422 protein-coding genes, 6 tRNA genes and 4 pseudogenes (2 of these 432 cut by a window edge) are annotated in these 461,373 nt (G+C 67.7%); 262 read left to right on the top strand and 170 right to left on the bottom strand.

Annotated features, from left to right (window positions below; all coding sequences use genetic code 11):
- The 6 genes from OHA40_RS08750 to OHA40_RS08725 form a co-directional block, all read left to right on the top strand.
- Positions 1-488, top strand: the 3' portion of a protein-coding gene (locus OHA40_RS08750) for a single-stranded DNA-binding protein (protein ID WP_330232563.1). 13 nt of this gene lie to the left of the window's left edge; the window shows 488 of its 501 coding nt (coding positions 14-501); the start codon falls outside the window, past its left edge; its stop codon occupies positions 486-488.
- A gap of 80 nt (positions 489-568) precedes the next feature.
- Positions 569-2,245: an energy-dependent translational throttle protein EttA gene (ettA, locus tag OHA40_RS08745; RefSeq protein WP_330232562.1), complete on the top strand. Its 1,677-nt coding sequence runs from the start codon at positions 569-571 to the stop codon at positions 2,243-2,245.
- Positions 2,246-2,587: 342 nt separating this feature from the next.
- Positions 2,588-2,710 carry a hypothetical protein gene (locus tag OHA40_RS08740; RefSeq protein ID WP_330232561.1) on the top strand — a complete coding sequence of 41 codons (123 nt, stop codon included), beginning with the start codon at positions 2,588-2,590 and terminating at the stop codon, positions 2,708-2,710.
- Between the two features lie 189 nt (positions 2,711-2,899).
- Positions 2,900-7,840: an NAD-glutamate dehydrogenase gene (locus tag OHA40_RS08735; protein WP_330232560.1), complete on the top strand. Its 4,941-nt coding sequence runs from the start codon at positions 2,900-2,902 to the stop codon at positions 7,838-7,840.
- An 8-nt stretch (positions 7,841-7,848) separates the two neighbouring features.
- Positions 7,849-8,301, top strand: coding sequence for an acyl-CoA thioesterase (locus OHA40_RS08730; RefSeq protein ID WP_330234098.1), 453 nt, complete (start codon positions 7,849-7,851; stop codon positions 8,299-8,301).
- Between the two features lie 48 nt (positions 8,302-8,349).
- A complete protein-coding gene (locus tag OHA40_RS08725; RefSeq protein WP_330232559.1) occupies positions 8,350-9,021 on the top strand; it encodes a hypothetical protein in 672 nt (223 codons plus the stop codon).
- Between the two features lie 529 nt (positions 9,022-9,550).
- On the opposite strand, the gene OHA40_RS08720 is transcribed toward OHA40_RS08725, so the two are convergent.
- Positions 9,551-9,862, bottom strand: a complete 312-nt coding sequence (locus OHA40_RS08720; protein ID WP_330232558.1) for an AzlD domain-containing protein — start codon at positions 9,860-9,862, stop codon at positions 9,551-9,553.
- Positions 9,859-10,554 (bottom strand): AzlC family ABC transporter permease, encoded by a 696-nt coding sequence (locus tag OHA40_RS08715; protein WP_330232557.1) that lies wholly within the window; start codon positions 10,552-10,554, stop codon positions 9,859-9,861. Before OHA40_RS08715 ends, OHA40_RS08720 begins: the two co-directional genes overlap by 4 nt.
- 54 nt (positions 10,555-10,608) lie before the next feature.
- Between OHA40_RS08715 and OHA40_RS08710 the strand changes: the two genes are divergently transcribed.
- Positions 10,609-11,175, top strand: a complete 567-nt coding sequence (locus OHA40_RS08710; RefSeq protein ID WP_330232556.1) for a helix-turn-helix domain-containing protein — start codon at positions 10,609-10,611, stop codon at positions 11,173-11,175.
- Between the two features lie 4 nt (positions 11,176-11,179).
- Here the strand turns inward: OHA40_RS08710 and OHA40_RS08705 are convergent, their stop codons facing one another.
- Positions 11,180-11,884, bottom strand: a complete 705-nt coding sequence (locus tag OHA40_RS08705; RefSeq protein WP_330234097.1) for an HNH endonuclease — start codon at positions 11,882-11,884, stop codon at positions 11,180-11,182.
- A gap of 237 nt (positions 11,885-12,121) precedes the next feature.
- Here OHA40_RS08705 and OHA40_RS08700 point away from each other — a divergent pair, with 237 nt between their 5' ends.
- The 4 genes from OHA40_RS08700 to OHA40_RS08685 all read left to right on the top strand — a co-directional run bounded on the left by OHA40_RS08700 (position 12,122) and on the right by OHA40_RS08685 (position 15,050).
- Positions 12,122-12,526 (top strand): globin, encoded by a 405-nt coding sequence (locus OHA40_RS08700; protein WP_330232555.1) that lies wholly within the window; start codon positions 12,122-12,124, stop codon positions 12,524-12,526.
- A 75-nt stretch (positions 12,527-12,601) separates the two neighbouring features.
- Positions 12,602-14,215, top strand: a complete 1,614-nt coding sequence (locus tag OHA40_RS08695) for a glycoside hydrolase family 13 protein (RefSeq protein ID WP_330232554.1) — start codon at positions 12,602-12,604, stop codon at positions 14,213-14,215.
- A gap of 105 nt (positions 14,216-14,320) precedes the next feature.
- Complete coding sequence (ctaJ, locus tag OHA40_RS08690; protein WP_330232553.1) at positions 14,321-14,599, top strand: aa3-type cytochrome oxidase subunit CtaJ; 279 nt, start codon at positions 14,321-14,323, stop codon at positions 14,597-14,599.
- Positions 14,586-15,050 carry a DUF5130 domain-containing protein gene (locus OHA40_RS08685; protein ID WP_330232552.1) on the top strand — a complete coding sequence of 155 codons (465 nt, stop codon included), beginning with the start codon at positions 14,586-14,588 and terminating at the stop codon, positions 15,048-15,050. Before ctaJ ends, OHA40_RS08685 begins: the two co-directional genes overlap by 14 nt.
- A 252-nt stretch (positions 15,051-15,302) precedes the next feature.
- Here OHA40_RS08685 and pepN read toward each other — a convergent pair whose 3' ends face one another.
- Positions 15,303-17,885, bottom strand: a complete 2,583-nt coding sequence (pepN, locus tag OHA40_RS08680; RefSeq protein WP_330232551.1) for an aminopeptidase N — start codon at positions 17,883-17,885, stop codon at positions 15,303-15,305.
- Between the two features lie 190 nt (positions 17,886-18,075).
- Here pepN and OHA40_RS08675 point away from each other — a divergent pair, with 190 nt between their 5' ends.
- A complete protein-coding gene (locus OHA40_RS08675) occupies positions 18,076-18,912 on the top strand; it encodes a phosphoribosylaminoimidazolesuccinocarboxamide synthase (protein WP_330232550.1) in 837 nt (278 codons plus the stop codon).
- Positions 18,913-18,938: 26 nt separating this feature from the next.
- Here the strand turns inward: OHA40_RS08675 and OHA40_RS08670 are convergent, their stop codons facing one another.
- Both OHA40_RS08670 and OHA40_RS08665 read right to left on the bottom strand, forming a co-directional pair.
- Positions 18,939-19,775 carry a helix-turn-helix domain-containing protein gene (locus OHA40_RS08670; protein WP_330232549.1) on the bottom strand — a complete coding sequence of 279 codons (837 nt, stop codon included), beginning with the start codon at positions 19,773-19,775 and terminating at the stop codon, positions 18,939-18,941.
- Positions 19,772-20,296, bottom strand: coding sequence for a DUF6879 family protein (locus OHA40_RS08665; protein ID WP_330232548.1), 525 nt, complete (start codon positions 20,294-20,296; stop codon positions 19,772-19,774). The genes OHA40_RS08670 and OHA40_RS08665 overlap by 4 nt, the downstream gene beginning before the upstream one ends.
- 242 nt (positions 20,297-20,538) lie before the next feature.
- Between OHA40_RS08665 and OHA40_RS08660 the strand changes: the two genes are divergently transcribed.
- Positions 20,539-21,774 (top strand): IS110 family transposase, encoded by a 1,236-nt coding sequence (locus OHA40_RS08660; protein WP_330230074.1) that lies wholly within the window; start codon positions 20,539-20,541, stop codon positions 21,772-21,774.
- Here OHA40_RS08660 and OHA40_RS08655 read toward each other — a convergent pair.
- A complete protein-coding gene (locus OHA40_RS08655; RefSeq protein ID WP_330232547.1) occupies positions 21,747-22,094 on the bottom strand; it encodes a hypothetical protein in 348 nt (115 codons plus the stop codon). The genes OHA40_RS08660 and OHA40_RS08655 overlap by 28 nt on opposite strands.
- Before the next feature lie 222 nt (positions 22,095-22,316).
- Here OHA40_RS08655 and OHA40_RS08650 point away from each other — a divergent pair, with 222 nt between their 5' ends.
- The 3 genes from OHA40_RS08650 to OHA40_RS08640 are packed head-to-tail and all read left to right on the top strand — an operon-like array spanning position 22,317 to position 23,229.
- On the top strand, positions 22,317-22,535 hold the full coding sequence (locus OHA40_RS08650) for a hypothetical protein (RefSeq protein ID WP_330232546.1): 219 nt from the start codon (positions 22,317-22,319) through the stop codon (positions 22,533-22,535).
- Positions 22,532-22,702 (top strand): hypothetical protein, encoded by a 171-nt coding sequence (locus OHA40_RS08645; RefSeq protein WP_330232545.1) that lies wholly within the window; start codon positions 22,532-22,534, stop codon positions 22,700-22,702. Before OHA40_RS08650 ends, OHA40_RS08645 begins: the two co-directional genes overlap by 4 nt.
- A 26-nt stretch (positions 22,703-22,728) precedes the next feature.
- Positions 22,729-23,229: a hypothetical protein gene (locus tag OHA40_RS08640; RefSeq protein WP_330232544.1), complete on the top strand. Its 501-nt coding sequence runs from the start codon at positions 22,729-22,731 to the stop codon at positions 23,227-23,229.
- Between the two features lie 436 nt (positions 23,230-23,665).
- On the opposite strand, the gene OHA40_RS08635 is transcribed toward OHA40_RS08640, so the two are convergent.
- From OHA40_RS08635 to OHA40_RS08620, 4 genes are all read right to left on the bottom strand, one after another.
- Complete coding sequence (locus OHA40_RS08635) at positions 23,666-24,148, bottom strand: NUDIX domain-containing protein (RefSeq protein ID WP_330232543.1); 483 nt, start codon at positions 24,146-24,148, stop codon at positions 23,666-23,668.
- A gap of 162 nt (positions 24,149-24,310) precedes the next feature.
- A complete protein-coding gene (locus OHA40_RS08630) occupies positions 24,311-25,555 on the bottom strand; it encodes an RNA polymerase sigma factor (protein ID WP_330232542.1) in 1,245 nt (414 codons plus the stop codon).
- Positions 25,552-25,971: a YciI family protein gene (locus OHA40_RS08625; RefSeq protein ID WP_330232541.1), complete on the bottom strand. Its 420-nt coding sequence runs from the start codon at positions 25,969-25,971 to the stop codon at positions 25,552-25,554. The genes OHA40_RS08630 and OHA40_RS08625 overlap by 4 nt, the downstream gene beginning before the upstream one ends.
- A gap of 107 nt (positions 25,972-26,078) precedes the next feature.
- On the bottom strand, positions 26,079-27,311 hold the full coding sequence (locus OHA40_RS08620; protein WP_330232540.1) for an NAD(P)/FAD-dependent oxidoreductase: 1,233 nt from the start codon (positions 27,309-27,311) through the stop codon (positions 26,079-26,081).
- 174 nt (positions 27,312-27,485) lie between these two features.
- On the opposite strand from OHA40_RS08620, the gene OHA40_RS08615 reads away from it, so the two are divergent.
- A complete protein-coding gene (locus tag OHA40_RS08615) occupies positions 27,486-28,127 on the top strand; it encodes a mycothiol-dependent nitroreductase Rv2466c family protein (RefSeq protein WP_330232539.1) in 642 nt (213 codons plus the stop codon).
- 38 nt (positions 28,128-28,165) lie between these two features.
- Here the strand turns inward: OHA40_RS08615 and OHA40_RS08610 are convergent, their stop codons facing one another.
- The gene (locus tag OHA40_RS08610; protein ID WP_442943955.1) at positions 28,166-29,272 is read right to left on the bottom strand and encodes a M48 family metallopeptidase; all 1,107 of its coding nucleotides are present in this window, start codon (positions 29,270-29,272) and stop codon (positions 28,166-28,168) included.
- 168 nt (positions 29,273-29,440) lie between these two features.
- Here OHA40_RS08610 and OHA40_RS08605 point away from each other — a divergent pair, with 168 nt between their 5' ends.
- Together OHA40_RS08605 and OHA40_RS08600 are read left to right on the top strand one after the other, a co-directional pair.
- Positions 29,441-29,905, top strand: a complete 465-nt coding sequence (locus OHA40_RS08605) for a ribose-5-phosphate isomerase (RefSeq protein WP_330232538.1) — start codon at positions 29,441-29,443, stop codon at positions 29,903-29,905.
- A 143-nt stretch (positions 29,906-30,048) separates the two neighbouring features.
- The gene (locus OHA40_RS08600; RefSeq protein WP_330232537.1) at positions 30,049-30,861 is read left to right on the top strand and encodes an Fpg/Nei family DNA glycosylase; all 813 of its coding nucleotides are present in this window, start codon (positions 30,049-30,051) and stop codon (positions 30,859-30,861) included.
- A 34-nt stretch (positions 30,862-30,895) separates the two neighbouring features.
- On the opposite strand, the gene OHA40_RS08595 is transcribed toward OHA40_RS08600, so the two are convergent.
- Complete coding sequence (locus tag OHA40_RS08595) at positions 30,896-31,846, bottom strand: GGDEF domain-containing protein (RefSeq protein ID WP_330232536.1); 951 nt, start codon at positions 31,844-31,846, stop codon at positions 30,896-30,898.
- 860 nt (positions 31,847-32,706) lie between these two features.
- On the opposite strand from OHA40_RS08595, the gene OHA40_RS08590 reads away from it, so the two are divergent.
- Positions 32,707-32,780, top strand: a tRNA-Gly gene (locus OHA40_RS08590).
- Positions 32,781-32,827: 47 nt separating this feature from the next.
- Positions 32,828-32,904, top strand: a tRNA-Pro gene (locus tag OHA40_RS08585).
- Positions 32,905-32,932: 28 nt separating this feature from the next.
- Here the strand turns inward: OHA40_RS08585 and OHA40_RS08580 are convergent.
- Together OHA40_RS08580 and OHA40_RS08575 are read right to left on the bottom strand one after the other, a co-directional pair.
- Positions 32,933-33,946: an asparagine synthase C-terminal domain-containing protein gene (locus OHA40_RS08580; protein ID WP_330232535.1), complete on the bottom strand. Its 1,014-nt coding sequence runs from the start codon at positions 33,944-33,946 to the stop codon at positions 32,933-32,935.
- Positions 33,947-33,971: 25 nt separating this feature from the next.
- Complete coding sequence (locus tag OHA40_RS08575) at positions 33,972-34,700, bottom strand: MerR family transcriptional regulator (RefSeq protein WP_330232534.1); 729 nt, start codon at positions 34,698-34,700, stop codon at positions 33,972-33,974.
- A 468-nt stretch (positions 34,701-35,168) separates the two neighbouring features.
- On the opposite strand from OHA40_RS08575, the gene OHA40_RS08570 reads away from it, so the two are divergent.
- The 14 genes from OHA40_RS08570 to OHA40_RS08505 all read left to right on the top strand — a co-directional run bounded on the left by OHA40_RS08570 (position 35,169) and on the right by OHA40_RS08505 (position 52,290).
- Positions 35,169-35,420: a hypothetical protein gene (locus OHA40_RS08570; protein WP_330232533.1), complete on the top strand. Its 252-nt coding sequence runs from the start codon at positions 35,169-35,171 to the stop codon at positions 35,418-35,420.
- Positions 35,421-35,469: 49 nt separating this feature from the next.
- Positions 35,470-36,363 carry an ROK family protein gene (locus tag OHA40_RS08565; protein WP_330232532.1) on the top strand — a complete coding sequence of 298 codons (894 nt, stop codon included), beginning with the start codon at positions 35,470-35,472 and terminating at the stop codon, positions 36,361-36,363.
- Between the two features lie 372 nt (positions 36,364-36,735).
- Positions 36,736-37,860, top strand: a complete 1,125-nt coding sequence (locus tag OHA40_RS08560) for a GAF domain-containing protein (RefSeq protein ID WP_330232531.1) — start codon at positions 36,736-36,738, stop codon at positions 37,858-37,860.
- A gap of 68 nt (positions 37,861-37,928) precedes the next feature.
- A complete protein-coding gene (locus tag OHA40_RS08555) occupies positions 37,929-38,933 on the top strand; it encodes a conjugal transfer protein (protein WP_330232530.1) in 1,005 nt (334 codons plus the stop codon).
- Positions 38,934-38,952: 19 nt separating this feature from the next.
- The gene (locus OHA40_RS08550) at positions 38,953-39,213 is read left to right on the top strand and encodes a hypothetical protein (RefSeq protein ID WP_330232529.1); all 261 of its coding nucleotides are present in this window, start codon (positions 38,953-38,955) and stop codon (positions 39,211-39,213) included.
- Positions 39,210-39,749: a hypothetical protein gene (locus OHA40_RS08545; RefSeq protein WP_330232528.1), complete on the top strand. Its 540-nt coding sequence runs from the start codon at positions 39,210-39,212 to the stop codon at positions 39,747-39,749. Before OHA40_RS08550 ends, OHA40_RS08545 begins: the two co-directional genes overlap by 4 nt.
- The gene (locus OHA40_RS08540; RefSeq protein ID WP_330232527.1) at positions 39,749-42,277 is read left to right on the top strand and encodes an ATP-binding protein; all 2,529 of its coding nucleotides are present in this window, start codon (positions 39,749-39,751) and stop codon (positions 42,275-42,277) included. Before OHA40_RS08545 ends, OHA40_RS08540 begins: the two co-directional genes overlap by 1 nt.
- The gene (locus OHA40_RS08535; RefSeq protein ID WP_330232526.1) at positions 42,274-44,718 is read left to right on the top strand and encodes a hypothetical protein; all 2,445 of its coding nucleotides are present in this window, start codon (positions 42,274-42,276) and stop codon (positions 44,716-44,718) included. Before OHA40_RS08540 ends, OHA40_RS08535 begins: the two co-directional genes overlap by 4 nt.
- Before the next feature lie 57 nt (positions 44,719-44,775).
- Positions 44,776-45,678, top strand: a complete 903-nt coding sequence (locus OHA40_RS08530; protein ID WP_330232525.1) for a hypothetical protein — start codon at positions 44,776-44,778, stop codon at positions 45,676-45,678.
- A 448-nt stretch (positions 45,679-46,126) separates the two neighbouring features.
- Positions 46,127-47,248: a phage tail tip lysozyme gene (locus tag OHA40_RS08525; RefSeq protein WP_330232524.1), complete on the top strand. Its 1,122-nt coding sequence runs from the start codon at positions 46,127-46,129 to the stop codon at positions 47,246-47,248.
- A 183-nt stretch (positions 47,249-47,431) separates the two neighbouring features.
- Positions 47,432-47,554: a hypothetical protein gene (locus OHA40_RS08520; RefSeq protein ID WP_330232523.1), complete on the top strand. Its 123-nt coding sequence runs from the start codon at positions 47,432-47,434 to the stop codon at positions 47,552-47,554.
- 278 nt (positions 47,555-47,832) lie between these two features.
- On the top strand, positions 47,833-48,771 hold the full coding sequence (locus OHA40_RS08515) for a transglycosylase SLT domain-containing protein (protein WP_330232522.1): 939 nt from the start codon (positions 47,833-47,835) through the stop codon (positions 48,769-48,771).
- A 305-nt stretch (positions 48,772-49,076) separates the two neighbouring features.
- Positions 49,077-51,287 carry a hypothetical protein gene (locus tag OHA40_RS08510; RefSeq protein WP_330232521.1) on the top strand — a complete coding sequence of 737 codons (2,211 nt, stop codon included), beginning with the start codon at positions 49,077-49,079 and terminating at the stop codon, positions 51,285-51,287.
- 118 nt (positions 51,288-51,405) lie between these two features.
- Positions 51,406-52,290: a MurR/RpiR family transcriptional regulator gene (locus OHA40_RS08505; protein WP_330232520.1), complete on the top strand. Its 885-nt coding sequence runs from the start codon at positions 51,406-51,408 to the stop codon at positions 52,288-52,290.
- Positions 52,291-52,359: 69 nt separating this feature from the next.
- Here OHA40_RS08505 and OHA40_RS08500 read toward each other — a convergent pair whose 3' ends face one another.
- Complete coding sequence (locus OHA40_RS08500; RefSeq protein ID WP_330232519.1) at positions 52,360-53,451, bottom strand: DUF4226 domain-containing protein; 1,092 nt, start codon at positions 53,449-53,451, stop codon at positions 52,360-52,362.
- 1,444 nt (positions 53,452-54,895) lie between these two features.
- On the opposite strand from OHA40_RS08500, the gene OHA40_RS08495 reads away from it, so the two are divergent.
- The 8 genes from OHA40_RS08495 (at position 54,896) to OHA40_RS08460 (ending at position 64,454) form a co-directional block, all read left to right on the top strand.
- On the top strand, positions 54,896-56,560 hold the full coding sequence (locus OHA40_RS08495) for a hypothetical protein (protein WP_330232518.1): 1,665 nt from the start codon (positions 54,896-54,898) through the stop codon (positions 56,558-56,560).
- A gap of 45 nt (positions 56,561-56,605) precedes the next feature.
- Positions 56,606-58,075: a PPE domain-containing protein gene (locus tag OHA40_RS08490; protein ID WP_330232517.1), complete on the top strand. Its 1,470-nt coding sequence runs from the start codon at positions 56,606-56,608 to the stop codon at positions 58,073-58,075.
- A 22-nt stretch (positions 58,076-58,097) separates the two neighbouring features.
- Positions 58,098-58,439: a hypothetical protein gene (locus tag OHA40_RS08485; RefSeq protein ID WP_330232516.1), complete on the top strand. Its 342-nt coding sequence runs from the start codon at positions 58,098-58,100 to the stop codon at positions 58,437-58,439.
- A 67-nt stretch (positions 58,440-58,506) separates the two neighbouring features.
- Positions 58,507-59,217 carry a hypothetical protein gene (locus tag OHA40_RS08480; protein ID WP_330232515.1) on the top strand — a complete coding sequence of 237 codons (711 nt, stop codon included), beginning with the start codon at positions 58,507-58,509 and terminating at the stop codon, positions 59,215-59,217.
- Positions 59,218-59,228: 11 nt separating this feature from the next.
- Positions 59,229-59,597: a hypothetical protein gene (locus tag OHA40_RS08475; RefSeq protein WP_330232514.1), complete on the top strand. Its 369-nt coding sequence runs from the start codon at positions 59,229-59,231 to the stop codon at positions 59,595-59,597.
- Between the two features lie 35 nt (positions 59,598-59,632).
- Positions 59,633-59,950 carry a hypothetical protein gene (locus OHA40_RS08470; protein ID WP_330232513.1) on the top strand — a complete coding sequence of 106 codons (318 nt, stop codon included), beginning with the start codon at positions 59,633-59,635 and terminating at the stop codon, positions 59,948-59,950.
- Between the two features lie 8 nt (positions 59,951-59,958).
- A complete protein-coding gene (locus OHA40_RS08465) occupies positions 59,959-62,409 on the top strand; it encodes a hypothetical protein (protein ID WP_330232512.1) in 2,451 nt (816 codons plus the stop codon).
- A 167-nt stretch (positions 62,410-62,576) separates the two neighbouring features.
- The gene (locus tag OHA40_RS08460) at positions 62,577-64,454 is read left to right on the top strand and encodes a type VII secretion target (RefSeq protein WP_330232511.1); all 1,878 of its coding nucleotides are present in this window, start codon (positions 62,577-62,579) and stop codon (positions 64,452-64,454) included.
- A gap of 631 nt (positions 64,455-65,085) precedes the next feature.
- Here OHA40_RS08460 and OHA40_RS08455 read toward each other — a convergent pair.
- A complete protein-coding gene (locus OHA40_RS08455; protein WP_330232510.1) occupies positions 65,086-66,153 on the bottom strand; it encodes a hypothetical protein in 1,068 nt (355 codons plus the stop codon).
- A 182-nt stretch (positions 66,154-66,335) separates the two neighbouring features.
- Here OHA40_RS08455 and OHA40_RS08450 point away from each other — a divergent pair, with 182 nt between their 5' ends.
- The 5 genes from OHA40_RS08450 (at position 66,336) to eccCa (ending at position 77,173) form a co-directional block, all read left to right on the top strand.
- On the top strand, positions 66,336-67,283 hold the full coding sequence (locus OHA40_RS08450; RefSeq protein ID WP_330232509.1) for a C40 family peptidase: 948 nt from the start codon (positions 66,336-66,338) through the stop codon (positions 67,281-67,283).
- 27 nt (positions 67,284-67,310) lie between these two features.
- Positions 67,311-68,972: a WXG100-like domain-containing protein gene (locus OHA40_RS08445; RefSeq protein ID WP_330232508.1), complete on the top strand. Its 1,662-nt coding sequence runs from the start codon at positions 67,311-67,313 to the stop codon at positions 68,970-68,972.
- A gap of 709 nt (positions 68,973-69,681) precedes the next feature.
- A complete protein-coding gene (gene eccA / locus OHA40_RS08440; protein ID WP_330232507.1) occupies positions 69,682-71,442 on the top strand; it encodes a type VII secretion AAA-ATPase EccA in 1,761 nt (586 codons plus the stop codon).
- Between the two features lie 158 nt (positions 71,443-71,600).
- Complete coding sequence (eccB, locus tag OHA40_RS08435) at positions 71,601-73,160, top strand: type VII secretion protein EccB (RefSeq protein WP_330232506.1); 1,560 nt, start codon at positions 71,601-71,603, stop codon at positions 73,158-73,160.
- Complete coding sequence (eccCa, locus tag OHA40_RS08430) at positions 73,160-77,173, top strand: type VII secretion protein EccCa (RefSeq protein ID WP_330232505.1); 4,014 nt, start codon at positions 73,160-73,162, stop codon at positions 77,171-77,173. Before eccB ends, eccCa begins: the two co-directional genes overlap by 1 nt.
- 381 nt (positions 77,174-77,554) lie before the next feature.
- Here the strand turns inward: eccCa and OHA40_RS08425 are convergent, their stop codons facing one another.
- The gene (locus OHA40_RS08425) at positions 77,555-77,980 is read right to left on the bottom strand and encodes a hypothetical protein (protein WP_330232504.1); all 426 of its coding nucleotides are present in this window, start codon (positions 77,978-77,980) and stop codon (positions 77,555-77,557) included.
- 39 nt (positions 77,981-78,019) lie between these two features.
- Between OHA40_RS08425 and OHA40_RS08420 the strand changes: the two genes are divergently transcribed.
- The 14 genes from OHA40_RS08420 (at position 78,020) to OHA40_RS08355 (ending at position 95,533) form a co-directional block, all read left to right on the top strand.
- Complete coding sequence (locus OHA40_RS08420; RefSeq protein WP_330232503.1) at positions 78,020-78,445, top strand: hypothetical protein; 426 nt, start codon at positions 78,020-78,022, stop codon at positions 78,443-78,445.
- A gap of 51 nt (positions 78,446-78,496) precedes the next feature.
- A complete protein-coding gene (locus OHA40_RS08415) occupies positions 78,497-78,808 on the top strand; it encodes a WXG100 family type VII secretion target (RefSeq protein WP_330232502.1) in 312 nt (103 codons plus the stop codon).
- Between the two features lie 83 nt (positions 78,809-78,891).
- A complete protein-coding gene (locus tag OHA40_RS08410) occupies positions 78,892-79,047 on the top strand; it encodes a hypothetical protein (protein ID WP_330232501.1) in 156 nt (51 codons plus the stop codon).
- 166 nt (positions 79,048-79,213) lie between these two features.
- Positions 79,214-79,534 (top strand): hypothetical protein, encoded by a 321-nt coding sequence (locus OHA40_RS08405; RefSeq protein WP_330232500.1) that lies wholly within the window; start codon positions 79,214-79,216, stop codon positions 79,532-79,534.
- Positions 79,535-79,564: 30 nt separating this feature from the next.
- On the top strand, positions 79,565-80,917 hold the full coding sequence (locus OHA40_RS08400) for a PPE domain-containing protein (protein WP_330232499.1): 1,353 nt from the start codon (positions 79,565-79,567) through the stop codon (positions 80,915-80,917).
- A gap of 137 nt (positions 80,918-81,054) precedes the next feature.
- Positions 81,055-81,885 carry an ESX secretion-associated protein EspG gene (locus OHA40_RS08395; protein ID WP_330232498.1) on the top strand — a complete coding sequence of 277 codons (831 nt, stop codon included), beginning with the start codon at positions 81,055-81,057 and terminating at the stop codon, positions 81,883-81,885.
- A gap of 34 nt (positions 81,886-81,919) precedes the next feature.
- A complete protein-coding gene (locus tag OHA40_RS08390; protein ID WP_330232497.1) occupies positions 81,920-83,566 on the top strand; it encodes an AAA family ATPase in 1,647 nt (548 codons plus the stop codon).
- Between the two features lie 76 nt (positions 83,567-83,642).
- A complete protein-coding gene (gene eccD, locus OHA40_RS08385; protein WP_330232496.1) occupies positions 83,643-85,166 on the top strand; it encodes a type VII secretion integral membrane protein EccD in 1,524 nt (507 codons plus the stop codon).
- Entirely contained in the window at positions 85,166-86,524 is a 1,359-nt protein-coding gene (gene mycP, locus OHA40_RS08380; RefSeq protein ID WP_330232495.1) for a type VII secretion-associated serine protease mycosin, read from the top strand. The genes eccD and mycP overlap by 1 nt, the downstream gene beginning before the upstream one ends.
- Positions 86,521-88,245, top strand: coding sequence for a type VII secretion protein EccE (gene eccE / locus OHA40_RS08375; protein WP_330232494.1), 1,725 nt, complete (start codon positions 86,521-86,523; stop codon positions 88,243-88,245). Before mycP ends, eccE begins: the two co-directional genes overlap by 4 nt.
- 16 nt (positions 88,246-88,261) lie before the next feature.
- The gene (locus tag OHA40_RS08370; protein ID WP_040775643.1) at positions 88,262-88,615 is read left to right on the top strand and encodes a helix-turn-helix domain-containing protein; all 354 of its coding nucleotides are present in this window, start codon (positions 88,262-88,264) and stop codon (positions 88,613-88,615) included.
- A 77-nt stretch (positions 88,616-88,692) separates the two neighbouring features.
- Positions 88,693-89,712, top strand: coding sequence for a discoidin domain-containing protein (locus tag OHA40_RS08365; protein WP_330232493.1), 1,020 nt, complete (start codon positions 88,693-88,695; stop codon positions 89,710-89,712).
- Between the two features lies 1 nt (position 89,713).
- A complete protein-coding gene (locus tag OHA40_RS08360) occupies positions 89,714-90,418 on the top strand; it encodes a hypothetical protein (protein ID WP_330232492.1) in 705 nt (234 codons plus the stop codon).
- Positions 90,419-90,589: 171 nt separating this feature from the next.
- Positions 90,590-95,533: an NAD-glutamate dehydrogenase gene (locus OHA40_RS08355; RefSeq protein ID WP_330232491.1), complete on the top strand. Its 4,944-nt coding sequence runs from the start codon at positions 90,590-90,592 to the stop codon at positions 95,531-95,533.
- 39 nt (positions 95,534-95,572) lie between these two features.
- Here the strand turns inward: OHA40_RS08355 and OHA40_RS08350 are convergent, their stop codons facing one another.
- Positions 95,573-96,637 (bottom strand): SPFH domain-containing protein, encoded by a 1,065-nt coding sequence (locus OHA40_RS08350; RefSeq protein WP_330232490.1) that lies wholly within the window; start codon positions 96,635-96,637, stop codon positions 95,573-95,575.
- Positions 96,638-96,850: 213 nt separating this feature from the next.
- Between OHA40_RS08350 and OHA40_RS08345 the strand changes: the two genes are divergently transcribed.
- Positions 96,851-98,392, top strand: a complete 1,542-nt coding sequence (locus OHA40_RS08345) for an amino acid permease (RefSeq protein WP_330232489.1) — start codon at positions 96,851-96,853, stop codon at positions 98,390-98,392.
- Positions 98,393-98,520: 128 nt separating this feature from the next.
- The gene (locus OHA40_RS08340) at positions 98,521-101,004 is read left to right on the top strand and encodes a tetratricopeptide repeat protein (protein WP_442943953.1); all 2,484 of its coding nucleotides are present in this window, start codon (positions 98,521-98,523) and stop codon (positions 101,002-101,004) included.
- A gap of 6 nt (positions 101,005-101,010) precedes the next feature.
- On the opposite strand, the gene OHA40_RS08335 is transcribed toward OHA40_RS08340, so the two are convergent.
- Positions 101,011-101,367 carry a DUF1707 SHOCT-like domain-containing protein gene (locus OHA40_RS08335; protein ID WP_330232487.1) on the bottom strand — a complete coding sequence of 119 codons (357 nt, stop codon included), beginning with the start codon at positions 101,365-101,367 and terminating at the stop codon, positions 101,011-101,013.
- A 216-nt stretch (positions 101,368-101,583) separates the two neighbouring features.
- On the opposite strand from OHA40_RS08335, the gene OHA40_RS08330 reads away from it, so the two are divergent.
- The 4 genes from OHA40_RS08330 (at position 101,584) to OHA40_RS08315 (ending at position 109,024) form a co-directional block, all read left to right on the top strand.
- Positions 101,584-102,318: a MerR family transcriptional regulator gene (locus OHA40_RS08330; RefSeq protein WP_330232486.1), complete on the top strand. Its 735-nt coding sequence runs from the start codon at positions 101,584-101,586 to the stop codon at positions 102,316-102,318.
- Positions 102,319-102,570: 252 nt separating this feature from the next.
- On the top strand, positions 102,571-103,152 hold the full coding sequence (locus OHA40_RS08325) for a dihydrofolate reductase family protein (protein ID WP_330232485.1): 582 nt from the start codon (positions 102,571-102,573) through the stop codon (positions 103,150-103,152).
- A gap of 82 nt (positions 103,153-103,234) precedes the next feature.
- Entirely contained in the window at positions 103,235-105,763 is a 2,529-nt protein-coding gene (locus OHA40_RS08320) for an ATP-binding protein (RefSeq protein ID WP_330232484.1), read from the top strand.
- 723 nt (positions 105,764-106,486) lie between these two features.
- The gene (locus tag OHA40_RS08315; protein WP_330232483.1) at positions 106,487-109,024 is read left to right on the top strand and encodes an ATP-binding protein; all 2,538 of its coding nucleotides are present in this window, start codon (positions 106,487-106,489) and stop codon (positions 109,022-109,024) included.
- Between the two features lie 355 nt (positions 109,025-109,379).
- Here OHA40_RS08315 and OHA40_RS08310 read toward each other — a convergent pair whose 3' ends face one another.
- The 6 genes from OHA40_RS08310 to OHA40_RS08285 form a co-directional block, all read right to left on the bottom strand.
- Positions 109,380-109,940, bottom strand: coding sequence for a hypothetical protein (locus tag OHA40_RS08310; RefSeq protein ID WP_330232482.1), 561 nt, complete (start codon positions 109,938-109,940; stop codon positions 109,380-109,382).
- 162 nt (positions 109,941-110,102) lie between these two features.
- Positions 110,103-110,474: a hypothetical protein gene (locus OHA40_RS08305; RefSeq protein ID WP_330232481.1), complete on the bottom strand. Its 372-nt coding sequence runs from the start codon at positions 110,472-110,474 to the stop codon at positions 110,103-110,105.
- A gap of 2 nt (positions 110,475-110,476) precedes the next feature.
- Positions 110,477-110,860 (bottom strand): hypothetical protein, encoded by a 384-nt coding sequence (locus OHA40_RS08300; protein ID WP_330232480.1) that lies wholly within the window; start codon positions 110,858-110,860, stop codon positions 110,477-110,479.
- A gap of 912 nt (positions 110,861-111,772) precedes the next feature.
- Entirely contained in the window at positions 111,773-112,519 is a 747-nt protein-coding gene (locus OHA40_RS08295) for a DUF6008 family protein (RefSeq protein ID WP_330232479.1), read from the bottom strand.
- A gap of 177 nt (positions 112,520-112,696) precedes the next feature.
- Positions 112,697-113,338, bottom strand: a complete 642-nt coding sequence (locus tag OHA40_RS08290; RefSeq protein ID WP_330232478.1) for a TetR/AcrR family transcriptional regulator — start codon at positions 113,336-113,338, stop codon at positions 112,697-112,699.
- Positions 113,339-113,483: 145 nt separating this feature from the next.
- The gene (locus OHA40_RS08285) at positions 113,484-115,952 is read right to left on the bottom strand and encodes a phosphoketolase family protein (RefSeq protein ID WP_330232477.1); all 2,469 of its coding nucleotides are present in this window, start codon (positions 115,950-115,952) and stop codon (positions 113,484-113,486) included.
- Between the two features lie 274 nt (positions 115,953-116,226).
- Between OHA40_RS08285 and OHA40_RS08280 the strand changes: the two genes are divergently transcribed.
- The 7 genes from OHA40_RS08280 to OHA40_RS08250 all read left to right on the top strand — a co-directional run bounded on the left by OHA40_RS08280 (position 116,227) and on the right by OHA40_RS08250 (position 122,594).
- Complete coding sequence (locus OHA40_RS08280; RefSeq protein WP_330232476.1) at positions 116,227-116,805, top strand: FKBP-type peptidyl-prolyl cis-trans isomerase; 579 nt, start codon at positions 116,227-116,229, stop codon at positions 116,803-116,805.
- Positions 116,806-117,066: 261 nt separating this feature from the next.
- On the top strand, positions 117,067-118,437 hold the full coding sequence (gene tig / locus OHA40_RS08275) for a trigger factor (protein ID WP_442943952.1): 1,371 nt from the start codon (positions 117,067-117,069) through the stop codon (positions 118,435-118,437).
- 236 nt (positions 118,438-118,673) lie between these two features.
- Positions 118,674-119,264, top strand: coding sequence for an ATP-dependent Clp protease proteolytic subunit (locus OHA40_RS08270; RefSeq protein ID WP_330232474.1), 591 nt, complete (start codon positions 118,674-118,676; stop codon positions 119,262-119,264).
- Between the two features lie 71 nt (positions 119,265-119,335).
- Complete coding sequence (locus OHA40_RS08265) at positions 119,336-120,004, top strand: ATP-dependent Clp protease proteolytic subunit (protein ID WP_330232473.1); 669 nt, start codon at positions 119,336-119,338, stop codon at positions 120,002-120,004.
- A gap of 466 nt (positions 120,005-120,470) precedes the next feature.
- Entirely contained in the window at positions 120,471-121,751 is a 1,281-nt protein-coding gene (gene clpX / locus OHA40_RS08260; RefSeq protein WP_330232472.1) for an ATP-dependent Clp protease ATP-binding subunit ClpX, read from the top strand.
- 146 nt (positions 121,752-121,897) lie between these two features.
- A complete protein-coding gene (locus OHA40_RS08255) occupies positions 121,898-122,308 on the top strand; it encodes an STAS domain-containing protein (protein ID WP_330232471.1) in 411 nt (136 codons plus the stop codon).
- A gap of 25 nt (positions 122,309-122,333) precedes the next feature.
- Positions 122,334-122,594, top strand: coding sequence for a 50S ribosomal protein L7/L12 (locus OHA40_RS08250; RefSeq protein WP_330232470.1), 261 nt, complete (start codon positions 122,334-122,336; stop codon positions 122,592-122,594).
- Between the two features lie 31 nt (positions 122,595-122,625).
- Here OHA40_RS08250 and OHA40_RS08245 read toward each other — a convergent pair whose 3' ends face one another.
- The 5 genes from OHA40_RS08245 to OHA40_RS08225 all read right to left on the bottom strand — a co-directional run bounded on the left by OHA40_RS08245 (position 122,626) and on the right by OHA40_RS08225 (position 126,441).
- A complete protein-coding gene (locus OHA40_RS08245; protein WP_330232469.1) occupies positions 122,626-123,516 on the bottom strand; it encodes a hypothetical protein in 891 nt (296 codons plus the stop codon).
- A gap of 216 nt (positions 123,517-123,732) precedes the next feature.
- On the bottom strand, positions 123,733-124,302 hold the full coding sequence (locus OHA40_RS08240) for a carboxymuconolactone decarboxylase family protein (RefSeq protein WP_330232468.1): 570 nt from the start codon (positions 124,300-124,302) through the stop codon (positions 123,733-123,735).
- 103 nt (positions 124,303-124,405) lie between these two features.
- Entirely contained in the window at positions 124,406-124,783 is a 378-nt protein-coding gene (locus OHA40_RS08235) for a nuclear transport factor 2 family protein (RefSeq protein WP_330232467.1), read from the bottom strand.
- A 47-nt stretch (positions 124,784-124,830) separates the two neighbouring features.
- Positions 124,831-125,616 (bottom strand): helix-turn-helix domain-containing protein, encoded by a 786-nt coding sequence (locus OHA40_RS08230; protein ID WP_330232466.1) that lies wholly within the window; start codon positions 125,614-125,616, stop codon positions 124,831-124,833.
- Positions 125,617-125,811: 195 nt separating this feature from the next.
- A complete protein-coding gene (locus tag OHA40_RS08225) occupies positions 125,812-126,441 on the bottom strand; it encodes a dihydrofolate reductase family protein (RefSeq protein ID WP_330232465.1) in 630 nt (209 codons plus the stop codon).
- A gap of 194 nt (positions 126,442-126,635) precedes the next feature.
- Here OHA40_RS08225 and mihF point away from each other — a divergent pair, with 194 nt between their 5' ends.
- A complete protein-coding gene (gene mihF / locus OHA40_RS08220) occupies positions 126,636-126,950 on the top strand; it encodes an integration host factor, actinobacterial type (protein ID WP_067475971.1) in 315 nt (104 codons plus the stop codon).
- A gap of 103 nt (positions 126,951-127,053) precedes the next feature.
- Here the strand turns inward: mihF and OHA40_RS08215 are convergent, their stop codons facing one another.
- The 3 genes from OHA40_RS08215 to OHA40_RS08205 all read right to left on the bottom strand — a co-directional run bounded on the left by OHA40_RS08215 (position 127,054) and on the right by OHA40_RS08205 (position 130,806).
- Positions 127,054-127,596 carry a hypothetical protein gene (locus OHA40_RS08215; RefSeq protein ID WP_330232464.1) on the bottom strand — a complete coding sequence of 181 codons (543 nt, stop codon included), beginning with the start codon at positions 127,594-127,596 and terminating at the stop codon, positions 127,054-127,056.
- 76 nt (positions 127,597-127,672) lie between these two features.
- The gene (gene fdhD / locus OHA40_RS08210; protein WP_330232463.1) at positions 127,673-128,512 is read right to left on the bottom strand and encodes a formate dehydrogenase accessory sulfurtransferase FdhD; all 840 of its coding nucleotides are present in this window, start codon (positions 128,510-128,512) and stop codon (positions 127,673-127,675) included.
- On the bottom strand, positions 128,509-130,806 hold the full coding sequence (locus tag OHA40_RS08205; protein ID WP_330232462.1) for an FdhF/YdeP family oxidoreductase: 2,298 nt from the start codon (positions 130,804-130,806) through the stop codon (positions 128,509-128,511). Before OHA40_RS08205 ends, fdhD begins: the two co-directional genes overlap by 4 nt.
- A gap of 123 nt (positions 130,807-130,929) precedes the next feature.
- Between OHA40_RS08205 and OHA40_RS34695 the strand changes: the two genes are divergently transcribed.
- Genes OHA40_RS34695 through OHA40_RS08195 form a run of 3 tightly spaced genes read left to right on the top strand, consistent with a single transcriptional unit; the run spans position 130,930 to position 131,580 of the window.
- Positions 130,930-131,148 (top strand): type II toxin-antitoxin system RelE/ParE family toxin, encoded by a 219-nt coding sequence (locus tag OHA40_RS34695; protein ID WP_442943951.1) that lies wholly within the window; start codon positions 130,930-130,932, stop codon positions 131,146-131,148.
- Positions 131,145-131,276 (top strand): hypothetical protein, encoded by a 132-nt coding sequence (locus OHA40_RS08200; RefSeq protein ID WP_330232461.1) that lies wholly within the window; start codon positions 131,145-131,147, stop codon positions 131,274-131,276. The genes OHA40_RS34695 and OHA40_RS08200 overlap by 4 nt, the downstream gene beginning before the upstream one ends.
- A gap of 19 nt (positions 131,277-131,295) precedes the next feature.
- Positions 131,296-131,580, top strand: coding sequence for a helix-turn-helix domain-containing protein (locus tag OHA40_RS08195; RefSeq protein ID WP_330232460.1), 285 nt, complete (start codon positions 131,296-131,298; stop codon positions 131,578-131,580).
- Between the two features lie 118 nt (positions 131,581-131,698).
- Here OHA40_RS08195 and OHA40_RS08190 read toward each other — a convergent pair whose 3' ends face one another.
- Positions 131,699-132,076 (bottom strand): hypothetical protein, encoded by a 378-nt coding sequence (locus OHA40_RS08190; protein ID WP_330232459.1) that lies wholly within the window; start codon positions 132,074-132,076, stop codon positions 131,699-131,701.
- A 221-nt stretch (positions 132,077-132,297) separates the two neighbouring features.
- On the opposite strand from OHA40_RS08190, the gene OHA40_RS08185 reads away from it, so the two are divergent.
- From OHA40_RS08185 to OHA40_RS08170, 4 genes are all read left to right on the top strand, one after another.
- On the top strand, positions 132,298-132,627 hold the full coding sequence (locus OHA40_RS08185; protein WP_330232458.1) for a hypothetical protein: 330 nt from the start codon (positions 132,298-132,300) through the stop codon (positions 132,625-132,627).
- Between the two features lie 7 nt (positions 132,628-132,634).
- Entirely contained in the window at positions 132,635-133,141 is a 507-nt protein-coding gene (locus OHA40_RS08180; protein WP_330232457.1) for a DUF6879 family protein, read from the top strand.
- Positions 133,138-133,974 carry a helix-turn-helix domain-containing protein gene (locus tag OHA40_RS08175; RefSeq protein WP_330232456.1) on the top strand — a complete coding sequence of 279 codons (837 nt, stop codon included), beginning with the start codon at positions 133,138-133,140 and terminating at the stop codon, positions 133,972-133,974. The genes OHA40_RS08180 and OHA40_RS08175 overlap by 4 nt, the downstream gene beginning before the upstream one ends.
- A gap of 69 nt (positions 133,975-134,043) precedes the next feature.
- Positions 134,044-134,580 (top strand): DUF6879 family protein, encoded by a 537-nt coding sequence (locus OHA40_RS08170; protein ID WP_330232455.1) that lies wholly within the window; start codon positions 134,044-134,046, stop codon positions 134,578-134,580.
- Between the two features lie 94 nt (positions 134,581-134,674).
- On the opposite strand, the gene OHA40_RS08165 is transcribed toward OHA40_RS08170, so the two are convergent.
- Positions 134,675-135,883 (bottom strand): FHA domain-containing protein, encoded by a 1,209-nt coding sequence (locus OHA40_RS08165; protein WP_330232454.1) that lies wholly within the window; start codon positions 135,881-135,883, stop codon positions 134,675-134,677.
- A gap of 865 nt (positions 135,884-136,748) precedes the next feature.
- On the opposite strand from OHA40_RS08165, the gene OHA40_RS08160 reads away from it, so the two are divergent.
- Positions 136,749-137,726: a hypothetical protein gene (locus OHA40_RS08160; RefSeq protein ID WP_330232453.1), complete on the top strand. Its 978-nt coding sequence runs from the start codon at positions 136,749-136,751 to the stop codon at positions 137,724-137,726.
- Positions 137,727-137,932: 206 nt separating this feature from the next.
- Positions 137,933-138,604, top strand: a complete 672-nt coding sequence (locus OHA40_RS08155; protein WP_330232452.1) for a TetR/AcrR family transcriptional regulator — start codon at positions 137,933-137,935, stop codon at positions 138,602-138,604.
- Between the two features lie 34 nt (positions 138,605-138,638).
- Here OHA40_RS08155 and OHA40_RS08150 read toward each other — a convergent pair whose 3' ends face one another.
- Positions 138,639-139,442 (bottom strand): hypothetical protein, encoded by an 804-nt coding sequence (locus OHA40_RS08150; protein ID WP_330232451.1) that lies wholly within the window; start codon positions 139,440-139,442, stop codon positions 138,639-138,641.
- A 333-nt stretch (positions 139,443-139,775) separates the two neighbouring features.
- Between OHA40_RS08150 and OHA40_RS08145 the strand changes: the two genes are divergently transcribed.
- Positions 139,776-140,294: a GNAT family N-acetyltransferase gene (locus OHA40_RS08145; RefSeq protein WP_330232450.1), complete on the top strand. Its 519-nt coding sequence runs from the start codon at positions 139,776-139,778 to the stop codon at positions 140,292-140,294.
- Between the two features lie 366 nt (positions 140,295-140,660).
- Here OHA40_RS08145 and OHA40_RS08140 read toward each other — a convergent pair whose 3' ends face one another.
- The 3 genes from OHA40_RS08140 to OHA40_RS08130 all read right to left on the bottom strand — a co-directional run bounded on the left by OHA40_RS08140 (position 140,661) and on the right by OHA40_RS08130 (position 143,219).
- Positions 140,661-140,951 carry a hypothetical protein gene (locus tag OHA40_RS08140; RefSeq protein ID WP_330232449.1) on the bottom strand — a complete coding sequence of 97 codons (291 nt, stop codon included), beginning with the start codon at positions 140,949-140,951 and terminating at the stop codon, positions 140,661-140,663.
- A gap of 68 nt (positions 140,952-141,019) precedes the next feature.
- Positions 141,020-142,570, bottom strand: coding sequence for a glycerol-3-phosphate dehydrogenase/oxidase (locus OHA40_RS08135; RefSeq protein WP_330232448.1), 1,551 nt, complete (start codon positions 142,568-142,570; stop codon positions 141,020-141,022).
- Positions 142,571-142,601: 31 nt separating this feature from the next.
- Positions 142,602-143,219: a TetR/AcrR family transcriptional regulator gene (locus OHA40_RS08130; RefSeq protein WP_330234095.1), complete on the bottom strand. Its 618-nt coding sequence runs from the start codon at positions 143,217-143,219 to the stop codon at positions 142,602-142,604.
- A 243-nt stretch (positions 143,220-143,462) separates the two neighbouring features.
- Between OHA40_RS08130 and OHA40_RS08125 the strand changes: the two genes are divergently transcribed.
- Together OHA40_RS08125 and OHA40_RS08120 are read left to right on the top strand one after the other, a co-directional pair.
- Positions 143,463-145,040: an FAD-binding oxidoreductase gene (locus OHA40_RS08125; protein ID WP_330234094.1), complete on the top strand. Its 1,578-nt coding sequence runs from the start codon at positions 143,463-143,465 to the stop codon at positions 145,038-145,040.
- Entirely contained in the window at positions 145,037-145,993 is a 957-nt protein-coding gene (locus OHA40_RS08120) for a YegS/Rv2252/BmrU family lipid kinase (protein WP_442943950.1), read from the top strand. Before OHA40_RS08125 ends, OHA40_RS08120 begins: the two co-directional genes overlap by 4 nt.
- A gap of 21 nt (positions 145,994-146,014) precedes the next feature.
- Here OHA40_RS08120 and OHA40_RS08115 read toward each other — a convergent pair whose 3' ends face one another.
- The 3 genes from OHA40_RS08115 to OHA40_RS08105 form a co-directional block, all read right to left on the bottom strand.
- On the bottom strand, positions 146,015-146,782 hold the full coding sequence (locus OHA40_RS08115) for an AAA family ATPase (RefSeq protein ID WP_330232447.1): 768 nt from the start codon (positions 146,780-146,782) through the stop codon (positions 146,015-146,017).
- A 61-nt stretch (positions 146,783-146,843) separates the two neighbouring features.
- Positions 146,844-147,437, bottom strand: coding sequence for a helix-turn-helix domain-containing protein (locus OHA40_RS08110; protein ID WP_330232446.1), 594 nt, complete (start codon positions 147,435-147,437; stop codon positions 146,844-146,846).
- A gap of 184 nt (positions 147,438-147,621) precedes the next feature.
- Complete coding sequence (locus tag OHA40_RS08105) at positions 147,622-148,824, bottom strand: IS110 family transposase (RefSeq protein ID WP_330228174.1); 1,203 nt, start codon at positions 148,822-148,824, stop codon at positions 147,622-147,624.
- Between the two features lie 236 nt (positions 148,825-149,060).
- Between OHA40_RS08105 and OHA40_RS08100 the strand changes: the two genes are divergently transcribed.
- The 10 genes from OHA40_RS08100 to proB all read left to right on the top strand — a co-directional run bounded on the left by OHA40_RS08100 (position 149,061) and on the right by proB (position 163,219).
- Positions 149,061-149,984 carry an NAD(P)/FAD-dependent oxidoreductase gene (locus OHA40_RS08100; RefSeq protein ID WP_330232445.1) on the top strand — a complete coding sequence of 308 codons (924 nt, stop codon included), beginning with the start codon at positions 149,061-149,063 and terminating at the stop codon, positions 149,982-149,984.
- Positions 149,985-150,308: 324 nt separating this feature from the next.
- Entirely contained in the window at positions 150,309-152,987 is a 2,679-nt protein-coding gene (locus OHA40_RS08095) for a valine--tRNA ligase (protein ID WP_330232444.1), read from the top strand.
- Positions 152,988-153,079: 92 nt separating this feature from the next.
- Entirely contained in the window at positions 153,080-154,450 is a 1,371-nt protein-coding gene (gene folC, locus OHA40_RS08090) for a bifunctional tetrahydrofolate synthase/dihydrofolate synthase (protein ID WP_330234092.1), read from the top strand.
- Positions 154,451-154,496: 46 nt separating this feature from the next.
- Positions 154,497-154,913: a DUF4233 domain-containing protein gene (locus OHA40_RS08085; RefSeq protein ID WP_330232443.1), complete on the top strand. Its 417-nt coding sequence runs from the start codon at positions 154,497-154,499 to the stop codon at positions 154,911-154,913.
- A 196-nt stretch (positions 154,914-155,109) separates the two neighbouring features.
- Positions 155,110-155,526 carry a nucleoside-diphosphate kinase gene (ndk, locus tag OHA40_RS08080; RefSeq protein ID WP_330232442.1) on the top strand — a complete coding sequence of 139 codons (417 nt, stop codon included), beginning with the start codon at positions 155,110-155,112 and terminating at the stop codon, positions 155,524-155,526.
- Positions 155,527-155,996: 470 nt separating this feature from the next.
- Positions 155,997-159,425: a translation initiation factor IF-2 N-terminal domain-containing protein gene (locus OHA40_RS08075; RefSeq protein ID WP_330232441.1), complete on the top strand. Its 3,429-nt coding sequence runs from the start codon at positions 155,997-155,999 to the stop codon at positions 159,423-159,425.
- Positions 159,426-159,760: 335 nt separating this feature from the next.
- Positions 159,761-160,072 (top strand): 50S ribosomal protein L21, encoded by a 312-nt coding sequence (gene rplU, locus OHA40_RS08070; protein ID WP_043688633.1) that lies wholly within the window; start codon positions 159,761-159,763, stop codon positions 160,070-160,072.
- Positions 160,073-160,094: 22 nt separating this feature from the next.
- Positions 160,095-160,361 (top strand): 50S ribosomal protein L27, encoded by a 267-nt coding sequence (rpmA, locus tag OHA40_RS08065; protein ID WP_067478569.1) that lies wholly within the window; start codon positions 160,095-160,097, stop codon positions 160,359-160,361.
- Positions 160,362-160,481: 120 nt separating this feature from the next.
- Positions 160,482-161,936, top strand: a complete 1,455-nt coding sequence (gene obgE / locus OHA40_RS08060; protein ID WP_330232440.1) for a GTPase ObgE — start codon at positions 160,482-160,484, stop codon at positions 161,934-161,936.
- Positions 161,937-162,076: 140 nt separating this feature from the next.
- Positions 162,077-163,219, top strand: a complete 1,143-nt coding sequence (gene proB / locus OHA40_RS08055; RefSeq protein WP_442943949.1) for a glutamate 5-kinase — start codon at positions 162,077-162,079, stop codon at positions 163,217-163,219.
- A 73-nt stretch (positions 163,220-163,292) separates the two neighbouring features.
- Here the strand turns inward: proB and OHA40_RS08050 are convergent, their stop codons facing one another.
- The 3 genes from OHA40_RS08050 to OHA40_RS08040 all read right to left on the bottom strand — a co-directional run bounded on the left by OHA40_RS08050 (position 163,293) and on the right by OHA40_RS08040 (position 165,773).
- Positions 163,293-164,606, bottom strand: a complete 1,314-nt coding sequence (locus OHA40_RS08050; protein WP_330232439.1) for a hypothetical protein — start codon at positions 164,604-164,606, stop codon at positions 163,293-163,295.
- Positions 164,603-164,977: a hypothetical protein gene (locus tag OHA40_RS08045; RefSeq protein ID WP_330232438.1), complete on the bottom strand. Its 375-nt coding sequence runs from the start codon at positions 164,975-164,977 to the stop codon at positions 164,603-164,605. Before OHA40_RS08045 ends, OHA40_RS08050 begins: the two co-directional genes overlap by 4 nt.
- 91 nt (positions 164,978-165,068) lie before the next feature.
- The gene (locus tag OHA40_RS08040; protein WP_330232437.1) at positions 165,069-165,773 is read right to left on the bottom strand and encodes an ESX secretion-associated protein EspG; all 705 of its coding nucleotides are present in this window, start codon (positions 165,771-165,773) and stop codon (positions 165,069-165,071) included.
- A 124-nt stretch (positions 165,774-165,897) separates the two neighbouring features.
- Here OHA40_RS08040 and OHA40_RS08035 point away from each other — a divergent pair, with 124 nt between their 5' ends.
- Both OHA40_RS08035 and OHA40_RS08030 read left to right on the top strand, forming a co-directional pair.
- Positions 165,898-166,230: a hypothetical protein gene (locus tag OHA40_RS08035; RefSeq protein ID WP_330232436.1), complete on the top strand. Its 333-nt coding sequence runs from the start codon at positions 165,898-165,900 to the stop codon at positions 166,228-166,230.
- Between the two features lie 183 nt (positions 166,231-166,413).
- Positions 166,414-166,764, top strand: a complete 351-nt coding sequence (locus OHA40_RS08030) for a hypothetical protein (protein WP_330232435.1) — start codon at positions 166,414-166,416, stop codon at positions 166,762-166,764.
- A 70-nt stretch (positions 166,765-166,834) separates the two neighbouring features.
- On the opposite strand, the gene OHA40_RS08025 is transcribed toward OHA40_RS08030, so the two are convergent.
- From OHA40_RS08025 to ligD, 8 genes are all read right to left on the bottom strand, one after another.
- Positions 166,835-167,929 (bottom strand): methyltransferase, encoded by a 1,095-nt coding sequence (locus tag OHA40_RS08025; protein WP_330232434.1) that lies wholly within the window; start codon positions 167,927-167,929, stop codon positions 166,835-166,837.
- 162 nt (positions 167,930-168,091) lie between these two features.
- The gene (locus OHA40_RS08020; protein ID WP_330232433.1) at positions 168,092-168,886 is read right to left on the bottom strand and encodes a MerR family transcriptional regulator; all 795 of its coding nucleotides are present in this window, start codon (positions 168,884-168,886) and stop codon (positions 168,092-168,094) included.
- Between the two features lie 94 nt (positions 168,887-168,980).
- Positions 168,981-170,486, bottom strand: a complete 1,506-nt coding sequence (locus tag OHA40_RS08015) for a flavin-containing monooxygenase (protein ID WP_330232432.1) — start codon at positions 170,484-170,486, stop codon at positions 168,981-168,983.
- Positions 170,487-170,497: 11 nt separating this feature from the next.
- Positions 170,498-171,418 carry a ferritin-like domain-containing protein gene (locus OHA40_RS08010; RefSeq protein ID WP_330234090.1) on the bottom strand — a complete coding sequence of 307 codons (921 nt, stop codon included), beginning with the start codon at positions 171,416-171,418 and terminating at the stop codon, positions 170,498-170,500.
- Positions 171,419-171,425: 7 nt separating this feature from the next.
- Complete coding sequence (locus tag OHA40_RS08005; RefSeq protein ID WP_330232431.1) at positions 171,426-172,328, bottom strand: SDR family NAD(P)-dependent oxidoreductase; 903 nt, start codon at positions 172,326-172,328, stop codon at positions 171,426-171,428.
- A 1-nt stretch (position 172,329) separates the two neighbouring features.
- Positions 172,330-172,665, bottom strand: coding sequence for a hypothetical protein (locus tag OHA40_RS08000; RefSeq protein ID WP_330232430.1), 336 nt, complete (start codon positions 172,663-172,665; stop codon positions 172,330-172,332).
- Positions 172,666-173,052: 387 nt separating this feature from the next.
- Entirely contained in the window at positions 173,053-174,006 is a 954-nt protein-coding gene (locus tag OHA40_RS07995; protein WP_330232429.1) for a D-isomer specific 2-hydroxyacid dehydrogenase family protein, read from the bottom strand.
- A 122-nt stretch (positions 174,007-174,128) separates the two neighbouring features.
- Positions 174,129-175,103 (bottom strand): non-homologous end-joining DNA ligase, encoded by a 975-nt coding sequence (gene ligD, locus OHA40_RS07990; protein WP_330232428.1) that lies wholly within the window; start codon positions 175,101-175,103, stop codon positions 174,129-174,131.
- 228 nt (positions 175,104-175,331) lie between these two features.
- Here ligD and OHA40_RS07985 point away from each other — a divergent pair, with 228 nt between their 5' ends.
- Positions 175,332-175,571: a hypothetical protein gene (locus tag OHA40_RS07985; RefSeq protein WP_330232427.1), complete on the top strand. Its 240-nt coding sequence runs from the start codon at positions 175,332-175,334 to the stop codon at positions 175,569-175,571.
- Positions 175,572-175,638: 67 nt separating this feature from the next.
- Positions 175,639-175,947, top strand: coding sequence for a hypothetical protein (locus OHA40_RS07980; RefSeq protein WP_330232426.1), 309 nt, complete (start codon positions 175,639-175,641; stop codon positions 175,945-175,947).
- A 203-nt stretch (positions 175,948-176,150) separates the two neighbouring features.
- Here the strand turns inward: OHA40_RS07980 and OHA40_RS07975 are convergent, their stop codons facing one another.
- A complete protein-coding gene (locus OHA40_RS07975) occupies positions 176,151-178,262 on the bottom strand; it encodes a RecQ family ATP-dependent DNA helicase (RefSeq protein ID WP_330232425.1) in 2,112 nt (703 codons plus the stop codon).
- Between the two features lie 250 nt (positions 178,263-178,512).
- Positions 178,513-179,445, bottom strand: a complete 933-nt coding sequence (locus tag OHA40_RS07970; RefSeq protein ID WP_330232424.1) for an alpha/beta fold hydrolase — start codon at positions 179,443-179,445, stop codon at positions 178,513-178,515.
- A gap of 147 nt (positions 179,446-179,592) precedes the next feature.
- On the opposite strand from OHA40_RS07970, the gene OHA40_RS07965 reads away from it, so the two are divergent.
- Entirely contained in the window at positions 179,593-180,075 is a 483-nt protein-coding gene (locus OHA40_RS07965; protein WP_330232423.1) for a hypothetical protein, read from the top strand.
- A gap of 56 nt (positions 180,076-180,131) precedes the next feature.
- Here OHA40_RS07965 and OHA40_RS07960 read toward each other — a convergent pair whose 3' ends face one another.
- From OHA40_RS07960 to OHA40_RS07945, 4 genes are all read right to left on the bottom strand, one after another.
- Positions 180,132-181,355 carry an RtcB family protein gene (locus OHA40_RS07960; RefSeq protein WP_330232422.1) on the bottom strand — a complete coding sequence of 408 codons (1,224 nt, stop codon included), beginning with the start codon at positions 181,353-181,355 and terminating at the stop codon, positions 180,132-180,134.
- A 92-nt stretch (positions 181,356-181,447) separates the two neighbouring features.
- Entirely contained in the window at positions 181,448-182,527 is a 1,080-nt protein-coding gene (locus tag OHA40_RS07955) for an amidohydrolase family protein (protein WP_330232421.1), read from the bottom strand.
- A gap of 1 nt (position 182,528) precedes the next feature.
- Complete coding sequence (locus OHA40_RS07950) at positions 182,529-183,899, bottom strand: glutamine synthetase family protein (RefSeq protein WP_330232420.1); 1,371 nt, start codon at positions 183,897-183,899, stop codon at positions 182,529-182,531.
- Between the two features lie 310 nt (positions 183,900-184,209).
- Positions 184,210-185,088, bottom strand: coding sequence for a ribokinase (locus OHA40_RS07945; RefSeq protein WP_330232419.1), 879 nt, complete (start codon positions 185,086-185,088; stop codon positions 184,210-184,212).
- Between the two features lie 254 nt (positions 185,089-185,342).
- On the opposite strand from OHA40_RS07945, the gene OHA40_RS07940 reads away from it, so the two are divergent.
- From OHA40_RS07940 to OHA40_RS07925, 4 genes are all read left to right on the top strand, one after another.
- Positions 185,343-186,608 carry a glutamate-5-semialdehyde dehydrogenase gene (locus OHA40_RS07940; RefSeq protein WP_330232418.1) on the top strand — a complete coding sequence of 422 codons (1,266 nt, stop codon included), beginning with the start codon at positions 185,343-185,345 and terminating at the stop codon, positions 186,606-186,608.
- 75 nt (positions 186,609-186,683) lie between these two features.
- Positions 186,684-187,562, top strand: coding sequence for an AAA family ATPase (locus tag OHA40_RS07935; protein WP_330232417.1), 879 nt, complete (start codon positions 186,684-186,686; stop codon positions 187,560-187,562).
- A 3-nt stretch (positions 187,563-187,565) separates the two neighbouring features.
- Positions 187,566-188,993, top strand: coding sequence for a vWA domain-containing protein (locus tag OHA40_RS07930; RefSeq protein WP_330232416.1), 1,428 nt, complete (start codon positions 187,566-187,568; stop codon positions 188,991-188,993).
- A 2-nt stretch (positions 188,994-188,995) separates the two neighbouring features.
- Positions 188,996-189,337, top strand: coding sequence for an MmcQ/YjbR family DNA-binding protein (locus OHA40_RS07925; protein ID WP_330234089.1), 342 nt, complete (start codon positions 188,996-188,998; stop codon positions 189,335-189,337).
- A gap of 89 nt (positions 189,338-189,426) precedes the next feature.
- Here the strand turns inward: OHA40_RS07925 and OHA40_RS07920 are convergent, their stop codons facing one another.
- A complete protein-coding gene (locus OHA40_RS07920) occupies positions 189,427-189,663 on the bottom strand; it encodes a hypothetical protein (RefSeq protein ID WP_330232415.1) in 237 nt (78 codons plus the stop codon).
- Positions 189,664-190,113: 450 nt separating this feature from the next.
- Here OHA40_RS07920 and OHA40_RS07915 point away from each other — a divergent pair, with 450 nt between their 5' ends.
- The 10 genes from OHA40_RS07915 to OHA40_RS07870 all read left to right on the top strand — a co-directional run bounded on the left by OHA40_RS07915 (position 190,114) and on the right by OHA40_RS07870 (position 203,010).
- Positions 190,114-191,952, top strand: a complete 1,839-nt coding sequence (locus tag OHA40_RS07915) for an HSP90 family protein (protein WP_330232414.1) — start codon at positions 190,114-190,116, stop codon at positions 191,950-191,952.
- Positions 191,953-191,954: 2 nt separating this feature from the next.
- On the top strand, positions 191,955-193,910 hold the full coding sequence (locus tag OHA40_RS07910; protein ID WP_330234088.1) for a hypothetical protein: 1,956 nt from the start codon (positions 191,955-191,957) through the stop codon (positions 193,908-193,910).
- Between the two features lie 94 nt (positions 193,911-194,004).
- Positions 194,005-194,646: a nicotinate-nucleotide adenylyltransferase gene (nadD, locus tag OHA40_RS07905; protein WP_330232413.1), complete on the top strand. Its 642-nt coding sequence runs from the start codon at positions 194,005-194,007 to the stop codon at positions 194,644-194,646.
- A 90-nt stretch (positions 194,647-194,736) separates the two neighbouring features.
- The gene (gene rsfS, locus OHA40_RS07900) at positions 194,737-195,150 is read left to right on the top strand and encodes a ribosome silencing factor (protein WP_330232412.1); all 414 of its coding nucleotides are present in this window, start codon (positions 194,737-194,739) and stop codon (positions 195,148-195,150) included.
- A gap of 236 nt (positions 195,151-195,386) precedes the next feature.
- The gene (locus tag OHA40_RS07895; protein WP_330232411.1) at positions 195,387-196,046 is read left to right on the top strand and encodes a histidine phosphatase family protein; all 660 of its coding nucleotides are present in this window, start codon (positions 195,387-195,389) and stop codon (positions 196,044-196,046) included.
- Positions 196,047-196,833: 787 nt separating this feature from the next.
- Entirely contained in the window at positions 196,834-197,529 is a 696-nt protein-coding gene (octT, locus tag OHA40_RS07890) for a diglucosylglycerate octanoyltransferase (protein WP_330234087.1), read from the top strand.
- 3 nt (positions 197,530-197,532) lie between these two features.
- Positions 197,533-198,375 (top strand): DegV family protein, encoded by an 843-nt coding sequence (locus OHA40_RS07885; protein ID WP_330232410.1) that lies wholly within the window; start codon positions 197,533-197,535, stop codon positions 198,373-198,375.
- Between the two features lie 84 nt (positions 198,376-198,459).
- A complete protein-coding gene (locus OHA40_RS07880) occupies positions 198,460-198,948 on the top strand; it encodes a GNAT family N-acetyltransferase (RefSeq protein ID WP_330232409.1) in 489 nt (162 codons plus the stop codon).
- A gap of 295 nt (positions 198,949-199,243) precedes the next feature.
- Entirely contained in the window at positions 199,244-200,290 is a 1,047-nt protein-coding gene (locus OHA40_RS07875) for a helix-hairpin-helix domain-containing protein (protein ID WP_330232408.1), read from the top strand.
- On the top strand, positions 200,287-203,010 hold the full coding sequence (locus tag OHA40_RS07870; protein WP_330232407.1) for a ComEC/Rec2 family competence protein: 2,724 nt from the start codon (positions 200,287-200,289) through the stop codon (positions 203,008-203,010). Before OHA40_RS07875 ends, OHA40_RS07870 begins: the two co-directional genes overlap by 4 nt.
- Before the next feature lie 159 nt (positions 203,011-203,169).
- Here OHA40_RS07870 and OHA40_RS07865 read toward each other — a convergent pair whose 3' ends face one another.
- Positions 203,170-203,877, bottom strand: a complete 708-nt coding sequence (locus OHA40_RS07865) for a ubiquinone/menaquinone biosynthesis methyltransferase (RefSeq protein ID WP_330232406.1) — start codon at positions 203,875-203,877, stop codon at positions 203,170-203,172.
- 416 nt (positions 203,878-204,293) lie between these two features.
- Here OHA40_RS07865 and holA point away from each other — a divergent pair, with 416 nt between their 5' ends.
- Both holA and OHA40_RS07855 read left to right on the top strand, forming a co-directional pair.
- On the top strand, positions 204,294-205,265 hold the full coding sequence (holA, locus tag OHA40_RS07860; protein WP_330232405.1) for a DNA polymerase III subunit delta: 972 nt from the start codon (positions 204,294-204,296) through the stop codon (positions 205,263-205,265).
- 24 nt (positions 205,266-205,289) lie between these two features.
- Positions 205,290-205,372: transfer RNA gene (locus OHA40_RS07855), tRNA-Lys, on the top strand.
- Here OHA40_RS07855 and OHA40_RS07850 read toward each other — a convergent pair.
- Positions 205,323-206,171: a TIGR03620 family F420-dependent LLM class oxidoreductase gene (locus OHA40_RS07850; protein ID WP_330234086.1), complete on the bottom strand. Its 849-nt coding sequence runs from the start codon at positions 206,169-206,171 to the stop codon at positions 205,323-205,325. The two genes, OHA40_RS07855 and OHA40_RS07850, sit on opposite strands and share 50 nt — an antisense overlap.
- A 170-nt stretch (positions 206,172-206,341) precedes the next feature.
- Between OHA40_RS07850 and OHA40_RS07845 the strand changes: the two genes are divergently transcribed.
- A complete protein-coding gene (locus tag OHA40_RS07845; protein WP_330232404.1) occupies positions 206,342-206,926 on the top strand; it encodes a TetR/AcrR family transcriptional regulator in 585 nt (194 codons plus the stop codon).
- A gap of 97 nt (positions 206,927-207,023) precedes the next feature.
- On the opposite strand, the gene OHA40_RS07840 is transcribed toward OHA40_RS07845, so the two are convergent.
- Both OHA40_RS07840 and OHA40_RS07835 read right to left on the bottom strand, forming a co-directional pair.
- Positions 207,024-207,281 carry a DUF2798 domain-containing protein gene (locus tag OHA40_RS07840; RefSeq protein ID WP_330232403.1) on the bottom strand — a complete coding sequence of 86 codons (258 nt, stop codon included), beginning with the start codon at positions 207,279-207,281 and terminating at the stop codon, positions 207,024-207,026.
- A gap of 164 nt (positions 207,282-207,445) precedes the next feature.
- Complete coding sequence (locus tag OHA40_RS07835; protein WP_330232402.1) at positions 207,446-208,516, bottom strand: aldo/keto reductase; 1,071 nt, start codon at positions 208,514-208,516, stop codon at positions 207,446-207,448.
- Positions 208,517-208,789: 273 nt separating this feature from the next.
- On the opposite strand from OHA40_RS07835, the gene OHA40_RS07830 reads away from it, so the two are divergent.
- Entirely contained in the window at positions 208,790-209,602 is an 813-nt protein-coding gene (locus OHA40_RS07830; RefSeq protein WP_330232401.1) for a helix-turn-helix domain-containing protein, read from the top strand.
- Positions 209,603-209,608: 6 nt separating this feature from the next.
- On the opposite strand, the gene OHA40_RS07825 is transcribed toward OHA40_RS07830, so the two are convergent.
- Both OHA40_RS07825 and rpsT read right to left on the bottom strand, forming a co-directional pair.
- Positions 209,609-209,854 (bottom strand): hypothetical protein, encoded by a 246-nt coding sequence (locus OHA40_RS07825; protein WP_330232400.1) that lies wholly within the window; start codon positions 209,852-209,854, stop codon positions 209,609-209,611.
- Between the two features lie 167 nt (positions 209,855-210,021).
- Positions 210,022-210,282 carry a 30S ribosomal protein S20 gene (gene rpsT / locus OHA40_RS07820; protein WP_330232399.1) on the bottom strand — a complete coding sequence of 87 codons (261 nt, stop codon included), beginning with the start codon at positions 210,280-210,282 and terminating at the stop codon, positions 210,022-210,024.
- 454 nt (positions 210,283-210,736) lie between these two features.
- On the opposite strand from rpsT, the gene OHA40_RS07815 reads away from it, so the two are divergent.
- Together OHA40_RS07815 and OHA40_RS07810 are read left to right on the top strand one after the other, a co-directional pair.
- Positions 210,737-211,525 (top strand): aquaporin, encoded by a 789-nt coding sequence (locus OHA40_RS07815; RefSeq protein WP_330232398.1) that lies wholly within the window; start codon positions 210,737-210,739, stop codon positions 211,523-211,525.
- Between the two features lie 53 nt (positions 211,526-211,578).
- Positions 211,579-212,172, top strand: coding sequence for a Uma2 family endonuclease (locus OHA40_RS07810; protein WP_330232397.1), 594 nt, complete (start codon positions 211,579-211,581; stop codon positions 212,170-212,172).
- A gap of 20 nt (positions 212,173-212,192) precedes the next feature.
- Here the strand turns inward: OHA40_RS07810 and OHA40_RS07805 are convergent, their stop codons facing one another.
- Complete coding sequence (locus tag OHA40_RS07805) at positions 212,193-212,747, bottom strand: type II toxin-antitoxin system PemK/MazF family toxin (RefSeq protein WP_330232396.1); 555 nt, start codon at positions 212,745-212,747, stop codon at positions 212,193-212,195.
- A 502-nt stretch (positions 212,748-213,249) separates the two neighbouring features.
- Between OHA40_RS07805 and lepA the strand changes: the two genes are divergently transcribed.
- The 3 genes from lepA (at position 213,250) to OHA40_RS07790 (ending at position 219,670) form a co-directional block, all read left to right on the top strand.
- Positions 213,250-215,151, top strand: a complete 1,902-nt coding sequence (gene lepA / locus OHA40_RS07800) for a translation elongation factor 4 (protein WP_442943946.1) — start codon at positions 213,250-213,252, stop codon at positions 215,149-215,151.
- Between the two features lie 402 nt (positions 215,152-215,553).
- Complete coding sequence (locus OHA40_RS07795; RefSeq protein WP_330232394.1) at positions 215,554-217,764, top strand: hypothetical protein; 2,211 nt, start codon at positions 215,554-215,556, stop codon at positions 217,762-217,764.
- A gap of 82 nt (positions 217,765-217,846) precedes the next feature.
- The gene (locus OHA40_RS07790; protein WP_330232393.1) at positions 217,847-219,670 is read left to right on the top strand and encodes a dynamin family protein; all 1,824 of its coding nucleotides are present in this window, start codon (positions 217,847-217,849) and stop codon (positions 219,668-219,670) included.
- Positions 219,671-219,945: 275 nt separating this feature from the next.
- Here OHA40_RS07790 and OHA40_RS07785 read toward each other — a convergent pair whose 3' ends face one another.
- Complete coding sequence (locus OHA40_RS07785; RefSeq protein ID WP_442943945.1) at positions 219,946-221,928, bottom strand: glycoside hydrolase family 15 protein; 1,983 nt, start codon at positions 221,926-221,928, stop codon at positions 219,946-219,948.
- Positions 221,929-222,029: 101 nt separating this feature from the next.
- Here OHA40_RS07785 and OHA40_RS07780 point away from each other — a divergent pair, with 101 nt between their 5' ends.
- The 9 genes from OHA40_RS07780 to OHA40_RS07745 all read left to right on the top strand — a co-directional run bounded on the left by OHA40_RS07780 (position 222,030) and on the right by OHA40_RS07745 (position 231,240).
- The gene (locus OHA40_RS07780; protein ID WP_330232392.1) at positions 222,030-222,311 is read left to right on the top strand and encodes a hypothetical protein; all 282 of its coding nucleotides are present in this window, start codon (positions 222,030-222,032) and stop codon (positions 222,309-222,311) included.
- A gap of 265 nt (positions 222,312-222,576) precedes the next feature.
- Positions 222,577-222,666: an Ms4533A family Cys-rich leader peptide gene (locus OHA40_RS34690; protein WP_442943944.1), complete on the top strand. Its 90-nt coding sequence runs from the start codon at positions 222,577-222,579 to the stop codon at positions 222,664-222,666.
- Between the two features lie 200 nt (positions 222,667-222,866).
- A complete protein-coding gene (locus OHA40_RS07775) occupies positions 222,867-223,913 on the top strand; it encodes a sulfate ABC transporter substrate-binding protein (protein ID WP_330232391.1) in 1,047 nt (348 codons plus the stop codon).
- Positions 223,914-224,042: 129 nt separating this feature from the next.
- Positions 224,043-224,843 carry a sulfate ABC transporter permease subunit CysT gene (cysT, locus tag OHA40_RS07770; RefSeq protein WP_330234084.1) on the top strand — a complete coding sequence of 267 codons (801 nt, stop codon included), beginning with the start codon at positions 224,043-224,045 and terminating at the stop codon, positions 224,841-224,843.
- A 67-nt stretch (positions 224,844-224,910) separates the two neighbouring features.
- Positions 224,911-225,717 (top strand): sulfate ABC transporter permease subunit CysW, encoded by an 807-nt coding sequence (gene cysW, locus OHA40_RS07765; protein ID WP_330232390.1) that lies wholly within the window; start codon positions 224,911-224,913, stop codon positions 225,715-225,717.
- Positions 225,714-226,709: a sulfate/molybdate ABC transporter ATP-binding protein gene (locus OHA40_RS07760; protein ID WP_330232389.1), complete on the top strand. Its 996-nt coding sequence runs from the start codon at positions 225,714-225,716 to the stop codon at positions 226,707-226,709. The genes cysW and OHA40_RS07760 overlap by 4 nt, the downstream gene beginning before the upstream one ends.
- 580 nt (positions 226,710-227,289) lie before the next feature.
- Positions 227,290-228,390 (top strand): Hsp70 family protein, encoded by a 1,101-nt coding sequence (locus OHA40_RS07755; RefSeq protein ID WP_330232388.1) that lies wholly within the window; start codon positions 227,290-227,292, stop codon positions 228,388-228,390.
- 163 nt (positions 228,391-228,553) lie between these two features.
- Positions 228,554-229,561 (top strand): AurF N-oxygenase family protein, encoded by a 1,008-nt coding sequence (locus OHA40_RS07750; RefSeq protein WP_330234083.1) that lies wholly within the window; start codon positions 228,554-228,556, stop codon positions 229,559-229,561.
- Between the two features lie 5 nt (positions 229,562-229,566).
- On the top strand, positions 229,567-231,240 hold the full coding sequence (locus tag OHA40_RS07745; RefSeq protein WP_330232387.1) for an FAD-dependent oxidoreductase: 1,674 nt from the start codon (positions 229,567-229,569) through the stop codon (positions 231,238-231,240).
- A 66-nt stretch (positions 231,241-231,306) separates the two neighbouring features.
- On the opposite strand, the gene OHA40_RS07740 is transcribed toward OHA40_RS07745, so the two are convergent.
- Positions 231,307-232,068 (bottom strand): SDR family NAD(P)-dependent oxidoreductase, encoded by a 762-nt coding sequence (locus tag OHA40_RS07740; protein WP_330232386.1) that lies wholly within the window; start codon positions 232,066-232,068, stop codon positions 231,307-231,309.
- A gap of 536 nt (positions 232,069-232,604) precedes the next feature.
- Between OHA40_RS07740 and OHA40_RS07735 the strand changes: the two genes are divergently transcribed.
- Positions 232,605-234,812 (top strand): Hsp70 family protein, encoded by a 2,208-nt coding sequence (locus OHA40_RS07735; protein ID WP_330232385.1) that lies wholly within the window; start codon positions 232,605-232,607, stop codon positions 234,810-234,812.
- Between the two features lie 223 nt (positions 234,813-235,035).
- Positions 235,036-235,830, top strand: coding sequence for an HAD family hydrolase (locus OHA40_RS07730; RefSeq protein ID WP_330232384.1), 795 nt, complete (start codon positions 235,036-235,038; stop codon positions 235,828-235,830).
- Positions 235,831-236,228: 398 nt separating this feature from the next.
- Here the strand turns inward: OHA40_RS07730 and OHA40_RS07725 are convergent, their stop codons facing one another.
- Positions 236,229-236,639: a VOC family protein gene (locus tag OHA40_RS07725; RefSeq protein ID WP_330232383.1), complete on the bottom strand. Its 411-nt coding sequence runs from the start codon at positions 236,637-236,639 to the stop codon at positions 236,229-236,231.
- Positions 236,640-236,738: 99 nt separating this feature from the next.
- Between OHA40_RS07725 and OHA40_RS07720 the strand changes: the two genes are divergently transcribed.
- A complete protein-coding gene (locus tag OHA40_RS07720) occupies positions 236,739-237,713 on the top strand; it encodes a helix-turn-helix transcriptional regulator (RefSeq protein ID WP_330232382.1) in 975 nt (324 codons plus the stop codon).
- 775 nt (positions 237,714-238,488) lie between these two features.
- On the opposite strand, the gene OHA40_RS07715 is transcribed toward OHA40_RS07720, so the two are convergent.
- Entirely contained in the window at positions 238,489-239,166 is a 678-nt protein-coding gene (locus OHA40_RS07715) for an SGNH/GDSL hydrolase family protein (protein ID WP_330232381.1), read from the bottom strand.
- A gap of 75 nt (positions 239,167-239,241) precedes the next feature.
- Positions 239,242-240,654, bottom strand: a complete 1,413-nt coding sequence (locus tag OHA40_RS07710; RefSeq protein WP_330232380.1) for an MFS transporter — start codon at positions 240,652-240,654, stop codon at positions 239,242-239,244.
- Positions 240,655-240,755: 101 nt separating this feature from the next.
- Here OHA40_RS07710 and OHA40_RS07705 point away from each other — a divergent pair, with 101 nt between their 5' ends.
- Positions 240,756-241,388, top strand: coding sequence for a TetR/AcrR family transcriptional regulator (locus tag OHA40_RS07705; RefSeq protein ID WP_330232379.1), 633 nt, complete (start codon positions 240,756-240,758; stop codon positions 241,386-241,388).
- Between the two features lie 302 nt (positions 241,389-241,690).
- Here the strand turns inward: OHA40_RS07705 and OHA40_RS07700 are convergent, their stop codons facing one another.
- From OHA40_RS07700 to OHA40_RS34685, 7 genes are all read right to left on the bottom strand, one after another.
- Complete coding sequence (locus OHA40_RS07700; protein ID WP_330232378.1) at positions 241,691-241,900, bottom strand: hypothetical protein; 210 nt, start codon at positions 241,898-241,900, stop codon at positions 241,691-241,693.
- Positions 241,901-241,985: 85 nt separating this feature from the next.
- Entirely contained in the window at positions 241,986-242,840 is an 855-nt protein-coding gene (locus OHA40_RS07695; protein WP_330232377.1) for a sirohydrochlorin chelatase, read from the bottom strand.
- A gap of 1 nt (position 242,841) precedes the next feature.
- On the bottom strand, positions 242,842-244,137 hold the full coding sequence (locus tag OHA40_RS07690) for a sulfate adenylyltransferase subunit 1 (protein WP_330232376.1): 1,296 nt from the start codon (positions 244,135-244,137) through the stop codon (positions 242,842-242,844).
- Between the two features lies 1 nt (position 244,138).
- On the bottom strand, positions 244,139-245,089 hold the full coding sequence (gene cysD, locus OHA40_RS07685; RefSeq protein ID WP_442943943.1) for a sulfate adenylyltransferase subunit CysD: 951 nt from the start codon (positions 245,087-245,089) through the stop codon (positions 244,139-244,141).
- Positions 245,068-245,784: a phosphoadenylyl-sulfate reductase gene (locus OHA40_RS07680; RefSeq protein ID WP_330232374.1), complete on the bottom strand. Its 717-nt coding sequence runs from the start codon at positions 245,782-245,784 to the stop codon at positions 245,068-245,070. Before OHA40_RS07680 ends, cysD begins: the two co-directional genes overlap by 22 nt.
- A gap of 20 nt (positions 245,785-245,804) precedes the next feature.
- Positions 245,805-247,616: a nitrite/sulfite reductase gene (locus OHA40_RS07675; protein ID WP_330232373.1), complete on the bottom strand. Its 1,812-nt coding sequence runs from the start codon at positions 247,614-247,616 to the stop codon at positions 245,805-245,807.
- A 125-nt stretch (positions 247,617-247,741) separates the two neighbouring features.
- Positions 247,742-247,834 carry an Ms4527A family Cys-rich leader peptide gene (locus OHA40_RS34685; protein WP_369122979.1) on the bottom strand — a complete coding sequence of 31 codons (93 nt, stop codon included), beginning with the start codon at positions 247,832-247,834 and terminating at the stop codon, positions 247,742-247,744.
- 215 nt (positions 247,835-248,049) lie between these two features.
- Between OHA40_RS34685 and OHA40_RS07670 the strand changes: the two genes are divergently transcribed.
- The 3 genes from OHA40_RS07670 (at position 248,050) to OHA40_RS07660 (ending at position 250,504) form a co-directional block, all read left to right on the top strand.
- On the top strand, positions 248,050-248,457 hold the full coding sequence (locus tag OHA40_RS07670) for an SgcJ/EcaC family oxidoreductase (RefSeq protein ID WP_330232372.1): 408 nt from the start codon (positions 248,050-248,052) through the stop codon (positions 248,455-248,457).
- A 266-nt stretch (positions 248,458-248,723) separates the two neighbouring features.
- Complete coding sequence (hemW, locus tag OHA40_RS07665; protein ID WP_330234082.1) at positions 248,724-249,884, top strand: radical SAM family heme chaperone HemW; 1,161 nt, start codon at positions 248,724-248,726, stop codon at positions 249,882-249,884.
- A gap of 404 nt (positions 249,885-250,288) precedes the next feature.
- Positions 250,289-250,504: a hypothetical protein gene (locus OHA40_RS07660; protein ID WP_330232371.1), complete on the top strand. Its 216-nt coding sequence runs from the start codon at positions 250,289-250,291 to the stop codon at positions 250,502-250,504.
- On the opposite strand, the gene OHA40_RS07655 is transcribed toward OHA40_RS07660, so the two are convergent.
- Positions 250,505-251,470: a helix-turn-helix domain-containing protein gene (locus OHA40_RS07655; RefSeq protein WP_330232370.1), complete on the bottom strand. Its 966-nt coding sequence runs from the start codon at positions 251,468-251,470 to the stop codon at positions 250,505-250,507.
- 202 nt (positions 251,471-251,672) lie between these two features.
- Between OHA40_RS07655 and OHA40_RS07650 the strand changes: the two genes are divergently transcribed.
- From OHA40_RS07650 to OHA40_RS07625, 6 genes are all read left to right on the top strand, one after another.
- Entirely contained in the window at positions 251,673-252,467 is a 795-nt protein-coding gene (locus OHA40_RS07650) for an alpha/beta hydrolase (protein ID WP_330232369.1), read from the top strand.
- Positions 252,468-252,500: 33 nt separating this feature from the next.
- Entirely contained in the window at positions 252,501-253,322 is an 822-nt protein-coding gene (locus OHA40_RS07645; protein ID WP_330232368.1) for an alpha/beta fold hydrolase, read from the top strand.
- A gap of 15 nt (positions 253,323-253,337) precedes the next feature.
- Positions 253,338-254,141 carry an alpha/beta fold hydrolase gene (locus OHA40_RS07640; RefSeq protein ID WP_330232367.1) on the top strand — a complete coding sequence of 268 codons (804 nt, stop codon included), beginning with the start codon at positions 253,338-253,340 and terminating at the stop codon, positions 254,139-254,141.
- Positions 254,142-254,295: 154 nt separating this feature from the next.
- Complete coding sequence (gene hrcA / locus OHA40_RS07635; protein WP_330232366.1) at positions 254,296-255,327, top strand: heat-inducible transcriptional repressor HrcA; 1,032 nt, start codon at positions 254,296-254,298, stop codon at positions 255,325-255,327.
- Between the two features lie 150 nt (positions 255,328-255,477).
- Positions 255,478-256,632 carry a molecular chaperone DnaJ gene (gene dnaJ, locus OHA40_RS07630; RefSeq protein WP_330232365.1) on the top strand — a complete coding sequence of 385 codons (1,155 nt, stop codon included), beginning with the start codon at positions 255,478-255,480 and terminating at the stop codon, positions 256,630-256,632.
- Complete coding sequence (locus OHA40_RS07625; protein WP_330232364.1) at positions 256,633-257,373, top strand: 16S rRNA (uracil(1498)-N(3))-methyltransferase; 741 nt, start codon at positions 256,633-256,635, stop codon at positions 257,371-257,373. It begins immediately after the preceding gene.
- Positions 257,374-257,441: 68 nt separating this feature from the next.
- On the opposite strand, the gene OHA40_RS07620 is transcribed toward OHA40_RS07625, so the two are convergent.
- A complete protein-coding gene (locus tag OHA40_RS07620; RefSeq protein ID WP_330232363.1) occupies positions 257,442-258,665 on the bottom strand; it encodes an MFS transporter in 1,224 nt (407 codons plus the stop codon).
- A 98-nt stretch (positions 258,666-258,763) separates the two neighbouring features.
- Between OHA40_RS07620 and OHA40_RS07615 the strand changes: the two genes are divergently transcribed.
- From OHA40_RS07615 to era, 6 genes are all read left to right on the top strand, one after another.
- Positions 258,764-259,666 carry a LysR family transcriptional regulator gene (locus OHA40_RS07615; protein WP_330232362.1) on the top strand — a complete coding sequence of 301 codons (903 nt, stop codon included), beginning with the start codon at positions 258,764-258,766 and terminating at the stop codon, positions 259,664-259,666.
- Positions 259,667-259,821: 155 nt separating this feature from the next.
- On the top strand, positions 259,822-260,883 hold the full coding sequence (locus OHA40_RS07610; protein ID WP_330234081.1) for a PhoH family protein: 1,062 nt from the start codon (positions 259,822-259,824) through the stop codon (positions 260,881-260,883).
- 63 nt (positions 260,884-260,946) lie between these two features.
- Complete coding sequence (ybeY, locus tag OHA40_RS07605; RefSeq protein WP_330232361.1) at positions 260,947-261,501, top strand: rRNA maturation RNase YbeY; 555 nt, start codon at positions 260,947-260,949, stop codon at positions 261,499-261,501.
- Entirely contained in the window at positions 261,498-262,862 is a 1,365-nt protein-coding gene (locus OHA40_RS07600; RefSeq protein ID WP_330232360.1) for a hemolysin family protein, read from the top strand. The genes ybeY and OHA40_RS07600 overlap by 4 nt, the downstream gene beginning before the upstream one ends.
- Positions 262,859-263,245, top strand: coding sequence for a cytidine deaminase (locus OHA40_RS07595; protein ID WP_330232359.1), 387 nt, complete (start codon positions 262,859-262,861; stop codon positions 263,243-263,245). The genes OHA40_RS07600 and OHA40_RS07595 overlap by 4 nt, the downstream gene beginning before the upstream one ends.
- Positions 263,238-264,164: a GTPase Era gene (gene era, locus OHA40_RS07590; protein ID WP_330232358.1), complete on the top strand. Its 927-nt coding sequence runs from the start codon at positions 263,238-263,240 to the stop codon at positions 264,162-264,164. Before OHA40_RS07595 ends, era begins: the two co-directional genes overlap by 8 nt.
- A 21-nt stretch (positions 264,165-264,185) precedes the next feature.
- Here era and OHA40_RS07585 read toward each other — a convergent pair whose 3' ends face one another.
- From OHA40_RS07585 to OHA40_RS07575, 3 genes are read right to left on the bottom strand one after another with little or no spacing between them, the layout of a single operon-like run.
- The gene (locus OHA40_RS07585; RefSeq protein ID WP_330232357.1) at positions 264,186-265,037 is read right to left on the bottom strand and encodes a helix-turn-helix domain-containing protein; all 852 of its coding nucleotides are present in this window, start codon (positions 265,035-265,037) and stop codon (positions 264,186-264,188) included.
- 5 nt (positions 265,038-265,042) lie between these two features.
- Entirely contained in the window at positions 265,043-265,582 is a 540-nt protein-coding gene (locus OHA40_RS07580) for a DUF6879 family protein (protein WP_330232356.1), read from the bottom strand.
- A gap of 4 nt (positions 265,583-265,586) precedes the next feature.
- The gene (locus OHA40_RS07575; protein ID WP_330232355.1) at positions 265,587-265,904 is read right to left on the bottom strand and encodes a hypothetical protein; all 318 of its coding nucleotides are present in this window, start codon (positions 265,902-265,904) and stop codon (positions 265,587-265,589) included.
- A gap of 323 nt (positions 265,905-266,227) precedes the next feature.
- Here OHA40_RS07575 and OHA40_RS07570 point away from each other — a divergent pair, with 323 nt between their 5' ends.
- Together OHA40_RS07570 and OHA40_RS07565 are read left to right on the top strand one after the other, a co-directional pair.
- Positions 266,228-266,707 (top strand): DNA-directed RNA polymerase subunit beta, encoded by a 480-nt coding sequence (locus OHA40_RS07570; RefSeq protein WP_330232354.1) that lies wholly within the window; start codon positions 266,228-266,230, stop codon positions 266,705-266,707.
- Between the two features lie 4 nt (positions 266,708-266,711).
- On the top strand, positions 266,712-266,930 hold the full coding sequence (locus OHA40_RS07565; protein WP_330232353.1) for a hypothetical protein: 219 nt from the start codon (positions 266,712-266,714) through the stop codon (positions 266,928-266,930).
- A gap of 231 nt (positions 266,931-267,161) precedes the next feature.
- Here the strand turns inward: OHA40_RS07565 and OHA40_RS07560 are convergent, their stop codons facing one another.
- The 5 genes and pseudogenes from OHA40_RS07560 to OHA40_RS07540 all read right to left on the bottom strand — a co-directional run bounded on the left by OHA40_RS07560 (position 267,162) and on the right by OHA40_RS07540 (position 271,940).
- Complete coding sequence (locus OHA40_RS07560; protein ID WP_330232352.1) at positions 267,162-267,815, bottom strand: hypothetical protein; 654 nt, start codon at positions 267,813-267,815, stop codon at positions 267,162-267,164.
- Between the two features lie 328 nt (positions 267,816-268,143).
- The gene (locus tag OHA40_RS07555; RefSeq protein WP_330232351.1) at positions 268,144-268,770 is read right to left on the bottom strand and encodes a transposase; all 627 of its coding nucleotides are present in this window, start codon (positions 268,768-268,770) and stop codon (positions 268,144-268,146) included.
- A gap of 247 nt (positions 268,771-269,017) precedes the next feature.
- Positions 269,018-269,590: pseudogene (locus OHA40_RS34680) on the bottom strand (ISL3 family transposase); the annotation flags it as partial.
- 368 nt (positions 269,591-269,958) lie between these two features.
- Entirely contained in the window at positions 269,959-270,822 is an 864-nt protein-coding gene (locus OHA40_RS07545) for an NAD(P)-dependent oxidoreductase (protein WP_330232349.1), read from the bottom strand.
- 494 nt (positions 270,823-271,316) lie between these two features.
- Entirely contained in the window at positions 271,317-271,940 is a 624-nt protein-coding gene (locus OHA40_RS07540; RefSeq protein ID WP_330232348.1) for a hypothetical protein, read from the bottom strand.
- 526 nt (positions 271,941-272,466) lie between these two features.
- Between OHA40_RS07540 and OHA40_RS07535 the strand changes: the two genes are divergently transcribed.
- Complete coding sequence (locus tag OHA40_RS07535) at positions 272,467-272,916, top strand: PaaI family thioesterase (protein WP_330232347.1); 450 nt, start codon at positions 272,467-272,469, stop codon at positions 272,914-272,916.
- Positions 272,917-273,044: 128 nt separating this feature from the next.
- Positions 273,045-273,899: an AraC family transcriptional regulator gene (locus OHA40_RS07530; protein ID WP_330232346.1), complete on the top strand. Its 855-nt coding sequence runs from the start codon at positions 273,045-273,047 to the stop codon at positions 273,897-273,899.
- A gap of 32 nt (positions 273,900-273,931) precedes the next feature.
- Here OHA40_RS07530 and OHA40_RS07525 read toward each other — a convergent pair whose 3' ends face one another.
- From OHA40_RS07525 to OHA40_RS07515, 3 genes are all read right to left on the bottom strand, one after another.
- Positions 273,932-274,183, bottom strand: coding sequence for a hypothetical protein (locus OHA40_RS07525; RefSeq protein WP_330232345.1), 252 nt, complete (start codon positions 274,181-274,183; stop codon positions 273,932-273,934).
- Positions 274,184-274,530: 347 nt separating this feature from the next.
- The gene (locus tag OHA40_RS07520; protein ID WP_330232344.1) at positions 274,531-275,793 is read right to left on the bottom strand and encodes a cytochrome P450; all 1,263 of its coding nucleotides are present in this window, start codon (positions 275,791-275,793) and stop codon (positions 274,531-274,533) included.
- A 139-nt stretch (positions 275,794-275,932) separates the two neighbouring features.
- Complete coding sequence (locus OHA40_RS07515; protein ID WP_330232343.1) at positions 275,933-277,135, bottom strand: hypothetical protein; 1,203 nt, start codon at positions 277,133-277,135, stop codon at positions 275,933-275,935.
- Between the two features lie 279 nt (positions 277,136-277,414).
- On the opposite strand from OHA40_RS07515, the gene OHA40_RS07510 reads away from it, so the two are divergent.
- The gene (locus tag OHA40_RS07510; protein WP_330232342.1) at positions 277,415-278,440 is read left to right on the top strand and encodes an AraC family transcriptional regulator; all 1,026 of its coding nucleotides are present in this window, start codon (positions 277,415-277,417) and stop codon (positions 278,438-278,440) included.
- Positions 278,441-278,582: 142 nt separating this feature from the next.
- Here OHA40_RS07510 and OHA40_RS07505 read toward each other — a convergent pair whose 3' ends face one another.
- Entirely contained in the window at positions 278,583-280,013 is a 1,431-nt protein-coding gene (locus OHA40_RS07505) for an amidase (protein WP_330232341.1), read from the bottom strand.
- Between the two features lie 149 nt (positions 280,014-280,162).
- On the opposite strand from OHA40_RS07505, the gene OHA40_RS07500 reads away from it, so the two are divergent.
- The 3 genes from OHA40_RS07500 (at position 280,163) to recO (ending at position 282,872) form a co-directional block, all read left to right on the top strand.
- Entirely contained in the window at positions 280,163-281,029 is an 867-nt protein-coding gene (locus OHA40_RS07500; RefSeq protein WP_330232340.1) for an alpha/beta fold hydrolase, read from the top strand.
- A complete protein-coding gene (locus tag OHA40_RS07495; protein WP_330232339.1) occupies positions 281,016-281,621 on the top strand; it encodes a TetR/AcrR family transcriptional regulator in 606 nt (201 codons plus the stop codon). Before OHA40_RS07500 ends, OHA40_RS07495 begins: the two co-directional genes overlap by 14 nt.
- 423 nt (positions 281,622-282,044) lie before the next feature.
- Complete coding sequence (recO, locus tag OHA40_RS07490; RefSeq protein WP_330232338.1) at positions 282,045-282,872, top strand: DNA repair protein RecO; 828 nt, start codon at positions 282,045-282,047, stop codon at positions 282,870-282,872.
- Positions 282,873-283,250: 378 nt separating this feature from the next.
- On the opposite strand, the gene OHA40_RS07485 is transcribed toward recO, so the two are convergent.
- A complete protein-coding gene (locus OHA40_RS07485; RefSeq protein ID WP_330232337.1) occupies positions 283,251-283,631 on the bottom strand; it encodes an Aca2/YdiL-like domain-containing protein in 381 nt (126 codons plus the stop codon).
- A 121-nt stretch (positions 283,632-283,752) separates the two neighbouring features.
- On the opposite strand from OHA40_RS07485, the gene OHA40_RS07480 reads away from it, so the two are divergent.
- Together OHA40_RS07480 and OHA40_RS07475 are read left to right on the top strand one after the other, a co-directional pair.
- Positions 283,753-284,571, top strand: a complete 819-nt coding sequence (locus tag OHA40_RS07480; RefSeq protein ID WP_330232336.1) for an isoprenyl transferase — start codon at positions 283,753-283,755, stop codon at positions 284,569-284,571.
- 14 nt (positions 284,572-284,585) lie between these two features.
- Positions 284,586-284,996 (top strand): YbjN domain-containing protein, encoded by a 411-nt coding sequence (locus OHA40_RS07475; protein ID WP_330232335.1) that lies wholly within the window; start codon positions 284,586-284,588, stop codon positions 284,994-284,996.
- A gap of 10 nt (positions 284,997-285,006) precedes the next feature.
- On the opposite strand, the gene OHA40_RS07470 is transcribed toward OHA40_RS07475, so the two are convergent.
- Entirely contained in the window at positions 285,007-285,633 is a 627-nt protein-coding gene (locus tag OHA40_RS07470; RefSeq protein ID WP_330232334.1) for a TetR/AcrR family transcriptional regulator, read from the bottom strand.
- Between the two features lie 101 nt (positions 285,634-285,734).
- Here OHA40_RS07470 and OHA40_RS07465 point away from each other — a divergent pair, with 101 nt between their 5' ends.
- The gene (locus tag OHA40_RS07465; RefSeq protein ID WP_330232333.1) at positions 285,735-286,706 is read left to right on the top strand and encodes a hypothetical protein; all 972 of its coding nucleotides are present in this window, start codon (positions 285,735-285,737) and stop codon (positions 286,704-286,706) included.
- Between the two features lie 287 nt (positions 286,707-286,993).
- Here the strand turns inward: OHA40_RS07465 and OHA40_RS07460 are convergent, their stop codons facing one another.
- Positions 286,994-287,428, bottom strand: a complete 435-nt coding sequence (locus OHA40_RS07460) for a Fur family transcriptional regulator (RefSeq protein WP_330232332.1) — start codon at positions 287,426-287,428, stop codon at positions 286,994-286,996.
- Between the two features lie 3 nt (positions 287,429-287,431).
- On the bottom strand, positions 287,432-287,782 hold the full coding sequence (locus tag OHA40_RS07455) for an ArsR/SmtB family transcription factor (protein ID WP_327113936.1): 351 nt from the start codon (positions 287,780-287,782) through the stop codon (positions 287,432-287,434).
- 190 nt (positions 287,783-287,972) lie between these two features.
- Here OHA40_RS07455 and OHA40_RS07450 point away from each other — a divergent pair, with 190 nt between their 5' ends.
- The gene (locus OHA40_RS07450) at positions 287,973-289,364 is read left to right on the top strand and encodes a glycine--tRNA ligase (protein ID WP_330232331.1); all 1,392 of its coding nucleotides are present in this window, start codon (positions 287,973-287,975) and stop codon (positions 289,362-289,364) included.
- A gap of 49 nt (positions 289,365-289,413) precedes the next feature.
- Here OHA40_RS07450 and OHA40_RS07445 read toward each other — a convergent pair whose 3' ends face one another.
- Positions 289,414-289,803: a DUF1707 domain-containing protein gene (locus OHA40_RS07445; protein WP_330232330.1), complete on the bottom strand. Its 390-nt coding sequence runs from the start codon at positions 289,801-289,803 to the stop codon at positions 289,414-289,416.
- A 160-nt stretch (positions 289,804-289,963) separates the two neighbouring features.
- Entirely contained in the window at positions 289,964-290,572 is a 609-nt protein-coding gene (locus OHA40_RS07440) for a TenA family protein (RefSeq protein WP_330232329.1), read from the bottom strand.
- Positions 290,573-290,638: 66 nt separating this feature from the next.
- On the opposite strand from OHA40_RS07440, the gene OHA40_RS07435 reads away from it, so the two are divergent.
- Complete coding sequence (locus tag OHA40_RS07435; RefSeq protein ID WP_330232328.1) at positions 290,639-291,901, top strand: phthiocerol/phthiodiolone dimycocerosyl transferase family protein; 1,263 nt, start codon at positions 290,639-290,641, stop codon at positions 291,899-291,901.
- Positions 291,902-291,947: 46 nt separating this feature from the next.
- Here the strand turns inward: OHA40_RS07435 and OHA40_RS07430 are convergent, their stop codons facing one another.
- Both OHA40_RS07430 and OHA40_RS07425 read right to left on the bottom strand, forming a co-directional pair.
- Positions 291,948-292,766 (bottom strand): MerR family transcriptional regulator, encoded by an 819-nt coding sequence (locus OHA40_RS07430; RefSeq protein ID WP_330232327.1) that lies wholly within the window; start codon positions 292,764-292,766, stop codon positions 291,948-291,950.
- A 48-nt stretch (positions 292,767-292,814) separates the two neighbouring features.
- Positions 292,815-293,219: a hypothetical protein gene (locus tag OHA40_RS07425; RefSeq protein ID WP_330232326.1), complete on the bottom strand. Its 405-nt coding sequence runs from the start codon at positions 293,217-293,219 to the stop codon at positions 292,815-292,817.
- 25 nt (positions 293,220-293,244) lie between these two features.
- Between OHA40_RS07425 and OHA40_RS07420 the strand changes: the two genes are divergently transcribed.
- From OHA40_RS07420 to dnaG, 4 genes are all read left to right on the top strand, one after another.
- Positions 293,245-293,922 (top strand): MBL fold metallo-hydrolase, encoded by a 678-nt coding sequence (locus OHA40_RS07420; RefSeq protein ID WP_330232325.1) that lies wholly within the window; start codon positions 293,245-293,247, stop codon positions 293,920-293,922.
- 146 nt (positions 293,923-294,068) lie between these two features.
- Positions 294,069-294,749, top strand: a complete 681-nt coding sequence (locus OHA40_RS07415) for a YdcF family protein (protein WP_330234080.1) — start codon at positions 294,069-294,071, stop codon at positions 294,747-294,749.
- A 6-nt stretch (positions 294,750-294,755) separates the two neighbouring features.
- On the top strand, positions 294,756-296,015 hold the full coding sequence (locus OHA40_RS07410) for a deoxyguanosinetriphosphate triphosphohydrolase (protein WP_330232324.1): 1,260 nt from the start codon (positions 294,756-294,758) through the stop codon (positions 296,013-296,015).
- Between the two features lie 133 nt (positions 296,016-296,148).
- On the top strand, positions 296,149-298,068 hold the full coding sequence (dnaG, locus tag OHA40_RS07405; protein ID WP_330234079.1) for a DNA primase: 1,920 nt from the start codon (positions 296,149-296,151) through the stop codon (positions 298,066-298,068).
- 94 nt (positions 298,069-298,162) lie between these two features.
- Here dnaG and OHA40_RS07400 read toward each other — a convergent pair whose 3' ends face one another.
- A complete protein-coding gene (locus OHA40_RS07400) occupies positions 298,163-298,408 on the bottom strand; it encodes a hypothetical protein (RefSeq protein ID WP_043688781.1) in 246 nt (81 codons plus the stop codon).
- Positions 298,409-298,613: 205 nt separating this feature from the next.
- On the opposite strand from OHA40_RS07400, the gene OHA40_RS07395 reads away from it, so the two are divergent.
- Together OHA40_RS07395 and OHA40_RS07390 are read left to right on the top strand one after the other, a co-directional pair.
- Positions 298,614-298,686: transfer RNA gene (locus OHA40_RS07395), tRNA-Asn, on the top strand.
- Positions 298,687-299,243: 557 nt separating this feature from the next.
- Complete coding sequence (locus OHA40_RS07390) at positions 299,244-299,960, top strand: GAP family protein (protein ID WP_330232323.1); 717 nt, start codon at positions 299,244-299,246, stop codon at positions 299,958-299,960.
- 206 nt (positions 299,961-300,166) lie between these two features.
- Here OHA40_RS07390 and OHA40_RS07385 read toward each other — a convergent pair whose 3' ends face one another.
- Entirely contained in the window at positions 300,167-301,216 is a 1,050-nt protein-coding gene (locus OHA40_RS07385) for an FAD-dependent monooxygenase (protein ID WP_330232322.1), read from the bottom strand.
- 864 nt (positions 301,217-302,080) lie between these two features.
- Between OHA40_RS07385 and OHA40_RS07380 the strand changes: the two genes are divergently transcribed.
- Positions 302,081-303,544, top strand: a complete 1,464-nt coding sequence (locus OHA40_RS07380) for an MDR family MFS transporter (RefSeq protein ID WP_330232321.1) — start codon at positions 302,081-302,083, stop codon at positions 303,542-303,544.
- 320 nt (positions 303,545-303,864) lie between these two features.
- Here OHA40_RS07380 and OHA40_RS07375 read toward each other — a convergent pair whose 3' ends face one another.
- From OHA40_RS07375 to OHA40_RS07350, 6 genes are read right to left on the bottom strand one after another with little or no spacing between them, the layout of a single operon-like run.
- Entirely contained in the window at positions 303,865-304,569 is a 705-nt protein-coding gene (locus OHA40_RS07375) for a flavodoxin family protein (protein ID WP_330232320.1), read from the bottom strand.
- Positions 304,566-304,994, bottom strand: coding sequence for a hypothetical protein (locus OHA40_RS07370; RefSeq protein ID WP_330232319.1), 429 nt, complete (start codon positions 304,992-304,994; stop codon positions 304,566-304,568). Before OHA40_RS07370 ends, OHA40_RS07375 begins: the two co-directional genes overlap by 4 nt.
- Positions 304,991-306,121, bottom strand: coding sequence for a molybdopterin-dependent oxidoreductase (locus OHA40_RS07365; protein ID WP_330232318.1), 1,131 nt, complete (start codon positions 306,119-306,121; stop codon positions 304,991-304,993). Before OHA40_RS07365 ends, OHA40_RS07370 begins: the two co-directional genes overlap by 4 nt.
- Entirely contained in the window at positions 306,118-306,819 is a 702-nt protein-coding gene (locus tag OHA40_RS07360) for a class I SAM-dependent methyltransferase (RefSeq protein WP_330232317.1), read from the bottom strand. Before OHA40_RS07360 ends, OHA40_RS07365 begins: the two co-directional genes overlap by 4 nt.
- The gene (locus OHA40_RS07355; protein ID WP_330232316.1) at positions 306,816-307,496 is read right to left on the bottom strand and encodes a TIGR04282 family arsenosugar biosynthesis glycosyltransferase; all 681 of its coding nucleotides are present in this window, start codon (positions 307,494-307,496) and stop codon (positions 306,816-306,818) included. Before OHA40_RS07355 ends, OHA40_RS07360 begins: the two co-directional genes overlap by 4 nt.
- The gene (locus tag OHA40_RS07350; protein WP_330232315.1) at positions 307,493-308,164 is read right to left on the bottom strand and encodes a glycosyltransferase family 2 protein; all 672 of its coding nucleotides are present in this window, start codon (positions 308,162-308,164) and stop codon (positions 307,493-307,495) included. Before OHA40_RS07350 ends, OHA40_RS07355 begins: the two co-directional genes overlap by 4 nt.
- Positions 308,165-308,276: 112 nt before the next feature.
- Here OHA40_RS07350 and OHA40_RS07345 point away from each other — a divergent pair, with 112 nt between their 5' ends.
- The 3 genes from OHA40_RS07345 to OHA40_RS07335 are packed head-to-tail and all read left to right on the top strand — an operon-like array spanning position 308,277 to position 311,360.
- Positions 308,277-309,632 (top strand): hypothetical protein, encoded by a 1,356-nt coding sequence (locus OHA40_RS07345; protein WP_330232314.1) that lies wholly within the window; start codon positions 308,277-308,279, stop codon positions 309,630-309,632.
- Between the two features lie 5 nt (positions 309,633-309,637).
- Complete coding sequence (locus OHA40_RS07340; RefSeq protein ID WP_330232313.1) at positions 309,638-310,342, top strand: response regulator transcription factor; 705 nt, start codon at positions 309,638-309,640, stop codon at positions 310,340-310,342.
- Positions 310,335-311,360 carry a sensor histidine kinase gene (locus OHA40_RS07335; protein WP_330232312.1) on the top strand — a complete coding sequence of 342 codons (1,026 nt, stop codon included), beginning with the start codon at positions 310,335-310,337 and terminating at the stop codon, positions 311,358-311,360. The genes OHA40_RS07340 and OHA40_RS07335 overlap by 8 nt, the downstream gene beginning before the upstream one ends.
- Positions 311,361-311,389: 29 nt before the next feature.
- On the opposite strand, the gene OHA40_RS07330 is transcribed toward OHA40_RS07335, so the two are convergent.
- Positions 311,390-312,451, bottom strand: a complete 1,062-nt coding sequence (locus OHA40_RS07330) for an NAD-dependent epimerase/dehydratase family protein (RefSeq protein ID WP_330232311.1) — start codon at positions 312,449-312,451, stop codon at positions 311,390-311,392.
- 311 nt (positions 312,452-312,762) lie between these two features.
- Positions 312,763-313,188 (bottom strand): DUF6010 family protein, encoded by a 426-nt coding sequence (locus OHA40_RS07325; protein ID WP_330232310.1) that lies wholly within the window; start codon positions 313,186-313,188, stop codon positions 312,763-312,765.
- Positions 313,189-313,391: 203 nt separating this feature from the next.
- On the opposite strand from OHA40_RS07325, the gene mbp1 reads away from it, so the two are divergent.
- On the top strand, positions 313,392-313,643 hold the full coding sequence (gene mbp1 / locus OHA40_RS07320) for a microaggregate-binding protein 1 (protein ID WP_330232309.1): 252 nt from the start codon (positions 313,392-313,394) through the stop codon (positions 313,641-313,643).
- Positions 313,644-313,932: 289 nt separating this feature from the next.
- Here the strand turns inward: mbp1 and OHA40_RS07315 are convergent, their stop codons facing one another.
- A complete protein-coding gene (locus OHA40_RS07315) occupies positions 313,933-315,123 on the bottom strand; it encodes a lipase family protein (RefSeq protein ID WP_330232308.1) in 1,191 nt (396 codons plus the stop codon).
- 221 nt (positions 315,124-315,344) lie between these two features.
- Positions 315,345-316,091: a glucose 1-dehydrogenase gene (locus tag OHA40_RS07310; RefSeq protein WP_330232307.1), complete on the bottom strand. Its 747-nt coding sequence runs from the start codon at positions 316,089-316,091 to the stop codon at positions 315,345-315,347.
- A gap of 142 nt (positions 316,092-316,233) precedes the next feature.
- Between OHA40_RS07310 and OHA40_RS07305 the strand changes: the two genes are divergently transcribed.
- Both OHA40_RS07305 and OHA40_RS07300 read left to right on the top strand, forming a co-directional pair.
- Entirely contained in the window at positions 316,234-316,692 is a 459-nt protein-coding gene (locus OHA40_RS07305; protein ID WP_330232306.1) for a MaoC family dehydratase, read from the top strand.
- 92 nt (positions 316,693-316,784) lie between these two features.
- The gene (locus OHA40_RS07300; protein ID WP_330232305.1) at positions 316,785-317,681 is read left to right on the top strand and encodes an alpha/beta fold hydrolase; all 897 of its coding nucleotides are present in this window, start codon (positions 316,785-316,787) and stop codon (positions 317,679-317,681) included.
- Between the two features lie 74 nt (positions 317,682-317,755).
- Here OHA40_RS07300 and OHA40_RS07295 read toward each other — a convergent pair whose 3' ends face one another.
- Positions 317,756-319,147 (bottom strand): WS/DGAT/MGAT family O-acyltransferase, encoded by a 1,392-nt coding sequence (locus tag OHA40_RS07295; RefSeq protein WP_330232304.1) that lies wholly within the window; start codon positions 319,145-319,147, stop codon positions 317,756-317,758.
- 186 nt (positions 319,148-319,333) lie between these two features.
- Here OHA40_RS07295 and OHA40_RS07290 point away from each other — a divergent pair, with 186 nt between their 5' ends.
- Genes OHA40_RS07290 through OHA40_RS07280 form a run of 3 tightly spaced genes read left to right on the top strand, consistent with a single transcriptional unit; the run spans position 319,334 to position 323,135 of the window.
- On the top strand, positions 319,334-320,236 hold the full coding sequence (locus OHA40_RS07290; RefSeq protein WP_330232303.1) for a metal-dependent hydrolase: 903 nt from the start codon (positions 319,334-319,336) through the stop codon (positions 320,234-320,236).
- Positions 320,233-321,339: a PDR/VanB family oxidoreductase gene (locus OHA40_RS07285; protein WP_330232302.1), complete on the top strand. Its 1,107-nt coding sequence runs from the start codon at positions 320,233-320,235 to the stop codon at positions 321,337-321,339. Before OHA40_RS07290 ends, OHA40_RS07285 begins: the two co-directional genes overlap by 4 nt.
- A gap of 17 nt (positions 321,340-321,356) precedes the next feature.
- Positions 321,357-323,135: an SDR family oxidoreductase gene (locus OHA40_RS07280; protein WP_330232301.1), complete on the top strand. Its 1,779-nt coding sequence runs from the start codon at positions 321,357-321,359 to the stop codon at positions 323,133-323,135.
- Between the two features lie 2 nt (positions 323,136-323,137).
- Here OHA40_RS07280 and OHA40_RS07275 read toward each other — a convergent pair whose 3' ends face one another.
- The gene (locus tag OHA40_RS07275; RefSeq protein ID WP_330232300.1) at positions 323,138-323,647 is read right to left on the bottom strand and encodes a hypothetical protein; all 510 of its coding nucleotides are present in this window, start codon (positions 323,645-323,647) and stop codon (positions 323,138-323,140) included.
- 560 nt (positions 323,648-324,207) lie between these two features.
- Between OHA40_RS07275 and OHA40_RS07270 the strand changes: the two genes are divergently transcribed.
- Both OHA40_RS07270 and OHA40_RS07265 read left to right on the top strand, forming a co-directional pair.
- Entirely contained in the window at positions 324,208-325,200 is a 993-nt protein-coding gene (locus OHA40_RS07270) for a zinc-binding dehydrogenase (protein WP_330232299.1), read from the top strand.
- Positions 325,201-325,265: 65 nt separating this feature from the next.
- Positions 325,266-325,436: a hypothetical protein gene (locus tag OHA40_RS07265; RefSeq protein ID WP_330232298.1), complete on the top strand. Its 171-nt coding sequence runs from the start codon at positions 325,266-325,268 to the stop codon at positions 325,434-325,436.
- Positions 325,437-325,460: 24 nt separating this feature from the next.
- Here the strand turns inward: OHA40_RS07265 and OHA40_RS07260 are convergent, their stop codons facing one another.
- Positions 325,461-325,892: a nitroreductase/quinone reductase family protein gene (locus OHA40_RS07260; RefSeq protein ID WP_330232297.1), complete on the bottom strand. Its 432-nt coding sequence runs from the start codon at positions 325,890-325,892 to the stop codon at positions 325,461-325,463.
- A 113-nt stretch (positions 325,893-326,005) separates the two neighbouring features.
- Here OHA40_RS07260 and OHA40_RS07255 point away from each other — a divergent pair.
- The 3 genes from OHA40_RS07255 (at position 326,006) to OHA40_RS07245 (ending at position 327,709) form a co-directional block, all read left to right on the top strand.
- A tRNA-Ile gene (locus OHA40_RS07255) sits at positions 326,006-326,079 on the top strand.
- A gap of 97 nt (positions 326,080-326,176) precedes the next feature.
- Positions 326,177-327,109, top strand: coding sequence for a tyrosine-type recombinase/integrase (locus OHA40_RS07250; protein ID WP_330232296.1), 933 nt, complete (start codon positions 326,177-326,179; stop codon positions 327,107-327,109).
- Between the two features lie 186 nt (positions 327,110-327,295).
- Positions 327,296-327,709 carry an HD domain-containing protein gene (locus OHA40_RS07245; protein ID WP_330232295.1) on the top strand — a complete coding sequence of 138 codons (414 nt, stop codon included), beginning with the start codon at positions 327,296-327,298 and terminating at the stop codon, positions 327,707-327,709.
- A 17-nt stretch (positions 327,710-327,726) separates the two neighbouring features.
- Here the strand turns inward: OHA40_RS07245 and OHA40_RS07240 are convergent, their stop codons facing one another.
- Positions 327,727-328,197: an NUDIX hydrolase gene (locus tag OHA40_RS07240; RefSeq protein ID WP_330232294.1), complete on the bottom strand. Its 471-nt coding sequence runs from the start codon at positions 328,195-328,197 to the stop codon at positions 327,727-327,729.
- A 6-nt stretch (positions 328,198-328,203) separates the two neighbouring features.
- On the bottom strand, positions 328,204-328,944 hold the full coding sequence (locus tag OHA40_RS07235; RefSeq protein WP_330232293.1) for a helix-turn-helix domain-containing protein: 741 nt from the start codon (positions 328,942-328,944) through the stop codon (positions 328,204-328,206).
- 150 nt (positions 328,945-329,094) lie between these two features.
- On the opposite strand from OHA40_RS07235, the gene OHA40_RS07230 reads away from it, so the two are divergent.
- The 19 genes from OHA40_RS07230 (at position 329,095) to OHA40_RS07140 (ending at position 343,378) form a co-directional block, all read left to right on the top strand.
- Positions 329,095-329,307 carry a helix-turn-helix domain-containing protein gene (locus OHA40_RS07230; RefSeq protein ID WP_280242516.1) on the top strand — a complete coding sequence of 71 codons (213 nt, stop codon included), beginning with the start codon at positions 329,095-329,097 and terminating at the stop codon, positions 329,305-329,307.
- The gene (locus OHA40_RS07225; RefSeq protein ID WP_063049159.1) at positions 329,304-329,576 is read left to right on the top strand and encodes a hypothetical protein; all 273 of its coding nucleotides are present in this window, start codon (positions 329,304-329,306) and stop codon (positions 329,574-329,576) included. Before OHA40_RS07230 ends, OHA40_RS07225 begins: the two co-directional genes overlap by 4 nt.
- Entirely contained in the window at positions 329,576-329,725 is a 150-nt protein-coding gene (locus tag OHA40_RS07220) for a hypothetical protein (RefSeq protein ID WP_330232292.1), read from the top strand. Before OHA40_RS07225 ends, OHA40_RS07220 begins: the two co-directional genes overlap by 1 nt.
- Entirely contained in the window at positions 329,722-330,066 is a 345-nt protein-coding gene (locus tag OHA40_RS07215; RefSeq protein ID WP_157106535.1) for a hypothetical protein, read from the top strand. Before OHA40_RS07220 ends, OHA40_RS07215 begins: the two co-directional genes overlap by 4 nt.
- Positions 330,063-330,389: a hypothetical protein gene (locus OHA40_RS07210; protein ID WP_330232291.1), complete on the top strand. Its 327-nt coding sequence runs from the start codon at positions 330,063-330,065 to the stop codon at positions 330,387-330,389. The genes OHA40_RS07215 and OHA40_RS07210 overlap by 4 nt, the downstream gene beginning before the upstream one ends.
- On the top strand, positions 330,386-330,799 hold the full coding sequence (locus tag OHA40_RS07205; RefSeq protein ID WP_330232290.1) for a hypothetical protein: 414 nt from the start codon (positions 330,386-330,388) through the stop codon (positions 330,797-330,799). The genes OHA40_RS07210 and OHA40_RS07205 overlap by 4 nt, the downstream gene beginning before the upstream one ends.
- Positions 330,796-331,857: a hypothetical protein gene (locus tag OHA40_RS07200; protein ID WP_330232289.1), complete on the top strand. Its 1,062-nt coding sequence runs from the start codon at positions 330,796-330,798 to the stop codon at positions 331,855-331,857. Before OHA40_RS07205 ends, OHA40_RS07200 begins: the two co-directional genes overlap by 4 nt.
- Positions 331,854-333,851: a hypothetical protein gene (locus OHA40_RS07195; RefSeq protein ID WP_330232288.1), complete on the top strand. Its 1,998-nt coding sequence runs from the start codon at positions 331,854-331,856 to the stop codon at positions 333,849-333,851. The genes OHA40_RS07200 and OHA40_RS07195 overlap by 4 nt, the downstream gene beginning before the upstream one ends.
- Before the next feature lie 35 nt (positions 333,852-333,886).
- The gene (locus tag OHA40_RS07190) at positions 333,887-334,510 is read left to right on the top strand and encodes a hypothetical protein (RefSeq protein ID WP_330232287.1); all 624 of its coding nucleotides are present in this window, start codon (positions 333,887-333,889) and stop codon (positions 334,508-334,510) included.
- A 23-nt stretch (positions 334,511-334,533) separates the two neighbouring features.
- Positions 334,534-334,899: a hypothetical protein gene (locus OHA40_RS07185; RefSeq protein ID WP_330232286.1), complete on the top strand. Its 366-nt coding sequence runs from the start codon at positions 334,534-334,536 to the stop codon at positions 334,897-334,899.
- A gap of 38 nt (positions 334,900-334,937) precedes the next feature.
- A complete protein-coding gene (locus tag OHA40_RS07180; RefSeq protein ID WP_330232285.1) occupies positions 334,938-336,464 on the top strand; it encodes a hypothetical protein in 1,527 nt (508 codons plus the stop codon).
- Positions 336,464-336,877 carry a hypothetical protein gene (locus OHA40_RS07175; protein WP_280185988.1) on the top strand — a complete coding sequence of 138 codons (414 nt, stop codon included), beginning with the start codon at positions 336,464-336,466 and terminating at the stop codon, positions 336,875-336,877. Before OHA40_RS07180 ends, OHA40_RS07175 begins: the two co-directional genes overlap by 1 nt.
- A gap of 3 nt (positions 336,878-336,880) precedes the next feature.
- Positions 336,881-337,216, top strand: coding sequence for a hypothetical protein (locus tag OHA40_RS07170; protein ID WP_330232284.1), 336 nt, complete (start codon positions 336,881-336,883; stop codon positions 337,214-337,216).
- A 2-nt stretch (positions 337,217-337,218) separates the two neighbouring features.
- Positions 337,219-338,256 (top strand): toprim domain-containing protein, encoded by a 1,038-nt coding sequence (locus tag OHA40_RS07165; RefSeq protein WP_330232283.1) that lies wholly within the window; start codon positions 337,219-337,221, stop codon positions 338,254-338,256.
- A gap of 29 nt (positions 338,257-338,285) precedes the next feature.
- Positions 338,286-338,693 carry a hypothetical protein gene (locus OHA40_RS07160; protein WP_330232282.1) on the top strand — a complete coding sequence of 136 codons (408 nt, stop codon included), beginning with the start codon at positions 338,286-338,288 and terminating at the stop codon, positions 338,691-338,693.
- A 3-nt stretch (positions 338,694-338,696) separates the two neighbouring features.
- Positions 338,697-339,617 carry a DUF2637 domain-containing protein gene (locus tag OHA40_RS07155; RefSeq protein WP_330232281.1) on the top strand — a complete coding sequence of 307 codons (921 nt, stop codon included), beginning with the start codon at positions 338,697-338,699 and terminating at the stop codon, positions 339,615-339,617.
- A complete protein-coding gene (locus OHA40_RS07150) occupies positions 339,614-339,796 on the top strand; it encodes a hypothetical protein (RefSeq protein WP_330232280.1) in 183 nt (60 codons plus the stop codon). The genes OHA40_RS07155 and OHA40_RS07150 overlap by 4 nt, the downstream gene beginning before the upstream one ends.
- A gap of 610 nt (positions 339,797-340,406) precedes the next feature.
- The gene (locus OHA40_RS07145) at positions 340,407-342,197 is read left to right on the top strand and encodes a GmrSD restriction endonuclease domain-containing protein (protein WP_330232279.1); all 1,791 of its coding nucleotides are present in this window, start codon (positions 340,407-340,409) and stop codon (positions 342,195-342,197) included.
- Positions 342,198-342,562: 365 nt separating this feature from the next.
- Positions 342,563-343,378, top strand: a complete 816-nt coding sequence (locus tag OHA40_RS07140) for a tyrosine-type recombinase/integrase (protein ID WP_330232278.1) — start codon at positions 342,563-342,565, stop codon at positions 343,376-343,378.
- Here the strand turns inward: OHA40_RS07140 and OHA40_RS07135 are convergent.
- Positions 343,370-344,599: an FAD-binding oxidoreductase gene (locus OHA40_RS07135; RefSeq protein WP_330234078.1), complete on the bottom strand. Its 1,230-nt coding sequence runs from the start codon at positions 344,597-344,599 to the stop codon at positions 343,370-343,372. The two genes, OHA40_RS07140 and OHA40_RS07135, sit on opposite strands and share 9 nt — an antisense overlap.
- Before the next feature lie 800 nt (positions 344,600-345,399).
- On the opposite strand from OHA40_RS07135, the gene OHA40_RS07130 reads away from it, so the two are divergent.
- Complete coding sequence (locus tag OHA40_RS07130; protein WP_330232277.1) at positions 345,400-346,017, top strand: hypothetical protein; 618 nt, start codon at positions 345,400-345,402, stop codon at positions 346,015-346,017.
- 237 nt (positions 346,018-346,254) lie between these two features.
- Positions 346,255-347,076 carry an endo alpha-1,4 polygalactosaminidase gene (locus OHA40_RS07125; protein WP_330232276.1) on the top strand — a complete coding sequence of 274 codons (822 nt, stop codon included), beginning with the start codon at positions 346,255-346,257 and terminating at the stop codon, positions 347,074-347,076.
- A gap of 25 nt (positions 347,077-347,101) precedes the next feature.
- Here the strand turns inward: OHA40_RS07125 and OHA40_RS07120 are convergent, their stop codons facing one another.
- From OHA40_RS07120 to OHA40_RS07100, 5 genes are all read right to left on the bottom strand, one after another.
- Positions 347,102-348,016 (bottom strand): D-alanyl-D-alanine carboxypeptidase family protein, encoded by a 915-nt coding sequence (locus OHA40_RS07120; protein ID WP_330232275.1) that lies wholly within the window; start codon positions 348,014-348,016, stop codon positions 347,102-347,104.
- 327 nt (positions 348,017-348,343) lie between these two features.
- Complete coding sequence (locus tag OHA40_RS07115; protein ID WP_330232274.1) at positions 348,344-349,789, bottom strand: GntP family permease; 1,446 nt, start codon at positions 349,787-349,789, stop codon at positions 348,344-348,346.
- Between the two features lie 8 nt (positions 349,790-349,797).
- Positions 349,798-350,439, bottom strand: coding sequence for a bifunctional 4-hydroxy-2-oxoglutarate aldolase/2-dehydro-3-deoxy-phosphogluconate aldolase (locus OHA40_RS07110; RefSeq protein ID WP_330232273.1), 642 nt, complete (start codon positions 350,437-350,439; stop codon positions 349,798-349,800).
- The gene (locus OHA40_RS07105) at positions 350,436-352,046 is read right to left on the bottom strand and encodes an N-acyl-D-amino-acid deacylase family protein (protein ID WP_330232272.1); all 1,611 of its coding nucleotides are present in this window, start codon (positions 352,044-352,046) and stop codon (positions 350,436-350,438) included. Before OHA40_RS07105 ends, OHA40_RS07110 begins: the two co-directional genes overlap by 4 nt.
- A gap of 9 nt (positions 352,047-352,055) precedes the next feature.
- Positions 352,056-353,360 (bottom strand): amino acid deaminase, encoded by a 1,305-nt coding sequence (locus OHA40_RS07100; protein WP_330232271.1) that lies wholly within the window; start codon positions 353,358-353,360, stop codon positions 352,056-352,058.
- Positions 353,361-353,503: 143 nt separating this feature from the next.
- Between OHA40_RS07100 and OHA40_RS07095 the strand changes: the two genes are divergently transcribed.
- Genes OHA40_RS07095 through OHA40_RS07085 form a run of 3 tightly spaced genes read left to right on the top strand, consistent with a single transcriptional unit; the run spans position 353,504 to position 355,767 of the window.
- Entirely contained in the window at positions 353,504-354,550 is a 1,047-nt protein-coding gene (locus OHA40_RS07095) for a sugar kinase (protein ID WP_330232270.1), read from the top strand.
- A gap of 34 nt (positions 354,551-354,584) precedes the next feature.
- Complete coding sequence (locus OHA40_RS07090; RefSeq protein WP_330232269.1) at positions 354,585-355,355, top strand: IclR family transcriptional regulator; 771 nt, start codon at positions 354,585-354,587, stop codon at positions 355,353-355,355.
- Between the two features lie 4 nt (positions 355,356-355,359).
- The gene (locus tag OHA40_RS07085; RefSeq protein WP_330232268.1) at positions 355,360-355,767 is read left to right on the top strand and encodes a RidA family protein; all 408 of its coding nucleotides are present in this window, start codon (positions 355,360-355,362) and stop codon (positions 355,765-355,767) included.
- 455 nt (positions 355,768-356,222) lie between these two features.
- Here OHA40_RS07085 and OHA40_RS07080 read toward each other — a convergent pair whose 3' ends face one another.
- Entirely contained in the window at positions 356,223-357,215 is a 993-nt protein-coding gene (locus tag OHA40_RS07080) for an MBL fold metallo-hydrolase (RefSeq protein ID WP_330232267.1), read from the bottom strand.
- 371 nt (positions 357,216-357,586) lie between these two features.
- Between OHA40_RS07080 and OHA40_RS07075 the strand changes: the two genes are divergently transcribed.
- Positions 357,587-358,777, top strand: coding sequence for a lipase family protein (locus tag OHA40_RS07075; RefSeq protein WP_442944033.1), 1,191 nt, complete (start codon positions 357,587-357,589; stop codon positions 358,775-358,777).
- Between the two features lie 91 nt (positions 358,778-358,868).
- Here OHA40_RS07075 and OHA40_RS34675 read toward each other — a convergent pair.
- The 5 genes and pseudogenes from OHA40_RS34675 to OHA40_RS07055 form a co-directional block, all read right to left on the bottom strand.
- A pseudogene (locus tag OHA40_RS34675) lies at positions 358,869-359,039 on the bottom strand (hypothetical protein); the annotation flags it as partial.
- Positions 359,040-359,251: 212 nt separating this feature from the next.
- Positions 359,252-360,256, bottom strand: a complete 1,005-nt coding sequence (locus OHA40_RS07070) for an aldo/keto reductase (protein WP_330232266.1) — start codon at positions 360,254-360,256, stop codon at positions 359,252-359,254.
- A 124-nt stretch (positions 360,257-360,380) separates the two neighbouring features.
- Entirely contained in the window at positions 360,381-361,952 is a 1,572-nt protein-coding gene (locus OHA40_RS07065) for an AMP-binding protein (RefSeq protein WP_330232265.1), read from the bottom strand.
- 85 nt (positions 361,953-362,037) lie between these two features.
- Positions 362,038-363,165, bottom strand: a complete 1,128-nt coding sequence (locus OHA40_RS07060; RefSeq protein ID WP_330232264.1) for a DUF5938 domain-containing protein — start codon at positions 363,163-363,165, stop codon at positions 362,038-362,040.
- A 31-nt stretch (positions 363,166-363,196) separates the two neighbouring features.
- Positions 363,197-364,000, bottom strand: a complete 804-nt coding sequence (locus OHA40_RS07055) for an SDR family NAD(P)-dependent oxidoreductase (protein WP_330232263.1) — start codon at positions 363,998-364,000, stop codon at positions 363,197-363,199.
- Positions 364,001-364,210: 210 nt separating this feature from the next.
- Between OHA40_RS07055 and OHA40_RS07050 the strand changes: the two genes are divergently transcribed.
- Positions 364,211-364,852 (top strand): TetR/AcrR family transcriptional regulator, encoded by a 642-nt coding sequence (locus OHA40_RS07050; protein ID WP_330232262.1) that lies wholly within the window; start codon positions 364,211-364,213, stop codon positions 364,850-364,852.
- Positions 364,853-364,889: 37 nt separating this feature from the next.
- Here the strand turns inward: OHA40_RS07050 and OHA40_RS07045 are convergent, their stop codons facing one another.
- From OHA40_RS07045 to OHA40_RS07030, 4 genes are all read right to left on the bottom strand, one after another.
- Positions 364,890-366,773, bottom strand: coding sequence for a potassium transporter Kup (locus OHA40_RS07045; protein WP_442944032.1), 1,884 nt, complete (start codon positions 366,771-366,773; stop codon positions 364,890-364,892).
- A 579-nt stretch (positions 366,774-367,352) separates the two neighbouring features.
- Positions 367,353-367,709 carry a hypothetical protein gene (locus OHA40_RS07040; RefSeq protein ID WP_330232261.1) on the bottom strand — a complete coding sequence of 119 codons (357 nt, stop codon included), beginning with the start codon at positions 367,707-367,709 and terminating at the stop codon, positions 367,353-367,355.
- A gap of 44 nt (positions 367,710-367,753) precedes the next feature.
- Positions 367,754-368,083 (bottom strand): ArsR/SmtB family transcription factor, encoded by a 330-nt coding sequence (locus tag OHA40_RS07035; protein ID WP_330232260.1) that lies wholly within the window; start codon positions 368,081-368,083, stop codon positions 367,754-367,756.
- Between the two features lie 87 nt (positions 368,084-368,170).
- Complete coding sequence (locus tag OHA40_RS07030; RefSeq protein WP_330232259.1) at positions 368,171-369,145, bottom strand: GlxA family transcriptional regulator; 975 nt, start codon at positions 369,143-369,145, stop codon at positions 368,171-368,173.
- 150 nt (positions 369,146-369,295) lie between these two features.
- Between OHA40_RS07030 and OHA40_RS07025 the strand changes: the two genes are divergently transcribed.
- The 5 genes from OHA40_RS07025 to OHA40_RS07005 all read left to right on the top strand — a co-directional run bounded on the left by OHA40_RS07025 (position 369,296) and on the right by OHA40_RS07005 (position 373,904).
- Complete coding sequence (locus OHA40_RS07025; protein WP_330232258.1) at positions 369,296-369,727, top strand: VOC family protein; 432 nt, start codon at positions 369,296-369,298, stop codon at positions 369,725-369,727.
- 121 nt (positions 369,728-369,848) lie between these two features.
- The gene (locus OHA40_RS07020; protein ID WP_330232257.1) at positions 369,849-370,325 is read left to right on the top strand and encodes a hypothetical protein; all 477 of its coding nucleotides are present in this window, start codon (positions 369,849-369,851) and stop codon (positions 370,323-370,325) included.
- 129 nt (positions 370,326-370,454) lie between these two features.
- Positions 370,455-370,889: an ATP-binding protein gene (locus tag OHA40_RS07015; protein WP_330232256.1), complete on the top strand. Its 435-nt coding sequence runs from the start codon at positions 370,455-370,457 to the stop codon at positions 370,887-370,889.
- A complete protein-coding gene (locus tag OHA40_RS07010; RefSeq protein ID WP_330232255.1) occupies positions 370,882-371,691 on the top strand; it encodes an RNA polymerase sigma factor SigF in 810 nt (269 codons plus the stop codon). Before OHA40_RS07015 ends, OHA40_RS07010 begins: the two co-directional genes overlap by 8 nt.
- A 137-nt stretch (positions 371,692-371,828) precedes the next feature.
- The gene (locus tag OHA40_RS07005; protein ID WP_330232254.1) at positions 371,829-373,904 is read left to right on the top strand and encodes an MMPL family transporter; all 2,076 of its coding nucleotides are present in this window, start codon (positions 371,829-371,831) and stop codon (positions 373,902-373,904) included.
- 52 nt (positions 373,905-373,956) lie between these two features.
- On the opposite strand, the gene OHA40_RS07000 is transcribed toward OHA40_RS07005, so the two are convergent.
- From OHA40_RS07000 to OHA40_RS06985, 4 genes are all read right to left on the bottom strand, one after another.
- The gene (locus OHA40_RS07000) at positions 373,957-374,130 is read right to left on the bottom strand and encodes a CsbD family protein (protein WP_330232253.1); all 174 of its coding nucleotides are present in this window, start codon (positions 374,128-374,130) and stop codon (positions 373,957-373,959) included.
- 209 nt (positions 374,131-374,339) lie between these two features.
- Positions 374,340-375,320, bottom strand: a complete 981-nt coding sequence (locus OHA40_RS06995) for a hypothetical protein (RefSeq protein WP_330232252.1) — start codon at positions 375,318-375,320, stop codon at positions 374,340-374,342.
- 40 nt (positions 375,321-375,360) lie between these two features.
- Complete coding sequence (locus tag OHA40_RS06990; RefSeq protein WP_330232251.1) at positions 375,361-376,659, bottom strand: bifunctional o-acetylhomoserine/o-acetylserine sulfhydrylase; 1,299 nt, start codon at positions 376,657-376,659, stop codon at positions 375,361-375,363.
- A gap of 143 nt (positions 376,660-376,802) precedes the next feature.
- A complete protein-coding gene (locus OHA40_RS06985; protein ID WP_330232250.1) occupies positions 376,803-377,948 on the bottom strand; it encodes an AI-2E family transporter in 1,146 nt (381 codons plus the stop codon).
- A 212-nt stretch (positions 377,949-378,160) separates the two neighbouring features.
- Here OHA40_RS06985 and OHA40_RS06980 point away from each other — a divergent pair, with 212 nt between their 5' ends.
- Positions 378,161-379,459, top strand: coding sequence for a vWA domain-containing protein (locus tag OHA40_RS06980; RefSeq protein WP_330232249.1), 1,299 nt, complete (start codon positions 378,161-378,163; stop codon positions 379,457-379,459).
- Between the two features lie 108 nt (positions 379,460-379,567).
- Here the strand turns inward: OHA40_RS06980 and OHA40_RS06975 are convergent, their stop codons facing one another.
- Complete coding sequence (locus OHA40_RS06975) at positions 379,568-379,843, bottom strand: hypothetical protein (RefSeq protein WP_330232248.1); 276 nt, start codon at positions 379,841-379,843, stop codon at positions 379,568-379,570.
- A gap of 375 nt (positions 379,844-380,218) precedes the next feature.
- On the opposite strand from OHA40_RS06975, the gene OHA40_RS06970 reads away from it, so the two are divergent.
- Both OHA40_RS06970 and OHA40_RS06965 read left to right on the top strand, forming a co-directional pair.
- A complete protein-coding gene (locus OHA40_RS06970) occupies positions 380,219-380,503 on the top strand; it encodes a hypothetical protein (RefSeq protein WP_442944031.1) in 285 nt (94 codons plus the stop codon).
- Between the two features lie 266 nt (positions 380,504-380,769).
- Positions 380,770-382,182, top strand: a complete 1,413-nt coding sequence (locus OHA40_RS06965) for a DUF1254 domain-containing protein (RefSeq protein ID WP_330232246.1) — start codon at positions 380,770-380,772, stop codon at positions 382,180-382,182.
- A gap of 1 nt (position 382,183) precedes the next feature.
- Here OHA40_RS06965 and OHA40_RS06960 read toward each other — a convergent pair whose 3' ends face one another.
- Positions 382,184-382,630: a group II truncated hemoglobin gene (locus OHA40_RS06960; protein WP_330232245.1), complete on the bottom strand. Its 447-nt coding sequence runs from the start codon at positions 382,628-382,630 to the stop codon at positions 382,184-382,186.
- 264 nt (positions 382,631-382,894) lie between these two features.
- On the opposite strand from OHA40_RS06960, the gene OHA40_RS06955 reads away from it, so the two are divergent.
- Both OHA40_RS06955 and OHA40_RS06950 read left to right on the top strand, forming a co-directional pair.
- The gene (locus tag OHA40_RS06955) at positions 382,895-384,124 is read left to right on the top strand and encodes a cytochrome P450 (protein ID WP_330234075.1); all 1,230 of its coding nucleotides are present in this window, start codon (positions 382,895-382,897) and stop codon (positions 384,122-384,124) included.
- 8 nt (positions 384,125-384,132) lie between these two features.
- Positions 384,133-384,849, top strand: coding sequence for a TetR/AcrR family transcriptional regulator (locus OHA40_RS06950; protein ID WP_330234074.1), 717 nt, complete (start codon positions 384,133-384,135; stop codon positions 384,847-384,849).
- A gap of 15 nt (positions 384,850-384,864) precedes the next feature.
- Here the strand turns inward: OHA40_RS06950 and OHA40_RS06945 are convergent, their stop codons facing one another.
- Positions 384,865-386,919: a TerD family protein gene (locus OHA40_RS06945; RefSeq protein ID WP_330232244.1), complete on the bottom strand. Its 2,055-nt coding sequence runs from the start codon at positions 386,917-386,919 to the stop codon at positions 384,865-384,867.
- Positions 386,920-387,097: 178 nt separating this feature from the next.
- Here OHA40_RS06945 and OHA40_RS06940 point away from each other — a divergent pair, with 178 nt between their 5' ends.
- The gene (locus OHA40_RS06940; RefSeq protein WP_330232243.1) at positions 387,098-387,595 is read left to right on the top strand and encodes a hypothetical protein; all 498 of its coding nucleotides are present in this window, start codon (positions 387,098-387,100) and stop codon (positions 387,593-387,595) included.
- Between the two features lie 5 nt (positions 387,596-387,600).
- Here OHA40_RS06940 and pabB read toward each other — a convergent pair whose 3' ends face one another.
- The gene (gene pabB, locus OHA40_RS06935; protein WP_330232242.1) at positions 387,601-389,844 is read right to left on the bottom strand and encodes an aminodeoxychorismate synthase component I; all 2,244 of its coding nucleotides are present in this window, start codon (positions 389,842-389,844) and stop codon (positions 387,601-387,603) included.
- 80 nt (positions 389,845-389,924) lie between these two features.
- On the opposite strand from pabB, the gene OHA40_RS06930 reads away from it, so the two are divergent.
- The 3 genes from OHA40_RS06930 (at position 389,925) to OHA40_RS06920 (ending at position 392,859) form a co-directional block, all read left to right on the top strand.
- A complete protein-coding gene (locus OHA40_RS06930; RefSeq protein ID WP_330232241.1) occupies positions 389,925-390,989 on the top strand; it encodes a phosphotransferase family protein in 1,065 nt (354 codons plus the stop codon).
- Between the two features lie 72 nt (positions 390,990-391,061).
- The gene (locus OHA40_RS06925) at positions 391,062-391,592 is read left to right on the top strand and encodes a DinB family protein (protein ID WP_330232240.1); all 531 of its coding nucleotides are present in this window, start codon (positions 391,062-391,064) and stop codon (positions 391,590-391,592) included.
- 136 nt (positions 391,593-391,728) lie between these two features.
- On the top strand, positions 391,729-392,859 hold the full coding sequence (locus OHA40_RS06920; protein WP_330232239.1) for an NDMA-dependent alcohol dehydrogenase: 1,131 nt from the start codon (positions 391,729-391,731) through the stop codon (positions 392,857-392,859).
- 82 nt (positions 392,860-392,941) lie between these two features.
- On the opposite strand, the gene OHA40_RS06915 is transcribed toward OHA40_RS06920, so the two are convergent.
- Both OHA40_RS06915 and OHA40_RS06910 read right to left on the bottom strand, forming a co-directional pair.
- Entirely contained in the window at positions 392,942-393,295 is a 354-nt protein-coding gene (locus OHA40_RS06915) for an iron chaperone (protein WP_330232238.1), read from the bottom strand.
- Positions 393,296-393,584: 289 nt separating this feature from the next.
- Complete coding sequence (locus OHA40_RS06910) at positions 393,585-394,778, bottom strand: serine hydrolase domain-containing protein (protein ID WP_330232237.1); 1,194 nt, start codon at positions 394,776-394,778, stop codon at positions 393,585-393,587.
- Between the two features lie 42 nt (positions 394,779-394,820).
- Between OHA40_RS06910 and OHA40_RS06905 the strand changes: the two genes are divergently transcribed.
- From OHA40_RS06905 to OHA40_RS06895, 3 genes are all read left to right on the top strand, one after another.
- Complete coding sequence (locus OHA40_RS06905) at positions 394,821-395,654, top strand: serine hydrolase domain-containing protein (protein WP_330232236.1); 834 nt, start codon at positions 394,821-394,823, stop codon at positions 395,652-395,654.
- Between the two features lie 95 nt (positions 395,655-395,749).
- Complete coding sequence (locus OHA40_RS06900; RefSeq protein WP_330232235.1) at positions 395,750-396,283, top strand: DUF3145 domain-containing protein; 534 nt, start codon at positions 395,750-395,752, stop codon at positions 396,281-396,283.
- A gap of 258 nt (positions 396,284-396,541) precedes the next feature.
- Positions 396,542-398,758: a serine/threonine-protein kinase gene (locus OHA40_RS06895; RefSeq protein ID WP_330232234.1), complete on the top strand. Its 2,217-nt coding sequence runs from the start codon at positions 396,542-396,544 to the stop codon at positions 398,756-398,758.
- A gap of 8 nt (positions 398,759-398,766) precedes the next feature.
- Here the strand turns inward: OHA40_RS06895 and OHA40_RS06890 are convergent.
- Positions 398,767-399,129: pseudogene (locus OHA40_RS06890) on the bottom strand (BBE domain-containing protein); the annotation flags it as partial.
- A gap of 41 nt (positions 399,130-399,170) precedes the next feature.
- Positions 399,171-400,538 carry a helix-turn-helix domain-containing protein gene (locus OHA40_RS06885; RefSeq protein ID WP_330232233.1) on the bottom strand — a complete coding sequence of 456 codons (1,368 nt, stop codon included), beginning with the start codon at positions 400,536-400,538 and terminating at the stop codon, positions 399,171-399,173.
- A gap of 110 nt (positions 400,539-400,648) precedes the next feature.
- Between OHA40_RS06885 and OHA40_RS06880 the strand changes: the two genes are divergently transcribed.
- The 4 genes from OHA40_RS06880 to OHA40_RS06865 all read left to right on the top strand — a co-directional run bounded on the left by OHA40_RS06880 (position 400,649) and on the right by OHA40_RS06865 (position 402,609).
- A complete protein-coding gene (locus OHA40_RS06880) occupies positions 400,649-401,371 on the top strand; it encodes a helix-turn-helix domain-containing protein (protein ID WP_330232232.1) in 723 nt (240 codons plus the stop codon).
- Between the two features lie 75 nt (positions 401,372-401,446).
- The gene (locus tag OHA40_RS06875; protein ID WP_330232231.1) at positions 401,447-401,761 is read left to right on the top strand and encodes a hypothetical protein; all 315 of its coding nucleotides are present in this window, start codon (positions 401,447-401,449) and stop codon (positions 401,759-401,761) included.
- Positions 401,762-401,890: 129 nt separating this feature from the next.
- On the top strand, positions 401,891-402,268 hold the full coding sequence (locus OHA40_RS06870; protein ID WP_330232230.1) for a hypothetical protein: 378 nt from the start codon (positions 401,891-401,893) through the stop codon (positions 402,266-402,268).
- The gene (locus tag OHA40_RS06865) at positions 402,265-402,609 is read left to right on the top strand and encodes a hypothetical protein (protein WP_330232229.1); all 345 of its coding nucleotides are present in this window, start codon (positions 402,265-402,267) and stop codon (positions 402,607-402,609) included. The genes OHA40_RS06870 and OHA40_RS06865 overlap by 4 nt, the downstream gene beginning before the upstream one ends.
- Before the next feature lie 12 nt (positions 402,610-402,621).
- On the opposite strand, the gene OHA40_RS06860 is transcribed toward OHA40_RS06865, so the two are convergent.
- The 3 genes from OHA40_RS06860 to OHA40_RS06850 form a co-directional block, all read right to left on the bottom strand.
- On the bottom strand, positions 402,622-403,491 hold the full coding sequence (locus OHA40_RS06860) for a methyltransferase domain-containing protein (protein WP_330232228.1): 870 nt from the start codon (positions 403,489-403,491) through the stop codon (positions 402,622-402,624).
- 63 nt (positions 403,492-403,554) lie between these two features.
- The gene (locus OHA40_RS06855) at positions 403,555-405,264 is read right to left on the bottom strand and encodes an FAD-dependent oxidoreductase (RefSeq protein ID WP_330232227.1); all 1,710 of its coding nucleotides are present in this window, start codon (positions 405,262-405,264) and stop codon (positions 403,555-403,557) included.
- An 11-nt stretch (positions 405,265-405,275) separates the two neighbouring features.
- Positions 405,276-407,486: a molybdopterin-dependent oxidoreductase gene (locus OHA40_RS06850; RefSeq protein ID WP_330232226.1), complete on the bottom strand. Its 2,211-nt coding sequence runs from the start codon at positions 407,484-407,486 to the stop codon at positions 405,276-405,278.
- An 80-nt stretch (positions 407,487-407,566) separates the two neighbouring features.
- On the opposite strand from OHA40_RS06850, the gene OHA40_RS06845 reads away from it, so the two are divergent.
- The gene (locus OHA40_RS06845) at positions 407,567-408,238 is read left to right on the top strand and encodes a TetR/AcrR family transcriptional regulator (RefSeq protein WP_330232225.1); all 672 of its coding nucleotides are present in this window, start codon (positions 407,567-407,569) and stop codon (positions 408,236-408,238) included.
- A 171-nt stretch (positions 408,239-408,409) separates the two neighbouring features.
- Here the strand turns inward: OHA40_RS06845 and OHA40_RS06840 are convergent, their stop codons facing one another.
- The 4 genes from OHA40_RS06840 to OHA40_RS06825 all read right to left on the bottom strand — a co-directional run bounded on the left by OHA40_RS06840 (position 408,410) and on the right by OHA40_RS06825 (position 411,707).
- Positions 408,410-408,643, bottom strand: a complete 234-nt coding sequence (locus OHA40_RS06840; RefSeq protein ID WP_330232224.1) for a hypothetical protein — start codon at positions 408,641-408,643, stop codon at positions 408,410-408,412.
- Positions 408,644-408,977: 334 nt separating this feature from the next.
- Positions 408,978-409,634 (bottom strand): class I SAM-dependent methyltransferase, encoded by a 657-nt coding sequence (locus OHA40_RS06835; protein ID WP_330232223.1) that lies wholly within the window; start codon positions 409,632-409,634, stop codon positions 408,978-408,980.
- A gap of 366 nt (positions 409,635-410,000) precedes the next feature.
- Complete coding sequence (locus OHA40_RS34670; RefSeq protein WP_442944030.1) at positions 410,001-410,423, bottom strand: hypothetical protein; 423 nt, start codon at positions 410,421-410,423, stop codon at positions 410,001-410,003.
- 93 nt (positions 410,424-410,516) lie between these two features.
- A complete protein-coding gene (locus tag OHA40_RS06825) occupies positions 410,517-411,707 on the bottom strand; it encodes a lycopene cyclase family protein (protein WP_330232221.1) in 1,191 nt (396 codons plus the stop codon).
- A 552-nt stretch (positions 411,708-412,259) separates the two neighbouring features.
- Between OHA40_RS06825 and OHA40_RS06820 the strand changes: the two genes are divergently transcribed.
- The gene (locus OHA40_RS06820) at positions 412,260-412,568 is read left to right on the top strand and encodes a putative quinol monooxygenase (protein WP_330232220.1); all 309 of its coding nucleotides are present in this window, start codon (positions 412,260-412,262) and stop codon (positions 412,566-412,568) included.
- Here OHA40_RS06820 and OHA40_RS06815 read toward each other — a convergent pair.
- Positions 412,565-413,770: a helix-turn-helix domain-containing protein gene (locus OHA40_RS06815; protein ID WP_330232219.1), complete on the bottom strand. Its 1,206-nt coding sequence runs from the start codon at positions 413,768-413,770 to the stop codon at positions 412,565-412,567. The two genes, OHA40_RS06820 and OHA40_RS06815, sit on opposite strands and share 4 nt — an antisense overlap.
- 168 nt (positions 413,771-413,938) lie before the next feature.
- Between OHA40_RS06815 and OHA40_RS06810 the strand changes: the two genes are divergently transcribed.
- Positions 413,939-414,232: a hypothetical protein gene (locus OHA40_RS06810; protein ID WP_330232218.1), complete on the top strand. Its 294-nt coding sequence runs from the start codon at positions 413,939-413,941 to the stop codon at positions 414,230-414,232.
- A 330-nt stretch (positions 414,233-414,562) separates the two neighbouring features.
- Here OHA40_RS06810 and OHA40_RS06805 read toward each other — a convergent pair whose 3' ends face one another.
- Together OHA40_RS06805 and OHA40_RS06800 are read right to left on the bottom strand one after the other, a co-directional pair.
- Positions 414,563-414,940, bottom strand: a complete 378-nt coding sequence (locus OHA40_RS06805) for a hypothetical protein (RefSeq protein ID WP_330232217.1) — start codon at positions 414,938-414,940, stop codon at positions 414,563-414,565.
- A 35-nt stretch (positions 414,941-414,975) separates the two neighbouring features.
- Positions 414,976-415,263 carry a hypothetical protein gene (locus OHA40_RS06800; protein ID WP_330232216.1) on the bottom strand — a complete coding sequence of 96 codons (288 nt, stop codon included), beginning with the start codon at positions 415,261-415,263 and terminating at the stop codon, positions 414,976-414,978.
- A gap of 480 nt (positions 415,264-415,743) precedes the next feature.
- On the opposite strand from OHA40_RS06800, the gene OHA40_RS06795 reads away from it, so the two are divergent.
- Positions 415,744-417,546: a serine/threonine-protein kinase PknD gene (locus OHA40_RS06795; protein ID WP_330232215.1), complete on the top strand. Its 1,803-nt coding sequence runs from the start codon at positions 415,744-415,746 to the stop codon at positions 417,544-417,546.
- Between the two features lie 241 nt (positions 417,547-417,787).
- Here the strand turns inward: OHA40_RS06795 and OHA40_RS06790 are convergent.
- The 4 genes from OHA40_RS06790 to OHA40_RS06775 form a co-directional block, all read right to left on the bottom strand.
- Positions 417,788-417,859 (bottom strand) — tRNA-Val (locus OHA40_RS06790).
- A 17-nt stretch (positions 417,860-417,876) separates the two neighbouring features.
- The gene (locus OHA40_RS06785) at positions 417,877-418,341 is read right to left on the bottom strand and encodes a peroxiredoxin (RefSeq protein WP_330232214.1); all 465 of its coding nucleotides are present in this window, start codon (positions 418,339-418,341) and stop codon (positions 417,877-417,879) included.
- A gap of 75 nt (positions 418,342-418,416) precedes the next feature.
- Positions 418,417-418,839 carry a DUF3052 domain-containing protein gene (locus OHA40_RS06780; RefSeq protein ID WP_330234073.1) on the bottom strand — a complete coding sequence of 141 codons (423 nt, stop codon included), beginning with the start codon at positions 418,837-418,839 and terminating at the stop codon, positions 418,417-418,419.
- Positions 418,840-418,965: 126 nt separating this feature from the next.
- On the bottom strand, positions 418,966-419,523 hold the full coding sequence (locus OHA40_RS06775; protein WP_330232213.1) for a hypothetical protein: 558 nt from the start codon (positions 419,521-419,523) through the stop codon (positions 418,966-418,968).
- A 189-nt stretch (positions 419,524-419,712) separates the two neighbouring features.
- On the opposite strand from OHA40_RS06775, the gene aceE reads away from it, so the two are divergent.
- The 6 genes from aceE to OHA40_RS06745 all read left to right on the top strand — a co-directional run bounded on the left by aceE (position 419,713) and on the right by OHA40_RS06745 (position 428,293).
- A complete protein-coding gene (gene aceE, locus OHA40_RS06770; protein ID WP_442943940.1) occupies positions 419,713-422,661 on the top strand; it encodes a pyruvate dehydrogenase (acetyl-transferring), homodimeric type in 2,949 nt (982 codons plus the stop codon).
- 11 nt (positions 422,662-422,672) lie between these two features.
- Complete coding sequence (locus tag OHA40_RS06765; RefSeq protein ID WP_330232211.1) at positions 422,673-424,007, top strand: PucR family transcriptional regulator; 1,335 nt, start codon at positions 422,673-422,675, stop codon at positions 424,005-424,007.
- 128 nt (positions 424,008-424,135) lie between these two features.
- Positions 424,136-425,050: an ACP S-malonyltransferase gene (locus tag OHA40_RS06760; RefSeq protein ID WP_330232210.1), complete on the top strand. Its 915-nt coding sequence runs from the start codon at positions 424,136-424,138 to the stop codon at positions 425,048-425,050.
- Positions 425,051-425,172: 122 nt separating this feature from the next.
- Positions 425,173-425,475 carry a meromycolate extension acyl carrier protein AcpM gene (gene acpM / locus OHA40_RS06755; protein WP_067470056.1) on the top strand — a complete coding sequence of 101 codons (303 nt, stop codon included), beginning with the start codon at positions 425,173-425,175 and terminating at the stop codon, positions 425,473-425,475.
- Between the two features lie 10 nt (positions 425,476-425,485).
- On the top strand, positions 425,486-426,736 hold the full coding sequence (locus OHA40_RS06750) for a KasA/KasB family beta-ketoacyl-ACP synthase (RefSeq protein ID WP_330232209.1): 1,251 nt from the start codon (positions 425,486-425,488) through the stop codon (positions 426,734-426,736).
- A gap of 123 nt (positions 426,737-426,859) precedes the next feature.
- Positions 426,860-428,293, top strand: coding sequence for an acyl-CoA carboxylase subunit beta (locus OHA40_RS06745; RefSeq protein WP_330232208.1), 1,434 nt, complete (start codon positions 426,860-426,862; stop codon positions 428,291-428,293).
- Positions 428,294-428,319: 26 nt separating this feature from the next.
- On the opposite strand, the gene OHA40_RS06740 is transcribed toward OHA40_RS06745, so the two are convergent.
- The gene (locus OHA40_RS06740; RefSeq protein WP_330232207.1) at positions 428,320-428,724 is read right to left on the bottom strand and encodes a hypothetical protein; all 405 of its coding nucleotides are present in this window, start codon (positions 428,722-428,724) and stop codon (positions 428,320-428,322) included.
- A gap of 100 nt (positions 428,725-428,824) precedes the next feature.
- Here OHA40_RS06740 and OHA40_RS06735 point away from each other — a divergent pair, with 100 nt between their 5' ends.
- A complete protein-coding gene (locus tag OHA40_RS06735) occupies positions 428,825-429,310 on the top strand; it encodes a winged helix-turn-helix transcriptional regulator (protein WP_330232206.1) in 486 nt (161 codons plus the stop codon).
- Positions 429,202-430,119, top strand: a pseudogene (locus OHA40_RS06730) (Eco57I restriction-modification methylase domain-containing protein); the annotation flags it as partial. The gene OHA40_RS06735 and the pseudogene OHA40_RS06730, both read left to right, overlap by 109 nt.
- Before the next feature lie 1,155 nt (positions 430,120-431,274).
- Here OHA40_RS06730 and OHA40_RS06725 read toward each other — a convergent pair.
- Entirely contained in the window at positions 431,275-431,898 is a 624-nt protein-coding gene (locus tag OHA40_RS06725) for a TetR/AcrR family transcriptional regulator (protein WP_330232205.1), read from the bottom strand.
- Between the two features lie 267 nt (positions 431,899-432,165).
- Between OHA40_RS06725 and OHA40_RS06720 the strand changes: the two genes are divergently transcribed.
- Positions 432,166-432,978 (top strand): SDR family NAD(P)-dependent oxidoreductase, encoded by an 813-nt coding sequence (locus OHA40_RS06720; protein ID WP_330232204.1) that lies wholly within the window; start codon positions 432,166-432,168, stop codon positions 432,976-432,978.
- Positions 432,979-433,104: 126 nt separating this feature from the next.
- Complete coding sequence (locus OHA40_RS06715) at positions 433,105-434,100, top strand: GAF domain-containing protein (RefSeq protein ID WP_330232203.1); 996 nt, start codon at positions 433,105-433,107, stop codon at positions 434,098-434,100.
- 23 nt (positions 434,101-434,123) lie between these two features.
- Here the strand turns inward: OHA40_RS06715 and OHA40_RS06710 are convergent, their stop codons facing one another.
- The 3 genes from OHA40_RS06710 to OHA40_RS06700 form a co-directional block, all read right to left on the bottom strand.
- The gene (locus OHA40_RS06710; RefSeq protein WP_330232202.1) at positions 434,124-434,309 is read right to left on the bottom strand and encodes a hypothetical protein; all 186 of its coding nucleotides are present in this window, start codon (positions 434,307-434,309) and stop codon (positions 434,124-434,126) included.
- A 163-nt stretch (positions 434,310-434,472) separates the two neighbouring features.
- Positions 434,473-434,988, bottom strand: a complete 516-nt coding sequence (locus OHA40_RS06705; protein WP_330232201.1) for a gamma carbonic anhydrase family protein — start codon at positions 434,986-434,988, stop codon at positions 434,473-434,475.
- Between the two features lie 2 nt (positions 434,989-434,990).
- Positions 434,991-435,947, bottom strand: a complete 957-nt coding sequence (locus tag OHA40_RS06700; protein WP_330232200.1) for a GlxA family transcriptional regulator — start codon at positions 435,945-435,947, stop codon at positions 434,991-434,993.
- A gap of 71 nt (positions 435,948-436,018) precedes the next feature.
- Here OHA40_RS06700 and OHA40_RS06695 point away from each other — a divergent pair, with 71 nt between their 5' ends.
- Both OHA40_RS06695 and ald read left to right on the top strand, forming a co-directional pair.
- The gene (locus OHA40_RS06695; protein WP_330232199.1) at positions 436,019-436,846 is read left to right on the top strand and encodes an MBL fold metallo-hydrolase; all 828 of its coding nucleotides are present in this window, start codon (positions 436,019-436,021) and stop codon (positions 436,844-436,846) included.
- Between the two features lie 134 nt (positions 436,847-436,980).
- Positions 436,981-438,090 (top strand): alanine dehydrogenase, encoded by a 1,110-nt coding sequence (ald, locus tag OHA40_RS06690; RefSeq protein ID WP_330232198.1) that lies wholly within the window; start codon positions 436,981-436,983, stop codon positions 438,088-438,090.
- Positions 438,091-438,171: 81 nt separating this feature from the next.
- On the opposite strand, the gene sigJ is transcribed toward ald, so the two are convergent.
- Positions 438,172-439,131 (bottom strand): RNA polymerase sigma factor SigJ, encoded by a 960-nt coding sequence (sigJ, locus tag OHA40_RS06685; protein ID WP_330232197.1) that lies wholly within the window; start codon positions 439,129-439,131, stop codon positions 438,172-438,174.
- Between the two features lie 134 nt (positions 439,132-439,265).
- Between sigJ and OHA40_RS06680 the strand changes: the two genes are divergently transcribed.
- From OHA40_RS06680 to OHA40_RS06665, 4 genes are all read left to right on the top strand, one after another.
- Positions 439,266-440,198 (top strand): cobalamin biosynthesis protein, encoded by a 933-nt coding sequence (locus OHA40_RS06680; RefSeq protein ID WP_330232196.1) that lies wholly within the window; start codon positions 439,266-439,268, stop codon positions 440,196-440,198.
- 209 nt (positions 440,199-440,407) lie between these two features.
- The gene (locus tag OHA40_RS06675) at positions 440,408-440,938 is read left to right on the top strand and encodes a hypothetical protein (protein WP_330232195.1); all 531 of its coding nucleotides are present in this window, start codon (positions 440,408-440,410) and stop codon (positions 440,936-440,938) included.
- A 196-nt stretch (positions 440,939-441,134) separates the two neighbouring features.
- Positions 441,135-442,343, top strand: coding sequence for a cytochrome P450 family protein (locus tag OHA40_RS06670; protein ID WP_330232194.1), 1,209 nt, complete (start codon positions 441,135-441,137; stop codon positions 442,341-442,343).
- 49 nt (positions 442,344-442,392) lie between these two features.
- The gene (locus OHA40_RS06665; RefSeq protein WP_330232193.1) at positions 442,393-443,520 is read left to right on the top strand and encodes an AraC family transcriptional regulator; all 1,128 of its coding nucleotides are present in this window, start codon (positions 442,393-442,395) and stop codon (positions 443,518-443,520) included.
- Between the two features lie 75 nt (positions 443,521-443,595).
- Here OHA40_RS06665 and OHA40_RS06660 read toward each other — a convergent pair whose 3' ends face one another.
- Together OHA40_RS06660 and OHA40_RS06655 are read right to left on the bottom strand one after the other, a co-directional pair.
- Positions 443,596-444,498: an SURF1 family cytochrome oxidase biogenesis protein gene (locus OHA40_RS06660; RefSeq protein ID WP_330232192.1), complete on the bottom strand. Its 903-nt coding sequence runs from the start codon at positions 444,496-444,498 to the stop codon at positions 443,596-443,598.
- On the bottom strand, positions 444,498-445,004 hold the full coding sequence (locus tag OHA40_RS06655) for a low molecular weight protein-tyrosine-phosphatase (RefSeq protein WP_330232191.1): 507 nt from the start codon (positions 445,002-445,004) through the stop codon (positions 444,498-444,500). Before OHA40_RS06655 ends, OHA40_RS06660 begins: the two co-directional genes overlap by 1 nt.
- A gap of 44 nt (positions 445,005-445,048) precedes the next feature.
- Here OHA40_RS06655 and cobC point away from each other — a divergent pair, with 44 nt between their 5' ends.
- The 7 genes from cobC (at position 445,049) to OHA40_RS06620 (ending at position 460,628) form a co-directional block, all read left to right on the top strand.
- Entirely contained in the window at positions 445,049-446,086 is a 1,038-nt protein-coding gene (gene cobC, locus OHA40_RS06650) for an Rv2231c family pyridoxal phosphate-dependent protein CobC (protein WP_330232190.1), read from the top strand.
- A gap of 43 nt (positions 446,087-446,129) precedes the next feature.
- Entirely contained in the window at positions 446,130-447,251 is a 1,122-nt protein-coding gene (locus OHA40_RS06645; RefSeq protein ID WP_330232189.1) for a Nif3-like dinuclear metal center hexameric protein, read from the top strand.
- 339 nt (positions 447,252-447,590) lie between these two features.
- Entirely contained in the window at positions 447,591-448,235 is a 645-nt protein-coding gene (locus OHA40_RS06640; RefSeq protein WP_330232188.1) for a hypothetical protein, read from the top strand.
- Positions 448,236-448,369: 134 nt separating this feature from the next.
- Complete coding sequence (locus OHA40_RS06635) at positions 448,370-449,107, top strand: zinc ribbon domain-containing protein (protein ID WP_330232187.1); 738 nt, start codon at positions 448,370-448,372, stop codon at positions 449,105-449,107.
- A 141-nt stretch (positions 449,108-449,248) separates the two neighbouring features.
- The gene (locus OHA40_RS06630) at positions 449,249-450,442 is read left to right on the top strand and encodes a bifunctional RNase H/acid phosphatase (RefSeq protein WP_330232186.1); all 1,194 of its coding nucleotides are present in this window, start codon (positions 449,249-449,251) and stop codon (positions 450,440-450,442) included.
- Positions 450,443-450,758: 316 nt separating this feature from the next.
- Entirely contained in the window at positions 450,759-453,230 is a 2,472-nt protein-coding gene (locus tag OHA40_RS06625) for an FAD-dependent monooxygenase (RefSeq protein WP_330232185.1), read from the top strand.
- A gap of 165 nt (positions 453,231-453,395) precedes the next feature.
- Complete coding sequence (locus OHA40_RS06620) at positions 453,396-460,628, top strand: amino acid adenylation domain-containing protein (protein ID WP_330232184.1); 7,233 nt, start codon at positions 453,396-453,398, stop codon at positions 460,626-460,628.
- A 5-nt stretch (positions 460,629-460,633) separates the two neighbouring features.
- On the opposite strand, the gene OHA40_RS06615 is transcribed toward OHA40_RS06620, so the two are convergent.
- Positions 460,634-461,373: the 3' portion of a helix-turn-helix domain-containing protein gene (locus OHA40_RS06615; protein ID WP_330232183.1), read on the bottom strand. The gene runs 76 nt beyond the window's last position; only the last 740 of its 816 coding nucleotides appear in the window; the start codon falls outside the window, past its right edge; the stop codon is at positions 460,634-460,636.

Below are 461,373 nucleotides of genomic sequence, written 5' to 3'. Positions count from 1 at the left end.
ACGCGACCGTCATCGGAACGATCGCTACGCAGCCGATCAAGCGGGATCTGACCAATGGCGAACAAGTGGTCACCTTCCGGCTGGCCAGTAATTCCCGCAGGCTCGATCACGCGTCGGGGCAATGGATGGACAACGGCACGCTTTACCTCACCGTCAGCTGCTGGCGCAGGTTGGTGCCGGGTGTCGACGCGTCCCTGCGCCGCGGCGACCCGATCATCGCCTACGGCCAGCTGCGTTCGCACGAATATCGCAGCAAGGACGGCGTGGAGCGGCGGGATCTGGAGATGCGCGCCACCGCGGTCGGGCCGGACCTGTCCCGCTGTGCCGCGCAGGTGACCCGATGGTCCGATCTGGCGCCACGGAATACTTCGGCGGGTTCGAGCGCTGTAGGTCGGGTGCCGGTCGGCGACCCGCCCGGAGAGGATGCCGCGGTCGCCGGCTCCGCAGCCCCGGCCCGGGGCAACACACCCGAGTCCGTCAGCACCTGATCGCTTGACCGGTTTCGGCCCGGCGGCAGTGGTGGCTCTGCTTCGTCCTCTCGTCTCCCGCACCGATAGGCTTCACACTTATGGCTGAGTTCATCTACCAAATGAAGAAGGTTCGCAAGGCGCACGGCGACAAAGTCGTGCTCGACGATGTCACCTTGAACTTCCTTCCCGGCGCCAAGATCGGCGTCGTCGGCCCGAACGGCGCGGGTAAATCCAGCGTGCTGAAGATCATGGCCGGACTGGACCAGCCGAACAACGGTGACGCGTTCATCGCCGCAGGCGCCACGGTCGGCATCCTGCAGCAGGAGCCGCCGTTGAACGAGGAGAAGACCGTCCGCGGCAACGTCGAGGAGGGTCTCGGCGAGATCAAGCTCAAGCTCGACCGCTTCAACGAGATCGCCGAGCTGATGGCCACCGACTACTCCGACGAGCTCATGGAGGAGATGGGCAAGCTTCAGGAGGAGTTGGACCACGCCGACGCCTGGGATCTGGATTCCCAGCTCGAGCAGGCCATGGACGCGCTGCGCTGCCCGCCGCCGGACGAGCCGGTCACCACCCTCTCCGGTGGTGAGCGCCGCCGGGTCGCGCTGTGCAAGCTGCTGCTGAGCAAGCCCGACCTGCTCCTGCTCGACGAGCCGACCAACCACCTGGACGCCGAGAGCGTGAACTGGCTCGAGCAGCACCTCGCGCAGTACCAGGGCGCCGTGCTCGCGGTCACTCACGACCGGTACTTCCTGGACAACGTGGCGCAGTGGATTCTCGAACTGGACCGCGGCCGTACCTACCCCTACGAGGGCAACTACTCCACCTACCTGGAGAAGAAGGCCGAGCGCCTCGAGGTGCAGGGCAAGAAGGACCAGAAGCTGCAGAAGCGGCTCAAGGAAGAACTCGCCTGGGTGCGTTCCGGCGCCAAGGCCAGGCAGGCGAAGAACAAGGCCCGCCTCGGCCGGTACGAGGAGATGGCGGCCGAGGCCGAGAAGATGCGGAAGCTGGACCTCGAGGAGATCCAGATCCCGCACGGTCCCCGCCTCGGCAACGTGGTGGTGGAGGTCGAGCACCTGGACAAGGGCTTCGGCGACCGCCAGCTGATCAAAGATCTGTCCTTCACCCTGCCGCGCAATGGCATCGTCGGTGTCATCGGCCCGAACGGCGTCGGTAAGACCACGCTGTTCAAGACCATCGTCGGGCTCGAGCAGTCCGACAGCGGCGAAGTGAAGGTCGGCGACACGGTCAAGCTGAGCTACGTCGACCAGAACCGTGCGGGCATCGACCCGAAGAAGACGGTCTGGCAGGTGGTCTCCGACGGCCTGGACTACATCGAGGTCGGCCAGCAGGAAATGCCGTCGCGCGCCTATGTGAGTGTGTTCGGTTTCAAGGGTCCCGACCAGCAGAAGCCCGCGGGCGTGCTCTCCGGTGGTGAGCGCAACCGCCTCAACCTGGCGATGACCCTCAAACAGGGCGGCAACCTGATCCTGCTCGACGAGCCGACCAACGATCTGGACGTGGAGACCCTCGGCTCGCTGGAGAATGCCCTGGAGAAGTTCCCCGGCTGCGCCGTGGTCATCTCGCACGACCGCTGGTTCCTCGACCGCACCTGCACCCACATCCTCGCCTGGGAGGGCGACGCGGACAACGAGGCCAAGTGGTTCTGGTTCGAGGGCAACTTCGAGGCATACGAGGCGAACAAGGTCGAACGTCTCGGCCCCGAAGCGGCCCGCCCGCATCGGGTTACGCACCGGAAGCTGACCCGCGGCTAGGTGGGCTACGGCGGGGTGGGCGCGGTCCGATCGCACCCATCCCGCTTTACGTGGGCCGCTCGTCTCTGATGGGGCACGGCGGTTCTGGAATCAGATATGTTCTCGGCGAAATCATTTCGGCTGCGGCAACTTCCAGCCGGTCAGCAGCAGGTAGTGCGTGGAGTGAGCCGGGGATCTCGGCTGTGGCCCGGAATTTGCCGATGTCCTGGGGCAGGTGCCGAGGCCCGCGTCCACAGCGGAACAGGTCGATGGTTGCCTCGACGAAGCGGCACCGTGAACCTTCGCCGACAACCCGGACCAGGAGTGACACCTACCCGCGCGTAGCTCGCTAGGGTGGGAGTCGTGAATGCGCAGGCGCAGTTCGAGCAATCGGTGGCCGAGACCACCGACGCGGTGGCCGAGCTGACCCGAGGTACCGGTGCGGCGCCACTGCCGCCGCGGATACGACCTGTGGCGCTCATCTGACGTTCGCAGGTCCGATCTTGTACTGCGCCGAGGTCATCCGTTGGGCCTCGGCACATGAGCGGCGAACTCCGCGGTCGTGGTGAACACCCGGATATCGGAAGGGAATTCACCCACGCGTCTTCGGCGCACAGTTACTCTCGGACCGGCGTCACTTTGTTACGGAACCGATATCCGAGGGAGTTGGCGAAAATGACCGTCTCGTCCGAATTGTCCAGCGCGGCGTGGGCCGCGGGCTTGCCGCAGCCACTGCGCGGCGAGCTCGCGATGCTCGAGGAAGCGTATTTCCGCCACGTCGACGCGGGCGATGTGGACTGTGCGATCACCGGCATCACACAGATCTTCCGCCGGCATATGGAGCTGGCGGTGAATCGCCTCCCCGGTCGCGCGTTGGTGCGGGTGTACCACCCGGATGACGGGTCCGGGATCGGCGCCGCTGTGCAGATCGTCACCGACGACATGCCACTGCTGGTCGAGTCGATCAGCTCGTCGTTGAGCCGGATCGGTGTCAGCGTCAGCGAGATCATCCACCCGATCTTCGAGGTCGAGCGGGACCAGGAGGGTCGGCTGACCCACGCCGCACCGCATGAGGTGGACGGCACCGGCGCGGCCGGGCTCCGCGAGTCCTGGATGCACGTGCAACTGCACCCGTCGACCGGCCCGGCGCTGCTGGCCAAGGTCGAGGCCGCGGTGCCGGACGTGGTCGACGACGTGCGCCAGGTGGTCGGCGACACCGAGGACATCAAGGATGTGCAGAGCAAGCTGGCCGACGACCTGGAACTGGCCGCGCAGTCCGGAGCGGCGCCCTTCGCCCCGACCGACTTGGTCGACACGGCCAATCTGCTGCGATGGCAGGAACAGGGGAACTTCACCGTGCTCGGCTATGCCCGCTACCGCCTGAGCACCGAGCAGGGGCAGGAAACGTCCACCATGCTGCCCGGCACCTGCCTCGGCGTGCTGCGGCCGGACGTCGGCACCGACTTCCACGTTCCGGTCAACGGCGGCGACCGTCCGTTGCTCACGCTGACCCAGGGATTGGTCCCCGCCACCGTGCACCGCGCGGTGTATCCGTACTTCGTCGGGGTCGCCGACTTCGACGCGACCGGAACGATCATCGGCGAACACCTGTTCATCGGCGTCTTCACCATCACCGCGGTGCACGAGAACGTCTTGGACATCCCGGTGATCGAACGCCGGGTGCGTTCGGCGATCGAGGAGAGCGGATTCGATCTGGATTCGTTCTCCGGTCAGGCGATGCTCGAGGTCATCCAGTCCTTCCCGCGCACCGAACTGTTCTCCTCCGATGCCGAGACGCTGCGTCGCACCGCGACCGCCGTGCTGAGCGTGGGCCTGCGCCGCCAAGTGCGCTTGTTCCTGCGCGCGGACGCCTACGGCCGCTATGTCGCCTGCCTGGTCTACCTGCCGCGCGACCGCTACACCACCAGGGTGCGGCTGGAGATGCAGGATATCCTGGTCCGCGAATTGGGCGGCGTGTCCATCGACTACTCCGCGCGGGTGGGCGAAAGCGATTTGGCGCGTGTGTATTTCACGGTGCGGCTGCCGGAGCCCGAGCTCGGCGTCGCGCACCAGGTGCCACCGGCCGCCGACACCTCCGAGGCCAACCGGCTGCGCCTGCAGAACCTGCTCGCCGAGGCGAGCCGTACCTGGGACGACCACCTGAACGACGAGGTGAGCACGTCGACGGTGCTCGATCCCGCCGTGGTGCAGCGGTACGCGGCGGCCTTCCCCGAGGGCTACAAGCAAGATTTCGCCGCTGCTCGCGCGCTCGCGGACATCGTGCGCCTGGAGCGGCTGCGCGACGGCGGCATCGACCAATACCTCTACCGCAAGCCGGATTCGGAGCCGGGTTCGTGGCGCTTCACCTTCTACATCGGCGGGAGCGGCATCTCACTGAGCCAGGTGCTGCCCCTGTTGCAGAGCCTGGGCGTCGAGGTGGTGGACGAGCGGCCGTATCAGGTCGAGCTGGAGGCCGCGGCCGACGGCGGTGCGGGCGGTGAGCGGTGGATCTACGACTTCGGCCTGCTGGCCCGTCCCGAACTGCTGCGCAGTGCGCTGGACCGGGATCTGGACGCGGAGCTGCTCGAGTCTACCAAGCGCGCCGATGTGCTGGAGGCGGAGGTGCGGGGCCTGCGCGAACGGTTCGTGGAAGCGTGCGAGGCGATGTGGTACGGCAGCGCCGAGGCAGACGGTCTCAACGAACTCGTGCTGCGCGCCCGGCTGCCGTGGCGGGCCGTCTCGATCCTGCGGACCTACGCGAAGTACTTGCAGCAGGCCGGTTTTCCGTACAGCCAGGCGAACATCTGTCGTGTATTGCTCACCTATCCGGATATCGCGCGGCTGTTCGTCGACCTGTTCGCGGCGCGCTTCGATCCCGATACCTTCTCCGCCGAGCGCGCCGCTGAGCTGGATATCCAGGTTCGCGGACGCATCGATGAGGTCGTCAGCCTGGACGCGGACCGTATCCTGCGCGCGATGCTGGGCTTGGTCAAAGCGACGCTGCGGACCAACTACTACGTGACCGACCCGGACGGCAGGTCACGCGACTACGTCTCGGTGAAAGTCGAACCGCACGCGATCGCCGAACTGCCCAGGCCGCGGCCGCAGTTCGAGATCTTCGTGTACTCCCCGCGGGTGGAGGGTGTGCATTTGCGCTTCGGGCCTGTGGCGCGTGGTGGTTTGCGGTGGTCGGATCGGTTGGAGGATTTCCGTACCGAGATCTTGGGTTTGGTGAAGGCGCAGGCGGTGAAGAACGCGGTGATCGTGCCGGTGGGCGCGAAGGGCGGGTTCGTGGTGAAGCAGCCGCCTGCGGCCACGGGTGATCCGGTGGCGGATCGGCAGGCGTTGGGTGCTGAGGGTGTGGCGTGCTATCGGACGTTCATTTCGGGTTTGCTGGATGTCACCGACAATGTGGATCGTGTGAGTGGTGAGGTGTTGCCGCCTGCGCGGGTGGTGCGTCGGGATGGTGATGACACGTATCTGGTGGTGGCCGCGGATAAGGGGACGGCGACGTTTTCGGATATCGCGAATGATGTGGCGCAGAGTTATGGGTTCTGGTTGGGTGATGCGTTCGCTTCGGGTGGGTCTGCGGGTTATGACCACAAGGCGATGGGTATTACGGCCAAGGGTGCGTGGGAGAGTGTGAAGCGGCATTTCCGTGAGATGGAGATCGACACGCAGGCGCAGGATTTCACTGTTGTCGGTGTCGGTGACATGAGTGGTGATGTGTTCGGTAACGGTATGTTGCTGTCGGAGCACATCCGTTTGGTTGCTGCGTTCGACCACCGGCACATCTTCCTCGACCCGAACCCGGACGCGGCCATCTCCTACGCCGAGCGGCAGCGGCTGTTCGCGCTGCCGCGGTCGTCGTGGGCCGACTATGACGCCGCGTTGATCAGTACCGGCGGCGGTGTCTGGGACCGGACGGTGAAGGCGGTGCCGATCAGCCCGGAGGCCAGGGCGGCGCTCGGTCTGGCCGACGATGTCGAATCGCTGTCACCGCCGGAATTGGTTCGCGCGATCCTGCTCGCGCCGGTCGACCTGCTGTGGAACGGCGGTATCGGCACCTACATCAAGGCGAGCACCGAGACCAACGCCGAGGTGGGCGACAAGTCCAACGACGCGGTCCGGGTCAACGGGAACCAGTTGCGGGTCAAGGTGATCGGCGAGGGCGGCAACTTGGGCGCGACCGCGCTGGGCCGGATCGAGTTCTGCCGCAACGGCGGCAAGATGAACACCGACGCGCTGGACAACTCGGCGGGTGTGGACTGCTCCGACCACGAAGTCAATATCAAGATCCTGCTGGACGCCGTCGTCTCCGGCGGTCAGCTTCCGGAAGCCGAGCGCAATCCGCTGCTGGCCTCGATGACCGACGAGGTCGCGCAGCTGGTCCTCCGGGACAACGTGGCGCAGAACTTCCTGATGGGAATTTCGCGCACCGAGGCGCCGCACATGCTCAGCGTGCAGATGCGGCTCATCGAGGATCTCGAGCAGCGCCGCGGCTTGGACCGCGAACTCGAGGCGCTGCCCTCGGATCAGGAGATGAAGCGCATGCTGGAGGACGGCGCGAGTCTGGCGTCGCCGGAGCTGGCCAATCTGATGGCGCACGTGAAGCTATCGCTCAAGACCGATCTGCTCGATTCCGACCTGCCCGACAGCCAGTACTTCGCCGCGCGGCTGCCCGACTACTTCCCGACACCGCTGCGCAGCCGTTTCGGCCCGGCGATCAAACGGCACCGGCTGCGCAGGGAGATCGTCACCACCATGATCGCCAACGAGATGGTGGACTACGGCGGCATCACCTATGCACACCGGTTGAACGAAGAGATCGGCGCGACCACCACCGACGCGCTGCGCGCCTTCGCCGCGGCCAGCGGAATCTTCGACCTGCGCGAGATGTGGGCGCGGATCCGGGTGTGCGACGCGCCCACCTCGGTGCGTGACCTGCTCGAGCTGGAGACCAAACGGACAATGGATCGTGCGTCCCGCTGGCTGCTGAGCAACCGGCCCCAGCCGATCGCGGTCGGCTCGGAAATCAGCCGGTACCGCAATGACGTGCGCGAACTCGCCCCGAAGGTTCCGGGCTGGCTGCGCGGACACCACGTATCCACGCTCACCGACCAGTCCGCCGAGCTGATCGCCCGCGGCGCGCCGACCGATCTGGCCACCGAGGTCTTCGGCCTGCTCAACCTGTTCCCGTTGCTGGACATCGTGGACATCGCCGACATCACCGACCGGGACGGCGATGAGGTCGGCTCGCTGTACTACGCGCTCAACGATCACCTCAAGATCGATTGGTTGCTGCAAGCGGTGAGCCACCTCGAACGCGGCGACCGCTGGCACTCGCTGGCGCGGCTGGCGCTGCGTGACGACATGTACGGGTCGCTGCGTTCGCTCACCCTCGATGTGCTCTCCGGCGGCGACCCCGAAGAGACGGCGGACGAGAAGATTGCATACTGGGAGTCGAAGAACCAGTCCCGCCTCGGTCGAGCCAGGGCGGCACTGTCGGAGTTGTTCGAGTCAGGAACCCACGATCTCGCCACGCTGTCGGTTGCAGCGCGGCAAGTGCGGAGCATGGTGAGCGGGGTGGGCGCTCAATCGGAGGTACCACGGTGACGAGATCGATGTACAGAGACGGGACGGCGGCGGGCAGCCTGGTGCTGCCCAAGCGCTTCCACGCCAAAGTGGACGTCAGATGGTCGGACATGGACGTGTTCCAGCACGTCAACCATGCCCGCATGGTGACGCTGCTGGAGGAGGCGCGGATCCCGTGGCTGTTCGAGGACGGCCGCCCGACCGCCCCGCTGCGCGAGGGCTGCGTGCTCGCCGACCTGCGGGTCCGCTACCGCGGCCAGCTGCGGCACGAGGACACGCCACTGGATATCGCTATGTGGATCGAGCAGTTGCGTGCGGTCGACTTCACGATCGGTTACGAGGTGCGCGCGTCCGGCGCCGAGCCCGGCTCGCCGGCCGCGGTGGTCGCGTCCACGCAGATCGCGGCGTTCGACATGCCTGCGCAGCGGTTGCGCAGGCTCACCGATGCCGAGCGTGACTACCTATCCGAGTGGATGGAGTGAGTCGTCGCGCGTCGGTGATTGCCCAGCGGTGACGGCAGAGCAGCTGTGATGGCGGAACAACGAGTGCTGCACGTGTCCGATCCGGCGGAGCGGGAGAATCTCGCGACGTTCCTGACCAGGGCCGCGCGGCTGGACCCGGCGGCGGTGGTGCGCCTGCACCGCCGCGGTGAGCGCTATGTGGCCGCGTGGGTGGCAACAGGTTTCGAGGCGCTCGCGGTGCGCGCCGTGGTCGCCGAGCTCAGCGTCGACGACGTGACCGTCGGCGCGGACCTGGTGCTGGCCGGGCTGGGCAGCGGCGGCCCCATCGACCTGGGATATTCGATGGATTCCGCCTGGCGTGGGGCGCTGCCGCCCGCGGACGGCTTCGCGCACGTCGACGACGTGCCCGCGCGCACCCTGGTCGAACTCGCCGAGCAGGGTGCGCGGCTGGCGAAGGAACATGGCAGCAGCCACGGCCCGCCCGCCTCGCTACTCGACCAGGCCGTGCTGACCGTATCCGGCGCGGGCACTCAGGTGCAGGTGCCGATGCGGGTCGTCTTCGCGCTCACGGCGATGGATTTCATCCCGCATTCGGGGGAGAAGGCCGATCCGCGTCGCATCCCATCCGCCGAGATCGTGCGGGTCCGTGCCACCAGAACATGGCTGCGGCTGGATGCCCGCTACGGCTCGGTCGCCCGCCGCATCGGCGGCGGAATCCCACTCGTGCCACGCTCTGTCTAATCTGCAGCGCCTGCGGCGCTGCGTGGCTCTGTCTGATTTGCAGCGCCTGCGGCGCTGCGTGTTCGCGGCCCCTTTGTGGCTCGCGTCCGAGCGACCGCCGCTTGCGACTGCGTCGCGGACGCGTCGGCCGCTCGGACGCGAGCCGCGGACGGGTAATGCTCGGTCTCGCTTCGCTCGAAAATGGGGGTTGGGCTGAGTGGTTGCGTGGGTCGGTAACCGCGGCATCAAGGGTGTGCCGCACTTCATCGGTAGCGCTGGGTGTCTGCCGCTGGCGACTTCGGCACGGACGCGACGGCCAGGTGCTAGTCGGACGCGGGCCGGGTCCTGCTGTGCGGTCGGGCCATTGCTGCGCTGCGCCGAACGTGTTGGCGGGCCGATATTGCGTGTATCGGCGTTGGCCGCGAATTCCCTGGTAGCACATTGCCGCCCGGAAACGATCGATGAAGTGGGCGGCGCCGTCAGCAGGAGGGGACGGCGCCGCCCACATAAGATCTGTGGAGAAGACCGGCCGAGAACAGTTTCGGGATGTTCAGGCGACGCCGATCAGCCGCAACAGCGCCGTTGTCGCGGCGGCGGCCACGATCACCACCAGGATCGGCTGCTGCTTCCAGGCGAGAGCGCCACCGACGAGAACGCCTGCGGGAACGGCGAATCCGAGACTTCCGGTGCCGACGGGCAGAGTGGTTACAGCTACCAGCGCGGTGAGTAGCACGACGGCGCCGATCTCCAGCAGGCGCACCACCCGTGCGGGGATGCGCACCCGTTCGCGCAGCACCGGGCCCGCCCAGCGGAAGGCGTAGGTACCCGCGGCGAGAGCGAATATTCCGGCGGCAAGCATCATCGCGCTTCCTGTGTGGTGACTGGACCCCGTTGCTCGCGCGCAGCGACGAGCACTCCCGAAAGAGCAAGCAGGACGGGCATTCCGGTGGGCAGGAAGGGCGCGGTGGCCAGGGCGACCGCAGTGCCGACGCACACCGCGCCGAGCGTGGCTCGATCACGCAGGGCGGGCAGCACCAGGGCGAGCAGCACCGCGGGAAACACCGCGTCCAATCCGAGTGCCGAGGTGTCGGGAACCACCGACCCGATCAATGCTCCGATCGCCGCACCGCCGGGCCACGCGAGCAGCACCCCCGTGCCGGCGACCCAGTAGGCCGCCCGCTTGCGCCCCGCGTCGGGCTGGGCGATGGCCAGTGCGACGGACTCGTCGTTCATCAGATGCACCCCGAGCGGCCGGCGCCAGCCGGTGCCGACCACGTCGGGAACCGACAGCCCGTACGGCAGATGCCTGGCGTTCACCAGCAGCCCCGCGAGCACCGCCGCGATCGGGCTACCGCCGGTGGCGACAATGCCGAGGAAGAGGAACTCCGAGCTTCCGGCGAGCACCACGCACCCGAGGAGGATCGGCAGCCAGATCGGGAAACCCGCACTCACCGCGGTCGCCCCGTAGGAGATCCCGATCACCGCGACGGCGACGCAGACGGCCGCAATGCCCATGAGCTCATCCCGACCGAGTGTTCGCCATATCGAACGCATGTTTCCTATGGTGAACATGGCAGGCCGGTTCGTCAATATGGTTTTCTGGTTGGCATGACGCAGCAGGACGCGACGACGACACCCCAGGCGGTGATCGCCGCCGCGCTGCGCCGCGAGCGCACCAAGGCCGGATTGTCGTTGAGCGAGGTCGCCCACCGGGCGGGCATCGCGAAATCCACGTTGTCGCAACTGGAATCGGGGACCGGGAATCCGAGCCTGGAGACATTGTGGGCGCTGTGCGTCGCCCTGGACATGCCGTTCTCCCGGTTGCTCGACCCGCCGCGCCCGAACGTGCACGTGATCCGGGCGGGCGAAGGACCGGTGGTGGCCGCCGAGCAATCGGAGTATCGAGCTACCTTGCTGGCCGCCGGTCCGGCCAACTCGCGCCGCGATTTGTTCCGCATCACCGCGGAACCAGGGCATGCGCGCAGATCGGATCCGCATATCTCGGGTGTCGTCGAGCACGTGCTGCTCGCCGAGGGCCGCGCGCTGGTCGGCCCGGTCGAGGCGCCGGTCGAACTACATCCCGGCGACTACATCGCCTACCCAGGAGATCGGCCGCATGTGTTCGAGGCCCTGGCATCGCCGACTTGGGCGACGCTGGTGGTCGAATACACCTGATCGATCAGGCCGCGCCTTCGCCGAGGTACTGCAACCACACCGGGTCGAGTTCCGCGGTGGTGGACAGCAGGCGCCAGTGTGGGCCCTTCGGCGAGACCAGCGGTGATCGCAGTGTCCAGCCCAGCTCGGTGAGTAGTTTGTCGGCCTTGCGATGGTTGCACGGCGCGCAGCTGGCGACGCAATTCTCCCAGGAGTGTTCCCCGCCGCGGCTGCGCGGGATGACGTGGTCGATGGTCTCTGCCTTGCCGCCGCAGTAGCCACACCGATAGCGGTCCCGGTGCATGAGGGCGGCGCGGGTCATCGGCACCCGGGCACGGTAGGGCACGTGGACGTAGCTGCGCAGGCGGATTACCGATGGAAGGGTGACCGACGTCTCGGCGGAGTGCACCACCGGCCCCTCGTCGTTGTGATGAACGGCGTCGGCCTTGTCGCAGATGAGGAGGACGATCGCGCGGCGCGCGGACAAAGCGGTGAGCGGCTCATAGGTGGCGTTCAACAGCAGCACCCTGGTCTTGAGCCAGCTCGTGCCCTCGGTGGGCGGTGCGGTGGGGCGGGGCCCATGGTCGTGATGGGCACGATGCCCGCCCGGATAATGTTCGGACAAGATGTGCAGCGGAGTGGCCCCCGACCCACGATTGTGGACGTCGGCGGGCTGGAGTTGTCGGTACGCTCGCGCCTCGTGTGACCTGGCGCTGTGCCGCTGCTTCATCTCGACCTCGATTTCATGATTGGCAGGATCATGTGGTATCTGCGGAGCAGAGACTGTCACCCAGTTGACCATGGAACGTCGGGCATTGCACGGTGATTTCCAACAATGTCCGGTTAACTGTGGCTGAAGAGCTGCCCAGCCGCGACGTTTTCCCGGCGCTGAGCGGCCGCGGGAGAGCAACCGCGCGCCGACGCGGGCACAATGGACAGCGGCGCATCCGGTGAATCGAGAGGGTCTATGACTTCGGGCGAGCAGACAGCGACGTCGTTCTACGAGGCGGTCGGCGGGGCGGAGACGTTCCGGCGGATCATCGCGACGTTCTATCGCGAGGTGGCGGCCGACGAGGTGCTGCGCCCGCTCTACCCGGAAGAAGACCTCGGTCCGGCCGAGCGCCGGTTGCGGATGTTCCTCGAGCAGTACTGGGGCGGCCCGCGCACCTACTCCGACGAGCGCGGACATCCGCGGCTGCGGATGCGGCACATGCCGTTCACCATCGGACCGATCGAGCGCGACGCCTGGTTGCGCTGCATGCGCATCGCGGTGGCGGAGGTCGAGCCGGAAACCCTCGACGACGAGCATCGCAAGGCGCTGCTCGACTACCTGGAGATGGCGGCCAACTCGCTGGTGAATGCCCCGTTCTGACAACCGGGCACACGCGCAGGGCCACGATGTGTTTCCGACCGCGTTGTGGTGGTCGTGCATTCGCCCTTTGGCACTATGGCGGATGTGATTGATGCACCAGCCGTAACGGCGCCGGTGGATCGCACCACCCAGCCGTGGTGGCGGTCGGCCGTGTTCTACCAGGTTTATCCGAGGTCCTTCGCGGATTCGAGCGGCGACGGGATCGGCGATCTCGGCGGAGTCCGGGACAAGCTCGGGTACCTCGAACTGCTCGGCGTCGACGCGCTGTGGGTCTGTCCGGTGATGCGTTCCCCGATGGCCGACGGTGGCTACGACGTCGCCGATCCGCGCGACATCGACCAGCTCTTCGGTGGTCTCGCCGCGATGGACGCGCTGATCGCCGAGGCGCATGCCCGCAGGCTCAAGGTCACGATGGACCTGGTGCCCAACCACACGAGCGATCAGCACCCGTGGTTCCGTGCGGCGCTGGCGGCTGGCCCCGGTAGCTCGGAACGGGAGCGGTACATCTTCCGCGACGGTCGCGGACCCGGTGGCGTCGCGCCACCGAACAACTGGCCGAGCATTTTCGGCGGGCCCGCCTGGACCAGGATCACCGAACCCGACGGCACCCCCGGACAGTGGTACCTGCACATCTTCGCCCGCGAGCAACCCGACCTGAACTGGGCCGATCCCGAGGTCGCCGCCGATTTCGAGCAGACTCTGCGGTTCTGGCTCAACCGTGGCGTGGACGGGTTCCGGCTCGACGTCGCGCACGGCATGGCCAAACCCGACGGCCTGCCCGACATGTCCGAGCTCTCCGTCTCGGCGCTGCTCGCTCACGATGACAGCGACCCGCGCTTCAACAACCCCGCGGTACACGAGATCCACCGCCGGATTCGCAAGGTGGTGGACGAATATCCGGACGTGGTGACCATCGGCGAGGTGTGGGTGAACGACAACACCCGCTTCGGGGAGTACGTGCGCTCCGACGAACTGCACCTGGCGTTCAATTTCCGCCTCGCCGAGTCCGGGTTCGGTGCCGAGGCGGTGCGCGACGCGATCGACAACTCGCTCGCCGCCGTCGGGCCGGTGTTCGCCGTGCCGACCTGGACGCTGTCCAACCACGACATCGAGCGTGAGGTCACCCGGTACGGCGGTGGCGCGGTCGGTGTCGCGCGGGCGCGGGCGATGATCCTGCTCGAGCTCGCGTTGCCCGGCGCCGTGTTCATCTACAACGGCGCCGAGCTGGGACTGCCCAACGTGGACGACCTGCCGGAGGAGGCGCTGCGGGATCCGGTGTGGGAGCGCTCCGGGCACATTCAGCGCGGCCGCGATGGCTGCCGGGTGCCGCTGCCCTGGGAGGGCGCCGTGCCGCCGTTCGGGTTCACCAGCGGGGCGCCCTGGCTGCCGATTCCCCCCGAGTGGGCGGGGCTGACGGTCGAAGCGCAGCTGGAGCAACTCGGCTCCACCCTGTCGCTGTACCGCATGGCGATCGAACTGCGTCGACTGCGTCCGGAGTTCTCGGGGGACCGGATCGAGTGGTACGGCAGTCCGCCGGGCTGTCTGGCGTTCCGGCGGCCCGGCGGACTGGTCTGCGTGCTCAACGCCTCGGACGCGCCGATCCAGCTGCCGCCGGGGGAGGTGCTGCTGGCCAGCGCGCCGTCCGAAGGTGGCCAGCTGCCGCCGAACGCGACGGCCTGGTTGGTCTGAGCAAGATCGAAAAGCCCAGGTCGTGGCCCGGTGAAGTGGACACGGACAGCCCACGGGTTCGACCGGACGGAGAACTACTACAGACGATCGTCTACCCTTCGACCCGTGAGCATTCTCGAGACAGTGCTGATCTTCGTCGGCATTCCGCTGGTGATCTACGGCGTCATCGCCGGATTGTCGTTTCTCGGTAAGCCACTGCCTGGTGAGAAGCCGGTCCACTTCGCCCTCGGCCAGAAGTGGACCCAGTCGCCAGTGCTGTGGAGTGCTACCGACGAGGTGACCATCTCGGGTCACCACATCGCAGAGACCTCGCATGGACAGCATGCGGCCATCGAGTCCACCGAGGTGGAGCTGATCGGAGGACGGGCAAGTGGCAGGTTCTAAGTGGCCCGCGGTGGTCGAAGCCGATCTGCCGCACGGATACGCGCTCACCAGCAGCGGGCGCGTATCCGGCGTGCACGAGGCGGGCGATGTGTTCAAGGAAGCGCCGTTCAACGATCACGAGCGGCTCACGATGGACAACGTGCTCACCGAGGCGACCCGCGCGACCAAGGTGCGCTTCACCGTCTACATCGGGGATCTGGGCGAGGACCCGGCCGCGGGCGCGGACGCGATCTTCCCCGATACGCCCGAGGCGGCGCGTTCGGTGTTCATCGCCGTCTCGCCCAACGAGAAGGCGATCGAGGTGCGCTCGGGCCGCGACGTCGCCGACCGCGCGAACGATCGCGTCTGCCAGCTGGGCGTCACCGCGGCACTGAGCTCGTTCCGGCAGGGCCAGCTGATCGACGGCCTGGTCTCCGCGGTCCGCGTGATGGCCGCGGCCATCGGCCGCTGATTCACCCCCAGCGCATACCAGCGCGCTCACTCGTTTCGGCGCGCCGCGGTATTTCGCGATTCCGTTGCCCCGGAACGACATAGCGCGGAAATCGAAGCCGCGTTGGCGGCACAATGCGGATAGGGCGTGCTCATCACGATGATGAGCACGCCCTCTTTCGGCTGTCAGGTCCCACATCCAGCACGTCGAGCCCGGAGGGTCGATCGGCTGTCCGTTGGCCCGGCGTGCGCCGGGCCGACCGAGGACGCCGGTTCAGCCCTGAGCGTCGAAGGCGCGGGCGCGCAGCGAGCGTTCGATGCCTGCCTTGCCTTCGCTCACCAGGCGGCGTAGGGCGGGTGGGTGGTCGCCCGCGAGGAACTTGTCGGCGACGGACACCGCGTCCTCGCTGATCGCCCAGTGCGGGTAGAGGCCGACCACCACGGTTTGGGCGACCTCGCTGGAGCGCCGCTCCCAGACGCCGGGGATCTCCGCGAAATACCGCTCCACGTAGGGGGCGAGCAGGTCACCCTGTCCGGCGGGCGCGAATCCGCCGACGATCGAGCGGGCGGTGACATTGGGCACCGAGTCGTCGCCCATCACCGTCGTCCACGCCTGTTGCTTCACCTCGGCGATCGGCCGCGCCGTCGCCGCGGCGGCCGCCTGGCGCTTGCCTGCGGCGGTCGGGTCGTTGGCCAGTTCCTGGTCGATGACGGGGGTTTCCATGCCGTCGGCGTCGATCTCTCCCGCCGCCGCGAGCGCGGACACGAGTCGCCAACGCAGGTCGGTGTCCACCACCAGGCCGGCCAGCCCGACCTTCGCCGGGTCGCCGTCGAGCAGTTCGCGCAGCACCTCGGTGTGCCAGTCCGACAGCTTCGCGCCGGTCAGCGCGTTGACGAAGGCCAGCTGGTGATCTGAGCCCGACTCGGCCTCGCGAGCGAGCTCCAGCAGCCGGTTCGCGTAGTCCGGCCAGCCGGTGGCCTCGGCCCAGGCCGGATCGGCGTAGCTGCCGAGCGTGAGGTTGGCCTGCATCAGAAGTCGTTGCACCACACCGATTTCGGTCTCGGCGCCGACACCGCGCTGGATCAGCGCGACGAAATCGCGGGCGCGGAACTCGGCCTGGCGAGTCATCTCCCAGGCCGCCGACCAGGCGAGCGTGCGCGGCAACGGCTCGGCGATGTCCGCGATGCGGTTGACCAGCACGTCGAGCGAGCCTGCGTCCAGCCGGACCGAGCAGTAGGTGAGGTCGTCATCGTTGACCAGCACGAACCTGCCGCGCGGCACGCCGACCAGCTCGGGGACCTCGGTGCGCTCGGTGGCGTCGAGGTCGAGTTCGACGCGCTTGGTGCGCACCAGCTTTCCGTCCTGATCGTCGTAGACGCCGACGGCGAGACGGTGCACGCGCTGTTCGCCCGCGCCCGGCTGGGCGCCCTCCTGAACCACGGCGAACGAGCGGAATCGGCCCTCGGCGTCCACCTCGAAGTCGGGGCGGAGGATGTTCAGGCCCGTGGTCTTCAGCCACTGGGCGCCCCAGGTTGACAGGTCCCGCCCGGACGACTTCTCCAGCGCCGCCAGCAGGTCGTCGAACGTGGCGTTGCCGTAGGCGTGCTCGGCGAAGTAGGCGCGCAGCCCCGCAAGGAACGGCTCCAGACCCACATAGGCGACCAGCTGCTTCAGGACGCTGGCGCCTTTGGCGTAGGTGATGCCGTCGAAGTTCACCTCCACGGCGGCGAGATCCGGGATGTCCGCGGCGATCGGGTGCGTGGAGGGCAGCTGGTCCTGCCGGTAGGCCCAGGACTTCTCCACGTTCGCGAACGTCGTCCATGCGTTCGCGTACTCGGTGGCCTCGGACTGGCACAGCACCGAGGCGAAGGTGGCGAACGACTCGTTCAGCCACAGGTCGTCCCACCACTTCATGGTGACCAGGTCACCGAACCACATGTGCGCCATCTCGTGCAGCACGGTCTCCGCCCGGCGCTCATAGGACGCACGGGTCACCTTGGACCGGAAGACGTAGTCCTCCAGGAAGGTCACCGCACCCGCGTTCTCCATCGCACCCGCGTTGAACTCCGGCACGAACAGCTGGTCGTACTTGCCGAACGCGTAAGGGACGCCGAAATTGCCGTGATAGAAGCCGAAGCCCTGTTTGGTTTCGGTGAACAGCCGCTCGGCGTCCATGTATTCGGCCAGCGAGGCGCGGCAGTAGAGGCCGAGCGGGATGCTGCCGTGCTCGTCGGTGTAGACGTCGGTCCAACGCGCGTACGGACCCGCGATGAGCGCGACCAGGTAGGTGCTCATCTTCGGGCTGGTGCGGAAGACGTGCCTGCCCGGGTCCGCGGCGAGCGTTTCCACGACGGCGCTGTTGGACACCACCTGCCAGTCCGCGGGCGCGGTGACGGTGAGGTCGAAGGTGGCCTTCAGATCGGGCTGATCGAAGCAGGCGAACATCCGCTTGGCGTCGGCGGTTTCGAACTGCGAGTACAGGTACACGGCGTCGTCGGTGGGATCGACGAACCGGTGCAGGCCCTCGCCGGTGTTCGAGTATTCGCAGTCGGCTTCCACCACCAGCTCGTTGCGCTCGGCCAGATCGGTCAGCGCGATCCCGGTCGACTCGTCGTAGCCGGAGACGTCCAGTGCGGCGCCGTTGAGCACCGCCGAGCGCACACCGCGCGCCACGATGTCGATGAACGTGCTCGCGCCCGGCGTCGCGGTGAAGGTGATGGTGCTGCGGGAAGAGAAGGTCTGCTCGCCAGGTTTGCCCGCCCCGTCGGTCAGTTCCAGATCGATGCGATAGTTCTCGACCGACACCGTCGAAGCGCGTTCGATCGCCTGTTCACGAGTGAGGTTGGGTGCGGACATAAGGCTCCTTCGTGGTCGAAGAACTGGCACGTGCGCCACCAACAATGCCATCTCGGTGCGGCAGGCCGCGCGGGACTTTCCAGGCCGACCTCGGTGAGCCGGTTCGTCACCGCTAGCGGCCGTGCCCGAGGGGCGACGGTATTGTGCCTGGTGCAGCGCAGTTCACCAGCACGGATTCGGAGGCTCGACGTTGAAGCATGTGCACGCCGGGAAGGTGCGTGACCTGTACGAGGACGGCGACACGCTGCTGCTGGTCGCCTCGGACCGAGTGTCGGTGTACGACGTGGTCTTGCCGACGCCGATCCCGGACAAGGGCGCGCTGCTGACGCAGTTGTCGAACTGGTGGTTCGAGTACTTCACCGACGTGCCGAACCACGTGGTCTCCGCCACCGACGTGCCCGCCGAGTTCGCCGGCCGCGGCATTCGGGTCAAGCCGCTGAAGATGGTGCAGGTGGAGTGCATTGCGCGCGGTTATCTGACCGGGTCGGGTCTGGCGGAGTACCGGCGGACGGGCTCGGTGTCCGGGGTGGCGCTGCCGCCGGGACTGCGTGAGGGGGACAAGCTGCCCGAGCCGATCTTCACGCCGACCACCAAAGCATCCGAGGGACACGACGAGTCGATCACTTTCGCGGACGTGGTGAACCAGGAGGGTCGCGAGGTCGCCGAGCGGCTGCGCGAGCTGACCCTGCACATCTACGCCCGCGGTGCGGCGCATGCCGCCGAACGCGGCGTCATCGTCGCCGACACCAAGGTCGAATTCGGCTGGGACGGAGACGTCCTCACCCTCGGTGACGAGGTGCTCACCTCGGATTCGTCGCGTTTCTGGCCCGCCGCCGAATGGGAACCGGGCCGTGGGCAGCGCTCGTTCGACAAGCAGTTCGTCCGCGACTGGGCCACCTCCACCGGCTGGGACAAGGAGCCGCCCGGCCCGGAGATCCCCGCCGAGGTGGTCGCGGCGACGCGCCAGAAGTACGTGGAGGCCTACGAGCTCATCACCGGCCGGACCTGGACGGGCGTTCCGCGATGAGTCCGTACCGCCAAGGGATGAATAGCCTACGGTCGTCGGCGGTCGAGTGCAGCACGGATCAACTCCCGTGCCGCTTCGCCGGTTACCGACAATTCAGCGAGTTCGCCGAACAACCGACCATAGATTGCAATTTCCCTCGGCTGAGTGATCGTCAATTCCGCTGTGGCCGCTTCGACCAGAACCATTCGTTCATCGAACATTACGAAGTTGGTAACTTGCATTGGTAATTCTGCCTGCGCCGGGACAATACCGAGCAGAACCCTGGGTAATCCGATGACGGCGAGGAGCCGGTCCAGCTGACCGACCATGACCGAGTCACCGCCGACCGTGGTCTGCAAGGCTTGCTCGCCTACCAAGATATGGAACCGATGGTTCCCTTTGTACAGAAGTTGTTGTCGTTCGAGGCGTTTCGCTACGCCTTCGTCCAAGTCGTCTGGCACCCGGTAGAAGTCGATATATCGGCGGAGCACTGCCGCAGCGTATTCCGCAGTTTGGAGTATCCCAGGGATGATGTTCGGCTGAAAGATCCGCATGAGTTGGGACTCTTCAGCCAGCCTCACCGCTTGATGCTGTCGTCGCTTGGTGCCGGTGCCGAGCACCTTGCGCCACTCCATGTACGCGGCCTGGACGTTCCGCAGGGTGGCTATCAGGTCGGGTAGTTGAGCCTCGTTGCCTGTGTGGCGGCAGTAGGCCCTTAGATGCGCTTCTGTGGGGCTACGGTCCCCGGTTTCGATCTTTGACACCACGGACTCATGCCAGCCAGCGAGAGACGCAAGCTGACGGCCGGACAACCCGGCATCACGACGAAGCCCCCGGAGGGTTGCCCCGAGGGCTCGACGTGCTTCGTGAACGGAGCTTGTCACCGCTGGGCATACTCCGCGTACGGGATTGCCAGCTTCCAGAGCCGTTCGCGTACCTCTTGGCAGTACGCGACGATTCCGCGGTCTGTGGTTACCGCCAGCCCGGCCGGTGCCCCGATCGGATCGGTGAGGTTGTAGACAACTCGCTCTCCGTCCAGAAGCCACCAGTCGTCCGGAGGTACCTCTCCGGCAAGGTTCCTTGCCACGTACCGAATATCCTCACCTGCTTCGACGTTGTAGCCGGTGACCGACAGCAACCACCGCTGATAGTCCGAGAGTGGTTCGGTAACCACCCGGACACGGCTCACGGTCACACCCCTGCCGGTCGTCTTCTGCATGAGGTCTTGCCACGGCGTCCGTGTGTACGGCGCTGGTTCGCCAGCGAGGAACGCGCGTATCCGGGAATCCTCGTCGGCTACGTGGTAAGCATCGCGGACTTCCAGGTGGAACGCATCCCGCTTCAGCTCATGGAACAGCTTCGGCCACAGGTCCGGCTCATCGTTAGGCCGCAGCAGCATTGCCATAAAACGTCCTAATCAGTTCGGGGAGTGAGCCATCCGGCAAACTCCTTGGTGGTAGCCGACCGGTAGGTGAGCACTCGTGCGTCCTGGACGTTGAGTCCTGAAGAAAGACTGTGCCCCTGCCGGTAGGTCGGGAGAGTTGATCGCTGCTGGGATGTCGTGCCCGTTCGTGGTGATGTGAGCACTGCTTGATTAGGTCGCTGATGGTTCTCTCGCTGGCTGCTCGACGGTGATCGGCATCGAGAATGGGAGGACCATTGCGACTGTTCGTAGGAGACGACTGGGCTCAGGATCATCACGATGTGGAGGTGATGGATGGCTCCGGTCGCCGTCTGGCCAAGGCGCGCCTTCCTGCGGGGGTGGCCGGGATGGGCAGGTTGCACGCGATCATCGGGGATCTGGTCGGCGACGACGTCGATGAGGCCGAAGTGCTGATCGGGATCGAGACCGACCGGGGTCCCTGGGTTGGGGCGCTGGTCGCCGCGGGATACACGGTGCTGGCGGTGAATCCGTTGCAGGCGGCCCGATTCCGTGACCGGTTGGGGGTCTCCGGCGCCAAGAGCGACGCCGGCGACGCGCACGTGCTGGCGGATATGGTCCGCACCCACTCGCATGAACTGCGGTCTGTCGCTGGGGATTCCGCGCGTGCGGAGGCGGTGAAGGTGGTGGCCCGCATCCATAAGACGATGATCTGGGAACGCACTCGCCACACCCAGCGGCTGCGGCACGCGCTGGGTGACTATTTCCCCGCGGCGCTGGCCGCCTTCGACGACCTCGACGCCGCTGACACCCTTGAGCTGCTCGCCAAGGCACCCACCCCGACCCAGGCAGCCCGACTGACGATCGCCCAGATCAGCGCCGCGTTGAAGCGGGCGCGCCGCCGCAACGTCGCGGACAAAGCCGCCGCGATCCAGACCGCGTTGCGCTCCGACCAGCTCGGCCAACCCGAGGTCGTCACCGATGCCTACGCTGCCTCGGTGCAGGCGCTGCTGGCGGTTCTGACCGTCCTCAACACCCAGATCAAGACTCTGCAAGGGCAGGTCGAGGCCCATTTTTCCAAGCACCCGGCCGCTGACATCATCTTGTCCCAACCAGGTTTGGGGCCGGTCCTCGGTGCCCGGGTGCTCGCAGAGTTCGGTGATGACCCCGACCGCTACGCCAGCGCCAAGGCCCGCAAGAACTACGCGGGCACCTCCCCGATCACCCGCGCGTCGGGCAAGAAGAAAGTCGCTCTGGCCCGGTTCGTGCACAACGACCGGCTCATCGACGCCCTCACAACACAGGCATTCTCCGCGTTGTTGTGGTCCCCGGGTGCCCGCGCCTACTACGACCGGCAGCGAGCCCGCGGCGTCGGCCACAACCCCGCCCTGCGCCAGCTCGCCAACCGACTCGTCGGCATCCTGCACGGCTGCCTCAAAACCGGCACTCACTACAACGAGGCCACCGCCTGGCCTCACCTGGGCGAGAAGGCTATTGCTTGACATTCAAGCCTCCTGGGATGTCTTTCTTGCTTCGGCACCTCTATGGCGGTTTCGCCAGGGTAGATGTCCATCTGTGCCAGCGCTTCGGCGTCGGTCACCGATTTGCCGGACACAAGGAAGGTGCCCCTGCCGGTATCGGTCATGGTCGCGCCGATGAAGGTGTCCGGCTCCAAGAAGCCGAGTAGCAAGTGTGGTATCTCGATGGTGCCTGGTGTGTCCGTGATCCATCCTTGTGCTAGGTAGGTACCTCTTTCGGTGGTGTAGAGGGTTGGGCAACCCCCGGAGTCCGATCCGCCACTGCCCAGGAACACTAATTTCATCGTCGTAACTGCCGTCTATTGGTATGACGTTGTTTGGCGTCTGCCTCTCTCATCGTCCCGCAGATGGACCCGCTGTGCGGCCGGTACAACGAACTTCCGCCAAGTTCCGCCAAGTTCCTGGCTACGGCCGGTCTTGACTCCTTAGCGTTCTGAGCTGGCCCCCGTGACATGTGACGCCCAACCGGTCACGGGGTGCCTACCAACTGCCTAGGAGGGGTCGCGATGGACAGGCGTACGAGGGTTGTCGTGTTCGACGGCGGACTGTTGGAGGTCGCCGACTACGAAGACACCTACGACGACGGCGCTGTGTATCTGGAGTTGCGTACTCTGCCGCAACGGGTTCCGGGTGCTGCCGAGATAGATCCCCCGGGTAGCCCGTTCGAGCCTGCCGACGCCGAACTGTCCGGGCGTGTGCTGCGACTGCTCCGAGACCTGCCGTGATCACGCTCGGATGGTTCATCGCGATCGGGGTTCCGCTGGCGGTGTTCGCCGCAGCGGTGTTCTGGCCTGAGCGGAGACCGAAGGACCGGACCGTCAGGGGAATCCGCGAACGGATCGAACGCGAGGACACGGGCCGGATGAAGCCCGATGCGGCACGGGAGTACTGATCGGCCCGCTGGTCAGGCTATTTGAAATGGAGAAGACGTTGCGTAACAACATTTCTCGGCTGAGCATCAGCGTCGCAGCGCTCGGCGCGATGCTGATTTCCGGCGCAGGCAGCACTATCGCGAACGCCAGTCCCAGCGGGCCGCTGGTGATCGATGCGCGAAGACAGCTGTGTGACAACGGATTCATCTTCTCAAAGCCGACGATCATACGGCCGGAGGTTCATGCAGACGCATGGGCGAAATGCGACATTCCCCGCGACGGCGACCCTGGTCTCACGCATGACTACTACCTGAGCTTGCAGCGGCTCAGTAACTCGGGCCAGTGGGAATCCGTTGGCGAGCACGTACGAACCAGGCTGGTGCCGTGGTCGCGCCGGACTCACACCGCCACTGCTCCGTGTGTGCCGGGGAAGTGGCGTATGTATGCCCAGGTCGTGGGTACGATCCAGGGCAGGCCATACGGCCCGATCGAGACCATATCCGGTACGCGAGATGTTTCGGCCGACGACTGCAAAATAGGCGGATGACATGCGATTGCCGAACGGACGGCGGCACGCCGACTACGACGGTCCGGTTACCATGCGCGATCACCTGACCGGTCTGTGGAGGGCGGCGACGCGACCACGATCCCGGCGATGGCTGAACACGCGGTACACGGGTGGGGGCCACATGCTGCTTCGCGAGATGGGGTGGTGGACAGTGCGACCCATGATCGGGTGGCGGTCACGGCGATGGGTGAGCAAGCCGACGTGCGCAACCCGCGCCATCCCCCGCAACGATCTCGAGGCAGCCCGGAACTGGATGGTCGCGTCTCTCGGAATCTGACGGAACCAAGCTCGTACGCCATACAGCCGTGACCGAAGTACGCCCCGGTTTGGCGTGGCGAGTTTGCGTTCACCAGTATGGATTCGGAGGCTCGACGTTGAAGCATGTGCCGCCAGGAAGGCTGGGCGTAGCGGCCGGTCAGCCCGCCAGGTGCTCGGTCAGCCGGTCCAGATAGGGCCGCTGGCCCGCGACCAGCTTGTCCCGCGCGGTGGCCGGGTCGAACCACTCGGCGCGATCGATTTCCGGGAAGTCCACGAACCGGCCCGAGTGCGGCGGCCACTCCAGCTGGAAGGTTCCCGGCACGACCTCGGCGGGGTCCACGTCGCCCTCGACAGCCCAGGCGGTGAGGATCTTCTTTCCCTTGCCGCTGCCGTAGCGCACCTCGCCCAGCGGTACCCACGCGCCATCGGGAACCGGGAGACCGAGCTCTTCGGTGAACTCGCGGCTTGCCGCAACGCGCGCGTCCTCGGTCTCCGGCTCGTACTCGCCCTTGGGAATCGACCACGCGCCCAGGTCTTTTCGCGTCCAGAACGGCCCGCCCATGTGCCCGAGCAAAACCTCGACCGCACCGGCCGTACTTCGGCGAAACAGCAGGACGCCCGCACTGTGTTTGTCTGCCACACCGCGTAGTCTGCCTCGGCCGCAGTCGGCTACATGCCCCAGCCCGCTCGTGTCCCCGTCCCCAGTCGAAGCCGCGGCACCGCCAGCCCTGCCGATCGAATCGAGCACAGCCCTGGAACGGCCAACCGTGCCTGCTGCCGTCACCACTGCAGGCGCTGCAAATCAAACACAGCGCAGACGCGCGGCGCGGATGGTCAGGTAGTCGCGTTCGGGGATGCTGGTCGTGCGGGCGGCGGCACTGGCGTAGTGGGTGATCGCGGCGTCGACATCGCCTGCCATCTCATGCAGATGACCGCGCACCGCGTCGAGGCGGTGTGTGCCGGTGAGTTGGTCATCGAGTGTTTCGGCAAGTGCGAGGCCTGCTTCGGGCCCCGCCACCATGGCCGTGGCCACCGCACGGTTGAGCGTCACCATCGGGTTGTCGGTGCACTGCTCGAGCCGGTCGTACAGTGCCAGGATCGTGGTCCATTCGGTGTCCTCGACGCGGGCGGCCTGGGCGTGCAGAACTGCGATGGCGGCCTGGATCTGGTAGGGCCCGCGCAGGCCACCGGCCAGGGTGCCGGTGATCAGCGTGGTTCCCTCGGTGATCAGCGCCCGGTCCCACTGCGCGCGGTTCTGTTCGGCCAGCGGGATCAGCTCCCCGTGTGCGCCGCTGCGTGCCGCGCGGCGGGCGTCGGTGAGCAGCATCAGTGCAAGCAACCCGGTGACCTCCGGATCCTCGGGCAGGAGCCGGCGCACCGCCCTGGTGAGCCGGATCGCCTCCTCGGACAGGTCCGTGCGTTGCAGGGCCGGTCCCGAGCTGCTGGTGTGTCCCTCGTTGAAGATCAGGTACAGCACGTGCAGGACCGCGCCGAGCCGCTCACGCCACTGATCGTCATCGAGCCGCGCGAAAGGCCGCTCCACGGAGGCCAGTTTCTTCTTCGCCCGCGTGATCCGTTGCGCCATGGTTGCTTCCGGCAGCAGGAAGGCGCGGGCGATCTGTTCGGTGCCGAGCCCACCGACCGCGCGCAACGTGAGTGCGATGGCGGCGGCCGGGGACAGCGTCGGGTGGCAGCACAGGAACAGCATGGTGAGCGTGTCGTCATGGTCGACCGGGACGGCGCCGGTCACCTCGCGGTCGGACGCGGTGGCCTCCCTGCGCCGCCGGGCCACCTCCGCGCGCACCGCGTCGGCCATGCGCCGCTGCGCCACCTGGGTCAGCCAGGCGCGCGGATGATCCGGCAGGCCGTGCTCGACCCATTGGGTCGCGGCCGCGAGCAGGGCTTCCTGCAATGCGTCCTCGGCGGTGTCGAAATCGCCGAACCGGCGGACGAGCGTTCCGAGGACCTGCGGCGCCAGTGTGCGCAGCAGGTCCTCGGTGCTCGCCGGGAGCGGTGTGTCGTCGGGCACCGCACGCCGGTCGCTCACTGCTCGGTGGCGTCCCGGCCTCGCCACCCGGGGGCGCCCATCACCGCGCGGACTTCGATGTACTCGCCAATCGGTTTACCGCCGGGGCCGGGTGCGGCGGAGGCCTGCGCGGCGATCTCGCAGGCCCGTTCGGGGCTGTCCACGTCGACGAGCCAGTACCCGGCCAGGAACTCCTTGGTCTCCGGAAACGGCCCGTCGGTGATCACCGGCGCCGACCGCCCGTCCGAACTGACCACCCGCGCCTCGCTCGGCCCGGCCAACCCCTGCGCGTCCACCAGCTCGCCCGACTCGGCGAGCTGCGCACCGAGCGCGCGCTGGAAGTCTATGTGCGCTTGGATCTCTTCCGGCGACCATTCGTTGATCGGTGTGTCGCAGAAGCTTGTGGGCCCGTAGGTCTTCAACAGCATGTACTTCACCGTTCGTTTCCTCTCCTCCGGCGCTCGGCCGCGTGGAACGCCTGGTGCGTCCGCGATGAGGTCGGTGCCCGGCGCACGGATTCGACACATTCACCGCGTGATACACGTCACAGTGCCGTCGTGGTGTCGGCGAGCCGATCCGGATCCACGGGCTCGCCCGCCAGGATCAGTTCTTTGATCCGGTCGGTCACGTCCCAGACGTTCACGTTCATTCCGGCGAGCACCCGGTTGTCCGCGTCCAGCCAGAACGCCACGAACTCGCGGGCCGCCAGGTCACCGCGCACGGTGACCCTGGCGTACTCGCCCGGCGCGGCGTACCCGGTGTACTCCATGCCCAGGTCGTATTGATCGGTGAAGAAGTAGGGCAGCCGCTCGTAGGCGGCCTCTTTGCCGAGCATGGTCGCGGCGGCGACCGCAGGCTGGTTGAGTGCGTTCGCCCAGTGCTCCACGCGGATCCGCCGGTCCAGGACGGGGTGCCGATGGGCGGCGATGTCGCCGACCGCGACGATGTCCGGATCGCTGGTGACCAGGCGTTCGTCGACGAGCACGCCGTCGTCCACGGCGAGCCCGGCGTCGGCGGCCAGCTCCACGTTCGGGCGCGCGCCGACCGCGACCAGCACCGCGTCGGCTTCGATCGTGCTGCCATCGGCGAGCCGGACACCGTTGGCGACCGCGGTGGCGATGGCGTCCTCGGTGGTGATCGACTCGACCTGCGCGCCGAAGCGGAAATCCACACCGTTGGCCCGGTGCAGGTCGGCGAATACCTGGCCCATCTCCGGCCCGAGCGCCGCCCGCAGTGGCAAGTCACCGAGTTCGACGATGGTCACCTCGACGCCCGCCGCACGCGCCGCGGCCGCGACCTCGAGACCGATCCACCCCGCCCCGATGATGACCATCCGGCGGGTGCCGTTGAACAGCTCGATCAGCGTGTCGGAGCCCTCGATGGTGCGCAGCGTGTAGACGTTGGGTGCGTCGGCGCCGGGAATGGACAGGGTGCGCGGCGTCGAGCCGGTGGCGAGCGCGAGTTTGTCGTAGGGCAGCGTCGAACTGTCCGGCAGGGTGACCGTCTTCGCCGCGGGGTCGAGTCCGGTGACCGTGGTGCCGAGACGTACATCGACGTGGTGGTCGCGGTACCACTGGGCGGGCTGCACGAGGAACTCGCCGAATGCCTTCTTGCCGGCGAGATGCTCCTTCGACAGCGGCGGCCGGTGGTAGGGGAGGTGTTCCTCGGCGCCGATCAGCGTCACAGTTCCGTCGAAGTCCTTGTCCCGCAACGCTTCCGCGACCTTGGCCGCAGCCAGTCCGCCGCCGACGATGACGAAACGCTGGTCAGAACTCATCGCGGACTCCTTCTCCGAAGGGAACCAAGCTCCTGCCGATCACCCTACTGGCAGCCGGGTGGGCGGCTCTGGAAAACGGCGCGCCGGGCGGGAACGAATCGCGCGCCGGTGTGGTTGCTCGGAAGGCGGCGAGCTGTGCGCCGCGCGCCAGCATGCGATCGAGAGGAAGCCCCCGTGACTGACAAAGCCACCAAGGACGTCGCCGATTTCTGGTTCGACCCGCTCTGCCCCTGGTGTTGGATCACCTCTCGCTGGATCCTCGAGGTCGAGCAGGTCAGGGACATCGAAGTCCGGTTCCACGTGATGAGCCTCTCGGTGCTGAACGGGGGCAAGGAGGTGCCTCCGCAATACCAGGAACTGCTGGACACGGGCTGGGCGCCGGTCCGCGTCGCGATCGCGGCGGCGCAAGAGCACGGCGAGAAGGTGCTGTCGCCGCTGTACACCGCGATGGGCACGCGTATCCACAACCGGCGCGACGAGTACCAACGCGAGACTCGTAAGGAGAAGCTCGCCGCGGTGATCGCCGACTCGCTCGCCGAGGTCGGTCTGCCGGCGGAACTGGCCGCGGCCGCCGAGAGCACCGAGTACGACGAGGCTCTGCGCAAGAGCCACCACGCGGGCATGGACAAGGTGGGACCGGACGTCGGGACCCCGACCATCCACATCAACGGGACGGCGTTCTTCGGCCCGGTCCTGTCTCGCATTCCGCGGGGCGAGGAAGCGGGCAAGCTGTGGGACGGCGCCGTTGCGCTGGCGTCCTACCCGCACTTCTTCGAGTTGAAGCGGACGCGAACCGAAGATCCGTCGTTCGACTGAGTACCGCGGGGCGAGTGCCGCCCGCGGCACTCGCCCCTTCACAGCACGGATTTCGGCGGATTCGCCGGCACCGCACCGTAGGAACTCGGGTAGCCACCCGGCGCCGTAGCGATACCCGCGGGCGGGTTCGGGCGCAGGAAAAGCTTGCCGTGCCTGCTGCGATCGCGCAGCGCCCACATGCGCCAGGTGAGCACCGGGTGACTGGACAGGGCATTGACCATCCAGACGAAGAAGCCCTTCTCGACCGCCGCACGATCGGCCATCTCGTCGAAGCCGATCAGCCTGTTCATGTACTTGCCCGCGGCCAGCGTGCCCATCGCGGCGGACGCACCGGTTTGCCGGTTGCAATAGCCATGGTTGTCGGCGGTGAACTCCTGCGCGCGGATCAGACTGCTTCCGATGATCGGCAGGAACGGCACGAGGAACATGCCCAGCTGCCGCCAGTACGAGGCGTGCCCGGCCGCGATGTGGCCGACCTCGTGGCCGATGATGAACGCCAGCGCGTCGGGTTCGCGTGCGGCGCCGCCGATCTCGAACAGGTCGCTGTAGACCACCACGAAGCGCCGGAAGCCGTGTCCGCTGGCGAACGCGTTGATCTGGCCGTTGCCGAGCACCACGTACGCGTCCGGCACCTTCGCCATGCCGAAGCGGGCGGCCGCGTCCACCACCAGTTGATAGCCCTCGGGGAACTGCGTCGGCGACATCTTGACGCCGTTCACCCGCTGCGAGGCGTAGGTGATGCCGCGACCGAACCACAGCAGCAGCGGGGCCGCCACCAACGCCAGGACGTATTGGTCGACATTGCCGGTCGCCAGGAGCAGCAAGGCGATCAGGTAGGCGAAGACGGTCAGCACGATCACGATCACGAGCATCGGAATCTCCCAGCTGTGCCGGGCGGGCATGCCGAACGGCGACAGACCACGCGGCTGCTGCTGCGGTGGCACCGCAGGTGGCATCGGCGCACCGGGGTAACGGCCGTATGCCGGATACGACCCGGCGGGCGCCTGCGGGTAGGGCGCCGAGGGATACGGCTGTCCGTAGGGTGCGGCGGGCGGGTTCGGAACCTGGACCCATCCGTCCTGCTGGGTATACGCGTCGGCCTGCCGGCCCGCCTGGTCGTGCGGCTGGGGTTCGTGCGGCTGCATGAGATGAACTCTATTCAGTCGATGGGAACGGGTCGGGCCGCGTACGCGGGATCGTTGCCGCGAACACAGCTGCCGTATCAGTGGGATTCGCGCCGACGGGCGCTGGTGTCAACGGTGGGGTGTGCCCTGTTGCCCGCCGCGCCGCAGCGGCCTGACACAATGCCTGCCATGCGCGTTTACCTGGGTGCCGACCATGCCGGTTTCGAACTGAAGAATCACGTCAAGGCCCATCTGGAGCAGGCGGGCCACGAGGTCGTCGACTGCGGCGCGCTCGACTACGACCCGCTCGACGACTACCCCGCGTTCTGCATCGAGGCGGCCCGCCGCACCGTCGCCGACCCGGGCAGTCTCGGCCTGGTATTCGGCGGCAGCGGCAACGGCGAGCAGATCGCGGCGAACAAGGTGCCCGGCGCCCGCTGCGCGCTGGCCTGGAGCGTAGAGACCGCGAAGCTGGCTCGTGAGCACAACAACGCGCAGCTGATCGGCATCGGCGGCCGGATGCACTCGACCGAGGAGGCGCTGGCCATCGTGGACGCGTTCCTCGCCACCCCGTGGTCGGGCGAGGAGCGCCACCAGCGCCGCATCGACATCCTGGCCGAGTACGAGAAGACTGGTATAGCCCCGGAGGTTTAATACTTGCGTGCCGACTGATTTCGCGAGGACATGGGTAACTCACCGGGTACGCCCAAAATCCGAGCGGCATCCAGCGCAGGACCTGAACGCAAATCGTGTGCCACCTAACTGGTACGGCCTGAATACCCGGAGAGGCGGGGGAGTTGCCGGAGGGGCATACGCTGCACCGTCTCGCGCGGCTGCATCAGCGTCGTCTCGCGGGTGGTGCGGTGCGCGTGTCCAGCCCGCAGGGTAAGTTCGCCGCCGGCGCGGCCCGGGTGGACGGACGGGTGCTGACCAAGGCCGAGGCGTGGGGCAAACATCTGCTGCACCACTACGAGTCGGGCCTCGTCGTGCACGTGCATCTCGGCTTGTACGGCACGTTCAGCGAATCCGCGCTGCCGATGGGAGAACCGGTCGGGCAAGTCCGGATGCGCATGTTCGGGGAGCTGGATGGACCGTCCGGTTTCGGCACCGATCTGTGCGGCCCCGCGGCCTGCGAGATCCTGCTCGAGCCCGAGGTCGCCGCGCTCACCGAGCGGCTCGGCCCGGACCCGCTGCGCCGCGGCGCCGACCCGGACCGCGCCTGGCGGCGCATCCATCGCTCGCGCAGGCCGATCGGCGCGCTGCTGATGGACCAGCAGGTGGTGGCCGGCGTCGGTAACGTCTACCGTGCGGAACTGCTCTTCCGCCATCAGATTTCACCGCATCGTCCCGGCGTGGCGCTGTCGGCCGACGAATGGACTGCCATGTGGACCGATCTCGTCGCGCTGATGCGGGTGGGGGTGCGCGTCGGGAAGATGGTCGTGGTGCGACCCGAACACGACCACGGCGAGCCGTCGTATGCGTCCGATCGTCCGCGCACCTACGTCTACCGCAGGCAGGGAGCGCCGTGCCGTCTGTGCGGCACGCCGATAGCGCATCAGGTCATGCAGGCGCGAAACCTCTTCTGGTGCCCCTCCTGTCAACCGGACTGACCGACCCGGACCGGGCGCACCCGGCCCATGCCGGTCAGCCGGCGACGGCGGTGTCGATATCCGGCTCGTCCGCAATGGCGAAGCGGCGGCCGCCCGCGGTCTTGGCGGAATACATGGCCCGGTCGGCGCGGCGGAGCAGATCGGTGAAATCGAACGGGGCGCCCGGCGGGTTGTAGGCGGTGCCGACGCTGGCCGACACCGGAACCGGCCCCGCCGAGGACCAGACCGGATCACGCAGCGCGGCCACGATCCGGTGCGCGAGGTCGCCGAGAGAGTTGCGGTGCGGATTGGTGGCGAGTACGAACTCATCACCACCGTAACGGCAGATCACCGTGTCCGGCGGGCAGGCTTCGCGGAGCCTGCTGGCCAGTTCGACCAGTACCTCGTCGCCGATCGCGTGTCCGTAGCCGTCGTTGATCTGCTTGAACCGGTCCAGGTCGATCAGCAGCAGCCCGACGCCTCGGCTCGGATCGGTGGCCATCAGCCGGACCTTGTCCTGCAACAGCGTGCGGTTGGCCAGATCGGTGAGCGCGTCGTGGGTGGCCTCGTGGCGCAGCCGGTGCTGCAGCGCGGCGATCTCCTGGACCCGCAGCGACACCTTGGCCGAGAGGTTCTGCTCCTGCTGCGCGAGCGCCCGCTCTTGCAGTGCCTGCGCGTAACTGTCGATGGCCTGGCTGGCGATGAACGGCCAGCGCGTGGCCACCAAGGAACCCGGCGTTCCGGAGGGAAAGCCGAGCAGCCATCGCGTGGCCTGTGCCAGCATCCGGATCCGGTCGAACGGCGCCTCGGCGAGCCTGGCCCCGAGCATCCGCGCTTCGGGCACGGGGAACGGCTCGGACCTCGCCAGCGTGAGCAGTCGCTCGACGATCTCGATCAGCACCGGCTCCAGCAGTTGGGGTGTCGCGCCCGAACCCGGTTCGGCGCAGACCGCACGGGCCCATGCTCGGGCCATGGTGGCTACCGGGGGTTCGATGTCGGAGGACATCGGACTCACCCGGCGTGGGTGACGTCGGTACCCAGCTGCCCTGTGCTGACACAGGCGCCGGCGTCACGCTGATCGTTCCCACTGCTACGCGGTTGTGTCCACCTGGTTCGGCGCACGCTCACCGCCCCCTTTCCAGATACCCCCGTCCGGCAAAAAGGATCCTAGCAAGCCACTCGGCATCGAAAAGCACCGTTTTGCAACGTGTTATCGACACCTCGCGAATGGCGATCGGGAATGTGATCGTTCCCGTCGTGTTGGTGTTACACCCGCATTCTGTTCGCTGCAAAATCGCGCCGCGACGCGCTGGCGACACGCTGTAGGACGTGGGCAGGCAGTGCCGCGCAGGCTCCGGCGTCGCTTCCGCGCTCGGCCGGGGGACGGCGGCGGCGGTTGCCGCGCGATTAGCCAACCATGCGCCGGAGGGAGACGTCCTCGGGGCACGCTGCCCCGAGGAGGTGCCGGTACCGTGGCCGACGCTCGGCAACACGCCGAGTGCGCCGGCAGTGACGGCGAGTCGTGCGGTCCTCATCGGAAATCCCCTGAGCGATGTTTCCTGGCGTGGCCGGTGGCGGGTCGGCCACGCTTCCCCGGCGGGGTCGTCACGTGTCATTAGAGTTTCGCCCAGCGGCATCCGACACGCCAGAGTTTCAATGAAAAACACCCTCTAAATTTTGGCTCCAGCGCGCTGCTCCGGTGCGGCGGCCGGGTCGTGCGACACTTGGTGCGGCAACCCTGGAGCGCTACGGTCCGCATCGTCGAGGTCACGCTGCCCGAGGGGGCTGATTGGCATTTCGGAAGCCGGATTCGGTACAGTCGGATCGCACACGGCATCGTGGCGATCCCATCGGTGTCGTATGCCTGCGGGTGTAGTTCAATGGTAGAACCTCAGCCTTCCAAGCTGATGGTGCGGGTTCGATTCCCGTCACCCGCTCCACGGAGCATTCACCCTCGTCGGCGGCCGCCCCGCCGCCGCGAGGACCACGGGGTGTAGCGCAGCTTGGTAGCGCATCCGCTTTGGGAGCGGAGGGTCGCAGGTTCAAATCCTGTCACCCCGACCATCGTTCGAGGGCGGCGGCGTAGCCGCGTTCATTTCCGATCCAACAGCGTCAGGTAGAGCCGGATGGCGACTGCTTCGGCGTCTTCGGTCATCGGATCGGTATACGTACGTGCGCCAGGAAGATTCGCCGCGTGCGAGCGCGCGGCCGCGGCCAGCGTGGTGAACAGGCCGGAGGAGCGTTGGATCGGGGCCTTCGTCCGCCAGGCAAGGTCCAGCGCGCCGCTGGGCAACTCTTCGGCACAGGCCATGCGTAACGCTAGTTTGTCGATTCGCCGGCCATTGTGTTCGCCGAACAACGCTGGGGGCGCGAGACGTTCGGCAAGCCGCCACCAGCGCACCGTTTGAAAGACGTGAACGAGTTTATCTGCGTAAGTATTCAACAGTGCCGGATGGAAATGCGGGACCAGCCGTCGGTAGCGGAAGTTCGCGGCCGACTCGGTGCGGATCAGGCTGTCGAGTTCCGCACGGGCCGCCGCGGAGTGGAGCGGATGCCGCAGCGACCGGCCGCCGCCGAAGATCGCATCGGCGCCGGAGCCGGTGAGGATGGCGCCGACGCGCTCGAACCGGTCGAGGCTGCGCTTGGCGGCGAGCAGCGGGATGCCCGCCGCCACCTCCCACAGCTCCGATGTCCCGAGCCTGCGCATGGCGTCGCGGGCGAGGTCGACTACTTCGGCGCCGGTCAGCCGGATGACGTCGTGGGGGAGGCCGAGCGCTGCCGCGGCTGCCGCCGCACCCGTGGCGTCGCTGTCACCGGCCGTGACGATGGTGATGGCATGTGGCCGGACACCGAGGCGCACCGCCAACGCGGCGAGATAGATCGAGTCGACGCCGCCGCTGAGCAGGATCGTCGGGACGCCGTCGAAGCGATCGATCACGGCGCGCAGCCGCGAGCGGGTCTCCTCCGCGATGAGTGCGGCGGCGACTCGGGGATCGGTGATGGTCCGCGCGGTGGGATCGGGCGCCGACAGGCTGTCCCCGAGCAGGTCGGCGACGAACTGGATCGGCTCGGAAGTCTGTGCCGCCGAGCCGATTTCGTCGTTCACCGCGCAGCCGCGGACCGGTGCGCCGTCACAGATCGGCGGACGCCTGCGTGCCCGAGGCCATCGAAGGCGGTGGCAGCTCGGAATGCTTGGCGAATGCCTGGTCGATCAGTTCGGAGGTGGCACGGGTGACGATGAGCCGTGCGATCGCCAGATCGGTCTCGAGTTTGGTGCGATCCCGCGGCGTCCGCGCGGATTCCTCGTAGGTCTGCCCGGCCAGACGGTAGAACAGCTCGGTGGCGAAGCGGTCGGCGATGCGATCGCAGTCGGCGCGCAGACGCTCCACCAACTGGAACGTGTCCCGCACCGGCAGCCCGGTGTCGGTGAGGCGGGTGGCCAGGTCACAGCAGCGCGGGTTCGTGACCCGGTACGCCTCCAGCGGATCGTCGCTGGCGGCCAGTGCTTGCTTCGCATACTCCGGCAGTTCGGCGTAGCTGTCGTCGGGTTCGGTGTCGACTTCCGGTTCCAGCTCGCCGGCTTCTGCGGCTGCGTTCTTCACGCCGAGTACGTCGGCGAGTCCGTCGCCGCGGTCCCAGGCCTCTAGCAGTTCCCTGATCCCGTTCAGCTTCATACCTCGCCCGAGCAGGCGGCTGATGGTCTGCAGCCGGTTGAGGTGGTCGGACCCGTAGTACCCGATCCGCCCGCGCACCTCCGGCGAGGGCAGAAGACCTCGCTCGTGGTACACGCGGACGCTGCGCACGGTGGTCTCGGCTGCCCGTGCCAGTTCGTCGATCGTGAATTCAGAGTCTGCAGCCATGTTTAAAAGGAAACCATAGTCGGGCCCCCGTGGAAAATGAGCCGTTTCATAACGTGCCGTTAAAAACGGTAGCTGGGAGTTGCTGAAACGTCAACGAGCCGTTACATAGCGGCACAAGAGGTTGTGTGCTGGGCAACAGTGGGCTACCGTGCGTAGACCAGCTTATCGCGGCTGGATTCCGGGGACTGTTGAGCAGCCCTGATGACCGTCCGATCCATGGGCCAAACACCTGCCACAGGTGTGCCCTCGGCATCTCCGGAGATGGCTATGAGCATTACGCGAACCCTTCCGATGGACACGGGATCCCTTGCGTCAGCGAAGATCTCGTCGATTCCGGCAAAGTCGAACCAGCGGCCCCCGTGCGCCGACGTCCCGGACAACTGGGACATGGACACCGGGAATCCGGATGCCTGGCGGTCAGCCGTCCGAACCTGTCAGAGCTGCCCCCTCTTCGTACAGTGCCGCCAGTTGGCGCAGACGCTCACGGCCCGCGGTGACGGCCCCCGCGCGATGATCTGGGCGGGCGTCGCCTACGACAATTCCGGCGGCGTCATCGAAAACCTGGATCGGCACCGCGCCGCGCCGATCGACCACAAGCGCCCCATGCGCATCATTCGTAACGGACCGCGCCCGCTGCGCACCGTGTCCACCCTTCCCGCCCCCCGCAGGCACATCGTGCTCGGGCAACCGTTGAAGCCGACTGGAACCGACGGCCTGTGACATGCTGCGTGGACCTTTTGGCGTCGAGTCCTTTGGTGGTGCGTAAGTCATGACAGTGCTGGCGTTGGAGATCGGTTCATCGAGGTTCGCGGCGAGCCGAATCGCCGACGATGTGAGTACCGACGACATCGTGCAGATTCCGATCCCGCCCTCCGGCGCATGGGACCGGTGCCGCGAGATTTTGCTCGAGGCCGCGGGCGGTGCCGAGGTCACCGCCCTCGGTATCGCCTCCGCCGGGCCGATCGATATGACGGCGGGGGTGGTCGCACCCGCGGAAGTCCCTGAGTGGCGGACGGGTTTCGGCATCGTGCAGGCTGCGCAGAAGTTGTTTCCTTCGGCGGAGGTTCGGCTCGCGGTGGATGGCGTGTGCCTCGCTGTGGCCGAACAGGCATACGGTGCCACGGGTGGGGTGATGGATGCGTTGGCGATCACCGTGTCCACTCGCATAGGTGGTGGTGTCATGGTCGGCGGTTTCACCGTCGTCGGTCGGACCGGCAACGCGGGAAACGTGGGTCATGTCCTCGTCCCCGGTTTCGATGATCGCTGCGTGTGCGGCGGCCGAGGCTGTTTGGAAGCCGTCGCCAGCGGGACGTCGGTGGTGCGCTGGGCTCGGGAGCAAGGGTGGGCGGGTACCTCGGTGCCGCAGCTGGTGGAGGCCGCCCGTGTGGGGGAAGACATCCCCGCCGCCGCGTTGGGCAGGGCGGGCACGGCACTCGGCAGCGCGATCGCGTCGGCGGCCGCACTGCTCGACATCGATCTCGTGGTACTCGGCGGGTCGCTCGCCGAAGCGGGTCCGGTGCTGTGGAAACCCCTGAACGAAGCGGTCGCCACCCACGCCAGGCTGAGCTTCCTGCCCGGATTGCGGGTCGTTCCTTCGCAGCTCGGCGACGTCGCATTGCTTGCCGGTGCCGGTGTGCTTGCGCTCAGCGCACAGAGCGCTTGATCGGTTCCTCACCGTTGTGTAATGCCGTGTGTGAGAAAGGTTTCGGAACGCACCGCAGGATTAGCCGCGTGGAAGCCTGAAGGTCGCCCGAAGCGGTGCGCGGTCGGTTTGCGGGCGATGAGCCGCCGGACTGCGTGCCGTCTCCGGGTCTGTTCGACTGAACGAAACCTGAACAAAATGAACACGCGGCGGCGTGTCCGATGAACATGATGCAGACTTCGTAGAAATAAGAGGGTGGGCCATACGAGTTGATTGCGCCGCTGAATAACGGTACATTGCCTAAGTCACATGATGTCTCATCCGGATTGAGGCGGATCCGGAGAACGGCTGGTACGGGCAAGTGCGAAGCGAAGTGGCGCAGTGATTCCATGGGTGACGATCGAGACGTTGGCGCCGGACGGTATGTCCGTCGCGTCGGTGGGGGATGCACCACGTGAGTTCGCGAACTGGCAGCGGGTGTTGCAGCGAACGCTGTCCAAAACGCCCGCCCTCTACGACAAGCTCACGACCGCGGGACTGACCGAGGCTATCCGTACGGCGCATGACCAGGCGCAGGACGTCGATGTGGCTATCGAGACGCGGGCCGGTCGGCACCAACTGCTCATTCGGCCGGTCTTCGGCCCTGCGGCTGACGTACATGCGGTGCGCCTGTGGCTCGGTCCTGCGGCCGAGCGGGTGCCCGTGCTGCGTCCGGCGGTGGGCGCCATCTGGGACCTGAGCAGTCAGACCATCCAGCAACCGAGCGGCATCACGCGGTTGTCCGGCAGCACGGCCGAACAGTACGTGCCGAGGATGTCCATCGCGGAACTGTTCCACCGGGTGTCGAGCTTCGATCGGCACGCGGAGGTTCTCGATCTCCTCTATGACCCCAAGCCTGGTGACCGGATGCAGTTCGACACCACCGTGGTGCACGGGTTCGGCCGTCCGGCCCAGTGGCGGATCACCATTCGGGCCCGTGACGACGAACGCACCCGCGGCGCCTGGCTGCTGATCGAGGATGTCACCTCGGACAACGCGCCGTCGGCGTGGCCGACCCTGGAGCGGATCGGTTTGCGGGAGGCGCATCGTCGCGCGGGTACGCATCTGGCCGTGGTCCAGCTCGAGCGCACCAGCATTTCGCACTGGCTCACCGATCCCGCACCGTGGGTGCGCTGGGACTATCTCTTCCGGCCTGTCGACGTGTTCCACCCCGAGGACCGGCCCCGGCTGGTGGAACTCGGTGACCGGCTGCGGTCGGGCGACAGTGCAGGCGTCACGCTGCGGGTGCTCAACTACGGCGGCGGATACACGCCGACGTCGCTGCTGCTCTACCCGTATCCAGGGTACTCGAGCAGGCAGCTCGCGATCGCGCAACTGGTCCGGGTCGCCGACGACGTTCCGCTGATGGAGACCCAGCGCCAAGTGCTGGAACCGCGGCAGCGCAGCGCGCCCATCGGCTATGACGAACAATTGCGACATTGGCTGGCGGGCAGGATGAAAAGCAGCCCGGCCTACTGACAGTTTGATTCCCACGGCTGGGAACTACCGGCCGGTTGGGTTCGCCTGCGCTCTCTACCATTTCGGGAGTGAGGACAGTGGTTCGTGGGTCGGCAGATTCGGGTGAGGCTCTGCTTCGCCGGATGGCCGCTCGCCGCCGTCGCGACAATGTGGTGGTCGCGGTGCTCGCCGTGCTCGCCGTGCTGGGTGGCGGCCACGCGATTCTCAGCGTCTTCGATTCAGGCCCGCCCGCGCCGTCCGACGATTCGACGACAGCAATTGTCGGGCATGCGCAATTGGCCGGTTCTTTTGCCGAGCAGTTCGTCGTCACTTACCTGACGTCCGTTGCGGGACAGCAGGATCGGATCGGCGAGTTCGTCGGCTCCGGCCAACAGGTCGCGTTGCCCACGTCCGCGCGACAGGTGTCGGACCCGGCGGTCGTCTATGTCTCGCGCACCCTATCGACGGGTGGGCTCGAGGTGTGGTCGGTGACGGTATCGGTCCGAGTCGGCAAGGCCGGCGCGGCGACCGCGCCGGAGAACCGGCAGTTCTACCGAGTCGGGGTCTCGGTGTCCGATGGACGATTACGCGCGCTGTCGGTGCCCGCCGTGGTCCAGCCCCCGGCGAGGGGAGCCGATCTCGCCCTGGCCTATCGCGCGCCCTGCGCGGCGGATACACCGTTGGCGCAGGTGGCGACCGGATTCCTGGGCGCACTGCTGACCGGAAACGGTGATGTGGCGCGCTACACCACGCCGGACGCCGGTCTGGCCGCGTTGAAACCGGCCCCGTTCACCGGCGTCGAGCTGGTCTCGCTCAGCGCGGACGATTCAGGCTGCGGATCGGGTGGCGCGAAGGCCCAGGTGCTGGCCACCATCAATCCGAAAGCCGATACCGGCGCCACCGCATCGCTGGCCTACCCGTTGACGATGATCCGCAACGCGGGCCAGTGGCAGGTGGTGTCCATCGATCCGGTTCCCGCCCTGTCGAGTCCGCTGGCGGTGGTCGCCGGCCAGGATTCCCGCGGCGGCGCGCCGCCCACTTCGACACCGTCACCCTCGTCGTCGGCGCAGATCCCGCCGGCGACACAGAACTGATCAGAGAAGAGGCAGCCCGATGGGTAATCTCAGTAACATCCTGTACGGCGTGCTGGTCTTCGTCCGGTGGGCGGGATTGATTCTGATCACCATCCTCAGTATGGGGGTGCTGATTTCCGAAGCGGCGAAATCGCGGTTGTCCCCGGCCAAGATTCTCGCGGTGGCCGGATCGGCGGTCCTCGCGGCCGTTCTGTTCTGGGTCCTGCCCACGCTGGTGAATTACGCGCGCACGGATTCCAACATCATCGTTCCCGATCATCCCATCGGTGGCTATCGATGAGTCAGGTGATCAAGGTGTTCACGCCGATCAAACGTGTGCCCACGATGATCGGCAAGGCACAGAACGGACAGAAACTTCCGTTCGGTCCCTACACCCTGCCCCAGGTCGCCACAGGCGTGGTGCTGATGCTGGTGACGTCGGTGTGCGCCATGACCTTTCCGGTCAACCCGGCGGTCACCTTCATCGCGGGTCTGGCACTGACGATCATGGCCGTCTTCGCGATCGGACTCGTGCCGTACACCGGAGTTCGGATGACCTCACGTGCCATGTGGCTGGGCAGGCTCATCGTCTACCGCAAGCCGGTGTCCGCGTCGGGGATGCCGATCAGCAGCGAGTCGGTGCGCCACATGATGTTCATCGAGGAGACCGTAGTCCTCTTGCTGCCCGATCGCCCTGGCGCAGCCGCTGCCGCGGAAACGAAGCCGGATCGCCGGCTGCTCGAGGCGGTCGGTGCGGGCGGCACTGGCGCGGACCTGTGGCAGCGAATGAGCGGCACTGACAACGGCGACGGCCCGGCATCCGGAGGACGCCCCTGATGGCACTCGGACGAGATCTACAGCCCACCGCGGCGATTCGCGGGAATCTCCAGTTCACCCACTCGGGTCTGGTCACCGCGACTTACTTCATCAACCCGCTCGGCTACGGATTGCGCAAGGCCAGCGACAAGCACGACGTGAAGATGGCGCATCACGCACTGGTCAACAACCTGCCGAGTGGTTCGCTGTTGCTCGGCATCCAGGCGCGGCTGAACACGATCGACGTGCTCACCAAGATGGTGGAGGGCGTCGACCTGGACGAGTGCGAGGACTACGCGGACGAGGTGGTCGCCTCCTACGAGCGTGTGCATGCGATCCTGCCGCAGACCCGCCTCTTCCTGCTGTCGTTCCCGGTCGGCGCCAGCAACTCCAGTATCTCCGGGTTGTCGCGCCTGTGGCGCGGCAGTACCACCACGGTCGATGCGACGGCGATCTCCCGCGCCGACCTGGACGCCTACGACGAGAAGGCGAATGAGATCCTGTCCAGGATCGGCGGTGACTTCGATCCGATGCCGGTGCCCGCCGCCCTGTTCCAATGGCTTTGGGAGCATTACCTTTCGCGGGGCGCGGCGGGGGACCCGGTGGCGCCGACCCGGGCGGGCGCGCTGGACGACGCCACGGCGGCCGTGTTCCGCTCCGCCGCACTCGACGAGGGCGCCCAGGCCGACAGCAATCGGCGTCTGCGGCCGTCGTTCGTCCCCGTCATCAAGGTGGTGCAGCCGGATTACGAGTACCGCCCGTCCTACCAGGCGATGCTGACGCCGCACTCGTTCCCGTACGCGGGCATGACGTTTCCCGGCGGCAGCGAGTTCCTCAACGTGCTCGAGGGCCTCGGCGACGTCACCGTCGACTGGGGCATGCGGATCTCGACCAAGCCCGCAGACCAGGTGCTCAAGAACAATGAGCTCAGCCTGCGTCGGCTCGGCGAGCAGATGGATCAGCGGGATCAGGAGGTCTCGTTCGCACAGAACACGCTGGCGTCCAAGGCGCGGATGCTCGGCGAGTACAACCAGCACTTCGAGGTCAACGGCGGTGAGTCGGAGGTCTCGTTCACCACCGTCATCGCCATCGGCGGGCCATCGCGGGACGCCACTATGGACGCGGTCAACGCGCTCAAGCGCCGCTACAAGCGGTTTCAGGTCGAGATGACCGCGCCGGTCGGCGCGCAAACCGACTTGTGGTCGATGTTCATTCCCGGCAGCCCGCCGCGCCGGGCTTTCGACGACTACGCCCATATCGTCCCCTCGGACATGTGGGCGGGTTTCGTGCCGTTCACCACCAGTCAGATCGGCGACGACAGCGGACCGGTGATCGGGGTCAACCTGCTGTCGGGCCATTTCGAGCCGGTCCACTTCGGCATCATGGAGGCCGCGCTGCACGACCTGTCCGCCTCGTTCGCGGTGACCGGCGAACTCGGTTCGGGTAAGTCGTATTTCCTCAAGCTGATGGCGGTGCTCGTCCACGATATGGGCGGGCAGTTCCTTGCCATCGACCGCAGTCAGGTTGGCGAATGGGAGCATTTCGCGCGGTCGATCGATGACGCGGTCGTCATCGACCTGGCAAATCCCACGGTGTCGCTGGACCCGCTGCGATTGTTCGACCCGCGGATCGCGGGCGAACGAGCGCTGGACTCGATCCTGCCGCTGCTCGACCTGTCGCCGACCTCCGGCGCGGGCGCCGCGGCGAGTAATCTGCTGTCGCCAAGGGGCATTGCCGAGCACGGAATTCGGAGCATGCTCGATCTGTTCCACACCGTGCGCCGGTTGCGCGATCACCCGGGCCAGGGTGAGGAGTACGCCGATCTGGCGGCGCGGCTCGGCACTGTGGTCGAGCGGGTGCCGGTGCTGTTCGACCCCAAGTTGCGACCGCTGCGCCTCAACGCCGCCGCGACCGTTGTACGCAGCCACAATCTGCAATTGCCCACAGCCGAGGAACTCACCACCCCGCACCTGTACAACCGGTTGCCGCTGACCAAACGGCTCGGTACGGCGTTGTACGAACTGGTCGGCGTCGCCGCGCGAGAGGCGTTCCTCACCGACAACGGCAGATTCGGCCTGCTGGTCGGTGACGAGGCGCACCACTTCACGCAAACGCAGGTCGGCTCGGCGGTCACCTCGGATTTCAGCCGCGACGGTCGTAAGCACCTGGCCGCGATCGGGCTCGCCTCGCACGACCCGGCCACCGACTTCCAGGGCGCCGCGCACAACCTCATTCCGAACCGGTTCGTCTTCCGGCAGCGCGATGAGACGCTGGCGCGCAACAGCTTGGCATGGCTCGGCGTCGACCTGGACGAAGCGCCCTTCCTGTTGCAGATCCTCCGCGAAGAGACCTCGCCTCCGGTCGGTCCCGGCCGTCAGGTGCCCGACGAGCGTCGTGGTGAGATGTTCATGCGTGACGCGCTGAACCGCATCGGTCGTGGCAAAGTACTCGGTCCGGCGCGTCCGGACCGCGCCGCGGCGATCACCAGCACCCCGACCACCGCCAATGGCGCTGGCTCCTCGCTTCCGGAGCGGTCGGTGCGTCCATGAGTTCTCGTCTCGGTCGGAGCATTCGGCTGGATCAGCCTTCCTTCGGGATGCCATGGGAACCGCAGTTCTGGGATACCGAGCGCTGGCGACCGGAGGCGGTGTTCCGGCGATGCTGTGCTTGGGTCGCGGCGACTCGCCGTCGGCGTTGGATCGCGGGGATTCTCATCGCCCTCTTCGTGCTGGTCGTATTCCCGGGCATTATCGGTGCGGTATCCACCGCGCAGACCGGCACACTTGCATCGGCGAGCGCGCCCAACGGTGCGACTGGCTGGATGGATATCAAGGACTCGTCGGGGGTCAATGTTTCGAACTACATGTTCGTGACCAATAACGGCGGGTTGTTGAACCCTGGAAAATTGATGGCGTCGCAAGTGCTCAAGTTGCTGTTCGCCCCCTGGCACGCGGTGGAGACGTTCCAGATCTGGCTGCCCGGTAAAACAATTAGTTTCGACTGGATGCCAACGATCACTGCACCGTTGGTGCCGGTGATCGATAACTTGATCAAGCTGATCGCGACGCCGCTGATGGCGGCGACGGCGGCGGCGATCGGTGCGTTCTTCGTGGCGTGGTTCATCGTGCGCGGTTTGATCTCCAAGGCCGTGGTGCAGATCCTGATGATGATGGTGGTGGCGATCGGCACACCACTGTTTCTGGCTAGCCCGCACGAGGTCGTGTCCGCGCACGGTTTGCTGATCCAGGGGCGTGACCTGGGGCTCTCGGTCGCGGCCGGTTTGAATGGTGACAGCAACCCGAATCCGGACCAGCTGGTAACCACGATGCAGGCGCAAATGGCGGATAATTTCGTGCGACGTCCGCTGCAGGTGTGGAACTTCGGACACGTCGTGGATGTCCGGCCGTCCTGCAAGGCGGCGTGGTCGGCTGGCATGATGGCCGGTGATGAAGACCGTGTGAAGAACGGGTTGAAGGCATGCGGCGACAGCGCCGCATATGAAGCGGCCGATAATCCGGGTGGGGGCCAGATCGGGGCCGCAGCGCCGCTGCTCGTAATCGCGGTGCTAAACCTAATCGTCTTCTTGGGCTTGTCCATCAGAACCTTCTGGGCCATCTTCGATGGCATCTATTACGGGGTCATGGCGATCTTTGGATTCTCTGCGGGCGGGTACGTGTACGGGCCGACGCAGACGTTCACCGTCCGGTGCGTGGTACACGGCTTCTTCGCCGCGGGGCGGGTCGCCGCCTATATCATCGTTTCGGCTTTCCTCCAGATGTTTGTGGGCGGCCTGTTCGAGCAGGCGGAAGGTCAGGAAATGACTGTGTACGTCCTCGTGGGGTTAGTCGAGGGTGTTTTCATCGTTCAGCTGCGGAAGGTGCGTCGCGGCTTCGACGACGGCAATGAATGGACAGTCAAGCGGGTCGGCGCGTGGATACAGAGCGGCGGCTCGAGCGCGGGTTCGGGTGGTGGTGGGAATGCCCTGGGAATGGGTAACGCGGGCGCGAACAACTCGATGTCCATGCTCGGGATGCTCGCCGCGGCCAGCACCATCAACAATTCGCCAGCCACAGCATGGGCGTTCGGGGGCCGCCTGAACCCCTTGAATCCCTTCTCGCGGGTGGACCACCTCGATAAGAAGAACAAGGCGAAAGGCCTGAAGAATCGGGACCTGAGAGCGGGCGCACACGGTAACGTGTACGACCGTGCTGCTGCGGCTGACTTCGCCAGGGCTGGGATCCGAAGTTCCGGATCTTGGCGTCGTAGCGAACGAGCCGCAGCCTTCGCCGCGGAGAATGCCTTCCACGTGACGGGCATGATGGGCGGCGTGCCGTACGCCCTCCGGATGGCCGGTATCAGCTGGGGGCGCTCCAACAAGGCCGCCATCGTACGATCGGACATCATCCGGCACGCGGATGATGAACCGCTGGCGTCGAAGCACCTCGGCCGCGTCCTCGCCGCCCACAAACATTTCGAGCGGTATTACATGGATCCGGAATGGGCGGGCGCCAGGCTGCACGGGCTGGAGGCCAGCGTCGCGCGGTATCGAGGTGACTATCCCGGCGGTGTCAGCATTTCGGAAGAACTGCAAGATGTTGGCAGGCAGTACCTCGACAGTCCCAACAAGCAATGGATCGAAACGCTACAGGCCCATGTGGACGGTCCAGTCTCGCGCACGTCCACACACCTGGCGTTCGCCAACGGTCAGCCGTTGAACCAGATCGAAGCGGACCGGTTGCGGAGCTGGATTGCGAACGAGCATGCGCTCCGGGTCCAGGCGGCCACCGCGTGGGTTGCCGAAGATCCAACCAACCTCGAACGGATCCGGGCGCTTCGCTCGGAGATCGACAAGGCCGCCCAGACGGACCAGTGGCAAGCAGGCCGGAATACGACGGGTGCTGTCTCGCTCCCGCAGCCGAACCCCAATACGCCACTCCAGGCCATCCCGGACAGGTTGCTGAACAATTTCAGAAACACCCGCAGGCCCTGACCGGAACCAAGATTCCGAGCGCAGGGCGGCGGGCCGGACCTCACAGAAGGGCAGTCGATGATCGGTCGTCTCCTGATGCTCGCGATGATCCCGGTCTGGGTCTGGCTGGTGCTCGGGGTCGTCATCGGACTCTTCGGAACGGTCATCGTTCTAGTGCTCATTATCGGTGGCGCGACATCGTCGATCGCCTCGGACCTGCACTACCAATGCGACAGTGCGGTGGGGCCCGATCCCTCCGAGACGGTGACTCCGAGTCGCGCTCCGGCCGCGGGGCCGTCGACGACGCGGAGCGCACCGGCGGCGCGTACCTCCATCGCTCCGACCACGAATCCGTTCGCGGAACTGACCATCGCACCGGACGACACCAGCGCGTCCGACTGGCAGCGCGCCTGCACTACGGCGCTGAAAGACGCGCCGTACCAGAGCCCCCCTTTGCTCACGGGCAGTGCGGGATTCGGTGCCGACTGTGCGCGTGAGCTCGCACTCGCACAGCTGGCGGGATCGTCGTCGGGTGAAGCCCAAAACGGCACTGCCCGTGCGGACGCCGCGGAATTTACTAGATCGGTCATCTACCGGGCCTCGGCCGCGCAGTCGACGGGGCGATGTGGACTCACCGCAGGTCCGGCGGCGCAGCCGCCCGCAGCGGACGTTGCCAGGCAACCGAGCGGTTCTGCTCGGCGGGCGTGCGGACAGTCCGACGGCTCCGGCGCCGCGGTTGTCGTGCTGCCGAATACCATTGCGGCGCAGGGAGCATGCGGCCAGCGGGTGGATCTCTCCGCGGTGTCGGCGGGCGATCTGGTTTTCTGGAACTACCGGAACAATGCCCCGACCGACGTCGGAATCGCCGTCAGCGCCACCCAGCTCGTCACTGCCGATTCGGCGACCGGTGGCTTCGTGGAGCTGGCCATCCCCAGCACGAAAGACGTGCGGGTGAAACGAGTACTCGGCAGCGGGGGGTGACGAGTACACGATGCCACCAACCGAAGTAGAGCCGCAGATCGAATCCGGCGAAGACGCTGAGGCGCCGCCGGTTCCGGTGACGCCGTGGTCGGATCGACCGGGAAATCCGCGTACGCGGCCCGGGACCGTGGCGCCTGGACAACCCGGTACTCCGTCTCCTGGACCTGGTCAGCCGAATGGTGCACCTGGTCCTGGTCAGTCGATCGGTGGTGGGCAGCCGGACCAGCCGGGGCAGTCTGGGGCGCAGGGTGTTCCGGGTTCTGCTGGGCAGCATGGAAGCCCGGGTCCGTCGGGTGTGCCTGGTCAGGGGCAGCCGGGTCAGCCGGGTCAGGTGCCGGGTGAGGTGGGGCCGGTGGTGCCGGGTGGTGTGGTGGCTCCGCCGGTGGGGCCTGTGCCGTCGGGTGGGGATGGGGGTGAGTCTGCGCCGCCGTTGGTGGATGGGGATTTGGTGGGGGATTTGTTGCCGGTGGCGGCGATGGCGGCGCCGTTGGCGTTGGGGATGTTGCCGATGATTGCGTCGGCGTTGGCGGGGTTGGGTAGTGGCGGTGGTGGGGGTGGTGGGTCTGCTGCGGCGCCGGTGGCGGCGGATGGTGGTGGTGGTGTGGCTGGTGGGGGGATGTCGCCGGAGGCGGAGCGGGCGTTGCGGGTGTTGAAGGCGTTGGAGGCGGTTTATGGTGGGGGTGATCCGTCGGATCCGCGGGTGCGTGAGTTGCAGCAGCAGTTGGGTGTTTCGCCGGGTGGTCGGGGTGCGGGGGCGGGGTCGATTCGGGCGACGCGGTTGTTTCAGCGGACGGCGGCGAAGGCGTTCAATAATTTGGATAATCAGTTGGTGTCGTATGTGCGGGGGTTGGCGGGGTCGAACAAGGTTGATAAGAAGGCTGTTGTCGGTTTGGTGCGTGAGGTGAATGTTGCGTTGGCGGAGTTGGGGCCGCAGGCGTATACGAAGGCGGGGCAGCGGAAGGTTCATCAGATTTTGACTGCGGCGTTGCAGAAGGCGCAGTCGATTGTGTCGGGTGGTTCGGCGAAGTCGGCGGATACCGCGGCGGCGATCAATCGGTTGACCAAGCAGTATCTGTACAACATCGCAGGCAAAAACTACCGACCGCCGACTCGATCGGGATCCGCCGACAGCATCCCCGGCGGACAGAACCCCCAGGTTGCCGACATGTATCGGTACCTCATCTCACACTATGGGCTCACACCTGCGCAGGCAGCGGGAATTCTGGGCAACATCCAGGTCGAATCAGGCTTCAAGACCGATGCCTTCAATCCGCGCGAAGGCGCCCTGGGGCTATGCCAATGGCTGGGTGGGCGACGGCGGAATCTCGAGCGATTCGCCGCTACCTATGGGAAGCCGGTCACCGACTGGAAGGTCCAAATCGATTTCATGATGCACGAATTGCGCACGGGTGAATCGGGTGCTTACGCGCGCCTCAGGGGTGCGCAAACGCCGGCCGCCGCGGCGGCGGTGTTCGATCACTACTACGAAAGAAGTTCGGGCGAGGCCCGAGGGCAACGCATGGCGTATGCGAACGCCATTGCGGGAGCTATGCGCAACGTGTCCGCATAGCCGAGGGCGGAAGACATCATATTCCCGTGCTCGGGAATATGACTGGGGGAGAATGAGCGAGAATGGGTTAGGCTGCGGCTACGCTGCCGGACGAGTCTCGGCGCGAAGGGTCTCCAGCAGGGGCGCGCGATACAGCGGGGCAAGTGACATGAGGCCAGCGGATCGACGGAGGTTGCCACACCGATGTCCGGAGCCGAGAACGCCTTTCACACCATCAGCGACATCGTGAGCGTCGGGTACCCCGATGATCGCCGCGGCTCGGTCTGCAATTTTCCGGGCGTCCGGGTCATGCTCGGCCGCGCCTAGGTGGGGTACTGATGGCGCCGACGAAGCGGACCCCTACTGAAACGGAACCGGACCATACCGATGACCTCCGTGCGGGCGTCACCACGTCCGCCCCCCGTCGTCCGGCCAAGTCCTCGCCGCGGGGCAGTCCAACCCCGGTACCCCCGTTACAGGCCGGAGCGCCCGCACCGGTGGGGACGACCACCGCTGCGGCGCGGGGTCAGGCCGCGCCAGCGGTTGCCGAAACATCCTCCGCCACTTCGGGACCGGCGTCGTTTGCGCGCTCGGACGCGATGGGGATGGCAGGTTCGATGCCCATGGCCGCCGCGGCGATGGGGGCCCTGGCCGCTATCGCCGCCCAGTACGGCGACGGAGCGCCGACGGCCATGACGGGACAGCCATACCGGCCGCCCGATGTCGCAGGCGCGCGGCCCAGTGGACCCGTTGCGTGGGACGGCGAGCTGGGCTCGCACTATGCGGGAAGCAACCAGAATCGGGCACGCCACGGAGACGCCACGCAATCGATGAACGCCGAACTCGAACGCGTCCTCGGCGGTGCGGTCGAAAGCTCCACCCATGGCCGAGCCGCCATCGGAGCGATCATCGCCGAGGTGAACACCGCCCTGACCGCCCTCGGCACCATCAACGATGCCAACGCGAGCAGGCAGCTCGTGATCTCCACCTTGGACAGCGCATTGCAGCGCGCGGGAACCGTTCTGGGACAGGGCCAGACCTCGGCCGTGCTCACTGCCGAGCGGGTGGCCGCTTTGGCGGATCGCTACCTGCAGGAATCGCGTCCCGCCCAGCCACGCAGGCCACGCCGCACGGCGCACCCGGGCATGCGCGGCCCCAGCGGTGGTCCGCCGCGCACGCGGCCGTCGGGGCAACAGGGGCAATGGATCAACGAGGCGATGCAAGTCTTGCGGCAGCACGGCTACGACACGCGACAGATCGATCCGGCCGACATCGCGGCGATCATCCAGCACGAGTCCGGCGGCAACCCGAACGCGATCAATCTGTGGGACAGCAACGCCGCCGCGGGCATTCCGTCCAAAGGGCTGATGCAGACCATCGATCCGACGTTCAACTCGTATTCCGTTTCGGGACATCGGGATATCTGGAATCCAGTGGACAACATCGTCGCCGGGGTGCGATACGCCATCGACCGCTACGGGTCGGTCAGCAACGTACCCGGGATCGTGCAGATGCGGAGCGGCGGATCATACGTGGGGTACTGAGTTCGCGAATCGCACTCGTGCGGTCCGGCCTCGAGCCCCGGCTCGTGCCGCCCATTGGTCATTTGTTCAATTCTGTTGCGTCAGAATGGAACTGACGTACATACGTTCTCCTTCGCCTGCAGCAGGTCAGATGCTGGAGGATGTCCGGAAGATGAACAATCGGTTGCGTGAAAGGCTTGTCGCGCAACAGAAGTTGCGTCATGCTGGAGTTCATGGTTGCACGTTCCCCACAGAGTCGGCCGTCTCGGCTGGAACGGGGATCGGACGATTCGGAGAGCCCCTGTCCGGATACCGCGCTATCGCGGGTGCGAGTTCGGTTCGGCGATCGGTTGTGGCGGCGCAGGATCGGCTGGCTTCTCCTGATCGTCTTCGTGCTCTTCGTCTTTCCCGGCCTGCTCGGTGCGGTGGCGACCGCGCAGTACCAGGCGGCCTCGGCCGGAACATCCGAAATCGACGGCCTCAGCTGGATGAACATCCGTGACTCCTCCGGAGTTCCGTTGTCCAGCTACACCTTCGCCACCGACCGGGGCGGTCCGCTCAACCCTGGCGCCACCATCCTCTGGGCGATCCTCGGCCTGGAGTTCATCGGTTACATGGCCATTGTGACGTCGGCGATCTGGCTCATCGGCTACGCGTTGAGCTTCCGCTGGATGGATTGGTTCGCCGCGGCGCTGCGCGGCGTCGCGGATGCGCTGACCGGTCAGATCGCGACGCCGATCATGCTGGTGACCGCGGCGGCGATCGGCGCGTTCTTCGTAGCGTGGTTCATCGTGCGCGGGTATCACGCGAAGGCCGCCATGCAGGTCGTGACGATGGTGGGAGTGGGGATCCTCGGACCGGTGTTCCTGGCAGATCCGCTGTCGGAGGTGCTGTCCTCACACGGATTGCTGGCCCAGGGCCGGGATTTGGGTCTCTCGGTAGCCGCGGGGTTGAACGGGAATTCGAGCCCGAATCCATCGCAGCTGCTCGCGACGATGCAGGAAAATCTCGCCGACAATTTCGCACGGCGTCCGGTGCAGGTCTGGAACTTCGGGCACGTGGTGGACGAGAATCCTTCCTGCCGCGCCGCGTGGACCGCGGGGATGCGCGCAGGCGACGACGATCGCGTGAAGAACGGCATGAAGGTATGCGGCGACGCGGCCGCGCACGCCAAGGCCAGCGATCCGACCATGGGCCAGGTCGGTACCGGCCTGCTGCTGCTGCTTTGCGGCGGAATTCTGCTGGTGTTCGCGGTGTTCCTGGGCGTCAAAGTCATCAAGACGGCCATGGACGCGATCTACCACTGCTTCATGACGATCTTCGGATTCGCCGCTGGCGGTTTCGTCTACGGGCCGACGCAGACGTTCTTGGTGCGCAATATCGTCGACGGGTTCATCGCGGCGGCGCGAATGGCGGCGTTCACCATCTTCCTCGGCGTCTATGTGCTGTTCCTGGGCAATCTTTTCCAACAGGCTCACGGGCAGGTCATGGCGGTGATCATCATCGCGGGAGCGGTCGAGGTCATCGCGATCTCCCAGTTGCGCAGGCTCAATCTGAGCCTCAGCAGCGGTAACAACTGGATGGCGAACCGGTTCGCGTCGGCGATCCAAGGGCCTCCGCGCGCCGGCGGTGGAGGTGGCGGTGGTGGTGGTGGACCCGCGCTCGGCATGGGCGGGGCGCAGGCAGCGAGCTCGCTGCGCGGCGGGCTGGTGGCGGGGATGTCCGCGCTGAACACGATCAATGCATCGCCGGTGACCGCGTGGGCCCTCGGAGCAACGATGAGCCCGTTGAACCCGTTGTCGCGCCGTAAGAAGCGGATGGATCTCAACAACATCGCCGTGTCTCCGATGCTGCGGCAATTGCACGAGTACAACCATTCCGGCCGGGAGAACTGGCGGCTCAAGGCTGCTGGCCGGTTGACTGGAATCCCTGGTGGAATAAGGGCCGCTCTGGGTGTGGGGAATGTTCTCGATGGCCTGGGCGACAGCAAGGTCCCGGACTCGATGCTTGCTCCCACTCTGCGGGCAATGGGTGCGACCCATGAGCAGGTGATCGATGCTCAGCGCGCGGTGGCGGTTCAGAAGGCCAGCATGAAGGACTTCAATCCGCTCGGCTCCGCGCCGTTGCAGAAGGCGCTTGCCGCGGGGTATGCGGTGGAGAACCATCAGAACGTCGGCCGCGCGCTGCCGGCATTTGCGGCGCAGGCTGTGGTCGCGGCGGACAACCTCGTGCGGCACTCCACCGCGCCGATGAACGCGGTATCCAACAATCACCAATTCGTGCGGCGGGTTATGGGCGTGGTGGACGACGAGCAGCAGCTCAGGACTATCACTCCTGCTCAATGGGCCTCCGCCGGGCGCGATGTCCGCCAGCACATCGGGCGACGATTGGCGTTGGAGCACCAAGGTGCGGCTACTGCCTACTACAACAACCAGAACGACCCGGTACTTTTGCAGGCGTTGCAGCGGTCCAACCGGCGACTGGCCAACTTCAACAACTTCGATCCGAACGGCGGGCTCAACCCGTGGTCTTCGTAGGCGAGCGTGTGGGCAGGCTGACAATATTCGCCGATCGGTGGTGTGAGAGCCGCCATCACGGGCAATATCGAACGAATGGATCGGCAGTCGGCCTCCGCGGTCATCGGATAGGGCACCCGTGGCAGGCGAGGCACCCCAGACATATCGCGAGTTGCGTGCGATTTTGCAGCATCGATTACCCGAGTTCGCCGACGGTCAGCAGCGGATCGCCCGACTGGTGCTCGACGATCCGGACGGCACCGCGTTTCGCAGCATCGGCGAGAGCGCGGAACTGGCCGGTGTCCATCGCTCGTCGCTGGTGCGTTTCGCGACCATGCTCGGTCTGTCGGGATACCCGGATCTGGTCAAGCTCTGTCGGACACAGCTCGCCGCCGAGGCGAATCTGTTGCGCGAGCGCGCCGTCGAGCCGACCTCGCGAGAGCAATTTCTCTCCGCCGTGCTGAACCGCGACGCGGCCAATATGGCGCGCGCCTTCGACCGGATCGACCGCGACGACTGGGACCGCGCGGTGCACGCCGTGGCGTCGGCCGAGACGGTGCATGTCGTCGGACTGCGGGTCTCCCTGGCGGTGGCCTACCAGGTCACCTATCTGCTGCGGGCGATCCGGCCCGGGGTCAGACAGATCAGGGCGGCCGCCGGGCTGCTCGTCGACGAGCTGCGCGGGATCCAGTCCGGGGACACGCTCGTGGCGATTTCGATCCACCGATACGCGCGCGACACCGTGCACGCCGTGGAATGGGCGCGCCGCCGCGGCGCCACGACCATCGCGCTCACCGATGGGCCGTCCTCGCCGCTGGCCCGCATCGCGGATGTGACGTTCTACGCCGAGACCGACAGCGTGGCGGAACTGCCTTCGCTGACCGCACTCAGCTCGGTCGCTCAAGCGTTGGCGTTCGCGGTCAAACGTCAGCTGGGGCCCGACCGGCACTCGGATCTGACTCCGGATGAACAGTTACTGGAGGAGTTCGCCGTGTATGAAGATCATCGTGCGCGAGGTATCTGATCTGGATTCCATCCGCCGATCGGGCCGCGGGGTGATGCGGGTCAGGTCCAGCGAAAGCCGGGCGGTGGGTCAGCTGGGTGGGTGGACGACGCCGACCATGCCGCTGGTGCCGAGGTAGTAGGTCCGCTGGCGCACCGCATCGCTGGAATTGCCTTCGATGGTGGTGATGGTATTGCCGGTGCGCGCCACCACCATGCCGATGTGTTCGCCGCCGTTGAGGATGACGAGATCGCCGGCCCGGGCGTTGTATGAGCTGTCGGCAAGACGCATACGCTGCGCATCGGACCAGATGCTCCGCACATGATTCTTGTTGGACCAGGGAACGTTGATGCCGGCTTGGCTCCAGGCCCAGGTGGCGAAGGAGGCGCACCACGCGTCGTTGATGTTGTACGGCCGGTTCACGCGATTCTGGGCGTACTCGCTGACGCCGAGTTCACCGGCGGCGATCTGGATCGCCCGCTGCGTGGCCGAGGACGCTCCGGCCGTATTACGGTTGCCGCCGGGTCGGTAGTTTTTGCCTGCGATGTTGTACAGATACTGCTTGGTCAACCGATTGATCGCCGCCGCGGTATCCGCCGACTTCGCCGAACCACCCGACACAATCGACTGCGCCTTCTGCAACGCCGCAGTCAAAATCTGATGAACCTTCCGCTGCCCCGCCTTCGTATACGCCTGCGGCCCCAACTCCGCCAACGCAACATTCACCTCACGCACCAAACCGACAACAGCCTTCTTATCAACCTTGTTCGACCCCGCCAACCCCCGCACATACGACACCAACTGATTATCCAAATTATTGAACGCCTTCGCCGCCGTCCGCTGAAACAACCGCGTCGCCCGAATCGACCCCGCCCCCGCACCCCGACCACCCGGCGAAACACCCAACTGCTGCTGCAACTCACGCACCCGCGGATCCGACGGATCACCCCCACCATAAACCGCCTCCAACGCCTTCAACACCCGCAACGCCCGCTCCGCCTCCGGCGACATCCCCCCACCAGCCACACCACCACCACCACCATCCGCCGCCACCGGCGCCGCAGCAGACCCACCACCCCCACCACCGCCACTACCCAACCCCGCCAACGCCGACGCAATCATCGGCAACATCCCCAACGCCAACGGCGCCGCCATCGCCGCCACCGGCAACAAATCCCCCACCAAATCCCCATCCACCAACGGCGGCGCAGACTCACCCCCATCCCCACCCGACGGCACAGGCCCCACCGGCGGAGCCACCACACCACCCGGCACCACCGGCCCCACCTCACCCGGCACCGGCTGACCCGGCTGACCGGGACCAGGCACACCCGACGGACCCGGGCTTCCATGCTGCCCAGCAGAACCCGGAACACCCTGCGCCCCAGACTGCCCCGGCTGGTCCGGCTGCCCACCACCATTCGACTGCCCAGGACCAGGTGCACCATTCGGCTGACCAGCGCCATTCGACTGATTAGGTGCGGGAGGCCCCGGCTGGCCCGGCGCGGGGGAGGCATCCGGCTGCCCTGGAGCACTCGTACCCGGTCCCGCACGTCGCGGTGCGGGCCGGTTCGACCATGGAGTCGCGGGCCTGGGCTGCTGATCCTCAGCCGTTTCCGGCTCTTTCGCCTCTACCTCGACGCCCGCGGGCCAGACTTCAGCGGTAGTCATGACACATCCAGGCTTGTCGGCACGATCGGCGGTGGAGACGGCCTGTGGCGGCACGTTCGAGCAGCAGGCGACGGAGGTTCATCCGATACTTCCTCCTACTCGGTCACCGTCGGCGGGAAACGGTCTGGCGGCCGGGGCAATTCGCGCATGTCAGTGTAAGTCTTGGACGATCATCCTGGCCGGTCCGGCCAGGACGCTACTTCCCGCAGGTGGGAATCCTCGACAATGAACACGTCGAAAGTAGGTCTCACTCATGGTCGGTCGCTCCTCGCGCTGCTCCGGTCGATGATGAGGCGTTGATCGAGAGGCGGACCTGGCCATGGTGATGCACAAACCCTCCCTGGCCTTGACCGGGGGTGCCGGTCCTTGCATCAAGCGCTCACGCTCGACATCAGGTAGGTGATCTCATGGGATTCTGGGGTGGAGTTCTCAACTTCGCGGCCACCACCGCGGGCACCATTGTCGGTGGCGCGGTTGGATCCTTGGTTGCCCCGGGGCTCGGTACGGCGGCAGGCGCTGCGCTCGGCTCAGGGCTGGCCGAAGGGCTCTTCACGAAGTTCGCGGAGGGCGGCAGCTGGGACGAAGCAGGGAAATCGGCTCTGCTGACCGGCGGCCTCGGTGCATTGCTGGGAGGAGCGGGCGGCGGAGCGGCGAGAGGTCTTTTCGCATCCGCACCGACGCTGTTCGGGCGGACGATGACGAGACCAGCGGCGCGGGCGCTCGCGGGCGCGTTGCGGCCGGGTGTCGCTCGTGGCGCGAGGAATGGGGCAGGCCGGTGGTCGGGCAATTCAGCCAGAGGCTGGCTGATGGGCTCCGCGACGGGTGCCGGAATTACGAGCCTCACGTATGGCGGGACGCCGCAGGCGCCGGGGTCGGGGATGCCCGCAAAGCTCCCGGTGCGCCCGGCGGGTGAGAAATTCAGGGGTGCTACTACTCCGCCCGCGCTGGTGTCTCCATGACGGACGAAATGCCGCGTTTGTATGTTCCCGACGTATATTCCGAAAAGTGGCCGAAGCAGCTCACGCTCTCCACAAAAATTCATGACTGGTTGGAAATAGACGACACTGACACAAAAAGTCTGCTTACAACTCTGGAATTGGACTGGGACGCGTTCGGTAAGGACTCCAAACAGCCGGTGCCGGAATACGGTACGGTGCCGCAGGTGGATTACACAAACCACAAAGTCAGGTCGGGCATGTTCGAGTCCTATGTCACGGTCAACGACGGCCTCCGGCGCGCCTTCGACGCCATGCAACAGCAGGATGTCAAGGTCAAGGACAAGATCGAAAAGTCGAAGATTTCCAGTGAGACTGCTCGGGGCTACGTCAGCAACCTGATCGAGGGTCTCAACGTACAGGCGGAGACTCCGCCGCCCGACAACATGAGCATGAACGAACATGTCATGACCTACGTCACGCTCGGTATGGAAGAGTCGCTGAAAATCATGACAGATGCCAAATCCGAGCAGGACAAGCATGCGGATGGCGTCGACGAAGAGACAGCTTTGACCAAGGAACTCGACAAGAGACTAGCGGCGCTGGAGGCTGCGCAGAAGAACCCGGCGCTGACTCCGCCCTACGTGCCCCCGGTGTCCCCGGCGCCGCCGCCTGGAGCAGAGCCGCCATACGTGGACGACAGTGGCTTCCCCCCTGGCTTGGACGATCTGGACGACGGCAGCGTTCCCGACGGCCTGACGCCGGGCGGCTTGGACGATTCTGGCATCAATGGCCAGACACCGGGCGGGCTGGACAATCTCGGGAATACGCCGGGCGTGACGCCGGCCACCCCCCCTATGCAGCCCGCGGCCGCGACCTCGCCGTACGGCGGCATGGGCCCGGGCATGATGATGCCGGGGATGTGGGATCAGATGATGAACCGAGACCGCGCCGATCAGTACTTGAACGACCGACGCCGGGACCTGGATCCGGACCGCTTCGAGGACGAAGTCGCGGCGGTCACGCCACCGCCGGTCAACGCGCCGGTCACGGCGCAGCCCGCTTCGGTGCAGCAATCCACGACGGCTCCGGCGACGCATCACGGACAGCCCTCTGGCACAACGTCTTCCACACCGCCCGCCGGGGTGCCCGGACGCACACCAGGTGCGGACGGCAGCGTGATCTACACGTTCCCCGACGGCCGCACGCAGAAAGTGTCCGTGCTGGTCGCCCAAGCACTGGACGCGGCGTTCGGCAACAAGAGCGGCACCGACGCCCAGAAGGCGTACGAGAAGACGTCGGCGAAGTGGTCGGACCAGAAGCAGATCGGCGATCGTGTCGATCCGTACCAGCTGATGACCGGCGATGTCGCCACCTGGGACAAGGGCACCGCGATCGTCGTGGTATTCGGCTCCGAGGAGGGTGGCGCGCCTGATAGTGGCACGCTCGAGGTGATCGTCAACGGCGAGCTGAAGCCTTTCAGCATGCTCGTGCCCGGCGACGGCGGGAAGACACCGGAAATGCCCGATTTCGCAGAGAAATTCGGTCAGTTCGCCGGATTCGCGCACCCGAAGGGCATCGAGTTGACCGCGCCGGCGGATGGGGGCGCGCCCCCGGCGACGCCGGGCACGGCCGATCAGTCCGCGAACGCGGCAATGCCGGTTGCCGCGACAATCGCGGGCTGATCGCGCGAGCCGAGGAAGTGCGGCAGATGAGGAGAGGAGGTTGCGATGCCGCTGAATGTCGATCCGCAGGAACTCGTCGCTACTGCGGCGAAGCTCGCCGCGATGGCACGCGACACCGGCGCGGCGCTGCCCCCTGGTTGGGTCGTGCCAGCGGGGGCCGACCCGATCTCGGCACAGGCGGTGCCGCAGCTCAACGCGCAGGCAGCATCGCTTCTCAACGGAATGATCGGTGTGCTCAATGAGATTCAGCGCACCGCGTACAACGTCGGCGCCGCGGCGGTCGACTACACCGAAGAAGACGACCGCGGCGCACAGACGATCGGCGGCAGCGGTCGCGACATCGTCGCCAATCCGGTCGGCGAGGTCCAAGAGGTCAGCCAGCGGCGGCCGCCGTCGATCCGGTTTCCGGTTGCCGGCGGCGCGGTCGACCCGTTGACCTTCGCGAAGCAGTTGCATACCGGGCCGGGGCCGGGCGCGGCAAAGGGATTCGCGGACGCGTTGCGCAGTTTCACCGGTGGTCCGCACCTCCTCGCGACGGAGGGCGTCGACTCGGCGGCGCGGGTGATGCAGAACTGGGAGCCGGTGGGGGCCGCGGCGGCGACCGAACTCGGTCAGCGCCGCGGGTGGCTCGACCAGATCGGCACGGGCCTCGGGCTTCTCGCCGACGGAATCGACACCTACAGCGACGCATTCCGGACGGCGAAGGCGAAACACCCGACCCCGCAGGAGATCATCGCGGCGCGCAAGGAGCTGCTCGCCGCGATGCGCTCCAAGAACGAGCTCGGCATCCAGGCGGCGTTGGCGAAATTCAACGAGCAGAATGCACGCTCGATGGAGACGATCACCGGATACACCACCGAGGTCGGCTCCAAAGTGGGGGCTGGTGAGGGAACTGGCGAAGGCAACGGAAACGGCAAGGGCAATGGCAGCGGTGGCGGCGACAGCAGCGCGCTGAGCTCGATGCTGCCCGCTCTGATGAGCGCGATGGCCTCGGCCGGAATGCCGTTGGCGGAACTCGGCCGGTCGGATTCGGCCGACGATTACAGCCTCGAGGAGTACGGCTACGACGACCTCGGCATCCCGAGCGGCCTCGGCATCGGCAGCCCCGGCGGGACGCCGAGCAGCCTCGGCACCAGCATCTCGGACGTCACTACGGAAACCGTCGCTGCCACGGCCTTGCCGCTGACCGCGGCGGCCAGCGCTGGCTCGTCGTCCATGCCACGTACGCCGGTGATCGAACCGCTCAGTGCGTCATCGGCCGCCAATACCGCCGCCCGCGGCGGAACGCCGATGATGCCCTACATGCCGATGGCGCCGGGCATGGGCAACGCGGGCGGCAGCGGCAATGAACGCAACCGGGTTGTGGCGTGGCATCCCGACCGCCTCATGTACGTCGACGACACACCGCACACCGAAGCGGTGATCGGCGAGCGGCCCACGATAGCCCCGACCGTGACCTCGCCGACGCCCGCGCCGACCAACCAAACCCCGAGCCAACCCGGAGGTAACGCATGAGTGAGCGCAGCGAGGTGGAGTCATGAGTTCCATCCACCCGGACGTGCAGGCGGCCTTGGATGCCGCCCGCGATCTGCGGCACCGGATCGCCGAGATGCGGGAAAAGATCGACAACATCCGGGCCCGCAGGCCGTCGCCGAACGGTGCGGTCATCCCGGAGGTCGACGCCATGGGCAGGCTGACCGATCTCTATCTGGCACCGGGTACCGCCGCCCGGCTGACCTCCCCCGAGTTGATCAACGAGATCATGTCCGCCATCCGGGAGAGCACCGCCGACGCCGCGCGGCAGTACGAGAGCGTCATGGACGCGACGCCGATCGACGAAACCGAGCCCGTCACCACTGCGTCCGGGCATGCGGGATGAGCGAGCGAACGATGGACACGGCCGACTACTCGCCCGTGCCGGCGCCGAGCGGCAACGAGGCGCGGGTATGAGTGAGTCGACCCCGGACGTCACCGTCGCGGACACGGTGCGGTGGTTGCACGACGAGGGGCTGGTGCGTCTGGCCGGGGTCGCGGAAGGCATGCCGGAGACGATCGTGGCCTACACGATCGATGTCGAGACCGGTACCGTCACCGCGCATCCCGCGACCGGAGGCGGGGTCGGCGCGGACGCGGTGTCGCTGGCCGCCGACGATCTGCCGTACCCGGTCGGCACCGCCAAGCGTCTGGTGATCGCCGGTGTCACGACGACGGATTCGGTGCTCGTGGTCGACTTGGCCGCGACCCTCGCGATCGCGATCAACGCCGACCACCCCGAGCAGGCGGCGCGGTCCTGGGTGATGCAGTTGCTGCTGAACCCGGACGTCACCATCACCACCAACAGCGCCGACGTCGCGATCGGCAGCAGCGCCCGGCTGCGGCAGAGTTTCATCCCCGGCGGCGGCGCCACCCTGGTGAACGTCGACGACACGCGCCCGCCCGTCACCGCTGTGACGTTGAACGCGACCACCGACGGTCCCGATCATCTCGACGTCGCCGCCGACGGCGCCGGCGAGATGTACCTAGGCGCGCGATTCTGGCAGCTACGCCAGGTCATGCGCATCGAGGACGCGGCGTGGTCGGCGCTGGCGGCGCGCTTGGACGCCACGGCCGACGACGCAGGCTACGCGATCAGTTCTCAACCTGCCGAACGACTCTGAGAGAGCACCCGATGACCGACATGCACCCGATCGACATGGACGACTTCGACGTCGACGACGATCTCGACGCCGCCCCGCCGGACTGGCGGAGCATGACCTACGAGGTGTTCAACCCCGATCACACCGTCGGCGTCGGCTGCGACCGCGATGGCGAGATCATCGGTCTCTACATCACCGACGATGCCCGCGACAACGGCGACACCTGGCTGGCTGCCGAGATCGTTCGGCTCGCCCGGTTGGCGCATGCGAAGTCACGGGTCGGGTTGCGCGCCGAAATGGAGTACAACGGCACTCGCTCCTACACGATCGACTCGTTCGACCTCCCGACCGAGGCGTCTTATCGCGCGATGGAGGAGTCCGAGTTCCGACGCGATTCCTGAGTGCAGAGTTTCGACCTTGGAGAGAGGACACCGAGATGAACGACAAGGTGGATACGGACGAGACCTACGAGGTCGCCGCCTCTTGGCGCAAGTACCGGACGGCGGACACCACGTTCGGTGACCGGGTCGAGCAGATCGCCGGAAAATTCCAGGTCCCAGAAGGTCCGAAGTCGGAGTTCGATCTGGACCACAGCAAGTACACCAGCGCTGTGCGACGACTGTTCCGTGCCCACGTGCATGGGGATGCCCGCCGTACGGTCGCGGTCGATGGGCACGTCACCGAGACCATCAGCGCATACGACCACACGGACCAGGCTGGGGCCGCCACGGTTCGCCACACCGAGTCCACCTGATCCCGTCGATGGAGCCGGAGCGCAACAGCCCGTACTGGCGCGAGATCGTCCGCGACAACTGGCCGGAGATCGGCCCGTCGCACTGGAACGATCTCGAACGCGTTGCGCGCGAAGGTGCGGCGTCGCTGGACCTGTTCGACGCCGAAAGCCGCCGCCGCGACTTCGACGAGCGGGTGCGCTCCGGCGCGGGGTTGGAACCGGTCAAGCAAGACATGCTTCGCCGGCACGCGAAGCGACAGATGTTCATCGACGCCTTGGAGACTACGGCGGATGCCTTCCGAGGTATCTCCGATGTGGTGCGCCGAACGCGGAGCCAGATCCTGGACATCGTCGAGGGCGCCACCAAGGAGATCGACCAAACCAAGCGCGCCGCGGCGGCGGAGGAGGACGAATCCGACGCCGAGGCCATCAAGGACCGAATTCCCGGTATCATCGCCGCGGCACGCGACGACGTCGAGGACGTCGTCCGGAGCGCGCGGAGCTTCCCCCTTCCCGACCTACCCATGGGGCCGCCGGAATCCGGACCGGGCAAAGGGGATGGGCACGGCGCCGATCCACAGCACCGGCCCGCCCATCACCACTCGGGCAACCACCGCCATAGCGGACCACCCGGACGGCCCGCGCCGAATGACGTTTTCCCGATACCACTTTTTCCGGATGGCACCGGATATGACCCCGAGATCGACCCACTCGCGCCCGGGGCCGAAACTGAACTCCCGTCGAATGCCGGTCCGACCGAAGATACTTCCGTCGTTCCTCCGTCGACGAGCCCATCGCCCCTGACAACGACACCCGGTCCGCCAACGGCACCCGGCCATACGACGACTCCCGTCGGCTACGCACACGGCGCCGTCACCGATGACGGACCGGGCTCGCCCGCAGGAAGTCCCGCACGTGCGCAGGGCAGCGACAGCGAGACCGCCGGTTCGGACCAGGATGCCTCGGCGGATGACGCCCATCGGGATACGACTTCCGCGGACCCCTCGGCCGAAAGTGCGGAGTCGACCGCTCATGACGGTTCGACCACCGTTTCGGCCGAGGAATCGCTCCACGCGGCCGGTTCCGATCCGTTCACGGCGACAACCACTCCGGCCGCCGCGGTGCCACCGCTCTTCCTTCCGCCGCCCATCGCGCCACCGGCGCCGGCCGCATCGGGAGCATCAGTGGGGTCGGCCGCTCCGTCCGGGTCAGGGGTCTCCGCACCCTCGGCCCAGGCGGGCTCGGGACCACCACCGGTGCAGGCCAAGCCGATGGCGCCACCGGTGGAGTCGCGCGGGCAAGTCGTCGCGCCGAAGGTCACGGCGGGTGCGTCGGCGCCGCCGTCGGCAGTGTCCAGCGGCACCGGCAAGGAGCCGCCGGAGCGGACCAACCAGCGCGCGGACGCCGCGAAGAGCGAGGCCGAAGACAGCGACGAGCTGATCCGTGACGTGGTCGGTGCGGCCATGACCTCCGCCGCCGCGCCCGCGTTCGTGCTTGGCGAGCGGGTCGACGGCGACCTGGTGCTGGCGCGCACGTTGCTCAGCGGCGTGCTGGCCGCGGGCGGCGACGCGGTCGTCGGCCTCGGGTGGGCGGTGTCGGTGATGCGGCATCAGAGCGGCGTCAGCGCGTTCGTGACCTCGAACGAAGGTCGCGGTTGGTTGCCCGCCGGACTGTATCTGCCGCGTGAGGTGTCCACGCCGTGGGTCTGGGAGGTCTCCCATGGGAGCGGGTGGGAGGGCGTCGCCGACCCCGCGCGGGTGCTGGCCGAGTTCGGGCTGGCCTGGGGGCGCAAGTCCGGCGCCCGGTTGACGGCGGTCGTGTCGTCCGGCGAGATCGACGCGGACCTGCGCAGGCAGTTGGGTGAGGTGCCGATGGAAGGTGAGGTGGCCGCCTCGTCGGCGATGGATCTCAGCGCGGCGAAGCCCGGACTGGTCGACCGTCTCGAACTGGTCGGTGCGCCGCCGCTGGTACAGCGCGCGATGGCGACGCCGGAGGCCGAGATCGCTCGGCGATGCTGGGAATTGGCCTCGAACGCGCATGTTCGCGTGCACAAGGCCGGTCTCGGTTCTCCGGCCGCGCTGGGGGCTCCCGCGGTGCGCGACCGCATCCTCGCCGCGTTGCGGCAGCGCCGCGAGGTGCCGCAGGAGTGGTGGGAGGAGTTGCGGGACGCCGACGACCTGCTCGCCGCGTCGATGCTGGCGCGGCGTGCGGACGTGTCCCGGGTGACGCTGGGCGAGTTGCGCGCCGACGACGGCAGGTCGGCCTCGGAGATGACCGCCTTGCGTGCCATGGTCTTCGAGCGGCGGTGCGATGAGCTCGTGCTGTTGCTGGCGGGCGCCGCTACACGCCAAAGTCTGCGCGACGCGGTGTACGCCCACGCGCAGGTGGTCGGCCACCCGGCATTCGTGGAACCAGCCGCACCGGGTCCGACCGGCGGTCCGGCCCGTCGTCCGACTATCACGGCGGGTCCGGGGCGTTGAGCGGAGCGAAACGGGTTGCGGCGCAATATCGAAACATATTTTCGCTCAAACTAGTAGAGCTATTCGACGAGGCCGGCCACACCGCTTGGCTCCCCAGTCTTGGGAAGAATCGACAATAGGAAGGTCAGTGGCGGGAAAGGATCTGATCGAGCATGCCGGATGGCCGCATGGAAATCGACCCTGCAGTATTGCGTCAGCTGGCCAGTCAACACGACCAGGTCGCGCGCGATACCCGGGAATGGGCCAAACCGCCGGCGGATTGGCTCGCGAACTTCCTGCCCACCTACGGCAAGATCGCGTTCCCGGTCTACGAGGCGCTGGAAAAGTACTATGACGCCCGGCAGCGCGCTGGTGACGCGCTGGCCGGCGAGCATGAGCGTACTCGCGATTCCCTGCTGGCGTCCGCGGAGGCCTACGAAGATGCCGACGATGAGTTCGGTTCACAGATCCGGCAAGCCGGTGGCCTGATCGACGGCTCGCCGTTGCCCGTGGCCCCCGCTGGGCCGTCAAGTGATTCGCCTGGTCCGGACGGGTCGACGCCACCGTTCACCCCGCCACCCGGTGGACCTCCGGGTGGTCCGACTGCGGTTGGACCCGACGGCACCCAGAACAACAACCCCCTGGGCACTACGCCTGGCGAGTCGAATGGGGCGACGCCGTCGAGCACGGCTACGCCGTCCGGTCCGGTCACGGCGCCAACGGACTCCTCCGGCGGCGCACCCAACGCCACCGGCACGACGTCGACGTCGACCGGGCCGTCGAGCACCGGTGTGACGGCGCCGGCCGGGACCGGCGTGCCACCTACTGGTGCAGGACCCCTCTATTCCTCGGCGGACGACAGAGGATCGGCGCAGCCACCCAGCGGCGCGACTGGTCGGCCGGACCTGCCGCCGATGCCGCTGCCGGTCACGACTCCGTTCGGCGCCGCGGTGGCCGCGGCGAAGGACAAGGAGGCCGAACCGGCGTATGTGGTCGGCGGTCAGGTGAACGACGACCTGGTGCTGGCCAAGACCCTGCTCGGCAGCGTGCTGGCGGCAGTGGACTCCCCGGTGGGTATGGCCTGGTCGGTAGCGGTGCTGCGTGGTCCAGGTGGAGTCGGCGTATTCATCACCTCGAACGAAGGCCGCGGCTGGTTGCCAGCGGGCCTGTACCTGCCGCGGGAGGTCTCCACCCCGTGGAACTGGGACGAGTTGCTGACCGAGGGAGACGGCAGCGGATCGCCGTGGGAGGGTGTGACCGACCCGGCCCGGGTGCTAGCCGAATTCGGCCTGGCCTGGGGTGCCAAGGCGAACGCGCAATTGTCGGCGCTGGTATCGTCCGGATCGATCGACCCCGGCTTGCGTTCCCGATTCAGTGACGCGGCGATGGAAGGACTCGTCGGTCCGTCCTACGACGTCGATCTGCGTGAATTCACACCGGACACGGCCGACCGGCTCGGCCTGACCGGGTCGATCGCGGCTCTCGAACACGTGTCGGCGGTCCCCGACGCGCAGGTCCGGTCCCGCTGCACGGAACTCGCCGCCGACGCGCACGCGCAGGTCGGGCGATCCGGACCGGTGCCCGCCGAGGCCGCCGCGTCACGGCAGGTGCGGGAACGCATTCTCGCCGCGCTGCAGGCGGGAAGGCCGGTGGCGTCCGAACTGTGGAACGAATTGCGCGACGCCGACGATCTGCTGGCGGCCTCGATGCTCGGACAGCGGGTCGACGTCGGCCGGGTGGAGATCGGGCAGCTGCGGGTGGACGCCGGGCTTTCGCCCTTGCGCAGCATGGTCTTCGAGCGCCGGTGCAACGAGCTGGTGCTGTTGCTCGCGGACGAGTCGAGCAGGCAGACGCTGCGCGACGCCGTGTACGCGCACGAACAGATCACGCAGCATCCACAGTTCGTCTCGACTCCGGCGCCGGTGTCCACCGCCACCCAGCCCGAGCGCGTCGCTCGGCCCACGGTCCCGGCTGTCACCGCACCGGATGTCGTTGCGGGGCCGCCGCCCACTTCCGTGGTCGCGCCGTCGACGCCACCCCCGGTCGCGCCTCCGGAGCGGTCGTGAGTGCGAGGATCCTGAGTTCGTGATGTGGTGTGCCGCGCTGGTCGGCCCCCGACGCTGATGGCGGGCCGGTGACAACCGGTGAGCGGCTGGGGTCATAGCACCGCGCTGGCCCCAGCCGCTATCCGAGTGGCGGCGCGCCCTCGATCATGAACGTCGGAGAACGCCCATGAAGTTGTGGCGCCGACAGCGGACGACACCTGCACCCGCGTATGGGACGCGTGCCGGTCGGAATCCGGGATATACGCGGCGACAGTGTGGCTCGCCGCGGTGACGACCCTGTCCTGAGGGCCCACAACGGCGGCTGGTCGAAGAATCCTGTGGCGAACCGACGTGCGCGGGCCGTGGGTTGCGGCCGATAGCGCCGAAATGCACTGGTGACGGACTGAATTGAGCCGGGCGCACCGGACTACTCGTGGCGCCGCCGGACTACATGTGGTTGTCAGTGCTCAGCGGGTGCCGCTCGAACCGGCACAACACGCCGGACGGCGGACAGGGCGGCCGTCACGAATTCAGGTTTCCCCACCGGTGCGGAGCCGGACGGATCTCCTCAGCAGCCGGTGCCCTCCGGGTGTGCACAGCTGACGCTGAACTCGAATCGTATCGCGCCCCAGCCAGATACCTGCGCGGTCGACTATGCCTCGATGACGGTGCCTTGTTCCGGATCCGCTTCGTCCTCCGGTGTGGGCTGTTCTTGGCCCGGCTGTCCGGTTGGGGGCACGTTCCGAGCCCGCCGGGCCTGCACTTGGCCGGGTGGCATAGTAGCCGCGGCCGGAACCACATTCGGATCGCCGGAAGCGTTCGCGGCCGGTGCCGCGTTGGGATCGCCAGCTGGTACAGCCGCGTTCGGATCGCCAGGCACCGGCGCGGGCGCATTCTGATTGCCGGGCTGCGCAGGCGCTCCGGCCTTCTGGTTCTGCTCGGCTTTTTCGGCCTTTTCCGCCCTATCCTCTTCGGCTTTCTGCAGCATTTCCGGTATCTGCGCCACCAGCGGAGCCGCAGCCATCAGCGGCATCATGAGCATCGGAAGCAGCGACGACAATCCACCGTCACCGCCGCCACCGCCGCCGGGGGCCTGGCCCCCTCCGCTCTGGCCCCCTCCGTTCTGACCCCCGCCGTTCTGGCCGTTCCCCCCGTTTGCCGCCTCCTCATTGAGGTCGGCAATCGCAGTGACCTTGTCGTACACCGCGTCCACGGCGGCGGCGACGGCCTTCAGCAAGGGCAGCTCTTGCGCGGGCTTGAGTTTGGCTGTGCCCGCAGACTTCAGCTTCGTGTTGAGGTCGGCCACGATGTTCTTGATGGATTTCAGAGCCTGAACCTGTTCGGCAGCCACCGTGACCGAGGTCTTGATCACCTTGTTGTCCATTTGCAGCAGTTGCAGCTGCCTGGCCTCGACCTTGTCGATGGTTTTCCGGTATGCCTCGTCTGCCTTGCCTTTACCGAGGGATTCGTAGAACGCGGGCTCGAGCAGATCGTCCACCTTAGGCGGTGGCATGCTCATGCCGCGGCCGAGTAGGTCGACGGCGGTTTGAATCGCGGTGTCCGCCAGCGAGATGAAGGCGCGCAGCCCTTCCGAAGCGCCAGGTGGGCAATGCAGATCCACCAGCCAGAAGTGCTTGGCCTCGGCAGCGACGCTGGCCAATGGAGTGGCCGCCAGCGTTGCCGCCTGCTTGGCCTTGGTATCCGCCGCCGTTGGTGCCATGCCGTCGCCACCGCCTCTCAGAAGTCCTCACCCATTCTCTCGGCTTCCCGAGATTGGGAAGGAGTGCACAGTTTCAAGAACCCCACCCATGAATGGGAATATGACGGAATCGGTCCGGGCGACACAATGGCTAGTCAGAATTGTGAGAGGCGGTCAGTGATGGGCGATGGCGAGTCGGTCGAATGGCAGCTGCACTGACAAACGACCTGGACGGGGTGCTCCGATCGCTGCTCGCGCTGTATGGGGACGGCCAGCCCGCGGGCCAGTCGGCGGCCGCGCGGCAAGCCCTCGCCACTGATCTGCGTCCGCATTCCGGCGCGGTGGCGATGCGCTACGGGGATGCGCTGGGCATGCAGATGTCGGTGGCGGAGTCGCACGCGGGCAAGGACGGCATCGTGGGCAAGGCCGTCGGCGAGTCGGGCGACGGAACGGTCCACGGCCGGGGACGGCTGGGTAATCAGATCGCGGATTTCCAAACCAGGGTGCAAGCGATCGCTTCGGTGGCCGACACGCGTTTCAGTGGTCCCGCACTCCTCGATGCCGCCCAGACCACCATCACCAATGCGACCAAACAGGTCAATGCCGATGTCGCGGCAGCCCAGCAGCAGGCCGCGAAGATCATGCCACCTGCCATTCCGCAGACGCGCCAGGCTCGGCACGGGCCCTCGCCGCGCAGGCGCCGGCGAACGCGAAGCAGGTCGAGATCGGACTCGCGGCTGCGGCGACGCGGCATGGTTCCCTCGGACGGGACGGTGGGCAGCAACGCGGTGCGCGCCGCCAGCGGCTGGCTCGGCACGCCCTATGTCTGGGGCGGGGGCGGCGCGGGTGGGCCCAGCGGCGGTGGATTCGACTGCTCGGGCCTCACCCAGTACGCGATCGCCCAGGCCAGCGGCGGCGACGTGGTGTTGCCCCGCACCACCTACGAGCAGATCTACAGCGGGGTCCGGGTGCACTCTGATGACGTGCGGCCCGGCGACCTGGTTTTCCCCGCCGGGTCGTTCAGCGCCAGGGGGCCCGAGCATGTCCAGCTCGCGGCAGGCAACGGCATGGTCATCGAGGCGCCCTACACGGGGTCGACGGTGAAGTGGTCGCGCATGCCCAGCGAAGCCGTCGTCGTCCGAGTCCTGTGAGTCGGTGAGGGTGGAGGAGAACCGGGCGTGGCCATAGATCTACCCCATGAGGTCGCGTTCTTCCTCAACCTGTGCGGAATCCCGTACCCGGACATCAACGAGGACGACGTGCGCGCCCTCGCCAGACATGTGAGTACCTTCGCTTCGCAGGTGCGCGACACCCATGACTCGGCGACCGGCGTGCTCGACGATATGGGCGCGGTCTACTCGGGCGAGTCCTACGAGCAATTGGTCGCCAGCTGGGGGAGCATGAACTCGACCCACATGGAACAGCTCCAGAACGCGTGCAAGGTCGTGGAACAGGCGCTCTACGCCGCTGCGACGGTGATCACGGTGGTGAAAGTCGCTGTGCTCGCCGAACTCGCCGCGCTGGCGGCGGCCTACATGTCGATGATGGTGACGCCACCGCTGGCGCCGTCCGCGCCCCTTGTCGCCGCCGCGGCGCGCCGGATCTGCCACCAGATGCAGGAATGCCTGATCGGCTACATCGCCGCCGAGGTCATCGGCAGGGCCATCGAGCCGCTCGAGCATGCCATCGACGACATGATCAAGGGCATCGTGTACGACACGACCCGGCATGCGCTCGGTGTGCCCGCCCCGTCGAACGATCCGAAGCCACTGTACGTCGAACCCGACGAGGTGCATCGCTTCGCCAAGCTGCTCGACGATCATGCCGACGACATCATGCAGCACGCCGCCACGTTCGCGGAGAACGTGTCGACACTGGATTTCACGACACCGGCGCGCTTCGACGACATGGCGGATCCCGTGTCGCCGGGGACGGTGTCGCCCACCGGTCCCACCACGACGCCGGACGATCTCGTTCGCCAGCCGGGGGAACGGTTCGAGTCGCGACCGAGCGCCACCGCGCCGACGGAGTGGAGTCACCAGGGTCGGCCCGAAACCGCCGGCGGGCAGCCGCCGACGCAAGACGCCAGGGCCGCGGCCGGAACCGGGGAACAGCCGGGGGATCGACGCGTTCCCACAGGCAACGTGGACGAACGGGCGGACACCGGAGACCGGCCGACACCACCGGCTGGGGGAGCGGAACGCGGTGCACCCGGCCTCGACCCTGCGATGAAGCCGTCGGTTGCCGGTGCGCCGACCACACCGGACGCCGCTGCGGCGGAAAGACTTTCGACCGCTGATCCACGTTCCACGCATCAGCAGGACGGGTCACACCCTCGTACGGCAGCTTTCCGCGACGTGGGGCTCGGTGAACCGGTGCGTCCGGCGTTCGATTCCGAGCTGTTCCGGCCTAGTTCGGGGTCCGATCAGATCCCCGATGCCGGCCATGCGCGCGGTCTCGACAACCCCGCCCAGGGAGGCCAGGCGGGTGCTGCGTCACCCGCGCGGCAAGCTCCAGGCGCGACGGCCACGCCATGGGGACAGCGTCCGTCGACTCCGAAATCGTTGCCGCCCATACCCGCACGCTCGGCCGACAACCGGCCGAAGCCACGCGCACCTATGGTCACCCCGTGGACCAAGTCGCGGCGGACGCGGGAGGTACCGGCTGTGGTGCACGCTCCGTCCGGCACCAGGCCTTCGCTGCGCATGTTTCGGGAGAGAAAAGCCGCTGGGGACAAGGTCGAGCCGGTCGCGTCGTCCGACGCGACCCCGGCGCCACCCCGCGTGACGGCGCCGGCCTCGCCGCCCGATCGCGTGGATTCTCCCGGCAGGCACATCTGATCGTCGCGGCATCCATCGCGGCAAGCAGACCCTGGCGGTAGCACCCGTTGCGTCGGCGGGACTTCCAGCCGGACGCATCAGGGCGCAGACGTTCCCTCTGACAGCAGAACTGCCGATGGGTTTGCTTCTGCCCCAACGACAAAACCCATTCCCAGTAGGGGGAATGGGTAGGTAAGTGGGGGTGGCGGCAGTGGTAAAGGTAGACACATTGCCGGGTGCGGGTTCGACCTGTCTCGGGCTCCGTACCCCACAACGGCCGGTGGCCTGCCGGTGCCACCGGCCGCTGTATTGGGTTCAGATCGTCAGGATGAGGGACCGACGATCTGTGTTCAGACAGTACCCTCTTCTGTCGGAACGTTCAATAGTGTGCACCTAAATAACGGCAAGAAATTTACGGAAGGTCTCTGACCTGCTGTGCGGCGGCTGGAGGCCGGATCGCGGCTTGCCAGCCGCCGCCGAAGGGGCCGTCTGCAGGCGGATGATTGCCGACCCGGGGCAAACATACCGCTATATGACGGCCCGTTCAAAATCGGCATGTCAAAGCTGATCGAAGGTTGCGGATCGGCGTTCGGCCATGCTCGCCGTGTCGAGCCGGGGCCGCCGTAGCGCGCGGTGTCGCAATTCCCATCATTGGGAAGGGGTCGAGTCCTGGGCGTGACCGCCGGAATCTATCGTTCGATCAGGCTAGGTCGGCGGAAGGGAAGTCCGAGTGTCAGCGGCCGAGGACGCGTTCTACACGGGTGTTCAGAATCTTGGGTTGGTCGCGGGTGGTGTGCGCAATGAGCAGCACGCGGCGGCGGCGTTTCGGGCTGCCACCGACCTCGATCCGGACATGTGCGATGCCTGGCTGGGGCGCGCCATGGCCGGGGAAGTCACCTCGGAGGTGATCTACGGCGCCTACCGTTCGGTGCACAACCTCTATCGCGACCAGCAGCGGGCGGGTCTGGTCGACCGCGCTCTGTGGTGCCAGGTCGAAATCGGGATGTACGGGTTGCGGGTCGCGATGGCCGATCGTGACCAGATCTCCATCGCGCAGGCGTGTGCGTATGCCGAAGGCGGCGAATGGCAAGAAGCCGCGGCCATTATCGACGAGGTACCCAGTGACGACGTGGCGGACTTCGTGCGCATGTCGCTGTTCTTCCGGACCAAGCAGTGGCCGGACGTGATCGCGGGGCGCAACGCGCGGCCGGTGCTGGAAGACGGCCTGCTGGACATCGCGGCCGAACTGATGACCGCGCAGTCGCTGGCCCATTTGGGCCGCTTCGGGGAAGCCATGCCGCGCGCGCAGCGGATCGTGGAGGACAGCTCCTCGGGCAGTCTGTCCTACATCTGGGCCGACGCGCACTTCCTGCTCGGAATGCTGATGCGGCACAACGGCGATCATGACGCCGCCGACAAGATCCTGAAGGGTCTGCAGGGTTCCGGACTGTGGCCCGAGCGCGAGGAATGGCAGCGCGCCGTGCGGGACAAGTCCTACCGGTTCGAGGTCGCCACCGCGGAACTCATCGCCTCCCGGACGAACAAGTGGGACCCGAAAACGGGTGACGACCCACGCGAGGCGGCCGCTACCGCGGCCCGCGCCGAGCGTGAGAGCCTGCTCGCGGAGGCCTCGGAGCTGCTGCAAGCGCAGATCGGCATGGACTCGGTCAAGGAACAGGTCGACCGGCTCAAATCCGGCGTGCTGATGGACCAGGTCCGCGCCAAGCGCGGGCTCGCCGTGGATTCGCGTTCCCAGCACCTGATCTTCTCCGGCCCGCCCGGCACCGGCAAGACCACCATCGCGCGTGTGATCGCCAAAATCTTCGCCGGCCTCGGCGTCGTCGAGAACGCCGACGTGATCGAGGTGTCCCGCAACGACATGGTCGGTACGCATCTGGGCCACACGGCGCCGAAGACCAACGCGCTGATCGATTCGGCGCTGGGTGGCGTGCTGTTCATCGACGAGGCGTACACCTTGATCCAGGAAGGTCTTTCCGGCGGCGACGCATTCGGCAAGGAAGCGGTCGACACCCTGCTGGCCAGGATGGAGAACGACCGGGACAAACTGGTGGTGATCATCGCGGGATACGAGGACCAGATCGACCGGTTCCTCGCGTCCAACGACGGTCTCGCCTCGCGATTCACCAAGCGCATCCGGTTCTCCAGCTATGACGCCGACGAACTGGTGCAGATCGCCGAACATATCGCACGGAAGAAGGATTCGATCCTCTCCGAGCAGGCGCGCGAGGTACTGCGCTTGCGCTGCGACGAATTGGCCGGGCAGACCAAGAACGGCAGGCGGCTGATCGACCTGGCGGGCAACGGGCGTTTCGTGCGCAATGTGGTCGAGGCCGCCGAGGCCGAGCGCGACTACCGCTTCACCAGAGACAACGCCGACATCGCCTCGATGACCGACGAAGAACTCATGACGATCGATGCGTTCGACGTCACCGCGGCACTGGAGGGTTTGGCGCCGAGCTCTCGGGTGTGATGCGTCGGTTTGCGCCGGTCGGGACTCCGCGACCGGCGCCGAATCCGGGATCAGCGGCTTCGGGCGTGCACCGGATTCGCCATTCCCACTGTTGGGGATAGGGGTGGTATTCGGGTTGTTACCGGCCGTTAGGGTCTGACAGCAGGTCGGCGGAAGGAATGAAACCGGTGGCGCGCTTCCGGGTTGTGACCAAGCACCAGATATCTGGTTGGCGCTTTCTGTTGCGGCGGATCGAACATGCGCTGGTCCGCCGGGACGCGTCGATGATCGACGACCCGCAGCGTGGCCGTTCCACCGCACTGGCCATCGGTGTCGCGTTGGCCTGTGTGATCATCGCGGGCGCCGCTGTGCTGGCCTTCTTCAAGCCCGCCAAGAAGGTGGGGGATTCGAATATCGTGGCGGAGAAGGACACCGGCGCGCTGTTCGTGCGTCTGGGCGGCCGGTTGTTTCCGGCGTTGAACCTCACCTCGGCTCGACTGATCGTCGGTTCTCCCGACAAACCGGTACAGGTCTCCCGCGACGAGTTGTCGAAATATCCGCGTGGGCCGTGGGTCGGCATTCCCGGCGCGCCCGGCAGCATCGTCGACACCGACGAAAGAGATTCGACATGGACGGTGTGCGACACGGCGAGAACCGGCGCCGCGGCACCGGTCAACCCCACGACCGGTCTGCCGACGGTGAGCCGCTCCGCGGTCCGGACCACCGCGATCGGCGGTCCGCTCACCGTGGACGGTGACGCGATCCGCCCGCTCGGCGATGGCGAGGCCCGGTTGCTGCGCGACGACACCACTACGTGGCTGGTTTACGGCGACGCCGAGAAAGGTGTGGTTCGCGCGGCGATCGATCTCGCGAACACCGCGGTCGCGATGGCGCTCGGCATCGATTCGAGCGCGCCGGTGATGGCCGCGTCCAAGGGCTTGGTCTACGCGATTCCCGAAGTGCCGCCGCTGCGGGTGCCCGAAGTGCCAGGCAAAGGGGAAGCCGTCACCTTGAACTCCGGATTCACCACTCCGGTCGGGTCGGTGCTGACCGTGCCGACACCGGATCAGGGCGCCGCGTACTACCTTGTCTCGCAAACAGGTTTGGTGCGGGTGACCGCGGTGCTGGCAGCGATGGTCCGCAATGCGGACTCCCAAGGCTCGGTCTCCACTCGCACCGTCGGCCCGGACGTGATCGCGGCCAACCTCCGCCCCGGCCAGTGGCCGGGCACGGCGACCTACCCGGCCCGCACCATTCGCCTGGTCGACCCGGAACGCTCCGGCGTGACCTGCTATCGCTGGTCGCGTGCCGGGAACGACCCGAACGCGGCCACCGAACTGCTGGTGGGCAGGCAACTGCCGTTGACCAAGGACGAACAGGGCCGCGTCGTCGATCTGGTGACCTCGGCCGCCTCGCGCGGGACCACCGCGGACTCGGCGTACCTGCCTCGTGACACCGGCCGTTTCGTACAGGTGACCGGAGCCGAACCGGGATCGCCATTGCGGGAATCGCTGTACTGGGTGTCCGACAGCGGCGTTCGTTACGGCGTGATCACCGATCCGAACGGCGGCACCAACGACCCCACGCTGTCCGCACTCGGGTTCCGGACACCGGTCCCAGCCCCGTGGAGCGTCATCTCGTTGTTCGCCGTCGGTCCGGCATTGTCCCAGAAAGAGGCTCGCATTCAGCACGACGGAATTCCGGGCAACAAGATCGTCGCCGGGCTAGGTGGTTCGTAGTGACCAGTACCCGCAGATTCGTTCGACCCGCCCGGATGGTGCGCGGTCCCAAAGCACCCGCCGTGACCGAACTGCGGCTGCAGCCGCCGACCGAGCTGCCCAAACCGGTTCCGCCGTCGCGGCTGCGCATGATCATGCCCGTGGTGATGGTGGCGGCCATGGCCGGGATGGTGGTCATGATGTTCCGCGGCGGCGGTGCCATGAACCCGATGATGCTGATGTTCCCGGTCATGATGCTGGTGTCGATGTTCGGCATGATGGGCGGTTCATTCGCCGGAAACGGCAGTGGCGGTGCGGCGAGTCTCAACGAGGAACGTAAGGACTACCTGCGCAGCATCACCGACAACCGCAAGACGGTGCACGGGGCCGAAGCCGAACTGCATACTTTTCTACGCTATACCCATCCCGGTCCGGACGAGGTCGCCCGGTTGATCGGCGGCAAGCGAATGTGGGAGGTGCAGGTCGCCAGTCCGCAGTTCCTGCGCGTTCGGGTCGGCCGTGGGCGCATCGCCAACCAGGTCCGCGTCATCGTCCCGGAGGCCGCACCCACCTCGGATCTGGACCCGGTCGGCGTTGTCGAACTGACCCGGTTCGCCAAGGCGTATTCCACGGTCGGCGGCATGCCGGTCGCGATCAATTTGCTGTCCGCGCCGCAGGTCGGCATCGACGGCGACGCGCAGCTGATGGCCGGGCTGATCCGTGCGATGATCGCCGAGGTCGCGGTGCTGCACGGACCCGACCAGGTGGCGGTCGCCGCGGTGCTGACGAATCCGGACGCGCCGGAATGGTCCTGGCTGAAATGGCTGCCGCACACCCAGCATCCGAGCGACACCGACGCGATCGGGTCCAGCCGGATGGTCTACCGCACTGTCGCCGAGCTGCGCACCAAGGTGCTCGCCGGGTTGAATCGCGGTCCTTTCTCGGCGAATTCGCAGCCCACCTTGGATCGCACGCATTACCTGCTGATCGTGGACGTCGGCGGGCCGGCCACCGACCGCGATATCTCCGGCATCGACGGCTGCACCTGGTTGCGGCTGGGCGCCACGGAACAGAACCTGCCCCGCGCACTGCGGTTCACGGTGACCGAGGACCGGTCGCTGAACGAGGTGACACCGCGCGGCCTGCGCCGCGTGGGCGTCGCCGACACACTCTCGGTCTCGGCGGTGACGGCCATGGCGCGCCACCTCTCGCCGTACCGGCTGTCCACGGTGGTGGAGGCGGTGGCCGCCGAACAGGCCAGCGGCGGCACGTCGTGGGAGGAAATGGTCGGGCTGCTCGATCCGGGCGCCGTTCGCATCGACTTGCAGTGGCCCCGGCGACGGGACGCGGAACGGTCGCGGCTGAACATCCCGTTCGGCCACGACCCAGCGGGTGGTGTGGTCTACCTCGACATCAAGGAATCCGCCGAAGAGGGCATGGGCCCGCATGGTATGTGCATCGGCGCAACCGGTTCGGGCAAGTCGGAGTTCCTTCGCACCCTGGTGCTTTCGGCGATCGCCACGCACTCCTCGGACGTCTTGAACCTGCTGTTGGTCGACTTCAAGGGTGGCGCCACCTTCCTCGGCTTCGACCGCCTCTCACACGTGACGGCTGTCGTGACCAACATGGAGGAGGAAGCCGATCTCGTCACCCGCATGGAGGACGTGATCAACGGCGAAATGGCCCGCAGGCAGCGTATTCTGCGTGACGCGGGTAACTTCGCCAGTGTGGCGGACTATGAACGAGCCCGCGAGCAGGGTGCGGACCTTCCCCCGCTGCCCACGCTGCTGATCATCCTCGACGAGTTCGCCGAACTGCTCGAGCAGCACCCGGGCTTCTCCAAACTGTTCGTCGCCATCGGCCGCCTCGGTCGATCGCTGCGCATTCATCTGTTGCTGGCCTCGCAGAAGGTGCCCGCCAACCGCATGGGTGAACTCGAGGCACACCTGTCGTACCGGGTCGCGTTGCGCACCAACCAGACCAGCGATTCGCGCGACGCCATCGGCACCGCCGACGCCTACCATCTGCCGAAAAAGCCGGGCGCCGGATACCTGCGCGTCGGATCTGGTGACCTGCAACGGTTCCAAGCCGCGTATGTCGGCTCGCCCTACATCGCGCCCGTGCAGAACTCCGTGGCAGCCGCCCAACGGGTGCGCCGGGCAGGGGGCAGCTATCGCCCGCCGCAACGCTTCACCGCTGCGCACATCATCGACGTGCGTCCGGCTCCGGTCGCCGCGCCCGATCCGGTCGCGCCGACACCTGCCGCGGACGGCGAGCCGGTGACCATCATGGAAACCGTTCTCCAGCAATTCGCCGGTCATGGCAGGCCCGCGCACAAGATGTGGCTGCCGCCGCTGGGCGCACCGCCCACCCTCGACCAGCTCGCCAGCTCGGTTCCGCAAGGGGCGCTGAGGCTTCCGCTGGCGATCGTGGACAAGCCGCGTCAGCAACGCCAGGATGTGTGGTCGGTGGACCTGTCCGCCGCGGGCGGTCATGTGGCCGTGGTCGGCGGCCCACAGTCCGGCAAATCGACCGCGCTGCAGAGCTTGATCATGTCGGCGGCGCTCACGCACACTCCGGAACAGGTGCAGTTCTACTGCCTCGACTTCTCTGGCGGTCTGTCCGGTCTGCGCAACCTCCCGCACGTCGGTGTGGTGGCGCCGGCTCGCGAAGGCGACCGCATTCGGCGGACTTTCGCACTGATCACGAACATCATCGCAAGACGACAGGCGGTATTCGCCGAACTCGGCATCGACACCATGCGCGAGTTCCGGCGGCGGCGCAGCTCGCCGCGGGAATCGGCGGAACTCACGGCCCGTGGGGATCAGCACGGGGACGTGTTCTTCGTGGTCGACGGCTGGGATATCGGTTTCGCCGTCACCGGCCCGTACTACGACGAGTACATGCCGGTCATGGAGTCGTTGGCGCTGCAAGGGCTCAATTACGGCATTCATCTGGTGATCAGCAGTTCACGCTGGGCCGCGATCCGCCCGGCCATCAAGGATCTGCTGCAGACACGACTGGAACTGCGCCTCGGCGATCTCACCGACACCGTGTTCACCGCGAATCGTGCTGTGGTCGCGGCCATTCCGCCCGATCGGCCGGGTCGGTGTATCTCCGCCGAAGGGCTGCACATGCTGACCGCGTTGCCGCGCATCGACGGAGTGGGCGATGCCGAATCGGCGGGCGCGGGCCTTGCGGCGGCGATCGAACACCTGACGCGATCGATGCAGGGCCGCAGGGCGCCGGAGGTGAAGCTGCTGCCAGCGCAGATCGGTATCGACGAGGTCTTCGCGGGCCACCCGGCGCCGACGAGCCTGGCCGAGCGTCTCAGAGTTCCGTTCGGAGTGCGCGAGTCCGATCTGCGGCCTGCCATAGCCGATTTCGGTGTCTCGGCACATCTGATCGTGGTCGGTGCGCCCGGCTGCGGTAAATCCACGGTGCTCGGCGCGTTTCTGCAGTCGATCCGCAGGCAGTTCACCGTGGACCAAGCTCGCGTGCTCCTGGTCGACTATCGGCGCCAGCACATGGATGCCATTCCCGATGATCAGCTGATCGGCTACTTGACCAGCGAGCGGGATCTGCTCGAGGGGTTGGCGCCGTTCGCCGAGAAGATGCGCAGCAGGCGCCCACCGGACGGGGTGACCTCACAACAGCTCAAGGAGCGTTCCTGGTGGAGCGGCCCGGAGATCTTCGTGGTCATCGACGACTATCACATGGTCGCACAGCGCGGCATGCTGATGAACCCGTTGGAACCGTTGAAGGACATCATCGTCGACGGTCGTGACATCGGCTTGCATATCATCGTCGCCCGCAATATCGCCCAGGCCGATTCGGCGATGTACGACAGCGTGCTGGGCCAGATCAAGAACCTCAACTCGTCCGGACTGATCATGGACGGCTCCAAGCTCGACGGCATGCTCATCGGTGACGTGAAGCCCATGAAGCAGCCGGTTGGGCGCGGGATATTCGTCGAGCCGATGCGTTCGCGCAAGGATCTGGTCCAATCTGCCTGGACACCAATGGATTCCTGAACCGATCGCGGGTCGTCCGCCGCGGGGGAGGTGCGCTGTACGGCGTAACATTCCCAACATTGGGGATGGCTTAGCGTTCTGTTTGTACCGCTCGAGACGAGTCGGCAGCTCTCGTTAGGAGATTTCCATGTTTCTCGACATCAGTCCGGAGCATCTCCCTCTCGTCAGCACGCAGCCGGGCGTCTCGACCGCCGGTCCGATGCAAGTGATCGGTACACGAGCTTCGGACCACGTCCGGATGCCACACGTGGCGGACGATGTCAGCCACCTGCTGATCCCACCCGTCCATGCTGTCCGCCAGGCAGGCATCTTCGGTTGCACCGGAGCGGGAGTCAGCCATCGCCTCCGCGAAGAGGCGGGGATCCGAGCTGTGGCGGCGGCCTATTCCAGCGAGGACATCCTGGACGGCGCCCGCGTCAGCGCGATGAGTGTGGCTTTTGTCGAGTAGTAGAACGTGTCCGAGTAAAGGCTGATGTCATGCTGCCGATTCGATTCGATGCGCTGCCGCCGGAGGAGGATATCCGCCGGTTGCTCACCAGTCCCGGGGGCACCCTCGCGCTGAATACCGCGAATGCGTATGCGGCTGTTGGACAATACGCCACCGCGTGGGGCTACCGCGCCGAAGGCGCAGACGCATCGGCGCGGCGCCGACGAGGACCGCGAATCGAGTATGGCAACGGTGGAAGCAAGGAACAGTCCATCGGAAAAAGGTCGCTGCTGGTCGGTGCGCTCGCGCACTTCGATGACGATGATTCGGATCGTCTCGACGACCCCGCAGCTCTCCAGAACGTCCCCGGTGATGCGCACCGAGGCCGAGTGTAATTCATTAGGGAAAGGAATAGGCAGATGGAAGGCCTTAACGCAGACCCGGCGCACTTGATCCCGTGCGCCCAGAAGGGGATGGGTATCCAAGGAGAACACGAGGGATACTTGAAGGCCCTCGTCGCCGTGCAGGACGAATTGCAGACCGCCGTAACGAGTCCGGGTGGCGGCCAAGCGATTCAGTCGGCCATGTATTCGGCATGGGAGAAGGGAAAGGCGCTTTCCTCGTCGCTGCAGCAGATTCTGCAAGAGCTGACGGACGGTGCGAACCGGATCGGAATTTCCGATGAGGAGGTCAAAGCCCAGATCATGGCTGCCGCTGCTGAACACGGTGCGACCGCCCTCGGCGCGGACGGTGTCAACAGTGTTGCCGGTGACATGACGCAAACAGGCACGGTCAATGTAGATGGGGCGAACCAAGCGGTAGGCAAGGTCAACACCCTGTGGTGACGGTCGGCGCGACTGTCCGGCGGCAGCTGGCTCGAGAAAGGTAGAAAAATCATGGCCAGTGGAATGAAGTACGACTACGCTGCGGTAGACACAAATTCTCTGACATTCAACAACATTGTCAGCGGGATCTTGGCCAACAACGGCGACTTGCGAGGGATGGACTCCGCACTCCGGGCGTCCTTCACGGGTGACGCCAAGCAGGCCTGGGAGCAGCAGATCAATCTGCTGATGAGCAAGCTGGACCAGTACAACGACGCCCTCGGTCGTTTGCAGAAGGTGGTCCAGACGGTGGCCGGTGCGGGCGGCGACATGCACAACACCGACAAGGCTCAGGGCGGGAGGTTCCTGTCCATCAACATCTAGTTCACCGTGCAGCCCCTCCGCATCGGGCTCGCGTCGCGATGCGGACGGGCTGTATCGGATGACGATGTGTGATGCTCGCGTCTATGACGAGACCGATTCTGACGCATGCTGTCGTCCTCGACGAGTTCGTTCGCGCGGACTTCGTCGAGGACGATCGCGTGTATCCGGCGCTTGCGCATGGGCTGGATGGTCAGTGTCGACCGGACGCGAAACCGCTGCGACAACCAGGCAGGCGCTGATCTGTTGCGAGGACGACTCGAGGTGTAACACCCGTCCGCCCGCCGATAGCCGCAGATCAGTCCCCGAGCGCCACCTGGGCCTAGCGCACCTCCCAGCAGTGGGAATAGCATAACGTTCTGATTGCACCGCTCGACGCGAGTTCGGCGTCCCTCCTTAGGAGCTCTCATGTTCTTCGCCTTCAACAATCCGGGACAAGTCACCAGCATCGGTGTGCAACTGGCCGGCGAGACCGCCGACATGGTCGGGGTGATGGGTGTAACCGCTCCGGCCAGCGTTCCGCTGCTGGCGGGTATCGATGACGTGAGTCGCAAAATCACGACAACCTTCTTCGACTTCGCGGTCGACCTCTTCGATAAGACGGTAGAGGGAGCGAAGCACCGCGTGGACGCGGCGCCGCAGTTGCCGGAGGTGGAGGTGTCCTACACGTCGGGAGACAGCACTGGTGGCAGCCACGTTGGCGCCCACCGTTCGGGATTCGGCAAGTAGTCGAAGTCAGTTCGAGCGAAGGCTGATGTCATGCCATCCCTGCCGTTCGCATACCGCGCGATGACGCCGGAGGAGAATATCTGGCGGTTGAAGACCGGTTTCGGCCCGGGTGTGTTCGAGCTTGCCGCAGACGCCTACACGGCTTTGTCCACCTCGTTGGCTGCCACTGCCAGCGGAACAGATGCCTCGATGAACGCGATGGGGCAGGAGTGGCAAGGGCCGTCGTCGGAGCGGGCTCAGGCAGCGTTTCGTCAACATGCGGCATGGTTGCACAAACAGTCCGCTGTGGCCGCGCAGGCCGCGCATGTCGCGAGAGAGGCGCAGTTTGCGTACACCGCGTCTCTCGGCGCCATGCTGGGCGTGGAGGTATGGCTTTTCGATCACTATCGGAGGAGGGCCGAGGTAGCCGCGGCCAGTACGACGAAGCTGGCTCCGTTTGCGCTCGGGGCGGCCGTGGCCCTCATAATCGAGTATGGCCTCATCAAGGAGGCCGCGGCGGAGGTGATGTCCGGCTATGATGCCGCGGCCTCCGCTGCACTGGCGACGCTGCCGAAGCCGGAAGTCCCATTGCCGATCGTCTTTGGTGATCCAGGGCCGACACCGCCGGGAATGTCGCTCGAGAACCCGGTTCTGAAGCACTTCTCTGACACCGGTGACCGTTCGATCATCGACCGGGGCGACACGGGGGTCGGTGACCGGACCGGTGATCCCCGCACCGATCCCGGCAATGACCCCGGTACCGATCCGGGCAAGTCCACCCCCGATCCCACCGACCCGACGACGCCGGACGCCACGCAGCCGGTGGATCAGGCGCCGGAGCTGGACCCCACGTCGTCGCCGTCCGATTCGTTCGCGAACCCGTCGGCGGACGGTTCCGGTACCAATTCGATGCAGCCGCAGGGCTTTTCCGAACCGTCGCAGAGTTCGACCACCCTTGCCGGGCTGAACGGCGGAGTCGGCAGCCTTGTCGCGCTGAACATGGCCCGCGGCGGGCTCGGCGCCATGCCCGGCGCCTCGAGCGGGTTCCGGATGCCGTCCAACTGGTCGCTCGGCCGCGGCACCGCCTTCGGCGCAACGTCGAACCCGACTGCCGCCGGGCCTGCCTCGCGCAACAACCCACCCCGCGGAGCGACCGCCCCGAAGGCGCAGATGCGGCGGCGCAAGCGTGACGAAGACCGCGAGAAGTCGAAGGTGTTCGTACCCGGCGAACCTCAGGAAGTTCCAGTCCTGGAACAGCCTCCGGTCATCGGTGTCATCGAATACGCCGACGCCGAACGCCGAGAGGAACACGAAGAGTCGGAAACCGAACAGTTGCTGCTGGTCGGTGTCATCGGAGGTGCCGCCGACGAACCAGCGGCGGCCAACCCAGAACGTGCGCGGTGAGGTACACCGTGTCCGAGTTCCAGCCGATGGAGAGGAGGCCTTTACCCTTGTTTGTCCGGACAAAGTCGAGGACTCGGCGACCAGCACCGCGGGTTGCCTCGGTGCGTTCGACGGCCCTGATCTGTATTCGGTGAAGTGTGGAAGCTGATCCGGTATCGATCGAACTGAATGTCGATGCCGCTCTTCTGTTGCAAGAGATGGTGGGCATCGATGCCTATCCTGCGGTGCTCGCGCTGGTGCCCAACGTCTACCGGCTCGAGGATCAGAAGCGGGTGCACGCTGTGGTAGCGCAGGAGCTCGCCGAAGCGGGCGTCACCGACGGCGAGAGGGTGGATCCGACGGTCGAGCACTGGCTGCGTTGCCTGGATCGACCGGATATGGAAGTGGTGGCTATTGTGCTGACCACCGGACTGGACGATGAACCGCAAACGATGTTGCGGTTTTCGCTGGTGCGACGCGGCGACACTCATGTGCTCGCCGTGCGCTGTGACGACAATGTGGTCATTCAGACGATGTTCCAGGACGGGCATAACCTGGAGCATGTGACGGCCGCGCTGGCCGCCGCGCTCGGCCCCGCACAGGTACTGCAGTTCACGCCCATGACCACCACTGTCGAGCAGCTCGACGAGGTGCCCGCCGAACCGGACGAACGGCGACAAGCGTTGCTGGAGCTGGGCGCCCAGCCGCAGACCGCCGCCGCGCTGACCAGGGCGCTGGCGGAGGTGGTGCGTCGCGCCGAGATCTTGGTGGTCGAGCATCGGGATGGCGGCTCGACCCAGACCGAGGCGTGTGTGAGCGTGCTCGACACGCTCTCGGGACGCCTGATCGTCACCCCGAGCAGGGCGATGGATGGAGAGATATGGTCCACGTTCGCCCCTGGCGACGATGTGGCCTTGCGGTCGGGTATCGGGGCGCTCATCGACCTGCTGCCCGGCCGAAGTTGGTTCGACACCAGCAGACTGAACTGAACGTCGGACCGTGGTTGTGGAGAGGACGACGGAAATGAACCGAGCACCGAGCAGAAACGGTCATTCGGCCGACGCCGCGCGGGCTCGCGGCGGCTACGACGCGTTCTTCGCACCGACCGGCGAGTTGGCGGACGCGGCCGTCGCGCAGGGGCCTGCTGCCGAAACACGTCAGGATGCCGACACATTCCCCCACGTCGACCCTGTGGTAGGACCGCCGCGCGAGCCGCAAGCGCCTCCCGCGCCAGAACCCGACCACCGCTCGCAGGGCGTGGTTGCGCCGCCGCCCAGCGCGAGTGTGCCGCCGCCGCAGACCAGTGTGCCGCCGCCGCAGACCAGTGCGCAGCCGCCGCAGACCAGTGCGCAACCGCCACAGGCGAGTAGCCGACCGCCGCAGGCCAGTGCGCAGCCGCCGCAGGCCAGTGCGCAACCGCCACAGGCGAGTGGTCGACCGCCGCAGGCGAATATGCAGCAGGACTACTTCGCGGCCCCGCCGGAAGCGCAACAGCAAGCCCAGCAATATTCAGGGCAGACAGCCGAGCAGTACCAGGCCGCGCAGCAAGGCGAGCAGGCCGCGGATACATCCCAGGCGCTCGCGCGGAAGACCGACCCCGCGTCCGCGAATCAGGAATGGTCGTCCGGATCGGCGACGCAGTGGGTTCCGGACCGCGTAGACCGCTCGGCCTATGACGGGACGCCGCGGATCGAGGTACTGCCCGCCGCGCTCAGCTCGATCGAGCTGCTCGCCGACATCTCCGCCGCGAGGCGCGCACAGCTGCGCTCCAACTCGGGCGTCCGTGGTGCACTCAACAAAGTTGGCTTCAACCTGGGGCTTTCGCCTGCTGAGCAGCGCGCGGAGGACCGCCGCAACCGCATCCGCCGACAGTTGACCACGACCTATCAGATCGCGGTGGTTAGCGTGAAGGGCGGCGTCGGCCGCACCACCACCGCCGCGACGCTCGGCTCGACATTCGCCAGCCTGCGCCCGGACCGGGTGGTCGCGATCGACGCGAACCCGGACTTCGGCGATCTGGCGACCCGCACCTGCAGGCACCCGTACGGCCTCACCTTGCGCGACTTGGCCCAGTCGCAGAACCTGGACGCGTTCTCCGCGGTGCAGTCGTTCACCTCGATCAACTCGGCCGACCTCGCCGTGATCGCCTCGCCATGGTCCACCGAGGCCACCGAGGCGCTGTCCGGCCGGGAATACCAGACCGCGGTGGAGGTTTTGCGCCGCCACTTCAACCTGCTGCTGGTCGACTGCGGGACCGGTGTGCTCGATTCGGCGACCGCGTCTGTGCTGCAGACCAGTGACGCCGTCGTGGTGGTCACTCCGGCCACCGTGGGCGGAGTGACCGGCGCTGTGGCCACCCTGAACTGGCTGAGCTCGCACGGCTTGCAGCATCTGATCGCCAAGTCGATCGTCGGCATCGTGCATCACCAGCCCCTGAAGCCGACCGTCGACGTGGACGCGATCGAGAAGCTGTTCGCGACCGCGCAGCGCCCGACCTGCGTGTTGCCCTACGATGCGCACCTGGCTGAAGGCGGCGAGATCGACCTGCGGTTGCTGGAGAAGGAGACCGTGCTCGCGTTCGAGGAACTGGCCGCCTGGCTGTCCGACGGATTCCCCGGATACCTGTCCGGTGGCGCCGACAACTCCGGTGATCGCGGAGCGTGGCAATGAGTGAGCGCAGCAAGCGAACGATCGACACGGCCACCCTGGTGGTCATGCCGGAGCCGAGCGTCAGCGAGGCGAAGGCATGAGCACTGCCGTCGCGCCCGCGCCCGCCGGGACGCAGCCGTCGGCGGAGGTCGTACGGGCCAGGATCGCCGTGATGGTCGCTTCCTACCAGGTCGACGTGGTGGTGCCGACCAAGTTCACCATCGAGACCTTCATCGACGATCTGCTGGTGGTGCTGGCCTCGGCGATCGATGACGAGAACGTGGACTTCACCCCGCCGCAGGGCCAGTGGAGCCTGGCCCGCCCCGGCGAGCAGCCGATGCCGCGCTGGCGCAGCCTGGCCGACCACGACGTCACCGACGGCACCGTGCTGATGCTGTCGGTCGTCGAGTCGGCGGAGGTGTTCACGCCGGTGGTCGAGGACATCACCGACGCGCTCGCCTTGATCAACGAGCGCGAATTCGCCGAATTCGACGTGAACACCGCGACGATCGTGGGTCTCACCGCGCTGGGAATCGGCGCCTCGGCGGTGGCCGCGATGCTGTCCTGGTCGTGGACCATGACCGGTTCGGTCGTGTGGTGCGGGCTGCCCGCCCTGCTCCTCGGTGCGCTGTGCTGGGCCGGCGCCGCGCTGGCCCGCCGCCGCGACGCTCCGGCCAAGATCTGCCTCGGCTTGTCGTTGTCGGCCACGCCGCTGCTGTTCGCCGGTGGCGCGATGCTGGTGCCGCCCGCCTATGGCCAGGCAGGGCCTTTCGCCGCGGCCAACCTCGCGGCCGGAGCGGTGGTCGCCGCGGTGGCCGCCGCCACCATGATGCGGCTGAGCGGGCTTGGCATCGCGACGCTGATGGCGGTGACGGTGCTCGGCGTTGCCCTGACCGCCGCGGCCTTGCCGCTGACCTACGTGGATCTGTCCGTGGGGCAGGTGGCCGGTGGCGCCGCGTTCGTCGGCATCGTGCTGCTGACCGCGGCGCCACGAATCTCCGTGGTGATCGCGCGCATCCGGCCGCCGGACCTGCCCGACCCGGGCAACGAGGTATCCCCGACGACGCTGACCGACCTCTTCGACGCCGAGACGGTGCGTGAAGGAGACGAACACACCGAGGACAGCGAACGACAGCGCCAGAGCAACGAGGTGGGCATCGAGAGCCGCGCCCGGCTGGCGGTGACCAGCCTGCGCGGCCTGATCGCCTCGATCTCGACCGTGCTCGCGGTCTCCGCGGTGACCTCGGCCGCGGTCAGCCCCGGCGGTATCCGCGAAATCGTCATGGCCGCCGCGATCGCGGGCTTGTTGGCGATGCGCTCGCGCTGGCATCCGGACCGGGTGCAAGCGATCGCCTTGATCACCGCCTCCGCCGTCACCGTGTGCGGCGTCGGCTTCGTCTTGGTCGGCGCGTACGAGACCCCGGTCGCGCGTCTGGTGGTCGGATTGGTGGTCGCCATCGCGGCCATCGCGGCCTGTGTCGCGGCGATCCGCTTGCCCGGCAAGCGACTTTCCCCAGTGACCCGGCGGGTCATCGATCTGATGGAGTACGCGCTCATTCTGGTGGTTCCCGTGATCGCCTTCTGGATCATGGGCGTCTACACCGCCATGCGAGGGATCTGATGAAGCTCGGCAGCGCCGCTGTAGCGGCTCTGGCCGGGGTGCTACTGGCCATCCCGGCCGCGCCCGCCATCGCGTTGGAACCGCCGCAGGTCGTGGTCGGCTCGCCGCCCGCGGACGATCCGCCCGGACCCGAACTCCCGACGAAGCAGGACAAGGGCTGTCTGGCCGCGGGTCTGCTGCCGGACAGCGACGTGTCCCGCGTTCCACCACCGGAACTCGCGCTGGATCTGCGCCGCGCCCGGGCGCTGAGCCGCGGCGCGGGCGTGACCGTCGCCGTGATCGATACGGGCGTGACTCCCCATACGCGCCTTCCCAACCTCGTCGGCGGCGGCGACTACGTCGCGGCGGGCGGCGACGGCCTGTCCGACTGCGACGCGCATGGCACGCTGGTCGCCGGGATCATCGGCGCCGCCCCCGATCCGGCGGACGGATTCGCTGGCGTCGCCCCGGACGCGCGGATCATCTCGATTCGCACGCGTTCCGGCGCGTTCAGCCTCGAACGAGCGAGTTCCGATCCTGACCTGCAACTCTCGATCGACGTGCGCACCATGGCGCGAGCGATCACCCGCGCGGCGAACCAAGGCGCCGGAGTGATCACGTTGTCGCTGCCGATCTGCGTGCCCGCTGACGCGCAGGTGGACCAGTCCATACTCTCGGCGGCCATCGGCCACGCCGTGCATGTTCGCGGCGCGCTCATCGTTGCGGGCGCGGGCAACACCGGGGGCAGTGTCGGTTGCTCGCAGAATCCCGACGTCGATCCGGCCCGGCCCGCGGATCCCCGCAACTGGCGAGACGTGAAGACGATCTCCACGCCGGGCTGGTTCGGCGCCGATGTGCTCACCGTCGGATTCACCACTGCGACCGGCGCGCCGATGCAGGATTCGCTGAACGGGCCGTGGATATCGGTGGCCGCGCCGGGGACCGGCATCGAGTCGCTCGGCCCCGGCGGCGGCGGTCTGATCAACGGCGTCGGCTCGCCGGACAAGCTGGTTCCGGTCGGCGGCGCGTCGTTCGCCGCGGCCTACGTCAGCGGGGTCGCCGCCCTGTTGCGGTCGCGGTTCCCCAATGAGACCCCCGCCGAGATCGCCGCTCGTCTGCAAGCCAGCGCGCACGCTCCGGCTCGTGGCATCGATAACGCGGTGGGCGCGGGCATGATCGACCCGCTGGCGGCGCTGAGCTACCGGACGCCCCCGAAACAGCCCGCCGGGCTGTTCCGGTCCGCGGAACTGCCCATGCCCGCCCCGCCGCGCCCGAAGGATCCGGTGCCGGCGATCACCGCGACCGTCGTCATCGTCATCGCCCTGCTGCTCGGCCTCGCAGGCAGTCACACGAACTCCGTGATGCGGAGGCGACGGTGAGCTTTCCGAGCGTTCGGGTCGGCGGCGTCGAGCGTGGTCCTTTCGCCGCGTTCGTCGTGGTCGGCAGCCCGCTGCTGGTCGGCCTGTCGGCTAAGACGCCATGGTGGGTCAGCGCGGTGGTCGTCACGGTCCTGGTCACGACGGTCACCGTCCGGGTGAACGGACGCACGGGCGCGCGCTGGCTGCTCAACTGGGTGGCATACCGGTCCGGCCGGGCCGCCAGGGCGCGGGAAAGGGCGCAGCTGGCCGGAATCCGGGATGTGCAGGTCGCGGCGGGTGTGTGCGGTATCAACGAGGCCGGCGACACGCTGATCGCGATGATCCAGCTCGCGCCGAACCTGGACCTGCCCACCGTCATCGGTGAGCGAACCCTCTACACCGAAGACACCATTCCGGTGGAACTGCTGTACCCGATGCTGGATCAGTTCGGTATCTCCGTCGACATCGACATCGTCACCACCGGGCAGCGGGTCCGCTCCGCCGGCAGCTACAGCATGCTCTACGACCAGCTGATCGGCTCGCACCCGGTGGTCGGCGATCGGCTGACCTGGCTGGTGGTCCGGCTCGATCAGGAACGCAACCTGGCCGCGCTGAGCAAGCGTGGCCCGTGCTCGGTGGTCGCCCCCAAGGCACTGGCCAGCGCCACGCACCGGATCGCGGGGCGGCTACGCGAACGCGGCATCGCCGCGCACGCGCTGCCCGCGGAGGCCCTGCGGGATGCGACGCGGCTGCTGCACGCCGGCGTCGAGCTCACCGATCTGCGGGAGACCTGGAGCGCCCTGGAGTCTTCGGTGCCCGGCCGCTGCGTGACCAGCTTCCTGATCGACTGGACCCGCCTGGAAGGCGTCGGGCTGGACGACTGCTGGACCTGGAACCGCGGCCGCACGACGCTGGTGGTGAGCCTGACCGACGACGCAGGAGGGCCGCGCGCGCTCGTCCGGTTCATCGGCCCTGCCGTGACCACCGCACCGCCGGACTATCTGCGCCTGCTCGGCGGCGACCAGTCCACGGCACTGATGGCGTCGTTGCCCACCGGCTACTCGGTCCGCGCTCTGCGCGGTTTCGAGTCCGGCTCTGACGTCGCACCCGACGAGCTCGTCGCCGACTTGACCATCGCGATCGGCCCGAACGGCCAGATCCTGGGTGCGATCAGCGGCCAGCCACGGCACACTCTGGCGCTGCCACTGTTCGACCCGGCTCGGTACAACCCGCGCAGGCGCACGATCGATGTGCAGGCAATGCTGCCGGTCGCGCAGCAGATCATTCTGCGTGCGATGGTGGTCGGCGCCGACGTGGAGATCCATTCGGCGCGACCGGACAGCTGGCGCCAGCTCGTCACCGCGGTCGGCGACTCCCGTTCGATGCGGATGGCCGATCCGAACGCCGGAGGACCGGGGAGCCAGGCCGGTGCGGAGGTGGAGACCCCCGCGACCATCGCCGTCTTCGACCACCTGCCACCGCGTGCGTCGAGCGCGCACACGACGGTCACCATCAGCGAGCCCGGCGGTCCGCGCAGGCGCGCCGTCGATCTGGCGATCAACCAGGTCAGCGCGACCGCGGTGGACGTGAGCATTCCGATGCGCACGGTGCGGGTTGACCTCATCGAGCCGAGAGGCGAAACACGATATTTCGATACCGTCGACGGCCCGCCCGCGCCCGGTGCGCGGGCAACTGCACCCACGGTTGCGCCTGTGCAACCTGGTGGCCGTCGCGTGAGCTGACGGGAGCGGTCGGTTAATGTCTATCACCGTGGTAGCGGACACCCATTCCGATGGCGGCGATCTCCCTCATCAGGACGCCGGGGACGCGCTGACCCCGAGACAGGCCGCCGCCGCGATCTTCTCCAGCCGGTTGTCGGAGCTGATCGCGGAATCCGTCGTATCGACCGAGGACGGATCGACGCGTTCGCTGACGCTCTACTCGCTGGCGCAGCACCTGGAATTGGCCTACCCGGACGTGCCGGTGTCGCAGTCCGGTCTGTACCGGCTCATCCATGGTGACGCGATCCCGCGGCTGGACTTGGTGATCGCGCTGGCGCGGGTATTCGATGTGCCGCCGGAGTACTTCGTGACCGAGGAAAAGAAACGCTGATCCGTCTGGTCAGCTGTTCTCTGCAGCGGGAATAGCGGGAACTCGGCGAGCCGCTCGCGCCGGATACGATCCGGATCATGCCCGATGAGGACGCGGGAGACGTCTTTCTCCGTCATCGAGGTGCGGTCCTGGAGGCGTTGCTTTCCGATCCGTCGTTCGGGTCGTCCGCCGCGCCGCCCAGCGACAGCCCGGAGTTCGACACTGCGTCGCTCGGGTTCCCCGACCTCGATCCGGACTCGGAACCTGCCGCGCCACGGCGCCGCAGCGGCGACGGCCCGAGGGCCAGCGAGCGAATCCTCGCGCTGCTGAACGGGCAGGGCCAGGACACGACGCCCGCGATGGATTTCTCGGGCGACTACTCCACGGCGGCGGCGAGGTCGAACGCGCAGGCCGCTCCGGAGCCGGAGCCGGAACGCCCCGCGGTCACCCAGCAGTCCAACCGGCTCGCGCCGGCTCAGCAGGTAGCCAAGGACGCGCTCGTCCAACTGCGCAAACCGAAGGTGGCTCTGATCGTCGGCGCGGTGGTCGCGGTGCTGCTGGTGCTGCTTTTGGTCACCACCGGTGGTGGCGACTCGAAGAACACGGCGCAGAACCAGCTGCTGGTCGTCACCCCGCCGCCGACCTCGGCGGCGCCTGCGACGTCGGCCGCTCCGGCGGCGGGCTCGATCATCCAGGTGAAATCCGCGGAGTCGAAGTGCGGTCCGGGCGGTACGCCGGCGATGGACGCCTTTTCCGGGCAATCGGGCAAGGCGTGGTCGTGCGTGCGCGCCTACAAGGTCGACGGGCAGGTCATCACCATCGACCTGGGCAAGACCTATCAGATCGACTCGATCGGCATCGTGCCCGGCTGGGATCACATCAGCGCGGAAGGCACCGATCAGTGGGCGAAATACCGCACCGCGAGCCGGGTTTCGTACATCTTCGACGGCGACAAGACCGTCTACACGCAGCCGACCCTCGATCAGCGCACCTTGGTGGTGACCAAGATCGAGCCCCCGGTGAGCGCATCGAAGATCGTGCTGACCGTGTTGGAATCCAAGGGCGATCCGTCGGTCAATACCACCGCGATCTCCTCGATCGTCATCACGGGGCGCTGAGGTGTCCACGCTGCCCGAGCTGGTCTGCCAGTACTGCGGGAATCGCAACACCGGCGCGGATTCCCGGTGCACGCACTGCGGTGCGCCGCTGCGCGCGGCCGTGAATGAGGTCAAGTCCGTCGCCGAGGGCAAGCTGCCTCACCAGCTGGCCGGGGTTGCCGAGAAGGTCGGCGCCGAGGCGGAAAAGGCGGTCGCCGAGACCAAGAAGATTGTCGGCAGGTCGTATCCGCTCTGGCAGTGGCGTGCCGTCGGTATCGGAATCCTGGTCATGATCGTTGCCGCCGTCCTCGGTGCCCGGTCCTGTTCGATGCCGCTGCCGTCGATGCCGCGGACGGACACACCGGCGCAGGCCATGCCGGATCAGCTGCGGTCGGCGGCGGTGTGTCAGCCGCTGGATGACAGTGGGCGAGGGGAGAAGTGCGTCATCGCCGCCGGCCATCCGATGCTCTTCGGCGGCATCGCCGGCGGCCGAGACCTGACCTTCTATGCCGAGTTGATGCAACCGAATCAGTTGGCCGACACCATTTCCCGCTGGCGCAGCGCTCGCGGCGCCGCCCTCGTCGACGGTCCCGTCTACGCGGCGATCGGTCCCTCGGCAACCGTTTGGTACGCGGACACCCGGGTGGGTCTGCGGGTGGAGACGGCGACATTCGCCGGTCAGGTTGCCGCCAAGACCTTCGTCTCGCGGGCGGGACTGGTCCGCTGACGCAGCACCACCCGCATCCGTTCGGCCGGGAGAACTCCCTGATCCGGACGCCGTAACCCATATCAGGCGCGGAGATTTATTGTTACACTGTTGATTGTGCCGTTAACCAGCGGTACGTTATTTGCAGTACGAAACACGTACGGGCGCAGTTCTCGGGAAGGCAACGGATCGATGGTGGCAACCACCCAGCAGACGATTTCACCGAAGCGGTTCCACGATGATCCGACCGATCTAGAGGCGGCGTATTTCCGGTGGATCCAGCCGGGCTCGTCGACGTCGGCGATCACGGATCGGGCCGAGCGGATCTTCCGTCAGCATCTCGGACTGGCGGCCACCCGTGCGCCGGGTGCGGCGACCACGCGGGTCTACCGGCCGGACGACAGTGCGGGGCTCGGCGCGGCGATCCAGATCGTCAACGACGACATGCCGCTGCTGGTCGACTCGGTCACCGCGGCGCTGCGCCGGCTCGGTGCGACGATCACCGAGGTCGTGCACCCGGTGTTCGACGTGTCGCGGGACGCCGAGGGCAGGGTGCTGTCCATCGCTCCCCGCGACGGCGAGGCCGAACCAGCCGATGCGAACGACGGTCAGGTATTGCGTGAGTCGTGGATCCACGTGCAGCTGGGCGCGGGCCTGTCCGACGAACTGGTGGACCGGATCGAGGACTCGCTGCCGCCCCTGCTCGCCGACCTGCGCCAAGTCGCCGACGACACGCCGACCATGATCGAGGTGCTCAACAACGTTGCCGGCCAGCTCGACCAGGCCGCCCAGTGGGCCGGTGACGCCGAGATCCCGCAGACCGCGAATCTGCTGCGCTGGTTGTCCGACGGGCACTTCACCCCGCTCGGTTACGGTTACTACCATTTCCGCCGTTCCGCGCCGAGCGCGAACGCCGATTTCGAGCCGTGGCAGCTGCCCGGCACCGGACTGGGCGTGCTCGCAGGCGGCGCCGCCGCGGATATCAGCGTGCCGGTGGTCGGCGCGAAACGCACGGTCCTGCGCATGGCCAACGGCTCCGTGGAGTCGCTGCTGCCGGGGTCACGGGATCTGTACTTCATCAGCGTCGCCGACTACGGCTCAACCGACCCGAGCGGTCGCGCGGCATGGGGTGACACGGTCGCCATGGTCAAGGGCGAGCACGTCTTCGTCGGCACCTTCACCGTCGCGGGCCTGCATGAGAACATCCTCGACATCCCGGTCATCTCGCGGCGCGTGCTGCAGGTCGTGGAATGGGCCGGCTTCGACCTCAACTCGTTCTCCGGGCAGGCGATGCTGGAGATGATGCAGTCGTTCCCGCGGGTGGAGCTGTTCTCCACCGACGCGCGCAGGCTGTTCGAAACCGTCTCCGCCGTCATGAATCTGGGGCTGCGCCGCCAGGTGCGGTTGTTCCTGCGGCGCGATGCGCGCAGCGACACCATTTACTGCCTGGTGTACATGCCGCGGGACCGCTTCTCCACCGAGGTTCGTCTGCGCATGGGCGACATCCTGCGCGAGCAGTTCGATGCCCAGCAGATCGCCTATTCGGCGCGCGCCACCGAATCCGAGCTGGCCGTGGTCTATTTCACGGTGCACCGCAAGCCGGGCGCCGAACCCGCCGACATCTCCGAGGACAACAGCGAGCGGATCCAGGAGCTGCTGCTGGCCACGACGTGGACCTGGAGCGACCGCCTGGTCGCGGAGGCGGCGGCGGTGTCCGACGTATCGCAGGCGCTGGTCGGCGAGTACGCGGCCGCCTTCCCGGCGAGCTACCAGCAGGAGCACGAGCCCGCGCACGCGCTCACGGATCTGCGGCGGCTCGAGCGGCTGGCCGAGGGCGACATCGACACCAATCTCTACCGCCAGGGCGAATCCAACTCTGCGGATTGGCGATTCACGCTGTATGTGGCGGGCGAGGGCGTCTCGCTGAGCCGGGTGCTGCCGGTGCTGCACAGTCTCGGCGTGGAAGTCGTCGACGAGCGGCCCTACCGCATCGCGGTACCGGACCGGCCGGACCGCTGGATCTACGACTTCGGGCTGCGCGTTACCGCCGCGCCGCTGCGGGAGGCGCTCGACAGTGAGCCGGCCGCGCAGCTGGGGCAGTCGGTCGATGTCGCGTCGCTGCCGGAAACCAGTGTGCGACGGCGTTTCCCGGACGCCGTGACCGCGATGTGGTTCGGCCGTGCCGAGGTCGACGGTCTCAACGAACTGGTGTTGCGGGCCGGCCTGCACTGGCGTCAGGTGGCGCTGCTGCGTGCCTACGCGAAGTACTTGCAGCAAGCCGGATTCGCCTACACCTTCGGCAACATCACCCGCGTGCTGCTCACCCACCCGGCCACCGCACGCTCGTGCACCGAACTGTTCGCCGCGTACTTCGATCCGGACGGCGTCGGCGCCCAGACCGCAGAGCTGGCCGCCGAGATCGCCGAGCGGGTGCAGACCGAGATCGACGCCGTGGTCAGCCTGGACACCGACCGTATTCTGCGTGCCCTGTTCGGCTTGATCGAGGCGACGCTGCGGACCAACCACTACCGGCGCGACGAGGCGGGCAATCCGCTGGACTACCTGTCGGTCAAGCTGAACCCGCACGCGATCGCCGAACTGCCCAAGCCGCGGCCGCAGTTCGAGATCTTCGTGTACTCCCCGCGGGTGGAGGGCGTGCATTTGCGCTTCGGCTCGGTCGCCCGTGGTGGTTTGCGGTGGTCGGATCGGTTGGAGGATTTCCGTACCGAGATCTTGGGTTTGGTGAAGGCGCAGGCGGTGAAGAACGCGGTGATCGTGCCGGTGGGCGCGAAGGGCGGGTTCGTGGTGAAGCAGCCGCCTGCGGCCACGGGTGATCCGGTGGCGGATCGGCAGGCGTTGGGTGCTGAGGGTGTGGCGTGCTATCGGACGTTCATTTCGGGTTTGCTGGATGTCACCGACAATGTGGATCGTGTGAGTGGTGAGGTGTTGCCGCCTGCGCGGGTGGTGCGTCGGGATGGTGATGACACGTATCTGGTGGTGGCCGCGGATAAGGGGACGGCGACGTTTTCGGATATCGCGAATGATGTGGCGCAGAGTTATGGGTTCTGGTTGGGTGATGCGTTCGCTTCGGGTGGGTCTGCGGGTTATGACCACAAGGCGATGGGTATTACGGCCAAGGGTGCGTGGGAGAGTGTGAAGCGGCATTTCCGTGAGATGGAGATCGATACGCAGGCGCAGGATTTCACTGTTGTCGGTGTCGGTGATATGAGTGGTGATGTGTTCGGTAACGGTATGTTGCTGTCGGAGCACATCCGTTTGGTTGCTGCGTTCGACCACCGGCACATCTTCCTCGACCCGATTCCCGACGCGGCTCGCTCGTTCCAGGAGCGTCAGCGGATGTTCACCCTGCCACGGTCGTCGTGGGCCGACTACGACACCTCGCTGATCAGCTCGGGCGGCGGCGTCTACGACCGCTCCGCGAAGGCGATCCCGGTGACGCCGGAGGTCCGCGCGGCGCTCGACCTGCCCGCACAGGTGACCACCTTGTCGCCGCCGGAGATGATCAAGGCCATTTTCTCGGCGCCGGTCGACCTGCTGTGGAACGGCGGTATCGGCACCTACATCAAGGCGAGCACCGAGACCAACGCCGAGGTGGGCGACAAGTCCAACGACGCGGTCCGGGTGAACGCCGACGAACTCCGGGTCAAGGTAATCGGTGAGGGTGGCAATCTCGGTGTGACCGCGCTGGGCCGGATCGAGTTCTGCCGCAACGGTGGACGGATGAACACCGACGCGCTGGACAACTCGGCGGGTGTGGATTGCTCCGACCACGAGGTCAACATCAAGATCCTGCTGGACGCCGTCGTCTCCAGCGGCGAGCTCGCCATCGACGAGCGCAACCCGCTGCTGGCGTCGATGACCGACGAGGTCTCCGAACTCGTGCTGCGCGACAACATCTCGCAGAACTTCCGGCTGGGGATGTCGCGAGCCGACGCGGCGGGCATGTCGGGAGTGCACGGCAGGCTGATCAACGACCTCGAACAGCGCCGCGGCCTGGACCGCGAACTCGAGGCGCTGCCGACGGAAGCCGAGCTGGCCCGCCGCGCCACCGAAGGCACTGGGCTCACCTCGCCCGAGATGGCGAATCTCATGGCGCACGTGAAGCTTTCGCTCAAGGCGGACCTGCTCGCCGGCGACCTGCTCGACGGTCCCGCGTTCGCGTCGGTGCTGCCCGCCTACTTCCCCGCACCGTTGCGCGAGCGGTTCGCCGCCGCGATCGGCAGGCACCCGCTGCGGCGCGAGATCGTGGCCACCGTCGTGGTCAACGAGATGGTCGACTACGGCGGCATCACCCACGCCTTCCGGCTCGCGGAGGAGGCCGGGGCGACCACCGACGACGCGGTGCGCGCGTACAAGGCGGCGGTCGAGATCTTCGATTTGCACACCCTCTGGGAGCGGATCCGGCAGACGCCGATGTCCACGGCGGCGCGCAACGAACTGGAGCTGGAGACCAAGCGCACGCTCGACCGGGCGTCGCGGTGGCTGCTGTCCAACCGGCCGCAGCCGATCGCGATCGGCGCCGACATCGCCAGGTACCGGGACGGGGTACGTGCCCTGGTCGGCCAAGTGCCCGCCTGGCTGACCGGGTATCTGACCGACGATCTCGCCGAGCGCTCGCGGCGGTCGATCTCCCGTGGCGCGCCGCGGGAGCTGGCCGAGGAGGTCTTCGGGCTGATCCACCGCTTCCCGCTGCTGGATGTGATCGACCTGGCCGACATCGCCGACCGTGATCCCGCGGAGGTCGCAGTGCTGTACTACGCACTGAACGAGCACTTCCAGATCGAGCGACTGCTGACCGCGGTGGGCAGGCTGGAGCGGGGTGGGCGCTGGCGGGCGCTGGCCCGGCTCGCGGTCCGCGAGGATCTCTACGATTCGCTGCGCTCGCTGACCCTGGACGTGCTGACCGCGACCGAACCGCAGGACAGCACCGCCGAGAAGATCGCGTACTGGGAGTCGACCAACCGGTCGCGGCTGGCCCGCGCCGGTGCGTCGTTGACGCAGATCTTCGCCGCCGAGACCCACGACTTGGCCGCCCTCTCGGTGGCGGCGCGGCAGGTCCGCGGCATGGTGAGCGGCGGCGAGTCGACGGCTGTCGCACCGACGGTCGCAGGCTGATCCATCCGGACGAGGCCCGGAGGCAGGACGCGCTCGGCGTCAGCCTCCGGGCATCGGCGTTCCGCAGGCACCGCAGAACTTGGCCGTCGCGCCGGATTCCGCACCGCAACTGGGGCAGTGCCGCGGCTGCGGCGTGAGGCGCGCACCGCAGTTCATACAGAACCGTGCGTCGGCCGGGTTCGCGGTATCACAGGCGGCGCAGGCCACCTGTCCCGCCGCGGGCGCTGCGGGCGGCAGCTGCGGCGCGGCGGAATGGTTGCCGACCTGCTGGCCGATAGCATTCAAACTCAAAGCGGCGCCGAGGAATCCGCCGTCGGCGCCGTGGTGGTGGCCGTGCGCGAAGCCCTGGCTCGCGCCGAGCGCGAGTTCGCCCGCGGCGTAGCGCTGGAAATCGCCGGTGAGGCTGATGTACTTGACGTCCTTGGCCAGTCGCTTCAGCCGCTCGGCGTCCTCGGGCGCCAGCGAGATGTCGAAGTTACCGATCCGTGGGATGCGCAGACCGTATTCGTAGAGCGCGGTGTTGGTTTGGCGCAGCACCGCGGTCTCGATCGGCTGCAACTGCGCCGAGAGCCCGAGCACCTGCCAGTCGCCGCGCGAGATGCCCTGGGTCACGGCGATTTTCATGGATTTCAGCAGCAGGTCGGCACACCAGCTCTGCACCCGCTGCTGATCGGTGAGGTCGGCGGTGCCCGCCAGCTGGGTGAGTAGTTCGCCAGGATCGCGGACGGTGAGGGCGAACTCGCCGAACACCCGCAGGGTCACCACCTGCTCGCTGACCGGGTCGAGGATGTCGGCCAGCCGTCCGCCGAAGCGAATGCCGGGAAATTCCCTTGTCGAGACGAAGTACAGCTCGGCGCGGTAGAAGTTCCCGCCGGTGACCGTGTCGACGAGCGCGCCGAGCACCGGTAGCTCGCTGGCGTCGATGCGATGGCGGCCTGGGCCCATCGCGGCCACGACCTGCCCGGTCTTGACGAACAGGGCGATCTCGTCGGCGTTGACGATCGCGCGGCTGTAGCGGCGGATGTTGACATCCGGCCACTTGTAGACCATCTGGTTCTTGCGCTCCTCGGGGACCGCGATGAACTCCCGCTCGAACCACGCCATCTGCGCTCCCTACTGCCGCTTATCACATCGATCGTACCGATACCCGATGGCCCGATCAATGATTCCGATGTGCGATCACCGCTGCTCGGACCACATTTTCCCAAAAACTTTGATGTCCAGCACGTTACAAGTGGCGAGTCGCTATTGAACGTACCGCTATCTAACGGTACATTGATCGAAGCTATGATCGCCGTCACCTGAAAGGCCATCGACATGACCACAGTTCGACCTCCCGCGGAGGCGCCCGCGCCGGCTGCTGCCGGGCTCCATGCGGAGGACGCGGGATACCACAAGGCCCTGCGCCCGCGTCAGCTGCAGATGATCGCGATCGGTGGCGCGATCGGAACCGGGTTGTTCCTGGGTGCGGGCGGGCGACTCGCCAGCGCCGGTCCGGGACTGTTCATCGTCTACGCAGTCTGCGGCGTATTCGTGTTCTTCATCCTGCGGGCGCTCGGTGAGCTGGTGCTGCATCGCCCCTCCTCCGGATCGTTCGTCTCCTACGCTCGTGAGTTCTACGGCGAGAAGCTGGCATTCGCGGTCGGGTGGATGTACTTCTTCCACTGGTGCATGACCGGGATCGTAGACATCACCGCCATCGCGACCTATGTCCATTACTGGGGAGCTTTCGAGGCCATACCGCAGTGGCTGATCGCCCTGGTCTCCTTGGCCGTCGTGGTGAGCATCAACCTCGTCTCGGTGAAGTGGTTCGGCGAGCTCGAGTTCTGGGCCGCGCTGATCAAGGTGGTCGCCCTGGTCACCTTCCTGATCGTCGGCACGGTGTTCCTCGCGGGCCGTTTCAAAGTCGACGGTCAGGTCACCGGCCCGAGTGTCATCACCGATAGCGGCGGACTGTTCCCCAGTGGGCTGCTTCCGCTGGTCCTGGTCACCACTGGCGTCGTATTCGCCTACGCCGCGGTGGAACTGGTCGGCACCGCGGCCGGTGAGGCGGAGAACCCGGAGAAGATCATGCCGCGCGCGATCAACTCCGTGATCGCCCGGATCGCGCTGTTCTACGTGGGTTCGCTGGTCCTGCTCGCCCTGCTGCTGCCCTACACCGCCTTCAAGAGCGGGGAGAGCCCCTTCGTCACCTTCTTCTCGCGGCTCGGCCTGGATGGCGCCGGTTCGGTGATGAACCTCGTCGTGCTGACCGCGGCGTTCTCCAGCCTGAACGCCGGTCTCTACTCGACCGGCCGCATCCTGCGCTCGATGTCGATGAACGGCAGCGCGCCCACCATCGCGGCGCGGATGTCCGGCGGCGGCGTGCCCTACGTCGGCATCCTCGCCACCGGCGCGGTCGCGCTCATCGGTGTCGGCCTGAACGCGGTGGTGCCGGAGCAGGCGTTCGAGATCGTGCTGAACATGTCGGCGCTCGGCACCATCTTCGCGTGGGCCGCGATCGTGGTCTGCCAGTTGCAGTTGTGGCGCTGGTCGCGCACCGGCCGCGTGGAACGGCCGTCCTTCCGGCTGATCGGCACGCCGTACACCAGCTTCGCGACGCTGGTCTTCTTGGTGGCCGTGGTCGGCCTGATGGCCTTCAGCGACGACCATTTGCAGCGCGGCGCGGTGATCGCGATGCTCCTCATCATGGTTCCCGCGCTGGTCGGCGGCTGGTTCCTCGCCCGAAGGCGGGTGCTGCAGATCGCGGCGAGCCGCCAGGGTGTCACCGGGCAGTTCCCGGTCCTGGCCGAGCGGCCGCAGCGCCGCGCACCGGGTGCCGACACGGTGGTGATCCTCGACAAGCCCGACGAGGAGTGAGCCAGTATCCGCCCCGGGTCTTCGGCCCGGGGCGGATCTATTCCCAGTACCGGGAACAACTCTCTGCGCATCGACAGGCGGCGGACCAGAATGAAACACCGATTCAACGGTGGGTTTGAGAGGTTCGTATGCCGGAGCACCCCAGCGCCTCCGACCGTCCGCCCGCGCATCCGTGGGCGAATCGGCGAATGCGCGGCACCGAGGTGCCTCGGCGAACTTCCCACCCCTGGGCGACTCGGCACCTGCTCAAAACCGAAGTGGCCCCACGACTCCCCAATCCGTGGTCGACGCCGCGGTACGTCGAGGACCGGTCGAAACGTGCCGTCGCCGTGGACTCGGCCCCGAGCGTCGTCGACCCCTCGACCGCTCCGGACGCCGCACTCTGGACCGACGACGCGAACGGGACGGACGCGGCACCCGAGCCGACCATCGGCACCGCCGAGTTGCTGCTCGGTCAACTCGAATCGGAACCCGGTTCCGGGCGCAGCGCGCGCTCGCGGCCGAGCGTGCGAAGATTGGGCGGCGGTCTGGTGTCCATGCCCAAAGTGAGCCCGCTCGATCCGCGCACCGCGGTCATGCAAGACCCGGAAGTGCCCGAGCACAAACGGTTTTGCTGGAAGTGTCAGCAGCCGGTCGGCCGTACGACCGATGCGGGGCGGGGCGCGGTCGAGGGGGAGTGCGGCCGATGCAGCTCCCCGTTCAACTTCCGGCCCTCGCTCCAACCGGGCGAGATGGTCGCCGACCAGTACGAGGTTCAGGGCTGTCTGGCCCACGGCGGGCTGGGCTGGATCTACCTCGCCGTCGATCGCAATGTGAGCGACCGCTGGGTGGTGCTCAAGGGGTTGCAGAACCCGCTCGACTTCGAGGCGCACGTGGTCGCCCTCGCCGAACGCCAATTCCTCTCCGAGGTGGCCTATCCCGGCATCGTCAAGATCCACAACTTCGTCAAGCACCGCTCCGGCCGCGATGTGGCCGACGGCTACATCGTCATGGAGTACGTCGGCGGGCGCTCGCTGAAGAAGATGCTGGATCTCCGTGCGCCGGAACGTATTCCGGTGTCCGAGGCGATCGCCTTCATGATGGAGATCCTGCCCGCGCTGGACTATCTGCACTCCTTCGGCCTGGCCTACAACGACCTCAAGCCGGACAACATCATGGTCAGCGAGGACGAGGTCAAGCTGATCGACCTCGGCGCGGTCGCCGCGATGGAGTCCTACGGCAGCATCTACGGCACCCCCGGCTACCAGGCGCCCGAGATCACCGAGACCGGTCCGACCGTGGCCTCCGACATCTACACCGTCGGCCGGACGTTGGCCGCGCTGGTCATGGACATGCCCAAGAACGCCGACGGTCACCAGCTGCCCGGCATTCCGTCGCCGGAGCAGCAGCCGCTGCTGCGGCGCTACCCGGCGCTGCGCCGGTTGTTGCTGCGTGCGACCGATCCGGATCCGCGCCGCCGCTTCCCGACCGCCTATTCGATGTACGGCCAGCTCGCCGGGGTCCTGCGGATGGTGCTCGCCTACGACACGCTCAAGGAGCATCCTCAGGCGTCACTCGAATACGGCGCGATGCGTGGCGATTTCGGCATCGAGACGCTGATCGGGCAGACCGACGGGATGGCCGACGGGCGGCACCGATTGCCCGCACTGGACGCACCGAGTGTCGTCGCGGCTCTGCCGGTGCCGTTGATCGACGGCGAGGACCCCAGCGCCGACCTGCTGTCCACGCTTCTGCACGGCGACCCGAGGCACGCCCTGGACGCGTTGCGCCGCACCGCCGACCGGATCGTCTCCGGGACGATCCGGGAGCCGGAGACCTTCGAACTGGAGGGCACGCTCACCGCGGTGCGCGCGCACCTCGACCTCGGTGAAGTCGTGCCCGCGTGCGATCGGCTCGCCGATCTGCGGCCGGACTACGGCACGGACTGGCGCATCGAGTGGTACTCCGCCATCGCCGCGCTGCTGGACGGCCAGTACGAGCGCGCCTTCGAGTACTTCGATCTGGTGCACAGCATGTTGCCCGGCGAGATCGCCCCCGCCCTGGCGCTGGCCGCCACGGCGGAACTCACCCTGCAGCATCTCGGGGACGCCGCCGGCGACAACCACTGGGGTGGGCTCGCCGAGGAGTACTACCGCACCGTGTGGCGGACCAACCACGGCGTGGTGAGCGCGGCCTTCGGCTTGGCCCGCAGGCTCGCCGCCGACGGTGGCCTGCTGGAGGCCGTGGAGGTCCTGGACCAGGTGCCGGAGGCCTCGCGATATCAGAACGTGGCGCGGATGACCGGGTGCCTGCTGTTGGTCTCCCAACCGATTCCGGAGACGATGGAGGCCGACCTGCTCGAGGCCGCGGCGCGCCTCGATGCCGCGCCGGACGAGCCACGAGCGCTGCAGCTGCAGGTCATCGTGGTGGGGGCGGCGCTGGAGTGGGTGCGGGCCGGCGGTCGATCGGCCGCCCCCGACGCGACCCTGCTCGGTTTCCCGTTCACCTTGCTGGGGCTGCAACGCGGGCTCGAGTCCAGCCTGCGTGCGCTGGCGCGGATCGCGCCGCATCGCCTGCACCGGTACCGCTTGGTCGACCTGGCCAACTCCGTGCGGCCGAAGTCGCGATGGTGACCGGCCTCAGGTCGTCCGCGCCGTGAGCATGAAAAGCGCTGGCGCTGCCAGGATCACCAGCAGCCACAGCCAGTTGCCGGTGGTCACCGCGAGTACCACCGAGAACACCGCGGCCGCTCCCGCCAGAACGGCGAGGCGAGGCAGAGGATTGGTCGGGGTCACCTCGGGTGCGGGCGGTGTGCTGCCGGGCAGCTCGGCGAATAGCTCGGCCAGCTGAGCCTTGCTGGTCGCGGCCGCGACGACCGCGCTGAGCTCGTCGAACTCGGTCAGACCGATGCGGCCCGCGCCCAAGTGCTGGGTCAGCTCGCGAAGCGCCCGCTCGCGGTCGGCGATACTGGCCGGAGGGCCCGCTGATTCACCCATGCCGGAAGGATAGGCGTAGCGGCAAAACCGGTGCACGACGCGGGTTTCCAAGGGCGGGAAGGGCGGTCGGCCACGATTTGTCCCCCGCGCCTCCGGGCGGCGGACCGCCACCGCACCCGCGTCGTTTGCTGATTTGTCGCTAGAGACCGGACGGTCGCGCAGGCAATGGCCGTGGACCGGCGGTCGTGACATGTTGCGATGTGGTTTCCTTGAAGTATGACTGCGGGTACGGAGTACACGATCGACCAGCTGGCGCGGGAGGCCGGTACGACCGTGCGCAGCCTGCGCGTTTACCACGAACGCGGTGTGCTGCCGCCCCCGCAGGTCAAGGGGCGGACCGGGTTCTACGGCACCGACCACCTGAACCGGGTGCGCACCATCAGCAGGCTCCTCGACCGGGGGATCAAACTCAACGGCATCAAGGAATTGCTCAACGCCTGGGACCGCGGTGACGACCTGGGTGACATCCTCGGCGTCGCCGAGCCCGGCGCGGTCGAGACGGCCGCCATCGACGCCGGGGAGACCATCGCGGCGACCGAACTCGCCGAGCGTTACCGCGACGTGCCCAACGGTCTGGCGCGGGTGGTCGCCACGGGCCTGTACGAGCCGGTGGACGCGGCGACCTATCGGATCGCCGATCGCAGGCTGGCGCACAGCTTCGATCGCATGACCGCCGCAGGCGTGCCGCCCGATGACGTGCTCGGCGAGCTGGAAAAGCTGCGCGCCGACGCCGACCGGATCGCCCGCCGGTTCGTCGACCTCTTCCGGCGCACGGCCTGGGCGTCGTTCCAGGATTCCGGCCGCGGCCCAGCGGATGTCGCCGATCTCGCGCAACGGCTCGACGCGACCCGCGTGATTCCCGGCGAGACCGCTGTGGAACTCGTAAACCATTTCGTCACAAAGTATCTCGACGAAGACACCGAGTTCTCCGAGGCGCTGCCGCAGGACTGATCGGCGCGTTCGGCCGAAACTCGGAGCGCACTGGAAGCACTTCTGTTTCAGATTCCCATCAGTGGAGATACGTAACAGTAACGTGCCGTTAATTAGCGGTATATTGGTCTGATTCGGCGCGCGTTCGCATTGTTGCGACGCTACCTATGGTCGTCTACCTAAGTATGTCTTCCGCCGACCTACCGATGCGCCGAAGTGTCGCTCTCCCCGACAATCTGACCGTCGCACAAGGGCAGCAGATGGGTGTGGGCAATGGGTAGCGTGACGCTGTGGATGCAGATGTCGCTCGACGGCTTCGCGGAGGGACCGGATCAGGAAATCCACTGGCCAGTGGTCGATGAGGAATTGTGCGAGTCGTTCCTCGACGAACTGCGTTCGGCCGACCTGTTCCTCTACGGCCGCAAGACGTACGAGATCATGGCATCGTTCTGGCCGACCGCCGACGTGGATCCGGCGATCTCGGAGTTCTACGTCGATTTCGCGCGGTGCTGGAAACAGACACCGAAGCTCGTCTTCTCCCGCACCCTGCCCACCGCGGGGTGGAACACCCGCATCGTCCAGGAGGATCTGGTCGAGCAGATCACCGCTCTCCGCGCACAGCCGGGCTGCGACATGGTGCTGTTCGGCGGCGCGGAGACGGCGTCGGCGTTCATGAAGCACGATCTGATCGATGAGTACCGGCTGTTCGTCCACCCCATCCTGCTCGGTGGCGGCATCCCGCTGTTCCCGACGCCCGCGGTGGCCTCGGGGCTGCAGCTGGTCGATGTGATGACTTTCGACAGCGCGGTCGTCCAGATGCACTACCAGCAGATGGCCTCGGCGTCGACGGTGTAGTGCGCGCACCCGCGGAAGTGAGACGAACGTTAACCTCTGATTGCGCAGCGCGTGGGCGCGTCGTCGGCTAACTTTCGTTTGTATGTCCGTGGTTCAGGCACGTGGCGACGTGCTGCCTGCGTCCACCAGTGAATTCATCGGCCGGGAAACGGAATTGGACCGGCTGGGCGCGCTGCTGGACAGCGACGCCCGCCTGATCACCCTGGTCGGCCCCGGTGGGATCGGGAAGACGCGATTAGCCGCGGAGGCGCTGCGCCGTGGTTCGCGCACCAGGCGCAGGCCGGTCTACTGGGCGCGCCTGGCCGAACTGGACGCCGATAGCGACGCCAGCGCGCAGGACGTGATGCAGTCGGCGGTGCGCACCGACCTCAGCTCCCCGCCGAGCCACGCCGCGTTGGTGCGCACCTTCACCAGCGGTGACCGTTCCACCGATGGCGCGGTTCTGGTACTGGACAACTGCGAACACCTGCTCGGCGCGGTCGCGGCCATGATCGCCGAACTGCTGGATGCCGCGCCCGGACTCACCATCCTGGCCACCAGCCGGGAACCGATCGGCTGGGTCGACGAGTACATCCTGGCCGTGCCGCCGCTGTCGCCACGCCAGTCGCTCGAATTGTTCCGCCAGCGAGCCGAACTCATCGGGCGGGCGCTCCCGGACGATCGCGAGCAGGTCGCCGTCGCCGCGCGGATCTGCCGCCGGGTCGACCACAACCCGCTGTTCATCCGGCTGGCCGCGGCCCGGCTGCGGCATCAGCCAGCGGTGATGGTGTTGCGGGAACTCACCGGCGACGCCGACGACAAGCGCCTGGGCTGGACGCACGGGGCCCGAGCGGGCGCCGAGGAGCGCCACCGCGGCGTCTACGACGTCGTCGCCTGGTCCTTCGCGCTCTGCAGCGCGCCCGAGCAACTGCTGCTGGAGCGGCTGTCGGTCTTCGCCGCGGGCTACGAGACCGATGACGAGTCGGTGCGTGGCGGCATCGAACTCGACGCCGCGATCGCGGTGTGTGCCGACGACTCCCTCCCCGCGCGTGAGATCGAGCACCTGCTGGAGCGGCTCACCGAACAATCGCTGCTGTCGGCGCATCTGACCGCGACCACGGTCAGCTGGTACCTGGTGGAAAGCGTGCGCGTGTTCGCCCGCGACCGGCTGCGTCGCCGCGACCGCGGTGAGTTCGACCGGCTCGCCGCCCGGCACCGCCGGTATTTCCGGGACAAGGTCATCGCCGGACAAGCCATGTGGCTCGGCCCGCACGACCTGGCCTGGCTGGCATGGGCGCGGTCGGCGTGGAACGACATCGTGCTCGGCATCGAATCCGGCCTCGCCGATCCGGCGGAGGTCATGGTCGCGCTGGAGACCGCCACCGTTCTGCTCTCGATGAAGGTCCCGTTCGTCAAATCCGGTGCGGGCGCGTTGACCCGGCTGACCGAACGCGCGCTGGAAGCCACCAGGGCGGCCGGGCTCGGTCCCTCCGGGGTCGCCGACCTCGCCACCGCGCTGCTCGGCTGGATCTCGCTGTGGCAGGGGCGGACCGACAACATCCCGCAGTTGCTCGCCGAGTGCGTGACCGCGCCGGCCGGGTCGGGGCCGCGCTACACCGACGTGGATTTCGGACTGCCCGCGCCGGTGGAATGGATGTGGGGACTCGAGCTGATGCTGGTACGCGGCGACCCGCACGCGATCACCGTCCTCACCCGGGCTCGCCACAGGTTCGCCGAGCAGGGCGACCGGATCGGCGCCGAGCGCAGCGACGTGTTCGTGGCGTTCTGCTCCGCGCTGGTCGGCGACCGGCAGCAAGCGCTGGAGAACACCGGGCGGTTCCTGGAGCGGTCGGTGTCGTCGGGCTCGACGCTGTCGACGGCGTGGGCGGAGATCGCGCGCGCCGTGGCGCTGGCCAAGCACGGGTCCGCCGCCGAGGCGCTGGCGATGACCCACGGGGTGCTCACCCGCCACCGCGGTGAGCAGGACACCTGGACGGCGAGCTGGGCGGTCGGCGCGCACATCGTGGCGTTGGCCCAGGTCCTCATCGCCGAGCGGGTCAGCGGTGGCGATCCCGCGGCGGCCACTGCCGCGGCCACCGAGATCGCCTATCTGGTCGGGAGCTTCAAGACCCGGCAGCGTTCGATGGGTATCGCCGTCGACCGGGTGCCACTGATCGCCGCCGAGATCCGCAGCGCCGCGGAGGTCGCCCGCACCGTGCTCGGCGACCGGGCATACGCGTCAGCCGAGCGCCGGACTCGGCTACGCCCCGAACTCGACGCGCTGTGGTGGCCGACCACGGACTCGGCGCCGACGTCCCGGCGACCGGACCGGCCGAGCGCCTCCCGCCCCACGCCGCGGCGGCGCACGTCGCGCTGGAGCGAGCTGTCGCAGGCCGAACGCGACGTCGCCGTCCTCGCGGCGGCGGGCTGGCCCAACAGCGCCATCGCGGCCCGGCGGCGCAGCTCCATCCGAACGGTCGACGCGCAGGTCGCGGCCATCCGGCAGAAGCTGATGATCGCCTCCCGCGCCGACATCGCGGGCCACATTCCCGACGAACTCGCCGATCGCGTCCGGTACGAATCCGAGCGGCGGCCCAGACGCGGGCGCGCGGGAGGGACGCGGAATCGCTAGGCGGCTACCTCGCCTCCGCTCGGTCCGGCGCAGTCTGTGGACGGACTCCGTCCGGCTGCGCCTTTTCTGCGGTTGCCTCAGCCTCCGCTCGGTCCGGCGCGGTCCGACGGGCTCCGTCCGGCTGCGCCTTTTCTGCGGCTACCTCAGCCTCCGCTCGGTCCGGCGCGGTCCGACGGGCTCCGTCCGGCTGCGCCTTTTCGGCGGCTACCTCAGCCTCCGCTCGGTCCGGCGCGGTCCGACGGGCTCCGTCCGGCTGCGCCTTTTCGGCGGCTACCTCAGCCTCCGCTCGGTCCGGCGCGGTCCGACGGGCTCCGTCCGGCTGCGCCTTTTCGGCGGCTACCTCTGCCTCGGCTGGGTCCTGCGCGGTCTGAGGACGGGCTCGGTCTGGCTGCGTCCTGTCTGCGGCTACCTTGGCTAGGTGGCTGTCTCGGATTCGTTCCGCTCGGCGTGGGGGAGTGGGCGGACCTTGCCTGGCGCGCTCGTTCTGCGGCTGCCTGGGCCTCGTCCGGCCGGGTGTGGGTTCGTGGACGGGCTTTTTCCGGCCGCCCTTGCTGCCGCTGCCCCTGCCCGGCGCTGGGCGGGGGACGGGCTTCGTCTGGTGGTGCTCGTTCTGCGGCTGCCGCGGCGTGGTTCGGCTTGGTGCGGGGCTGTGCGCGGACTTTGTCCGGCGGCGCCTACTAAGCTGCTGCTCCCGGTGGTTTCTGGATCGATAGGTGCGTCGGCATGTCGGAAGTGAACGGCGGCGGTGGCAACGGCCCCGCCGCACCGGGCGAGTTCGTGGGCAGACACGCCGAACTGCGGCAGATCGACACGCTGCTTGCCTCCCCGAGCGCTCGGCTGATCACGCTGGTCGGGCCGGGCGGCATCGGCAAGACGACGTTGGCGGTCGAAGCCGTACGCCGGTATCGGGGCACGGCGCGGCACGCCGTCTATTGGACGCGCCTGGCTCGGCTCGCCGCGGGTGCGGAGACCGGAGCGGTCGCCGAGGAAGTGCTGCAGTCGCTCGCGAAGAACGGCATCACGGGCCGATCGGCCTGGGATGGCCTGGTGGCGACTTTCAGCGACGACGCCGACGAGTCCCACCGGACGATCCTGGTGCTCGACAACTGCGAACACGTGCTCGGTGGGGTCGGCCCGATGATCGTCGGCTTGCTCCAGGCGGTTCCCGGCCTCACCGTCGTCGCGACCAGCCGGGAGCCGGTGGGCTGGATCGACGAGCACCTGGTGGCGGTGCCGCCGCTGTCCAGCGTGCACGCACTCGAGTTGTTCCGGCGGCGCGCCGAGCGCACCGGACGGCCGATACCCGAGGATCCCGCACAACTCGCGATCGCCGCGCGCATCTGCGGGCATGTCGACAACAATCCGCTGTTCATCCGCCTGGCCGCGGCGCGGCTGCTGCATCGGCCGCCTGCGATCGTGTTGCGCGAGCTGTCCGGCGACACCGCCGACCGGCGCCTGCAGTGGACGCACGGCGCAAGGGGCGGCGTCGGGGAACGCCACCGCAGCGTGCGCGACGTGATCGCCTGGTCCTACGGTCTGTGCACCGACCTCGAACAACTGCTGCTGGAACGGATGTCGGTGTTCGCCACCGGCTGCGACGCGGACAGCGACGACACTCCGTGCGCCGGCGCGGAAGTCGACGCGATCGTGGCGGTATGCGCAGACACCGCGCTGCCCGCCGAGGAGATCGACCGGTTGCTCGAGCGTCTGGTCGAACGGTCGTTGCTGTCGGTGCGCATGACCGCGACCGCGGTCCGGTACTACCTGCTGGAGAGCGTCCGGCTCTTCATGCGTGACCGCCTGTCGGCGCGCGACGACGACGTGGACGAGGCGCGGCTGCTCGCCCGGCACCGGCGCCACTACCGGGACCGGGTCGCCGCGGGCCCGGCCACCTGGTACGGCCCGCGGGAACAGGAGTGGATCGACTGGGCGCGCGCGGCATGGGACAACATCCTGATCGCCATCGAAACCAGTCTGGCCGACCCGGAGGAGGCCGTCGTCGGACTGGAGACCGCCGCGACGCTGATGGCGTTGCGGGTGCCGTTCATCACCGGATCCAACCGCGCCATCACCGGCCTCACCGAACAGGCCCTGGAAGCCACCGCACAGCTCGATCCGCCGCCGACCCGGCTGCGCATCAACGCCACCGCGCTGGTCGGCTGGATCGCCATCTGGCAGGGTAGGCACGCCTACACCGCGCAATTGCTGGACGAGTGCGCCGCGGAGTGCCTGGCCGACCCCGACCTGCGCCGTAGCTGGCGGGAGACGACCGCAGCCGATATCGGCCTGCCCGCCGCGGTCGAGTTCACCTGGGGCCTCGAACTGCTGCTGATCCACCTGGACCTGCGCGCGGCCGACGTACTGTCCAGGGCGCGAAGGAAATTCGCCACGGCGGACGATCGGGCGGGCGAGCAGCGCGGTGAGCTCTTCGAGACGCTCACCTACGCGAACCTCGCCGATGCGGACGTGGCGCTCGGGGCCGCGCGCAGGCATCTGGACCGGGCCGTCGCCTCCGGCGCGGCCTGGGCGATCGCTTGGGCGGAACTGGCCTGGATGATCGCGGTGTCCAGGCACGGCGATCCGCGCGAGGCGGTGCGACTCGGCCAGTCCACATTGGAGCGCCTGCTGACCACCGGCGATACCTGGACAGCGGGCTGGGTCGCCCACTTCAGCATGATGGCGAAGACGTACTTGCTGTCCGCCCGGATCGATGCGGGCGATATCGGCGGCGCCGAATCGGCCGCCGCCGCCACCGAAATCGCCCATCTGCAAGGCGGAATCGCCACGCTGCACCGGTCGATGGGCATCGTCGCCGAACGGGTGACGCTGGTGGCCCGCGGCACCGCCCTGGCCACCGAGGTGGCCTCCTCGGTGCTCGGCGACGAGGTCTACGCGGCGGCCGCCGAGCGCGGCGCTCGTCTGCGGCCGGAACTCGACGAGCTGCAGTTGTTCCTGCTCGGCAGGTTGCCGATCGATCAGCTGCCGAGCCCGCGACCGCGAGCCAGGACCACTGCATCGCGCTGGGACGAGCTGACGCCCGCGGAGCGGGAGGTCGCCCTGCTCGCCGCCGCGGGCTGGGCCAACAGTGCCATCGCCGGGCGCAGGGGCAGTTCGATCCGGACGGTCGACGCCCAGGTCGCGGCGGTGCGCAGGAAGCTGATGGCGGCCACCAGGGGCGATATCACCTGGCATATACCGGAGCATCTGGACGAGCGGGTGCGGCTGGAATCCGAGCGGCGGCCCGCGCGGCGGGGTGTTTGATTTGCAGTGTTTGATTTGCAGCGCCTGCGGCGCTGCGTGTTCGCGGCCCCCTGGTGGCTCGCGTCCGAGCGACCGCCGCTGGCGACTTCGTCGCGGACGCGGCGGCCGCTCGGACGCGAGCCGGGCCGCGAACGGGGAATGCTCGGTCTCGCTGCGCTCGAAAGCGGAGGTCGGGCCAGGGGGTGCGCTGGGAGGCGAACGCGGTATTGTTCGGCCACACTTTTGGTTTGTCGTAGTAGTCGGCGCTGCGTGTTCGCGGCCCTTGTGGCTCTCGTCTGGGGCGGCTCGCCCAACGCAAACCACGCCCGTAACCGTCGCAGCGGTTGCGGGCGTGGAATCGGGTGTTCGGGTTCGGTCAGATCAGGGAGCCGTCATGGCACATGCCCGATGACCGCCAGGACGGCTGCGGGCCCGTGCCGGGATCGAATGCCCACTGGTCGATCGATCCGGCGGCCTTCCAGTACAGCGCGCCGCGTCCGTCCGCGATCACTTGGTATACGTCCTCGGAGCCCTGGATGAGCTGACTGCCGACGCAGTAATCGTTGTAGTCGGTTCCGTATTGGCGAGCGCCGGGGCTGAACAGACCGGCGGGGTTGGTGTACGCGCCTGGATTGGGGACGGTGCTCGCCCGCCGCCCGGTGTCTCCGCGGTGCCAGGAGGACGTATGCCAGTACGGAGTGCCGCGACCGTCGGTACCGCAGAAGTAGGTCGAGCCGCCGGCCATGACCGTCGTGCCCTGGCCGTAGGCGCCACCGGCCCAGAGGCAGGCAGCGCCCTGAGCCTCGGCGGTGCCCGCGCCGAGGCTCAGGCCGCCTGCCGCCACCACTGCCGCCGCCAGCAGGGTGAGCGTCTGTGCCGTTGCGGTCCGCTTGTCCTTACACGCGGACGCCCGGCGTAGGCCTCTAATCTTGCTCATTGGTAGTTCTCTTTCGTGCGCTCTTCCGGCCGTCGACGCGACCGGGAATTCCGGCAGGTTGATGCTTCATGTAGTGTGCCGCTACACAGCGGTACAATTAGTGCGGATAATGACTCGGGGGAGGACTCGGTAGTGCTGCGAGCGAGTGCTCCGGCTGAGCGGTTACTTGCACCAGGAGGCTTGCGGGCGGCACACGGTGTAGCCGCTGCCGTCCGGACGGGTCACTCGCGACCAACTCGAGCTGTTGGAGTTGCCGTTCGTGGCGGTGTCGCTCGACCCCGGCTGGCTCTGGCGCCGGTAGTCGCGGCGAGCCTGGTCGGCCGCGTTGGCGTCCAGTCGGTCGCGGTTCTGGTGGTGCTGGCCCATCGGGTCGATGTGGTTCCAGCCGGTGGAGTCGCCCGTGCCGTTGCGCGGGTCCGACGGACGCGAGTGCGACTCGGCTGTGGTGATGCCAGCGGCGCCCACGGTGAGTGCGCCGACGATCGCGGCACAGGTGAGCAGTCGCCGGGCGATATGTGTGGTGTTGGCGTTCATCGTCAGTCTCCGTTCGGAATTCGAACCATGCGCGGCGCGATTCGGGATGCGGCGGTGCGGCGAACGGCGGGTGTCGGAGTTGCCGCGCTAGGTGGGGGCGGGAAAGGAATCGCGGCGGCATCCGTCGCGGACATGTCGTCCGCGGGGCGGTGCCGGTCGGCGCGATTCCGGTCGTCGGGGCGGGAAGAGCCCGGCCTGTCGTCTCCGTGGCGGCTCGGGTGTGCGGGGCGCGGAGCCGCGACGGTGTCGGGCCCGGCCAGCGCTCGGGTCGGCGCCGGGGTTTCCGGCGTGGCCGCTATCGCGCTCACGATCAGCGGGCGGACGAGCCAGGTCTGCGTCCGGCGCTGGTGTGCCGTGATGCCGGTCATCGTTCGTGTCCGATTCATCTCGCCACCTCAGGAGTGAGGATCGGCCGGTGTGGGCCGGTCTTCGACACCCTATCTATCGTGCCGTTGGATAACGTCACATTAATGGACGTGTCGATAGTTTGTCGAGTGGTTTTCCAATCTTGGGAAGTTTGCGCTCCACGAGCGTGTGCGGCCCGCCTGGTGACCAGTGGCAATGTCGCCGGTCACGGGCACGTCGAGAGGGTCGTCGATGGCAATTTTTCGCCCGTGTCAACTCGCGACCAGTTGGCCACGAAGCCGGAGCGAAGCCCATCTACCGAAAAATGACGTGGCCCACTGCGTTCGCGGAGGCGGTGGGACCAACACCCCGGGCATCCGCTGACCTGAGTGATCGGCGATCGCGGGCCACGCCGCGGTTCACCGCGGATACTCGGCAGCCGACCTGCTGGAGATGGTCGGTGCTCGCCCGCAGATGCGGCATCGGCTGGGCGCTCGGCGAATGCGCCGTGGCCCCAGCGGGCTTACGCCGGTGGCGTGGCTGTCGGTATCACGGCCGATGGAGAGAGTTCGCGTGCACCGTCCACGTGCTCGCTGGTCGAGCGGATCTGGGAACGATGGACACGATCGTGAACGTCTGCGCGTAGGCCTATGGTCGCTGCTCTCCGCAGTACTGTCCGCTGGGCGAGCCGCACACTCGGTGGCGCTTCGGATTTGGGCTGCGCCGGGACGCGGTGAACGGTTCAGGGGCAGAGCGGCCGGAGTCGCGGGCGGTGAGCACACGATCCGCAATGCGCCGATCAATTCCGGGGGCGGCGTAAGAGGGGTTGCCATGGCGGAGAAGCCGACGGGCCGCCACGGTCCTGTGGAGGCGGTGACGGCAAGTGTGTGATGACGAGTTACCGCGCCTGTCGGCAGTGAGCGCCGACAGGCGCAGCGGTTCCGATCTCGGGATCAGGCTTCGACCGCGTACGCCGGAGCCACCGGCTCCTTTGCCGAGGCCCGAGCCCGGCGAGGCTCGGCTGTGGCGGCGGGATCGCGGAACGGGGCTTCGATCACCGCACGCTCACGCCACAAGTGGTGCAGCGCCAGCGCGAAGATGGTCGTGCCGATCACGTTGGCCAGGAAGTGCCACCAGACGCGGTAGGCAGACGCGCCGGCACCGGGATCGAGCAGGCCGAAGATGGTCGACAGCCCGATTGCCTTCGTACCGAACGCGACCGTGAGGGTGAGCGCGAGATGTTCGAGCCCGTGGATGCCCTGCATCAGCACACCCATCCGGCCCCACTTGCGTGCCTTGCTCTCCAGTGCGTGATGGGTGACCAGCGCGACGCCGACCAGCCCGGCGAGGAAGTGGAAGTTGCCGACCAGGTGCAGCAGTTCCATGCCCAACGACGGCTTCATGTGGTTGACCTGGCCGAAGCCGTTGGCGAGGCCGGTGCCCCACGGGGTCATCCAGGCTGGTGAGTTCGGATTCTGGATCCAGTACCCGACCTGCGCGACATGTTCTTGGAAGTGGCCGATCTGGGCGATCACGCCGAGACCTATGACGCCGAGCGCGGTCCGGAACATCCAGGGCCGCAATGGTTTACGCAATGCGACGACCAGCACGCCGACGGCCGCCCACATGACGACCATCCACGCGACCATCCCTATCGCGCCTAGGATCTCCAACCCGCTCGCTTCGGCTGTGTGGTTCATCGGAACCCCCTTCTGTGCGCCCTCCGGCAACGGCGACGGATGGGATGTTGCCACGGAACGCGTGCAGACGCGTTATCCGCAAGATACAAGCTGACGCGCCGTTTGTCCGAAGTATCCGAATGTCCAGAGCTGTCGCATGATTCGGCCCTGGTTATGCATAAACCGCATAGTGCATGCTCAGGCGGGCTTCAGGAATCCTTCGATGATCCGGCGGGCGCGGGCGGAGGCCTCCGGGTCGCCGATCCGCAACGCGGTGTTGGTCGCGCAGAGCACCGCGTCGATCTGGAACGCGACCAGATCCGTGTCCAGGTCGGCGATCTCACCGGCGGACACCGCCGCCCGCAGTTCTCGTTCCAGCAGCCGCACCCATGCCCGCTGGTCGCGGAACAGGGCGTCGCGGACCGGACCCGGCTTGCTGTCGTGCTCAGCCATCGTCGCGACGCGGAAGCACCCGCCCGCGAACAGCGGCGTTTCGGCGTACGCCATCCAGTGATCGACCAGCGCTCGCAGGCGGGCGACGCCGTGCGATGCGGACCGCGCCGGTTCCACGACCGCCTCGGTGAACCAATCTCGTGCGTAATCGATCGCGGCCAGTTGCAGCGCCTCTTTGGTGCGGAAGAGGGTTTGGATGCCCGCCTTGCTCAGTCCGGTCTCGGTCGCCAGCCTGCCGAAGCTCAGACCGGAGAGCCCGTCCAGCGAGGCGATGTCGACCGCCTGTCGCAGCACCGTCGCGCGGGTCTTCGCGCCGCGCAGCAGACGTTTGTCGGTGATGTCCGCGGTGTGCCGCGCGGGCGGCGGTACGGAGTCCACACCTTCCATACGGCCGATCGTACGTTCTCGCTCGGAGCCCTCGGGGCCGGGCCGTGTCCGTCGGCGCCAGCACTGGCGATGTGCGCAGATCAGCGCCGACGACCGCGCAGGCGGCGGCCGCAAGCCGCCCCGGCAGGGCTGACCGTTACCGGCGTCAGACGCCCTGGTACGGCCAGGTCCAGTCGGCCACCTCGGGGATGTCCGCCCCGTGCTCCCTGGTCCAGGCGCGTGCGGTCCATCGCGCGTCGACCATCTCCTGTCGCAGACCCGCGGCCCGTTCGCGCAGGGTCGGCACCCGATCGATCACGTCCATCACCAGGTGGTAGCGGTCCAGGTCGTTGAGCATCACCATGTCGAACGGTGTGGTCGTGGTGCCGCGCTCCTTGTAACCGCGCACGTGCAGCCCGGCATGATTGGTGCGCCGATAGGTCAACCGGTGGATCAGCCACGGGTAGCCGTGGAAGGCGAAGATCACCGGCCGGTCCCGGGTGAACAGCGTGTCGAACTCGCTGTCGGGTAGCCCGTGCGGATGCTCGTCCTGCGGTTGCAGCCGCATCAGATCCACCACGTTGACCACCCGGACGCGCACATCGGGCAGTCGTTCGCGCAGAATCGCCGCCGCGGCCAGGGTCTCCAGCGTCGGGACGTCGCCCGCGCAGGCGAGCACCACATCCGGCGTGGTGCCGACCTCGTCCCGGTGGCAGGCCCAGGCCCAGATACCGATGCCGCGCGCGCAATGCTCGGCCGCTTCCGCCACCGACAGCCAATCGTCCTGTGGTTGCTTGCCCGCGACCACCACGTTCACGTAGTGCCGCGAACGCAGGCAGTGGTCGTAGGTGGACAGCAGCGTGTTGGCGTCCGGCGGCAGATACACGCGCACGATCGAGGGCTTCTTGTTCAGCACGACGTCCAGGAATCCCGGGTCCTGGTGGGTGAAGCCGTTGTGGTCCTGGCGCCAGACATGCGACGACAAGAGGTAGTTGAGGCTCGCGATCGGCCGCCGCCACGGCACCGCCGCGCTGGCGTCGAGCCATTTGGCGTGCTGGTTGAACATCGCGTCCACGATGTGGATGAACGCCTCGTAGCAGGTGAACACGCCGTGCCTGCCGGTGAGCAGGTAGCCCTCCAGCAGACCTTGGCACATGTGCTCGGACAGCACCTCGATCACCCGGCCCGCGCGGTCGAGTTTCTCGTCGCGGGCATCGATGTCGGCCTGCCAGTCGCGTCCGGTGACCTCCAGGATGGCCTGCAGTCGATTGCTGGCCAGCTCGTCGGGCGCGAAGGTCAGGAAGTTGTCCAGGTTGCTCCGGGTGACCTCGCGCAGCCATTCCCCGAGCACCCCGGTGGCCTCGTGCCGGGTCGCGCCGGGCGCGCTCACCTCGACGCCGAACTCTCGCCAATCCGGCAGGCGCAGGTCGCGGACCAGCGCGCCGCCGTTGGCGATCGGGTTGGCGCTCATCCGCCGATCGCCGTCGGGCACCTGATCGCACAGCTCCGACACCGGCTTGCCGGTTTCGTCGAACAGTTCCTCCGGACGATAGGACCGCAGCCACTGCTCCAGGACAGCGCGATGATCCGGATCGGTGCGCGCGCCGGGCAACGGGACCTGGTGTGCGCGGAAGGTGCCCTCGACCGGATCGCCGTCCACCAGCGGTGGACATGTCCAGCCCTTCGGCGTGCGCAGCACGATCATCGGCCATGCGGGCCGGGTCCTGTCGGTGCCGCCCCGCGCGGCCAGCTGGATCTGGGCGATCCGTTCCAGACCGGCGTCCACGGCGCTCGCCATGGCCTGGTGGACGGCCGCGGGGTCGTCGCCCGCGACCATGAGCGGCTCGTAGCCGTATCCGTATAGCAGTGCGAGCAATTCCTGCTCCGGGATGCGGGCCAGGATGGTCGGATTGGCGATCTTGTACTCGTTCAGCGCCAGGATCGGCAGCACCGCGCCGTCCCGCGCCGGGTTGACGAACTTGTTCGCATGCCAGCTGGTGGCCAGCGGTCCGGTCTCCGCCTCACCGTCTCCGATCACACAGAACACGGTGAGGTCGGGGTTGTCCAGTGCGGCGCCGAACGCGTGCAGCAGCGAGTAGCCGAGCTCACCGCCCTCGTGGAAGGAACCCGGGGTCTCCGGTGCGCAGTGACTCGGCACGCCGCCGGGAAAGGAGAACTGGTGGAACAGCGCGGCCATGCCCGTCGCGTCCTGCGGAATGTGGCTGTAGAGCTCTGAGTACGTGCCCTCCAGCCAGGCGCACGCGTTCGGACCTGGCCCGCCGTGCCCGGGACCAGCGACGAAGACCGCGTTCAGGCCGCGCTGCCGGATCGCACGGTTGGCATGGGTCCAGACCAGGTTCAGGCCGGGCACGGTGCCGAAGTGGCCGAGCAAGCGCGGCTTGATGTGCTCGGGTCGCAGCGGTTCCCGCAGCAGCGGGTTGGCCATCAGGTAGATCTGGCCGACCGCGAGATAGTTGGCCGCCCGCCACCACGCGTCGATGGACGTCAGCTCGTCGCGCTCCAGCGGGCCCGGCGCGTCCGCCAGCCGATAGGGACGCGGGGCGACGGTTTTCCCGCCTGTGCCGCCGACATTGTCGGCCGAAGTATCGCCACCTGCACTGGCCATGTGGGTCATGCGCCGACTCTCCTCACGCTCGGGTCTCGCGGACAGCGGCGCAACGACGCCCTGTCCCGGGTCGTGCATTGGTTGCCGGCCGGAATCGGCAACGCGGAATGGAGAATTCATCGCCAGCTTAACGGCGCGCGCGATTCCGGCGTGGCGAACGCGTGTCGCGGGACGTCCGCCCGGCTTCGCCCGGCCTGTGGTCGAGGCGTACCTCCGCCTTCGCTCCGGCCATGCGCGGACTGTCGACGGACTGCGTCCGGCTGTGTCCATTAAGGTCCGCGGCATGCACATTCTCGGAAGGATCATCGGGATCGGCGCCCTCGCCGCGACGACCATCGCGCTGGCGGCCTGCGGCTCGGACGAGGAGAAGTCCACTGCCGTCACCACCATGAAGACCACCGCTCAGGCGGATCCTTCCGCCGTGCAGCGCCCGGCCACACCGAGCAAAGGCCGCGAATGTACCGCCGAGGACATCCGCGTGACCGGCGATTTCGGCGCCGCGCCGACGATCACCATCCCCGACGACTGCGACCCGCCGAGGCAGCTGATCGTCAAGGACCTCAGCGAGGGCAGCGGAGCCGGCGCCGCGGCAGGCCAGCAGCTGACCATGAACTACGCGCTGGTCACGTGGTCGGACAAGAAGACGCTGGACAGCTCGTTCGACCGCGGCAAGCCGTTCCAGCTCACCCTCGGCGCGGGCCAGGTCATCGATGGCTGGGACCAGGGGCTGGTCGGTGTGCAGGAGGGGTCGCGCAGGCTGCTGATCGTGCCGCCGGAGCTCGGCTATGGCGCAGGCGGGCGCGGCATCGCGCCGTACGAGACGCTGGTGTTCGTCACCGACGCGGTCTCGGTGGGGAAGTAGCCGAACCCGTCGCGGCCTTCGCCGGGCACCGCCGAGTGCAGGTCCGCTCCGCCGGTCAACTAACCTGGTCGGGATGCGTCGCGCACGCCGCATCCCTCGTCGTCTCGGCCGAGGCCGGGACCCCGGTTCGGATCAGCGCCGGGTGGGGAGTGCGGCCGTCGGCGTAGCGTCGCTTCGCCTGCCATTCCGACCGCCGGGGTGCGCGGTGGAGCACGCACACCGAACGTCAACCAGTACGAACAACGAACAAGGAGCATGTCCGTGAAGAGCACCGTCGAGCAGCTGAGCCCGACCCGGGTCCGGATCAACGTCGAGGTGCCCTTCGAGGAGCTGAAGCCGGATTTCGACCGCGCGTACAAGGCACTGGCCAAGCAGGTCCGCATCCCCGGCTTCCGTCCCGGTAAGGCGCCCGCGAAGCTGCTCGAGGCCCGCCTCGGCCGTGGCGCGATCCTGGAGCAGGTCGTCAACGACGCGCTGCCCGGCCGCTACAGCGAGGCCGTCACCACCTCCGAGGTGAAGGTCATCGGGCAGCCCGAGATCGAGATCACCAAGATCGAAGACGGTCAGGAGCTCGCCTTCACCGCCGAGGTCGACGTGCGTCCGGAGATCGCCCTGCCGGATTACGCGAGCATCGGGGTCACCGTCGATGCCGTCACCGTGGGCGATGAGGACATCGAGGAGCAGTTGCAGTCGCTGCGCCAGCGCTTCGGCACCCTGACCGGTGTCGAGCGCCCGGTGCACGAGGGCGACTTCGTCTCCATCGATCTGTCCGCGGCCGTGGACGGCGAAGAAGTGCCCGAGGCCGCCACAACCGGCCTGTCCCACGAGGTCGGCTCCGGCCAGCTCATCGAGGGGCTGGACGAGGCGCTGGCCGGGCTGTCGGCGGGCGAATCGAAGGAGTTCACCTCGAAGCTGGTCGCCGGTGAGCATGCGGGCAAGGACGCGGTCATCACCGTCACGGTGCAGACCGTCAAGGAGCGCGAGCTGCCCGAGGCCGACGACGAGTTCGCCCAGCTGGCCAGTGAATTCGACACCCTGGACGAGCTGAAGACCGACCTGCGCAGCCGGGTCGAGCGGGTCAAGAAGGTGCAGCAGGCCGGCGAGATCCGCGACAAGGTGCTGGAGATCCTGCTGGAGCAGGTCGAGGTGCCGTTGCCGGAGGCCGTGGTCAAGGCCGAGATCGATGCCGTGACCCACGACGCCGTGCACGGCTTCGACCATGACGACGCCAAGTTCGCCGAGGCGCTCGAGGCGCAGGGCAGCACCCGCGAGGAGTTCGACTCCGAGACCAAGGAGGCCGCCGAGAAGTCGGTGAAGACCCAGCTGCTGCTGGACGCGATCGCCGAGGCGGAAGGCACCCAGGTCGGTCAGGAAGAGCTCACCGAGCGGATCCTGTTCCAGGCGCAGCGCTACGGCATGTCGCCGGAGCAGTTCATCCAGCAGGTGCAGCAGGCGGGCCAGCTCGGCGCCGTCTTCGCCGACGTGCGCCGCGGCAAGGCGCTGGCCGGTGTGGTCGGCCAGGTGACCGTCACCGACTCCGCGGGCAACCCGGTGGACACCGCCGAAATGTTCGGCGGCCCGGAGGATTCCGCGGACGAGGGCGAGAAGGCGTCCGCGGCGGACGCCGAATAATTCCATGGAATACCGGTGCGATCGACGCCCGAGGGGTGCATTGATTGCGCTGTGAGCGAAGAAAGGGCGGTACCGGGAGTTCGGTGCCGCCCTGCTTCGTTAATGTTTGTGACGACAAGTTGGATAGGCCCTGTCCAATAGGGTGCGGCATATCCGACCAGTGATGGCTATGTGGCAATCCGCAACGAGCCGGTGAGAGAAGGCAGGTATCCGTGACAATCAACCAGGCAGGGGTCATGACAACCGCGACTGCTGGTCTCAACCTCAGTGATTCGGTGTACGAGCGCCTGCTGCGTGAGCGCATCATCTTCCTCGGCACCCAGGTCGACGACGACATCGCGAACAAGCTGTGCGCGCAGATCCTGTTGCTGACGGCCGAAGACCCCACCAAGGACATTTCGCTCTACGTCAACTCGCCGGGCGGTTCGGTGACCGCCGGTATGGCCATCTACGACACGATGCAGCTCGCCGAGTGCGACATCGCCACCTACGGCCTGGGCCTGGCCGCGTCGATGGGGCAGTTCCTGCTCACCGCGGGCACCAAGGGCAAGCGCTACGCGCTGCCGCACGCGCGGATCATGATGCACCAGCCGTCGGCGGGCATCGGCGGTTCGGCGGCCGACATCGCGATCATGGCCGAGCAGTTCGCGCACACGAAGCGGGAGCTGAACGAGCTGCAGGCGCTGCACACCGGCAAATCCGTGGAGCAGGTCGCCGCCGACGCCGACCGCGACCGCTGGTTCACCGCGTCCGAAGCCCTGGAGTACGGCTTCATCGACCACGTGATCAGCCACGCGAACCAGGCCAACGGCGCCAAGAAGAAGTAACGCACCGGATCACCCCTCAGGCCCCCGGACACCTCGAACGTCCGGCCGCCGCACCGACTTTGGAGACGAAGATGGCCAATCTGATCGACCCGCGCGCCGGCCTGTCCGGCACCGCTCCGCAGAGCCCGCAGGCACGCTATATCCTGCCCTCGTTCATCGAGCACTCGAGCTTCGGCGTCAAGGAGTCCAACCCGTACAACAAGCTGTTCGAGGAGCGCATCATCTTCCTCGGCGTGCAGGTGGACGACGCCTCGGCGAACGACATCATGGCGCAGCTGCTGGTGCTCGAGTCGCTGGACCCCGACCGCGACATCACCATGTACATCAACTCGCCGGGTGGCTCGTTCACCTCGCTGATGGCCATCTACGACACCATGCAGTACGTGCGCGCCGACGTCGCGACGGTCTGCCTGGGTCAGGCCGCCTCCGCCGCGGCCGTACTGCTGGCCGCGGGCACCCCCGGCAAGCGCGCCTGCCTGCCCAACGCCCGCGTGCTGATCCACCAGCCGTCGCTGGAGGGCGGTATCCAGGGGCAGGTGTCGGACCTGGAGATCCAGGCCGCCGAGATCGAGCGGATGCGCCGCCTGATGGAGACCACGCTCGCGCGGCACACCGGTAAGGACGCCGACACCATCCGCAAGGACACCGACCGCGACAAGATCCTGACGGCCGAGGAGGCCAAGGAGTACGGGATCATCGATACCGTGTTCGACTACCGCAAGCTCAGCGCGCAGAAGTGAGAAACGCGCCCGTCGTTTCCGGCTGGGCGCGGGCGGACGGGGGCGAATCGCCGATCCCGGCGGTGGTTCGCTCGAAAATTGCTTTACGACAGGGAAATCCGGCCGGGAGGTATGTCAGGGGCATGCTGCCCGGCCGGGACCGCTTCCACATCGTCCGCGGTTCGAACAATTCCTCGTTCGAACGCAGACGTCGCGGCGCGGTCGGCCGGAGGTCATGGCGGCGATCGGGCGGGCGGTCCGCCTTTCGGTGTCGTGAGAACACGCACAACGCGCGCGAGAAACATGCGCGAGTTGTCGACCTCCATCCCGCACACCGGGTACGGTCAACCTAGGGACCTTTGCTCCCGGTTGACAGCACTGTCCATCAGCTCCGAAACAGTCGATGCGTTTGCGGCTGCGAAAGCGGTGGACAGCTGGCAGCCTGGACGGACGGTTGCACGCGGACAAGGAAGTAGGGACCCACGAGATGGCGCGCATCGGAGACGGCGGCGATCTGCTGAAGTGCTCGTTCTGCGGAAAGAGCCAGAAGCAGGTCAAGAAGCTCATTGCGGGACCAGGGGTGTACATCTGCGACGAGTGCATCGATCTCTGCAACGAGATCATCGAGGAGGAGCTCGCCGAATCCAGCGAGGTCAAGCTCGATGAGCTGCCCAAGCCCGCCGAGATCCGGGACTTCCTGGAGAACTACGTCATCGGGCAGGACACCGCCAAGCGCACCCTCGCGGTGGCCGTCTACAACCATTACAAGCGCATCCAGGCCGGTGACAAGAGTCGCGACAGCCGCGGCGAGACCGTCGAGCTGGCCAAGTCGAACATCCTCATGCTGGGTCCCACCGGCTGCGGCAAGACCTATCTGGCCCAAACGCTGGCCAAGATGCTGAACGTGCCGTTCGCCATCGCCGACGCCACCGCGCTCACCGAGGCGGGGTATGTCGGCGAGGACGTGGAGAACATCCTGCTGAAGCTGATCCAGGCGGCGGACTACGACGTCAAGCGCGCCGAGACCGGCATCATCTACATCGACGAGGTCGACAAGATCGCCCGCAAGAGCGAGAACCCGTCGATCACCCGTGACGTTTCCGGCGAGGGCGTGCAGCAAGCCCTGCTGAAGATCCTGGAGGGCACCCAGGCGAGCGTGCCGCCGCAGGGCGGGCGCAAGCACCCGCACCAGGAGTTCATCCAGATCGACACCACCAACGTGCTGTTCATCGTGGCGGGCGCGTTCGCGGGCCTGGAGAAGATCATCTCCGACCGCACCGGCCACCGCGGCATCGGTTTCGGCGCCGAGGTCAGGTCCAAGGCCGAGATCGACACCACCGACCACTTCGCCGAAGTGATGCCGGAGGACTTGATCAAGTTCGGGCTGATCCCCGAGTTCATCGGCCGTCTGCCCGTGGTCGCGTCGGTGACCAACCTGGACAAGGAATCGCTGGTCAAGATCCTCTCCGCGCCGAAGAACGCGCTGGTCAAGCAGTACGTCCGGTTGTTCGAGATGGACGGGGTCGACCTCGAGTTCACCGACGACGCGCTGGAGGCCGTCGCGGACCAGGCGATCCTGCGCGGCACCGGCGCGCGCGGTCTGCGGGCGATCATGGAGGAAGTGCTGCAGCCCGCGATGTACGACATTCCCAGCCGCGACGACGTCGCCAAGGTGGTCGTCAACGCGGGTACCGTCAACGACAACGTGCTGCCCACCATCGTCCCGCGCAAGACGCAGCGGCAGGAGCGCCGGGAGAAGTCGGCGTAATTCCGGGTGTGGCGGCGGGTGCGCCCGGGTACTCCTCTGTGAGGGTTGAGCAAACAGCCTAGTTCCGGCAGGAGTGTCGTCCGGAGCGAATCATTACCGCGGGCACCGTTCTCGAGATCGCCGCGGACGACAGGACCGAGGTCCTCATGTCGACAGTTTTCGCCGCCCCTCCGTTTCTTCTCCCCAGCGCTCGCGGGGGCGACCATCAGACCGAGCGGCTCCAGGTTTCCGTCACTGCCCCGAGCGACCTGGTCACGCTGTGCGCCGTCGCCGGCGAGGTCGACTATTACACCGTCGATGTGTTCCGCCGCGGACTGATCGGCTCGCTGAGCGCGGCGGCGCCGCTGGTGGTCGTCGATCTGTCCAAAGTCACGTTCTTCGGTGTCGCCGGGCTGCGGGTGCTGATCGAGGCGCAGTCCCGGCTGGAACGCACCGACCGCCGCCTGCGACTGGTCACCGGTCCGCGGTGCGTGGACCGTTTGCTCGAGGTCGCCGCCGACGTCGCGCCCTTCGAGACCATGACGAGTCTCGTCGACGCCGTGCTCGAGGCTGCCTGACCCTGCCGCTCAGTACGATCAGGCCATGTTTGCCCACCGGCGTTTGGAACGCAAGGTCGACGCGTTGCACTACAAGCTCGACCTGATCATGAACCATCTCGGCATTCAGCAGGGTGCGGGCCCGCTTGCGACCGCGCCGCCCCTACCGAGCGGTGACGGAATGGCCGAGATCGACGCACTCTTGGCGCAGGGCAAGAAGATTCACGCGATCAAGCGGTATCGGGAACTCACCGGGTGCGGGCTCAAAGAGGCCAAAGACGCCGTCGAACAGCGGTACCCGTACTGAGTCCGATGCTGACGGCACCGGTCGGTGGCTGCTATCGGTACGAGCTGGAGACCAATAGGCCGTCCCGCTGCACGCCACGGCGTGTCAGCGGCGGATCGGCGTCCGCGCCGATGCGAACGTCCGCCGAGAAGGGTTCCGGTTCGGGCCCGCTCGGATCGGGGAGATTCCGGACCTGCTCGGTGGCGATGGCGATCGCACGGCCGTAGCGTGCGCTGGCGGCATCGTGGATGAGCAGTGCGACACCGATCATCACCGGCGCGACTCCGTGCACCGCGGCGTCGAACCACCGGCCCGCGCTCACATAGGGGTAGGTGTTCAAGCCGACCGTCAACGCCAGCAACGCGACCTCGGCCGCCGCGACCTGGGTGCGATTGTCCAGCACGCCCCACTCGGTGACCTTGTTCGTGCCGATCATGATGATGATCAGCGATACGCTGATCATCGCTTCCAGCAGATAGCTGAACCAGTACAGCGGATCCGTCGGCCCGCCCGGCGCGATGTTGTGCTGGACGTTGACCGCCGACCACAACATCCCCGCCGCGACCACGCCGGCCAGCGCACCGAGCGACCAGGACCGGTGCCGATACAGCGACGCCAGCCTGGCATGCGGGCTGGACGCACGCCGCTGCGCGGCAATGGCCTTGCGCGCCAAGAGAAGATCTTTGACCTCGGCCTTCTCGATGGCCTCTGTGGTATGCCGCGCCCGGTCGGATGCCGCGGACGACGCCTCGGCATGCTTCCAGCGCTGTTCCCGGTCCTGGGTCCGGATCCGTTCGGCCAATTCGCGTTCGGCGTGCAGCTCCTCCTCCGACAGCGCGCCGGTCAACGCCGGGTCGAACTGGTAGGCGAGGCGGCCCCTGGCCTTCTCGACCCGTGTCGCGAGCCGCGCGACGTCGTCGTCGAGGGGATGTTCGTCGAGCATGCGGCTCCAAACGGTTGAGCGGAGGGAACTCGAGAAACCGAAGACGCCGGCTCGGCCTACCGGTCATCGAATGCGACACGATAGCTCGCCGACCGGGACCAGCGGCGTCAACACCTCCTATTCATAGTCCATTCCCGGCCGCAGCGACAGTCCGGAGCGGAAGCGACGCTGAAATACCTGGTTGGTCAAGACCTTCCGGCAGCACCGCAGCCGATCTCATGCCCACGGCACTCGGCAGGAGTCGGTGCTGAAGCCTTGCGCGGTGATGCCGAGCGCTGAATTGGACCGCGCACGTGAGTTTTCCAGCGCGATGTGATAGGTGAGTTCGACCACGCCGGCGCGGCCGAAGCGTCGCTCGAGATCGGCGACCTGCTCGTCGGTAGCCGAAGTCGGGGTCGCGGTCATGGCGTCGGCGTAGGCGATGGCGGCGCGCTCGTCGTCGGAGTACAGCGGCGAGGTCGCGTAGTCGGCGATGTGCTCGAGCCGTGCGGTGTCCAGCTCGCCGAGGCGCATGAGCATGGCGCCGAAGTCGACGCACCATGAGCAGCCGATCGTCCACGCCGTGCGGTAGACCGCGATCTCGCGGATGACGGCGGGCAGCGCGGTGCTGGCCTTGTCGACCATCGTCTCGTGGACCGCGTTCGCGACGAGCAGCTTCGGATGGTTGGCGGCGACGGCGAACGGCTCCGGCACCTCACGGAAGCGGCGCTTGGCAAACCGGTACAGCAGCTTGGTCACAGGTCCGGCCTGCTGCGGGGTGACGGCGGCGATGCGGGTGGCGCCCATGTCGATCTCCTTCGATCAGCGGATGTGGTTCCTACTTCTCGGACGAGAGACCGTGCCGGAATGTGATGGGGGCGCGGGTGTGATCCGGCGCACCCACGGCAGGCTATTCGGGCTCGACCCGCAGATCCTGCTGACTCCAGTAGGCGCGCATCCCGGTGATCCGGCCTTCGTCGTCGAACTCCATCACGTCGATCGGCGAGACGGTGAAGCGCTGCCCGCCGACTTTCGTGACGAGGATGAACGGGAACGCGGCCTGGTTGCCCGCGATCCTGATGTCCTCGGGCCGCAGTTCGGTCTCCCGATCCAACGCGGCGATCACCTCGTAGAACTCACGGATGGCGGCGTGGCCGTGCCGGGCGGGGGTGCCCACCGGGTCCTCCACGATCGCGTCGGGTGCGTATAGGTTGACGATGTCCTCGGTCGGGCCCGAGCCGACCAGCTTGACGTACTGCTCGACCACGTCGCGGATCTGCTTGGCCATCGAACCTCCTACGAAGTGAAACGTGTTCTAGTTCTAGACTAGCAAGTTCAGGCCTCGGGTTCGATCCCTTCGGCTTCGTCGAGCACGACGATCCGGACGCCGGTGGCCAGCAGCGCGGTGGCCGACAGCCCGAAGAGGGCATGGAAGGCGTCGCTGAAATGGGAAGGGCTGGCGAACCCGGCGTCGGTCGACGCGACGGTGATGTTCTGGCCTTTGGCGATCGCCCGGCCGACGCCGAGCATCCTGGCCCAGCGCCGGTAGCGCCGGAACGAGGTCCCCGCCTGCGCCGCGAACAGATGCAGGAATCGGGATTCCGACAGGTGCGCCGCCGCGGCGAACCGTTCGGCGGTGAACTCGTGGGCGGGATGCGCGAGCAGAGTCGCCATCGCTTCCGCGACGCGTTCGTCCAGGGGCGGACGCGGTGCCGAGCCGACGAGATCCGCCAGCGAGCGTGCCTCGGGGCGGTCGTGGGCCGCGGCAATCACCAGCGCGGCCTCTTGCCGGTGATTCAGCCCGAAATCGTTGTCCCACAGGGTCATTCGGTCGCGGCATGCACGCGCTCCCGGTGATCTCGGATCGAGATAGCAGAACATCATATGGTCGCCGCCCGCGACCACCCTATGCACTCGGCGCGGCGGGATCAGCGCGCTGCGCACAGTGCGCGCGATGCCGTCGGCCGCCAAGGTGAACGGGGCGTCCACGCCGACAGCCAGGCAGTCCACCGCGGTCGAGTGCGCATCGAGGCGCAGGGAAGGTCCTCGATAGATCGCCTGCCCGGCCCATAGCCACAGCGTCGCGGGTGAGCCCGCTTCCGGCGGAGTGCTCGGCTTCATGCGGCCATGCTGGCACGGACGTGCGCATCGCGGCCGTTTTTCGATTGTCGCGCTCGCGCCGGGGCGACAGTGCCGACGGCCGGGCCGATCGCGCCGGTTTCGGGGGATCACCGTTGATCCCCCTCGGGTTCGCCATTGAACCTTGACCAGCGCTTTGTGTTACTGCTGAGTCTGTCGGGGAAGCGGTCGCCGGTGTTACTGGGCAGCCGTGGCCACTTCGGTGTAGTCCCCATACTGCGGCGCACCGGCGTTGCGGTAGGTGCTGATCACTATGCCGCTGCCGGTCACGCGGTAGTCGGTGAGCCGCAGTCCGGTGGGCTGGACCTCGCTGGTGAACAGCCGTTTGCCGGTGCCGAGCAGCACCGGGAAAGTGAGCAGGTGCAGGGTGTCGACCAGGCCGTTCGATAGCAGGGTGTGCGCGAGATTCCTGCTGCCGTGCACCTGGAGTTCGCGGCCGGGACGCTGCTTCAACGCGGTCACCTCGGCGACGACGTCGCCGCGGAGCAGTTCGGTGCCCGCCCAGTCGGCGTGTTCCAGGGTCGCGGTCGCGACGTACTTCGGGAGCGCGTTCAGTTGCACGGCGACCGGGTTGTCCGGATCGGTGACCTTCGGCCAGTACCCCGCGAAGATCTCGTAGGTGCGCCGTCCGAGCAGGAACGCGTCGGCCCGCTCGAACACCTCGTCGATGAACGCGCCGAATTCCGTGTCGCCGAACGGCACCGACCACCCGCCGTGGGTGAATCCGCCGCTGGTGTCCTCCTGCGGACCGCCGGGCGCCTGGCACACGCCGTCGACGGTGACGAACTGGGTGAGGGACAGCTCCATGACGTGGTGTTCCTTTCGTCCGTTTCGCCCGCCGGAAGCAGGCCGGTTACTCGTTCCGACGGCGTGGACCGGGGAAACTCATCGCTATTTCCGCTGCTCGTGCCCCGGTGTGTCGAGCTTGCGCTCCCGGTGCCGTGATGTTTACTCGGTCCGGTCAACCAGATGTTCGAGTGACGAGTGGAAGCGGAGGAGACATGGCACTGCCTACCATGACCGCAGAGCAGCGCACCGAGGCGTTGGCCAAGGCGGCTGCGGTCCGCAAGGCACGCTCCGAACTGATCGGCAAGGTGAAGGCGGGCAAGGTTTCCGTAGCCGACCTGCTCAAGAAGGCCGACACCGACGAGCTGGTCAAGAAGACCAAGGTGGCCGCCGTGATCAAGGCCCTGCCCGGCGTCGGCCCGGTGAAAGCGGCGAAGTTGATGGACCAGGCGGAGATCCCGGAAGACCGCCGCATCGGCGGCCTCGGCGCACGTCAGCGTGCGGCGCTGCTCGACGCGCTGAAGGACTGACCGGCGGGAGACGCGTGGCGTCCGCGGACGCGCCGGATCACGCCCGTGGTGATCGCCCACGGGCGTCCCCGGACTCGCGGGCGCGCCGGCCCGTATTTCCGCGTCAGCGGGATGCGCGCGGACGGCGGCGCGGGAAACGCAGGGTGATCGGCTGCGGGTCCGCCAGCGGGAGATCGCCGCGCGGCGGAACGAAGACGCAGACCAGTCCGCCGACGACGAGCAGGAACGCGGCGATCAGGCTGGCCGTGAAGCTTGCCGCGCCCATCTCGGCGGGCTTGTGCAGGACGTGGTAGAGGAAATGCGGGATGCCGAAGGTCAGCCAGCCGACGCCCGCGATCCGGGCCGCCGTGGTGCCGTTGACGACGAGCGCGGCGATGGTGACGGCGGTCAGTGCCAGGAAGAACGCTCCGACGTCGCCCGCCAGATGGTGGTTGTAGGGGCCATCGGCCGCCACCCACTGGATACCGAAGCCTGGAAAGCTCGTGTACCAGGAGTGCGGCGCCAGGGTGGCCCAGAGACCGACGATCGCGCCCTGCACGGCCAAGATCGCCAGGACGATCCGCGTGAGCAGCAGGCGGCGGCGGTACTGCTCGAACCGCATCCGTACGCGTAGGCCCTCGGAGGTCCCCTCAACCGAGATCCGCATCGGCCGCTCCATTCTCGCCGAACCCGTTCCGTGCAGTCACGGTAATTCGAACGATCCGCTCCGGGCAATAGTGATGTCAAGCCAAGAGAGAGGTCGCGCCGGGTTCGGCGCTGATCCGCTCGGGGGCGGTGTAGACGTTCATGGTGTCGCCGCGCAGAAAGCCGACCAGGGTGAGTCCGGAGTCCGCGGCGAGGTCGACCGCGAGCGAACTCGGCGCGGAGACCGCGCCGAGCATCGGGATACCGGCCATCACGGCCTTCTGCACCAGTTCGAACGAGGCGCGCCCGCTCACGATCAAGACGAGATCGAGTGCGGGGACGCGGTTTTCGCGCAGCGCCCAGCCGATCACCTTGTCCACCGCGTTGTGTCTGCCGATGTCCTCGCGCACCGCGAGTGCGGTGCCGTCGGCGGTGAACAGTCCCGCGGCGTGCAGGCCGCCGGTGGCGTCGAACACGGATTGGCGGTCGCGCAGGCTCTCGGGCATGGCGGCCAGCACGCGAGTGTCCACCACCGGACCGTCTTGTGGCAGCGGGAACCGGGAGCGGGTGCGCACCTCGTCCAGGGCGGTCTTGCCGCACAGGCCGCACGCCCCCGTGGTCGGGAAGGCGCGGGTCGGCACCGGGACCGGGATGCGCAGGGAGACGTCGAGGACGTTGTAGGTGTTGCGGCCCTGGTCGTCGGTGCCCGCGCAATAGCGGGCGGCGACGATGTCCTCGGCGGAGCCGATCATGGCTTCGCTCAGCAGGAATCCGTGCACCAGGTCGATGTCGTTGCCTGGCGTGCGCATGGTGACGGTCAGCGAGTGCCCGTCGATGCGGATTTCCAGGGGTTCTTCGACCGCGAGGGTGTCCGGACGCTGGATTTCGCCGGTCGGTGAGATCCGGCGCATCCGGCGGCGGGCGGTGACGCGGCTCATGAGGTGCTCGGCTCGAAGCGGACGGTGACAGCTTTGGCGACGGGCGTATTCGACCGCGCCGCGACATGGTCCAGCGGCACCAGGGGGTTGGTCTCGGGGTAGTAGGCGGCGGCGTTGCCGCGCGGGGTGGGGTAGGAGACCAGGCGGAAGCCTTCGACGCGGCGTTCGGTGCCGTCGGTCCACTCGGAGACCACGTCCACCAGGTCGCCGTCGGCGAAGCCGAACGTGGTGATGTCGTCGGGGTGTACGAGCACCACCTTGCGGCCGCCGTGCACGCCGCGGTAGCGGTCGTCGAGGCCGTAGATGGTGGTGTTGTACTGGTCGTGGCTGCGCAGCGTCTGCAGGATCAGCCTGCCCTCGGGCACCGGTAGCCAGGTGAGCTCGTTGACGGCGAAGTTGGCCTTACCGGTGGCGGTGCGGAATTCACGGCGGTCCCGCGGCGGGTGCGGGAGCTGGAATCCGTTGCGCTGCCTGACTTTGGTGTTGTAATCCGCGCAGCCGGGCACCACACGGGAGATGGCGTCGCGAATGGCGTCGTAGTCACGGGCGAACCGTGCCCACGGCACGGGATGGTCCGCGCCGAACAACTCCTGCGCGAGTTCGCAGACGATCGCGACTTCGCTGCGGAGTCGGTCGCTGACCGGCTTCAGCCGCCCGGTGGACAGATGCACCATCGACATCGAATCCTCCACCGACACCTGCCGCTTGCTGCCGTCCTGGGACAGGTCGAGGTCGGTACGGCCAAGGGTGGGCAGGATCAGCGCGGTCCGGCCGTGCACGACGTGACTGCGGTTGAGCTTGGTGGAGACCTGCACGGTGAGTGCGCAGCCGCGCAGGGCGGCCTCGGTCACCGTGGTGTCGGGGGTGGCGGAGACGAAGTTGCCGCCCATGCCGACGAAGACTTTCGCGCGACCGTCGCGCATGGCGCGGATGGCCGCGACGGTGTCGAATCCGTGTTCGCGCGGGCTGGTGATGCCGAATTCGCGGTCGATGGCGTCGAGGAAGGTGCCCGGCATCTGCTCCCAGATGCCCATCGTGCGATCGCCTTGGACGTTCGAGTGGCCGCGCACCGGACAGACGCCCGCGCCTGGTTTGCCGATCATGCCCCGCAGCAGCAGCAGGTTCGTGGCCTCCTCGATGGTGGCCACGGCGTGTGTCTGCTGGGTGAGGCCCATCGCCCAGCAGATGATGATGTTCGTCGATCGCGCGAACAGTTCGGCGGTGTGCTCGAGTTCCGTCGTGCTCAGACCGGTCGCCGCCAGCGCCGTGTCGAAATCGACCGCGCGGACGTGCTTTTCGTAGTCGGCGTAGCCACCGCAGTGGGTATCGAGGAAGTCCCGGTCGACGACCGTCCCCGGCGCCCGGTCCTCGGCTTCCAGCAGCAGGCGGCCCAGCGCTTGGAACAGCGCCATGTCACCACCGAGGCGGATCTGCAAGAAGTCGTCGGCGATCGGCACGCCGGTGGTGACGCCTTTGACCGTCTGCGGATCGCGGAAGGCCAGCAGCCCGGTCTCCGGCAGCGGATTCACCGCGACGATCTTGGCGCCCTTGGCCTTCGCGCCCACCAATGCGCTGAGCATGCGCGGATGGTTGGTGCCCGGGTTCTGTCCCGCGACGATGATCAGGTCCGCCTTGTCGAAGTCATCGATGGTGACCGAGCCCTTGCCGATCCCGATCGAACTCGACAGCGCCGCGCCGGAGGACTCGTGGCACATGTTCGAGCAGTCCGGCAGATTATTGGTCCCGGAGCTGCGCACCAGCAGTTGGTAGAGGAACGCGGCCTCGTTGCTGGTGCGACCGGAGGTGTAGAAGACCGCCTCGTCGGGAGAATCCAGGCCGCGCAGCGTGTCCGCGATCAACCGGTAGGCGTCGTCCCAGGTGATCGGCGAATAGTGGGTGTCGTCGTCCCGCAGCACCATCGGATGGGTCAACCGGCCCTGCTGGCCCAGCCAATAGCCGGACTTGTCGCTCAATTCCGCGATCGAGTGCGTCGCGAAGAACTCCGGAGTCACGGTGCGCAGCGTGGCCTCTTCCGCGACCGCTTTCGCCCCGTTCTCGCAGAACTCCGCAGGCCGGCGGTGACCGCTCGGCTCCGGCCAGGCACAGCCCGGGCAGTCGAACCCGTGCACCTGATTGACCCGCGCCAGAGTCCGCGCGGTCCGGATGACACCCATCTCCTCGACCGAGCGTTTCAACGCCACCGCCACAGCGGTGACGCCAGCGGCCTCCGCCTTGGGCGGAGTCACGGTCAGCTCGGACTCGTCGATGTCCCGGCTCGGTCCGTTTCGATGCATGCCGCCATTGTCCTCCCGCGCCGACCGCGCCGAGACGGGGGCGGAGCTCGATCACACTCGTCTGAGTATGAGCCTCGAGGCATCACAGCCCCGAGTATCACATCTGTGTGATACCGTTAATTTGTGCTGTACGAGATCCTCGCGGAACCCGAGGTAGTCGAGTTTCTGTACCGCCTGGACCCCGCCAGCCGTGCGGCGGCAGACCATCGCGCTGGACTTCTCGCTGAATTCGGGCCGCGACTAGGGGAACCGTACAGTCGCTTTCTTGGTGATGGAGTGCGAGAGCTCTCTCCACCAGTCAACAAGCGCGCATTACCTACTGGTTCCCAGGAGGACAAGTGATCGTCATGCTCACCGCGTTCACAAAGCAGCGGCAGCGGGAATCCGCCGAGGTGGAGCGCGCGAAGCATGCGCGGAAGGTCTGCGAAACGGAGCATGACAAGAATTACCAGCACATCATCACACTCTAGAAAGGAGGCCTACGTCCCGATGATCACGCAAGAGGAATTCGACCGTCGTACCGCTGAGCAGCGAGCAGCCCCCGAATATCAGCAGGCCTACCGGAATGCTGAAATTGCCTACAGGGTGGGGAAGATGGTGCGAGAGGCGCGAGAAGCGAGGGGCTGGACCCAAATCGAGCTGGCTGCACGTTCTGGGCTGAAGCAGCACGCGATTTCGCGCCTCGAAGCTGGGGATGTGGTGCCAACACTCACCACCCTGGAAAAGATTGCACAAGCGTTCGGCGGTCATGTGCACGTGAACATTGCGGCATAGTAAACCTACTGACGGCCGCCGGGTTCGGCCAGGGTTCTCGGTCCCGTCCCGAAGCCGGTCGAGGCGAGTTCGCGGGGCGCCTCGCAGCGCGTCGGCCGCCGAATAGTCCAACAAAGCATCAACGACCAAGGGTCTTGATCCAGAAGTCGTATTCGGTTGGCAAAAACGTCCGCCCATCGGTGCAACCGAATGCCCATCGTGTGTAGGTGTTCTCGGGCTGGACCGTGATCACGTCGACGACTCTCACCAGCTCGGCCGGCACATCCGCACCGAAGTGCTGGTGGTTGGGCACGATCACGGCATCGACATCGATTCGCCGGATCACGTTCAGAAGCCGACTCAACGGGCAGTCCGTCCTGGGACCGAATACCACGGTTTTCGCCAGTTCGTACCCGAGTCGCTTTGCGAGGCTGCGGATTTGGATCTCGTCCCAGGTCTGGGACACACCGGAAACATCTCGGCGCAGGTACCCGATCGCCGTCGGCCGTGGTCTCATTCGTTCACCTCGCTCGTAGTCGTTGGCTGGCGACCCGGAGTCGGGTCTACTCATCGGCCCCGAGCGCCTGGGCCTGAGACTATGAAGCTGACACCCGCCGTCATAACGCACTTGCGGAAACTTGCACAGATTTGCTGAACAGGTCACTGAGTGTGCTTGCACCGTGGATCATGGGCTATGCGCATGCAAGTAGGTACAAGCAAGTGGATAGGGGAAAGATCATGTACATACGCTTTCTGGGCAAGGGCGGCTCCGACAAGACGGGATGCCCGGCGTTGTACGCCACCGACCAGGGCAGCTACCTCGTTCAGGGGTGGCGGACCGGCCACCCCGGCGCGGTGGAGATACCGCACCTGTTGACCGGTTTCGCGGAGCCGGACACCTTCATCGGGGCCATGATGACGGACACGGGCCGAGGTACGTTCAGGTTGACGGGTCGGCCAATCACCGATCGTGAAACGCTGAACCAGCTGACTTTGGAAGATGACGAAGTAGCCATCGAAGTGCCGAAGGCTGAGAGGAACTACTACGGTGGAATTTCGGTCGAATGATCGGTGGATGGAGCTGTTCGAGAACACGCGAACGTCAGCGTTCCATCTGGAAGTGCGGGACTCCTACGCGGAACCGGAGGAGTCCGAACCGTTCCGCCGGTTCCTCAACGGTGAGCCGGAGCCGCTCGGTGGCTACGACAAAACCGATTGGCTCAACCTTATAACGACATTGGCCGAGCGCGGTGTCACCATGAGCCGCATCCGCGTCGTCACGGTGCCGCACTCGGACTATCAGCGCTGGTTGCTCTCGGTGACACGCAGCAGTGTCGAAGCTGGTGAGGACATCCGCTACGTGCCAAGACATCTTGCCGGAGAGGTCCCCCTAGATGACTGGTGGTTGTTCGATGATGAGCGGGTAGCGTTCAACCTCGTTGACCAGGCGGGCAAGCCAGCCGGGGCAGCGGTGACTACGGATCCCGACATCGCCGCCTACTGTCGGGGTGTGAAAGCACGGCTGTGGACTCTGGCGACTCCGTTCGCCGAATACACCTCAGCGGCACACGTCCGGCGGTGACGAGTTCAGTACAGGAAGCGCGGGAAGCTCTCGGTCAACGGCTTCGCGAAATCAGACGCGATGCCGGGGTGAGCGGCCGAGAGCTTGCCGCACACGAGGGCTGGCACGAGTCCAAGGTCTCCCGAATCGAGCATGGGAAGACCCAACCATCAAGCGGCGACATCCATGCGTATGGCCGCCACTGTGGTGCGAACGAGCAGCTTGCCGACCTTCTGGCCACGCTTCACAACATCGACGCGGCCTACCTGGAATACCGACGTTTGCTCGGTGCGGGCGTCAAACGCGGACAACAGCTGTACGCGAAGCTCGAAGCCGAAGCGAAGGTTGTCCGCAACTACGATCCCCAGATCATCCCCGGTCTGTTGCAGACCGCCGACTATGCCGAAGCCAAGTTGCGTAGCGTCATCGAGTTCTACCAGCTACCCAACGACATCGACGCGGGCGTGTCCAAAAGGATGGAGCGTCAACAGGTCTTGTATCAGCGCGACCACCGGTTCCACTTCATCATCAGCGAACGCTCCCTGTACACAACCGTGGGCGGTGATGACGTGATGGTCGGACAACTCGATCGGTTGCATTCGATCATCGGTATGCCCCGCGTGACGCTGGGGATTGTTCCGTTGATGGCGAATGCCCAGGTAGTCCTAGAGAACTTCACGATGTTCGACAAGCGAATGGTGAAGGTCGAAGGGCACACAGCCGAGATAACCATCACCCAACCTCGAGAGATCGCCCTCTACGGACGTGCCTTCGATGTTCTTGCAAGACAGTCGGCGACCGGCGACAAAGCCAGGGATTTGATCAGGGGCGCGCTCGACCGACGGCGTTCGTAGTCCGCCCGAGATAACGCGAGCTCACAATGAAACAGCGGGCGAGGTGCCGAGCGAGAAGGGCGTTCTACAGTGTGGCTGATACAGCGTGAACCGCCGCTATGGGCGGACCTCTTTCGGGGGTGCAAGCAGGAAGCATTTCACCTGGAGACGAAAGACTCCTATGGCGTACCGGAGGAATCCGAACGTTTCCGGCGCTTTATGGCCGGACAGCCGCCGCCACCGGACGCCTACAAGAATTCCTGGCTTGACCTCATGCGGGAGTCGACCGCACGAGGTGTCTCCGTGAGCAGGGTCCGTGTGGTTACGGTCCCACACACCGACTATCGGCGATGGCTGCTGTCGGTGACCGATAGCAATGTTGCGGCGGGCGAGGATATCCGTTATGTCCCAAGGCATCTCGCTGCTGAGATGTCATCCGACGACTGGTGGCTCATGGACAACGAACGAGTGTTCTACAACCTCGTTGACGGCACCGGTGCACCGTCCGGCCTCGCCTTGACCACAGATCCCTCGATCGTCGCATACTGCCAAGGCGCGCGGGAACGCTTGTGGAGGTCAGCGATTCCATACACCGAATACGTCGAAAGTGAACACGTCCAGCAGTGACGAGCAGGGTCTACGCCGGTAGGCAAGCTCTCGGCGCACTGCGCCGCTTCCCGCCCGGGCGGCGTGAGTCCGAGTCGCCACCGAGCCGCCCCTCTCAGGAGCGGCGCGCACTCGCGATATCGGCCGTGCCCATCTGCTGGTCGTCGCCCCGGTAGGTGAGGATTCGTTCGCTGATGCGCACGCGCCAGCCGGGTGGGAGTTCGGTGGGGGAGGTGGTGATGCGGGTCCATTGGTCGGTGTCGGGGGCGGCGATGAAGGTGCCTGAGGTGGTGGCGGTGGCGTCGCGGACGTAGACCTTGCCGCTGTCGACCGAGACGTAGGCGTGGACGCGGGAGACGTGACGGTCGCGCTGGATGACGAGGGGAGCGGCGGTCGCGGCGCGGACCGATTCGTCCACCTGCGGGCCGCGTCCGATGACGTAGGGGCGGTCCAGAGGGTAGGCCGTGCCGTCTTCGGTGATCAGTGCGCCATGGCCGGTTTCGCTGGCGAGGGCAGCCGGACGCAAGACGCGGGTTCCGCCGTTCTCGGCTGTCTTGCGCAGGGCGACGGGCTCGCGCGGGTGTTGCGCCGCGGACTGTAGCTGCGACCAGGCCAGTGGGCGGTCCGCGGCGGGCCGGGGTGGCCGCGGTTTGGCAAGAGGCCGCGGCGATTCGGTCGGCCGGGCGGCTGGGGGAGCCGGTGCGACGGCGTCGGATGCGCCGGTCGGTTCGGGCATCGCCGCGAATCCGGCCGCGGCCGTGGCCTCGGGCTCGGCCTGAGCGGAGCGTCCGGTATCCGTGGACCGCTCGGCGGACTCGGATGGGCGCGACTCGGTGGTCTTCCCGGCGCGCCGAACCGCGGCGTTCCAGATGAAGCCGCCGCCGGGGACCACGCCCGTCCGCAGATCGGTACGGGGCCGTGCCGTCAGCGGCTCGCCGGTGCTCGCGCCGATCGTGATGCGGCGCACCGGTTCGCGCACGATCTCGTCGACCCAGGTGAACGCGCGCCCGCCGTCCAAGCGGCGGACGCCTTCCGCGCCGTGGATCTCGGCGGTGACCGGTCCGCGCAAGAGGATCAGGATTCCGTCGTCGGTCGGCGCGACCACACCGAACGGCGGCGTCTGCGCCGCGCCGCCGAAGATCACCGCGGCGAGGCGTTTGGCCAGCGCCGCGCCGGGATATTCCACATCGGCCACCGCCTCGATGGTGCCGAGAATTCGGTCCGTGGAAGCGGTCTCGCCGCCCACGTAGGCGACGACCGCACCGAAGCGGACGACCAGGCCGTCGCCCGGTGCGATACCCACGGTGGACGGTTTACTGCGCACCCGCGCCCTCCTTCCCGGCGCACTACCGGCATACCTGAGCCAGCATAGAACGTCGGCCTAAGCCGGACCGGAGACTCGAGGCTTCGCCAGGCGGGTGCCGAGCCCGTCCATCAGTGCCGTCTGCTGGTGGAATTTCCCAGGGCCAGCCGCTTTCCGCTCACCGGCCTCAGCCGGTGTCGCGACGGCCCTGAACTGCGCATTGTGGTTTCAGCCGCACCCCGGCCGGAGTATGCGCGCGAACCAGGAAATATGACGCACATCACGTGCGTGGCGGAATTGGGTGCGCCCGCACTGGCGTTGGCGCGACTTCGCGGCGCAAAGAAGACACTGCCTCTCGTTGTCGGGTGCGGCTGTCGGCGCTTCCCGCCTCGCCACGTTCGGCGTCGATCCTGATCGGCTCAGCAAACCTCACCATCTGATGTCGCTACTGGTGATTTCGGGGACGCTGACGTGGCGGCCAATGGAGGTGAGCGGTGGGCGGCATCCGACCGTCAGGGTGCGGCGAGCAACTGTTCGCGGTTATTCGGCCGTGCGACGACGGACCGCGAAGGGACAACCCGTCGGCGACGAGTCGCGCCGACAAGCCGGGGCAGCGGCGGGGCTGATTGGGCAACGCACGGCCGCCTGCTCGGCAACCACATGTCGATGGACGGCGGGAGGTAGCGGCAGCCGAGTAGAAAGAGCAGAAGCGCACCCGCTCTCCGGATGGGGCCGCTGCTCGGCGCTGAGCTTTCGCGCGGGCACCTGTACGCAAAGTAGTTGGTGGAGAGGGTAATTGGATACCGCCCCCAAATCTGGTGGGGTGCAGCCGAGGGGTTGGGCTCTTAGACTTCCCTTGCATGGGGACTTCGACCATCCGAACACCATGACTCCGCGGCAGCCGAACCCACGCCCTGGCACAAGGCCACAGCGTGGGAACCCTCTGCGTCATGCCCCTCGTCGACAGTCGCGGCAACCCGCAGAAGAGCAGCCTGCCTCGCCTACGTCACCCGCGGAGAGCAAACCATGGTGGAAACGTGCACTCGCCTGGCTGTTTACTATTTTCGTGGCCGGCGGCGCTGTCTTCGCTTTTGCGAATGATCAGATCAAGAGTTGGCTCACCAACCAATCCGAAAAGTACGGCACAGACATCAAGGTCGTCGATATGACCGAGGTCTATGATCCGGCGAGCAACTGGGTGCTGCCCGCCGGCGTCGACCCGACGCCCTACCTCACTCGGCCGATGACGAACGCGCCGCGCACGGTGTGGATGCGTGAACACGGTGCCGTCGCGGCATCTTCCATGACCTGGGAAGTGACGCTGCTGGCCAACCGGACCAGCGCCGTGGAGATCGTGGATATCGTTCCGGTGTTCGTCGAACCATGTGGGGCCCCGCTGGGGTCCGGATACGGCTTCATGGACGAACACATGGAAGGAGAAACGGACAAGCTCGTTCTGGTTACCGATGTGGCAAGCGAGCATCCGGTGTTCGACCGGATCGGTGTCGATGACAAGGGTGAGCGTGTCGATGTCGGCGAATTCTTCACCAAGAAGCGCGTCAGCCTGCCCAAAGGGGAGAAGAATACGATCGCGTTCACCACGAGGATCACCGAAGGGCACTGCCGGTGGACCTACCGGCTCGACTACATCGCCGAAACCGGCCGGGAATCGATGACCATCACCGCGCCCGGAGGGAAACCGTTCGAAATGACCGCGGGCGATCTCACCAAAGACTACGACTGGATCGTGCCGACCGTCGCGCTCAAGTGTCTCGGAGTCCCGGCTGATGTGGTGCGGCCGAAGCTGAGTGGAACAGCGGGCCCGGCACTTATCAACAACGGCGAATGCTGGACCCCGCGGTAGTCGAACCCGGCTGTATCACCGCGGCATCGTCTTGCGCGCTGCGAAGCGCAGGATAGGGCCGGTTCGGGTCCCGGGCAGATGGCACGAACGCTGATCGTGTCAAACGGCGTTCGTCCACGGTTATGCTCGGGCGCAATGAGCGAGCCAACGATCGAAACAGCCGCAAGGGCGGTCATGTCGGAGCCGGGCGGCAGCGAGGCGAAGGTATGAGCGCAGCAGGCGTCAGCCGAAGGGCTCGCCCGGCCAAAGCTCCGCTCAGCCGCGAGGTGATCGTCGAGACCGGTCTGCGCATCCTGGACCGGGACGGTGCTGCGGCGCTCACCATGCGTCGGGTCGCTCAGGACCTGGATACCGGAGCGGCCTCGCTCTATGTCTACGTCGCCCACCGCGATGATCTCATGGCCGCCATGCTCGACCATGTCCTCGGCACGGTTCCCGAGCCGGTGGGGGGCGGCTGGCGCGAGCGGCTCACCGCTCTGGTCGACGCCGCGGTCACGGCGATGAGCAGGCACGAAGGGTTGGCGCTCGTCGCGCTCGGCACGATTCCGACCAGCCCGAACGCGCTGCGTCTGATGGAACTGATGCTCCGGTCGCTCGCCGAGGCGGGACTGGACGATCGCACCGCGTCCTGGGCGGTGGACCTGCTCTACCTGCACATCACCGCGTCGGCCGCCGAACAGAGCGTGCACAGCACCGGCGGCGGCACCGAGTCGGACTATCTCGCCGAGGTCGGGCGACGTTTCGCCGAGCTGCCCGCCGACCGCTACCCGACCATCGTGGCCATGCGGGACACCATGCTGTCCGGCGGCGGCGAGGCTCGCGCGGCATGGGCTGTCCGGGTACTGCTCAACGGCATCCTCGCCACGCGAGCCGACTAGGTTCTGTCTCCCAATGACCTGAGCCATTCGATGGTTATTGACGCGCAGTGTGTATTCCGAGGTAGTTGACGATGCTAGGTGCAGGATCGGCTAGATCGTCGACCCGCAGATACCGCAATGCCGCCGCTTCGCGGATATGTTTTGTGGCGTCCGTCAGCGGAGGGGTGGGCTGTCCGTCGACGACGCGTATCCCGGTACCGGGTACGTGTTCGATGTTGAACACATGGGAATCGCCAAGGTCGACGCGCTGGCCCGGAGGCCAGTCCGCAATGACGATCCCGCGTGAACCGGGTTGCCGGAATACCTCGTGCAGATGACTCCGCTGGAACACCGCAGTGAATCGTCGCGCCCAGGCAATCTCGGCAATACTGTGCGGGAACCCAGCCTCGAACGGGAACGGCACCTGCCCTGCCTCCACGTCGTATCCCCGCCGACGCAACTCGTACGCGGTCGCCACGGCCACACAGTTGTTACTTCGTCGCGGATCGGCCGAGTCGAAATGCGGATTCACCCTGGTCAGGCAGTCGTCGATCTCTCGGTTGATCCGCTCGGACCGCGGCAGCCTCGGTTGGAACCATGCGAAGCCGTCTCCCTCTCGCCGGGACGAGTTGCCAGTCGATCCCCTGGGTTCTGCGTATGCAGCCAACTGCGTTCCCAGAGAGTGGTCCATGTGACCAAGCTCATCCATCGTCCTCTGCAGCCGTCCACTTGTCTGCCGCATCACTCCCGCGAGAGCCGGCGTCCCACAGTCGACGAGTGCACGAGTGACGTCGTCGGCAGCGCGCCGAATAGCTGTGATCAGCTCGTTGTTCACCTGCATAGCTGCCGGACCGTCCATTTAGAAAAACCAGTTGGTATTTTTTCGAAGAAGACGTTCCGAGCGTTAACAGCTGTCGCTGTCCGGCTGGTTCCTACGAGTTCACGAAGACGAACTGGGTTCCATCCCAGCTCTCGGGAATCGTTGGTGACTCGACGAACTCGATCTTGCGGTCACCGAGATAGATCATCTTCGTCAGGCCGCCCGTGGCCAGGTGGCCACCCGCTATGACAAGCTCGCCCTGACCTACCGCGCCGGATTCGGCCTGGTCCGCATAGTTGAATGGCTCAAATCATTGGGAGACACGACCTAATTCGCTGGCTCGCGTGGTGGCCGCCGGTCCACAATGACCCGGTGATCCGGCCTGCGACGACCCGTGACCTGCCCGCGCTTCAGGACATCGAACGTGCGGCGGGCAAGCCGTTCGCGGAGATCGGCCTGACCGCGGTGGCCGACGACGACCCTCCCTCGTTGGAGACGCTGCGCGGGTTCCAGGAGGCCGGACGCGCCTGGGTCTGGGCCGAGGACGATCAGCCGATCGGCTACCTGATCGTCGGGGTGGTGGACGGAAACGCGCACATCGACCAGGTATCGGTTCAGCCCGATTACGCCGGGCGACGCATCGGCAAGCGCCTCATCGACCGGGCCGCGCGCTGGGCGGCCGCCGAAGGCATGGAGGCGATGACGCTGACCACGTTCACCGAGGTCGCCTGGAACGGGCCATATTACGAACGGCTCGGCTTCCGCTACCTTTCCGCGGCGGAGGAAACGCCCGGCCTGCGCGCGTTGCGCGCCGCCGAACGTGCCCACGGCCTCGACCGCTGGCCGCGCGCGTGTATGCGCGCGGAGCTGTCCGCGTGGTCAATGGACTGACGCGCCTCGCACAGCGAAACCGTTGGCGGCCCCAGTTGGCCGGTGACCTCCGCCTCCCGTGCTACTCCAGCATCTCGCGGGTACGTCGCGCACGATCTCGTCCAGCAACGACCGGCCCACCGGAGACGCCCGAGCCGCCGGGCATACCGCGCCGCCGGGTATACCGCTACGGCGGAGTCCCGCGGCATCGTGAACCAGCTCGGCCACAGGAGATCGGGCGTCGGGCGGGCTCGAATTACGCAGCAATCTCACCGGCTCAGGGCGGCTGCACGGACGGGAAGCGGTCCCGGCAAACCCGTGCTGACCGGAGGGCTCGGAACCCAGGAGGTGAGCGGGGTGTGCTTGCCGGGCGCTGTTCGACCGGAGTCACACTGTCACGTCCACTGATTCGTAGACGCCTTCCAAACTGGTAGACGCCACCACCTCATCGAGGCGCCGATGGGACTCCGGATGAATCAGCCGCGGCATCGCGGCCTCGAAGTCACTCATCAATCCGTCGAATCGGACGATCGTCAGCACGCTGCGCCCATTCTGGGGGTCGACGGCAATCTCGACCTGAGCGGGATAGGGATCTGCACTTTCTGGTGCCCACGCCTGTACGAACTGCTCCAACGACACACCGTCGCGCAGCGTCCTGGCGAAAATCGCGACAATCACATCTGTCTCCTTTCACGACGAACAGGGACAGACCGAACATACGGCCACGCTCCGACAACTCGGCCGAGTCAGGTGATGGCGGCGAGTGCAACCTCGGCGGCGGGGGCCGCGCTCGCTCGGTCCTCGGCGACCAGGCCGATGCGGGTGCGCCGGTCCAGGAGATCGCCGGCGTCGAGCGCGCCCTCGTGTGCCACCGCGAACGCGAATTCGGCGGCGAGCACGTCGATTCCGGGGGCCACCGGCTCGGCGAGTGCCGGATCACGGCGCGCCGCGGCAAGCACGGTGGATGCCTCGCTGCCGTAGCGTTCGATCAACACCGGTGGGGCGTCGATGCGGTCGCGGGCCGCTCCGGAGACCGCGCCGACCAGGGGAAGCTGCCGGGTGCGGCATGGTCCGGCGGTGAGCCCACTCTGTGCGAGAGCCGCGTCGACGGCGTCTTCGGCCATCTTCCGGTAGGTGGTGAGCTTGCCGCCGACGATCGTGATGACGCCGGTGGGGGAGCGCAGCACCGCGTGCTTGCGGGAGATGTCGGCAGTGTTGTCGTCGGCGGTCTGCAGCAGCGGACGCAGGCCCGCGTACGAGCCGCGAATGTCGGTGCGGGTCAAGGGCTCGCGCAGGGCGGGGTTGATGGTGTCGAGCAGGAAGTCGATCTCGGCGTCGGTCGGCTTCGGCTCGTCGGGCACCGGTCCCGGCGCGTCCTCGTCGGTCAGTCCGAGGTAGATCCGGCCGTGCGCGGCCGGGAAAGCGAAGACGAAACGGCTGGTGCTGCCGAGCACCGGAACGGTCAGCGCGGCGGTGAGGCCGCCGAAGGACGCGGCGGAGAACACCAGGTGGGTGCCCCGGCTCGGCCGCAACTGGATGCTGGGGTCCACTTGGTCGGCCCAGACGCCGGTGGCGTTCAGCACGGTGCGCGGCCGCACGGTGAGGGTTTCGCCGGTTCGGGTGTCGCGCAGGGTCGCCGAATCACCGGTCACATCAAGGGCTTCCGTGTGCGTGATGACTCGCGCGCCGTGCGCCGCCGCGGTACGCGCCAGGGCGACGACCAAGCGCGCGTCGTCGACGAGCTGCCCATCCCAAGCCTGCAAGCCGCCACGGAGCCCCGCGCGGCGCACGGTCGGCGCGAGCCGCAACGCCTCGGCGGCGGCGATATGCCGGGAGCGGGGCAGGATCGCCGCCGGAGTTCCCGCGCCACGCCGCAGCAGGTCGCCCGCCAGGAAACCGGCGCGCACCAGAGCGGTTCGGGCCGTGCCCATGCCCGGCAGCAGCGGTACCAGCTGGGGCAGCGGGCGCACCAGGTGCGGCGCCGTGGTGCGCATCAGGATTCCGCGTTCCACTGCGCTCTCGTGCGCGATACCGACCCGGCCACTGGCCAGATAGCGCAGCCCGCCGTGTACCAGCTTGGAACTCCACCGGCTGGTGCCGAAGGCCAGATCGTGGCGTTCCACCAGCACGGTCCGCAGTCCGCGGGCGGCAGCGTCCAACGCGGCGCCCGCGCCGGTGACGCCGCCGCCGATCACCAGCACGTCGATCTCGGTGCCGTCGCCGAGCCGGGACAGGTCCGAGGCGCGGCGGGCGGCGTTCAACGCGGAGTCGCCGGTGGGTGGCGAATTCGTGGTCATCGCAATGCCTTTCCGATCCAGCAGGGCGCCGTCATCGCGGTCGCGTCCGGTCGCCTTCTTCGGCGCGATCGTCGAGATATCCGTCGATCGCGCGGCGAAGTTCGGTGTCGAGGTGTTCGCCCGCCAGCAGCGGCGCGACGGTGCCCGCCGATTGCACCGCGGACTGGGCGATCAGCAGCAGCATCGTGGCCATCTGTTCCGGGTCGCCGTCGCGAATGGAGCCGTCTTGCCGGCCTTCTCGAATGCCTGCCGCGAACAGCTCGATCAGCGCGCGCTGGTTGCGGCCGAGCCGGCCGAACACGTAGGTGAGCATGAGGTCGGTGTCGGTGCGGAAGATCTTGCCGAACAGCGGATTCGACCGAACCGTTGCCGCGCCCGCGACCACGCCTTCGACCAGCCTGGTGCGCGCGCTGCCCGCGGACGGCATGGTCGCCGCGACGATGCCGCGTAGTTCGCGTACCAGCAGCTCGGCCACCAGCGCACCGGTATCCGGCCAGCGGCGATACACGGTCGGCCTGCTGACGCCCGCCCGTCGCGCCACCTCGGTGAGCGTGGTGCGGCGCACGCCGAACTCCTGTACGCAGGCGCGGGCCGCGTCCAGGATCGCGAGGTCGGTCGCCGAGAGTGCGTTCTCGTCGGGAGCGGTCAAAGTCACCACCGGAGTCGATACATCGACGGCAGGGCCGCCGACCAGGGCAAAAGGCTGAATACTCGTTACTTCTTGACAGTATATGTCAAACTGTAACGCATGGTGGAGCGAGTGACCAACGAAGACACCCCGGTGCGGGATGCCGGAGCCGGGCGGCGGCGAGGTGGAGGCATGACGCCGCAGCACACCGCTGGGGATCCCGCTCTCGCGGCGAACACCGGAGTGGGCGCGTCCGCAACGAGCATGGTCTGGGATGCCTGGGGTGTCCCGGCTGGACACCAGCCGCTGTCGGAGCGGATCCGTACCCTGCTGACGCAGGTCTTCGGGGTCTCCGGCACCCCGGTGGCGCGCCGCGATGAGAGCGACGTGCCACTGCGCGAATCGGCCCTGACGCCCGCGCGGCGAGCCGGGTTGGTCGAGGTTGTCGGCACCGGCAATGTGTCGGCCGACCACCGAGACCGTTTGCGCCACGCCGGGGGCAAGAGCACGCCCGATCTGCTGCGACGCCGCGCGGAAGGCCCGCAAGAAGCGCCCGATGCCGTCGTCTTTCCCGCTGATCACGACCAGGTTCTCGCCGTGCTCGGGTACTGTGTGGAACACGCCGTCGCGGTGGTTCCGTTCGGCGGCGGAACCAGCGTGGTCGGCGGTGTCGATCCCGTGCGCGGCCGTTTCGACGCCATAATCGCGCTGGACCTGCGCAGGCTCGATCGCGTGACCGACCTCGATCCGACCAGCGGCACGGCCACACTGGGTGCGGGGCTCACCGGTCCGCGCGCGGAGGAACTGCTCGGCGCGCACGGTCTTTCGCTCGGCCACTTCCCGCAGAGCTTCGAATTCGCCACGATCGGCGGCTTCGCGGCAACGCGGTCGTCCGGACAGGCGTCGGCCGGTTATGGCCGCTTCGACGACATGGTGCAGCGGCTGAAGGTCGCCACACCGAGCGGCACGCTGGAACTCGGTCGTGCCCCCGCCTCGGCCGCCGGACCGGACCTGCGCGAGCTGTTCGTCGGTTCGGAGGGAACACTCGGCGTGATCACCGAGGTAACCCTGCGGGTGCATCCGGTCCCGGAAACCGTTGCCTACCAGTCGTGGTCGTTTCCCGATTTCGAAACCGGCGCCGCCGCACTGCGTTCGGTGGTGCAGGCGGGCGCCGCGCCGACTGTGCTGCGGCTGTCCGACGAGGCGGAGACCGGGATCAACCTGGCCCGCTCCGGCGACATCGGCGACAGCTCGGTCGCGGGGTGCCTGGCCGTCACCACCTACGAGGGCAGCGCGGCGCATGTCGCGGCGCGCAGTGCCGAGGCGGGCGCGGTGCTCGCCGCCGCGGGTGGCACGCCGCTGGGTGAGGAACCAGCGCAGGAGTGGGAGCACGGCCGATTCGCCGCCCCCTACCTCCGCGACGCGCTACTGGACGTCGGCGTGCTGTGCGAGACCCTGGAGACCGCCACCACCTGGTCCAACCTCGCGGCGCTGAAGGCGAAGGTGACCGCGGCGCTGACCGACGCCCTGGGCAGGCAAGGGACGCCCGCACTGGTCATGTGCCACATCTCGCACACCTATCCGACCGGCGCTTCGCTGTACTTCACGGTCGTCGCCAAGCAGTTGGACGACCCGCTGGACCAGTGGCTGGCAGCGAAGCGCGCCGCGGGCGACGCCATCGTCGCGGCGGGCGGCACCATCACCCACCATCACGCGGTCGGCACCGATCACCGTCCGTGGCTGCCGGAGGAGGTCGGCGATCTCGGCGTGCGCGTGCTGCGCGCGGTGAAAGCCGAACTCGACCCGGCGGGCATCCTGAACCCCGGAAAGCTGGTGCCGTGACCGAGCATTCGTCAGTGCGGGCGATCACCGTGGTGACCAATCCGCGGTCCGGGCACGGCAAGGGCGGCGACGTCGCGAGCGCCGCGATCGCCCGGTTCCGCGCCGGCGGCGCCGACGTGACCGAGGTGTGCGCGCCGTCGGCCGCCGAATCGGTTCGGCAGGTTCGCGATTCGATCACCGGCGCGAGCGGCGCGAAGCCCGACGGGGTGGTCTGCGTCGGCGGCGACGGGCTGGTCAACGTGACCCTTGCGGCCGTCGCCGAGACCGGCGTCGCGCTCGGCATGATTCCCGCGGGCACCGGCAACGATCTGGCCAGGGAACTCGGCGTGCCGACCGACGACCCGAGCGCGGCGGCCGATCTCGTATTGCGCGGGCGGACCCGTACCATCGATCTGGGTCGGATCGAGCCCACGGGGTCGGGCGCGCCGATGTGGTTCGCCACCGTGACGGGCACCGGATTCGACGCGCGGGTCACCTTGCGCGCCAATGACATGCGCTGGCCGAAAGGCAGACTGCGCTACACCGTCGCGGCACTGGCCGAGATCTCCGGACGTTTCACCGTGCCCTACCGCGTCGAGCTGACCGGTGCGGTCACCGACGGACTGACCAATCCCGGCGCGGGCTCCCTGCTGGAGACCGAGGCGGTCATGGTCGCGGTCGGCAACACCCGCACCTACGGCGGCGGCATGTTGATCTGCCCGGACGCGGTCATGGACGACGGACTGCTCGACCTGACCGTGGTGGGCGCGCTGTCGCGGAGGGAGATGCTGCGCCTGCTTCCCGCGCTGTCGGCGGGTAAACGCCAGAACCATCCCGAGGTCAAGCAGTACCGTGCCGCGGCCATCACCCTCAGCGCGCCGGGCGCGCCCGCGACCGCCGATGGCGAACCCGCGGGCACCTTGCCGATCACCATCCGCGCGGCTCCCGCGGCGCTCACTGTTCTGGTGCCCTGACGGCGACAAGCGGTTCCATGGTCAGGCGGCGAAGACCACGCGACGGATCCGGTTGACGGCAGCACGGTCGACGATGACCACCGAACGCGATGTGCCGCTCGGCGTATGGTGCTCGGTCGCGATTTCACGCATGAGCCGCCGCCAGCTCCGCACGTGCACCGTGAAGGCCACGCGGTTGATCCGGCGACCGCGGGCGTACTGGCCTGCCCGCGCCACGGTGGCGGGCACGTCGAGCATGAGCAGGTGCAGTTCGCGGCCATATCCCGCTGCCCAGCGCTGGATCAGCGTGCGCGTCCAGCGGAAGGTCGCGCAGTCGTGGATGACGACCGGACCGGTGGTGTCGCGCAACGCCGTGCGGATCGCCCGGAGGTGCGCGATGTGCACGACAGGCCGCCACAGCAGATAGGGGAGCCACCACAGCCTGGGCCGTAAACGGTTGCGCGCCTGCATCGAGTCGAGCACCAGCGCGCCATCGGGGCCGCGCGAGGGCGCCGCGGCATCGGACTCGGCGCTGAAGAACTTGCGCAGTGCGGTGCTCTTGCCCGCGCCCGGGATACCCGCGACGATCAGCGCCGCCGACGCCGGGTACCGCAGCTCCTCGATCGCGTGGCCCCGTAGATCGTGCAGGGTATCGGGAGACAGCAGCCGGGGTTCGGGGGCGTGCGTCGGTGTGGCTTCGAGCGGGGGGTTCACCCCTACCAGCGTCCCCAGCGGAGACTCGTTCGGCAACCGGGAAAACCCTGGTTTTTCTTCGAGATTCACCGGAGGAGGAACGCTGGGATCAGCCACGTTCTCCAGGATCCAGATTTTCCGCGATCCGGCAATAACAGACATTTCGGACATTAACGCATTACGTGCGTTTTCGTCCTGCCGAACGCGCGCGAAGGTGCATTCGTTCTCCCTGTGCGCCGAAAAGGCTGAGGATTTCCACCGAGCCGCGGCCCGCGCTGCCGAACCAATGCGGTTGGCGGGTGTCGAATTCCGCGGCCTCGCCGGGGCCGAGCACCAGATCGTGCTCGCCGAGCACCAGCCGGAGCCGTCCGGACAGCACGTAGAGCCACTCGAAACCCTCGTGCACCTTCGGGTCCGGCTCGCCGCGACCGGGTGGGATGATGATCTTGAACGCCTGCAGCGGACCCGGCTGTCGAGTGAGCGGGACGATGGTGAGCCCGTTCATCTTTCGTGCCGTGGCGTGCACCCTGGGGTCGGCGATCTTCGGCGCGGCCACCAGTTCGTCCAACGGCACCTGGTGGGCCATCGCGATGGGTAGCAGCAGTTCCAGACTGGCCTTGCGCTGCCCGGACTCCAATCGCGACAGCGTGCTCTTGGAGATCCCGGTGCTTTCCGCCAGCGCGGTGAGGGTGACGTTCCGGCGGGTGCGCAGCGCCTTGAGCCGGGGGCCGATGTCGGCGAGGGCCTGGGTGACGGCCGGTTGCGTGGACATGTCACCAGTGCACCGCGGTTTCCCGGAATCGGCAACATTTGTTGCCGGACTGGTGACCGGGACGGCACTCTGTCGTCGGAGGTGATCGCAGATGAGCGAGGGAACAGATGGATACAGCCGAGCACTCGCTCGTGCCGGAGCAGAACCCCGGCGAGGCGTAGGCATGAGTTCCCTGAGTCAACCCCTATGCGGCGATCGGTTGTTGAGTCGGTTGTTTTTTGGTGGGGTCGTAGCAGGTTTTGGTGCGCCAGCAAGCCCAGATGATGCGCAGCCAGGCGCGGCCGAGGGTGCGGATGGCGTGGGGGTGTCGTTGGCCGCGGGCGCGGGCGGCGGTGTAGCGCTGGTCTGCCCAGTCGCTGGCGCGGCGGCTGTTGTCGATCCAGGTCACCAAGGCTTGTCTGGCTCGCTGGTTGGTGGCGTGGCGGAAGGCGACGGTGTGGATTTTGCCGGAGGAGCGGGTGACCGGGGCGATGCCGGTTTCGGCGGCGAGTTGATCGAAGCTGTTGGCGCGCTCCAGGATTGGGCCGACCTCGCCGATGATCTGGGCCAGGTTCAGTGTGCCGACGCGGGGCAGATCGGCCAGCAATCTGGCGTAGGGGTGTGCGGCGAGAGCGTCGGCGATCACGGCGTCGAGTGCGTCGATGCTGGTTTGGATCGAGCGGACGAGCCCGGTCTGGGCGCGGACCAGCTGCGCGATGACCGGCTCGCCGAGCCTGCTGGCCGATGTGGGTGCCTCGCGCAGCCGGGCGAGCAGCTCGGTGCCGGGACGGCGGCCGCTGTAGTGGTGGCGGCGGCAGAACGCCTCGAGGCGGGCCGCGGTGAGCCCAGCAGCGGCCTGCGGGCTCGGGTAGCGGTCCAGGAACGCCAGCGCGATCGGCGAGTGCAGGCTGGCGAAGATCGTCCTGCCTCCGGGCCAGTGCGTGTCCAGCAGCGCGGCGAGTTGATTGACCGCGGCGATGCGCATGCCCAGGTGGTCGCCGCGCTGACGGGTCAATGCCTGCAGTTCGAGCGTTTGCGGCAGGGTCGGGGCCAGTACCGGCAGCCGGTGGCCGTCGGTGCGGGCGTAGTCGGCCAGCTTGAACCCATCGCCGGGATCGTTCTTGGCGCGGGCGGCGCCCCAACGGGGGCGAGCGGCATGAAAAGCGTTGGGGTGCACCGGAATCACCGGATGCCCGGCGGTCAGCAGCCGGTCCACGACCAGCCCGCGGGTGGTCTCGATTGCCACCGGCAACTCACCGGGCCCGCCGTAGCAGGCCAGCCGTGCCAACGCGCGAGCGATGCCGTCTTCAGTATGCGGCACCGGGAAGCGTTCGATCTTGCCACCGGCATCGTCGATCACGGTCACGTCGTGAGTGGTGCTGCCCCAGTCCCAGCCGGCGAACGCCACAGGTGTGCTCCCTCGAGGTCGATGAACTGCCTCCTCGGAAGCGAGGGCCGCCGCCGGAAGCTCATTGATCGGCCCTCTGCGGGGCATGTCCCTGACGCCGGTCCGCGGCCCTCGGCCCGGTGGGGCTGGCAGAACTCATGCTGGCCATCAAATGGCACGCGACGAAGGCCATGCACCCACCGGAACCGAGAGACAACAACCCTAACTGTTCGGGCTGCAGAAGGGATGGTGCCCCAATGAGCGAGACATACGACGTGGTGATCGTGGGTGGCGGCGCGGCAGGACTGTCCGCGGCGCTGGTCTTGGCCAGGGCGCGGCGACGCGTCGCGGTGGTAGACGGCGGCGCGCCGCGGAACGCGCCCGCCGAGCACATGCACGGGTTCTTGTCGCGCGACGGAATGGCGCCCGCGGCTCTGCTGGCGGCCGGGGTCGCCGAGGTCGTGGGCTACGGCGCGGAAGTGATCGATGACGTCGTCATCGATGCGGGCGCCGCCTCGGACGACTACACACTGCGGCTCGGACGAGGCGGGTCGTTGCGGGCACGCCGCGTGGTGGTCGCCACCGGACTGCGGGACGAACTGCCGGAGCTGCCCGGCGTGCGCGAGCGCTGGGGTCGCGACGTGCTGCACTGCCCGTACTGCCACGGCTACGAGGTCCGTGACCAGCCGATCGGAGTGCTCGGCGGCCGCGAGCCGGGCGCGGTGGCGCGCGCGGTGCACTTGGCGCTGTTGCTGCCGCAGTGGTCGCAGGACGTGATCTTCTTCCCGCACACGATGACGCTCTCGGACGGCGACCGCGCCCAGTTGGACGCGCGCGGGGTTCGTGTGCTCGAGGGGGAGGTCGCACGGTTCGTCGTGGACGACGTGCTGCGCGGAGTGGAACTGTCCGACGGTAGGGCGGTGCCCCGGACGGCGATGTTCGTCGCCCCGACCTTCCGTGCCAACGACGCCCTGCTCGTCGCGCTGGGCTGCGCGTTCGACGACGCCGGTTGGGTGGTCACCGACCCGACCGGACGCACCAGCGTTCCGGGTGTCTGGGCCGCGGGCAACGTCGGCAACCCGGCAGCCCAGGTGATTTCGGCGGCGGGCGCGGGCTCCACCGCGGCGATCGCGATCAACGGCGACTTGGTGATGGCGGACCTGGGCGTGCCCGCCCGATAAAGGGAATGTCGGGGTAGAAAATGCCGGAAGCTGAGAATTACTTATGGATTCCGGGTCCGGTCTCGGATCGCCGGTAAGCTACTGACATAGGCGGAGTGTTCGGTGTCCCTCATCCACCGAAGACTCCGCCTTATTTTGTCTTCAGCCAGGAATGGCGCACCTTCGATCGGTAAGGTAAGCCCCTCGACCGGCCCCGGTGAACGGTGGTTACCCTGCGGGCGCCGATCGGCACGTCCCGCGGATTCGCGCGGGAATTCGCCTGCCTGGTGCCAGGCGGGTCGACCGACCCGAAGTGCACGGATCGACGCGCTCTAGAATCGCGGGGTGACCAGCGCAGCCCCTGACAACACGCGTAATCGTGCCGATGCCCTCCCCAAGAGCTGGACCCCCAGCGACGTAGAGGCCGAGATGTACGAGCGCTGGGTAGATGCTGGCTATTTCACCGCCGACACCGCCAGCGGCAAGCCCCCCTACTCGATCGTGCTGCCGCCACCGAACGTCACCGGCACGCTCCACATGGGCCACGCGCTCGACCACACCCTGATGGACACCCTGTCGCGCCGCAAGCGGATGCAGGGCTACGAGGTGCTGTGGCTGCCCGGCATGGACCATGCGGGCATCGCCACCCAGACCGTGGTGGAAAAGCAGCTCGCGGTGGACGGCAAGACGAAGGAAGACTTCGGCCGCGAACTGTTCGTCCAAAAGGTGTGGGACTGGAAGCGAGAGTCCGGCGGCGCCATCCAATGGCAGATGCGCGCGCTCGGCGACGGCGTCGACTGGAGCCGGGATCGCTTCACCATGGACGACGGCCTGTCCCGCGCTGTGCAGACCATGTTCAAGCGGCTCTACGACGCGGGCCTGATCTACCGCGCCGAGCGCCTGGTGAACTGGTCGCCGGAACTGCGCACCGCGATCTCGGATATCGAGGTCAAGTACGAGGATGTGCAAGGTGAGCTGGTCTCGCTGCGCTACGGGTCGCTGAAAGACGACGAGCCGCATGTCGTCGTGGCGACCACCCGGGTGGAGACCATGCTCGGCGACACCGCGGTGGCCGTGCACCCCGAGGACCCGCGCTACCGGGACCTGATCGGCACCACCCTGGAGCATCCGATCACCGGGCGGCAGATCCCGATCATCGCCGACGACTACGTCGATCCCGAATTCGGTTCGGGTGCGGTGAAGATCACACCCGCACACGACCCCAACGACTTCGAGATGGGTCTGCGGCACGGCCTGCCGATGCCGACCATCATGGACGAGCGCGGCCGGATCACCGGCACCGGAACCGAATTCGACGGTATGGATCGTTTCGAGGCGCGGGTCGAGGTGCGCGAGCGGCTCGCCGACGAAGGCCGGGTCGTCGCCGAGAAGCGGCCGTACCAGCACAGCGTCGGGCACTCCGAGCGCACCGGCGAGCCGATCGAGCCGCGCCTGTCCATGCAGTGGTGGGTGAAGGTGGAATCGCTGGCCAAGGCCGCAGGCGACGCGGTGCGCGGCGGCGACACCGTGATCCATCCGAAGAGCCAGGAGCCGCGGTGGTTCGGCTGGGTCGACGACATGCACGACTGGTGCATCTCGCGTCAGCTGTGGTGGGGCCACCGCATCCCGATCTGGTACGGCCCCGAGGGCGAAGTGGTGTGCGTCGGTCCCGACGAGCAGGCGCCCGAGGGTTGGGTGCAGGACCCCGACGTGCTCGACACCTGGTTCTCCTCCGGCCTGTGGCCGTTCTCCACCATGGGCTGGCCGCACGCCAGCGCCGAACTCGAGAAGTTCTATCCCACGAGTGTTCTCGTCACCGGCTACGACATCCTGTTCTTCTGGGTGGCGCGGATGATGATGTTCGGCACCTATGTCGCCGAGGACGCCGTGCTGACCACGGGCAAGGGCGGCGAGCGTCAGGTGCCGTTCAAGGACGTGTTCCTGCACGGCCTGATCCGCGACCAGTTCGGCAAGAAGATGTCCAAGTCGCGCGGCAACGGCATCGACCCGCTGGACTGGATCAACACCTTCGGCGCCGATGCCACGCGCTTCACCCTCGCCCGCGGCGCGCAGCCCGGCGGTGACCTCTCGGTCGGCGAGCCGCACGTGCTCGCCGCGCGCAGCTTCGTGACCAAGCTGTTCAACGCCGTCAAGTTCGCGCTGATGAACGGCGCGCGCGTCGGCGATCTGCCCGACCGCGCGCAGCTCACCGACGCCGACCGCTGGATCCTGGACCGGCTGGACGAGGTACGCGCCGAAACGGATTCGGCGTTCGACGCCTACGAGTTCGGCAAAGCATGTGAGGCGCTCTACCACTTCGCCTGGGACGAACTGTGCGACTGGTACCTGGAATTGGCCAAGGTGCAGTTCGCCGCCGAGGGTGCGCGCGCCGATGCGACCCAACTGGTGCTCGGGGCGGTGCTGGACGCGGTGCTTCGCCTGCTGCATCCGGTCATCCCGTTCGTCACCGAGGCGTTGTGGCAGGCGCTGACCGGCGATGAGTCGGTGGTCGTCGCGCCGTGGCCGCAGGCCTCCGGCGTTCCCGCCGATCAGGCTGCGGCGCAACGGATCGCCGATACCCAGCGGTTGATCACGGAGATCCGGCGGTTCCGCAGCGACCAGGGCCTGGCCGACAAGCAGAAGGTGGCGGCCAAGCTGATCGGCGTGGACGCAGCGGGGCTCGGCGAGCTCGGCCCGTCGGTGGCGAACTTGGCCCGGCTCACCGAGTCCGGAGCCGATTTCGCCGCGACCGCGTCGGTGGAGGTGCGTCTGAGCACGGCGACGGTGACGGTCGAGCTGGACACCTCCGGCGCGGTCGACCTGGACGCCGAACGCCGCCGGCTGGAAAAGGACCTGGCCGCCGCGCAGAAGGAACTCCAGGGCACCGCCGCCAAGCTCGGCAACGAGGCGTTCCTGGCCAAGGCGCCCGAGCACGTGGTCGACAAGATCAAGAACAGGCAGCAGGTCGCCGCCGACGAAGTGGCCCGCATCGGGGCCCGACTGGCGGAGCTGAGCGGCAAGTGAACCACGAGCCGGAACCGCAGTACGGCGACGATGAGCGCCGTGGCGGCGGTGCGCGGCTCGGGTCCGGGCCGTCGCCGGTGGAACTGGCCGAGATGGCGCTGGTCGAGGCGGAACTCGACCAGCGCTGGCCGGAGACCAAGATCGAGCCGACGCTCACCAGGATCGCCACGCTGATGGATCTGCTCGGCTCGCCGCAGCAGAGCTATCCGGCGATCCACGTCGCGGGCACCAACGGCAAGACCTCGGTGACCAGGATGATCGACGCGCTGCTCACCGCGCTGCACCGGCGGACCGGCCGGATCACCAGCCCGCACCTGCAGCTGGCCACCGAGCGGATCAGCATCGACAACGCGCCGATCTCCCCGGCGAAGTATGTGGCGACCTACCGGGAACTGCTGCCGTACGTCGAGATGATCGACAAGCAGTCGGCGGCCGCGAGCGGGCCCGCCATGAGCAAGTTCGAGGTGCTCACCGGGATGGCATTCGCCGCATTCGCCGAGGCGCCTGTCGATGTCGCCGTCGTCGAGACCGGCATGGGCGGCACCTGGGACGCCACCAACGTGATCGACGGGCAGGTCGCGGTGATCACGCCGATCGGCCTGGACCACATCGACTACCTCGGCCCCGACCTGACCTCGATCGCGAAGGAGAAGGCCGGGATCATCAAGCGCGTACCGGACAGCGTGGTGCCACGCGACAACGTCGCGGTGATCGCGGAGCAGGAGCCGGAGGCGATGGAGGTGCTGCTGCGCCGCGCCGTCGAGGTGGACGCCGCGGTCGCGCGCGAGGGCGCCGAGTTCCGCGTGCTCGCCCGCCAGATCGCGGTCGGCGGGCAGCAGCTCGAGTTGCAGGGCCTCGGCGGGGTGTACGACGAGATCTTCCTGCCGCTGCACGGTGAGCACCAGGCGCGCAACGCGGTGCTCGCGCTCGCGGCGGTGGAGGCGTTCTTCGGCGCGGGCGCGCAGCGCCGGCTCGACGTCGACGCCGTGCGCGCCGGGTTCGCGAGCGTGACCAGCCCGGGCCGGCTCGAGCGCGTCCGCAATGCGCCGACCATCTTCATCGACGCCGCGCACAACCCGGCGGGCGCGCGGGCGCTCGCCGCGACGCTCACCACGGAGTTCGACTTCCGCAAGCTGGTCGGCGTGATCGCGGTGCTCGGCGACAAGGACGCCGCAGGCATCCTCGCCGCGCTGGAGCCGGTGTTCGACGAGATCGTCGTCACCACGAACGGCTCGCCGCGCGCGCTGGACGTGGAGACCCTGTCCGATCTCGCGGTACAGCGGTTCGGCGACGAGCGGGTGGTCACCGCGACCACGTTGCCGGACGCGCTGGAGACCGCGATCGCCATGGCCGAAGAGGTCGGCGAACAAGGCGAGATGGTGTCCGGAGCGGGCGTCGTCGTCACGGGCTCCGTGGTGACGGCGGGCGCGACCCGCGCGCTGTTCGGGAAGGACCCGGCATGACGGGTCGGGCCCGGAGGTGGGCCGTGCACGCTGAGGAGGGCACAGCATGAGTGAACCCGCCGACCAGGGCGAGCGGCCGGTGCCGCCGCCCGCGACCGACCCGTGGAAGGGCTTCCGCGGGGTGATGGCGGGCACCCTGGTGCTCGAGGCGATCGTGGTGTTGCTCGCGCTGCCGGTGGTCGCCGACGTCGGCGGTGGGGTGACTTGGCTGTCCGGCACCTACCTCGTGGTCCTCGCGGTGGCGATGTTCCTCGGCGCCGGGTTGCAGCGGCGGCCTTGGGCCTTGCCGTTCAACCTCGCGCTGCAAGCGCTCGTCCTGCTCGGCGCGTTCATCCACCTCTCCATCGGCATCATCGGCGTGGTGTTCGCCCTGGTCTGGAGCTTCATCCTGATGCTGCGCGCCGACGTGCGGGGCCGGATGGAAAAGGGCTTGCTGCCGAGCCAGCGAATCCGGCGCGACTAGCCGCCGTCGCACGGTCCGCGCCGAGGTGTGTACTCGTGTAACGCCGTATAGAGCATCGTCGGCGCGGTCCAGCCGATGACGAGGACGTAGGCGGCGATCGACGAGAGAGCGCTTCCGCGACGCAGTCCGCAGGCCCAGGCGCCCCGGAACGACCGCTGGTGAGTCGCCCGGAAGGTTGCCGGATAGGCTGTGCGCCGTGACTGAGCAGACGTTGGTACTCATCAAGCCGGACGGGGTATCCCGTGGCCTTGTCGGCGAGGTGCTGGCACGCATCGAGCGCAAGGGGCTGAAGATCGTCGCCCTCGAGCTGAAGCAGGTGTCCGAGGAGCTGGCCAAGGGCCACTACGCCGAGCACGCCGAGAAGCCGTTCTTCGGTTCCCTGATCGAGTTCATCACTTCGGGACCGGTCGTCGCGGCCATCCTGGAGGGCCCGCGGGCCATCGCGGCGTTCCGGCAGATCGCCGGCGGCACCGATCCGGTCGAGAAGGCCGTGCCAGGCAGCATTCGCGGAGACTTCGCTCTCGAGACGCAGGAGAACCTGGTGCACGGGTCTGATTCGCCCGAATCGGCCAAGCGTGAGATCGCCCTCTGGTTCCCGGAGCTGCCCGCCTGATCGGGTCTGGACCGTCGTGCCCGGGCCGCTCAGAGCAGGGCGAACGCGCCGCGGGCGGGACGGACCCGAGCGCCGATGGCGAACGCCCGGCGCGCGGTGTGGGATACTGGCATCGGCTGCATTAGATGCCGACTGTTCGTGCAGGTGCGCGAACAAGACGTGACGAGTGCAGCCGGATGACACTGCGGTTCGATGCCGATCATCGCTGCTACGGACAAAAGGCCTGGTTATCGGGCTCGCTGTTCGCGTCGGCACGCTGGATGAGCGCTCGATCCGCGGAGTTCAGCCATACAGCCAGGCGCCGCGTGACCAGTTAGCCCGAATGACGAACGACCGAGGAGATAACCGGGCACGCGGGGCGAGACCACATGACCTCGCGCCCACCGGGTGCGAGTCGAACGGACAGCGCCCCCGCGTCGGCCGCGTCACTCCCGTTGGGAGGGACGCGCCCGGGGGTTCGAGGAGACTTCGTGGCCGATCAAGAGCCGCTGGAAACAACATCACAGGATGCCGAACAATTGCCGGAGCGAATCCGAGTCCACGCACTCGCCAAGCTGCTGGGGGTAACGAGCAAGCGCATCCTGGCCAAACTGACCGAGATGGGGGCGGACGCGCGCAGCGCGCAATCGAACGTCGACCGAGCCGTCGCGGAGTCGGTGCGCGACGCTTTGGCGCCGGTCGAGGCGGACGCCGCGGCCGAACAGGAGCAGTCCAGCGCGCAGCCGCCCACCGCGGAACCGGCGGATAAGGGCACCGCGCAGGCGGCCGCCACCGCCCCCGCGGCGGCTGAACCGCCGGAACCCGCTCCACAACCACAGACCGGAACACCTTTCGCCGCCGCGGGCGTCATCTTCTCCGCGCCGGAAGCGGTGAGCCCCGGACAGCCGCCGAGCGTCGGCGCGGCGCACCAGCCGACGACGCAGTTGTTCACCCATGTGGTGCGGCAGGAACCGGAACCGGCCACCCCGCCGGTGTTCGAATCGGCCGCCGTCGTGCAGGCGCCGCTGTTCCTGTCGCCGGACGCCGCCGCCGCGGAGCAGGCGCGCAGGCAGCGTCGCTCGGAACGCGAGACCCGGCGCACCGAGGAGACCACACCCGAGCCCGCCGAGGACGAGACCGAGGTCGCCGAGGACGAGACCGAGGTCGCCGAGGACGAGCGCGAGTCGTCCGACCAGCAGGGTGACGCCGAGGGCCAGCCACGGCGCAGACGTCGCGGTCGCCGCGGACGTGGTCGCGGTCGCGGCGAACAGCAGTCCGAAGCCGACGAGGGCGAGGAGACCGAGTCCGAAACCGAGGACGAGTCGACTCCCGAGACCGGCGAGGCGGCAGAGCCTGCCGAGGCCACCACCGACGACGCCGAGGACGACGACGGGGTGCCGGAGGGCTCGAGCCGTCGTCGCCGTCGTCGCCGTCGCCGCAAGGTGGCCGGCGAATCCGGCGAGAGCGAGTCCGCCGACGACGATCCGCCGAACACGGTCGTGCACGAGCGCGAGCCGCGCAACAAGACGCGCAGCCGCGCCACAGTGGACGAGGTCCAGGGCATCACCGGTTCCACCCGGCTGGAAGCCAAGCGGCAGCGGCGGCGCGATGGCCGCGAAGCCGGCCGCCGCCGTCCGCCGATCCTGACCGAGTCGGAGTTCCTGGCCCGGCGCGAGGCGGTCGACCGGGTGATGGTGGTGCGCGAGAAGTCCTTCCCGGACCATCCCACCGCGACGCAGGTCGCGGTGCTCGAAGACAACGTCCTGGTCGAGCACTTCGTCACCAGCACCGGTTCCGCGTCCATGGTCGGCAACGTCTACCTGGGCAAGGTGCAGAACGTGCTGCCCAGCATGGAGGCGGCGTTCGTCGATATCGGCCGCGGCCGCAACGGTGTGCTCTACGCCGGTGAGGTGAACTGGGAGGCAGCCGGGCTCGGCGGCAAGGAGCGCAAGATCGAGCAGGCGCTCAAGCCGGGCGCCCAGGTGCTCGTCCAGGTGAGCAAGGACCCGGTCGGTCACAAGGGCGCCCGCCTGACCACGCAGATCAGCCTGGCCGGGCGCTTCCTGGTGTACGTGCCGGGCGGCACCTCCACCGGGATCAGCCGGAAGCTGCCCGATACCGAACGCAAGCGCCTGAAGGAGATCCTGCGCGAGATCGTTCCCGCCGACGCCGGCGTGATCATCCGCACCGCATCCGAGGGCGTCAGCGAGACCGAACTGGCCCGCGACGTGGAACGGCTGCAGGCCACCTGGCGCACGATCCAGGAGCAGACCGGCAAGGACAACAACGCGCCCAAGTCGCTGTACGAGGAGCCGGACCTCCTGGTCAAGGTCATCCGCGACCTTTTCAACGAGGATTTCTCCAAACTGGTCATCGAAGGCGACCGGGCCTGGAGCACGGTGGAGAAGTACATCGGCACCGTCGCGCCGGACCTGCTCGCCCGGGTTGCCCGGCACGAGAACAGCGGCGTCGACGTGTTCGAGGCCCACCGGATCGACGAGCAGCTCGCCAAGGCCCTGGATCGCAAGGTATGGCTGCCCTCCGGCGGCACCCTGGTGATCGACCGCACCGAGGCGATGACGGTCATCGACGTGAACACCGGCAAGTTCACCGGTTCCGGCGGTAGCAACCTGGAGGAGACGGTCACCAGGAACAACTTGGAGGCGGCCGAGGAGATCGTGCGCCAGATGCGGCTGCGCGATATCGGCGGCATGATCGTCGTCGACTTCATCGACATGGTGCTCGAGTCCAACCGCGATCTGGTGCTGCGCCGCCTCACCGAGGCGCTCGGCCGCGACCGTACCCGCCATCAGGTTTCCGAGGTCACCTCGCTGGGCTTGGTCCAGATGACCCGCAAGAAGCTGGGCACCGGCCTGGTCGAGGCGTTCTCCACCACCTGCGAGCACTGCCACGGCCGCGGCATCCTGGTGCACGCCTACCCGGTGGAGCCCGGCTCGGGCGAGGAAGCCGCCGGGCGGACCCGGGAAAGCGGTTCGCGCAGGCGGCGCGGCCGGGACAAGGGCGCGGCCGCCCAAGCCCAGCCGTCGAATGGGTCCGGTCCCGCCGCCGACCACGCCGAGGAGGGCCCCGCCGTCAAGCGGGCGCACCCCGCGGCGCTGGCAATGGCCGCGCACCAGCCCGAGGACGACCAGGAGGCGACGCAGGCCGGCGACAAGGCCGCTGCGGCGTCAGCGGTCGCTGAGACTCGGGCGGAGACGGCCGAGGCCGTCGAGCCCGCGGTGGCCGACGAATTCGCCGCGGCCGTCGAAGACGGCGCCGCCGCGGAGTCGCTGAGCGCGGCGACTGTCCACGCCGCCGTGGCGGTGCCCGCCGAGGAGCCCGAGACCGAGCCCGCCGAAGTCGTCGAGGTCGTCGAACAGGCGGAGCCCGTCGCGGCTGTGGACGCCGTGGAGCCGGAGCCCGCCCGGGCTGCGGAGGCCGCCCCGGCTGCCGAGCCCGCGCAGGCCGCGGCGCCCGCTCGCGGTGCCGAGCCGGTAGGCGCTGCCGAAGCCGTGCAGGCTGAGACCGCGCAGGCTGCTGAACCCGCTCGGGTTGCCGAGCCCGCGCAGGCCCCACAGCCTGCTCATGCTGCCGAGCCCGCTCGGACTGCGGAGCCTGCTCTGGCAACAGAGCCCGTGCAGGCTGTGGAGTCTGCTTCGGCGGTCGAGTCCGGTGCTCCGGCGACCACCAACGGTGTGGCCGAATCGGGGCAGGACCGCCCGGCTCGGCGCCGGAGGGTTGCTCGTTCGGCTGCCGCACCCGCCGCGGATAGCTCGGGCGCGGTGTTCGTGCTGCCCACCGCTGAGCAGGCACCCGCGCCTACCATCGACTACTCCGAGTCCGCTCCGGTCGAATTGCCGCAGCGCAGTCGGCCGCGCAGGCGGGCGGTCGGGCGACCGGCGGGCGCGCCGGACGCGTAGCACTGAGTCGTCGCTCACGTCCCGTGGCCCTCGTCGGTGCGACCGGCGGGGGCTACGTGCGTATCGGCAGTGCGCCGGTGGCATAGGCGGGGTATGCGCCCGGACGCCGGTTTGGTTGTGGCGGCGGCCGTCCTGTAATCTTGGACAGTCGCTGCCCGGTGACAACATGTTTTGTCTTCGTGGCCCGGTTCTCGTCAGTTCGATACCGGGAGCCACCAGGCGCCGAGGCGGCGGCGATTACCAGACCAGTCGTGTGGCGGTTTCCGGTGGATCAGACCCGGGAAGTCGCCGCGTGAGCAAGTGCCGAGCACTACAGGAAGAAGGGCAGCCGACCGATGGCAACGTACGCGATCGTCAAGACCGGCGGAAAGCAGTACAAGGTCGCGGTCGGTGACCTGGTGAAGGTCGAGAAGATCGAGGGTGCGCCGGGCACCGCCGTGGCGCTGGATCCGGTCCTGGTCGTCGATGGCGCCGAGCTGACCACCGATGCCGCGAAGCTGGCCGAGGTCTCCGTGGCCGCCGAGGTGGTCGAGCAGACCAAGGGCCCGAAGATCCGCATCCACAAGTTCAAGAACAAGACCGGCTACCACAAGCGCCAGGGTCACCGTCAGCCGCTGACGGTCCTGAAGGTCACCGGCATCAAGTAAGACATCCCGAGGAGAATCAGCTATGGCACACAAGAAGGGCGCGTCCAGCTCCCGGAACGGACGCGATTCCAACGCCCAGCGACTCGGCGTCAAGCGCTTCGGCGGCCAGACGGTCAAGGCGGGCGAGATCCTGGTGCGTCAGCGCGGCACCCACTTCCACCCCGGCGTGAACGTCGGTCGTGGCGGTGACGACACCCTGTTCGCCCTCGCTGCGGGCGCGGTGGAGTTCGGCTCCAAGCGTGGACGCAAGACCGTCAACATCGTGGTCCCGGAGCCGGTTCAGGCCTGACCGCCGAACCACTTCCGGACACAACGAGCGGGTCAGGGTCTCGAAACCCTGGCCCGTTTTTCGTGTTCCCGGCCGACCAGATCCGAGTACGACCAGTCCCGAAGGAGGATGATTCGGCGTATGTCCAAGTTCATCGACCGTGTCGTACTGCATGTGCGTGCGGGTAAGGGCGGCCACGGTTGCGCCTCGGTGCACCGGGAGAAGTTCAAGCCGCTCGGCGGCCCCGACGGCGGCAACGGCGGCAACGGCGGAGACGTGATCCTCGAGGTCGACGCAGGCGTGCACACCCTATTGGACTTCCACTTCCACCCGCACGCCAAGGCAGGCAACGGCAAGCCGGGCGAGGGCGGCAACCGTGACGGCAAGCAGGGTGGCGACCTGGTGCTGAAGGTGCCCGACGGCACCATGGTGCTCGACGACGACGGCAAGGTGCTCGTCGACCTGGTCGGTGCCGGCAACCGCTTCATCGTCGCCCGCGGCGGACGCGGTGGGCTGGGCAACGCCGCTTTGGCCTCGAAGGCGCGCAAAGCGCCCGGTTTCGCGCTGTTCGGCGAGGACGGCGAAGAGCTCGAGCTGGTGTTGGAGCTGAAATCGGTCGCCGATGTCGGGCTCGTGGGTTTTCCGTCGGCGGGCAAGTCGTCGCTGGTGTCGGTGCTGTCGGCGGCCAAGCCGAAGATCGCCGACTACCCGTTCACCACGTTGGTGCCCAACCTCGGTGTTGTCGCCAGCGGTGACACCACCTTCACCGTCGCGGATGTGCCCGGCCTGATTCCCGGCGCCAGCGAAGGACGCGGACTGGGCCTGGACTTCTTGCGGCACTTGGAACGCTGCGCGGTGCTCGCACACGTGGTGGACTGCGCCACACTGGAGCCGGGGCGCGACCCGGTGTCCGACGTGGACGCGCTCGAAGCCGAACTCGCCGCCTACCGCCCCGCGCTGAGTGCCGACGCCGGGCTCGGTGATCTGGCCGACCGCCCGCGCGTGGTGATCCTGAACAAGATCGACGTGCCCGACGCCGCCGAGCTGGCCGAAATGGTGACCCCGGAATTCACCGAGCGGGGCTGGCCGGTGTTCGAGATCTCCGCGGTGAGCCGAGCGGGCCTGCGCCCTTTGATGTTCGCTCTTGCCGACCTGGTGCTGAAGTACCGCGAGGAGCATCCGAAGGCGGCGCCCAAGCGCCCGGTGATCCGTCCGATCGCGGTGGACGAGACAGGGTTCAGCGTGGTCGCCGACCCGGAGGAGCCGGGCGGGTTCATCGTGCGCGGCACCCGGCCGGAGCGCTGGGTGCGCCAAACCCAATTCGACAACGACGAGGCCGTCGGCTACCTGGCCGACCGTCTCGCCCGCCTCGGCGTCGAGGACGAGCTGGTGCGGTTGGGGGCCGAGCCGGGAGCGCCGGTGACCATCGGCGACGTGACCTTCGAGTGGGAGCCGCAGATCTCGGCGGGCATCGACATGGTGCCCACCGGGCGCGGCACAGATGTCCGGTTGGAGCAGACCGACCGGGTGCGCGCGGCCGAGCGCAAACACGCGTCCCGGGTGCGGCGCGGGTTGGTGCGCGAGGACGAGGAGTAGGACGTGGACGGCGGTCGAGTCGTGGCGTCGCCGAGGTGCATGTCCCGCGTGGCGGGCTCGATCGTTCGCGGTCGAGGGCCGATCGTGACATCCGCCTCGACTGCGGTGGATTCGATTGTGGTGCAGGGAGTTCGGTGGCGATGCAGGTGACTTCGGTGACCGCGGCGACGGATTCGCCGGGTCTGAGCGAGGCTCGGCTGGCGATCGTGTCGGCGCGGCGGGTGGTGGTGAAGATCGGTTCGTCCGCGCTGACCAGTCTGAAAGGCGGTCTGGACACCGCGCGACTGGATCGGCTCGCGGATGCGGTGGAGGCGCGGATGCGTGCGGGGTCCGATGTGGTCGTGGTGTCCTCCGGGGCGATCGGCGCGGGTATCGCGCCGCTGGGGCTCACCAGTCGTCCGCGTGACCTGGCCACCAAGCAAGCGGCCGCGAGCGTTGGTCAACTGGCGCTTGCCCACGCGTGGGGTACCTCGTTCGCTCGCTACGGCCGCACCGTCGGCCAGGTGCTGTTGAGCGCCGACGACTTCGCCCGCCGCGAACACCATCGCAACGCACAACGCACCCTGGATCGGCTGCGTTCGCTCGGCGCGGTGGCGGTGGTGAACGAAAACGACACCGTCGCCACGGAAGAGATCCGCTTCGGCGACAACGACCGGCTCGCCGCGCTGGTCGCACACCTGGTCGGGGCGGACGCGCTCGTGCTGCTGTCCGATGTGGAGGGCCTCTACGACGGCGACCCCCGCAAGGGCGCGGCCAATTTCATTCCCGAGGTCCGCAGCAGCGGCGACCTGGACGGCGTGATCGCGGGCAGCGGCGGCGCGCTGGGCACCGGCGGCATGGCGTCCAAGCTATCCGCGGCTCGGTTGGCCGCCGACGCGGGCGTACCCGTTCTGCTTGCTGCCGCCTCCTCGGCCGCCACCGCCCTCACCGCCGGCACCGTCGGCACCGCGTTCGCCGCCCGCCCGGTGCGGTTGTCCGCGCGCAAGTTCTGGGTCCGGCACGCGGCCGACAGCCGCGGCGCGCTGCTCATCGACGACGGCGCGGTCCAGGCGGTGGCGCACCGGCGTCGGTCACTGCTCGCCGCGGGCATCGTCGGCGTCCGCGGCCGCTTCTACGGCGGCGACGTGGTCGACCTGGTCGGCCCCGACGGCCGCGTCGTCGCGCGCGGCGTCGTCGAATACGACAGCACCGAACTGGCCGGCATGCTCGGCCGCTCCACCGACGAACTCCCCGAGACCATGCAACGCCCCGTCATCCACGCCGACGACCTGGTCAAGGTGTAATTTCGCGACCAGCCCGGCACGCTCCGCGAGATCGCGGGCGAGTCCGAGCCGCGGTGCGGACGCAGGTTCGCGATCAGGACGGGACGACGCCGGGTTGGTTGGTGGTGGGTATATGCCCTTGGTTGCCCTCCACCGGACCGGTGACGCCGGGCTGGCCGCCCGGGTCGGGCAGCTCGGTCGGCGGCCGGGCAGGGCCGGGCAGTGGGGGCTGCGCAGGTGGCGCGGGCGGCGGTGCCTGGGGTGGGCTCGGCGGTTGGGCCGGTTCCGGGATCTGCGGCGCGGGTGGTGGAGTCGGCAGCGGTGGCGGGGGTGCGGACGGGCTCGGCGGTTGCGTGGGCTCCGGGACCTGCGGTGCGGGAGGAGGACTGGGCGGTGTCGGAGTTGTCGGTGGTGCCTGCTGCGTCGGCGGTGCGGGTTCGGGTGAGGGTGTCGGCGGTGCAGGTTGGGGTGATGGCGTGGGCGGTGCGGGTTCGGGTGAGGGTGTCGGCGGTGCGGGTTCGGGTGAGGGTGTCGGCGGTGCAGGTTCGGGTGACGGCGTAGGCGGTGCCTGCTCGGGTGCGGGTGTCGGTGGTGCAGGTTCGGGTGATGGCGTGGGTTGCGGTGTCTGCTCGGTGGAAGGGGGTTGCTGGGGCGGGGGAGTTTGCTGGGTAGGTGGCGCCGACGGAGACTGCGGTGTCTCGGGCTTCGGCTGGGCGGGCGGCACCGGGTTATGCGAGGGCGCAGGCGATTCCGGTGCGGATGGGTCGGGTTGCTTTGCGTCTGGGGTGGATTGGTCGTTCGGTGGCGTCTGCTGCGGCGCCGCGTATCTGGGCGTGGGCGAGCCCACCCGCGGTGCGGACGGCGCGGCGGGGAGGGCGGGCGGCTCGGGGAGTGCGGGCACGGCGGTTCCCGCCGCGGAGTAGGCGGGCTTGTAGACCATGTTCATCGCGAGCAGGGCCTCCTGACGCAGTGCTTCCTGCGCCATCTGCGCGTCGATGACGCGGGCGGCCTCCAGCGCCTTCGCGATTGCGCCGACCGGTCCGGACCCGCCGGGCGGCACCACCGCGAGCTTCACCGCCTCGGCGGCCGCGGCGACACCGCCGAGCCGGGCTCCGACCTGACCCAGCACTGCCGCCAGTTCATCGGCCGACGCCGCGAAGCTGCGTGCGCCGGCCAAGGCCGCGTCGGCGGCCGCGCCTCGCCACTGCACGGAGTCCATCACGCGGTCCACTCCGCCGCCGGTGAGTGGGAACGACGTGGTGAGGGCTCCGGCCACCTCGAGCCAGGTTGCCGAGGCGTGCAACACCTGCGCGGCGTCGATCTGCTGGGCTTTGGCATAGATCTCCTCGTGCCGCAGCGACTCGAAATGCTCCATCGAGCTGATGTAGGTGGGATCGGAGCCGGTCATCGCGACAGCCTCGGCTCGACGGCGCGCAGAGCTGCGGCATGTGCGGCGTCGGCCTCTTCGAACAGACCGCCGCTGATCAGGAACGCTTCCTTCATCCGGTAGGCCGCCTCGATATAGTGGTCGAGCAGAGCGGCGGCATCCCGCGCCTTGTGGCTGAAACCGGCCTGCAACTGCTGCGCGGAGACGAATCCGCCGAATCCGCCGAGTTCCGCCGCGGCTTCGAGGCGCTGCTGTAGGTGGAGCAGCCGATCGGCCTGCCGGTCGTACATCTCGGCGCACTGCCGCGCCGCCGCCGGATCGAACTGAACGGTCCCGGCCTGCGCCGCCTCCTTGAATCGGGCGATATCGGTTCGGCTGGTCTCGATCGTCATCGCTCACCCCTGAGATCGGTCGGTCCGCCTCAGATTAGCCGGAAGCCGGTGCCGGGTCAGCAAAGTCATCGCCCTCGGCCGCCGACGCGACCTAAGCGGGAATGCGTTTCTGCAGTTGCGCGGCGATCTGCTCCGGCGAAGCCGGGGTGATGCGCACCTCGTCGCCCGCCTTGATCAGATACCGCCCGTCGCCCTGCACGTCGATCCAGGAGTAGTGGATCGGCGGCGGCGGAGCCGGACGATCCAGCCGCGGTTCGATTCTGATGTGCCCCTCGGCGGTGTGCGGCTCGAGCAGCAGCTTGCGGATCCGCGGCGCGGCCGATCGGCGTGTGGGCACGGTCTCCTGGTCGCGCACCGCGTCGCCGGACGCGACGCGAGGAGGTTCCTTGCCCGGCGGTGTCTTCGGCAGCAGCGCCGTGATCCGCTGGCCCAATTTGGCACTGTGTCCAATCGAAACCCGCACGCGGCCACCGAAATCCGGTCTCGACCCGGGTTCCTGCACCGCCAGCACGGCGCGGTCGTAGATCGCGGCGGCCAGCAGCCGCAGCTCGCTGCCCGGCCGGTGGGCGCCGCCGATCGCGACGATCCTGGTGTGCGGCTCGGCCAGAATGCGCAGGCAGGCAGACAGATCGGGGTCGGAGCCGAGCGGTAGCCGCTCGGCCAGGACGATGCGCAGCTTGTCGGCCTCGTCCTCGGTGCGCGGCGTCTCCAGGATGCGCAGGGGATACGGGTGGCGATCCAGGTCGGTCTCGCGCCAGATATGGGCGAACTCGTCCGGAGTGAAGGTCCAATCCACGGCCGAATCACATCCTCACCGAACCCGCCGACGCTGTCCGTAGCCTAGCGGTCCGATGTCCGGCCGGAGACGTCATGCGCGCGACCAGGATTGCGGGCCGTCGCCGCAGCGCACTTTCGGAGGCGTGACCAGCATCTTCGGTGTGTTCCGTGCCGCGCGTCGGGGCGCTGTGCTCGGTACGGCGACCGAAGGCGTGTTTCGTGCGGGTTCTAGGGGCGATGCCTCGACGATCGCCGCTCCACATGCATGGGAACACTCGCATCGGTTGCGGCAGAACGTATTTCGTTATTCCCGGTTCGGACCGCAGCGGCATGGCGGCTTCGATCGCTTCCTCGTCGGCGTGATCTATCTCACGTCCGAATCGATGAGGGCATTCCCAGAGGCGACGTGGATCCTTTTGCGGCTGTTGTTGATTCCGCGTCGTCGATGCGCGGCGGACCGCACGTGCCGCCGATGAACTCCCATGCTTCCGGCGGCGGTGTTCGGCGATCTCGTCCTGATCGAGCCGAAGCACGTCATGGGTGTCGCGCTCGACCGTCTCGTCCGATTCTGATGCAATATCGGGACAGGGCGCGACGCGAGGGCGATGGGCGGCCCCGCACCAAACCAGGTTGGCTGAGATCTGCCGAGGAGGATTGCGGTGCACACCATGATGTGGCGAGTAAGCGTGGCTATCGGTCTGCTGCCCTTCGGGGGTGGTCTCCTCTTCGCCGGTGCGGGGGCCGCCGGTGCGATGCCGACGGGCTGCTATGTGGACCGCGGTGTCACCGACGCGGCCGCACTGTGTCATAGCGGTGAGGGGTCGGCGGTCTTGGAAGCCGAGTGCCTCGGTTTCTTCGTGCCGCCGGGGCACTCCGGACTCGTGTTCGGCCACTACAGCGGCTTCGAATCGCAGCAAACGAAGGTCGGCAAGCCGATGCGCGCCACCTGTGTTTCGGATGGCTCGGTGGGAATCGCGACGCTCGCGTTCGTCATTCCCGCCGCGCCCTAGGGAAGGCGGGCACCATCGGCCGATCAGCGTGCGAGACCCTCGCCGATACCGCTGTGCGCGCGGTCGGCGTTCAGGCGGGCCGTGCTTCCAGGACGTTGTCGGGGGAGACCGTTGGCACCCGCCTGGCCAGGGTGAATCCGTGGCGGGCGAGGAACTCCCGGTACTCGGTCTCGGTCCGTTCCCGGCCGCCCGCGTTGACCAGCATCTCCAGGTCGATGAACTTGCTCGGGTGCGGACCGGCGTGTTCGGGGACCACGAGCTCGATGATCAGCAGCCGGGCGTCGGGCTCCATGGCCGCTCGCAGTGCGTCCAGGATGCGGCCCGCGTCCTGCTCGGCCCAGTCGTGCAGGATGTGTTTGAGGATGTAGGCGTCGCCGCCCTTGGGGACGCTGTCGAAGAACGATCCGCCTTCGACGGTGCAGCGTTCGGCGAGGCCGAGTTCGGCGAGCCGGGCGGGCGCGGCGGCCACCACTTCGGGGAGGTCGAACAGGATGCCGCGCGACCGCGGCGCGCGGCGCAGGATCTCGGTGAGCAGGGTTCCCTCGCCGCCGCCGACGTCGACGAGGGTCTCGTAGCGTCCGAAGTCGTAGGCCGCCAGCAGCGGTTCCATCGCCAGCGTGCTGATGCTGGTCATCGCGCGGTCGAACAGCTCGCCGAGTTCGCGATCGTGCTGCACGTAGTCGAAGAACGGCATCCCGTCCAATTCCTCGCCGACGGGTCGGCCGGTGCGCACGGCGTCGACGAGGTGCGACCAGTGGTTGCGGTGTGCGGCCGAACCGAAGAACAGCGCCGCGTCGCGCAGTGAGACGTCCGCGTCGCGCCGCAGCGCCTGCGCCATCGGGGTGAGCGCGTACCGTCCGTCGCGCTGCCGAGTGAAGATGCCGTAGCTGATCAACAGCCGCAGCAGGCGCCGCAACGCGGCCTCGTCGGCGCCGACCGCCGCGGCGAGTTCCGCGCTCGACCGCGGCCCTTGCGCGAGTTCGTCGGCCACCCCGAGCGCCGCGGCGGCGTGGATCGCCTGCGTGATCCACCCTGCGGCGATCAGTTCCATCAGCGCGATGTGTCCCGGCACCAGCTTGCGAAACGCCAAGGCCAGTACCGTGCGGACCGATTCGATGGCCCGCACCAGCGGCCGCGGAGGAATTCTCGGTCGGTCGGACGCCACGGCGACTCCATCCGTCGAAGGTCGGCACTCTGCGCTTGTCCAGAAGGGTACGTCGCGGCGGCCGGTTCAGTGGGCGCACGCGTGCATGCGGCATCTGCTCGCGCCGCCGCGGAAACTGAGGGGCGGGCGGGCGCCGCGGCCGATCGCGGAGTGCTCGAAGGCTCAGGCGCGAGTCGGCGGCTCAGATCTCGTGCCGGCCTCGGTCCGCCGACGCTCCCGGTCGGCGGCCGTGGCGAGGTACTCGCCGAGTTCGCGCCGCAGGGTGACGTCCAGCGACCGGGCCAGGGTGGCGTGCACCGAGGCGACCGCCAGTTCGCGCATCTTGTTGAGCATCGTTGTGGTGTCGGCGATTTCGCTGCTGGTGTCCGGCAGCCAGCCGGGCCCGCGCTCATCGATGATGTGCTGCTTGGCGGCGGTGATCATGATGTGGGTGATGTCATCGATCCGGTCGGCCACCTTGGCGTAGATCTCGATGAGCGTGCGCAGTTCGAGACCGTACTCGTGCAGTTCGGCGAACGAGGTGAGCAGCTGGGTGTCGGTGAACACCACCGTCTCGCCCTCCAGCCGGACGAGTTTCATCTCCCGCAGACGGTCGACCAGCTCGTCGGCTTCGGCGCCGAGAATGGTGCCGATCAGCTCGCGCGGCACCTCGAAGGTCTCGTCCTTGGCCCAGGACGCCGTCACGGCGTGTTGCAGTCCGAGTACTTCGGTCAGGTCCTTGCCGGTTTCCCAGCTGGTGATGAAGTCGGCGATGTGCGCGGTGGTGAAGCCGCGCTGGAGCAGCGCGTCGATCAGGCGCAGCCGCTCCAGGTGCGAATCGTCGTAGATGCTGGCCCGCCCGTCCTTGCCGACCGGCGGCGGCAGCAGCCCGCGTTCCTGGTAGGCGCGCACATTGCGGGTAGTGGTGCCCGCGGCGCGCGCGAGATCGTCGATCCGGTACTCCGGCGTCGACCTCACCTCCCTCGCTCACCACTGCGCCGGGCAGACCGGCGGCGCACTGCGGAATTCCCGCGGACCGAGTCTATCGCCCGCGCCGCCGCCCGTTCGGCACCTAGGAAACCGGTACGACCCGCCGTTGCCGCTGGTCGGCGCGCGCCTCGACCACCACGTAGTCGTCGAGGTCGACCGTACGCAGCTGATGGACGTACTGACTGGCGAAGCCCGGATACATCGTCGCGTTGAAGCCGTCCTCGGTGAGATACCAACTGCGGCATCCCGAGTTCCAGGTGGTGGCGGTGAGCCTGCGCTGGATGTCGGCGTTGTATTGGTCCTGACGGTCCCGCCGCACGTCGAGTATCCGCAGATCCCGGGCCAGAATCGTGCCGATCGCGCTGACCAGGTAGTCGATCTGGGCTTCCAGGTACACCAGCGCCGAGTTGTGCCCCGGTCCGGAATTGGGTCCGAACGTCAGGAACAGGTTGGGATATCCGGAGACCGCGACGCTCTTGTAGGCATACGCGCCGCGCGCCCACTCCTCGGCGAGGATGCGCCCGTCGAGCCCGGCCACCGGAATGGGTGTCCCGGTCTTGGATACGTCGAACCCGGTCGCGAAGACGATGCAATCGGCTTGGTGCTCAATGCCTTCCGCGGTGCGAATACCCTGCTCGGAGATTCGGGCGATGGGCCAGGTGATCAGTTTGCAGTTGTCGTGTTGCAGCGCGGGGTAGTAGTCGTCGGTCATCAGCAGGCGCTTGCAGCCCGCCCGGAAGTCCGGGGTGAGCTGACGGCGCAGCCAGGGGTCCTTGACCTGCCTGCGCAGCTGCGCCTTGCCGACCAGCTCGACCACTCTGGTCAGCGGCGTATTCCAGACCACGCCCAGCGCGACCGACTCGTGCCCGTAGTACCACGCGCGCCGCGCCAGCTGTTCGGCCGCGGGCACTCGGCGGTAGAACTCCTTGGTGAGGACGGCGGTCCGCCGGTTGATCCGCGGTAGCACCCAGCCGGGCGTGCGCTGGAACACCTTCACCGAGGCGGCCTTCTCGACCAGCTCCGGAATGATCTGGACCGCGCTGGCCCCGGTGCCGACCACCGCGACCCGCTTGCGGGTGAAGTCGTAGTCGTGATCCCATCGGGCGCTGTGGATCTTGTGACCCCGGTAGGTCTCGATGCCGCGAATATCCACGAGACCGGCGTTGGCCAGCGGCCCCGATGCCAGCACTATCGTGCGCGCCAGAACCGGGTGCGCGTGCCCTTCGACGGCGATCTCCCAAACTCCGGCCCGCTCGTCGAACACGATGCCCGTGACGTTGTGCCGGAGCCGGACATGCGGACCGAGCCGGAACTCGGCGGCCATCGCCTCGATATAGCCGAGGATCTCGGCGCTGCCGGAGTAAGTGTGCGACCAATTCGGATTCGGCGCGAAACTGTAGGAATACAGCCGCGACGGAATGTCGCACGCCGCACCGGGATAGGTGTTGTCGCGCCAGGTTCCACCGACGGCGGTGCCCCGTTCGAAGATCGCGAAATCGTGGATTCCGTGCTGCTTCAGGCGGATGGCCGTGCCGATCCCGGCGAACCCGCCGCCGATCACGGCGACGTCGAGGGTGTGCGTGCTCATCGGTTCCCTTGTCATGCGGCGGGCTCGTAGGTCAGTTCCTTCGACCAGGTGGGGTCCTTGCGCAGCAGGGCCTTCGGCACCAAGCCGGTGATCTTCACCAGCGCGTCGGCAACCAGGTGGTACGGGTGGTCGCGGTTGATCACCCAGCCTCCGTGCAGCTTGACGATCTGGTACATCGGGAGCCTGCGGGCGAATTCGCTGCGCTCGCCGACGTTCGCATACCGCTCGAGCGCCTTGTAGAGCTTCTGTTCGTCGACGCCCATCGCGACGATGTTGTCGCGCATCTTGTTCAGCAGCGGCACGTAGCTGAGCACGCCGAGGATCAGCGAGGGCTTGGCCCAGCCGCCGACCAGGTCGATGAGCAACTTGCGCATCTGCGCGTGCCCGAGCAGATCCATCACCGCGAAATCGACGGCCAGATGCCGGGATTCGTCGGAATTGATCTTCCGGAACGCCGCCTGGCAGACCGGGTCGTCGATCTCGTCCATGACGAACTTGATCAGCGCCCCGTCCAGCGCCACCTCGAGCATCGGGATCACGGTGCCGAGGAACGACAGGGACATGTCGTCGGAGTACTTGTCCAGGAAGTCGATCACCAGCTTGACGTTCACGTTCGGCTGCGGGATCTCGTCGCCGTCGAGCATGCCCCATCGGCGCATCAGCGCCAGCTCGGCATTGGCGTGTTTCTGCTCCTCGGCGTGGAAGTAGCGATAGATTTCGCGCAGCGTTTCGGTCGGCGCCTTTTTGGCCATCGCCGCGAAGCCGCGCGCGCCCACGTTCTCGATCCACATCAGGTCGGCCATGAACGGCTTCAGTCTGGCATGCAGTTCGGGCGTGATCGTCTCGGCGCCGGGTGCGTCCCAGTCGATGTCGGCCAGCGCCCACTGGCGGTCCTTGATCTTGCGGAGCATGTCGTCGAAGTCCATCGCGATGGCCATGTCAGACCCCTGTCTTGTCGGTGACCGGCGCGCTGCCGGTGCTGGTCGAGTCGGCCTGGGGCAGCAGCCGGTCCAGCAGCCCGAGGACGTAGGTGTACCGAGCGGGGAAGTGCCGCTTGAGCAGCCAGACGATGTGCGCGTCCAGCTGCGGGAGGACATAGAGGTGCCCGCGGTCGTGCGCATCCAGCGCGGTGCGCGCGACGCGCTCGGGAGAGAAGCCGGTCCAGCGCATCAGGAAGTCGGCCAGCTGCGCGGATTCCTTGGTGATCCGGCCGTCGCGGGCGACGTTCGTCCGCACGAACGTCGGGCACAGGACGGTGACCGCGACGCCGCTGCCGCTCAGTTCGGCAGCCATGGTCTCCGATAGCGACAGCACACCGGCCTTCGATACGTTGTAGGCGGCCATCGAGGGCGCCGCGGCGAATCCGGCGGCCGAAGCGACGTTGATGATGCCGCCGCGCCCGACGGCGCGCAGCCGCGGCGCGAAGATCTCGCAGCCGTGCACGACACCCCACAGATTGATCTCCAGCGCCCACTGCCAGTCATCGAATCCGATGCGGCCCACCGGCTTTCCGCCGATACCTACGCCCGCGTTGTTGATCACCAAGCTGACCGGGCGCTGGAAAAGCGTGTCGGCGAAGCGGGCGAGCAGCTCCACGTCCTCGCGCCGCGCCACATCGCAGCGGAAGGCGTGCGCTGCGCCGGGGTGCGTGCCTTTGATCAGGGCAACTGTCTCGTCGGCGCGTGCCTCGTCGATGTCGGCGCAGATCACCTGGCCGCCGCGGGCCGCGATCTTCAGGGCGAACGCCCGGCCGATGCCGCTGCCCGCGCCGGTGACCACGGCTCGCGCGCCGTGCGTGCGGCCCGACCTGCCCAAGGTCGTCAACCGGTCCAATCCGAACATCTCAACTCACCTTCTCGGTAGCGGTAGCCACCAGCGCCGCGCGCAGGAAGTCGGCGGCGCGGGCGAGGGCGTGGTCGGCCTCGGGCACCACCATCGGGAGGGCTTGGAAGACGTGCAGCTGCCCCCGCCAGAGCTCCAGCTCGCAGCTGCAAACGGGGCCGCCGATGGCCATCAGTGTGGCGATGAGCCGGCGGGCGAACCAGACGCCGGGGCCGTTCATCGGAATCGCGCAGTTCAGCGGTCGCAGCCCGAGACGGGCCGCCGCGGCGGTCACGGTGGCGCGCGGGGAGGGCGCGAGGGGAACGCCGGGGACCGAGGTCCTCGTTGACCTTGTCATGCGCTCAGAATCAGCTATGAATGTGCCAGTTGTCAATGGCACATTCATTGAAGGCTGATCAAGGGTGCAGGTCCGCGCCACGCGCTCGTCGGTGACGTGCGGCTGAGCAATAGCGGCGCTACCGATGGAGGCGCACCGGAAATCGAGCGGATGCCGCGTTCCGTGACCGGCTGCGCACTGACGACGACAGGGCGTACTACGAGTGGACCAAACCGGAACCCCGCGTGCTGGAAATTCGTCCAGCACTACGCCGAACGCCGAGAGCGACGTCGTCGAGGAATCCTCAGCCCGGCTCTGCCTGGCCGAATGCCGGGTCACCGCAGCTGATTCCGGGTTCCGGCCTCTTGTGCACCGGTGGGACTCGCTGCGATCCCGACATTTTCATGCTCAGTAGCCGCGCCCGCGATCGATCGGTGCCAGGAGCGGGCGTCCGGTGATGAACCGCAGGACGTTCGCGCCGACGTGATCGGCGAATGCGGCCAACCGCAGCTGCGGCGGATTCGAATCATGTGGCGTGACAATGGCATTCGGCAGCACCCAGAGCGGATGGCCGTCCGGGAGCGGTTCCGGATCGGTGACGTCGAGCCCGGCGCCGCCGATCGCGCCCGAGGCCAGCGCCGCCACCAACGCGTCGGTGTCGATGAGACTGCCGCGGGCGACGTTGATGATCCAGGACGACGGCTTGAGCCGGGCGAGCTCGTCCGCGCCGATGAGATGCCGGGTGGCCGGCGTCGCGGGCGCGGCGATGACCACGTGATCGGTGCGCGGCAAGATCCGGCCGAGATGGTCGGCGGAGATCGTTTCGACGGTCTCCGGGATACCGGGCCCGGCGACCGGATGCCCGCTGCGGTTCACCGCGATGACGTGCGCGCCGAGCGGAATCAGCATCGGGATCAGCGCGCGTCCGATGCCGCCCGCGCCGACGATGGTCACCGTCTTGCCGCGCAGCGTACCGACGTGCGGAAAGAAGTCCTGCTGACGCCAGCCCGCCGCGCGCAGGTGCTCGGGCAGATAGCGGACACCCGCGAGCAGCAACATGAGCGCGTGCTCGGCCACGCTGGCCGAGAAAGCGCCTGCGGCGGAGGTGAATCGGATGTCGGGATGCTTGGCGAAGATGCCCGCGGTGAACCAGTCCTCGATGCCTGCCGCGGGCAGCTGCACCCATTCCACGCCAGCGGGCAGCTCGTCCGGGAACTCGCCGGGGCCGCCCACCCAGATCAGCCCACGCGCCTCGTCGAGGTCGCAGATCATGGCGCCCGCCTCCAGCACCGCCTTCTCCACCAGCGTGGGGGGAGGTTCGGTCGGGCAGATGGCGATCGGTACTGCTGCCGGTCGGCTCATGGATGGACCTCCTTCGGTGCAGTACGACGTGGTCGTGCGGCGGTGAACAGCGGTCGGACGCGCCGCTGCGACCGTAGCATCGTGGCGTTGGCGGCGGAGTGTCGCGTCCGTCCGGCGCGGCGCTAGCTCTCGTCCTGATCGGACTGTTCGTCCAGCTCCGCGTCCACCTTGTCCCGTTCCGCCCACTCCAGCAGCCGATCCAAGTGGAACACCGCGTCGTCGATGCCCGCGTGCAGGTCGCCGAACTCGGCGAAGCGGGCTGGGACGGTGGAGATGGTGAAGTCGCGTGGATCGATATCGGGAATCTCGTCCCAGCGCACCGGGGTGGAGACCGTTGCGGCGGGAACACCGCGCACCGAGTAGGCGGCGGCGATCGTGTGGTCGCGCGCGTTCTGGTTGTAGTCGACGAACAGCAACTTCGGGTCGCGGTCGCGCCGCCACCACGTGGTGGTCACGTCATCGGGCGCGCGGCGCTCGACCTCGTGGGCGAAAGCGAGCGCCGCGCGGCGCACGTCCTGGAATCCCCAGTTCGGGGCGATCCGGACGTATACGTGCAGTCCGCTGCCGCCGGAGGTTTTCGGCCAGCCGACGGCGCCGAGCTCGTCGAGCAGCTCGTGGACGACGCCCGCCACGCGCTGCACCCGTGACCATGGGCAGTCCGGCATCGGGTCGAGGTCGATGCGCCACTCGTCGGGACGCTCGGTGTCGGCGGCGCGGGAGTTCCACGGATGGAACTCGACGGTCGACATCTGCACCGCCCAGATGACATCCGCGAGCTTCTCGACGCAGAGCTCGTCGGCATGCCTGCCGTAGCGCGGGAAGTACACCCGCACAGTGGGAACCCAGTCCGGCGCGCCCGCGGGCAGTCGCTTCTGGTGCACCTTGTCACCGGCCAGTCCCTTGGGAAACCGGTGCAGCATGCAGGGCCGGTCGCGCAGCGCGTTGACGATGCCGTCCCCGACGCTCAGGTAGTACTGCACCAAGTCGAGCTTGGTCGCGCCGGTCTCCGGGAAGTAGACCCGGTCCGGGTTGGAGATGCGAATCGTGTGGTCGCCGACCTCGAGTTCGATCGCCGACGCAGCGGATTTGCCGGCCACGCATCCGACCTTAACGGGCGCAGCCCGACGAAGTCCGTCTCGAGCCCGCGTCGAGCGGAGCGAAGTCCGAGGCAGCCACAGGCGCGGTCGGACATAGTCCTTTCGCCGCGTCGGGCCGGGCGACGTCTGCGGTGGCCGCATGACGCAGCCGGGCGCAGTCCGTCCCGCCGCCCAACGGATGCCCCGGACAGGTTCCGGGTGGTGCATCGTTCTGGTATGCATACGGGTATGAGCAAGGCGACACGCGTGACCGTCACGCTGGATCCCCAGGTGGCCGAATGGGCCAGGGAGGCCGCCGATCGCCAGAGCCGCAGCTTGTCCTCGGTGATCAACGCGGCGCTGCGCAGCACACTCGTGCACGACAGCCTGAGCGCGCTGATCATCGACGAGGAGGCCGAACAGGCCGCCGCCTACGACGACTTGGCCCTCACCCAGGCCGCCGAAGACGACGCCAGTGGCGCGGCATGAGCATCAGGCCAGGAAGCGGCGGCTTGCGTAACCATGGAGGGCCCGCTCATGCCGAGGGAGGCAACGCATGAGACGCGGTGAGATCTGGCGCTACGCCCCGACCCTCAGCGACGGCACGCCGTTCCCGCGGCGCATGACGGTCGTGCTGATATCCGATTCGGCGGTGATCACCTCGCGTTACCCGTGGCTGCACGTGGTCCCTTTGCGCGATGCCGACCCCGGTCACGTCCTGGCCACCAAGACCGACCACGGCTGGGCCGACACCCTCGAACTACACCGCGCCTACCGCCCCTGGCTCAGCGAATACGTCGGCGTGCTGAGCTCAGCCGAGACGGAATCCCTCGACGCCCGACTGCGGGCGACGCTCAGCCTTTGACGGCAGCCACTGGTGTGTACGGGTCGGCCGAAGCTCGACGGATTCGCCGGCGGGCCTGCACTTTCGCAGTGGTGCATCCGGACCTGAATGCCTTTGCGGCCGAGCGGGAGTGCGGCCAGGCGCGGCTGTTCGGCGCGATTTGTCGATGAAGCTTCGGAGAAGTCGCCCGGCTGCGGTGCGATGCCACCGCAACCCTGCCGCCGCTACGTCGGCGTGGCCAGCGCGAACGGCAGGACGGCGTCGGCTCCGGCCGCGCGCAGTGCGTGGGCGGCGACGGTGAACGTCCATCCGGTGTCGGTGGTGGCGTTCACCAGCAGGATCGGGCCCGGTACGGCGGTGAGGTCGGGGAGTTCCCATGAGTCGAACAGTCCTGCGACGCGATGCGCGGAGTTCGCGGCCGAGACCGGCGGCCGGTCCGGGCGGGTGTGCAGCGTGCCGAGGTCGCGCAGGCGGCCGATCTCGGCGAGCCGGGCGGCGAGGCTGGCGGTGAGCACGGGATGGCGTGCGGATTCCAGTGCGAGCACCGATGCGGGGCGGGTTGCCCAATCCCATTCGCGCAGAACGGCGATGCAGGCGTCGAAGACCGCGTCGGGGACGGGGGTGTCCGGGCCGTCGAGCAGTGTTCGCAGGCGTTGCCCCCAGCCGAGGTCGGTCAGTCTGCCGAGCACGCGACCGGTCTCGGCGCCGCGGGTGATCTTGCCGGACAACGGGATTTCGAGTTTCGCCATTCCGGTGGGCCACTGTTTGCGCGGGGCGAGGTCTATGCCGGGGCGGTCGAGACGGGCTCTGGTCGCGGCGACGGCGTCGGCGGTCACGGTGCGATCGGGGCGGGTGCCGGTGCAGTTGTCGCAGCGGCCGCAGCCGGGCGCATCCGCGGGCAGTCCCGGGTCATCGAGCTGGCGGCGCAGGAACTCCATCCGGCAGTCGGAGGTCGACTCGTAGTCGATCATGGCTTGCTGTTCGGCCTCGCGGGCGACGGACAGGCGCTCGTAGCGTTCGGTGTCATAGGTCCAGGGCTGGCCGGTGGCGATCCAGCCGCCGCGCACTCGGCGCACGGCCCCATCCACGTCGAGCACTTTCAGCACCATCTCCAGCCGGGAGCGGTTCAGCTCCACCAGCGGTTCCAGCGCCGCGGTGGACAGTGCCCGGTCGGACTCGAGCGCGTCGAGCACCGCCCGGACGATGTGCTCGCGGGGGAAGGCGACCGAGGCGAAGTAGCTCCAGATTCGCGCGTCCTCGGGGCCGGGGAGCAGGACCACCTCGGCGCGGTCGGTGCCGCGCCCGGCCCGACCCACCTGCTGGTAGTACGCGATGGGGGAGGAAGGCGCGCCCAGGTGCACCACGAACCCGAGATCGGGCTTGTCGAAGCCCATGCCCAGCGCGGAGGTGGCGATGAGTGCCTTCACCTCGTTGTTCAGCAGCGCGGCCTCCAGCACCTCGCGTTCGGCGGGGTCGGTCTGGCCGGTGTAGGCGGCGACGGTGTGGCCGTGTGAGTTCAGCAGGTCGGCCAGATCGTGCGCGCCGGCGACGGTGAGGGTGTAGACGATGCCGGAGCCCGGCAGCCGGTGCAGCTGACCGCTGAGCCATGCGCTGCGTTCCACGGCGTCGTCGAAGCGGATCACCGACAAGTGCAGCGACTCGCGATCCAGCGTGCCGCGCAGCACCAGGGTGTCGGTGCCGATCTGGGTGGCGACGTCGGTGACCACCCGGTCGTTGGCGGTCGCGGTGGTGGCGAGCACGGGCACGTCGGAGCCGAGATCGGCGATCAAGGTCCGGATGCGGCGGTAGTCCGGCCGGAAGTCGTGACCCCAGTCCGATACGCAATGCGCTTCATCGATCACCACGAGGCCCGCGTCCGCCGCGAGCTCGGGCAGCACCTGGTCCCGGAAATCCGGGTTGTTCAGCCGCTCCGGACTCACCAGCAGCACGTCGACCGCGCTCGCGGCGACCTGCGCGTGGATCTCATCCCATTCGGTGACGTTGCCCGAGTTGATGGTGGCGGCGACCACCCCAGCGCGCTGCGCGGCGGCCACTTGGTTGCGCATCAGCGCGAGCAGCGGCGAGACGATCACCGTCGGCCCGCGACCGGCCCTGCGCAGCAATTTGGCGGCGATGAAGTACACCGCGGACTTGCCCCAGCCCGTGCGCTGCACGACCAGCGCCCTGCGCCGCCGCACGACCAGGGCCTCGATGGCGGTCCATTGGTCCTCCCGCAGCCGCGCCGCAGGCCCAGCCAATTCGCGCAACAGTTGCTCGGCATGCATGCGCAGGTCCGGGGCGCTGAGGTCGATCGAGACATCGGTCGCCGTCGTCATGCGGACCATCGTGCCCGAGGCCACCGACACACCACGCGCCGCCCGCCGCCGAGCTCATTCAGGCTCGCATTTTCCCGGCCCGTCCATACGGCCATCGGGCAGCCAGTGGATTTCCGATCGGGCCGGTAACGCGCCTTCCGGCCGCTGTCGACGGTGGACGTGGAGCTGCCCCATGTGTGCGGTTCACGCAGTACGTGGCGCGGACGCGTGACAACGTCGGCCGTCGACGACGACCGATGCGAGACCGTGCTCAGGCGGGTCGCGCGGTCGTTGCCGCAAGCTCGACCAGTCGAGCTCGGACCAGGTCCGGCCGTTCCTCGCCGATGAAGTGGCCGCAGTTCTCGACAAGTTCCAGGCGGTAGTCGTCGGCATGCGCGGTCTGTTCGGCGGCGAGCGAGGGATGGATCGCGGCGTCCTCGACGCCGAACAGGGTGCGGATGGGTACGGTTGCGCGGCGTTGTTCGCCGCCCCTGGCCGACCGAGGGACTTCGCGTAGCAGGAAAGTGCGGTAGGTGTCGGTCGCGGTGGCGGCGCAGATCGGGTCGCGGAAGCGGTCGGCGTATGCGTGGATCACCTCGGGTCCGAACTCCGCACGGTTGCGTACGGCACCGGCGAAGATGAGTTGTTCCAGGAAGCGGGTGCGCTGGTGCAGGTACCTGCCGAAGGCCGCGATCGGCGGCTGATAGACCAGGAACCGCCACGCGTGCGGGAGGATACTGCGCGGCGTCTGCCAGGGGTGGGCGATGTTCAGCGCCAGGAGCGCGTCGAATCGTTCCGGTGCCCGCAACACGAGCAGGTGGGCGATGTAGCCGCCCCAGTCGTGCCCGACCAGCAGGACGCGGTCGAGGCCGAGCGCGTCCAGCAGGGCGAGCAGGTCGGAGGCGACATCCTCCTTGGCCCACCGATGCGGCGCGGGGCCGGACCAGCCGTATCCGGGCAGGTCCGGCGCTATGATCCGCAGTCCGTCCGGCGGATCGGCGAGCAGGTGGCGGTATGCGTAATGATGCTGTGGCCAGCCGTGTAGCGCGAGCACGGGGCGTCCGCCCGCCGGGCCCGCCTCCGTGACGTGGAAGCGGACGCCGCGCGCGGTGACGAACGAGCGCCGCACACCGGGTATCTCCGGTGGACCGGTCGCCGGGTCCGGCTCCGGAGCGGGGGAGAAGAACGATGGCCGCCAGGGCATATCCGATGGTACCGAGGAGACCGCCACAGAATCCAGACCGGCAGGTCCGATTCGTGGTCCGTGGCGCATCCGCCGCGAAATCACTTCCGGCGACGGACAATAGGGCGGACAGAATCCCGAGCCCGGGGAACCGCGCAGGAGGCAGTCATGTCGAGCCACTACCAGCCAACCGCGGGGTGGTCCCCGCCGGGCGCCCAGTTCCGCACCAGCAACAACATCGCCCGCACCCTGGTCGGCACGGTGGTCTGCCTGGTGGTGACGCCGATCGGAATCGGCTTGGCCGCCAGCGGCAGCCTGGACACCAGGCAGTGGGTGATCCTCGGCAGCGCGGGGGATCGGTGGGGCTCCAACGCGCAGATCATCGGGGGCGCGCTGCTGTTGTTCCTGGTCGCGGTGCTTGCCGCGTATTCGCCCGCGGGCACCGTGATCGCCGGTCTGGTCTGGGGTCTGCTGCCGGGCGCGATGCAGATCTTCTCTCCCGACGACACCTGGCGCCTGATCGAGCAGTCACCGGCACTGTCGCCGGAACTGCGCCTGGCCGTGCACAATTGGGTGCTCAACGGCCTGGCCCTGATGCTCGGGCTGATCCTGATCGGGGCGGGCCTCGCCGCCACTTTGCGGCGGCGCTGAACACGGGAATCCGCGCCGGGCGACCGCAATTCGCCCGGCGCGAAGCTACGCGACGGTCACCCCTTGACGCACAGCACCTGGTGCAGCGTCGCCACGATGTCGACAAGGTCGCGCTGGGCCGCGATGATCTCGTCGATGTCCTTGTACGCGGCCGGGATCTCGTCCACCACGCCCGCGTCCTTGCGTGATTCGACGCCCTCGGTCTGGGCGATGAGATCGGCGACGGTGAACTGCCGCTTGGCCGCGTTGCGGCTCATCCGCCGTCCGGCACCGTGCGAGGCCGACTGGAACGAGGCCGGATTACCCTTGCCGCGCACCACATACGACCGGGTACCCATCGAGCCCGGGATCAGTGCGAGATCGCCGTCGCCCGCGCGCACGGCGCCCTTGCGGGTCACCAGCATCGGCACGCCGTCGATGATCTCTTCCGCCACATAGTTGTGGTGACACGAAATCGGCTGTTCGAAACGCACTCCGCGATCGGCGAATTCGGCGCTGACCGCGCGGCAGACCAGGGCGAGCATGACCGCGCGGTTGCGCGCGGCGTACTCCTGCGCCCAGGTGAGGTCGCGCCGGTAGACCTCCATCTCCGGCGTGCCGGAGACGAAGACCGCCAGATCGCGGTCGGGCAGGTCGGCGTTGTGCGGCAGTGTTCGCGCGATCGTCATGTGTCGCTCGGCGAGTTCTTTGCCGATGTTGCGGCTGCCGGAGTGCAGCAGGATCCATACCCGGTCGTCCTGGTCCAGGCAGACCTCGATGAAGTGGTTGCCGCCGCCGAGCGTGCCCATCTGCTTGTGCGCCTTGGACTCTCGGGCCTGCACGTGATCGTCGAGGGTGCCGAAGGAACCCCAGAAGCGATCCCAGCCCGCCCGCAGCGTGGTGGTGCTGGCGCCGAGCCCGGCGACCTGGGTGCCGAGCCTGGTGACGTCGACCGCATGGTCGTGGGCCTGGAACCCGACCGGCACCGCCGCCTCGATCCGCGACCGCAGCGAGTGCAGGTTGTCGGGCAGGTCGGCCGCGGTGAGGTCGGTGCGCACGCTCTCCATGCCGCAACCGATGTCCACCCCGACCGCGGCGGGCGACACCGCGTCCTTCATGGCGATCACCGAGCCGACCGTGGCCCCCTTGCCGAGGTGCACGTCCGGCATCACGCGGACGCCGTGCACCCATTTCAGCGCGGCGATATTGCGCAGCTGCTGGAGCGCGGCCAGCTCGACCTCGTGCTCATGGGCCCACATCAGCGTCTGCGCCTTGGTGCCGCGCAGCTCGACGGGAAACATCGTCTCGATCCTTTCGCTGGTTCTCACCATCAACGGTAGGGACCGACAGCACCCGGCGCACCCGAATATCGACCGACCGCCAGGTTTGATTGTCAGGGGGTGAGACGGTCGAGCGGTGCCAGATACACGCGCTCGGCATTCCCGTGTGCAATGGCCGTGACCAGGGCTTCCGCGTCGGCTGCGGTGATCGCGTCGGCGGCGATCCACTCGTCCATCAGGGCGCCGAGCCCGCGCCGCCAGAGCAGGGCGCCCAGATAGTGCAGTTCCGGCAGTCCGTAGCCGTCCGACGAGTAGCACAGTGCCCGGAACGGGGCCAGCTCCAGTGTCTCGGCGAGTACGGCTCCGGCTCGATGCCCCACATACGGGATGGTGAGGCCGAGATCCACGTGGACGTGGTCGAAGAGGTGCGCGAGGTACGCGGCATGGCGATGGAACGGCCAACAGTGCAGCAGCATCACCGACAGCCCTGTGCCCGTGGTCCGGCGCAAGAAATCGGTGAGCAACAGCGGGTCGCTGTGCCGCAGGTGGAGGTCGGGGTCGCCGAATCCGGTGTGGAATTGCAAGGGGAGTCCGAGCTCGGCCCCGATCCGCGCGCCGAGACCGACCAGCCAGCCGAGCACATGCGGATCGGTGAGCCGGTGTTCGGGCGCGAAACTGGTCGGCGGGTGATCCCGAAATGGAAAATCCAAACCGCACCGATAGGCGACGGTCGTCTCGAGCCCGACGGCGGTGGCGGCACGCACGCGCAGCTCGGCTTCGATCCGGTCGTAGACGCCCGACACCGCGCCGACCTGCGCGATGACCTGTTCGGCGATCTCCTCCAGGCGCACGACCTCGTGCACGTCTCCCTCCGCCAGCGCGGCGAAATCCGCTGTTCCACCGCCGATTCCGGTATCCAGGAACCATCGGGTCACACCGGTCGCGCGGAGCAGCCGCGCGGCGACTTCGCCTCCCCCGAGCTGGGCGCGATGGCGGAGATAGACGTCCGGGCCGACGTGCGGGGGCAGGTCGAGCGCGGGCGCGCACCAGCGGCGCACCGCGAGCCCGATCGCGGAATCGAAACTGCCCCGGGCGCCTTGGCCGAGCAAACGCTCGAAGCCGGGCCGATCCAGCGTGCCGGCGTCGACGCCGTGACAGTGGTGGTCGGTCAGTGGCAGACCGTCGGTGAGCACGTCAGAACCGCCAACGGGTCAGGGCGACGAGTTCTTCGGCGCTCGCGCCTGCGTATCGCTCGGCTTCCGCGCGGCGCACGGTGAGCAGCGAGTCGTGCAGTTCCGCGCCCATCGCGGTGGCGAGCACCCGGGACTCGGCGAGGTGGTCGGCGGCTTCGGCCGGTGTGGTCGGCAGCCGCCGCACCTCCGACATCCCGAGGGCTTCGGCATCGAAGGTCACTGGGTCCCCGGTGATTTCGGCGGGCAAGCGCAGCTGGTCGGCGACACCGGCGAGCCCCGCCGCGATCACCGAGCCGACGATCAGGTACGGATTGCCGGTCGCGTCGAAGCACTTGATCTCGGCGTTGGCTGCCCATCCCTCGGTGCCGCGCACCCCGGTGATGAAGCGCAGCGCGGCCTCCCTGGTCTCGCGGCCCCAGCACTGCCACACTCCGGCCCATCGGGAGGGTTCCAGCCGTAGGAAGCTCGCCGGGTTTCCCGCGCCGACCGCGACCAGCGCGGGCAGTTCACGTAGCACTCCCGCCAAGAACGCCTCGCCGGTCCGCCGCATACCGTGCGGCCCGTCGCCGCCCGAGAAGAGCGGGCCCTCGTCGTCGTGGACGGACAGATGCAGGTGCGCCCCGGAACCGGCGCCGCCCGGTTCGATGCACGGAGCCAGCAGCGCGCGCCAGCCGTGCTGTGCGCTGACCTGACGGATCGTGTGCCGGACCAGGACGGCCTCGTCCGCGGCGGTGACCGGCTCGGACGGTTCCACCGACAATTCCAGTTGGCCGAGCGCGTATTCCGGGTGGAACTGGGCCACCGCGACGCCCTGCCGGTCCAGCGTGGCGACGAGGTCCGCGGCGTACTCGGCGACCTGCCCGAGCCGCACGATGCCGTAGGCGGGGCCGTGGACAGCGGGGGTGAAGCCGTCCGTGTCGTCGGCCCGGCCCACGGACCATTCGGTCTCGAACGCCATGGACAATCCGAGCCCCGCAGCACGGGCCGCCTCCTCCTGGCGTGCCGCGAAGTGGCGCTGGCAGGCGACGAAGCGAGTGCCGTCCTGGGTGTATTTATCGGCGGGCGCCCACGCCCAACCGGGCTGGCAGGCCAGTTCGGTGAGCATGGACAGATCCGGCACGAGCCGCAGATCACCGTCGGGACCGCCGAGATAGCGCCCGACCGTCATCAGGTCGTCGAAGGCGAAGGTCTCGAAGCACGGGGACACGCCGACGCCGTACCAGGACGCGAGGTCCAGGCGTTGCCTGGGCACCGCTTTCACCCGCGTGATGCCCGCGTTGTCGACGAAGCTCAGTACGACCATGGCCGCGTCCAGCCGGTCGATCGGCGCGGTGTCGCCGTCGGCGGGGATGCGATCCGGCGTGGAGGTCATGCGCACCACCATAAATCGGCGCAACGACATACGGCACGAGCGCCGCGGGAGCGGAGCTTGCGCGTCCGCCATCGGGCTCCCGGTGCGCCGCTGGTGGCGCGCCCGCGCTCGATCTTCCCCCCACGTTATCTCCGCCATCGCACCGAGGTCGGGGCAGGTGAAGTCGCCACGCGGCTGCTGCGCGCGACCGGCGTGACCCAGCGGCCGGAAGGCGTTTCGTCGAAATGGCATCTAGGCTGTTGGATCGGCCGGTACGGTCCGCGACGGCTCGCCCATTGCGGCGCACGGATGCGCGGCAATCGACCGCGTCCTACTCGGCGACCAGCGCGGCGGTGATCTCTTCCCGAGTGGGGATCGAACTGCTGGCCCCCAGCTTCGTGGTCGCCAGCGCCCCGGCCGCGCATGCCCAGCTCAGCGCCCATTCCGGGCCGCGGTGCCAGGCGGCGGACAGTGCTCCGGTGAAGGCGTCACCCGCCCCGGTGGTGTCGATGACGTCCACCTGCGGGCTGGGGCGCGACAGCCGCGTGCCGTCGGGTCCGCGATAGTCGGCGCCCGCCGCACCGCGCGTCATCACCACGTGCGGAACCGGATCGAGGTCGGCGCCGAGCTGCTCCGCCTCGCCCGAATTCACCACGGCCACATCGACATCGGACCACAGTTCGGCGGGCAGTCGGCGGACCGGCGAGGGATTCAGCACGACCCTCGTGGCGTGCGCGCGGGCGTGGCGCGCGGCAGCGGACACCGTCTCGATCGGAACCTCCAACTGGCACAGCAGGATATCGGCCTCCGCGATGGCTGCCAGATCGTCCTCGCTCAGCTCGGTCATCCGGGCGTTCGCCCCGCCGACGACGATGATGCTGTTCTCGCCGTCGCCGTCGACCACGATCGTGGCGATGCCACTCGGCCCGGCAACGGTGCGCAGGCGGTCGGCCGCCACGGCGGAATCCGTGAGAGCTCTGCGCAGTTCGGCGGCGAACACGTCCTCGCCGACCGCCCCGAGGAATCGCACCTGCGCACCTGCTCGCCGCGCCGCGATGGCTTGGTTGGCGCCTTTCCCACCCGGCACCATGGCGAAGCCCGTGCCGAGCACCGTCTCACCGGGAACGGGGCGCCGCGCGGTGGTGGTCACCAGGTCCATGTTGATACTGCCGAGCACCACGATCGTTGGGGCGTCCGGTTCGACCGTCATATGCCGGACGGTAGTCGCCGGCTGCGCCGCTTGCACGCACCACCCGAGTCGTCTCGTCGCCCTCGTTCGCGGCCGGTGTGGCCGAATGCGGGCAGATCCGCGGTATCTTCCAGCGCGTGTTTGCACGGTTCGCGCGGACACGCTGCCAGGCGTCCCCGGCTGTCGAGTGGGCGGGCGCTCGGGTACGTCGACACCGGTCCCGGGGAGGTCAGCGGGTGGAATCGCCGGTGCACCCGGTGCGTAGGCTGTACCTCATGACGGTAGGAACGACGACCCAGCCGGATATCCGTGCAGCGGTGCACGAGGCCGCGCGCAGGGCTCGCGTCGCGTCGCGGACGTTGGCGCAGTTGACGACCGCGCGGAAGAACGACGCGCTGCACGCCGCCGCCGACGCACTGCTGGCCGCCGCCGACCGGGTCCTCGCCGCGAACGCCGAGGACATCGCCGCGGCACAGGCCGCGGGCACCGAGGAGTCGCTGCTCGACCGGCTGCGGTTGAGCAAGGCCCGCATCGACGGCATCGCCTCCGGACTGCGCCAGGTCGCCGGGCTGCCCGACCCGATCGGTGTGGTCGTCCGTGGCTCCACCCTGCCGAACGGCCTGGAGATCAAGCAGGTGCGCGTGCCGCTGGGCGTGGTCGGCATGGTGTACGAGGCCCGGCCGAACGTCACCGTCGACGCGTTCGGGCTCACGCTCAAGTCCGGCAACGCCGCCCTGCTGCGCGGCTCGTCCTCGGCTGCCCGCTCCAACGCCGCGCTCGTCGCTGTGCTGCGTGAATCGCTTGTCGCGCAGGATATTCCGGCCGACGCCGTGCAACTGCTGCCGAGCGAGGACCGCTCCAGCGTCACTCATCTGATCCAGGCCCGCGGCCTGGTCGACGTCGTCATTCCGCGCGGCGGCGCCGGGCTGATCAGCGCCGTCGTCCGCGACGCGCAGGTGCCCACCATCGAGACCGGCACCGGCAACTGCCACGTCTACGTCCATGCCGCCGCCGATCTGGACATGGCCGAGCAGATCCTGATCAACGCCAAGACCCGCCGCCCCAGCGTGTGCAACGCGGCCGAGACCGTCCTGATCGACGCCGCGATCGCCGATACCGCGTTGCCGAGGCTCACCGACGCTCTGCAGCGGCACGACGTCACCATCCACGGTGACCTGCCCGGGCAGGTTCCGGCGACCGACGCCGATTGGGGCGAGGAGTACCTCACCCTGGACATCGCCCTCAAGGTGGTCGACGGCCTGGACGCGGCGGTGGAGCACATCAATACCTGGGGCACCGGTCATACCGAGGCCATCGTCACCGGCGATCTGGCCGTGGCGCGCGAGTTCACCAGCCGCGTCGACGCCGCCGCCGTCATGGTGAACGCCTCCACCGCGTTCACCGACGGCGAGCAGTTCGGCTTCGGGGCCGAGATCGGCATCTCGACCCAGAAGCTGCACGCCCGCGGCCCGATGGCGCTGCCGGAACTGACTTCGACGAAGTGGATCGTCTGGGGCGAAGGCCAGATCCGCCCGGTCTGACCTGCCCAGGCCGCGGCGACGCCGAGTCGGTGCTGCCGTAGCGTGGGGGTGGGTTCGGAAGAAAGGTGCCGGGTGGTGTCGGACAGTACGGGTCAAGAACCGGTCTTCGCGTCGGTGGACGATGTGCTCGAGCGGTTGGCGAGCACGGGGTACCTGGCGGACAAGGCCACCGCCACTTCGGTGTTCCTCGCCGATCGGCTGGGCAAGCCGCTGCTGATCGAGGGACCGGCGGGCGTCGGCAAGACCGAGTTGGCGCGCGCGGTCGCGCAGACCTCGGGGGCCGAGCTGGTCCGGTTGCAGTGTTACGAGGGCGTCGACGAGGCGCGCGCGCTCTACGAGTGGAACCACGCCAAGCAGATCCTGCGTATTCAGGCCTCCAGCGAGAACGACTGGGAGGAGACGAAGGCCGACGTCTTCACCGAGGAGTTCCTGCTGTCGCGGCCGCTGCTCACCGCGATCCGGCGCACCGATCCCACGGTGCTGCTGATCGATGAGACCGACAAGGCCGACATCGAAATCGAGGGCCTGTTGCTCGAGGTGCTCAGCGACTTCGCGGTGACGGTTCCGGAGCTGGGCACCATCACCGCCAGCCGCAAGCCGTTCGTGGTGCTCACCTCGAACGCCACTCGCGACCTGTCCGAGGCGCTCAAGCGTCGCTGCCTCTACCTGCATCTGGACTTCCCGGACGAGGAACTGGAGCGGCGCATCCTGGCCAGCCGGGTGCCCGAGCTGTCCGCCGCGGTCGCCGCGCAGCTGGTGCGGATCGTGCACGTGCTGCGCGGTATGCAATTGAAGAAGCTGCCCTCGGTCGCCGAGTCGATCGACTGGGGGCGCACCCTGCTCGCGCTCGGCCTGCGGGATCTGGACGACACGACCGTCCGCGCCACCCTCGGCGTGGTGCTGAAGCACCAGAGCGACCACCAGCGTGCGCTGGCCGAACTGAAGCTGGCCTGAGCCATGGCGGCGGGATCGATCCCTGCGGAGGTCGCGTCGCTGGGTGCGCCGCACGGGCTGGCCGGCCATCTGGTCGGATTCGTGGAGGCGCTGCGGGCGCGCGGGATCCCGGTCGGCCCCTCCGAGACGGTGGACGCGGGCCGCGTGGTGACCGTGCTCGACCTGATGGACCGCGAGGTGTTGCGTGAGGGTCTGGCCTGTGCGCTGCTGCGGCGCACTACGCATCGCGCGATCTTCGACGGATTGTTCGACCTGTGGTTCCCGGTCGCGTTGGGAGAACGCACCGCGGCGGCGGACGAGGTCGAGATTCCCCGCACACCGGCAGGCGAGGTGGACATCCCGGCGTTGCGCGAGCTGCTCGCCGAACTGCTCACCCAGGACGACGCGACCGCGCAGCTGGAGGCGCTGGCCGCACAGCTGGTCGAACAGCTCGGGCAGTACCAGGCCGCGAGCCACTCGTCGTTTTCGGCGTACAAAGCCCTGAAAGAGGTGCAGCCGCAGACGTTGCTGGTCAAGATTCTCGCCGGTCTGGCCGCCGGACCCGACACCAGTGATTTCGACATGGAGATCGCCCGCCGCGCGGCGCGGCAGCGCATCACCGATTTCCGCAGGACGGTCGAAGCGGAGACCAGGCGCCGTGTCGCCGAACGGATCGGCCGCGAGCGGGTGGCCGGCTACGGCGTCGCCCGCCAAGCCGAAGAAGTCGATTTCCTGCGCGCTTCCGAGGCCGAACTCGCCGAACTCAAACGCAGCAGCCGGCGTCTGGCCCGCATCCTGGCCTCGCGCCTGGCCGTGCGCCGCAGGCACGCCCGTCGCGGCGAGATCGATCTGCGCCGGACCCTGCGCAAATCCATGTCGACCGGTGGCGTGCCGATCGATCTGGTGAACCGCAAGCCGCGGCCCGGCCGCCCGGAGCTGGTGCTGCTGTGTGACGTCTCCGGGTCGGTGGCCGGTTTCAGCAACTTCACGCTGCTACTGGTGAGCGCGTTGCGCGAACAGTTCTCCCGGGTGCGGATCTTCGCGTTCGTCGACCAGGTGGACGAGGTGACCCGGTTCTTCGATCCGCGCACCCAGCTGGACCAGGCGATGACCAGGATCTTCAGCGAGGCGAGCGTCGCAGGCTTCGACGGGCACTCCGACTACGGCCATGCGCTGGCCGGGTTCGCCAGGGATTACCCGGACGCCGTCACCAGCCGCAGTTCGCTGCTGATCCTCGGCGACGCCCGCACGAACTACCGTGACCCGGAGCTGGCCACGTTGCGGTCGCTGGTCGCGGTCGCCAAGCACGCACACTGGCTCAATCCGGAACGGCGCGACCAGTGGGGCACCGGTGATTCCGCTGCGGAGAAATACCGCGAGGTGATCGAGATGCACGAATGCCGCTCGGCCAGGCAGCTCACCGCGGTCGTGTCCCGGCTGCTGCCGGTGTGAGCATGGACGAGGCCGCGCTGCTGAACTACTGCCTGGCGAAACCGGGCGCCTGGCAGGACGAGCCGTGGGAAGGTGATGTCGTCGCCAAGGTCGGCGACAAGATCTTCGCCTTCCTCGGAGATACCTCGGTCGGCCTCAAATGCGGACGTACCCGCGAGGAGGCCGACGAACTGGTCCGGGTGTATCCGAACGACGTCGCGGCATCGGCCTACATCGGCCGCTACGGCTGGAACACCATCCGGCTGGCGGGCGCGGTCCCCGACGACGAACTGTGCGAGCTGGTTGATCTCTCCTATGCGGCGATCGTGAGCAAATTGCCGAAGTCCAAGCGGCCCACCGGCTGAGCCGAACGGCGAAACGTGCGGGTCCCTTACTCGGCGGAGGCCGTGTTGCCCGTGGGTGGCGTGCGACGGGCAACACGACCCCTTGGACCTCAGTCGAGACAGCTAGCGGCCTCGAGTTCGGCGTACACATCGTCGGAGACGGTGATCGTGCCGCCGGGACCGACCTTCAGCAGCGCGGCCACGTCCAAGTCCACCACGCCTTCGAAGGCGCAGCCGAGCAGCCTTCCGGTGACGGTTACGGTTTGGTCGGCGTGTGCCGCGCCGGCTCCAATGATGGTGGCACAGGCGAGTGCCAGAGTGATGGCACCTGCTTTGACGAATCGCATGAGTGTCCTCCTTCGAATCGAAGTGGTGCGCAGTTTGTGTTGATCCGGGTGATCGAACGGAGTCCTGAAGATGTCAGGCGTCCCGGGCAGACCTCTCGCCGTCCGCGGTTGCCGACCCTAACAATGGTTGTCGGCTCTGGTCGAACGTGTCGGCAGCACCGGCGATTCGTCGGGGAAAGCTCCACATGCTGCTGTGTTCGGCCCCGCGGTCGCGGAAGAATTCGAAGTCGTCGCGGGTCACATTGCGGCCGCGACGAACGTCGAGCACTCCGGTGGAGGCGTGTCGGCTCGCCAGGGTCTGTCCGGGTGAGCGTCAGTCGATGCTTGCCGCCGTGACCGGAACCAGCCAGGGCGTCAAGTCGCGCGAACTACCGGGAGTCGGAGCCGGAACTCCGAGCGAAAAGCGTTCGTTAAGCGAATCTTTGGCGCACGCCGACAAGATCAGCGCCCATGGTGAACAGAACCCCCCAAGGTCCGGCGGCGGTACACGACAGTTATTCGTTCCAGGTCGATCTGCGCGGGATCGTCGATCTGCTTTCCCATCACCTCTACTCCGGTCCGCGGGTCTATCTGCGCGAGCTGTTGCAGAACGCCGTCGACGCGGTCACCGCGCGTACGCGACTGGATCCGTTGTCGCCTAGCACGATTCGGGTTGTGGTGGACGAGTCCGGGGTGCGGATCAGCGATCCCGGCATCGGTCTGACCGAGGCCGACGTACACCGGTTCCTGGCGACCATCGGCCGCTCGTCCAAGCGTGATGACATCGAAGGTGCGCGGCGAGAGTTCCTCGGGCAGTTCGGGATCGGGCTGCTGGCCTGCTTCACGGTGGCCGAGACCATCCGGGTGGTCACTCGATCGGCCACCGACACCGCGGCCCCGCCGGTCGAATGGCTGGCCGCCGCCGACGGCACGTACACCGTGCGCGCGCTCGATCCGGGCGAGCACCCGGAGCCGGGCACGACGGTGTGGCTCGAGCCGCGCGGCGGAGCGCAGGCATGGTTCCAGCCGCGGCGGGTCATCGATCTGGCGCGCGAATTCGGGTCATTGCTGCCTTATGAGGTGACGGTGGAATCCGATGGTGTCGTGGAGTCGGTCACCGAGGGTGTTCCGGTATGGCGGCGCACGTATCCGACCGCGGAGGATCGCAGAGCCGCTTTGCTCGAGTACGGTCACCGGGCGCTGGGCTTCCCGCCGCTCGATGTCATCGAACTCGATGCCGGTCCGGCCGGGGTAAGCGGTGTGGCCTACGTGCTGTCCCAGCCGGGGAACCCGAGCGAGAGCAGTGCGCATCGGGTGTACCTGAAAGGAATGCTGCTGGGTGACGCGGTGCGTGGCGTGCTGCCGGACTGGGCGTTCTTCGTGCGCTGTGTGATCGACACCGACACGCTGCGCCCCACCGCGTCGCGGGAGGCGCTCTACGAGGACGAGCGGCTTGCCGTCGTCCGAGAGGTGCTCGGCGACCAGATCCGGGACTGGCTCACCGAGATCGCCGTCGAGCAGCCGCGGCGGCTGGCCGCGTTCCTGTCGGTGCACGCACTCGGCGTGAAGGCGATGGCCAGGCATTCACTCGATCTGCTCCGAATCATGCTGCCCCACTTGGTTTTCGAAACCACCGACGGACGGGTGCCGCTGACCGAGTTCGCCCGCAAGCATCGCACGGTGCGGGTGACCTCGACGGTCGAGGAGTTCCGTCAGGTGGCGGCGACCGCCGCCGCGCAGGGGATCGGGGTCGTCAACGGCGGCTACGCCTACGACCGCGACCTGGTCGCGCTGCTGCCACGACTGGTGTACGGCGTCGAGGTGGTCGAACTCGACGCCGGGGCGATCACCGCGGCGCTCGACCCGGTCGACCCGGCCGAGGAACTGGCGCTCGCCCCGGTGCTCACGCTGGCACGTACGGTGCTGGACCCGCTGTCCTGTGACGTGAGCATGCGGGCCTTCCATCCGGTGTCGGTCCCGGCGCTCTACCTCGACGGACGCGCCGCCCGCAATGAACGCGCCAGAGCGCGGACCGCCGAGGGCGCCGACGAGCTGTGGACCGAGATCCTCGGCGCCTTGGCCGCCGCCGCGCCACGGGCCCAGCTCGTCCTGAACCACCACAGCCCGATCGTGCGCAGACTGACCCGCATCGGCGATCCGGGCTTGCTGAAGGCGGCGGTGGAATCGCTGTACGGCCAAGCCCTGCTGATGACTCACCGCCCGCTCAGCGCGGCCGACACCGCATTGCTCAACCGCGCTTTCGGCGAATTCCTCGGCTGGGCTACGCGCCGCGGTGAAGGGACCGAGTGAGCATGGACACGGCCGCGATCACCACGGAGTTGGCGCAGGTCTACGCACTACCGCACGGCCGCATGCGGACCGAGCGACTCGAAACGCTGACCGCGGCCGCGAAAGCGGGACCGGACCGCGCGCTGGAAGGCCGTGTGCTGCTGGAACTGGCCAAGTCGTACACCTTGGCGGGCGAACGCGATCTGGTACCGGTCGCCTACGGCAGGCTGCTGCGCATCTACGACGATCACCCCGTCGAGCTCGGACCGATGACTCATTCGGTGCACTGGCACCTGAAGTGGATGACCTGGGGAATGATCGACAACCCGTCGATTCCGCTGCCCACGGTTCACCGTTGGTTCGACGAACTCGACAACCGCTTTCGCCAGCGCGGCTACAGTCTGCGCCCGGTGCTGGCGCTGCGCGCCGAACTCGCCCGCAAGACCGGTGACAGAGCGGCTGCCGCCGAGTGGCTGGAGGCGGCGATGGCCGCTCGGCGCGACAGCATGTCCGACTGCGACGCCTGCGAGCGCAACGAATGGGGCACGGCCAGCGTGTCTCTCGGCGACGACGAGGCAGGCCTCGCGCACTGGCAGCCCGTGCTCGACGGCGACCGCGCCTGCGCCGAAGAACCGCACCGGGTGCTGGCCGAGGCATTGCTTCCGCTGGTGCGCACCGGTCGCGTCGCAGCCGCACGCGGCGCGCATCTGACCGGGTACCCGCTGGTCCGGCACACCGAGGACCTGCGAGCCTCCGTGGCGCTGCACGCCGAGTTCTGCGCCCTGACCGGAAACGAGGCGCGCGGACTGGAGATCCTCGCCGAACACGCGAGCTGGCTCACCGACCCGGGTGCCGACGCCGCCGCACGGCTCGCGTTCGCGACCGGAGTGTGCGTGCTGCTGCGCAGGTTGGTGGCGTTGCGGCTGGGCGATCTCCCGCTCGCGTCCGGGACCGTGGAGTCGGTCCGTGCGGATCTCGAGGTCGAGATCGGCGCGCTGTGCGCCCGCTACGACGCCCGCAACGGCAACAGCGCGGTCAGCCTGCGCACGGCCGCCCGGCTCGCCACGCGACCGCTGCTGGACGGACTGCCGCTCGGCCTGCGCAGCCGGTTGCCTCATGCGACGAGCGGTCTGTCCGCGGCCACGGAACTCTCCGGTGATCCGACCGTCGAGGTGCGGCGGCTCGCCGAACTCGGCGCCGCCCGGCTCGGCGACGCACCCGAGGAGGCGGAAGCCCACCTGCGGGAGGCTCTGGCGCTCGGCACGCCGGTGTTGCCCCGGGAGGAGACCGCCCGGCTGGGTGCACAACTGGTCATCGCCATCGCGAGTCAACCGGACCGCGCGCTCGACCTCGCCGACGCCGCGGTGCGTGCCGCCGCTCGCTGGGAAGGGCTCTCCGAACCAGACGTCCTGCACCACACCCTGGTCGCCGCCAGGGCGTTCCACCGCGCCGGACGTCACGGCGAGGCGGTAGCCCTGTTCGAACAGGTGCTCGCCGACGGCGAGATACCTTATCCACCAGCGGAATCGGCCGTGGTGCGCACGCAGTTCGGTCGATCCCTGACCGCGCTGAACCGGCACCGTGAGGCCGCGCGCCACTTCCTCGACGGGGCCCGCCTCATCGAGCACGATCCGGAGCGGTCGAAGCTGCACGCGGAGCTCGCGTGGTCGGCAGCCACCGCGCTGGAGCACTGTGGGCAGGCCGAGGAGGCCGTGGCGGCCTACCACCGCGCGGCCGAGTTGTGGGCACGGCTGGGCGAGGTGGCGGCGCGGGCGCGCTGTCTGCGGGCGGCGGCATGGCTTCAGGTGTCCGACGGCGCCGGTCCCGGCCCGTGGCTTCCGTCGATGCGGGCGCTGACCGAAGAGCTGGCCGCGCTGGCCGAGCAGTCGCCGGAGGCGGCCGACGAACTCGCGCGTACCCGCGCTCACCTGGCTCGCATGCTGGAGATGGGCGGTGGCGGCCTGGAGTCCAGCGCTTAGCGCCGAGCTGCTACCGGTCGGTGTGCGGGCGGGCGTCCCCAGTTGGCGTCCGCCCTGGTGACCGGCACGAGGCGACCCGTTAAGCTCGGCAGTCATGCACGAGACAGGTCGGCGCGGCCGCAAGCTCGGGGTGATGGGCGGCACGTTCGACCCCATCCACCACGGGCACCTGGTCGCCGCCAGCGAGGTCGCCCACCGCTTCGAGTTGGACGAAGTGATCTTCGTCCCGACCGGGCAGCCGTGGCAGAAGTCACACAAGCTGGTCAGCCCGGCCGAGGACCGCTACCTGATGACCGTGATCGCCACCGCGTCCAATCCGCGGTTTTCGGTCAGCCGTGCGGACATCGACCGCGGCAAGGTCACCTACACCGTCGACACGCTGCGCGAGATGCAGTCGCAGTATCCGGACGCTCAGCTGTACTTCATCACCGGTGCGGACGCGTTGGCCAGCATCCTGACATGGCAGGATTGGGCGGAACTGTTCGAACTGGCGAAATTCGTCGGGGTGAGCCGTCCGGGGTACGAGCTGAACACCGATCATCTCGAGGACCATCTGCGAGATCTTCCGGCCGATGCGGTGACCATGATCGAAATCCCCGCACTGGCCATCTCGTCGAGCGAATGCCGTCGCCGCGCCGCCGAGAACCGGCCGGTGTGGTACCTCGTCCCCGACGGCGTGGTGCAGTACATATCGAAGCGGCACCTGTATGTGCCCGGAGCAGCGGAAGGTAGCTGAGCTTTTGAACGAGCACAGCGAGGTGCAGGCAGTGAGCGAGCGGAGCGAGGGAACCATCATGCCGGAGCCGAGCGCCGGCGAGGTGCAGGCATGAGCGCGTCGGTCGAGTCGGTCGAGATCGCCCAGGTCGCCGCGCGGGCGGCCGACGAGAAGCTGGCGTCCGATGTCGTGGTGCTGGACGTGTCCGAACAGCTGGTGATCACGGACTGCTTCGTCATCGCGTCCGCGCCCAACGAGCGGCAGGTGAACGCCATCGTCGACAACGTGGAGGAGAAGCTGCGCGCCGCCGGGCACAAGCCGGTCCGGCGTGAGGGCACCCGCGAAGGTCGCTGGGCGCTGCTGGACTACGTCGACGTCGTGGTGCACATCCAGCACAACGACGAGCGCAATTTCTATGCGCTGGAACGGCTGTGGAAGGACTGCCCCGTCGTGCCGGTCGCCGGGATCACCGGCGCGGGGCCGGGGGCGCGCGCCGCGGCGACGGAGGACGAGGCGCGATCGTGAGCGAGCGTGAGCGAGTGAACCATAGGCACAGCGCGTGGCTGCGCGCGACGGAATCGAGCGCCAGCGAGGCGGAGTCGTGAGCGAGCGTGAGCGAGTGAACCATAGGCACAGCGCGTGGCTGCGCGCGACGGAATCGAGCGCCAGCGAGGCGGAGTCGTGAGCGAGCGTGAGCGAGTGAACCATAGGCACAGCGCGTGGCTGCGCGCGACGGAGCCGAGCGCCAGCGAGGCGGAGTCGTGAGCAGACATGCCGGCGTGCGTACCCTGATCCTGTTGCGCCACGGGCAAACCGAATGGAACGCCGCCGACCGGATGCAGGGCCAGATCGATACCGATCTCACCGAACTCGGTCGTAGACAAGCGAAAGAGGCTGCCCGCGAGCTCGTTTCGCGCAATGCCACGGCGATCCTCTCGTCGGATCTGCGCCGGGCCTTCGATACCGCGACCGCGCTGGCCGAGCACACCGGCCTCACCGTGGTACCGGACACCAGGCTGCGGGAGACCAACCTCGGCGACTGGGAGGGGCTGACCCACCTGGAGGTGGACGCGGACTACCCGGGCGCGCGCCTGGCGTGGCGGCTGGACGCGAACTACACACCGCCGAACGGCGAGAGCAAACTCGAGGTCGGCGCGCGGTCGCTGCCGGTTGTCCAGGAGTTGCTGTCCGAGCGGCAGGACTGGCCCGGCCGGACTATCATCCTGGTGGCGCACGGCGGGCTGATCGCCGCCCTCACGGCCGCGCTGCTCGACCTGCCGCCGCAGAATTGGCCGATCCTCGGAGGACTGGCCAACACCAGCTGGGTGCAGCTCAGCAGTCACGGCCCGAGCATCGAACAGCCCGGCTGGCGTCTGGATGTGTGGAACGCAGCGGCGAAGGTAGCACCAGATGTCCTCTGATGAGCCGATCAGATCGGTCCCGGACGAACTGTTCCGTAGAGTGTCGGCGAAGGCCGAGCGGCAGCTGCCGGACGCGTTGTTCGGCGGCCCGCCGCTGGCTGCGCCCGAACCCGAAGCACAGCCCGAGGCAGCGTCTTCGAGTGCGGCGGAATCCGGTGGCGGGGCCGAGTCGTCCCCCGAGGAATCCGATGGAGGCGACGCGGAAGACGATCGATCGGTTGCGATAGACCACGCCGCCGAGGTCGAGCGGGATGGTCGTGCCGGTATCGACGTCGAGCCCGTCGTCGTGCGATCCGGCGGTGTCGAGTCCGCGGTCGGCGATGACGACGGGGCCGCCGATGCGGTCGAGGACAACGCGGATGCCGCGGTGGCTGTGGACAAGTCGGTTGCTGAAACCCCCGCGCCTGCCGCCGTGTCGGTCGAGTCGGCGGCGGTTGCCGACGAGTCGGTCGCGTCCGCCATCGAGGACACATCCGCGTCGACCGCCACGGCGGTCGAGGCTGCTGGTGCGGCAGCCGAATCGGCCGACTCGGTGCCGGTCGAGATCCTCGAAGCCCCAGCGGCCGCCGGATCGCCTGAGCCGACCGCCGCCGCGTCGACCGAATCGGTCGTGGCGGTCGAAGTCTCCGGAGCCAACGCGCCCGATTCGGTGGTCGAGCTTTCCACGGCGGCAACCGAACCCGAGAGTGTAGGAGGCCTCGCGACTGCATCGGCGGCCGGGTCGAGCGATCCCGTCCGTGAGTCAGTTGCCGTCGGCGAGCCCGGCGAACCGGATACCGCGCGCCCGGTGCTGTTGGTGCTCGCCGACTCGCTGTCCTATTTCGGCCCGAAGGGCGGTCTGCCCGCCGACGACCCGCGCATCTGGCCGAACCTCGTTGCGGCCGAATTGGATTGGGATGTCGAGCTGGTCGGGCGGATCGGCTGGACCTGCCGCGATGCCTACTGGGCGCTGATCGGCGACCCCCGGGTGTGGGCCGCGGTACCGCGCGCCGGTGCGGTGGTATTCGCAGTCGGTGGCATGGACACGCTGCCCTCGCCGCTGCCGACCGCACTGCGCGAGCTGATCCGCTACGTGCGCCCGCCCGCCCTGCGCCGCATCGTCCGCGCCACCTACAACTGGTTGCAGCCGAAACTGTCGAAACTCGGCCGCCCCGTGGCCCTTCCGCCGAAGGTGAGCGTCGACTACCTGGAACAGTCCCGCACCGCGCTCGCGCAGTTGCGGCCCGATCTGCCGGTCGTCGCGGTGCTGCCCTCGGTGCACAACTGCGACGCCTACGGGCGCGTGCACTCCGGTCGGCCGCGCGCCGTCGCGGTGTTGCAAGCCTGGTCGGAGCAGACCTCGGTGCCGTTGGTCGACCTGGCCGAAGCCGTGCGCGACAACATCTTCTCCGGCGAGGCGAATCCGGACGGCATCCATTGGGGCTGGGCAGGCCACACGGCGGTGGCCAACGCGATGGTCAAGACCCTGCAGGAGGTTCGGTAGTCCGTGGCTGTCGTGGTCGTCACCGATTCATCCGCCAGCCTCCCCGCCGAACACCTCCACGAGCTGGATATCGCCGTCGTCCCACTGCACGTCCTGATCGGTGACCGGGCGATAAGAGAAGGTGTCGACCCGGTCGACGTCGACTACGCCACGGACACCGTGACCACCTCGGCTGCTTCCCCCGGCGAGTTGCGCGCCGTGTACGAGCAGGGGTTGGCCCGCAGCGGCGGCGACGGCGTTGTGGCGGTGCACCTTTCGCGGCAGTTGTCCGGAACCTGGGAGGCCGGTCGGCAGGCCGTGCGCGATATGGACGCCGCCGATCGGGTCCGGTTGGTCGATTCGCTGGGTGCGGGGCTGGCCACCGGGCTGCCCGCCCTGGCCGCCGCTCGGCGGGCGCGGGCCGGGGCGCCGCTGGACGTCGTCTACGACGCGGCGGTGGCCGCCGCTGCCCGCGCCAGGACGTTCATCCTGGTCAATCGCACCGAGCAGCTGCGCCGCGGTGGCAGGCTGTCGACGGCGGCGGCGTTCTTCGGAACCGAGTTGGTCACCAAGCCGCTGCTGCACATAGTCGAGGGGCGTCTCGAACTGCGCGAGAAGGTCCGCACCCGCTCCAAGGCGTACACGAAACTCATAGCCGCGGCCGTCGACGCGGCCGGTGACGACGGCGCGGCGGTGGCGGTGCAGCACCTCGGTGCCGAGGACGCCGCGCACACTATCGCGGGTCAGCTCCGCGAACGCATTCCGGGTATCCGTGAACTCATCGTCGCCGAGTTCGGCCCCGCGCTGGCGGTGCATCTCGGGCTCGGCGCCATCGGCGTGCTCGTCATCCCCGGTGGTTGCGCCTGATGCGCACCGAAGTGTGCGCTCGCGCAACAATCTTGATGATTCGAATTCGCGCGTGCCGCCGAAGGTATGGTTAGCGTCAAGGGAATGACCAGCTCCGCGCAGCCGCCGGTTCGTCCACCGCTGACCGTGATGTCGGTCGACTGGGAACACCCGGATGCGGTGACGTTACGCGCGGAGATGGCCGCCGAAGTCCGACCGCGCTACGCCTACCTGGCGAAGACGCTGCGCACCAGCTCGAATGCCGTCGATCCCGGCACCGTGCACCGCACATTCGTCGCGTACTCGGACGGGCCGGTCGGCCACACCGCGATCCGCTGGAACGCGGAGGATCTCGAGGTCAAGCGGATGTTCGTCCGTCCGGCGCACCGCGGTTCGGGAGCCGCGGCGCTGCTGCTCGGCGCTGCCGAGGACGCCGCCCGCGCGGCCGGACGCCCTCGCCTGATCCTGCAGACCGGCCACCTGCAACCGGAAGCCGTCCGCTTCTACGAACGCAGCGGCTACTACCGCATCCCGATCTTCTCCCCGTACGAGGTTCTGCCGCTGTCGAACTGCTTCGCCAAGGATATGCGCTGAGGCACCGGGTCTCCGACGTGCGGGTGTGATCCGCGGCAGTCCGGATTTGTGTCAGGCGGTGGCCTACGTCCCCATCGGGACTGCCCTCCCGCAACGCTGGTCATCGCGTGGCCGGAGCGACTCCCGTAGCCGCGGCGTGGCCACGCTGGTGTGCGGCGGCTTCCGTCGCCGAGTCACGGGGCATGGATGCGACTGTCGGGCCGGGTTGTGCACAGCGCGGCGGCTATCAACAGGTTTCTTGAATCGGCTGTTCGGGCGAATCTTTCTGCCGCGCGGCGGCACTAGCGTCGCCGCCATGTCACGACAGGACGAACGCGAGCGGGTGCGACGGCGGCTGGGCGACCTGACCGCCCGGGTCGGTGCAAGTGCGCCCGGGCCGGGACGAGGCGGCGGGCGGAGATCGGTGCGGGACCGGGGATTCTCCGAGGACGCCGCTGGGGCGAGCGAGCCGCGGTCGGACGATCATGCGGACTGGGCGGGAAAGTGGGATCTCGGGCGGCTGCCTGCCGACCAGGAGCCTGGTGGAGAGGACGAGATCGATGTCGGTCGCGTGCGGTCTCCCGGCTGGCTGGAAGAACCCGCGGCCGGACCGCGTTGGCGGGATCGTGTGGTCCCGGAACGGTTCCGGAGCATCCGGCTCGATCCGGGTCGTCGCGGTATGCGCACCCTCGCGCTGGCCGGGCTCGCCGCGATGGTGGTCGCCGGGGTGATCGTGTTCCGCGAGCGGCCGATCACTCAGCCGGTCCCACCGGTGCCGGTAACGCGGCAGACACTCGCTGCGGGACCATCCGGTGTGGCTGCCCCGGCGAGTGCCATTGCCGCACCTGGCGCAACGCCGATGTCGGGTGACGCGGGCGATGCGACACCCGAATTGGTTGTCAGCGTCGTCGGACTCGTCCAGCACACCGGTCTGGTACGTCTCCCCGAGGGATCGCGCGTCGCCGACGCTCTCGCGGCGGCGGGCGGGCCGAGCGAAGGGGCCGACACCAGCGGTCTGAACCTGGCCCAACGGCTGTCGGACGGCGACCAGGTGCTGGTCGGTCCGGTCACACCGAACCCAGGCCCACAGCCGGGCAGCACGACTATCGGCGCTGGTGGTCGTCCGTCGTCCGGTTCCGCGGCCACACCGGGCCGCCCGTCGACTCGGGCGGGCAAGGTCGACCTCAACACGGCATCCGAGTCCGAACTGGATGCCCTTCCCGGCGTCGGGCCCATCACCGCACGTGCCATCATCGCTTGGCGTACGACCAACGGGCGCTTCACCTCCGTCGAGCAACTCGGTGAGGTCGACGGCATCGGCCCGGCCCGCCTTGCCCGGTTGCGGGATCTGGTGACGGTATGAACGCCGATCGGCAGGGCGAGGTAGCCCCGGGCGGTCCGGTGGAGGATGCGGGAGCGGACGGCCATGACGGTGCATTTCAGGTGCTCGACGCCCGACTGCTGCCCGCCGCGTTGTGTTGTTGGGGTGCAACGATTGTGACGCTGACGGCGGGCTGGAAGGCCGGGCTCGCGGTGAGCTCGGCATTGGCGGTGCTGGCCATCGGGCTGTGGGCGCTGCTGCTGTGGGCGGTCGCGCATCGCGATGAACGTCGGCGGGCAGTGGCGGTAGTGGCGCTGGCTGCCGTGGTCCTGGGCGCAGGGTTCGCCGCCGCGGCGGCATGGCGGGAACATCGTGTGGCCACTCACCCGCTGCGGGCGGTACCGGGGCTGTCGCTGGGTGTGGTGGTCACGCCGACAGACGACCCGAAACCGCTGCGCAACAATGCTTTCGGTGACAATCGGGAGTGGGTCGTCAGGGCGGATCTGCGGGAGTACCGGCGCGGTGGCATGACGGTACGCGCCGGTGGCGCAGTGGTGGTCCTTGCCTCCGGACCCGAGTGGTCCGAGGTATTGCCGGGCAGGCCGGTCGAGTTCCGGGCCAGGGTGGATCTTCCGATCCGATCCGACCTCACCGTCGTGGCGCTGCACGCACAGGCGCCGCCGAGGGTTGCGGGGCCGCTGCCCTGGTGGCAGCGCATCGCGAATTCGATCCGTGCCGACTTCGCGGCGTCGGCTGCGCGGGCACTCTCACCCGACGCCGCCGGCCTGTTGCCCGCGCTCGTCGTCGGCGATACCTCGGCACTGTCCGGCCACCTGCGCGACGACTTCGAAATCGCTGGGTTGCAACATCTCACGGTGGTCAGCGGTGCGAACTTCACGATCTTGCTTTCGGTCGTGTTGTCCGCCGTGCGCCTGCTCACGCTCGGACCGCGCGCCGCAGCGGTCGTAGCCGCCGCGGCGCTGCTCATGTTCGTGGTGATCGCGCGGCCGGACCCGAGCGTGCTGCGCGCGGGTGCGATGGGTGCGATCACCGTAATGGCCGTACTCACCGGTCGCCGAAAACAGGCGCTGCCCGCGCTGTGCGCGGCAATCATCGCGCTACTGGCCCTGTGGCCCGGACTCGCCGTCGACGCCGGTTTCGCGTTATCGGTAGTCGCGACCGGTGGCTTGATCCTGCTGGCACCCAGCTGGGCTGACTGGCTGCGCGCCCGAGGATGGTGGCGGGTACCCGCCGAAATCGTCGCGGTCTCCGCCGGGGCGTTCGTGGTGACGATGCCGATCATGATCGCACTCACCGGGCGACTCAGCCTGGTCGCGGTGCTCGCGAATGTTCTCGTGGCGCCGGTCGTCGCGCCGATCACGGTTATCGGGGCCAGCGGCGCGGTGCTGTCCTGCCCGTGGTCACCGCTTGCCGTGCTCGTCCTGCACTGCGCGGCGCCGCCGTTGTGGTGGTTGCTCACGGTCGCCCGACACACGGCAGCGCTTCCTGGCGCATCCGTCACAGTTCCGGGCGGTCTCATGGGCGGACTGATCGCGGGCGCTGCCATCGCGGTTGCCATCGCCGCATTGCGCGCGCAGGCTGTGCGCCGGATCGCCGCCGCGATGGTGCTCGGCATCGCGGCGGTGCTCATTCCGGTCCGCCTCTGGCACCCCGGCTGGCCGCCGAACGGCTGGGTCATCGCGGCATGCGACGTCGGCCAAGGCGACGGCCTCGCCCTCGCGGTCCGGCCCGGGTCCGCCATCGTCATCGACGTCGGACCCGACCCGCGTCCGATGCGGAACTGCCTGGATCGCCTGAACATTTCGCGTATCCCGCTGCTGATCCTCACCCATCCCCACGCCGACCACATCGGCGGACTCGCCGGCGCGCTACACGACCGCACGGTCGATGCGATAGCCGTCGGCATCCACGAACTCGATGGGGTTCCCCCACTCATGGCGCCCGAACAAACTCGCCCGCCCCCGCGAGCCAGCCTCGGATGCGGAGCGATGACTTCGGTGAGACCTGCGGCAAGTGCGCACGGGCACATCAATGCTGGGAGCAGCCACGCTGACGGCGGCCAGATCCGTCCGTTCATCGGTCCGGGCGACGCGCGGAGTCGGGCACAGGGAGGTTACGAACGCCCCGCGGATTTCGCTTCGTCGCGGACGCAAAACCCTTGTGACCCGAATGGCTACGGGCGTACGACGTATCGAGGCGACGGCGGCGGACAGCGTGCCCCGGTCACCGGTATTGCGGAGGTCGCCGCCGTGGCCAGAAACGCAGGCGTACCCCTGCTGGAGTTGTCGGCCGGACACCTATTGGATTTCGGGGCAGTCGAAATCGAGGTGCTGGCGCCGTCCAGAACCGGGCCACGGCCGATTCCTGGCGCCGAAACCGAGGACGCCAACGACCGTTCGGTGGTGGTAGCCGCCCGCACTCCGGCAGGCCGGATCCTGCTCACGGGGGATATCGAGGCCCCCGCGCAGCGTAGGCTGATGCGCGCCGGAATCCCCATCCAAGCCGATATCCTCAAACTTCCGCATCACGGATCACGCACCACCACAAAGGAATTTCTCGAAGCGGTGCGCCCCGGCCTAGTGCTGATCAGTGTCGGCGCAGACAATACATTCGGACACCCGAACCCCACCGTTCTCGCGGACTTGTCCGCTCTCGGCACAACGGTGGCTCGGACAGACCGGAACGGCGACATCGCGGTCGGAAGCGAGGATGGGCGTCTGCGTATTACCAATTCACGCTGACAGGCGGAGCTATGGATACTCCACCCTCGCGTCTGCTGACGTTCTTCGGCGCGGATCGTGCTGATCGGACGTGCAGCGACAACGGCCGGACGCGGTCACGGACTTACGTCGACGGCAGCACAATCCGGCCCGTGGCAGCGGCTCGGAACTCGAACCTCATCAGCTCGATTTGGTGGCCCACAGGATGACGTTGGTGCCGAAGAATTTCTTGCTCCACCCGATGCTGTGAAAACCGAGGCCGCCCAGAACATTGGCGACATGTTGTGGTGAATCGAAGGCGAGCGTGCTGGATTCGAGATAGGTGTAGGACGACCGGTCGCGAGCCACTATCTGCCCCAGCAGCGGAACGACTATACGCATTCCCCACTCCACGACCGGCTTCACCGGGCCGCTCGGGGGGCAAGTTTCGAGTATGACAATCCGGCCGCCGGGCTTGAGAACTCGGTGCTGTTCGCGAAGCACTCCGGCCAGGTCTTCGACGTTCCGGAGGAGATAGCCTTCCGTAACCCCGTCGAAAGACTCGTCCTCGAACGGCAGACGGGCTGCATCTGCGTGGCGCCATCGAACCGCGTCTGCCCCGGACTTGGTCATTGCACGAGTCAGCATCTCTTCCGAGAAGTCGACACCTGTCACGGTGACGGAGGGGTACCGCTGCGCCGCCGCCAAGGCGATCACACCTGTGCCCGTAGCGATATCCAAGAGTTGTCCACCCGCGGGTGGTGCGACACGCTCGGCCACTTCCCGGCACCATCGTGCATGGCGGCCGAGCGTCATGACGAAGTTCATCCGGTCGTAGTACCCGGCGATCTTCTGGAAGATCCCGTGTACTTCGGAGCCTTTGCCGTGAGCTAGTCGGTCACTTGTCATCTCTCGGACCTCTCTGGTCGGTACATTTCCCTAACGGCATGGCAACTGTTGCTCCCCTACGACGGTACGGTGAGCGCCCACGACGATCTGGGCCAGGCCACAGCTGGCCCGGGAGTGTTGGTGCCGCCTGGGCTTTTCCGCACGGCTGCGCACTCGCGTGAGTTCGCGTGGTGCGGCTCGATCCCTACCGCCTCGCAGTTCCCGGTCCCGACGAATCCAGCCACTCGACCGAGTCCAGGTCCGTCGCCTGCTCGTCGACGTCCAGGGTCGGCGGGTTCACGTCTCCCGTTCCACCGCCCGGAGGGGACGGTGTGTCAGTGGCGGATCGTAGGATCGGGCTGTGAACGCGCGCGAGGAGTGGACTGATACGGCACAGCCCTCGGGCCGGTGGAGGCCGGTGTCGGGGAGGCGTTGCGGTGAGTGAGCATCCTGCGGCCGTGCACCTGGTGCTCGGGGAAGAAGAGCTGCTGATCGAACGGGCGCTGGGTGCGGTGACGGCGCAGGTTCGGGCGTTGGCGCCGGATCCGGACGCGGTGCCGGTGGATCGGTTGCGTGCTGGCGATGCGAGCACCGCTGAGCTGGCCGAACTGCTGAGTCCCTCGCTGTTCGCCGAGGATCGGGTGATCATCCTCGAGGCGGCAGCCGAGGCGGGCAAGGACGCGGTCGCGGTGATCACCGAGGCGGCGCAGAACCCGGTCGAGGGTGTGGTGCTGGTGGTCCTGCACTCCGGCGGCGGGCGAGCGAAGGCGCTCGCGCCCACCCTGCAGAAGGCCGGAGCCGTCACCCACGACTGCGCCAAGCTGACCAGGGCCGCCGAGCGGGTCGAGTTCGTGCGCGGGGAGTTCCGCAACGCGGGGGTGCGGGTGTCCGGCGAGGTCGTGCAGGTCGTGTTGGAGGCGGTGGGCTCGGATCTGCGCGAGCTTGCGGCGGCGTGCGGGCAGCTGGTCACCGACACCGGCGGGAAGATCGACGTCGCGGCCGTGCGTCGCTACTACTCCGGCAAGGCCGAAGTCTCCGGGTTCGACGTGGCCGAGTTCGCCGTCGCGGGGGACCGACCCGGTGCGATGGAGGCGCTGCGCTGGGCGAACGACCGCGGCGTGCCGCATGTCCTGCTCGCCGACGCGCTCGCCGACTCGGTGCACACCATCGCGCGCGTCGGCTCCGCCGGGCGCGGCGACCCGTTCAAACTCGCCCAGCAGCTCGGCATGCCGCCGTGGAAAGTGAAGAAGGCACAGGCCCAAGCCCGCAGCTGGACCCCGGCCACCATCGGCTCGGCCCTCCAGGTGGTCGCGACACTCAACGCCGACGTCAAGGGCGGCGCCGCCGACTCCGGCTACGCCCTGGAACATGCCCTGGGGCAGATCCTGGACCTGCACGGCGCGGGCTGACCTGGAGGCGACTGCGACCCAGCCCCGGCGTAGCTCGATCGGCAGAGCAGCTGACTCTTAATCAGCAGGCTGCCCGAGCAGGAGTGGAGCCAACCGCTCCAGCTGGTCGACCGCCTCCGACAACTCCTGCGCCAAAGGATGCAGCAGCACGTGGTCGGCGCCCTCGGCCAGATGCCGCTCGATGCGCGTGGCAACCGCAGCCTTGTCTCCCCAGGCCAGAAGGGCGTCGACCAAGCGGTCGCTGCGGCCGTCGGCGAGGTCGGCGTCGACGTACCCGAGCCGCCGGTAGTGCCGGGTGTACGGGGTCTCCACATTGCGGCTGCCCGATCCGAGGAAGCTGCGCAGCAGTCCGCGCGCTCTGGCCGCATTGGTGTCGAGCACCAGCGCCTGGTGTGGAATCAATACGGCGTCGGGGCCGAGCGCCGCGCGGGCGGTCGCGGTGTGCTCGACCGGCTGGAGGAACGGATGCACTCCGTCAGCGCGATCGTGCGCCAACCGATGCATTTGGGGGCCCAGAGCCGCCAGGACTCGGGGGTAGCGCACGTCGGGCCGGATCCGCACGGCGGCTTCATCCATGCCGTCCAGATAGTCACGCAGCGTGCCGAGCGGGCGGTCGGCGCTGTGTCCCCCGAGGCCGAGAACCAGCCGCCCCGGGTACGCCTCGGCGAGGGTCACGGCCGCGGCGTGCATCGCCGCCGGGGCGCGCATGGTGATGTTCGCGATGCCGGCACCGGCGACGAGATGCTCAGTGGCAGCCAGCGTAACGGCCAGCTGGGCGAAGATCTCTCGACCGGCAACGGGCGACGAGGTGGGAGCTTCGCCGGTCCATACCGAGCCGTATCCGAGTCGCTCGATGCGCCGAAACTGTTCGCGCTGCCGGACAACCGGCGTGTGCAGCAGTGTCATCGGCGCGATCCACACACCGAAACGGCCCAGCCCGCGTCGGATCTCCGCCTTTGGTGTCCAGTCCATCGTCATCACCCTTGTCGTCCTGTGCCGTTAACGGAGGCCACCTCCGTTTATCGTCCAGTAGAATACGGAGGCATGCTCCGTTTTGTAAACTGCAGGCGATCCCGATGAAGCGGGCCCCGCGCGCGGACGCGCAGCGCAATCGCGATCGGCTGCTGACCGAGGCGCGGGTCGCCTTCCTGGCCAACGGGACCGACGCCTCACTGGAGGACATCGCCGCACGCGCCGGGGTGGGGGTCGGCACGCTCTACCGGCATTTCCCGTCACGCGAGACGCTGTTGGAGGCGTTGCTGCGCGAGCGATTCGACGCGCTGACCGAGCGGGCACGCGAACTCGCCGATCGACCGGCCCCGCGAGAGGCGCTGGTCACCTGGACGCTGGCTTTCATCGAGACGACCACGGTGTACCGCGGGCTCACCGCAGCGATGACCGCTACGCTGCGCGACGAAACCTCTGCTCTGCACGCCTCCTGTGCGGCGATGCGAGACGCAGGAACGACCTTGCTGGCTCGCGCGCAGAGCGCTGGAGAGGTGCGGGCCGACATCACGCCAGTCGAATTCCTGACTTTGGTCGCCGGTGTCTCATGGGCATGCGAACAGACCTCGGGGGGCGAATCCGCTGGCGAGCGCCTACTCCCGTTGCTATTCGAGGGGTTGGAACGACGCCGTGGCAATGCTCGATCGCCCGAATGAGCGCATACGGCGGCGGCTTCGAAGCATGCTTCCCCAGTCGCGCTGTCACGCTTTCGAATTCGATCGGCAGGGAACGCGCCGGTCCCGCGGGGGTGCGTTATTGCGTTCGTACCAGCGCCGCCGTGGCGCGGCGCACCACCGGCAGCACCAGTAGCAGCGTCGGGAAGGCGATGGGCCAGGATACGGCCCAGGAACGCAGCCACACCCCGATCGCGAGGCCATCGCTCATCAGGGTGCTGATCAAAGAGACGATGCAGGTCATCAGGATCGACAACAGCATCGGCATGATCACCGACGTGTAGCGAGCGGGCAGCTTGCCGAAGCCGTTGCGGGACTGGGGGTTCGCTGAATTCATCGGTCGCTCCGTAAATGTCTCGTCAGCCAACGGCGCCGCCGTGTGGCGGGCCGACGCGTTGGTTGACGTGAACGCTTACGGCGACACGAGGTCGCGGCACCGAGCTTAAGCAGCCGCCGCGCGGCGATGCAAGTCCGGCTCGCACCGCCGCATGGGACCGAAGGTCAGTCGAGGCCTTCGATTTTCAAGTCGCCGAAGGTGACGTTCCGGACCATCGGGCGGGCCAGGAACTCGTGCGGGAAGCCGAGATCCACGGCACTGGCCTGCTCCAGCCGGGCGAGCTGGGCCGCGTCGAACTCGACGTCGAGCGCGCCGAGATTATCCTCGAGCTGTGCCACGGTGCGCGCGCCGATGATCGGCGAGGTGACGGCGGGGTTGCGCAGGGCCCAGGCCAGCGCGACCCGGGAAGGCGTCGTGCCGATCTCGGACGCGACCTGCTCGACCACGTCGGCAATGGCGAGACCGCGCTCGGTGAGCGAGCCGCTGGCGGCGGCCACGTTCTTGCGGCTGCCCTCGGGCGAACTGTCCGCCTCGTGGTCGAGATCGGCGCGGCTGTACTTGCCGGTGAGCACACCACTGCCCAGCGGCGACCAGGGGATCACGCCGAGGCCCAATTCGCTTGCCATCGGTATGAGGTCGCGTTCGACGGTCCGCTCGATCAGGCTGTACTCGATCTGCAGTGCGATCAGTGGCGACCAGCCGCGCAGGTCCGCGATCGTCTGCATCCGGGCAACCTGCCACGCGGGCGCGTCGGAGATTCCGACGTACAGCACCTTGCCCGAACGCACCAAATCGTCCATGCCGCGCAGGATTTCCTCGACCGGCGTCAGGAAATCCCAAGCGTGCAGGTAGAGCAGGTCGATGTAGTCGGTGTTCAACCTGCGCAGGCTGGCCTCGACCGAGGCGATCATGCTCTTGCGGTGGTTGCCGCCGGAGTTCGGGTCGCCGGGTCGGCGCAGCATGGTGTATTTGGTCGCCAGCACCAGGCTTTCGCGGTTGTCCGCGGTAAATTCGCCCAGTAGTTGCTCGGAGGTGCCGTTGGTGTACTGGTTGGCCGTGTCGATGAAGTTGCCACCCCGCTCGACGTAGGTGTCGAAGATCTTGCGGGCCTCGTCCCGGTCTGCGCCCCATCCCCAGTCGGCGCCGAAGGTCATGGTTCCCAGAGACAGTGGAGATACCCGAAGACCCGAGCGGCCGAGCAGCCGATAGGTGTCGAGGGTGCGGGCTCCGGACATGTCCAGCTCCTTGTCGTTCGCGATGCCGTGTTGTCGAAAGACAGTTTTCAGCGGTGTGCGCCGGCCGGGTAAGGGAAGCTTCTTCCTGGGAAAGCCAGTCCTGGTCAGCCCGTAGGATCGACGGTGATGACAGGCACGGTGAACGCGACCCAGCGCCGCGACCTCGGGCCCGGAGGTGGTAGCTTGCCTGACCACTCAGGGCCAGGGAGCGGCGCAGATCCAGCACGGCACGGCGACCCGAGGACCGCTGGCGGTGCGGATCGGGTGCGGGAAATGGCGGCCTTTCTGCGGGCCCGGCGCGAGCGTCTGACCCCCGCCGATCTCGGACTTCCGCAGCGCAGGCAGGCGCGGCGGACGCCGGGCCTGCGGCGTGAAGAGGTCGCCGAACTGGCGGGTGTGAGCACCGACTACATCGTGCGACTGGAACAGGGGCGCGGGCTGCGGCCGTCGGCCGAGGTGCTGAACGCGCTGGCCCAGGCGTTGCGGTTGACCAGCGACGAGCGCGCCTACCTGTTCGATCTGGCGCGACAGCGGCAGCCGGACAACGGCAAGCCGAGCACGGTGCCCGCGCCCGCGTTGGCCATGCTGGTGCGGGATCTGTCGCCGCTGCCCGCGATGCTGGTGAACCACCGCTACGACATCCTGGCCTGGAACCGGGAGATGGCGCTGTTGATCACCGACTTCGGCGCCTTGCCGCAGCGGCAGCGCAACTCCATGTGGTTGTGCCTGATGGACCCGAGCATGCGGGAGTTCTACGTCGAGCGTGAGCGCATCATCCGCGAGGGCATCGCGGATCTGCGCGCGGCCTGGGCGGCCCATCCCGACGACCAGGCACTGGCCGACCTGGTCGCCGGGCTCACCGCACAGAGCGCCGAGTTCGAGCAGGCGTGGGCGCGCCATGACGTCCGGGTGCAGGGACGCGGAAACAAACCCTTGCGGCACCCGGTGGTGGGTCCGCTGGTCGTCACCTACGAGGTACTGATGCCCGTGCAGGATCCCGACCAGCGGATCATCATCTATCGCGCTGCGGACGAGGATTCCCAGACGGCGCTGGATCGGCTCGCAGCCACGGCGCACGAGGTATGACCAGAGTTACTCCGCGGAGCTGAGCACCAGCTCCCCGTCGTCGTCCGCGTCCTCGTAGCGTCCTTCCCATTCCTCGTATTCGGGGACGTCCTCGTCCCGCGTGACGATCCACGCCAACGAGTAACCGTCTTCGTCGTCGGGAACGAGCACATTCTCGATCTTCAGTCCGAATCCGAGCACCTCGGCCGCGCGGATCACGTCCGGCAGATCCTCGGCGCGGACGACCGTCTGATTGGCATACACGGTTACCATGCGCGGAATGGTAGCTGGAACCTCTGACACGGCGCGGGCCGATCCCGAAACACCGGGAAGAGAGGTCGGCTGTACGTCGTGTGGGCACGACAAAAGCCGCCGTGGTCATCGGGGCCACGGCGGCTGCGTCTCAGCGGGGGTCGGTACGGCGCGCGGTACCGGGTGAATCAGAGCTTGTTGAAGACCAGCGCCAGGGCCGACTTCTTGTTGGCGGCCTGGTTGGTGTGGATGACGCCCTTCGAGGCGGCCTTGTCCAGCTTGCGGCTGGCGAACTGCAGCCGGTCGGCGGCCTGGTCCTTGTCGCCGGCGGCCGCGGCCTCGCGGAAGCTTCGGATGGCGGTGCGCAGCGCGGACTTGACCGACTGGTTGCGCTTGCGCGCCGCCTCGTTGGTGCGGATCCGCTTCATCTGGGACTTGATGTTGGCCACGCCTGTTTCCTCGTGTTCCTGTCTGGTGGTCTGTCCTGGGAAAAGTTCACCGAGCGCGCGAAACACCCGAAGTGAACGGGTAACGCTGCGCCGAAGATCGAGACTACCAGCCGCCGTCTGGCACACGAAATCGACACCGCCCCGGCCCCGCCGGACTGTCGCCCTCACGCAGAGACATACCGCGAAGATCGCTGTGAGAGACATGCGGGTCGCGTAGCGTGCTAGAAGACAGGCGCGGTCCGCGCTGCACAACCCTGCGGCCCCGCACGCGACACCTGATTTCGCAAGAACCGCGACACCTGATTTCGCAAGAACCGCGACACCTGATTTCGCAAGAACATGGGTAACTCACCGGGAACGCCCGAAACTTAAGCGGCACCCAACGCAGGACCTGAACGCGGATCCCGCGGCACTTACTAGTACGGCCTGAATACTCGGAGAGGCGGTACAGCACATGTCTCCAACGGCGCAGGAAGTTGTCGAAGAGGCTGTCGAGAACGAACCGATTCCCAACAGCAAGAAATGGGGCGCCGAGGCGCTCGGCACCTTCGTCCTGGTGATCGGCGGTGTCGGCACGGCGGTGCTGGCGCAGGAGAAGGTCGGTCCGCTGGGAGTCGCGCTGGCTTTCGGTCTGACCCTGATGTTCCTCGTCTACTCGATCGGGCCGATCTCGGGTTGTCACGTCAATCCGGCGGTCACGCTCGGACAGTTGCTGCTGGGCCGGATCGGCGCGGTCACCGCAGGCGGATACGTGATCGCGCAGCTGATCGGCGGCTTCCTGGCCGGTCTCGTGTTGTTCGCGCTGGCCAAGAATCTGCCGTCGTACGACCGATCGATCGATGGCCTGGCCGCGAACGGGTGGGGCAAGCACAGTCCGGCGGCGGCGCGGGGGCCGCTCGGCGAGGTGGTCGTGCAGAACGGTTACGGGATGGCGGCCATGATCATCGTCGAGGTGATGCTGACGGCGCTGCTGGTATTCGTGGTGCTGTCCTCGACCGACCAGATCTCCGACGTGCCGCTTGCCGGCCTGTCCATCGGTGTGACGCTGGCGGTGATCCACCTCGTGTCGATTCCGGTGGACAACACCTCGGTCAACCCGGCCCGCAGCCTCGCCGTGGCGCCCTATCAGGACGGCGCGATGGGACAGGTCTGGGCGTTCGTGGTGTTCCCGCTGGTCGGCGGCGCTCTCGGCGCCCTGCTGTACGGCCTGCTGTTCGGCCGGTCGCGCGACATGATCTCCTGACCACCGCTGCTGTCGGGCCGAGCCTCGTACAGTGCGGTTCAGGGAGGTAGGCGATGACGATCGTGCAGCACGACCATGACATCCCGGTGTCAGAATTCGAGAACATCGCCCGCGCAGTCGAGCGCGAGTCCGACAGTGTTCGACTCGAGTACATCGGCGGACGAATGGGGTTCAAATTCATACCGGACGGCGATCACAGTCGCATCCTGAACTGGCTTCTGATGATCTTCGTGCCGTTCAGCCCTCAGCTGTTCTTGCATGTCACGGGCCAGGGGCTGAAAGTGGATCCGTACCGGCAGGGCAGGGCCCGTCCTGATGGTGTCCTCGCACCGTTGGACGCCTTCGTCGGGTATGGCGAGTGGGCGCCAGCCGACAAGGTATCGATGATGGTGGAGGTGACTTCGCGCGACTCCGACACCAATCAACGCGACCGGGTCGAGAAGCCGACGGCGTATGCGCGTACCGCAATCCCGATCTATCTGCTGATCGACCGGGAGAGCGCGGAGATCGTTGTACACAGTGAGCCGACCCCGGGCAGTGGCCGGTACCGGCGAGTCCGCCGGTTCGCCTTCGGTCATCCCGTGCCGCTGCCCGCGCCAATCGATATCACGCTCGACACTGTTTCGCTGCAGGATTGGGTCGACTGATACCGGTCACCGGATTCCCTTCAGCTCCAGTTGTATTCGGCGACAAGCCGATGGGCGACCAGGTCGAAGGTCTTGCGCTCCAGGATCGCTCCCTCGCGGCGGATGCCCGCCTCCGGCACGTCGAGCACCCGGTCGAGCCGGACCCAGCTGGGCCGTCCGTCGTGGTCCCAGGACCCGCTGCCGATGCCGACCCAGTCTCGGTCGAACGCGCGTTCCGGATTCGACGACAGCATCAGGCCGAGCAGTGTGCGACGGTCGCGGCCCACCACGAGCACCGGCCGGTCCTTGCCGTTGCTCGGGTCCTCCTCGAACGGCACCCAGGTCCAGACGATCTCGCCGGGATCGGCGCGCCCGTCCAATTGCGGTGAGTACACGATCTGCCGGGCTCGCTCGGCCGTAGGAACCGGCGTCGACGCAGCGGGCCGCACCGAGACGCCGCCGGTCGAGCGCCGCTGAGCCAGAGTCCCCACCAGGCGGTCGACCAGCCCGGGGCCCTGCTGCTTGACGATTTTGGGACCCTGTTCCTTCGCGAGAAGACCGATCTGCTTGCCGAGGGAGTTCCAACTTCGGGCCATCTCTGGAGGATAACGGCGCACCCCCGCGTTCTCACCTGCGCCGAATCCGTTGTGTCGCCTGGATCATCCCCGATCCGGGGCGCCGCACGATCCCCGGCGATCGTCGGCGAACTCGAGGCAGACGCTGAGATCCCCCAGGCAAGCCCTGAGATTCCCAGCCCCGTCGGGTGCGAGTCTTACGAGCGCCGTTCGCGGCCCGTCTCGCGTTCGAGTGGGCGAAGCGCATGCGACGTAGTCGCGAGTCTCGCCTGCTCGGACGCGAGACTTCCCGGGGCCGCGAACACGCAGCGCCGTAGGCGCTGGAAATCAGACACAGCGTGCGAGTCTTACGAGCGCCGTTCGCGGCCCGTCTCGCGTTCGAGTGGGCGAAGCGCATGCGACGTAGTCGCGAGTCTCGCCTGCTCGGACGCGAGACTTCCCGGGGCCGCGAACACCCAGCGCCGTAGGCGCTGGAAATCAGACACAGCACCACCGGCGAAAGCTTCGCACTGCACATGGGACGATGGACGGCAGTCTGCCGATACCCATGAGGAGTGGAGTGCCCGCCAGCTTCGCCGACACGACGTTCACCGATCCCGCCCGGATCCGGAACTTTTGCATCATCGCGCACATCGACCACGGCAAGTCGACCCTGGCCGACCGGATGCTGCAACTGACCGGTGTGGTCGAGGAGCGGCAGATGCGTGCCCAGTATCTGGACCGGATGGATATCGAGCGCGAACGCGGCATCACGATCAAGGCCCAGAACGTGCGGCTGCCCTGGACGCCGCGGACCGGCGAGCAGGCGGGCACCGATTTCGTGCTGCATCTCATCGATACGCCCGGTCACGTGGACTTCACCTACGAGGTATCGCGGGCGCTGGAGGCGTGTGAGGGCGCGATCCTGCTGGTCGACGCCGCGCAGGGCATCGAGGCGCAGACGCTGGCCAACCTGTACCTGGCGCTGGACAAGGATCTGACCGTCATTCCGGTGCTGAACAAGATCGACCTGCCCGCCGCGGATCCGGAGCGCTACGCCGCCGAGCTGGCCCACATCGTCGGCTGCGAGCCGTCGGACGTGCTGCGTGTCTCCGGCAAGACCGGCGAGGGCGTGGCCGATCTGCTCGACCAGGTGATCGCCCAGGTGCCGCCGCCGGTCGGCGACGCCGACGCGCCCGCCCGCGCGATGATCTTCGACTCGGTCTACGACACCTACCGCGGTGTGGTCACCTATGTCCGCGTGGTGGACGGCAAGCTGACCCCGCGCCAGAAGATCAAGATGATGTCCACCGGCGCCACGCACGAGCTGCTGGAGATCGGCATCGTCTCGCCGGAGCCCAAGCCGACGCAGGGTCTCGGCGTCGGCGAGGTCGGCTACCTGATCACGGGCGTGAAGGACGTGCGCCAGTCCAAGGTCGGCGACACCGTGACCGGCGCGCGTGGCGGCGCGAGCGAACCGCTCACGGGATACCGCGAACCGCGTCCGATGGTCTATTCCGGCCTGTACCCGGTGGACGGCTCCGACTATCCCGACCTCCGCGACGCCTTGGAGAAGCTGCAGCTCAACGACGCAGCGCTCACCTACGACCCGGAGACCTCCGTGGCGCTGGGGTTCGGCTTCCGCTGCGGCTTCCTCGGCCTGCTGCACATGGAGATCACTCGCGAGCGCCTGCAGCGCGAGTTCGACCTGGACCTGATCTCGACCGCGCCGAACGTGGTGTACCGGGTGGAGATGGAGGATGGCGCCGAGCACGTCGTCACCAATCCCTCGTACTGGCCGGAAGGCAAGGTGCGCAAGGTCTACGAGCCGGTCGTGAAGTGCACGATCATCTCGCCGAGCGAGTTCATCGGTTCGATCATGGAGTTGTGCCAGTCCCGCCGCGGCGAACTCGGCGGCATGGACTACCTCTCCGAGACCCGCGTCGAGCTGCGCTACACCATGCCGATGGCGGAGATCATCTTCGACTTCTTCGACTCGCTGAAATCGCGCACCCGCGGCTACGCCAGCCTCGACTACGAGGAGGCGGGCGAGCAGGAGTCGCAGCTGGTGAAGGTGGACATCCTGCTGCAGGGCGAGGCGGTGGACGCGTTCAGCGCGATCGTGCACAAGGACGCCGCTCAGGCCTACGGCCACAAGATGACCACCAAGCTGCGCGAGCTGATCCCGCGCCAGCAGTTCGAGGTGCCGATCCAGGCCGCGATCGGCTCGAAGATCATCGCGCGCGAGAACATCCGGGCCATCCGCAAGGACGTGCTCGCGAAGTGCTACGGCGGTGATATCAGCCGCAAGCGCAAGCTGCTGGAGAAGCAGAAGGAAGGCAAGAAGCGGATGAAGACGATCGGCCGCGTCGACGTCCCGCAGGAAGCCTTCGTTGCCGCGCTGTCCTCCGACGCCGCCTCGGACAAGCCGAAGGACAAGAAGTAGGCGCAGGCCCGGCCGGGGCGGTCACGGGCAGGGCGTGCTGGGGTGGAGTTCGGTCGTGCCGGAATGCAACTCGTCCGGCCGTCCGGCCGAGTCCGGGCAACTCTCCGGAATGCATCGGTTCGGCGTTTATTCCCTCGGGCGCTCATCGCCGCTGTGACCGTGACGTTTTCGATCACGCCTGGCAGCGGTGCTTATCGGAGACGACGTCCGGTACGGAAAGGCCACGGAAATAGGGCTTTCGATCCGGTAATTCGGATGGCAGGGTTGTGTTGCTCGCCACAGTCGTATTCTCTACAGTCCTGAAGAATGTGACAGACGAGTATTCCCGAAATACTGTTGGGTGATCTTCACTTGGTCGGACCGGCGTGGTGAGGATGCTGGACAACCGAGAGTGGAGCCTTTATGACGCGTGATCTGCCCTTCGACGACGACACCGAAGCGGCTGAGCGCGCGGGCGACACCGCCTACCGCGTGGCCACCGGCGTCGCGCGGGTCGCTCGGGCGGGCGCCTACGTCACCGGTGGCGCGCTCGTGGCCGCCAATGGTGGTGGCGTACCCGCACAGCCCGGCGAATCCCGGCTCGACAGCTGGAACACCGGCTGGGCACACACCACCGATCCCGACCCCGACCAGCCGAGTCCGGTGATCACCTTCCCCGATCCGGTGGAGCTGGAGCCGTTGCCGCCGCACGCGTCGAATGTTCCGGTCGCGCACGGCAACCCGGCTCCGGGTTTCTCGCTCCCTGGTACCGGCGCCGGACCCGCCGAGCTTCAACTGCCCACGCTCGGCGGCGAGTACGGCGGCACCGACGCGGGGCTGCCGCTACCGAGCCTGCCGGACGGCGACCAAGGTGCGAATGGCATGCAGCTGCCGAGTCTGTCCGACAGCGACGCGGGTCCGAACCCCATGCAACTGCCCGGATACTCCGGCGGCGGTGTCCCCGGACTCGGCGGCATCCCCGGCGCGGACGGCGGTTTCCCGGGCGGCCTGGCCCTTCCTGGGGCTCAGGGCAACGTGTCCAACGGACTCTCGCTGCCCGGTATCCGGTCCGAGTCGTCCCGCGAACTCGACGAGCCCGGCGGGCAGGGTTTCGGCCTGCCCGGCCACGGACTCGGTCAAGCCGGGCACGGTTTCGGCCTGCCCGGCGCGAACGGTTTCGTCGCACCCGGCTCCACCGTGTTCGATCTGCCCGGCAACAGCGCGGTCGCGGCGACGCCCACGGCGGACGATCCGTTCGACGGTATCGGCGCGGGCGGCGACCAGCTCGGCGCATTCGTCGGCACGCAGTGGTCGGTCGACTTCGGGCTCGGTCCGAACGGCATCTACTTCACCTCGGAGATGAAGGTCGACGCCGCGGCAGGCCGGGTCGGCGACCAGCTCGACGAGTACACCGACTGGCTGGCCGACGGCATCCACCTTCCGGACGGCACCGACCGCGCCGTCACCGAGACACAGCAGCCGGGGCAGGGCAATACCGGCTTGCTCGGTGGGCTGGGCACGGCGACACCCGGCACGTCCGCGGCGCAGTCCTCGGCGGCAGCCGGCGCCGCGCAATCTCCGGCCGCATCGGGCGTCGCGCAGCCGCTGGCCGCCTCGGCGCCGATCGGCGCCGCCCCGGTCGCCTCGGTCGCTCCTGCTTCCGCGGTCGCTCCTGCTTCCGCGGTCGCACCGGCCGCTTCGGTGGCTCCCGCGGCTCCGATGCCCGCGCCCGCGCCCGCGGCGGTCGCCGCCGCTCCGGTCGTCGCGGCCACCCCACTGCAGACCACGATCCAGCCCGATGTCGCCTCGACGCCGATCGCGAATGTGCTTGCCGCCCCGGAGGGGCCATCGGTCCTCACGGCACCGGCCGCATCGGTGCCCGCGCTGTTCGACGCGGTGCGGCCGACGCCGGTGGTGAAGCCGGCTCCGGTGACCGATCCGCAGCCGTCGCACCCCACGCAATCGCCCGCCACGGTCACCAACCCGACGACGATCATCAAAACCACGCCGACGCCGAGCGTTCCCGGCGACGTGACCGTCCCGTCCGTGCCGAAGACGCCGGGCCACGACGTGACCAAGCTCCCGGGTGTCACCACGGCGCCGCACGGCGGCATCACCACCGGCCCGGACGTGACGAGCACCAAGATCCCCGGCGTGACCGTCACCCAACCGCCGACGCACGGTTCTCCGTCCACGCCGGACGACGACATCACGACACCGGGCGGCCATACCGGCCGTCCCAGCACGGGGGGTACGTCGCACAGCACCCCGCCGACCTACGACCTGCCGAGCGATGACGTGCCCACCGTGAGTCGCCCGTCCCAGCCGACGTACACCGCGCCCGACCAGCCGACCTACAGCGCACCCGCTCACGCGCCCACCATCGAGCCGCACACGCCGGTCCCCACCTACGTCGCCCCCGCGCCCACCCAGGCCCCGGTACCGGTCAAACCGCAGGTGATCGACCCCAAGCCACAGGGGATCTCGGCGCCCCTGGCGGTCGAGCACCCGATAGCCGACCACACCACACTTCTGGCCTCCGGAGGCAGCCTCTCCGGCACACTGCTGCCGGACTCGGCCATAGCCGAACAGCATTATTCCGCGTCTGGTGTGTCGGACATCTCGCTGTTATAGCAGGGCTGCAAGGGGATCGGACGACTGCGGAGCATTCGCAGGGGGTACAAGGATCTAGAGTCACCGAGAGTAAGGAGGAGGGTTGTCTGCCGCTGCCGGGCTGACGGCCGCAACGGTGAAACATCCGGATGCGATGGCCCCGCTCATCCGAATACTCGACGAGCTGCGGGAGACGGCCCGATCCGCGGGACGTGACGATCTCGGTAGCCGGCTGAACATGGTCCGCGCCAGGGTGAGCGATCCCCGGCTGCGGCTCGTGGTCGTCGGTCCTCCGAAGAACGGGATGAGCACGCTGGTCAACAGCCTGGTCGGTGCCTCGGTCAGCGCGACGAACAGCGATCTGAGCGTCCCGGTGATCGTCGAGTACGGTCCGGAGCCGACCGCGACGCTGGTGCGCCAGACCGAATACGGTCACACCGAACGCCAGTCGGTCGACCCCCTCGATCCGGGTCCTTCCCTGGCTACTCAGGGCGTCGTCCGTGCCGAGTTCACCCAGCCGAGCCAGTTGCTCGCCGACGGCGTCGTGATCATGGACGCCCCGGGTGCGCTGGGCGACAACCGCACCACTTGGTCGATGATCGCCGCGGCCGACGCTGTGCTCTACGTCGGCAACGCGGGCGCCGAGCTGACCACGGAGCAGATCGCCGAATTGCAGCGCATTCAGCAGATCTGCCCGACGGTGGTCTGCGTGCTGAACAAGATCGACGTCTTTCCGCACTGGTCGCACACCCAGCAGCGCTATCGGGAACTGCTCGACGCGGCGGGGCTCGGTTTCGCCGTGGCGCCGGTGTCCGCCGAGTTGCATCGACAGGCCGGGACGACAGGCGACTACCAGCGCGATATCGAATCGGGTGTGCCGCAACTGATCGATCATCTGCGCGACTACGTAATCACCCGCGCCGACGCGGTGGCGCTGGAAGCCGCGGTCGGGGACATCCGCCTGGTCTGCGACCACCTCGCGCTGACGCTGCGTACCGAGGCCGAGACGCTGCGCGATCCGCACCGCAGGGCCGAGATCACCGACCAGCTCGTCCGCGCCCGCGACGAGGCCGAGCAGTTGCGGCAGCGCACCGCGAACTGGCAGGTCACCCTGGTCGACGGCGGCACGGAGCTGATGGCCGACATCGAGCACGATCTGCGCCACCGGCTGCGCAGCCTGATCCGCGACGCCGAGGCCGAGATCGCCCGGACCGATCCGGCCCGCCGATGGAAGGATTTCGGCGCCGACCTGGACGCGCGAATCTGCGAGGCCGTCGAAGAGAATTTCGCCGTAGCGCACTACCGCTCGGTGGAGTTGTGCGAGCAGGTGGCCGCCAAGTTCCCGGCCGACAACCGCGCCGCGCCGATGGCCGACCTGCGGTTGGCCAATCCGGGGGAAGTGCTCGAAGCGGTGCAGCCTCTGGAACCGCTGGACAGCGCGAAAGCCGGTGTGACCCAGCAGTTCCTGACCGGCCTGCGCGGCTCCTACGGCGGCATCCTGATGGTCGGTCTGGCCACCAGCTTGCTCGGTATGTCGCTGGTGAACTGGTACTCGGCGGGCGCGGGCGTCCTGCTCGGCGTGAACGCACTGTGGGACGACCGCAAGAACCGCAAGCTGCGTCGCCGCGCCGAGGCCAAGGTCGCGGTCGCCCGCCTGATGGACGACGTGATCTTCCAGGTCGGCAAGGAATCGCGAAACCGCTTGCGCGCCATGCAGCGTGTGCTGCGTGACCACTTCACCGAGATCGCGGCCGATGTCTCGCGCAGCGCGGAGGAGACGCTGCGGGTGGCGGAGGAGAGCTACGGAAAGTACGGCGACCGCAGGCAGGAGCGGGTCGCCGAACTCGAGGCGCGGCTCGACAAGCTGCGTGGGCTGCGCGAAGAGGCTGCTGCCCGCCTCTCCGCGTATTCAGGCCGTACTAGTTGAGTGGCGTAGATTCGCGTTCAGGTCCTGCGTTGGGTGCCGCTCGGGTTTTGGGCGTTCCCGGTGAGTTACCCATGTTTTTGCGAAATCGGTCGTTGCGTGCGAAAGAGCGGTAGTTATGCGTAGGACATCGTGAATCGGACCGGATGATGGCTGTGCGGTGTCGGATGGGGCGACCTCGTGGTGCTGGACCGGGGGACCGGGCGGTGTCGGATGAGGCGTTCCCGTGGTGCTGGACCGGGGGACCGGGCGGTGTCGGACGAGGCGATCTCGTGGTGCTAGACCGGGTGACCGGGCGGTGTGTGTGCGGGCTGGAACTGGCCCGCGTGCCGGGAGTCCTCGGCTCGGATCACGTGGGTGACGGCGTTGATCAGGGCGAGGTGGGTGAATGCCTGCGGGTAGTTGCCCAGGTGACGGCCGCTGCGCGGATCGATCTCCTCGGCATACAGCCGTAGCGGGCTGGCGAAGCCGAGCAGCCGCTCGCACAGATGCCTGCCGCGCTGGATTTCGCCGATCTCGACCAGGGCGGACACCAGCCAGAACGAACAGATGGTGAACGTTCCTTCCGCGCCGGTCAATCCGTCATCGGTGGTCTCGGTGCGATACCGCAGTACCAGGCCGTTCTCGGTGAGCCGGTCGGCGATGGCCAGCACGGTGGCGCGTACCCGGTGATCCTCCGGCGGCAGGAACCGGGTGAGCACCACCAGCAGCAGCGAGGCGTCCAGCGTGTCGCCGCCGTAGACCTGGGTGAACACACCTTCGGAGTTCACCCCGTTGGCCAGGACGTCGGCCTTGATCTCCTCGGCGATGGAGTACCACTCTTCGGCGTGCTCGACCTGACCGTGCAGCTCGGCGAGTTTCGCGCCGCGGTCGAGTGCCACCCAGCACATCACCTTGGACGAGGTGAAATGCTGCGGCTCGCCGCGCACCTCCCAGATGCCGCGGTCGGGTTCCTTCCAGTGCGCGATGGCCGCGTGCACCTGGCGGACCAGCAGCGGCCACAACGTCTCGGGCACCTGCTGGCGTGACTTCACATGCAGGTACACCGCATCCAGCATGGTGCCCCAGATATCGTGCTGGTCCTGGTTGTAGGCGTTGTTGCCGATCCGCACCGGCCGGGAGTTCTCGTATCCGCTCAGATGGTCGAGGACGGATTCGGTGAGCTCCCGCTGGCCGCCGATGCCATAGAGCACCTGCAACGGAACGGGTTCGCCGTTCTCGCCTTTGGTCGCGTCGTTGAGGAAGGCGAAGAAGTCGTCGGCCTCGCGGTCGAGACCGAGTGTGTACAGACCCCACAGCGCGAAACTGGCATCGCGCACCCAGGTGTAGCGGTAGTCCCAATTGCGCTCGCCGCCAGGGGTTTCCGGTAGCGACGTGGTCGGCGCCGCCATCAACGCTCCGGTCGGCGCGTAGGTGAGGCCCTTGAGTGTGAGCGCACTGCGCTGCAAGTAGTTGCGCCATGGATGGTCCGGGAACTTGCCCAGAGTGATCCACTGCCGCCAGCATTCGGTGGTCTGCCACATTTTGTTGGCGGCCTCTTCGAAGGTACGCGGCGCGGGCAGCTCCGACCAGGTGAGCGCGACGAAGACCTCGTCGCCCTCCCGCATCCTGGTGCGGGCGCGGGCCTCCCTGCCCTCCAGGCCGAGCCGCAGATCCGTGGTGAGCACCAGGGTCGGGCCCGCACTCGGATCGTCGCTGCGGACCGCGGTCGCCTCCTCGTACACCTTGCCGGTGTACTCCCAGCGCGCCGTGGCCCGGTGGTAGTCGAACGCGGGCTCGCAGCTCATCTCCAGCTCGACAGTGCCGTTCACGCACTTCACCGTGCGCAGCAGCAGGTGCTCGGCATCCCAGTCCATCGGTGTGCGCCGGTGCGTCTTGCTGCGCTGGTCGAGATTGTGCCACCGGCCGAGCACCAGCGCGTCGCGCACGATCAGCCAGCCGGTGCCGGTCTGCCAGGTGGTCTCCAGGATCATCCCGCCGGGCAGGTAGCGGCGGGCGGCGGGCACGTTGACGCCGTAGGGCCCGATCCGGAAGTGGCCCGCGCTGCGATCGAGGATCGCGCCGAAGATGCTCGGCGCGTCCGGCCGTGGCACGCACATCCACTCCACCGCGCCGTTGCTGGCGACCAGGCAGTTGGTCTCGCAGTCGGACAGGAACGCGTAGTCATCGATCGGCGGGTGGGAGCCGTGGCGGTGCGGCTCGGGAAGGTTCGACGGCATGCCATCGGCATGGTTGGCGATGAGGTCAGCTGCGGACGCCATACCCCATCTTGGGGCCGATGCATGCCTGTCGTCCACCGCTCGGTCGCCGCCGCGGGTCCCGGTCCTACGGAGCCCTGCGGCGAACCGACTAGGCTGGAGCCGTGCATCGCATCGCAGGATGGTGGGACGGCTTCGAGCTGTGGGTGGCGGGACTGCCGTTCATTCCGCAGTTCCTCGTGGTCCTCATGGGCATGGTTCCGATCAGCTTCGCCATCGCCTACGGGCTCGACCGCGTCCTGCGTGCCGTGCTGCGCATGCTCGATCGCCGGTACGCGGCCGATGTCGTCCCGGCACGGTCCGCGCCGGTCGCCGCCGCGGCGATGCCCGAATCCGAGCAGGTGTCCGCGGACGACCGCAGGCCCGTGCAGAGCGGAGCGCGCTGATGCCTCGTTCGCGGGTCCAGCTCGCGCTGATCGCCCTGCTCGTGCTCGTCATCGTCGCCTGGTTGATCACCCGTTGAGCGCGGCGGCCCTAGAGTGACCGCAAGATAACCAGAACCCCGCGGTCGGCGCGATGCTCTCCGCGTGGACGCCGATGCAGGTAACCGGGGGTACGGGCGCGATCAAGACCCCTGATCATGGGATGAAACCCCGCTCTTCCTGGGGTCTTCGATTCGAACTCCGCCGTGCGCTCTGTTAGAGTCTGCCCGTGTCTTCGAGCGCAGTCCCGCAGGTCCGCCATGAATTGGTGTTGATTGCTGTCGGCGACCTCGCGGTCGCGGACGTCTACTGTCGTTGATCGGCGACCAGGCACGTCCGCGTCTCGTTTCCCAGTAGACTGGCGCGCTTCCTGCTGACGTGCTCGCCTCCCGGCCCGTCGCGGCTGATTGTCGCGCCACTGCCGTCTTACTTCGTCGGCAGGTCTACTGATCATCACCATTGTCGCCGCCACCGACGTATTACCGGGCGCCTGGCGGTCCGCACGAAAGGTCCATCCCGATGGCTCGCAAATCTTGGCTCTTGCCGCGCCGACGCTACAGCGCCGTTGCTCTTGCCGCACTGGCGGCGGTCGCGCTGACGGCGTGCGGCGGCGGAGCCAGCGACACGGTCGGGGGAGGCAACGCCGACGGCAGCGCAGGCACCCTGAACCTCTACGGCTACGCCGTGCCGAAGCCCGGATTCGACAAGGTGATCCCCGAGTTCAACAAGACCGAGCAGGGCAAGGGCGTCCAGATCCAGCAGTCCTACGGCGCCTCCGGCGACCAGTCCCGCAAGGTGAAGGACGGAGCCGAAGCGGACATTGTTAACTTCTCGGTCGAGCCCGACATCACCCGGCTGGTCGACGCCGGTCTGGTGGACGAGAGCTGGAATGCCGACGCCACCAAGGGAATCCCGTTCGGTTCGGTGGTCGCGATCGTGGTGCGCAAGGGTAACCCGAAGGGCATCAAGGACTGGGACGACCTGCTCAAGCCGGGCATCGAGGTGGTCACCCCGAACCCGTTCAGCTCCGGTTCGGCCAAGTGGAACCTGCTGGCACCGTACGCGGCCAAGAGTGACGGCGGCAAGAACCCGCAGGCGGGCCTGGACTACCTGAGCCGGCTGATCTCCTCCGAGCACGTGAAGGTGCAGCCGAAGTCCGGCCGCGAGGCGACCGAGACCTTCCTCCAAGGCACCGGTGACGTGCTGCTGAGCTACGAGAACGAGGCGATCTTCGCCGAGCGCAACGGCGATCCGATCGAACACATCGTCCCGCCGGCCACCTTCAAGATCGAGAACCCGGTCGCGGTGCTGAAGAACAGCAAGAACCAGGAGAAGGCCGTCGCCTTCCGCGACTTCCTGTTCACCGCCGAGGGCCAGAAGGCATGGGCCGCCGCCGGTTTCCGTCCGGTCGACCCGAAGGTCGCCGCCGACTACGCCAAGGACTTCCCGGCCCCGCAGAAGTTGTGGACGATCGCCGATCTCGGCGGCTGGAAGACCGTGGACAAGGAGCTGTTCGCCGCGAACACCGGCTCCGTCGCGGTGATCTACGACAAGGCGACCAAGTAGTCGGGTGACCCACGTTACACGGGATACTGGACGATTGTGATCGACCGCAATAGCGCCGGGACCGCGCAGGTAGACGGTCCCGGCAGCTCCGACGCCGCGCGCCGGACCGGGCGCTGGAACTGGTCGTGGCTGCGCGTGACCGGCTCGGTGGGCCCGCTCGGCATCGCCACCGCAGTGCTGTGGCTCAGCATCATCGTGCTCCTTCCGCTGGCAGCGCTCACCGTGACCAGCTTCGAGGACGGCTGGTCCGGCTTCGTCGATGCCGTCACCGCCCCCGCCGCGCTGGACTCGCTGCGCATCACCGTGCTCGTCTCGGTGGTGGTGGCGCTGATCAACGTGGTGATGGGCACGCTCATCGCCTGGGTGCTGGTGCGCGACGAGTTCCCCGGCAAGGGCGTGGTCAACGCGCTGATCGATCTACCGTTCGCGCTGCCGACGATCGTGGCCAGCATCGTGCTGCTTTCGCTGTACGGGCCGCAGAGTCCGATCGACATCCATCTCAACGCCACCCAGCCGGGCTTGGTGGTGGCGCTGGCGTTCGTCACGCTGCCGTTCGTGGTGCGCTCGGTGCAGCCGGTGCTGATCGAGGCCGACCGCGAGGTCGAGCAGGCCGCGCTCTCACTGGGTGCGAACAACTGGACCACGTTCCGCAGCATCGTGCTCCCCGCGCTGGCGCCCGCGATCATCAGCGGCGGCGGCCTCGCCTTCGCGCGTGCGATCGGTGAATACGGGTCGGTGGTGCTGATCGGTGGCGCGATCCCGCGCGAGACCGAGATGGCCTCCCAGTACATCCAGAAGCAGATCGAGATCGACCGCCCGGTGAACGCGGCCGCGGTGTCCGTCGCACTGCTGGCCATCTCGTTCGCGACGCTGCTCGTGCTGCGGCTGCTCGCCGAACGCACCGCCCGCAAGGAACAGGCGACCCGATGAGACACAATCGCGCAGCGCTCGTCGGGTCGCCGGGGTGCGGAAACTCCCGCAGGATGGAGCCGACCCGATGAAACTGTCTCCGTTGACCCGCATTTCGTTGCGGACGGTGGCGCTCGGCTACCTGTTCGTGCTGCTGTTGTTGCCGCTGATCATCATCCTGTGGCGCACCTTCGAACGGGGTGCAGGCGCTTTCGTCGACTCGATCACCACACCGGCCGCGATCTCGGCGTTCCAGCTGTCTCTGGTGATCGTGGCGATCACCGTTCCGGTGAACGTCGTCTTCGGCATCGTGACGGCGCTCGCGCTGGTCCGCGGGAAATTCCCGGGCCGCAACCTGGTTCAGGGCATCGTGGACCTGCCGTTCGCGGTCTCGCCCGTGGTGGTCGGCGTCTCGCTGATCCTGCTCTGGGGCGCGGGCGGCTGGTTCGGCGGGCTGGAAGAGCTGGGCCTCGAGGTGATCTTCAACCTGCCCGGTATGGTGATCGCCACCATTTTCGTCACGCTGCCGTTCGTGGTGCGTGAGGTCGAGCCGGTGCTGCACGAGATCGGCGACGACCAGGAACAGGCCGCGGCCACGCTCGGCGCCTCCCGGTGGCAGACGTTCTGGCGGATCACGCTGCCCGCGATCCGGTGGGGCCTGACCTACGGTGTGGTGCTCACCGTAGCCCGCGCGCTCGGCGAGTTCGGCGCGGTGATCATGGTGTCCTCCGCGCTGCCCGGCCAGTCGCTGACGCTGACGCTGCTCGTGCACGGCCGGTACATCAACGACCACAACACCTTCGGCGCCTACTCCGCCGCGACCTTGCTGATGGGCATCGCGCTCGTCACCCTTCTGCTGATGACCCTCCTCGAACGTAAGCGGGGCGCAAAGTGATCACCGTGACCAACGCGAACAAGAACTACGGTTCATTCGCGGCCCTCGACGACGTCACCATCGACATCCCCTCCGGCGAGCTGACCGCGCTGCTGGGACCCTCGGGTTCGGGCAAGTCGACGCTGCTGCGCTCGATCGCCGGGCTGGAGTCGCTGGACTCCGGCGTGGTCAGCATCGCGGGACGCGACGTCACCCGGGTGCCGCCGCAGAAGCGCGACATCGGCTTCGTGTTCCAGCACTATGCGGCGTTCAAACACATGACCGTCCGCGACAACGTCGCGTTCGGCCTGAAGATCCGCAAGCGCCCGAAGAACGAGATCAGCAAGCGCGTCGACCAGCTGTTGGGCATCGTGGGACTGGACGGCTTCCAGCACCGGTACCCGGCGCAGCTCTCGGGCGGCCAGCGCCAGCGCATGGCGCTGGCTCGCGCGCTCGCCGTCGATCCGCAGGTGCTGCTGCTGGACGAGCCGTTCGGCGCCTTGGACGCCAAGGTTCGCGCGGACTTGCGTAAGTGGTTGCGCCGCCTGCACGAGGAGGTCCATGTGACCACCGTGCTGGTCACCCACGATCAGGAGGAGGCGCTGGACGTCGCCGATCGGATCGCGGTGATGAACAAGGGCCGCATCGAGCAGATCGGCACCCCTGAGGACGTGTACGACCGGCCCGCCAATGAGTTCGTCATGTCGTTCCTCGGTGCGGTGGCCCGGCTCAACGGACATTTGGTGCGTCCACACGACATTCGCGTTGGCCGCGACCCCAGCATGGCGCACGCCGAGCACGAGGGCACCGCGGAATCGGCGGGCGTCACCAGGGCGACGGTCGACCGGGTGGTCCATCTCGGCTTCGAGGTGCGCGTGGAACTGCGCAACGCCGCGACCGGAGATCTGTTCGCCGCGCAGGTCACCCGTGGTGACGCGGAGGCGCTGCGGCTTTCGGACGGTGAGACGGTCTATGTCCGGGCCACCCGCATTCCGGAACTGCCTGCGCAGTAGCCGGTTTCGGGTGCACTCGTCCGTTCCGCACGTTGTGAGCTGGAAAGTTGCTGTGCTTCCATGACGATCGGCGCCGGCTGTCTCGCGCCGATTCGCGGCGTGATTGCCAGCCCGTGCCGACAGCGCGGCGGCGGCACGGCGACGCCGACGATGCCTGCGGTGAGCAGGCCGAATGAGCGGTCCGGCCGACCGCTGCCCGAGCGATGCCTTCCTCGGATCCGCTAATCGGCCGCACTCAGGATTTCGGATTGGTCGAGGAAAGTCTATGCACGTCCGAGGGGATCGATCTGGACGAACCGGCACGAGGCTCGCATCCTGGCAAACCATAACCGGGCATGTGTCGATCTCCGCGTGTCGCAAGGAAATCCGACTGGACGGAATGTCTGCCCCGGTGTGCCCAGGTGAGCGCGTCGACGATCGCTCGAGCGTCGCAGCCTAGGACAGGCGGCTTGCGGACAATCGGTTGTCCGGCCTTGGCATGAAGATCGCGGAGTGGTTGCCTGGGGGGCGTTCGAAGCAAATCGGCACGGCGATCGGGTGGATTGCGATGGCGGTTGGTCTCGGGTTGAGCATCGGTACGGTGAATACGGTTTCCGTTCTCGTGGAGGAGGGTTCGGCCAAGGCTCCGCCGGGGCGCCGCAAAACGCAGCGCCCGCAGATCATCACGCGCCGGACCACGCTGGCCTTCGACAGCACCGGCGTGGCCAAGCTCGGCATGCTGCCGAGGCACGGCCGCGCGGTGACCGAGTTCGCCGACCTCACGCAGCGTTCGAGCACGTGGGCCCGGGTCGGCAACCGCGCGCTCGCTCCCGCGGACCTCGTCGCCACGGTGGCGAAGTGCCTGATCGGCGAGGTGCTGGAGGATCATCCGGCCGGCGGCGGCATCGGTATCGCGATGGCCTATCCGGCCCGCTACGCCGACGAGCAGGTCGACGAGCTACGCGCGGCACTGGCCGGTGTCGAACTCGGACAGGTCGCCTTGGTCGCCGAGCCGGTCGCGGCGACGGCCTGGCTGGAAGCCGATCGCGGTCCGCTGATGCCCGGACTCGCGCTGGTCTACGATCTCGGCGGCGCGGGGCTCGATGTCACCCTGGTCCGGGTGGGGGCGGGGTGTCCGCGCAATCCGATCGTCGGCGTGTCGTTGCGCTCCACCGACTTCGGCGGACGCGCGTTCGGCACATCGGTCGCCGAACAGGCCGGACACGCTCTGCCCTCATCCTCGGTCGCGCAATCGGTCACCGATGCGGCGGTCGACGAACTGCGTGCCCGTCATGTCCGGGAATCCGTGCAGCTCGTCTACCGCTGCCTGCGGGTCGCGGACCTCACCATGGCCGATGTCGACTGCGTCCTCGTGGTCGGCGGTGCGGCGCGCCCCGCCCAGGTCGCCGAGGTTCTCGCGGAGGAATTGGCCAGGCCGGTGATTTCGGCGCCGGATCCCGAGCGGACCATCGCCGACGGCGCCGCGATCCTCGGTCGCAGGGCGGCGGCCGCGGCGGAGGCGGCGGCTGAGAAGCGACGCATCAGGCGCCGCCGCGCCCGTCGTCGCGCCGCTACCCGCGCCCTGATGCTGTCCCGCCGGACCCGGCGCCGGTTGACCAAGGCGGTCGTCGTCGCAGGGGTGTGGACGACCGGGCTCGCGACGTCTCTGTTGGCGGCAGGGGACGGAGCGCTTATGAGCTGAGTCGCAGATCGGGGCGGCGGTATAGGACGGGCCGTCCGGTGGTGCGCGTGATGAGGGCGCGCATCGCCGGACGGCCCGAGCAACTGCTGGGTTGACGTAACTCTACATTGGTGTAACTATGAGACACAGTAAATGGTCGCATCGAGGAGAGGCAGTGACGACGATGTCGACAGCCGTGACGCCCGCAGTGGATCCCGATCTGGAGAAGGCGCAGGAGTACGCCGCGAAGCTGCTGCTGCTCTCCGAAGGATCGGTCGACAAGCACTTCGACCCGTTCGAGGACATCGACTGGGACAACCCCGACTTCGCCGCCGACGCCGGAGAAGAGCGCTGGATCCTGCCCGTATCCGCCGACACGGTGGCCCGTCACCCCTGGTACCAGGCGCTGTCGACCGAACAGAAGATCGCGGTCGGCAAGTACCGGCAGGCGAACATCGCCAAGGTCGGCCTGCAGTTCGAGTCGATCCTGATCAGCGGCATGGTCATCCACAACTTCGGCCTGCCGAACGGTTCGCCGGAGTTCCGGTACTGCTCCCACGAGATGATCGAGGAGCACAACCACACCCTGATGTTCCAGGAGATGGTCAACCGGATCGGGCTGGACGTGCCCGGCATGGGGCCGCTGGTCAGCACGTTCAAGTATCTCGCCGCGCCGGTGGCGGCGTGGTTCCCGAACCTGTTCTTCATGGCCGTGCTGGCCGGTGAAGAGCCGATCGACCACATCCAGAAGCAGATCCTGCGCTCGGATGAAGAGGTGCACCCGATCATGCGCGGCGTGATGGCCATTCACGTCGCGGAAGAGGCGCGGCACATTTCCTTTGCGCACGAGTTCCTGAAAAACCATGTGCCGCAGGCGAACCCGAGGCAGAAGTTCATTCTGTCGCTGGCCATGCCGATCGTCATGTGGATCCTCGGCCGCGCCATCGTGACTCCGCCGCGGGCGTTCTTCGCCGAGTTCGACATTCCCGGGCAGGTTCGCAAGGAGCTGTTCTACGGGTCCAAGGAGGCCAAGCAGGTCTTCAGCGACTACTTCTGTGACGTGCGTGCCCTGGCCAAGGACATCGGGCTGATGACCCCGGTCGCCAAGGCCGTCTGGAAGGCGCTCGGCATCGACGGTCACACCACTCGGTACCGGTCGGAGCCGCTGCGCGCCGCAAGCAAGGTCGCCTGAGTCGCATGCCCTACGTCGTCACCCAGTCCTGCTGCAGCGACGCGTCCTGCGTGTACGCCTGCCCGGTCAACTGCATCCATCCCACGCCCGACGAACCGGACTTCGGGACGGCGGAGATGCTGTACGTGGACCCGAAGGCGTGCGTGGACTGCGGCGCCTGCGCCACTGCGTGCCCGGTCGACGCCATCGTGTCATCGAAGAAGCTGACCGAAGAGCAGAAGCCGTTCATCGAGATCAACGCCGATTTCTACCGGTTGACCCGGCCGCGCCCGCTGCTGGCCCGGCCGATGCCGGCGGCGCGGATCCGCACCGAGCGCACACCGCTGCGGGTGGCGATCGTGGGATCGGGACCGTCGGCGATGTATGCCGCCGACGAGCTGCTGACCCAGCCCGACGTGTCGGTGACCGTGCTCGATCGGCTGCCGGTGCCCTACGGGCTGGCCAGGCACGGCGTCGCGCCCGACCACGGCAAGACCCGCAAGGTCGGCGAGCTGTTCGACCTGATCTCGGCGCAGCCGGGGTTCGGCTCGTACCTGAATGTAGAGGTCGGGGCGCATATTTCGGCGGCCGAACTGCTCGATCACTTCCACGCCGTGATCTACGCGGTCGGCGCGTCGTCGGATCGAAAGTTGGGTATCCCGGGTGAGAGTTTGCCTGGCACCGTGTCGGCCACCGATTTCGTGGCCTGGTACAACGGCCATCCCGACTACGTGGATCGGGTCTTCGACCTATCCGATCGTCGTGCGGTGATCGTCGGCAACGGCAATGTGGCGCTCGACGTCGCACGCGTCCTGACCAGTGACCCGGATACGCTGGCCCACACCGATATCGCGCCATACGCGCTGCGGGCATTACGGGAGAGCAAGGTCGAGGAAGTGGTCGTGCTCGGTCGGCGCGGTCCGCTCGAATCCGCGTTCACCGTGCCGGAATTCGTCGGTTTGCTCGGGTGCGATGTGGACATCGTGATCGAAGGCGAGCTGCCCGGCCTCAGCGCTGAGCTGCCCTTCCACGTCGAACAGAAGCTGCGACTGCTGCACAGCGTGCGCACCCGGCCGGTCGGTGCGCGCAAGCGAATCGTGTTCCGCTACCTGGCCGCACCCACCGAAATCCTCGGCGCCGACCGGGTGACCGGAGTCGAGGTCGGCCGCACCGAGCTCGTCGCCGATCCGGGCGGGCGTATTCGGGCCGTCGCGACGGGAGAGACCGATCGGCTCCGAGCCGGAGTGGTGCTCACCTCGGTCGGCTACCGTGGCGTCGCGATGCCGGGGCTGCCGTTCGACGAGAACGCGGGGGTGATTCCGAACGAGGAAGGCCGGGTGCTGGACCGCGTGGGCGGATCGGTTGTTCCCGGCGCCTACGTCACCGGCTGGATCAAGCGCGGACCCACCGGCTTCATCGGCACGAACAAGTCCTGTGCTCGAGAGACGGTGCGGCAGCTGGCCGCGGACTTCAACGCGGGGCGGCTGCCCGAACCCACCGGAACCGCAGCGGAGTTCGACCGCATGGTGCGGCTGCGTCAGCCCGCGGTACGCGCCGACGGGCGCGCGCTCGTCGACCGGCGCGCGCCCGCCGACCGGCGCGCGCCCGCCGACCGGCGCGCGCCCGCCGACCGGCGCGCGCCCGCCGGGGGAGCCGCCGCTCGTCCCGGCCGCGTCCGTCGTCTGCTGACTCGCGTCTGAACAGACCCCGCCTCGAGGTACCCGGCCTGCACCGGTACCTCGAGGCGGCCCCATGTCCCGGATGGGTCAGCGTGCGGTGAAGCCGCCGTCGATGGCCAGTGCCGCACCGGTGACGAAACTCGACTCGCCACTGAGCAAGTAGGCGCAGAACGAAGCGATTTCCTCCGGCGTGGCGATCCGGCCCATCGGGTGCAGCGCGGCGATGGCTGCCTCCCCCTCGGGGGTGGCGCCCATCGAGTTCCGGAACGCTGGAGTGTCGACCGCCCCGGATACCAGGGCGTTCACCCGAACGCCCTGGTCGGCGGCCTCCAGTGCAACCGCCCTGGTCAAGCCGACCACCCCGTGCTTGGCCGCCACATAGGGCGCCACCGAACCCATGCCGACCACGCCGAGATTCGATGCGTTGTTCAGGATCGCGCCCCCGCCGGACGCCGCCAGCGCGGGAACCTGATGCCGCAGGCCGTAGAACACGCTGGTGAGATTGAGCTCCAAGTCGGAGCGCCAGTCCACCTCGTCGATCTCCGCGACCGTCCCGAACGCGTGCACGGCGCCCGCGTTGTTGAACGCGGCGTCCAGGCGGCCGTATTCGGACAGCGCCGCCTCGGTCAGCCGGGCCACGTCCTGCTCCACCGTGACATCGGTCGGCACGAACAGCGCGCGCCCACCGGCCGCGCGGATGTCGGCGGCCACCTGGTCACCCGCGTCCTTGCCGCGCGCGCCGAGCACGACCGCGGCGCCTTCGGCTGCCACCCGCATCGCCACCGCCTTGCCTACGCCCGAGCTGGCGCCGGTGATGAGGACGACCTGCTCGGCGAATCGTGTTGGCATGTTGCACTTCCCTTTCCACTCTCGCGATCCCACTTCCGTGGGTGGGATCTCGCCGTCGAGTCAAGCCGGGCGACGAGGGCGGCGCTGGCGGATATCGGACGTTGAGTTGATACGTCAACGAGCCGCAGGGGGTGGCGGTCGCGCGCGATTAGTAGCTGAGGCAACCTTCCGGTAACCGACCGTTAAGTGTCTGTCGCGCGGTGTGTTTCGACGCTGAAAACCATCTTTGGGTCTGATTAAGGCGACGATAACGAGATCGCTGTGAAGTAGCGGAATGCTCCGGATTGCATGCGGATTGGCCATGTAGAGGGGGTGAACGCGGCGTTATCGATACATCTACCTGGCAATTCGGATGATTATGGCGATTGGCAAAACATTCCGTATCAATTGCGCATCCGCGCGGACGCGAAACAGCTAACCTGTGGTGGCTGTTTGGAAGACGACCGCGGCCACAGGGAACTCCATGTGATGGACGTGGTCACGGTGCGTTGACGGGATAGCAGATGACGACAGGTCTGGGTTTCAGCATCGGTGCAGTGAACTCCGTGACTGCTTCGGTCGCCGCCGAACGAACGCGGCCGACGGTGCGATCGCGGCGCACCGCGGTGACGTTCGACAGCGCGGGCGGCCTGCGGCTCGGGGGGATCCCCCAATTCAGCATGGCGGTCACGGATTTCGCCGACCTGGGTCGTGACCCGGACGCGGTGATCGTCGGTGGGCGCATCTGGTCGCCGGCCAACCTGATCGCCGCGGTGGTGAACGAACTCCGCGCGGTGGAGCCGGGTACGTCGGAGGCGGGAGTCGTGGCCACCTATCCCGCGATGTACTCCGACAAGCAGGTCTCGTTGTTGCGCCAGGCGCTGGATTTATCGGGAGCGGGCGACGTGCTCCTGGTGCCGGAACCTGTCGCGGCCGCGGAGTGGCTGGAACACGAGCACGGCCCGCTGGAGACGAGCTTCGTGCTGGTCTACGACCTCGGTGGCACCAGTCTCGACGTGACCATCGTGCGGGTCGGCCCGGACTGGGACAACCATCCGATGATCGGAAAGCCGGTGCGCTCCTACGATTTCGGCGGCAGGCCGCTCGGCTCGATGATCGCGCGGTACGCCCCCGACGTGTCGCCCAAGTCCACGCGCCTGTCGATGACCTCCCTCGTCGACATCGACGGGCTGCGCACCGCGCATGTGCAGGACTCTCTCGAACTGGTCCGCGACTGCGTTCGATCAGCGGGTATCACGATGTCCGATATCAGTCGCATCCTGCTGGTGGGGGGTGCGTCCCGGCCCGCCGAAGTGGCGCGCACGCTCGCCGAACTCGGGCGCCCCGTGATGATTTCGGCTGATCCCGGCCATACTGTCGCCGCGGGGGCAGCCCTGATGGCGGCGCGAACCATGGCGCTAGGCGCTTCCGGCGGCCGTGCAGGCGCTCCCCGCGTGGCTGTGTTCTCCAGCGCCGCGGTGGTTTCCGCGGTCGCCATGTCGGCCGTCACCGTGTTCGGCGGACCTACCGTCCCCGAGCTGTCGCCCATGCTCGAGCGTCTCCCGGATCTCCCGGCATCGGCCGACAACCTGCTCTACGAGGTGGGTGGCGAGCATTTCGCCGAGACTTGGTCGCGGATGTCCTCGCCAGCGGAATGGAACTCCAGTAGCGTGCTGCCCTCGCTGCTGTCCCCTCGGGCCTCCGCCTACACTCGATTCATCACGCCGGTACCGCGCAGTGCCAACTATGGGCCTTCGGTGTCCGAGTCGCGGATCGCCTCGCACCGGGACCCGCGAAACTGCTGCACCCCCGGCGGATTGCGGCGCAGCGGATACAGCGATCCCGCCTACTTCACGAATCCGCTGCCGTTCGGCCCGGTCATCCGGCCCGCGCCCAAGGACACCGCTCAGCCTCCCGCGTCCGGTCAGCCGGGCCGGATTGTTGTCGGCAGGCCTCCCGGGGACGGTCTGCCGGGTCGGCCTCCCGGGTCGGGGGAGCTTCCCGCTCCCGGCGACGTGACATCCGCACCGTCGAACACTGGTGCGCCGCTGCCCGGTGCGAACCTGCCTGCACCGCAGGGTAATTCGACCACAACGCCAGGTCCGGCTTCCGGACCGGCCATGTCTGGCTCGACGCCAGGGACCCGGACGGACATTCCTGCTACCGACGCGTCCGATTCGCAGAATGCCGGGACGGTATCGGGCGGTCGGGGTGACTCCTCCGGAACGGATTCAACGGGTAGTCCTTCGCGGGCCGGTGGAGCCTCCGGGGGCGCCTCGTCGGGAGCTTCCGACGGAACGTCGACGGGCGGAGCATCTTCGGGCACTGATTCCACCAGCGGCACGGCATCGACCAGCGGTTCGAACGGCAGTTCCTCCTCGGGCGCGTCGACTGGTCGTTCGTCGGGTGGGTCGGCTGGTGGTTCGTCGTCGGGTGGGTCGGCTGGTGGTTCGTCGTCGGGTGGGTCGGCTGGTGGTTCGTCGTCGGGTGGGTCGGCTGGTGGTTCGTCGTCGGGTGGGTCGGCTGGTGGTTCGTCGTCGGGTGGGTCGGCTGGTGGTTCGTCGACCGGCGGCTCCGCATCGAGCGGGCGTTCGGGCGGTACGTCGTCGACGGGTGGTTCGGCTGGCGGGAACTCTTCGGGCGCTTCGTCTTCCGGCGGATCGTCGAATCGTTCTGGCTCGGGCGCGGCATCGAAGCCGGGCGGGTCGTCAGCAGGTGGAGCCGGGGGTGCCAGTGGTGGCAGGGGCGGAGGCAACGGTCGCTAGGAGCGTCCACGAGTTCGACCGGTTGTGGTGCGTGGTGGTCGAAGGAAGCCGCTGTCCTGCTCGGCGGACAACGGCCACCGTCAGCCGACTGGTCGTGGTCCGCCTGCGTTCGTGGTCACCGCACTGGGAGACCTGGCAGCGGCACGAAACGTCCAGTGCGCGTACTGTTCTCGGCGTGCGCGATTTGCTGACGGGTGTCGCATCGCGGAGGCACAATAGGTTGATGGCATCCGGGGGCCCCCAGTTGATCGCGTTGGACGTGGACGGGACGCTGCTGGACACCGGGACGCCGATCAGTGCGCGGGTGGTCGCGGCGGTACGCGCAGCCATCGCGGCGGGCGCGCATGTCGTGGTGACGACGGGGCGAACCCTCCTGGCCACGCGTCCCGTGCTCATCGAACTAGGCCTGCGCGACGGGCACGCGTTGTGCTCGAACGGCGCCGTGCACATCGACGTCGCCAAAGCGGAGCCGATCGCCGTGCAGGCATTCGATCCCGCGCCCGCCATCACCGCGTTGCGGGCGTTATTTCCGGAAATGATCTTCGCGGTGGAGAAGGTGGGTATGGGAACCTGGGCCACCGGCGCCGGTCCCGGCGAATACTCACTCGGGGAGTTCCTGCTGGTCGACTACCACGCGTTGAGCAGCGAACCGACTCCTCGACTGAACGGCTGGTTGCCGGACGGTTCGCTGGAGGAGATGCTGGTCATGCTGCGCTCGCTGCGCGTGCCCGGGGCAAGCTGGGTGCACGGCGAGTTCGGGCCGTGGCTCACGGTATCCAGGGAAGGCGTGTCCAAGGGCTGGGCGCTGGAACGTCTGCGCATCGCGCTCGGCATCCCGCGCGAAGCGACACTGGCCATCGGCGACGGCTACAACGACCGCGAGATGCTCTGCTGGGCAGCGCATGCGGTAGCGATGGGCAACGCGCCCGCGGAGATCCGCGGGCTTGCCGACGAGGTCACCGATCACGTCTTCGAAGACGGCGTCGCCACCGTCCTGGAGCGCTGGTTCCGTCCCTGACCGGGCGGCCCACGGTGGAACAGCGGCCTTCCGTAGCTATTCGCGAACCGGCATCGCGGTAGACACCGCACCGAGCAGGCTCCCGCAGAGCGGACCCGGACGGTCCGGAGTTGTCGGCTGAGCCGCCCCTGACGAGGCGGTTGTCCTCGGCCAGGTCGATGAGGCGTCGTGGCGAGGTGACGGTCGCGGGGCGCACGATGTCGGGCGCCCGCTGTCTTTTCCGTCGACACAGTGCTGGTCGTGGCCCGGATCTCGGCTCTTGCCGCCGAGCCGCGCGGCGGGCGATGTACCTCATTTCGATCGAATGCTCTCCGGCAGTTGCGTTGTGACCCGCGGCAGCCGGTTCGCGTGGTGTCGGGCGGGCCTGTTCCGCCCGACACCACACCAGATCTGGTGATCTACGCGGGACCGGTCTTGGCGACGATCTCCAGGTAGTGGGGGTTCGACATCAGACCGAGGACGTTGCCGAACGGGTCGACCACCGAGGCGGTGACGAAGCCCTCGCCGTTGCCGCGCGGGGTGATGGGGTCGTAGACCGTCGCGCCGAGTTCCAGCAGCCGGTCGAACGTCGCCTGCAGATCGTCGACGTGCCAGTTGACGATGGCGCCGCCGGGCGCGTTGCGCGCGCCCGCGGGGGCGTACGCACGGTTCACGATGCCGAATTCGTGCTGGTAATCGCCGATGCGGAACTCGTAGTAGCCGCCCGCGACGTGATAGTACGGCTCCATGCCGAAGAAATCGCTGTACCAGTCCTTGGCGGCCTCGAGGTCGTCGGCGTAGAAGGTGCTCGTCGCCATTCCGCGCAGCATGAGGGTTCTCCTTCGGTTGATGTTCGTCCTTGCTTGTGAATCCATCATCCGACCAAAAGTGCGCACCAAATGATCACTTTTAACGGCAGAATTGTTCGTATGCGAGCGGACAGGTTGGTGGCGATCCTTCTGATGATGCAGACCCGCGGTCGGGTGACGGCCGCGCAGGTCGCCGCGGAACTGGAGACCTCGATCGCCACCGCGCGGCGGGATCTCGAGGCGCTTTCGGCGGCCGGTGTGCCGGTGTATCCGCAGCCAGGGCGCGGCGGCGGGTGGTCGCTGGTAGGCGGCGCACGTACCGACCTGAGCGGTTTGACCGCGGGGGAGGCGCGCGCATTGTTCCTGCTGGCCGGCCCGTCCGCGGGTGCGGTGCCGGAAGCCAGATCCGCGCTGCGCAAGCTGGTGCGGGCACTTCCGCAGACCTTCCGCGGTGATGCCGAAGCAGCGGCCGACGCCGTGGTGATCGACCCGGCCCGCTGGGGAGCGACCGACCGTGAATTGCCGCCGGTGGTATCGCTGCTGCAACGAGCGGTCGTGCAGCGCAACAAGGTTCGGCTGCGCTATGCGAACCGGACCGGCGAGCGCTCTGAACGTCTCGTCGACCCTTGGGGTCTGGTCGACAAGGACGCCGTCTGGTACCTGGTCGCGGGGACCGAGCGCGGACAGCGAACCTTCCGTGTCGATCGCATCGCCGAAGCGATCCCGACCGACGAAATCGCCGACCGCCCGGACGATTTCGATCTCGCCACCGCCTGGGCGGCGGTGGTCGAGGAGATGGAGCAGCAGCGCGCGACCGCCGCCGCGACCGTCCTCGTGCCCGAGCGCCTGGTGCCGATCCTGCGCAACCAGCAGGGCAGGCACTGCGTCGTGGACGGTCCGGCCGACGACGGTCGCGTCCGGGTCCGCATCACCGCCCCGACAGCGTGGATGATCGCCCAGCAGCTGGCCGGGTGGGGAGCATCGATCGAAGTACTCGGCCCACCCGAGGTCCGCGCCGAACTGGCCCGCCTCGGCGCCGAACTACTCGACCGCTACGGCCCCGGCACGGACAGTGCGTCCGGCGGTGCTCTCTGACGAATTCCGCGGGCAGATCCGTTGGCCTATATGCGACGTCACGGATCGCGGTCGCCAGCAGCCGCGTGGGGCGGGGTTGAGCCGAGCGCTGCAGAAGTCGCTCTGCGCGCGCGTGATGGATCAGGCGGCGTGGTGATTGCTTGTGGCGCGGTACGTGACGGATCGCGGCGGTTCGGTGCGGCGGCATAGGGCGGTGATCGGGACGTGACGGTGGCACACGCCGCAAGAGGCTCCGCCACGTCCCGATTGGAGAATCAGCGAGAGGCCGAAATCCGTTCGGCCAAGGTCCGTGCCATGTCCGAGGCGAGCACGGCGTGGCCGCTCAGGCTGAAGGCGGAAGGAATGGGACACGGCCCCAGGCGGCGGCGAACCGGACGACTCGGTACCGAGATCTTCACGAACTGGACGCGTAGCCGAGGGCCTGTTCGGCTGAGCCACTACATGAGCAGGAATCCGGCGGCAGTGCCGTGAGAACACCGGCGGGTTCCATCTTTTGCATGGTCTGCAACGAATTCCTTCTAATCCGTTGCTGGATAGCAGATTCAGTACGGGCTGATGGGTAACTTCACTGGACGGCAGGAGGTAACGTGATGATTCCTCGCTTCATCGATCAGTTTGTCCGTGCGGTCTCCGATTTCTTTGGAATGCTTCTGATTCCGTAGCCGATCCGGTCCGGGTCCGGGGCGCCTCGCTGCTCCGGACCCGAGCCGTATTCGAGTTGTCCAACTGAGCTTCTGCGTGTTTCGGTCGGCCTCCGCCACGTTCCGATCGGGAATCAGCGAGCGGCGGGAATGCGGTCGGCCAACGTGCGCACCATGTCCGAGGCGAGCACTGCGTGGCCGCTCATGCTGAAGTGGATGAGGTCGGCGCTCATCAAGTCGGGGCGCAGGCGCAGCGGGTGAGCCCAGAGTTCGAGCAGGAGCGCGTCGTAGCGGGCGGCCAGCTCGCGGACGAGATCGTTGAGCGCGGCCATGCGGTCGCGCATCGGACGCATCGGCGCCATGTGCTCGATTTCCCAGACGTCGGCCAGCGTGAAGGTGACGACCTGGGCCCCCGTGCGGGCCAGCGTTCCGAACAGGGTGTTCAGGTTCTCGCGCAGGGAGGCGATGTCGCCGCCCGGCAGGAACAGGTCGTTGCCACCGCAGCTGAGATGCACCAGGTCCGGCCGGAATTCGAGCACGAACGGCAGCTGTTCGGCGAGTACCTGCGCGGAGGTGGCGCCGATCCGGCCGGTGTTCGAGTAGGCGAGACCGGGACGCACCGCGGTGAGCACGGCGGCGACGCGGTCGGCCCATCCCACCGGCTCGTACCCTGGGCTCGGGTCGCCCACGCCTTGGGCGATGGAGTCGCCGAGCACTGCGTATCGCCGCCATGGCGCGTCGGCGAGCAGGCGGCGTTGTTCCTCAGGGGGCAGCAGCATCGGGTCGTTGGCCTCGGTGCGAATGTCGCTCATGATTGCGCTTCGCTCGTCATCCGCTACGCGCGCTGTATCGATGATTCGCCGGCTGGGCTCGCTCATGGAATCTTCCTAGCTGTCGGTGGAGTGGGACAGGGTGCGGATGGGCAAGGCCGCCAGACATGCGGCGACCGTGGCGATGCCCGCGCAGACGGCGAACAGGGTGTGGAACGCGCCGAGCGGATCGCCGGGACGCGCCGCGAACACCGCGGCCAGCACGGCGACGCCGAGCGCACCACCCACCTGCCGCGCCGTCAGATTCATGCCGGTGCCCGCGGCGAATCGCTGCGGCGGAAGCGAACTCGCGGCCGCGGTACCCAGCACGGTGACCAGGAACCCGATGCCGCCACCGCCGAGCACGCCAGCCGGAATCCACGCCGACCACAGCGCCGGAGTCGAACCGAAGGCGTCCGTGCTCATCCATACCGTGCAGGCGACGAACATCAACGCGCCGAGCACCCCGAGCCACCGCCTGGCCGCGGGAGAGCCGACTCGTCCCGCGATGGTCGCGGTCACCATCGAGGCCACCGCCCCGATGGTCATCGCGCCCGCGGAGCCGAGCACCGAATAGCCCCAGATCGCGTCCAGGAAGAGCGGTCCCGCCAGCAGCCAGGCGAACATCGCGGCACCGAAGACGAACGAGGTCGCGTTGGCCAGCGCGTACGACTTGCTGCGCCAGAGCTCCACGGCGATCGCCGGATCCTGGTGACGCGCCGAGCGCACGAGCGCGGCCACGACCAACAGCCCGCCGCCGATCAGCGTGGTGAGCGTCCCCGCCGAGGTCCAGCCCCAGCGTTGCCCTTCGGTGACGCCCGCCACCACACCGCCGAGACCGAGCGCGACCGCGAGCGTGCCGAGCGGATCCGGTAGCGCACTACCGGGCGGCCGGACGTCGGAAGCCGGGATGCGGGCCGCCGCCGCGATGAGCACGGCAGCCACCGGCACGTTGATCACGAAAACCGCTCGCCAGCTGAAGCCTTCGACCAGCGCCCCGCCGAGCGCGGGACCGACCACGGCGGCGAACCCGCCGGCGGCCGACCAGGCTCCGATCGCCGCGCCGATCTTCTCGCGCGGGGTGGCGGCGAGCACAAGTCCGAGGGCGGCGGGCACCATCAGCGCCGCGGTGGCGCCTTGCAGCACCCGGCCCGCGATGAGCCAGCCCGCGGTGGGCGCGAACCCGCACAGCAGGGAGGTCAGGGCGAAACCGGCCAGTGCGCCGAGAAAGAGCCTGCGGCGCCCGAGCACGTCCGCGAACCGGCCCGCCGGGGTGAGCAGCGCGGCGAAGGCGACCGCGTACCCGCTGACCACCCAGGTCAGCGTGGTGGCCGCCGTGCCGGGGTAGTCGCGGGCGATGGAGGGGAAGGCGATGTTGACGACCGAGAGGTCGAGGAATGCGATGAATGCCGCGCCGCAGGCGATCAGCAGTGTGCGGGTAGCCGCGCTCGCGGTTGGCGGGCTTTGGGCCCGCGCGGACACGTCGGTCATAGGAGTCCTTCGGGAGAGAGAAACAAAACGCACGATCGGTCGTACAATTAAAGTACGACCGTACGTTCGTATAAGCAACCGCTGAGTGGAAGGATGGGGCCATGACCGAGTCCGCAACCGACCCGCCGCGCGACATCGATCAGCGTTTGGCCAAAGGAGCGCGATCCCGCGCATCAATCGCCCGCCGCGCCGCCGATGTGGCTTCCGTCGAAGGACTGACCGGGATCAGCATCGGCCGGTTGGCCGGCGACCTCGGCCTCAGCAAGAGCGGCATAGCGACGCTCTTCGGCAGTAAGGAGAGCCTGCAACTGGCGGCGGTTCAGTCCGCGCGACAGGTGTTCATCGACGCGGTGATCACGCCGAGCATGCGGGAGCCCCGCGGACTGCCGCGCCTGCACGCCTTGGTCGAGCGCTGGTTCGGCCAGGTGACCGACCCGGCGTTCCCCGGCGGATGCTTCCGCGTCGCGACCATCGCCGAGTTCGACAGCAGGCCGGGCCCGGTCCGCGACGCCATCGCCGAGGACCGCCGGGACTGGCTGGCGTTGCTGGTCAAGGAGATTCGCCGCGCGCAGGAACAAGGCCATCTCGGTGAGCGCAGCGCCGACGTCATCGCTTTCGAACTGGACGCGGTCATCGCCGCGGCGCACACCGCCCGGCAGATGGGCGACGAGCGCGGCGTCGCCACTGCGCGTGCCGTAGTCGACGACCTGCTCGGTGGACCCGTCACTCAGTAGGCGACCCGTTGACGAAGTAGTCCAGATCGGGGCCTCGCTGCGGGGGGCTTCGCCAAGCTGTTGCCGCCGCCTGGGCGATCTCAGTTGCCGGGCCAGGAAAAGTTGCGCAAACCGTCGACTATGTTGTGGCTGGCGGACGCGTCACCGCCAGCTGACCCGAAGACCCCCGACCGAGCGCGACGCGGGCCGATCTGTCGTCCGCACATTCGGATTGCCCTGCCTGCAAAGCCCGGATCGGACGGATCGGGGTCGAGTGCACTGCTGGTGGAGGTCGGGCAGCTGTGCAGTCACGCCGTCGAGCCCTAGGCTAGCTCGACCTCGTTGAATCCGACGGTCAGGCTATGACGCAGCACCCGCAGCACGCCCCCTTCGCGGTGGACAAGACCCTCGTCGAAGTCGATACGCAGCTTGGCTCGACGGGCACCGACTTCCCGCACGACCCCGCAGATACCCCAGAACGGACCTTCCGGGAAGTACACGACATCACCTGGCTCATATTCGGTAAGCCCCACGCCGCCAATGTAATCGAGATCAACGACCTTTCTGCGTAGCCGCACGGCTGAGCGGGGACGGTGTCGGCGATCCGGTCTCGCCCAGTCAGGCTGAGAGTGCGGGCGTCTCGGCGATGGCCGCGTGGTAGCGATCCAGGATGACGCCCGTGAGGGCCGGGTGCGGGCCGAGTACGTCGGCGTGGACGGCGTGGGGCGCCGCGTGGAGCAGGCGGTCCGTCAGCAGGCCGGGTGCGAGGAACCAGGGCGCGACCAGGACGTGGTCGGCGCCGCGGGCGTGCAGACGCGAAATCGCCTCGGCCACCGATGGTTCGGTGGTCGCGAAGCAGATCTGGGTAAGCCAGCCGGTGCGGGCGGCGAGCCGGGCGGCCACCTCGGCGGTGCGCGCGTTGGCGGCGGCAGACGACGATCCGACCGCCGCGAGCGCGACGCCGATTCGCCGATTCGCCGAGGTGTGATCGATGTCGCAGGCGGCGAGCACGCGATCGCGCAACGCGCCGATCAGCAAGGCGTCGGCGCCGAGCACATCGGCCTGGGTCAACCGCAGCTGAGGATTGCGGGCGCCGGCCGCGGCGAGCAGGCCGGGCAGGTCGACCCTGGCGTGGAAGGCGCTGCCGAGCAGCAGCGGCGTGACCACCGCGTGGGTATGCCCCTGGGCGGCAAGGGAATCCACGACCTGCTCGACCGAAGGCGCGGTGAGGTCGAGAAATGCCGTGCGCACCTCGATGTCCGGCCGCGCGGCGGCCACGGCCGCGACGACTGCGGAAACCGTCGCCGCGGACCGCGGATCGCGACTCCCGTGCGCCACGGCGATCAGCGCGGGCGGCTGCTCCGCGCTGACCCGTCCGAGGCCGGTCGGCGCGTGGCCGAACCGGGATTTCGCGCAGCCCGCCACGGCGCCCGCGACCAGCCGGGCGCCGAACGGAACTCGCGATACCGCCATGTCAGACTCCGGTGCCGACCTCGACCGCGGTCAGCACGTCGCCGACCAAACCGGCGGCCAGCGTGTTGCCACCGGCCGGGTCGATCAGCAGAAAGCTGCCGGTGTGCCGGTTCACCCGGTAGTCGTCGGCCGCGATCGGCTCGGCGACGCGCACCGAGATACGCCCGATATCGTTGAGCTCCAACGACTCCGGGTTCGGATCGGCCGCGAGGCGCTGCTCGTCGAAGCGTTCCAGCAGCGTGCCGACGATGGCCTGGGTGGTCCGGGTGCCGTGCTTGAGCAGCAGCCGCGCGCCGGGGCGCAGCGGCTTGTCGCCCAGCCAGCACACGGTGGCGTCGAACGTGTCGATGGGCTCCGGCGCGTCGGCGGCCGAGGCGATGATGTCGCCGCGCGAGATATCGACCTCGTCGGCGAGGATCAGTGTGACGCTGCGGCCGGTCTGCGCCACCGCGAGCTCGCCGTCGGGAGTGTCGATCCGCTCCACGGTGGTGCGGATACCGGAGGGCAGCACCACGACTTCGTCGCCCGGCGCGACCGCGCCCGCCGCGATCTGTCCCGCGTAGCCGCGGTAGTCCGGGTATTCGGCGGTGCGCGGCCGGATCACGTACTGCACCGGGAAGCGCAGGCCCAGCGCGTGATCGCCGGTGCTGTCGGCGTCGACCGGCACCGACTCCAGGTGCTCGATCAGCGAGGGACCGTCGTAGTACGGGGTGTTGTCCGACCGCGTGGCGATATTGTCGCCGTGCAATGCCGAGACCGGAATCTCGAGCACGTCATCATTCGACCAGCCCAGCGTGCGGGTGAGCTCGTTGAACTCCGCGCAGATGGCCGCGAACACGGTGGCGGCGTCGTCGACCAGATCGATCTTGTTCACCGCGAGCACCAGCTTCGGCACGCCGAGCAGCGCGAGCACCGCGGCATGCCTGCGGGTCTGCTCGATGACGCCCTTGCGCGCGTCGACGAGCAGAATCACCAGCTGCGCGGTGGATGCCCCGGAGACGGTGTTGCGGGTGTACTGCACGTGCCCCGGGGTGTCCGCGAGTACGAAAGAGCGGCGCGGCGTGGCGAAGTAGCGGTAGGCGACATCGATCGTGATGCCCTGTTCGCGTTCCGCGCGCAACCCGTCCACGAGCAGCGAGAGATCCGGTGTGGCGAGACCTTTGTCCACCGACGCGCGGGTGACGGCGTCGATCTGGTCGGCCAGAACGGACTTCGTGTCGTAGAGCAGGCGTCCGACCAAGGTGGACTTGCCGTCGTCGACAGAACCGGCGGTGGCCAGCCTCAATAGGTCGGACATGTCAGAAATAACCCTCTCGTTTGCGGTCTTCCATCGCCGCTTCGGACACGCGGTCGTCGCCGCGCGTGGCGCCGCGTTCGGTCAGTCGGGACGCGGCGACCTCGGCGAGGATCGCCTCGTTGTCGGCCGCGTCGGAAATGATGGCGCCGGTGGAGGATCCGTCGCCGACGGTGCGGTAGCGCACCGACCGGGTCTCCAGCACCTCGCCGTCGCGCGGACCGCCCCACACGCCGGGGGTCATCCACATGCCGTCGCGCAGATACACCGGACGCTCGTGCGCGTAGTAGATGCTCGCCAGGTCGATGTCCTCGCGAGCGATGTAGCGCCAGATGTCCAGCTCGGTCCAGTTGCTCAGCGGGAACACGCGCACGTGCTCGCCCGGCGCGTGGCGCCCGTTGTACAAGTTCCACAGCTCGGGACGCTGCCGCTTCGGATCCCACTGCCCGAAAGCGTTGCGCAGCGAGAAGATCCGCTCTTTCGCCCGCGAGCGTTCCTCGTCGCGGCGGCCGCCGCCGAACACGGCGTCGAACCGGTTCTCGCTGATCGCGTCCAGCAGCGGGATGGTCTGCAGCGGGTTGCGGATTCCGTCGGGACGCTCGGTGAGGCGGCCGTCGGCCAGGTAGTCCTCCACCTTGGCCACGTGCAGGCGCAGGTCGTAGCGTTCGACCACCTTGTCCCGGAACTCCAGCACCTCGGGCAGGTTGTGCCCGGTGTCCACGTGCAGCAGCGCGAACGGCAGCGGCGCGGGCCAGAACGCCTTGAGCGCCAAGTGCAGCAGCACGGTGGAGTCCTTGCCGCCGGAGAACAGGATCACCGGCCGCTCGAATTCGCCGGCCACCTCGCGGAAGATGTGGATCGACTCGGACTCCAGCGCGGCGAGTGTGTCGAAATCGCTGATGCCGAGGGAACGTTCGCTTCGGATGGTGTCGGTCATGATTGATGCAACCCGCATTCGGTCTTGGCGAGGCCGGCCCATCGGCCGCTTCGCGGATCGGATCCCGGCTCCGGCTTCCGTGTGCACGGAGCGCAGCCGATGGACGGATACCCCTCCTCCACCAGGGGGTTGACGAGGATGCCGTGCGTGGCGATGTATTCCTGCATCTCGTCGTCGGACCACGGCGCGATCGGGTTGATCTTCACCAGTCCGAACGCCTCGTCGAACGAGATGAGCGGCGCGTTGGCCCGCGTCGGGGCCTCCACCCGGCGGATGCCGGTGGCCCAGGCGTTGTACCCGGCGAGCGACTTCCGCAGCGGGACGACCTTGCGCAACCGGCAGCACTCGTTGGGTTCGCGGGCGAACAGATCCTTGCCGAGCAGCTGATCCTGTTCGGCGACCGTGTGTTCCGGCTCGGCGTTGACCACGTTCACCCCGTACACCGCCTCCACCGCGTCGCGCGTGCCGATGGTCTCGGCGAAGTGGTAGCCGGTGTCCAAGAAGAGCACGTCCACCCCGGCGCGGATCTGGGCGGCCAAATGCACCAGCACCGCGTCCTGCATGTTCGAGGCCACGATGTAGTTGGAACCGAAGGTGTTCTCGGTCCACTGCAGCAGTTCGGTGGCCGAGGCGCCGTCGAGTTCAGCGGCCCCGCGCGCGGCGATGGCGCGCAGTTCGTCCTCGGACAGCTTTTCCGCGAGTTCGGTTGTCACAGTTGATCTCCCGTTCACACTTATCTCAGGTCGGCCTCGTCGGCGCGTACCGCCCACTGCGCGAATCGTTCGCCGTCCTCGCGGTGCTTGACGAAGTTGCGCACCACCCGCTCGATGTAGTCGCCGAGCTCGCCGGTGGTCACCTTGTGCTGGCGCAGCTTGCGTCCGAAGGCGCTGTCGAAGCCCAGGCTGCCACCGAGGTGAACCTGGAAACCCTCCACCTGATTCCCGGCGCCGTCGTCGACCAACTGGCCCTTGAAGCCGATGTCGGCGATCTGCGAGCGGGCGCAGGAGTTCGGGCAGCCGTTGATGTTGATGGTGATCGGAACATCCAGCTGCGCGTTGAGATCCGCCAGCCGCTCCTCCAGTTCGGGCACCAGCACCTGGGACCGCTTGCGCGTCTCGGCGAAGGACAGCTTGCAGAACTCGATGCCGGAGCAGGCCATCAGGTTGCGCCGCCACAGCGACGGCCGGGCCTGCAAGCCGAGTGGTTCCAGCTCGTCGATCAGCGCGTCGACCTTGTCGTCGGCAACATCGAGCACGATCAGTTTCTGGTACGGGGTGAACCGGATGCGGTCGGAACCGATCCGCTCCACCGCGTCGGCGACCTTGGTCAGGATGGTGCCCGACACCCGGCCCGCGATGGGGGAGAAGCCGACGGCGTTGAGCCCGTTGCGCAGCCGCTGCACGCCGACGTGGTCGATCGGCTTGGTCGGCTGCTCCGGTGCGGGTCCGTCGATCAGCTTGCGCTTCAGATACTCGTCTTCGAGCACCTGACGGAACTTCTCGATGCCCCAGTCCTTGACCAGGAACTTCAGCCTGGCCTTGGTGCGCAGGCGGCGGTAGCCGTAGTCGCGGAACAACGCGACGACGCCCTCCCACACGTCGGGAACCTCGTCCAGCGGCACCCAGACGCCCACCCGCTGCGCGAGCATCGGATTGGTGGACAGGCCGCCGCCTACCCACAGGTCCAAGCCGGGGCCGTGTTCGGGGTGCTCCACGCCGACGAACGCGACGTCGTTGATCTCGTGCACGACGTCCTGCTGGCCGGAGATCGCCGTCTTGAACTTGCGCGGCAGGTTGGAGTACTCCTTCTTGCCGATGTAGCGGCGCACGATCTCCTCGATCGCGGGCGTGGGGTCGATGATCTCGGTCAGCGACTCGCCCGCCAGCGGGGAACCGAGCACCACGCGCGGGCAGTCGCCGCACGCCTCGGTGGTCTTCAGGCCGACCGCCTCGATCCGCTTCCAGATCTCGGGGACGTTCTCCACCTCGATCCAGTGGTACTGCACGTTCTCGCGATCGGAGAGATCGGCGGTGTCGCGCGCGAATTCGGTGGAGATCTGCCCGAGGGTGCGTAGCTGCGCGACGTTCAGCGCGCCGGCGTCGCAGCGGATGCGCATCATGAAGTACTCGGCTTCGAGGAGGTCGATGTTCTCGTCGCCGGTCCAGCTGCCGTCGTAGCCCTGCTCGCGCTGGGTGTACAGACCCCACCAGCGGAAGCGGCCGCGCAGGTCGCCCTTGTCGATGCCGTCGAAACCGGTCTTCGAGTAGATGTTCTCGATCCGGGTGCGGACGTTGAGCGGGTTGTCGTCCTTCTTGGACTGTTCGTTCGGGTTCAGCGGCTCGCGGTAGCCCAGCGCCCACTGGCCCTCGGCCTTGCGGCGCACGGGCTTGCCGGTGCGGACGCGCGGCCCGGCGGGCGCCTCGCGACGCGGGCGGTCCGGGCGGACGCGCCGCTCGGAGGCGGGGCGGTCGGCGCGCGCGTGGTGCCCCGGCCGGGATTCGGGCGTGGGCTGATCGGTCGGACCGCCGTCGATGCTCGACGTCATAGGGTCGCTCCTGCGGGGTGGGTGGTACATCCTGCTGAGGGCGTGAGGGGCTGACTCACGCCTACGGTGTCAGCGGGCCGAGGAAGTCGGGGATCGCCGGGGACCCGGGATCGGGCGCCGCTGAGCTACCGGAGGGAACCGGGCAGACAGCAGGCGCTGCAGACGCGCTTGTAATCGACGTGGCGACGTGCCACAAGTCGTACTCCCAAAGCGCGCATGCGGCCCATTGTGCCACGTCAGCGAGGGCCGTCCGACCCCGTGTGCGGTATTTTCCGTGCCGCTGCGGGAAATCCCCTGGACGCTCGACCTCGTTTGTGACGGCAGTCATAGTTCGCGACCCCGCCGCGGCGGGTGATACGTCCGTTTCCTCCCGTGTGACGCGCCACGCACTCCGCTTGACCTCGAGTTCGGTCGAGGTAGCACGCTGTGCGCCATGAGTACCGCAGCCATCGACACCGCCGCCGAGATCGACGCCATCCGCACGGTGGTCGCCGCCGTCGAACACGCCCAGCAGAACGAGCTCGTCGACGAGTTCGTCGCGCTGTTCCGGGAAGACGCCATCTGGACCACCGGGCACGGCAAACACCTCTTCGGCCGCGCCGCCATCGCCGAGTTCACCGCCCAGGTGCTGCCGGGGGCCACCGCGCACGGCAAGGCGACCTACGAGGTCGGGCACGTCCTGTTCATTCGCCCCGACGTGGCCGCGGTCAAGGTGCGCCAGCGCTACTTCACCAACGACGGCGCCCTGGACAGCGAGGGCTCTCCGATGTACGTCATGTCCAAGGAGGACGGCCGCTGGTTGCTCACCGCCAACCAGAACACCCCGGTTGTGGCGGACTGAGCCGGTCCGCGGTTCGGCCGCGCGATCGCAGCCGGCGGGCGGCGAAGCACCCGAAGGTGGCCTCCTCCTCGACGAGCGCCGTGACCATGTCCAAGTCGCTCGTGACGCAGTCCTCGCGCCGCCGGCTTGCCGGAGTTGCCGGGTCGCGTGGCGAGGTGTTTTTTCCCGCCAGGTGTCCCGGATGTCGGCGCCGACACGCCGACGTTCACACTGGACAGGTGAGTTCTTCCGCCACCGCGCCGCTGAGCGCCACCGCCTCCGCGCCGATGCTGCGCGATTTCGGGCGGGGGTCGTTCGGGGTGTACGTGCACGTTCCGTTCTGCGCGACGCGGTGTGGATACTGCGACTTCAACACCTATACGGCGGGTGAACTCGGCACCTCGGCGTCGCCGCAGTCGTGGCTCGAGGCGTTGCGTGGGGAGCTGGCGACTGCCGCGCGGGAGTTCGCGGCGTTGCCGACCGCGACACCGGAGGTGTCCACCGTTTTCGTCGGCGGGGGGACGCCCTCGCTGCTGGGCGGTGACGGGCTGGCCGCGGTCTTGGATGCCGTGCGCGGCGAGTTCACCCTCGCCCCCGGCGCCGAGGTCACCACGGAGTCCAATCCCGAGTCGACCTCACCGGAATTCTTCGAGCGCATCCGCGAGGCCGGGTTCACGCGGGTGTCGCTGGGCATGCAGTCCGCCGCGGCGCACGTGCTGAAGGTGCTCGACCGCACGCACACCCCGGGTCGTGCGGTGGCCGCCGCGCGGGAGGCGCGCGCCGCCGGATTCGAGCACGTCAATCTCGACCTGATCTATGGGACGCCGGGCGAGCGCGACGCCGATCTCGACGCCAGCTCGGACGCGGTGCTCGATGCGGGCGTCGACCATGTCTCGGCCTACTCGCTGATCGTCGAGGACGGCACCGCACTGGCCCGGCGGGTGCGTCGCGGCGAACTGCCCGCGCCGGACGACGACGTGCTCGCTGCCCGCTACGAACGCATCGACGCCAGGCTGCGCGCGGGCGGGCTCGACTGGTACGAGGTGTCGAACTGGGCGGCGAACGACGACGCGATCTGCCGGCACAACATCGGCTACTGGGACGGTGGCGACTGGCTCGGTGCGGGTCCGGGCGCGCACAGCCATGTCGGGGGAGTGCGCTGGTGGAACGTGAAACACCCGGCGCGGTACGCCGACCGGGTCGGCGCGGGCGGCTTGCCCGCGGCGGGCTGGGAAGCGCTCTCCGACGATGAGCGGTACACCGAGCGGATCATGCTCGCCGTTCGCCTGCGCACCGGCCTGCCCCTGGCTGATCTGGCCTCCACCGCCGCCCCCGCGGTCGACCGCGTGATAGCCGACGGTCTCGCCTTTCGCACCGGCGACCGCCTCGTCCTCACCGATCGAGGCCGCCTCCTCGCCGACGGCGTCGTCCGTGACCTGCTCGCCTGAACCGCGCCGGCGCCCATCGAGTCCGGTCGAGCCGCTGATCACGTGGGCCGTCGCCGATGCAGCAGGTGGCCACCTCACCGGGCGGGCCGAATCGTGGTGAACCTCGAGAAACGCGCGCCGGGGCCACGGTTTTCGGACGGCCGGGCCGGCTGGCGGCAGGCCGACCCACGGCTGCTTGTCCGCCGCCGACGTGTTCCGTTTGCGCCGAGGGGAACTGGGCAGCGGCCGTCCTCGGCGACGTCCGCGATGGGAACTCGCACAAGCGGTATGGCGTGTGATCGTGCCCCGCACGGGCCATGTCCGACTTCGGGTCGGGGATCCGGGGATCCGGCGAACTCCGCGTCCGGTTTCGGTCACGCGGCGCCGGTCGGCAACGTAGGCTTCGACCAACCCCAAGGAGACTCATGGCTTCGGCACCCCACATCACCCTTATCCATGAACCGGGCGAGTTCGCGGAAGCGCGGGCAGCGGAGAAAGCGGCGACCGCGCGCCAATGCGCCGTCGCCGCCCGCACCGTAGCCAGCTACGCGGAGAACGCCGCCGACTGCCAGTCCTTACTGGCGATGCTCGGCCTCGACGCCCGCGCGGGCAAGCAGGCGAGAATCCCCGATCGCCGCTGACTACGGCTCATCGGCGTCCAGCGCGACCCTGCGCCATTCCCGCGGAGAGAGTCCGTAGGCGGCGCGAAAGCGCCGGGCGAAATGGGACGGGTCGCGAAAACCCCAGCGCCGAGCGATCATCGAGATCGTCCGGTGCCGGTGGTCCGGCTTCGTCAGATCGGCGCGTACCTGCTCCAAGCGCTGGCTGATGATCCACTGCTCGAGGCTGTACTCCGCGTTCGCGCAGATCTTGTACAGCTGCCGGACCGACATGTTGTGCGCCTTGGCGACCTGTTCCGCGCCCAGATCGGGGTCGGCCAGGTTGCGCCGAACGTAGGCCCGCATCCGGGATAGCAGGATGTCCGACGGGACGACGGCGGCGTTGCCGTCGTCGCTGCCCGCCGACAACAGCAGTCCGCGAATCAATTCGATGCTGGCGCAGCCCGACAGCGCGGCCGCCGGGTCGGCGCTGAGCGCGTCGGCGACGGTGGTCAACTGGACGATGTGGTTGGCGACCAGCCGATAGTGCGGGCTGTCCTGCACCCGGGCCGCGGCCTGGCTGATCAGCTCGGCGGGCAAGCCGAGTTGATCGAGCGGCACGTGCAGGCAGGTGGACGCGCCGTCACCGTGCCAGCTGAAGTCGTAGGGCGCGTTCAGGTCCATCACGTGCAGTTCGCCGGGCCGCACAACGCGCTGCACGCCACCCTGCTCATACCTTCCGTCGCCCACCTGCTGTACCGCCACCGCCAGCACCGGCGCGGGTGAGGTGCGCACCTGCTTCGGCGTCCGGATGAGCTGAATACCCGAGGTGCGGGCACGAAAGATGCTCGCTTCGCCGAACTGCCACACGTCGAACGTGGCGTGGACACGCTCCTGGGGTCCGTCCAGCACGACGTGGGACGGTACCGACGCCTCCTGCACAGCTGTGGCCACCGCGTCCACCCGCTTGTGCGGCGCGATGGTGTCCGAATTGAACACGACCGTCATGGCAGCCTCCGTCGCAATTGGGACAGATTCGGCAATCCTCGCACGGACCCGGCCGATCGGGCCGTGCATTCTGAGCCGAGGATCGTGCACGGACAGTCATTTTTCCGGCCGCCGTGCGTCATACGCTGTCGAACGGTGATCGACAGGGGTCGATTCCCGTTTCGCCGTAGGAGGCATGGTGGCGCGACCACGATCACGTCCGGTGGTGTTCATTCATGGCCTGTGGATGCACAGCAGCAGCTGGGCGCCGTGGGTCGAACTGTTCGACGGCGCGGGGTACCAGGCCTCGGCGCCAGGGTGGCCCGGCGACGGCGAGACCCCTGAGGCCACCAGGAAGGATCCCGCACCGCTGAACAATCGCGGCATCGCCGAGGTCACCGACCACTATGCGGAGTTCATCTCCACGTTGCCGATGCCGCCGGTGGTCATCGGGCACTCCTTCGGCGGATTGATCGCCCAGAAACTGCTCGGGACCGGCTTCGCGAGCGCGTGTGTCGCCATCGCGCCCGCGCAGTTCAAAGGGGTGCTGACGCTGCCACCGGTGCAGCTGCGCAACGTGCTGCCGATCCTGGGCCGCCCCTGGCTGCGCGCCAAGACGTGGTCGCACACGGCCGAGAGCTACCACCGCGCCTTCGCCAACGGCGTGTCCCGCGCGGAGTCCGACCAGCTGTTCGCCGACTATGCCATCCCCGCGCCGGGACGCCCGCTGTTCCAGGCGGGACTGGCCAATGTCCTGCCGCGCAGCGAGGTGGCGGTCGACACCCGCAGCGACCGCGGGCCGCTGCTGATGATCGCCGGCGGCCTCGACCGCACCGTTCCGGAGGCCGCCGTGCGGTCGGCCTACCGGATCCAGCGCCGCAATCCGGCGGTGACCGAGCTCAGGGTCTTCGCCGATCGGGCACACTCCATGCCCGCCGATCACGGTTGGCGTGCGCTGGCGGATACCGCTTCGGAATTCCTCGCCGAGCACCTCCCGCCGGTGCGCGGCGCGTCGTAGTCCGACATCCATTCCAGATCGAAGGGAACATCCATGCCGACGATCACAACCACCGATGGCGTCGAGATCTACTACAAGGACTGGGGTTCGGGACACCCCGTGGTGTTCAGCCACGGCTGGCCGCTGAACGCGGACGCCTGGGACAACCAGATGAACCTGGTGGCAAGCAGAGGCTATCGCGCGATCGCGCACGATCGGCGCGGTCACGGCCGCTCCGGCCAGGTGTGGGGCGGGCACGACATGGACCACTACGCCGACGATCTCGCCGCCGTGCTCAACGAGCTGAACGTGACCGACGCCGTTCTGGTCGGGCACTCCACCGGCGGCGGCGAGGTCACCAGGTACCTGTCTCGGCACGGCACCTCCCGGGTCGCGAAAGCCGTTCTTGTCGGTGCGGTTCCGCCGCTGATGCTGCGGACCGACGCCAATCCCGAAGGACTGCCGATCGATGTCTTCGATGACATTCGCGCGGGCGTAGCCGCCGATCGCTCGCAGTTCTACCAGGATCTGTCCGCACTCTTCTACGGCGCGAATCGCGCGGGATCGTCTGTCTCGCAAGGTCTTCGGGACCATTTCTGGCTGATGGGCATGCAGGTCGGGCTGAAGGGCGCGCTGGACTGTGTCAAGGCCTTCTCGGAGACCGATTTCACCGCGGAACTGCCGAGCATCGATATTCCGATCCTGGTGGCGCATGGTGACGACGACCAGATCGTCCCTTTCGCGGCCTCGGCGGCCGAGACCGCGAGGCTGCTGCCGCGCGCCGAGCTGAAGGTGTATCCCGGTGCCCCGCATGGCCTATGCGGAGCATACGAAAAGGCATTCAACGCCGACCTGCTCGACTTCCTGAAGAACTGAGGAGGCGCGAACCCTATGAAGCCCAGACGTACCCTGCGCGGCGGCATGGCCGCGCTCGCCATCGCCATCGCCGCCGTCGTGTCCGGCGGCCCCGCGCAGGCGCAAACGTTACCCACCATCGTGCTCGTGCACGGCGCCTTCGCCGACACCACGAGCTGGGACGGCGTCGCGGCGCTGCTGCGCGAGCGCGGCTATCGCGTGGTGACGCCGGACAATCCGCTGCGCGGACCGGCCTATGACGCCGCTGCCGTGCAGCGGACACTGGACACGATCTCCGGTCCCATGGTGCTGGTCGGCCACTCCTACGGCGGCTTCGTGATCAGCAACGTGAATGATCCGCAGGTCGAATCGCTGGTCTACATCAACGCGTTCGCGCCGGTGCAAGGCGAGATCGCCCAAGCGGCCCTCGACCCGATCCGCTTTCCAGGCAGTCAACTGCTGCCGCCCGCGCTGCAGGTGAAGGTCGTCGACGACCCGCAGGGCATCGCGGGTAAAAACGTCGACGGCTACCTCGCACCCGACAGCTTCAACGCGGTCTTCGCCCAGGATGTCGACTCCGCGACGGCCGCCGACATGTTTGCGCACCAGCGCTCCATCGCGGTGGCCGCCAACCTCCAACCCTCCGGCCCGCCCTCGTGGTCGACCACCCCCAGCTGGTATCTGGTCGCGGCCGCCGACCGCGTGATCCCGCCGTCGTCGCAGCGCTTCATGGCCCAGCGCATGGGCGCCCGAACCAGCGAGATCGACGCCTCCCACGCCTCCCTGGTCTCCCAACCCGACGACGTCGCCGCGGTGGTCCAAGCCGCCGTTCCGAACTGATCGCTCCGCCGAGCAACCCCGCACTCTCAGTACAGACAAGTCGTTCCGCTCCCGGCAATTAGACTGGATAAACAGACGAACCGGGAATTCGCCGGTAATGGCTGGTGGGCGCCGGTACGGTGCGACCGGAGACGAAAGCGAGGAGGTGGGGCCGATGTCGAGCACCGAGGATCGGCGCTTCGAGGTCCTGCGCGCGATCGTCGCGGACTATGTCGCGACCAAGGAGCCGATCGGGTCGAAGTCGCTGGTCGATCGGCACAACCTGGGTGTTTCCAGCGCGACGGTGCGCAACGACATGGCGGTGCTCGAGGCCGAGGGCTACATCACACAACCGCACACGAGTTCCGGGCGGATACCCACCGACAAGGGCTATCGGCAGTTCGTGGACCGGATTTCCGAGGTGAAGCCGCTGTCGCCTGCGGAGCGCAGGGCGATCATGGAGTTCTTGGAGTCGGGCGTCGACCTCGATGACGTCCTGCGCCGTGGTGTCCGGTTGCTGGCCCAGCTGACCAGGCAGGTCGCGGTCGTGCAGTACCCCACCGTGTCGGCGTCCACGGTCCGGCACATCGAGGTGGTCGCGCTCAATCCGGCGCGGCTGCTGCTGGTGGTGATCACCGACACCGGCCGGGTCGACCAGCGCCTGGTGGAACTCGGCGCGCTGATCGATGACGACGATCTGGCCGCGCTGCGCGGCATGCTCGGCGGTGCGATGGACGGCAAGCGCCTGGCCTCGGCCTCGGCGGCGGTCGCGGAGCTGCCCGAGCGCGCGCCGCTGCGACTGCGCGACGTGCTGGTCCGGGTGTCCACGGTGCTGGTGGAGACGCTGGTGGAGCATCCGGAGGAACGATTGGTGCTCGGCGGCACCGCCAACCTCACCCGCAATGCCGCCGACTTCGGCTTCCCCGGCTCGTTGCGCGCGGTGCTGGAGGCGCTGGAGGAACAGGTGATCGTGCTCAAGCTGCTCGCCGCGGCCCAGCAGCCGGGGCGGGTCACGGTGCGGATCGGCGAGGAGACGCAGGTCGAGCAGATGCGCGGCACGTCGGTGGTGTCGACCGGCTATGGCGCGGCGGGCGCGGTGCTCGGCGGAATGGGCGTGCTCGGGCCGACCCGGATGGACTACCCAGGAACGATCGCCTCGGTGGCGGCTGTCGCCCGGTATATCGGCGAGGTCCTGGCCGAGCGCTGACGTGACACCGGCCACCCACGCCGCTGCTACGCTCGGACTTTCGGCCGGATAAAGTTGAGTGCACAAGACTAATGCTGTTGTCGGCGCGCGGTGAACGCGGGCGCGGGCACCGGCGGCACCGTCGAAACGACCAAGGACTAGAGAGCTCAAGTGGCACGGGACTACTACGGACTGCTCGGCGTCGCGAAGAACGCGACCGACCAGGAACTCAAGCGGGCATACCGCAAGCTGGCGCGTGAGCTCCACCCCGACGTCAACCCTGACGAGGCGGCGCAGGCCAAGTTCAAGGAAGTATCGACCGCCTACGAGGTGCTGTCGGACCCGGAGAAGCGGCGCATCGTCGACATGGGCGGTGACCCGCTGGAATCCGCCGGTGCCGGCGGCGCCGGATTCAACGGCGCCGGCTTCGGTGGGCTCGGCGACGTGTTCGAGGCGTTCTTCGGCGGTATGAGCGGATCGACCAGCGCGCGCAAACCGCGCGGGCGTGTCCAGCCGGGCGCCGACTCGCTGATCCGCACCAGGCTGAGCCTGGCCGAGTGCGCGGTCGGCGTGACCAAGCACCTGACCGTGGACACCGCGGTCCTGTGCGACCTCTGCCAGGGCTCCGGCACGAACGGCAAATCCAAGCCGGTGCGCTGCGAAACCTGCAGCGGCGCAGGCGAAGTCCAGTCCGTGCAGCGCTCCTTCCTCGGCCAGGTGCTCACCTCGCGTCCGTGCCCGACCTGCCGCGGCGCCGGTGAGACCATTCCGGACCCGTGTCAGAAGTGCGGCGGTGACGGCCGGGTGCGGGCGCGCCGCGAGATCGCCGCGCCGATTCCCGCGGGCGTCGCGAACGGTATGCGGGTGCGCCTGGCCGCGCAGGGCGAGGTCGGTCCGGGCGGCGGTCACGCGGGTGACCTCTACGTCGAGATCGTGGAGCAGCCGCACGACGTGTTCGTCCGCGACGGTGACGACCTGCACTGCACCATCCGGGTGCCGATGGTCGACGCGGCATTGGGTACCACGGTCGTGATCGACACGATCCTGGACGGCCCGACCGAGCTGACCATTCCGGCGGGCACCCAGCCCGGTGAGATCTCGGTGCTGCGTGGTCACGGTATGCCGCGGCTGCGCTCGGGCGCGCGCGGCGATCTGCTCGCGCACCTGGACATCGTGATCCCGGCCAAGCTGGACAGCAAGCAGACCGACATGCTGCGCAAGTTGAAGGGGATGCGCGAGCGCGAGCGCGCCGAGGTGATGTCGGCGCAGTCCGAGCACAACAGCGGGTTGTTCGCGCGGCTGCGCGCGTCGTTCAGCGGGCGCTAGGTGGCCGCGACCGTCTTCTACCTCGACGAGGTGCCCGAGCCGGGCGGGGTCGCGGTGCTCGACGGCCCGGAGGGCAGGCATGCCGCCACGGTGCGCCGCATCCGGGTCGGCGAGCCGATCACCCTCTCCGACGGACGTGGTGTGCTGGCGGAATCGGAAGTCGTTGCCGCGCACCGCGACCGCCTCGAGCTGACGGTGCGCAACCGGATACTCGCCGCCCCACCGGCCCCGCTGGTGACCGTTGTCCAGGCATTGCCCAAATCCGACCGTTCGGAGCTCGCGGTAGAGCTGATGACCGAGGCGGGCGCGGACGTCGTCATCCCGTGGCAGGCGGCGCGTTGTGTCGCGAACTGGGAAGGCAAGGCGGCCAAGGCGGTCGACAAGTGGCGCGCCGCGGCCCGCGCGGCCGCCCGCCAGTCCCGACGCGCCTACATCCCGGAGGTCGCCGACCTGCATCGCACGAAGGACCTGCTCGAGCTGGTCCGGAGGGCGAAGGCACACGGCGCGATCGTGGCGGCGCTGCATGAATCCGGCGCAGCGCGCTTCACCGAACTGCCTTTCGCCGACGCTGCCGAGATCATCCTCGTGGTCGGCCCGGAAGGCGGGCTGGACGATGCCGAACTGACGGCCCTGGTCGACGCGGGCGCGGACGTAACCCTGCTCGGCCCAACAGTTTTGCGGACGTCCACCGCGGCGGCGGTAGCTCTCGGCGCCCTGGGCGCTCTGACCCCGCGCTGGTGAAGTCCCCGGGCCGATCGGGCCAGCCCTCCTGGCGTAGGCGATGCCCGCCCCCGTGGGAGAGCGCCGGGTCACGCAGTCTTCGCGTGGGCAGCAGCATCGACTGCTCGATGAAACAGCAAGGCCCACACCAGCAATGCCGCGATCACCACGAGGACTCCGATGCCGCTGGCCAGTCCGAGCCACCCGGCGCGGGCGTAGGCGATGCCCGCCACACCGCCGATGACCGCGCCGCCGAGGTAGTACGCGAACAAGTAGAGCGACGAGGCCGCGCCGCGGTTGCCTTCGGCCATCGCGCCGACCCATGCGCTGGCGGCGGTGTGCGCGCCGAAGAACCCTGCGGTGTAGAGCAATACGCCGAGAATCACCATGCCGAGGTGATCCGGGATCGTGACCGCCAGCCCGGCCGCCATCACCGCGAGCGACGCCGTGAGCACCCTCTGCCTGCCGACCCGGTCGGCCAGGCGCCCGGACATCGCAGACGCCGCCGTTCCGGCCAGGTACAGCACGAACACCAGCCCGGCCAGCGCCTCCGGCAACCCGAACGGCGCCGCGATCAGCCGGTAGCCGAGATAGTTGTACAGCGAGACGAACCCGCCCATCAGCACGAACGCCAACCCGAACAGCGCGAGCAGCCCGGGATGACGCAGCTGACCCGCCAGATCGCCGCGTATCGTGTGGATCCCGGCGGGTCGCGGGACGAAGCCGCGCGACGGCGGCAACCACCGGACGAACCACACCGTGCAGGCCGCCGCGGCGAGTGAAGCAACTGCCTGTGCCCAGCGCCAGGACGCGAAGTCCAGGGTGAATGCCGGAATCAAGCGTCCGGCCAACCCGCCGACCGTGGTCCCCGCTACATAGATTCCCATCGCGGCGCCCAACCCGTCGCTACCGATCTCCTCCGCGAGGCAGGCCATCGCCACCGCGGGCACGCCCGCCAATGCGATGCCTTGGAGCGCTCGGCCGGTGAGCAGCAATTCCAGTGACGGGCTCAGCGGTAGCAGCAGGCCGATCGCTGCCGTCGCGACGGCGGAGCCGATCATCACCCTGGTGCGTCCGATGTGGGACGACAACGCGCTCACCGGGATGATCGCCAGCGCCAAGAAGCCGGTGGTGAGCGACACCGCGAGCGCTGCCTGTGCCGGTGTCGCTCCGAACGCGGCCGAGAGGCTCGGCAGCAGGGCTTGGGCGCTGTACATCGACGCGAAGGTCGTCAGACCCGCGGCGAACAGCGCCGTGATGATCCTGCGTTCGTGCGTGACATCCGTCTCCGCTGTGCGCTGCGTCGTGGTCATGGCTCCTCCTGTCGTCCAGGATCACCAGTCGCGCTTCGGAACGGAAATGAATAATGATGACAGAGTTGATGCGGTGGCTGCATATAGGGAGGCTGGAGATGCTTGGCGAGGATCTGGAGTGGTTCACGACACTCGCCGAACTGGAACGAGTCGGCGCGGCGGCGGATCGGCTGCACATCGCCCAGCCGACCCTGTCGCGCATGCTGGCGCGGTTGGAGCGCAGGGTGGGCGTCGAACTGTTCGACCGGCGCGGAAAGCGCATCACCCTCAACGAGTTCGGCCGGATCTATTACGAACACGCGCGCCGCGCCCAGTCCGAGCTGGACGCGGCGAAACAGGCCGTCGCCGATCGCGCCAATCCGGCGAAAGGCGGCGTCCGACTGTCCTTCCAGCATTCCTTCGGTGCCTCGCTGGTGCCGCAGCTGATCAGCGGGTTCCGGCGCGTCTCGGGCCGGATCACGATCACACTGTGGCAAGGCGCGGCCGAAGCGGTAACCGAGCGAGTGCTCGAGGGAGCGGCGGATCTGGGCATCGTCTCGCCTCGTCCGGCCGTCGCTGGTGTCGGCTGGCGGGCCGTGCTGCGGCAGCCGCTGGTCCTCGCGCTGCCCCCGGAACACCGGCTGGCCGGGCGGCGGCAGGTCCGGCTCGCGGAGGTTGCCGACGCGGAGTTCATCACAATGCACCGAGGGTTCGGGATGCGGCGCATCTTCGACGAGTTGTGCGCGGCGGCGGATATCCGGCCGCGGATCGCGTTCGAGTCGAGCGATCTGGTCAGCGTGGCCGGGCTGGTGTCGGCAGGATTGGGGGTGGCGATCCTGCCGAGGGAAGACCGGCTGTCGGCGGGCCCGCTGTCCGGCCCGGTAACGGTGCCGCTCGCCGACGCGGGTGCCGCTCGCACGGTCGGGCTGGTCTGGCCCGCCGCCGCGACGCCGTCGGACGCGGTGCGGCGCTTCCGTGATTTCACCGAGGATTGGGCACGCCGACGTGGGGGAACCCCGTGAGCACCGGGTCCCGTTAGCAGCTTATTCACTGGGCGGTGTCGGTGGGGCGCGTTAAACTTTCCTCAATACCGCAGCAGTCGAGACCGGAAAGCAGGCTATAGCCACTTTTGAGAACACAAGGCGAGATCGGCGACCCGACCACCCCAGCGGCGGGCATCGGCGCCAGCGACAGCGGTTCGGGTCCGGCAGCGCGCACTGTGCGTTCGAGTATCGAACTCGCTCCCGAATCCGTGTTCCCCTTCCTCGGTTCCGCCGACCAGAATCTGCGTGAACTCGAATCCCTCCTCGACGCGGACATCCACGTCCGGGGCAATTCCGTGACCCTCACCGGCAGGGCGGCCGACGTCGCGCTGGCCGAGCGGGTCATCGAGCAGTTGGTCGCACTCACCGGCCGCAACCGCGTGGTCACCCCCGAGGCGGTGCGGCATACCGTATCGATGCTCACCGAGGGCACCAGCGAGTCCCCCGCCGAGGTGCTCAGCCTGGACATCCTGTCCCGGCGCGGCAGGACCATCCGGCCCAAGACGCTCAACCAGAAGCGCTACGTCGACGCGATCGACGCCAACACCATCGTGTTCGGCATAGGCCCCGCCGGTACCGGCAAGACGTACCTGGCGATGGCCAAGGCGGTGCAGGCGCTGCAGTCCAAGCAGGTCAACCGCATTATTCTCACCCGTCCCGCGGTCGAGGCGGGGGAGCGGCTCGGCTTCCTGCCCGGCACGCTGAACGAGAAGATCGACCCGTACCTGCGCCCGCTCTACGACGCGCTGCACGACATGATGGATCCGGAGGCCATTCCCAAGCTGATGGCGGCCGGTGTCATCGAGGTCGCGCCGCTGGCGTACATGCGGGGCAGGACCCTGAACGACTCGTTCATCCTCCTCGACGAGGCGCAGAACACCACGGCCGAGCAGATGAAGATGTTCCTCACCCGTCTCGGCTTCGGCTCGAAGATCGTGGTGACCGGTGACGTCACGCAGGTCGACCTGCCCACCGGCGCGCGGTCGGGTCTGCGCGCCGCCAGTGAGATCCTCACCGAGATCGAGGACATCCACTTCGCCGAACTCACCAGCAGCGACGTGGTCCGCCACCGGTTGGTTTCGGACATCGTCGACGCCTACGACCGGTTCGAGGCCGAGTCGCGTCCGCCGGTGGCCCCGCATTACGGCGGCAACCGGGCGCAGCGGCGCGCCGCGAGCCGGGGCGACCGCCGGTAACACGTTCCGGCTCGGCGGGGCTCCGCTCCGCCGAGACGATCGGCGAGATCGTAGGCTATTCGGGTGAGCATCGAGATCGCCAACGAATCGGGTATCGACGTGCCCGAAGAAGAGCTGGTCAGCGTCGCGCGGTTCGTGATCGCGCGAATGGACGTGCACCCGGCCGCGGAACTGTCCATGGTGCTCGTCGATCTCGATACCATGGCCGACCTGCACATGCGCTGGATGGACTTGCCCGGCCCGACCGATGTCATGTCCTTCCCGATGGACGAACTCGAGCCCGGCGGACGGCCCGACAGCCCCGAACCCGGCCCGTCCATGCTGGGCGACATCGTGTTGTGCCCCGAGTTCGCCGCGGGCCAAGCGCGCAAGGCCGGTCACTCGCTGGACCACGAACTCGCGCTGCTCACCGTGCACGGCGTGCTCCACCTGCTCGGCTACGACCATGCCGAGCCGGAGGAGGAAAAGGAGATGTTCGCGTTGCAGGCCACGCTGCTCGAGGAGTGGTACGAGAGCCTGCAGGAAGCCCAGCGCCGGGCCGAACTCGCCGAACGCGACGCGCGGTTGCTGGGTAAGGCGGGATTCACCACACCGGGTGATTCCCTGGGTCCCGCGTGAATTCTCTGACCCTCGTTTTGCTGGCGGTCCTGCTCATCTCGGTGGGTGGGGTCTTCGCCGGTGTCGACTCCGCGCTGAACACGATCTCGCCCGCCCGCGTCGAGGACATGGTGCGTGCCGAACGGCCCGGTGCGGTGCGGCTGAGCCGGATCGTCGCCGACCGGGCGCGCTACGTGAATCTCATGGTGCTGCTGCGGATCCTGTGCGAGATCGGCGCCACGGTGCTGCTGGCGGCTGGGCTGATGCAGGTCTGGGCGGACAACTGGGCGCTGCTGGTCACCGCAGTGGTGATGGTGCTGGTGTCCTATGTGGTGATCGGAGTCGGTCCGCGCACGCTCGGTCGTCAGCACGCGTACTCGATCGCGCTGGTCACGGCACTGCCGCTGCAGTTCATCGGAGCGCTGCTCGGCCCGCTCAGCAGGCTGCTGATTCTGATCGGCAACGCGATCACCCCCGGCAAGGGTTTTCGCAACGGCCCGTTCGCCTCCGAGATCGAGCTGCGCGAAGTGGTCGAGATGGCCGGTGAGCGCGGCGTGGTGGCCGACGACGAACGCAGAATGATCCAGTCGGTCTTCGAACTCGGCGACACCCCCGCCCGCGCGGTGATGGTGCCGCGCACCGAGATGGTTTGGATCGAGGCGGACAAGACCGCGGCGCAGGCGATGTCGCTCGCGGTGCGATCCGGGCACTCGCGCATCCCGGTGATCGGCGAGAACGTCGACGACATCCTCGGTGTGGTGTACCTGAAAGACCTTGTACCCTTTGCGGATCGCAGCCGTAAGGTGCAAGTGCGCGAGGTCATGCGGCCCGCGGTGTTCATGCCCGATTCCAAACCGCTGGATACTCTGCTCGACGAGATGCAGCGCAGGCGCAATCACATGGCGTTGCTGGTGGACGAGTACGGCGGCATCGCGGGGTTGGTGACCATCGAGGACGTGCTCGAGGAGATCGTCGGTGAGATCGCCGACGAGTACGACACCGACGAGACCCCGCCGATCGAAGACCTCGGCGACGGACGTTACCGGGTATCGGCCCGGCTGTCGGTGGAGGATCTCGGCGAGCTGTACGGGCTGGAGATCGAGGAGGAGGACGTCGACACGGTCGGCGGCCTGCTGGCGCACGAACTCGGGCGGGTGCCGCTGCCCGGTTCGAAGGTCGAGGTGCACGGGCTGGTGCTGCGCGGTGAAGGCGGCGCGGACGCGCGGGGACGGGTGCGGGTGAACACGGTTGTGGTCCGCAAGGCGCGCGAGAAGGTCCCGGCTGGGAAGACCAACGGCGACAACCCCAATGGCAAGCGCAAGGCCAATGGATCGGAGCGGGAGACCCCGGCCGATCGTGACGAGGACGGAGACAGCGAATGACCGAACTGGACGCCGAGGACAACAAGCTGGTCGTGCTGGCCCGCGGGGCGCTCGGCCGCACCGGCGGGGCGAGTGGAGCGGCCATCCGCGACACGGACGGACGAACCTACGCCGCGGGCGAGGTGAACCTGACCGCGCTGCGGCTGACGGCGCTGCAAGCCGCCGTGGCCGCCGCGCTGTCCAGCGGCGCAGAGGGATTCGAGGCGGCCGTTGTGGTCGGCGGGCGGTTGTCCGATTTCGGTGTCACCGCGGTGCGTGAGGTCTCGGCGGAGGCGCGGATCATCTTCACCGACCGTGACGGCGCGGTGTTCGAGATCGTCGACGATTCGGCCGACGCCGCCGACGCGGTGGCCGCCGACTCGGGCGAGGTGCGCGGTGGCTGACCGGTCCGATGCCCGGGAGAAGGACGAATTCCGTTCCGGGTTCGTCTGTTTCGTCGGCCGTCCGAACACCGGTAAGTCGACGCTGACCAACGCGCTGGTCGGCGCGAAGATCGCGATCACCTCCTCGCGCCCGCAGACCACCAGGCACACCATTCGCGGCATCGTGCACCGCGAGCACGCCCAGCTGATCCTGGTCGACACCCCCGGCTTGCACCGTCCGCGCACACTGCTCGGCCAGCGCCTCAACGACCTTGTGCGCGATACGTATTCGGAAGTCGACGTGATCGCACTGTGCATCCCGGCCGACGAGAAGATCGGCCCTGGTGACCGCTGGATCGTGCAGCAGATCAAGCAGATGGCGCCGAAGACCACGCTGCTCGGCGTAGTCACCAAGATCGACAAGGTGAGCCGCGACCAGGTCGCCGAACAACTGCTCGCGGTCTCCCAGCTGCTCGGCCCCGACGCCGACGTGGTGCCGGTGTCGGCGGTCAAGGGCGAACAGGTCGAGGTCCTCGTCGACGTCATCGCCTCGAAGATGCCGGAGGGCCCGGCGTTCTACCCCGACGGCGAACTCACCGACGAGCCCGAGGAAACCCTGATGGCCGAGCTCATCCGCGAGGCCGCGCTAGAAGGCGTCCGCGACGAGCTGCCGCACTCGCTGGCCGTCGTCATCGAGGAGGTCCTACCCTACGAGGAACGCGAGGACATGCTCGACGTCCACGCCCTCCTCTACGTCGAGCGCCCCAGCCAGAAAGCCATCGTCATCGGCAAGGGCGGCTCCCGCCTGAAGGAAGTCGGCACCAACGCCCGCAAACAGATCGAACACATCCTCGGCACGCGGATCTATTTGAATCTGCATGTGAAGGTGGCGAAGGACTGGCAGCGCGACCCGAAACAACTCGGGAAACTGGGCTTCTGACCAATCATAGAGCGACGACCGCTACTGAAGATGCGATGTGCCGCGTTGCTCCAGCGCCGCAGTGATCAGCGCGCGCGCCTGGCTTCCATAACTCGCCTGCTGGTGTAGCCGACTCCAGGTTTTCTCGTAGTAAGCGAGTTCCCGTGGCTGGGTGATGGTCAGACCGGCCGAGATGGTCTCGATTTCGGCCATCCGGGTATCGAGCAGCACGAAACACGTTGTCGTGTAAATGAAATGCGCGGTTCTCGCGATGATGCCGAGACTCAGCCGCGGCAACGCCATCACGCCGAGCAAATGCTCGAGCTGAGTGCGCATCACCTGATCGTCGCCGACTGTGGTGTAAAGGGCCTGCTCACCGAGAAGGACGGTCACCCGGTGGATTCCGTGGTGGAGGATCTGTTGCCGGGCGAGGCGTGCCTGGACGGCTCGGTCGATGTCGTCAACGCCGCCGACGAAATCGATGCAAGTCGAGAGGATTGCGCGGGCATATGGCTCGGTCTGCAACAGGCCGGGAATCGCGGCAGGCTCGTAATTCCGGATCGTCTTCGCGCGTGCCTCGAGTTCGACACGGCGGCGTTGTTGGTGCGCGTGCCCAGTTGCGGCGACTCGTCGCCATTCCTGCCAGAGCGCATCGACGTTCGCGAGAGCCGCGCGCAGATCGGGCAGCAGGAGTTCAGCGTCGCACAGTCGGCACCAGATCGCGATATCGCTGTCGGAAGGGGTCTGCTTGCCGTGCTCGATGCGTGAGACTTTTGCCGAATGCCAGCCGGCCGCGGTTGCGAGCTGCACGCCGGTGAGCTGTGCAGCTTTGCGGATTTCGCGCAGGCGCGCGCCGAATGCGGCCCGCGCCTGTTCGACTCCGCTAGTGCCCATCCACTTCACCCACCGGGAGCGTAGTCGGCGTGTGGAGTGGCCTTTCTCCACAATGCGTCGCGAATGCCGGTGCAGCGGTCGACGATAGCCGGGTCCTCGGTGAGCGCGGCACCCACGAAGTCGCCGTCGGTGCCGAAGATGGTGAACGCGACCCTGGCGTTGTCGATCAACCACCATTCGTCGGTGGTGTAGTCGGCTTGGTCCACGAGGTGTCGCGGCAACCACCGGATGTCTTCGCCGAGGCGTACGTTGCGGTCGGTGAGCCCCTGCAGGAATCGTACGTAGTCGGTCAGGGGTTCCGACACCACTCGCACGCGGCGCATGGTGACGCCGTGTGCCGTGACTTCGCCGACTAGTTCGTCCCACTCGCGCCAGCTGTCGGGGTAGGCATCGGGCTCGAATGGTGGCAGCCCGGCGAGCACCCGGCGCATCGGCTCGGTTTCGTCCGCCACCGCTGAATGATCGTCGGACACCTCCAGATGGAACGCGTCTGTGTGCGCCGTCCGGAGCAGGGCATTGGTCTCGTTGATGGTCAGATACAGCACGCGATCACCACTCCCACGGGCTCGTGCCGACCGGAATTTCGACGGCGGTCTCATGCTCGGGAATCGTCATCTGCGCAAGGATTTCGGGGTTCTGGATGGGCAGCCCGGCCACGGTGAACGAGCCTCTGCCGGAGTCGTACAGGTGTCCACCGATGTAGGTGCCGGGCTGCAGCCATCGCAGCAGCATGTGCGGGATCTCGACTTGGTCGGCATGGCCAGGCACTTGGTAGCCCTGCACAAGATAGACATTGCGGGCATCGTCGAGCCACAGCCGCGGCGATCCCGTGTTGGAGGTGGGTCCGCCGAGAAGTCGTAATGTCATTGGCTTGCCTGTCTCTTCTGAGAGATTTGCGCTTTGACTCTCCTATCTTGACTAGTAACAGTGATATTCAACAAGGCTCGTCGCAAAGAGCCGCAAATCTGTGTCGGATCCTCTTGCTTGGTTCGTAGCGTTCTCGACAGCGCTCGTTGTGGATTCCGATCGAGAGGGTCGAACCGGAGAACCTTGCGGTGAGCGCCCAACGGCACCCGGTCCGCGATGTCCGTCCCCTCTTCCGACCGTCCCGGCCTGCCCGGAATGCCGGTCGCTAGCGCGAGTTCCTCGGCGCCGGGTGCTCATCACACCACGAGCAGGGAGACGCGGGAATGAGGTTGGACGACACTCGGGTGCTGCCGCCGGTACCGGCCGATACGCCTTTGACACGGTGTCGGTTCTATCGGGAGACCTGCGGACTACCCGCCAGAGTTCTGCCCGAAATCGGAAGCATCATCGTGCCAGCGGGCAGAGTCGGCGCGATCACCATGCCTCATCAACTCGGCGCTGCGGTGAAGACCCGTATGCACAATCAGCGTGTCCAACCCGGTCCGATCGTCTCGCATCCGCGCTCGAAACGATGGACATTCCTCATCGTCCCGGACGTGCCGGACGAGAACAGGCTGTTCGCCGAGCTGTTCCGGCTCAACGTTTCGGTATCGCGCTTCGGCGCACACATCGCGTTGCCATCGCCCGGTGCCCGACAGGCGGGATTCCGCGTCTGGGTATCACCACCACGCGATGACTTCCGCCCATCCGGCATGGCCGTCATCGAGTCCATCCGAGCTTGTCAACCGCAGCGCAGGCGGTGACGCCGTGGCTTCGCAGCTGTCGCCGCGCCCTGAAGAAGGCGACGTTCACCTGTCGATCCAATTCCACGACGTCCGTCTGGATTTCGCCGCCTGCGCAACCGCAGCGTCGCGCTTCGCAAAGGACTGGCGCGCCTACCACTACCCGGATGCTGTGACGGTGATCCCTGGCGACCCAGTGGGACTGCCGCGCTTGCCAAACGAGCGCCTATACCTCGAGCCCTGAATCGCTGTGCTGTCCGCAGCGTTAGCCCGAGTCCGCGAGGGTAGTCGAAAGGCGGTTGGGCAGGGCGTGTCGCGCCACCATCGGACTAACCTCGTTGCGTTACTGAACTCGAATACTGTCAGTGGCCATCGGAAACTGGTTCTGGCGCACTTTCGGTGATCGCTGTGGTTGATGCCGCTTTCCCCAACGCCGACACGTGAATCCGAACCTGCACGGCATCGCTGGGAGGGCTCACCGATGATTCGTGCGGTCGTCGAACGCGGTCAGAAATTGTTCATCGACGCAGTTGTCCCAGTCGTCGAGCGACCACCAGCCCCAGGGTGCTTCGGGCTCCGTCACCAACCTTGTCGGCCGACCGGTCGCCATGTGTTCGATCCGCTCGGCGGCCGCTACCGGTCGACCCTTCCAAGTCAGCTCCACTCCACTGAGCTGGGGCTCCGCGTCGGCAAGTGCGTCGATCAACCGGCTCGGCAACTTCGTGGTGGATCGCCAGTCGTCCAGCCACTCCTCGCTGGGGAGCCCCCAGTATGCGATTTCGGGAGTACTGGGGGTTTCGCGTGAGGCGGTGGTGTCGTCGGCGAACCACGATTTGCGCTCGTTCTGTCCATACCGCCAACCGGCGATCGGAGCCTGCCACCAACCATGGCTCACCTGCCACTTCAAATCCGTCAGCGCGTCGGGGATCCGGTCCTCTGCGCTGGGAAGCAGCCGGACGCGAATGCTGTCGTAGCCGAATCGGCACCAGCGCGGCTGCCCGAGATCCTCGGTCGCAGTCCGATGAGTGCGGTGCTCGATAACATCAGGGTCGTCGCTGCCGTCTTCGCCGTGGCGCACCCATGCGGAGTCGAGCTGCTCCCCGAATGACTCCCATACCAAGTCCAGCACGCGCGTTCCAGTCCAGCGTGTACCGAGCTGGACGTCCAACAGCGACCCCGCTCGGCGGTGCCAGAAAGGAATGTTGTAGGTCCCTCTCCGCCTTGTAGCGGCATCAAGGATGTCCTCCGCGGTAACCACAGTGCCCGACTGTTGGTCGACGCGGACGAACACGGTCGCGATATTGGCCACGACGCAGTGTGACGTGCAGGATCGGCCAGCGCAATTTCTTTGCGGTCTGAATCTCGGCACGGGCCGAGTACATCCCGAGTCGTCACCGAAGCTGTCAGCAGATCGAATTGGAAGTGTTGCTCTGCCGAACGTTTGGTAATCGGCGTGGTCAATCGGCGAGCAGGACGCGGCGACGGAGCAGGTCGAAGTTGGCGCGGCCGTACATGGTTCTTTTGATCATTTTGATGCGGTTGACGTTGCCTTCGACGGCGCCGCTGCTGTGTTCGAGGGTGAGGCCGTTGCGGACCGCGTCGTAGTCCTTGAGCAGTCCGTCGGCGAAACCCGCGATCGCCGGGATACCGCTCGATGTGGCTTGCACAATCCAGGTGTCGAGGTGCCGGCCTTGTCGGTGGCGGGTCATGCCGGCGAAGTCGCTGACGAGCTGGTCGACCTGACGCAGGGTGGCGCAGCGGTCGAGAACACGGCGTAGTTCGGTCTTGTCCTCGTCGGTGAGCTTGTGTCCGGACGCATGATCCAGCCGGTGACCTGCCGCGGCTTCGGCGGTGTGTGGACCGTGATGATCGGCGGCGGGCTGGTGATCCGCCAATCCTGCAACAGCGCCGCAGGGTCCGGGGAGAACCACGGTAGCCACGTTCGCGGATCTCGTGGTGCAGCGTTGCGGCGTTGTCACAACCTTGCTCCCAACGTTTCGCCAGGTATGGGATGTGCTCGTCCAGGTCGCTGCCGCGTCGGCCGACCTCGGTGAGCAGCTGTTCGGGCTCGGCCGCGCGGGCATAGCGACGCACGGTCTTGCGGTCCAGGTTCAGCATCTGGCTGATCCTCGTGATGCCCACACCGTCGCCGAGCAGGGTATGGATCTCCGCGTGCCGTCCTCGCGTGTTCTGCTCACGCACCTGCGATGTCTGCGACATCCGTTCCAACGGTGGGCTGGGCGCCACCGGCCTGGTTGCGCTCGCCGGTTCGGCAGGTTGGCGCAGGCATTTGCGGTGGGATCGCACGACCCGGTCGACCGCAGAGGTCAGGTTGCGCAGCAGGTGCCAGCGGTCGGCGACCTGGATCGCCTGCGGGGCGCCCTGACGGGCGCCTTCGGCATAGGCGCTGCCGCGGTCTCGGCAGACGACGCGGATGCCGGGATGCCGGCGAAGCCAGGTGGCGACGGTGTCGGCGTCACGATCATCGAGCAGGTCGACCGGGCGGTGGGTGGCCATGTCGATGATCACGGTGCCGTAGACGTGGCCGCGCCGCATCGCGAAGTCGTCCACTCCGACTTCGATGAGCTCCTCGGGGGGCGGCACCGGCACGGAACGCACCAGCCGCAGCAGGGTCGACCGCGACGCCTCGGCTGCCAGCAGCCGGGTCATCCGCGCGCCGGCACGGCCACCGAGAGCAAAGCCGATCCCGGTCAACAGCCTGGTCAGCATCGAGCTGCGGCGCTGATAGCGTTCGGTCAGGCCGGGGAACTGTTCGGCGAAAATCCTGCGCAAGCATTTCGGGTTGGTGCATCGGAACCGGCGGACCTGCAGTCGGATCTCCACGGCGCGACCGCCCACGGCATGGTCGGTCAGCCGCCGCCGATAGCGACTATGAACCCGCATCGAGGCCACATCACACAGCGGGCAGACCGCTATCGACGAGGCTGCGGCCACCTCGAACCGAACCGTCATCCGCGACGCGGTCACACCGCTGACGCGGACCTGCGACCAATGCGGGAACAGCAACCGAAGCAGAGCATCTGCGGCACCATCGACAACCACGGACAGGATCTATAGCCCAATCCATTGTCCCCCAACACTATCGGTGAGCCCAAGATCATCGAAAGTGCGCCAGAGCCCGGAAACTCCCCGCGTGCGGCCAGTTGCCGCCCAATGGCACACCACCAGCATCCCACCCGAACATCCGGTACTGCCGAAAATGCTGTGCTGAGTGTTGGTGCTGTCAGCCCGTCTGAGCGATCGCCGGCCGTTCAGCCGATCTCCTCGATGGTCCGTGACAGCGAGAGTTTGCCGTGTCCGGCGGAGACCTGCCTGTCGATGAGGGCCTTGAAGGGGGTGAGCAGGTCGGGTGCGAGCCCGGCATCGATGGTGGCGCGGAGGATCGCGTCGACCGCTGCCTTGTGCAGAGCAATGTTCTGCATGTCTGTGCGGTAATCGCCTGCGTCGATCAGCTCACCGTGCGCTGAAAGCGACCGCGTCATGGCCGTCACGAGCGAAGCGGCGCGCTCGCTGTACTGCCGCGCCGAGATACCGGCCGACCGAGCCAGCGCAGCCCCGTGGAAGAACCCGCCGAACATCCCGTACATCGCCGATAGCAACGCGAAATCGTAGGCCGACGCCACACCGGCGTCTGCGCCGAAATACTCCGCATTACCCAGCAGTTCCAGCATCGCGCGGTTCTCGCCGAATGCCGTGCGCGAGCCGCTGTACAGCACGGAGGCTCCGGGTCGGCCGATCAGGTGCGGGGGCACCATGATGCCGCCGTCGAGCAGATCGATGCCGTGTCGACTTGCCCAGGAAGCCAATTCGCGAGCCTCGTCGGGAGTTGTGCTGGTCAGATTGACCAGCCGGCGACCTGTCAAGGATTGCACGATCGGGTCGAGGGTCGCGTGTACCGATGCCTGATCGAGCAAGAGGGTGATCACTACCGGACTGGCCGCTACAGCGTCGGCAACATCGGACACACCGCGCGCGCCTGCCGCGACCAGCCCGCTGTCCCTGCCGGGTGTCCGGTTCCACACAGTCACCGTCCGACCGCCGGCGAGCAGGGCAGACGCCACGGCCCGCCCCATGCTTCCCAGCCCCAACACCGTCACCGACGTCTGCGTCGCCATGAGCCCGCCTCCTGAAGATCGAAAACTTGTCCACCTCAACCTCATCCATCCCGCCGTCCCGGGCAAGCACGTACCCCTGGGTCGGTTGATTACCCAGAGGTAAGCGACCACGTAATGCGGAGCGATCCCCCATCTCTTTTCGCGCAGGGCGAAAACTCGGCTCTTGCAACGGACTGCATTGCCGCATGCGGTCGTCCGCCAGCAGTCTCACTGGATTGCTGTCGGTTCGCCATGACGGCCACATGACGCCCCGCTAAGTGGCCGTCGGCGGGGAATTCCAACTGGCCGCTGGCAAATATCAGCTCAGGGCGGTGGACTGTCCCGTCGTCCTTGCGCCGCACGGATATACGGCACCCGTCGGGCCAGCGAATAGACAATGGCCGGCAGCGAGCTGTGCAGCGCACGGGGCGATGGTCCGCGTCCGCACCGGCGATGCGGTAGAACTCCGCCGATTCCGCGCGCCGGTCGTCGCAGGGCCGAGCGTCCGATCCGAGTCAGCGTCGGAGCTGATCGAGCGCCCGACGCGCGTGTTGCTCGCTGATCGCCTGGATGTCGTTCATGTCGTCGGCGCTCGCGCCGACATCGTTGTGGAATTCGACTCGTGTGTTCACGTCGAGGGTGAGGTTCGCGTCCAGGACGCTGAGTCGATAGTCGACCCAGCCGCTGCCGATGACCCGGCGCACGAAGAACGCGTCCTGTCCTAGATTCGGCAGGTCACCGGCGGTGGTGCTCCTCTCATCGCGCACCGTCGACAACCAGAAGTTCTTGGTATCCGACCAGCCGAAGCTTGCTTCGCGGTCGGTGCGCGTGACTCTGACCGAGATCTCGATGCTCGCCGAACCGGGCGAATCGCCCGTACCGCTCGATGCCTTGCACGCGTGGGTGGAACCGACCGAATTATCCCGCGACGTCGAATCGACGCCGGTCCACCGTCGCAACACCGAACCGTCGACGAGTTCACACGGCGCGGCACCTTCGGTGGTGTAGGTCCCCTGCGTCCAAGGAAACGTGCCGACGGTCAGCAAGAGGATCGCGACGTAGCCGCCGAGGCAGGCGAGCACCCCACCGCTGAGCAGCAGTGCCAGCCGGACGGCGCGGCGTCTGCTGGATCTGCCCACGGGCAGTGCATCGCCGTACGGTGGTTGTCCGACGTAGTGAGGCTCCGAGTGCGGCATCGCGATCCGATCGTCAGCGAGATGTCCTTGTGCCGAGCGAGCATGACCTGTGGTCGAACAGGTTTCGATGTGACCGAATCGAGGGAAGGTCTTGTCGTTCGACATCTGTCACTGCTCGGCTCGGGTGATTGCTCGGTCGAGAGTAGAAGACGCAACCGGCGCCGTCTTGAAGAATTTTCACTCGCGCACTACGCGCACGTGGTGCGCGGCGCCGCCGTCGACGCCAGGTAATGCGGGTGCGCCGGTGCAGGCGGAAACGGATCGGAGCGCCGCCGCCCTGCGCATCGACGGCGACGTATCGCAGGTAAAGAACATTCAAGACACGGTGCCTCCGAGTTGATACCTTCCGGACGTAGTTGTTGCCGCCCTGGTATCCGCGCATCGAACGTCCTGCGAATTCCGGTGGGACATCCGTCCGAATGCGAGCGAAGTCATTGCGGAAGAAGCCATTTCGCCGAGAAAAGGAGTGATGTTGTCCGACAACGACCGCTCGGGACCGTTCTGGACCGCGATGCGCGGCGACGCGCCCATGCCTCCGGCTGCGGCGACGCTCGGGCTGGAGTTCATCGACGCCGATCCCGAAGCAGGCACGATCGAGCTGGCGTTCACGGCGACCGACGATTTCGTGAATCCGATGGGCAACGTGCTCGGCGCCTTCCTGGCAGCGATGCTGTACGACACCATCGGCCCGTGTGTGCTGGCCACACTGGGACCCGACGAGTTCCAGTCCACCCTCGACTTGAACGTCAACTTTCTCGAACCCGTTGTTCCGGGGCGTCTCATCGGCCGGGGGCGCATCGTGCACCGCAACGGGGACATCGTGCGTGTCGAAGCATCGCTGGCCGACTCCCAGGGAACGGTGCTCGCCGTCGCGACCGCGACCGCGAAGGTGATCCCGTTCGGCGTCACGGCCGTCTGAGTTCGACTCCTGCCCTTGCTCCGCGGGCACCCGGCTCGCGATACTCGGTGAACCTGACATCCGATGCGAAGCTAGCCGAGTCGCTACCGCGGTCGGCATGTAGTGCACGACGATCAAGGTGACGTGTAGTGATAGCTGACCGGCATGACAATGTCCGTGGCCAGGCGCACGAGGAAATCCGGACGACGACGGTGATCGGTGCCCCGCATCCGCGGTTACGGTCGATGGTGCGGGCCTACGGTGGCCACCCGGTGACCGCCACGCCGCGCGGAAACTTCGTTCTACCCGCGGCTGCCGTAGTTCAATTGGTTTTCAAGCTGGTCGATTCCCGGAGCCGGCCACCGGAATTCCTGATCGGGTCGCGTCCATCGCGGATTCCGATCGACGGCACGTGCGCTCCGTCCTATATCGAGCTGTCGGTCGATCCGCTTGCCGCCTACACACTGCTCGATACACCCGGCATCGAGTTCCGCGGACAACTGGTGGACCTCGGTGAGGTCGTCGGATCCCGTGCTCATGACCTGGCCGAGCGGATTCGGGACCAGGCGACCTGGCGCGGCCGATTCGATCTTCTCGATGCCTTTTTCCTCGACCGGATGGTCACCGGCCGCCGCCCGTCCCCTGAAGTCAGCCGAGCCTGGACGCTACTGCGGAAGACCGGGGGAACCATGCCGATCGGTCGGATCGTCGAGGAGGTGGGGTGGAGCCACAAACATCTGATCGCGAAGTTCACCCAGCAGATCGGCGTTACTCCGAAAACCGCGGCGCGTCTCTTGCGGTTCGAGAGAGCTCGCCGCCACGTCGACGAGCAGCCGCACGCCGGATTGCGCGACATCGCGGCAGCCTGCGGTTATGCGGACCAGTCACACCTCAACCGAGAATTTCGTCAGTTCACCGATACCACACCGGCGGAATACCTGCGCAGGATGACGGCGAGAGCGCCGGAGCGTGGTGGATCACGGTCCTCTGACGCGGCGGAATAGATTCCCGGGCCGGATTCGAGTCTTGGTGATGATCACCAGGTGAACCGCTCCGGATGCTTCTCGGCCTCCTCCCGGACCTTCGCGAGCTCGGCGGCGAAGAGCATCGTATGTCCACAGCGCAGGCACATGACAGCGTTCAATGCCGACAGCGGCTTTGCCCATAGGGTGCGAAAATTCGGGTGTATGCCGACGTGGTACTGGCTGACCAGGCGGAGATTGCCGACCTGGGGGCCGCCACACAACTCACACTGGGGGATCTGTGGCGGCGTGTGCGCGGTAACCATGCGACCATCTCTACCACACGCGCTGAAAATAGCTGTCGCTGTGGCCGACCCGGGAAAATGCTGACCCGACTGGTCCGGTTCAACCGTGAACCGCCTTGCCTCCGAATGCGCTCTCATGCCGATGCGGGCGTATGTCTGTTGCTGAAAGTCCACGGAGGGGTGAGACCAGTGTCCTGCGGTGCGAGCGACAGTGCGGCGGCGATGACCGGCGCAGGCATGCTGGTTACTCTCGACAGGCCAGGCGGTGTTCGGCAAGTCCAGTAGTTCAGCGGGATTGTCGGTTCGTAGCCGAGTTGTTGCGCACCGACCCCACCGCCTGGCTACCCCACGAACTAGGAACACTGGACTCAGAACGTGTGCAGTGGTGGGGACTTCGGGAAGGCGACCGGTAGGGCCGTCAGAGCGCGGTGGAAAGGCCCCGGCCGCCACGTCAGCTCGTCGGCCGGCATGGCGAGGCTCAACTCCGGGAGTGCGTCCAGCAGTTGGTCGATGGCTTCCTGAACGATCACGTATGCCGCGGACCTGGCCGGGCAAGCGTGTGGACCGATACTCCATGCCAAATGCGATCGGTTACCTGCATATTCGCCCGCGCTGATCGCGGGGTCGTTGTTGCAGCCGGACATGCTGATGACGACCGGTTGGTGTGCAGGCAACCAAACTCCATCGAGCAGAATCGGTTGGCGAGGGTAGGTGATGCAGTGGTTCGCCATCGGCGGGTCGCTGAACAACACTTCGTCGAGGGCATCGCGTGTCGACTGGGCTCCACCGATTACGTTGCCTGCAAATCGCTCGTCAGTAAGAATCACCAGCAGCGTGTTGGCGATCAGATTCTGCGGCGGTTCGATCCCGCCGCCGTAGAGGATCACCAACTGGTGGACCATCTCCGTGTCATCGAGCCCGGCCGGGTGCTGCAGTAGCCGAGTGGTGACGTCGTCCCCGGGTTCGACCCGTTTGAGGGTGACCAGTTCGTGCAGCGCCTCGGCAAGTATTATGTTGCCCTTTTCGGCCTCGATGCCATCGAAGATCGCGGCCAATCCGGTCGCGACCCGCTGCCCGAGTTCCGGCGGGCAACCGAGCAAAACGTTCAGGACATCGAACGCCAGCGGGAATGCGTATTCAGCGAGCAGGTCCGCAGCACCGGCAGTGCAGAAGTTATTGATCAGCGCGACGGTGATGCGCTCTACGCTGGAACGGAGGGTGTGCAAATCTATTTCGGCTATGCTCGCCGCGATGGCCTGCCGGTAGCGTGTGTGCTCGACCCCTGCGCTACGCAGTGCATTCGGCCGCCACTCCAACATCGGAAGGATGGGGCAGTCGGCCGGAACGCCCTCCTGCCAAGTACGCGGGTCGGCCGGAAAGCGTTCGGGATCATTGAGAATCCTCACGGCGTGTTGGTAGCCGATCACCAGAGTGGCAGGCACGTCGGGAGCCAGGTACACCGGCACGAGTGAGCCGAACTGACTCCGCATCTCTCGGTAGATCCGATGTGGATCTGTGGCGAACTCGTGGGTATACAGCGGAACTCGGGGGCCCACTGTGTCGACCGGTGAAATCCGGCCTGCGTCGGTGTATGAGGGTTGGGACGTGGGCTTTGGCGTAATCAAATGCATGACTCCGAACGCTGGGATAGGAATTCCACGAGCGCGGTCTCCGTGGTGGCGGCTCGCAGAGGCCGATTGGATATCAGTGATGAAATCCAGGCAAACACGCAACCCGGCGGGTCGATACTGCGATCATAAAATGCTGAATTCACACCATCTCCATGGCATAGTCGACACCGAGCAGCGCGCCGCCATAGACCTCGAAATTGATGTTCGCAGCGAGCATAGCGTGGCGAACAGCTGTGTTGATGTCGCGCCACAAACGGCTGATCAAAGCGCTCTCTGCAAACGCGGCGGTGCCGTGAGCCCACATGAGATCGTTCACTGCGTCGGCGATCTCATGGGTGGCTGTTCCGACATCGCCCCGCGAACGGGCGCGGAGCTCGACCGGAAGAGGCTGAGCGTTGTGGGCGGCCGCGTCCACCGTATCCGCCGAACGACGTAGGTGCAGGAGCGCGGTGTCCAGCTTCAGTGCCGCATGTGAGAGGTCCTTTACGAAAGCGCGGGAATCGATTTGCCTCGCGTAGACGGAGTAGGCGATGCCCCGTTGCTGGGCCTGTTCGGTCACATAGTCGAGCGCTGCCTGCGCGGCACCGAGCGCTGGAGCCGTGAGGGTGGTGATCATTGTCGTCATCGGCGCAAGGCGTAGCCCGAACGTCGCATGTGGGTCAGCTTCGAGCTCTTGCCCCAAGAGTTGCCGGCCAGAAATCACCTGATCGGCCGGTACCCACTGATCCTCGACGACCAACGTGTTGCTCCCGGTGCCGCGCAGGCCCACCACGTACCACGTGTCCTCGATGCTGTATTGCTCTCTGCTCAGCAGAGCGAAGCCGAACGTAGGTGCCGCTCCATTGGACTCCAACACCGGCGCGCCGCCGATTGCCCAGTCCGAGTGGTGGATGTTCGATGCAAAGGGCCACTTGCCACTAACGCGATAGCCCTCGCCATCACGAACGATCGAGGCTCGGGGGCTGGCGAAAACCGATGCCATGCCGACCGGACCGTCGTCGAATACCCGGTTGACGGCCGCCTCCGGCCACCGGTTGGTAAGGAGCACCGATCCGTTCGAGATGACAGTCAGCCACGCAGCCGCGGGATCGTAGTAGCCGATCGTACGTGCCACCTCGAAGAGCGTCCGAGCGCCCGCCTCATGGCCGCCGTACTTCTGCAGCGTCGAGATCTCCCGCACGCCCGTCTCTCGCAGCGCCTCAACAGTGGCATCCGGTAGCCGCCGGTCGCGGTCCGCGGTCACCGCACCCTCGAGGAGCAGCGGACCGATCTCGTGAATCCGAGACACCAGGGTCTCGGTGATATCGGTCGTAGGTGTGATCGGGTTATCGGTAGCGGTCATCCTCAGCCTCCTGAGAGCTGCACGGTGGTCAGGTCTTCCGGAGGGGCGATGATTCTGTTTGCGCCCTCTCCGGCGGCCTCGCTGGGCTTGCGGGCGGTGTGGTCGTCTATCTGCCAGCCACGTTATGGGCGACGCTAGGTCCGCGCCTCGCATCGGGCCACAGATGCAACTGGACGTCGCAGGAATCGGAGGATCTCGCGCAGAGAATGGATAAGTCCTACCTGGCACCCTCACTCAGCAGCTTCGAACGATCGACCATATTGCGCTCACCACGCTGTCGTGCTTGGCTGGAGCGATATGGTGGTATCAAGATCCACAGATATGGAGAAGCCGCCGCGCAGCTTTCCGCTTGCCTCCCGGCATCTGGTCACGACGGATGACATCGGCGAACTGACCCGGATCATCACGAATGCCACCGCGACCCCTCACCGGCACGACGTCTCCGTCCGCGGGCCCATTGTGGGGACTGTCTCGGGCACTCGACTGAATAGCCTTGGCCTCGCAGTGATCAGCTATTCGCAAGTCGTGGCAATCACCACCGATCCGAGGCCCGGCGCGGTGGTTGCCGTAGTGCCACTAGGGCCGATGTATGTCGATGCCAACGGCACACGGTGGACCGGCGTTGAGCCGTTCTTCGTCTCAGCTGCCCACCCGACAACCCTGCGGCCAGCGCCAGGCAGGGGCGGGCTGTGTGTGTCCTTCGACGCGGAGCCATTCACCGAGCGCCTCGACGAGTTCGGTGTGCGCGCCGCGACCGGACGGCTCGAATTGCTCGGCGGCAGCGAGTCTCGTGTGCTCGACGGCGGCCTCGCCGTCCGTGGCGTGCTGCTCGAAGTATGCCGAATGCTGGACGAAGAGCCGGATGAGAACGTGAAGGTTTCGCATTCGATCATCGAGTCATCCGTCTTCTCGGCACTGCTCATGGGGCTGCGCTCCCAATTCGTATGGGGTAACCTGCGAGTGCCGTCGAGCCGGTACGTCGATGAGGCGCGCGCGTGGATCAAGGAGCACCTGGCCGAGCCGCGTACAGTCGGCGACATCGCTCGAGCTGTCAACCTCAGCCCTCGCCATCTGCACGCCGTGTTCATCCGGCACATCGGGGTCTCGCCAGCCCGCTACCTGCGCGAGCAGCGAATGAAGCACGTTAGGCAACTGCTTCTCAATTCCGCGGATCCTGACCTCACCATCAACTCCGCCGCGGCGCAGGCCGGGATCGTCCATCTCGGGCGGTTCGCTGGCGACTACGCCAAGCGCTATGGCGAGCCGCCATCGATGACGCTCGCCCGGACCAGAAACTGGGGGTGACCATCGAGTTGCCACGAAGCTGCGGGACAACGTAGGGCAACGGTGGAGTCACCGTATGGAGTGAACCGAAGTCGAGGACGCACTCGTGCCTCTCGATGCCTTGCGGGTGCAACCGACGGAATTTTCCCGCGAATGCCGGGGGTCACCACCAAGGGGCGGGGCGCTGGCGTTCCCAGTGCAGCTCGGATTCCAGTTGGGCGGCGAGCGAGATCAGGAGGGGTTCGGAGTTCGCCGTGCCCATGAGTTGCGCGCCGACGGGGAGGCCGGAGTCGGTGAAGCCCGCGGGGACGTTGACGCTCGGCCAGCCGAGGACGTTCCAGGGCCAGGTGTAGGGGCAGGCGGCGGTGATGAGGTTGTTCGTGGCCAGCACGCCTATGTCGTCGATTTCCTCGGCGAGCGGCGGGGGAGTCGCGGTGGTCGGGGCGAGGACCACGTCGTAGTCGCGGAAGAAATGGCCGATTCGCTTGTGCAGCAAGGGTTCCAGTCGGCGTGCCGCGTAGAGGGCCGGTCCGTCGAGCACGCGGCCGATCCGGGCGTTGGCCGTGGTGCGCGGGTCGACTTCCAGACCGGGCATCCGGTTGTACACCTGGCGGATACCCGCCAGCGAACGCGGCAGGAACGAGGCGCCGATCATGACGCCGTAGTGCAGGTCGGCCATGGTCACCGTGTGCCCGAGATGGCGCAGGGTGTCGGCGGTGCGCCGGACCGCTTGCTCGACCTCGGGGTCGAGTGCCGTCTTGGTCGCGGTGAACGGAATTCCCAGCGAGAGCGCGATCCGCAATCGTCCCGGGTCACGGCCGACGGCGTCCGAGGCCGTGATCGGGGCGGGTGTGTGCAGGTCGCCGGTGTGCGGTCCGGCAGCCGAGTCCAGCAGCAGCGCCGCGTCCGCGACGGTGCGCGCCAGCGGCCCGTTGACGGTGAGTCCGTAGAACAGCTCGGATTCCGGCCACGTGGAGATCCGCCCGCGCTGCGGCTTGATGCCGACCAGGTTCGTCCAGGCGGCCGGAATGCGGATCGAGCCGGCGCCGTCGGAACCCAGTGCAGCAGGGACCAATCCGGCCGCGACGGCCGCTGACGAGCCGCCGGAAGATCCGCCGGGCGTCCGGGTGCGGTCCCACGGATTGCGAGTGTGCCCGAACCAGGCGGCGCTGGTGAACGGCAACTGCCCGAGTTCGCAGGTGTTGGTCTTGCCGACGATCACCGCGCCCGCCGCGCGGAGGCGCCGAACCGATTCGGCGTCTTCGGTTTTCGGCGCGAAGTCGCCGCCGCAACCGAAGGCGGTCGGCTCGCCCGCGATGTCGGTGTCATCCTTCACCGCGATGGGCACGCCCAGCAGCGGCAGCCGTTCCCCGGCGGCCAGTCGCCGGTCGGCTTCGGCGGCTTCGGCCAGCGCCCGTTCGCGGCGAACGATGCGGAAGGCATTGAGCGTGGGTTGCGCCGCCTCGATCCGGTCGAGTGCGCCGCCGACCGCCGCGGTCGAGGTGATCGCGCCGCTCGCGAGCGCGGCAGCCAGTTCGGCAAGTCCCAGCTCGCGCGTATCGGGCGGAAGCCGGGTCGGATCGGACACCGTCATCTGAGCTCCGTCTCGTCGTGTTTCGGTAAACGTAGCTCTCGTTTTGGTCAATCGTCCATATCGACGCCCCGAATTCCACCCTGGGTAGGGGTGACATACATACCGTATGTATGTAAAGGTGGTCGGGAACAGCGACGACTGGAGGACCCATGGCAACCAGCACAGCACTCGGCCGCATCCATGAAGTGGACTTGCCCGGCGGCCGCATCCGCTACCACGAGACCGGGGAGGGCGCTCCGGTCGTCTTCGTGCACGGCCTGCTCGTCAACGCCGACCTCTGGCGCAAGGTGGTCCCCGTGATCTCCGCCGCCGGATACCGCTGCCTGGCGCCGGACTGGCCACTCGGCTCGCATGAGATCCCGGTCCCCGACGCCGAGCTGACCCCCGCTGGCGTCGCCGACCTGATCGCCGCTTTTCTCGAGCGGCTCGACCTCACCGACGTCACCGTGGTGGCCAACGACACCGGGGGAGCGATCACCCAAGTGTTGCTGACTCGCGACCGTTCGAGGATCGGCCGCGTCGTCCTCGCCTCGGTGGACAGCTACGAGGGCTTCCTGCCGCAGCCGTTCACCGCGCTTCCGCTGCTGGCGAAGATCCCCGGGTCGATCCGCGCGCTGACCGAGGTGATGCGCATCCGGGCACTGCACCGCCTGCCGGTTGCCTTCGGCTGGGTCACCAAGCGGCCCCTGCCGCCCGAGATCGCCGACTCCTATCTGCTGCCGAGCCGCCATTCGGCCGCGATCCGGGAAGACCTGCGCCGCTTCCTGAAATCCGCGCATCGCCGGTACACGCTGGACGCCGCGCGGCACTTCGCCGACGTCGACGTTCCGGTGCTGCTGGCCTGGGCGCGCGAAGAACGCCTGTTCCCGGTGTCCTTCGCCGAACGTCTGGCCCGCGACCTGCCGAACACGACGCTGCGGCTCATCGACGACTCCTACACCTTCCTGCCGGAGGACCAGCCGGAGTTGCTCGCCGAAACGATTCTGGAGTTCACTCGGCTGCATGCCACGCCGTAGCCAGGAAGACCGCTCTCGCGCAACCAGAGCCGCGCTCGAGCAGGCCGGACGCCGCCTGTTCACCGAGCGCGGCTTCGCGGGGACCTCGGCCGAAGAGCTGGTCACCGAGGCGGGAGTCACCCGGGGCGCGCTGCACCATCACTACGGCGACAAGCGTGGGCTGTTCCTGGCGGTGCTGGAGCAGATCGAGGTCGAGACCACCGAGGAAATCGAAAAGGCCATCGGCGCGGTCGATTCCGATGATGTGATGGCCGGGATGGCGGCGGGCCTCGGCCTGTTCCTGGAGATCTGCCAGCGGCCCGCGATGTTGCGGATCGCACTCACCGATGCCCCCGCGGTGCTCGGCTGGCAGGCCTGGCGCGAATTCGAATCGGCCCACGGCCTGGGCCTGATCACCGCCCAACTCGAACGCGCCCGCGCTGCCGGGTTGATCGCCGAGGCTCCGATCACCGTCTTGGCCCAGCTGGTCGTCAGCGTGGTCAGCGAGGCCGCCTTGATCGTCGCGCACGCCGACGACCCGGACACCGCCCGCGCGCAGGCCCAGCAGTCGGTGCTGCTGCTGATCTCCGGGCTCATCCGCACCGGCGACTGATCGACCCAACGGCGCCCGACGTGGCGAGTACCGAGAACTGGTGACCCGACCGATAGCCGTCGGCGTCGCGCTCAGCGTTGCGGCGCAGCCGCTGACGCCCCGCTCAGCAGCGAACTTCGAGGTCTCGCGTTGTCGCTGCCCGCAACCATATCGGCCCGACTCCCGCTTTCGAGCGAAGCGAGAGCGAGCATTGCCTGTTCGCGGCCCGGCTCGCGTCCGAGCGGCCGCCGCGTCCGCGACGAAGTCAGCAGAGGCAGGCACCCAGCCGCTAATGATGAAGTGCGGCACGCCCTTCATGCCACGGTTGCCGACCCGAACAACCACTCGGCCCACCCCCACTTTCGAGCGAAGCGAGACCTAGCATTGCCGCGAACACGCAGCGCCGCAGGCGCTGCAAATCAAACACAGAACTATGCTGTCAGCGTGCGGTTGTATCGGGACGAGGCGGTAGTGGTGCGCCAGCACAAGCTGGGCGAGGCGGATCGCATCGTCACGCTGCTCACCCGCCGGCACGGCCTGGTACGCGCGGTCGCCAAGGGGGTGCGGCGCACCAAGTCGCGGTTCGGGGCCCGGTTGGAGCCGTTCTCCTACATCGATGTGCAGCTGTATCCGGGGCGCACGTTCGACACCGTCACCCAGGTACACACGATGGAGTCGTTCGCCGCCGACATCATCGACGACTACGGGCGCTACACCACCGCGTGCGCCGTGCTGGAAACCGCCGAACGCCTCGCGGGTGAGGAGCGCGCGCCCGCGCCACGGCTGCACGCGCTCACCGCGAGCGCCCTGCGCGCGATCGCGGCCAAGCAGCGGCCGCACGAACTGATCCTGGACGCGTTCCTGTTGCGCGCCATGGGTTTCGCGGGCTGGGCGCCCGCGCTGGACGAATGCGCCAAGTGCGCGACGCCGGGTCCGCATCGCGCCTTCCACGTCGCAGCCGGTGGCGCGGTATGTGTGCACTGCCGTCCACCGGGCGCGGCCACACCCGCCCCCGGCGTGCTGGACCTACTGGTCGCTCTGCTGCGGGGGGAGTGGGAGTACGTCGAGACGGTGCCCGATGCGGTACGCAGACAGGCCAGCGGGCTGGTCGCAGCGCATCTGCAATGGCACCTGGAGCGTCAGTTGCGCACTCTGCCGCTGATCGAGCGGTCCAAAGACACAGCCGGACGAAGTCTGTCGGTAGCCCGCGCCGGGTCGAGCGAAGGCGAGGCAGCCGCAGAAAAGGTGCGGTCGGACGAAGTCTGTCGGTAGCCCGCGCCGGGCCGAGCGAAGGCGAGGCAGCCGCAGAAAAGGTGCGGTCGGACGAAGTCTGTCGGTAGCCCGCGCCGGGCCGAGCGGAGGCTGAGGCAGCCGCAGAAAAGGTGCGGTCGGACGAAGTCTGTCGGTAGCCCGCGCCGGGCCGAGCGGAGGCTGAGGCAGCCGCAGAAAAGGTGCGGTCGGACGAAGTCTGTCGGTAGCCCGCGCCGGGCCGAGCGGAGGCTGAGGCAGCCGCAGAAAAGGTGCGGTCGGACGAAGTCTGTCGGTAGCCCGCGCCGGGCCGAGCGGAGGCTGAGGCAGCCGCAGAAAAGGTGCGGTCGGACGAAGTCCGTCTTCAGCCCGCGCCGGGCCGAGCGAAGGCGAGGCAGCCGCCTACTCGACGAATTGAAGCTCTACCTGGGGCAGCTCGATCATGACCCGGGCGCACACCGCGCGATGCCAGGTGGCCGGGTAGTGGGTGCCCGGCTCGTGCCTGGTGTAGTCGTCGTTGGTTCGGTAGGTGTGCAGGCGGGGCGAGATCTCCCCGGCATCGATGGCTTCGACCATGGCTTCGACCACCTGCTCGGTCTCGTCCGCGATGGCGGCGAGTTCGCGTGCGACGATGTCGGGGATCTGGAAGGCCCCCTTCTCCCACCGCTCGACGGTGCGCTCGGCGACCGCGAAGAACCGCGCGCACCAGGGGACCGGAAGGCCGAGTAATTCGCGAGTGGACCGGAAACCGGCTGCGGTTCCGGTGCCTGGTAAGTCCGTCACGTACGAGAAACCCCTCCCCAGTATCACGATTAGGACAAGAATAAATCACCCTGGGCGCTGGGAACCGAGGAATTCATCAGAAGCAACGCGGCGGTAGGTTCGGTGGTGACGATCAGGCAGGATGGAGGCCGTGATCCTCCGCCGAGCCTCCGCTACCGCGACCGTGCCGAACTCCGCGGGCGCCGTCCGCCCGCCCTCGCCGCATCCGTCGGGAGCTCGGCCGCCGCAGCTGCCGCCGGAACTGGTGCCCGATCACGTCGCGCTGGTGATGGACGGCAACGGCCGCTGGGCCCAAGAACGCGGGTTGCCGCGCACCGCGGGTCACGAGCGCGGCGAGGCCGTGCTGATGGACACCGTCGAGGGCTGCATCGAAATCGGTGTGAAGTGGCTGTCGGCCTACGCCTTCTCCACCGAGAACTGGCGGCGCAGCCCCGACGAGGTGCGCTTCCTCATGGGCTTCAATCGCGACGTGATCCGCCGCCGCCGCGACGAGATGAACGAGATGGGCGTGCGCGTGCGCTGGGCCGGTCGCAGGCCGCGCCTGTGGCGCAGCGTGATCAAGGAATTGGAGATCGCCGAGGAACTCACCAAGAACAACACGGTGATGACCCTCACCATGTGCGTCAACTACGGCGGCCGCGCCGAAATCGCGGACGCGGCAAGAGAGATCGCGCGCCGGGTGGCGGCGGGGGAGATCGATCCGGAGAAGGTCACCGAGGCGACGCTGGAGAAGTACCTGGACGAGCCCGACATGCCGGACGTGGATCTGTTCCTGCGTCCGTCGGGCGAGTTCCGCAGCTCCAACTTCCTCATCTGGCAGGCGGCGTACGCCGAATACGTGTACCAGCACACGCTGTTTCCGGATTTCGATCGGCGCAATCTATGGGACGCCTGCGTCGAGTACGCGTCGCGTGATCGCCGTTTCGGCGGCATCAAGTGAACGGCGGCGCGGACATGGGCGCAGCGGTGACCCCCGAGCGGGAACTACAGGCGCGTGCCGGGGCATGCTTGTCGAGTTATGGCATCGGCGTGCGCGTCGACGCCGAAGGGTCGCTCGGATTCGAGTACGAGGGCGCGCTGTGCTCGCTGCGTGCGGTGAATCTCGCGCCCGGCCTGGACGTGCTGACCCTGACCTGCGTGCTGGCCTGGGATCGTCCGCTGCAACCGCAGCTGCACAAACGCGTCGCCGAGCGCAACAATGCGCTGCAGTTCGGCTCGCTCACCGTGATCGGCCACGGCAAACTCGCCGACGTCATCCTGCGCTACACCTTCCCCGCCGCGGGCCTGGACGACCAGGCCCTGACCACGATGCTGCTGCTCGTGCTGTCCAATGCGAGCCGCGCCAGGCAGGGTCTGTTGCCCTGAGCTTCGGGACTCAGCTGCTTTCGCCTGCTGTCGTGGCGGCGGTTTCGCCGTAGGGGAGCAGCGTGCGCACGCCGCGCGCCAGCGTCTCCGGATCCAGGTCGCCGAGGATGAGGTGCTGGAGGATGAACCCGGGCAGCAGCCCGATGATCGCCTTGGCCACGGCATCGACGTCGGTGTCCTCTGGTAGCCAGCCCTGCTCGCACATGCGCTCCACGTAAGTGACCCACATCGCGCGCATCGCGAGCATCGTCTCGCGGACCATGACGGCTGCCGCGGGATTCACCAGGGCCAGCGCCCAAGCCTGCGGCGCGAGCCGCACCGGCCCGTCGGGTCCGCTGCGCCGCACGACCTCCTCGGCGATCGTGGTGATCAGTTCGGCGGGCGTGGGGAGTTGGTCGCGGCTGATCGCCTGGTCCATCGCCACGCGCAGCGACACCGTCGTCTGTGTGGCCAGGGCGGTGATCAGCTCGTCTTTGCTTTTGAAGTAGCGGTAGACCGCACCGGCCGACAGGCCCGACTCCGCGAACACGTCCTGCATGGAGGTCTCGTGGAACCCCTTGCGGGCGAAGCACTTCCGCGCGGCGTCCAGAATCTGCCGCCTGCGGCGTTCCAGGTGCTCTTCGCTGACTCGGGGCATGCCACCAAAGTAAAACGAATATCCGTTCTTGACAACTTCGCGCCCTCGTGCGACCTTGAAATCAGCTAAAAGAACGATCATCCGATTTATGGGAGAACGTCATGAATACCATGCAGCGGGCGTTCGCTCTCGGCCTCGGCACCGCTCTGCTCCAGGCGTTGATGCTGATCGCGTTCGCCTGGCCCGCCGCGAATATCGCCCCCCGCGACCTGCCGCTGGCGGTCACCGGCCCGCAAGCCGGAGTGGTCGTCGACAAACTCGCCCAGCACAGTCCGGAGGCCTTCGAGATCACCACCGCTGTGGACGAGGCAGCCGCTCGCGCCGCGATCGAGGACCGGGAGGTCTACGGCGCGATCGTCACCGGCGACGGCCCGCCGCGCGTGCTGATCGCCTCCGGCGCGAGTTCCGCCGTCGCGCAGCAGCTGACCCAGATCGGGCAGCAACTCTCCGGCGCGCCCGCCGCCCGCGTGGAAGACGTGGTGCCGGCCGACTCGGACGACCCACGCGGCACCGCGTTCGGCGCGATGGTGCTGCCGCTGGTGATGTCCGGCATCGCGGCGGGTGTGCTGCTCGCGCTGCTGATCCCAGCGGTTGGCGGCAAACTGATCGGGCTGGTCACCTTCGGTCTCGCGGGTGGCCTGCTGAGTATGGCGATCATTCAGGGCTGGATGTCGGTGGTGCCCGGGTCCTACCTGGTGCTCGCCTCCGTCGCCGGGCTGGTCTCGTTCGCGGTCGCCGGTTCGGTGGTCGGGTTCGCCACCGTGTTCGGCCCCGCGGGTATCGGCATCGCCGCGCTCACCATGTTGCTGATCGGCAACCCGTTCTCCGCGGCCACATCGGCGCCGGAGCTGCTGCCGCAGCCGTGGGGCGCGATCGGCCAGCTGCTGCCGCCCGGCGCGGCCGGCTCGCTGCTGCGCTCGGTCGCGTTCTTCGACGGCGCCGCCGCCGCTGGTCCGCTCGCGGTGCTGCTGGTCTGGGGCGCGGTCGCACTCGCACTGCTCGGCGTCGGCGCGCTGCGCGGTCGTTCCGCCGAGACGCGGGAGTCAGCGCGGAATCCAGTTCCCGTGGGCTGACTCGCTGACCGAGACGGACGGAGCGGCCGTATCTCATCCGAGGCGGCCCTCTTCCGTCAGCGCAGGACGGTGCGAAGGTCGCCGAGACCCCGCCGCCCATTTGCGACCCGGTGCCGGGTCGCTTGTCTGCGGAAATGGCGTGCCGCGCGGGCGGGACCACGCGTGACCCTCAGGCGCTCGGAGCCAGACCGGAGGCAATCCTCATCGCCGCGGGTGGTGAGGTGGGCAGCCGGGAGCCTGGATCCGGCTCCCGGCGTCGTCAACCGGGATATCGGAGCACGGGTCGGTTACCCGTTGCGTCGGTGCGCCTTGTCGCAGGACGTGCAGGTGCCGAACACTTCCAGGGTGTGGCTGATCTCGGTGAAGCCGTGCTCGCACGCGATCGCCTCGGCCCACGCCTCGACCGTCGGGCCCTCCACCTCGACGGTGTGGCCGCAGTGGCGGCACACCAGATGGTGGTGGTGCCCGGTGGAGCATTGGCGGTAGACCGATTCGCCCGAGTCGGTGCGCAGCACGTCCACCATGCCCGCGTCGGCCAGCGACTGCAGCGTCCGGTAGACCGTGGTCAGGCCGATGCCCTCGCCACGTTTGCGCAGCTCGTCGTGTAGGTCCTGGGCAGAGCGGAATTCATCGATGTCCCCGAGCAGCGCGGCGATGGCGCTGCGCTGCCTGGTGCTGCGGATGCCGACCGGTTTCTGCGGAGCGGCCGTATTCTCTGGCACGGATCACCCTTCCTCGGCGTGTGCGACGGCGTCGACGACGATGTGCGCCAGATGGTCGTCGACGAGTTCGTAGAGCACCTCGCGACCCGACCGCTCACCGTGCACGACGCCAGCGGACTTGAGGATACGCAGATGCTGGCTGACCAACGGTTGGGTGACACCGAGCGCGTCGACCAATTCGTGCACACAGCGCGGCGACTCGCGCAACTGCAGCACGATAGCAATACGAACCGGCGCTGCCAGCGCCCGCAGCAACTCACCCGCGTCCTCCAGGACGGTCCGCGCGGGAACCGGCGCCGGGCCGGGCGACCGATATGGGTTGTGCGGCGGCGCCGCGGCGGTCTCGGCAGTCATGTCACCAACTCCTTAATGGAAAGCATTACCAGTTTGCATATGCACAGGTGCGCATGTCAAACGGACGCGCGGGACCGTGCGGTTGAAACCGGCTGTCGCAGTGCCGATAGGCTGGGCGCAATCGCAGCTTGTACGCAACACTGTCGCGTATACGCAACAATCCGACTCGCAGTGGATGGAGAATTCTCGCGTGGCACCCAAGTCGAAGGTGGACACCGTTGCCAACCTCGCCAAGCGCCGGGGTCTGGTGTACCCGTGCGGTGAGATCTACGGAGGCACCAAGTCGGCATGGGACTACGGTCCGCTGGGCGTCGAGCTCAAGGAGAACATCAAGAAGCAGTGGTGGCGCGCCATGGTCACCAGCCGCGAGGACGTCGTCGGCCTCGACTCCTCGGTGATCCTGCCACGCCAGGTGTGGGTCGCCTCCGGCCACGTCGGCGTGTTCAACGACCCGCTGGTCGAATGCCTGCACTGTCACCACCGTTTCCGGCAGGACCACCTGCAGGAGGCGTACGCGCTGAAGAACAAGCTCGATGACCCGGACGCGGTCTCGATGGAACTCGTCGCCTGCCCGAATTGCGGCACCGTCGGCCGCTGGACCGAGCCGCGCGACTTCAACATGATGCTCAGGACCTTCCTCGGCCCGATCGAGTCCGACGAGGGCCTGCACTACCTGCGCCCGGAGACGGCGCAGGGCATCTTCGTGAACTTCGCCAACGTGATGACCACCGCGCGCAAGAAGCCGCCGTTCGGTATCGCGCAGATCGGCAAGAGCTTCCGCAACGAGATCACCCCGGGCAACTTCATCTTCCGCACCCGCGAGTTCGAGCAGATGGAGATGGAGTACTTCGTCAAGCCCGGCGAGGACGAGGAGTGGTACAAGTACTGGATCGAGACCCGGTTCTCCTGGTACACCGACCTCGGCATCACCCCCGAGAACCTGCGGCTGTTCGTGCATCCGAAGGACAAGCTCTCGCACTATTCGGCGGGCACCACCGACATCGAGTACCGCTTCGGCTTCCAGGGCAACGAGTGGGGTGAGCTGGAGGGCATCGCCAACCGCACCGACTTCGACCTGAAGACGCACTCCGAGCACTCCGGCACCGAGCTGAGCTTCTTCGACCAGACCACCAACGAGCGCTACATCCCGTACGTCATCGAGCCTGCGGCGGGCCTCACCCGGTCGCTGATGGCGTTCCTGGTCGACGCCTACGCCGAGGACGAGGCGCCGAACGCCAAGGGCGGGGTGGACACCCGGACGGTGTTGCGCCTCGATCGCCGTCTCGCCCCGGTGAAGGCGGCGGTGCTCCCGCTGTCGCGCAACGCCGATCTGACGCCGAAGGCGAAAGACCTCGCCGCGCGGCTGCGCAAGAACTGGAATGTCGAATTCGACGACGCCGGTGCCATCGGTCGCCGTTACCGTCGTCAAGACGAGATCGGCACGCCGTTCTGCGTCACCGTCGACTTCGAGACGCTCGACGATCAGGCGGTGACCATCCGCGAGCGCGACTCCATGACCCAGGAGCGCATCGCGCTCGACAAGGTCGAGGGCTACTTGGCCCAGCACCTGATCGGCGCCTGAGTTCCGTCGCATCGCCCCGTGGCCGCCATCGGCCAGGGGGCGTTGTCGTTCAGGTACCGTTCTTGCGCACGATGAGTCCGATCGTGGTCGGAATCAACAGCGCGGCACCCCATGGCGCGGCCACCCAGAACGGCCAGAAGTAACCGGCGCCGGTGGCCAGGTAGATCGCCACGCACAGCACATTGACGAACACCCACGGAATCCACATGATCGTGACCCACTGCGGGATGCCCCTGGCCTGCGCCGGGCGCGAATTCCGTTGCGCGGGAAGATCGGACAGCAGTGGTGTGAGTTCGCCGTAGGTCTTGGCGGCATACACCCGCTGCAGTCGTTCGTCGAACTCGTGCAGGGACAGCCTGCCCTCGTTCATCGCATTACGCAGTTGGTCGACGATCTTCTCGCGATCGGCGTCGGACGCCCGCACGTGCTCCTGACTCACAGTGTCAGCCTAGGTCGGTGGCCTCCGGCGCGCGCAACGATCGGTCAGTGACAATGCGAGTCCGCCGTGTCGTAGCGGTCGTGGTGCACGGCCTCGCCGATGTGCTTGTGGTGGACGAGGCCGTTGACTGTGCCGGTGAGCGCAGGCGGCGGCGAAGCGTTCAGCGCGGAACGTCCCAGAACGCGAGCTCGTGTCGCATCCCTTCCCGGAATAGTTCTTCCGCCCGCGCCGGGTCGGCGCCGGACTCGTCGATCATCTGCGCGCAGCGACGGGTGAGTGCGGCGAATCCCGGATCGGCATAGGTGTCGACCCAGCGGCGATAGCGCGGCTCGGTGGGCGGGTTCTGGGCCAGCCGCGCCCCGAGCGTGGAGTACCCCCACATACACGGGTAGAGGGCGGCGAGGCCCTCGCCATAGGACGCGGCGGAATCCAGGAGGAACGCCGTATACGCCACGCACGGTGCGCCTTTGACGGCACCGTCGAGATCGGCGCCGAACTCGGCGGCCAGCGAGCGGTGCAGCGACAGCTCCTCGTGGTAGGTGGCGTGCGCGAGGTCGACCAGGTCGCCCAGATGGCTGGCCGGGGCCTGCCAGGCGAGGCGGGCGAACACCCGGACGTAGTCGAGCAGGAACAGATAGTCCTGCTCCAGCCAGGACCGGAAGATCGGTTCGGGCAGGGTGCCGTCGGCGATACCCACCACGGTGGGGTGGGCGAGCTGCTGCTCGACCGACGGCAGGCCGATGTCCTCGAGGTGTGCGGCGAGACTCATACCGGCAGTCTTCCGCATCCGCCCGGTCGGTTTGCGCCTGCGCCGACGGTGCCGCACCCTTGCGTGGTGTTGCGGGATGAGGACGGTCTGGTTCGGGTGTTGGATCCGTCGGAGCAGCGGTTCGTGCGGCACGGCACCTACACGGGCCGGTCGGTATCGGTGCGGGGAGCGCTCGACGCCGCGGCGCTGCGGGAGGCGTTCGCGACGCTGCGGAGCGCCTATCCGGTGGTGGGTTGCCGCATCGTGGAAGACGCTGTGGGGCAGGGATATCTGCTGCATCCGGACGAGCGGGCATGGACCCCGGCGTCGGTGCGCGAGGGTGACGTGGCGGAGGTCGGCATCCCGGTAGTGGACCCGGCGGCCCAGGTGGCGTATCTGGACGTCGTCGGCTCGGGCGCGGACCGCTGGCGTGTCACGCTGTTCGTCCACCACAGCGTCGCCGACGCGGGCCATTGCGTCGAACTGCTGGCGCGACTGTGGGCGTACTATACCGACATCGTCGAGCAGGTGCCGATAAATGTTGTGCCGCAAGATATTCCGCAGTCTCTGGAGTGGTACGCCGCGGCGCGCGGCATCGCTGCGGCCGCGACGTCCGGGTTCGAGGACGTGACCAAGCCACTCCCATCGGAGGCGAGGGACCTGCTTGCCGACAGCGCGCAGCCCACGCCGAGCACGCTTACACGCCCACGGCGCGTGCGGCTGGACGCGGAGGCCACCGCACGGATCGTGGGGCTCGGCCGCACGGCGGGCGCGACGGTCAACGGCCTGCTCACCGCCGCACTGCTGCGCGCGTACGCGCGCGAGACCGCGGGCGGAGCGATGCGGCTGGGTTGCCTGTATCCCGTGGATCTGCGCACGCGTATGCGACCGCAGATCGCTGCTTCGGCTGGTACCAACATGGCCGGGCCGGCCTCGTTCGCCACGCGGGTGGATCCCGACGCGAGTCTTATCGAACTGGCCCAGCGCATTTCGGCACGGCTGGCGCACGATCTGTCCGAAGGCGTTGTGCAGCAGTCCGTTCTGCATTTCCCGGATTTCTACGGCGCGAGCAGAATTCACTCCCTGGCCGGGCATATCGCCGTGACCAACACCGGCGTCGTCCCCGCGTTCCGCATACCGCCCACCATCGAACTGACGGACTACGAGATCGTCTATCTGTCCGCCCACCCCCGCCCCTCGGCGGGTGCCTCGGCCGCGGTCACATTTCTCGTCTACACCTTCGCGCGCGAGCTGACCGTCGGTGTGCTCGGCGGTGGCGCGCACGCCGACGGTCTGCTCGCGGCGGTGCGTTCCGAGCTGACCGCGTTGTCCGCGGTCTGCGCCCGCTGAGCGGCTGGGCGTGGTCGGTCGGTAACCGGATCGCCGCCGTCGAGCCCTATTTCGGCTGGATGGGCTCCTGCAGCTCGGTGACCCAGCCCGCCGTGTCCTCGGTGTAGACCAAGGTCACTTCGCGGCTGGGACCGACGATGCGGTAGCCGTTCTCGTCGATCCAGCGCGCCAGCGCCTGCCAGGGTTCCAGCACCAGATCCATGCTGCCGCGGTGCACGACGGTCGCGACCCGGCCGATCGCGGGCAGGTCCACCACCGCGAAATCATGCTCGCCGGCCGGGTCGAGGTCGACCTGCATCGCGGCGTGGACGAGTACGGTGCCGTCGCCGCGTTCCTCGTAGTAGGCGATGCCGGCGCCGGCCGGCGTGACCTCCGCGCGTTCCAGGCGCTCGCACAGGTCGTCGAACAGCGGGCCGATCACCGGACCGATCGATTCGGGCTCGAAATCGTCTGCGATGCCGGTCAATTCCGCTACCCGAACGGCGGGGACGGATTTGATCACTACATCGTGGGCAGGCATAGCGCCCTCCTTCTCGATGATGCGAAGTCTCGTCTCGACCTGGACCAGCCGGGCGCGGTCGCCCGTAATGCGCTGCTCGAGCTCGGCGCGACGGAGCATGAGCATGCCGCGCAGCTCCGCACCGCCCAACCGCTCGTCCAGGATCCGGCGCACTTGTTCGAGGGTGAAGCCGAGATCTTTCAGAGCGACGATGCGATTGAGCCGGGCCAGCTGCCCCGCCTCGTAGTAGCGATAGCCGCTGGTGGCGTCGACCCGATCCGGCCGAAGCAGCCCGATCGCGTCGTAGTGGCGCAGCATGCGCACCGACACCCGTCCGTGTCTGGCGAAATCTCCGATACTGAACATGACAGGTCCTGGTCTATGGCCTCACGCGGTGTCAGGGTCAAGTCGCGGTCAGAATCTTCCGCCGCGGCCGATCCGCCTAGAGCCGGTGGAGCCGCCGTACGAGCCCGCGCTCCACCCGCCTCCGGAGTGTCGTGCGCCGCCTGCTGCCCCGCGCAGCAGCGCTTCCAGCAGTATGCCGCCGAGTACCGCCCCGGCTCGACCGCTGCCGGACGGAGCCCGGCTGCTCTCCCACGCCCGCACGCTCGTCTGGGCCGCTTGCAGTGCGCGCCCGCCCAGATCCGCCGCCGCCTGCGCGTGCTGGAGGGCCTGCGTCGGGTCGCTCGACGCCGACCGCTGTGCCTCGTCGAGATGGCGCTGTGCCTCCGACAGCCGAGTGCGGGCCTCGGCATCGATACCGCCGCGGCGAGTGGTGATGTAGTCGGCGGCGATTCCGCGGCGGCAGTGCCATGGCACGAATCTAGCCCGCTAGCATCGTTTCGTGATCACCATCGATCGCCCCTACACCGGCCACGTGTCGCCGGACTCGAACCCGCAGCAGCGCGACGTCCCCGGCGCCCGCATCGTCAAGATGTCCGTCGGCCACATGGACAACAACTGCTACGTGGTGCAGTGCGCCGACACCGGCGCCGCTGTGCTCATCGACGCCGCCAACGAGGCGCCCCGCATCGCCGCGCTCGTCGAACAGGAGACGCCGGGGCAAGTCCAGCTGATCGTCACCACGCACCAGCACCGCGACCACTGGATGGCGCTGCAGGAGACCATCGCCGCCACCGGCGCCCCGACCGCGGCCCATCCGCTGGACGCCGATTCGCTTCCGACCCGCCCTGATCGGCTGCTCGCCGACGGCGACACCGTCCGGATCGGCGACTTGGCCTTCGAGGTCATCCATCTGCGCGGCCACACCCCGGGCTCGATCACCCTCGCCCTCACCGACGGCGCCGATCGCACCCACCTGTTCACCGGCGACTCCCTGTTCCCCGGCGGCGTCGGCCGCACCACCTCCCCGGAGGACTTCACCTCCCTCTACACCGACGTCACAACCAAACTGTTCGACCGCTACCCCGACGACGCCGTGGTCTATCCCGGCCACGGCGACGACACCACCCTCGGAACCGAACGCCCCCACCTCTCCGAGTGGCGAGCCCGAGGCTGGTAGTTCCGGCTGACCGACGGCGAAGGCGTGATCGCCGTTCGAGCTGGGCGCGAAGTCGGCGAGCCGTGGCGGGGTCCGGCACGGGCGGCGTCAGCCGGGCGAGGGTTCGGCACCGCTCCTGGCAGACTTGGGGAGTGGATTTGCCAACGATGCGCACCCGAGCCGCTGCGGCTCCCGATCCGGCACGGCCGCGCGGCTTCGGTGCGGGGTCGCTGCGCTGGGCGCGGCGACTGATCGTCGGGTCGGTTGTGATGGCGGCGGTGCTGGTCGGCGGAACCGCGTTTCGCGTATGGCAGGTCGCGCGCATCGACGATTACACGAATGCCGACGCGATCGTCGTGCTCGGCGCCGCACAATATTCCGGTACGCCGTCCTCGGTGTTCGAAGCGCGGCTCGACCGGGCGTACCGGCTCTTTCGGGCCGGTGTCGCGCCACGTGTGATCACCGTTGGCGGCAAGCAAGAAGGCGATCTGTTCACCGAAGCCGCCTCGGGCAAGAACTATCTGCAGGCGCGCGGCGTGCCGAGCGACAAGATCCTTGCTGTCGAAACCGGGTCGGACACGCTACGGAGCGTCGAGGCGGTCGCGACGGCGATGCGTGCGCGGGACATGTCCTCGGCGGTGCTGGTCAGCGATCCGTGGCATTCGCTGCGCACCCGCACCATGGCTCGCGACGAGGGCTTGGCCGCGTGGACCGCGCCGACCAGGACCGGTCCGGCCGTCTACACCCGCGAATCACAGGCGCACGGCATCGCGAGGGAGACCGGCGCGCTGCTGTGGTATCAATTCACCCACTTCTCGGCGGACTTCAGCTACACGGCGGGACAGTGAGATTCGATGAGCGGCCGATACACCGAGCACGACCGGGAACGCCTTGTCGTCGAGGGCGCCAAGACCGCGGGCCTCGGCCCGCCGCGCAGTGAGTTCGAGACCGGTCATCGCACCGAGTTCGCCCGCGACCGCGCCCGCGTGCTGCACTCCGCCGCCCTGCGTAGATTGGCCGACAAAACGCAGGTCATGGGCCCGCGCGATGGCGACACCCCGCGCACCCGGCTGACCCATTCGATCGAAGTCGCCCAGATCGGACGCAGCATCGCCGACGGCCTCGGCTGCGATCCCGACCTGGTCGACCTGGCCGGTCTCGCCCACGACATCGGCCACCCGCCCTACGGCCACAACGGTGAGATGGCGCTGGACACCTTTGCCGACGCTTACGGCGGGTTCGAAGGAAACGCGCAGAACCTGCGCATCCTCACCCGCCTCGAACCCAAGGTGCTCGAGCCTGACGCCACCAGCGCGGGCCTCAACCTCACCCGCGCAGCATTGGACGCGGCGCTCAAATATCCCTGGGGCCGAACGGGTCCCGGCACGAAATTCGGCGCGTACGAGGTCGACGCCGAGCGTCTGGAGTGGATCCGCAAGGGCGCGCCGGACCGGCGGCGCAGCCTGGAATGCCAGATCATGGACTGGTCCGACGACGTCGCCTACTCCGTGCACGACGTCGAGGACGGCGTGCTCGCCGGTCGCATCGACCTGCGCGCGCTGGCCGATCCCGCCGAACAGGACGCGCTGGCGGCGCTCGGCCAATTCCAGCACTCGCTGGCGGCCGACGAGCTGATCGCCGCGGCGCAACGGCTGTCGGAACTACCGGTGGTCGCGGCGGCGTCCGGGTATGACGGCACGTTCGCCGCCTCGGTCGCACTGAAACGCCTCACCAGCGAGCTGGTCGGCCGCTTCGCCACGGCGGCGATCATGGCGACCAGGGCGGTGGCGGGGCCACAGCCGCTGTCCCGGTACGCCGCCGACCTGGAGGTCCCGCGCATCGTCGCGGCCGAGGTCGCGTTGCTGAAGACGGTCGCGCTGCGCTACGTGATGTCCGATCCGGCGCACCGCCTGCGGCAGGCCGCCCAACGCGAACGCATCCTCGCGGTGGCCGACCGGCTGCTGGCCACCGCCCCGCACGGTCTCGATCCGGCCCTACTGCCGTTCTGGGATGCCGCCACCGACGACGCCGCCCGCGTGCGCGTCATCGTCGATCAGATCGCCTCGTATACCGAAAGCCGCCTGGAGCGTGTCGCCATCGATCTGAGTGCCTGACCGGGCACCCCGGATCGAGTTCGTTCGCTACCGGTGTGTCCCGGTCCGCGCCGTGCCGAACAAGGCGAGGAAGCCGCCCGGTGAGACGAGCCGCGCGGGCGCGTCGCCGCCGGGTTCGCCTAGACTCTCTGCCGTGGCCGGACGACTTCCTGATCGCGATATCGCGGCAATACGCGAACGCGTCCGGATCGAAGACGTGGTGGGGGAGTATGTCGCGCTGAAACGTGCGGGCGCTGATTCCATGAAGGGCCTGTGCCCGTTCCACGACGAGAAGTCGCCGTCGTTCCACGTGCGGCCCAACCACGGCCTGTTCCACTGCTTCGGCTGCGGCGAGGGCGGCGACGTATTCGCCTTCCTGCAGAAGATCGAGCACGTCGGATTCGTCGAGGCGGTCGAGCAGCTGGCCGATCGCATCGGCTACCGGATCAACTACGAGGGCGGCGGCACCTCGGTGCAGCGCGATCGCGGCACCCGCGCCCGGCTGGTCGCGGCCAATGCGGCGGCGAACGAGTTCTACATTGCCCAGCTGCGCGAGCCAGGGGCCGAGGCCGCGCGCAAATACCTCACCGATCGCAACTTCGACGCGGCGGCCGCCCAGCAGTTCGGCTGCGGCTACGCCCCCGCCGGGTGGGACACCCTCACCAAGCACCTGCTGCGTAAGGGGTTCGACGTCAAGGAGCTGGAGGGCGCCGGACTGTCCCGCCAGGGTCAGCGCGGCCCGATCGACCGCTTCCACCGGCGTCTGCTGTGGCCGATCCGCAACCTCGGCGGCGACGTCATCGGATTCGGCGCGCGCAAGCTCTTCGACGACGACACGATGCCGGGCAAGTACATCAACACTCCGGAGACGTTGCTGTACAAGAAGTCTCAGGTTCTCTTCGGTCTCGACCATGCCAAGCGCGAGATCGCCAAGGGCCACCAGGCCGTCGTGGTCGAGGGCTACACCGATGTCATGGCGATGCACCTGGCCGGTGTGAAAACCGCCGTCGCATCCTGCGGCACCGCCTTCGGCGACGAGCACCTCGCCCTGTTGCGCCGTCTGATGATGGACGACAATTTCTGGCGCGGCGAGATCATCTACACCTTCGATGGCGACGCCGCAGGCCAGGCGGCGGCGCTGAAGGCCTTTTCGGGCGACCAGAAACTGGCGGGGCAGACCTACATCGCGATCGCGCCGGATGGGCAGGACCCGTGTGAACTGCGGCAGCACTCCGGCGACGGCGCCGTGCGCGACTTGGTCGCGCGTCGAATTCCGCTGTACGAGTTCGTGATTCGCGGACTGCTGGCCGATCACAACCTGGATACCGCCGAAGGGCAGGTGGAGGCGCTGCGCCGTGCGGTACCGGTGGTCGCACAGATCAAGGACAACGCGCTGCGCAAGGCTTATGCCACCAAACTGGCCGGCTGGGTCGGCTGGGACGACATCCAGACCGTCGTGCGCCGCGTCGGCGAGGAGGCCAAGCGGCATCGCAACGGCGGCGGGCGGCCCGGGGTCGGTCGCGCGCCGGCGCCGCGCGAGGTTGTCGCCGAACATCCTGCGGCACGGCCCAATCCGAACGATCCGACGCTCCTGCCGCAACGACAGGTGCTGGCGGCGGGCCTCCAATACCCCGCTATGGCTGGAGCCGGTTTCGACGCGCTCGAGTCCGAAGCCTTCACCCATCCCGCCTACGCGGTCATTCGCACGCTGATCGCCGCGGCGGGCGGTACGGCGGCCGGGCTCGGCGGCGCCGAGTGGGTCAATGCCGTCGCGGACCGCACCGACGACCTGACCGTGCGCGCGCTGCTGTCGGAGCTGGCCACCGAGCCGCTGCCGGTGAAGTCGGAGGCGGACATCCCGCGTTTCATCGCCGGTGTGCTGGCGCGCGCCCAGGAGGCCTGGGTCGGCAGGCAGATCGCCGAACTCAAGTCCAAGTTGCAGCGGGTGTCCTCGACCGAACAGCCGGACGCCTATTTCGCCCTCTTCGGCGACCTCGTCGCGCTCGAGCAATATCGCAAGAGCTTGCTCACCCAGGCGATGGGCAGCCACGGCGACTTCGCCACCGGAGCGTAGGGTCCGCGCGGTGGCGTGATTCCGCGCACATCATCCGAGCTACGCGGGTGAGAATCCGCGCTGCGAAGCGCGTGGCCTGCCTGATCGGCCGTGGTCAGCGGCGCAACTGGTCGTGCGGCACCAGGACGGTGGTCCGCTCGTCGAGCGGCTCCATCGGCTCCAGGCGCGGGCGGGTGCTGAGCTTGTCCGCCAGCTTCTGCCTGCCGACGAGCACCAGCTTGCGGGTCACCGGGCTCTCGGTCAGCGCACGGGTCGCCGCGCTGATCTGCTCATAGCGAGCCCGCCCGGCTTTGCTGCCGAGTACGTACCCGGCCGCAACGCCGATGATCAACCGCAGCATCTCGATGTGCTCCTCCCAGTTGCCGATTCGCCGCTACCATCCTGCCCGACGCTCCACACCCCTGTCGATCCGGATACCCGCTGTCGGCGCCCCCCGCCGTCGGGGGACAAGTCAGCAGGTAGCGACGCGATTTGGGCTCCTGCCCAGCGATACGCTAAAGTTTCTCCTCGGCCCGCCCGGTAGCCACCGGACACGCCGAGGACAATCCCCTATAGCTCAATTGGCAGAGCAGCCGACTGTTAATCGGCAGGTTTCTGGTTCGAGTCCAGATGGGGGAGCTGCGACCAGGGCGAACGTACCAGTTCGACCCTGGTTTTGTCTTTTTTTGGGCCTTCAACTACACGGAACGACACGTTTCAACCAGCGAGGCGTCCCAGTGTCGCGGTGAAGGGTGCTTCTCGAGCATTTGCGGTGGTGGCCAGAACGCCGTCGAGCGCCCACCTGGATCTACTCGAAACGCTGAGACGCGCTGACCAGTGGTGGGCCATTCTGCGTGGCAGAACGAATCCGGTCTTCTGCCAGTGGAGTCGGCCCGAATCAGCGTTTGCGGGGGGCGCGCAATCCGGGTTGGAGGATTCGCAGGCCGACCGGTGACCGGGTTGGCTGGCGTGGGCGGCGATGCAGGGCGTTCCGTGAAGTTGCGGTGGCGTGTGTCGCCGGCTCAGTCCCTGCCACACGTCCTTCTTTCGCAGGATTGACGACTCGACGGCATACATCCCCGTAGGCAGCCCGATTCCCTGGACGCGCAACCAGCGATCCTCCCTTTGCCTGATGCGGCGCGCCGCCCCGCCGCGACACCATCGGTCGTTGTGTCGTTTCCCAGATTGGAGTGCCGATGACTGCCACGATCGCCGCTGCGTTGACCGGTCTCGGCCTGATCGACAGCACCAGCTTCGGGACGCTGCTGATTCCGATCTGGCTGCTCTTGTCGCCAGGTCGGCTGCAGGCGAGCCGGATCGTGGTCTATCTCGCGACCGTGGCGGTGTGCTACTTCGGTGTCGGAGTTGTCTTGGTTCTCGGTGCCGACGCCGCGCTGGCCGCGATGCGCACCGGTACGGCGAGCCTTCCGCCCGTTCCGTTGCGGATCGGGCAGTTGATCCTCGGTCTCCTCGTTATCGCATGGAGCTACCGGCTCGAGGCCAGAGCCGCACGGCAGGCAGGTACTCCGGGCAAGATCCAGCGCTGGCGAGAAAAAGCCATGTCCGGCAGCGGCAGTTCGCGAGGACTGGTGCAGCTCGCACTCCTGGCCGTCGCGCTCGAGGTTGCCACCATGCTGCCTTACCTCGCCGCCGTCGGCCTGATCGTCCACGCCGATCTCGGCTGGCAACTGACCGGATCGACCCTCGCCGCATACTGCGTCGTCATGATCCTGCCTGCCCTCGCGCTCGCGGCCGCGCGGCTCGCGGCCCATCAGCGGGTGGACCCGATATTGCGGCGCGTCAACGATTGGCTCACCAGGAATTCTGCGAAGACACTCGGCTGGACCGTCGGTGGCATCGGCATCGGCATCTCCCTCAACGCCGTTGCCGTACTCATTCTCGAGCGACCATGACAGAGCCCACCCGACGTTGCGATCTACCGCGATCTACCGCCGAATGCGGATCGCCTGGCGGCAGCCACGACCACATGGGCCGACTTCGATGGCAGATGACCAACTTCTCTGGACGAAATCGCTGACACGCTTTGAACAGATCGGCTTTGGTCGCGAATTCTGACGGGGCTTTGTCGGGCTGGAGCGGGTGAACTCCTCTTGCCGGGCTACCGGGAGACGCTGGCGCGGCCGCGGACGGCGCGCTGCCGGTCGTCGATGATTTCGCTGCGGCGCAGGGCCATTGCCTCGGCGGGACAGCTGCCGGTGGTGAGGGCGCGGTAGACGGCGTGTGCGTCTTCGAGCGCTTCGCGCGCGCCGACGCCGGCCGCAGGGGTGATCGCGTGGTCGGCGTCGCCGATGAGCAGGACCGGCAGCGTCGGCTGGGCGGCGGCGTCGAGGGGCACGTTGCGCGCGTTGCTGACGTGGACGGAGTCGGTTCTGTCGAGCAGGGTGCTGACCAGGTCGTTGATCGACGGCGTGGCCTGAAGGACCGTGTCGGTCCATTCGCTGGTGGGTCGCACGCCGAAGTCGTCCGGGCCGTCCAGAGGAGCGCGGGCTATCCGGATGAACCAGTGGGCGGTGTGCCCCGGCCGCCAGATGTGGCCGAACGTGCTGGCGGCTGCCCCGGTGGCGTCCAGCTCGGCGAAGAAGTGCAGTGTCTGGGGTTCGGTGTCCAGTTCTGTTGGGGTGGAGGTCATCCCGTACAGCACGACGTCTCCGGCGTAGACCGGGTTGCGGTCGGGTTCGAGGCGGGCCCGGACGACGGAGTCGATGCCGTCGGCGGCGATCACGATGTCGTCGGTGGTGCTCGATGAGCCGTCGCTGTGCTGGATCCGGCATCGTCCGGGCTCGTCGACGGTCACGTCGGTGATGCCGCAGTCGTACCGGAGATCGGCGCCCGAGATGTCGACGAAGTCGTTGAGCACCTTCATCAGCGAGCTGCGCAGCCAAAACCGGTGACCGCGGCTCATTGCGGCGCGGCGGCCGTTGCTGCCGACGTATTCGAGGGCGCTGACCGGATAGGAGGCTTCGTTCACCACGTCGTCGTCGACGCCGAGGTCATGTAGGACCGAGTGGCCGCGTTCATCGATGAACAGGAACGCGCCGCCGGTGGCGTTGCGCGATTGCCGCTCGAACAGAGTGACCTGGTCGCCTCTGCGGGCGAGGGCGCCGCCGAGGATGGTCCCGGCGATGCCTCCGCCGATGATGGTCACCATTCGAATCTCCTACTCGGGTAGGGGTTGAGCATCCGGGAGAAAGTCACGCTGAGCGGATAGGTTGAGTGACGTTGGTTTCTGGGGTCAGTTGCAAGGAGTTGTCGACACCGGTCGAGAGTTGGTCCCAACCTCCTGCAGCGCTGCGTCCGGTCAGCGGTGAAGCACGCACATCGTGCCACCGCAACACACTCGAGCTGTCGAAATCCGCGATCCCGAACATCCTACTCCCACAAGCGGTGTCGGGATTCGTGCACAACCGGTGCCCAGTTTCGCGATCAGAACCGAATAGATCGGGCATGTTCCTGATGAGCGCACACAAATCTGGGTGACGAGACCGAACGTTTCAGTTCGACTCTGGCTTTGTTCGTTTGGGGCCCGCAACGAGACGTCGTCATTCTGCGAGGCGACCCGGAGTCGGGTGCTTCGGTGGGTTGTCGGCGCTTGGTAACGGAGCCGTCGGCGTGGCCCAGTTGCTGGGTTGCGGCTCAGGAGCTGTACCCCTCGACGATGAGGGGTGTGACGGGTTTGGGGCGACTCTGGTGAACTCTCGCCGCGGCCTGGCGCCGAGTGGCTTTCCGCCACCCCAGCTCAGCGGCGGCGGCGTCCGTAGATGAGTGACCAGGATCACGATTTGGTATCGGTAGCTCGTGGGAAAGGCTGTTGACCTGCGAACTTCCGGCTAGGGTTCGGGTGGGTCGGCGGGAAATCGGGTGATTTGTGTCGGTGCCGACCGCAATACTGACCCGCGCCCGATGATTTCGAGCAACCCATTCCGTCTCAACCGCTGTGGCGCCGGGACACGATCCGGTGACTCGGCAACGGGCCACATAATCCTGCCAACGTCCCATAGTCCGGAGGTATCCGATGTCCGCCGAACCATCCGCTCCCGCCTCGGGAGGGCGAACACCGACCGTCGTCCGGGTGCTGGTACTCGCGACTTTCGTGGTGATCCTGAACGAGACCATCATGATCAACGCGATCCCGCGGTTGATGGAGGACCTCGCGGTCACCGAGCGGGCGGCGCAATGGGTGTCCACCGCGTTCATGCTGACGATGGCGGCGGTCATCCCGACTACCGGCTGGTTCTTGCAGCGCGTGTCGACCCGGCAGGCGTACGCCGTGGCGATGGGAGTCTTTCTGGCCGGTACCGCGTTGTCGGCCGTCGCGCCGTCGTTCGCGGTGCTGTTACTCGGACGGATCATCCAGGCCGGCGGCACCGCGGTGATGATGCCGCTGCTGATGACCACACTGATGACGGTGGTGCCCGAGCATGACCGCGGCAGGGTGATGGGCAATGTCACCCTGGCTATTTCGGTGGCGCCCGCAATGGGTCCGGTGATCTCCGGTGCGGTGCTGCAGATCGCTTCGTGGCGTTGGCTTTTCGTACTGGTGCTGCCGATCGCGGGGGTGATCACCTGGCTGGGCCTGCGCCAGCTGGAGAACGTCGGTGAACCGCGGGCCGGGGAGATCGACTGGGCCAGCGTGGCACTGGCCGCGCTCGGGTTCGGTGGGCTGGTGTTCGGGCTCAGCCGGTTCGAGAGCGGCAACCTCACCACACCGGCGCTGATCGTCGCCGCAGGTTCGGCCCTCATCGCCGGGTTCGTGTTCCGTCAGTTGCGCCTGCAGCGCACCGGCACTCCGCTGCTGGATCTGCGGGTGCTGCTGTCCGGCACCTACACCAAGGCGCTGGTTCTGATGTCGGTCGCGTTCATGGCGATGCTCGGGTCGATGATCCTGCTGCCGTTGTACCTGCAGAACTTGCGTGGCCTGAGCCCATTGGAGACCGGGTTGCTGGTGATGCCGGGCGGGTTGGCGATGGGCCTGCTCGGACCGACCGTCGGGCGCATGTTCGACCGGTTCGGTGGACGTTTGCTGGTGATTCCAGGGTCGATCGGCATCGCCGCGTCGCTGGCCGGGTTCACCCAGATCTCTATGACCATGCCGTACTGGCAGCTGCTGGCCCTGCACGTGCTGCTGATGGTGTCGCTGGCCGCGACCTTCACCCCGGTCTTCACGCTCGGCCTCGGCGCAATTCCGCAACATCTGTACTCGCACGGCAGCTCCATGCTCGGCACCCTGCAACAGGTCGCCGCGGCTTTCGGTACCGCCCTGGTGGTGACGGTGATGTCGGCCCGCAGTACCACGCTCGTCGCCGACGGCGCCGACGCTGTCACCGCCCACCTCGACGGCATGCGCTTGGCCTTCCTCGTCTCCGCGGCGTTGGCGCTGATCGTGATCGTGATGGCGGTGGTGTTGCCGAGCCGGGCCGCAATCCCGGAAGAAGCCGAGGAGCCCGAGACCACGACCCCCGAACTGGTCAAGGGCTGAACGGGATTCAGCACGACGAAGCCCCTGGCTGCATCTCCGCTTGCCAGGGGCTTCGCCGCACGGATCGGCAGCCCATTCCACGCCCGCAAGAAGTTCACTGGTTACCGCCTCGTCGCGGCCGACGCCGAGTGGGTCGCAGGCGACCGGCCGGTCATCAGGGCCCGGTCGCTGCCCTCCCGCTGACCGTGACCGGAAGCAGGCAGAGGTGGGACCAGCTCAGACGGGGCCGCGCTGCTTACAGAATGTGGTCGGCAAGATCGCGGTGCGCTCGCAGGCGCGGTGAGTTCGTCGCCGAAGTGGCGACAAGAACACCGAGACCGCTACCGGTAGTCGGGATTCTCGAAGTCGAAGCGGCAGCCGGCGTCCCATTCGGAACGCTGGTTGCCGTGTGCGGGGATTCCGTTGTTGTCTTTGAGCAGGCGGGCCAGGTGCAGCAGGTTCCAGGTCATGAAGGTGGTGTTGCGGTTGGTGAAGTCGTTGTCCGGCCCGCCGGATCCGGGATCCAGATAGGACGGTCCCGGTCCCGCCTCGCCGATCCAGCCCGCGTCCGCCTGTGGCGGAATGGTGTAGCCGAGGTGCTGGAGGCTGTAGAGGAGGTTCATCGCGCAATGCTTCACACCGTCCTCGTTGCCGGTGATGATGCAGCCGCCGACGCGGCCGTAGTAGGCGTACTGGCCGCGTTCGTTGAGGATCGACGAATTGCCGTAGAGGCGCTCGACGACCTTCTTGGCGACGGAACTGTTGTCGCCCAACCATATCGGGCCGGCGAGCACGAGGATGTCGGCGTCCATGACCTGGCGTTGCAGCGCGGGCCACTCGTCGGTGGCCCAGCCGTGCTCGGTCATATCCGGCCAGACGCCAGGGGCGATGTCGTGGTCGACAGCGCGGATGTGGGAGACCTCGACGCCGTTCTTCTCCATGATGCGGGCGCTGAGGTCGATCAATCCTCGAGTATTGCTCGGTTCCGGTGAGCGCTTCAGGGTGCAGTTGATGAACAGGGCGCGCAAATCGTCGAAGCTGGTCATGATCCTCTCCCGGACGTGTTCGCTGTGGGCTTCCGTCGATGCTGTGCGGTGGTGGCCAGAACGAGCAGCCAGATAATGGTCAGGATTATCGCGAGGCCGACTGGGTAGTTTCGGTCGAGAACGGTCGGGTTGTCGGGCACCGCGTGACCGCGACCGAGCACAGGGATGGCGATCAGCACCAAGGCGACGGTGCATACCGCGCCACAAGCAGCGGCCGCCCACCAGGCGCGTGGCAGGATCCGCCGGGCCCCCACACCGACTATCGCGCTCAGGGGAGCCAAAACGGCGTCGTGTAGCAGGATCCCGGCCGCAAACCACAGTGCGATCGACAGCAGGTCTCCGGTGGCGAAATCGAGCAACAGGGTGATCGCGTAGCACATGAGCGCTACACCGGCCAGGGCCAGCAGGATTCGTACGATGATCACGACAGCACCTCGATCGTGGACAGCCACTTCGTCTGCAGCACGCCGGGCCGATTGGGGGCGATCAATCGGCAGGGATAGCCGTGGTCGAGCTCGAGCGTTTCGCCGTTGATCGCGAGGGCGATCAACGTATTCGCGTCGATGGCATGGCGTTGCGGGAGAACCGAACTGTAGTAGATGCCGCCGGTTTCGAGCGACCGCAGCCGGACATCACCGCCTCGGTAGGATCCGACCGCGGCCAGCAGGTCTCGCAGCCGGACGCCCGACCATTCGGCCGAGGCGCTCCACCCTTCGACGCAGGCGATCGGCAGTCGGGCCGAAGTCTGTGGTAACGCGAGCAATTCGGCCCGCGTGAACTGACGACTGCGTCCGCCGGTCGACACAGTCAACCGGTAGCCGGGATCCAGTGCCGCTGTGCTGATCCCGGCCGCGGCCGCCGATCTGTTGACCGGAACGCCCTGGGGGCCCACGCCGCTGCGGGGTGCCAGCAGGGATGCCCAGCGCAGGAATGGCACCGTCTGTCCGGCGACTGCCACCACTGCCACGCCCGCGGCCAGCCAGGTAGCCCTGACCACTGCACGCCGCGAAACATGTCGGCGGTCTGCCGGCTCTGCCTCATCCAATGGGCGGCTCAGCGCCGCACGAATGACCGGCAGTTTCACCGCCAAGTGCACGACGAGCGCGCCGGCCATGATGTACGCCATGGCGTAGTGCGCGGTGGGGAAGAAGAACTTCCACGGATAGTACTGGGCGATATTGAACAATCCCGTGGACAGTTCGAATATCGTCGCCCCGACCAGCAGGGCGATGGATCCGCGTTCCAGTATTCGCAGCGGCGATCCGATGACCGGCCGTTGAAACAGCTTCGGGTACACCGCCCAGAGTTTGACCAGCAGTAGCGGTATCGCGGCGACGCCGACGATGACGTGGGCGCCTTGGGTTACCCGATACAGCCAGACCGGGCTGGCCGGCCACCAGAACCATCCGGGTGGATGTTGGATCCAATGGCTGAGCAGGCCGGTCACGAAGCAGATCGTGATGGCCGTGCCGAGTGCGAGTCCGACCCGGCTGGCCACCTCTGGTCCGCGTGCGCTCGATACCCCGATCCGCCCGGGCTTGCGCACTGTCATCTCTCAACCTCCGAAATCCGGCGTAACCAAGCGAAATGCCGTCCGGAGACCTCGGCCGTCGTGATGAGGTGGAAGCCGGTGGCGGCGGACAGATCGTGCGCGTGATCGATGCCGACGCGGGCCCACGGTATCCACGCGCTCACTCGCGTCCGGGTTTCCAGACGGATCGGACGGAGGTCGAAACCGGCACGGGGCGGATCGAATTCGACGATCGCCACACCAGCGTCGGCGAGCAGCTCCGCCGTGCGGGCCAGCACGCGTTGCGGGTCGCCGCCGATCCCGATATTGCCGTCGGCGAGAATCGCGTATGACCAGCGTCCAGTGCCGGGCAAGTGTCCGAACAGGTCTCGCTGCAGCGCGGGGGCGCCGCGGAAGCGCGTGACGCCGACAGCCATCGGCGAAATATCGACACCGAGGGCAACCACACCTCGGCGCAGCAAGGCTGCGACGAGACGACCCGGTCCGCAGCCCAGATCGAGAGTCGGTCCGTCGCACCAGTGCGTAATCGCGGCGTCCGCGCGGCGGTCGTCGGAGTTCGGATGGCCTAGCCAGCGTCTGGTGGGCAGCCGATGACGGGCGCCATCCGCCGTGCGCATCCAGCATTCCGCGCCGGTCATGGCCTGGTCGAAGAGACCGAGTGCGCAGTCATGTCGCGCTGCGTCCGGGCGGGCCGGTCGTGCAAAGACATCGAGGCTCATCGTGGTACCAGACTCATGCGGTGGACGGTGTCGGCGAACCGCCCGCCGGAGTCGGCCGCTACCCGGACGGCGTCGTCGAAGCTGTCGACATCGCGGAACCGGGGCAGGTTGTCGACTTGTAGTCCGCAGGACACAAGGGCGGCGCGAGTCAGCTCACCGGTGCGGTTCGTGGACATCGGGACGTCGGCGAGCACGCGGGCCGGCTGTGGGGTCGGCAGGCCGAGCGCCCACCAGCCGCCGTCCGCGGCGGGACCGAGCACGGCGGTCTCGCCGGTGGCCAATTGCGTTGCGGCGCGGGTGAGTACGTCCGGGCCGATCTGCGGGGTGTCCATTCCGATCTGGAGGACAGGTGTGCCGAAACACGCGGCGTCGGCGTGCGCATTGGCCAGGCGTATGCCGAAGTCCGCGCCGCGCTGCGGGATCACGCTGAATCGGTCCAGCATCCGGGCTATTTCGGGCCCGCGTTCGGCCGCACGGAGGTTACCGGTGAACGCGACGACACGGTGGGTCACCTGGCTGCGCAGTACCGATTCCAGAGTGTCCAGCAGCGAAGCCGCCGCGACGAGCGCCGCTTCCCGTGGCGTGAGCGGCGGGGTCAACCTGGTCTTGGCGAACCCGGCGATCGGGGCTTTCGCCAGCACCAGCAGGGTGGCGCCGGACGAGGTACCGGAGGTCATCGCAGCACCGCCAAGAAATCCATAGTGGCGCGCAGTGTTCCGAGTATCGAGCCGGAAACCTTCGATACGCCACCCGCGCGCGGCCGATAGGCGATATCCCGCTCGACGACGCGCCATCCTGCCGCCGATGCCTGCACGAGAAGTTCGAGCGGATAACCGGACCGGTCGTGCAGCGGGCCGAGCGACAACATGGTGCTGCGGCGCGCCACCCGCATCGCGGCGATATCGTGCACGGGCAGACCGTATTTCCGACGCAGCCGGGCCGCGACGACGCGATTCCCCAGTCGTGCGTGCCACGGCCAGACCCGCGCGTGGACCGGACGTCGCCTGCCCACCGCGAGATCGGCGCCGTCACGGACCAAGGCGACCAGTCCCGGCAAGTCGGCTGGATCCATCGACCCGTCGCCATCGAGCACCGCGACCACTTCGGTGCGGGCCGCCCTGATGCCTGCCTGGACGGCCGCGCCGTACCCGGGTCGGTCCTCATGCACCACGGTCGCGCCGCGTACCCGCGCCACGGTCGCGGTGTCGTCGGTGGAGCCGTTGTCGACCACGACCGCGCGATAGCCGGCCGGGATGGCGGCCAGTACCACTGGCAACGCTTCAGCTTCGTCCCGGCACGGAATCACCACGGTCACACTGCCCGGCTCAACGTGGGTATCTCTCACGTTTCAGACGCTAAGCCGCCGCGTCGTCGATAGCGCCGAAAAACCTGTGACGAAACGGTGACGGCGTCGAAAAAGGCCGCTGGAACAGGGGTAATGCCCAGACCGTTGACCTATGGTTAGACCCGTGCAAGACCTCGCCGAGCCCGCTCCCCGCCTCCGTAGCCCGATTCGCGGCGACATAGCTGGAGCCGGTATCGCCACCGTACTGCTCGCCACAGCGTTCCTGGTCCCGCGCATTGCCAGCGAACAATGGCGTTCAAAACTCTATGCGGGTGCCGCGCCGATTTTCGGTAACTGGCTGCCCCATGCCGGATGGGGCACCGTGCCCGCCGTTGTCGTCGCGGCGCTCGTGATCACCTGGGGCCCGGCGCTGGCAGAGCGTCTGCCATGGCGGCGGCTGTTGGCGACGGCCTGGGGCGTCGCGGTCGCATGGGCATTCTCGTTGGCCATGGTCGACGGCTGGCAACGCGGGTTCGCCGGGCGACTCACCGATTCCAACGAATACCTGCACGAGGTCGGTGGCGTCACCGATATCCCCGGCATGCTGCGTGAATTCTCCGGTCGCATTCTCGACTTCCAGCCGGATTCGTGGACCACGCATGTCGCCGGGCACCCGCCGGGCGCGCTGCTGTTCTTCGTGCTGCTGGACCGCCTCGGCCTCGGCGGCGGTGCGTGGGCGGGGTTGGCCTGCATGGTGATCGGCTGTAGTGTCGCCGTCGCCGTCGCCGTCGCATTGCGGGCACTGGGCGCCGAGGATCGTGCACGGGCCGCGTTGCCCTTCCTGGTACTCGCTCCCGCGGCGCTGTGGATCGCGGTCTCGGCGGACGCGATCTTCGCCGGCGTCACCGCGTGGGCGGTCGCGTTGCTCGCCATCGCGGTGCGGCCGGGCGGCAGTCCGGTGGCGGGCGTGAGCGCCGGGGTCTTGTTCGGCTTCGGTATCCATCTCAGCTACGGCCTGGTGCTGATGGCCATACCCGCTGTGGCCGTGTTTCTTTCGAGCCGGACGGCTCGGCCGCTGCTACCCGCCGCCGCGGGTGCGCTCGCCGTCGCGGCAGCCTTCACCCTCGCCGGATTCTGGTGGCTCGATGGCTATCACCTGGTGGTCGAGCGGTACTACCAGGGCATTGCTGCCGAGCGGTCCTATGCCTACTGGTGGTGGGGCAATCTCGCCGCGACCGTGTGCGCGGTCGGCTTGGCGACGTGCGCCGCAGCCCACCGTGCGGTGGCCTGGACCCGGCTGCGTGCGCTCGAACCGACGTCGTTGCTCGTGGCAGCAGGCCTGTGCGCCATCCTCGTCGCCGATATCAGCGGGCTGAGCAAAGCCGAAACCGAGCGCATCTGGCTACCGTTCGATCTGTGGCTGCTGGTCGCGACCGCCTTCCTGCCCCGGTCCTCGGCGCGAGCCTGGCTCGCGGTGCAGGCTCTCGGCGCCATGCTGGTTGTCCATCTGATCCTGACCAACTGGTGATATCCATGAGCATTCTCATCGCGGACGACGACCCGGTGGTGCGGGAGGTGGTGCGGCGCTACCTCGAGCGCGACGGTCTGACGGTGCGGGAAACTGCCGACGGGCCTGCGACTTTGGCTGCGCTCGCCGATCCAGGCGATCCGGTCCAACTGGCGGTGCTCGACGTCATGATGCCCGCTCCGGACGGCATCGAGATCTGCCGGGCGATCAGGTCGGGCCCGCAGCCGGACATGCCGGTCATCCTGCTGACGGCGCTCGGTGACGAGGACGACAGGGTCCTCGGACTGGAGGCCGGAGCCGACGACTACGTCACCAAGCCGTTCAGTCCGCGCGAGCTCGCGCTGCGTGTCGCGTCGGTGCTGCGGCGCGCCCAGGTGGTGCGCGACCACAGCCATCCGGTATTGCGGGACGGAGCGGTCGAAGTGCGTCCGGCCAATCGCCTGGCACTGGTGAACGGGTCGCCGGTGGAACTGACACCGCGGGAATTCGATCTGCTGGTCTTCCTTCTGCAGCATCCACACCAGGTATTCAGCCGGGAGACGCTGCTGTCCCGGGTCTGGGGCTGGGATTTCGGTGACCTGTCCACGGTCACTGTGCATATCAAACGGCTGCGCGGCAAGCTCGGCGACCAGCACCGCATCGAAACGGTGTGGGGGCGAGGGTATGCCTGGGCGCGCAGCGAGGCAGGGAACGGAGGCAGCGATGCCTGAGGACAGCCTGCAGATCGTCGGCTACGCGCTGGCCTGCTCGATACCGGTGGTGCTGATCGGCGTGATCATTCTGCGCGCCACCAGCAACCGCTCGCTGACCACCAGCATGGCCGTGCTGGTCGTGATTCCCACGCTCGCCACGCTGGCGGGCATCGTCGGGGTCAGCGGGCTGATGTTCACCCATGAATTCCAGCGAAACGCCCTCGTATTGGCGGTGGTCGCGGCGGTAACGGTGCCGGCTGGTGTTCTGCTCGGGCGTGAGCAGGCGCAAAAGACAGTCTGGGAGAAGGAAATCCGCGAGCAGGAGCGCGCCGCGGAGCGTTCTCGCCGTGAGCTCGTGGCCTGGGTCAGCCACGATCTGCGGACGCCGCTGGCCGGTATCCGCGCGATGGCCGAAGCGCTGTCGGATGGTGTCGTGACCGGCGCGGCCGATGTGACGCGTTATGCCGAGCAGATCGGCTGCGAAACCGATCGGCTCTCGCGGATGGTGGACGACCTGTTCGAGATGTCGAAGATCAATGCGGGAGCGCTGCGGCTGGAGCTCGAGCCGGTGGATCTGCGCGAGGTGATCGATGAGGTGCTCGCCGCCAACCATCCGACGGCCGAGCGGGCGCAGGTGGCGTTGCGCGCCGAGCAGCCGGCCGCTCGAATCGTGGTCACGGCCAGCGACCAGGCGCTTGGACGGGTGCTGACCAATCTGGTCTCCAATGCCATCGCGCATACACCGCCGGGTGGAGAGGTCGCGATCTCCGCGGGTATCTCCGAGGGGCAGGCGTGGGCTCGGGTGGACGACACCGGCCCAGGGATCTCCGCCGAGGATCTGCCGCGCGTCTTCGACGTCGCGTACCGCGGGACGGCCGCTCGTTCGCCGGTGGCGGAGGGCGGGGTGCCCGTCGGCAGCGGTATGGGGTTGGCGATCGCGGCGGGACTGGTCGAGGCGCATCGCGGAGACATCACCGCCCAGAACCGAGAGCGAGGTTGCCGGTTCGAGGTTCGGTTGCCGCTCACCGACAACTGACCGCAGTTCAGCAAGAACTATTCGCAGCGCTACACCGCGGGCGCGCCGACCCCCGCGGCGGACCGTAGCGGTGCGAATGCGAACTCGGTCAGACCTTTGATGGGATCCACCTGTGCCGCGAATCCTATGGCGTGCTTCGCGCGGTCCGGGTTCGCGACGATATGCCGCACGTCGCCGGGCCGGTAACGTCCGGTCACCACGGGCAGCGGTCCGCCCCGCGCGGCCGCCAGCGTCTCGGCGACCTCACCGATGGTGATCGGCTGCCCGGAGGAGACATTCAGCGGCGTGAATCCGGCCAGCGGCTGCTCGATGGCGGCGAGGTTCGCGGCGGCGATATCGGTGACGTGCACGAAATCCCGTACTTGCTTGCCGTCTTCGAACACCTGTGGCGGCTGCCCGGCCGCCAAGGCGGAGCGAAAGATCGCCGCGACCCCCGAATAGGGCGTGTCCTTCGGCATATCGTCGCCGTAGACATTGTGGTAGCGCAGCGCGGTCACGCTGGATCCGGTCGCCGATGCCCATGCGGCCGCGAAGTTCTCCTGGGCCAGCTTGCTGGCCGCGTAAAGGCTTCGCGGACGCAGTAGGGAATCCTCGCCGACCGGAGACCACGACAGGATCTCACCGGTGTCCGGATCGCGGTGCTCGAAGACGCCGTTGTCGAGATCCTCGGCACGGCGAACGCCGACTTCGACCGGGCCGCAGCGTCCGCCCTGGTAGCGACCTTCGCCATAGACCACCATCGACGATGCCAGCACCAGCCGCCGGCATCCGGCACGCTCCATCGCGGCCAGCAGCACGGCGGTCCCGTAGTCGTTGTGACTGGCGTAGGCGGGCCCGTCCTGCGCGCTCACACCAGCACCGACCACTGCCGCTTGATGACAGACGACGTCGATCCCGCAGAGCGCACCGTTCAACGCCTCGCCGTCGCGGACATCCAGTCGCCGCACGTCATCCGGAGTCCGCGCCGCATAGCCATGGGCGGCGGACAGCATCAGATCCACCGCGAGGACCTCATGACCCGCGGCGGTCAGCGCACGGTGGACATGGGACCCGATGAACCCGGCGGCGCCGGTCAACAGCACGCGGCTCACGACTGCGCCTCGCTGGCGCTCGGCTCCGTCGTGCGCCGCTGCGCGCTGCGTGTTCGATTCGCTCGCTGACGCTCGCTCACGAGGGGAGATTTGGGCATGCCCCGATCGTGCCGGACCGGAACCCCAGGTGACACCATCCACACCGCGCGGTCATACTTTCGTCACCACGGTGCCCCTCGAGCGCGACCGACCTGTCGGGGTGACACACCGGCTCGGCCCTGGTCTTTCCGTTCCATCTCATGAACGACATGCGCTGAACCCATCGGCTTGCGCACTCGATGTTCAGCGTGCTGGTCATGGCCTGATCTCGCTCAGCGCTCGGCTTGTTCGAGTTCGGGCGATGCCGCCTTGCCGCGGAACGAGAAAAGTGAGAAAAGGGAGGGGCCGCCGCGGAAGCACCACAGCGCGATGACCGGGTCGCAGATCGCGCAGCCCAGAGACGAGTCGTGCCAGAACGGGACGATGGGGTTGCCCTTGAAATGGTGCAGGAGGTCCACGGCGGTGTGCACGAGCCACGCGATGCCGATGAAAGTCCACGATTGCAGTCCGCGATAGGCGCAATATGTGACGATGGCGGCGAACAGGAATTCCCAGCCGCCGAGTCCGCCGCCGCTGAGGTAAGCGGCGCCCGCACCGGCAACCATGATGGCGTTGAAGTGGCGTCGGTGTGGCTCGCGAATCGCTGACATCACCAGCGCGTACAGGATGCCGATCAGGATCGGCGCGATGTAATTCATAGAAACCGAAGCTATCCGGCCGTCTCACCGCCTCCCAGTGGCATTAACGCCACATTCCAACTGGAACTCGCCAACCCGGCGGCACGTGCGCACACGGGGTTCTTGTGCGTAAACGCGGCCGTGGTGGCAGTCACAGCGTGATTGAGGGTGGCGGGGCCGGGTATGCGGCGGGTGTCAGCCGATAAGTGAATGGGAGGTATGTGATGCCGGAGCATCAGAGCGGACCTCGGGAAGCTGTCGAAGGTGTCGTCGAGGACATCAAGGGCAAGACGAAGGAGGCTGCGGGCGTCGTTACCGGCGACGAAGACCTTAAGAAGGAAGGTCGCGCGCAGCAGGACAAGGCCGAATCCGAGCGGGACGCGGCGCGGAAGGAAGCCGAGGCCGAGAAGGCCCGTGCGGAAGCCGATGTCGACGAGGCGCGGCAGAGCGCGTTCGAGAGCGGCAAGAACGCCTAGCTGCTGGCGCGAGATCCGATGCGGCGGTAGGGCAGAACAGCCCGTTCCCGGTGTGTGGCAATGTGCCGCCGCCGGGTCGCCGCATCTCTGGGTGAGGAACCGCCTCGTGCGCACGGAATTGGCCGCGGCGTAATCGCCCTACGCGAGAGACTCCTTCGGCAGGCGTCACGGCGTGATCAGCCAGGCTGCGGAGAGCCGGACGAAACCCGATGTCCGGCAGAGGAAGTGGTCGCTCGAGCGCGGCCGACAAGCGTATTCGACGTGACCGGCCGTCGGCTGGTAAGGACGATCAGCAATTGCTCGGCGCGGGCATACCGCGGAAGCGGGCATCGAGCCACCCGAGCGCCGACGGCACGCCCAGTACTGCGGTGGACAAATGATCCGGGCTGGGCAGCATTTCGTATTGGAGCCGGACTCCGGCGGCGCAATACCGCCGTATCGTGCTGTCCATCGACGCCACCGGGACCAGTGCGTCATTCACCGCGCGCCACTGGAAGACCGGGGTGGTAGGGATGCCGTCGTAGAGTTCCAGGCTGTTCTCCTCGAGCACCGCGAGTGCCCGTTCGTCGTCGACGAGCGAAACCGAGGTGGCGACGTCGACGACGCTTCGCCCCGCGCCCGCCAGCAGGATTTCGTTGGTGCAACTGTTGGCGATCCGGTCGCGGACCGCCATGCCGAACGAGTTCAGGTGGTCACTGATCGGCAATCGTGCCGGGTACTCCCGTTCCAGGCCGATCGCGGCCGCGAAGGCGAGGCCGAACGCCGCGTGTCGCGTGTAACCGAGGCCCTCGATCATCTCGACGAGGTTCATCGGCACCCCACCGGCGGCGGCGCCGACAAGAGGCAGGTCCGGTGCGTAGGTCGGCGCCAGCGCGGCAGCCCAAGCGGTCGCCATGCCGCCGCCGGAGTAGCCGAGCATGGCCACCGGACTGTCGGCCAGCCCCAGTTCCGCTACCCGTCGCGCGGCGCGGATGCCGTCGAGGGTGATCGTGCCGCCGAGTTTCGCGGCGCCATAGGCGCTGGTCGGGCCGAGGTGGTCGGGCAGAGCCACCGACCAGCCGCGCAGCAGCACCGCGTTGAGCGCGGGTGCTTCGCGGACCGCCAGGTTGGGGTCGTTGGTGTAGAGCACGCGGGACACCGCGCACTGGGTGCCGAGGCCGTTGATGATGTGCTGATAGGACAGCAGCGGTCCGCCCTGAGTGTGATTCGGCGGTGTCAGCACCGTAGTCGTGGCTGCGATCGGCCTGCCCGTGGAATTGCTGGAGCGGAACTTGATCATCGTGACGGTCGCGCCGGGAAACGTGAGCAGTCCTGGCATCGACCGGACGGCGAGGACCTCGCCCGGCGCGGCGGCGTCCAGGTCCGCGGGCGCGGCGTAGAACGGATCAGGATCGGGCGCCGGAAAGATCGGCTGCGCGGTGGCCGACGGCGCGAGCGCGAACAGCACGGCCGCGGCGGTGGCGATACCTGATCGAAGCATGGTGTTCGTCGACTCCCCTTCATCACTACGTGCTTTCCGGGACGGTGGCGCTGAAGTCGAATGCTCCGAATGCCGATCGCTCCGACCGGTGCCCGGACCTGGTCACTGTAGGGGACGAGCGGAAAAAGCCGAGGTAGCCGCGCCGGTCGACCGCGGCTGGACACGCCTCGCCACCGGAGAGGAAGCCCGGCCGGACGAATGGTCCTGGCAACCAGAAGTTTTCAGCTGTCGAAGCTCTTGTGCGGAATGCCCACGGTCAGGCCGCCGTCGATGACGAACTCGGCTCCGGTGGAGTACGACGATTCGTCGCAGGCCAGGAACGTCACCAGCGCGGAGACCTCGGCCGGTTCGGCGGCGCGGCCGAGTGGGATCTGCAGGAAGTCGGCGGGGATGTTCTCGGTCATCGGGGTCCGGATCAGGCCGGGGTGCACCGAGTTCACCCGGATGTTGTACTGCGCCAACTCGAGTGCGGTGGACTTGGTGAGCCCGCGCACGGCGAACTTGGTGGCCGTGTAGCCGTGCAGGCCCGGACTGCCGCGCATGCCCTCGACGGAGGAGATGTTGATGATCGAGCCGCCGCCCGCCTCGATCATGGCCGGCGTCGCGGCTTGCATGCCGAGGAACGTGCCGGTCAGGTTGATGTCGATGATCCGCTGCCATTCGGCCAGTTCGAACGCGACGAGCAGGTTGCCGTTCGCGATGCCGGCGTTGTTCACCAGCACGCTCAACGACCCGAACCGACCCACCGCCTCGGCGACGGCTTTGCGCCAGTCGTCGGGTTCGCGCACGTCGAGGTGGACGTAGACGGCCTTGTCGCCCAGTTCCTCGGCGACCGCGGCGCCCTCGTCGTCGAGCACATCGCCCAGCACCACGCGCGCGTCCTCGGCGACCAGTGCCCTGGCGTGCGCCGCGCCCATGCCGCGCGCCGCGCCGCTGATCAACGCCACTTTGCCGGTCAATCGCCCCATCCGCGGTACCTCCGTCTCTCGAACCTTGTCTGAAACACGTTACAGATTGCGCCGCCTGTCCGGCGCACCGTGCGACGGTAGCCCAGCCCACCGGCCGGAACTTTCGGTGCGAGCGCGGCTGGTCCGGCCTAGGGTTCGTCGAATGAGCGAACCGACTACCTTCACAATGGAAACGCTGCGGACCGCGACAGGCGCCGAGTTGGGCGTGAGTGGCTGGATCGAGCTCGATCAGCAGCGTATCGACGCCTTCGCCGAGGCGACCGAGGATCGTCAGTGGATCCATGTCGACCCGGAGCGGGCCGCCGCGGGGCCGTACGGCACCACCATCGCGCACGGCTATCTCACGTTGTCGCTGCTACCGCCGATCATCGGGCAGATCTTCCGGATCGCCGACGCGGCCGCTCGAATCAATTACGGCGTGAACAAAGTCCGTTTCCCTGCGCCGGTTCCCTCGGGTTCTCGCATTCGAGGCCGGGCGCGGATCGCGAGTGTGGAGGAGGTGTCCGGCGGCTTACAGGTGAGTCTCGCGGTGACCGTCGAGCGCGAAGGCGGCGACAAACCGGTGTGCGTCGCGGAGACGGTCGTGCGCCTCCTGGCGTGACCGCCGTGCGGTAGCGCCGTCCGCTGGTGCTGTCGATCGAATGTGCCATGCTGGTGTGGAACGTGTTCTAATCTTTGCCCTCGGGAGGTGCCGTGACGGATTCGAACCGAGGTGTTGCGCGCTCCGGTGGACGTCTCCGGGTGCCGGACATCGCCGAGGTGCCCGGTGGTCGCCTGGTCGAGCTTCCGGGGCGGGGACGAACCTATGTGGTGGACATCCCAGGGCCGGAGCGCGCGCCGGCCCTGGTGCTGCTGCACGCCACGGCGTGCACGGCCTATCTCACCTGGTTCCCGGCGCTGGCGGCGCTGGCCGAGCGGTATCGGGTGATCCTGTTCGACCAGCGTTGGCATGGGCGCGGCATCCGTACCGAGCGGTTCAGGCTGGCGGACTGTGCCGACGACGTGGCTGCCGTCCTCGACGCGCTACACGTGGACCGTGCCATGTGTGCGGGATTCTCGTTGGGCGGCATGGTGAGCCTGCTCGCCGGACATCGAAACCCTGGCCGTTTGAGCGGTCTCGTTCTCTGCGCGACGCCCTACCGATTCCAGGAAACGTGGCGAGAGAAGGCCTTTCATCGAACCTTCGGCGCCATCGCCGCCGCGGTCGGCCCATATTCCTACCGGCGCGCCGAGAAGCTGGCGGGCCGCCTGCCGGAGCTTCCTGAGCTCACCTGGACACCGGGACGACTGGATCGCTGGGCGCTCGCGGAATTCCGCAGCACCAGCGGTTGGGCGCTGACCCAGGTGGTCGCGGAGGTCGGTCGCTTCGACGCGACCGCATGGCTGTCGAGCTTGACCATGCCGACGGCGGTGGTGGTCACCACGCGTGACCGGGCGATTCCGGTCTCTCGGCAGCTGGAGCTGGCGACCATGCTTCCCGCGGCGAGCATGCACCTGGTCGAGGCCGGGCACGCGTCCTGCGTGCTCGAGGCCGACCGTTTCGTGCCCGTGTTGCTCGAAGCCTGCGAGGCGGTCGCCGCGAAGATCTGACTCGGCCGAACGACATTCGGCGGAAGCGGCCCTGTCCGGCGGCGGTGGCGAACAGGGCGGGCGGGACCTGGCGATCAGATCGAGGTCCGTGCCGCGGAGAGCAGTTCGGCGACCACCGCGGGGACGGCGTCGGCCAGCTCCGCGATGTCGGGCACCAGTTCCTTGCAGGCGATGAAGCCGAAATCGAGTTTGTCGTTGTTCGACAGCACGGTCGCGGTCAGCCCGGCGCCGTGGAACACCGGCCCGAATGGGTACATCCCGTCCACGCGTATGCCGAGGAAGTACAGCGGCATCGGGGGGCCCGGCACGTTCGACACCACCAGGTTGTGCACCACCGGGTGCATCTCGGCCAGTTTCAGCGATGAGTACATTCGCGACGCGAGCCGGAAGGCGTTCGGCGGAGCATATTGCGACCAGTCCTGCAGGAAGTCCGCGCCGATCAGCTCGTGTTCTTCTTTCGCCCCGCGATTGGCCTCGGCTACCTCGTGCAAGCGCTGCACCGGATCGGCTATATCGGTGCCGAGCCGCGCGAACAGCGTGGATACCTTGTTGATGCCTGCGGTATGCCGCGTCGACTCGTGCACGGACACCGGGACGGACGCGATGAGCGAGCGATCCGGAAGTTCGTCGTGCTGTTCCAGGTAAGCGCGCAGGGCGCCGGCCACGATGGTCAGCAGCACGTCGTTGACTTTGACCCCGAACGCCGAGCGGATCTCCTTGACGGCGTCGAGCTCGGCCTCGGTGAACGCGACGGCGCGATGCGGGGTGATGGCGAGGTTGAACGGCGTGCGCGGAGCGGAGAACGGTATCGCCATGCCGGTCTTGTTCTTTCGACGGCGCTGTGCGAAACCGGCCACCACGCCGACAGTTTTCGGCACCATACCGAGAATCCCCGCTTTGGTGGGTAACTTCACCACCGCCTCCGCCAGCAGCTGCCAGTCGCTCGGTTTCCGTTCGGGGTGCCACTGCTGGTCGGGCACCGGCTTGGTGGCGCCCGGTTCCAGATCGCACAGATGCATCATCAGATTGGCGCCCGTGATGCCGTCCACGGCGGCGTGGTGGTATTTGCAGATCACCGCCACCTTGCCGTCGTCGAGGCCCTCTACCACGGACATCTCCCAGAGCGGGCGGTCGCGGTCCATGGTGCGGCCGGCGATGTCCCCGACCAGCTCGGCGAGTTCGCGGCGTCCGGCCGGCGCGGCGATCGCGATCCGGCGGACGTGGTAGTCGAGGTCGAAATTCTCGTCCTCGACCCAGACGGGATGGTCGAGGTTGAACGGCACCTCGTATACGCGGCGGCGCATCTGCGGGATCAGCGGGAGTCGTCTACCCAGTTCGGCTTTGAATTCGTCGAATGAGTAGTTCGCCGAGGACGGGTCAAGGAGCAGCAGCGCGCAGACGTGGAGGTGCTGGGTCTCGGTCTCCAGGTAGAGGAAGCTGGCATCCAATCCGGTCAATCGTTCCATAGCGAAAGACTACTAGAACGCGTTCTAAATATGCAGCGCAAAGCGTGGTTGCTGCGAGGTTGTCATCCGCACAGCGGGGCGGGTGGATTTGTGTGTTACCGAAGGTTCTACGTATGTGTATGATCGTTTCTACGAAGGCGTAGGAACGGTGCGCCGGCGTGGACGAGTGAGGATCGAGGGGTACCGATGAAGCTACTTCGCAGGGCTGGGCGACGTCCGGACACCGACCCGGGCCCGGTCGCACTGCATGCCCGCAACGTGCGGTTCGACTGGTCCGGCGCGCCGCTGCACTGGATGCCCGCCGAGCCCATCGCGTCGCACCTGATCAACTCACTGAACCTGCTGCTGCCGGAGGGCGAGCGGATGTTCTGCGCCGCCTACGCCGAGGCACTGCCGCACGTGCGAGACGAGAAGCTGCGCGAGGCGATGCTCGGCTTCATCGGTCAGGAGTCGATGCACGCCGAGACCCACGACAGAGTGCTGCACGAGGTGCTGGCCGCCCACGGCATCGATCCCGAGCCCTACCTTCGGCAGGCCGAATATCTGTTCCGCCGGACACTCGGGCCCCGGGATCTCGACGGCGTCGCGCGACGGCAAGTCCTGGTCGAGCGGCTGGCCTTCATCGCCTGCCTGGAGCACTTCTTCGCCTATCTCGGCGACTGGGTGCTCAATGCGGATCTGGAGCGGTTCGGCGCCGAGCCGCGCATGGCGGATCTGTTCCGCTGGCACGGCGCCGAGGAGGTCGAGCATCGGCATGTCGCGCACGACGTGGCGGTGTATTTCGGCGCCGGCTACCTGCGGCGGGCGGGACTGATGACGCTCGTGTTCCCGATCTTCCTCACTTTGGTGTTGCGCGGCACCAAGTTCCTGGTCCACCAGGACCCTGAACTGCCCGATCTGGGCTATCCGCGCTTGCTGGCGCGGGTCTTCGGCGCGATGTGGCGCGGTGCGCTGCCCGGCGTGCCCTCGCTGCTGTGGAGTGCGCTGAGCACCTTCAAGCCCGGCTACAACCCGGAATCGGTCGGCTCAACGGCGCAGGCGGTGGCTTACCTGGCCAAGTCCCCAGCCGCCCAGGCGATCGCCTCGTGAGTCTGCGGCCCGTTCCCGATCACCTGCCCGCGGACCTGTTCGGCAAGCGTGATCGCGACCGCACGGTGCGGGTGCTCGACGCGGTGGCCTCCGCGCGGCTGCGTTGGACCACGCTGGTCAACCGGCGCGATCCGCGTGGAAAGGTCGACGACCATCGCCTCGCCGTGGTCGTGACCGAGCGGCGGATCGAGGCGCACGATCAGGACGTGGTGAGCCTGCGGCTGGCCGCCGCCGACGGCAGCGTGCTGCCGCCGTGGCGGCCCGGCGCCCATCTGGACCTCGAGTTGCCCTCCGGCAGGCTGCGGCAGTACTCGCTGTGCGGCGATCAGGCGGACACCCGCGCCTACCGGATCGCGGTGCGCCGCATTCCCGGGGGCGGCGGTGGCTCGGTGGAGGTGCACGACGCCCTGCCGGTCGGGTCGTCGATCGTGGTACGCGGTCCGCGCAACGCGTTCCCTTTCGCCGTGCCCGGCCGCGGTTCTCCGGCTGCGCGTTTGCATTTCGTCGCGGGCGGGATCGGGATCACGCCGATCCTTCCGATGGCCAGGCTGGCGCGCCGTCTCGGGATCGAATGGTCGATGGTGTATACCGGCCGCAGCCGCGACACCCTGCCGTTCCTTGACGAGATCGCCGGATTCGGCGACCGCGTCGTCGTGCGCACCGACGACGAACAGGGGCTCCCCGACGCCGCCGCCCTGCTGCCCGGCGTCGGGCCCGACACCGCGGTCTACTGCTGCGGGCCGGTGCCGATGATCACGCTGATCGCCGACGCCGTGCGCGAAATGCCGTACGTAGAACTGCATTCGGAGCGTTTCTCGCCGCCGCCGATCGTGAACGGCAGGCCGTTCGAGATCGAATTCGCCTCCACCGGAGAGGTCGTCGAGGTCGCCGCGGACCGGTCCGCACTCGACGCCATCCTGGGTACCCGGCCCGACCGTCCGTACTCGTGCAGGCAGGGCTTCTGCCGCACCTGCAAGGTCCGCGTGCTCGCGGGCGAACCGGACCATCGCGACAGCGTGCTCACCGACGCCGAACACGAGGCGGGCGAGATGCTCGTCTGCGTGTCCCGTGCCGATGGTGGGCGACTCGTGCTCGATCTGTGACCCGACCTGGAGACCCGATGACCACCACCGAAACGCCGGAGCACCCGGCAGCCGAGCGCACCGTGCGCAGCGGCGAATTCGACCTCGCCGTCTACGAATACGGCGATCCGAACGCGGAAACCGTTGTGCTGGTGCACGGCTGGCCCGACACGCACCACCTCTGGGACGCGGTCACGCCGCTGCTGGCGCGCCGGTTCCACGTCGTCGCCTACGACACCCGAGGGCACGGACGCTCCACGCGCACTCGGCGTACGGCGGACTTCCGGCTGGATCGGCTGGCCGCGGACTTCTATGCCGTCGCTGACGCGGTCAGCCCGGACCGGCCCGTACATGTGCTCGCCCACGACTGGGGCTCGGTGCAAGTATGGGAAGCGGTGTGCGAGCCGCGCGCCGCCGCCCGGGTCGCGTCGTTCACTTCTGTGTCGGGGCCGAACCTCGACCATGTGGGCAAGTGGATCCGCGCCCGGCTGTCGCGTCCGACGCCGCGCAACGTGTGGCAGCCGTTCACGCAGCTGCTGTCGTCGGCTTACACGTTCTTCTTCATGACACCCGCGCTGCCACGCGTCGCCTTCGGCCTGATCGGCACCGAACGTTTCTGGCGGCGGGTCGTCTCGATCATGAACGAGACCGCGCCGTCGAACGTGCGCCTCGGCCCGACCTTCCGCGCGGACCTGGTCGACGGCCTGCTGATCTACCGGGCGAACATCGTGCCGCGCATGCTGGCCCCGCGTGATCGGCACACCGAGGTGCCGGTGCAATTGATCGTCGCCGGACGCGATGTCGCGGTCCGGCCCGCCGGATACGACGACGAACACGCGTGGTCCAAGCGGCTCTGGCGGCGGGATGTGCCCGCCGGGCACTGGATGCCGTTCTCGCATCCGGAACTGCTGGCCACCGCGACCACTGAACTGATCGACGCGTTGCAGGGTGCGCCGATGCCCCGTGCGCTACGTCGCGCCGAAGTCGGCCGCGACGCACGGTCGTTCGAAGATCAGCTGGTGGTGATCACCGGCGGCGGGAGCGGTATCGGCCGCGAGACCGCGCTGTCCCTGGCCCGCCGCGGCGCGGAAATCGTGCTCTCGGATATCGATCTCGCGGCGGCGAAGGAAACCGCCCAGCTGATCGCCGCTGAGCACGGTGTGGCGCATGCCTATCCGCTCGATGTCGCCGACGAGTCCGCGATGCAGGCGCACGCCGCGATGGTGCTGGAGGCGCACGGTGTTCCCGACATCCTGATCAACAACGCCGGAATCGGCCAAGCCGGTGGGTTCTTCGAGACACCGTCAGCCGAGTTCGACCGTGTGCTGCGGATCAATCTCGGCGGCGTGGTGAACGGCTGTCGCGCCTTCGGCCCCGCGATGGCCGAGCGCGGACTCGGTGGGCACATCGTGAACCTGTCCAGCATGGCGGCCTACAGCCCGCAGCAGGGCTTCAGCGCCTACGCGACCAGCAAATCGGCGGTGTTCATGTTCTCCGACTGCCTGCGTGCCGAGCTGGCCGGGCGCGGGATCTCGGTGCACACCATCTGCCCGGGCATCGTGCACACCAATATCGTGGCGCGCACACAGTTTTCGGGTGTCAGCGCGGAGGAGGAGAAGCGCAAACAGGAGCGGTACGACAACCTCTACCGGATGCGGCGCTATGGACCGCAGAAGGTGGCCGAGCAGATCGTGCGCGCGGTGCAGCGGAACCGCAGCATCGTGCCGGTGACGCCGGAAGCGCACGTGCAGTATCACGTCGGGCGGTTCGCACCCGCCGTCGTCCGGTTCCTGGCCGCACGGGTGAAGCTGACCTGAGGTCAGGAGGCGACCGTCCGGGCGAGTTCGGCCTCGATCGCTTCCACGCGCTCGGCCTCGATACCCCACGGGTGCTCGACGCCGACCCGGCGATCCAGATCCCACAGCACGCATTCCTCGTCCGGAGCCGCCGCGAACGACCACGCCACCACGGTGCGGCCGAGCTGCTCGGCCATGGTTCCGTGCGACTCGTCCGGTGGTCCGGCGCCTTCCGGGAAGTGGTGCAGGAAGCGGCCGTAGGCCCGCGCGCAGAAGTCCGCGTAGCGCTTCGTGCACAAGATGAAACCGTGCCACGCCTCGTCGACCGCGTGCGACGGCATGCCGATCACCTGGTCGTCGCGCAGGGCCGCGCCACAGCAGAGCAGCCACTGCCGTAATCCCTTGTCCACCAGTTCCCGCGGTTGCCAGGGGCAGGTCTTGTATACGGCGTCGGGCAGTTCCAGCGCGTCGACGGCGGTGCGGACGGCTGTCAGGTCGATCTCGCGGGACCTGCGGAAGCTGAAGGACAGCACAGTTCACTGTACGTGCGGGCCGGTGGACGGCTACCGTTTGCACATGAGCGGTCAGACCCGGGGGCGGCAGCCGACCGGGAATACGGAGGGCCCCGCTCGTGCCGGAAAGGACACAGTATGAGCGCACTCATCCTTCTTTTCGTTCTTTTGATGCTGCTGCTCCTCGTGGCGGTCCCGATCATCGTGGTGCTCGTCGTCCTGCGCTCGCAACGCAACCGGCGTTTGCCGCCACCGAATTGGGGCGGCGGATACCACCACAGTGGATCCACCGATCCGTTCTGGGCCGCGGGTGGCGCCGGTCTGATCGGTGGGCACGATCCTGGCCAGCCGAATGGCGGTGGCTGGGATTCGCACGGCAGTAGCTGCGGCGGCGGAAACAGCGGTAGTTGCGGCGGGGGGAGTAGTTCCAGCTGTGGTGGCGGGAGTAGTTCCAGCTGTGGCGGCGGCGGTGGTGGAAGCAGCTGCGGCGGCGGGTCCTGACCCGATGATTTGACCTCAACTACACTTCAGGTTCCATGCTGTAGTCGTTCACGAAAGCAAGGAACGATGGAGGTTGTGTCATGCGGGCTGTGCAGGCCAGTGCGTTCGGTGGACCGGAAGTGCTCGCGGTGCGCGAACTACCGGACCCGGTAGCCGGACCGGGGGAGGTGGTGGTCGACGTGGCGGCCGCCGATGTGATGTTCCTGGACACGCGGTTGCGTGGCGGCTGGGGGACGGACTTCTTCGCGATCGAGCCCCCGTACGTGCCCGGCGGCGCGGTCAGCGGCGTGGTGGCATCGGTAGGCCCTGACGTCGATCCGGCCTGGGTGGGCAAGCGGGTGTCCACCCCGACCGCGGCCAGCGGCATCGGCGGCGGCGTACCGATCGGCGGATACGCCGAGAAAGCGCTGGCCAAGGCGGAAACCTTGGTCGCGATTCCGGAGGGGCTGACCATGACGCAGGCCGTCGCGCTCGCGCACGACGGCAGGACCGCGCTCGCGGTGTTCGATCGCGCCGCTGTCCGGTCCGGGGAATGGGTCTTGATCACCGCTGCGGGCGGTGGGTTGGGTATCTTGCTGATCCAGCTCGCCCGTGCGGCGGGCGCGAACGTCGTCGCCGCCGCGCGGGGCGTCGCGAAACTCGAGCTCGCCGGGCGGCTCGGCGCGAACGCCGTGGTCGACTACTCCGCGCCCGACTGGGCGGCGAAGGCGCGCGCCGCGACCGGGGGAGCCGGCGTCGACGTAGTGCTCGACGGCGCGGGCGGCGCGCTCGGCGAGGCCGCGATCACGGCCGCGGCGGATGGCGGGCGCTTCCTCGGATACGGTGCTGCCGCAGGTGAATTCGCGTCGTTGGACGGGGAGGCGGCGGCGCGTGGTATCACCGTCTACGGTCTGTTCGATATCACCGGCGCCACCACCGATTGGCAGGCGCTCGCGCAGCGCGCCCAAGCCGAGGTCGCCGCCGGGCGCTTGGAGGTCGTCATCGGGCAGACGTTCCCGCTCGAACAAGCCGATCGAGCGCATGCCGCCATCGAGTCCAGGGCTGCCGTAGGACGGACTTTGTTAACGGTGTGAACAATCCTCCCAATCTGGACAATTGAGGTAGTGCGCAGGACCGGCGACGGCGCTAGGGTGCCGGGGTGGAAACTCTGCTCATCGTCGGTATCGTCATCGTGGTGCTCGGCTTCGTCGTCGCAGTCGTGCACTTTGCCAGTCGGCCGCCGAAAGAAGCCGAGGCATGGGACCGCGACGACAACGAAGACTACGAGGACGACTGGGACGAGGATTACCGCAACGACCGACCCCGCTGAACCGACGGGGTCGGTCGCCCCGGGTCAACCGGCCGGGGTCAGCACCACCACCGCGATGGGCCGCTTCGTCAGCTTTTGATAGGCGCTGTAGCGACCCTGATTCACCTTGTCGACGATCGCCCAACGCCGGGCGTAATCGGGATCGTCCGGCAATGCCGGCCGCGCCCGCACCGTCAGTTTCCGTCGCCCCACCTGGATCTCACACTCCGGCCGCGCCTTCAGATTCGCCAGCCATCCCGGCGGCCGCGGCGATCCGCCGTTGGACGCCGTCACCAAATAGTCCTCGCCGTCGCGCGCGTACGTCAGCGCCGAGGTCCGCTCCTTGCCGCTCTTACGTCCGACGGTCCGCAGCAGTAACGTCGGATTCCCCAGCAGCAGCCGATGCCCCACCAGCCCGCCGCTGTTCTCGTACACCCACTGATGCGCCGTCAATATCTTCGTGAACAGACCGGCCATACCTGACCCTCCAGTAAGTTTCCGACACCCCACCCTAAGCCACCGCCATCCGACTGGTCCCCAACCCGCCCGACCCGGTAGCATCCCCAACGCATCGCGGATTCCCGCGGCACGGGGCGGTAGCTCAGTCGGTTAGAGCCGTGGACTCATAATCCATTGGTCGCGGGTTCGAGCCCCGCCCGCCCCACAAACGGCCTCTGAGCTGCGGAAACTCTGAAATCGACAGCCGAGTTGATCCAGAACAGTGCTCCGACAGCAATGTATTTTGCCGGTAGAATCCGGACATGGGGCTGGATCTGGACGACATCCGAGAGCTTGCGGAGGACTTCGCGACGGAGCTGCGTCGCAAGAACCGGAGCAAGCAGACCATCGACGGCTACCTCACCCGGATCAGGTACTTCGCGGCCTACCTCGAGGAGCGCGAGCTGCCTACAACGGCGCCGGACATCACCCGCGCCCACATCGGCGGCTACATCGAGGATCTGCTGACGCGGCCCAATCGGCGCAGCGGTGAGCCGCTGTCGCCGGAGTACGCACGCGGCCAGTACCGATCGCTGCAACAGTTCTTCAAGTACCTCGCGGCCGAAGAGATCATCGACGCGAATCCGTTCGACAAGATGAGCCCGCCTGCGGTCCCCGATCAGCAGGTGCCTGTGCCGAGCATGGACGCGGTGAAAGCTCTTCTCGCAGAGTGCGATGGCACCGATTTCGCCGACCGACGCGACAACGCCATCATCCGGTTGTTCGCCGACACCGGGATGCGGTGCGGCGAACTCGCACCGCTCGAGGTGGACTCGCTCGACTTCAACGAAAACACAGTGCTGGTGATCGGCAAGGGTGGCCGACCGCGGACGTGTCCGTTCGGCGACAAGACTCGAACGGCGCTGCGGAGGTATCTCCGGGTGCGTGCGAAGCATTCGGGAGCGAAGAACGACAATCCGGCTCTCTGGCTCGGCTACCGCGGAGTGATGACCGACTCTGGTATTCGCCAGATGCTCGAGCGTCGATGCGACGCGGCCGGCATCGAACGCCTGCATCCTCATCAGCTCCGGCACTTCTTCGCGCATACCTGGCTCGACAGTGGTGGCCAGGAGCAGGACCTCATGATGCTCGCCGGATGGCGGTCGCGTCAGATGCTGTCTCGCTACGGCGCCGCGGTCGCGGACAGTCGAGCGAAAGCAGCGCACCGTCGGGCGCGGTTGGGCGACAAACTGTAGGACGGCTCCCCCTGGTGCAGCTCCCGGGGGCAACATCAGGCCATGCAGCAAGACGTTACGGTTGGCTGTATGACCGATGACTTCGTTGCGTGGGCTGCGCAGCTGGCGCGGGACAATCTTGTCGGCATGTCTCGGCGGTGGCAGCACGTCCAAGGCGTCGCTCGGCATGCTCAGCAGGCCGTCGACGTGGTTGACGATTCCGATCTATTGCTGGCTGCGGCGTGGCTGCACGACATCGGCTATGCACCATCGATCCGTAGAACGGGATTCCACCCGGTTGATGGTGCCGAGTTTCTGCGGCGTGAGGGTGTGTCAGAGCGTCTGTGCGCTCTGGTCGCCAACCATTCGTGTGCCCGTATAGAGGCGCGAAACCGTCATCTCGCGATCGACTGGCCGGATGAGCAGACAGCGCTGCGCGACGCGCTGTGGTGGGCGGATATAACGACGACCCCAACCGGTGAGACGACGGATGTGCTCGGTCGCATCGCCGAGGTCCGCGAGCGGTACGGCCCGGCCCATGTCGTATCCAGGTCATTGGCGGAGGCAGCACCCGAGCTGATCGAAGCAGTTGACCGTACCGAGAAGCTACTGCGTGAGTAGTCGACTCTCGTGGGCTGTCACGTGTAATACGGCCCTGCTGAGGAATTCAGACCCCGATCTATCCGAAGGGCAATCGAGGGATGGACATCCAGAGATGAAATATCGCTCGGTGCAACCCATCTGACTTCCTTCGACTCCGAACTAGTTCGGAGTTCACCGCCGATTGGGTCGGCGTGGAAGCAGATGGAGAACTCTTGCCGCACTTCGCCATCGTCGTATGCGATGACGTGGTCTGGATTCGAGAATATTCCGACGAGGTCGGTCACCTGGACGTCTATCCCGGTTTCCTCTTTGACCTCTCGTATGAGCGCCTGTGTGACCGTTTCGCCCGCCTCCAGTCCACCCCCAGGGATCGAATAGTGATCGTTGTCGGTGCGGTGGATCATCAGGATTCTCCCCTGTGAATCGCGCACAAGGGCACTAACGGCGACCTTGATGCTGTTCGGCGTGGGCGCGTCGGGGTCGTGGAAATAGTCGGTCCGGGCCATGAACGATCACCTTTCGGGGGTCGCGTTCGACCATACGTGCTCGAAGCTGGTCATATACGTCTCGAACATGTCGCCAGCGGGCAACTGGCGCAGATAAAGCGCGGGGGCGTGCGCACCCGGCAGCCCGTAGACGTGCATGTTGACGATCATCTCGTTGTCGAATCGGAACACCGAGTTGTAGAGCGTCGTGTCGTGGTATCGAAGTTCGACGCCGTCGATCTCGGCCAGCGGCTCGATCAGTGCGAGTGCGTTGTTGATACGCGAGGGCACGGTGCCTGCCGCCAGACGTTCCTCGGCGCTCCGCTTGTCGGCTTCCGCTGCGGTCGGGCGACCGAACAGCAGTCGAACCTTGAGCCCGTCGCGTGTCTTCTTGCGAAGGGTTCGTGTGAATTCGGGCTCCTCGGCAAGGAACAAGCCCGCGAGCACGAGGACGTCGAGTTGTTCGCTCGTGCTCGACAGCAGCCGCTTCCACAGGTCGCTTGGAATTGCACTGCGGTGTGGGTAGACCGTCAGGACTTCTGATTGTGCAACCTCGACCTTCCGTTCTGGCGCGAGAGCGTCCGGCCACAAGTAGTTCTCGGTTTCTCCGACTAGCGCGGCGACGGCATGCCGGTGCTTCGGGTAGGGCACGCGGCCCTTCGTGATCCACCGTTCGACGGTCTTTGGCTCCACACCGGCCTTGTCCGCGACGTCCGGGATGTCGAGGCCAGCCTGCTGCATCGCATTGCGAAGGCGTTCGTTCGCCATTTCGCCTCCAATTTCAGGGACGTCTAGGGACTTCTTCAACGGTACCTGAGACGTCTGGACAAGTCCATCTATGCGGTGCTTACGCCCGAAATTTCGGCGAAAAGTAGGGAACTGCAACGTATTTCCCACTTTCCGAAGGAGCGGGCATTGATGGACAAGGCTTCTACTGAGGCCCGGAATCTGATCAGCCTCAGGACCGCGGCGGCGCTCGTCGACGTCGACACGAAGACGATTCGAAACTGGATCGCGGCCGGTGATCTCAACGGATTCAGGGTGAACGGACGCCTGCTGCGGGTCGAGCGTGACGAGCTGCTGGCGCTGATTCGGCCCGCCGCGACCGTCATCAACGGCGGTGTGGCATGAGCACCCCCGTCGAGCGGACATTGCAGGCGCGGATCGCCGCGCACGAGTCCTGGGCGAAGACTTCCGATCGCGCGGCGCGCACTGCGAAGGCGCGGGCGGCGATGACAAGCAAGTTCGACCGCATTGTCGACCCGGATGGGCTGTTGAGCCCGGAGGAGCGTGCCTACCGCGCTGATCAGGCTCGGAAGGCTCATTACACGCGGCTCGCGTTGAAGTCTGCGCAGGTCCGCCGCCGTCGCGGTCGTAGCCGCAAGGGCGGTGAGTGCTGATGCGGGCGCGGACGTTCATTCTTGCGGTCGCCGCCATCGCGGTCGGCTACCTCGTGCTGACTGCGCCTGAGGTTGTCGGGTTCACGGTGATGCTGCTGGGCGCGATCGCGTTCTGGCGGTCGTCGAGGCGATGGAAGGTCCGGCGATGAGCGCGCCGTGGCGGCAGGACCCGCCTGTTCAGGGTTACACGGTCACGCATTTCGACCGCCGTGGTGGTCATAACCCGTTGCATTCGATGGCTGGTCCGGAGTTCACCGGGACCAGTGCGGTGTTCGCGCCGCTGGGGCTGTTGCCGCCGATGGTGCGGCTGGCTGCGTTCTGTGTGCTGCTGCTCATCGGGATGGGCGGGTGCACGGCGGCGTGGATCGATCAGCAGGACTATGTGCCGTCGCCGAACATCTGCCGCCCGCTGAACGCGGGGGTTCCGCCGGAACCGGCTGGGTCGTGTGTGCCTCGTTCGCAGCTGCCGTCGCAGGTGGTGACGCGATGAGCACTGAGAACGAGCGTCGCCGCGAGCACGCGGAGTTGGAGACGGAGTTCCAGCGCCTGGACACCGCTCTTGGCGTGTTGAGCGACATGCTCGACGGCGCTGTCGAGTCTTCGCGGGCGAAGGACTGGACCGGCATCGCGTTCGAGAGGTCGCGCATCGCACAGACCGACGCGATCAAGCAGGTCCATGCCGAGCAACGCGCGGTCTGGGATCGGCTGCTGGATTACCGGCACGGCCCGGAGGTGGCGGCCCAGATCCGAGCCCGTGTCGCCGAACGGGATGCCGAGCAGCGGCGTGCGCAGCGTCCGGGGCGGTCGCGATGAGCAGCCGTTTTCATGATCCAGACGGCCGCCGGTTCGGTATTCCGACCTGGCCGTGGGGTTTGGCGCCGCAGCATTTGCGGACCCGTCGCCAGCTCGCGCGGGAGGGCAAGAGTCCGAGTGGTGAGTACGAGGCGCAGGTGCTGCGGGCGCGGGGTGGGTCGCGAGGGCCGCTGAAGGCACACCTGTACGACGCGGAATCGGCCGTGCCGAAACGAGTCTCGACCGAAGCGCAGCTGGAGGCATTGCAGCTGGCGCGGTGGACGCGCTCGGCGATGGCCGCGGAGCGGCGAGGGGTGGACGCGACGGAGATGCGCGAGTTCATCGCGCAGGCCCGCACCGATATCGCTGAGCGCCGCGGCGCGGCCGGTCACAGCCGCAGTTCGCGGCAGGGAAGGGAGCGAACCCGATGAACCACAAGAGGAAGGGCGTCGACCGCTACACCGCGTTGGAGCGGCGCCACCGTGCCCAGATCGTTGGCGGGCTGCGTGATCAGGGCGTGTCCTATCGGCGGATCGGCGAGCAGCTGGGTATTTCGCTGGCTCAGGTCGAGTCGTGCCTGGGTGAGGCTACGCGGCTGCGTGAGCAGGGGCTGACGAAGCAGGAGGTCGCCGACGAGATCGGCATCCCCTATGGGTCGTTGGGCCGGGTGCTGGCTGTGCAGGGTAGTAAGGGTCTGTCGGCTCAGCAGGACGCGGCGCTGGCCGCGTTGGTCGACATGCACGGGATGCAGGTCGATGTGCTGGCCGAGTTCATGAGCTTCAGCAGCCTCAGCAGCGCCTACGACCTCGCCGACGCTCTGTTGAAGCGGCGGATGGTGCATCCGCTGCTGTCGGTGCAGCGTGGCCGGGCGTGGGTGTACCCGAGGCGCGAGGTGGCCGAGCGGTATCTGGGGTGGCGACCCAAGGACTGGAAGCCGCCGCTGATGTACGCCAACCACTACCGCGCCGTCGCTCAGGCGCGGGTGATGCTGGTCGGTTCCGACCCGCAGTTGTGGGTGTCCGAGCGCGTGCTGCGCCGCCGTGCCGAAGTCGCTGCAGCCGAGTCGAAGTCCGGGCACGTGGTGTTCAGCGACAGCCGGACCCCGCGCAAGGGACGCCCGCACGTGCATGACGGCCGGTTCCTCGGCGAGGTCGGCGGTCAGCACGGCTGGTGGGCGCTGGAGATCGAGCTGAGCGCCAAAGATCGCGTCCACATGGACACCGCGCTTGCGGGCGCGATCCGCGCCGCACGCGACAGCGAGGGCGAGGCCGTGATGGGCCTGCTCTACCTCTGCCGTTCCCAGCGCGTCATGAACACCGTCAACGCCGCCTACCAGCGGCTTCCCCGCGAACTCGCCGCCGTCGAGTTGCTGTTCGCGATCGGCGACTTCGACGAGGAATGGAGCCAGTTCCTCACCCGCCGAAACCAGGGCCGCGCCGCCCGCAAGTCCCGGCGCCCGAACCTTCTTCTCACTCAGGAAGCGTCATGAGCAACTGCCAGCCGATCATCACTCCCCAGGACTGCCACCCCAACAGCAGCCCGCAAGTCCCCACGACCGGCCAGCCGGACGCGCCCCCAGTGGAGCCGGGCGCGGGTAGCGGCCCGTTGGTGCCGGAGGCTCCGCCGATCCGCCACGTCGAAGGCTGGGATCTGCCGACGCTGGACTTGTCCGCGGTCGGTGACGCGGCCTCGACAGCGACGGTGTGCGGTGTCGTGATCGTGGCGATGCTGGTCATGATCGTGGCCGTCGCGGCGCGGTGGCCGTTGGCGCCGCACCGGTTGCGCAACTTCGCGATCGGGTCGCTGCTGCTGCCCGCGGCGTCGGCGATGGCCGGCGGATCGTGGATGACCCCCGCCTCCTTGTGGTGGTCGGGTGCGGCGCGGGTTGCCGATGGCGACCTGGGCGGCCTGCGCACGATGGTCGTGCTCGGCGCCCCGGTGGCCGCGCTGGCCGCGACGTACTGGTGGGCGTCGTTCGTGCACAAGACCAACACCGTCGGGTTGAAGAACCTGGGCCGCACCGAGCGGGTGCAGGCAGCGCTGGCCGCACGGCAGTTCGCTGGGGCCGCCCGCGCGGCGCGGTCGGTCGGCGCCCCGTTCACCACAACGGACGGGATCGTCCTGGGGCCGCTGGCGGACCGGCGCTCGGCGCACCCTCTCGGTTTGTGGTCGGAGCTGACCGCGCGGCATCAGGCGTGGATGGTCGTGCCACACAAGGAAGCGCGCCGCCAGATGGCCGCGTTCGGCACGACCGGCTCGGGCAAGACGGAGCTGATCAAGCGGTACGCGGTCGGGATGCTCGAATACGAGTGGAACGCCTGGCAGCGGTGGAAGGACGTGCCAGGCATGCGCGGCAAGCACCCGCGCCCGCTGCTGGTGGTCGTGTCCTGCAAGGGCGGCAACGACGACAAGGTCTTGGGCCACGAGTTGCGCGAGATCGCCCAGCGCCGCGGAATCGCCGCCGACCGCATCGCCGAGGTCCCCCACGGCGCCCGCCTGGACGTGTGGGCGATGCGCGCCCGCGACCAGCGCGCCGTGCTCGGCGACATGCTCAACGCCGGACAGTCGTCGACGTCGGAAGGCCAGCACTTCGACGAGCTGCGCCGCCGCATCGTCTCCCTTGTCGTCGATGCCCCGGCCGGGCCGCCCCGCTCAAGCCTGGAGTTCCTGCAGCGGCTGAATCCCGAGACGCTGCTGGACCTGTGGGGCAACGCCCCGGACGTGAAGCGGATGGTCGAAGCCCTCCAGTCGGAGAAGGTCGACCAGCTCGCCGACATGCTGATCAAGGCATCCAACTTGTTCGACAGCCTCCAGGGTGAGGACGGGCGGATGGTGTTCGACGGCGGTGTCGACCTCGACGACCTCGACGTGCTGTATGTGACCGTGCCCGGCCTGGACAAGGACGCCGCCCGCGCCCAGGTCGCCGCCATTCTGCGGATGCTGATGCAGCGTGCGGCCCGCACCGCCAAGGACCAGCGTCGCAGCGTCACCCTGATCATCGACGAACTGAGCGCGCTCACCACCGGCCAGGGCTCGATCGGACTGGAAGAAGTGTGCGAACGGGGCCGCTCCCAAGGCGTGAGCGTGCTGTTCGCCGCCCAGAGCCCCGAGGGTGTCGCCGGGGATCAGTGGGCGCTCGATCGGATCTTGAAGTCCTGTGCGGGTGGGGTGCTGCTCGGCTACGTCGAGAACGCCGGAGAGCTGTGCAAGCACTTCGGATCGGTCCGGCACATGCTGCCGTCGCGCCACCTGATCAAGGGCCAGCGCACCGGCGACGAAGGCCAGGTGTCCGTCGGTGAGAAGTGGCTGGTCGACCCCGACCGCGTCCGCCAGTTCGACACCGGCCAGTTCGTCTACGCCAAGGCCGGACGCGCCCAGTTCGGGCACGTCGTGCCCGTCGAACCCGCCACCGTGCGCCCCCTGCCCGGCACCACCAGCGCCGATCCCCAGGCCGAGACCGTCACCGCCGACGCGACCGCCTGACCCCGATTTCTCCGAAACCTATTGAAAGGCAACCCATGCGCATCATCCGACCCAACGACGACAACGACGACAACGACGGCCAGCGGCGGCCCGACCCCGCCCCGACACCGACCGATCCCACGATCGCGGGCGAGCTGTTCGCCGACGAAGTCGAGGACTGGCTGGCCGGTATCGCCGACCTCGACACGGCCCCGACCGCCGCACCCGCACAGATCGAACGACCCGCCGCCGACGCCGGGCCGGTGCGCCGGGCCGCGCTGACCGTCGTGCCCGAACTCGACGACGAGCCCGCTCAGCAGGCCGCCGCCGCGGTAGCGCCGGTCCCGGCGCGGTCACGGGCGCAGACCGCGCGGCGCACCGCAGCAGCTTCCGCCGTTGTGGTCGGTGCAGCCGTGACCACCGGATGGGGTGAGGGGCCGCTGGTGGTCGGTCCGCTGGCCGTCTACGGCGGCGCGTGGGTGGCCTACCTGTGGTGGAACGCCGCCCACCGCCCGCCCCTGCCGCAGGCCATCAGCACCGTCACCGCCGGTATCGGCCACGCCGTCGCCGCCGTCGCGACCGCCATCGTCGGGCTGCTGCGAGCCCTGGTCGAACGCCTCGACCGCGCCCGCACCCAGCACGAGAACAACCGCACCACCACGACAACCGCCGCCCCGTAATCAACCACAATGAAGGAAAACCGTTGAGCACCAACCGAACCCCCGACGATCCGATCCGCACCGCGCCGGTCGATCTGTACGAGCGCCTGCACAACGTCGACGACCGGCTGTTCCAGCTGCGCCGCGAGATCAGCGAGATCCGCCGCGAGTACGCCGCCCTTCGCCGCCACCCCGACGCGTTGGCGGTCGACAACCTCGGCGACCCGCTCGACCCCGTCGAAGCCACCTTCCGCGCGGAAACCGCGCTGGCGATGGCCGACGAGAAGTTGGACGCCGCCGACATCTGGCTGACCCGCGCCCGCGGCCGGTACGCGACCCGCCTCAAGCTCACCGACGCCGCCGCCGACGAACTCGACCGCCGACGCAACCGCGTCGAGCGCACCCGATGAACACCGAAACCAACCACCACTGAGAGGAATTCACCGCAATGACCGACCGTAGCCCGGAAGACGAGATGATCGCCGAGGCCCGCAAGTTCGCGCGATCGCTGCCGGAACTGACCCGCCTGCACGCCCAGGCCCGCAACTTCTTGGAGCGCCGCAAGATCCGCAAGGAGATCAGCCGGACGCTGCGTGAGCAGCGCCGCGAGGCCGAGGTGATGCGCAAGCATCAGCTGACCTGGACCAGCCAGGCTATCGACCGCTACCGCGTACACGTCCAAGCGGTCGCCGAGCGCGCGAACGACCCGAGCGTGGACCATGACCGGCGCGCCCGCGACGCTCACGCCCTGGCCGAGCACCGTAACCGCCTGGCCCGCGGCTTCATCGGCAATGAACACCTGACCCGCACCGAGCAGGGCATAGCCCTCGACGGGTTGGACTCGGCGACGATCTTCCCGCATTTCAAGGTCGGCAACCTCTTCGCCAAAGCGCACAAGGTCCGCGGCATCGACGCGCTGCGCTACCGCGCCCACGTCGCTCGTGAGACGGTCAACGCCCGCCAGCACACCGAGGTGGAGCGTGAGGACCGGCAGCAAAGCCTGGACGCCGCGCGCCGCGCCAACGCCGAGGAGTCGCTGCTGGCGCGTATCGACGCCGCGCAGGACCACCGCCACCGCTACACCGCGGAAATGACGTGGACCGACCCGGACGGCGGGAAGCTGACCGAATCCCGCTCGTTCGCCACCGAGCACAGCGCCACCAGCTGGTTGCAGCGCAACATCAGCGGCACGTCGTGGTCGGAGGGCACCACCCTGGCGGTCGAGACCCGCGACACCCTCAACGCCGCGAAGCAATACGTCGACTACGGCCGCCCCGAGACCGTCGCCGACCAGCTCGCCGACCGCGAGTCGGTGTTGCGGGAGCGGACGTTGTCCGGGCAGGTTCACCACGAGCAGGCCGACCGGCAGCGGGAGAACACCGACCGCGAACGCCCACCCGACACCGCCGGTGTTGACCGGCTGGCGCAGGTGGAACGCCAGTTGAACGACATGGCCGCCGACCGGGACCGGCTGGATAACCGGGTCGGGTTGCTGCAACGCGGCCTGGATTCGGTCACCGCCGACCGCGACGAGATCCGCCGCAAACTCGACACCGCCGAAGGGCACATCGAGGCGTTGAAGAACCGCAACCTGCGCCTGTCCGCCGAGGTCGACGCATTGCGCGCTCGGCCGGGCGTCGAGCAGCTGACCGCCGAGCGTGACCAGCTCAAGCAGGAACGCGACGAAGCGGTGCGCAAGCTCGTGCAGTCCACACCCGAGCACGAGCGCTACGGCAACCGCCCCCGCCGCAGCGGCGCCAACGGCAACGGCGCGGAGCAGGAGCAACCGAATCCGACGCTGGAGCAGCTTCGCGACTCGGTACAGCCCGGCAACGACACCGGCCCGGTGGGCAAGCGCGCCAGCTACCTGCGCGACCTCGGGAGCGGCCGCGAGCAGGCCGGTCCGGACACCCAGTCCTGGCCGCGTCCGGAGCGCAACGGCAACGGCCGCAACGGTATCGAGCGGAGCCGGTGATGGAACGCGAGCACGAGGAAGCGATGCGTATCGAGTTCGCCCGCTACACCCAGCTCGGCGAAGACATGCAGCAGCCGACCGCGACCGACGCCGATCGCGACCGCATCACCACCCAGCGCCGCGAGATCGGGCAGCGGTGGGCGGACGGGCCGCACGCCGAGCACTGGGGCTACCTCGAGGACGCCTACGAGGATTGGCGGCGCTCGCCGGAGCCGATGTTCCGGCTGGTGGACAACATCGTCTACAACGACGGCGCCGGGGCGACGGAGCTGCAATACCGCAGCTTGCAGCACTCGTTGCATCTGGCGATCCGTGACAGCCAAACCGTGCGCGACGCCTTCCACCGCCACACCAACCCCGATATCGAACAGCAGCAGCCCGCACGCAGCCGCGGCGTGCAGCGGGGGCGGTGAGTCATGCACATCGAGCACGAGGAAGCGATGCGCGAAGCGTTCGCCGAGGCCGACCGGCTGTCGCGGCTGCGGGACCGGCCGGGCGCCAGCGAGGCGGAGATCCACAGCCTCTACGCCCAGCAAGAAGCGATCGACCAGGGGTGGCGCAACGGGCCACATCCGGGGGAGTGGAAGTACCTGAAGGACGTCCACGACTTGTGGTCGCGCTCGCCCAGCTCCGTGCGGCGGATGCTGTCCTTGCCGGGCGCGGATTCGTTGAACGGGGTGCAGCGGCGCAGTATCGAGCAGGCCCGCATCCTCACCGCCGCACAGCGGCCCGAGATCGAGCGGGGGCGGTGACGATGACCGAACAGTCACCGCAGCAGGGCCGTTCGTACGAGGTCGTCACCGCGGCGTTGATTCGCCGGATGGGTCCGGCCAAGTGGCCGCGGGAGCCGCAGCAGTGGACGAACTACCTGTGCCCGGTGCACGAGGGCGACGGCCACCACCACAACCCCAGCCTAGGAGTGCGGTATGACCCGCGGCAGGGCAAAACGATGGTGCGCTGCTGGGCACGCTGCGACGACCAGGACGTGCTCGACCGCATCGGGTTGCGGGTACGCGACCTGTGGGACCGGCTGCCCGAGCGCACCAACCAGGAGGGTTCTGCTCGTCGGCCGCACGCGGGCGGCGGGCGGCCCGCCCGCCCGGTCAGCGTCGCCTCGCCGGTCGAGAAGGCCATCCTCGCGGCTCGGTTCCCGCTGCCTGCCAAGCGGGACTTGGGTGCCCAGATCGGGGAGCCCGAGGCGGTCGACACCTACGTCTACCGGTGGCCGGGCGGTCGTGTCGAGGGCGCGGTGGTGCGGCTGCACACCCCGCACGAGCACGGGCACGCCAAGAGCTTCTACCAGCGGCGCTGGACCGGAACCGAGTGGGTCAACACCGGGTTCGCTCCGCTGCCGTGGCAGCTCGCCGACGTGCGCGAAGCGCTCGACACCGGGCGTGAGTTGTACGTATGCGAGGGCGAGAAGGACGTGCAGCGAGCCCGCCAGGCCGGGCAGCTCGCGACGTGCAACGCGATGGGCGCGGGGAAGTGGACCGACGACCACGCCCGCTGGCTGCGTGGCGCTGGCCGGGTGATCGTGGTCGCCGACCGCGACCGGCCCGGCTACCGCCACGCCGCCCAGGTCGCCGAATCCCTCGCCGACCGCGTCGGCGAAGTCCGGGTGGTGCAGGCCCGCGACGGCAAGGACCTCTGCGACCACCTCGACGCCGGACACGACCTCGACGAACTGGAACCGGTCCACTACCTCGACCGGCCTCGATCCCAGCGCAGCGTCCACGACCTGCACCCCCCAACGACCAGCCGCGGCCGGCCCGACCGGACCCGTGCCCGCTGAACACCACAACAGGAAGGACCCCATCCATCATGAGCACCAACAGCTTCGGACAGCGTTTCCGCCGTGCCGCCCGCCCCGCGTCGGCGTTCACCAAGACCAGCAAGCCCGGCACCACCGTCTACGGCCGCATCGTCGCCGCCGTCGAGGAACCCAAGCTGAAGTTCGGCGGCGCGCCCGGTGAGGTCGAACTCGACGAGGACGGCCAGCCGGTCATGCAGACCGTCGTCACCCTCGACACCGGTGCCGGACCGCGCAACCTGTACGTGTCCTGGCGCATGGAACAGGCCATCGGACTGGCACTGGAGAACGCCAGCAGCGAGGACTTCGAGATCGGTGCGACCCTGTCGGTCACCTACACCGGACCCGACCCTGAGTACTCGCGGGCGCGGCTGTTCACCGCTGTCTATACCCCGCCCGCCGCGAGCAAGGGTGCGTGAACCGTGACCGGACTCAGCTCCGGTGCGGACGTGGTGCGCAGCAGCCAGCCTGCTGCGCACCGCAGCGCACCAGACGATGCACAGGCCGGTGCACGCACCCGCGAGCAGGTGTCGGCGATCCGGTTCTTTTGGGGTGAATTGCTGTTGGTCGCGGCAATGTCGATCGCGGGCAACCTCGTCCACGCATGGATCAACGCACCGGACGGCAAACAGCCGGTTGCGGCGTTCGTCGCCAGTTTCCCGCCGATCGCGTTGCTGGCAGCAACCCACGGCGTCGGGCTGCTCGTGCGCGCCCAGAACAAGGCACGCTTCGCCTACTGGGCTGTTGTCGCACTTACCGCCGCTATCGCGGTGGGTGCATTCCGGCTGTCGTTCGACGCCCTGCGGGAGCTGTCGATTCAGGTCGGGATGAGCGAACACCTGGCATGGCTGTTCCCGCTCATCATCGACGGCGCCATCGGACAGGCCACTGTCGCCCTGCTGGTACTCGCACGCACCGACCAAACCAGCACCGAACCGGCGATGCGCACCGAGCCGGAACCAGTGCAGCGGCCGGAGCCGGTACGCACCGTGTCGGTGCGCGAGGTCCACACCGAGACCCGGTCGACCTCGACCGAACTGACCGCGCGACAGGCCTCCCCGGAGCTGCGCACTGCCGAACAGACCGCGATCGACGCCCCTCCACACCACGCACCGGCGACCGGTGCGGAGGTCGACCGGTGGGCGCGGGTGGCCGAGCTGCTGTGCAGCGCTGACCCGTCCGGTCGGCGTGACCGGGAGAAGGTGACCGAGATCCTGCGCCTGCGTCACGAACAGAACTGGTCGCACGCGCGCATTGCCGAGCACGTCAGCCTCAGCTCGTCCTCGGTGACCCGCACTCTCACCGCGGCCCAGGAACACCTTGAGGAAGGAGCCCACCAGTGAGGAGCGTGGTCAACGTCCGACTGTCCGGCGATGCCGACGCCGTCGCGGCGGTGACCGCGATGCTCACCGCCGCCGGTTTCGACCTCCGGCTCGGCGACCGCATCTACCCCAACCGCAGCGGATTCGGCGTCCGCGCTTACGGCGAAATCGCCGTCCGCATCCGCAACGGCGGCACGTAGCCACCCGAGCAGCAGCACCGACAACCGCATACGAGTAGGCCCCGCTGGCATTGCCAGCGGGGCCTACTCGTGGTCTCCAGTGCCGGAAACCGATCCGGATCTGATTCGGATCTGATCCGGACCTGATCCGATTTTGATACGACTCCGAATCCGATCAAAGTCGGATCAGGGGACGCGAAAAAGGTGCGCTGAACTGGGGTGTTTGGCGTCGTCTCCCTCCCCACCCGGCCGACACTCTCTATGGCTTCGCTGTTCATAGAGAGTGTCGGCCGGGTGGGGAGGGAGCCAACACCAAACAATCTGGAAGGGAATGGGGTTGAGGGGGGACCACAAGGAGAGGGACCACAAGAGGGGTCTGGTACGTGGGTGCGTTGGGTGAGGACGTTGCGTCTAGCGCTGCGCCACCTGCGGTGGCGTGTTCGCGCGTCGGGACGCGCTCAGTGCCCTCGAAGGGTCATGTACGAGCGCGGGTTTCGGGCGGTGGAGCGCGGGTGGTGCCACAGAGCGCGTGAGGCGGTCACGCCGGGGCGGGATGGACCACAACCGGAAAGTGGGGGTCCGTACTGGGTTTCACGGCCCACTGGCGGAAGCGTGTGGCAAGATTCTTGCTATGGCAGAACTGGACTCCCAGCCTAAACCAATTCAGTCGCTGTATTCTTGGTACGTCGAGGAACGGCTATTCGTCAACCGTCGGTACCAAAGGAAACTCGTGTGGACAGCGCATGAGAAGCAGAAGCTGATAGAGTCGGTTCTTCGAAAGTTTCCCGTTCCCGCTATTCTTCTCGCTGAACGCGATGGTGGCAAATATGAAGTAATTGATGGGCTTCAGAGGTTGCATACTCTTATTTCGTTCATCGAGGGAGCTTTCCCAACGCTTGAAGATCGATATTTTGATATAAGTCAATTCCCTACGGCTCGCGATCGATTGGGCGATGATATGGCTGCATCGTCGAAGGGTGCCGAGGTGTTATCGGGCAGGGAGGTCGGCGCATTCCTCGACTACGTCATGGCGGTTACAGTAATGCGCGGTGCGACGGAGGATGAAGTAGACGATGTCTTCGGCCGAATTAATACCTATGGTCATCGACTGAGTGATCAAGAGCGCAGGCAAGCCGGAACTCAAAATAGCTTTTCGCAACTTGTGCGCGAATTAGCATGCCAGATTAGGGGTGATGCATCCAGTACAGTTCTAAACCTTCAACAGATGCCCGCGATCAGTATCGACCTGCCAATGTCCAAGCACGGATACGAGGTTGCAGCAGAAGGTGTCTTCTGGGTTCAGCAGGGCATTTTGCGATCGACTGACCTCCGTGACAGTATGGATGAGCAATGTATAGCGGATATAGCTGCGAGTGTCATCGGCGGAGACGTTCTAGAGCGCTCCAAGGAAGCGCTTGACGCTATCTATGAGGGTGATACTCCCGAAAATAGGCGCATAGAGGATGCGCTCGCAAGCTATGGGTCTGAAGCTTTCTCGGATGAGTTCAAGTATTGCGTTGACGAGATTCGAAAGATATGCGAGGCGGATGGTTCCGCGAAGCTGCGCACTATTCTTTTCAGGAAATCTTCAACTAACGCTTTTGCTGCGGCGTTTGCGGTACTGTTTATTGCTATTCACGAAGCTATCGTTACTGATGAGAAGCGGATCTCGGACTATAAAGGCGTCAAGAATGCTCTGACCGGGCTGTATGACCGGTTGGATACCGGAAGAAAGTCGACGGCCTCCGTCGAGCGCAGGAAGAACATCGATTCAATAAAAGGCCTTCTTTCGCGATATTTGGTCGCTGCGAATAAGCGGGAAATCTATGGAGCCCACTCGACTGTCGACATAGATAACGCGCTCCGCCGTTCCGAAATCGAACTCCCTCACTACGAGCTCAAGCAGGGTCTGCTCATGCTTTCAGATCCTCCGAAGATCGATACGGCGATGTTCAATAAAGTTGTAAAAACTGTATGTGCAATTGCCAACAACGGTCCCGATAATAGTGGAACTCTTTTGATCGGTGTCACGGATGACGAACCCGACGCTAACAGGGTCAAAGCCATCTATGGAGTACAGCCCAAGAAGATTGGTACCAGATATGTCGTCGGCGTCAAGCGTGAGGCTGATTTCTTAGGCGAGACCACGGAGGCCTATTTTTCTCGCTGGAAAGATGCAATTCGAAACTCTAAATTGAGCGAGCCCCTTAAGGGTGACGTGCTCGCCAATATGGACTACAACTCCTATTATGGGATGGGTGTGATCGTGCTTCGAATCCCCCCTCAATCGAAGCTCTCGTACCTAGATGACGTGCCCTACCGACGGGACGGGGACTCCACCGTTGAAGTGACGTCTTTCCGAGATGCTGAAGGTCTTAGTTCGAGGTTCACGGAGCGCCGTGGCGGTAGCTCACGCCTATAGCCGTGTGCTTCCGCGCGCTCTGCTGGCGCCACCCGCTTCTCTGAACGCGCATAGCTGTCAGCTAAACGGCACTTGTGGAGGTGCGATGGGCGGGGGTGCGACGCCCCGGGTCGTATCGATGGAATGCAAGATCGTCAACGGTGCCAACGACAGCAATGTATTTTGCTCGTGTGCTCGTTCCTGACCAGGATTTCGCCTGGTCAGGACACCGTTCGGAGTGTTTGATCTCATAATCCATTGGTCGCGGGTTCGAGCCCCGCCCGCCCCACAAATCCCCAATGAGCAGGGGGTTTTTGTTTTTCACGAGAGGTTTCGATCTAGAACAGCGCTCGTCCACGAATAGATTATTGCGGTGGCATCGGGCCATGGGGACCGCTTCGCTGGACGACATCCGCGAGTTGCGAGACGACTTCGCGACCGAGCTGCGGAGGAAGAACCGCGCGAAAAAGACGATCGACGTCTACCTGGTCCACATCGGCTACTTCGCCGATTACCTGATCTCCGAAGCTCTGCCGACGGACGCGCCCGAGATCACCCGCGACCACATCGGTGGGTACATCGAGACACTGCTGTCGAGGACGAACCGGCGGACCGGTGAGCCGCTGTCCCCGCAGTACGCGCGCAACCAGTATCGGAGCCTTCAGCAGTTCTTCAAATACCTTGCGGCCGAAGAGATCATCGAATCCGACCACTTCGACAAACTGAGCCTGCCGGACGCTCCGGACAAGCTCGTGCCGGTACCAAGTCTCGAATCGCTGCGGACTCTCCTGGACCAGTGCTCCGGAACTGATTTCGATTCGCGGCGGGACAACGCGATCATCCGGTTGTTCGCGGATACGGGCTGCCGCTGCGGTGAAGTCGCCAACCTCGATTTGGACGATCTCGACTTCGAGGAAGACAGCGCGCTGGTCGTCGGCAAAGGCGGCCGGCCACGATCGTCACCATTCGGCGACAAGACTCGCATCGCGCTGCGCCGGTACCTGCGCGCCCGCAACCAACGTTTTTGGTACGCAGTAGATCGGCTCCGGGTCCATCCGCCCGCCGACGCGGCGATTAGTAGCCGGGGCTGGCTTGATGTCTATGCATCGAGTTCACTGAGACGGGGTGCAGCGGCGCAGGAGTGGAGTCGGAGCGATATTCAGGTCGTGGGCATCTGGTTCCAGATCCGCCGATCAGTGTGACGCGGGCGGGATGCTCTGCTCGTACTGGAAGACGTTGTGGGGGTCGTACTTCGCCTTGATCCTGCGCAGCCGCTCGAAGCGCTGGGTCCCCCAGTAGGCGGTCTGCCACTCTTGCATTCCGACGTTCGGCACGTTGACGTAGGCGCCGTCCGCGTAGGGCCGCAGCGCCTGGCTGAACTCAGCGGTCCAGGCCTGGGCCTGCGAGGTCAGCGGGTCGCCGACGCCTGGTTGTGTTGAACGAGTCCCCCAGGCTGCGCCGATCTCGCCGTAGAAAAGCGCGTCGCGATGCGCGAACGCCGTGCCGCCGGGGGGCTCCCTCTTGATCGCCCCACCGAAGGCATCGACGAAGTAGTTGCTCTCCTCTGTGGGAGCGTTTCGCATGAAGTCGCCGATGATGTCGATCGCCTTCTTCGGGAACCGCTCTTTGACGAACTCCGAGAAGAACTTCCAGTTCGCGGGCTCTTGCGCGAGCGGGAGCTGGGCTCCCGCAAAGATGTCGCCCCAGTTACCGACCTGCACCGTGACATCGGGCGTGCCGACCGACAGGATCGGAGCCAGCATCTCTCTGGCCTGTGCCGCTGCCCCGTCCACAAGCCACGCGGACAGCAGGATCTGGGACTTGTGGATCTCGAGCTCGGATCCCAGACGGCTGTCGGCGGACGGTACCGTACGCTGCCATGCCTCGAAGACCCCGTAAAGGTCCCCAAGTCCATCCCATGTCGCCTGCACATAGGCGAGATGCTCGAGCGGATACACCTTATACGTGAGTTGTGTGACGATCCCGAAGTTGCCGTTTCCTGCCCCGCGGAGCGCCCAGAGCAGGTCCGAGTGGTGCTGCAAGTCCGCGTTGATCACTTCGGCGCAGTCGTGACCCGACGGGACGACGACCTCGGCCGCCATCAGGCTGTCGCAGGCCATGCCGAGCCAGCGGTTGAGGGGCCCGAGGCCACCGCCGAGCGTCGCACCGCACAGGCTTACGCTGCCCTCGCTTCCGGTTGTGACCGCAAAGTTCTGGTTCGCGAGCGTCGTCACCGCTTCCAGTTGGTTCAGCCCGGCGCCGACCGTCGCGATACGAGCGCCAGGGTCGATCTGGACCGATTTCAGCTGGCTGACGTCGATTACGATGCCGTTGTCGACGTTCGACCAGCCTTCGAGGGCGTGGCGGCCGCTCCGCACCCGCAGCGCGATGTTGTGCTGCCGCGCCCACGTCAGGGCGTTCACCACGTCCTGGGTTTCCTGCGCGAAGGCGATGACCAGCGGATAGTGAGAAAAGAGCTGGTCCCAGCCGAGTCGCGCATCCGTGTACGACGCGTCACCGGGGCGGACGATGTGGCCGGTCAGCGTCGCGGGCGGGCATCCCGGGCTTTTACTCGGGTGGCCCGCGGCCTCAATTCCTGGTGCGCTTGCGTCCGCAATATCCGGCGTGTCTGCGGCCGTAAGGCCCGAGACAACGACTGCTCCGACGCCGGCGGCCGCTGACGTCCTGAGCAGGTCACGGCGAGAAAGATCGCTCAAGGTCCAGATCCTCTCAATCGGGCTACGCCAGTACCCGGCTGCCAAGGGAACTCTTACCCGCCAACCGCCAGGCAGTCCTTTGTGGTCGACCTCCGCACGGTAACTGGGTGACGTGGCGGTGTGTTCCGACACGCCAATCGAGGACGATGACGACACCCAAACGAGGTTCCCGGCGGTGTCGGCCAGCTCCGCAAAGCCGGACTCGTCGATTCCGAACGCGCCGGAGTGAACGTGGTCCACCACGCCGAACGCGAGGCCCTGTCGGCGCTGTGCGTCGTGCTGGACCCCAACTGCTGCGCCCAGCGGGTTCGAGAATTCGAGTGAAGCGCGACCGAGTTCGGCGAGTTCTTCTGCGGCACCCACAAGGGCTGCACCGGAGACATGGGAAACAGGAATGCAGTGACTTCGAAATGGCGTGTGGCGTGCTACACGCCATTGAATTCGACACCGCTTAAGGTCTGACTCGGTCCGCCCATCAGGGGCAGCTGAGTGGAGGGATTCGAAGGATGAAGTTCGAGAAAATCGCTGCTGCCGTTTTCATGGCCATCTCGGCCGTGGGTGTCACTGCGGCAACCGCCCATGCAGAGCTGGCCGCAACGGAGCAGCCGACTGCAGTGACTGCAGGGAGCACGACTTCCGGTGTGGATCACGGAATCAACTACCAGATCACCGTTTCGCCAGTCGACAGGGTCATTATCACCACCGTCGAGAATGGCAAGTTCGAGATCGCGCAGAACGGTGCGGTGGTGCTCGAGTCCGGCGACGGAGCGGCGGTGACCGAAGTGCCGCAATGGTACGCCGTCGACGGGCGTTCGACCGCGATTGCGCAGCACATCGGTGCGGATGGCCGCACCCTGACGCTGACACCGACCCCGACGGCAGAAGATATTGCGCAACTGAAGGACATCGGCTCCTACGACCGGCTCAAGGAGCAGATCAACAAGAACCTGCCTGGCGTCGTCGGAGGTGCCATCGTGGGCGGCATCCTCGGGGCGTGTCTTTTTTTGATGTGGGGGGTCAGCGTCCCCGTGGGTGTGCTGATCGGTGGAATTGTCGGCGGATACGTCTCGGGCGGCCCGGAGTTTCTCGACGCCGTACAGGCGTTCGTCACCGGCCAGCCGTGATCACGGGCAGGTGAAATAGCGGCCGACTGGTCGGAGGTCGAGGAGCTGTGGAGACCCGCAAGCGGGTGCTCGATGGCCTGGATGTGAGCTGCCACCGATCTCGGGGCTTTGACGGAGCTTGCCGGTGATGGTTGTATCTGCCTGTGCCTGAAGGCTTTCCGGCACGGTGCGTGGTGGCGACAGTAGCCGGTAGAGCCCTTCGGACCAAAGCCGTCATCAAAGAACGAAAAGAGTCTTGTGATCACTTCCATCGCACGCATTCGTCGCCGCTCGGCGACCGCGCTAGCGCTTGTCGCCGCGGCCACCAGCATCGTTGCGCAGCAGGCGGGTACCGCGAGCGCTGCACCGGCGATAACCCTGCCTCCGCTACATGCCGGGTTCGACTACCAGATCACCAGTCCTTACGATCCGCCGGCGGGAGTCACGGTCGTCAGTCGCGATCACAGCGCCGAGCGGGCCGATGGGTTGTACAACATCTGCTACGTGAACGGCTTTCAGGTCCAGCCGGGTGCGGAGAGCGAGTGGCCGGAGGACCTGTTGCTGCGTGACAAGGACGGCAAGGTGGTCTACGACACGAGGTGGAAGGAGGCGCTGCTGGATATCCGCACAGCCGACAAGCGCACCCGCATCGCGGACAAAGTCAACCAGTGGATCGACGAATGCGCGAACAAGCGATTCGATGCCGTCGAGGTCGACAACTATGACAGCTACAGCCGATCGAAGGAGCTGCTGACCACCGACCAAGCGGTCACCTTCATCGCCATGCTCGCCAAGCACTCGCACGACCGCGGCCTGGCCATCGGCCAGAAGAACGCCGCCGAACTCGTGGACAAAAGGACCGCTGCCGGACTGGATTTCGCGGTGTCCGAGGAATGCGGTGACACTGCGGAGTGTGGCGACTACGCGACTGCATACGACAACCACGTCATCGATATCGAATACACCGAACCAGGCCTGTCGGCGGCGTGCGAAGGCTACGCAAGCAGGCTGAGCATCGTGCTCAGGGACGTCGAAGTCTCCACTCCGGGTGATCCCGGCTACGTCCGGAAGACATGCTGAAACCGGGCAGCTGCCGCATTCGGTGCTAACTGATCGGCAGCAGGCTCAGGACCGGGTCGTAGGCCCAGTTCAGCATGCGCTCGGCGTCGTCCTTTGCGGCGGCGTCGCTGTCGCGTGAGCTGTGCAGGACCACACCGATCAGCGGTATTCCTGCCCTGACCGTCTCGAACAGCAGGCAGGTTCCCGCGGCGTCGGTCCATCCGGTTTTGATGCCGATAGTGCCGGGATAGTCGTGCAGCAGCAGGTTCGTGGTCTGCCAGAGGTGATCGCGGTTGCCCGGGCCGGCGGGCAGGTGATAGCTCGGCGACCTGACGATGTCGCGGAACACCGGCAGGCTCATCGCGTGCAGGCCGAGGGCCACCAGGTCCGCGGGTGTTGAGTAGGTGGAGTGGTCGGTGGGGGCGGGCAGTCCGCTGGGGTCGGTGAAATGTGTTCCCGCCAAGCGCATGTGACGCGCGGTGTCGTTCATTTTGGCGATGAAGCCGTCTTGGCCGGGCCCGTAGGCCTCGGCGAGGGTATAGGCGGCGTCACAGCCTGACGGCAGCATCATCGCGTACAGGAGTTGTCGCGCGGTGAGCACCTCGCCGGGGACCAGGCCTGCGTTGCTTCCGTCGTATTTGGTGCAGTAGGCGATGATTTCTTGCGGCACGGTGATAGTCCGGTCGAGGTCACCGGCGTTGATCACGACCAGTGCCGTCATCACCTTCGTGATGCTGGCTATCGGGACCGGGGTGTTCGACCGTCGCGACCACAGCACCGTGCCGGTGATTCCTTCTGCCAGCGCTGCCCCCGGCGCCTGCACTCCGTCCGGCTCAGGAGTCAGCCAGGGCAACTGGATATGGGTGTCGCTCGCAGCAGGGGCGGCCGTGACGCCATGACCGGCTGCCACGACCAGCGCCCCAGCGATGGCAACTTGCAACAATCTAGCAAATGTTCGCATGGCCACATTCTGCCGTTCTAACCCGGCGACCAGCGGTATTTCACCGACCGGATTACCCGCGTCTCCGGCAACAGCACACAATCGGCTAAGTCGGCATGCTCTGAGCCCAGTGCTTCTTGCGTGCGACCGCTCGCTTCAGCGGCATGGCCGTGCCGCTCTGCGGACAAGATCGGCGCTACCTCGCCATTGGCCGGCAACGTCGGTCTTCCCGGCCCCACGATAGGTAGTCGCGGCCAGATTCACCCTGCTCACCGGATCACAGGAACTCGCCGCCGCGATCCGCGCAGGCCGCGCGCTGCGAGCGCGGCCTGCGCCGTTTCTCCTGACTCAGCCGGCGATCGCGAAGAGGGTCGCGGCGACCGCGAAACTCACCACGGACAACACCGTTTCGAGCACCGTCCAGGTTTGCAGGGTCTGTTTGACGGTCAGGTTGAAGTACTTCGCGATGATCCAGAAGCCGCCGTCGTTGACGTGGCTGAGGATGATCGAGCCTGCCGCGATCGCCATGGCGATGAGGGCGATGGCCACCTGCGAGTAGCCGTGCTCGGCGACCAGCGGTGCGACGATGCCGCCGGTGGTCACGATGGCGACGGTGGCCGAGCCCTGCGCGATGCGCAGCCCACAGCTGATCAGGTACGCCAGCACGATCACCGGGAGCCCTGCCGCCGACATGGTGTCGGCCAGCGCGGTGCCGATTCCGGTGGCGGAGATGACCTTTCCGAAGAACGCGCCCGCACCGACCACCAGCAGCAGCATGCCGACCGGTCGCAGCGATTCCGCGGTGATGGCGCCGAGTTGCTGCACGGTGGACCCCCGCCGCAGGCCGAGCACGTAGAAGGCGACGAGCACCGCGATGAGCAGCGCGACGGCGGGTGTGCCGAGGAAGGTCAGCACCGACAGCAGCGTGGAGCCCTTGTCGAGCAGTTGGGTGCCGAAGGTGGCGCCGAGGATCAGCACCAGCGGTATGGCGATGATGGCGCCGATCACCCAGACCGACGGAGGCCGCACCTCGGTGCGGGTTTCCCCGTCCTGTTCGAGCGTCCCCGGCCCGTCACCGACGGTCTGCGCTTCGGGCCGCACCAGGAACTCATCGGGGACCTCGACCTGCACCCGCTTGCCGATGTAAGTACCCCACACGAGGCCTGCGGCAATGAATCCCGGTATGCCGCAGACGAACCCCATCAGGATCAACCAGCCGAGGCTCACACCGAGCAGGCCGCCGAGCGCGACCGGACCGGGATGCGGCGGCAGAAACGCGTGCGTCATCGATAATCCGGCCAGCATCGGCATCGTGTACAACACCAGCGACCGGCCGCCGCGCTTGGCCGCCACATAGATCAGCGGCGCGAGCACGAAGATGCCGATATCGAAGAAGACGGGGATGCCGAAGATGAGCCCGAGTAGCCCCATGGCGACCGGAGCCCCCTTGTCGCCGAACAGCTGCAGTAGCCTGCCGGTCAATACATCCGCGCCACCGGAACGTTCGAGGATCGCGCCGAGCACCGTGCCCAATCCGATGATGACCGCGATATGCCCGAGGATGCCGCCGAATCCGGTCTCCAGCAACGACTCTCCGGGTTTGATCGCCGTGCCGACGATCTTCTCGACGGGTAGCCCGGCGGCCAGCGCAAGACCGAGCCCGGTGAGCAGCAGCGCGATGAACGGCTCCAGCTTGAACTTGATGATCGCCAGCAGCAGTGCGGCAATGGCGAGACCGCAGAGCACCAGCAGCCCGGGGGTGGTGGTGCGCAGCCAGTCGACGGTGGCGCCCATGGGTTACCTCAATTCATGGATCGAACGAACGATGCCGCACGCGAGGCGATGGTGAACCAGCGCCCCTCGGCGACATCGGAGGGGGCAACGACGTCGGTTCCCGCGGTGACCGCGGCGGCGCCGCAGGCGAGGAAGTCGGCGGCGTTGCCCGCGTTGACGCCACCGGAGGGGATGAGCGCCACGTCGGGGAACGGACCGTGCAGGTCCTTCAGGTAGCCGGGACCAAGGGCCCCGGCAGGGAAAATCTTCACCGCGGCCGCGCCGAGGTCGAGTGCTCGCATGACCTCGGTGGGGGTGAAAGCTCCCAGGATGACCGGGATGTCGGCCCGCACCGCGACGGCGGCCACCTCCGCCCGCAGGCCCGGCGTGACCAGGAAGCGGGCGCCGTGATCGATGGCGGCCTCGGCCTGCTCGGCGGTGGTCACCGTGCCGACGCCGAGCACTGCCTCGGGCACCTCGGCCGCCGCGGCGAGGTGCCCGAGCACGCCCGGGGTGGTGAAGGTGAGCTCGATCGCGCGAATTCCCGAGCGCGCCAGCGCATCCGCCAGCGATACCGGATCGGGGATCGCCGGCGCCCGGACCACGCTGAGGACCCGATCGGCCAGGATGACCTCTATGGCCGAGACGGTCGAGGTGGCGGACGCGTTCATGCTGTCTCCTTCCGCGCGGCATCCATGCGCAGCGCGCGTCCGGCGAGATGCCCGGTAGCGGCGCCGTTTTCGAGGGCGAACTCGCCGTTGACGAGCACGTGCCGGATGCCGCGCGCCTGCTGTTTCGGGTTGTCGAAGGTCGCCGTGTCGGTGATGGTCGCCGGGTCGAACAGCACGAGATCGGCGGCGTAGCCGGTGCGGATGAGGCCGCGTTCCCGTAGCCGCAGCCGGGCGGCGGGCCTGCCGGTGAGGTGGTGCACGCACTCCTCGAGCCCGAGGACGCCGAGGTCGCGCACGTAGTGGCCCAGATAGCGCGGGAAAGTGCCCCATGCTCGCGGATGCGGCCGGTCACCGACGAGCAGCGCGTCGCTGCCGCCCATGTGCCCGGCGTGCACCATGATCGCGCGCACGTTTTCCTCGTGCCCGACGTGCTGCAGGATGGTGGTGGCCAGCTGGTCGCGGCGCAACAGATCGAAGAACACCTCGACCGGCGCGACGCCGCGGTCGGTGGCTATCCGATCGACGGTCTTGCCGACGTACTCGTCCAATGCCGAGTTGCCGACGCCGCTGATCTGAATGGTCTCCCACTCCACGGTGACCCCGTGGCAGCCGTCCGAGCCGTTCACGTCGACGTCCGTGGTGATGCGCGCACGGGCCGCCGGATCGTCGAGCCGGGCCAGCGCGGCGTCCGGGCCGCCGGACATCGCCCAGCTCGGCAGCAGCGCCGACAGTGTCGTCGCACCGGGCAGATACGGATAGGTGTCGAGGGTGACATCGCAGCCCTCGGCTCGTGCCGCGTCGACGAGTGCCAGAAATTCCGGTGCGCGCCCTCGGTTCACGCCGAAGTTCATCGTGGCGTGCGTGAGATGCAGTGCGCACCCGGTGGTTCGGGCCAGCCCGATCATCTCCGCGTAGGCTTCCAGCGCGCCCGCGCCGTAGGAGCGGGTGTGCGGTGCGTAGAACCCACCGAAATCGGCGACCACCTCGCACAGCGCCGCCAATTCGCCGGTGTCGGCATACATTCCCGGCGTATAGGTGAGTCCGCTGGACATACCGACCGCACCCTCGCTCAGCCCCTGCGCGAGCAGTTCCCGCATGCGGCGGATCTCCTCCGGCGTGGCAGGGCGCTGGTCGGCCCCGACAACGAGCAGCCGCAGCGTCCCTTGCGGTACCAGGTAGGCGGCGTTCGGTGTGATGCCCTGATCGAGCCGGTCCAGGTACTCCGCGACGCTGCGCCAGGAGAAGTCCAGGTCCGCGGGATTGCCGTTCCACCCGGCGATCTGGCGCCGCACCACGGCCAGCGTGGCATCGTCGATCGGGGCGTAGGACAGCCCGTCCTGCCCGATGACCTCGGTGGTGATGCCCTGGCTGACCTTCGGGAAATGTCCGGGTTCGGTGAGCAGATGCAGATCGGAATGCGCGTGCATATCGATGAAGCCGGGAGCCAGCACCGAACCGGGCTGCGCTTCGATGACCTTCGCGGCAGCCGCGGTGCCCGGTTCGGCGATCGCGCTGATCCGGCCGCGCTCGACAAGGACGTCACCGCGGAAGCGGGGCGCGCCGGTTCCGTCGATGATGTCGACATCGCGAATCACTAAGTCCGTCATGGTCACTCGTCAGAAGAAGGTGTGCAGGAAGTCGACAATGCGCGGCCGTTCGGCATGGGCGTCATCGATGACGGGGATCAGCCGCCACTTGTCGAAGGCCGTACAGGGATGCGACAGGCCGAGCTGCACCACGCTGCCGACGGGCAGTTCCCCCGCCGTGCTGCCGGGCAGCCGCAGGAAGGTGTGCTGGTCGTTGAGCGCGCTGACCGTCGCCGCCGGGTTCAGCGGCGGTCCATCCGGTCCGGCGATGAGTTGCGGAACCGGGAGCCCCTCGTCGAACGGGAAGTCGCGCTTGCCCGCGTCCAGCAGTGCCAGTTCCGGCTCCGGCCGCGAGACCGTGCGCGCCCAGCCGTGCATGGCCGAGCGCAGTGGACGCCCGCGGTGCGGTGCGGCCAGCGGGGAGATCCCCGCGTAGAAGCCGTCATCGTGGATGAGGTAGGCGCCCGAGCGCAAGACCACCGTGGTCGAAACTCCGTGCGCGCCTTCCTCGTCGGCGAGTCCGGACAGGCAGTCGACGACCAGGTCCGGATAGGCGCTGCCGCCCGCGGTGACGATCGCCGCAGCGGGGTAGCGCCCCGCCGCGGCGAGTTCGCGGTGCAGCCGGGCGAGCTCGCCGAGGTAGTGGCGGACCGCGTCGATGGCCTCCGGGGTGCGGTCGTGTGCGAGTGCGCCCTCGTAGCCGCCGACACCGGCCAGCGTCAGGCGGGCCGATCGATCCACCGCCGCGGCGATGGCGTGGGCCGCCTCGACCGTGCGGGCGCCGGTGCGGCCGTTCGGTCCGCCCAGTTCGACGATCACCCGCACGCGCGCACTGCCCGGCACCGCCGCCAGCTGGGTATCCATCAGCTCGACCGTGCCGGCACTGTCCACCCAGCAGACGAACTCGAACGCCGGATCGCGGGTCGATTCCTCGGCGAGCCAGCGCAATCCGACCGGATCGACGAGGGAATTCGCCAGCACCACACGGCCGACGCCGAACGATCGCGCCAGCTGGACCTGCCACACGGTGGCGAGCGTGATGCCCCACGAACCGGCCGCCAGCTGACGGGCCCACAGCTGTGGCGCCATGGTGGTCTTCCCGTGCGGAGCCAGCTGGACCCCGGCGGCCTTGGTCCAGTCGGCCATCACCGCCAGATTCGTCTCGACCGCCGCCTGGTCGATGGTCAGCACCGGAGTTTCCAGTTGGTCGAGAGTGGGTGCGGTGTCGAGGAATTCGCGCACCGTCCGGCCCCAGGCGGCGGGCGGAAGGCCCTTGTGTTCCGGCCCGAGCGTGCGGTCGGCGAGGGCTGCGACGAGTTCGTCGTCGATGGCCACGGCGCTCCTTCCCGGCGGATTCGCACCCGCAGATCAATGTCCTATATGCATTGCATATTTTGCAACGAATGTTGCGTATTATGTTTGTGGTGGTTATTGTGCACGTGACGGCCACTGGCCGCAAGCGCAGGAAGGAGATCGGTGTGACGTGGCCTACGTCGGGCCGCCCGCGGGCGGTGACCGTCGGCGAGGGACTCGCCGTCCTGGTCGCACGCCCCGGCCCGCTGGAGGAGTCGGACACGTTCGAACGGACCGCCGGTGGCGCCGAGGCGAATGTCGCCACCGTGCTCGCCCAGCTCGGCGTCGACGCCGCGTGGCTGTCCCGGGTCGGCGAGGACGGGTTCGGCCGGTATCTGGTCGGGCATCTGGCCGCGCACGGCGTGAACGTCGCGGCGGTCGTCACCGATCAAGCCCGGCCGACGGCGGTGTATGTCAAGGAACGCGGCAGCGGCTCGGGCAAGGCCACCGATCTGGCGGAGCGGGCCAGCCGAATGCTGTACTACCGCACCGGTTCCGCGGGCAGCGCGCTGTCCGCGGACGATCTCGCCGCGACCGCGGCGGCCGAACTGCTCGACCGCTGCGACATCGTGCATTTCACCGGAATCACCACGGCGCTGTCGGCGACGGCGACGGCACTCACCGAAGCCATCATCGCGCTTCCCCGGCACGGCAGGCTGGTCAGCTTCGACCTGAACTTCCGCCCCGCGCTGTGGACCGGCCGGACCGAGCAGGCGGCCGATGTGCTGGCGCGGCATGTCCGCGGCTGCGATGTGGTGTTCCTCGGCGCCGACGAGGCCGAGGAGGTGTTCGGTACCGGTGACGCGGACGAATTGCGCGCGCTGTTCCCGCAGCCGCAGCAGCTGATCGTCAAGAACAACGAACATTCGGTCACCGGATTCGCCGGTGCGCAGCGCGGCGAAGTGCCCGCGCTCGCGCTGGAGGTGGCCGAGCGGATCGGCGCGGGTGACGCCTTCGCGGGCGGATATCTCGCGGCGCTACTGCACGGGCGCCCGTTGGAGCAGCGGTTGCGGTTCGGACATCTGTGCGCCGCCGCGGCGCTGACCGGGACGGGTGATGTCGCGAAGCTGCCGCCGCCGGATGTGCTGGCGGCGTTGAGCACTCGCGATCGCTCGGACTGGGCCCGCATCCGCTACCCGGATGCCGTCATGACCGAGAATGTGGCCTCATGAGTGAGATGAAGCCGAGCGCGGGCGAGGCGAAGTCATGAGTCAAAGTCTGCTGCGTGCGCTGACCATTCTGGTTGCGCTCGGCGAGGATTCGAAGTCCCTCGACGAGCTGGCGGTCCAGCTGGGGGTGCACAAGTCGACGGTGCTGCGGCTGCTGCAGACCATGGAATCGGAGCGCTTCGTCACCCATGACAGCACGCACCGCTATGTGCTCGGATCGCGCACGTTCGAGCTGGCCAACCAGGCGCTGGAGCAGCGGGATATCCGCACCGTCGCGCGGCCGCACCTGAGTGCGCTGAATTCCACGACCGGCCAGACGATTCACCTCGCCACCTACGAATCGGGCGAGGCGATCTACATCGACAAGCTCGACGCCATCGAGAGCATGCGCATGTACTCCAGGATCGGGCGCCCCGCACCGCTGCACTGCACGGCGGTCGGCAAGGTGCTCGTCTCATCGCTGCCGCGCGCCGAATGGCGGGCGGTCGCACAACGTCTCGACTACCGCCCGTTCACCGAGCGCACCATTCGCACGGCCGAGCGTTATCTGGCCGAGCTGGAACGCGTTGCCGCACAGGGGTATGCGGAGGACCACGAGGAGCACGAGAACTTCGTCAACTGCGTCGGCGTTCCGGTCCGCAACGGCATCGGCACGGTGGTCGCCGCCCTCTCGATGTCGGTACCGGACGTGTTGCTCGACCACGATCAGGTGCTGGCCATGCTGCCGCAGGTGCGCGCGGCGGCCGATGCCATTTCCACCGAACTCGGCTGGACACCCGGTCGGCCGCCCACCACGACGAAAGACTGAATTCATGAGCGAGAAGATCGCCGTTCGCACCACCGACGCGCCCGCCCCCGCGCACACCTTCTCCCAGGGCGTCCGCAAGGGCCCGTTCGTCCAGGTCTCCGGTCAGGGGCCGGTGGACCCGGTGACCAACGAATATCTGTACCCGGGTGACGTTGCGGCACAGACCATCCGGACGCTGCGAAACGTGCAGGCGATCATCGAGGCCAGCGGCGCCACCTTCGACGATGTGGTGATGTTGCGCGTCTACCTGACCAGCCGCGACGACTTCGCCACCATGAACGAGGCATACGGCGAGTTCGTCGGCGCCAACACCACCGGCGATGTGCTGCCGTGCCGCACCACCGTCTTCACTGGTCTCCCCCGCGCGGAGATGCTGGTCGAGATCGACGCCGTCGCCATCGTCGAGGGCTAGCGTCGTGAGTCGTCAGCTCATTCTTCTCCGCCGAGGCACGGTGGCCAGGGTCAGCGCTCTTGGAAAACCCGGCATTCGCTCGACATCCGGCTGGCTGCCCCGCCATGCCGATTCGATGTTATGAGCCTGGTCGAGCGGAGGGTATGGGGAAACCGCACAATCCGCCGCTACGTGCCCGGACGAGCCTGACCGCATTGCCGCGGGAGGTACCGCGACACCAACCACCTATTGTCTCCGTACTGTCGAGACCAGCGCCGATCACTGCTGGTTCTACCGACGCTCATGCTCGGACTCCGAGGGCTTTCTCGAGCCGAGCTGGATCGATCGGTGGTCGACAAAGCCCTATGCGATCGAGCCCAACGCCGACTGGATGGCCCGAACCGCGCGCAAGCCGTTGTGACATTGCGGTCGGTCGCAGTAAGACCCCGGAGCGACGGAACTCACCGGTGAGACGCTCAGCCGGCAGACCCCTTGCTGTCCGGGCTGCGGTGCTGATGTTGTTCGGGGAGCATACTTTCGGGGTGGACCCACAGCAGCACGTTGTCCAGGCGTCCGCCCCCTTCTCGTCCGAAAAAGTCGAGGACGTCGTGGTCCGAGTAGCGGAGACTGAAATGTGTCAGGACGAACAGGTTCTCGGGGTGGGCCTCGACCACTGGCCTGAGACGGCTCCAGAGGGTGTGCCCGACCCGATCCGCCCGCTCCCGCTCGCTGTCGTGCAGGAACGTACATTCGGTGATGACCACCGGATACGCAAATAGCCAGGGATTCCTTTCGAACACACTTACGTGCGTGTCACCGAGGAAGGCGAACAGCGGCCGCAGCACCTCGTGTTCGACCTCGTCCCCCTTCTGTCGCCGCTCGGCCATGATTCGTCCGAACTCACGGCCCCGTCCTTCCTCAGCCAGTGAGCGGCGCAACTCCACGTACTGGGGCAGCAGTGCCTTGCCGATCTCGGAGACGGCGTATCCCACGCAGGGCACTTTGTGTTCGCACTCCACGACACGAACATGATGCGGCCGTCGGCCGAATGTGAATTCGTCGCCCTGTCCTACCCCATGTAGCCGGTAGCCGCCAGCGAGGTGAGGGTCATACCCTGCGCCATGATTCAACTCCGCCGACGCCCGCAGAAAGGACTCTGCATAGGGCACAGCTTCAGCGGGCAGATAGATGTCGGTACCCGGCCGCGAGGCCAGGAAGTCCAGATCCTTCACGTGGTCGTGATGGGTATGGGTGAGCAGCACTGTGTCGACTTGACGCCCTTCACACAGGCCCGCGTCCAAGCTGCACCGCAGCTCGGGGATATGGAAGAAGGTCTTGTCGTTCGCACGTGAATAACCAGTAAGGGTGAACGTGGTTCCCGGTATCTCCCAGGTCTTCCATTGGCGAAAAGGATGTCCCCTTTCGAGCCGTTCAGGGCTCTTTACCTGGACATTGGAAGCCTTCGTCATTGATGCACCTCTCGGGTACCTGCTGGTGGACCAGCCTGTCCACTGCCGACGTTCGATCGTAACCAGACTGCACAGATCGGCCACTGTGATTATCTGCGCTGATCGCGCGCCGGCGACCGGTCGAGCATCAGGGGGCGCCTCATCCGTTCGGGTGAAATCGGTTTGGCCGGCGCGTCTGTGGGGATTGCCTCCCATGCCGGCGACTCGAGGCGGATGGGGGCGTGAATCGCTGGTTCGGTGTGTCGATGGGGTTGCCGACGTTCTCGCACGTGAATTCGAACTGGCTGGTCTACGAATGCCGCGAACTAACCGTGGAGGTAAAGGTCGTGACTCGTTCGTTTCTGCTTTTCTTCGGTAGCAGGCGCAGCGGTTTGGTCCAGGCCCTCGGCGTGCTCGGTGGTGTGGCACTCGCGCTGCTGCTGACGACTACCGTGCCCGCGGAGCCGGTGTATCCGCGGCCCGATCCCGACCCGTTCTATAACGCCCCGGCGGATCTGGCGGCGCGTCAACCCGGTGATGTGCTCGATGTGCGGGCACAGCCGCCGCTGGCCATGTTCCCCGGCGCCACCGTCACGCTGGTCGAGTTCCGCTCCACCGACTCGCACGGTGCGCCGATCGCGGCCACCACCACGGTCATCACCCCTTTCGGACATCCGCCCGACGGGCCGCTGCTGTCGTATCAGCACTTCATCAATGCGCTCGGCGCCGAGTGCGCGGTATCGCACATGCTGTATTCCGGCGATCTGAATCTGACGACCACGGGGTCGATGTTGAACGTGGTGTTGGCGCAGGGCTGGAGTGTCGCGCTGCCGGATCATCTCGGACCGCGGTTCGCTTTCGGTGCCGCGCGTTTGGGTGGCCAGATCACATTGGACGGCATCCGGGCGGTGCAACGGCTGCCCCAGCTCGGAGTGGGGCACAGCCGTGTGGTGATGGCCGGTTACTCCGGTGGCGGCATGACCACCGGATGGGCGGCCGCGCTGCAGCCGTCGTACGCGCCGGAGCTGGAGATCGCCGGCGCGGCCGTCGGCGGCGCCCCGATGAATCTGGCGACGATGGCGCGGGCGCTGGGCTTGGACCCGCATCCGGCCTTCGGGCTGGCCATGGCGGCGGCGATCGGCCTGGAGCGGGAATACCCGGACCAAGTGCCGACCAGCTCGCATCTCAGCCCCCGCGGCCTCGAGGTCCGTGACGCCATGGCCAACAGTTGCACCAATGACATCCTTGCCGTCGGCACGGGCGGCAGCGCCCGCGAGTACGTCACCACAACCTCGATCTTCGACAGCCCCGCCGCCTGGGCGGTAGTGGAGGAGAACAGCCTGGAACTCTACGGCGGGACGCCGAAAGTACCGGTGTTCGAATGGCACTCGCCGAGCGACCCGCTGATTCCGATCGACGCCATCGACAACACCGACCGTCGCTGGTGCGCGGCCGGGGTGCCGTTGCAGACGTTGCACGTGTCCGCACCCGAGCACATGACCGCGGCGGTAGAGGGCGCCCCTGCGGCACTGCTGTGGCTCGAAGGCCGGGTTCGCGGCGAGCCCGCGCCCGCCATCTGCTGACGAATCGCACCGAGGCCATTTCGATCAGCGGGATCATCGGCAGGGCCAGTTTGCGCGCCCGCGGCCCGAGATACTCCCCGTAGCTCGCGCCCTGTGCGCGGCACCGATCGATGACGAGGGTGTTGGCGAAGCCGCCGGCGAGGAAGAACAACGGCATCACTTGCAGTACCCAGCTCAATGCCCAGATCGGCTTGCCGTGCAGCGTCAGATCGCCCCGAACGGTGCCGCTGCCGGCGGTGACTCGCACCGAGATCCAATGCACGACAACGACCACAGCGATGGCGAACACGCGGACAACGTCGACGTTCCAGTTCCGCGGTGTGGTGCTGCTGCGCAGTGCGGTCACATGCGAGGCTTATCCGGTGGGGCTGAATACGAAATGAACGCTGGGCACGCAAACGATCTCGACGAGATCGCAAATCGTGTGCGCGAAGACCTGGGGTCCGGATGATCCCGATCGATCGGGCTGGTGCGCTATCCGTGGCCGCCGGTATTCGTGCGGTGCTGGTGGTGGGCGTCGACTCGGTGGACGGTGTCGCCGTAGACGTGCGGCGACCGGTCGCATTCGGCGATGAAGTCGCCCGGGAAACCGAGTTCGAACGGGACTGCCGCTTCGAGGGCGGCTACCGCGTCGTCCGGAAGCGTTAGGCCGGTGGCGCCGAGATTCTGCGTGAGCTGGGTCGCGTTGCTGACACCGACGATCGGTAGCACGGTGGGCGACCGGTGCCGGGTCCACGCGAGCGCCACATGCGCCGGGGGTACCCCGAGTTCAGCCGCGACCGTGTCGACGGCTGCGGCTGCGGCGCGTTCGCGCTCGGTGTGCCGGGTTGGATCGGTGCGTCGTCCTGTGGCGCCGGCCAGGATTCCGCGGGCCAGCGGTGCCCAGGTGGTCACGCTCATGCCGAACGCCTCCGCCATGGGCAGCAGCTCTCGTTCGATATCACGTTGCAGCAGGTTATAGGGCACCTGCAGCCCGGCGAACGCGGTCTGGTCTCGGGAGTGGGCGAGGGTGTTCGCCTGGGCCACGACCCATGCGGGGGCATCGGAGATACCGATGTAGAGCACCTTGCCCGTGCGTACCACCTCGTCGAGCGCCCGCACCGTCTCCTCGATCGGAGTGTGCCGATCCCATACGTGCACCCAGTACACATCGATGTAGTCGGTGCGCAGCCGTCGCAGGCTCTGCTCGAGCGATCTGATCAGGTTCTTGCGGTGATTGCCCGAGGCATTCGGGTCGCTCGTGTCGCGGGTCAGCGTGTATTTGGTGCCGATGACGAATCGGTCGCGGCGGTCGATCACCGTGCCGAGCATTTCCTCGCTCGCTCCGTAAGCCGAGGCGGTGTCGATGAAGTTGCCTCCGGCATCGGCGAAAGCGTGCAGAATCCGTCGGCACTCGTCGACGTCGTCGATCGCCATGGTGCCGAGCACCAGTTCGGACACACGCAGACCGGTTCGGCCGAACAGTCGGTAACGCATCATGAGAGCAGTCTGCAGCGCATCCGAGGCCATAGGCAGGCCGTGGCAGGGCTAGTACGGCGCGAGTTCCGCTCCGGTGTGGGTAGCCGAGAGCCGGTAGATCAGGGCGTCTGAGGATCGGGTCTTTTCAGCGGACCGGATCGGGGCGCGGGGTCGCGCGCGGCGTGCCCTCGGCGCGCAGTTGCGCTCGAATTTCGGGTTTGAGCACCTTGCCGATCTTCGAGCGAGGAAGGTCGGCCCAGATCTCCACCTGCTTGGGGGTTTTCACGGAGCCGAGCCGTGCTCTGGCTAATTCACGCAGTTCCGCGGGGGTGGCGCTGTGTCCGGCGTGGAATTGGACGACGGCGGTGACCCGCTCGCCCCATTTGTCGTCGGGCAGGCCGACCACGGCGCAGTCCTGGACGGCGGGATGAGTGAGCAAGGCTTGTTCGACCTCGGCGGAATAGACGTTGAAACCGCCGGTGATGATCATGTCCTTCGCGCGATCGACGACGTAGAGATAGTTGTCGGCGTCGAGATAGCCGATATCGCCGGTGTGGTGCCAGCCGTATCGCGACGCCTCGGCGGTCGCCTCCGGATTCTTGTGATAGCCGGCCATTACCAGAGGCCCGCGTACGACGATTTCGCCGCGTTCGCCGGTGGGCAGCAGTCGGCCCGCGCCGTCCATGATGGCCACCTGGGTCAGGGGAGTGGGACGGCCCGCGGACGCCAGCCGCTCGGTCGCGATGGAGCCGTCCGGTCGGAAGTGTTCCTTCGGGGCCAGGGTGGAGACCATCATCGGGGCTTCGGACTGCCCGAACAGCTGGCCCATGACCGGCCCGATCCGGTGCAGTGCCTGCTCGAGCCGAGCGGTCGACATCGGCGCCGCGCCGTACCAAAGGCATTGCAGCGAACCGAGCTCGGTGCCCGGCAGGGCGGGGTGGTCGAGCAGCATGTAGATCAGCGTCGGCGGCAGGAAGGCGTGCGTCACGCGGTGGCGTTCCAGCAGAGCGAGGAACTCGGCCAAGTCGGGGGCCGGCATCACGACGATCTCACCGCCGAGGGTCATGATCGGGAAACACAGCACGCCCGCCGCGTGGGTGAGCGGCGCGAGGGCCAGGTAGCGCGGCCGACCCTCGAAGGGATAGCTCATCAAGGTGAGTGCGGTCATCGCCTCGATGTTGTGCCCGGTGAGCCGGACGCCCTTGGGCCGCCCGGTAGTTCCGCCGGTTCCCACCAGCATGATGACGTCGTCCACCGGTTCGGCCTGCCACTCGGTTGCCGGACAGTCGCGAATCCAGTCGTCGAAACGCACTGCGCCGGAGACGGTCGCGTCCAGGCAGACGAGGGTGGTCAGCGAGGTCAGTTGCGGTGCGATGGCTGCCACCAGCGGGGCGAAGGCGGAGTGGAAGACCAGGCATGCGCAATCGAAAAGGTCCAGCAATTCCCGGTTTTCGGCGGCTTCGTTGCGCGGGTTCATCGGGCACCACACCGCACCGGCGCGGGCAATGCCGAAGACGCAGGCGAAGGCCAGTGCGTCGTTCGCCGACAGGATCGCGACCTTGTCGCCCGGGCGTACTCCTGAGCTGTGCAGCGCACGGGCGACCTGCCAGGACAGCTGCTGGACCTGCTGATAGGTCAGCGTGTCCCCATTCATGGTCAGGCAGGGCGCGGTCGCGCCGAGTGAGGCGCCTTTGTCGAGATAGTCGGTCAGACGCACGGTCGTTCCTTCGAGAGCGATGCGGGTGGGTGGAAATCTCGGCCCGTCGGCGTACGGCTTCGGACGCCGACGGGCCGAGGCGTGCTCAGCGGTGCACGGTCAGGACCGGTTCGGCGACCAGTCCGAAACCGCGCAGCACACCCAGCAGTTCCCGGTGGCCGAACGCCTGGCAGGCCGAGGCGAACCCGACCCGCTTCGGCGGCGCCTGCAGCAGCGAGTTCACGGCGTACGCCTGCAGGAGACCGGTTTGCTTGTAGTTGCAGTTTCCGTAGATCACGCAGTGTGCGCGCGCCAGCGGACCCGAGGCGTGCACGGAGTCCAGTGAGGTGTTGATCCGCGGGTTCTCGCGTGGCGGCATCTCGCTGCGCACCGCCGACGCCTGCTCGCTCAGCACGCGGTATTTCTCTTCCACGGGAAGGTCTTTCACCTGTTCGATGACGGCCTGCACGATCTGCGGGACGCCGAGCATCAGCGGCCGGTTGAAGACGCCGCCGAGCACCTTCACGTTGGCGACCCGGGGATCGCGCTTGAACCAGACCGGATGCGACGTGCCGCCCCACGGCAGAGCGAGCCCGATCTCGTGCTGGCCGGGCACGACGACGTCGTAGAGTCCGGCGTCGGCCGGCCACTCGACGTACTGGTTCTGCTCGAGGTAGTACGCCTTGGACAGCGCGGCATTGACCAGAATCGTCTTCGTCGAGGCGACGGTCGGGAAGCCCTTCCAGAAGACCTGGATGTCCAAGGTATCCAGGCCGGGCGTCTCGAGGCAGAGATTGGCGGCGATCTCGCCGGTGGTGTACATCTGCGCGATGCCCGGCGACAGCAGCAGTCCGCGCTCGGCCATGTCGCTGCCGTATTGCTCGTCGCAGGCGATGAGCCAATCCTGTTCGCCCGTGGTGTCGAGATAATGCGCCCCCGCGGCGAGGCAGGACTGCACGACCTCGTGCCCGTACTGGGAGAACGGCCCGACGGTGTTGCAGACGACGGAGGCGCCGCGGAACAGTTCGGTCAGCGGTCCCACGTCGTGGGCGACCTCGACGATCTCGTGCTCGACGGTGTCGATGCCGGGGATCTTGTCGATCGCCTCTTGGAGGCGAGCCTTGTCCCGGCCCGCCGCGATGAACGGAATGTTGAACTCGCGCAGGTATTCACAGACCAGCCGGCCGGTGTAACCCGAGGCGCCATAGACGACGACGGGCTTGTCGTTGCTCATGAGATCCAGACCTTTCGATGTTGTTCGGTGCTCACATGCCCATGCCGCCGTCGACCGGCAGACCGGCCCCGGTGATGAAACGGGCGGCGTCGGAGGCGAGGAAGACCACCGCGTCGGCCATATCGGCGACCTCGCCGAGCCGTCCCTGCGGGGTCTGTTCGATCACGGCGCCGACGGCGGCCTCCGCGCTGGGGAACAGGCCGATCTCGGCTACGTCCTCGGCCAGCCGCGCGCCCATCTCGGTCGGGACGAGCCCGGGGTAGACGCAGTTCACCCGGACGCCGTAGCCGAGCTTGCCGGACTCCATCGCGGCGACCCTGGTGAGGCGATCGACCGCGGACTTGGTCGACGAGTACACCCCGATGCCGGGGAACGCGATGGTCGCGGCGACCGACGCGATGTTCACGATCGCGCCACCGCGGCCTGCCGCGCCGCCGGGACGCATCGCTCGGAAGGCGTGTTTGATGCCAAGCGCCGTACCGAGCACATTCACCTCCAGCATCCGGCGCGCCTCGGACGGATCGAGATCCACCAGGAGACCGGTGATTTCGATACCGGCGTTGTTGACGACGATGTCCAGGCCGCCGAGCGCGGCCACGGTGTCGGCGACCGCCTGCTCCCAGCCGGCGTCGTCGGTGACATCGAGCGGGACGAATTCGGCGACGGCGCCGGCGGCGCGCAACGCCTCCACGGTGTCCTTGCCGAGATCCTCGCGGATGTCGCCGATCGCGACGGCAGCCCCGGCGCGGGCCAGCGCCTCGGCCATACCGGCCCCCAATCCCTGTGCTCCGCCGGTTACCAGTGCCCGGCGCCCGGTCAGGTCGTACCCACTCATGCGGCGTCTCCTCCTCGAGATGGCTTGTGCGGCGCGGGCGCCCGGTACGGCGGCCCGTCCGACTGCGACGTGGATCACAGTACTGCGGAATTTTGACAGTCGTCAAGACTTTCTTTGACGACTGTCAAGACAACGCGGTCCGGTAGAGCGCGGCCGGGTTAGACTGAGCTGGTTCGCAGGGTGCCGACGCGTGGACGGAGAGAAGTCACGGTGACCGAGATCGTCGAGACCAGGCGGGATCGCATCGCGCGCAGACAGGTCGACAAGTTCGCCGAACGGCGGGCACAGTTGGCCGCCGCCGCCCTGCACACCCTCGCCGAACTCGGCTACGCCCGGACCAGCCTGCGGGAGATCGCGCAGAAATCCGAGTTCACCCACGGCGTGCTGCACTACTACTTCAGCGACAAGGTCGAGCTGATCACCCACGCGGTGCGGCAGTACGAGGCGGTGTGTGTCACCCGCTACGACGACATCGTCGCCACCTCGATGACGGCCGATGGCCTGCGACGCGACTTCGGCAACGCCATGGCCACCACTCTGGACACCGACGCCCCGCTGCACCGGCTGTGGTATGACCTGCGCAATCAGAGCCTGTTCGAGGAGTCCTTCCGTGACGATGTCGTCGAGATCGACGGGCGGCGCGAGCAGATGATCCACAACGTTGTGCGGCGGTATGCGGATTTGTCCGGAAAGCCGCTGCTCGTGCCGTCGAAAACGGCGTACGCCCTTTTCGACGGCGTGTTCCAGCAGGCGCTGCTGCACAAGCTCTCCGGACGCGCCGACGCGGTCGACAACCTGCGCGCCGACGCCGCCCATCTCCTGGACTTGGTCACCGCCGACGACAGGCCCTGACTTCCCGCGTCTGCGCCAGTGGCGATGGAGTGACCGCCTAGAGCTCGATATTCGACCCCATGATGACGGTGCGTTCGCGCGGCAGGCCGAAATGTTCGGCGGCGTCGGCGGTGAGGTAGGACGTGGCGATGAAAAGCCGCTTGCGCCACAGCGCCATGGTGGGTGCGTCGCCGGCTCGAAGCTCGATCGTCGACAGGAAATAGGATGCCTCGTCCAGCTGCAATCGCCCCTCGGTATCGACGGGGTTCACCAGCGCCAGCGCGCCGGGTACGTCCGAGTGCTCCATGTAGCCGAACCGGGCGCTGACGTGGATGATCCCGTCTTCGGCGTGGCCGAGGGAGTCGACGGTGATCCGCTCCTCCAGCGGGACCCGAGGGACCGGCTCGGTCTCGATCGACATGATCACGACCTGCTGGTGCCGGACTTTGTTGTGCTCGACGTTGGCTCGCATGGCCAGCGGCGCGGTCCGCTTGCCGCGGTTGAGGAAGACGGCCGTGCCGGGAACTCGGCGTATCGAGGGCTGCTCGGCATGGAGCCGGTCGACGAATTCGCGCAATGAGCCCTCGCGCCGTTCCCGCTCCGCGCTGACGATCTCGCGTCCACGCTGCCACGTGGTCATCACGGTGAACGCGGTGAGGCCGATCAGCAGCGGAAGCCACGCGCCGTGGACGAGCTTGGTCAGGTTGGCCGCGACGAACAAGAAGTCCACCAGCAGCAGCGGGACGGCGCCGAGACCGATCAACCACAGCGGTGTGCCCCACCTGGCACGGGCGATGTAGAAGAAGAGCAGGGTGGTGATCGTGATCGTCCCGGTCACCGCCATACCGAACGCGTAGGCCAATGCTGCCGAGCTGCGGAAGGCGAACACCAAGGTGAGCACCGAGACCATCAGCAGCCAGTTGATCCAGGGCACGTAGATCTGGCCGATCTGGGACTCCGAGGTGTGCGCGATCCGCAGCCGGGGCAGGTAGCCGAGCCGTGCGGCCTGGGAGGCCACCGAGTACGCGCCGGTGATCACCGCTTGCGAGGCGATTACTGTCGCCGCGGTGGCCAACAGGACCAGGGGCAGTCGGCCCCAGCCGGGCACGAGCAGGAAGAACGGGCTCTTGCTATTGCTGGGATCGTCGAGGATCAGCGCGCCTTGGCCGAAGTAGCTGAGAATGCATGCGGGGAACACGAGAATCAGCCAGGCCCGGGTGATCGCACGACGACCGAAATGCCCCATGTCGGCGTAGAGCGCCTCGGCGCCGGTGACCGCGAGCACGACCGCGGCCAAGGCGAAGAAGGCGATGTGGAAGTGGCCGACCAGGAAGCCCAGCGCGTAGGTCGGCGATAGTGCCTTCAGGATCTCCGGGTGGGCGGCGATGCCCGCTACCCCGCACCCGCCGATGGTCAGGAACCACACGATCATCACCGGCCCGAACACTCGGCCCACCGCCGCGGTTCCGCGCCGCTGCACGAAGAACAGCGCCACGATGATCACCGCGGTGATCGGCACGATGAGCTCTTTCAGTTCTGGTTCGACCACTTCGAGCCCTTCCACGGCGGACAGCACCGAGATCGCCGGAGTGATCATGCTGTCGCCGAAGAACAGCGATGCGCCGAAGATGCCCAGCGCGGCCAGCGCGGCGGCTTCCCGCCGGCCGCGCTGCCCGCCCCATCGCCGCAGCAGCGTGATCAGCGCCATGATGCCGCCCTGGCCGTCGTTGTCGGCGCGCAGTGCCAGCAGCACATAGCTGATCGTGACGATGATCGTCACCGACCAGAAGATCAGCGACACCACGCCGTAAACATTCGTCGCGCTGACCGGCACCGGGTGCGGGTCGCGCGGGTTGAACACCGTCTGAATCGTGTAGATCGGACTGGTCCCGATGTCCCCGAAAACGATGCCCAAAGTGGCGACCACCACCGCGAGTCGCACCGTGTCGTGCGCGCTCGCGCGGTGTTCTGTCGGTGACGCTGCCTCGTCCGATGTGGCCTCGTGCCGGTGATCGGTCACGGCGATCCTCCTGCGTGCGGACTACTCTGCCGCATCCCGGGCTTCGTACCGGACGATACCGCTCCGCGGGCTCGGCAATCGGCAGGTTGCGGGGAACGGCTGGTGACCGGCGATTGCTGAGCTGCCCGCCGTTAGAAACGATCATGCAGGGTACCCCTGATCGTGGGTCTCAATCGAAAAGAGGTGAACGACGATGATGACCCTGGATCAGCTCATGACGATGGCACGCGACTGGTGGAATGGGATGTTCCCCGGTATGCCGATGATGATGTGACCTATCCCCCGCGGACCTGCATTCAGCTGCGCTGACCGGAGTCCGGCCTGGCGCAGGCGGCTCGGCGGGCGCACGGACTCGAGCTGACCTGGACGACGACCCGCATGCGTGGGCGCGTCCACGGCCCGAGCGTGAGTGGACTGTGTTTCATATAGTCCCGAATGCGGGTCGGAGGCCAGGAGCATGGACCCATTTCCGCACGCTGCCGGTCTGAGATCGCGGGGTCATCAGCCCTGCGGTGCGGGGGATGGGGTGCGTTCGACGCGGAGGACGAGCAGCAGGGCGACCGTCAGGTAGACCGCGGCGATGATCAGGTTCGTGATTCCTTGGGTGGCTTCGCCGTGGTCGAAGCGGTTGATGGCGGCCACGGTGATGACGCCGGAGCCGAAGAAGAAACCGGCGGTCAGGGCCGGGCTCGCGAGACGCCACGGGAGGAAGGCGGCGATCAGCAGGACGAGGGAGAAGGTGAAGTCGGGGGCGGCGAAGATGTTGTTCGCGCGGTAGTCGGCATCGGCGGTGAGCGCGGTGATCAGCCACAGGCTGATCGGGATGGCGCAGACTCGGGCGGCGGTGTTCAGCGACATAACGAATTTCCTTGCGGACAAACTGGTTTCGGTACGGTTGCGGCTCATGGCCGATTCGCCTCGGCTTGCGCCAGGATCGAGGCGACCAGGCCGGGAAAGCGGATGTCGAGTTCGGCCAGGCGCAGCGTGTTCATGCGCTGGCGGCCTTGGTCGAACTGGCGGATCAGACCGGCATTGCGTAGTGCTTTGAAGTGGTGGCTGAGGGTGGACGGCGAAATGCCCAGACCGAAACTGCCGCAGGGCCGATCGCCTTCGTCGAGGAGCATGCGCACGATCCGCCGACGGGTGGGGTCGGCGAGGGCATGCAGAACGGCATCGATCGCTACGGCGCCGATCTCCGGGTGATCGGCGGACTTCCAGCGCCCGAGTGGCATCGCCCCTCCGCTTCGTCGCATCTCTTCCAGAACTCTCGAAGAGATGCTAGCGCGCGAAACGTCTATTCCATAGGGCTCGAAGAGAATTCAGTACGACAAACGAGTCATACGGATTTCCGAGATCGACATGCCCCGGCGACGCCGGAACAGGCCACGAAGAGTTCCCGCGTTGAGGTAGCCGACCCTTGCGGCGACCGCGTCCACGGTGAGCGGCGTGGTGCGCAACAGGTGCATGGCGCGTTCCAGCCGGATATCGTGCAGGAACTCGGTGGGGGACATGCCCAGTTCGGCATGGGTGGCGCGTTGCAGGCTGCGTTCGGTGACGCCGATGGCCTTGGCGGCCTGCGAGATCCGGAAGTTGTCGGTCAGGTGGTCGCGCACCCAGCGTTCGAAGGCCGCGGTAATGGAGTCGCCCCTGGCGATGACCTCGGGAATGATGAACTCGCGCTGCGGTCTTCCCGCGCCGACCGCCAGATAGCGCATGGCGCGCTCGGCCAGTGCCGGGCTCTTGGTGGCGATCAGCGACAGGGCGAGGTCCATGTGCGACAGCGCGGCGCCCGCGGTGGTGACGCCGTGCCCGCGGCACAGCGTCCGTCCTTCGTCCAGCTCGACGCGGGGGTATCGATGCCGGAAACTCGGGCCGAGCCACCAACTCGTGGTGGCGGGCGAGCCGTCCAGCACACCGGCCTCGGCCAGATAGAACGTTCCGGTGCAGGCACCGGCGAGATGCACTCCTCTTTCGCGCGCCGCGACCAGGCGGTCGAGCACGGGGCGGCTGGCGGAGGAGGAGATGAGATCTATCAGCGCCTCAGCGGCGAGCACGTTCACCGCGGGCACGATCATCAGTTCGAATTCGTCGCCGAGTTCGTCGAGTGGAATCGTCGGCACGGTGTTGCCGTTGCCCGACTGTACGGCAGCGCCGAACGACACGCTGCGGATCCGCCACGGCTGCGGAGGGTCGGCGAGTTCGGTCCGCACCGAGTTCGCGGTGTTGAAGGTCTCGACCAGAGCGGCGTATCCGAAGTCGGCCACGCCGTCCACGACGAAGACAGCGACGTCCATGTCGGGAACAGTACCGAAGATGTCGTTCACGACACTCCTGTTCGACCGGAATTCTGACTTAATGTCATCGGCAAGACGGCTCGCCACCGGTAGCACCCGCCCCGGAGGAGCCGATCGAGCCCGCCCTACCTCTTCACCTGGGGAGTTCGCGTGACCCTGATCGAAACGACCGGAACCCACCACATCCGGTTGACCGTGACCGATATCGCTCGGTCCCGTGACTTCTACCACGACGTTCTCGGCTTCCCGATCGCCGCCGAATCGCCGGGCAGCCCGGATGATCCGGCGGTGCGGACCGATCCGTATCAACTGTTCGGCGGCGTGGTGTTCCAGGCCAACGGAATGCTGCTCGGCCTGCGTCCGGTAGCCCCGGCGACGGACCGCTTCGACTCCCATCGGGTGGGCTTGGACCATCTCAGCTTCACCGTCCCGGCGCGGGACGATCTGGTCGGGGCGGCTGCCCGGCTGGCTGAAGCGGGCATCGAACACGGCGAGATCATCGAGATGTCCGACTTCGGGATCGCGATTCTGTCGTTCTCCGACCCGGATGGCATCCACCTCGAACTCACTGCGCCACTGTGACTTCGGCGCGCCACCGCGTGGCGCCGACACAGGCGTGACAGACCCGGAATGATCGTTGTCCTGATGAATGCTCTGACGACCGGCCGCGGAATCGGTGTGGTTGTGCCGAGGAGGTAGGCCGATGCTCGTCCAGCGCGCGCGACTGAGCAAAGTGACCGAGAGTTCGGCGTTGCCGAGCCCGAGTACTTTGTTGTGCGCGCTGGGCGGTCAGCATGTGCACGGACCGGTGAGCCGCTGGGCGCGGGAGCTGACCGTATTGCATCGCCGCCGCCGTGAAGGTGCCGGGCGCCTGGTCGAGATCGATGGCCGCCGCGCCGAACTGGCCGACCGGATCAACACGTGGGCGACGCTGCACCTGCCGAGCGCCGCGGTGGGGGTTCGCCTGCACGAAGCAAGTCTGGGTGAGGTGATCGACCGAATGGCCGCCGTCGCGGAACGGGCATTTCACTTGTTGATGCACGACGATCCGGGCGGTGAACGGATGCACGCGGCATGGACCCGGCTGGCCGAGCTGGAGATCGCCTACGCGGAGCTGGTGCGCGAGGTAGGGGACGGCCGTCGCGGGCTTCCGCCGATGCGGTTGGGCGCGGACGGCTGAGCGGCTGTCCGGCTCACCACCGCCTGGGTGCGGCGAATACACGCAGCCGCGCATGGCGCGTCGAAATGAGCGGACAAGAGAGCGTAGGCTGGTCGCTCCGACGGACGGCGCGACTTCTGGGAGTGGTGCATGAGCAAGGGTGAGGGGACTCCTCCCGCGACGACGCGGACCGGCGCGATCAGCGTGCGGGTGCCCGCGGAGTCCGAGCAACTGGCGATGCTGCGTGCCTTGGCCGAGACGGTCGTGCTCATGGCCGATTTCGGTATCGACGAGGTGACCGATATCCGGCTGGCCCTCGACGAGGTCGCCAGCGCGCTGGTGCTGGACGCGGTGCCCGGGTCGGAGCTCGATTGCGCGTTCAGCTTCGACGGCGACGCCGTGGACGTGCAAGTCTGCGCGGTCACGAGGTCGAACGGCACTCCGGATCAGGCCGGTTTCGGCTGGCACATCGTCACGACCTTGACCGATTCGGTTTCCGCCTCCCAGGGCGCCCACGACAGCGCCTCGGGCGGCTACCCGACTACCGTCGACTTCCGCTGGGTGCGCGGCGGCACGGATGAGTAGCGAGTCGAATCAGATCATTCCCAAGCGCAAGTCGCGGGGGGACAGCTACGACAATATCGAGCCGCTGTTCGCGGAGCTCGCCGCAGCGGCCCCGGACGACCCGCGCCGGGAGGCCCTCCGCGCGGAGGTGATCGAGCGCTGCCTTCCACTCGCCGAACACATCGCGCGCAAGTTCAGCGGACGCGGCGAGAACTTCGAGGACCTGCTGCAGATCGCCCGGGTGGGCATGCTCGCCGCGGTCGATCGCTTCGATCCGGCGCATGGCGCGACCTTTCTGTCGTTCGCGGTGCCGACGATCATGGGAGAGGTGCGCAGGCATTTCCGCGACCACGCCTGGTCGGTGCGAGTGCCACGGCGGCTCAAGGAAATTCAATCCACCATCGGCCCGGCGGTGGAGACGCTGTCGCAGCGGCTGGGCCGGATGCCGCGGGCGCGGGAGATCGCCGAGGAGCTGGGCGTCGATCTGACCGAGGTGACCCAGGCCCTCATCGCCCGCAACGCCTATCAGACCTCCTCGATCGACGCCGCCACCGAGTCCGGCGACGCGGAGTCCGGCGGCCCCTCGCTGCTGGATTCGCTGGGCGCCGAGGACCCCGATTTCGGCACCGTGGAGAACTATCTTGCGGTGAAACCGCTGCTGGCCGCGTTGCCGGACCGCGAGAAGCAGGTGCTCGTCATGCGCTTCTTCGATTCCCTGTCCCAAGAGCAGATCGCCCAGCGGATCGGCTGTTCCCAGATGCAGGTCTCGCGCATTCTGTCGAAGACCTTGAAATCGTTGCGCGAGCAGGCTTTACGAGACTGACCGGAGACCTGGCATCGGCGCCCGAAAGCTGTTGGTGCGCAGCTGGTTCGGCCCAGGGGGAGTAGTGGCCGATCTGCGGCGTGATCCAGCCGGGGTGTCTCGATTGCTCGACGGTGAAGATCTGAGAGAGTGGCCGGGTGAGCGCTTGGGATCGGTACGCGTCGCTGGTGACCGCCCGCGGATCGTGGGCGCTGCTCCTCGTGCTCGCCGCGGCCTCGCTGGGGCTGATCGCAGCCGTGGGAGAGAACGAGGCGGCGGGGCAGGCGCCCGACGCGCTGCCGCCGTCGGCGGAGTCCGCGCAGGTCGAACAGGCTTTAGCGGGGTTTCCGGACGCGGGCTGGGCGGCCGCGATCATCGTGGTCACCCGCGCCGCCGACGGCGACCTGACCGAGGACGACCGCACCGCCACGGCCGAGGCGGTGACCCGCGCCGCCGGCCGGTCGCCCGGGCCGGGCGATCTGCTCACGTCGCCGGATCGTAAGGCGGCGATCGGGCAGGTGCCGGTGCACGCCGACCTGAGCGGATTCGCGCTCACCGACCGCATCCGCGACATCCGTTACGCCGCACGAGACGGTCTGCCCGCCGGACTGGACCTGGAGGTGACCGGGGGTCCCGCCTTCGGCGCCGATATCGCCGAATCGTTCTCCGGCGCCAACGTCACCCTGCTCGCGGTGACCGCGACGGTGGTCGCGGTGCTGCTGATCGCGACGTATCGCTCCCCGGTGCTGTGGTTGGTGCCGCTGGCCGTGGTCGGTGCGGCCGACCGGGTCGCCACCAGCGCCGGAACCGCCCTGGCTCGGGTGACCCCGCTGGCTTTCGACGGCTCGACCTCCGGTGTCACCAGCGTGCTGGTGTTCGGGGCGGGCACCAACTATGCGCTGCTGCTGGTGTCGCGCTATCGCGACGAGCTGCACCGGGAATCGGATCACCGTGCGGCGTTGCGGCAGGCGGTGCGCCGCGCCGGGCCCGCGATCCTCGCGAGCAACGTGACGGTGGTGGCGGCGCTGCTGGTGCTGCTGCTGGCTTCGGTGCCGAGCACACGCAGTCTCGGTGTGATGGCCGCGCTCGGGTTGCTGGTGGCGGTGGTGTTCGTCCTGCTCGCGCTGCCCGCCGCGCTCGCCCTCTGCGGACGCAACGTGTTCTGGCCATTCGTGCCCCGCGCGGACGACCGGGACACGGCAGGCGAGGGAATCTGGCACACGATCGCCGCGCGCGTGGTGCGCAGGCCCGCGCTGGTCGCCGGGTGCGCGATCACGGTGCTCACCGTTTGCGCGACCGGTTTGCTGACGGTGCGGGTCGGGCTCTCCCAGACCGAGCAGTTCCGGGTCCGCGCCGAGTCGGTGGAGGGATTCGACACGCTCGCCCAGCATTTTCCGTCCGGTGCATCCGACCCGGCGATCGTGCTCGCGCCCAGCGGCGCGACCGCGGGAATCGAGGAGGCGTTCCGCCGCACCGAGGGGGTGGTGCTGACCTGGCAGACGGGGACCTCGCCGACCGGGCTCACCCGATGGTCGGTGGTGATCGACGCGCCACCGGCTTCCGAGCGGGCCTTCGACACGCTCGAGGCACTACGCGCGTCGCTGGCTCAGGTGCCCGGGACGGACGCGCTCGTCGGCGGCACGGACGCGCAGGTACTGGACATCCAGACCGCCGCGGCCGAGGACCGAGAGGTGATCATTCCGCTGATCCTGGTCGTCGTGCTCGCGGTGCTGCTCGTGCTGCTGCGCGCGATACCCGCCGCAGTGCTCCTGGTCGCGGTCACCGTGCTCAGCGCGCTGGCCGCGCTCGGGCTGGGGAGCTGGATGAGTGAGCACGTGTTCGGATTCCCCGCGCTGGACATCAGCGTTCCGTTGTTCGCTTTCCTGTTCCTGGTCGCGCTCGGCGTCGACTACACGATCTTCCTCGTGACCCGGGCTCGTGAGGAAACTCCCGGGCACGGCACCACACAGGGCATGGTGCGGGCGGTATCGGTGACCGGCGCGGTGATCACCAGCGCAGGTATCGTGCTCGCCGCGGTGTTCGGTGTGCTCGGCGTGCTTCCGCTGATCACGCTCACCCAGGTCGGCATCGTCGTCGGCCTCGGCATCCTGCTCGACACGTTCGTCGTGCGCACCGTGGTCATCCCGGCGTTGTTCAGCCTGATCGGGCGCACTATCTGGTGGCCGAGCGAGTTGCGCCTGGTGGCGGACGAGGGGCCGGGTCCGCATGCATAGAGCGGACGACCGCGCCGCGGTCATCCGCTCCGGAGTCGTTCGTGCGCGGGCGTCAGCGCCGGAAGGCGTCCTTGACCTTTTCGCCCGCGTCCTTCAGGTCCGACTTGGTCTGATCGGTCCGGCCTTCATCCCGCTTCGCCCGGTCGTCGGTGGCCGCGCCGAACTTTTCCTTGGCCTGACCGGCGATTTTCTCGGCCTTGTTCTTCGCCTTGTCGGCTGTGCTCATGTCTACCTCCTTGTGCGGCGACCGGCCTGTCGTATCCGCCGGTCCACATCGCGATAGCCGGTAACGGCGAAGCCAAACGTGTGGCTTTCTATCGCGAATAAGAAGACCCGGTCGAAACCGGGTCTTCCTGGTAAATCGTGCACATATGAAATTGATCCAGGTGGCCCGATGCCGCGCAGGTGCGGTCCGGTCCCGCGGAGGAAAGTGGATTAGGAGGCCGGAACCGTAGGCGGCGCGAGAAGGCCTTGCGCGACGCCGACTCCGGCGCCGATGGCCGCACCGACAGCGATGGCTGGTGATGCGACGAACCCGTAACCGATGGCGGCGCCGAAGCCCATGACGGCTACCGTCCCGGTCGGAAACATCGGAAGGCCGGCGATGGCGCCGCAGATCGCACCGATGACCGCTCCGATCGAGGCCACGGGGGAGGCCACCATGCTGCCCACCGAGGCGCCGACCGCAGTGGAGCCGATGATGTCCGCGGCGATACGGTCGGAGCGCGACGGCTCGAAGCCTGCCGAATCAAAGGTTTGCGCAATGCCCGCCTCCGAGCCCGCGATCGCGTCGTTGATCATTTTGCCCTGGTCGGGAGTCAGGAAGTCGGGCCGGCCGATCACGATGGAACCGACGCGCAGCGTGCCGGGCGGCGCCTCGATCGGCGCGACCCTGGGAGCCGCAGCGCCGGGGAAATGCAGGCGCTGCGGAATGACGGGGGCGAGCACGTTCGGGTCCGGCATCGGCCGGTTGGTGCTCGAGTCGTTGCGTCCGGTGGAAACCGGTGGCGCGGGAGCGGCAGGAGGAGCGGCGTCGGGCGGAATGGCATCGGGGTCGGCAGGGTCGGCGACCGGGGCGACAGCGGCGACAGCGGGTACCGGTGCGAACGGAATCTGGATGGAAATCTCGGGCACCAGTGGGTTCGCGGCGGCGGTCGCGGCGCCGACCACCGACAGCGGGATCGCGCTCGCCACAATCAGAGTGGCGGCGCGGCGAAAGAAGGGGTGTGCTGGAGTTTCCGGTATTTCTCTGCCCATGGACTTACCCACCTCATTCTGAAGAGGACATATACCTACCTTTCTAGTTCGGTCCGGTAACCCCTTCGGATGCGTGAAAGTCGAGTTTCGACCGAAATCACGAAAACAAGCGCGAAACGGGTTTTCGCCCCGCTGTCGGCGAAATCCGCTGAGCGACAAACGGTGATTGCCCCGGGTCGCGGGACCCGGGCAATCCGGGTCAGGAACCCGCTGCGGCGAAACCGATGCGCAGGTCCGCGAGGATGTCATCGATGCCCTCGATGCCGACCGCGAGCCGGACCAGGCCGGGCGTGACGCCCGCGGCCGACTGTTCCTCGGGGGTCAGCTGGGAGTGGGTGGTCGAGGCCGGGTGGATCACCAGCGAGCGCACGTCACCGATATTGGCGACGTGGCTGTGCAGCCGCAGCGCCTCGACGAACCGCTTGCCCGCGTCCACGCCGCCGGCCAGCTCGAAGCCGATCACCGCGCCGGTGCCCTTGGGCGCGAGGCTGCGGCCCCGCTCGTACCACGGCGACGAAGGCAGACCCGCGTAGGACACCGAGGTCACCTCCGGGCGCGTGGTGAGGAACTCCGCCACCGCCTGCGCGTTCCGCACGTGCCGCTCGATCCGCAGGCTGAGCGTCTCCAGGCCCTGGCTGATCAAGAAGGCGTTGAACGGCGAGACCGCCGCGCCCAGGTCGCGCAGCAGCTGCACGCGCGCCTTGAGCGCGTAGGCGGGCGCGCCGAGATCGGCGTAGACGACGCCGTGATAGCTCGGGTCGGGCTCGGTGAAACCGGGGAACCGGCCGCCGGTCCAGTCGAATCGGCCGCCGTCGACGATCACGCCCGCGATGGCCGCGCCGTGCCCGCCGAGGTACTTGGTGGCCGAGTGCACGACGATGTCCGCGCCGTGCGCGAGCGGCTGGATCAGGTAGGGGGTGGCGACGGTGTTGTCCACGATCAGGGGAACGCCATTGGCGTGCGCGACATTCGCGATGCCTGGGATGTCGAGGATGTGGTTCTGCGGGTTGGACACCGTCTCGCCGTAGAGCGCCTTGGTGTTCGGGCGGATCGCGGCCTTCCACTGCTCCAGATCGTCGGGGTCGTCGACGAAGGAAACCTCGATGCCGAGCTTGGGCAGCGAGTAGTGGAACAGGTTGTAGGTGCCGCCATAGAGACGGGGGCTGGAGACGATGTGGTCGCCTGCTCCGGCGATATTGAGGATCGCGAAGGTCTCCGCGGCCTGTCCGGAGGCCAGCAGCAGAGCGGCGACACCCCCTTCGAGGGCGGCGATGCGCTGCTCCACGGCGTCCTGGGTGGGGTTCATGATCCGGGTGTAGATGTTGCCCGGCTCGGCCAGACCGAACAGCGCTGCCGCGTGCGCGGTGTCGCGGAAGGTGTAGGAGGTGGTCTGGTAGATGGGCAGCGCGCGGGCGTTCGTCGCGCCGTCCGGAATCTGTCCGACGTGGATCTGCTTCGTCTCGAAGCTCCAGTCCGCGGACAGGTCGGGTTCGGTCATCGGGAAGGCTCTCCTTCGGGGTGGCGATCGATCGGGTTGGAACAGCGGCTGATCCACGCTAGGAACGACATCGGGCGACGGCGATAGTTACATTCGGACCGATTCCAACGATGGCGTGCGCGCGGATCGCAGGCCGCCGCGCGCTATTCGGCCGATTCGGGTTCGCTGTCCGGTTCCGGCAGCGCGATGGTGGCCGCGTCGATCTGCTCGCCGACGTAGCGCAGGACCACCGCGGCCATCGCGACGGCCGGGACGGCCAGGAAGGCGCCGATGATCCCGTACAGCGATCCGCCCGCCGTGACGGCCAGCAGCACGATGACCGCGTGCAGTTGCATGCTGCGGCTCTGCAAGACCGGTTGCAGCACGTTGCCTTCCAGTTGCTGCACGGCGACGATGATGCCGAGCACGATCAGCGCCGTGACGAAGCCGTTGCCGACCAACGCGACCAGCACCGCGAGCGCGCCCGCGACGAACGCGCCGACCAGCGGGACGAACCCGCCGAGGAACGTGATCACCGCGAGCACCAATGCCAGTGGCACCCCGAGGATCACCAGGCCCGCGCCGATCAGCACGGCGTCGATCAGGCTGACCAGCGCCTGGGTGCGGATGAACCCGCCGAGCACCACCCAGATCCGGCCGAGCACCTGCTCCAGGTGCCTGCCGCTGCGGCTGCCGGACACGCTGTGCAGCCAGGGCAGGAAACGCGGCCCGTCCTTGACGAAGAAGAACGTGAGCACCAGCACGAGGAACAGGGTCACCAGCATGGACGTCGCGGTGCTCACGCCGCTGAACACGCCGGTGGCGATCTGCTCGGAACTCGATTGCAGCCGGGACACGATCGCGTCGACCGCCGAATCCAGTTCCTCGTCGCGGATTCTCAACGGCGGTCCCTGCAACCACTCGCGGACCTGGTTCACACCCTCGCTCGCCTTGTCCGCGAGTTCGGGCGCCTGGTTCACCACCGACGGCACGATCAGCGCGATGACCCCGGCCAGCACACCGAGAAAGCCGAGCACCGCGATCGATGCCGCCAACGCGGGCCGCAGGCCGTGCGCGGTGAGCCAGCGCACCGGCGGCCACAGCACCGTCGCGACGACCACGGCCAGCGCTACCGGCAGAATCACCACCCACAGCCGGGCGATCAGGAATCCGAGCACCCACGCCCCCGCCGCGATCGCGACGATGCACACCGCCCACTTGGCAAGCCACAGGATGCCCGCGCCGATGACGTCACCACGATCCCGCGTCGCGGGCTCGGCCGGTCCGTGGTCCTTGCTCGCTTCGCTCATGACCGTGCCTCACTGCCGCTCGGCTCCGTCATGCGCGACTGCGCGCTGTGTTCTGGGTTCAGTCGCTGACGCTCGTTCACAGGCTCAGTCTGGCACGAGGACACGGCGTCGAGGAGGGTTCGCGTTGCCCCGGAAGTGAAGGTCCGCATTCTGCCCGCGGTGGACCTACGCTGATCGCGGTGGTGATTTCGGCGCAACGGCTGGGAGTCTCGATGGGTGCTGCGTTGGTCAAAGGTCAGAACGGAGCACTGCACGCCGCCCGGCTGTCGGTGTCGGTGCGCAGCGAGGCCACGGTCGACGTGTCGGCGCTGCTGGTGACCGAAGCCGGTCGGGTGCGATCGGACGCGGACCTCGTGTTCTTCAACCAGCCCAGCGCTCCCGGAGTGTCGCTGCGGCCGGGAACGCCTGCCGCGCTGTCGGTTTCGCTCGCCGAGTTGCCCGAGGACATCGCGCAGCTGCGCGCGGTGCTCACGCTCGATGATCCCGCGGCGACCTTCGGCCGGTTCGCGCCGCCCGTCGTTACGGTCGCGGACGAGGCGGGAAACGTGTTGTACGAGTACTGCATCGAGGGGCTGGGCAGCGAATCGGTGGTGATCGCGCTGGAGCTGTATCGGCGGAATGCGGCGTGGAAGGTGCGGGCGGTCGGGCAGGGCTACGCGGGCGGGTTCGCCGCACTCGTCATCGATCATGGCGTGCGCGTGGACGACGAGCCCGCTCCGCGCGACAGTCCGGCGCCGGATCCGACGGTCGCAGGCTCGCCGTCCCGCGCCGCCGCGCCGGCGGGCGTCTTCTCTGTGCCCGGTGAGACGAAGCTGTCCTTCGAGAAGCGCGCCACGCTGGACCTGCGCAAGCGGGCGGTCGCGAAGGTCCTGATCGATCGGGATGTCTTCGGGATCCGGGCCCGCGTCGTGCTCGTCATCGACAAGACCGGCAGCATGAACCGGCAGTACCGCGACCAGGTGGTGCATCGCGTCGTGCAGCGGATGATTCCGGTGGCCATTCAACTCGACGACGACGGCACCCTGGAGGCGTACCTCTACGCCCTCTCGTTCGCCAAGCTGCCCGATATCACCGTCGAGCACGGCGAGGCGTGGGCACAGACCTTCCTGCACCTCGGCGGAACCCACGGGGGCATCGACTACCAGCGGCTCGGTGGCCGCAACGACGAACTGCCGATCATGCGCGACATCATCGACTCGCTGTGTCCCGGCGACCGCCCTACGCTCGTGCTGTTCTTCACCGACGGCGGCTTCGCCAAGAAGCGTGAGATCGCGGCGCTCATGCGGGAAGCCTCGCTGCTACCGGCCTTCTGGCAGTTCGTCGGCCTCGGTCGGGCCAATTACGGCCTGCTGCGGACCCTGGACGAGTTGTCCGACCGGACGGTGGACAATGCGGGGTTCTTCGCCCTCGATGACATCGATCAGGTCGACGACGCCCAGCTCTACACGCGACTGCTGGGCGAGTTCCCGGACTGGCTGCGCGCCGCGCGTGCAGCGGGCATCCTGCGCTGACCGGCGGTCCCGAACCCGGATAGAACAGCCCGAAGCCTGCCTACGCCGCCATCCAATAGTTATAGCTAGATGCTATGGCGGAGTGTGATTTCTGGACGGGTTCCGTGGTCAGCCGATGACGGCGTTCATGATGGTGCCCGCGCTGGTGGCGATCACGCCGCCGATCATGGCTCCGGCCACCATCTTCGGCGACTCGAGCCCGCCGCCGGTCCACTTCTCCCAGGCGAAGCGGCCACCGGCGTAGATGATGCCGCAGACGCCCGACAGCAGGACGAACCACGTCAGGTAGCGGACCAGTTGGAGGAACTTGTCGGAGATCGGCGGTGCCTCTGGGGTCGGGTTGCCGATCTGCGCCAGGGTGTCAAAAGCGGCGGCCAGGATCATCGTCGTTCGCTCATTCTGGATTCGGGACAGGGGGAGTGATTCGCTGTGGAGATCGTATCCGTTCGCTCGCCGCGATGCAGTCGGGTCGGTGCAGCACAGGGAAGTTCGCGTTTCCGCCTTGCCGGGTCGGCGGTAGCTCTGGATGATGGGTTGGGTGCCGTCGGCGGGTTGCTACCACCGCTCGGGGCGATTCGGTGCTGATCCGGGTGCCCGGTTCACGGCGTCCGCGGGTGTCGCGTGCAGTGCGCACACCAGGTGCCATCCAGGGCCGTATCCTCATCTGTAACCGAATTGTTCGGCAGCCGAACAGCTTTCGTGCAGCAACTCGGCGGCGGCAGGATTGTAATCGAGCATAGGGAGTAGACGGTGAGCATCATGCTGGCGTCGGTCGGCGATTCCTTCGCGACCTTGGCGCAGATCGGCAATCCGACCCCGGAGGCACCGCCCTTGGCGGACAAGCTCTTACAGTTCGTCCGCTACTTCACCTGGTTCGCGCTGCTGTCGGGCATCATCAGCATCATCTACGCGGGCGGCCGGTTCGCCTGGGAGAAGTGGAGTGGCAGCGGGTTGCAGTCACCGAAGATGATCGCGGGGGCGATGCTCGGCGGAGTGGTGGCCACCAGTGCGGGCACCATCATGAACACCATCCTGGAGATCTGACCGCAAGCCCGGTGCGCGATCGTGGTCGACGACGAGCGCGGCGCGAACGGATCGCCGCGGCCCGCCGGTCCCGACGGGCCGGGGCGAGCGTGCGGACACGCCCGTACTCGGACTCGAATCGCTGGTGCCAGCCGCCGCGCCGATCGTCCCTCGGTACGGACCTGGTTCGCCATCAGGGCGCTGACCTGCGATTTTCGCCGCCTTGGGTGGCTATACTCCGGTGCGGATCTCGCGGTGCCCGATAGGATCGGAGGCGGAGCAGGATCATGGACCACAGGACCGACGGCAAGGTCACGGTGTCGCGGCGCACGGCGCTCGGTATGGCGGCGACATCGGTGGTCGCGCTCGGATTGGCGGCATGCGGCGGATCCGAGGACGAGGACTCCGCCGTGCCCGGCGACGCCGTCGCGATCGCCAGGGACGCTTACATTTTCGGCTTTCCCCTCGTGCTGATGGACCTGACGCGCGTAACGGCCGAAGCGACCGTCCCCGCGAACCGGTTCCGCCACACCAACTCGTTCGACGCCCAAGAACAGCGCGAGGTGGTACGACCGGATGTGGACACGATGGACTCGTTCGCATGGCTCGATCTGACCCGCGAGCCGATGGTGCTGCAGGTCCCCGCCATGGATCGGCGGCGCTACTGGCTGGCACAACTGCTGGACGCCTGGTCCAATACCGTGCACAACCCCAGCGGCATGCGCCCGCAGGCGGAGTCGGCGGGGCCGCCCTACACCTATGCGGTGACCGGTCCCGGCTGGTCCGGGGCGCTGCCGGAGGGGCTCACCCCGCTGCCGATGCCGACGCCTACGGTGTGGCTGATCAGCCGGATTCAGGTCGACGGCCCCGGCGACCTGCCCAGGGTCCGCGCTCTCCAGCAGGAGTTGAAGCTGGCTCCGCTGAGTGCGTGGACCGCCGGAGTGGACGTGCCCGCGCCTGCGGTGCCACCGACCCGGCCGATGGCGCCCCCGGCCGCGCAACTCGCGGAGATGGCCCCCCGAGCCTTCTTCGACCGTATGTGCGCCCTGATGGAGTCCAATCCGCCCGCACCCGAGGACGCCCCCGCGATGCGGCGCTTCGCGAGCATCGGCATCGAGCCGGGCGGCTCGGTCGAAGGCATTCCCGACGCCGAACTCGCCACGGCGGTAGCCACCGCACGGCAGCAGATCCCGGTGTACGTGGGAGAGACCACGATCGTCGAGAACGGCTGGATCTACGACCCCGGCACCGGCCGGTACGGTACGAACTACCTGTTGCGCGCCGACATCGCGTGGAACGGTCTCGGCGCCGCCCTGCCCGAGGACGCGATCTACCCGACTCTGTACGACACGACGGATGCCAGCGGTGGCCCGTCCCGTTTCCGGCTGCACTTCGCATCGGGCCAGTTGCCTCCGGTCGATGCCTTCTGGTCGCTGACCGCCTACACCGCCGACTTGTACCTGGTGCCCAACCCAGCCCAGATCTACGCGGTCGGCCACCATGTCCCGGTGGTGCTCAATCCCGATGGCTCCCTGGATCTGACACTCCAGTGGGCCGATCCGGGCGCGAGTGTTCCAACCGGGAACTGGCTGCCTGTTCCCGAATCGGGCCCATTCTCGCTGACATTGCGCCTGTTCGCGCCGAAAGCCGAGGCGGTGCAAGGGCATTGGCATCCACCGCCGCTCACCACGCTGCGGTGAGCTAGTCGTCGTCGCGTGCCCAGGTCCAGCGCGGTACCTCGCGGATCGGGTGCAGTTCCGCGTCGCCGGCCGCGTGCGAGTTCTGCTGGGCCACCTGCGATCCGAAGGCCACGTGTTCGTAGACGGCTTTGCGGAACTCCTCGTCGTCGAGCAGTCCGGCCTCCTCGAACGTCTGCATGTAGACCTCGACGAAACGCTCGCGCTGCTCGTCGGTGATCTTCAGGTTCCGGTGCACCGCGATGATGTGGTCGAAACCCAGCTCGCGGGTGAAACGGTCCGGGCCGCCGAAGGATTCGGACGTGAACCAGGTGAGATGGTCGACATGGTGCGGTAGTCGCTCGGTGAACAACGTCTTCAGCACCGGGTCGGCGAGCGCCTTGTCGTAGAACGCCGCTTCGACGCGATGCAGCTCCTCGTCGCCGCCGACGTGCTCGTAGAGACTGGGCATGGAACCTCCGGCCGGGAGAAAGTGGGCTGAGGCTCCCATTACAGGCAGGCTGGTCACTCGGTGTCCACCGGGAGCCGGGTGTTGGCCGACATCGGCCAACTTACGGACCGACCGGTTGCGTCAATGGGCACGAAAAAAGTAAACCTATTTAACTAAACACTGTTCACTCAGGTCGGTTCTGTGGTTGCATCGTCTGTGGACCGTGTTCCCACAATGTCGTGAGGTCTGCGCGCCAGCCCAGACCGGTAGGAGTTAGCCGTGACCGTGACCACGCCCGCGATTCCCGCGGGATTCGACTTCACCGACCCCGACCTGCTCGCCACTCGCCTGCCCATCGTCGAGTTCGCCGAACTGCGCCGCACCGCCCCGGTGTGGTGGTGCGCCCAGAGCGATCGGGCCGGAGGCTTCGACGATGGCGGCTACTGGGTCGTCTCCAAGCTCGAGCACATCAAGGAGATCTCCAAGAACCCGGAGGTGTTCTCCTCCCAGCAGAACACGGCGATCATCCGGTTCAACGAGGAGACCACCCGCGAGCAGATCGACATGCTCGGCAACATGCTGCTGCTGAACCTCGATCCGCCCAAGCACACCAAGACCCGCCGCATCATCTCCAAGGGCTTCACGCCCCGCGCGGTGGAAAGCCTGCGTGCCGCGCTCACCGAACGCGCCGCCAGGATCGTGCACGAGGCCAAGAAGTCCGGCGGCGGCGACTTCGTCGAGCAGGTCGCCTGTGAGCTGCCGCTGCAGGCCATCGCCGAGCTGATCGGCATCCCCCAGGAGGACCGGAAGAAGATCTTCGACTGGTCCAACCAGATGATCTCCTACGACGACCCGGAGTTCGAGGGCGACCACCACGCCGCGACGGCCGAGGTGATGGGCTACGCCTGGAACATGGCCGAGCAGCGGCGCGCCTGTCCCGCCGAGGACATCGTCACCCAGCTGGTCAACGCCGACATCGACGGCGAGCACCTCGGTTCCGACGAGTTCGCGTTCTTCGTCATCCTGCTGTCGGTGGCGGGCAACGAGACCACCCGGAACTCGATCACCCACGGCATGAAGGCGTTCGTGGACAACCCCGAGCAGTGGGAGATCTACAAGCAGCAGCGTCCGCGCACCGCGCCCGACGAGATCGTCCGGTGGGCCACCCCGGTGACCGCGTTCCAGCGCACCGCGACCCAGGACACCGTGCTCGGCGGCCAGGAGATCGAGAAGGGCCAGCGGGTCGGATTGTTCTACAGCTCGGCCAATTTCGACGAGGACGCGTTCGCCGACCCGTTCACCTTCGATGTGCTGCGCAATCCGAACCCGCACGTGGGCTTCGGCGGCACCGGCACGCACTACTGCGTCGGCGCGAACCTGGCCCGGCTGCAGATCGATCTGATGTTCAACGCCATCGCCGACGTGATGCCGAACCTGCGGCAGGTGTCCGACCCGGTGCGGCTGCGCTCGGGTTGGCTGAACGGAATCAAGCGCTGGGAAGTCGAATACGCTTGAATCGAGTGGTGCAACAGTCCAAACCACGAGGCCGTGCGCCGGTGGTGACCGACACCGATATCCGGAGGGTCGCCAGCGCGTTGCTGGTCGAGCGGGGGCCCGACGCGGTCAGCCTGCGCGCCATCGCGCGTCAGCTCGGTGTCACCGCCCCCGCGCTGTACCGGTATTACAAGTCGCTGGAGGACCTGCTGGAGCGACTGCGGCTGGACTTCTGCGCCGACCTGGCCGAGGAGCTCGGCGCCGAGATCGCCACGCTGCCCGACGACGGCGCGGTGCAGTTCTTCGCCATCTGTCGTGGCTTCCGGCGCTGGGCGCTGGCGCACACCAGGGAATTCACCCTGGTGTTCGCCTCGCCCGGTTCCGGGCAGGCTCGCCGCTTCGATGAGCCGTTCGGCCGGATCTTCCTCGCCGCGACGGGCCGGCTGCTGGCGAACTACGACGTCGTCACGCCGCCCACCGACGTCATCCCGCCGGAGCTGCGCGAGGATCTGGTGCACTTCCAGACCGAACTGCTGGCGGCGCTGTCGGAATCCGGCCAGAAGTTCCCCGCCGAGAAGCTGGATCTCGGGGTGACGTATCTGATGATCCAGATCTGGGCGCGGCTCTACGGTCATGTCACGCTCGAGGTGTTCGGGAACTATCCGATCCCGCTGGACAATCCGGAGATCCTCTTCGACGCCATGCTCGCCGACCTGGGGCGGACGGCGGGTCTGCTCGTCGACTGAGCGCACTGCGGTGCTCTAGATGCGGGCGCCCTTGGCGCGGTTGCACGAGCGGCACAGGATCTGGAGGTTGGCGGCGCTGGTCGCGCCGCCGCGGCTGAGCGGGATGATGTGGTCGAACTCCAGGTAGTGCCCGTCGCCGCATTCGACGCACTTGCCGCCGTCGCGCTGCCACACCTGCGCCTTCACCTCCTGCGGGATGCTGCGGGTGTCGCGCTGCCCCGGGGTGAGCACCAGCCGCTTGGACACGCGTAGGGCGCCTTCCAGCGCGGCGGCCACGTAGTCCGGATCGGCGACGGCGAACGTCGCGCCGCCGCGCGCGGAAGTGGCCGCGATCACCACCGCGCCTTGCTCCGCGTGCACGGAGACGACGCGCGACCACGGCATTTCGGTGCCCGTGCCGTCGCCGACGAAGCGCAGCTTCTTGTTGCTGCCGATCAGCCTGCCTTCGGTGAGCTTCGGGCCCCGGGCCAGCTGACGCACGTGCGTCGCGGGCAGATCCACGTGCACCATCTCCTCGGGGTCCAGGTGCAGGCCCGGCGTGCGAACCACCGGCAGATCGCCGGCGCGCAGCCGGTGCAGCGTGTTGCCGCGGTGCATTCGCCGGCGCAGGTCCTCGATCAGCGGGCCGCCGAGCGCGAGTTCGCTGACCGCGTGCTCGAACAGTTCCAGCTCCGCTTCCCTGACCTCGCCGTCGGCGAAGGCGAAGGTGACCAGTCGCTCCACATAGCTTTGCGCCAGATCGCGCAGCGCGACGCGACCCGCGCCGGCGTCGATGCGCTGATAGCGCAACGACGCCCAGAGCGCCGCCCATTCGGGGCCGCGCGGACCGTGCGTGGTGAGGACCCGCCAGGCTCGGGCGTGCCAATGTGTGAGGTACTCCTCGATCTCCGGCTCGCACCGCCCGCAGGGCGCGAGACCGCCGAACAGCTTGCGGCGCAGTGCGTTGCCGCAGCGTGCGCAGTGCCGACCGTCGGGTGGCGGTGGCAGGTAGGCGTCCTCGGTCCATGCTGTACCGTCCCACCAGCGCATACGCTGCGGGTTGTCCGGATCCGGATGCCAGTCGGCGTGTTCGGGATTCGGGGGAGCAGGCGGTGCGGTTTCCGTCGTGTACCGGTTCAGATCGACCGGACGGCCGGTGTGCGTGCGGGGCATGGCCGAGGTCTCCGCGCGGTCGAGCAGGTCGGTGCGCTGCCCCGCGGATTCGCTGTAGTCCGGCTGCGTCGGCCGGGCGCGTGTTCCGGCCCGTTCGCCGTGTCCCGGGGTGGCATCGCTGTGCTCCTCGGCGACCCGTAGCACCGGAGTATCTTCCGAGACGCCGCTCGACCCATCCGGTCGCTCGAGTGGTGCCGTGACGGATTCTCTGTTCCCGTGCGGCGGGCCCGCGGGGAACGATCCGTGCGCAAGATGCCGGGCCGGAGCGGGATCGTGCCGATCGGCCACTCCGGCGGGTGTCGGCTCGAGCGGCGTCCCGGCGGCGTGTCGCGTCGAAAGCCGTTCCTGCGCAGTGGAGGTAGGCCGGTGCACACGGAATGGGTTGGTAGGGTGCGTGGTGCGGGCGGGCTCGGACGGAGCGTTGACTCGAACGCCGAACTCGGCGACCAGGCCCGCGAGGCCGCTGGACCATCCCTGGCCGACGGCCCGGAACCGCCACTGCCCCTCGCGGCGGTAGAACTCGCCGAACATCAGTGCGGACACCGCGTCCACGTCCTCGATGTCGAACGTCACGACGGCCCCGTCGACGGCGTGTACGGCGACGGTCAACCCGTGAATATCGCCGAAAGTTCCCTCGTCCACCGAGCCGGAGACGACGATGCGATCGACGTCCGCTTCGGTCCGCGGCAGTGAGACGCTCAGCCGTGCGGTTCGCGGCGCCGGTTCCTGATCGAGTGTGACCGCCTGGGAGACGTGTCGCGGCGCGTTGTAGAACACCAGATCCCGGTCCGAGCGAACCGTGCCCGACGCGTCCAGCAGCAAGGCGTGCGCGTCCACCGCATGCTCCGATCGCCATGAAACGACCACGGCTAGAAGGGATGTCGGTACCGCTGCGTTCGCGCCTTTGCTGACTTTCATGGTGCTCGAACTATGCCACGGCCCTCCGACACGCCGAACGCGCGAGGGGATCTCACTCGGCGGGGCGGGAAAGCAGGCCGCTGATGGTGACAATCGGTCGTGCGAGCCTGGGTCTGACACAGAGCGGCAGGTTCGGGCAATACCACCCGTGCACCGTCTGGTACGGCACAGTGTTCTCATGACGAACCCGAAACGCCCGGGTCGTAAGCCGTCGACCCCGAGGCTGCCCGGCGGGCGCGTGCCAGGCCCCGCCGACGTCCTGAGCGCCGCGCAGGCCGCGGTCGAAGCGGCTCAGACGGCGGCGGGTCAGGCGCTGGAAGCCGCCCAGCTGACCGCGACATCGGCGTTCGACGCGGCGGTGCGGCTGCCGCCCGCGTCGGCCCAGCTGGCCGCGCAGCTGCCCGACCTGATCGAGCGCCTCTCGATCGCGATCGAGCGACTGAACTCCACGATCGATCGCCTCGACCGCACCCTGGCCCTGGCCGACCCGGCTTTCGCGGCCTATGACCGCTTGCTGCCCAGGCTGGAGGCGATGATCTCGCTCGGCGAAGACGTGCTCGGAAAGTTGGCGAAGTTGCCGGGCGTCTCGTTGCTGGGCAAGCTGACCGGCCTGAGCGCACCGGAGCAACCGGCGGCCGAGCCGCCGCGGCGGAGGTCGAGCAAGCGGCGCACCTAGAAATCTCAGCGGTGCGCGTGGTCGGCGGCGGCGCGCACGGTGGCGGCCGCCTTGAGCAGCACCTCGCGGTACTCGTCCGCCGGGTCCGAGTCCAGCACGATGGCGCCGCCCGCCCCGATCCGCCAGCGGCCGTCGTAGCGGACGGCGGTGCGGATCACGATGTTCAGGTCCGCGGTGCCGCCGAGCCCGAGGAAGCCGATGGTGCCCGAGTAGACCCCGCGCGCTTCGGTTTCCAGTTCGTCGATGATTTCCAGGGTGCGCAGCTTCGGTGCGCCGGTCATCGACCCGCCGGGAAAGCACGCGCGCAGACAATCGACGACGCCGACTCCCGACCGCAACCTTCCACGCACGGTCGACACCAGCTGATGCACGGTCGCGTACTGCTCGGTGGCCATCAGCTTCGGCACGTACACGCTGCCGATCTCGCAGACCCGGCCGAGGTCGTTGCGCAGCAGGTCGACGATCATCAGGTTCTCCGCCCTGGTCTTCGGGCTGTCGGCCAGCTCGCGCCGCAGGTGCTCGTCCTGCTCGGCCGTTGCGCCGCGCGGCGCGGTGCCCTTGATCGGCTTGCTCTCCACCACGCGGTGACGATTGATCTTCAGGAAGCGCTCCGGTGACGAGCAGGCGATGTCGAGGTCGTCGAAGCGCAGGTAGGCGGCATAGGGCGCCGGGTTGCAGCGGCGCAGTGTGCGATAGAAGTCCAGACCGTCGGCTGCGGCGGCGGGAATCGTCGCGCTGTCGGTGAGGCAGATCTCGTAGGACTCGCCCGCGTGCAGTCGCTCCTGGCAGACCGCGATATCGGCGAGATAGCGCTCCCGGCCGCGGGTGAGCAGCGGTGCGGCCGCGTCGCCGTCCGGCGGCAGCTCGAGTGCTGGTGGATTCGACCAGGTCGGAAGGGTTTCCAAGGTCTCGCGGGTGTCGCGCAGCCAGTCCGCGCCGGACCGGGCCGTCTCCGGTGTGTCGTGCAGGGCGAGCAGATGCGTTCGACCGCCCACGTGGTCGACCACCACCAGCCGGTCGGCGAAGATCCACTGCGCGTCCGGGGTCGGCGCGCGATGAACCGCGTTGCCGCCGCAGTCGGCTTTGACCTCGTAGCCGAGGTAGCCGACGTATCCGCCGACGAAATCGAAGGGCAGATCGGGCAGTTCGACCCGACGCGTCCGCAGCTCGGCGGCGAGGAAGTCGAGGATTCCGCCGGAAACGGTGCGCCGATGCCCGTCGGACGATTCCACGGTCACCTCGCCGTCGCCCACGCGGTAGCGCAGCACTTCCGCCAGCGGACCGCTCGCGTCGCCCAGGAAGGAGAACCGATCCATCCCGGGTTCCACGTGCTCGCTGTCCAGCCAGAACGCCGTGGGAGAGTTGCTGTACAGCCGCACGAAAGCGCTCTCGGTGTCGATAGCCCGCTCGATCACATCCTGTTGGAGCCGCAAGGTCCGCTGTGGTTGACGTTCGGCCCGAGCCGAATCCATTCGTGCGGCGGGTGTTTCGCGGGGGCGCTCGAAACCGACCGCGGCGGCCGGGAACTGCGCCGGTGCCAGCGGAACGCGTGCCTCGAATGGGGCGTGTGGCGCGGGGTGCGGGGCGCCCACCGCCGCCGACTCCGGCGCGATCTCGCGCTCCGCGTCGACCGATCCGCGTGCGCCGGTGGAGACCGGCCGAACCCGATGCGTCGCAGTGAGTTTCGCGAAGTTGCGGAGCAGGGCCGCGCCGAACTCGCTGGCGATCGATTCCGGATGGAACTGCACCCCCCACTGCGGTCGGGTGCGGTGCCGCACGCCCATGACGACGCCGTCGGCGGCCACGGCGGTGACCTCCAGGTCGTCCGGCAGCGGCCGCAGCGCGCACAGCGAGTGGTAGCGCACGGCGGTGAAGCCCTGCGGGATTCCGTCGAACAGATCGCGGTCGTCGTGCTCGATCCGATCGAGGTACCCGTGTCTGGCGGCGGGAGCCTCGGCGACCACGCCACCCGCCGCCACCACGATGCCCTGATGACCGAGGCACACACCGAGCAGGGGTAGGTCGGTCTCCCGGATCACCGCCGCGGAGATTCCCACGTCGCGCCGTACGTCCGGCCGCCCCGGTCCTGGTGAGACGACCACGTTGTCGAAGCGTCCCAGATCGAGTTCGGCGACCGTGTGTGCCTCGTCATTGCGCACGACTGTCGGCTCGACGCCGTTCACCTCGCTGATCAGCTGATACAGGTTGTAGGTGAACGAGTCGTAATTGTCGATCAACAGCGTGTGCATGGTTCTCGAAACCCTACGCCGCGCGGGTCGGAGCAAACTGTTGTCGTCCGCCGTCAGTTTGCCTGGCCCGATGGTGCAGAATGTGGGGCATGTCTGTTGCGCAACCGGCCGATGTGGACCCCGCGGTCGTCGACTTCGCCGTCGTCGGAAAGTGGATGGATGAGCAGGATCTGCCTGCCGGTGAATTCCAGGACGTGACAGCGCTGGGCGGTGGCACGCAGAACATCATGCTCCGCTTCACCCGCGGCGGCCGGACGTACGTGCTGCGGCGCGGGCCGAAGCATCTGCGGGCCAAGAGCAACGACGTGATCCGGCGCGAGGCCCGGCTGCTCGGCGCGCTGGGCGCCACCGAGGTGCGCGCGCCCCGGGTGATCGCGGCCTGCCTCGACGAATCGATGCTCGGCGCGGTCTTCTACCTGATGGAGCCGATCGACGGTTTCAACCCGCAGAACGAACTGCCCGAGTTGTACGCGAGCGATCCGGAGATTCGCAGGCAGATGGGCCTGTCCGCGGTCGAGGCCATCGCGCGGCTCGGCGCGGTGGACTATGAGGCGCTCGGCTTGACGGATTACGGCAAGCCGGAGGGCTTCCTGGAGCGTCAGGTGGCGCGCTGGCTGGGCGAACTGGAGTCCTACTCGGCCAACGAGGGCTATCCCGGCCCGGAGATTCCCGGGGTGGAATCGGTGGGCGAATGGCTCGATCGCAATCGTCCCGCCCAGTGGACCCCCGGCATCCTGCACGGCGACTGCCATCTGGCGAACATGATGTTCTCCTTCGACGGCCCGCAGGTGGCGGCGATGGTGGACTGGGAGATGTCCACCATCGGCGACCCGCTGCTCGACCTCGGCTGGCAGATCGCCACCCGGCCGGAGCCGGGTACCACCATCGCGGCGCTGGTCGGCAAGCTCGGCGCGGTCGGCGGGCTGCCTACCCCGGAGGAAATGATCGCGCACTACGGGCAGTTCTCCGATCGGGATCTGCGGGCCATGCCGTGGTACACGGTGCTGGCCTGCTTCAAGCTCGGCATCGTCCTGGAGGGCACGCACGCCCGCGCGTTCGCGGGCAAGGCGCCCAAGCAGGTCGGCGACTTCCTGCACGCGATCACGCTGGAGCTGTTCGAGCGGGCGCACCGATTGATGGAGTGACTGTCGGGATGTTGCCGATAGTTGACCGAAAATCGGTAGCAGGTGCTGTTCGGCGACGCTTAGGTTGAGCGCATGCCGATCGTTCCCGATGTCAAGGACTGGACCTGGGTGCTCGAACGCGCCTGTCCCGAATGCGGTTTCGACGCCGCCGCGACCAGCTACGCGACCGTGCCCGCGCTGACCCGCGACACGGCCGTCCGATTCGCGGCGGTGCTCGACCGCCACGGTGCCCGCACCCGCCCGGACGAATCCACCTGGTCGGCGCTGGAATACGGCGCCCACGTGCGCGACGTGTGCCGCCTCTTCGGCACCCGTCTCGATCTGATGCTGGCCGGTGACCCCGACGGCGAGGTCCCGCGCTTCGCCAATTGGGACCAGGACGCCACCGCGATCGCCGACCGCTACGGGGAGCAGGACCCGGCCCAGGTGGCCGGGGAACTGGACGAGGCGGCCGAGCGGGTGGCCCGCTCGTTCGAGTCCGTGCCGCTCACGCAGCGTGGACTGCGCGGCGCGCGCAGTGACGGGGCGGTGTTCACCGTGGAGTCGTTCGCGCGATACTTCGCGCACGATCTGGTGCATCACGTGCACGACGTCCGCGGCTGAGCGAACTGTAACGCGTTCGGGGGTGTGGTCACGCTATATCGCCGAATTTTCGACGCGGTACTAGAACGCGTTACAATTTTCTCGTACTGTGGGTGCAGTCACATATAAGCACGTGCATGCGAGAGGGTCGACAGGAATGAAGACGAAGGGCGCGATCCTGTGGGGGATCGACCAGCCGTGGTCGGTGGAGGAGATCGAGGTCGGCGATCCGGTCGCCGGTGAGGTACAGATCCGCATGGAGACGGCGGGCATGTGCCATTCCGACCACCACATCGTGACCGGCGCGACCCCGATGCCGTCCTTCCCCGTGATGGGCGGCCACGAGGGCGCGGGCGTGATCACCGAGCTCGGTCCGGACTGTCCGGCCGACCTGCAGGTCGGCGACCATGTAATCCTGTCGTTCATCCCGGCCTGCGGCCGCTGTCCGGCCTGCGTCGCCGGGCACATGGCGCTGTGCGACCTCGGCGCGGGACTGCTGCTCGGCCAGGCCATCAGCGACGGCACCTATCGCATCCAGGCACGCGGTGAGAACGTCATCCCGATGTGCCTGCTTGGCACCTTCGCGCCGTACATGACGGTGCACCACACCTCGGTGGTGAAGATCGATCCGAGCATTCCGTTCGAGGTGGCCTGCCTGGTCGGCTGTGGCGTGCCCACCGGCTTCGGCTCTTCCACCCATGTCGCCCAGGTGTCCCCGGGCGAGACCGCGGTGATCGCGGGTATCGGCGGCGTCGGCATGAGCGCCCTGCAAGGCGCGGTGCTGTCCGGGGCGTCGAAAGTCGTTGCCATCGACCCGAATCCGTGGAAGCGCGAGCAGGCGCAGAAGTTCGGTGCCACGCACACCTACGAGAGCATGGCCGCCGCGATCATGCCGCTGATGGAGGCCACCGAGGGCCGGATGGCCGAGAAGGTCATCCTGACCATGGGCGAGATGCACGGCGAGTACATCGAGGAGGGCCTGATCCTCACCGCGAAGGCGGGCACCCTGGTGGTCACCTCGATGGGCCGGATGGACGAGAACGACGTCAAACTGAACAGCTTCCTGCTGTCCATGCTGCAGAAGACGGTGAAGGGCTGCATCTTCGGCGGCGGCAACGCCCGCCAGGACGCGCCGCGCCTGCTCGCGTTGTACAAGGCCGGCCAGCTCAACCTGGACGATATGGTGACCCGCAGCTACTCGCTGGAGGAGATCAACCAGGGCTACCAGGACATGCTGGACGGCAAGAACATTCGCGGCATCATCAAGTACACCGAAGCCGACTGGTAACGCCACCGAGCGCCGTTCTCCGCTCGTCCGGCGCCAGAACCAGGTGGCCGGTCGACTCGCGGACTCGCCGTTGCGTACCAGGTCAGTCTTCCCGGCGCGCGGCGAGTTCGGTGGCGATGCGTCCGATCAGGTCATACGGGACCGGCTTGCCGAGCGGGAATTTCAGCGTGCCCTTGCCCGCCCGGTACGGCTCGAGGGCGCGCTGCAACGCCGGATCGCCTTCGGGGATCGGATAGAGGCTCACATGCTGCTTCCAGCCCGCGAAATGAACGACGTTGTGACCGTGCAGCCGGAAGGTGGGAATGCCATAGCTGATCGCCTCGGTCGCGTCCGGTAGCGATGCCCGAATGGTGCGCCGGATCTCTCCGAGGATGCCCCGGACGTCCTCGGGGAACGCGGCGAGGTACGCGTCGATGGTGGGCGGTGGTTCTGCCACGAATTCCCCTCGATGCCACGATGGTCTACCAGTGGATACTCGCTGAGCTGGACGCCCGTGAGTGTATGCGGCCGATCACGGCGACCTGGGCCTGCCGTGACTGTTCGGCGCGCCGCTCGCACCGGCCGACTGGTCATGTGGACAGCCGCGAACTCGGACTTCCCCGAGCCCACATCCCGGGATGGTCATTCGGACCGGCCGCGCGATTCAGTCCCGAGATGCCGGCGGAGGTTCAGAAGTGGGCCGGAATGCTCCGCCCGGTGAAGCCCCGCAACCGGGTTCGCCACCGTCAGATCCGGCAGCGCAGCAGGGCTTCGCGCAGATTGCGGCTGCGAACGTCGTCGAGGATCGCGAGTCCCAGCCGGTTCATCGTGTAACCGAAGCCCAGACCGGTTGCGGGGTCGGCGAATCCGAACGAGCCGCCGAGTCCCGTCGTGCCGTAGGCGCGCTTGTCCGAGCCGAAACGAAACGTGCCGCGCGACTTGCGGAAGCCGAGGTGGTAGCGGCTCTGGGTGTGCAGCACCAAGTCCTCGGCGGGGACGTCGTCGGCGGTCTCGGCCGCGGCGAGCCGGTCGAGCAACGCATCATCGATCGGCAGCGCGCCAGTGCGGCTTGCCGCGGCACCGTAGACCCTGGCCAGTGCGCGAGCGTTGCCGACGCCGTTGTACGCGGGCAGTTCCACTTCGAGGAATTCGCGTCGCGTCGCCCGCGCCGGGGCTCCGCAGCGTGGATTGGTCAGAGCCGCGTAGGCCAGCCCGCGTTTGAGGTAGATCTCCGCGCCGATCCGCAGCGGGAGGTCACGCTCGTAGCGCAACACGTCCAGGCCGCGGGTAGCCGCCAGCGTGGCGATCCGGTCCATGCTCTGCTCGGCGGGCAGGCCGATGAAGAAATCCAGGCCGAGCGGCGCGGCGAAGTCCTCGGCGAAGATGCGCCCGAGCGTGCGGCCCTGTGGGTCGACGCGGCGCAGCAACTCGCCCTGGTACAAGCCCAGGGTGGTCGCGTGATAGCCGTGCCTGGTGCCGGGCCGCCACGCGGGTTTCTGCGCGGCCAGAATGCGCGCGAGGCCGTCCAGATCGGCGATTTGGGGCAACCGGACGATTTCGCTCAGGCCTGACAGTCCGGCCTGGTGGTCGATGAGCTGGCGCACGGTCACCGCTTCCTTGCCGTGCGCGGCGAACTCCGGCCAGTACTTCGCCACCGGCTGCTCGTAGTCGAGCAGGCCCTTGCTCACCGCCGCCGCGACGGTGAACGCCGCCATGCCCTTGGTCGAGGAGAACACCGGCACGATCGTGTCGCGTCCCCACGGCAGCGTGCGATGCCGATCGCGGAAGCCGGCCCACAGGTCCACCACCGGACGGTCACCGGCGTAGACCGCGACGGCGGCGCCGATCTCGCCGTGCCGGGCGAAGTTGCGGCGGAAGGTGTCGGCGACCGGTCCGAAACCGGACGCGACCTCGCCGTGAACAGTGGGCTTTTCACTCATGGTGAGTCGATGGTAGCGACGCGGCTCTCGTAGGCTCGCAGGGTGCGATCACTCGAGCAGATTCGGGAATGGCCGGTGCGGCACGCGGCGGCGGTGGTGGTCACCGCAGGCGGCGGCACCGCGAGCGAGGGCGACGTCGACCGGGTGTTCCCGCTGGCGTCGGTGACCAAGCCCCTGGTCGCCTATGCCGTTCTGGTCGCGGTGGAAGAGGGCGCAGTCGAACTCGACCAGCCCGCCGGGCCACCCGGCGCCACCGTGCGTCATCTGCTGGCGCACACGTCCGGGCTCGCCTTCGACACCACCGACGTACAGGCGGCTCCCGGCGCCAAGCGGATCTACTCGAGCGCGGGCTTCGAGGTGCTGGCGGAGTTCGTCGCCGAGCAGACCGGGATCGCGTTCGACGACTACTTGCGCGACGCGGTGTTCGCGCCGCTGGGCATGACGGCGTCGGTGCTGGCCGGGTCGGCCGGACACGCGGGACGGTCCACCGCCGCGGATCTGGCCCGCTTCGCCGCCGAATTGCTGAAGCCGCGGTTGATCTCCGCGCAGACGCACGCCGAGGCCACTTCCGTTCAGTTCCCGGGGTGCAACGGCGTACTGCCCGGCTACGGCTCGCAGCGTCCCAACGACTGGGGGCTCGGCTTCGAAATCCGCGACGACAAGCAGCCGCACTGGACCGGTGACACGAATTCGCCACAAACCTATGGACATTTCGGCCAATCCGGGACATTTTTATGGGTTGACCCGCGAACGGGGTTGGCGTGTCTCGCCTTGAGCGACGAGAATTTCGGCGACTGGGCGCGGGTGGCCTGGCCACCCCTCAGCGATGCGGTCATCGCGGAGGTGGCAGCCGCACGCAACACGGCTGTGAAGTAACACGTGTAACTTCGGGCACTCCAGTACACTCGGGCAACGCCAGTTCGTCGAGTCGTTGGGGAAGACGTTCCTCGTCGAAGCTGGAGGTATTGGTGGTGCGCGCATCGAGTCAGTTCGCGGACGCGACGGCGGGTGTGGTCTACATCCACTCGTCGCCTGCCGCGCTGTGCCCGCATGTCGAGTGGGCGCTGACCTCGGCCCTGAGCGCCCCGGCGAAGCTGCGCTGGACCGCGCAACCGGCCGATGGACAACTGCGCGCGACCAGCGAATGGATCGGCCCCGTCGGCACCGCCTCCCGGATCGCCCAATCGTTGCGCTCCTGGCCGGTGCTGCGCTTCGAGGTGACCGAGGAGCCCAGCGACGGCGTCGACGGCGAGCGTTACAGCTTCGTCCCCGGCCTCGGACTCTGGCACGGCTCCACCAGCGCCAACGGCGACGTCATGGTCGGCGAAATGCGCCTGCGCGCGATGCTGCAAGCCACCCGTGAACTCGGCAAGTACTCCGCCTACGACTTGGCCGCCGAAATCGACCGCGCCCTCGGCACCGCCTGGGACGAGGACCTCGAAATCTACCGCTACGGAGGGGAATCCGGCGCCGAGGTCACCTGGCTGCGCCGCGACGTGGGGTAGGTACAACTCCGAGGGCCGGGCAGGCGTTACTCGAAGTCGACCGCGTTCACCACGTCCCGCGCGTCCCCGCGGAGCCGCCCGGATACTGCCGTCGGGAGCAGTTCCCCGCAGCCGATCGCTACTGTTGCCACCCATTAGCTGGTATCGGCGCGTTACCCTTGAGCAGGGAAGGTGCGGCGAAAGGAGTTAGCGTGGGGCAACTGCTATACGCATTGGGTAGCCGTCGTGTGATCGCCTGCGGTTGATCCCGAGCTATCGATGCACGAGCCGATCGACCTGGTCGATTCAGCCGAACGGACCCGCACAGCGCTGGTCACTGCCGTGGCGCGGTTCTCCGAGGCTTGGGCGTCCGGTTTCCCGCCCGACCTGTCCGGATACCTGCCTCGTGAACCGGCCGAGCGGCGTGTGGTACTGATCGAACTGGTCAAGATCGACCTCGAATACCGCTGGGTTCGTTATCACTTTCCCAAACGACTGATCGAATACCGTGCCGAATTCGCGGAGCTGCGAGATGCCCCGCTTCCGGCCGAACTGCTGTACGAGGAATTCCATGCGCTGCGCCGCGCTTCGCAGGCACCCGATGCGGCCACCATGTCCGCCGAGGTCACCGCTCCGGCGGCCGACCCTGGCTTCGCAGAACTCACGAGCGACTACCGCAGCACGATGATTGCTCGTCCAGGTGCCCAAGTCGTTCTCGACGCCATCAACGTCGGCGACAATGTCGATGATTTCGACCTCCTGATGAGGATCGGAGCCGGCGCGTTCGCCCAGGTGTACCTCGCTCGGCAACAATCGATGCAGCGACTGGTCGCGGTCAAGATTTCCCATAACCACGGCGTCGAGCCGCAGACACTCGCCCAACTGGACCACGAATACATCGTGCGCATCTTCGATCAGCGGCTCATCGCCGATGGCGAGCTGAGGCTGCTCTACATGCAGTACCTACCCGGGGGAACGCTGCTCGATGTGCTGCGCTTGCTGCGCGCGACGCCTACCGAACAGCGCAGTGGCCAAGTGCTGCTCGACGCCGTCGACAAGGTACTTGCCGATAAGGGCGAGGTTCGGCCTACCGAATCGGCGATCCGGGCACGGACGGCCGGACTGACCTGGCCGGAGACAGTCGCCTGGCTGGGCCGCCGACTCGCGGACGCTCTGCAGCACGCCTCCGAACGCGGGGTGTTGCACCGGGACATCAAACCCGCGAACGTGCTGCTGAGCGCCGAGGGAGTCCCGAAGTTGGCCGACTTCAACGTCAGCTTCAGCCAACGCGTCAAGGGCACGAGTCCGCTAGCGTACTTCGGCGGATCACTGGCGTACATGTCGCCCGAACAGCTGGAGGCCTGTCATCCGGACATGCCGGGAACCGCCGCCGATCTCGACACTCGCAGCGACCTCTTCGCGCTCGCGGTCATGTTGTGGGAGTTGCTGACCGGACGCCGCCCATTCGCGGACGAGACGTCCGCAGGCGCGTCGGAGACGTCGCTGGCCCGCATGCTCGAACTGCGGCGCAGAGCAGTCGAGCCGGCGTTCCTGTCGGAGCTTCCCCCGGATTGCCCCATGGCGCTGCGCGGGGTGCTGCTGAAGTGTCTGTCGCCCGACCCCGAAGACCGCTACTCGTATGGTTCGGAATTTGCCCAGCAGCTCGACTTGTGCCTCGAGGAGAGGGCTCGCGACCTCGTCTATCCGTTGCCGAACAGTTGGCGGGCACGGCTTTCGCGATGGTCCATCCCGATTCTGTGGTTGTCTTCGCTGGTCGGCATCAGCGTCGCGTCGGCCTACTTGGCTGTGCATACCCACGCACTGATCAGAGGGCTCCTGTCCGATACCACCAACGCGCAGCTCGACAAGGGCGTCCTGGTTTTCAATCTCTGTGCTTGGCCGCTGGCCGTCGTCATCTGGGTATACGTGTCGCGTGATCTGGTCGCGGTTCCGCGCGGCCTGCGCGACGGCAGGCATTACGACGAATCGATGCTCGCGCGGGTGCGATCCCGAACACTGCTGTGGGGAGATTTCTGCGCGATGCTGACCTTCCTGTTCTCGGTGGCCGCAACCGTGGCGGGGGTGGTGCTGCTGCACTGGTTCACCGATATTCCGACGCGGCTGCTGGTGCACGCGGCGACGACCGTTCTGGTGTCGGGCACCATCTCCGTCGCTTACACGTTCTTCCTTTCGACGTTCTACATCGTCCGCTGCGTCTATCCCATCTATTTGCGCCACAGCCGCACGACGGCGCGCGACTTCGCCGATCTTCACGCGTTGCGGCGAAGAACCACGGTCTATCTCGCGGTAACGGCGTCGGTGCCGCTGGTCGGGGTACTGGCCGGATTCAGCGCCGGCCTCGAGCCTGCGGAGCTTCCGCTGGTGCGCGACTCGGTGCTGGGACTGTGCGCGGCCTCCGGGCTCGCATTCGTCGCCGTCTACTGGTTGTTCCGGAAACTGGACGCAGACCTGCGCGCGCTCCAACGGGTGGTCTAGCGACCGGATCAGCCGACGGGAGGCACGCTCTGCTCGAAGTTGAACACGTTCTCCGGGTCGAATGTCGCCTTGACCCGCCGCAGCCGCTCGCGGTTGGAGCCGTAGTACTCGCGCTCCCAGTCCGACGCGGCGGCGTTCGGCACATTGACGTACGCGCCGTCGCCGTAGGGGCGCAGTGCGCGCCAGAAGTCGGCCACCCAGCCGAGAGCTTTCGAGTTCAGTGCGGGGTCGTTCCAGGCCGCGCCCGGCTCGCAGTAGAACAGCGCGTCACGGTGGGGGAACGCCGACCCACCGGGTGGAGCACGCCGCACAGCCCCGCCGAAGCTGGAGCAGAAGAAGTTGCTCGGAGCGCCCGGCGTGTCGGCCATGTGGTCCTGCGCTCCGGACCAGTCGTAATCCAACTCCAGCCTCATCAGTGTGATGGGAGGCCAACCCGATCGCACAGATCCTGAACGTCGTCGCGCATTCCTGATGGCGGGCGTTTTTGCAGCGTGTGGAGGATCTCGCGGGCATAACCGTTGTACCGGATCGTCTCGGGAGCCGTTTGCTCCGACTTGTTCAGTAGCGCAAGGGCCGCGACGAACTCGTCACGCTGATAATGCGCGCGGGCCACCTCGATGAAATGGCGACTGCGCCGCGGGACGGAAGCAATTCGGTCGGCCTCGAACGCGCCGGCCGCGCGCAACGCCTCGCCTGGTCGGCGCAGTTCTACTCCGAGCGTCGTCGCGTGTGCCTGCATCACAGGGATCGAAAACGAGGTCTGGACGTGGCGGTAGGCCGGCCCGAGTGAGCGGGCGATCCGGCTGGCTGCTTCCCAGTGTGCCCAGGCGTCGCCATAACGACCACGGCGGGCATGCACATAGGCGAGCTCGGCTTGAAGAGCTCCGGTGATACCTCGCCAATCATCCGGAATGTCGTCCCGGTCGAGATAGGGCGCAATCTGCGTAAGGGCATTGTGCGCCAGCGCTATTCCCTCGTCCCAGCGGCCGGAGTCGCGCAGCGCTTGGACCATCGACCAAGCGCCGCACGCGATCATGTAGGGGTCGTCTGCCTCATACCCCGCGCTCAGCGCGCGATCGGCGACGAGCCAAACGAGTTCTGGCGCAGGCTGATACGCCACGAAGAAGTCTGCGAGCTGATAAACCCCGGACAGGACACGCCGAGCGGCCCGGCGGGCGTCGCCGGGCGCTCGTGCGGCATTCTGCGCGTCTCTGATCAATCCCGGCAGAAGTAAGCCGAGCTGCGTCCGGTGATCTGGGCTCGCGTGGCGTACGTGCCATGCCTGCTGGAGCCGCATAGCCAAGTGCTCGGTCCCCGCCGAGCCACTCGGAGCTGCTATGCGATAGTCGCTCAGCGCCATTTGCACATCGGTCAGTGCGGCGTGTCGTTCACCTGCGAACACCGATACAGGCACAGCGTGCTCATCAGCCGTCAACGCGGACAGATCCTCGAGTTCGAGGGCGCGGGCGATCCGCAAGAGCATCGGCAGCCGAGGGCCCTGTAGGCGGCCGCTCTCCACCGCCTTCAACCATTCGGCTGATCGACCGACCAGGCCCGCGAGTACCGGTCGTGACATACCGGCACGCTCACGGTGCCACCGGATGCGCTTGCCGATCGGGGCGTTCTCGTCGGAGCTGTACACGGCCGTACCCTCTCGCCACTGGTTCGCCGGGTCAAGCGTAAGGACGATTCCCGCTGAGACGGCCCCAAAACAGTTCGTAGACTTATGCGGATTGCAGGTCGTCGCTGCTTGCTGCGTGCGAATGGGGTCGCGATCCATCGGCTTTCGGGCTGGTACATGTGCGTGCGGCCACCTACGCTCGAGATATGGAGCACACCGGACAGCGCATCCGGTACTGGCGGAGGCGGCGGGGCGGGATCAGCCAGAAGGTGCTGGCGGATCGTGCCGGGTTGACACAGGGCTACATTTCCCAGATCGAGAGCGGGCAGCGTGCGCTGGACCGGCGGGCGACGCAGGTTGCGATCGCTCGCGCCCTCAACGTCACTGTTGCGCAGCTACTCGGGCAACCGGGGGATCCGACCGATCCGGCCAAGGCTGTTGCCACGGCCGCTATTCCGGATATCAGGTCTGCCTATGTCGAGATCGCGGTTGGTGAGCGCCGGAAGCCGGAGCGTCCTCGGGAAGCTGTGCGCGAAGCGGTCGAGCGGTCGACGATTCTGCGTAACAACGCTGACTACGCCGGGTTGGCTCCGGGGATGGCCGATCTGTTGCGTGACGCTTTCTACTTCGGTGGACCGGAGTTCGTGGAACTGACTTTCAACGCCCGGTTTCTGGTCAAAGGTGTGGGCTTTCCGGACCTTGCGGCGGGTATCGCGGATGCAGGGCTTCGATGTGCCCGGAATCTAGAGCTTCCCGAATGGATCGGGCTGGCGGAGATTTCCAGGCTCAACGCGATGCCGCCGGAGAATGCCGCGTTGGCCGGTCGTTTGGCTTCCCGCACCGCGACGGAGATGCAACCGTTTCTCGGCACGACCAGTGTGCGTCAGGCATATGGGAATCTGCTGTGCCGGGGTGCGATCGGCAATGCGATTGCGGACCAGTCGAGTAGCGCCTTCGACCTGCTCGATGAGGCTTATTCGGAAGCGCGGTGACTCGGTGAGACCGAGGATGGCGGATTCGGTCTCCTGTGGTTCGGCCCGACCAGCGCGGCGATCTGGCATGTATCAGTGGCAAGCGAACTCGGTGACAGCGACAAGGCTGTCACGGTGGCCCGGACCATCGATCCGCGGCCGGTTCGGGCTCCGAACCGGGTCGTCTACTTCTGGACCGACTATGGCCACGCGCTGACCGCGGTAGGCAACGATTCCGAAGCCGTGCGGGCATTCTCGGAAGCCGAAATGGTCGATCCGCAACGCACTCGTATGGACCCGATGGTCCTGGATTCCGTTTCGGCGCTTGTTCGCCGCGCCCGTCGTCGAGCGATCGACGGCCGCCTTCGCAGCTTGGCGCACAGTCTCGGCATCGACCCACACGCGGTATAGCGCTCTGTAATCGCCGCGCTGTGCTCCGGCGGCAGGCTATTGCCCGGCCCCGCCGTCGGGTTGACGCCATCTCTCGTCGGCTCCCCGGCGGCGGGTGCTCACCAATATGCCGAGCAGGGGAGATAAGAAGTGGACGGTGATGAGGGCTGCCCAGCCGTGACTTCGCTGGGGCCGAACGCGTTGGGTGTGATCCGGCGGGCGGTGTCCGGAGAAGGCGAGCAGCCGGATGAGGGGGCGATCCGGGAATTAGCCGCTGCGCGTGGGTATTTCGTGGCAGAAGTGGTCGTGTTCGCGACGGCGGTCCGAACTGCGGCTTTGTTGACGGTCGAGCATATCCGGGTGGTGGACGCGGCTGCGGTGATCGTGCCGAGCTTGGTGCATGCGCACCCTTTCGCCCGTGCGGTCACCGAACTATGCGATTTGATCACACCGGAGCAGATGTATCCGCGCGGGTATAGGTGGCCGTCGCTGCTGCCGATCGATCATTTGTACCGGAGGTTGCCGTGAGCGGGTGGCAAGTGCTGGCGGTCGCCGTCGGTGTTTCTCTGCTCGCGACGCTGGTCATCGGGATTGCGATGTGGTTGTGGCCGGTTCGGCTCCCGCAGGGCAGAAGTGTCGTCGAGATCGAGCAACGAGTGCGACGAGAGCGGACGGATATGGACACTGCGGTCTGGCCGATGGGTTTCCCGCACGACGCACCCGAACATGCGATGAGTGTGGTGGAAGCCCAGATGACGATGCAGCGGCACCGCGCCTGCCGCGTCGGCGAGTGCCCGCGCAAGACGGCTGCCTGGCGGGCGCTGGTGGAGGCGGGGAGGATTCGGCCGGATGCGGGTCGGCAACGGTAGAGCCGGTGCGGCTCACTCCGGTTGGTGCGCGAGGACGGCGAACATGGTGACCGAGAGGTGGTAGTCGCCTCGCGCGATGCCCGATTCCATCGCAGTGTCCAGGTCGAGGCGCTCCTGCCCGGTGATCACACCCTCGGCAAGGGCGCCGTCGACCATCTGCGCAAACAGTGGGCGGATGGTTTCCGGATCCCAGATCACCGCCTCCGAGCCCATGTCGTCGATCGCGAAACCGGCAGCGGTGAGCAGGCCGCGCAGTCTTCGGCCCGACGTCGGATTCGGTGTGGCCGCGAGCATCACTGTGGACAGGCGACCGAGCACGTCGGGGTCGCCGGGATGGGTGATCGCAGTGTGCCAGTCGCTGTCGATGAGCAGCACGCGTCCGCCCGGGCGCAGGACTCGGGCGATTTCTGCGGTGGCGGCGGCCGGGTCGTCGAGATGCTGGTAGACACGCTCGCACCGCACGACGTCGAACGAAGCATCCGGAAACGGCAAGTGGTAGGCGGTGCCCTCGATGAAGCGGGCACGCGAGCCCGCGGCTTCGGCGCGCGCACGGGCGACGTCGAGCATCGCGGGGTTGGGATCGACCCCGACCGCGTCGCCGTCAGGACCGACACGGTCGGCGAATTCCATGACTTCGCTGCCTGTTCCGGCGCCTATGTCCAGCGCGCGCTCCCCGGGTTCTACGGCGAGGGCGTCGTGCCCCCATCGGCGTATCCGCTGGATGCTGGGTAGCGCTGCCTGAAGGTCGAGGATGCCGACCAGCATCGCCATCGGGTCGTCAGCGGGAACACCATCTCCGGCGGACTGGGAGCGATCAAAAGGAATCGCGTCGGTATGGAACGACGGGGCGGAGCGGGGCGACGATGCGGGCTCGGTCGGCATGCTTCGACAGTAATCCCGGCGGGCTGACACCGGATTGCGCTTTTGCAGGAACGGCCACCGCGACTAGGGGCGGATCCTGTCTGCGTCGACCGGCAGTGGGATCGTCGGCATCGAGTCGTCCCCGTGCGCCGCGGCGAGCAGGGCAGGGAAGGAGGCGAGCTTGCGCCTTGGCCGTCCCTGGACCGCGCCGAGTTCGCGTTCGGTCCGATCGATCGCCCGCCACCCGTGCACACCGACGACAGCGGGTTGGCGGTTCCGGACCAGCGTGTCGAGGTCCTGCGGGGTGGCCGCGGGGGTGGGCAGCAACCCCGCGGAATGGTCGGCGACGAGTGCGGCGACGGTGTCCAGTGCGCATTTCTTGTTGGCGCCGATGCCTCCGGACGGGCCCCGCTTGATCCATCCCGCCGTGTAAACGCCGGGGATGGGTTCGCCGGTCCGGTCGTGCAGGACGCGGCCCTGGTGGTTGGGCAGCACACCCCGGTCAGGGTCGAAGGGCAGGCCGGACAGTGCAGCTCCGCGGTAGCCCACCGCCCGGAGCACCAGGCCCGCCTCGATGGTCTCTTCGATTCCGGTCGGGACAGCGCGGACGTCGCCGCCGGGGCCGCGTTCGAGCCGATTGCGGGCGACGCGTACCCCGGTGACTCGTTCGTCGCCCATGATCTCCAGCGGAGAACCCAAGTAGCGCAGCACGATTCGGCGAGACGCGCCGCGGCGGCGGGCCGCGAGTTCCGCAGCCGCCTTCGCCTTGGCCAGCTCGAGCGGGTCGGACTGAAGCGCGGCGAGCTGGTCGGCATCCAAGGTGACCTCGTCGGAGAACGCGAAGACATCGGCGCCGTCGAGATCGGTCAGGGCGAGCAGTTCAGGAGTGGTGTACGCGGCCTGCGCGGGGCCACGTCGGCCGAGGACCAGGACTTCCTCGATCGCGCTGGCGGCCAGCGCGGCCAGGGCGTGATCGGCCATATCGGTGGCGGCGAGCTCCGCGGGGTCGGCGGCCAGAAGGCGCGCGATGTCGAGGGCGACGTTGCCGTTGCCGACGACGATGGCACGGCGGCAGGAGAGATCGAACGTGCGGTCGACGAAGTCCGGGTGGCCGTTGTACCAGTTCACGAACTCGGTTGCCGACGCGCTGCCCGGCAGGTCCTCGCCGGGAATCCCCAGGCGGCGGTCACCGGAGGCCCCATAGGCATAGACGACGGCGTGGTGTGCTGCGGCCAGCTCGTCGTGGGTGATGTGGGTACCGACCTCGACGTTGAGGTGGAAGCGGAAGCGGCCGTTGGCGGCGGCACGCTCGAATACCTCGGTGACGGATTTGGTGGACGGGTGGTCGGGGGCCACCCCGCCTCGCACCAGACCCCACGGTGTGGGCAGCCGGTCGAACATCGTGACTGTCGCGCCCGGGTGCTCGAGCAGCTCCAGTGCGGCATACGCGCCCGCGGGCCCGGAGCCCACCACCGCGACTCGAAGTTCCTCGACCTCGGCCCGCGCAGCGGGCGGCGGGGCGGCGGGGATGCCGGGCGGCAGCGGGTTTCGTTGGTAATAAGCCTCCGCCAGGTCCAAGAACCGCGCCGCGGCGGGCGCGGTGTCGCGGGTGATCGCCCCGACCGGGCACTCGGCGACGCAGGCGCCGCAGTCGATGCAGCTGGCCGGGTCGATGTAGAGGGCCTCGGCGGAGGCGAAGCCAGGTTCGTCGGGGGTGGGATGGATGCAGCCGACCGGGCACACCGGCACGCAGGAGGCGTCGTTGCAGCACGGCTGGGTGATCACGTGAGGCATGGCGTTCCTTGCTAGTGGGAGTCGGGGAGCGGTTCGACGGTGACCGGGATTCCGTTGAGCGCGGCGTTTCCGCTGACGGTGTCCAGGAACAACGGGTCGGTGACATCGTTGGCGCTCGCGCCCGTGACGCGGGCGGCCACGGACAGCCGGCTTTCCGCCGCCGCGTGCCCGTACCCGTGGGGCAGGCTGACCGTGCCCGCCATGATGTCGGTGGTCTGCCTGACGTCCACCCGCACGGCGCCGGTGCGCGAGCGCAGCACGGCGGGCCCGTCGGCCAGTCCGAGGCGGGCAGCGTCGGCAGGATGCATGAGCAGATGGTGGCGCTGCGGACCGGCGACGAGGCGGGCGTAGTTGTGCATCCAGGAGTTGTTGGAGCGCAGGTGCCGTCGGCCGATCAACAGCAGCGACCCTGGATCCCCGGGATCCGCTCGCAGGTCGGAGCGCAGGATGTCGAGGGCGTCGACGACCTGCGGCGGCACAAGATGTAGTCGGCGGTCACGAGTCCGCAGGCGATGCTCGACGCCTGGTCGCAGCGGGCCTAGATCCAGCCCGGCCGGGTGGGCGAGCAGCCGGCGCACGCTCAGCCGGTAGCGGCCTCGGCGCAGGAGCAGGTCCACCAGCCGACGCGGTGGTATTCGCAGCCGTACCTCGGTGGCCAGGGCCGGCCTGCTGAGGCGACGGCGCAATACCTGCATCCGGCCGCCGCCGAGGTGGCGTTGGTAGGCCGAGCCGAGGTCGCGGAAGATCTCCCAGTCGTGCCGCGCGCCGCGCGGCTTGGGCAGCACAGCGGGCGAGTATTTCGCGGTGTTGCGGACAGCGAATGACCGGAAAACCAGGTCGTAGTGGTCTCGTTCCAGGGCGCTGGTCGGCGGCAGGATGACGTCCGCGTGGCGCGTGGTCTCGTTGAGGTAGAAGTCGACGGCCACCATGAAATCGAGGCCGCCGAGCGCAGTGCCGAGTGCGGCTCCGGCAGGAGTGGACAGCACCGGGTTTCCCGCAACCGTCAGCAGCGCCCGGATCTGCCCCTCGCCTGGCGTTGTGATCTCCTCGGCAAGCGCGGCGACCGGAAATTCCCCGGCGAAGGAAGGAAGCCCCCGCACACGGCTGCGGCGGCGCCCGAAATGGCCCGGGCTGAGCAGCCGAGTCATGTCGATGGCCGGATCGGCGAACAGTGTCCCGCCCTCGCGGCCCAGGTTGCCGGTGATGATGTTGAGCACCTGGATGGCCCACTGGCACACGGTGCCGTGGCGCTGGGTCGAAACCCCGAACCGGCCGTAGCAGGCGGCGGGGCCTGCGTCGGCGAAGGAGAGGGCGAGGCGGGTGATCGTGGCGGCGGGCACGCCGCTGAAACGGCCGGCGGCTTCCGGAGTGAACTCGGCGACCGCCTCCTGGAGCGCGTCCAGGCCCGTGACATATTCGGGCAGGCTCGGTGCGCGGTCGCGCAGGACGACGTGCACCATGGCCAACAACACCGCGGCGTCCGTGCCGGGCCGGATGAACACGTGCTCATCGGCGTCGGCGGCGGTTTCCGTTCGGCGCGGGTCGATGACGGTGACCCGCCCGCCGCGCTCGCGGATCTCCCGCAGGCGCCTCGCCATGTCCGGCGCGGTCATCAGGCTTCCGTTCGACGCACGCGGGTTGGCGCCGAACATGAGCAGGTGCCGTGTCCGGTCGAGGTCCGGCTCCGGCAGCAGGAACTGGTGCCCGTACAGCAGTGCCGAAACGACCTGGTGCGGCAACTGATCGACCGAGGAGGCCGAGAAGTGGTTGTGGGTGCGCAGCAGCGAGGTGAACGCTGACCCGTGGGTCATCGCGCCGAGGCTGTGGACCGAGGGGTTGCCCAGGTAGACCGCCACCGCATTCGCGCCGTGGCGCCGGCGGGCCTGAGCGAGTCCGCGGGCTGCTGCATCGATCGCCTCGGACCAGTCCACCTCCACCCAATTCCCATCGATCTTGCGCATCGGCCGCCGCAGCCGGTCCTGGTCGCTGTGCACGTCGGTCATCGCCACGGACTTGGGACACACGTGGCCGAGGGACAGCGGGTCGTCGCGGTCGCCGCGAACACCGATGGCCATCCCGCCTTCGATGGTGATCTCGATACCGCAGATCGCCTCGCACAAGTTGCAAGCAGCCTTCGCGGTGGTGCCGTCCCCGGCGGTGGAACGGCGTTTCGCCCGCCCCGCCTTGACCAACGCATCGACGGCTGCCCTGGTCGTGCTCATGGTGTAGTCGCCTCCGCACAAGATCAGCTGAAACATAACTTGACGTCATGTTTAGTTTTGACGTGTCTACCATGGACCGCGTGCCCGACGCCAGCCCCCTCCGCCGCGAACCGGTTCAGCAGCGCAGCCGCGAGCGCGTCCAGCGGATCCTCGACGCCGCCTTGCGGATCGTCACGACAGCGGGCGCCGACGCGGCGACCGTCCGTTCGGTCGCCGAACGTGCCGGTGTCCCGGCCGCCACGGTGTATCAGTTCTTCACCAACCGCGACGCCATCTTCGAGCAGCTCCTCGCCCGCGAACTCGTGCGCCTCGACGGTGAGCTGGCGGAGTCCCTCGCCACCGCCCGGCCACTGCGAGACATCGCGGCGGCCGTCGAGGCGTTCTTCGCCTTCCACCGCCGCCACTACATGTCCCACCCGGACTTCGTCGCGCTCTACTACGCGTCCCGGCACAACGAGGCGGTCCGCGACGACATCAGAGAACACCTCGGCCGGCTCACCGACCTGTTCCACCGCCACCTGCTGTCCACCGGCCTGCTGGCGCCCGGCACCAGCCGGCGCGTCGTCGAGATGGCGGTGGAGCTGGGCGACCGCGTCTTCGAGGTGGCCCACCAGCGCGGCGACGAGGGTGACGCGCTGACCGACGAGGGCCGGATCGCCATCACGCGCTACCTGCAGGTCTACGCGGGTGCCCGCCGGCATGAGGAGCCGATGGCTTCGGCCGCTGGACAGAGCGCCCAGGCGTCGCCGTAGCACCCGCGGCGGAGCTGAATCGCCACCCGCGGCTGCGCCAAGAGTGGAGTTTCTCTCGGTTCAGGCGCGGGCTGAGAATCGCGGATCACTATGCACCGAAGTTGCTGGTCTGGTGCGGATACCCACAGCGGAGAGGGACATGTCCGCACTGTCGCCGCGCCGTCGACCGGGTCACGCGGCACAGATCATCGAAGCGAAGATAGGGATCGCAGGGTTCGCGCAAACGCCCACCCACAGCGGGGCGTACATGCTCAACATGGCGGGCTCGACGTGGGTGGAGATCGGCGCCGGGTGGTCCGCCACGTGGACGGGCGCGGGGGACGCGGTAGCCACACCCGAGCCGAGGACGATCACAGGTCCTAGCGCTACTGCTGCCGCCGCCGCGCGAATCGTGTTCTTTTTCATGGTGTCCCCCTCGGACGACTGTTTTCGGGATGCCGTCGTCGCAGGCTTCCCACAGATGAACACCATCAACTCTGCTCGGAGGATGCGCGGGAGAACATCAACCCCTGGGTCGGAATCTCTCGCACCTCGCGCCGCTACGCCCCGACATGGGGTCGCGCTCTCGGTGAAGAAGAGCCGTGCTGGAGAGGAAGCCCGGTCGGAAAGAGATCGGCCACTCGAAGCTCGCGCCGCCCGTTGGCGCTGGATCCGGCGATGCTCCGGCCTGATGCTGTGGGCACCATCTGCCCGACCTCACCCTGCTCCCCGCGGCCTGACCAAGAATTCACCGTTAGCTCTATGCAAGGTCGGTGTCGGTGTCGGGTTTGCGTGCCAGCACACGAAATACGACACCCCCGCGGCCCGTGCGGGCGAAGTGCTCGATCGTGAACCCGGCAGCGGTGAGGTAGCCGAGCGGCTCCCGCGTCAGATAGTCGGCCGCCATCCGCACCGCCACAGGCTCGACCCACCGCATCACCGCCGCAACCGCCCGGGAGCGGGCCGGGCCATGCTCGACGGCGGCGAACACCCCGCCCGGGCGCAGCACCCGCCATGCCGCGCGCGCCGCGGCGAGCGGGTCGGGGATCGTGCAGAACGTGTAGGTCGACACCACCGAATCCGCTGAGCCCTCGGGCAGATCCAGCTGCTGCACATCCCCGTGAACCAATTCGACGGGCGGCGCCGCGGGGATGCGCGCTCGCGCCAGCTCGAGCATCCGCTCGGACAGATCGACCCCGACCACCCGTTCGACCGCAGGCCCGTACAACGGCAGATTCAGCCCGCTGCCCACCCCGATCTCGACCACCGCACCCCGCGCCTGATCGACCGCCCACCGCCGGGCATCACCCAGCAGCACCCGCTCCGACCACCCGATCTGCCGGTCATAGCCGGCGGCAAGCCGATCGAAAACCCGTTCCACCCGCCCCAACTCCCCGGACACCGCCTCTGCAGACATGCACCAACCCAACCACTTCCGACCACCGCAGCGCATCAGGGAACACCCGGAAAACACCGGGTGGTGCGGATGATCCCGCCGTTCAGCCGTAGCTGCGTCGATGCCGGTGTTGGCACACTGGCGGCCCACTGGGGAATTTGCGGAACCGGCCGCTGGGCGGCGCGAAGGCCGCACTCCGGACCGGAGCAGCACCACCGCAGCCGCTACGCGCCGCCCGTCCGATGGTCCAGGGCCGACGTGATCCGTGCGCGGGCGGCGTCTCCGTAGACGGCATGGCCGCGAAGGTCGTTTTACGACACTGCTGGAGCTGAAAGCGATGCCGGCCGATCTGTCTCCGCCTGCTAGTTGTGGAGCGAGTCAGCGCCGTCAGGGCAGATCCAACACACTTGCCGGAACCACATAGGGCAGAAACCGCACCCGACGGCGATCGTCGGTGTTGTCGCGATGCGCGCGTAAGGCCTCGAGCTCGCTCGGAAAGACCTGGTCAAAACTAGCCTCGCCGATGTCATCGATGTTGTAGATCACCCACACCCCGCTGCCGGTCTCACCGGTGGTCTCGCCCTCGGGTTTCGGTGGACGTGGCCGTTCCGGTTGGACGAACTGACCGAGCAGCGACGCCAGTGAACTGACGCTCGCGTGATCTACGCGATCCAGGTATACGCCAGCTTTACCGAGCAGGTCGCGCAGCTCGGTTCCCGCCCCACGCAGTGTGCGTTCGAAATCTTCCGGATCGATGCCGAAAGGCCTGTTGGTTGCTGTACGTTCCGGTTCAACCTTGCAAACAGCGATTGCCTGACCTGCGGGCCGAAAGGTCGCGCGGAAGGATTAGTTGTCCGAGCGTCCGGATCTACTTTGCGGACTTGGGGATGGACTGTTCCTGGATCAGGATGCAGCTATCTCGGTCCGGTCATCGCTGCGAGGACGGCGGCCCGTCAGGACTGTCGGCTGATCGAAGTCGTATCCCACCCAGCGGTTCCGGTTGGTCCAGCCGACCAGGTCGTAGCGCCACCGGAACGGACGCAGGTGCGCGACTGTGTTGAACAGAACGGCGCCCAGCGCGGCGTAGTCGTCGTGCGCGGACAGCAACGCGCGCTGTTCACGCGGCGAGGCGCTGAAGAAGGACTCGAACATCGCGATCGACTGGTCGGTGGTGAGCCTGCCCAGGCCCCACAGCCCGCGCATCCGCATCCAATACACCAGCCGAGCCCGCCAGGGCCACAGTGCCGCGACCGGATCACGCTCCTCGCTCACCGCGTTCACCGCGGTGTCCACCAGCGCCAGTGAGTCCCCCACGCTGTAGCTGGTTGTCGGGTGCATCATGCCGCCGCGCGAACCGAACGGAATCGCCCCGACCACCCCGCTTTTCGGGGGTGGCTGATCCAGTGGGTACTGCGGGGCCTCGCTCGGCTCCTGCCCTGTAACCCGGATGCCATGAGCGGCGAGCCGATTCAGCAAACGCTCGCGCAACTCACGCCGAGGCATACCACCAGGTAGGCCGAGGCTGGTTTCCTCGAAGACTACCGTGCTGTCGCCGACCGGCACCGCATACAGAAACGACGGCGGCTCGTCCGTGCCCGCGCCGTTGTCGGGACGCCAATCCAGCAACAGTGCTTCACCATCGGTGATCATCGGGGCCGCGGTTTCGGCGGACACGAAAATGCCGTGCGCGCTGACTGCGCGGCGCTGTTTGACCGGCGACAGCCCACGGGCATCGAAAACCTTTGCCGCGCGGACGATCGTGCCATCAGCGAGCTCCACTGCATGTGCGTCCACACGGGTCGCCCGGCCGGTCAGCACAGTAGCGTCATCGAGCGGCAGAGCGTCGCGCAGTCCCGGATTGGACAGCACGCAATAAGGTCGTTCGATGCGGTGCTCGGTGTTGGTCCACACCGTCGGAGCATCGATACGGGTGGCAATCGCACTGGGCGGCAGCCACTCCGGCAACTCATCAACCCAGCAGGCATAGGTCGGCGACCACAAACGCTTCGGTCGCGGATCGATCGCTGTGACAAAGAGCCCGGCACGCATTGCGCGATGTGCCAGCGCGCGACCCGTCGGGCCAAGTCCAACCACACATAGATCTATCTCCAAGCCCACCGGGACAGTGTGCACAGATCAACGCGGCACCTCGCTGCTGGAAACTGCCCACCCCTGAGAGGCGCCGCCCCAAGCCCGTCGACCCGACCGGCGCTACCGCGCCGTCAGCATTCACCGACAACACGCCTTGTGCTGTGCGGCATCATCCGCTTGGCCGATACCCGACCGATTACCGCCGCTCGGGCGGCGTTGCCTCCCTCGGATCGCTGTGTTCTGTGGGCGCAGAGGGGATCGAAGCCCCGACCGCTGGTGTGTAAAAGCGCGCGCTTCCGTCCACTGGGCATCGCCCCGTCCATACCGCCCACGTCAGAGGCTGTTTCGTGTCCGGTGTGTGCGGCCCCATCCACCCTGTTCGTGCCGGTCTTGGCAGGTTCTTGGCAGGATGGAAACACCGCCTGAGCTGCGAAGGCGCAGCCTCCATCACGGAGGACAGCACCCCGCCGTACCCATTATGTGCGGCGGGGTGCGCTGAGTGTCCGGGGATCGGTCAGACGGGGCCGCGGCGACCCGCTGCGGTACCGTCGGCGAATGTTCGCACTCGCGGTGAAGTTCGACTTGATCGACGCCGACAAGGCGGCAGCGTTCGACCTGCTCGTCGCCGAGACCATCGAGGGCATTCGGGACCATGAGCCCGGCACGCTCGTGTACGCCACGCACGCGGTCGAAGGCGAGCCGCTGTCGCGGGTCTTCTACGAGGTGTATCGGGACCGGGCCGCGTTCGATGAGCACGAACGGCAGCCGCACACGCGGCGCTTCCTCGACCGGCGCGCCGAGTTTATCGACTCGTTCCGTGTCGAGTTCCTGGCCCCGGCGGTGGCGAAGGGGTTGCCCGACTAGAGCCGGTTCGTGATTCCGCACCACACTGCGAACCCGTGCACGGTCTCAACGCTGCGTGCCTCGGCGCGCGCCAGCGCCCGTACGGTCTCGTGGACACCGGGGTTGTAGCGGGTCTGTGCTGGTGCAATCGACTTCGCCGTCAGCAGGGCGTCGAGGGCAAGAGGACGGTCACCGTGCAGCAGGTAGGCGCGGGAAAGGTCGATGTAGTGGTGCCCGGCACGTTCTTTTGGCGCGTCGGCGGGGATTACGAGCGTGCGGGCGCGGTTCAATGCCTCGGTGCCGTCCATGGCCTCGACCGCGAGCGCGACACTCCAGATACCGACGTTGGTGGGGCCGAACGACAGGACCGGGTCGCGGTCATCGCCGACGCGTCGAGCGGTGGCCCGTGCCTCGGCAAGGTGCTGGTCGGCGAGGTCGCGTTTGCCCGATCGGGAGGCGGCGAGCCCGGATTGTAGGTGCAGGCCACCCCAGGCGATCAGATCATCACGCCGCCCTGCGCCGAGTCGCGGTTCGATGCTCGCGCGGCAGCGTTCCAGGAACGACAGCGCAGCCGTCCAGTCGCCGCCGGAGGTGAGCAGCGCGGCGCGCTGGAACTGCGCGGTCGCCCGCCACAGCGGATTATCGGCCTCGGCGGCAGCCCAGGCGATCCGGTCGACCGCGAGCGCGGCCAGATCCGCATAGCCGAGCTTGTATGCCAGGGAGTGCGCCGAGTAGTACAGCTCGCACAGCATCACCAGAGCGCGATCCCGTTCGGCGCCGCGGGTGCGGTGCACAACGGCGCGAACCTCGCTGAGCAGTGAGGGCAACGCGTCGCCGAGTCGGTGGAACGAAGCGTTGCGTCGATACCGGCACACCTGTTCGACGTCGGCGGCGATCTCGGCCAGCACACGCAGTTGGGGGACGGCAGCATTGTCGATGTCGTAGGCGGCCAGTTCGGTGCGCAGGACCGCAATCGCGGCGTGCACCTCGGTATCTGCCGGGGCGGGCGGGAATGGCTGGCCGTTGAGTTCGGCGACCGACACGCGCAACGCCTTGGAGACCGCGCCGAGAAACGCGGGTGTGGCAGGCACGCGGCCCTGCTCTACCGACTGGACCAGCCCGACTGACACGTTCGCCTTCGCGGCGAGCTGCCGTTGCGTCAGTCCGCCCAGCTTGCGAGCTTGGGCTACTCGGGCTGCTACACCGCTGCGGTTCTCGCTCATGCTCACCACTCCATCCTGAGTGCGCCGAGGCTCCAAGAGTACGAAAACCCTTCGGACTTCGAGGGTGTCTGCGCTGCCAACGTAAGCCCCAGCCCTCGCGCCGGGTCGAACTCGATTCCCCGGCGCGAGGGATTGCCAACGGACAGCAGGGGATGGAAGGCGCAGGGGATGGACGCGATCGGCTGGATAGACCCGTCATCGCCGACACCGGATTGGGACGCGGCCCAGGTGCGGCGACTGGCGCGACGATTGGGGTACGCGTTGAACTGGGCCGACACCGATTCGGTACTGGGTCTGGTCGAACAGGTCTCGGCGTCCGGTGCCGACGTGGTGTTGCTGCCGTCGTCGGCGCACATCGACGCGATGACCTTGGATCGGCTCATGGCCGTGGTTGATGTCGAATGCGCCGCGCCCCGTGCATCATTCGCCCGCTGGACGGCCATCGGCGGGGTGCGACGATGAGCGCGACTCAGCTCGGACTCGCGGTTGCCTTCGGCCTGCCGCTCACGGTCGTCGTCGCCGTGATCTTCTGGCCAAGCGACTACGACGACTGACCACCTCCGGTGGTCAACGTGGATCGGTCTGCCGACCTGCGGAGCGTGTTGTCTTCCTGCGGGTGGCCGTGCGGAGTCGATTGCGCGCGTACCGGGCGGCGCGATACGCGCCTGATCGGCTGGTGTGGCCGAGTTCGTCGGCGATTTGCTGGTGTAGGGGTGTCGCGGTCGGCCGTGCGCATGCATGCCGGTTGGCTATTCCGGTGTCTCTCCGAACTGTCCATCTTGTGGTTCGGGCCTATTCGGGTGCGTACAGCTCGGGTTTGAACAGCGCATTGGCGCCTGCGCGGGTATAGAGCTTCCGTTGCAGGGAGCGAAGGATGGTGATCGCTTCGGCGTCGCGCATCGGGCTGACCAGTTGGAATTCCACGCCCGCGCCGAACAGGTCGCTGCCGAAAGCCAGTTCGCTCAGGAACAGCGCCCTCGCGGTCTCGACCTCGGTCAACATCGCGCCGTCGCGGACAGCGCGACGGAGCCTGGCGGCCTCGTCATCGAACCGGTCCCGGTCGGCAAACCCCAGCGCCCGCACCGGAATCGGTGCGTTCGTAGACACTCCGACCCAGCTGGCCAGGGCCGAGTCGACGAAGTCGTGTTCCCTGGGCGTCAGCTTCGACATATCGAATTCCAACGAAAGCTCTCCTGATCTCGTAGTCATCGACTACCGCCAGGCTTTCCGGGAGGCGTCCCTCCGGTGCCGCCGGGGACCCTGGAAGGGTCGAGTGATGGATCCGTGGTCTGGTTGGTGAGGCGGATGAACTCGCCCAATGGGTCCTTCGGCCGGTAGACGGTGCCGTGATCAGTAGTGCTGGGGTCGACGATGACGATGAACCCGTCGTAGCGCATCATGACCGGGTCGCCTTTGTAGTCTTTGCCCAGACGCTCCATTTGTGGACCTTGGATGATCTGATAGACCTTTTCCGCGAGGTCGTCCTGCGTCATTCCCTTGAAGTCCTGGCGGTGCTTGCTCCAGGAGTGACCTCTTGGACACCGGCGCGGCGGTGGCGAAGTGGCTTGGCCATGATCCGGCGGTGCCGCTGCGGGTGTACGGGCACGTCTACCCCGGAGCGCTGGAGGCGGCGGGCCCGGCATCGGGGACAGGCGAGCAGGGCATGGCGTCCGGAAGTCGGCGGCTTCACGAAGTTGGTCGTATGGCTCAGAGGTACGCTGAACTTGCGACAGGTTTGTTGGCCGGATTTCGGCACGATCCGCGCACTCGGACCGGTGGCGGGGCAATGCCCGGCCGCGTACTTGCCGGCATGAGCATGCGCCCGCCGACGATAGGCGACTCTCGACTGTCTGGCCTGGCTGAATCAACCAGTGTGGGCTACCCGCTCGGGCGGGGTTGGAATGCAAGCAAGTACACCGTTTGCCAGTCGGGTGGTCAAGGGACGGCACAATGGATGACACGTTAACGGCACAATGGGTGACACGTTAGTGGGTGGCGGGGACGCCACTTGGGGGCCGGCGGAGGCGTTCGGACGCTATCGGCTCCTGTCGCTGCTGGGTCAGGGCGGCATGGGCCAGGTGTGGCGGGCGCATGATTCGCTGACCAACCGGGTGGTGGCGCTCAAGGTGTTGCCCGAGCGCTTCGCCGATGACGAGCAGCTGCGCGAGCGGTTCCGCCGGGAGTGCCGGGCGGTGGCGCAGTTGACCGAGCCGCATGTGATCCCCATCCACGACTTCGGCGACATCGACGGTCGGCTCTATCTGAATATGCGCTTGATCGAGGGCACTGACCTGCGCAAGGTGATCACGCGAGAAGGGGCCTTGTCGCCGCGGCGGGCCGTGGCGATCATCGCGCAGGTGGCCGGCGCGCTGCAGGCGGCCCACGACGCCGGGCTGGTCCACCGCGATGTCAAACCCACCAACATCCTGCTAGGGGCCGATGAGTTCGCCTCCCTGATCGACTTCGGGATCGCCCACGCCGCCGACGACCTTACGCTGACCGCGGTCGGCGAGACCATCGGCACCGTCGCCTACATGGCGCCGGAGGAGATCGGCGCGGAGGTCAAGGCCGATGCCCGAGTAGACGTGTACGCGTTGACGTGCGTGCTGTATGAGTGCCTGACCGGCCGGCCGCCGTTTGCGAGCGAATTGGGGATACAGGGTGTGATGGCCCATCACCTGCACACCCCACCCCCGCGTCCCAGCACCACTACACCCGATGTACCGACTGCGTTCGATGCGGTCATCGCCAAGGGAATGGCCAAAAACCCCGACAGTCGTTATCAGACCGTACGCGAGTTGGCCGCGGCGGCCTGCGCCGCGGTGGGCGATTCCGCGGTCAGCGCCACCGTGGCCGTAGCTGCGCGCCATGGGCGGCGAATCAGATTGTCGCCCAAGACCGCCGGGCTGCTCGCCGCCGCGGTCGCGGTTACGGTGGTGGCCGCCGTAGCTGTCGTCATCGGTGTCCAACGGGAATCAGGCGACGGTGGCGACTCGCCCACGCCTATCGCCCCGGGCTACTCGGCACAGACTCCGCTGCCGTTCACCGGCGTCAGCCTGCCCACCGATGTGGCGGTCGACACGGCGGGCAACGTATACGTCACCGACATGGGTAACGATCGGGTGGTGAAATTGGCGGCGGGCGCGTCGACGCCGACCCCGCTGCCGTTCATCGGCCTGAATAATCCCCAGGGTGTGGCGGTCGACACGGCGGGCAACGTATACGTCACCGACACGAGTAACGATCGGGTGGTGAAATTGGCGGCGGGCGCGTCGACGCCGACCCCGCTGCCGTTCACCGGCCTGAAGAATCCCCATGGTGTGGCGGTCGACAGGGCGGGAGACGTGTACGTCGCCGACTGGGGTAATGATCGGGTGGTGAGGTTGGCGGCGGGCGCGGCGGCACCGACGACGCTGCCGTTCACGGGGCTCCGAGATCCCCAGGGTCTGGCGGTCGACACGGCGGGCAACATATACATCACCGAATTGGGTACCGAGCGGGTGGTGATGTTGGCGGCGGGCGCATCGGAACCGACCACGTTGCCGTTCACGGGGCTCAAAGATCCCCAGGGTGTGGCGGTCGACACGGCGGGAGACCTGTACATCGTCGACTGGGGTAACAAATGGGTGGTGAGGTTGGCGGCGGGCGCGTCGACGCCGACCCCGCTGCCGTTCACCGGCCTGAAGAATCCCCAGGGTGTGGCGGTCGACACGGCGGACAACGTATACGTCACCGACCTGGGCCACGATCCGGTGGTGAAACTCCCGGTCGGCTGAACCCCGTTCCGCGTACTCGGGTTCTAGTAGTCGTCGCAACATCCCGAACCTGGAGTGGTGCATGACACATCGCTTCCCTGTGCATGCGAGCGGATGTGGGAGTATTCGGAGTCTGTGGTGGCACCGGGCGATGGCGCGGCCCGCTTGGCCGGAATGGTCACGTGCTCCACGTTTGCTCCACGGAATGCGCGGAGCAGAAGGTCGGGCGTAGAAAACCCTTGTCTGGCTGGTACTTCATCGGTGGGCGCAGAGGGGATCGAACCCCCGACCGCTGGTGTGTAAAACCAGTGCTCTACCGCTGAGCTATACGCCCGGACCGTGACCGGCGGTCTATGAATCTAGCGCGGCGAGCGCTTTCTCCCAAGCCGCCTGGTCACGGGCCTCGCCGGGGCCGTTCATCTCGGCGAAGCGGATGTAGCCCTCGCGGTCGACGACGAACGTGCCGCGGTTGGGGTATCCGGACTTGTCGTTGAACACCCCGTAGGCCTGGGCCACCGCTCCGTGCGGCCAGAAATCCGACAGCAGCGGGAAGATGTAGCCCTGTTCGGCGGCCCAGATCTTGTGCGTGGGCGGCGGGCCCACCGATATCGCGAGGATCTCCGCGTTGTCGTTCTGGAACTTCGGCAGCTCGTCGCGGACCTTGCACAACTCGCCCTGGCAGATCCCGGTGAACGCGAGCGGGTAGAAGACGATGAGCACGTTCTTCTTTCCGCGGTAGTCCGCCAGGCTGACTTCCTGGTTGTTCTGGTCCTTCAGCGTGAAATCCGGCGCGACAGTGCCAACCTCTAGCGGCATAGCGAATCCTCCATCGTGTCGGGCTTCACCGGACGGGCGTGCGAGATCGCCCTGGTGGAAACCATACGCGGCGGCTCAGCGCTGCTTCGAGGGAGCCTTGGGCTGCACCAGGCGACTGCCCGTCCACGCACCGAGACTGATCGCCGAGGTCTGGGTCAAGCCGGCTGTCGGCGCGGATTCGGCGATCTCGCTCGGCTCGACATGGCCCGGCTGCCCGGTCTTGGGCGTGAGCACCCAGACGAAACCGTCGTCGGCGAGCGGGCCGATCGCGTCCATCAAGGCGTCCACCAGGTCACCATCCCCATCGCGCCACCACAGCAGCACGACGTCGATCACCTCGTCGGAGTCCTCGTCGACTAGTTCGCCGCCGATCGCATCCTCGACGTCGGCCCGCAGGTTGTCGTCGACGTCTTCGTCCCAGCCCAACTCCTGGACAACCAAGCCGTGTGAAATGCCAAGCTTCTGAGCGTAGTTCTGCGCGTCCGCCGCGGCGACCACGGTGGTGTCCTCCTCAACTCCCGACAATAGATAGTTGCAAGCGAACATGGTTATGGGCTTCAGCGCAAGCCGATCCGGCTAAATAGCTACCGAATGTCGCGTTGCGATGGTGTGTCAGGGGCGTTCTCAGCGTTTCGGGCAGGAGTCGCGCACGGCGTTGCGTGCGTCGTTCACCCGTCTGCTGGCGTCGTTGAGCGCTCCGACCGGTGCGGTGTAGGTCATCCCGCGCGTCGCACCGGCCAGAGCGCGCGCCGCGATCACGTACTCGGTGAAGGTGGCGGCCAGGTCCGGCGGCAGCGTGTCCTTGGCGGCGTTCACACCGCTTTCCACGGTGTTCGCGGCGTCCTCGAGGGTTTGGGCGGCCGAGTCCCGCTTGGCGACGTAGTCGGGCGCGTTCGAATCGTGCGCGTCGACGAAGTCGTTGTACTTGGTGACTCCGATACCGGTGGTGGTGGGGAACTGTCCGCAGTTGTCGGCGATGGCCGTGGCCTGGGCCGCCGCGCGCCGCGAGGACGTCGCCGCCGCCGACGAGGACGCCGCCTCGGTCTGGTACGCCGCCAGATCGCTCGCGTTCGGGCTCGCCGAGCCCTCGACCCGGTTGGCGCATCCGGCCACCACCATCCCGATGGCGACGGCGCCGCCGGCGCACGCCATCCCGAACCCGCGTGGGTTCAGCAGCTTCATCGTCCTCCCCGCTCCTCACGGCTGCCACGGCTCATCATGCTCACCTTGCCAGTCGAACTTACTGGATTTGCGGCTGACATGATGACCTGGGACGCGCCATCAGCAAGGATGGATGGTGCGCCCGAACCTTTCGTAAACGGGCGGTCCGCCAACCACGCGAGCCCGCCCGGGGATAAAGACGCCAACAGCATGTCCACCCCTGTACGAGGAGCAGATTTGACCGACCTGATCCACTCTCCCGCACCGGCGAAATCCGCCGGCGCCAGTTCCGCCCCCGCCCCTGCTCCCGCCGCGAGCCGCGATCCGAACGGGCCGCAGGCGCCACAGCAGGGTGGCCGGGTGCGGGTGATCCGCGAGGGGGTGGCGTCCTACCTACCGGACATCGACCCGGAGGAAACCAGCGAATGGCTCGAGTCGTTCGATGAAATGCTCGACCGGGAAGGCCCCGGCCGTGCGCGTTACCTCATGCTCCGCCTGTTGGAGCGGGCCGGTGAACGTCGTGTCGCCATCCCGTCCTTGACTTCCACCGACTACGTCAACACCATCCCCACCGAGAACGAGCCGTGGTTCCCCGGCGACGAAGAGGTGGAGCGTCGCTTCCGCGCCTGGATCCGCTGGAACGCCGCGATCATGGTGCATCGCGCCCAGCGTCCAGGTATCGGCGTCGGCGGGCACATCTCGACCTACGCGTCCTCGGCGGCGCTCTACGAGGTCGGCTTCAACCACTTCTTCCGCGGCAAGGACCACACCGGCGGCGGCGATTCGATCTTCATCCAGGGTCACGCCTCGCCGGGCATCTACGCCCGCGCGTTCCTGGAGGGCAGGCTCTCGGCCGACCAGCTCGACGGCTTCCGGCAGGAGTACAGCCACGGCGGACCCGGCCACGGGCTGCCGTCCTACCCGCATCCGCGGCTGCTGAACACCTTCTGGGAGTTCCCCACGGTGTCCATGGGCTTGGGTCCGATGAACGCGATCTACCAGGCCCGGTTCAACCACTACCTGCACGACCGCGGTATCAAGGACACCTCCGATCAGCACGTGTGGGCGTTCCTCGGCGACGGTGAGATGGACGAGCCGGAGTCGCGCGGCCTCGCGCACGTCGCGGCCATGGAGGGTCTGGACAACCTGACCTTCGTGGTCAACTGCAACTTGCAGCGCCTGGACGGCCCGGTGCGCGGCAACGGCAAGATCATCCAGGAGCTGGAGTCGTTCTTCCGCGGTGCGGGCTGGAACGTCATCAAGGTGATCTGGGGTCGCGAGTGGGACGCGCTGCTGGGCGCCGACCGCGACGGTGCGCTGGTGAACCTGATGAACAGCACTCCCGACGGGGACTACCAGACGTACAAGGCCAACGACGGCGCCTACGTTCGCGATCACTTCTTCGGCCGGGACCCGCGCACCAAGGCACTGGTGCAGGACCTGACCGACCAGGAGATCTGGAACCTCAAGCGCGGCGGCCACGACTACCGCAAGGTGTACGCCGCCTACGCGGCCGCGATGGCGCACAAGGGCCAGCCGACCGTGATCCTGGCCAAGACCATCAAGGGCTACACGCTCGGCAAGCACTTCGAGGGCCGCAACGCCACGCACCAGATGAAGAAGCTGACCCTGCAGGACCTCAAGGACTTCCGCGACCTGCAGCGAATCCCGATCAGTGACGCCGAACTGGAGAAGGACCCGTACCTGCCGCCGTACTACCACCCCGGCATGGAGGCGCGGGAGGTCCAGTACATGCTCGATCGGCGCAAGAGCCTGGGTGGATTCCTGCCCGAGCGGCGCGCGGCGGCGAAGCCGCTGAAGCTTCCCGGTGACGAGGCGTACCGCTCGGTGCGCAAGGGCTCCGGCAAGCAGAACGTGGCCACCACGATGGCGCTGGTGCGGCTGATGAAGGAGCTGCTGCGGGACAAGGAGATCGGCAAGCGGATCGTGCCGATCATCCCCGACGAGGCCAGGACCTTCGGTATGGACTCGTGGTTCCCTTCGTTGAAGATCTACAACCGCAACGGCCAGCTCTACACATCGGTCGACGCGGAATTGATGCTTGCCTACAAAGAGAGCGCAGTCGGGCAGATCCTGCACGAGGGCATCAACGAAGCGGGGTCGACGGCGTCGTTCACCGCGGCGGGCACCGCGTACGCCACCCATGGCGAGCCGATGATCCCGCTGTACATCTTCTACTCGATGTTCGGCTTCCAGCGCACCGGCGACGGGCTGTGGGCCGCCGCCGACCAGCTGGCCCGCGGCTTCGTGCTCGGTGCGACCGCGGGACGCACCACGCTGACCGGTGAGGGTCTGCAGCACAACGACGGGCACTCGCTGCTGCTCGCGGCGACCAACCCGGCCGTGGTGACCTACGACCCGGCGTTCGCGTTCGAGATCGCCCACATCGTCCGGGACGGCCTGCGCCGGATGTACGGCGGCGGCGTTGCGCCGGAGAGTTCGGCGCCGCTGCCGGGCGCCCGCCCGCACGGCAGTGCGGGCGAGTTCGGCGGCGAGGACGTCTTCTACTACATCACCCTCTACAACGAGCCGTACCAACAGCCCGCCGAGCCGGAGGGCTTGGATATCGCCGGTCTGCTCAAGGGCATCTACCTGTACAAGCGCGGGGGTGAGGGCGCGGTGCGCGCCCAGATCCTGGTCTCCGGCGTCACTGTGCCGGACGGCTTGCGCGCGCAGGCGCTGCTCGCCGAGGAATGGGGCGTGCAAGCGGATGTCTGGTCGGTGACCTCGTGGGGCGAACTCCGCAAGGAGGCGCTGGACAAGGAGATCGCCGCACTGCGCAACCCGGACGCCGAGCCGGGCGTCCCGTACGTCACCGAGGCGCTGTCCCGGGTCGAAGGCCCGTACGTCGCCGCGACCGACTGGATGCGCGCGGTGCCCGACCAGGTCCGCAAGTGGGTTCCGGGCGACTTCACCACGCTCGGCACGGACGGTTTCGGCTTCTCCGACACCCGCCCGGCCGCACGCCGGGTGTTCAACGTCGACGCGCAGTCCATCGCGGTGGCCGCGCTGGCCGGTCTGGCCCGTGCGGGCAAGATCGACTCCGCCAAGGTCGTCGAGGCGGCGGCGAAGTACCGGATCGCCGACGTGGACGCCGCGCCGAAGCCGGCGGTGAGTTCGGACGAAGACCTCGCGTAGCGGAACATTGGATGGTGGACCGTAAACCGCCGCGGCCGCGACGGATCTCCGAAGGCTCCTCCGAGCACGAGGTGTATCTGCCGACGGGCGCGCTCTCCCCGAACCGGCAGACCCGCGACCCCCTTCCGGACACTCTGCTCAGACGCGTGAAGCAGTTCTCCGGCCGCCTCTCCACCGAGGCGGTGGGGTCGATGCAGGATCGGTTGCCGTTCTTCGCCGATCTGGACGCCGCCCAGCGGGCCGGCGTGCAGATGCTGGTGCAGACCGCGGTGGTGAACTTTCTGGAGTGGCTGCAGGATCCGGACAGCGACATCCGGTTCAGCCTGGACGCCTTCCAGGTGATCCCGCAGGACCTGGCGCGGCGGCTGACGCTGCGCCAGACCGTGGACATGGTCCGCGTCGCGATGGAGTTCTTCGAGCAGTGGCTGCCCGCGCTCGCGCGCAACGACCGGCAGCTGGTCGCGCTCACCGAGGCGGTGCTGCGCTACGGGCGTGAGCTCGGGTTCGCCGCCGCCTCGGTGTACGCCAGCGCCGCCGAGTCGCGCGGTGCGTGGGACACCCGGCTGGAGGCGCTCGTCGTCGACGCCGTGGTGCGCGGCGACAGCGGTCCGGACATGCTCTCCCGGGCCGCGACGCTGAACTGGGACGCCACCGCACCGGCGACGGTGCTGGTGGGGACCCCGCCGGGCGAGCAGGGCGTCTCGTCGGTGGGGGCGGTGCATACCATCGCGGCGCGGCACGGTCGCGCCGCGCTCGCGGTGGTGCAGGGCACCAGGCTGGTCATGGTGGTGTCCGGGCATCTGGGCGACGCCTCGTATATCTCCCCGTTCCTGGCCGACTTGCTCGCCGAGGTTTTCTCGGACGGCCCGGTGGTGATCGGGCCGACCACGCGCACCTTGGGCGCGGCGCACGCCAGCGCGGTGGAGGCGCTGGCGGGCATGGAGGCCGTAGTGGGCTGGCGCGGGGCCCCGCGACCGGTGCACGCGACCGAATTGCTGCCGGAACGAGCTTTGTTGGGTGATCGAGCTGCGATCGACGCGCTGAACGAGTACCTTGTCCTACCGTTGGCCGCGGCGGGGTCGTCGCTGGCGGACACCCTCGACGCCTATCTGGATTGCGGTGGAGCTGTCGAGACGTGTGCGCGTCAGCTGTACGTCCATCCAAATACGGTCCGGTATCGCTTGAAGCGCATCGCCGAGATCACCGGCCGTGATCCGATGAATCCGCGGGACGCGTACGTGCTCCGAATCGCCGCAACAGTGGGTCGTCTGACACGAACCCGTAACGAATCGTCAACACCTACCCCAGAAGTCACGCAAGTCGCATACGGCAACGAGGGCATGTAACACGTTCGCCGAATCGGTCGATTCGGACAGGCCACGTGGTCTTTTGTGGAACTCCCACAAAAGCGCCTCGGAACCTTCATCCGCGTCGACATCTCGTTCGGCCGGTCTCACAGTGTTTTCTTAGAGGCGTGATCGCGTTGTTCGCCCCTGGACAGGGCTCTCAGGCACCCGGCATGCTCGCGCCCTGGCTCGACCTTCCCGGCGCGAATGAGCGCCTCACCCTGTGGTCCAAGGCTTCCGGCCTGGACCTGGTTCGTCTCGGCACCACCGCGACGGCCGAGGAGATCACCGATACCGCGGTCACCCAACCGCTGGTGGTCGCCGCGGCACTGCTCGCGTTCTCGGAAATCTCGCAGGACGCGCTGCCTGCCGCTACCATCGTCGCCGGACACTCGGTCGGCGAGCTCGCCGCCGCCGCGGTCGCCGGAGTCATCTCCGCCGACGACGCGGTCCGGTTGGCCGCGATCCGCGGAGCGGAGATGGCCAAGGCGTGCGCGCTGGAGCCGACCGGTATGTCCGCGGTGCTCGGTGGCGATGAGGCCGCCGTGCTCGAACGGCTCGCCGAACTCGACCTCGTTCCGGCCAACCGCAACGCGGTGGGTCAGATCGTGGCCGCGGGTCGGCTGGACGCTCTCGCCGAGCTCGCCGCGAATCCCCCGGAGAAGGCCCGGGTTCGCGCGTTGCCCGTCGCGGGCGCGTTCCACACCGCCTTCATGGCCCCGGCGCAGGATGCTGTGACCGAAGCCATAACGAAGATCACGCCGAGCGAGCCGACCAGGACCCTGCTCTCGAACTTCGACGGCAAGCCCGTCGCGTCCGGACAGGATGCGATCGACAAGCTCGCCGCGCAGGTCACCCGGCCTGTCCGGTGGGATCTGTGCACCGAAACCGTCCGCACGGCCGGCGTTTCGGCGGTGGCGGAACTGCCGCCGGCGGGCACCCTCGTCGGCATCGCGAAACGGGAGCTGAAGGGTACGCCGACGCTGGCCCTGAAGACCCCGGAAGACCTCCCCGCGTTGGCTGAGCTGACCACATCCGGCTAGCTTTCCACCGCGACCGCGCATCCAGATGCGAGGTCGTGACCGAGCAGGCGGTAACTATCCGCCCGCTCGATCCGAAAAAGAACCAGTAGAGCCCTACAAAATATCAAGAAGGGAGCCACGAAGTGGCCGCTCTGACCCAGGAACAAATCGTCGAGGAACTCGGCAAGATCATCGAAGAGGTGACCGGCATCGAGCCCTCCGAAGTGACGATCGAGAAGTCCTTCGTCGACGACCTGGACATCGACTCGCTGTCCATGGTCGAGATCGCGGTGCAGACCGAGGACAAGTACGGCGTGAAGATCCCGGACGAGGATCTGGCCAGCCTCAAGACGGTCGGCGACGCCGTCGGATACATCCAGAAGCTCGAGGCGGAGAACGCTGAGGCGGCCGCCGAGCTCAAGGCCAAGTTCGACAACGCCGAGTAGGGCCGACACTGTGACCACTCCTTCCACCTTGAACGGGAACTTCCCCAACGTCGTCGTAACTAGCCTGGCGGCGACCACGTCGATCGCGGGTGACGTCGATGCGACGTGGAAGGGACTCCTCAACGGCGAGAGCGGCATCGACGTTCTCGAGGATTCCTTCGTCGAGGAATACGACCTTCCGGTCCGCATCGGCGGTCACCTGAAGGTCCGGCCCGACACCCTGCTGTCCCGTGTCGAATGCCGGCGCATGGCCTACGTCGAGCAACTCGCGACCGTGCTCGGTCGCGAGGTGTGGCGGAACGCGGGCAGCCCGGAAGTCGATCACGAGCGGCTGGGTGTGGCCATCGGCACCGGATTAGGTGGTGGCGACGCCCTCATCGATTCCGTGGACAAGCTGAAGAACGGCGGCTATCGCAAGATTTCGCCGTTGGCTGTCCAGATGGTCATGCCGAACGGCCCGTCGGCCGTTGTCGGTCTCGAACTGAAGGCCAGGGCGGGAGTGGTCACTCCGGTCTCGGCATGCTCGTCCGGCTCCGAGGCCATCGCCAACGCCTGGCGCATGATCGTCATGGGTGACGCCGACATGGTCGTCACCGGTGGCGTCGAAGGCTTCATCGACGCGGTGCCGATCGCGGCGTTCACCATGATGCGCGCCATGAGCACCCGCAACGACGACCCGAAGGGCGCGTCGCGTCCCTTCGACAAGGATCGCGACGGCTTCGTCTTCGGCGAGGCGGGCGCGCTCATGGTCATCGAGACCGAGGAGCACGCGAAGGCGCGTGGTGCCACCATCCACGCGCGCCTGCTCGGCGCAGGCATCACCTCCGACGGCTTCCACCTCGTCGCTCCCGACCCGACGGGCGACGGCGCGGCGCGGGCCATGACCAGGGCGATGCAGTCCGCGGGGTTGACCAAGCAGGACATCACGCACATCAACGCGCACGCGACCGCGACGCCGATCGGCGACACCGCCGAGGCGAACGCGATCAGCAAGGCCGTGGGCAACCACGCCTCGGTGTACGCGCCCAAGTCGGCACTCGGTCACTCGATCGGCGCCGTCGGCGCCCTGGAATCCGTGCTGACGGTGATGAGTATCCGCGACGGCATCGTCCCGCCGACGCTGAACCTGGAGAACCAGGACCCGGAGATCGACCTCGATGTGGTGCGCGGCGAAGCCCGCCGCCAGGAGATCGAGTACGCGATCAACAACTCCTTCGGATTCGGCGGGCACAATGTGGCGCTCGCCTTCGGTCGGGCATAGCCGCGCGATCAACTGCACAACGGGTCCCGGCGGGGTCTGCCACCTGAGGTGGCACGACCCCGCCGTGGTTCGACATACGCAGCCGCGGCAGCGGCACACTCAGTGAGGTGAGGAGACAACGCGATGACAATCATCGCTCCCGCGGTGCAACACGAGACCGCGACCGACCCGCGCGATCCGCTAGGCCGACTCCAGCGCTTCTTCGATCCGGGCACCATTCTTCCGCTACACCCGCGTGACAAGTCCGGTGTTCTCGCTGCCATCGGCGAGGTGGACGGTGTTCGCACCGTGGCCTACTGCTCCGACGCCACCGTGATGGGCGGCGCGATGGGCGTGGAGGGCTGCAAGCACATCGTCGACGCCATCGACACCGCCATCGACTCCGGCGTCCCGGTGGTCGGGCTGTGGCACTCCGGCGGCGCTCGCCTGGCCGAGGGTGTCGAGGCGCTGCACGCGGTCGGCCAGGTCTTCGAGGCGATGGTCCGCGCGTCCGGCCTGGTTCCGCAGATCTCCGTCGTACTCGGCTTCGCCGCCGGTGGCGCCGCCTACGGTCCGGCGCTCACCGACATCGTGATCATGGCTCCGGAAGGCCGCGTCTTCGTGACCGGTCCGGACGTGGTGCGCAGCGTGACCGGCGAGCAGGTCGACATGGCCACCCTCGGTGGTCCGGAGACGCACGGCAAGAAGTCCGGCGTCACCCACATCGTCGCCGACGACGAGACCGACGCGCTGCACCGCGCCCGCCGCCTGGTATCGATGTTCGCCGAGCAGGGCGAATTCGACATGCTCGCCGCCGAGCACGGCGATATCGACCTGAAGGCGATGCTGCCGGATTCGGCCAAGCGCGCCTACGACGTGAAGCCGGTCATCCACGAATTGCTCGACAACGTCGACGGTGAATCGTCGTTCGAGGAACTGCAGGGTCGGTACGCCCGCAGCATCGTCACCGGCATCGGTCGCCTCGGCGGCCGCACCGTCGGTGTGCTGGCGAACAACCCGATCCGGCTCGGTGGCTGTCTGAACTCCGAAAGCGCCGAGAAGGCGGCACGGTTCGTGCGGCTGTGCGACGCGTTCGGCATTCCGCTGATCGTGGTCACCGACGTGCCGGGCTACTTGCCCGGTGTCGGCCAGGAATGGGAAGGCGTAGTGCGCCGTGGTGCGAAGCTGCTGCACGCGTTCGCCGAGGCGCGCGTTCCGCGGGTCACCTTGGTGACGCGCAAGATCTACGGTGGCGCCTACATCGCCATGAACGCTCGCTCGCTCGGCGCGACGGCGGTCTACGCATGGCCGGGTTCCGAGGTGGCCGTGATGGGCGCCAAGGCCGCGGTCGGCATCCTGCACAAGAAGGCGCTCGCGGCCGCGCCGGAGGAAGAGCGCGAAGCGCTGCACGAGCGGCTGACCGCCGAACACGAGCGCATCGCGGGTGGCGTGGAGCGCGCTATCGCGATCGGCGTCGTCGACCAGGTCATCGACCCGGCCAAGACCCGCAGCACCATCGCGGCGGCCCTGGCCGCCGCCCCGGCCCGCGCGAGTCACCACAAGAACATCCCGCTCTGACCCAACGCACCGAAGCGGGCCCCGGACTACCCGGGGCCCGCTTCACGTTCTGGACCGCACGTGCTGAGAGCAACCAGCAGGGGGAGCGCGCAGGTGATATCGCCGTGAACCGAACCGATGCCGCGACAGCGTGACCGGCCCAGGCCGGGGTAGGTGTCGCGGAATGCTTCTCGAACGGTCGCCGCGTCCGTCGCGTCACGGTTCTCGATTCCGGTGACCACCTCGGCGACGCGCCAGTAGTTGGACGGGACCAGTCGGCCGGATTCGATCGCCGCGAGCGCGACGTGTGCCGCTTCCTCCGGCTTGTCGGCCGCGACAAGGGCCAGGCCCAAATCCAGGTTCGCCGAAGCGATCCGGCGCGGCCGGACGGACGCGGCACCAGCCAGATCGGCGAGGACGTGCCGTGCATACGATTCGGCCGCCGGAAGCACGGCTCTATTCCGGTGGCGGCGGTGGCATTGCTGCTCGGCGCCGGGGCATAGTGAGATCTCACGAGGGCGAATGCGGCGCGGCGATCGGTAGCATCGGAGGGTGCGCTACGAAGAACTGGCCGACGTGCCGTGCTCGATCACGCGCTCACTCGTGATCTTCGGTGATCGCTGGACCCTGCTGATCCTGAAATCCTGCTTCTCCGGTATCCGGCGTTTCAACGCCTTTCAGAGCGCGCTGGGCATTTCCCGCAGCAGGTTGCAGGATCGTCTGGACCGGTTGATCGATCACGGCATCCTGGTCAAGCAGAAGGCCGCTGTCGGTGCGCACGAGGAGTACCGCCTCACCGTCAAAGGCCACGACATCTACCCGATTCTGCTGGCCATCCGCGATTGGGGCGACACCTATATGGCGCCCGAGGGACCTCCGGTCCGCTACCGTCACCACGAGTGCACCGGCGAGGCGCATGTGCGGCTCGAATGCGATTCGTGCGGAAACGAACTCACTGCCCGGGATGTCACCCCCGAGTTGGGACCCGGTCTGCTCGACGCCACCGGAGCCGAGGCGCCCGCGGCTACCACGCGTTAGACGTCGCGGCGCCTGGTGCCGTCTATCGGGCCGCGCTGGTATCGAACACTCCGCTGGGAAGCCGCGCGAAAGTGTGGCCCACGACACCGGGCTTGCTGCTGGCGGCGGCTTTCCGAACGGGCGACGCGCCCGACCACGCAACCGGTTGTCCGAGTTGCCGCGATCGGCCGGCCCGGACGAGGCAGAATCCCGCTATGGCGTCCGAAGCCACCGCCGCGCGGGACCGCAAACGGCACGGCAGGCACTACACGCCGCCCGCGCTGGCCCGGTTCCTCGCGCAGCGGCTGCTGCGGTATGTCGCGCCGTCGGCATCCGGGGTCCTGCGCGTCCTCGATCCGGCCTGCGGCGACGGTGAGCTGCTGTTCGCGCTGCACGCTGAGGCGGCGGTGCGATTCCCCGGCGCCCAGCTGCTGTCGACCGGCTACGACCTCGATGCGCAAGCGCTCGCGGTGGCGCGCGACCGTGCCGCCGCGGCAGGGATTCTCGCGACCTGGCGCAGCGCCGACTTTCTCGCGGTCGAGACCGAGCTACCGGATGGCTCGTTCGACGCGGTGATCACCAACCCGCCGTACGTGCGCACGCAGCAGCTGGGCGGATCTACCGCGCAGTTGCTGAGCAAGCGGTTCGGTCTGCGCGGACGGATCGACCTCACCCATCCGTTCGTCGCGACGCTGCCGCGGTTGCTGACTGCCGGGGGCGTGCTCGGCCTGCTGTGCGCCAACCGCTTTCTGACCACCAAGGCCGGTGCGAATATCCGGCGCCTGCTGCTCACCGACCTGGCGCCGGTCGAGCTGTACGACCTCGGTGACACCAAATTCTTCACCGCCGCCGTGCTGCCCGCGATCACCATCGCGCGGCGCGCGAGCTACCGCGATGGCTGCCGCTACGTCTCCGCGTACCAGGCAAACGGCGCAATACCCGGTGAAACGCCACTTTTCGAGGCACTGACCGAGGAGCGTGGCTCGATTGTCCAGCACAACGGGCGGACCTTCGTCATCGAGGTCGGCAGGTTGGTGACCGGGCGCGAACCTGCGGTGACCAGCAACGTCGGCCTGGAAACCCGTTCGGACACCACAGCAGGGAGCGATAGGGAGGTTGTGCCCGTCGCGGGACGACGTGCGGGTGATCGGGCAACACGCGAACCGGAGACCGCGTGGCGCATGTCGCACGACGCGGTCGACGCCTGGCTGACGCGGATCGGTGCGGCCACTTGGCGCGACTTCGGCGATGTGGCGCGCATCCGGGTCGGCATCAAGACGACCGCCGACCGTGTGTTCATCTCCGACCGCTGGGCCGAGGCCGACCCATGTCCCGAGCCCGAACTGCTGCTCGCGCTGATCACCCATCACGACCTCGTACCCTGGCGGGCCACACGTGGCCGCGATGTCCGGGTGCTGTATCCCTACGATGTGGCGCGTCCGCGCCGCACCCCGATCGATCTCGCCGAATTCCCGTGCGCCGCCGCATATCTGCTGGCCAACAAGGAGGCGCTGGCCGGTCGCCGCTACGTCACCGAGAGCGGCCGCGAGTGGTTCGAGATCTGGGTTCCGCAGCGCCCGCACCTGTGGCGGGAGCCGAAGCTGGTCTTCCCGGACATCAGCGACCGCCCGCGTTTCGCGCTGGACTGTTCGGGCGCGGTGGTCAACGGCGACTGCTATTGGATCTCGCTGCCCGATCTCGCCCGCGCGCCGGCCGAGGCGATACGCCTGGCGTATCTGCTGATGGGCGTGGCCAATTCGGCGCTCGGCCTGCGGTTCTACGACGCGGTCTGCGGCAATCGGCTGTACTCGGGCAGGCGGCGCTGGATCACCCAGTACGTGTCGCGGCTGCCGGTGCCCGATCCGGCGGCCGCCCGCTCCGCGGGCGTGATCGATCTGGTGCGCGAGTTCGTCGACGGCCGGGTGCCCGACCAGGCGGCGCAGGCGGAGCTGGACGAGCGGGTGTCGGCCGCGTTCGGCGTCCGGTTACGCGTTGACCCGGACGCCGACCATCGGCAGCAGGGTGCGGCGCGCGAACTCGCGTGCGGCGTCCTGATCGGTGACCGGGATCAGGCCGTCGGGGGTGAGGGCGAGCGACAGCGCCAGCCGGGCCATGATCTCGGCGACCAAGTCGGCGTCGAAGGCGTGCGTGCCACCGGCATTCCGTAGTTCGCGCAGCTTCTCGGCCAGGTAGGCGCGGCCGACGGCGAGGATCGGTCCCGCGTCGGTGGTCAGGCGGGGCAGGATCAGGTCGGGCTCGGTCCGCAGCAGCCTGCGCAGCAGCTCGTTGCCCGCGATGGCGGTGATGAAGGCGACGAAGATCTCCACCAGCTGGTCGTCGGTGCCGGAAACGGTCTGCACCCGCCTGTCGATGGCGGCGACGAAGCGCTGCGCCTCCCGCACGCTTACCGCCTCGACGAGATCGTTCTTCGATTCGTAGCGCCGGTACAGCGTGGCCGGGCTGATCCCAGCGCGGCGGGCGATCTCGCCCATGCTGGTCCGCTTGATGCCGAAGTCCAGGAACGCGGACAGTGCGCTTTCCAGCAGCTTTTCGCCGTCGGCGACCGGCTTCTCCAGGATGCGCTGCAGCATGGGCGAGACGGTTGGCATCGGATCTCCAGTGGGTTCGGCGCGGTGGCCAGGCGTGGCCGGTGGGCGCGGCATCGCGACGGGTGCGGACGGGAGGTTCATTATTTCACTGGGTCGGCGCGGCGTGACCGGGCATTGCCGAACCCGCGCGGCGGCGGCCAGGTCCGGCCGGGTCGAAACGGTGCACGAACGCGCCGCTATGCAAGTAGGTCGCATGTCCAGATTCGACTGACTAGCCTGGGGTTGCGTCCGGTCGCACCATCGGTCGGCGCGGAAAGGGGTTGGGCTGTGGGGTATTTCGCGGATCGAGTGGTGGCGGTGACGGGAGCAGGCTCCGGAATCGGGCGGGAGTTGGCGGTGGCGCTGGCCGGTGCGGGAGCGCGGCTGGCGCTGTCGGACAAGTCGGCGGAAGCCGTCGCGGAGACCGGGGCGCTGTGCGCCGCCACCGGTTGGGAGCCGACGGTGAGCACGGTGGACGTCACCGATCGCGGGGCGGTGCTCGCGCACGCGGAGCGGACCGTCGCGCACTTCGGGCGGGTCGAGGCGCTGTTCAACAACGCGGGGATTCTGCACGTCGGGAGCGTGCTCGAGTCGCCGTTCAGTGACTTCGAACGGGTGATGGACGTCGACTTCTGGGGTGTCGTCAATGGCACCAAGGCATTTCTGCCGTATTTGCTGACTGCTCGGCGCGCGCATGTGGTCAATGTGTCCTCGGCCCTCGGATTGGTGGCGGTGGCGCGGCACGCGCCATATAACGCGGCGAAGTTCGCCGTGCGCGGGTTCACCGACTCGCTGCGCCAGGACATGCGGGCCGCGGGCGGGACCGTGCGGGTCACCGGCGTGTACCCCGGCGGTGTGCTCACCGGCATCGCGCGGTCGGCGAACGTCGCGCCGGGTGTCGACGCGGCCGACGTGGTGCGGCGATTCGAGGGCCAGGTGGCGCGGACCAGCCCGGCCGCGGCGGCGCGGACCATTCTGCGCGGCGCCGCGCGCGGCGAGGCGAAGGTGCTGGTCGGATTGGACGCGATTGTTGTGGATCTGGTCACACGAGTCGCCGGGTCGTACCACGAGCGGCTGCTGGACATGGTATTCCGTTCCTGATCACGCGCACAGCACTCGGACAGGGACGGTTATTGGCGGAATGGCAACTGGCCGAACGCATCTCACCATACAGGGGACTATCGACGAGGGGTATGCCGGGAGCGCCGCGGCGCAGGGGTGGGTCCGATGACGAAATGGATTCTGGTCGAGTGCTTTTCGGGGCATCCCGGGCGGGTCATCGCCCTGGGCGCCGCGCCGAAGTCGTTCGTCCCGCTGACCAATATCCTGCGCAATCCCTTGTCGCTGGCCGACGCGGAGTCGGCCGTACGGCAGGCCTGCGCCACCGGTGCTCGGGTCGCGCGGGTCTCGCACGATGGCCGGCGCACGGTGCGCGCAGAACCGCTGCTCATCGCGCCGGGGCGCGCACACGCCGTGCGACTGTGGATCGGACCGGTGCAGGAGCCGATCGCGCGTCCGGACTCGATGGGCGCGTGGTATTTCAATCTCACCACCAACCGCTCGGTGCGCAGCATCGATCTCCTGGACCTGTACGGCGTGGCACCGGAGAACCGTGCCGCCGAGTTGGCCATCGCCGGTGCGTTCACCCGGCTGGTCACCAACCGCGACGAGAGCGAAGCGCTGGCCAAGATCGTCAACTCCGCGCCCGGCACCGAGCATCAGGCGGTGTGGACCATCCGCCGCGACGACGACGCGTTGCGAGCCGGGCACTTCGCCTGCCGGATCGTCGCCGAATCGGACAACGCGGGCACACGTCAAGTGCTCCTGCGTGGCGTGACCCAGGACATCGGCGCCGCCATGGCGGTCCCCGCCGCACCGCCGCCGATGATCCTGGAGTACGCGCTGCTGGAAGCCTCGGCGGAACCCGGCGAGTACCGCGCCATCGTCAATCTGCGCTCGTTGCGGCTGATCCGGTGGATCGGCGCGCCCATGCCCGGCATCGCCTGGGAGGACCTCCTTGGTCAGCCGCCGCCGCAGATCCATCCGGACGATCTGGAGCGGGCCAAGGCCATGTCACGCGAGCTGGCGCGGCATCGCACCGAGGGGACGGTGCGTATCCGCCGGCTCGATGGTGGTTGGCAATCGGTACGGGTACGGGCGGCGTTGATGGCGCTGGATCAGCACACGACGGCCGGGCTCGCCACGGTCACCGCGGCCTCGTGACCGCGGTGACCGTGGCGTCGAAGTCATTGGCTCGGCAGATCCAGCTCGGCCATTTCCTTCTCGATCGCATTCGCGGCGAAATCCACACCGCTGGAACGCAATTCATGAACCCGGCGCTGGAGTGCCTCGACTCCGCCCGGTTGGGCCGCGATGTCGGCGACGCTGATCCGCCCCTTGGGCCGATGCACACCCGACTGCACGTACGACACCGTGATACCTCCTGCCTGCACGCTCGCCCACCGACCCGGGTGGGTTCACCACTGCGCTACAAGCCGCACGACAACCGTGTCGACAGGAGAGCCCGGGTCGCCGGGCACGCTGGCTGAATGTTATCAGCGATTACTGCTGGACACTTGATCAGTGTGTTCTGAATCACACCTCATTTGCCGTGCGATGTTGGGCTGTATTTGCTAAGTAGACAGTCGCATTCAGGCGAATGCGATCTTGTTCCTCGGCGCGGAGTTCCCGGCGGACCTTGCCCGGCACGCCCGCCACGAGTGAGCCGGGTGGAATCTGCGCGCCCTCCGGGATCAGGGCGTTGGCCGCGATCAGGCTGCCCGCCCCGACGGTGGCGCCGTTGAGGATGGTGGCACCCATTCCGACCAGTACGTCGTCGCCGATGGCGCAGCCGTGCAGGATCGCATTGTGTCCCACCGAAACCCCGGCGCCGACGGTGAGCGGGAAGCCGGGGTCGGCGTGCAGCACGCAGCCGTCTTGGATATTGCTGCGGGCGCCGACCTCGATGCCCTCCAGGTCGCCGCGCAGCACCGCGCCGTACCAGACGCTCACCTCGCCCGCGAGCCGCACGCGGCCGATCACCGTGGCGTTCGGCGCGATCCACGCGCTCTCTTCGATCTCCGGCGCAAACTCGCCCAGCTGAATCCGCATGATCATGAACTTAACCGGGTCCCCTGGAAGCCGGCGCGGTGGGCGGCCGGGCTGGTGCCGAGGATGCGGTGGAAGTGGTGGCGCAGGCTGACCGCCGTGCCGAAGCCGGTGTCGGAGGCGATGCGTTCCACGGTGTCGGTGGTGGATTCCAGGAGCAGTCGTGCGCGGTCGGTGCGTTGCAGCAGCAGCCACTGTTGCGGGCTGCTGCCGGTGCGGTCGCGGAAGCGGCGGGTGAACGTGCGCCGCGACAGCAACGCGACCCGGGCCCAGCTGTCCAGGTCGACCGGATCGCCGAGATGTGTGCGCGCCCAGACCATGGCGCGCTCGATCGGATCGTCGTCGGCGGCCTCGGGAACCGCGACCGGAATGTACTGCGCCTGCGAGCCGCTGCGGTGCGGGGCGGTGACCAGCGCTCTGGCGAGTTCGGTGGCCGCTTTACTGCCCAGATCGCATCGGACCAGGTGCAGGCAGCAGTCGAGAGCGGCGGCCACGCCCGCGGAGGTGACGATGTCGCCCAGGTCGGACCAGAGGGTGTCGGCGCGGACCCGGACCGCCGGGAACGCGCGGGCCAGTTCGGCGGCGGCGGCCCAGTGCGTGGTGACTTCGCGTCCGTCCGCCAAGCCGCTGGCGGCCACCGCCCACGAGCCGAGGCACAGCCCGACGATCCTGGCGCCGCCCGCGTGCGCGGTGTGCAGAGCGGAGCGCAGCTGGGGTGACAGCGGCATATCGGGCTCCCAGCTCGGGATCACGATCGTGCCTGCGCGGGTGAGCGTATCGAGTCCGTGTCGCACGTCGATGTCGAAACCGGCTGGAGTGCGCAACATTCCGGGCCGTTGGGAGCACACGTCCACCTGATACGGAGTCGAGCCGCCCACCCCTACCCGCCCGAAAACGAGGGCGGGCACGGACAGGTGGAACGGGCTGATTCCGTCGTAGGCGACGACGGCCACGGTGCGCATGGCCTGATCTTAGCGATAGGCGGCTCACGGGCCACTGTCGACGGGCGTTCGGGCTGGACAAGCTCGACGACATGAACGAGCGAATGATCAGCACAGCGCCCATCCCGCAGGACGGAGCAGAACATCAGCAAGGCGTCACCGTGACAGAAACCACCGCGTTCGAAGTCCTGCACGTCGGCGGCCCCACCCTGCGGTTCCGCTACGCGGGCAGCACCTGGCTGACCGACCCCACCTTCGACGCGCCGGGCGACTACCCGGGGCGCGTCCCACTGCACAAACTGGCCGGGCCGGCGGCGTCGCCGCAGGAGGTCGGCCCGGTGGACGTTGTGCTGCTCTCACACGACGAACACGCCGACAACCTGGACATCACCGGCCGGGAATTCCTGACCACCGTGCCGACCGTGCTGTCCACCCCGGGTGCCGCGACCCGGATCGATGGTGTGCGCGGACTCGAGAACTGGGAGACCGTCACCGTGCAGGGGGTCCAGGTGACCGGCGTCCCTGCCCTGCACGGCCCGGAGGGATGCGAGCCGTTCACCGGAATCGTCACCGGCTTCGTGCTGCGCGCCGACGGAGAGCCGACGGTGTACGTCTCGGGCGACAACGCCTCCGTCGACGTGGTCGAGCGGATCGTCGAGCGAATCGGCCGCATCGACATCGCCGTGCTCAATGTCGGCGCCGCGAACATCGGTCTCTTCGGCGACGCCGACGCCACCTTGAACGCGCGCACCGCCCTGCTGGCCGCCGAAATGCTCGGCGATGCCATGATCGTGCCGGTCCACGGCGAAGGCTGGGCGCACTTCAGCGAGACGCTCGACCATCTGGCCCGCGTTTTCGGCTACGCCGGTCGTGCCGACCAGCTGCGCATTCCTCCCTTGGGCCGCGTCGCGGGCATCTGACGGCCGGGCGATCGCCGGGGCCAGCTGGGCAATGTGCCGAGAAACTCGCACGGGGGGACGGGACCGGGTGATCGCCGTGCGCGATCGGCGCGTCGGTCGTAGCGCGGGCCCGGTGCCGGGGCCACGATGGCGGTATGAGGATCGGAGTACCGCGGGAGGTCAAGGAACAAGAATTCCGGGTGGCACTGACTCCGGCGGGCGCCGGGGAACTGACCGGGCACGGACACGAGGTGCTGGTGCAGGCGGGCGCCGGCATCGGCTCGGGATTTCCCGACGCCGATTACGACGCGGCCGGGGCGCGGCTGGTCGCGGAGGCCGACGAGGTGTGGTGGGACGCCGAATTGGTGTTGAAGGTGAAGGAGCCGATCGCCGAGGAGTATCCGCGGATGCGTCGCGGGCAGGTGCTGTTCACGTTCCTGCACCTGGCCGCGTCGCGCGAGTGCACCGACGCCGTCCTGCGTTCCGGGATCACCGCTGTCGCCTACGAGACGGTTCGCGCGGCGGACGGTTCGCTACCGCTGCTGGCCCCGATGAGCGAGATCGCGGGCAAACTCGGCACACAGGTCGGCGCCTACCACTTGATGGCCCCGCTCGGTGGCGCCGGTCTGTTGCCCGGCGGCGTTCCGGGGGTGCGCCCGGCGGAGGTGGTCGTGCTCGGCGGCGGCGTCGCGGGCTCGAACGCGGCCGCGGTCGCCGTCGGCATGGGTGCCCGGGTGAACGTCCTGGACACCAGCCTGCACCGGCTGCGCGAACTCGACGCCCGCTTCGGCGGCCGGATCACCACCATCGCCTCGAACGCCGCGGAGATCCGGCGCGCGGTGTTGTCGGCCGACTTGGTGATCGGCGCGGTGCTGGTGCCCGGCGCGCGTGCGCCGAAACTGGTCTCCGACGATCTCGTCGCGGGCATCCGCCCCGGCGCGGTGCTGGTGGACATCTCCATCGACCAGGGTGGCTGCTTCGCCGCCTCACACCCGACGACCCACGCGAAGCCGACCTTCCCGGTGGCGGATGCACTGTTCTACTGCGTCGCCAACATGCCAGGCGCGGTGCCGAACACCTCGACGATCGCGCTCACCAACGCCACGCTGCCCTACGTTCGCGCGATCGCCGACCTCGGTTGGAAGGAGGCGTGCTCCGCGAACCCCGACCTGGCCCATGGTCTCACCGCCGACGCCGGTCGGCTGCTCTCCGTGGAAGTCGCCGCCGCGCACGGATATTCGCGTCCGCTCGGAGTCGCGGGCTGACCGGCGGCGATCGCGGCGTGCTGGATCGCCGCCGGGGTGCGGATGCGCCGTCGTGTTCGGCCCGCCGCGACCCGGCCGCGGCTACTCGCGTTCGGTCCTGCCCTCGCCCAGGTACCAGTCGGGCTGACCGGTGGTGGGCAGGTCGCGCAGCTTGTCCGGGTTGCGGACCACGTCGATCGCGACGATGCGGCCTTCGTCGACGGTGAAGGAGAAGACGCCGGTGTGCGAGCCGTCGAAGACCACCAGGCCGGGCTGGCCGTTGACCAGCACCGCACGCCCCCAGGCACCCGCGGCGGACGGCGCGTGGTACCAGCCGAGCAGCAGCTTGGCCACCAGTTCGGCGCCGTGGACCGGCTGCCGGATCGCGGGCACCTTGCCGCCGCCGTCGGCGGTGAGACTCACCTTGGCGTCGAGCACGCCGAGCAGCGCGCCGAGATCGCCGGAACGCCAGGCCAGCGAGAAGGCCGACACCACCTTTTTCTGCTCGTCCGGTGAGGCGGGGAAGCGCGGAGTGCCGTCCTCGACTCGCTTGCGGGCTCGGGAGGCGAGCTGTCGCACCGCGGCCGGGGTGCGTCCGACCACTTCGGCGACCTCAGGGCCGCTCATGCCGAAGACGTCCTGGAGGACGAACGCGGTGCGTTCCGCAGGGGAGAGGGATTCGAGAACGACCAGCAGCGCGGTGGTGACCCGCTCGTCCTGGGTGATCCGGTCGGCCGGGTCGTCCCAGGTGGTGACCTCCGGCTCCGGCAGCCATTCACCCACGTATTGTTCGCGGCGCACGCGGGCGGAGCCGAGGTGGTCGAGTGCGAGCCGTCCGGTCACGGTCGAGAGCCAGGCGAGCAGGTTGTCGATCTGGCCCGCGGTGCCCGCCTGGTACTGGCGCTGCAACCGCAACCACGCCTCCTGCACCACGTCATCGGCATCGGTGAGGCTGCCCAGTGTGCTGTAGGCGAGGCGGCGCAGATACGGCCGGTGCTCCTCGAACCGCCGGGCCAGCTCGGTCTGGTCGAGGGGCTCGGGGGAAGGCTGCTCGGAAGTCACTGCTGTTCGCCGTTCGTCGTTCGGCCCCGCAGGGGCGAGTCTATGGATGCGTCGCCAGGTCGACGACGCAGGGGCACAGAGTGTGACATGTGGGCGACGGGGTGGTGGGCGAGCCCACCCGATAATCTCGCCGGATGCAGAAGGGGACCTCCACCGCTGTCGGGCTGCTGCTCGGATTCGCGCTCGATCGCGTGTTCGGCGACCCCGGGCGGTGGCATCCGGTGGCCGCATTCGGTTCCGCGGCGGCCGCGTTGGAATCGGTGACCTACGCAGACCGGCGCGCGGCGGGACTGATGCACGAGGCGCTCGCGGTCGGCGCGGTAGTCGGATTCGGCGTGGCGGCGCGGCGGCGCGGGGTGACCGCGACCGCGGTCGCGACCTGGACCGTCCTCGGCGGTCGCAGCCTCGCCCGCACGGGTCGCGCGATGGCCGACCGGCTGGCAGGCGGCGATCTGGACGGCGCTCGCGCGCTGCTGCCCGCGCTGTGCGGCCGCGACCCGGACGTGCTCGACACGGACGGGCTCGCGCGCGCCGCTCTGGAATCCATCGCAGAGAACACCTCCGACGCGGCCGTCGCTCCGATGGTCTGGGGTGCCGTGGCCGGTGTGCCCGGTTTGCTGGGGTATCGCGCGATCAACACCCTCGATGCGATGGTCGGCTACCGCAACGAGCGCTACCTGCGCTTCGGCTGGGCCGCCGCGCGCACCGACGACCTCGCCAATCTGCTCCCGGCGCGCCTCACGGGCCTGCTCACGGCCGTGCTCGCACCGCTGGTCGGCGGACGCCCCGCGGCGGCACTGCGCGCATGGCGCCGCGACGCCGCCGGGCATCCCAGCCCCAATGCCGGGGTGGTCGAGGCATCGATGGCCGGCGCGCTCGGCGTCCGGTTGGGTGGCCGCACGCAGTACCCGCACGGCGTAGAGCTGCGCCCCGTCCTCGGTGACGGGCCTGCTCCGACGGTCCACGACCTGCGCCGTGCCGTTCGCCTCTCCGAAGCCGTGCAGTTCACCGCCGTACTCCTCGCCGCCGCCGTGGCCGCGAAGCCTCCTACCCGCCTGCCCCGCTGACCGCGGACTTTCGTTTCGGGGCAGAGTATCTGCGTTCGGCGGCACAGGATGCGTGTTCAAACGAAGTGATGAACCTTCGCGATCGATACTGTTTCGGCGAGCCCGATTCTGGAACAAACGACCGACGAGGAGGCATCGTGACCGAGACGGCCATCCAGTTGACCGCGCTGCCCGAGGACGCCGGAAAGTCTTGTGGTGGTGGCTGAGTCATGACAATTCTGGCTTTGGAGATCGGTGCGGCGGAATTCGCCGCGAGCCGGGTGGCCGCCGATGCCGGCGCACGAGGCATCAGGCGGATACCGGTACCGGCGGACGCGGTGTGGGACGCTTGCCGAGATCTCCTGCTCGATGTCGCCGGAGACGATGAGATCACCGCGGTCGGCATTGCCTGCCCAGGTCCGATCGACAGGTCGGCCGAGGTGGTCGCTCCGTCTGGAATCGCGGAGTGGCGTGGGGGATTCGGCATCGTGGCGGCGGTACGGAGACTGTTCCCGGTGGCCGTCGTCCGGATGGCGACCGATGGCCTGTGCCTGACGCTGGTCGAACGAAGCGTCGGCTCCGCGTCGGGCGCCGAGGCGATATTGTCCGGTGCAGGCATCCTCGCCCTGATCGCGGAGGAACGGGCAATCCGCGGCACACCACCCGGCCATGTCGACAGTCATGCCGACAGCCGAATTCGCACTCGAGAAGACCACCGATCCGCACAGCGGGTGATGTGCGTTCGTCGCTGGCCGCGGTGAGCGCTTTCCCCGTTCGATGCCGGGCGGTCGGCACAAGGGATGCGCCAACCAACCCGAACATCGGCAATGCGGCGTCAAAGTTTCATTGCGAGGCAACGAATCACCGTTCCCACGTTCCGTGGGCAACCACGGCCGACACTGGGCGGGCACGCGCAGACCCCAGTCTCGTTTGACCGACCACACCCTGGGAGACACTATGACCGAGTCCGTCATTCAGCTGCCGACCGCTGGCGAGCCCGTGTTCGATACGTTCGATCGAATCTGCCGGCGTGGTCCCGTCGTACCGATCGAACTGCCCGGCAACGTCTCGGCCTGGATCGCGGTGAGCTATCAGGCGGTGAGCGAGATCCTGGCCGGTGACGGCACAGTGTTCAGTAAGAACGCGCGCAACTGCCCCGCACTGCACGACGGCACGATTCCGGCGGAGTGGCTGCTTCGAGCTTTCACCGACATCGATCACATGCTCAATTCGGACGGTGCCGATCACCGAAGGTTGCGAAAGACGATCGGCCAGGCATTCAGCCCCGGCAGGGTCGCCGCACTCGAACCCCGGATCCGGCGAATCGTCACCGAACTCATCGACGCGATTCCAGATCCCACCGCCGAGGTCGACCTCGTCGCCGAACTCACCATGCCGTTTCCCGTGCGGGTGATTTGCGAACTGTTCGGGGTACCGGTATCGGACCAACGGCAATTCCGGCGCTGGGCCGCCACGATCATGTCCCATCTGAGCACCGGCGACGAGATCCAGGCCGCGATGGGCGCCATGATCGGCTACCTGACCGAGTTGCTGGACAGTAAACGCCGTCATCCCGGTGACGACCTCACCTCTGCTTTGCTGCAGGCCAATGCCGACAACGGTTTGACCGATCACGAGCTGGTCGACATGTTGTGGCTGGTCATCATGGCCGGACACGAGACCACGGTGCATCTGCTCGGCAATGCGGTAGTGACGCTGTGCACCCATTCCGAACAGCTGGCCAAGGCTCGCGCCCAGGACCGGTGGGCGGATGTCGTGGAGGAGATGCTGCGCTTCCGTTCCCCGGTAGGCAATTTGTTCAACCGCTACGCGCTACGGGATGTCACCATCACGGGCGTCGATATACCCGCGGGGGCCATCGTGGGGTGGTATGGCGGCGTCGGGCGGGACCCGGATCACTACCCGAGCGCCGATGTCTTCGATATAGACCACAATTGCCGAGACCAACTGGCTTTCGGCCGGGGACCGCATTTCTGTCTCGGTGCGCCTCTGGCCAGACTGGAAGCCCGTACGGCATTGTCGGCCCTGTTCAATCGGTTCCCAAGTCTGCGCCTGGCCTGCGACCCCACCGAGATCCCCTATAGCCCGCAATTCATCACCTGCGGGCCGCTCACCTTGCCGGTGCTCCTCGATTCCACTGCGTAGGCGCGGCAGTCGCCGGGCCGCGCCGACACGGTTCCATCGAGGTGTCATCGTGAGGTATTCCGAGCTGACCGTGGACGATGCCGAGGAGTGGACCGCACTCAGCGACAGCTTCGTGCCGATGGGGCACCGATACCGTGCTCCGCACACCTGGTGGGGCCATCTGACCGCTCAGGACACCGCCGCGTACACCCTGGTACGGACGGAGCAGAGCGGAGACAAGCTGGCCTCACGGACGCTGTCGCACACCCGCCGCGGACCCGACGACTTCTATTGGTTGGTGTTCCCGCAGCGGGGCGTGTTCACTGCTGTCGAGAACGACACGTCGATCCGGCTCCCGCCCGGTCGCGGGCTGCTGATGAGACTGGACCGGACGTGGCGGCTGCACATGCCGGCCTCGGTGGCATATGCGTTCCGGGTACCGCGTGTGGAGATCGACTGCAGGCTGCCGCCCGGGGGGCCGCCGTCGTCGTCGGCGCTGGACATGCGATCCGGCCTGGGCAGAGTGGTGCAGACCATGCTCCGCGCAACCCATGCCGAGCATGCCGGTCTCACTGGCCGCGAGTTCGACGCCGTGTGTGATCGAGTCGGTGAGTTGCTCTGCATGATGTCGATCGGAGACCTGCGCCCGCAGCAAAGCCATCTGGCCGAAACGGCCGAGTCCGTCCGCCAGTATGTGCGGCAGCACATCGGCGCGGGGGACCTGCGGTTGCCTGCTGTGGCCGCGGCCCTCAAGTGGTCACCCCGGCAACTGCGTTTCGCCCTACAGCAATCGGGCACCACGTATCGGGAGGTACGGCAGGAGGCGGCCCTGCGTGCCGCACGGGACCTGCTCGCCCGGCCCGGACCGAATGCGACCATCGGCGAGGTGGCCGCACACTGCGGTTTCACCGAGACCTGGTTCTCCACCGCATTCAAAGCGCGATACGGCGAGACACCCCGCGAGTTCCGGCAACGCAGGCTGAGCGAAGCGACCAGCGGGTCCGCATGGTCCGGCCGGGTCGCGACCGCAATAGACGCGGCCCGGGCCGAGGACACGATTTCCCTGGAATCCGTCGCCCGCCGCTTGGCCGTCGGACCACGGACGCTGCAACGGCGGCTGGCCGAGGAAGGTACCACTTGGTGGCGGGAGCTGGAGTCCGCGCGCCGACGATATCGTGCGACGGCACAGGATCGTTGAGGTTGGTCGCGCTCTGCGGTTTACACCATGCGGCTCTGTGGGGCGTGCTCGCGCGCGGGGGTGGCCGGTCCGGGTTCAGCCGCGGCTGCGGCCGTAGCGGTCGGCGAGCCGGGCCTCGGTGGTCGGCGCGGTGGCGTCGGACGAGGAAGGCGGAGTTGCTTCGGCGGGAGCCGCCTCGGCGGAAGTCGTCGCGCCGCGAGTTGTCGTCGCGGCGGAAGCCTTTTCCTTCCTCCGTTCCCGGATCTCGGCGTAGACGAAGTAGCCGAGGCCGAGTGGGGCCATGATGCCGAAGGCGAGCCATTGGAGGCCGTAGGACAGGTACGGGCCCGCGTCGAGCTGGGGGAGTGGGGTCGGGGTGAAGGCGCCGGGTTGGTTCTCGCTCAGCTGCAGATAGCCGCCGCGTTCGCCGGTCGGGAGCGGGGTGAGGGGCTGTTGCAGGACAGCCGATTCCTGGGTGGTGTCGATGGAGTACACCTGGCGGTAGCCGTCCTGGAGGCTCGGGTCCTTGCCCGGCGTGACTCCCTCGGACATCCGGACCCGGGCTTCGATGCGCTGCGGCCCGGCAGGCGGGTCGGGAACCTGCGGCGGGCGGGATCCCTCGACCGCCGATACCAGCCCGCGATCGACGAGCAGCACGCGTCCGTCGTCCAGCCGGAACGTCGCGAGGACCGCGTAGCCGGGGGCGCCGTCGAGGTGACGCAGCCGTACCAGCACCGTCGAGTCCGGTACATAACTGCCGGAGGCGGTGACGCGCCGCCACTCGACATGGGTGGCGTCGGCGGGGTCGGAGAGCACTGCGGCGACATCCACCGGGGCGGCCTTCACCGAGTCGGCGATCAGCTGATTGCGGTGTGAGGTGGCCGTGTTCTTGCCGAGCTGCCACGGCGCGAGCACGGTGAAGCACAGGTAGGCGAATGCGGCGACCAGCACGGCCAGGATCAGCCAGCTGGGGCGGAACAGGAAGGTGAGCCTGCGCATCAGGCTCGTCCGTCTGGGACAGGGTGGAGATCGGCCAGTTCGACGCGCACCCAGTCGAGCAGGCCGGGGACCGCCGCCTCGATCTGGTCGCGCACGAGTTCGAAGTCCGCCGCGTCGCCGTAGTAGGGGTCGGCGACGTCCTGGCCGTCGGCGGCGGGATCGAAGGTCCGCAGCAACCGCAGCCGCTGCGGCGCGACGCCGAGGCGGGCGAGTTCCCGCTGGTGCGAGTGGTCCAACGCGATGACCAGATCGGCGTCGAGGTGTTCGGCGCCGAACGCGGCGGCGATGTGGCCGGTCGGGTAGCCGTACTTGCGCAGCGTCGCGGTGGTTCGCGGGTCGGCGTCGTCGCCGACGTGCCACGACCCGGTGCCCGCGCTGCTCACCCGGACGCGGTTGGCCAGTCCCGCCCGGTACAAATGCACGGCGAAGATCTTTTCCGCCATCGGAGAACGGCAGATGTTGCCGGTACAGACGAACGAGACGTGCAGCTGACCCACGACTGCCATTCTGGCCGGTGCCGCTACCGGTCCGCCACGTAGGGTGTGATCTCGTGTCCGAGGACCGCGTCGATCGCGCGAAACTGCGCCACCATGGCGACGTGGAGGTGCGTCCGGGCATGCTCGATTTCGCGGTGAACGTCCAGGGTGTCGCCCCGCCGGAGTGGCTGCGGCAGCGCTTGGCCGCCCGGCTGTCCGACTTGGGGCGTTATCCGAGCGCCGAGGAAGCCGATGCCGCCCGCCGCGCGGTCGCGGCCCGGCACCGGCGGACTCCCGACGAGGTGCTGTTGCTCGCGGGCGCGGCGGAGGGGTTCGCGCTGCTGCCCCGCCTCGCGCCGCGCCTGGCCGCGGTGGTGCATCCGTCGTTCACCGAGCCCGAACTCGCGCTGCGCGACGCGGGTGTCCCGGTGACCAGGGTGGTTCTGGAACCGCCCTACCTGCTCGATCCCACCGCGGTGCCCGCCGAGGCCGATCTGGTGGTGCTCGGCAACCCGACGAACCCGACCTCGGTACTGCACCCGGCCGATGCCATCCGAGCCCTGCGCAGGCCGGGCCGCACCATCCTCGTCGACGAAGCCTTCGCCGACGCGGTGCCGGGCGAGCCCGAGTCACTCGCCGCCGACCCCGCACCGGATCTCCTGGTGCTGCGCAGCCTGACCAAGACATGGGCTCTGGCGGGCCTGCGCTGCGGATACTTTCTCGGCTCCGCCGACCTCCTGGCGCGCCTCGACCACGGACGTGCCCACTGGCCGCTGGGCACCTTGCAGCTGGAGGCGATCACCGCGACGGCCGGACCCGCGGCCGTGGCCGAGGCCGACCGGCGCGCCGAGACTCTGGTCCTGGATCGCACCGCGATGATCGAACGGCTGACCCGCCTCGGCGTCCACGTCCATACCCCAGCCGACGGCACGTTCCTGCTGCTGCGCGTCGCGGACGGTGCACTGCTTCGCAAACACCTGGCCGACCGAGAGATCGCGGTTCGCCGCGCCGATACCTTCCCCGGTCTCGGTCCGGACCATCTGCGTGTCGCGGTCCGCGGCGCCGACGAGGTCGACCGGCTGGTCGCCGCGATCCGATCGGCAGGTGTGTGATCAGCGTGGGGCAGAGCATGAGTGAAGCAAAGGAAGGTGGACGATGACCACGCTGGCGGATCTCATCGCGGTGCTCGACGCGGCCTACCCGCCCGCGCTGGCCGAGTCGTGGGACTCGGTCGGGCTGGTCTGCGGAGATCCGGCCGAGGAGCTGAGCCGCGTGCTGTTCGCGGTCGACGCCACCGCTGCCGTGGTCGACGAGGCGATCGACTGGCGCGCTCGAGCCCTCGTCGTGCATCATCCGCTGCTGCTGCGCGGCGTCGACACCGTCGCAGCGAACACGCCGAAAGGCGCGCTGCTGCACCGGCTCATCCGCTCCGGGTGCGCGCTGTTCACCGCGCATACCAACGCTGACTCCGCCGATCCCGGCGTCTCGGACGCGCTCGCCGCGGCCCTCGGGCTCACCGTGACCGGCCCGCTGGACGCGAAGCCCGAGTCCGCCATGGACAACTGGGTGGTCCAGGTGCCACGCACGCATACGGACACTGTGCTTGCCGCCCTTTTCGCCGCAGGCGCGGGCGGCAGCGGGAACTATCGCGACTGCGCGTTGCGGATGCCTGCGACGGGGCAGTTCCGGCCGATGGCCGAGGCGAGTCCGGCACACGGCGCTCGCGGCGAACTCCAGCGCGTCGAGGAGGACCGCCTCGAGGTGGTCGCCCCGCCCGCGGCGCGCTCGGCGGTGCTCGCAGCGCTGCTCGCGGCCCATCCTTACGAGAGCCCGGCCTATCACGTCAGCGAACGGGCCTTGCTGCCCTCGTCACTCGGCATCGGCCGGATCGGCACCCTGCCGGAACCGGAATCGTTGCGTGCCTTCACCGATCGCGTCGCGAGCGCGCTCCCGCCCACCGCATGGGGTGTGCGCGCCGCGGGAGACCCGGACCGCGCGATCCGCACCGTCGCCGTCTGCGGCGGCGCAGGTGACTCCTACCTGAACGCGGCGACCCGCCTCCGCGTCGACGCCTACGTCACCGCCGACCTGCGCCACCACCCGGTCGACGAACATCTGCGCAAGGGCGGCCCCGCGCTGGTCGACGCCGCGCACTGGGCGACCGAATTCCCTTGGTGCGCACAGGCGGAATCGATCGTCCTGGCCGCGCTGCCCGACCTGGAGACGAGGGTGTCCACGCTGCGCACCGACCCGTGGACGGTGGGCGCGTCCCACTGATCGCGCGAGGGGCGCGGTCGGTCGCGTAGTCACCGCACGACACGAGAACGCCGCAGATCTGATGCGGCGCGAGGGACCGGCGCGGACGCGGCAGCCGGCGCAGCCGGGTGACCCGGAGCGGCGCCGAGCGAATTCGGCCGAGGGGAATGGGCGTGGAGGCGGTAGCTTGCGCAGGGATCCGCCACGCCGCTGGTCGAATTCGGCGTAGGCGGGTTCAATGCCCTTGCCCCGGCGACGGACCGGCAACGCTCACGGCGTGTCGGGGCGTGTCGGCGCCGGACCGGAACAGGGTGGGCGGTTTGGGTGAATCGGGCAGTTCGCCCGGGGTACAACTACCGCATGAGCTTCCCGGTTGATTTCGGGCTGGTACAGATCGGCCTGATCCTGCTGCTGTTGGTCGGTGTCGCGCTGATCGTTTCCGGCCTGATCGCGGCGCGCCGGGTGGGGATGCGGGCGCTGCTCGCGCGCGGGGCAGGCGGGTTCGCGCTGCTGCTGGTCGCTGCGGTGCTGCTGTGGATCGCGACCCTGCTGCAGACGTATCTGGGACTGACCGGGGAGATCAAGGCGGCGCATGTGGTGGCCGCGCCGGTGCCGGGGCAAGAGCACCAGCTCGAGGTCGACCTCACCCTCTACGGCGACGACGACCACGCCGAACAGCGCACGACCTACCGGGTCGAGGGCGACATGTGGGTGCTGCAAGCGGGCATCGTCGAACTGGAACCCTGGGTGAACGCCCTCGGCTTCCACTCCGGCTACCGGATCAGCCGACTGTACGGCCAGCGCCTCGACGGCGTCGCGACCAGGCAGAACCAGATCTTCCTCGGCGACGGCGACCAGGACTTCTTCGCCGACATGCGCGCGGGCCGCTGGTGGACCCAGCCGTTCGTGCGCTCCGCCTACGGCAACGCGGTGATCGCGGTACCCGGCGAATACGACGTCTACATCTCCCGCGACGCCATCAAGACCCGCGCCGTCGGCAATTAGGCGGCCGCCTCGCCTTCGCCCGGCCCGCTGCGGCTGGGGACTTACCTCCGGCTGCGCCCATTACACCGGGCCACCGATGCGGCGCGGTACGGTTGAACACCAGTCCCGTCCACCCATCCAGGAGTTTGTCCGCGTTGAATGTCGAACCCACGATCCAGGCCGGGCTGCTCCGGCTCGCCGCCATCGACGCCGAGCTGACCCGGATCGCGCACCGCCGCACCGTGCTGCCCGAGCAGCAGGAGGTCGTTCGGCTGGAGGCCGAGCGCAACACCCACTCCGACGCCGCGGTGGCCGTGGAGATCGTGCTGGACGACCTCGACCGCGATATCCGCAAGCTGGAGGGCGAGGTCGAGGCGGTGCGCAAGCGCGAGGACCGCGACAAAGGAATGCTCACCGCCGGAACGGTGAACGCCAAGCAGCTTTCGGAGATCCAGCACGAGCTGGGCAGCCTGGAGCGCCGCCGCTCGGTGCTGGAGGACGAACTGCTCGAGGTGATGGAACGGCGCGAGGCCTCCGCCGCCGACCATGAGCACGCGGGCGCCCGGCTGAGCAAGACCGAGGCGGATCTGGCCGCCGCGCGGCGCCGGCGCGACGAGGCGGTCGCGGATCTGGATGTGGCGCAGGACCGTTGCGATACCGATCGCGCGGGTGTGATCGCGAAGCTGCCCGCCGAAGTGCTCGCGATCTACGACCGCCAGCGGGAACAGCACGGTGTGGGCGCCGCGCTGTTGCAGGCACGCCGCTGCGGCGCGTGCCGCATCGAACTCGATCGCGGCGAGATCGCGCGGATCGCCAAGACCGCCCCCGACGTGGTAGTGCGCTGCCCGGAGTGCGGAGCGATCCTGGTCCGGACCAAGGAATCGGGGCTGTGAGCGAGCGTCAGCGAGTGAACCGAGGATACAGCGCGCCCTCGCGCACGACGGAACCGAGCGCCGGCGAGGTGGAGTCGTGAGCGAGGGCCGGCGAGGTGGAGTCGGGAGCGCCCCCCGATCGGGCGTCGAGCGCGTGCGGCGATGACCTACCCAGAGGTGATCGTCGAGGCCGACGGCGGCTCCCGCGGCAATCCGGGTCCGGCCGGGTACGGCGCGGTGGTCTACGACGCAGATCACCTCAGGGTGCTCGCCGAACGCCGGGAGTTCCTCGGCACCGCCACCAACAACGTCGCGGAATATCGTGGGCTGATCGCCGGATTGGAGGCGGCGGCGGAACTCGGCGCCGAATCCGTCGACGTGCGAATGGATTCCAAGCTGGTGGTCGAGCAGATGACCGGCCGATGGAAAGTCAAGCACGCGGCCATGATTCCGCTCGCCGACCGGGCCCGCAGACTGGCCGCCGGGTTCGCACAAGTGCGTTTCACCTGGATTCCCCGCGCCCAGAACGCGCACGCCGATCGACTGGCGAACGAGGCCATGGACGACGCCACCCTGGTCGGCGAGGTTCCCGCGACACCGGCGTCCGCGCGGTCGACCGAGGCCGCCGACCCGGCGCTCGCGGTCACCGAGCACGAGCTGCCGAGCTGGATCGACGAGGCCAGGGACGCGGGCGCGGCGCAGGCCGAGCCCGCGCGACACGGCCCTGGCTGGACCCGTGCCACCGGGCGTCCCACCCGGTTGTTGCTGTTGCGCCACGGCCAGACCGAGCTGTCGCTGGAGCGCCGGTATTCCGGTCGCGGCAATCCGCCGCTCACCTCGCTGGGGCGGGAACAGGCCGCCAGGGCCGCGAAAATGCTTTCCGCCAAAGGCGGTATCGCCGCCGTGGTCAGCTCTCCGCTCGGCCGGGCCAAGGAGACCGCGGAGGCCGCGGCAACCGCCCTCGGTGTGCCCGCCGAGATACACGACGGTCTGATCGAGACCGATTTCGGCGCGTGGGAGGGCCTGACCTTCGCCGAGGCCGCGCAGCGCGATCCCGATCTGCACACCCGCTGGATCGGCGACTCCGCTATCGCCGCGCCCGGCGGGGAGAGCTTCGATCAGGTTCGAGAGCGGGTGGACGCGGCCCGTCGCGATCTGACCGAACGGTATCCCGGCGCGAACGTGGTTGTGGTAAGTCACGTGACCCCGATCAAGACGCTGCTGCAACTGGCACTCGATGCCGGTCCGTCCCTGCTGTACCGATTGCATCTGGATCTGGCGTCGCTATCCATAGCGGAGTTCTATCCCGATGGCGGATCATCGGTGCGTCTGGTGAACGACACGTCGTATCTGTGAGGGCGCCGAAACCCCTCGGGACGAGGGCGAACGCGGTGGGTGGATGGCGAATTATGCCCTATTGCAACATGTTTGCGTTTCACATTCGCGGGATGCGGTGAATCTCACTTCGACTCTGCCACGCGCGTCGAGTAGGGGTAGGCTTCCCCAGCGTCAGGCACAGGCGTCCTACCCTGCCTGCCTGGTCGGGGTCGACACTGTGTGCCCTCGATCGGTGTCACTAAGGGGGACGGCGGTTCGCGGGCAGCGCCGCCCGTAGGCCGCGCGCGGCGGGAAGCGCTTGTGCTGTCGCGTAGTTCGAGAGAGTGCAGGTTCGATGAGCAGTCCGATCAAAGTTGTCGTTCTGGGGGCGGGGATCGGAGGGCTCACCACCGCGGCCGCGCTGCGGCACGCGGGTTTCGGCGTCGAACTATACGAATCGGGCCCCGAGCTGCGCGCCCAAGGCTTCGGTCTTTCGGTGCAGGCCAATGGAATCAACGCTTTGCGCACCCTCGGGCTCGGCCTCGACGAGCAACTGCTCGAACGCGGCGGCCGGGTCGAGACCTTCCGCTTCTGCGATCCCGACGGCAGCCCGATCCGGGTACTTCCGGTACACCGGCTCGATGCCCAGCTCGGCGCGCCCGCCGTGGCGCTGCACCGCAGCGATCTGCACGACGTGTTGCTGCGCGCGATCGGCGACACGCCGACTTTCGTTGCCGCGCAAGCCACCCGGTTCGTCGACGACGGCGAGCACGTGCGCGTCGAGTTCGCCGACGGCCGGGTCGCCGAGGGCGATCTGCTCGTCGGCGCCGACGGCATCCACTCCATGGTGCGCGCCCAGCTGCACGGTCGCGCCGAGCCGCGGCCGGGCAATTTCGTGTGCTGGCTGGCCTGCATCCCGTTCGAGCACCGCAATGTCGCGCGCGGCCTGTCGGCGCACTTCTGGGGCACCGGAATGCGTTTCGGCATCCACGACATCGGTCACGGCCGGGTGTACTGGTGGGGCACCCAGACCCTGCCCGCCGACGAGGCCGCGAACTGGTGCGGCGGCAAGGAAGACCTGCTGCGCCTGTACGCCGACTGGGCGCCGGAGGTGCGCGCCTGCATCGAGCAGACCGACGAGTCCGCGATCCTCGCCGTGCCCGCCCAGGACCGCCCGCCGCTGCCGCAGTGGGGCCGTGGCCGGGTGACCCTGCTCGGCGACGCGGCGCACCCGATGCTGCCCAGCCTCGGCCAGGGCGCCAACTCCGCCATCGAGGACGCGGTGGTGCTGGCGAACGCGCTGCGCAACACCCTGGATCCCGTCGCGGGCCTGCGCCGTTACGAGCAGCTGCGTGCCGATCGCACCGCCATGTTCGTCAACGGTTCGGCCTCGCTCGCCAAGATCGAGCAGACCACCGACCCGCGTCTGGTCCGGGTGCGCGACACCTACTTCCGGCACGCGCCCACCGAATTCTTCCTGCGCGAGCTCGCCAAGCCGATGTCGTTCCCGCCGCTGGACGGGCCGAGCGCGCGGCTGCCGCGCCCGCTGTCGCCGGTCGAGCGCTGGCACTGGATCGCCGATCAGCTGGCGCCGCTGCACATCCTGTCGCGTGTGCGGATCCGCGGGCAGGTCGACGTCGAGCAGATCCGGGCCGGCCTGGACCACGTACAGCGCCGACATCCGCTCTTGCGAGTCGCCGTAGCCGCCGAACCCGACGGCACCGCACCGCGTTTCGTTCCGGTGCGGGCGCCCATCCCGCTGCGCGTGATCGAATCCGAGGACAGCACGACGTGGCTGACCGAGGTCGACGAGGTCGAGCTGCGCGAGCCCTTCGATTGGCGCACCGGGCCGCTGGCCAGGGCGGTGCTGATCAAGGAAACCGACGGCACCAACGAGCTGATCGTCACTCTGCACTACGCCATCGCCGATGGCGAGAGCGCGCTGTCGGTGGCGAAGCAGGTGCTCTACGCTGCTGCCGGGGAAGCGGGCGAGTTCGCGCCTGCCCCGGTGCGGCCCGGTCCGGAGGATCTGTTCCCGCCGCGCTTCCAAGGTGCGGGCGGCGCGCTGCGCACCGCGGGTTCGCTGCTGCGCGACCAGAAGTCGCAGCTGCGCAGGCCGCGCAGGTTGGAGCCCACCTCGCTGGCCCCACCCGCGCAGCGGCGCAGCCGGGTGGTGCATCGCAGCCTCGACACCGACCAGCTCGACGCGCTCACCGCGGGCTGCGCGCGCCACGGCGTCGGCTTGCAGGCCGTCTTGTCCGCGGCGCTGCTGATCGCGGCGGCCAGGGAGGCGGGCACCGACAAGGCGAGCTGGTACACCGTCGGCAGCTCGGTCAACTTCCGCGACCACCTCGACGGCGCCGCCGCCGACACCGAGGTCGGCACCTATCAGGGCATGATCGCCACCCCGGCGAAGTACGCGCCATGGGCGTCATTGTGGGAGATCGCCACCGAGATCGAGCACGAGTACGGCGCGCGGATGGATCGGCGCGATCATCTGTCCGCCCTGAACCTGCTGAAGGTGGCCGCACCCAAGTCGGTGGCCGCCAGCGCGTCCACCGTCAAGCTCATGGACACCCGCGGTCCCGGGCACCTCTGTATGACCTACCTGGGCAGCTACCCCTTCCCGGACAAGATCGGATCCTGGCAGCTGGAGGGCGCACAGTTCGTCTCCGGCATGTCTGTGAGCGGGTTCATCATGGCCACCGCCAACGCGACCCACAACGAGCTGTCCTTCAACATCGGCTATGTCGAACCCGCAGTGTCGCGGGATCGAGCCGAACGCCTCGCCGATGAGAGTGTGCGCGCACTGCTTTCGGCCTGCTGACCGTCCGCCTACACCGCAAGTGAACAGCAGAGTCCGGCATCGGCAAAGCCGATGCCGTGATTCGCGATATCGATAACTGGATAACTGTGGTAGCAGCTTTGCGTTCTGGGGGCTTGGTTGGATCCGCGCACAGCCGGTGCCGCGAGTGTCGCGATAGGAGTGACTGTGACATCCGAACCGAGCGCTACTCCCCATAGACCCGAGGCGTGGCCGGTCAGCGCGTATCAACGAGATGTGTTGTCCGTGGCCTTCCGGTACGGCCCGGCGCCGGTCACCCGGAACGCCTACTGCGCGTTCCTGGACGAGCCCTTCGACATGGCGCGGCTGCAAGCCGTGGTCCGCCGGGCACTGCTCGGTGACCCCGCGCTGCGGCTGCGTTTCGAGTTCTCCGAAGGCCGTTTCTGGCAATGGGTTTCGGACGAGCTCCCCGAGGTCGAGCTGATCGACCTCAGCTGGGCGTCGGACCCCGCCGCGGCGCGCCGGGAGTGGGTGAACCGGGCCAACGTGACGCCTTCCCCGCCGCGCCGGCCGTTCCGGGTCGCCGCGCTGGTCGACGGACCCGACCACTTCCATCTCTACGTGGCGATGCACCACGCGATGATCGACGGGTGGGGTGTGAACGCGCTGTGGGCCGCCCTGGTGGACAACTACAGTCGCTCGGATCTGCCGCTCGACCTGCTCGCCGAGCCGGACCCGGTCACCGAGCAGACCGACCGCGGCGTGCGCACCTACCGCAAGATCGCCGCCGAGCACGAGGAATACCTGTCCTCCGCGCAGTGGGTCGCCGACCGCGACGCGCTGGTCCGCCGGTTCGAAGGCGTGGTTCCCGCGCTCTTCTCCGGCCGGCCGAGCACCCCGAACGTGGACCGGGGGCGCCGTCGCGTCGTGGTGGAACCCGCGTTCCTGGACCGGATTCGCGCTACCGGCTTCTCCGTCTTCGCCTTCACCGTCTCGGCGCTGGCCGCGTATCTGACCACGGTCCATCGTTCGGAGGAGGTGGTGATCGGCGTCCCGATGCTCAACCGGCACAACCCGGAGACCTTCCGGACCGCCGGACACCGGACGAACGTGGTGCCGCTGCGCATCCGGGTCGACCCGGCCGCGCCGCTGTCGGCGGTCGCATCCGAGGTGGCCGCGCAGATCCGGGAACTCAAGCGCTACGAGCGTTTTCCGTATGGCGACCTGGCGCGTGCGCTCAGCAGCGATCCGACGGCGCCGCCGCTGTTCGACGTGGCATACTCCTACATCAAGATGCCGTCGTCGGATCATCTCGACAAAATCCTCGGCACCATCGATATCGTCAATCCCGGCACGGTGCTCGAGGCCCTGAACATCCTCGCCGTCGAGCACGCGCGCGACGGTTCGCTCAACCTCCAGCTCTACTACGACCGAGATGTCTTCGACGAGAGCTTCCCGTTCGAGTCGGTCGTGCGCAGCATCGGCGCGCTCTTGGTGGCGGCGCTGGACCGGCCCGACGCCCCGATCTCGGCATTGCCGCTGATGCCCGCCCGAGAACTGGCCGCCGTCACCGCTTTCGAAACCGGTCCGCGCGAGCAGTTCCCGTACACCACGATCGACCGCTTGTTCCTCGAGGTGGCCGCCGAGCATCCGGACCGGATGGCGATCGAGCCGGTCGCGGGGTCGGGAAGGCAGGCGCTGCGCTACGGCGAGCTGTCCGCGCTGGCCGATGGATTCGCCGCCCGGCTGCGCGCGCTGGGCGTGACCGGCAACGAATGCGTCCCGGTGGTGCTGACGCGCTCGACGGAGCTGCTCATCGCGATCTTCGGCACGCTACGGGCGGGTTGCGCGTATGTGCCGTTGGATCCGGACTTTCCGGCAACGCGCATCGAAACCGTGCTCGCCGACTGCGGAGCGCGCTTCGTGGCGGCCGGGCCGGAGCACCAGGCGGTGTTCGACAAACTCGGTGTCACCCGGATCGCGGTGACCGATACCGTGCCCGCGCGCGGCGTCGAAAACGTCTCACATCCAGCCGATCTGAGTTATCTCATCTACACCTCGGGCTCCACCGGCATACCCAAAGGCGTGATGATCGAGCACCGGTCGGTGGTGAACCGGCTGACCTGGATGCAGCGGCGCTACCCGTTGCACGCGGAGGACGTGATCCTGCAGAAGACGCCGGTCACCTTCGACGTCTCGGTGTGGGAGCTGTTCTGGTGGGCGATCACCGGTGCCAGGCTGGCCTTGCTGGAGCCGGGCGGCGAGCGTGATCCGCGCCGCATCGTCGACGCCATCGCCGCGCACACGGTGACCGTGCTGCACTTCGTGCCGTCCATGCTGGCCGCGTTCGTCGACGAGCTGGCGGCCGACCCCGCGACGGTCGCGCGGATCGGCAGCCTGCGCCGGGTGTTCTGCAGCGGCGAGGCCTTGCCACCGGCGTTGGTGCGCCGATTCCACGCGGTCTTCACCGCGGCCGGGGCGACGGCGCCGGAACTGGTGAACCTCTACGGCCCGACCGAGGCCACGGTCGACGTCTCCTATTTCGACTGCCCCCGAGACGACGCGCTCGACCTGGTGCCGATCGGCCGCCCGATCGACAACATCGACCTACTCGTGCTCGACGAAACCGGCCGCCGAGTGCCGGTCGGGGTACCGGGCGAGCTGAACATCGCGGGCGTCGGCGTCGCCCGCGGATATCGCGGCAGGCCCGAGCTGACCGCGGCCGCCTTCGTCGACGACCGCGCGGTGGCGGGCCGGCGGCGCTACCGCACCGGCGACCTGGCGCGCTGGCTGCCGGACGGCAACCTCGAGTATCTCGGCCGCTTCGACGACCAGGTGAAGATCCGCGGCAACCGGGTCACGCTCGGTGAGGTGCACAACGCCATGCTCGGTTGCCGCGGGGTGCGCGCGGCGGCGGTGGTGGACGAAGTATCCGAGGCGCACGGCGTGCAGCTGGTCGGCTACTTCGTGGGAACCGACGTGACCGGGGCGGAGATCGCCGAGCAGATCGCGGCCAGACTGCCGCGCTATATGGTGCCCACCCGGCTGGTCCGGGTAGACCGGATCCCGCTGACCCGCAACGGGAAACTGGACCGGCGTGCGCTCGCCGAACAGCTCGTCCTCGGACACGGCGCGGAGCGAATCGCGGGCGGTGAGCCGCGCAACGACGTCGAGGCGCGGCTCGCGCGAGTCTGGTGCACGGTGCTGGGCGTCGAGTCGATCGGCATATACGACAACTTCTTCACGCACGGCGGCGATTCCATTCTCGCGCTGTCCGTGCGCACGGCCGCCGAGCGTGCCGGGCTCTCCTTCGACGTGGACGCCTTTTACCAGGCGCCGACCATCGCCGAGCTGGCGCGCGTCGTGCGCGCGAGCGACGGCGACCACGCGCGTGCCGTGGCGCCGCTGGCGACGGTGCCGCTGATCGACCGCGCCGCGCTGCACCACGCGGAGGACGCGTTCCCGGCCACGGCGCTGCAACTGGGCATGCTGTATCACAGCATCGAGCGGGCCGACTCGGTCACCTATAAGGACGTGTTCCGGTACCGGCTCGAGATTCCCTGGGATGACCCGGAATTCCGTGCCGCCGTGGACCGGCTGGTGCGGCGCCAGCCGGCGCTGCGGTCGTCGTTCGAGCTGAGCAGGTACTCGATTCCGCTGCAGATCGTGCATGCCGAACCGCGCTACGAGCTGGAGATCGTCGACCTCGGCGATACCGACGAATGGGACGGCGAGGAACTGATCGAGTCCTATCTCCAGGAACGCACGCACGCCCACTACGACATCTCGGTCGCTCCGCTGTTCGCCGTCCGGGTGTTCGTCCGCCCTGGCCCCCATGCGCCGGTCGGTACGGTGGATCTGGTCCTGAGCTTCCACCACGCCATCCTCGACGGCTGGAGTGTCGCCACCTCGGTGCTGGAACTATTGCTGGACTACCTGAGCCACCTCGGTATGACGCAGACCAGGATCGAGGCCACCCCGCATCCGGCGACCGTCCTGGCCGAGTACGCGCAGGCCGAACAGGGCAGCATGCACGACATCGCGGCCCGCGAGTACTGGCTGACCACACTCGCCGGAGCCGAACCCACCGCACTCACCGCGCTCGGGGCGCACCAACCGGCGGTCGCCGGAGCACCGCGAGCGAGGGCGCTGGTGCCGCGACGTCTGGCCGAGCGAGTGTCGGCGTTCGCCACGCGCCACCAGATCCCCGAGAACTCGGTCTATCTGGCCGCGCACTGCCTGGCTCTGCGGGCACTCACCGGTCGCACGGACGTCACCACCGGCGTGGTCAGGCACGGTCGTCCGGACCGCGCCGGCGCCGAACGGGTGGCCGGGCTGTTCCTCAACACCCTGCCGATCCGGTTGGACAGCACCGCGACCACGTGGCGTGCGGCGGTCGAGCAGATCGCGCGCCGGGAACGCGAGGCTTATCCCTACCGTCGTTACCCGCTGCGGTCGATCCTCGCCGACGGCGGACCGGTGTTCGAGACCGCCTTCAACTTCGTCAACTACCACGTCTTCCAGCCGATGGTCGTGCTGGACGGGGTGCGTCTGGTGGACTTCGACGTGCGCGAGGAGACCAACTTCCAGCTGCTGGTGACCGCGGCGACCGACCCGCGCGACGGCCGGATGTGGCTGCGCGTCGACGGCGATCACACGCTGAGCGCCGAGCAGTGCGAGACCGTGGCACTCACCCAGCTGCGCATGCTGGCCGGGATCGTGGCAGACCCCGACGCCGCGCTCGACCTCGGTGCCGGCCCGGCGGCCGCCCGCGACGTCGGCGCGCTGGTGGCCGAGGCCGCCGCGCTCGATCCGGCGGGCATCGCCGTGGCCGGCGACGACGAATCCCTCACCTACGACGAACTGATCGAACGATCCGATCGGCTGGCGCGGCGCCTGGTCGGGCTGGGCGTGTCGCCAGGCGACCGGGTCGGCATCCTGATGGGGCGGCGTGCGGAACTGATCCTGCTCGTGCTGGCGCTGACCAGGATCGGCGCCGCGTGCGTTCCCTTGGACGTCAGCTACCCGCGGGCCAGGCTGAACCTGATGATCGACCGCGCTCGCCCGCATCGCGTGATCGCCGACGCCGACTATCGCGACATCGTCGACGACGCCGACTTGGTGCTCGACACCACCGTGCTCTTCGACGACTCGGCAGAACTGCCGGATGTCGCTATGCCCGACCAGGTTTCGCCGGACGCGGTGGCCTACGTGCTGTTCACCTCCGGATCGACCGGCGAGCCCAAGGGCGTCGCGATGCCGCATCGCGGCCTGACCTCGCTGGTGGATTGGCAGATCCGCGCGGCGACCGGCATCGGACTGCGCAGCACGTTGCAGTTGGCGCCGTTGAGTTTCGACGTGTCGTTCCAAGAGATCTTCACCACCCTCGCGGCGGGGTCCACCCTGCGGGTGAGTTCGGCCGACCTGCGCTCCAACGTCGAGCAACTGCTCGAGACCGTGGTGCAGGAGCGCATCGAACGACTGTTCCTGCCGTACGTGGCGTTGCAGGCGTTCGCGGAGGCGGCAGTGGCTCTGCGGAGGTTCCCGACCGACCTGAAGGTGCTGATCTCCTCCGGTGAGCAGCTGCGCATCACCGACGAGATCCGCGCGCTGTGCAAGGTGGTTCCGGGTCTGGTGCTGGAAAACCAGTACGGCCCCACTGAATCCCACGTCGCCACCACATTCACGCTGCACGGTCCGGCCGACGAGTTCCCCGCACTGCCGCCCATCGGCCGAGCCGTGGACGGCGACACCGTGGAGTTGCTCGACAGCGCACTTCGCCCGGTGCCCGACGGCGTGATCGGCGAGATCTATCTCGGCGGACGTTCCCTCGCGCGCGGCTACGAGGGCAGGCCCGCACTCACCGCCCAGCGGTTCGTGGCCACGCACGCGGGCGGAATCCGGTACCGCACCGGCGATCTGGGCGTCCGACTATTCTCCGGCGACATCGTCTGCCTGGGCCGCAGCGACAGCCAGGTGAAGATCCGGGGTTTCCGGGTGGAGCCGGCGGAAGTGGAATTGGGCATCCTCGGGCTGGTGGAGAAGTTCCCCGGCATCACCGAGGCGGCCGTGGTGGCCCGCGGTTTCGGTGGTATCGACGGGTCGCTGATCGCGTTCTTGGTCGGCTCGGCGGAACAGACCGATCTGGCCGCGCTGCGGCACGATCTGCGGGCGGTGCTGCCCGCGCACATGGTGCCGTCGCGGTTCATCTGGCTCGACGAGCTGCCCCGTACGCCCAGCGGCAAACGTGATGACGCGACCCTGCGCGAGTACGGCGAGGACGTCACGGATTCGGTCGCGGCGCAGCGGGAACCGGCCGACGAGTACGAGCGGTCGGCGGTGCAGTTGCTCGCCGAGTACGCGGGATTGCGCGCGATCGGCGTGGACGACGATTTCTTCGCGGTGGGCGGGACCTCGATCGGGGCCATGCGGGTGGTGATGGCGCTGACGCGGCGGTGGGGGGTCGAAGTGCCGCTGGACGCGTTCATCAGCGCACCCACCGCTGCCGGGCTCGCCACGCTGGTGCGCGCGGGCGGCGATGTCCATCGCACCTTCGACCCGCTGGTGCCGCTCAGTGCGGAGGGCACCAAGCCGCCGCTGTTCCTGGTGCACCCGATCGGCGGAAATGTGCTGTGCTACTTGACCCTCGTGCGGTACCTGGATCCTGATCGCCCGGTGTACGGACTGCAGGCGGCGGGCGCGGACCCGGGTAGTGCGCCGGAGAAGACGATCGCGGCGATGACCGAGTCGTACCTGGAGGCGGTGCGGCGGGTGCATCCGACCGGCCCGTATCACCTGGCGGGCTGGTCGTTCGGCGGCTACGTCGCCTTGGAGATGGCACGTCAGCTTCCCGAGGAGGAAGTGTCCAGCGTGACGTTGCTGGACACGATGGCGCTACGCGCACAAGCGCGCACACCGATCCCGGAGGAGAAACTGATCCGGTGGTTCTTCCTCGAGCTGCTCTGGTACGCGCGCGGAAGTCAGTCGGCCCTGGTCGATTTCGAGCCGGACGTGCACGGTTCCGAGGAGCTGTTCGCGGCGATGCTCGCCGAGGCGGTGCGGTCGGAGATCCTGCCCGCCGCTAGCTCGCCGCAGGCGATCCGGCGGCTCTACGAGGTGTTCTACGCCAACTACTCGGCGATGCTGGACTATGAGCTCGCGCCTTACCAGCTCGATATCACCCTGCTGCGCGCCACCGAGGGGCTGCCGCCAGGCGTCGATCTGGCGCACCAGACCGTCGGCAGCATGTTCGACAGCGCGGACAACGGCTGGAAGCAGTACGCGGCCCGCCGGTTCTCGGTGATCTCGGTGCCCGGCGATCACCTGAACATGATGACCGAACCGAACATCGGCGACGTGGGGCTGCGCTTGGACGAGGTGCTGTCCGCCGCCGATCCCGACCTGGCCCGGGTGTGGGACGAATCCATGCTGGACGCCTGAGGAACTCACGAATTCGCCACGGCCGCGCGCCCGCGCAGCGCGGCCGCGGTGAATTCGTCCAGCGGGTAGAACAATTCGATGGCCAGCTCGGACAGCGTGACGTCAGCGGGTGCGCCGAAGGTGGCCATCGTGCTGAACATCGACAGTTCGCCCGCTGGTGTGCGGATCCGGATCGGCACTTCGAACGGGCCCGGCGGCGCGCCGACTTCCGCTGTGTCGGCGGCGTCCGGCGGGTCCGGGTAACCGGACACTTCGTCGTACAGCGCCGCCAGCTCGTGGTCGCCGCTCGCGCTGACCTGCCTGGCAAGTCGTTCCAGGAACAGCGCGCGGACCTGGGTGAGGTTGGCCAGCCGGGACGCGAGTCCGTCCGGGTGCAACACCAGTCGGTACACATTCGGGCGCGGCGCCTGCACGTGCGCGGGAACGCCGTCCATCAGCACGCTCATCGCGGCGTTGCCGGTCACCACGTTCCACAGCCGGTCGACGACCACCGCCGGATAGGGTTCGTGCGCGCTCAGCATGGTGTCCAGGGCGGCTCGGACCGACCTGAGATGCGTATCGTCGAGGCTGCTCTCCCGATACGCCGGCGCGTAGCCGGCCGCCAGCAGCAGCGTATTGCGTTCGCGCAGCGGCACATCCAGCGTATCGCACAGCCGCAGCACCATCGCCCGGCTCGGCGCGGCGCGCCCGGTCTCCAGGTACGAGAGATGACGCGCCGAGGTGTCGGCCGCCAGCGCCAGATCCA

This window comes from Nocardia sp. NBC_00508 (assembly GCF_036346875.1).
Lineage (GTDB): Bacteria > Actinomycetota > Actinomycetes > Mycobacteriales > Mycobacteriaceae > Nocardia.
The sequence above is the reverse complement of the archived record's forward strand: the minus strand, read 5'-3'. Positions and strand labels throughout refer to the sequence as shown.

Excerpts from the sequence above, each read along its gene's own strand:
- ettA (WP_330232562.1), top strand. The coding sequence starts at position 569 with ATGGCTGAGTTCATCTACCAAATGAAGAAGGTTCGCAAGGCGCACGGC.
- OHA40_RS08735 (WP_330232560.1), top strand. The coding sequence starts at position 2,900 with ATGACCGTCTCGTCCGAATTGTCCAGCGCGGCGTGGGCCGCGGGCTTG.
- OHA40_RS08730 (WP_330234098.1), top strand. The coding sequence starts at position 7,849 with ATGTACAGAGACGGGACGGCGGCGGGCAGCCTGGTGCTGCCCAAGCGC.
- OHA40_RS08725 (WP_330232559.1), top strand. The coding sequence starts at position 8,350 with ATGGCGGAACAACGAGTGCTGCACGTGTCCGATCCGGCGGAGCGGGAG.
- OHA40_RS08720 (WP_330232558.1), bottom strand. The coding sequence starts at position 9,862 with ATGATGCTTGCCGCCGGAATATTCGCTCTCGCCGCGGGTACCTACGCC.
- OHA40_RS08715 (WP_330232557.1), bottom strand. The coding sequence starts at position 10,554 with ATGCGTTCGATATGGCGAACACTCGGTCGGGATGAGCTCATGGGCATT.
- OHA40_RS08710 (WP_330232556.1), top strand. The coding sequence starts at position 10,609 with ATGACGCAGCAGGACGCGACGACGACACCCCAGGCGGTGATCGCCGCC.
- OHA40_RS08705 (WP_330234097.1), bottom strand. The coding sequence starts at position 11,884 with ATGAAGCAGCGGCACAGCGCCAGGTCACACGAGGCGCGAGCGTACCGA.
- OHA40_RS08700 (WP_330232555.1), top strand. The coding sequence starts at position 12,122 with ATGACTTCGGGCGAGCAGACAGCGACGTCGTTCTACGAGGCGGTCGGC.
- OHA40_RS08695 (WP_330232554.1), top strand. The coding sequence starts at position 12,602 with ATGGCGGATGTGATTGATGCACCAGCCGTAACGGCGCCGGTGGATCGC.
- pepN (WP_330232551.1), bottom strand. The coding sequence starts at position 17,885 with ATGTCCGCACCCAACCTCACTCGTGAACAGGCGATCGAACGCGCTTCG.
- OHA40_RS08665 (WP_330232548.1), bottom strand. The coding sequence starts at position 20,296 with ATGGCAATGCTGCTGCGGCCTAACGATGAGCCGGACCTGTGGCCGAAG.
- OHA40_RS08660 (WP_330230074.1), top strand. The coding sequence starts at position 20,539 with ATGGGAGGACCATTGCGACTGTTCGTAGGAGACGACTGGGCTCAGGAT.
- OHA40_RS08655 (WP_330232547.1), bottom strand. The coding sequence starts at position 22,094 with ATGAAATTAGTGTTCCTGGGCAGTGGCGGATCGGACTCCGGGGGTTGC.
- OHA40_RS08650 (WP_330232546.1), top strand. The coding sequence starts at position 22,317 with ATGGACAGGCGTACGAGGGTTGTCGTGTTCGACGGCGGACTGTTGGAG.
- OHA40_RS08640 (WP_330232544.1), top strand. The coding sequence starts at position 22,729 with ATGGAGAAGACGTTGCGTAACAACATTTCTCGGCTGAGCATCAGCGTC.
- OHA40_RS08620 (WP_330232540.1), bottom strand. The coding sequence starts at position 27,311 with ATGAGTTCTGACCAGCGTTTCGTCATCGTCGGCGGCGGACTGGCTGCG.
- OHA40_RS08610 (WP_442943955.1), bottom strand. The coding sequence starts at position 29,272 with ATGCAGCCGCACGAACCCCAGCCGCACGACCAGGCGGGCCGGCAGGCC.
- OHA40_RS08605 (WP_330232538.1), top strand. The coding sequence starts at position 29,441 with ATGCGCGTTTACCTGGGTGCCGACCATGCCGGTTTCGAACTGAAGAAT.
- OHA40_RS08595 (WP_330232536.1), bottom strand. The coding sequence starts at position 31,846 with ATGTCCTCCGACATCGAACCCCCGGTAGCCACCATGGCCCGAGCATGG.
- OHA40_RS08575 (WP_330232534.1), bottom strand. The coding sequence starts at position 34,700 with ATGGCTGCAGACTCTGAATTCACGATCGACGAACTGGCACGGGCAGCC.
- OHA40_RS08565 (WP_330232532.1), top strand. The coding sequence starts at position 35,470 with ATGACAGTGCTGGCGTTGGAGATCGGTTCATCGAGGTTCGCGGCGAGC.
- OHA40_RS08550 (WP_330232529.1), top strand. The coding sequence starts at position 38,953 with ATGGGTAATCTCAGTAACATCCTGTACGGCGTGCTGGTCTTCGTCCGG.
- OHA40_RS08545 (WP_330232528.1), top strand. The coding sequence starts at position 39,210 with ATGAGTCAGGTGATCAAGGTGTTCACGCCGATCAAACGTGTGCCCACG.
- OHA40_RS08540 (WP_330232527.1), top strand. The coding sequence starts at position 39,749 with ATGGCACTCGGACGAGATCTACAGCCCACCGCGGCGATTCGCGGGAAT.
- OHA40_RS08535 (WP_330232526.1), top strand. The coding sequence starts at position 42,274 with ATGAGTTCTCGTCTCGGTCGGAGCATTCGGCTGGATCAGCCTTCCTTC.
- OHA40_RS08530 (WP_330232525.1), top strand. The coding sequence starts at position 44,776 with ATGATCGGTCGTCTCCTGATGCTCGCGATGATCCCGGTCTGGGTCTGG.
- OHA40_RS08520 (WP_330232523.1), top strand. The coding sequence starts at position 47,432 with ATGTCCGGAGCCGAGAACGCCTTTCACACCATCAGCGACATCGTGAGC.
- OHA40_RS08515 (WP_330232522.1), top strand. The coding sequence starts at position 47,833 with ATGGCAGGTTCGATGCCCATGGCCGCCGCGGCGATGGGGGCCCTGGCC.
- OHA40_RS08495 (WP_330232518.1), top strand. The coding sequence starts at position 54,896 with ATGACGGACGAAATGCCGCGTTTGTATGTTCCCGACGTATATTCCGAA.
- OHA40_RS08490 (WP_330232517.1), top strand. The coding sequence starts at position 56,606 with ATGCCGCTGAATGTCGATCCGCAGGAACTCGTCGCTACTGCGGCGAAG.
- OHA40_RS08485 (WP_330232516.1), top strand. The coding sequence starts at position 58,098 with ATGAGTTCCATCCACCCGGACGTGCAGGCGGCCTTGGATGCCGCCCGC.
- OHA40_RS08480 (WP_330232515.1), top strand. The coding sequence starts at position 58,507 with ATGAGTGAGTCGACCCCGGACGTCACCGTCGCGGACACGGTGCGGTGG.
- OHA40_RS08475 (WP_330232514.1), top strand. The coding sequence starts at position 59,229 with ATGACCGACATGCACCCGATCGACATGGACGACTTCGACGTCGACGAC.
- OHA40_RS08470 (WP_330232513.1), top strand. The coding sequence starts at position 59,633 with ATGAACGACAAGGTGGATACGGACGAGACCTACGAGGTCGCCGCCTCT.
- OHA40_RS08465 (WP_330232512.1), top strand. The coding sequence starts at position 59,959 with ATGGAGCCGGAGCGCAACAGCCCGTACTGGCGCGAGATCGTCCGCGAC.
- OHA40_RS08460 (WP_330232511.1), top strand. The coding sequence starts at position 62,577 with ATGGAAATCGACCCTGCAGTATTGCGTCAGCTGGCCAGTCAACACGAC.
- OHA40_RS08455 (WP_330232510.1), bottom strand. The coding sequence starts at position 66,153 with ATGGCACCAACGGCGGCGGATACCAAGGCCAAGCAGGCGGCAACGCTG.
- OHA40_RS08450 (WP_330232509.1), top strand. The coding sequence starts at position 66,336 with ATGGCAGCTGCACTGACAAACGACCTGGACGGGGTGCTCCGATCGCTG.
- eccB (WP_330232506.1), top strand. The coding sequence starts at position 71,601 with ATGAAACCGGTGGCGCGCTTCCGGGTTGTGACCAAGCACCAGATATCT.
- OHA40_RS08420 (WP_330232503.1), top strand. The coding sequence starts at position 78,020 with ATGGAAGGCCTTAACGCAGACCCGGCGCACTTGATCCCGTGCGCCCAG.
- OHA40_RS08415 (WP_330232502.1), top strand. The coding sequence starts at position 78,497 with ATGGCCAGTGGAATGAAGTACGACTACGCTGCGGTAGACACAAATTCT.
- OHA40_RS08410 (WP_330232501.1), top strand. The coding sequence starts at position 78,892 with ATGACGAGACCGATTCTGACGCATGCTGTCGTCCTCGACGAGTTCGTT.
- OHA40_RS08405 (WP_330232500.1), top strand. The coding sequence starts at position 79,214 with ATGTTCTTCGCCTTCAACAATCCGGGACAAGTCACCAGCATCGGTGTG.
- OHA40_RS08400 (WP_330232499.1), top strand. The coding sequence starts at position 79,565 with ATGCCATCCCTGCCGTTCGCATACCGCGCGATGACGCCGGAGGAGAAT.
- OHA40_RS08390 (WP_330232497.1), top strand. The coding sequence starts at position 81,920 with ATGAACCGAGCACCGAGCAGAAACGGTCATTCGGCCGACGCCGCGCGG.
- eccD (WP_330232496.1), top strand. The coding sequence starts at position 83,643 with ATGAGCACTGCCGTCGCGCCCGCGCCCGCCGGGACGCAGCCGTCGGCG.
- mycP (WP_330232495.1), top strand. The coding sequence starts at position 85,166 with ATGAAGCTCGGCAGCGCCGCTGTAGCGGCTCTGGCCGGGGTGCTACTG.
- OHA40_RS08370 (WP_040775643.1), top strand. The coding sequence starts at position 88,262 with ATGTCTATCACCGTGGTAGCGGACACCCATTCCGATGGCGGCGATCTC.
- OHA40_RS08365 (WP_330232493.1), top strand. The coding sequence starts at position 88,693 with ATGCCCGATGAGGACGCGGGAGACGTCTTTCTCCGTCATCGAGGTGCG.
- OHA40_RS08355 (WP_330232491.1), top strand. The coding sequence starts at position 90,590 with ATGGTGGCAACCACCCAGCAGACGATTTCACCGAAGCGGTTCCACGAT.
- OHA40_RS08350 (WP_330232490.1), bottom strand. The coding sequence starts at position 96,637 with ATGGCGTGGTTCGAGCGGGAGTTCATCGCGGTCCCCGAGGAGCGCAAG.
- OHA40_RS08345 (WP_330232489.1), top strand. The coding sequence starts at position 96,851 with ATGACCACAGTTCGACCTCCCGCGGAGGCGCCCGCGCCGGCTGCTGCC.
- OHA40_RS08340 (WP_442943953.1), top strand. The coding sequence starts at position 98,521 with ATGCCGGAGCACCCCAGCGCCTCCGACCGTCCGCCCGCGCATCCGTGG.
- OHA40_RS08335 (WP_330232487.1), bottom strand. The coding sequence starts at position 101,367 with ATGGGTGAATCAGCGGGCCCTCCGGCCAGTATCGCCGACCGCGAGCGG.
- OHA40_RS08330 (WP_330232486.1), top strand. The coding sequence starts at position 101,584 with ATGACTGCGGGTACGGAGTACACGATCGACCAGCTGGCGCGGGAGGCC.
- OHA40_RS08325 (WP_330232485.1), top strand. The coding sequence starts at position 102,571 with ATGGGTAGCGTGACGCTGTGGATGCAGATGTCGCTCGACGGCTTCGCG.
- OHA40_RS08320 (WP_330232484.1), top strand. The coding sequence starts at position 103,235 with ATGTCCGTGGTTCAGGCACGTGGCGACGTGCTGCCTGCGTCCACCAGT.
- OHA40_RS08315 (WP_330232483.1), top strand. The coding sequence starts at position 106,487 with ATGTCGGAAGTGAACGGCGGCGGTGGCAACGGCCCCGCCGCACCGGGC.
- OHA40_RS08310 (WP_330232482.1), bottom strand. The coding sequence starts at position 109,940 with ATGAGCAAGATTAGAGGCCTACGCCGGGCGTCCGCGTGTAAGGACAAG.
- OHA40_RS08305 (WP_330232481.1), bottom strand. The coding sequence starts at position 110,474 with ATGAACGCCAACACCACACATATCGCCCGGCGACTGCTCACCTGTGCC.
- OHA40_RS08300 (WP_330232480.1), bottom strand. The coding sequence starts at position 110,860 with ATGAATCGGACACGAACGATGACCGGCATCACGGCACACCAGCGCCGG.
- OHA40_RS08295 (WP_330232479.1), bottom strand. The coding sequence starts at position 112,519 with ATGAACCACACAGCCGAAGCGAGCGGGTTGGAGATCCTAGGCGCGATA.
- OHA40_RS08290 (WP_330232478.1), bottom strand. The coding sequence starts at position 113,338 with ATGGAAGGTGTGGACTCCGTACCGCCGCCCGCGCGGCACACCGCGGAC.
- OHA40_RS08285 (WP_330232477.1), bottom strand. The coding sequence starts at position 115,952 with ATGACCCACATGGCCAGTGCAGGTGGCGATACTTCGGCCGACAATGTC.
- OHA40_RS08280 (WP_330232476.1), top strand. The coding sequence starts at position 116,227 with ATGCACATTCTCGGAAGGATCATCGGGATCGGCGCCCTCGCCGCGACG.
- OHA40_RS08270 (WP_330232474.1), top strand. The coding sequence starts at position 118,674 with ATGACAACCGCGACTGCTGGTCTCAACCTCAGTGATTCGGTGTACGAG.
- OHA40_RS08265 (WP_330232473.1), top strand. The coding sequence starts at position 119,336 with ATGGCCAATCTGATCGACCCGCGCGCCGGCCTGTCCGGCACCGCTCCG.
- clpX (WP_330232472.1), top strand. The coding sequence starts at position 120,471 with ATGGCGCGCATCGGAGACGGCGGCGATCTGCTGAAGTGCTCGTTCTGC.
- OHA40_RS08255 (WP_330232471.1), top strand. The coding sequence starts at position 121,898 with ATGTCGACAGTTTTCGCCGCCCCTCCGTTTCTTCTCCCCAGCGCTCGC.
- OHA40_RS08250 (WP_330232470.1), top strand. The coding sequence starts at position 122,334 with ATGTTTGCCCACCGGCGTTTGGAACGCAAGGTCGACGCGTTGCACTAC.
- OHA40_RS08245 (WP_330232469.1), bottom strand. The coding sequence starts at position 123,516 with ATGCTCGACGAACATCCCCTCGACGACGACGTCGCGCGGCTCGCGACA.
- OHA40_RS08240 (WP_330232468.1), bottom strand. The coding sequence starts at position 124,302 with ATGGGCGCCACCCGCATCGCCGCCGTCACCCCGCAGCAGGCCGGACCT.
- OHA40_RS08235 (WP_330232467.1), bottom strand. The coding sequence starts at position 124,783 with ATGGCCAAGCAGATCCGCGACGTGGTCGAGCAGTACGTCAAGCTGGTC.
- OHA40_RS08230 (WP_330232466.1), bottom strand. The coding sequence starts at position 125,616 with ATGAAGCCGAGCACTCCGCCGGAAGCGGGCTCACCCGCGACGCTGTGG.
- OHA40_RS08225 (WP_330232465.1), bottom strand. The coding sequence starts at position 126,441 with ATGGAGCTGTCCCTCACCCAGTTCGTCACCGTCGACGGCGTGTGCCAG.
- mihF (WP_067475971.1), top strand. The coding sequence starts at position 126,636 with ATGGCACTGCCTACCATGACCGCAGAGCAGCGCACCGAGGCGTTGGCC.
- OHA40_RS08215 (WP_330232464.1), bottom strand. The coding sequence starts at position 127,596 with ATGCGGATCTCGGTTGAGGGGACCTCCGAGGGCCTACGCGTACGGATG.
- fdhD (WP_330232463.1), bottom strand. The coding sequence starts at position 128,512 with ATGAGCCGCGTCACCGCCCGCCGCCGGATGCGCCGGATCTCACCGACC.
- OHA40_RS08205 (WP_330232462.1), bottom strand. The coding sequence starts at position 130,806 with ATGCATCGAAACGGACCGAGCCGGGACATCGACGAGTCCGAGCTGACC.
- OHA40_RS08195 (WP_330232460.1), top strand. The coding sequence starts at position 131,296 with ATGATCACGCAAGAGGAATTCGACCGTCGTACCGCTGAGCAGCGAGCA.
- OHA40_RS08190 (WP_330232459.1), bottom strand. The coding sequence starts at position 132,076 with ATGAGACCACGGCCGACGGCGATCGGGTACCTGCGCCGAGATGTTTCC.
- OHA40_RS08185 (WP_330232458.1), top strand. The coding sequence starts at position 132,298 with ATGTACATACGCTTTCTGGGCAAGGGCGGCTCCGACAAGACGGGATGC.
- OHA40_RS08180 (WP_330232457.1), top strand. The coding sequence starts at position 132,635 with ATGGAGCTGTTCGAGAACACGCGAACGTCAGCGTTCCATCTGGAAGTG.
- OHA40_RS08160 (WP_330232453.1), top strand. The coding sequence starts at position 136,749 with ATGACTCCGCGGCAGCCGAACCCACGCCCTGGCACAAGGCCACAGCGT.
- OHA40_RS08155 (WP_330232452.1), top strand. The coding sequence starts at position 137,933 with ATGAGCGCAGCAGGCGTCAGCCGAAGGGCTCGCCCGGCCAAAGCTCCG.
- OHA40_RS08150 (WP_330232451.1), bottom strand. The coding sequence starts at position 139,442 with ATGGACGGTCCGGCAGCTATGCAGGTGAACAACGAGCTGATCACAGCT.
- OHA40_RS08135 (WP_330232448.1), bottom strand. The coding sequence starts at position 142,570 with ATGACCACGAATTCGCCACCCACCGGCGACTCCGCGTTGAACGCCGCC.
- OHA40_RS08125 (WP_330234094.1), top strand. The coding sequence starts at position 143,463 with ATGGTCTGGGATGCCTGGGGTGTCCCGGCTGGACACCAGCCGCTGTCG.
- OHA40_RS08110 (WP_330232446.1), bottom strand. The coding sequence starts at position 147,437 with ATGTCCACGCAACCGGCCGTCACCCAGGCCCTCGCCGACATCGGCCCC.
- OHA40_RS08100 (WP_330232445.1), top strand. The coding sequence starts at position 149,061 with ATGAGCGAGACATACGACGTGGTGATCGTGGGTGGCGGCGCGGCAGGA.
- folC (WP_330234092.1), top strand. The coding sequence starts at position 153,080 with ATGGCGCTGGTCGAGGCGGAACTCGACCAGCGCTGGCCGGAGACCAAG.
- OHA40_RS08085 (WP_330232443.1), top strand. The coding sequence starts at position 154,497 with ATGAGTGAACCCGCCGACCAGGGCGAGCGGCCGGTGCCGCCGCCCGCG.
- rplU (WP_043688633.1), top strand. The coding sequence starts at position 159,761 with ATGGCAACGTACGCGATCGTCAAGACCGGCGGAAAGCAGTACAAGGTC.
- rpmA (WP_067478569.1), top strand. The coding sequence starts at position 160,095 with ATGGCACACAAGAAGGGCGCGTCCAGCTCCCGGAACGGACGCGATTCC.
- obgE (WP_330232440.1), top strand. The coding sequence starts at position 160,482 with ATGTCCAAGTTCATCGACCGTGTCGTACTGCATGTGCGTGCGGGTAAG.
- proB (WP_442943949.1), top strand. The coding sequence starts at position 162,077 with ATGCAGGTGACTTCGGTGACCGCGGCGACGGATTCGCCGGGTCTGAGC.
- OHA40_RS08050 (WP_330232439.1), bottom strand. The coding sequence starts at position 164,606 with ATGACCGGCTCCGATCCCACCTACATCAGCTCGATGGAGCATTTCGAG.
- OHA40_RS08045 (WP_330232438.1), bottom strand. The coding sequence starts at position 164,977 with ATGACGATCGAGACCAGCCGAACCGATATCGCCCGATTCAAGGAGGCG.
- OHA40_RS08015 (WP_330232432.1), bottom strand. The coding sequence starts at position 170,486 with ATGAGCACGCACACCCTCGACGTCGCCGTGATCGGCGGCGGGTTCGCC.
- OHA40_RS08005 (WP_330232431.1), bottom strand. The coding sequence starts at position 172,328 with ATGTTCGGATTGGACCGGTTGACGACCTTGGGCAGGTCGGGCCGCACG.
- OHA40_RS08000 (WP_330232430.1), bottom strand. The coding sequence starts at position 172,665 with ATGACAAGGTCAACGAGGACCTCGGTCCCCGGCGTTCCCCTCGCGCCC.
- OHA40_RS07995 (WP_330232429.1), bottom strand. The coding sequence starts at position 174,006 with ATGAGCCGACCGGCAGCAGTACCGATCGCCATCTGCCCGACCGAACCT.
- OHA40_RS07985 (WP_330232427.1), top strand. The coding sequence starts at position 175,332 with ATGAGCAAGGCGACACGCGTGACCGTCACGCTGGATCCCCAGGTGGCC.
- OHA40_RS07980 (WP_330232426.1), top strand. The coding sequence starts at position 175,639 with ATGAGACGCGGTGAGATCTGGCGCTACGCCCCGACCCTCAGCGACGGC.
- OHA40_RS07975 (WP_330232425.1), bottom strand. The coding sequence starts at position 178,262 with ATGACGACGGCGACCGATGTCTCGATCGACCTCAGCGCCCCGGACCTG.
- OHA40_RS07970 (WP_330232424.1), bottom strand. The coding sequence starts at position 179,445 with ATGCCCTGGCGGCCATCGTTCTTCTCCCCCGCTCCGGAGCCGGACCCG.
- OHA40_RS07965 (WP_330232423.1), top strand. The coding sequence starts at position 179,593 with ATGTCGAGCCACTACCAGCCAACCGCGGGGTGGTCCCCGCCGGGCGCC.
- OHA40_RS07960 (WP_330232422.1), bottom strand. The coding sequence starts at position 181,355 with ATGTTTCCCGTCGAGCTGCGCGGCACCAAGGCGCAGACGCTGATGTGG.
- OHA40_RS07950 (WP_330232420.1), bottom strand. The coding sequence starts at position 183,899 with ATGACCTCCACGCCGGATCGCATCCCCGCCGACGGCGACACCGCGCCG.
- OHA40_RS07945 (WP_330232419.1), bottom strand. The coding sequence starts at position 185,088 with ATGACGGTCGAACCGGACGCCCCAACGATCGTGGTGCTCGGCAGTATC.
- OHA40_RS07940 (WP_330232418.1), top strand. The coding sequence starts at position 185,343 with ATGACGGTAGGAACGACGACCCAGCCGGATATCCGTGCAGCGGTGCAC.
- OHA40_RS07930 (WP_330232416.1), top strand. The coding sequence starts at position 187,566 with ATGGCGGCGGGATCGATCCCTGCGGAGGTCGCGTCGCTGGGTGCGCCG.
- OHA40_RS07925 (WP_330234089.1), top strand. The coding sequence starts at position 188,996 with ATGGACGAGGCCGCGCTGCTGAACTACTGCCTGGCGAAACCGGGCGCC.
- OHA40_RS07920 (WP_330232415.1), bottom strand. The coding sequence starts at position 189,663 with ATGCGATTCGTCAAAGCAGGTGCCATCACTCTGGCACTCGCCTGTGCC.
- OHA40_RS07915 (WP_330232414.1), top strand. The coding sequence starts at position 190,114 with ATGGTGAACAGAACCCCCCAAGGTCCGGCGGCGGTACACGACAGTTAT.
- OHA40_RS07910 (WP_330234088.1), top strand. The coding sequence starts at position 191,955 with ATGGACACGGCCGCGATCACCACGGAGTTGGCGCAGGTCTACGCACTA.
- nadD (WP_330232413.1), top strand. The coding sequence starts at position 194,005 with ATGCACGAGACAGGTCGGCGCGGCCGCAAGCTCGGGGTGATGGGCGGC.
- rsfS (WP_330232412.1), top strand. The coding sequence starts at position 194,737 with ATGAGCGCGTCGGTCGAGTCGGTCGAGATCGCCCAGGTCGCCGCGCGG.
- OHA40_RS07880 (WP_330232409.1), top strand. The coding sequence starts at position 198,460 with ATGACCAGCTCCGCGCAGCCGCCGGTTCGTCCACCGCTGACCGTGATG.
- OHA40_RS07875 (WP_330232408.1), top strand. The coding sequence starts at position 199,244 with ATGTCACGACAGGACGAACGCGAGCGGGTGCGACGGCGGCTGGGCGAC.
- OHA40_RS07870 (WP_330232407.1), top strand. The coding sequence starts at position 200,287 with ATGAACGCCGATCGGCAGGGCGAGGTAGCCCCGGGCGGTCCGGTGGAG.
- OHA40_RS07865 (WP_330232406.1), bottom strand. The coding sequence starts at position 203,877 with ATGACAAGTGACCGACTAGCTCACGGCAAAGGCTCCGAAGTACACGGG.
- OHA40_RS07850 (WP_330234086.1), bottom strand. The coding sequence starts at position 206,171 with ATGACACTGCTGCACACGCCGGTTGTCCGGCAGCGCGAACAGTTTCGG.
- OHA40_RS07845 (WP_330232404.1), top strand. The coding sequence starts at position 206,342 with ATGAAGCGGGCCCCGCGCGCGGACGCGCAGCGCAATCGCGATCGGCTG.
- OHA40_RS07840 (WP_330232403.1), bottom strand. The coding sequence starts at position 207,281 with ATGAATTCAGCGAACCCCCAGTCCCGCAACGGCTTCGGCAAGCTGCCC.
- OHA40_RS07835 (WP_330232402.1), bottom strand. The coding sequence starts at position 208,516 with ATGTCCGGAGCCCGCACCCTCGACACCTATCGGCTGCTCGGCCGCTCG.
- OHA40_RS07830 (WP_330232401.1), top strand. The coding sequence starts at position 208,790 with ATGGCGGCCTTTCTGCGGGCCCGGCGCGAGCGTCTGACCCCCGCCGAT.
- OHA40_RS07825 (WP_330232400.1), bottom strand. The coding sequence starts at position 209,854 with ATGGTAACCGTGTATGCCAATCAGACGGTCGTCCGCGCCGAGGATCTG.
- OHA40_RS07815 (WP_330232398.1), top strand. The coding sequence starts at position 210,737 with ATGTCTCCAACGGCGCAGGAAGTTGTCGAAGAGGCTGTCGAGAACGAA.
- OHA40_RS07810 (WP_330232397.1), top strand. The coding sequence starts at position 211,579 with ATGACGATCGTGCAGCACGACCATGACATCCCGGTGTCAGAATTCGAG.
- OHA40_RS07805 (WP_330232396.1), bottom strand. The coding sequence starts at position 212,747 with ATGGCCCGAAGTTGGAACTCCCTCGGCAAGCAGATCGGTCTTCTCGCG.
- lepA (WP_442943946.1), top strand. The coding sequence starts at position 213,250 with ATGGACGGCAGTCTGCCGATACCCATGAGGAGTGGAGTGCCCGCCAGC.
- OHA40_RS07795 (WP_330232394.1), top strand. The coding sequence starts at position 215,554 with ATGACGCGTGATCTGCCCTTCGACGACGACACCGAAGCGGCTGAGCGC.
- OHA40_RS07785 (WP_442943945.1), bottom strand. The coding sequence starts at position 221,928 with ATGGCGTCCGCAGCTGACCTCATCGCCAACCATGCCGATGGCATGCCG.
- OHA40_RS07775 (WP_330232391.1), top strand. The coding sequence starts at position 222,867 with ATGGCTCGCAAATCTTGGCTCTTGCCGCGCCGACGCTACAGCGCCGTT.
- cysW (WP_330232390.1), top strand. The coding sequence starts at position 224,911 with ATGAAACTGTCTCCGTTGACCCGCATTTCGTTGCGGACGGTGGCGCTC.
- OHA40_RS07750 (WP_330234083.1), top strand. The coding sequence starts at position 228,554 with ATGTCGACAGCCGTGACGCCCGCAGTGGATCCCGATCTGGAGAAGGCG.
- OHA40_RS07745 (WP_330232387.1), top strand. The coding sequence starts at position 229,567 with ATGCCCTACGTCGTCACCCAGTCCTGCTGCAGCGACGCGTCCTGCGTG.
- OHA40_RS07740 (WP_330232386.1), bottom strand. The coding sequence starts at position 232,068 with ATGCCAACACGATTCGCCGAGCAGGTCGTCCTCATCACCGGCGCCAGC.
- OHA40_RS07730 (WP_330232384.1), top strand. The coding sequence starts at position 235,036 with ATGGCATCCGGGGGCCCCCAGTTGATCGCGTTGGACGTGGACGGGACG.
- OHA40_RS07725 (WP_330232383.1), bottom strand. The coding sequence starts at position 236,639 with ATGCTGCGCGGAATGGCGACGAGCACCTTCTACGCCGACGACCTCGAG.
- OHA40_RS07720 (WP_330232382.1), top strand. The coding sequence starts at position 236,739 with ATGCGAGCGGACAGGTTGGTGGCGATCCTTCTGATGATGCAGACCCGC.
- OHA40_RS07715 (WP_330232381.1), bottom strand. The coding sequence starts at position 239,166 with ATGAGCGACATTCGCACCGAGGCCAACGACCCGATGCTGCTGCCCCCT.
- OHA40_RS07710 (WP_330232380.1), bottom strand. The coding sequence starts at position 240,654 with ATGACCGACGTGTCCGCGCGGGCCCAAAGCCCGCCAACCGCGAGCGCG.
- OHA40_RS07705 (WP_330232379.1), top strand. The coding sequence starts at position 240,756 with ATGACCGAGTCCGCAACCGACCCGCCGCGCGACATCGATCAGCGTTTG.
- OHA40_RS07695 (WP_330232377.1), bottom strand. The coding sequence starts at position 242,840 with ATGGCGGTATCGCGAGTTCCGTTCGGCGCCCGGCTGGTCGCGGGCGCC.
- OHA40_RS07690 (WP_330232376.1), bottom strand. The coding sequence starts at position 244,137 with ATGTCCGACCTATTGAGGCTGGCCACCGCCGGTTCTGTCGACGACGGC.
- cysD (WP_442943943.1), bottom strand. The coding sequence starts at position 245,089 with ATGCGGGTTGCATCAATCATGACCGACACCATCCGAAGCGAACGTTCC.
- OHA40_RS07675 (WP_330232373.1), bottom strand. The coding sequence starts at position 247,616 with ATGACGTCGAGCATCGACGGCGGTCCGACCGATCAGCCCACGCCCGAA.
- OHA40_RS34685 (WP_369122979.1), bottom strand. The coding sequence starts at position 247,834 with ATGCGCGCTTTGGGAGTACGACTTGTGGCACGTCGCCACGTCGATTAC.
- OHA40_RS07670 (WP_330232372.1), top strand. The coding sequence starts at position 248,050 with ATGAGTACCGCAGCCATCGACACCGCCGCCGAGATCGACGCCATCCGC.
- hemW (WP_330234082.1), top strand. The coding sequence starts at position 248,724 with ATGCTGCGCGATTTCGGGCGGGGGTCGTTCGGGGTGTACGTGCACGTT.
- OHA40_RS07660 (WP_330232371.1), top strand. The coding sequence starts at position 250,289 with ATGGCTTCGGCACCCCACATCACCCTTATCCATGAACCGGGCGAGTTC.
- OHA40_RS07655 (WP_330232370.1), bottom strand. The coding sequence starts at position 251,470 with ATGACGGTCGTGTTCAATTCGGACACCATCGCGCCGCACAAGCGGGTG.
- OHA40_RS07645 (WP_330232368.1), top strand. The coding sequence starts at position 252,501 with ATGCCGACGATCACAACCACCGATGGCGTCGAGATCTACTACAAGGAC.
- OHA40_RS07640 (WP_330232367.1), top strand. The coding sequence starts at position 253,338 with ATGAAGCCCAGACGTACCCTGCGCGGCGGCATGGCCGCGCTCGCCATC.
- hrcA (WP_330232366.1), top strand. The coding sequence starts at position 254,296 with ATGTCGAGCACCGAGGATCGGCGCTTCGAGGTCCTGCGCGCGATCGTC.
- OHA40_RS07620 (WP_330232363.1), bottom strand. The coding sequence starts at position 258,665 with ATGACCACGACGCAGCGCACAGCGGAGACGGATGTCACGCACGAACGC.
- OHA40_RS07615 (WP_330232362.1), top strand. The coding sequence starts at position 258,764 with ATGCTTGGCGAGGATCTGGAGTGGTTCACGACACTCGCCGAACTGGAA.
- OHA40_RS07595 (WP_330232359.1), top strand. The coding sequence starts at position 262,859 with ATGACCGAACTGGACGCCGAGGACAACAAGCTGGTCGTGCTGGCCCGC.
- OHA40_RS07585 (WP_330232357.1), bottom strand. The coding sequence starts at position 265,037 with ATGGGCACTAGCGGAGTCGAACAGGCGCGGGCCGCATTCGGCGCGCGC.
- OHA40_RS07575 (WP_330232355.1), bottom strand. The coding sequence starts at position 265,904 with ATGACATTACGACTTCTCGGCGGACCCACCTCCAACACGGGATCGCCG.
- OHA40_RS07570 (WP_330232354.1), top strand. The coding sequence starts at position 266,228 with ATGAGGTTGGACGACACTCGGGTGCTGCCGCCGGTACCGGCCGATACG.
- OHA40_RS07555 (WP_330232351.1), bottom strand. The coding sequence starts at position 268,770 with ATGCCCGCGCGGCCGAGCCCGAACAGCTGCTCACCGAGGTCGGCCGAC.
- OHA40_RS07545 (WP_330232349.1), bottom strand. The coding sequence starts at position 270,822 with ATGGCGACGCAGACGTCGGTGACGGTGTTGGGGCTGGGAAGCATGGGG.
- OHA40_RS07535 (WP_330232347.1), top strand. The coding sequence starts at position 272,467 with ATGTTGTCCGACAACGACCGCTCGGGACCGTTCTGGACCGCGATGCGC.
- OHA40_RS07525 (WP_330232345.1), bottom strand. The coding sequence starts at position 274,183 with ATGGTTACCGCGCACACGCCGCCACAGATCCCCCAGTGTGAGTTGTGT.
- OHA40_RS07520 (WP_330232344.1), bottom strand. The coding sequence starts at position 275,793 with ATGCATTTGATTACGCCAAAGCCCACGTCCCAACCCTCATACACCGAC.
- OHA40_RS07515 (WP_330232343.1), bottom strand. The coding sequence starts at position 277,135 with ATGACCGCTACCGATAACCCGATCACACCTACGACCGATATCACCGAG.
- OHA40_RS07505 (WP_330232341.1), bottom strand. The coding sequence starts at position 280,013 with ATGACGGTGTCCGATCCGACCCGGCTTCCGCCCGATACGCGCGAGCTG.
- OHA40_RS07500 (WP_330232340.1), top strand. The coding sequence starts at position 280,163 with ATGGCAACCAGCACAGCACTCGGCCGCATCCATGAAGTGGACTTGCCC.
- OHA40_RS07495 (WP_330232339.1), top strand. The coding sequence starts at position 281,016 with ATGCCACGCCGTAGCCAGGAAGACCGCTCTCGCGCAACCAGAGCCGCG.
- OHA40_RS07480 (WP_330232336.1), top strand. The coding sequence starts at position 283,753 with ATGGAGGCCGTGATCCTCCGCCGAGCCTCCGCTACCGCGACCGTGCCG.
- OHA40_RS07475 (WP_330232335.1), top strand. The coding sequence starts at position 284,586 with ATGGGCGCAGCGGTGACCCCCGAGCGGGAACTACAGGCGCGTGCCGGG.
- OHA40_RS07470 (WP_330232334.1), bottom strand. The coding sequence starts at position 285,633 with ATGCCCCGAGTCAGCGAAGAGCACCTGGAACGCCGCAGGCGGCAGATT.
- OHA40_RS07465 (WP_330232333.1), top strand. The coding sequence starts at position 285,735 with ATGAATACCATGCAGCGGGCGTTCGCTCTCGGCCTCGGCACCGCTCTG.
- OHA40_RS07455 (WP_327113936.1), bottom strand. The coding sequence starts at position 287,782 with ATGACTGCCGAGACCGCCGCGGCGCCGCCGCACAACCCATATCGGTCG.
- OHA40_RS07440 (WP_330232329.1), bottom strand. The coding sequence starts at position 290,572 with ATGAGTCTCGCCGCACACCTCGAGGACATCGGCCTGCCGTCGGTCGAG.
- OHA40_RS07430 (WP_330232327.1), bottom strand. The coding sequence starts at position 292,766 with ATGTTCAGTATCGGAGATTTCGCCAGACACGGACGGGTGTCGGTGCGC.
- OHA40_RS07415 (WP_330234080.1), top strand. The coding sequence starts at position 294,069 with ATGCGCACCCGAGCCGCTGCGGCTCCCGATCCGGCACGGCCGCGCGGC.
- OHA40_RS07410 (WP_330232324.1), top strand. The coding sequence starts at position 294,756 with ATGAGCGGCCGATACACCGAGCACGACCGGGAACGCCTTGTCGTCGAG.
- OHA40_RS07400 (WP_043688781.1), bottom strand. The coding sequence starts at position 298,408 with ATGCTGCGGTTGATCATCGGCGTTGCGGCCGGGTACGTACTCGGCAGC.
- OHA40_RS07390 (WP_330232323.1), top strand. The coding sequence starts at position 299,244 with ATGACTGCCACGATCGCCGCTGCGTTGACCGGTCTCGGCCTGATCGAC.
- OHA40_RS07385 (WP_330232322.1), bottom strand. The coding sequence starts at position 301,216 with ATGGTGACCATCATCGGCGGAGGCATCGCCGGGACCATCCTCGGCGGC.
- OHA40_RS07380 (WP_330232321.1), top strand. The coding sequence starts at position 302,081 with ATGTCCGCCGAACCATCCGCTCCCGCCTCGGGAGGGCGAACACCGACC.
- OHA40_RS07375 (WP_330232320.1), bottom strand. The coding sequence starts at position 304,569 with ATGACCAGCTTCGACGATTTGCGCGCCCTGTTCATCAACTGCACCCTG.
- OHA40_RS07365 (WP_330232318.1), bottom strand. The coding sequence starts at position 306,121 with ATGACAGTGCGCAAGCCCGGGCGGATCGGGGTATCGAGCGCACGCGGA.
- OHA40_RS07360 (WP_330232317.1), bottom strand. The coding sequence starts at position 306,819 with ATGAGCCTCGATGTCTTTGCACGACCGGCCCGCCCGGACGCAGCGCGA.
- OHA40_RS07355 (WP_330232316.1), bottom strand. The coding sequence starts at position 307,496 with ATGACCTCCGGTACCTCGTCCGGCGCCACCCTGCTGGTGCTGGCGAAA.
- OHA40_RS07345 (WP_330232314.1), top strand. The coding sequence starts at position 308,277 with ATGGTTAGACCCGTGCAAGACCTCGCCGAGCCCGCTCCCCGCCTCCGT.
- OHA40_RS07340 (WP_330232313.1), top strand. The coding sequence starts at position 309,638 with ATGAGCATTCTCATCGCGGACGACGACCCGGTGGTGCGGGAGGTGGTG.
- OHA40_RS07335 (WP_330232312.1), top strand. The coding sequence starts at position 310,335 with ATGCCTGAGGACAGCCTGCAGATCGTCGGCTACGCGCTGGCCTGCTCG.
- OHA40_RS07325 (WP_330232310.1), bottom strand. The coding sequence starts at position 313,188 with ATGAATTACATCGCGCCGATCCTGATCGGCATCCTGTACGCGCTGGTG.
- mbp1 (WP_330232309.1), top strand. The coding sequence starts at position 313,392 with ATGCCGGAGCATCAGAGCGGACCTCGGGAAGCTGTCGAAGGTGTCGTC.
- OHA40_RS07315 (WP_330232308.1), bottom strand. The coding sequence starts at position 315,123 with ATGCTTCGATCAGGTATCGCCACCGCCGCGGCCGTGCTGTTCGCGCTC.
- OHA40_RS07310 (WP_330232307.1), bottom strand. The coding sequence starts at position 316,091 with ATGGGGCGATTGACCGGCAAAGTGGCGTTGATCAGCGGCGCGGCGCGC.
- OHA40_RS07305 (WP_330232306.1), top strand. The coding sequence starts at position 316,234 with ATGAGCGAACCGACTACCTTCACAATGGAAACGCTGCGGACCGCGACA.
- OHA40_RS07295 (WP_330232304.1), bottom strand. The coding sequence starts at position 319,147 with ATGGAACGATTGACCGGATTGGATGCCAGCTTCCTCTACCTGGAGACC.
- OHA40_RS07290 (WP_330232303.1), top strand. The coding sequence starts at position 319,334 with ATGAAGCTACTTCGCAGGGCTGGGCGACGTCCGGACACCGACCCGGGC.
- OHA40_RS07280 (WP_330232301.1), top strand. The coding sequence starts at position 321,357 with ATGACCACCACCGAAACGCCGGAGCACCCGGCAGCCGAGCGCACCGTG.
- OHA40_RS07270 (WP_330232299.1), top strand. The coding sequence starts at position 324,208 with ATGCGGGCTGTGCAGGCCAGTGCGTTCGGTGGACCGGAAGTGCTCGCG.
- OHA40_RS07260 (WP_330232297.1), bottom strand. The coding sequence starts at position 325,892 with ATGGCCGGTCTGTTCACGAAGATATTGACGGCGCATCAGTGGGTGTAC.
- OHA40_RS07250 (WP_330232296.1), top strand. The coding sequence starts at position 326,177 with ATGGGGCTGGATCTGGACGACATCCGAGAGCTTGCGGAGGACTTCGCG.
- OHA40_RS07240 (WP_330232294.1), bottom strand. The coding sequence starts at position 328,197 with ATGGCCCGGACCGACTATTTCCACGACCCCGACGCGCCCACGCCGAAC.
- OHA40_RS07235 (WP_330232293.1), bottom strand. The coding sequence starts at position 328,944 with ATGGCGAACGAACGCCTTCGCAATGCGATGCAGCAGGCTGGCCTCGAC.
- OHA40_RS07230 (WP_280242516.1), top strand. The coding sequence starts at position 329,095 with ATGGACAAGGCTTCTACTGAGGCCCGGAATCTGATCAGCCTCAGGACC.
- OHA40_RS07225 (WP_063049159.1), top strand. The coding sequence starts at position 329,304 with ATGAGCACCCCCGTCGAGCGGACATTGCAGGCGCGGATCGCCGCGCAC.
- OHA40_RS07220 (WP_330232292.1), top strand. The coding sequence starts at position 329,576 with ATGCGGGCGCGGACGTTCATTCTTGCGGTCGCCGCCATCGCGGTCGGC.
- OHA40_RS07215 (WP_157106535.1), top strand. The coding sequence starts at position 329,722 with ATGAGCGCGCCGTGGCGGCAGGACCCGCCTGTTCAGGGTTACACGGTC.
- OHA40_RS07210 (WP_330232291.1), top strand. The coding sequence starts at position 330,063 with ATGAGCACTGAGAACGAGCGTCGCCGCGAGCACGCGGAGTTGGAGACG.
- OHA40_RS07205 (WP_330232290.1), top strand. The coding sequence starts at position 330,386 with ATGAGCAGCCGTTTTCATGATCCAGACGGCCGCCGGTTCGGTATTCCG.
- OHA40_RS07200 (WP_330232289.1), top strand. The coding sequence starts at position 330,796 with ATGAACCACAAGAGGAAGGGCGTCGACCGCTACACCGCGTTGGAGCGG.
- OHA40_RS07195 (WP_330232288.1), top strand. The coding sequence starts at position 331,854 with ATGAGCAACTGCCAGCCGATCATCACTCCCCAGGACTGCCACCCCAAC.
- OHA40_RS07190 (WP_330232287.1), top strand. The coding sequence starts at position 333,887 with ATGCGCATCATCCGACCCAACGACGACAACGACGACAACGACGGCCAG.
- OHA40_RS07180 (WP_330232285.1), top strand. The coding sequence starts at position 334,938 with ATGACCGACCGTAGCCCGGAAGACGAGATGATCGCCGAGGCCCGCAAG.
- OHA40_RS07175 (WP_280185988.1), top strand. The coding sequence starts at position 336,464 with ATGGAACGCGAGCACGAGGAAGCGATGCGTATCGAGTTCGCCCGCTAC.
- OHA40_RS07170 (WP_330232284.1), top strand. The coding sequence starts at position 336,881 with ATGCACATCGAGCACGAGGAAGCGATGCGCGAAGCGTTCGCCGAGGCC.
- OHA40_RS07165 (WP_330232283.1), top strand. The coding sequence starts at position 337,219 with ATGACCGAACAGTCACCGCAGCAGGGCCGTTCGTACGAGGTCGTCACC.
- OHA40_RS07160 (WP_330232282.1), top strand. The coding sequence starts at position 338,286 with ATGAGCACCAACAGCTTCGGACAGCGTTTCCGCCGTGCCGCCCGCCCC.
- OHA40_RS07145 (WP_330232279.1), top strand. The coding sequence starts at position 340,407 with ATGGCAGAACTGGACTCCCAGCCTAAACCAATTCAGTCGCTGTATTCT.
- OHA40_RS07140 (WP_330232278.1), top strand. The coding sequence starts at position 342,563 with ATGGGGACCGCTTCGCTGGACGACATCCGCGAGTTGCGAGACGACTTC.
- OHA40_RS07130 (WP_330232277.1), top strand. The coding sequence starts at position 345,400 with ATGAAGTTCGAGAAAATCGCTGCTGCCGTTTTCATGGCCATCTCGGCC.
- OHA40_RS07120 (WP_330232275.1), bottom strand. The coding sequence starts at position 348,016 with ATGCGAACATTTGCTAGATTGTTGCAAGTTGCCATCGCTGGGGCGCTG.
- OHA40_RS07115 (WP_330232274.1), bottom strand. The coding sequence starts at position 349,789 with ATGGGCGCCACCGTCGACTGGCTGCGCACCACCACCCCCGGGCTGCTG.
- OHA40_RS07110 (WP_330232273.1), bottom strand. The coding sequence starts at position 350,439 with ATGAACGCGTCCGCCACCTCGACCGTCTCGGCCATAGAGGTCATCCTG.
- OHA40_RS07105 (WP_330232272.1), bottom strand. The coding sequence starts at position 352,046 with ATGACGGACTTAGTGATTCGCGATGTCGACATCATCGACGGAACCGGC.
- OHA40_RS07090 (WP_330232269.1), top strand. The coding sequence starts at position 354,585 with ATGAGTCAAAGTCTGCTGCGTGCGCTGACCATTCTGGTTGCGCTCGGC.
- OHA40_RS07085 (WP_330232268.1), top strand. The coding sequence starts at position 355,360 with ATGAGCGAGAAGATCGCCGTTCGCACCACCGACGCGCCCGCCCCCGCG.
- OHA40_RS07080 (WP_330232267.1), bottom strand. The coding sequence starts at position 357,215 with ATGACGAAGGCTTCCAATGTCCAGGTAAAGAGCCCTGAACGGCTCGAA.
- OHA40_RS07070 (WP_330232266.1), bottom strand. The coding sequence starts at position 360,256 with ATGATGCGTTACCGACTGTTCGGCCGAACCGGTCTGCGTGTGTCCGAA.
- OHA40_RS07060 (WP_330232264.1), bottom strand. The coding sequence starts at position 363,165 with ATGAGCAACGACAAGCCCGTCGTCGTCTATGGCGCCTCGGGTTACACC.
- OHA40_RS07055 (WP_330232263.1), bottom strand. The coding sequence starts at position 364,000 with ATGAGTGGGTACGACCTGACCGGGCGCCGGGCACTGGTAACCGGCGGA.
- OHA40_RS07040 (WP_330232261.1), bottom strand. The coding sequence starts at position 367,709 with ATGTCGCTGAACACCGCCGCCCGAGTCTGCGCCATCCCGATCAGCCTG.
- OHA40_RS07035 (WP_330232260.1), bottom strand. The coding sequence starts at position 368,083 with ATGCCACTCGGGCGCTGGAAGTCCGCCGATCACCCGGAGATCGGCGCC.
- OHA40_RS07030 (WP_330232259.1), bottom strand. The coding sequence starts at position 369,145 with ATGGACGTCGCTGTCTTCGTCGTGGACGGCGTGGCCGACTTCGGATAC.
- OHA40_RS07020 (WP_330232257.1), top strand. The coding sequence starts at position 369,849 with ATGCTCGTCCAGCGCGCGCGACTGAGCAAAGTGACCGAGAGTTCGGCG.
- OHA40_RS07015 (WP_330232256.1), top strand. The coding sequence starts at position 370,455 with ATGAGCAAGGGTGAGGGGACTCCTCCCGCGACGACGCGGACCGGCGCG.
- OHA40_RS07010 (WP_330232255.1), top strand. The coding sequence starts at position 370,882 with ATGAGTAGCGAGTCGAATCAGATCATTCCCAAGCGCAAGTCGCGGGGG.
- OHA40_RS07000 (WP_330232253.1), bottom strand. The coding sequence starts at position 374,130 with ATGAGCACAGCCGACAAGGCGAAGAACAAGGCCGAGAAAATCGCCGGT.
- OHA40_RS06990 (WP_330232251.1), bottom strand. The coding sequence starts at position 376,659 with ATGACCGAACCCGACCTGTCCGCGGACTGGAGCTTCGAGACGAAGCAG.
- OHA40_RS06985 (WP_330232250.1), bottom strand. The coding sequence starts at position 377,948 with ATGAGCGAAGCGAGCAAGGACCACGGACCGGCCGAGCCCGCGACGCGG.
- OHA40_RS06980 (WP_330232249.1), top strand. The coding sequence starts at position 378,161 with ATGGGTGCTGCGTTGGTCAAAGGTCAGAACGGAGCACTGCACGCCGCC.
- OHA40_RS06975 (WP_330232248.1), bottom strand. The coding sequence starts at position 379,843 with ATGATCCTGGCCGCCGCTTTTGACACCCTGGCGCAGATCGGCAACCCG.
- OHA40_RS06970 (WP_442944031.1), top strand. The coding sequence starts at position 380,219 with ATGCTGGCGTCGGTCGGCGATTCCTTCGCGACCTTGGCGCAGATCGGC.
- OHA40_RS06965 (WP_330232246.1), top strand. The coding sequence starts at position 380,770 with ATGGACCACAGGACCGACGGCAAGGTCACGGTGTCGCGGCGCACGGCG.
- OHA40_RS06960 (WP_330232245.1), bottom strand. The coding sequence starts at position 382,630 with ATGCCCAGTCTCTACGAGCACGTCGGCGGCGACGAGGAGCTGCATCGC.
- OHA40_RS06945 (WP_330232244.1), bottom strand. The coding sequence starts at position 386,919 with ATGAAAGTCAGCAAAGGCGCGAACGCAGCGGTACCGACATCCCTTCTA.
- OHA40_RS06940 (WP_330232243.1), top strand. The coding sequence starts at position 387,098 with ATGACGAACCCGAAACGCCCGGGTCGTAAGCCGTCGACCCCGAGGCTG.
- pabB (WP_330232242.1), bottom strand. The coding sequence starts at position 389,844 with ATGCACACGCTGTTGATCGACAATTACGACTCGTTCACCTACAACCTG.
- OHA40_RS06930 (WP_330232241.1), top strand. The coding sequence starts at position 389,925 with ATGTGGGGCATGTCTGTTGCGCAACCGGCCGATGTGGACCCCGCGGTC.
- OHA40_RS06925 (WP_330232240.1), top strand. The coding sequence starts at position 391,062 with ATGCCGATCGTTCCCGATGTCAAGGACTGGACCTGGGTGCTCGAACGC.
- OHA40_RS06920 (WP_330232239.1), top strand. The coding sequence starts at position 391,729 with ATGAAGACGAAGGGCGCGATCCTGTGGGGGATCGACCAGCCGTGGTCG.
- OHA40_RS06910 (WP_330232237.1), bottom strand. The coding sequence starts at position 394,778 with ATGAGTGAAAAGCCCACTGTTCACGGCGAGGTCGCGTCCGGTTTCGGA.
- OHA40_RS06895 (WP_330232234.1), top strand. The coding sequence starts at position 396,542 with ATGCACGAGCCGATCGACCTGGTCGATTCAGCCGAACGGACCCGCACA.
- OHA40_RS06885 (WP_330232233.1), bottom strand. The coding sequence starts at position 400,538 with ATGGATCGCGACCCCATTCGCACGCAGCAAGCAGCGACGACCTGCAAT.
- OHA40_RS06860 (WP_330232228.1), bottom strand. The coding sequence starts at position 403,491 with ATGCCGACCGAGCCCGCATCGTCGCCCCGCTCCGCCCCGTCGTTCCAT.
- OHA40_RS06855 (WP_330232227.1), bottom strand. The coding sequence starts at position 405,264 with ATGCCTCACGTGATCACCCAGCCGTGCTGCAACGACGCCTCCTGCGTG.
- OHA40_RS06850 (WP_330232226.1), bottom strand. The coding sequence starts at position 407,486 with ATGAGCACGACCAGGGCAGCCGTCGATGCGTTGGTCAAGGCGGGGCGG.
- OHA40_RS06840 (WP_330232224.1), bottom strand. The coding sequence starts at position 408,643 with ATGAAAAAGAACACGATTCGCGCGGCGGCGGCAGCAGTAGCGCTAGGA.
- OHA40_RS06835 (WP_330232223.1), bottom strand. The coding sequence starts at position 409,634 with ATGTCTGCAGAGGCGGTGTCCGGGGAGTTGGGGCGGGTGGAACGGGTT.
- OHA40_RS06820 (WP_330232220.1), top strand. The coding sequence starts at position 412,260 with ATGTTCGCACTCGCGGTGAAGTTCGACTTGATCGACGCCGACAAGGCG.
- OHA40_RS06815 (WP_330232219.1), bottom strand. The coding sequence starts at position 413,770 with ATGAGCGAGAACCGCAGCGGTGTAGCAGCCCGAGTAGCCCAAGCTCGC.
- OHA40_RS06810 (WP_330232218.1), top strand. The coding sequence starts at position 413,939 with ATGGACGCGATCGGCTGGATAGACCCGTCATCGCCGACACCGGATTGG.
- OHA40_RS06805 (WP_330232217.1), bottom strand. The coding sequence starts at position 414,940 with ATGTCGAAGCTGACGCCCAGGGAACACGACTTCGTCGACTCGGCCCTG.
- OHA40_RS06800 (WP_330232216.1), bottom strand. The coding sequence starts at position 415,263 with ATGACGCAGGACGACCTCGCGGAAAAGGTCTATCAGATCATCCAAGGT.
- OHA40_RS06795 (WP_330232215.1), top strand. The coding sequence starts at position 415,744 with ATGGGTGACACGTTAGTGGGTGGCGGGGACGCCACTTGGGGGCCGGCG.
- OHA40_RS06785 (WP_330232214.1), bottom strand. The coding sequence starts at position 418,341 with ATGCCGCTAGAGGTTGGCACTGTCGCGCCGGATTTCACGCTGAAGGAC.
- OHA40_RS06775 (WP_330232213.1), bottom strand. The coding sequence starts at position 419,523 with ATGAAGCTGCTGAACCCACGCGGGTTCGGGATGGCGTGCGCCGGCGGC.
- aceE (WP_442943940.1), top strand. The coding sequence starts at position 419,713 with ATGTCCACCCCTGTACGAGGAGCAGATTTGACCGACCTGATCCACTCT.
- OHA40_RS06765 (WP_330232211.1), top strand. The coding sequence starts at position 422,673 with ATGGTGGACCGTAAACCGCCGCGGCCGCGACGGATCTCCGAAGGCTCC.
- OHA40_RS06745 (WP_330232208.1), top strand. The coding sequence starts at position 426,860 with ATGACAATCATCGCTCCCGCGGTGCAACACGAGACCGCGACCGACCCG.
- OHA40_RS06725 (WP_330232205.1), bottom strand. The coding sequence starts at position 431,898 with ATGCCAACCGTCTCGCCCATGCTGCAGCGCATCCTGGAGAAGCCGGTC.
- OHA40_RS06715 (WP_330232203.1), top strand. The coding sequence starts at position 433,105 with ATGACGAAATGGATTCTGGTCGAGTGCTTTTCGGGGCATCCCGGGCGG.
- OHA40_RS06705 (WP_330232201.1), bottom strand. The coding sequence starts at position 434,988 with ATGCGGATTCAGCTGGGCGAGTTTGCGCCGGAGATCGAAGAGAGCGCG.
- OHA40_RS06700 (WP_330232200.1), bottom strand. The coding sequence starts at position 435,947 with ATGCGCACCGTGGCCGTCGTCGCCTACGACGGAATCAGCCCGTTCCAC.
- OHA40_RS06695 (WP_330232199.1), top strand. The coding sequence starts at position 436,019 with ATGAACGAGCGAATGATCAGCACAGCGCCCATCCCGCAGGACGGAGCA.
- ald (WP_330232198.1), top strand. The coding sequence starts at position 436,981 with ATGAGGATCGGAGTACCGCGGGAGGTCAAGGAACAAGAATTCCGGGTG.
- OHA40_RS06680 (WP_330232196.1), top strand. The coding sequence starts at position 439,266 with ATGCAGAAGGGGACCTCCACCGCTGTCGGGCTGCTGCTCGGATTCGCG.
- OHA40_RS06675 (WP_330232195.1), top strand. The coding sequence starts at position 440,408 with ATGACAATTCTGGCTTTGGAGATCGGTGCGGCGGAATTCGCCGCGAGC.
- OHA40_RS06670 (WP_330232194.1), top strand. The coding sequence starts at position 441,135 with ATGACCGAGTCCGTCATTCAGCTGCCGACCGCTGGCGAGCCCGTGTTC.
- OHA40_RS06660 (WP_330232192.1), bottom strand. The coding sequence starts at position 444,498 with ATGCGCAGGCTCACCTTCCTGTTCCGCCCCAGCTGGCTGATCCTGGCC.
- OHA40_RS06655 (WP_330232191.1), bottom strand. The coding sequence starts at position 445,004 with ATGGCAGTCGTGGGTCAGCTGCACGTCTCGTTCGTCTGTACCGGCAAC.
- OHA40_RS06645 (WP_330232189.1), top strand. The coding sequence starts at position 446,130 with ATGACCACGCTGGCGGATCTCATCGCGGTGCTCGACGCGGCCTACCCG.
- OHA40_RS06640 (WP_330232188.1), top strand. The coding sequence starts at position 447,591 with ATGAGCTTCCCGGTTGATTTCGGGCTGGTACAGATCGGCCTGATCCTG.
- OHA40_RS06630 (WP_330232186.1), top strand. The coding sequence starts at position 449,249 with ATGACCTACCCAGAGGTGATCGTCGAGGCCGACGGCGGCTCCCGCGGC.
- OHA40_RS06625 (WP_330232185.1), top strand. The coding sequence starts at position 450,759 with ATGAGCAGTCCGATCAAAGTTGTCGTTCTGGGGGCGGGGATCGGAGGG.